This is a genomic window from Corynebacterium argentoratense DSM 44202 (assembly GCF_000590555.1).
Taxonomy (GTDB): domain Bacteria; phylum Actinomycetota; class Actinomycetes; order Mycobacteriales; family Mycobacteriaceae; genus Corynebacterium; species Corynebacterium argentoratense.
In genome coordinates, this window is record NC_022198.1 from 172,107 (window position 1) to 631,626 (window position 459,520).

A 459,520-nucleotide genomic window follows, 5' to 3' on the forward strand; every position below is an offset into this window, starting at 1 on the left:
GGCGGACGCCAAATGCGCGCAGGCCGGAGGCAGCGCGGCGGACTTGTTTGTCCAGTTCGGCATAGGTTTGTGTTTTGCCGAAGAAGTAGGTGGCGGGTTTGTCCGCGTTGAGTGCCAGGTTGTTGTCGTAGACGTCGAGCAGGGTGGTGTCGCCGTATTCGAGGTTGTGCGGCACCCACTCGGGGTAGTGCTGCAACCATGGCCTGTTGCTGTTGAGGTTCGCTGCGTGTGCGGTGTCCGTCATGGGAGAGCCCTTTCCTTTGTTAACCCGAAACGAGTCTAGTCGAGTCGGTGGTTTAGGGTGGTGTGCATGCGCGTGGCCATGATTTCTATGCATACGTCCCCTTTGCAGCAGCCGGGTTCGGGTGATGCCGGTGGGATGAACGTGTACGTGTATTCGACGGCGGTTGAGTTGGCCCGGCGGGGTGTGCAGGTGGATGTGTTTACTCGGGCGACGCGGCCTAGTCAGGGTCGGGTTGTTGACGTCGCGGAGAATTTCCGGGTGTTTAACGTGGTTGCGGGCCCGTATGAGGGGCTTGATAAGGAGGATCTTCCGACTCAGTTGGCGGCTTTTGCGGGGGGTATTGTGCAGGCGACGGAGGATTATGGTCTGCATTATGACGTGATTCATTCCCATTACTGGTTGTCTGGTCAGGTGGGGTGGTTGTTGCGTCGTTTGTGGGGTGTGCCGTGGGTGCATACGGCGCACACTTTGGCTGCGGTGAAGAATCTGCACAATGGGCAGGAAAGTGATGCTCGGCGTATTTGTGAGCAGCAGATTGTGGACAATGCTGATGTGTTGGTGGTGAACACGATTGAGGAGCATGACAATTTGGTGCGGCATTATGATGCTGACGCCGCGGGGGCTCGTGTGGTTGTGATTGCTCCGGGTGCTGATGTGGATTTGTTTACTCCGGGTACGGATCGTGCGACGGAGCAGGCGCGCCGAGATTTGGGTATTCCTTTGCATGCGCGGGTGGTGGCGTTTGTGGGGCGTTTGCAGGCGTTTAAGGGGCCGCAGGTGTTGATTCGTGCGTTGGCGCAGTTGTTGGCGCGGGATCGCGATCGTTGTGTGTATGCGGTGGTGTGTGGTGGGGCTTCTGGTGCTCTAACGGCACCGGAGCAGTATAAGGAGATGGCGGAGGAGTTGGGTGTTGCGCACAGGATTAGGTTTTTGTCGCCGCGTCCGCCGGAGGAGTTGGTGAGCATTTATCGGGCTGCTGATGTGTTGGCGGTGCCGAGTTTTAATGAGTCTTTTGGTTTGGTGGCGATGGAGGCTCAGGCGACGGGTACGCCGGTTGTTGCTACTCGGGTTGGGGGTTTGCCGATTGCTGTTGTTGATGGGTTGACGGGTGTGTTGGTTGATGGGCATGACCCGTCGGATTGGGCCGATGCGTTGGCGGGTTTGTTGGATGATGACGGGCGTCGTTTGGCGATGGCGGCGGCTGCGCATGAGCATGCTCAGCGCTTTAGCTGGCGGCAGACTGCTGTGTCGTTGGAGGAGGTCTATCAGGGGGTGCGTGACGCTGTTGCGGAGTAAGGTGGTGTGTATGAGTACTGGAAAATTGATCCTGCTGCGCCACGGCCAGAGCCAGTGGAATGAGTCCAACCAATTCACCGGTTGGGTTGACGTTGCGTTGACCCAGAAGGGTGAGGGCGAGGCCAAGCGTGGTGGTGAGCTCCTGAAGGAGCAGAATATCCTTCCTGACGTCGTGTACACCTCGCTGTTGCGTCGTGCTATCTGCACTGCTCATTTGGCGTTGGATGCTGCTGATCGTTTGTGGATTCCTGTCGTGCGCGATTGGCGCTTGAACGAGCGTCACTATGGTGCGCTGCAGGGCTTGAATAAGGCTGAGACGAAGGATAAGTACGGCGAGGAGCAGTTCATGGCGTGGCGTCGTTCTTACGACACTCCGCCGCCGGAGCTGGAGTCGACCTCTGTGTACTCGCAGAGCAATGATCCTCGTTACGCGAACCTTGATGTTGTTCCTTCCACTGAGTGCCTGAAGGATGTTGTGGAGCGTTTCGTGCCCTACTTCGAGGCTGAGATCCTTCCTCGCGTGCTTGGTGGCGAGACCGTGTTGGTTGCGGCTCACGGTAATTCCTTGCGTGCGTTGGTTAAGCATCTTGATGGTATTTCCGATGAGGACATCGCTGCTTTGAACATTCCGACGGGTATTCCGCTGGTATACGAGCTCGATGCTGATGGCAAGGTGACTAACCCCGGTGGCACCTACCTTGACCCCGAGGCTGCTGCCGCTGGCGCCGCCGCTGTTGCAGCTCAAGGTGCTAAGTAGTGTAGTTTTTGCGTGTGCAGCCGGCGGTGGTTTCATCGCCGGCTGTCTCGTCATGGGGGCGTATTTTCTGTTCGTTGGGGCGCGGACTACGTGGGGGATACCAAAACACTGGATGTCCACATCAAACGCCTGCGGGATCAAACGCCTGCGGGCGAAAATTGAACCGCAGCCATCGCAGCCGCAGCACCTCATCACCGTCCGCGGCTTGGGTTACAAATTCGAGGCCTGAACCCCAGCGCTTAAACAGCGAGCTGTCTAGCCGTCGTGAGAAATCGCTTCCAAAGGCGGGGTTTTCGCGGCGCGCCGGGCGGGAATCCACGCGGCGAACTCACCGGTGACGATGGCGCCCACCACCAGCACACCGATTTGTAGCCAGGGGATAGTCATTTCGCCCAAACCACGCGACTGCAGCACGCTGACCGCAGCCCACCCGGTAAACAGCCCAATGCCCAAGCCCAAAGCGACACCGAGGATGGACATCTGCACGGCTTCCATGTGCACCATGCGGCGAATCTGGCGCTGATGCAACCCCACGGCACGTAACATACCCAACTCGCGAGTGCGCTCGCTCAGAGACAGCAGCAAGGTGTTGGTAATCCCCATCAAAGCGATGAGCACCGCCAGCGCCAACAAGGCGTACACGATGTAGAGCATCTGGTTCATTTGCGTGCCCAACGCGCCACGGTATTCCTGCTTGGTTTTGACCTCAACCACGAGGAAAGAAGACACCGCATCCTCGATGACGCCGCGGGTGCCCCGCAGATCCGCCAACGCGGCGTCAGAAAGATCAATGTAGGTCGTTTTTCGCGTGTAGGCCTGGGGGTCGGGCAAAACCCGGCTCGCCGCAGCAGAATTGACCACAATGTGGCCAAAGAGGTTGGTTTCCGAATAAATCCCCACCACCGGCACCACAATGCCGCTACCAGGTTGGCCGTCCATGGGGCGGAGCGGGATGTAGTCACCAACCTGCAGGCCAGTTTCTTTCGCATAGGTCGTCGAGACCATCGCGCCGGGGCGGCCCTTGAAGTGCGAGGAACCCTTCTTGATGCCCATGTCAATGAAGGGCGACAGATTGGTGGACACCACAGTGGTGGTGGCGTTATTCCAGTTATTGACCTGCAGCGGCGCATACATCAGAGTGCCAGTCCCGGTGACCTGCGGAAGCCGATCCACGTCAGCGATCGCCTCACTGGGAATGGAAAAGGCACTCGTGCTGCCCGCAAGCCCACTGGAACCCAAAGAATCCAAAACCAGCGGCGCCTTGACCGACGTGTCAACAACACCGGCGATGCTAGCCCGAGTGGTTGCACCCAAAGTGCTCACGCACGCTACCAACGCCACGCCGAGTGCCAAAGCCAACGACGTCGCCGCCGTGCGCCTGGAGTTTCGGGCATTGTTGTTGGTCGCTAGCTGAACCACCGCCCGTCGTGCTCGCGCCATGGGGCGCTGGCCGCGCGGGGCCACACGGTGCCTGCCCCCAGCAGGCTTGCGCTCTTGACGCCGACGCGACAGCCACGCAGCCCAGGAGGGCGGAAGGTGGGGCAGGAACAACCAACCCACTACAGGCGAGGCCCCCCGGGTGATCGACGGGCCCAACAACCCCAAGCCCACCACGAAGGCGACGGCGCCGCCACCAACAATGCCCAAACGATAGCCCGTTGTTAACTCACGCCCCTCCGCAGCGGTCGCCCACGCCCCAACAACCGTGGCAGCGATACCAAAGCACACAGCCGCGACACCCAACAGGGGGCGCACCCGCGAACGCGAATCGGCAGGGGACTCGGTGCCGCGAAGCCCATCAACTGGCGCAGTTCTACCGATCCTGATGCTCGGCTCGATCGCAGCCAGCACGGTCACCGCAACCCCCACAGCCATCGGAACCAGCAACGCCTGCTTAGTCACATGGAAACTAAACGCCGACAGATCATCACCAAAGAAGGCCACCGTTGACGACAGTGCACTCACCACGCCGACAGCCGCCACAATCCCCACCAGCGAACCAGCCGCCCCCACCAACACAGCTTCAACCAGCACCGAGCGGGAAATCTGCCCCGAGGAAATCCCAATGCTCCTCAACAGAGCAAACTCGCGCCGCCTCTGCCGCAGCACCATCGTGAAAGTGTTGGAAATAATCACAGCCCCCACCAACAGTGCGATAAAACCAAACGCCGCCAACAGGTACGTCATGAACTCCAGCTGGGTGGCCTGCTCACTTCCCATCCTGTCCGCAATCTGCTCCTGCGACAACGGCGTCAACAGGGGGTACTGCAAACCCAACCGGTTGCGTAACTCCATGGGGCTGACCCCCTGGGCCCTCAGAGCCACCTGTGGCGCATACAAGCCATCCGTGAACAGCTCCAGGTAACGCTCCGGGGTGAAATACACACCGATCCACCCTGTTGTGTCCTTCGGTGAGGAATAAATCCCGCTCACCGACGCCTCAATTTTCCCGGCGCTCGTCACAATCGTCACCGGGCTGCCCACGCTCAGGTCGCCCCGCGCCGCAGCCTTTTCATTCAACATGATCTGGTTTGGTTCCTGCGGCGGCTGCCCCTCGACAATCGTCGGGATCGGCCCCACGGTGTCATCGCCGTACCAAGCAAAAGGATGCGCGCCGGACGATCCCGTGCGCAGCGGGCGGCCATCCGCACCGGTAATCACCAACGTGGATTGCCCAATGCGCTTCGTGCCAGAGGGAGCCCCCGGTCCATCACCAATAATGTTGACCGCAGAAACATCACTGCGCCGTTCCATCTGCTCAACAACACTCAAAGGCACACCCCGTGGGGACAATTGGCTGCCCACCACACCCACATCGATACCCTCCACACCAGTATCGACAATGGTGTCGAAAGATTCCCGGAGCGACTGCGTCAGCAGCATCGAACCAGCAATAAACGCCGTCCCCACAACCACAGCCACCACAGTCAACGCCAAACGCACCTTGTGCTGGATAGCGGTGCGAATAGCAATCCTATTGAGCGGAGTCAACAACACCATCACCATCCACTAATGACGTCGCGGAGCTCGCCGACCCAGCCCTGCCCGCCGCTTCAGTCGCCGGATGCACACACACAGCCCCCACACGACTGCGTGCCGCACAGTGACGCGCCAACACCTCGTACGCGGCGTCACCAATTAACGCAACCAATTCCGCACGATGACTGATCCACATGGGATCCGGGTTATCGTGACAGACCGGAGACGTCGAGCAATACCAATCAAAATCCTCACCACCATCACCCCAACCCCGACGGTCATACTCGGTAATCGTCGTCCGCAGAATCTCTACCCCATCCGCACGATCCTCGTACTGCTCAATCCGCCGCAACGGCAACTGCCAACAGACCTCCGGCTTCACCACCGTCAAATCCTCACCAGCATCCAACGCCCACTGGTGGATCGCACACCCCGCGCCCGTAGGCCACCCCGGGCGATTAGCAAAAATACAGGCACCATCAACCACGCGAGTCTTCAACGCGGGCTCCGGCTCGCCCTCGTCATTGTCCAACTCGTCCCATTCGAGCCACGGTTCACAAGGGTCCTCGGGTGCGGGATCTGCCCCCAACTGCTCCGCATACTGTGCATACTGCCAAAACTTTAGCGGCATCCGCGCCACTGCATCGTCCAACTGCTCCTTGTCGGTCTCATCTGACAAAAATGCGCCGTGATTACAACAGCCAACCGAAGGCAACGCGGCGTCAATACCCCGACAGCGATCAGTACCAAACCCACACGCAAAATGAGACTCCAGCCACGTCACATTCACCGTAATCGTGTGCAAAGGGTCCTCAGGATCAACAAATTCGAACCATTCCGTGGGGAAATCCGGCGTAAGCTCATCACCCCGGGCGATCGACGCACCCGCGGCAGAATTCGCCGGAAACCCAAGAAACACTTCACGATTCACACCTCTACACCCTAGAGCGTCTACCCTTGACGTGTGCGATTAGGTGTATTAGACGTGGGAAGCAATACCGTCCATCTCGTGGCGGTCGATGCGAAACCCGGTGGCCACCCCACCGCCATGAGCGACTGGAAGACCACCATGAAACTCGTCGAGTTCCTCGACAAAGACGGAGCCATCGACGACAAAGGCGTATCCAAGCTGGTCTCGGGCGTAGGCGAAGCACGAGAGTTGGCCACACAGCTGGGCTGCGAAGAACTGCTGCCCTTCGCCACCTCCGCTATCCGCTCAGCCACCAACGCCGACGACGTCCTCGATGTTGTTGAGAAAGAAACCGGCGTGCGGCTCGAAATCCTGTCCGGTGAAGACGAAGCCCGCCTCACATTCCTAGCGGTGCGACGTTGGTACGGCTGGTCCGCAGGCCGCATCACCAACCTTGACATCGGCGGCGGAAGCCTCGAACTGTCGACAGGAACTGACGAAAACCCTGACGCCGCGTTCTCACTCGACCTGGGCGCGGCAAGGCTTACACACAACTGGTTCGACACCGACCCGCCAGAACGCAAAAAGGTCAACATCCTGCGCGACTACATTGACGCCGAACTGGTGGAACCAGCCCGCGCAATGCGCAATTGTGGCCGCGCGGACCTGGCCGTCGGCACCTCTAAGACGTTCAGGACCCTCGCCCGGCTCACAGGTGCGGCACCGTCGTCTGCTGGGCCTCGGGTCACAAGGACTCTGACCGCGCCGGGCCTGCGCCAGCTGATTGCATTTATTTCTCGCATGACTGCGGCCGATCGTGCCGAACTTGAGGGCGTGAGTGCTGTACGCTCGCATCAGATCGTTGCTGGCGCTCTTGTCGCCGAGGCCGCGATGCGTGCACTTGGTTTGGAACAGCTTCAGATTTGTCCGTGGGCATTGCGTGAAGGCGTGATCCTCCGCAGGATTGATACCGCGGCGATGGCGGAAATGACCGAACTGGCCGGAACGGGTGTCGCTTTGGACACCCAGGTTCAAGGCTCGAAGGAAGGACGGAAGAAGTGAGTGAGGAAGGCAAACTCAGCGTTGCGGATTTGCTAGCCCGCCAAGGGGGTGAGCAGACGACGTCGCGTCCGCGGCGCCGCCGGCGCAGCCTTGAGGAAGGCGGCGTGTCGGTCGCGGAGTTGACCGGTAATCTGCCGGTGGTTGATAGTGTTCCGGAGCAGCCGCGCCACACTTCTGTTCCTCTCGACGTCGAACCGGAAGAAGCATTACAAGCGCAGCCTGAGGATGCGGACAAGGCTGGCAACGCTGAGAAGGCCGACAAGGCAGAGAAGGCAGACAAGCCGGCCAAGACCGAGAAGGCTGACGAGGCTGCAGCCAAGCCGGACAAGCCTACGCCTGCTGCCGACGAAACCAAGGTCATCCCGAAGGTTAAAGACCAGCCAGAGGCCAAGTCCGCGGCAGAGCCCGCTGACCCAGCCGTGCCTGCAGTATCGGCTTTGTTTGCACCCAGTGAGCGCACGGAAACCGCTCAGGCTGCCGAGGAGCATCCGCCGTTCGACGCTGGGGACACCAGTTCCGAAGAGCGCGACACCGAAGCGCTCGACACCGAGGACGGCGCCCGAGTGTCCATCCTCGCGGTCATCCTCATGTCGGCTATCGCCGTCGTATTGGGTGCAGCCCTGTTCAAGGGCTTCGAATACCTCTGGGCCAACATGGGGCTGCCCGTCGCCCCGATTCTGGCGCTGCTGGCCACCGCAGGAATCGTCGGCATCGTGCACGTTATGCGCACCGAACGCGACCGCCTGAGCATGCTCCTTGCTGCTCTGGCTGGTGCCGTCCTAACCTTCGGCCCCGCGCTGATCACCGGGATTCACTAATGGGACACATCGCTGTTATTGGTGGAGGAAAAATCGGTGAAGCCCTGGTCGCTGGCCTGCTTGCCGCCGGCCGCGAACCCGGACGGATCCGCGTCGTCAATCGCCGCCCCGAACGCGGCAACTATCTACACCGCACCTATCACGTTGGGGTATCGGATTCCATCGAAGAAGTCGTCGATGGCGCCGACGCAGTCTTCATCTGTACCAAACCCAAAGACGTCACATCCGTTCTAGCGGACCCCGCGCTACAAGATATCGGTGATGACGTAGCGGTTGTATCCATGGCCGCAGGCATCACCATCGCCACGCTCGAAGAGGCTCTCAGCGCAGGAACCTCAGTGTTCCGTGCAATGCCTAACACCCCGATGCTCATCTCCAAGGGGGTGACCGCCCTCGCGCCGGGACGCTTCACCACCGAGCAACAACTGGACTACATCACGGAGATCCTCGAATCCGTCGGCATCGTGGTGGTAGTAGACGAAGCGGACATGGACGCGGTGACAGCTGTCGCTGGTTCCTCACCCGCCTACGTGTTCCTCCTCGCCGAGGCCCTCATCGACTCGGGCGTCAGCCTCGGGCTATCAAGGGAGCTGGCCTCCACGCTCGCCCTCGCCTCAATCGGTGGCGCGGCAGACCTCATGGAGCAATCCTCCTCCGAGCCGAGCGTTTTGCGCGCTAACGTCAGTTCCCCCGCCGGCACAACCGTCGCAGCAGTCGAGTCCCTGGAGTCCAGCGGTTTCCGCGCGGCGTTCTTCAAAGCCACGCGAGCGTGTGCCGAGCGTTCTGCTCAGATCGGCCGCCGGGGGTAAAACTTTCCCGGACACCCCCTATGACGCCCATGTGCCCCGTGCGCTGGGCGTTCATTCGTCTATCGAGTTAAAACTTTTTGATATTTGTCACTTGAGTCGCATCAGTCACAGGTTTCACGCTAGGCTATAACAAGCACGTGCGTGACACCTACTGTGGGAGGGGAAGCCTACAGCGCGTCACGGGCTGAAGGGTAGATATATATGAACAACAACCAAGACAACGGAAAGTTCTTGACGGTAGCTGAAGTTGCCGAAATGATGCGCGTATCAAAAATGACCGTGTATCGCCTGGTGCATTCCGGTGAACTCCCGGCAGTGCGCGTGGGCCGCTCATTCCGTGTGCACGAAAGCGCAATCAGCGCCTACTTGAACAGTTCCACATACGCTGCGGGCTAGATCAAGTTTTGCCACTCGTAGCCAGAAGGCTATGATGGCTAGTCGTACATTTTAAGACTTCGAAGTAATAAAGCGAGGAAACCCCATGGGTTCAGTTATTAAGAAGCGCCGCAAGCGCATGTCCAAGAAGAAGCACCGCAAGATGCTCCGCCGTACTCGCGTTCAGCGACGGAAACTCGGCAAGTAAGTCCTCGCGCATCCACGCACCCCAGGAAGGTACCAGCCTGGGGTGCGTTTGCGTATGTAGGGGCTTTCTTTGACGTGGTGGGGAAAGGTCATGGGCTGAACGGTTTTTATCTGCCCGGTGACTGTTGTCGGAATCATGCTTGATGTGGTGGGGATAAGGTCATGGGCTGAACGATTATGAGCCGCTAGGCGAGTGTAGTGAAGAACATGATCTTATCCCCGCCAGCTATAAAGTTACGCTGCAGTTAGCGGCGTAATACGCGCCACGTCAGGCTTACGGCGGCGGCGAGCACTGCGGGTAGGCCGAAGGTTTTGATGGCCTTGCGGATGCTGCGGTAGTCCTCGATCGGCCACTCGTGTAGCTGGGCCATTTTCTGTAGCTGGCGGTCGGGGTTGACGGCAACGGCGTGGCCGACCATGGTGAGCATCGGGACGTCATTAATTGAGTCTGAATATGCGGTGCATGTGTCGAGGTCGAGGCCTTCGATTGCGGCTAGTGCGGCGACTGCATGTTTTTTGCCGGGGCCGTGCAGGATATCGCCTACGAGGCGGCCGGTGAATCGGCCGTCTTTAACCTCGGCGACGGTGCCTAGGGCGCCTGTGCAGCCGAGCTTGCGGGCGAGGATCTGCGCTAGCTGTACCGGGGTGGCGGAGACGAGCCATACTTGGTCGTCGGCGTCTAGGTGTTGTTGCACGAGGGCTTGGGTTCCTGGCCAGATTTTGTCCGACATGTGGGTGTCCACGATGTCCTCGCACAGGGTGACGAGTTCCTCGACGCTGCGCCCTTTGATGAACTCTAGGGCTTGTTGGCGGCCTTCTTCGACGTCATCGGCGTTTTCGTTTCCGGTGACCCGGAATTTCAATTGTTTCCACGCCACGGGGATGAGTTCACGCAGGGAGAAGTATTTCCGGCGGTACAGGCCTGTGGCGAAGACGATGATTGAGGCGCCTTGGATGAGGGTGTTGTCGACGTCGAAGAAGGCGGCTGTGCTGGTAGCCGGGGTGGGAGAGGGGTTGGTGGTGTTGTGTCCTGCGGCGCGTTGGGTGGCGTCTGCTGCTTGGAAGGCTCCGCTGACGGTAGCGACTCCGGAGGCGAAGTCTTCTTCTTCTAGTTCGTAGGAATCCGCCACGGCGGTGAATGCGGCACGTGCGGCGGCTTCACCAGCTGTCCGCTGGGCGCGGTCATTGACCGGGGGTAAAGCGTGTTCTTCGAGGAAGCGCCGCAGATTGCCACGTGAGGCTGTCCAATGGGCGATGAATTCCTCTGGGGTGGTGCTCAACGGGTGCCTTTCGGGCGGGGTCGGTCTGGGGTTCTTTATATATCCTAGGCTCTGCGTCAACTGTGGGGCTGCGGCCGTGGGTTAAAAGTGTGATGAAAGGTGGATGCGAATGTCTTCGACTGAGGGTGGCGGCGGAAAACTGGTGGAATTGATGGTGCGGCGTACCTGTGGTTCTTGTGCCCGGGTGCAGGCGCAGATTGCCCCGGTGGTTGAACAGGCGGGCTGCATGCTCGAGATCGTCGACGTTGACACTGATCGCGGGCTTGCTGCGGAGTTCGGGGATCGGGTACCGGTGGTCGTCATTGATGGGGAGGAGTTTGCCTGCTGGGAGGTTGATAACGGTGAGTTAGCACTTGCTTTGTTGTGAGTCCTGTGTGGGCGGTCTAGGTTTGCTTGACAGTGAACCTAATTCTTTATAGTGGAATAGGTATCAGCCTAAAGTTTGAGCATTTTGGTTCGGGTTACAGTTTTCTCGCTTGTTGAAGGATCGCCAATGGATCGGGTCGTTTGTGTCGGGTCGTCGCACCGCTGCGCGCCCGTCGACATCCTCGAACGCCTCAGCATGGCGCCGGAACAACAAGACGCTTTCACCGCCGACCTGCTGTCGCTGCCCACCATTTCCGAAGCTATGGTTGTGTCCACTTGCAACCGCTTCGAGGTGTATGCGGTGCTCGCGCAGGAAAACGATGCAGACCAGATGGACGATGACGCCGCGATGGTTGCTGCCCACACGGACATCCTCGACGTCATTGCTCAACACAGTGCGATACCTGTGTCGGACGTGCGGGCAGTAACCTACACCTTCGCAGGAACGCCGGCAGCTGAACACCTCATCAGGGTTGCCGCAGGCCTGGAATCTATGGTGGTGGGGGAGCAGCAAATCATCGGACAGGTGCGCCAGGCCTACCGCGGTGCAGGCGCAGGGCCCGTTTTGCACAGCATCGCCCAATCTGCGTTGCGCGCAGGCAAAAGGGTTCATAGTGAAACAGAGATCGACGACGCCGGAGCATCAATGGTCTCCTTGGCGTTCGAGGTTGCGGGAATTACCTCGCTTCGGGGGCGCCGCGTTTTGGTTCTCGGTGCTGGGGTCATGGCCTCACTCGCCGCCACTCACGCAGGCCGACTGGAGGCCTCCGAGTTGGTCATCGCCAACCGAACTCGCAGCCGGGCCGAGGCTTTGGCTGAACATGCCCGGCAGGCCGGTGTTCCCGCGCGCGTCGTTGATTTTGATGCCAGGGCGCATGCCTTGGACGACGCCGACGTCGTTATCTCTGCTACTGGGGCACGCAGCTACACCATCCGGGGTGAAGATGTTGCCGCGTCGAAGACCCGGGTGGGGCAGCGCACCCCCTTGTTCATCGACCTGTCGATGCCGCGCGATATTCAGGACTCGGTGGAAGACCATGGGGCAACACTGGTGAACATTCCCCGCTTGGGTGAGCACCACCACCAGGTGTCGGCGACAGGGGAGCAGATGGCTGAGCAGATCGTAGCCGAAGAATTATCCCAAGTGGCCGGCCAGTTGCGCGCACGCCGAATCTCCGGGGACATCGCCGCAGTGCGACGCCGCGGGGATGCGGTTGTCGCAGAAGAGCTCTCGCGCATTACCGCCCGGCTAGGCCTCAGTGAACAGCAGGCCGAAGAGATGCACTCTGCGCTGCGTCGCGTCGCTGACAAACTCCTGCACGAACCGATTGTGCAGGCCAAGCGCCTAGTAGAGGCCGACGAAACAGTGGAATCCTCAGACGTATTACAGCGCATGTTTGCTCTGGACGAAAGGTAGAAAAAATATGGTGTTGCGGATTGGTACCCGGGGCAGCGCGCTGGCGCGTACTCAAAGCACCCACGTCGCCGAAGCACTGGGGCAGCAGGGGGCCCAGTGGCGCCTAGAGATCATCTCCACCCCGGGTGACCGCTCCCAGGCACCAGTTGAGCGCATTGGTGTTGGCGTGTTCACCCAAACGCTGCGCGAAGCTCTCCACGATGGCCGTATCGACGTCGCCGTGCACTCCTTTAAAGACTTACCCTCCGCCGATGATCCCCGCTTCCACCTTGTCGTACCCCAGCGGGAAGATCGCCGGGACGTTCTGGTTGCCCGCGATGGGCTGACCTTGGACACGCTCCCATCAGGCGCTCGTATCGGCACCTCTGCCCCCCGCCGCGTTGGCCAGATCCGGACACTTCGTCCCGACCTCGACGTGGTGCCCCTGCGCGGAAATATTGACTCACGCATGGGCCAGGTCCGCGATGGACGTCTTGACGCCGTGGTGCTCGCCGCTGCAGGCCTCAACCGCCTCGGCGTGCTCCCGGACGCATCCTACGTGTTCGACACCGAGGAACTGCTGTGTGCACCGGCCCAAGGTGCGCTAGCGGTCGAATGCCGTGCAGACGACCAGGATACTGTCACGCTGCTCAACTCAATTGCGTGCCCCGAAGCCACACTATGCACCGATGCTGAACGCGGGGTTTTGCGCGTCTTGCAGGCGGGATGCACCGCCCCGATCGGCGCATCCGCCACCATCGACGGCGATCAATTAAAGCTGACCGCAGGGCATTTTGATCCCGATGGTGTCTACGAGAAAGTCAGCGTCAGTGGTTGCCTCAATAGTCCAGACACGGCCGAACGTCTCGCGGAGCTCGTCGGCGCCCACCTGACTGCCCGCGGCCTAAACATCGGGTAGTTAGACCCTGGGCGAAGTTTGCTTTATCGTGTAAAGGTTGACGTGTTCACCTTTAAGAATGCGTGCGCGTGTGTTTCTCTCATTCTTGGCCGACCCCTCAAGGGAACAAGCCAGGAGTGTTCGACGAATTTTAAGGCTGACTGACGTTTATGACACTTCCGGCTAGCAGTACTGTGTGGTTTGTTGGGGCAGGGCCCGGCAATCCGGATTTGCTGACCATCCGTGCCCGCGAGATCCTCAGCCGTACCCGCATGTGCGTGTGTGACCCACAGGTCCTGCCGGGGGTGCGTGGGGTCGTCGCCAGCGAACTGGCCGTCCCCCAAGACAAACTCGACGAGACCGAGCGTGACTACGAGCGCCTAGTCCAACAAGCCAAAGAACAAGGTTCCCGCAGGCGCCCGCCCCGCCCCGAGCCCCCCTCAGCCGCAGACATCGTCGACGTGCCGGAGGCATCAACCCCCGCCGACATCGTCGAGATGCTCGCTGAAAGGCTCAGTCAAGGTGCGGATGTCGTCCGCCTCGTCGCCGGAAACCCTCTGAGCAGCGAACGCATCCAATCCGAAATCGAAGCAGTACAGGCCGCTGGAATGAACTTCCAGATCGTGCCCGGTATGTCAGTGCCCTCCACAGTGCCAGCCTTCGCCGGCATCGCCCTAGGTTCCACCTACACAGAAACTGACATTTCCTCCATCCCCGCGGATGTCCTCGCCACCGATGACGCCTTGTGGGACGGGCTTGTGGGTGCACCCCAGCCGCTGGTTCTCCAAGTGGTCAGCGCACAACTGCCCGTCATTTCCGAGCAGCTCCTCAACCGCGGAGTGGGCTCCGCAGTGCCCGTCAGCGTCACCGTCAACGGCACCACCCGCTTGCAACGCACCTTCGACACCACCCTCGGCATGCTCGGCAATGTTGACGCCACGGACGCCCCCGTCCTCGCAACGTCACCGCCCATGGTGGTCACCATCGGCAAAAGCGTCGACGAACGTTTCAAGTACGCCTGGTGGGAAAACCGTGCGCTCTACGGCTGGCGTGTGCTGGTGCCTCGCGCCAAGGAGCAGGCAGGCCCCATGTCCACCCGCCTGTCCGCCCACGGTGCCATCCCCATGGAAGTCCCGACGATCTCGGTGGAACCGCCGCGCAACCCCGCGCAAATGGAGCGCGCCATCAAGGGCATCGTCGAGGGCCGCTACCAGTGGATCGTCCTGACCAGTGTTAACGCCGTGCGCTCCCTGTGGGCCAAAATACAAGAATTCGGCCTGGACTCGCGCTCCTTCGCCGGCGTGCGCATCGCGGCGGTCGGCGCTAAAACCGCTGAAGCCATCGAGGCCCTGGGCATCACACCGGAACTGCTGCCCAAACCGACCCAGCAGAACTCCGCAGGCCTCGTCGACGTTTTCCCCGAATTCGACCCAGACCTCGACCCCGTCGGACGTGTCCTCCTGCCGCGCGCAGACATCGCCACCGACGTGCTTGTCGACGGTATCCACGCGCTCGGGTGGGAAGTCGATGACGTCGTGTCCTACCGTACCGTCCGCGCAGCCCCACCGTCCGCCGAAGTCCGCGAAATGATCAAATCCGGCGGTTTCGACGCAGTCTGCTTCACCTCCGCATCCACAGTCCGCAATCTTGTGGGCATCGCCGGCAAACCCCATGCCCGCACTATCATTGCCTGTATCGGGCCCATGGCTGCCGCAGCAGCCACCGAATTAGGCCTGCGTGTTGACGTGCAGCCCGAGGTCGCGGGTGTCGCAGAACTCGTCGATGCCCTGGCGGATCACGTGGCTCACCTCCGCGCGGCAGGCCAGTTGCCGCCCCCTAGGAAAAAGCGTCGTGCTCGAAAGGCTGGTTCTTAACAAGTGATCTCCGACAAGGGTTCGTCCAACGCTAGCTATGATGCGGCCCATGCCGCACATGCCACCTCCCGCGGGATCGTCCGGCGCCCTCGTCGGCTTCGCTCGACCCCAGCGATGCGAGGCCTCGTATCTGAAACTCGCCTGCATCCCAGCGACTTCATCCTTCCGATGTTCGTCACCACCGAATCCGAGGCCATAGAAATCACCTCGATGCCCGGCGTGATGCGCCACTCCATGGATACACTCCTCAAAGCCATTGATGATGCCGCGTCGGTGGGCGTTCGCTGCATCGACCTGTTTGGCGTCCCCGCAGACGACACCAAAGACGCCCTAGGCAGCCAGGCCTGGGCCGAGGATGGCATCCTTAACCGTGCGATCGCAGCAGTGCGCCAGCGTTTCGGCGACGACGTCATCGTCATGACGGACACCTGCCTGGACGAATTCACCGACCACGGGCACTGCGGCGTACTAACCCAGGATCGATGGGGCCGCAGCGTCGTCGACAACGACGCCACCCTAGACCTCTACGTGAACATGGCACTGGCTCAAGCGCACGCCGGTGCCCACATGGTTAGCCCCTCAGGCATGATGGACGGCCAAATCGACGCCATCAGGGAAGGCCTAGACGATCATGGCCACACCGATGTTGCGATCATGGCCTACTCGGCGAAATACGCCTCCGCCTTCTTCGGTCCCTTCCGCGACGCCGTCGGCTCCAGCCTCCAAGGTGACCGCCGCACCTACCAGCAGGACCCCGGCAATGCCCGCGAATCCCTACTGGAAGTCGAACTCGACGTCGCCGAAGGTGCGGACATCGTCATGGTCAAACCGGCATTGCCCTACCTAGATGTTCTGCGCACCGTAGCCGACACCTCCCCAGTCCCCGTTGCCGCATACCAAGTATCGGGGGAGTACGCCATGATCAAAGCCGCCTCCAATAACGGCTGGGTCGACGGTGACGCCGTAATGATGGAAGCACTCACATCCATCAAACGCGCCGGTGCCGACATGATCCTCACCTACGCCGCAGTAGACGCCGCCCGCGAACTTCGCCGCCAGGCAGGTCTGTGATGAAACTCCTGGTTCGCCTCTGGTGGACGCTGATCGTAGTGGAACTGGCCCACCAAGTGGTCTTCGGCTGGATCCAGATATCCAACCCCCAACTCTTCGACGAAGTATTCTCCGCTGTCGGCGCCGATGGGCCCGCAGGTGAAGAAGGCGCAGCCCAAGTAGAAGCCATGCGCCCGCTGCTCATGTGGAGCTCCGTCGCCTTTGCAGGATTCATCAAATTCGCCATGACCTGCTCCGGCCTCGTCGCTGCATACGTCTACCAACGCAGACCAGAATCCATCGCGGCGTCACGAATCCTGATGGTATGGTCCGTGTTCCTTGGCAGCCGCATCCTCAGCGCCTTCTTCCCCCTCGCAGTCGACATTCCCACACCGCTGCTCATCGCCAACGGCTGGGCAAACATCCTCACCGGCGTACTCGCATGCATGTCCGCCTACATCGTGTTCAAAGACCGCAGCCCCGAAAAGAACAAAAACAATAACTCAAACTAAAGGTTGACATAGCTCTCAAGCTTTAGGGGGCACTCGCTTTCACCAAGGTTTGATGTGCTGGCACAATGGCGCCTATGTTGCCGACACCGCAAGCGCCCCTCCTCCAAGCCGCAGCGGGCCTAACACCCGAACGCACACCCGTCTGGTTCATGCGACAAGCAGGCCGCAGCCTTCCCGAATACAAACAAGCTCGCGAAGGCATACCCATGCTGGACTCCTGCTTCATGCCGGAGCTACTGGCGGAAATCACCATGCAACCCGTCCGCCGACACGACGTCGACGCCGCCATCCTCTTCTCCGACATCGTCGTCCCCTTAAAAGCCGCAGGCATCGACGTCGACATCGTCCCGGGCCGCGGACCCGTCATGGCCGCCCCCATCCGCACCCGCGCAGACATCGACGCCCTCCCCATCCTCGACACGAACGTCGAAGAAGTCGCCCAGGGCATCGCCCTCATCAACGAAGAACTCACACCAACCCAAGCCCTCATCGGCTTCGTCGGAGCACCCTTCACCCTCGCCAGCTACCTCATCGAAGGCGGCCCCAGCAAAAACCACGAACGCACCAAAGCTCTCATGCACGACAGCCCCGACGACTGGCACGCCCTCATGGAACGCCTCGTCCCCACCATCACCACCTTCCTGCGGACCCAACTCGACGCCGGCATCGACGCCATGCAACTCTTCGACTCCTGGGTCGGTTTCCTCCCACAAGCCGACTACCGCACCCACGTCTTGCCCTACTCCCAACGCATCCTCGCCAGCGTCCGCGACGCAGGCTACTCCATCCCCCGCATCCACTTCGGCGTCGGCACAGGCGAACTCCTCGGCGCCATGGCCGAAGCAGGTCCTGACGTCGTGGGCGTCGACTGGCGCATCCCCCTCGACGTCGCAGCCTCCCGCATCACCGCGGCGTCACAACCCAAAGTCCTCCAAGGCAACCTCGACCCCGCCCTCCTCTTCGCCAGCGAAGACGCGCTGCGCACACACATCAACCGCATCAAAGACGAAGCCGCCCGCGCCATCGCCGCAGGCAACGCCACCGGACACATCTTCAACCTCGGCCACGGGGTCCTGCCCACCACCGACGCCGACGCCATCACCCGCGCCGTTGAAATCATTCATGAGGAAAGATAGAACCCCATGGAGCAACACACCCAAGCACCCGTCGTAGGCATCATCGGCGCAGGCCTCGCAGGGCTTGTCGCAGCCTACGAAACCCACAAGCTACTCCCACAGGCCACCATTAAAATCTATGAGGCCGAAGACCGCATCGGCGGCAAACTCCGCACCGTCGCCTTCGAACACGGCCCCGTCGACATGGGCGCCGAAGCCTACCTCGCAAAAGCGCAACACGCCACAGACTTCTTCACCGAACTAGGGCTAGCCGACCGCCTACGCGAACCCAGCGGCATGCCCTCCATGCTCTACCTGCCCGACGGCAACGGCGAACTTAAACCCCTGCCCCGCGGCACCCTCATGGGTATTCCCGCAGCAGCCGAGAGCGTCGCCCACCTCGTCGACGAAGCCACCGCCCGCCGCATCGACGGAGACCACCCCGTCACCTGGCAAGCACCCACAGGCCTCACCCAAGCAGACGCATCCGTGGCCGACCTCGTCCGCGAAGTCCACGGAGACCAAGTCCTCCAACGCATCGTCGAACCACTGCTCGGCGGAGTCTACGCATCAAGCCCAGAACTCATCGGCGTCCGCGCAGCACTCCCACGCCTCGCAGAACAATTCGACGCCATGGTTGCCGCAGGCCAAACACCCCGCCTGACCAGCGCAGTAAAAACAGTCCTCACAAATAACCAATCCACCTACGTCGCCGACACCGATCAACCCGGTGCACCCAAAAAGCCAGTCTTCTCCACCTTTGTCGGCGGCTACGCCGACCTCTACGAAACCCTCGCCGAACAGTCCGGCGCCGAAATCTACAGCGACGCCTTCATCAGCGACATCAACCCCGCACAAAACGCACAGCAGGGTAGTGGTCAATGGACCATCCGCGGCCAAGGCATCAACGACACCGTCGACGCCCTCATCCTCGCCGTACCCGCACCCACCGCAGCAGCCCTCTGCTCCCGCAGCGGGGTAGAGGCCCTCCACCAAGCCGCCACCCACCTGCGCACCATCCCCGTGGCATCCTCCACCGTCGTCGGCCTGCGCCTGCCCGAAGGCGGACTTCCCGACTACTCCGGAATCCTCGTCTCCCGCGCCGACAACCCCACAGTGCAAGCCAAAGCCTTCACCTTCTCCTCCAAAAAATGGCCCCACATCGGGTCTCGCCCCGGAGACCTCGTCCGCGTGTCCTACGGACGCCTCGACAACACCAACCCGCTCGCCGCGCTCACCGACATCGCCCGCGCCGACGAAGACACCCTCGTCGACGCCGCCCTCGACGACCTCCACGCAGTGTGCGGCCTCGACGCACGCACCGCCGGAGTCGAGGAAATTTTCGTCCAACGCTGGTACGGCGGCCTACCTTGCTACCAAGTAGGACACGCCGAACGCATCGCCACCATCGACACATCTCTACAGCCCCTGGGCACCATCGCCCTCACAGGAGCCTGGAAACACGGCGTCGGCGTGCCCGCCATCATCGAAGACGCACAACACGCCGCCCACCACACCACCCGCGCACTCACAAAATCCTGACACTCACAGCTTCCTAACAGGTAGGAGAAGTACACTTGAACGCCATGCACACCCGATCTCGAGAACTGCTCGACAAAGCTCGCCAACTCACCCCCGGCGGAGTCAACTCACCCGTACGAGCATTCAACTCCGTCGGCGGACAAGCACGCTTCATCGCCTCCGCACAAGGATCCAAACTCTACGACGTCGACGGCAACACATACATCGACCTCTTCTGCTCTTGGGGCCCCATGCTCATGGGCAACGCACACCCCGCCATCGTCGAAGCCGTCCAACAAGCCGCCACCCGCGGCCTCTCCTACGGCGCCCCCACCGAAGCAGAAATTCTTCTCGCAGAAGAAATCGTGAGCCGCACCGCCGCCGAAGAAGTTCGCCTCGTCAACTCCGGCACCGAAGCAACCATGTCCGCCGTCCGCCTCGCCCGCGGATACACCGGCCGCAACAAAATCCTCAAATTCGAAGGCTGCTACCACGGCCACGTCGACTCCCTCCTCGTCTCCGCAGGCTCCGGAGTCCTCGACTACTCCGAACCCAACTCCCCAGGCGTCACCCCAGGCACCGCCGCCGACACCATCGTCGTCCCCTACAACGACATCGACGCCGTCCGCGCAGCATTCAACGAACACGGCGATACCATCGCCTGCATCATCGCAGAAGCCGCCGCAGGCAACATGGGCACCGTCGCACCCCTGCCCGGATTCAACCAACAACTCAAAGACATCGCCCACGCCCACGGAGCCCTCCTCATCCTCGACGAAGTCATGACCGGCTTCCGCACCTCCTTCCAAGGCTGGTACGGCATCGACGGCGTCGCCGCAGACCTCATCACCTTCGGCAAAGTCGTCTCCGGAGGCCTCCCCGCCGCCGCGTTCGGCGGCCGCCGCGACATCATGGAACACCTAGCCCCCCAAGGCCCCGTCTACCAGGCCGGCACCCTCGCCGGAAACCCCGTCGCTGTCGCCGCAGGACTTACCAGCCTCCAACTCGCAGATGACAGCGTCTACGACACCGTCAACGCCAACGCCGACCGACTCCACAACCTCGTCACCCAAGCCCTCAGCAAAGAAGGCGTCGCCCACCACATCCAACGCGCCTCCAACATGCTCAGCGTCCGATTCGCCGAAGGCCAAGGCAACAACTACGCCGACATGGCCGCCGCCGAAACCTACCGCTTCGCCCCCTTCTTCCACGCACTGTTGGATAATGGGGTCTTCGTTTCCCCCAGCGTCTTCGAAACCTGGTTCGTCTCCACCGCACTCAGCGACGACGACTTCGAACAGATCGAACGCGCATTCGTCCCAGCGGCACAAGCCGCAGCAGCAGCCACACCCAGCAAGTAAAAAACCAACAACACACCCGAAACAAGAGGAACACATGACCCACACACTGGTCCACTTGGTTCGCCACGGCGAAGTACACAACCCAGAAAAAATCCTCTACGGCCGCATCCCCGGCTACCACCTCAGCGCCCGCGGCCACACCCAAGCCGCAACAACCGCGCGCGCATTCACCACACACGACGTCATCCACCTCGCAGCATCCCCACTGCAGCGCGCACAAGAAACCGCCCAGCCCTTCACCGAAATCACCGGGCTACCCATCACCACCGACGAGGACCTCATCGAAGCAGGCAACCAACTCGAAGGCCTCAAAATCAAAGGCATCAACAGCGCCCTGTGGAACCCCACCTACTGGCCCCTACTCAAAGACCCCACCGAACCCAGCTGGGGCGAACCCTACAGTGACATCCTCGAACGCATGTGGCGCGCCATTCTCAACGCACGCGACGCCGCCGAAGGCCACGAAGCAATCCTCATCAGCCACCAACTACCCATCGTCTGCGTCCAACGATTCGCCCAAGGCCTCCCACTAGCCCACAACCCCGCCAGCCGCCAATGCAACCTCGCAAGCGTCACCAGCCTCGGCTTCGAAGACAACATCCTCACCGACATCTACTACACCGAACCCGCCCAAGAGCTATAACCATGCCCGCACGCACCCAACCACGCCGCACAGCACGCCTCGTCCTCGCAGCAACCACAATCATCGCCACCACCCTCAGCCTCACCGCCTGCAGCAACGACGACACCACCAACAAACAAAACACCACCTTCAGCTTCTATGCCCCCGGCGGACAAACCCTCATCCAATACCCACAAGATGAGCGAAAACCCCTCAACAACTTCAGCGGCGAATCCCTCATGCACCCCGGCGAAACAATCAGCCTCGACGACTATGACGGAAAAGTCCTCGTCCTCAACGCCTGGGGCCAATGGTGCGGACCCTGCCGCACAGAAGTAGACGACCTAGAAACCGTCCAAGAAAACATCGCAAACAAAGGCGGCGCCGTCCTCGGCATCAACGTCCGCGACTACTCACCCGAAGTCGCACGAGACTTCCTTAAAGACGCCGGCGTCACCTACGACAGCATCTACGACCCGCCCTTCAAAACCGCAGCAGCCCTCGGCGGCGTCCCCGCCTCCGTCATCCCCACAACCATCATCCTCGACAAACAACACCGCCCCGCAGCCGTCTTCCTCCGCGAAATCAACGCCGACGAAGTACTCAACATCGTCGAACCCCTACTAGAGGAACAACAGTGACAGAACTCGTCACCGACGGCCCACTCATCCTCGGATTCTTCGCCGCCGCCCTCGCAGGCCTCATCAGCTTCGCCTCCCCCTGCGTCGTACCCCTCGTCCCCGGCTACATGTCCTACCTCGCCAGCATCGTCGGCGGCAGCGTAAACATCGTCGATGGACGCGCCGTCATAAACAAAAAAACACACGTCGCCGCAGCCGCACTCCTCTTCGTCCTCGGCTTCACCACCATATTCCTCCTCGCCACCGTCTCCATCTTCGGCGCCATCAACACCATCACCCTTAACGCCACCTTGCTACAAAAAATTGGCGGCATCATCACCATCCTCATGGGACTCACCTTCATGGGCGCACTCCCATGGCTGCAAAACACCACCCGCATCGCCCCCAAAAAACTCAGCACCTGGCTCGGCGCACCCCTCCTCGGCGCCATCTTCGCCCTCGGCTGGACCCCCTGCCTAGGGCCTACCCTCGCATCCATCATCTCCATCTCCGTAGGAACCCAAGGCGCCACCGCAGCCCGCGGCGCACTCATGGTCATCGGCTACTGCCTCGGCCTCGGCCTACCCTTCATACTCTTCGCCATCTTCTCCACCCACGCCCTCAACTGGGTCAACTGGCTCGGAACCCACACCCGCACAATCCAACTCATCGGCGGCATCGCCCTCGTCCTCGTCGGATGTGCACTACTCACCGGCCTGTGGGATCATGTTGTGGGATTCTTCCGCCAGCTCAGCATGAACCCCGCACTATAAAAACCACATGCACAAACGCTGCGAAAAACACATCGTGCACAGCCACCACGCACCAGCCGTGCACAACACAACCGGAGTGAAAGAACAACAGTGAAGAAATACCCTCAGCTTGCCTGGCGCTGGCTCACCAGCATGCGCACAGCACTCGTCCTCCTCTTCCTCCTCGCCATCGCAGCCATCCCCGGAGCACTCCTCCCACAACGCTCCCTCAACGAAAGCAAAGTTGCAGAATACATCGCCAACGGCGGAAAAACTGCCGAAATCTACGACAAACTGCAACTCTTCGACGTATTCTCCTCCACCTGGTTTACAGCCATCTACATCCTCCTATTCATCTCCCTCATCGGCTGCATCATCCCCCGAACCATCGACCACTACCGCGCCAGCCGCAACGCACCCGTCCGCGCACCCCTACGGATGCAACGCCTCCCACACCGCGCCTTCGGAACCCCCACACACCCTGGCACCCCAGAAGAAATCCTCGACCACGCACAACAACAACTCAAAGGCTGGCGTACTGCCCGCTACACCGGCGAACAAGACCGCGCAGGCCACCCCAGCCTCTCCGCAGAACGGGGATACAGCCGCGAAATTTGCAACCTCATCTTCCACCTAGGCCTCGTCGGCATGCTCGCAAGCATCGGCCTCGGAAAAATGTACTACTACGAAGGCCAAGCCATCGTCGTCACCAACACAGGAGTCAGCGCCAACGGCGCCCCCAACCCAACCGAAAACTCCGAATTCTGCAACACCGCGCTCGCCAACTACGACAGCGTCCGCGCCGGAGCCCTCTTCAAAAACTCCGACCTCACCCCTTTCTGTATCGACGTCCACGACTTCCACGCCGACTACCTACCCAACGGCCAAGCAGAAATGTTTAACTCGAACATTTCCTACGCTGATGGCGAGAACATCTTCGCCCCCAAAGACCAGTGGAAAAACTACGACCTCCGCGTCAACCACCCACTACGCCTCGATGGAGACCGCATCTACCTCCAAGGCCACGGCTTCGCCCCACGCTTCACCATCACTTGGCCCAACGGCGAAACCCGCACCCAAATGATCCAATTCGCCCCCGAAGACGCCACCTATTTCCTCTCCTCCGGCGTCCTCCGCTTCGACCCGCCCTCCGGCATGTACCCCACAGACTACGAACGCCGACAAAACCAACTCGCCATCCAAGGTCTGTTCGCACCCACCGCCCAATTCAGCGGCGAAAACAACGCACTCCTATCCTCCTCCTACCCCGAACAAAAAGACCCCGCCGTCGCCATCGACATCTACCGCGGCGACAACGGGCTCGACACCGGACGAGGCCAAAACATCTTCACCCTCGACCCACAACAACTCCACAACGGCTCCCTCCAAAAAATCGAACGTGTCAACCTCATGCTCGGCGACAGCGTCACCCTCGACGACGGCACCAAAGTCACCTTCGACGGCGCCAACGAATTCATCAACCTCCAAGTCAGCCACGACCCCTTCCAACAATGGGTCCTCATCTCTACCATCACCACACTCGCAGGTCTCGTCGGCTCGCTAGCCATCAAACGGCGCCGCATCTGGATCCGCGTCAGCGACGACGGCATCGAAATGGGCGGACTTTCCCGCACCGACCGCGCAGGCTGGGGCAGCGAATTTGACAGACTCGCCCGACAACTCGTCAACCTAGAACCCACCCACACCCAGCAAGAACCCCAGACTCAGCACGAACCCAAGAATTGAGTAAGGTAACAGACTATGCCGGTGAACCAAGACCTCGCGTTACTGTCTGACTACGCATTCCGATCAGCCTTCCTGATCTACGCACTCGCCCTCATCCTCTCCATCGCCGCCTACGTCGCAGCCGGAGGAACAAAACCCACGAGCGCACGCACCGCAGACAAACTCAGCAACATGACCCAATCCCTCGTGTGGCTCGGCATCATCATCCACGCAGGATCCGTCATCCTCCGCGGCGTCGCCACCCAACGAGTCCCCTGGGGCAACCTCTACGAATACATCTCCGTCACCGCAGTCCTCGCAATGACCGTCGCCGCAGTCGTACTCCACCGCCGCGAACTGCGCATACTCTGGACCTGGGTCCTCGTCCCCATCCTCATCCTCCTCTTCTACGGCGGCACCAAACTCTACGTCAACGCAGGCCCTGTCGTACCCGCACTCCGCTCCTTCTGGCTACCCATCCACGTCTCCACCGTCTCCATCGGCGCAGGCTTCGGACTCATCTCCAGCCTCGCATCCATCCTCTACCTCCTGCGCTCCCGCAACCCACAAGGCTGGCTCGGACGCCTCGTCAACCCACTACCCGACGCCGAAAAACTCGACCGCCTCGCATACCGCGCCGGCATCATCTGCGTCCCCGTCTTCGGCCTCGGCGTAGCCCTCGGCGCCATCTGGGCAGAATCCTCCTGGGGACGATTCTGGAACTGGGACCCCAAAGAAACCATGAGCTTCGTCACCTGGGTCCTCTACGCCGCATACCTCCACGCCCGCGCAACCGCCGGCTGGCGCAAAGCAGCAAGCTGGATCAACGTCGCAGCATTCACCGCCATGGTCTTCAACCTCTTCTTCATCAACCTCGTAGCCAACAGCCTCCACTCCTACGCAGGCCTCAACTAAACACCCCCAACACAACCCAGCACGACCAATGAGCCTCGTCGGAAAACTCACCACACTCACCCTCGCCGTAACCCTCACCCTCGCCACCCTCACCACCGGCACACTCACACACGCCCAAACCAACCCCACCAGCGCACACTGCGGCGAAAAACTACTACTCCTCGTCCGAGGCTCCTCCGAAGAACCACAAGGCCCACAACCCAACCAACTCACCTACCAACAACAACGCGACGACCTCTTCGCCAACAGCCCCACCATCACCACCAACCCCACCAACGACCTCACAACCCTCACCGGCGGAGGCCTCCTCGCCCGCAGCCTCAACACCCCAGGCGCACACACAAGCCTCAACGGAGCAAAAGTAGCCACCCTCGTCTACCCAGCACACCGCATCGAATACAAAGGTGGCATCCTCCCTACCCTTGACAACTTCCACACCTCCGCATCCATCGGCCAGCAACAACTCACCCAAACACTCCACACCATCTACAACCCCTGCCCAACAAACCCACCACAACTCATCCTCGCCGGCTACAGCCAAGGCGCCGACGTCATCAACCTCACCCAAGCCGCCGCCGTCCAAAACAACAACACCCACAACATCGACAACGTCACCAAATACATACTCATCGCCGACCCCTCCCGCCGCCCCCAAGGCCCAGAAAACACAAACGCCCACATCCAGATGGCCGCCACCAACACCATCGGCGGCATCAGCCGCGCCGTCACCGACAGCATCGGCTACCAACTCGTCCTCCCCACCCTCGACAACTACCGCAACAACGCCGGCAACCGAATCAGCAGCTACTGCATGCCCGGCGACCTCGTCTGCGACACACGCACCACCGAAGGCTCCCGCGGCACCAGCCTCCACACCAGCTACGACGTCACCACAGCCCGCTGCAACGCAACCACCTACACCAACTACATGGACTGCGCCTGGGCCGACGCCACAACCACCTGGAACACACCCACACACCCCAACCCCCACGACGTCACCACCCCCGCAGACCAACAAACACCCCCAGCCACCGTCCACCTACAAAACGGCTGGGTTGAACTCAGCATCTCCCGCTTCCTCCGCAACGAACACGAAGCCCAAACCGTCACCCTCCACGGCTACGCAAACGGCATCGAAGTCCTACGCAGCCAACGCAGCATCCGCGGAGGTGGCAGCGGCTCCGTCGCCCTCTACATCACCCAAATCGCCCCCATCCCCAACCTCGACCTCACCATCGAACTCGACGGCCACACCATCGCCCAACTCCCCGCCACCTTCACACCCACCGCACCCAACAAAAACGCCACCATCTACATCCAAAGCGAAAACGAAGACGTCACCCAAGCCGGCCCACCCCTCATCGCCCAAATCGCCGACTGGGAAATCCCCCTCGAACAACGCATGGGCCTCATCTACACCATGTTCGGCAACGAAGGCGTCCGCTGGGCCCGCTGGTGGATCAGCTTCATCTACGAATACGACCTAGACCCCGACCACAACCAACAACTCCAACAATTCATCGACGCCCAAAACCTCCCCGGGCACGACCCAGCAGCCACCGTCGCCAACCCCATTCTCGACCGCATCGTCAATGGCCTCATGGACGAGCACCGGCGACTCCGCATCTATGACATCGACCTACTGACCTTCCTCAGCATCGCTACCGCCGTCGTCTAAAGCCCCCTGATCAGCATCATTCCTATCACCAATGACGCCGCGTTGCTCACGCTCAGCACGCCTGCGCGCCTGCTCCTCCTCGCGCTTCCGAGCGTCTTCCTCCGCCCGCCGCTGCTTAAAACGATCCCTCTCCAAACGCCACAAAAACTCCTCATCATCATCCGGCCCCTTCATCACCGGACGAGCAGCACCCCGACGATTCCCCCGACCCACCCCAACAAACCCATTACCCCCATTAGAACCCAACCCCAAAGCCCGATGAATATACGGCCCATACGCCTTCCACAACAACACAACCGCAGCAACAAACAACAAAAGAAGAAGTAGGCGTCCCATAACCGACATCATAGAACTAAACTGGTCCACCGTGGATAAAAAAACCAACCCCCAAGCCGCACCAAACCCCCACCCCGAACCCCACCTGGACACCAACCTGCGCAACAGGGCCCGACGCGACGTCATCCTCTACGGGCTTGCCCGCCTCGGCCTGTTCATCATCCTCACCATCATCATCCAAGCCATCGCCATGGCCGCAAGCGCCCCCATCCCCCTCATCATGTCCTCCCTCCTTGCGCTGCTGGTCGCCTTCCCCCTCTCCATGCTCATCTTCCGCGGCCTACGTAACCGCGTCACAGAAGAAGTCGCCGCATGGGACGCCAACCGCAAAGCCCACAAACAATGGATCCACAGCGAACTCGAAGGACGCTAAAACAACCCCACAACCGCTATGACAATCCCAACGTCACAGCAGTCACCACACTCCACACCAACATCGCCCTACCCGTCGACCCCAACACCGGAATCAACGCAGCACCCAACGCTCCTTCACGCACCGGGCCCGACGCCACCCACAACAACGGTACCGCCAACAAACCAGCAACACACCACACCGACGACACCATCAACACAAGCGACGCGACCACTGGCACACACACCAACACCAACCACACACGCCGCGTCCACACATCCCCTAAACGCACCGCCAACGTGATCTTCCCCGCCTCCGAATCCGAAGGAATATCACGCAAATTATTCACCAAATTCACCGCAGAACTCATCGCCCCCACCGACACAGCACACAACACCCCCTGCCAAGACACCACCCCAGCCTGCGTAAACTGTGTCCCCAACACCGCCACTAAACCAAAAAACACAAACACCGACACTTCCCCCAACCCCCGATACCCATACGGATTCTTACCCCCCGTATAAAACCACGCCGCCACAATGCACAATGCCCCCACAACAACCAACCACCACGCACTCAACAACGACAACACAACCCCAGCCACGCCAGCCACACCAAACGCAGCAAACGCGGCACGCTTCACGGACCCCGGGCTCGCCGCACCCGACGCCGTCAACCTCAGCGGCCCCGTGCGATCATCATCCGTACCCCGAACCCCATCCGAATAATCATTGGCAAAATTCACCCCCACAATCAACGCCCACGCCACCACAGCAGCAAGCAACGCACGTAGCAACTGGTCCCCCCAGCCTGACGCCGCGGAGCCCCACGCGCCCACAACCTCCTGCCGCCCCGACACATCAACCCCATACAGTGACGCGGTAGCCGCCCCACTACCAGCAACGACAGGAGCAAAAGCATTCGCCCAGGTATGCGGCCGCGCACCCTGGAACCATTGTTGAGCAGAAGCCATCCCACCACAATAAAACCAAAAAACCCACCCACCAAAACAACCCCACACGCCACCCCAACAACCCGCAAAATACAAACAAAACAAAACACATATAAAGTTGCACATAGCCAAAACCACACCCAACCCACTCACACCAACCAACACGACACCAGGAGGAACAACACCCCGTGTGGATCACCTACCTCGCCCGCCAAATCGCCGGCGCAGCATGGACCTTCGCACGCTGCCTCACCCTCGCCACCCGCAACCGCCACGACACACACCCCATCCCCACACTCACCCCGCACACACCAGTCGCCATCAGCCTCACCACCCACGGCCGACGCCTCCACAAAGTCCACTACACCATCGAATCCCTCGCACACTCCGGCGTACCCATCGTCCTCTGGCTCGACAAAAAAGACTACGACGCCCCACGCCCCACACCACTAAAAAGACTCGCACAACGCGGCCTCGACATCCGATGCTCCGACGGCGCATACGGACCCCACACCAAATACTGGGGCACGTTCCGGCACGTCCAAGGCACCAACACATCCATCATCACCGTCGACGACGACATGCTCTACCCAACCTGGTTCCTCCCACGCCTCCTCGAACGCGCCGCACACACAAACAACAACAGCAACCCCCGCGACGTCATCACCGCCTACCGAGCCCACCGAATCAACACCCACAACGGCACCCTCCAACCCTACGTACGCTGGACCGCCGTCAACACCACCACACCATCAATCCTCAACTTCGCCACCGGCGTCTCCGGCGTCCACTACCCACCAACCTTCATCAACTACGTCGTCAACCAAGGCGCCCAATTCATGCAACTCAGCCCCCACGCCGACGACGTATGGCTCCACCGATGCGCGCTACGCAGCAACCACACCATCCAACAAGTCGACCCCACCCCACACCACTTCAACATCATCCCCACAACCCAACTCGGCGCCCTCGTACTACACAACACCTTCGGCGGCGGCAACGACGCACAAATCGCACAAGTCTACGAACCCCAAGACATCGCACGGCTCGTCGCCGAAGACCAACGCAGCACCCAAAACACGCACTAAAAACACCCCAACGCAACCCCGCCACCGGGACTACGACTCCATAAACAAACGCACAATCGCCTGGCGATCCGGCTTACCCGGCCCCGTCACCGGCACCGAACCCACACGAAGCAAACGCTTGGGCAACTGCCAACGCGGCACATCATCCAACGCCTCAACAACCTCACCCGGCGACAGCGTCCCCGAATACACCGCACAAATCGCCTGCCCCAAACGCTCATCCGGCACACCCACAACCACCGCGGCGTCAACACCCGGAACCGCCATCAACGCATGCTCCAACACCTCCGGATGCAACTTCAACCCACCCGAATCAATAACCGTATCCACCCGGCCCGTCACCCTCAACACCCCATCCTCAATAACCCCAGTATCCGACGTGACAAACCAACCATCCGGACGAAACGCCCCCAACGCCGACGCCGGCAACGCAGGAGCACCCTCAAACGTCCGATAACCCCGAGCAACCATCGGGCCCGACACCGCAACACGCTCACCCGCCAACGCCATCCGGGCCCCCGGCAACGGCCGCCCATCATAAATAATCCCCCCGGACGTTTCCGAACTACCGTAAGTCCGCACCACATTGATCCCCAACCGCTCACACGACACCCTCGTGTTCTCATCCAGGGGCGCCCCACCAATCAAAATGGCATCAAACAACCGCAACGCCTCAATGCCCTCCAAAGACTCCAACGCCTTACGCAACTGAAGTGGCACCAACGCCGTATACCGGCGAAATGCGCCTGCCTCCGCATCCAGCTTCCGCGCAGCCCTCGCGAACACGGACACATCAAAACCCTTCGACACGTCGATAGAGATCGGCACAGTTCCAGCCACAAGGCTGCGCACAAGCACCTGAATCCCCGCAATATGATGCGCCGGCAACGCCAACAACCACACCCCAGGCCCCCCAAGGGCCTCATGCGTCGCGTCAGCGCTCGACACCAGATTCGTAGGGCTCAACAGCGCGCCCTTCGGCACACCCGTCGACCCGGACGTCGCAACCACCAAAGCAACGTCCTCGTCGATCGGCTTGCCTACACCCAATGCCTCATGAGGATGAGAACCCAGCGGCACCGGCGTAAACGTAGAAAACCCTGCCAGCGCCTGCTCAAGATCATCCAGAATCAACTCTGGAGACTGAGGAGACACCGGCAGGGTGAAAAGCAAACGTCCCATTCACATAAAGCTAGCCCACAAGGCCCTCGCCAAAGGTGATTGACGGACCTGGGGTTGCTGGGCGGCTACCCGAAGGCTGCCTGGTGGCAGCTGAGCGGCTGCCTGGTGGCGAACCCCGGGCTGGCCGTGAAACCTGGGTCTAGTTGCTGGGCTTTGCGATGACCGCCAGATGCGTCGGGATGCTCGGGCGGAGCCAGTTGATGATGCGTGTCATGTTCTACTCCTTACTCGGATCGGTCGACGGCCTTGCGTTAGCAAGTGGTTCTCGTGCGCCCTGGGAAGTCATATCGACGGGGCGGGAAACGCTTGGTGTCCGGCTATCGTGGGTAAAAATTAATAGTTGGTTTTTACCTATTATTTATTGATGTGAGACTCCACACTAATGCATACCTACGGGGTGCGCAAGGATATTTCTTAAAAAATTTCAAAAAAGTTAGAAAATCGCAGGTGGCGGGCATTGAAAAAATTGTGGTGGTGGGTGTGTCGGGCATGTTTAGGGAGCGGGGAGTCGTCACCGACCGCCACCGCAGCACAAGCCGCATCCTCCGAAATAGATGCCCCCAGTTGTCGACGTAGGACTCGTAGGGGAGGTCTTTCCTGTAGCCAGGAGGCGTGTCGAATTGCTCCATGGTCAGCGGGTTTTCCGCTGTGGACTGCCGCATGCTCGGCGGCATGTAGTGCTGGTAGTGGCCCGCGTAAGCGCTGTTGCCGTCCGCAGGGTCCGCGGCGTCATCAGTGTGACCGCGGTGTTGATGGCTGCTGTGCTGTTGGGTTTGGGTGTGCTTGTGCCACCACTGGTCCGTGTTGATCTTGTTGACGGTCTCCCGGGGTGACACCCCGCCGTTGTTGCGGGCCCAAGGTGGGGTGCTGTCGGGGTCGAGCAGACCGCTGGCCTGGGCTTCGCGGTAGTGCTTGGCGGCTTTTGATTGGTCGGCGAGGGTGCCTCCGTTGGTGATGAAGCGTCCGCGGCGTCGGGAGTCGTCGTTGTTGGCGTGATGGTGGTGGCAGAGCGGCACGAGGTTGCTAATTGGTGGATTGGTGTAAACCCTTGTGAGGGTGAGTCGGTCGGCGCCACGGCCACCGCCTCGGGGTGTAAACATGCAGGTGGGAAACGTGATTTAAGGCGTTGAATGGGCGCCGTTGGGGTCTAGGTAGGGGCGGGCGCCTCTATGCTTGTCTCATGCAAGTGTTCTTTTCTTGGCTCACGTCTCAAAGTGGTGTGTCGTTGTTGGTTGCCCTCGTTGCCCTTGTCGGTGTCCTTGTCACGACGTGGTGGAACAACAAAGCGGCCGACCAACGGCGCAAGGACGACCAAGCGGCCGAGAACGCTAGGCGTAAGGCCGACGACGACCGACGTGAACGGGAACGGTTGGAACAACTGCAACGTGAAGATTGGGCACGGCAACGCAAGGCGGTGGCCGAGTGCATCGGCGCGATTTTCACCGCGGCGCAAGGCGTGCGCGACGCGATTATTCAGCTGCAACGGGATAAACCAATGGTGCCCTTGGACAAGGTGTTAGTCGAAAAGGCAATGGCCCTTGGCCGGTTCTATCGTGAGGCCGCGGCGCACCTTAACCAATGTGACCTTGAGGTTACCCAACCGCACGTTAGGGAACAGATAGCCAAGGTGTGGGCCTGTATCGAACACGACCAAAAGGAACTAGACGGCAACGGTGAAGTTCGCTCAAGCGATATATGGCTTGCTACGGCCAAGGACTTGCAACCACTTAGCGAACAGACACTAAAGGGATTGAGGGAGCTAACAATTGTGGCGCGGTTGTCGTTGCTTGAGTATCCCGAGCACATGGCCAAGCAACCCGTCGTACCCCTTGACGACAACGGCAACTAGACAAACACCACCGCCCCGACGCTCACACCTTGAGCGTCGGGGCGGTGGTGGTTTCCCAAGTGGCTAGGGGTCTAGCTAGTGGCCAACTCTAGTAGTCAAAATCGGCCAAGCCGGGTGTGTCGTTGTCGCGGCGGCCACGGTTATCGACGGTGACCACACCGCCGCCGTGGTGCCGGGCGGCCATGCGTGCCCCGATAGCGTCAAGGGTGTCGTGTGAGTCCACTGCTGTTACCGGGCGCACCTCGTCTAAGCGCCACCGCCGCCACTGTTGCCTTCGATGTTGCTGTTCTGCTGTTTTTCTTCTTCCAGGGCCTTCTTAACGCCATCGTCGGAGGGCTATGGCGCCGCTTCGAACAGTTGCTTGCCGAGGGAGCACCATTGGTTGGCGTCTGCCTATTCCACGTTGAAGGTTTCGATGATGAAGTTCACGAGCCGTTTGCCGTGCTTGCAGTGCGCTTTTTGCTTGCTGAGGAGGTGGGCGATGATGCCACCGAAGGATGCTTGGCGGTGGAATAGTTCCATGATTTGTTGGACGTCGGATACCTCGATGGTGTCGATGAGTGCGTGAAGCTTATGCGTGAAGTGTTGCTTGTGGAATCAGCGCAACCACTGTGCCCCCTGGCGAAAACCTAGTGTCAAAAAACTTACCGATTGGGTTGGCTGTTTGTGTTCGATTTTAGTGGTGCGTGTTCGATTTGACAAGGGTTATTGAAGAAATTTTGCTAGATTTTTCACTGTTTAGTGCCGATCTTTAGGCTTTCGGTGGGTGCCGACCCCTTAAATGTTCGATTTATACAATTGAACACTCCGTATTTGTATGGAAAATCCTATCGATCTTTTTGAAGAGAATCTAACCTTCGGGGTGCTGGAGGCTCCGGTGGGTTGTTGCGAGCGAGGGGGCATTACAGAAAGGGGAGCCTTTTAATAGTTGCTATTGACGCGCATAGTTTTTCTGACTAGGATCACCTCAAAACATCAAACTAAAGAATGATTACTTATGGGTAAAAAGAAGAAAATTACGACGAGGTCTCTGATGACTTGCGTAGTGTTGGGTGCTGCATCAGCAGTCTTTGTTTGGCTAGCTATCGCCCTCAACACACTGCTGGTCGGCTCGGCACCGTGGTTGGCATACCCAGCTCCTACACCGATGTTCTGGGGCACGATTGCCGCGGTGTTGCTGATTCGTCGCGACGGTATGGCAACGCTCACGGGGTTTATCGCCGCATTGATTGGTTTCGGTGCTACGGCGTTGGCCGCTGGTTTGTTCGTGGAACTGACTTTCTTCTTGGGTCGGCGACTGCTGATTGTGAAAGACCGCGCAATCTTTAATTCTTCAACCTTGACTTGGGCCATGTGCGCCGGTGGTTCAGCTGGTTTATGTATTGGGCTTACGATCCTCATGATGAGCGCGGCCCGCGATGCTCTTCCTTTTCACCTTATTGTCTTAGGCATCGTCGTTAAGATCGTCCTGGGGGTGCTGTACGGCGCGATTAGTCACTTCATTGCCAGGAAGATTTTCGAAGCCGGCGTGAACCCTCAAGGTCTGCGCGTCAGTGCTCTGTTAGACCCCGCACGGGGTTAGGGCGCTGATGGAGCAGGCAGTGCTGTCCGTTAAAGACCTCAGCGTTGGCTACCGCGAGGGTGATCCAGTTGTGCAGAGCATGAACCTTGAGCTGGCCCCCGGTTCTTACACTGTGCTTTCGGGAGCATCAGGTTGCGGAAAAACCACGCTTCTTTATGCCCTGTGTGGACTTTTAACCTCTAGCTTTGAGGGTTGGCAACAAGGGGACATATTCGTTGATGGTATTGATCCGCAGCAGTCTGCAGAGGGGGAGCTCGCGTGTCACATCGCGTGCGTGTGGCAGCAACCTGACGCTCAAATGTGTGCCCGAACTTTGTTCCATGAGCCGGGTTTACCTCGTGATTATCAGTGCAAAGAGATGTCGCAGACTGATGCTCTTACGGAGGAGTTGCTCGAATGGGTGGGCCTGTCGCACCTGAATTCGGGCAGTGATCCTTTGCAACTTTCCGGTGGGGAGCAGCAGCGGCTCGCGTTGGCCGCGGCCTTAGCGCAGGGGGCCAAGGTGCTTGTTTTGGATGAGCCGGCCGCAGCGTTGGACCAGCAGGCTCTGGAGCAATTTTTGCAGGCCTTGAGTCGTATACGCGACCGTACGGGGGTGACGGTTTTGGCCGTTGATCATCGTCCAGAAAAGCATCGCGGCCTTGCTGAGAGGTTTATCCTCTTGGATCAAGAAGGCACGATTGTTTATGACGGTGATTACGAAGAGGTCCTAGATGCCGGTGGTGATCTTCTTCGTCGGCATGACGTCCGTGCTTCCTCTGGGGGCTCAATCTCGGGTGTGATTAATAACGTCGCGGATAGTTCGGCGTCGCCGGTGGTGGCGGCGGCCATTGCTGATGGCTCTGAAGTGGTCAACGCGAAGGGGGTTTTCTACCAGTCGAGCGATGGGGAGATGCTTCTTGCTCCGACTGACCTTTGTGTGAGGCGGGGTGATGTTGTTGCTTTGATTGGACGTAACGGCAGCGGTAAGAGCACTTTGCTTCGATGTCTTGTTGGAATGCTTACCTGTGGGGGTGTGATCGTGCCTGGCAAGAAGGATCGAGTTGAGTCAGGAATCGGGTGGGTGGCGCAACGTTCATCATCGGTTCAGCTTTATGGCAGCGTTGAAGCTACGTTAGTCGCAGCGATATCGCGTGGGCGTTCTGAGAGTACCGCGGAGTTGAGTGAGCAAGAGCGCAACGCAGTACTCGAGATAGCCAAAGAATTCCGACTGCAGGATTTGCTCCATCGTCATCCGATGCGTTTGTCCGGCGGCCAGCGACAGCGTCTGAATATTGGGGCTGCACTCTTGTCTCAGCCGGTGCTATTGCTGCTTGATGAGCCAACGAGCGCGCAGGATGCATCGGGCATCGCAAGCGTTGTGCGTGCGTTGCATGAAGGCAGGGGCTCAAGGGGGACTATCGTCGTCAGCCACGACCGTGAGTTTTTGCACCAGCTTCATCCCACCCAAACCATCGAACTGAAGCTGCAGGAGGGCAGTGGTTTGAGTGAATCGCAAGCAAAAAAATCTTCGGGCAGAGAAAAAGATTGCCTACCTCTTGTGCATTCACTGGTGCTGTTGCTTGTAGCTATTGCAGTGTGGATTGCAGCTGCTCGGCGAACTAGCCTACAGGAGCTTGCGCTGCTCGCTGTAGTTCTTTTTGTGTTTGGGCTGCTGGGATCAATACGGCGGCAGGGGATCGCTAAGTTCCTGCTGCGTTGTGTGCTCATAGCTGCTTTTTGCATCTTGAGCTGGGTGGGCTTCTTGCCTTGGGTGAGTGATGTACAAGCTCAACCGTGGCTGAATCAGCAAAGAATGGTTGGGGCGTTGTTGCCGGCGGTGCAGCTGTCAACGTTGGTTCTAGCGAGCGTAGCGGTACTACCGCTGGTTAGGGGACCGGAGTTGGTGGACACATTGATTGGAATGTTGAAGGTTCCTTATCGCTTTGTGGACATTGCACTGTTCGGTAATCGTTTCATGGCGCGCATTAGACGAGATATGAGTTTTGTGCAGCATCAATATCGATTAACTACCCGGAATGCAAAGCGAAGAATAGGTCTGTTGAGGCTTGTTCCTGTGGTAACCGTAGCGTCATTGCGGGACAGTGAGCAGCTTGCAGATGCGCTTGATAGCAGGGGATTCGGGGCTAGTTCGACAAGAACTCTGCGGCATTACCGTCCGCTCACAGCGTTGGATATTGCGGCTGGATTGGGATTCTTCGCCTTTCTACTGTTCCTCCCATCTATTGCGGAGTTTTTCTGGAGGCTGTTGTGATGGGCATTGTGCAAGCCGTGATGACGGGGCAGGGTCCTGGATTGTTCCGGAGTAGACAGCGATCAGCGTTCGTTTGCTGATTACTGACAACTGCTGAATTGAACTATTAAACGCGACCTAATAATTTCCTAAGGAGATAAACATGATGAGTGACCGAACCGTGCCAAGTGCACCGATCGGAAATCAGGCCGTCCAGAAGAAAGAACCCCTGTCGTCTGGAGCTCCCGAAAACGTTATGCCTGTGCAGAAGCAGGACATAGCCGAGCTGATTTCGTTGATTCGAGGAGAATCTGCTGATGATCACAGTGAACTGTCAGCACCGGATGCGCCAGGCCGCTATTACGGGAATCACAAATTCTTAGCGATCAAGGTGGAGCGAATTGAACAGCGAACTCCTGCTCTTACGCGGATTTGGTTCCGCCCAGAGCCCAGCAGTTTTGACGGTCAATGGCATACTCCGAACATTGCGATGCGCCTGGAAATACCAGTCACCCCTGAAGAATATGTCGGTGTTGAAGGGGCCCCGCCCACGGCGTCGCGTGCGTACACGGTTGCGGAGTACGACAACACCAGTGGGACGATCGCCATTGATTTTGTTGTCCACGGGACAACTTCACCGGTAATGCAGTGGATGCAATCCGTGGAGTCCGGTGACGTTATCTACAGTTGGGAACCCGGACAGCATCGTGTTCCACAAAACGCCGGTCGGGTGTTGTTTGCGGCTGACTCCACTGCGCTGCCTGCCGCGCTGTCGATCATCCGCGATCGCAGCACGTTTGAGTCAGCTGTCTTGTTTGCAGCCGCTTCTGATGAGGAGCTCGCTCTGGCAAAGGATTTGCTGGCGGATATTGAGGTGCATGTTGTGGGGGTAGAACCCGGTGAACTCGCCGCAGCGGTCACGTGTTTTAGTGGTGAGTGCGATTGGCTGTGGGCTTGCGGGGAAAGTGGGGAGATGCGGCCAATTCGTAAATTCGGGCGAGAAACCCTGGGCTTAGACAGGGCCCGCGTGCAGGTGTTTGGTTATTGGAAGCGCAATCAGAGCCACACGCTTTCAGACTTGAGTCGTTTGCAACGTGTGCGTCAAGCGATGATCAACGGTGAGGATTTGGAGGCGGTCGAAGCGCAGCTGGAAGAAGAGTTGTGAAAAAGCGCCTAGCCGGGCTGTTTGAGCTCAGGCTAGGCGCGGGGGTGCTCTAGGCGCGGGTCGGAAGGTGCGTTAGGCTTCGGTGCCGAACACATCCAAGCCGGTGTATTGGAAAATCGTCGCCTTAGTAATCCATAGGATTCCCGCGATGATTGCTGCGATGATGATCGCAAAGCACAGGTAGGCCGCAGCTTTCGCGATGGGGGAGGCGTCGGCGCCGTGCATGATAGTGCCGTCTTCGCTGACCTGCCCGGGGCCGGCGGCCAGGCGAATTCCAAGCGCAAAAAGTGCGGGTAGGCCTGCGCCCAGGACTAGCCCAGCGAGAAGAACTTCACCTAGGTCTGCGATCATGGTGCCAAAGCTCATTTATCGGCCCTCTTTCCTCTGCTGGTCTGCCATGGGTGTTGACGTCGCGGGGGTTGCGGCGGCTGCGTCATCACGGGGATCGTAGGCGGCTTGGGTGCTGTCGGCGTCGCTGGCACCAGTCATCGGGTTGTCGATGACCTCGACTATTGCCAGGGGGTCTTCTGCCGGGTCGAAAGCAGCGGCAGCGGCGTCGGCTGCATTGTCGGGGGTTGGTGCTGCGGCAGGTTGTGCGGCAGTGTGGGCGCCTGCGCGCGCAGCGGTCGCGGCGTCATCACTGTTTTCGTCCCATTCGTCATTGACGTTGGAGCTATTAACGGGGGCCTTCAGGGAGTGGCTGAAAATGTAGCCGGCGAGGGCGACGAGCACGGCGAATGCTGCGATGACACCCCAGAGGTCACCCATGCCCAGGCCGATCAAGTGAGCGAGCCACCAGGTTGCAGCGCCGACGGCAGCTGCGGCGGGAAGGGTGATGAGCCACGCTAGGGCCATGCGGCCGGCGACCCCCCAGCGGACTTCGGCACCCTTGCGGCCGAGGCCGGTGCCCATGATGGAGCCGGTGGCGACGTGTGTGGTGGACAGCGCCATTCCGAAATGGGAGGAGGTAAGGATGATGGCTGCGGAGGAGGTTTCGGCGGCCATGCCTTGGGGGGAGTCGATCTCGACGAGTCCTTTGCCCAGGGTGCGGATGACGCGCCAGCCACCCATGTAGGTGCCGAGGGCGATGCAGATTGCGCAGGCGGCCTTCACCCAGAAGGGGATCGGGTCGTCCTGGTGGAGGTTGCCGGTGGCGACAAGGGCGAGGAAGATAACGCCCATTGTTTTCTGCGCGTCGTTGGTGCCGTGCGCCAGCGAGACCAGGGATGCGGAACCGATTTGTCCGAAGCGGAAGTAGTTGTTTTTCTGGCCTTCTGGAACTGAGTTGGTGAGCCTGTAGACCAGCCAGGTGCCGACCATGGCGACGATACCGGCAACGACGGGTGCTGCGAGTGCGGGGATGATGACCTTGGCGGCGACGCCGTGCCAGACGACGCCTCCCATGCCGAGGGAGGCGAGCGCTGCGCCGATCATGCCACCGAACAAGGCATGCGACGAGGACGAAGGGATGCCGAACAGCCAGGTGAGGAGGTTCCACACGATGCCGCCGATGAGGCCTGCGAAGACTACGAGGAGTAGTTGGTGGGCCTGGTCGGGATTCATGAGGTCGAATTTGTCGAGGTCGACGACGCCTTTGGCGACGGTGGTGGCGACTTCGACGGATAGGAATGCGCCCACGAGGTTGAGCGAGGCAGAGATGCCCACCGCCACTTTGGGTTTGAGTGCGCCTGTGGCGATGGATGTTGCCATCGCGTTGCCTGTGTCGTGGAAGCCATTGGTGTAGTCAAAGGCTAGCGCTGTGGCCACCACGATAAGGAGGATGATCAGTTCGGTCACGGTTGTAGTATGCCCGAGTGTGGGGGGTGGTGAAAACCAGGATTCGGTACCGGGGCGAGCCTAAAACGGGTCTAAACCGACCCTTTTTACCCCCAATGTTGGGTGTGATGCTGCATTGGGAGGTGGCCGATCATGGGTGACCCCCACGGATTTTCAAGGATGGCCCGGGGTCGCGGGGGTGGCGTAGGAGTATTAACCCTGATGTTCGGACATGCGGCAGGAAACCTCTTCACCCGAGCGGCACCAACAAAGTGTGACGTATTGCACCCGCTTGGCCTTCTGCAGGTAGCGCTAGTAGTAGTACGGGAATTCCGACCAGTCAGGGTCGCGCTTCTCCAGGAAGGAATCGCGACCTTCGACGGCTTCGTCGGTCATGTAGGCAAGGCGGGTGGCCTCGCCGGCGAACACCTGCTGTCCCATCAAGCCATCATCGGTGAGGTTGAAGGCGAACTTCAGCATGCGCTGCGCTGTGGGGGACTTGCCGAGGATCTCCTTGGCAGCCTGGATCGCCTCGTTTTCCAGATCGGCATGATCGGCCACAATATTGACCGCACCCATGCGCTGCATGGTCTCCGCATCATAGGTGCGCCCCAGGAAGAAGATCTCGCGGGCAAATTTCTGACCCACCATCTTTGCCAGGTATGCGGAACCATAGCCGGCGTCGAAACTTCCGACATCCGCATCAGTCTGCTTAAAGCGCGCGTGCTCGCGGGATGCGATCGTCATGTCGCACACCACGTGCAGGGAGTGCCCGCCGCCGGCAGCCCAACCACCAACTACGGCGATGACCACCTTCGGCATGGTGCGGATCAGACGCTGTACCTCAAGGATGTGCAGGCGGCCGCCTTCGGCCTTCTCGCGCGCGACGTCAACAGTGTCGGCAGTGTCGCCGTCGGCGTAGCGGTAGCCGCTGCGGCCTCGGATGCGTTGGTCGCCGCCGGAGCAGAAGGCCCAGCCGCCGTCCTTCGGTGAGGGGCCGTTGCCGGTCAGCAAAACGCAGCCGACGTCGGGTGTGCGGCGTGCGTGGTCGAGGGTGCGGTAGAGCTCGTCGACGGTGTGGGGGCGGAAGGCGTTGCGCACTTCGGGGCGGTCGAAGGCGATGCGGACGATGCCGGCGTCTGTGTACCGGTGGTAGGTGATGTCGGTGAGGTCGTCGAAGCCGTCGACTGTGGTCCATTGGGTGGGGTCGAAGGGGTTGCTGCTGCTCATGGATATTCAGCCTACCGCCGTCGTTGGGTTGTGGTGCGGCGCGATGGGTGGTGTGTGGGGCAAGATGGTCGCATGGATTCCAATGTGACTTTTGATCCCGCGGTGGTCGATGCGATTGCTTCCATCGACCTTGACCGTATCGGCCAGCCCGGTGGCTTGGATGTTCGAGTGGTGGGGGTGCCGTTGGCGGTGCGTTTCCGTGGGGTTGATGTGCGTGAGGCCGTGTTGATTAAGGGGCCGGCGGGGTGGGGAGAGTTTGCCCCGTTTAAGGAGTATGAGCCGCAGGAGGCCGCTGCGTGGTTGGCTGCCGGGATTGAGCAGTCGCATGTGGGTTTGCCTGCTGTAAAGCGTGATTCGGTGGAGGTCAACGCGACGGTTCCAGCGGTCGCGCCGGGGCAGGTGGCTGAGGTGTTGGATCGCTTCCCGGGGTGCCGGACTGTGAAGGTGAAGGTGGCTGATCGCCCGTGGGAGGAGGGGAGTCTGGATGATGACGTCGCGAGGGTTGCGGCTGTGCGTGAATATTGTGCTGCCCGCGATGTGGTTGTGCAGATTCGTGTGGATGCCAATCGTGCGTGGTCGGTAGAGCAGGCTACCCAGGCTGTGCGTCGTTTTGGTCCTTTGCAGTATGTGGAGCAGCCGTGTGCGACGGTTGATGAGCTGGCGCAGTTGCGTGCGACTTTTCCTCGGATGGGTGTGTTTGTGCAGGTTGCGGCGGATGAGTCTATTCGGCGCGCGGAGGATCCTTTCGAGGTGGCTCGTCGTCGTGCCTGTGATGTGGCGGTGTTGAAGGTGGCGCCGTTGGGTGGGGTGCGTCGTACGTTGGCGATTGCTGACTTTTTGGCGGAGCAGGGGATTGCGGTGACTATTGCTAGTGCTTTGGACACAGGTGTGGGCATGTACGGGGGGTTGGTGGCTGCGGCGAATCTGCAGGGGTTCGTGGATGATGATTTGATGGAGGCTCCTCGTTTGGCCGCGGGGTTGGCCACGGGCGGGTTGTTTGAGCCGGGCGCGGACGTCGTGCCGGATAGTCTTTTCGCCGTTGTTGATGGCGCTATTGCGGTGCCGCGCCAGGCTCCAGTGGTGGATGATCAGCGGTTGGCGGCGGCCGAGGCCCGGGTGTCGGATGAGGTGCGGCAGTGGTGGTTGGCTCATCTGCGCGCGTCGTTGGTGGAGCTTCGTAAGGCTGTCGGCCTAGAGTCCTGCTAGCCCGCTAGAGTGGGCCTATGGATTCTTGCGTTGACGTAGGCATTGCACCGGTGGTTCCTAGTGTTGTGGCCGCGGCGGTTGTGTTGGATGCTGCGGTTGCTGCTGGGGTGCGTGAGGTTGTAGTGTGCCCGGGTTCGCGTAGCGCCCCGTTGGCGTTGTGCGCGGCGCGGGATCCCCGGGTCCGCGTGCATACCCGCATCGACGAGCGTTCCGCTGCGTTTTTTGCCCTCGGCATGGCTAGGGTGACGGGGCGTCCTGCGGTGGTCGTGATGACCTCTGGCACTGCCGTTGCAAACTGTCTACCTGCCGTTATTGAGGCCGCGCACGCTCACGTTCCCCTGGTGGTCGCGTCAGCTGATCGCCCCGCTCGCCTGGTGGGCACGGGAGCCAGCCAAACCATTGACCAGGTGGGAATGTTCGGTGGGTTTGCCGAGTGCGTCAACGTTGAGCCCCTACCGAAGCGCCTCTCTGAGGATGACGCCGCGGAATTCACGCATGCAGTCAGCATGCTGCGCACCCAGGTGGATCACGCCTTCGCGCAGGTTGGTCCGCAGCACCCCTTGCAGTTAAACCTGCAATTTGACCAACCTCTCGTCGGCAGTGTTGACGCCGCGACCGCCTGGGTCCGTGAGAATCTTCCGGCCGCAGATGACGCGACGTCATCACCCGCGAAAACGCACGGTGGACAGTGGATCGACCACGGCGAAGTCTCCGTGGACCTAAGCAAGCGGACGCTCGTGATCACCGGCGACGAAGCGTGGCAGGTGGAAGGGCTTGAAGACGTCCCCACCATGGCTGAACCCACCGCACCCGCACCTTATCTGCCCGTGCACCCCGGTGCGGCGCGACTGTTCCTATCGGAACAGGTCTCCGCGGAAGGCTACGTTGTCGACACCAAACCGGAACAAGTCATCGTCGTAGGCCACCCCACGCTGCACCGCGGCGTCATGAAGCTACTCAAAGACCCCGACGTGCGGCTGATCGTGCTGTCCCGCACCAACCAACTCACCGACCCCTACCGGCGCGCCGACGCCACCGGAACACACATAAAAACCACCGGTGAGCTAGACAAAAACTGGCTCAAAGTATGCTCCGCGGCCTCCGACCTCGCCGCAGAAACCGTGCGCACCGCCCTCGAAGACGACACCCTCGGATTCACCGGACTGCACGCCGCAGCAGCCGTCGCGGACACACTCGCCGTGGGCGACACCCTCGTCCTCGGGGCATCCAACCCCGTCCGCGACGCCAGCTTCCTAGGCCTGCCCTACGACGGAGTCTCAACCTACGCCCCCCGCGGCGCCGCCGGAATCGACGGAACCATCAGCCAAACGCTGGGCGTAGCCGCCGCGACGTCAACACTCAACCCAGAGGAACCCCGCACACCCCGCACCATCGCGCTCCTCGGCGACGTTACCTTCCTCCACGACGCCGGCGGACTTAATATCCCCGAACACAGCCCCCAACCAGACAACGTCACCATCGTCGTCGCCAACGACTCCGGCTGCGGCATCTTCGAAACCCTAGAGGCAGGCGACCCCGACTACCGCGACGTCTTCGAACAAGTCTTCGCCACCCCCTGCAACGTCGACATCGCCGCACTCTGCGACGCATACGACTGGGAATACATCCGCGCCGAAACCACCCAGCAACTCCTCGACGCACTTGTCGACACCTGCGAAAAACCACGCGGCAGAACCATCATCGAAGCAATCACCACCCGCACCACCCGACGCGAACTCGCCCACAAGGCACAACTATGAACCCACGCGTGCGCAAAAGACTCAACCAACTCATCATGGGCCTATGGGCATTCGCCATCGTCGGCTGCCTCGGCCTCAGCGTCGGCTGCTACATCGACGACCGCACCATCGCCGCCGACCCCGGCCGAGCTCTCGCACGCGTCACCAACACCAGCGGAGCACGCACCACCGTCGACTTCCGCGACGAACAAGGCGTCTACCGCTCGCCCCCCAACGGACTGCTCTACCCAACAGGACTATCCGAAAACCAACTCGTCTACGTCACCTACGCAAAAAGCAACCCCAACCTCGTCAAAGTTGAAAACCGCGCCTGGACGCTATCCCTCATCCCCGCGGCGTCATTAATGCTGGCAAGCACACTCATCGCCGCCGCACTATTCGCCGCCGTCGCCTGGGCAAATACAGCCCTACGACGCCGCGCCGAAGCCGCAGCCACCGCACGACACCCCAAACACTAGGAGCCACATGCGAGCCGCCATTGTCGCCGAATCCTTCCTCCCCAACGTCAACGGAGTCACCAACTCCGTCCTCCGCATCCTGGAATACCTACGCGACAACGGACACGACGCCCTCGTCATCGCGCCGGGCGCCCGCGACTTCGAAGAAGAAATCCCAGAATACGCAGGGTTTCCCATCGTCCGCGTGCCCACCATCATGGTGCCGATGATCAACTCGCTACCCATCGGCGTCCCCATGCCCGCAGTGATCAATGCGCTGCGCAGCTTCCACCCCGACGTCATCCACCTAGCCAGCCCCTTCGTCCTCGGCGGCGCAGGAGCATCCGCCGCGAAACAACTAGACATCCCCTGCGTTGGCGTCTACCAAACCGACGTCGCCGGATTCGCACAAAAATACAACCTCGCGCCGCTGATCGCCATGAGCTGGGAATGGACCAAAGCCATCCACAACAAATGCCAACTCACCCTCGCGCCCAGCAGCGCCACCATCAGCACCCTCCGAAGCCACGGCATACGCAACGTCCACCAATGGGCCAGGGGAGTCGACGCCCAACGCTTCAACCCCAGCAAACGCAGCCAACAACTGCGCACACAATGGAACCCCACGGGCGCACAAACAATCGTCGGATACGTCGGCAGGCTCGCCGCCGAAAAAGGCGTCGAACGGCTAGCACAGGTTGACGCCCAACCCGACATGCAACTCGTCATCGTCGGCGACGGCCCAGAACGCCCCACACTAGAAGCGCTCATGCCCAACGCCGTATTCACCGGCGCCCTCGACGGCGAAGAACTCGCACAGGCCTACGCCAGCTTCGACATCTTCTGCCACACCGGAGAATTCGAAACCTTCTGCCAAACCATCCAAGAAGCCCTCGCAAGCGGCATCCCCGCAATCGGCCCCAACGCCGGCGGCCCCATCGACCTGATCTGCCCCGGCTCCCACGGCGCCCTCCTCGACGTCGACACCTACCAAGACACCGTCGTCAACACCATCCGCCAACTACGCGCACCCAACAGTTACCCCACACTGTGCCAAAATGCCCGGGACAGCATCGAAGGAAAAACCTGGGAAGCACTGTGCGAACAACTCCTTGATTACTACCAGCAAGCAATGTCCGCGACCTCGCCCCGATGGCGCCGCACCATCGCCGCCCCCATTCAACGCGTACGGCGTGCGGTAGCCTTGAGGCCGTGGCAAAAGCAACGCTAGACAAAAACCCCAAAGACGTCGCCCGCATGTTTGACGACGTCGGCAAAAACTACGACATCACCAACACCGTGCTGTCGTTCGGACAAGACAAACTGTGGCGTGCCCGCACCCGCAGCCGCCTTGACCTCAAACCGGGTGAAAAAGTCCTCGACCTTGCCGCAGGCACCGCAGTATCCACCGAAGAACTCGCAAAATCCGGCGCCTGGATCGTCGCCTGCGATTTCTCCCAAGGCATGCTCGCCGCAGGTAAAGACCGCGACGTCCCCAAAGTAGTGGGCGATGGAATGCACTTGCCCTTCGCCGACGCCAGCTTCGACGCCGTCACCATCAGCTTCGGCCTCCGCAACATCCACGACTACCGGGCAGGCCTGCGCGAACTACTACGCGTCACCAAACCCGGCGGACGCATCACCGTCGCTGAATTCTCCACCCCGATCGTGCCCATCTGGTCGACGATCTACAAGGAATACCTCATGCGTGCACTCCCCGCAGTCGCCCGCATCGTATCTAGCAACCCCGATGCCTACGAATACCTAGCCGAATCCATCCGCGCATGGCCCAACCAAGAAACGCTCGCCCAAGCCCTGCGGGAATGCGGCTGGGTCGACGTCGGTTGGCAAAACCTCACCTTCGGAATCACCGCGCTCCACAGCGGAATCAAACCCACCTAAAGCCGGCTAGCGTGGGCTCGCGCCAGCTAGTTCTGCGTGCCCCACAGCTGATCGGCTGAACCCAGACGCCGCGACAAACCAAACGCCGCACCACCTGCCGCCCGCCACACACGCGCCACCACATCACGGTCCTCCGGCGTCACCACATTGCCCATCAAACGCGCCGCAGTAGGCATCACCCCACTGCGCATCCCCACAGGGCCCGCAGCAGGCAAAAACCACGGCAGCGTCAATAAACGACCCAACTCGCGCGCCAGAGAAAACGCCGGCCCATACGTAGCCCGCAGCACCCCCGGCCACAGGTCCGTCAGCACCCTGCCCGGAGTATCATCCAACAACTCCACCGCAAGCCGAGCAGTCTCCAACGCATAATCAATCCCCTCGCCATTGAGTGGATTGACACACCCCGCGGCGTCACCAATCAACGCCCAGTTCTTACCCGCCACATTGCTCACAGCGCCACCCATCGGCAACACCGCGCTAGCAACCCCCTCAGGCTCGGAAAACTCCCACCCCTCAGCCTGCCCCACACACGACTGCCTGTAAGTACGCAACAGCTTCTTCGTGTTCACCTTCGCAGGACGCCGTGAAGTCGACAACGCTCCACAGCCAAGATTCACCGAACCATCACCCAAAGGGAAAATCCAGCCATAACCAGGCAAAACATCACCCGATTGCGGGTCCTTTAGCTCCAAATGTGAATGGATCCACGGGTCCGAACCCAACGGCGACTCGCAATACGAACGCGCAGCAATCCCATACACATGCTCCTTATGCCACACCCGACCCAACTGCTTCGACAACGTCGAGCGAGCACCATCAGCCACAATCACCCACCGCGGCTCCACCCTCAACTCCGCCCGATCAGCACCCCCAGCAGACGCCACCACAACGCTACGCAACCTGCCATCCACCACCACAGGATCCCGAACCACAGCCCCACCCAACGCACGCACACCAGGCTGCTCACACGCATGCGACGCCAACAACCAATCCAACTGGGTACGCCGCATCGCCGACCCCACCGGCGCAAAACCAGCAACCGGCCCCGGCTTCGGCCACGGACACTCCACCGAAGCACCAAAACCATGCAACATCAGCCCTCGATTGCGATAACCCCCAACCCCCACAGCATCCGCAACACCCAGCGCCTCCAACTCATGCATCGCCCGCGGCGTCAAACCATCCCCACACGTCTTATCCCGAGGAAACACCGCCTGATCCACCAACAACACCTCAAACCCCCGACGCGCCGCATGAAACGCAGCAGCAGACCCCGCAGGACCAGCCCCCACCACCAACACATCCACCCGCGCCACCAGCGACGGAAACACAGACGCGACGTCATCATCAAGACCAAAACCAAGAGGAAAAACCACGAACCCCATTGTGCCCACAACACCCCAAAGCAACAACAACCCCCACCCCAACACAACACAGAAGCCATCGAGGGTGCGCCCAACCCCACTAATCGGCTACGGTTATGGGCTAGTGACTAACCACCCGGCAGCGCACCCCACACGGGACGCCCCGCCGGACAAAACAAACCCAACCACGAGGACTACACACAACATGACCACGACCGGTGCGAAAATTACCCGCAGCGCCGGGCTCGACTCTGCTATCGACACCGGAATGGCCCAGGTCGAACAGCTCCTCCGCGAGCAACTAGCTCAGGGCGAAACATTCCTCAGCGACAAAGTCCAGCACCTCGCATTCGCCGGCGGAAAACGCTTCCGCCCCATGTTCGCGCTCCTCGCATCCCAATACGGCACCCGCCCGGGTAACCCAGACGTCATCAAAGCCGCCGCAGTGGTCGAAATGACCCACCTGGCCACCCTCTACCACGACGACGTCATGGACGAAGCCGCCTACCGACGCGGCGTCAAAAGCGCCAACGCACGCTGGTCAAACTCCGTAGCCATCCTCGCCGGCGACTACCTCCTCGCCCACGCATCACACCTCATGGCCCAACTAGGCACCGACACCGTCGCACACTTCGCAGACACCTTCGGAGAGCTCGTCACCGGTCAAATGCGCGAAACCCTCGGCGCCGAAGACCGCGAGCCCATCGAGCACTACATGGACGTCATCAAAGAAAAAACCGGTGTGCTGATCGCCTCCGCAGGCTACCTCGGCAGCCTCCACGCCGGGGCCCAACCCGGACACATCGAAGCCCTCCGCGGATTCGGCGCAGACATCGGAATCATCTTCCAAATCGTCGACGACATCATCGACATCTACTCCACCCCCGAGGAATCCGGCAAGACCCCCGGAACCGATCTCCGCGAAGGCGTATTTACCCTGCCAGTTCTGTATGCGCTAGCTGAAGACACCGCCGTTGGGGAAGAGCTGCGCGGGCTGCTCACCGGCCCGCTGACCAACGACGATGACGTCGCGCGCGCCCTGGATCTCCTGGCGCAAACCACCGGCCGACAACGCGCACTCGAGCAGGTCTACGCATACCGAGACTCCGCCAACAACTGGCTGGAACAACTCCCCGCTGACGCCCCAGCCACTGGTGCACTGCGCGAGCTGATGGCGTTCACCATCGAACGCGTCGGGTAGGGCACGTAGCCTGTAGAGCCTGTAGAGCGGGGGCTTGTGGAGCAGTGCCTGTAGGTTGCATTTGCGTGCGACAGGGGAGTTAGTAGGCCTGCAGAATTGCCATTTAAGCTGGTAATTTGTTCCACAGTGGGGGTGGTGTAGTAAAGTTTTCCACGCAACAAACCACGCCCTAGGGCGCAGGTTTTGTAGCTCGCCAGGTTGCCCGAGCGGCCAAAGGGAGCGGATTGTAAATCCGTCGGCTTCGCCTACGTTGGTTCGAATCCATCACCTGGCACAGGTAAAACCCCGGACGTCCATGACGCTCGGGGTTTTTGCATGCCCCGCCGGGCCTGTCTGCTGGCACGGTAGATCGGCGGCACGTTTTGTCAGTGAATCACTCACAAAATCGAGCAACAATGGCCGCACCTTGGATGCTCTAATAGGGGGCTAATAGTGCCATTGTACTGTAGATTTGTAAGAATTCGGGGTGATGGGTTAATCTTGTTCAGGCTTCAACGAGAGCGCGGCATTTAAATGTTGCATCTTGGTTTGGCTGCGCCCCCTTAGCTCAGTCGGCAGAGCGTTTCCATGGTAAGGAAAAGGTCGACAGTTCGATTCTGTCAGGGGGCTCTGTTTTTTATTGATAGCTGCTTCGCTCCAAGCGAGGAAGTGGTCAGTAAAATACGGTGAGGCGGTGTAGCTCAGTGGTAGAGCAAACGACTCATAATCGTTGTGTCGCGAGTTCAATTCTCGCCATCGCTACTGAGAACAGCGTAGACGCTTAAAATGCACCCCAGAGCCTAAACGTTCTGGGGTTTATTTTTTCCTACAGCTTGTTCTCTAAACAAAGACGACAGTCTCAAGCGTGACTAACGCACATCCTTTAGTTTGGTGTTGGTTGCCTTTCTGGTACTGTTGTCACAGTGTTCGCGAAGAGCCACCCAAAAGGGTTGCTTCGAAGAACATGCCTAGGGGCGTAGCTCAATTGGCAGAGCAGCGGTCTCCAAAACCGCAGGTTGCAGGTTCAAGTCCTGTCGCCCCTGCAAAATTTCCTCTTAAATCTAGGAGTGTTGTGTCCGACGATCTGCAGCCTGAGAATAAGGACCTGCGTCCTTCCGGTAAGCGCCAGGTTGTTGGTGTCTCTGCGTCCGCAACAACCTCCTCCGAGGCCTACGCTGCACGACGTGCAAAAGAAAACAAAGCTGAACTTGAAGAGTCCGGCCGTGGAGCAGTCAAAGACTTCTTCCCCGAAGTTGTCGATGAGATGAAGCGTGTCATCTGGCCGACCGGTCGCCAGATGGTTAACTACACCGCCATCGTGTTGGCATTTTTGATCGTCTTGACCGCGATCGTTGCTGGCGTTGACTTCCTTGCCGGCCTGGGGGTTGAGAAAGTCCTCATTCGCGACTAGTCTTAATCACAGTATTCGTTTTATCCCGCTTCCCGCACCTGGGTAGGCGGGATAAATTTTTGACATGTGGAGTGTTTCTATGACTGACAACAACCAATCCGACTTCCAAACCGCCCAGGAATCCGATCTGGAAATCGTCAATAATGACGCTGTTGATGCAGTGACCGAAGCAGCAGCTGAGGTCGCAGAGGGCATCGCCGATGCGGGTGGGGATGTTGACGCAGCCATCGCCGCAGCCGAAGCAGAAGCAACGGATGCGCCTGCAGAAGCAGACAAGGCCGAGGCAGACTCCGCTGAAGCGACTCCGGAGGATGCAGACGAAGCAGCCATTGCCGAGTACAAGACCCGACTGCGTGCCTTCATCCGTGATCTGAAGAAGCTCCCCGGCGACTGGTACATCATTCAGTGCTACTCCGGTTACGAAAACAAGGTTAAAACCAACCTTGATATGCGCGCCCAGACCCTCGAAGTTGACGATGCGATCTACGACGTGGTCGTGCCGATCGAGGAAGTCACGGAAATCCGCGACGGCAAGCGCAAGCTCGTCAAGCGTAAGCTCCTGCCTGGTTACGTCCTCGTCCGTATGGACATGAACGATCGCGCATGGTCCGTCGTCCGTGACACCCCCAACGTGACCTCCTTCGTTGGTAACGAGGGGCACCCCACCCCGGTGAAGCACCGTGACATCGCGAAGTTCCTCATGCCGCAGGAGAACACCACTGTTGAGGGTGAAGAGAACAACACCACCGGTGAAAAAGTCGTGGCAGCACCTATGACCTCCGCGCCGAAGCCTGCAGAGTCCGACTACCAGGTTGGCGAAGCCGTCACCATCCTCACCGGTGCATTCGCTTCCGTTTCGGCAACTATCTCCGAGATCGATGCTGAAAACGGCAAGGTCAAGGCCCTCGTGTCCATCTTTGGTCGCGAAACCCCGGTCGACTTGACCTTCGACCAGATCGAAAAAATCATGTAACACCCCCGCGACGTCATGACGCCGCGTTGAACACAACGCACAGCACAACGCCTCGCAAGGCGCATCGCGCAACACATCGCGAACACAGCCGCCGGTTTTCATAGGCCGGCGACTGTTGCTATGCTGGTAGATCGTGTCTGCAAACTGCGGGCACAACCGCGCGAAAACCTTTCGCGACGCAATTTTAAACGTGCACAATGTGTGTCCCCGGTGGCTGGCTAAACCCGGCATCCGGACGGAAACCACCAGGTATGCCAATCGAGCCTGGTGGTCGCCCGTTAACAAGGAAGAAGGTAATTCGATGGCTCCGAAGAAGAAGGTCACTGGCCTCATCAAACTGCAGATCCAGGCTGGTCAGGCAAACCCGGCTCCGCCGGTCGGCCCCGCACTGGGTGCCCATGGTGTCAACATCATGGAATTCTGCAAGGCGTACAACGCTGCGACTGAAAACCAGCGCGGCAACGTCGTCCCAGTTGAAATCACCGTCTACGAAGACCGTTCCTTCGACTTCAAGCTGAAGACCCCTCCGGCAGCCAAGCTGCTGCTGAAGGCCGCTGGCCTGCAGAAGGGCTCCGGCGTCCCCCACACCCAGAAGGTGGGCAAGGTCACCATGGCTCAGGTCAAGGAGATCGCCGAGACCAAGAAGGAAGACCTCAACGCCAACGACATCGAGGCTGCTGCCAAGATCATCGCCGGCACCGCTCGTTCCATGGGCATCGAGGTCGAGGGCTAAAACCCTCACCATTTATGACGCCGCGGGCGCCTGTGTGATCAGGTAAACGCGACGTCATCACTAAAAAATATTTTGTGGAAGGGTCGGCTCCGGCCCGCACAACCACACAATCCGAATCGAAAGAGGATTTTAAAATGGGCAAGCGCTCTAAGGCATACCGCGCCGCCGCCGAGAAGATCGACGCCGGCCGCCTGTACACCCCCCTAAAGGCCGCTGAGGTCGTCAAGGAAACCAGCTCCAAGAACTACGACGCTACCGTTGACGTTGCAATGCGTCTCGGCGTCGACCCCCGCAAGGCTGACCAGCTGGTTCGCGGCACTGTCTCCCTGCCCAACGGCACCGGTAAGACCGTCCGCGTCATCGTTTTCGCCGCTGGCGAGAAGGCAACCGAGGCTGAGGCTGCTGGCGCTGACGTTGTTGGCTCCGAGGACCTGATCGAGAAGATCCAGGGTGGCTGGACCGACTTCGACGCTGCTATCGCAACCCCCGACCAGATGGCCAAGGTTGGCCGTGTGGCTCGCGTGCTCGGCCCCCGTGGCTTGATGCCGAACCCCAAGACCGGCACCGTCACCACCGACGTTGCTAAGGCTGTTGCTGACATCAAGGGCGGTAAGATCTCCTTCCGCGTTGACAAGGCTTCCAACCTGCACGCTGTTCTCGGCAAGGCTTCCTTCACTGCTGAGCAGCTCGCTGAGAACTACGCAGCACTGTACGAAGAGGTCATGCGCTTGAAGCCCTCTTCTGCAAAGGGCACCTACCTGAAGAAGATCACCCTGGCCTCCACCAACGGTCCTGGTGTTCCGGTTGACCCGAGCATCTCCAAGAACTTCACCGCAGAGTAAAACACTGCGCTGAGCGTTTTTCTGAAGCCTCTGCTGGCCGTTATGGCTGGTAGGGGCTTTTGCTTTTGTGACGGGAGGACGCTTCAGATGTCTGAAGCAGCGCCGCCAAGTAGTCACAGGGCGTACGTGGGGCGGGTGCTTTGAGGTCCTTGACCAGATCGCGATGGCTGGGCGTTTGCCGGAGCTGGAGTCTCTGCGTGGGCACATAATTTTGTTGGAGGCTGCTGAGTCGCTTACTCCGCCTGATCAGATTATGCGGCGTGTTCGCGCGTTGGGCGAGTGGGGGATTTATGACGTCGCGTCGGCTGTTGTTGTCGCATCACCCCCGGTGAGCAGCTTGGAGGTGGTTCCGAGCGAGCCGCAACAGGATGCTGATTGGCAGGCGCAGTGCGACGTCATTTTTGAGCAGTTGGAGTATTACAATCCTGCCCTGCCTGCGGTGTTTGGTGTGCCTTTTGGTCATACCCGGCCGCAGTGGGTACTGCCTTATGGTGGGCAGCTGACTGTCGATAGCGAGAAGCGGAAGATCTGGGCGGACTATTCGCGCTAGGGGCACAAGGCGTACAAAAAACCGGCAGATTTGCATCTTTGAAAAGCTCGACCTGGGGTTTTAGGGGTGGTCTATGCAAATCTGCTGGTTTTTTGTACGCGGAGGTGGGGCAGGGCTGACGTGAGCCGGTTGGGTACGAGGCTAGAGGGGGCCGGTCGGGAGCGGAAGGCGCGTGATTTGCTTTATTGACGCGGCGTCATTATCCTTGCTCAGGAACTTAAATAGGCGGGTAACCGTCATGCTTTAGGTTTCACCGAAGACCGTCGGTCAGCCGCAAGGCTCGAAGGAATCCCCACAAAGGATCGGCCCACGCAGGAGGACTTGGAAGCGAAAACCCTCAAAGGTTGGATGCGCCCTGTGCTCTTGCACGGGGCCTTTGTTATGCAGACATGTTTTGCGCAAAGGCCTCGGCGGAAAACATATATGACCATTGAGGAAGGAGGCGAAGTAATGGCAAACGCAAAGAACACCGCTGCAGTGGCTGAGCTGAAGAACCGTTTCGAAGAAGCGAATTCTGTCGTGCTCACCGAGTACCGTGGCCTGTCTGTTGCACAGACCACCGAGCTGCGTCGTGCACTTGGTGCTGATGTCCAGTACTCCGTCGCCAAGAACACCATGATCAAGCTGGCCGCTAAAGAGGCTGGCGTTGAAGGTCTTGATGATCTCCTTACCGGACCCACCGCTGTTGCCTTTATTAAGGGAGAGGCTGTTGACGCAGCTAAGGCGCTGAAGAAGTTCGGCAAGGACAACAAGGCATTCGTGGTCAAGGGTGGCTACATGGACGGCAACGCTCTGAGCGCAGCTCAGGTCGACGCCATCGCCGAGCTTGATAACCGCGAGACCACTCTCGCAAAGCTTGCTGGCGCCATGCAGGGCAACTTGGCAAAGGCCGCTGGCCTGTTCAACGCTCCCGCTTCTCAGATTGCACGCCTCGGCGCTGCTCTGCAGGAGAAGAAGGACGCCTAAAGGCTTTTGTTGCGCGCCCCGGTGGCGTGTGGCTAGAGTTTTTACACTTTTATAACCATCACTTCGTGGCCTGACGCGAGACCACTGTTCACATGTTCGGTGGTGTTAGGCCGGATAATTTTTGAAAGGACTGCCACCATGGCTAAGTTCACCAACGACGAGCTCATCGAAGCTTTCAAGGAAATGACCCTCATCGAGCTCTCTGAGTTCGTCAAGCTGTTCGAGGAGACCTTCGAGGTCACCGCTGCTGCTCCGGTTGCCGTTGCAGCTGCAGGTGCTCCCGCTGCTGGCGGCGACGCTGCTGAAGAGAAGAGCGAGTTCGACGTCGTTCTCGAGGACGCTGGCGCTAAGAAGATCGGCGTTATCAAGGCTGTCCGCGAGATCGTTTCCGGTCTGGGCCTGAAGGAAGCTAAGGAGCTCGTTGAGGGCGCACCGAAGGCTATCCTCGAGGGTGCTAACAAGGACGATGCTGAGGCTGCCAAGACCAAGCTCGAAGAGGCTGGCGCAAAGGTTACCCTCAAGTAATTGTTGCAGGTGCGCAGCATAGCGCACCATATGCTTGAAGCCGCGGTCACCGTATGGTGGTCGCGGCTTTTGCTATGTCTGGGGGCTTGTGGCTCCCCCGTGGGGTATGACGCCGCGGGGGTTTATGTGCCGGTGGGGTTACGGTGTTTCGCGGGTCTCGATGTGGATGTCGCGTTCTAGTAGCCGGTGGACGGGGCATTTGTTTGCGATTTCTAGCAGTTTTGCCCGTTGTTGTGCGTCGAGTGCGGGGTCGAAGGTGATGTCACGGTGGAAGGTGGTGGTGTCGCCTTCGGATGTGACGTCGACGTGTACTTCGGTGTTTCCGATGTTGTAGCCTTTGCGGCGGGCGTACATTCCCATGGTCATGTGGGTGCAGCCGGCGAGTCCGGCGAGGACCATGTGGAAGGGGTTGGGGCCGAGGTCTTGTGCGCCGGGGACGGACGTGGGTTCGTCGAGGAGCCAGGTGTGGGTGGCGTTGGCGATGGTGGTTGCGAAGTCGGAGCCTTGTGCTTGTTGTGGGGTGGGGGTGCTGGCGGTGACGCCGTTTGCGGGGTGTTGTGGGGTGTTGACGTCGTTGGGTTGGGTGTTGACGTCGCGGGTGGGGATCTCAATGTTTTTTGTGGACATGTCCGTTATAACGCGTTTGCTTGTGTCAGTATTCCCCACCCACCGGCCTGGGTGGCCCTGTTCCTGGGCGGGTGGCATGTTCGTTGGTCTGGGCATCTAGCGGTGAACAGTAGGCGTTAGCAGCATAAAAGATGCGGCGCGCCCCTTATCTGTGGGGTGCGCCGCCGCGGGTGGTGTGTGGGGCTAGTGGTTGTGCCTTACTTCTCGGTGAAGTTCTTCAGTGCTGCTGCGAGTGCCGCAGGAAGCAGGTTGAAGATGGGGCCGTCGGGGTTGTTGAGTAGTCCGACGAGTGCCCCGAGGATGCCACCGAACAGGCCGAGGATTCCAAACACTGCTGGGATCCATTGCCAGATACCCCATTCACTGGCGCCACTGGGTGTGGTTCCGCCGGGGTTGGTGTCGTCGCCACCACCCGGGGTTGTGGTGCCGCCTTCGACTGTGGCTTCGGTGAAGTCAAGGCCCAGTGCGAGGGGGGCTTTCTTTCCTGCTGGTTCATCTGGGTTGGAGGTGTACCAGTAGGAGCTCAGGCCGGTGTCCAGTTGGAAGTCCACCATGTTTTGGGGCCATGCGCCCCAGCCGAGTGCGGTGCGGTTTTGCGGTGTTGCATCGCCGGTGACTTCTACTTCGACTCCGCTGTAGTCTGGGTCGATTGTGATGACGCCTTCTGGGGTGATCTTGATACCGGAGAAGGTGGCGATGGTTTGGCGTTCCCGCGGTGCAACTTCGTGCTTGTGGGTGGGGTCGTCCATTTGGGAGCCGTAGCCGGAGAGGTCGGCGGTGAGTGTGCCGATTCCGTTGTTGTCTACATCGAGGGTGGGGTTGGTGATGGTGAAGGGCACCATGCCGCCGTAGAAGTTGACGCTGAATGCGCCTTCCCAGTCGATGTGTGCGGAACCGTCTGCCCCGAGGGTGCCTTTACCTTGCTTGAAGCGGACGACTTGCTGTTTGCCGTCTTTGAGGAAGGCGTTGCGCTTGTCGTGGGTGGGGGCGGTGCCGGGGTCTTGGGCGATGGCGGGATCGACGATTGCTACGGAGACGTTGCCGTCTTCGGTGCTGTAGGTCGATTCGCTGCCGTCGGAGGTGCCGGCGCTCAGGTAGTTGGAGCCGCCTGCCGGGGGCCGGTGTTGGATTTCGTTGCCGACGCCCCATTGGAGGGTGACGTCGGTGACGGTTGCTGTGGCACCGGGTTCCGCGGCGTCATCATTGTTGACGCCGATGGTTGCGACGCGGCTGTAGGTGGTGCCGTTGCTGTTGTGCGCTTTGATGCGCAGTTGGGTGCCGTTCATGTCGCCGTTGACGGAGGCGACGGTGAGGGTGGCGTTGCCTTCACCGTTGTTGATGGTGAAGTTGTCGTCGCTAGCGGGGATGTCGATCCATAGGCCGGAGGTGCGGTCGTAGCGCTGCCAGGTGAACTCCGGTTCGGGTGAGCCGGTGGCGGTGGCGTGGAAGACGGGCTGGGTGCCTGCTTCGGCCTTGAGGCTGCGCGGGTGCTGGATGATGTCCGGTGCGCTGTTGACGGTTAGGGTTGCGCTGTCGGAAGCGACGGAGCCTAGGTCGTCGGTGATCACGGCGCGGTAGACGGTGCCGTTTGCTTCTTTGTTTGCGGTGACGTCGAGGGTGTCACTGGTGGCGCCGTCGATGTCAGCGAAGCGGGTGGTTCCGGGTGCTTTGGATTGCCACTTGATGGTGGCGTCGCCGGTGTGTTCGCCGAGACCAACGGTGAAGGTAGCAGTGCCGGATTCTCCCGTGCCGAGGTCGACTGTTTGGTCAGTGGGCTGCCCAGTGATGGACGCGTAGGTGCCCTTGTATGCGAACTTGTGGACTTCCTCTAGTGAGGAGTTTTGGTCGCGACCTACCAACACGATGTCGCTATTAGGCAGGGTGATAATTTGCCCGAGGAAGGTGATGCTGGGAATGACTAGCCGAGGGTCGGTGAAAGAACTAAGAATGCCATCTTTATTGGAAATAAACACAGAGCTCGGTGAGGAGGCGTAGGAGACCAGGTAGTTTCGGTTACGGTCGATAGTGGAAGATGCATAGATGTCTTGATCGCCAAAAATCGGTTCAGTAATCGGGGTGGTTTCTGAGCCGCTTATCGTGTAGTAGCGACCGATTTCAGGAAAGCTCCCCGCACTTCCGATGAGCTCGCTGTTATTACCTTCAAGGACTCCAGCGTAAGTGCGCGCCTGTAGAGCAGCATTGCTGTCGTCAATGGTGCTCGGCGTCATATCTGCTAGGAAGTGGCTGTTTGCAGTATTGGCTGCTAGATCAACTTTGATGAGTAGCGGGCGCGCTGGGATGAAGCTGAAATCTTCCACTCGGAAGCCGCTGCTGGTACCAAAAACGTAGGAGCCGTCTGATAGGACGGTGGGCACATCCCACAGTGCGCAAGAATTTAGGGAACATAGACTCCCCCACTTCCAGCGGTTGTCTTGAGCAGTGAAAGCGTTGCTGCCGGGGATTTCGCCGACATTGGGGTGGACCTGAAGCTGAGGCTGTTCCTCAGGCTGTGCGATGTCGATGAAGCGAAGCCCGATGGATGCGCTCTGTCCTGGTGTAGCTATTGAAGAGATGACAATCAGGCGTTGGCGTACATGGTCCCAAAAAAGTCCACGAATATTTTTATCCGTGATGTTAGTCAGTGTTGCAGGTGCTGATAGCTTGTTCCCTTCTACGGATACCACGTCGATGGTGTATGTATTTCGCTCATCGGGATTGCGGTGAAGAACAAAAAGTTTTGATTGTCCGTCTGAAGTATAGGAATATTTATCGCTTTTCAGCAGCTTGACAGAGCTGGTGCTGGTTTCTTGCATCGATGCCGGATCGATTAGCTGAATGTTAACCGCAGCATTGTCGGTCCGTATGTCTACAGGGCTGACGATTGCAATGTTGTTGTTCGGCTGGAGTGAAATGAGCTGATGAGAGCCTGAATTCGGTTCGGTATTAAGTGCGAATGACTCGGCTAGCTCGTAGTGGGGGGCCGAAGGCTTGTTGATTTCTTCGAGAGCAGGTTTGCCGCCCGGCCCCTTGTAACTAATGGCGACGGGATCGGCTTGGGTCCCTGGAGAATAGAGGGGGACTTCGGCGATCAACGTTTCAATGTTTGACCAGTTGGTTTCATCATCCAGGGAGGAAAAGGTGGATTTACTCAGATCCAGCGTCGAGACGGTGATGCGACCGTAATCCTCAATTTTCCCGGGGTTTTCCCGAGATGAACCCTTGTAATTTGCGGTGATGACCTGCTGCTCGGAAGAAATGTCGATACTGACGTCACTGAAAGTGATGTCCAGGAGATAGATATCGCCCTCCTTGTACCACTGGTAATGCAGGGTTCCGTCAAGGTCTAAGTGGGTGGCGTTGGTCGTTTTGTTAAAGGTTCCTTGTTTGATTGGCCAGACATATTCGCCGGTTTCTCCCACCTTAACGCCGCCGGAGAGGGTGACGGCGGTGGGGCCGGTGTAGTTGCGCCAAGACTTCTTGAAACCCCACACCACGGTGCCGTCGGTAATTTCTGTGAGTTCGGATTCGTCCGCTGCTGCTGGTGTAGGTGCCCCGAGAATACCAAGCACAAGGGAGAGGGACGCTAGGAGGCTGGCGAGGATTCGCGCCCAGGCCTGTCGTGGAATGCTCATGATGCTCTTTTCATGCGTTTAGGGGTTCGTAAGATTTACGAACCCCTAGGTGTGGCAGGTGGAAGGTCGACTTATGGCAGAACGATGAAGTAGCCGTCGGTATCTGCGGCTTGCTGGCCGCGGAAGCCCTTGCCGTGATCCTGGACAATCAGAATTTCAGCGCGGGTTTGGTCGAAGTTGATGTCAGGTCGATTCTTCTGGCCAGGCAAGTTCTGGTGTGCGTTAGGCGCGTACTGGACAACCCGGATGTCTGCTTCGAGATGTCCCTTGTTGTCGGTGGTTGCGCTGACCTTAGTGTCAGCCGCACAAGCAGGAATCTTGATGCCAAACATGAAGTCATAAGCATCTGCGGTGCACTGGCCAAGCAGGTACTTGGTGTTAGGCTTCAGGCCATCAGTGACGACAGTGATGGTGTCGCCGTCGTTGTACTCGGTCTGGGCGTCAACGATGCTTGCGTTGTTGAGGTCGTTGCCCTCGTATGCCTGTGCAGCGGGGGTTCCGGCGAATGCGCCGATGGTGAACAGGGTGCCGGTGATAGCGACGGTAGCGATCTTCTTCATGAAGACCCCTTTCTTTATATCGGGTCAATCCCCCTCCCGCTCGAAAAGGGGACGAGGTATGAAGCGAGTGGTATGTACTGCCGGTGCTACAGCCATCGATCGTCGGTGTCGCTGACTTCAACTTCCGAACTAGCGGTGTAGCAATGCCTAAGTTAAACCAGTACAACCTAGTGTGCAAGGGTTTCGGGAAAAATTTTTGTTAGCGGGGGTAGAAAGGTTGATGCCCGCCCGGCGCGGCGCCGCACGCTACTACTGCTATATATGTTCTGATCTGTGACTTTGCTCCACCGGCTGGGTGGATAATGAAGGGACGCTGCGGTGATAGGTGGAGGTAACCTTCTCTCGGTATTGTCGACCTAAAACCGCACTAGAGGCCGCCAAAAAACACGACGCCCACCACGCATGCTGACGCTATTGCACTAAGCAAGACCGCCGGAACGAAACGCAGCACAAACCCCCGGCCGAATGCCCCCAACTGCATAGCAATCAACTTGAAATCCACCATCGGACCCACAACCAAAAACGCCAACTGTGCGGTGGGGGACACCGCTGTAAACGACGCTGCCACAAACGCATCGGCCTCCGAACACAGCGACAGTACGATCGCCAACACAACCATCACAGCTATCAACAACCACGGGGTGTCCGCGAGCCCCAAAAACCACTGTGCTGGAACAATGACCTTCACTGCAGCGGCCAGCGCAGCCCCCACCACCAGATAGCTGGCAGCTGGGAAGAAATCAGCCAGCGCTGCATCCCTAAACACCTCCCCCCGAGTCACCGCATTCGCGGCGCAATGCTTGCTTGGGGCGTACTCCCCAAGACGCTCATCATGCTCAGCAAGGGTGCTGTTATCACCCACAATCAACCACAACCACCCCGCGCACAACACAGCCACAACAGCGGCCGCAAACCGGGCCCACGCCATCTGCGGCAAACCATAAAACGCCACCGCAGTAGACACAATCACCACCGGATTCAGCGACGGAGACGCCAAGAGAAAAGACAACGCCGCAGCCGGAGATACCCCCCTGCGCATCAAAGAAGCAGCCACCGGAACAGAAGAACACTCACACCCCGGCAACGCCACCCCCGCAGCACCCGCAGCAGGCACTGCCCAGAAGGGGTTACGCGGCGTCATTCTGCCCAAAAAACTCGCCGGAACAAACGTCGCAATCGACGCCGACACCAACACGCCCAACACCAAAAACGGCAACGCCTGCACACAGATCGCCACCCATAACGACCCCCACGCCTGCAGCCTGCCGGGCAGGGCGAACAGGGGAGAGTGAAACTGCGACACCGTGATCGCCAAAAAAGCTGCCCACAACACGATGCCGACGCTCGAACGGCGCGGGGAAGCCGCAGACCTGGACGGTGAATCTAACGGCGCGCTCATAGATAGGGGTCCTTCGGGGTGTCAATCGCGCGAACAGTTGAAGCATCGATAGTGGGAAACAGTGGAGTCGGCGTGCCAGGGGGAGCATCAGGCGGCAGAACCACCCCTGTGACCTGCACCCACTGATCCTCCTGAGGTAGAGCGGCGGACCCGCCCCGGGCATTGCCAGCAGTGCTGGGAATGCGCACCGCGACGGTATAGGGCACGGCGTCTGCCGCACAACAGTAAATCTTGTAGCGGCTCACCAACACCTCCATCGCACCATCGGTCGGCTGCTCGGAAGTATCCTGCCCGCCAGCCCCACGCGAACCACGCTCATGCGGATAAGACACGAACCCTTCGAAACGCACCTGGTGACCATCCAAGCTGTGCGCATCGCCAAAAACGTAACGGTCCTGGATGTCCTCCAACGTCACCTCATTGAGCCCATCGCCCAGCGGCGGAAAAGAGTGCGGAGTGCTTCGTACAAAAGAACGGTGAGGCCCACCCCCAACACTCCCAGCGGCAGCATCGCCCGCCGCAAGCACGCCATTGTGTCCTAGTGACCCAGCCCCCAACGCGCCGGGCGCAGCCAACACCAGCAGCACCGCAGGCGACAGTAACACGCACGCTGCTAAAAGATCATGACGCCGCGATGCTCCCCACCGGTGCGCACCATCACCGCCCAGGCGAGTCCAGAGTGCCCACAGGGACGAAATAACAATCAACGCAGAAGCCAAGCCGACAAACGGCAACCAAAAACCCTGTACATAGGCCGCGGCCCGCCCAGAGATAGCCAGAATGAGGCAGCTAAACCCCAACAGCGCGCAGGCCACTAACTGGGTCGTGGACAGCCGGTGATCATGATCGTGCTGCACCCACGGGCCTCCTCGTCGTCAAACGTTTCTGACGGCAAGCATAGTCAGTATGATTGCGGGCATGTCCGCACGCCCACGCCGCACAGCAGCAACCGCCACAACCATCTTCTTGGGGGCAGGTTTGGCCGTCGGTTCCCTGGTCTATCCGACCATCGCACCAAACCCCACCGGCATTGATGCGAGCTCCGGGCCGTGGACCATCACCATCACCGATGACGCCGCGGGGCTCACTGAACAACAGCACGTCGAGTTTCCCGGGCCCAATGGTGACTTCGGCCCGCAAGGGCAGCAGGTGCTTACCGCTCGTCTGGGCATCACCACCATCGCCGCACCGAACGCTGGTAGTGCCGGTAGTGCGGACAGTGAGGGGAGTGCTGGCAATGCGGGCAGTGCTGGCAGTGGGGGTAGTGCTGGTGGCGACGATGGCTTGGAGGGGCTCATCGACGCCACCGTCATGGCCGCAGAATTCACCCCCGCCACCGGGGAGCTCACAAGCCCCGTCACGGTCTCGCGGACCCTCGGCATGCCCACCCAACAAATCACGCCCCCTCAAGGCGCTGTGTGGCTGACCTTCCCCGAGCGTGCCCAGGCCGACAGCTACACCGTCTTCGACCCCATCAGCATGAAAACCAGCGAAGCCACCCGGCTCGAACCCTCCCCCAACAATGGCACCACAGACAATGACGCCGCGGGGCTTGAGGCGCGCGCCGGCAGTTACGGACGCGACGTCATTACCTACAGACAAAACTTAGGGAAAGACGCCAACGGGCGGGACTTTTATGTGGATTATGTCGTCGACGAAGCCAGCGGGGTAGTGCTGGACCGTGCCGAAAGGCGCCCCATGTCCGATGGCCGTGACGGCGTGTTTCAGGGGCAAGCGACGCAGGAGAGCGTGGACGCGATGATCGCCTACGTCGACGCACTGCCGAACCCAGCAGTCCGCACATGGGCTGTGCGTGTCGCGGGTGTCGTTGGTGGTTTGCTGCTTTTAGTTGGGGTAGGGTTAGCGCTCACGCAGACACGGCGTGGTCGTGCAGCAAGAACCACGCCAAAGAAGTGATAAGATTCACACTTTACATTTGCCGCTGGATCCTATAGGCTTAACCGTTGCGCTGGGATTAGTTGAAGGCGCATGTATAAGGAAAAGCCCCTGCTACGCAGTGAAAACCGTGCAGCAGAGCATAAAAACAGGCCTTGTAAACAAACCGAAAAAACCGGTTTGACAAGGCCATTTAGTGCTATCTGGGCGCGACATAAGCATCGTGTGCACACAGTGCGCACCGCGACGTCAACACCTTATAACTGTCCGCAACTAAACCCACTAAGCAGACAGATATATCTATAACCAATTCAGCGGATGCGGTGGTCATATGGCGGACCATCGGCCGCGTGAGGTGCTGGAAGGACGCATCTTGGCAGTCTCCCGCCAGACCAAGACAGACACGTCAATGGCCGAAATTCCCGGGGCTCCCGAACGTTACTCGTTCGCGAAGATCACCGAACCAATCGAGGTCCCAGGTCTACTCGACCTGCAACTCGACTCATTTGCCTGGCTCGTCGGCACGCCCGAGTGGCGCGAACGCACCCAGGCCGAAATCGGAGAGGGCAACCGCGTAACCAGCGGCCTCGAAGACATTCTCGAAGAACTCTCCCCAATCCAGGACTACTCCGGGACCATGTCGCTGTCCCTGTCCGAGCCTCGATTCGAAGAAGTCAAAAACTCCATCGACGAGTGCAAAGACAAAGACATCAACTACTCTGCGCCGCTCTACGTGACCGCAGAGTTCATCAACAACGAAACCCAGGAGATCAAGTCCCAGACCGTCTTCATCGGCGACTTCCCGATGATGACCGACAAGGGCACCTTCATCGTCAACGGCACCGAACGTGTCGTCGTCTCCCAGCTCGTGCGTTCCCCCGGTGTCTACTTCGATCGGACAATCGACAAGTCCACCGAACGCCCCCTGCACTCCGTGAAGGTCATCCCCTCCCGCGGCGCATGGCTCGAATTTGACGTCGACAAGCGCGACACCGTCGGTGTCCGCATCGACCGCAAACGCCGCCAGCCCGTCACCGTTCTGCTCAAGGCCCTTGGATGGACCACCGAGCAGATCACCGAACGCTTCGGCTTCTCCGAAATCATGATGACCACCCTCGAAAACGACGGCGTGGCCAACACTGACGAAGCCCTCCTCGAGATCTACCGCAAGCAGCGCCCGGGCGAACAGCCCACCCGCGACCTTGCACAGTCTCTCCTGGACAACAGCTTCTTCCGCGCCAAGCGCTACGACCTCGCCAAGGTTGGCCGCTACAAGGTCAACCGCAAGCTCGGCCTCGGCGGCGACCACGAGGGCCTCATGACCCTCACCGAAGAAGATATCGCCACCACCCTGGAATACCTCGTGCGCCTGCACGCTGGTGAAACCCAGATGACCTCGCCCAACGGCACCGTCATCCCCGTGGAAACCGACGACATTGACCACTTTGGCAACCGTCGTCTGCGCACCGTCGGCGAACTCATCCAAAACCAGGTCCGCGTCGGCCTGTCCCGCATGGAGCGCGTCGTCCGCGAACGCATGACCACCCAGGACGCCGAATCGATCACGCCTACCTCCCTGATCAACGTGCGCCCCGTGTCTGCGGCCATCCGCGAGTTCTTCGGAACCTCCCAGATGTCCCAGTTCATGGACCAGAACAACTCCCTATCTGGCCTGACCAACAAGCGTCGTCTGTCTGCCCTCGGCCCCGGCGGCCTCTCCCGCGAACGCGCGGGCATCGAGGTCCGCGACGTCCACCCGTCTCACTACGGCCGCATGTGCCCCATTGAGACCCCCGAAGGCCCCAACATCGGCCTGATCGGCTCTCTGTCGTGCTACGCCCGCGTCAACTCCTTCGGTTTCATCGAAACCCCCTACCGCAAGATCGTTGATGGTCACATCACCGACGAGGTTCACTACCTCACCGCTGATGAAGAGGACCGCTACGTCGTCGCGCAGGCTAACACCCCGCACGACAAAGACGGCAAGATCACCGAAGAACGCATCGTCGTCCGCACCAAGGGTGGAAACATCGAGGTCGTTGGACCCGAAGCCATCGAATACATGGACGTATCCCCGCGTCAGATGGTCTCCGTCGCAACCGCGATGATTCCCTTCCTTGAGCACGACGATGCAAACCGTGCCCTCATGGGTGCCAACATGCAGCGTCAGGCCGTGCCGCTCGTCCGTTCCGAAGCCCCGTTGGTTGGTACCGGCATGGAGCTCCGCGCAGCCTACGACGCCGGCGACATGATCATCAACGCCAAGGGCGGCGTTGTCGAGAACGTCTGCGCCGACTACATCACCGTCATGGCTGACGACGGCACCCGCGACACCTACATGCTGCGCAAATTCCAGCGCACCAACCAGGGTACCTGCTACAACCAGAAGCCCCTCGTTGACATGGGTCAGCGCGTCGAAGCCGGCCAGGTCATCGCCGACGGCCCCGGCACCGACAACGGTGAAATGGCCCTCGGCCGTAACCTCCTCGTGGCATTCATGCCTTGGGAAGGCCACAACTACGAGGACGCCATCATCTTGAACCAGCGTCTGGTTGAAGAAGACATCCTCACCTCCATCCACATTGAGGAACACGAAATTGACGCCCGCGACACCAAGCTTGGTGCCGAGGAAATCACCCGTGAAATCCCCAACGTGAGCGAAGACGTCCTCAAGGACCTCGACGAGCGCGGCATCGTCCGCATCGGCGCCGACGTCCGCGACGGCGACATCCTCGTCGGTAAGGTCACCCCGAAGGGTGAAACCGAGCTGACCCCCGAAGAGCGCCTCCTGCGCGCCATCTTCGGTGAAAAGGCACGCGAAGTGCGCGACACCTCCATGAAGGTGCCCCACGGCGAAACCGGCAAGGTCATCTCCGTCCGCCGCTTCTCCCGCGAAGAAGACGACGATCTCGCCCCCGGCGTCAACGAAATGATCCGCGTCTACGTCGCCCAGAAGCGCAAGATCCAGGACGGCGACAAGCTCGCTGGACGCCACGGCAACAAGGGCGTCGTCGGCAAGATCCTCCCCGCCGAAGACATGCCCTTCCTGCCCGACGGTACCCCCGTTGACATCATCCTCAACACCCACGGTGTGCCCCGTCGTATGAACATCGGGCAGGTTCTCGAAGTTCACCTCGGTTGGCTAGCAGCCGCCGGCTGGAACATCGACACCAACAACCCGGAGAACAAGGAACTCATGGAGATTCTCCCCGAGGAGCTCTACGACGTTCCCGCTGGCTCGCTCACCGCGACCCCCGTGTTCGACGGCGCATCCAACGCAGAGCTCGCCGGCCTGCTGGCAAACTCCCGCCCCAACCGCGACGGCGACGTCATGGTCGATGGCGATGGCAAAGCCCAGCTGATCGACGGCCGCTCCGGCGAACCCTTCCCGTACCCAGTGTCTGTCGGCTACATGTACATGCTGAAGCTGCACCACCTGGTCGACGAGAAGATCCACGCCCGCTCCACCGGCCCCTACTCTATGATCACCCAGCAGCCGCTCGGTGGTAAGGCACAGTTCGGTGGCCAGCGCTTCGGCGAAATGGAGGTGTGGGCAATGCAGGCATACGGTGCTGCCTACACCCTGCAGGAACTGTTGACCATCAAGTCCGACGACGTCGTCGGCCGCGTGAAGGTCTACGAAGCCATCGTCAAGGGCGAAAACATCCCGGATCCGGGCATCCCGGAATCCTTCAAGGTGTTGCTCAAGGAGCTGCAGTCGCTCTGCCTCAACGTTGAGGTCCTCGCAGCAGATGGCACCCCCATGGAACTCGGTGGTTCTGACGACGACGAGTACGACGCCGCAGGTGCAACCCTCGGCATCAACCTCTCTCGCGACGAACGCTCGGATGCAGACTCCGCCTAAACGTTTGCGACCCACAAGTTCTTAAGTAACAAAATGAACCCCCGGGAATTAGCCCGGGAGGAAAGGGAGTTACGTGCTCGACGTCAACTACTTCGACGAGCTCCGCATTGGGCTCGCAACAGCCGACGACATCCGCCGTTGGTCCAAGGGCGAGGTCAAGAAGCCGGAGACCATCAACTACCGAACCCTCAAGCCGGAGAAGGACGGCCTCTTCTGTGAGCGCATCTTCGGTCCCACCCGCGACTGGGAATGTGCCTGTGGCAAATACAAGCGCGTTCGCTACAAGGGCATCATCTGTGAACGCTGTGGCGTAGAAGTCACCAAGTCCAAGGTGCGCCGTGAGCGCATGGGCCACATTGAGCTTGCTGCTCCCGTGACCCACATCTGGTACTTCAAGGGTGTTCCCTCACGCCTCGGCTACCTGCTCGACCTTGCTCCCAAGGAACTCGAGCGCATCATCTACTTCGCTGCGAACATCATCACCAGCGTTGACGATGAAGCACGCCACAACGACCTGTCCACCCTCGAAGCAGAAATGCTCCTCGAGAAGAAGGACGTTGAAGCCGACGCAGAATCCGACATTGCTGACCGCGCAGCAAAGCTCGAAGCCGACCTGGCAGAGCTCGAAGCAGCCGGCGCAAAGGCCGACGCGCGCCGCAAGGTACAAAACGCCGCAGAGAAGGAAATGACGCACATCCGCGAACGCGCGGAACGTGAAGTCGCCCGACTCGAAGAAATCTGGCAGACCTTCGTCAAGCTTGCCCCCAAGCAGATGATCGTCGACGAGTCCATCTACACCGAACTCGTTGACCGCTACGAGGATTACTTCACCGGCGGCATGGGTGCAGAAGCCATCCAAACCCTCATCCGCAACTTTGACCTCGACGCAGAGGCCGAAGAACTGCGCACCATCATCAACGAGGGCAAAGGCCAGAAGAAGATGCGCGCACTCAAGCGCCTCAAGGTCGTCGCAGCGTTCCAGCGCTCCGGCAACGACCCTGCAGGCATGGTGCTTGACTGCATTCCGGTCATCCCCCCGGAGCTTCGCCCCATGGTGCAGCTCGACGGTGGCCGCTTCGCAACCTCTGACCTCAACGACCTCTACCGTCGCGTCATCAACCGCAACAACCGCTTGAAGCGCATGATCGACCTCGGTGCCCCCGAGATCATCGTGAACAACGAAAAGCGCATGCTGCAGGAATCCGTTGACGCCCTGTTCGACAACGGCCGTCGCGGCCGCCCCGTCACAGGCCCTGGTAACCGCATGCTGAAGTCCCTGAGCGACCTGCTCAAGGGCAAGCAGGGCCGCTTCCGTCAGAACCTGCTCGGTAAGCGCGTCGACTACTCTGGTCGTTCCGTTATTATCGTCGGCCCCCAGCTGCGCCTCCACGAATGTGGTCTGCCGAAGCTGATGGCCCTCGAGCTCTTCAAGCCCTTCGTCATGAAGCGTCTCGTCGAGCACGAATACGCACAGAACATCAAGTCCGCCAAGCGCATGGTGGAACGCCAGCGCCCCGAGGTGTGGGACGTCCTCGAAGAGGCCATCTCCCAGCACCCCGTGATGCTGAACCGTGCACCTACCCTGCACCGCCTTGGTATCCAGGCCTTCGAGCCCGTGCTCGTCGAAGGTAAAGCCATCCAGCTGCACCCCCTGGCCTGTGAAGCGTTCAACGCCGACTTCGACGGTGACCAGATGGCAGTCCACCTGCCCCTGAGCGCCGAAGCCCAGGCAGAGGCTCGCATTCTCATGCTCGCCTCCAACAACATCTTGTCCCCGGCCTCCGGTAAGCCACTGGCAATGCCGCGCCTGGACATGGTGACCGGCCTGTACTTCCTCACCCTCGAAAAGGGCCGCGACGAATTCGGTGGCCAAGGCGCCTACACCCCCGCCACTGAAGACGCTCCCGCTACCGGTGTGTACTCCTCCGTCAACGAAGCCATCATGGCTTACGACCGCGGTGTACTGGGCCTCCAAGCCCCGATCAAGGTACGCATCTCGCACCTTCGACCCCCGGCAGACATCGAAGCAGAGCAGTTCCCCGACGGCTGGAACAAGGGCGACACCTGGTTGGCAAACACCACCCTGGGCCGCGTGAAGTTCAACGAGCTCCTCCCGTGGAACTACCCCTACCTCGAAGGCGTCATGGTCCGCAAGGGCGGCGGCACCGACAAGATCATGCTCGGCGACGTCATTAATGACCTCGCTGCACGCTACCCGATGATCACCGTGGCACAGACCATGGACAAGATGAAGGACTCCGGCTTCTACTGGGCAACCCGTTCCGGCGTCACCATCACCATGTCTGACGTGCTCGTTTTGCCGAACAAGGACGAAATCCTTGACCGCTACGAAGCCGAAGCCAGCGAGATCGAGCGTAAGTACTGGCAACAGGGTGCACTCACCCCGCGCGAGCGCTATGACCGCCTCGTCGAACTGTGGAAGGACGCAACCGACACCGTCGGTAAGGCAGTCGAAGACCTGTACCCCGACGATAACCCGATCCCCATGATCGTGAAGTCCGGTGCCGCAGGTAACATGCGTCAGATCTGGACCCTGGCCGGCATGAAGGGCATGGTCGTGAACTCCAAGGGTGAATACATCACCCGACCGATCAAGACCTCCTTCCGTGAAGGCCTCACCGTTCTCGAGTACTTCAACAACTCCCACGGTTCCCGTAAGGGCCTGGCCGACACCGCTCTGCGTACCGCAGACTCCGGCTACCTCACCCGTCGTCTCGTCGACGTCGCACAGGACGTCATCGTCCGCGAAGAAGACTGCGCAACCCGCCAGGGCATCAAACTGCCCGTCGCTGTTGCCAACGGTGACGGCACTTTCCACCGCCACAGCCTGGTTGAAACCTCCGTCCTCGGCCGCGTCCTCGCAGCCGACGCCATCGGCGCAAACGGTGAGGTTGTCCTGCCCGCAGGCACTGAGCTTGGCGAACTGGATGTCGACGCACTGGTCAAGGGCGGCGTCGAGGAAGCCAAGCTGCGCTCCGTACTCACCTGCCAGACACCCACCGGTGTCTGCGCCAAGTGCTACGGCAAGTCCATGGCCTCCGGCAAACAGGTCGACATCGGCGAAGCCGTCGGTATCGTCGCTGCACAGTCCATTGGTGAGCCCGGTACCCAGCTGACAATGCGTACCTTCCACCAAGGTGGTGTCGGTGGCGACATTACCGGTGGTCTGCCGCGTGTCCAGGAACTGTTCGAGGCCCGCGTTCCCAAGAACAAGGCCCCGATCGCTTCCGTCGCCGGCACCATCAAGCTGGAAGACGAAGGCAACTTCTACACCCTCACCATCACCCCGGACGACGGCGGCGACGATGTGGTCTACGAGAAGCTGTCCAAGCGTCAAGGCCTCGCCATGATCAAGGTCCCGATGGAGTCCAACCCGGGCGCACACATCGAGCGCACTCTTCAAGACGGCGACCACGTCACCGTCGGCGAGCGTCTACTCCGTGGCCCCGCCGACCCGCACGACGTCCTTGAAATCCTGGGCCGTCGCGGCGTCGAACAGCACCTCATCGACGAAGTGCAGGCCGTCTACCGTGCACAGGGTGTGGCCATCCACGACAAGCACATCGAAATCATCATCCGACAGATGCTGCGTCGCGGAACCGTCATCGAATCCGGCTCCACCGAATTCCTCCCCGGCACCCTCGTGGATCTGTCCGAAGCGAAGATGGCAAACAAGGAAGCAGTGCAGTCCGGCGGCCAGCCCGCAGAGCTGCGCTCCGAGATCATGGGTATCACCAAGGCCTCGCTCGCAACCGAGTCCTGGCTGTCGGCGGCCTCCTTCCAGGAGACTACCCGTGTCCTCACCGACGCTGCCATCAACAAGCGCTCCGACAAGCTGATCGGCCTGAAGGAAAACGTCATCATCGGTAAGCTGATCCCGGCTGGTACCGGCATCGCCCGCTACCGCAACATCCAGGTCAAGCCGACCGAGGCCGCACGCAACGCTGCGTACTCGATCCCGACCTACGGTGACAGCATCTACGGCGACGACACCTTCGGTGACTTCACTGGCGCTGCCGTTCCGCTGGATGACTTCAGCTAGGCAGTAGCATTGTCCGGTCGATGATCGGATAAGCGAAGCGCCCTCACGGTTACCGTGGGGGCGTTTTCGTCTCTGTCGAGGAGCAGAGAAAGTACAAAAAACCGGCAGATTTGCCACCACAGAATCCGCGACCTGCAGAAATCCAAGTGGAAAAGGCAAATCTGCCGGTTTTCTGTACCCCAACCGACGGGGGAGATAGCCGGGCAAGGGATTACCGGGGCAGCAAAGTCGTCATTCCGCTCAGGCCTTCTGTGAAGGCGGCGATGTCCTTCCAGCTGTCGCTGCGGGGGAGCTGGATTCTATCAGGTCGCTTGAGCCAACAGTGCTACTGAGTGCGTCCACGCCTCCCAACAGGGACGGGTCGTGCGGAGCTTTGTAAGAATTGCCGCCGGTGCTGCCGCCGGTGCCGTTGCCTCCGGGTTTGTCGCCAGGTGGTGGGTAGAAATGGCGCCCACTCGGTGGTCGGATGTGCTGGAACGTTGGTTGTTATTCCGCCGACGTGTGCAGGAAAAATTCGGCATTTCAGTTAAGTAGGAATTGCATGCGAACGAGCTTGTGCATGGGCGCGGCGGGACTGTGAGGCGAGCTAGTCGAGCACGCCAGGCTGAGGGATGCGCGGAGTTCGGGCGATTAGTAGTGGGGGAGGTGCTGAGGGAGATTTCTGAGCTCGAAGGAGCAAAGGTGGGTTCTGTCTGGGTGAAGTACGACCCTGCGTTGGGGCATCAAGGCAAGATCGGCCTCTATCGTTCCCTTGTTAACCATATTGATGCCGAACTGTGCGAAGCCAAGGAACTCGGGCTGGTACGACGAATATCTATCCCTGCGGGATCCTCGCGGCGCGCCCCGTGAACTGGTGCCGACCTTTAAACGGTCACGCAAAAAGACCGGAGATTGATGCGTGTCGAATCAGGCCCTCGCCAGTAACCTAGAGGGCATGAATCAGCCCCACCTTGACCTACACACCAGCCCCGAGATTTACACCGGCTACCGGGCAGGTTTGCAGGATGTCCAGGTGCCCCGGGGCCATGGCGTGGTGATGACGGCGAATCAGTACGCCACCGACGCCGCTGCCCGCATCCTGGAGCTGGGTGGCTCTGCGGCCGATGCTGCGATCAGCGCGCAGCTGGTGCTTGGTCTGGTGGAGCCGCAGTCCTCCGGCTTGGGTGGCGGGTTGTACGCCACCGTCCACAATTCCACTGGCCCAACGGTGTTGAATTATGCGATCGATGGTCGCGAGATCGGCCCGCTCGCCCTCAATGACCCCGCCGTCATGCTGGAGTTGTGTACTGGCGATCCGCGCGGCCGCATGGTGTCCGCCGGCGTACCCGGGGTGGTCTCGGCGTTGGCACTTCTCCATGCGCGCGAGGGTGTGCTGGCCTGGCACGTCCTGTTCGAGGATCCAATCCGCTTGGCGGAGGAGGGCTTCAAGGTCAGCGATCGCCTCGCCCGCTCGGTCGCGCACTTCGCCGAAGGGCTCAAAAGTAATGACGCCGCGTACGCCTATTTGTTTCCAGGTGGGAAGCCGGTTGCGGAGGGGGATGTGCTGCGCAATCCGGACTATGCTCAGACCTTGCGTGAGCTCGCTGGGCTGGAATCGATGAATGCGGTTCAGACGTTCTATAGCGGACACCTGGCGTGCAAGATCGCCCTTGAGACCGGCGGGCACATTAGCTTGGCCTCCCTGCAAAGCTATGGCGCAACAGCGGGCGAGACACTGGCGTACGAATATCAACCGGGAGGCGGGGACGGTGTGACTTACCGGATGTTATCCCCGGGGCGTTCTGCCGCGGGTGCGTCAACAATTTTTGCGACGCTTGAAACTCTACGTGGGCATGTTCCTTCGCTGCCGATTGACGCGGACGGGGTGCACTCCATCGCCGAGGCCGAGCGCCTGGCTTACGCAGACTGTGACGCCATCATGGGGGGCTGGCTGTGGTTATCCGAGCAGGAGAAACTGTTCGACAGTGGCTACATCGCGCGCCGCCGCCAGCTTATTTCGGATCGTCCCGCCGGACTCGCACTCCCGGGCGACCCGCTGGGCACGGGGGCTGCGCAGGCCACGCCACACCAGGACGAGCACGGAACGACACACTTTCAGATTGTTGACGCCGCGGGCCGCGCCGTCGCAGTGACCTCCAGCGTGGAGGCGGCGTTCGGAAACTTCCATATGGTGGGCGGATTCTTCCTTAACAATCAGCTCAGCGACTTCACTCGTACGCTCACCCCGGAGTTGCGCCAACGCTTGCAGGACGCTGTAGATGCGCAGAACGTGCAGCTGGCCACCGACATCGCCGAGGCCCACCCCAACTATCCGGCGGCGGGGCGTCGCCCGCGCTCCTCGATGGCGCCAATGATGGTTCTCGGGGAGGACAAACGCCCCGTCGCTGTCCTCGGCTCGCCAGGTGGGGGAGTGATCATTCAATACATGGTCAAGGCACTGCTAGCGCTATTCGAGTGGGGTTTAAGCCCCCAGCAGGCCTGCAACATGGGCAACTTTGGTGCGTTCAACAACGGCCAGACATGGTTCGGGAAAGACACGATCCACCCTGCGTCAGACGCGGCGTCATTGGTGGAGGAGATGGAGACGCGCCGGGCGGAGCTGGCCCGCGAACTCGAGCAGCGCGGGCACATTGTTGCCGACTATCCACTGGCCAGTGGCCTGGCGATTCTGCAACGCACCGACGACGGCGGATGGATGGCAGGTATAGACCCGCGCAGGGAAGGCGCGATCAGGGTAGTGCCCTAGCGCTGCACAGATGCGGCGGGTACTGTTGTGTGAACTTGTAGAAAGGACAGGGCTCATGGGCGATGCAGCCAGGGCACATGACAGCGACCTCGACCAGGCTCCGCGCACGCCGCTCGAAGTAGTCAAACAAGATACCGAGCGTGAAATGTCGTATTTAGACGCTTTTGATGAGGTGTACGAGCGCTATAAGGACGTTTTCAAGCGGCTCGCATAGCTTGAACGTCGGAGTGAGTTATGCATAGTGCGGATGAACAATTTCTGATCAGTCTTAAAGAAGTTGAACAGCTGCATGACAGCGCTCTTGCTCGAGACGGGGGAATGCCAGGCCTAGCTGATAGGCCTGGATTACTAAGCGCGCTTGGGGGCGCGTTCCAAACGTTTGGTGGGCACGAGCTGTACCCGACGATTCAGGATAAAGCAGCCAAAGTTAGCTTCGAGATTATTAAGCAACATCCGTTCAATGACGGGAACAAGCGAACAGCAGCAGCGCTACCGCTCGTGGTTCCGCGCCGAAACGGTGTCTATGTGCTTCTAGGACGAGATTATTTGTACAAGACAGTTCTAGACCTAGCCGCTGATGACATCGAATATGCGGATTTGATTCGGCCCCTCAGGGGCTGTGTTCGTGCACAGAAATAGACCTGCCTGAGCCGCTACCTGGGGTGTTGAGCGGTTGTCCCAGCTGGTGGCAACGACTACACTGATACGAGCCCTATATGTATATAAGGCGGGCAGTAGATATTTACCCAGGTAGGCCAGCGAAAGCGGCTGACTGGGTTACCCATGTCTACATTATTCAATTGAAAATTTCAGACCGGTCATAGACGCCACCCCACCCCTGAAACCTCAGGAAACAGTGAGGTGTCGGACACAGTGATCAACGCGACGTCATTAATTCAATGATGCTGCGCCAGGCACTCGTCGTAGCTCCAGCACCATAGCCTCGAAGGTACCCAGGTAGCTGCCTGCGGGGGCCGGTCATACAAGAAAGATGGTTCATTGCCTACTATTCAGCAGCTGGTCCGCAAGGGCCGCCACGATAAGACTGCCAAGGTGAAGACCGCAGCTCTGAAGGGTTCCCCTCAGCGCCGTGGCGTGTGCACCCGCGTGTACACCACCACCCCCAAGAAGCCGAACTCCGCGCTGCGTAAGGTCGCCCGTGTGCGCCTTTCCTCCGGCATCGAGGTTTCTGCATACATCCCCGGTGAGGGCCACAACCTCCAGGAGCACTCCATGGTGCTCGTTCGCGGCGGTCGTGTGAAGGACCTTCCCGGTGTTCGCTACAAGATCATCCGCGGCACCCTCGATACCCAAGGTGTCAAGGATCGCAAGCAGGCTCGTTCCCGCTACGGCGCAAAGAAGGAGAAGTAAACAATGCGTAAAGGTGCAGCTCCCAAGCGTCCCGTAGTCAAGGATCCGGTTTACGGTTCCGAGGTTGTCAGCCAGCTGGTGAACAAGGTTCTCCTGGACGGCAAGAAGTCCACCGCAGAGCGCATTGTGTACAACGCGCTGGAAATCTGCCGCGAGAAGACCGGCACCGATCCGGTCGGAACCCTGGAGAAGGCCCTGGGTAACATCAAGCCCGACCTTGAGGTTCGTTCCCGTCGTGTCGGTGGCGCTACCTACCAGGTGCCCGTCGAGGTTCGCCCCGGCCGTGCAAACACCCTTGCTCTCCGTTGGCTCGTGACCTTTACCCGCCAGCGTCGTGAGAACACCATGACCGAGCGTCTCGCCAACGAGATTCTTGATGCAGCAAACGGTCTCGGTGCTTCCGTCAAGCGTCGCGAAGACACCCACAAGATGGCTGAGGCCAACCGCGCCTTCGCTCACTACCGCTGGTAGTTAAAACTTTCAGCAACAAGAGTTAGGGAATAACGTGGCACAAGAAGTGCTTAAGGACCTCAATAAGGTCCGCAACATCGGCATCATGGCACACATCGATGCTGGTAAGACCACTGCAACAGAGCGTATTCTGTTCTACACCGGTATCAACCGCAAGGTTGGCGAAACCCACGACGGTGCTTCGACCACCGACTGGATGGAGCAGGAAAAAGAGCGCGGTATCACCATTACCTCCGCTGCTGTGACCTGTTTCTGGAACGGCAACCAGATCAACATCATCGACACCCCCGGCCACGTCGACTTCACCGTTGAGGTTGAGCGCTCCCTGCGCGTCCTCGACGGCGCCGTCGCAGTGTTCGACGGTAAAGAAGGCGTTGAGCCCCAGTCCGAGCAGGTCTGGCGCCAGGCTGCCAAGTACGACGTCCCCCGCATCTGCTTCGTCAACAAGATGGACAAGATGGGCGCGGACTTCTACTTCACCGTCCAGACCATTATCGACCGCCTCGGTGCAAAGCCGTTGGTCATGCAGCTGCCCATCGGCGCTGAAGATGACTTCGACGGTGTCGTTGACCTCATCCAGATGAAGGCCATCACCTGGCGCGGCAAGGTCGAGGTTGGTGCTGAAGCCACCATCGAAGAGATCCCCGCTGATCTCGCCGACAAGGCTGCAGAATACCGCGAGAAGCTCCTCGAAACCGTCGCAGAGTCCGACGAAGAGCTTATGGAGAAGTACTTCGGTGGCGAAGAGCTCACCGAAGAGGAAATCAAGACCGCCGTCCGCAAGATGACCGTCGCCTCCGAAATCTACCCCGTGCTCTGTGGCTCCGCATACAAGAACAAGGGCATCCAGCCCCTGCTCGACGCAGTCATCGACTACCTGCCCTCGCCGCTGGACATCGGCGAGGTTCACGGCCATAAGGTCGGCGACGAAGCTGTCGATATGGTGCGCAAGCCCTCCGTCGACGAGCCCTTCTCCGCTCTGGCGTTCAAGATCGCAGCTCACCCGTTCTTCGGCAAGCTGACCTTCGTGCGCGTCTACTCCGGCATCGTTGAGCCGGGCGCCCAGGTGGCTAACTCCACCAAGGGTAAGAAGGAGCGCATCGGCAAGCTGTTCCAGATGCACGCCAACAAGGAGAACCCTGTTGACGAAGCACGCGCAGGTAACATCTACGCATGCATCGGCCTCAAGGACACCACCACTGGTGACACCCTCTGTGACATCGCTAACCCGATCATCCTGGAGTCCATGGACTTCCCGGATCCGGTTATCGAGGTTGCCATCGAGCCCAAGACCAAGGCTGACCAGGAGAAGCTCTCCGTAGCTATCCAGAAGCTCGCCGAAGAGGACCCCACCTTCACTGTCAAGCTTGACGATGAGACCGGTCAGACCGTCATCGGCGGCATGGGTGAGCTCCACCTTGACGTCCTTGTTGACCGCATGAAGCGCGAATTCAAGGTTGAGGCAAACGTTGGTGCACCGCAGGTTGCATACCGCGAGACCATCAAGAAGCCCGTCGAGAAGCTCGAATACACCCACAAGAAGCAGACCGGTGGTTCCGGTCAGTTCGCGAAGGTCATCATCGCCCTCGAGCCTTACGCTCCCGAGGCAGAGACCCTCGAAGAAGGCGAATCCGCCATCTACAAGTTCGAAAACGCCGTCACCGGTGGCCGTATCCCCAAGGAATACATCCCCTCCGTCGACGCCGGTATCCAGGACGCAATGCAGTACGGCTACCTCGCTGGCTTCCCGCTGGTCAACATCAAGGCAACCGTCCTCGACGGTGCTTACCACGAAGTTGACTCCTCCGAAATGGCCTTCAAGCTCGCTGGCTCCATGGCCCTGAAGGAAGCCGTCGCAAAGGCAAAGCCCACCCTGCTTGAGCCCGTGATGGCCGTCGAAATCACCACCCCTGAGGAATACATGGGTGAAGTGATCGGTGACGTCAACTCCCGCCGTGGCCAGGTCCAGGCAATGGAAGACCGTGCCGGCGCCAAGCTGGTCAAGGCAAAGGTTCCGCTGTCCCAGATGTTCGGTTACGTCGGCGACCTGCGCTCCAAGACGCAGGGCCGCGCTAACTACTCCATGATCTTCGACTCCTACGCTGAGGTTCCCACCAACGTAGCAGCCGATATCATTGCTGAGCGCAACGGCACCACCGCCTAAAAGCACACGCTTTTAAGCGAACCAAAAGGGTTGGCCCCTCCTGAGACATCAGGAGGGGCCAACCCTTTAGCTACACCAACTATAAAACCCCTTAAGGGCAGTATTGGGTGCTGTACAAGTCACTACCATCAACCTGAATACCCTCAATACCAACATCCTTCAAAGCCTCAACCATCTTGCGCGCAGACTCTTCAGTCAACTCACCACAAGTATCAGGCCCAGGAAGAAGCTTCGCAGTCGCATCCATCGTCGCCTCAGCCGCCTTCAACTGCTCCGGTTCACTCAATTCCGGAATCAATTTCTGTGCAGCCTCAACGCCGACAGAAGGATCAGCCTTCAACTTCGCATACGCACTATAGAAACCAGCGACGACCTGCTTGACTGTCTCCGGGTGTTCAGAAGCAAACTTCTTAGTGGTGATCACACTGGCGCTACGCAAAGAATCATCAGCATTGACATCCAGATTGTGCACATTCATACCGCGCAGCTCCATCTGCACGGCGTCATTATTGATAAAGCCGACTACCGCATCTACCTTGTCGCCGGCGAGCGCAGCCTGCTGTGTGTACCCAACTTCCTGCACATCGATATCCTCAGGCGTCAGGCCTGCATTGTGCAGGCCCACCAGAAGGCCGTACCAGCCCTCACCGTAATGGCCGGCAATGCCAACCTTCTTGCCCTTCAGGTCAGCCATCGAATGAATATCCGAATCCGCCTTCACAGACACCGTCACCGGAAACGTCTCGTAGTAGGGGGAGACCACCAACAACTCATCGCTGGCGGCCGTCGCAGCTTCATCCGCACCTGCGATAACGAACTGCTCCCGGCCAGACAACAGCGCCGTAAACAGCCCCTCATTTTGCCCGTGGTGCCTCAGCGACACCCCATCACCCAAAGCCCCATCGGCGTCCGCCACATAAGCCGGCGCGAACTGGACATTCGGGATGTACGTCAAACCGATAGTGGCAGCCACCTGCTCACCTGATGACGTCGCGGGGGATCCGGCAGGCGCGGCGTCATTACTGCTGCAAGCAACAACAGAACCAGCCAGGGCAACGAGTGCGCTTGCCGCAACAGTGCGGCGTCTCTTGAAAAAGTGCATGATTATCTACTTTCCTTGGGCGAGCGCACGCATGATCGGGTTAGTGCGCTCGACGAGTGCGATTGTTTGAAAAGCAAGTGCAGCCATGAGGCACAACACCGTGACCGTCGCAAACAAACCCGTCATATCAGCCGCCGCCGACTGCAAAGACAGCCGGGAACCCAGGCCGGAACCACCCATCACAAACTCACCCACCACAGCGCCGATAACAGACAACGTCACCCCTGTGCGCAAACCAGCCAGCAAAGCAGGCAGCGCCAAAGGGGCCTCGATATGCCGCAGCAAACTCACGCCGTGGGCGCCATCAAGCCGGGCAGCCTCGATGACGTCGCGGGGCAAAGACTTCAAGCCCAGCACCGCAGTGACCAAAATGGGGAAAAAGACAATGAGGGAACACAGAACGGCGATGGCGAAGGTGCCATAGCCAATCCAAATGACAAGCAACGGTGCAACAGCCACGGAGGGAATCGCTTGCGAAACGGCAATAATAGGGCCGAATGCTGCGTCGAGAACCCATGATTTGTAGATCACATATGCCAAAGGAAGAGCCGCAACAACCCCCAGCAAACACCCCAAGGATGCTTCAGTAACAGTGCTGCCAAACGCGTGCCAAAACAGAGGATTATGACTATCTCGAACAAGCCGCGCGGCTACTGATACGGGGGAGGGCAGTAACGCTGGATTATGCAAAGCTGCGGCTGTGAGAAACCAGGCGACGAGCAAGACAGTGACGCCGCCGACCACCGCGAAGGCGCGAGCGGGATCATTCCTGCGGGAAACCTGGTTGATGCCGGTGCTTAGCATTCACTCCAACACTTTCTTTGGCACCGGGATGTGGGTACACGAAAACTACAACCCCACACGGGCGCAGCGTTACAGCCGCCGGCCCGCGCGCGCTTCGGTCGGCATGCGTAAGGGTTGGCTAGATGCCGCGTACTCGATCGTGCTCCTACCATCCGGACTTTAACCGTCGGTGCTGGAATTCCACCAGCTCAACCTCCCCGGGTGGGGAGGGTCGCGGACTGTAACCGCCGGTTCAGACTTTCACTGACCCCGGTGCACGACTGCACGAAGAAAATAATACGGGTGATCTAATCGCCACGCAACAAAGAATGTGAATTAAACCCAGGGGGTTAATCGGCAGGTGGTGTGGTGGTTTGGTACCTGATAGAGTGCCGAAGCGTAGTGTTAGTGCACGTAGCTCAGACCTGCCAAGCAGCAATTGAGCGCCCAGGTTTGAGTTTTGCACAATGAACACCTAGGATAACGTAACTGGCACAAATCAAATCGCTACTTTTAAAGCGTTAGCCCTGGTGGGCTGGTGCCAAGTAGTAAACAACCACCAATGTGGCTGCGAGAGTCGTAGCCACCATGAAGTCCAGGAGGACATACAGTGGCAAAGGCGAAGTTCGAGCGTACAAAGCCGCACGTCAACATCGGTACCATTGGTCACGTCGACCACGGTAAGACCACCCTGACCGCAGCCATCACCAAGGTTCTGGCTGACGAGTACCCGGAGCTGAACCAGGCTTTCGCTTTCGACGCTATTGACAAGGCGCCGGAAGAAAAGGAGCGTGGTATCACGATTAACATCTCCCACGTCGAGTACCAGACCGAGAAGCGCCACTACGCTCACGTGGACGCCCCCGGCCACGCTGACTACATCAAGAACATGATCACCGGTGCTGCTCAGATGGACGGCGCAATCCTCGTGGTTGCCGCTACCGACGGCCCGATGCCTCAGACCCGTGAGCACGTTCTTCTTGCTCGCCAGGTTGGCGTTCCCTACATCCTCGTTGCTCTGAACAAGTGTGACTCCCCGGATGTTGACGACGAGATGATCGAGCTCGTCGAGATGGAAGTTCGCGAAATGCTTGCTGAGCAGGAGTACGACGAGGACGCTCCCATCATTCAGGTTTCCGCACTGAAGGCTCTCGAGGGTGACCCCGAGTGGACCGCTAAGATCGTTGAGCTCATGAAGGCTTGCGACGAGAAGATTCCGGATCCGGAGCGCGAGACCGACAAGCCCTTCCTCATGCCCATCGAGGACATCTTCACCATTACCGGTCGCGGCACCGTCGTTACCGGTCGTGTTGAGCGCGGCAAGTTGAACGTCAACGACGAGGTCGAGATTCTCGGTATCCGCGAGAAGTCCACCAAGACCACCGTTACCGGTATCGAGATGTTCCGCAAGCTCCTCGACTACACCGAGGCTGGCGACAACTGTGGTCTGCTGCTCCGTGGTATCAAGCGTGAGGACGTCGAGCGCGGCCAGATCGTTGCTGCTCCCGGCGCTTACACCCCTCACACCGAGTTCGAGGGCTCCGTCTACATCCTTTCCAAGGATGAGGGCGGCCGCCACACCCCGTTCTTCGACAACTACCGTCCTCAGTTCTACTTCCGCACCACCGACGTTACCGGTGTTGTGAAGCTTCCTGAGGGCACCGAGATGGTCATGCCTGGCGACAACGTCGACATGTCCGTCACCCTGATCCAGCCGGTCGCTATGGACGAGGGCCTCCGCTTCGCTATCCGCGAAGGTGGCCGCACCGTCGGCGCTGGCCGCGTCACCAAGATCATCAAGTAATAACCTACTTGTTGGTTTAAAACCCCAATCGCCTTTCATCAGGCGGTTGGGGTTTTCCCATTCCTGCCCCGTTCGCAGCGGGACATGCGGGCAGTATGTACCGAGAACACAACGGCCCGATACCATGCGGTACCGGGCCGATTTTGAATGTGATGTAGTGAGAGTCCAAAGAAAAGACACTCACTTATCGGGCTAAACGAAGAAGATACCCTTCGGAAGCAGCGTTTCAGGGTCGAGAACGATCACATCGCCGGGGTAGCCTGCTGCCAGCGTGCCGAAGTTATCATCCACACCGATAGCCCGGGCCAGATGCGAGGTAGCCGCAGCTGCCTCAGGGCCATCGTCATAAGCGACCCGACCACCGCCATGATGGTGAATATCGATATAGCCAGGCACCAGCGGAGCACCTGCGACGTCGATTGTTTCATCCGAATCCGGTCATGACGCGACGTCATTAACCGTTCCGACATGAGTGATGACGCCGCGTTCAACACGCAACGCAGCATCCGTTACGGCGGGCGCGCCTGAACCGTCAACAAGCAGAGCATTGCTAAAAAGCTGTGAAACTGACATAACAAAAATCATGACTACACGAAAAGTGCAAGAAAACAGTGCAAAGTGGCGTTAGAGTGCGTTGAGCATAGGCGCCACCAAAACTTCGTAGCCGCGTTGCTGGAGGGCGCTGGCGGACGAATCTTCGCTTTCGGAGCTTCCCACTCGTCATTGCCGGTTCAGGACATCGTCTACCGTGCCGGTGGCCTGATGCTCATCAACCCCCTCTACGGTCCCGGTATCGAAGCACTCATCACTCGCCCCAGCACCCTCGGCTCTCAGATGGAGCAGATGCCTGGCTGCGGCGAGGTGCTGTTCAACAACTCGCCCCTCAAGGAAGGTGACGTTCTGATTGACGTCTCCGTCTCCGGCCACAATGCGGTTCCGGTTGAGTTGGCTCGTGCAGCCCGCGAGAACGGTGTCTTCGTGGTGGGCCTGACTTCCCACAAGTACACAGACGCCGTGACCTCTCGCGTTCCGGACGGGACCAAGCTGAAGGACCACGCTGACATCGGCATCGATAACCGTGTGGACGCCGGTGACGTAGTTCTAAGCCTTGATGGTGTTCCGCAGAAGTTCACTCCCGCATCCGGTGTGACCTCCATTGCGATCCTGCATTCCCTGCCTGCGGGCATCATCGAGAAGCTGCTCGAAAAGGGCTTATCCGCACCCGTGTTCCTCGCCGCCAACCTTGATGGTGGCGCAGAATGGAACGCAAAGTACCTGGCAGAAAATGCTGATCGCATTTTCTACTTGAACTAAGCCCTTCTGCGGCTTTAGCGTGTAGGCGGGCACCCACCCCGGGTGTCCGCCTACAGCTGTATTTTTGTGGCTCCTACGAGCACAAATGCGGAAAATGTGTTTTTTCGCACAACTGCGCTTAAGGGTTGCGCCTAGGGTGGGCGACGTGCTTAAATACAAGGGTTGCTTTGACATAGGTGTGCGTTTATTACGCCCGTGGCTTAGCAAACATGAACCACAACGCACCATTACGGCGCAGGTGGAGCCCGTAAGGGCCCGGACATGTGGCATGGCAAATAAACAGCGGCAGTAGGCAACAACCCCACGCACTTTTTAGGGGGACGTAACCGGCTAGCAGACGTTTATTACCATCTGCATAGACCTGGTTCATGAAACACAAAACTGGCGTTGCGCCCGGTCCATCCGGACAACGTTATAGAGATACTAAAAGCAATTCCCACCGCTCCTTCGTGCGCGAATGTAGATGTGGGACCAAAGGAAGAGGACAAGCGTGGCGGGACAAAAAATCCGCATTAGGCTCAAGGCCTACGACCACGAAGCGATCGACGCCTCTGCGCGTAAGATCGTCGAAACCGTCACCCGCACGGGTGCACGCGTCGTTGGCCCGGTGCCGCTGCCGACCGAGAAGAACGTTTACGCCGTTATTCGTTCTCCGCACAAGTACAAGGACTCTCGCGAGCACTTCGAGATGCGCACTCACAAGCGCCTGATCGATATCCTCGACCCGACGCCCAAGACTGTCGACGCTCTTATGCGCATCGACCTTCCGGCCAGCGTCGACGTGAATATTCAGTGATCGACGTAAGTATTGGCATCGGAGAATAAATAATGAGTGAAACTGAGATCAAGGGAATTCTGGGCACCAAGCTCGGCATGACCCAGATCTTCGACGAGGACAACCGGGTTATCCCCGTCACCGTCGTCGGAGCTGGTCCGTGCGTAGTCACCCAGATTCGAACCATTGACAACGATGGCTACAACGCCATCCAAATCGCCTACGGCGAAATTGACCCCCGTAAGGTCAAGAAGCCTCAGGCAGGCCACTTCAACAAGGCTGGCGTTACCCCCCGCCGCCACGTTACCGAGATTCGCATGGACGACGTCTCCGGCTACGAGGTTGGACAGGACATCACCGTCGACATCTTCGAAGGCGTAACCTTCGTCGACGTCACCGGTACCTCCAAGGGTAAGGGCTACGCTGGCGCCATGAAACGCCACGGCTTCGCAGGCCAGGGCGCATCCCACGGTAACCAGGCCGCACACCGCCGCGTCGGTGGCATCGGCGCCTGCGCTACCCCGGGTCGTGTCTTCAAGGGCACCCGCATGGCAGGCCGCATGGGTAATGAGCGCGTCACCACCCAGAACCTCAAGGTTCAGAAGGTTGACGCCGACGCTAACCTGCTGCTCATCAAGGGTGCAATCCCCGGTGTACGCGGCGGCGTCGTAACCGTCAAGACCGCAGTGAAGGGCGGTGCACACGCATGAGCAATCTGAAGTTGGACGTCCACACCGCTGACGGTAAAACCAACGGCCAGGTCGATCTGCCTGCAGAGATCTTCGACCGCGAAGCATCTGTTGCACTGATGCACCAGGTCGTCAATGCCCAGCTCGCCGCAAAGCGCCAGGGCACCCACGCCACCAAGACCCGTTCCATGGTCTCCGGTGGTGGCAAGAAGCCGTTCCGCCAGAAGGGTACCGGTCGCGCCCGCCAGGGTTCGATCCGCGCACCGCACTTCACCGGTGGTGGCATCTCCCACGGCCCTCAGCCGCGTGACTACACCCAGCGCACCCCGAAGAAGATGAAGGCAGCCGCACTGTTCGGTGCACTGACCGACCGCGTTCGCCACGACCGTATTCACGTCGTCGAAGAACTCGTCACCGGCCAGACCCCGTCCACCAAGGCAGCCCGCGCATTCATCGAGCGCCTGACCGAGCGCAAGAACGTACTGTTTGTTGTCGGCCGTGAAGACGTAGTCTCCATCAAATCCGCCAACAACCTCCCCGGCGTTCACATCCTGCACCAGGATCAGCTGAACACCTACGACGTCCTCAACTCTGACGACGTTGTGTTCTCCGTGGAGGCACTCAACAGCTTCGTTAACCGCGTTGTCGGCGCTGGAGAGGAAAAGTAATGGCCACCATCGCAGATCCCCGCGACATCATTCTCGCACCGGTAGTGTCCGAGAAGGCATACGGTCTCATGGAGCAGCAGCAGTACACCTTCTTTGTTGCACCTGAGGCAAACAAGACCCAGATCAAGATCGCTATTGAGCAGATCTTCGGTGTCAAGGTCGAATCCGTCAACACCATCAACCGCGAGGGCAAGCGCAAGCGCACCCGCACCGGTTTCGGTAAGCGCAAGAACACGAAGCGTGCGATCGTCACCCTCCGTGAAGGCAGCGACGCAATCGACATCTTCGGCGGCTCCGCCGCTTAAGGCGCCGATTGAAAGGTAAGGACAACTATGGCTATTCGTAAGTACAAGCCGACAACCCCGGGTCGCCGCCAGAGCTCCGTTTCCGAATTCGAGGAGATCACTCGCTCGACTCCGGAAAAGAGCCTGCTGCGCCCGCTGCACAAGACCGGCGGCCGCAACGTACACGGCCACATCACCACCCGTCACAAGGGTGGCGGCCACAAGCGCCGTTACCGTCTGATCGACTTCCGTCGTAACGACAAAGACGGCATCACCGCTAAGGTCGCTCACATCGAGTACGACCCGAACCGTACCGCTAACATCGCCCTCCTGCACTACGCAGATGGCGAAAAGCGCTACATCATTGCCCCCAAGGGCCTCAAGCAGGGCGCCATCGTTGAGTCCGGCCCCAACGCCGACATCAAGCCCGGCAACAACCTCCCGCTGCGCAACATCCCGGCCGGTGCCACCGTGCACTGCGTCGAGCTGAAGCCCGGCGGCGGCGCCAAGATGGCTCGCTCCGCAGGTACCTCCATCCAGCTGCTCGGTAAGGAAGGCCGTTACGCAATCCTGCGTATGCCCTCCTCCGAAATCCGCCGCGTCGACATCCGTTGCCGCGCAACCGTTGGTGAGGTCGGCAACGCTGACCAGATCAACATCCGCTGGGGCAAGGCCGGCCGTATGCGCTGGAAGGGCGTCCGCCCGACCGTCCGTGGTGTCGTTATGAACCCGGTCGACCACCCGCACGGTGGTGGTGAAGGTAAGACCTCCGGTGGTCGCCACCCGGTTTCCCCGTGGGGCAAGCCCGAGGGTCGTACCCGCAAGCCCAACCGCCCGAGCGACAAGCTGATCATGCGTCGCCGTCGCAGCAACAAAAACAAGAAGCGCTAAGAGGAGGTAGACAATGCCACGTAGCCTAAAGAAAGGCCCGTTCGTAGACGAGCACCTCCTCGCTAAGGTTGATGCACAAAACGAAAAGGGCACCAAGCAGGTCATCAAGACCTGGTCCCGCCGCTCCACCATTCTCCCCGATTTCATCGGCCACACCTTCGCCGTCCACGACGGTCGCAAGCATGTGCCGGTGTTCGTGGATGATTCCATGGTCGGTCACAAGCTGGGCGAGTTCGCCCCGACCAAGACCTTCAAGGGTCACATCAAGGACGACAAGAAGGGACGTCGATAAGCGATGAGTGAAGCAATCACGTCCGCACGCGCCACCGCGCGCTTCGTCCGCGTTACCCCGATGAAGGCACGCCGCGTCATCGACCTCGTTCGCGGCAAGTCCGTATCCGAGGCAATGGCCATCCTGAAGTACGCCCCCCAGGCTGCTTCCGAGCCGGTCGCAAAGGTAGTTGCATCCGCAGCCGCTAACGCCGAGAACAACTTCGGTCTGGACCCACGCACCCTGGTCATCTCCGAGGCATACGCTGACGAGGGCCCCACGATGCGTCGTTTCCGCCCGCGCGCACAGGGTCGTGCATTCCACGTCCGTAAGCGCACCAGCCACATCACCGTGGTTGTCGAGAGCCAGAAGGGAAGTGCTCAGTAGTGGGCCAGAAAATCCACCCCCACGGCCTCCGGCTGGGCATTACTTCCGATTGGAAGTCCCACTGGTACGCCGATAAGTCCTACGCCGATTACCTCGCCGAAGACATCAAGATCCGCGAATTCCTGTCCAAGAACCTGGATCGCGCTGGTGTCGCCGACGTCGTTATCGAGCGCACCCGTGACCGCGTCCGCGTCGACATCCACACCGCCCGTCCGGGCATCGTGATCGGCCGTCGTGGTTCCGAGGCTGACCGCATCCGCGGTGAGCTCGAAAAGCTCACCGGCAAGCAGGTCGCCCTCAACATCCTCGAAGTCAAGAACATTGACGCCAACGCTCAGCTGGTGGCACAGTCCATCGCAGAGCAGCTGACCAACCGCGTGGCATTCCGCCGCGCAATGCGTAAGGCCATCCAGTCCGCGATGCGCCAGCCGCAGGTCAAGGGCATCAAGGTCGTGTGCTCCGGTCGTCTCGGCGGTGCCGAGATGTCCCGCACCGAGCGCTACCACGAGGGCCGCGTGCCGCTGCACACCCTCCGCGCCGAAATTGACTACGGCACCTACGAAGCACACACCACCTTCGGCCGCATTGGCGTCAAGGTGTGGATCTACAAGGGTGACGTCGTCGGCGGCAAGCGCGAAAGCGACCTCTACGCACCCGACGCACGTCGTGGCCGCGGTGACCGTCGCGAGCGTCCGCGCCGCGGTGGCCAGCGTCGTCAGCGTGCAGAGCAGAAGCAGGAGGGCTAAGAATGCTTATCCCCAAGCGCGTTAAGTACCGTCGCCAGCACCGTCCCACCCGTACCGGTGTGTCCAAGGGCGGTAACCGCATCACCCACGGTGACTACGGCATCCAGGCTCTCGAGCCGACCTACATCACCAACCGTCAGATCGAATCTGCACGTATTGCCATCAACCGCCACGTCAAGCGTGGTGGCAAGGTGTGGATCAACATCTTCCCGGACCGCCCCCTGACCCAGAAGCCGCTCGGCGTGCGTATGGGTTCGGGTAAGGGCCCCGTCGAGAAGTGGATCGCCAACGTTAAGCCTGGCCGCATCCTCTTCGAGATGAGCTACCCGAACGAAGAAATCGCCCTCGAGGCACTTCGTCGCGCAGCTCAGAAGCTGCCCTGCAAGGTCCGTATCGTTAAGAAGGAGGACCAGTTCTAATGGCTACCGGTACCCCCGCATTTGAGCTCCGCGAGCTCTCCGAAGAAGAACTGGTCACCCGCCTGAAGGACTGCAAGGAAGAACTGTTCAACCTTCGCTTCCAGATGGCAACCGGTCAGTTGACCAACAACCGTCGCCTGCGCACGGTCAAGCGCGACATCGCCCGCATCTACACCGTTATTCGCGAGCGTGAGCTGGGCCTGTCCGTTGTTCCGGGAGCTGAGGCTTAAACATGAGTGAGGCAAACGTGAACAAGAAGGAAAAGGGCGCACGTAAGGTCCGCACGGGCTACGTCGTTTCCACCAAGATGCAGAAGACCTGCGTCGTTGAACTGGAAGACCGTAAGCGCCACGGCCTGTACGGCAAGACCATCCGCACCAACTCCAAGGTGAAGGTCCACGACGAGAACGAGACCGCCGGCGTCGGCGACCTCGTCCGCGTCGAAGAGACCCGCCCGCTGTCCAAGGATAAGCACTTCCGTCTCGTCGAAATCGTCGAGAAGGCACGCTAAACCCTAAAGCGGCAAACCGAAAATAGCCGGTCCCACCCTGTAGTGGAGGCCGGTTTTTTCATACCCGCACTGTATGTGCGGTATCTGTGCACCGAAATGGGCAAATTATTGTTCACGAGACGCCCGACCTGGGCCAATGAGCACAGGGACGCATAATTTGGCGAATTCGGTGCACGCAAAGTCGGCGTTGTTCGCCTCCCGTATATGCAGTTGCCTTCTTTTAGAGGCGGTTTGGGTCGAATGCCATGGCGGATCCTTTCACGTGTACACCGCATCGACATATTTAAACGACATGTACACTTTTCGCGATTTCTTCGACACGTCATCGGCACATGGGGCGGACATGTACGCGGCGTCATCACGTAATCGTGAAAACCGGACTTGACCTTGACGCTACGTCAACGCAGAAAGTGGAAACCGTGAGCGAATATTCCATCAGTGAAGCAGCCGCCAAACTTGACGTCACCACGCGGACGCTGCGGTATTGGGACAGCATCGGCCTGCTCAGCCCGCAGTGGCGCACGTATAGCGACTACCGAATCTACACGGAAGCCGACATCCGCCGGGCGCTGAAGGTCCTTGTGCATGTGGCAGCTGCCAGATAGCAGAAGAGCTCCCGCAACTTGCGAGAGCTCTTCTGCCTTTGACGCGTGCTAGAAGGAGATGTGGGTGTTGCCGGTGGACTTTTCGTAGTCGCGGAAGATGTCCCCGCGCTCTCCACTTTCGTGGGCGCCCCGTCGGAGAGTACAAAAAATCGGCAGATTTGCAGATTTCACTCAAGCGACCTGGGCTTATGGGGCTGGGTGGGGCAAATCTGCTGATTTTTGTATTCTGTGCAGCTCCAAGGCCTGCGCGAGGCCCGTGCACTGGGCGTAGGGGATTGACGCGCCCGCAGCCTATCGTTGCCACGGTAAAATCCTGGCGGGATCGTCGTCAATGCGTGCGTGCTCCCTGCAAAACTAGATCAAACTTTAGTTTGTTTATGCTCCATCTATACTGGTGTTGCTTTTATCAACTGCGCGTACCCGCACGAACGACCTTCGCCCGCACCGATCTACAGGACTTCACTACATGCCTCGTAACAGCCGCTCCCGCGAGATTTACCCAGTTACCCTCCGCGACGTGGAGGTGATGCGGGTGGAGGACGTCACCCCGAATCTGCGTCGCATCACCCTCGGTGGTGAGGAACTGGGGGCGGGCACGCGCCGGGGTGCGGACAGTCCGGAGTTCGTCAGCACGGGTTTCGACGATGACGTGCGCATCATCTTCCCGCATCCCACTACTGGCGAGCGGCCTTTCCCGCGGCCGTTGGGTAATGGGAATCTGGAGTGGACGGAGGAGATCAAGAACCTCTTCCGTGCCTACACTGTGCGTAAGTATGACGCCGCGTCGGGCGAGGTTGTCATTGATTTCGCGCGGCATGGCGCGGGGTTGGCGGAGGATTTTTGTCAGCGTGTGACGGTGGGGGACCGGGTGTATATCGCCGGGCCGAAGATGTGCGGTGAGCTTCCGGTGCACGCGGATTGGTTGTTGTTGTGTGGGGATCACACTGCCTTGCCGGCGATTGCCCGTTGCTTGGAGGAGTTGCCTGCAGGTCAGAAGGTCACTGCGGTCATTGAGGTTGCCGACCGTGCGGATGTGCTGGATATTGAGACCCGTGCTGATGCTGATGTGCATTGGGTGGTGGCGGCAGAGGGTGGGCGTTTTAGCCAGGTTGTGCAGCGTTTATTTGATTGTGCGCCCGCTGGTGAGGGCTATGTGTGGGCGGCGGGGGAGGCCGGCCAGCTGAAGGCCGTGCGCGCGTTGGCTAAGCGCCTCGATGTGCCGCGTGAAAATGTGGAGTTTACGGGTTATTGGCGCCAGCAGGATGTTGTCCTCGGCGACGATGGCGTACCCATTAATACTCGTTTGGCGGCGTTCGAGCAGTTGCACGACATGCTGGAGGTCGGCCCAGCGTACGCTGTGCGCACCGCGCATGCTGCTGGGGTGTTGAGTGACTTGTTTGAGGCTGATGCTCCCGTTTCCCCAGCGCACGCGGGGTGTTTGGATCCGGCGGTTACGGTGCGCCTTCTGCGCTATTTGGAGGCCATTGGTTTGGTGGAGCAGCCGGAGGTCGGGCTGTTTCGCTTGTCACGCTTGGGCGTGGATCTTGCGGATCCAGAGGGCTTGGGTGCCCGATTGTTGACGCCGCGTGCGTTGGCGTGGGCGCATATCGACCAGGCAATGGAGGGTAATTCGCTTGGGCGTGCGGCGCGGTTGGAGGATCCGGCGGCTGGTTGGACTGCCCCGGCGGTCGCGGCTGCCTTGGTGCGGTTGTATGACTGTGTGATTGCCGTGGATGGCCCCGGTTGTTCGATCTACGCGGATGAGCTTGTGCGTAAAGGTGCTCCACAGGTGGTTATGCCCGAAGGGGCCGGGGTGGAGGATGTGCATCCGGTGCGCCGGGCGCAGGTCTCAGTGGGGGAGGGCGCTGCAGGCGAAGACGCGGGTGTGGTGCTGTTGATTGATCCTTGCATTGCCAGCTCGGATGAGCAGTTGGTGCAGCGTTTGCGGGAGCTTCGTGTGGATCGCTGCGCGATCGTCACGGAGTTGTTGTCGGAGTCGGGTGCTGATGAGCACGCTGTTGAAGAAGACCTGCTGAGGTTAATTGAATCGGGCGGTAGTGTTCCGACGCAGCGTGGCCTAGGGCGCGTGGTTGCCGATGCGGGGTGGCGTGTGGAGTCATCCACCCCGGTCGGCTGGGGAAATACCTTGCTGCAGTTGGAACGCTAAGGGCTTTAAGTGTCAGAAGTCCTGGGATTCGTGCAGGTTGCGTCCGGATTTTGGTAACGAGATGCCCTGCGTTCGTTCCGAATTCGTATGAGCGATGCAATGTAAAAAAAGAATACCGGCAGTAGTAGAGCAGCTATATTGGTTGAAAGACCCCACTCGATTGGGAGTCCTGAGAAGCCTAAGGATGCATGAACTACTATCAGAAATAGTGTCACGAATAAACCGGTGCCGAGCAGAGTGTTTTTGGTTGAGAATAAACGGCGAACAACGGTGAGTACTAAAACAATGGCTATCCCAATTAGTAAGCCTGGTACGGGTAGTCCTAAGAGATTCATTGTAAGGTTCCTAAATCTTCGCGGCGATTCCTAGGCTCGAGAATAACGTTATCTTGGGCCGTGCCGGGGGCAGTTGTCTGTGTTGCAGGTTCAACTTCGTCTGGTTCGCTGGTGAGAATTGCGTCGCTTGTAAGTGTACTGTCTCCAGACGGGGGCGTCGACACTTCTCCTGTGGTGGGGTTTTCGATGTTGGGGGTGTTGCTGGTTTTGGGGCTGCCGCCAGCTGTCTCTAGGTTGCGCTCGTAGGCGTATGCTGCTTCGAGTTCCTCTGCGGACATTTTCTTGAGCTCTACCGGCTTCTGTTTTCCTAACTGCTCTTGGTCGGTCTCACGCCTGCTTCTGATTTTTCCTGAGGTTCTGTCTTTCTTAATTGAGAAGTTATCCTCGGTAAGATAAATGGTGCTTGAACTAGAGATTTTTCGGTTGATGTTGCTGCTGAAGGTCTTCCAGGCGCTTGCCGCGATAGTGTACTCATTAAATGGGCCAAGGTAGCTTGCGCCACCGACTGGCCCCCAGGCGCGAACGTGCAACCATAGATCTCTATTGCCATCATCTTTATGGTCTTCGAAGGTGAAAGTGATGGTCCGGCCGGCGCCTTCGGGGTGCCCTGGCAAAGAGATGAAGCTGAAACCATCATCAGATATTTCAGAAACTCTAATCGGGGCATCGAGCCCTACCTGTGTTTGTAGGTTGCAGCGGGCGCCCACTGCAAGCACATCTGGGCAACCAGAAAAGGTGAAATACTTGTTGAAATTATGGGTGATCTCTCGGTTGGCTGCTTGAGGAGTCCACATTCCACCTTGTTGCTCAAAAACTCGGTGGAATTGCTCGTAATTTCCCCAAGAGTCACCCGGAGATTTTGGAAGACTCCGATTGTTTTTCCAGACCCATTGGATTGACCCGTTCTGGAAATTTTGCTGCACGGCATCGCCTGATACAAAGGATTCCTCGCTGATCGGGTATCCAAAACTGCTTTTTTCCCAACCTATCGCCTTCCAGTATTCCCGGATGTTGCCTTTGATTTTCTGCGATCCGGTGCTTGGGGACCAGTAAATTGATCCGTTCTGAAAGTGGTTGTATCGGCCAATCTTGTCGGGTGTCGTGCCTTCGTCAGTCACTGGGTATCCCAACTCGCTACGTTCCCATCCGTCGATCGCCCACCTGTCGCGAATTTTTCCCTGAATGAGATGCGCATCTGTCGCCGGGGACCAGTAAATTGATCCGTTCTCGAAGTGGTTGTAACGACCGTAGCGGTTGAGCGTTGGATTTTCATCGGTTGTTGGATACCCAAGGTGCCCGCGTTCCCAGCCATAATCACGCCATTTGTCTCGGATTCTTCCGCCAACCTGATGGGCTACACCAGCGGAGACTTGGGGGTGCCAGTATATTGAGGAATTCTTTTCGAAGACTTGGAACTTGCCGCCGCGGGCTGCATCTCGCTCGGGTGTGGTTGCATTGCCGAAGGTGTGGTGGCCGCCGAGACGCTTGTAGGTCTCGAGAATTCTTCCCATAACGAGTTGACCGTGCCATTCATCGGCTGATGCGTTCGTTATCTGGGGAAGGGGGGTGAGCAGGCCAAGTGCTATTGAGAAGGATAGAAGTTTGCGCGGGATAGATCTCGTGAATCTTTGGTTTCCCTTAGAGATTTTTCTCATAAATCAAACAGTAGGTGCGGCAAAGGTAAGTCTCAATGTGTTTTACCTCTCAATTATTTTTCATGTAAATATTTTTCCAGGCTGATGAGTGTCGAGCGGTGGCAGGTGGCGGCGCTGACGGCTCAGAAGTCCTGGGATTCGGGCAGGATCTGACCGCCGTCGATGACGATTCCCTGGCCGGTGATGTAGCGAGCGCCGTCGCTGGCGAGGAATGCGACCGCCTCACCGATGTCCTCAGGGGTGCCCAGGAATCCGAGGGGTACGGACGACGTCATTGCGTCTAGATAGTCTTTGCCCATGGCTTCAAGCCCTGGTGTGAGCACGTTGCCCGGCAGTACGGCGTTGACGGTGATCCCCTTGGATGCCAGTTCGATGGCTGCGCTGCGAACAAAGCCCATCTGTGCTGCTTTGGTGGCTCCATAGTGTGACCATTGCGGGTAGCCGGTGTAATTGCCGGTGATGGAAGAGGTCACGATGACGCGGCCGGAGCCGGAGGCTTCCAGCAAGGGTGCGGCTGCTTGGACCATGTGGATGGTGCCTTTGACATTGACGTCGAAGATGAGGTCGATGTCTTCGTCTGTCATGTCGGCGATTGTGGCTTGGGGGTAGATGCCTGCGTTGCTCGCCAGAATGTCGAGCGTGTCGAGGGAGGCAATGAGTTTCTGGCAGGCGTCGCGGTCGCGGACGTCTAGAACGTGGGCGGGAAATTCGGCTGCGTCACATTCTTCTTGGGTGAGCCCGGTAACGATGACGTTGGCGCCGTGGGCGGCGAGGGCCCGGGCGATGCCCGCGCCAATTCCTAGCGTTCCGCCGGTTACAAGTGCTGTTTTTCCTTGGAGTGTGGTCATGCCACCAGTCTAAGAGGGATGCACCCATCTGGGGGCTTTTGTACATGTGGGTGAAAAGCATTGTGTGCAGATCGCCGGTGTGGCGGTGTGGCGCCTTTGTTCGCGACGTCAATAATGAAGCCTGAACTTACGTGATTCTCACAACAAGGAGGCCCTTATGGCGTCTGGCACACAAACGCTGAAGAACTACATCAACAACGAATACGTTGCTGCCCAGGGCGAAGGAACCCTCGAGCTCCAAAGCCCTGTCACCGAAGAGGTCATCGCGATCTCCCCGATTTCCAACGAGGCAGATGTCAACGCGGCGGTCGCCGCAGCCAAGGAAGCATTCAAGACATGGCGCCGCACCACCCCCTCTGAGCGCCAAGCCTGCTTGCTGAAGCTTGCTGACGCACTCGAAGGGCACGGCCGCGAGATCGCAGAGATCCAGTCCCGCGAGACCGGCCAGCTGATCGCCATGGTCGAATCCGAAGAATGCGGTGTTGGCGCTGACCAGCTGCGTTTCTTCGCTGGCGCGGCACGTGTCCTCAACGGACTGTCCCAGGGCGAGTACATGGAGGGCCACACCTCCTCCATCCGCCGCGAGCCCATCGGCGTGATCGGCCAGGTCACCCCGTGGAACTACCCGCTGATGATGGCCATCTGGAAGCTCGGCCCCGCACTGGCCGCTGGCAACACGGTCGTGATCAAGCCTTCCGACACCACCCCCAGCTCCACCCTGAAGTTCGTCGAGCTTATCGGCGAGATCTTCCCCAAGGGCGTCGTCAATGTTGTCCTGGGCGATGCGTCCACTGGTGCGACGTTGGTTGCGCATCCTGACGTCGCGATGGTTGCGATCACCGGTTCCGTTCCGGCTGGCCGCGCGGTCGGCAAGTCCGCTGGTGAAAACTTGAAGCGCTCCCACCTGGAGCTGGGCGGTAAGGCACCCGTGGTTGTGTTTGAAGACGCTGACCTGCAGGCTGCTGCCGAGGGTATTGCTGCGGCGGGCTTCTTCAATGGTGGCCAGGACTGCACCGCAGCTACTCGCGTGCTCGTGCAGGATTCTGTGCAGGAGGAGTTCACCAAGCTGCTCGTGGCAGAAGCCGAGAAGCTTCGCCCGGGTGCACCGGATGATGAGGATGCCTTCTACGGTGCGTTGAACAACGCCCGTCACTTCGCGAAGGTCATCGAAATCCTCGAGAACCTTCCTGATTACGCGACGATCGCCACCGGTGGCAAGCGCGTTGGCGACAAGGGCTTCTTCCTTGCCCCGACCATCATCACTGGTCTGAAGCAGTCCGACCGTCCGATCCAGGAAGAGTCCTTCGGCCCCATTTTGACGGTGCAGCCTTTCGCTGATGCTGACCAGGCCCTCGAGTACTCCAACGATGTTTCTTACGGCTTGGCCTCCAGCGTGTGGACCAACAACCACAAGATCGCGGAGCGCTTCAGCCGCGAGCTCGAGTTCGGCTGCGTCTGGATCAACTGCCACATCCCGCTGGTTGGCGAGATGCCGCACGGTGGCTTCAAGGACTCCGGCTACGGCAAGGACCTGTCGATGTTCGGGTTCGAAGAGTACACCCGCATCAAGCACGTCATGAGCGCCCACTAAGCCACACCCCCACCAAACAGTTTGAAGGAGAAAAACATGTCTGTTGAACGCACTGTAGATGTCGCCATTATTGGTGCCGGCCCGTGTGGCTTGTCCGCCGCCCGCAAGTTGAAGGCCGCTGGTAAGTCTTTCGTGGTCGTTGAGGCCCGAGACCGCGTCGGTGGCCGTACCCGCTCCGACGTCATGGATGGTGCTTGGTACGAGATCGGTGGCCAGTGGGTCTCCCCGGATCAGACCGAGCTGATCGCCCTTATCAAGGAACTAGGCCTTGAGACCTTCCAGCGCTACCGTGAGGGCGACTCCATCTACCTCGGTATGGACGGAGAGGTGAAGCGCTACACCGGAGAGATCTTCCCCTGCGCGCCCGAGACGCAGGCCGAGATGGAGCGACTCATCGAGGTCATGGACGGCATTGTCGCGGAGCTCGACCCGGCCGCACCCTGGGAGCACCCCCGCGCTAAGGAATGGGATTCCATCAGCTTTAAGCAGTGGCTGAAGGAGCAGAGTGACGACGAAGAGGCCCGCAAGAACATCGGCCTGTTCATCGCTGGCGGCATGCTCACCAAGCCCGATCACGCATTCTCCGCGCTGCAGGCCTTCCACATGGCTGCCTCTGCTGGCAGCTTTACCAACCTGGTGGACGAGGACTTCATCCTGGACGCCCGCGTCGTCGGCGGCATGCAGTCGGTATCGCTGAAGATGGCTGAGGAAATCGGCGAGGACAACATCATCTTGTCCTCCCCGGTCCGCACCCTCGAGTACACCGACGAAGGCGTGACTTTGCATGCGGATAATGACGTCGTGGTGCGCGCGCAGTACTGCATCCTTGCGGTTCCGCCGAACCTCTACAACCGCATTTCTTACGTGCCGGAACTGCCCCGCACCCAGCACATCATGCACCAGCACCAGTCCATGGGCCTGGTGATCAAGGTTCACGCAACCTACGCAACCCCCTTCTGGCGTGACAAGGGCCTGTCCGGCACCTGCTTCTCCTCCAACCACTTGGTTCAGGAGATTTACGACAACACCAACCATGGTGACGAGCGCGGCACCCTCGTCGGCTTCGTCGTCGACGAGAAGGCAGAAGAAATGTTCGCCCTGCCGGAGGAGGAGCGGAAGCGCACCATCCTTGATGCTATGGCCAAGATGCTGGGCGAGGAGACCCTCAACCCCGAGTCCTTCTACCTGTCCGACTGGGGTGCAGAAGAGTGGACTCGCGGCGCCTACGCGTGCTCCTACGATCTGGGTGGTTTGGCTCGCTGGGGCAAGTTCAACACTGTCCCGGTCGGCCCGATCCACTTCGCATGCTCCGACATCGCGGGCGAGGGTTACCAGCACGTGGATGGTGCGGTGCGTATGGGCCACAAGGTCTCCGGCGAGCTCATTGAGCGTCTGGGAGGATAGGCCATGAGGTGCATCGTCGGCTACGAGGCAACCCCTCAGGGGCTTGATTCCCTCAACCTTGGTATCGAGATGGCCAAGACTTTCGGCTACGACCTGGAGATTGTGTTGGTGCTGCGCCGGCACGATGTTTTCAGTGCTGAATACCCACCCATCGGTGGGGTCGCGGACATCCTGGTCACCCAGGCGTTCAAGTGGTTGGAAGGCGCTCTCGCGCGAGTACCGGAAGGTATTAACGCGCGTGGTCATGTTTTTTCCGGCACCAGCACTGCTGACGGTTTGCTGCGTGCTCGTGAAGAACTAGGCGCCCGGATCATCGTGGTTGGCGGTGCGTCGTCTTCGCCGCTCAAGCGGCACAAGCTGGGCACGGTTGCGCACGACCTGTTGTTCGGTTGCCCAGTGCCGGTTGCTTTGGCCCCTCGCGGTTACACCCCGCACCCGGTGGCGCGGATCAACTGTGCCGTGGGTACCCGCCCCGGTTCTGGTTCTCTGGTCAGCGAAGGTCTGCTGCTGGCAGGTGCCGCCGACCTTCCCCTGCGCCTAGTGGCACTGGTTGGCGAAGAGGACAACGGGGATGTCCTGGCCCGCACCCAGAGCGTGCTGGATGAGGCTCGCGCCGGGCTTAATGACGTCGCGGAGGCTGCTGCCGCAAGCGACATGGATGCCGCAGAAGCGCGACGTCAACAAGTAGAAGTCGACATTGCAATCGGCAAGTCGAGCGACGTCAACCATGCAATTGAGAATGTCGGTTGGGACGACGGAGATATTTTGTTCGTTGGTTCCTCCCGCATTGAGCAGAAGTCCAGTGTGTTTGCGGGCAGCGTCGCGATGCGTATCTTGCGCTTCCTGACGGTGCCGCTTGTGGTGGTTCCGCGTGGATACGATGCACGAAAGAGGTGGCTGAAGTGAGTGATGTAGAAATTGCAAGCAAAGGCCTCTCTGAAGGCAAAGTGGGGATGTTCTCCGCGGCGATTATCGGCATCAGCTGTATCGCCCCGGCTTACACCCTGTCTGGTGCGCTCGGCCCGACCGCGAGTGCGGTAGGCGACCACCTGCCGGCGATCCTGCTGGTGGGTTTCGTGCCGATGCTTCTTGTGGCTATCGGGTACAAGGAGCTCAACGCGTCGATGCCGGACTCCGGCACAACCTTTACATGGGCTACGCGCGCGTTCGGCCCGGTGCTCGGTTGGCTCGGTGGTTGGGGCTTGCTGGCGGCGACCATTCTGGTGCTGTCGAACTTGGCAGGTATCGCGGTGGACTTCTTCTACCTGATGCTGTCCCAGATTATGCACAAGCCAGAAATCGCGGAGCTTACGCGCAATGTGCCGATTAACGTCGCCACCTGTTTTGTGTTCGTGGTGATCGCCGCACTGATTTCCTACCGCGGGTTGGACACCACCAAGTCCGTGCAGTACGCCCTAGTGGGCTTCCAATTCGCTGTGCTCATTCTGTTCAGCTGCATGGCCTTGTGGAAGGCCCACAATGGCCAAGCGTGGGATGTAATGGAGTTCAGCTGGGAATGGTTCAACCCCCTGGGCGTCGGTAGCTTCTCGGCTTTCGCCGCGGGTGTCGCCCTATCGGTGTTCATTTATTGGGGTTGGGACGTTGTCCTCACCATGAGTGAGGAAACCGAAGGTTCCAGCTCCACCCCTGGCAAGGCTGCCACGCTGACCATTTTGATCATTGTGGTGCTCTACCAGTTGATTGCTGTCGCAACACTGAGCTACGCCGGTGTGGGCGACGGGCAGTATGGCCTGGGCAATCAGGCTATTCAGGAAAACATCTTCGGTGAGCTCGCCACCCCGATCATGGGTGGCCTTGCAATCCTGATGTCCCTTGCAGTCCTGGGGTCGTCCGCGGCGTCATTGCAGTCCACTTTCATTGGTCCTGCACGCACCATGCTGGCGATGGGCTTCTATGGGGCCCTGCCGAAGAAGTTCGCCAACATTTCGCCGAAGTTCCAGACCCCTGGTTTTGCGACCTTCGTGGCTGCGGTGGTGGCCTTCGCGTTCTACGCGGTGATGCGTGTGATCAGTGAGGCAGTCCTGTGGGACACCATTACCGCACTGGGCATGATGGTGTGCTTCTACTACGGCATGACTGCTTTCGCCTGCGTGTGGTACTTCCGTAAAGAATGGTTCTCCAGCGTTGGGAGCTTCTTCGCGAAGTTCCTGTCACCGCTTGTTGGTGGAGCGTTGCTGCTGACCTTCTTCTTTCAGACGTCGTATGACGCGATGGACCCAAGCTATGGTTCCGGTTCCGAGATTTTCGGAGTGGGCCTGGTGTTCATGCTCGGCGTGACGCTGTTCGCTCTGGGTGCTATTTCCATGGCGTTGACGTGGTGGAAGAACCCAGCCTTCTTCCGCGGTCAAACCTTGACGCGTGGTTTGCCCAGTGACAAGATGATTACCGTCGATGAGGTTCTCAAGCTCGACTAAGAGCACAAAAATAAACAGTGGGTGCCCCTGATGTTCTCAGGGGCACCCACTGTTTTTGTGTGGAGTGCTGTGTTTTTACAGGCGGCTGAGGTCGGCTTCCATCGGATCGACCTTGGGGGCCTTGGTGACGAGCTTGTGTCCCCACCATAGTGCGAGGAACAGGGGGAGTCCGACGTAGGCGGAGATGAGGGTTCCGAGGTCGATGTTGCCGGTGTAGACCTCGAGGTTTTGGCCTGCGACGATGAAGGCGCACATCAACAGTGCGACGATGGGGCCGAGGGGGAAGAAGATGGCCTTGAAGGGCAGCTCGTCGACGCTGTGTCCTTGCGCTAGGAATGCGCGCCGGAACTTGTAGTGGCACCAGGCGATGCCCATCCAGGTGATGAAGCCTGCGAGGCCGGAGGCATTGATTAGCCACGTGTAGGCGGCACCGTCACCGATGAGAGAGGAAATGAAGCACAGGGCGCCGATGGCTGTGGTGGCGATGAGCGCTGGAATGGGGACGCCGCGGGAGTTCAGCTTGGAGAAAAGCTTAGGGGCCTGGCCGCTTTCGGCCAGAGCGTAGAGCATGCGGGTCGACGCGTAGAGTCCGGAGTTGCCTGCCGACAGGATGGAGGTGAGGATGACGGCATTCATGATGGCTGCGGCTGCGAGCACACCAGCGTTGTCGAAGACGAGGGTGAAGGGGGCCACGGCGATGTTGTCTTCCGCCGAGTCCAGCAGTCGGGGGTCGGTGAAGGGGATGAGGAAGCCGATGACGGCGATGGCGCCGATGTAGAACAGCAGGATGCGGATGAAGACGGTACGAATGGCCTTGGGGACGTTACGGTCGGGGTCTTCTGCTTCACCAGCGGCGACGGCGACGAGCTCGGTGCCTTGGAAGGAAAAACCCGCGATCATGAAGACGCCAAGGACGCCCGCGGCGCCGTTGACGAAGGGGGCAGATTGCTTACCGTTGGACAGGGTCCAGTTGCTGAAGCCGGGGGAGGGGCCGCCGAGGATGCCGAAGATCATCAGGACGCCAAGGATAAGGAAGAAAATAACGACCGCGACTTTGATGAGCGCAAACCAAAATTCGCCTTCGCCGTAGGCGCGGGCGGACAGGGCATTGAGTCCGAAGAGGATGGCTAGGAATATCGCTGACCATATCCAGCCGGGTGTGTTGGGTGCCCAGTACTTCATGACCAGGGCGGCGGCCGCGAGTTCAGCGGCGACTGTGATCGCCCAGTTGTACCAATAATTCCAGCCGATGGCGAAGCCGAAGCTGGGGGAGACGAAGCGTCGGGCGTATTCCCCGAAGCTGCCGGCCAGCGGAATGTAGGTAGCCATTTCGCCGAGGGATTGCATCAGCAGGAAGACCATGAACCCGATGAGTGCGTAAGCCAGGAGTGCGCCGCCGGGGCCTGCGTTGGCGACGGTGGCGCCGGAGGCGACGAAGAGGCCCGTGCCGATGGAACCGCCGATGGCGATCATGTACATGTGCCGGGCTTTGAGGGAGCGGCGAAGTTGCTGCGCCTCGGGGCGTGAAGAGCTCATTATGTACCTTAAATCTTCTTAAATTCAGTGACTTGCTTAGTTAACCCTGCAGCTGTGCTTTTGCGCAACCCAAAAATCATTGAACGTGCACCTCAATACCCCCGTTAGTTCACTCAGTGTTCATGTTGGCCGTCAACAATAGCGGCAGGGTCGTGTGTGGCCCACCTTGTTCGAGCACGTTGGTTTGAATAGACACAGGAAGACACAATCGATGACTTCCGTACAACGGGAAAATGACTGGCCGTGGCACCTAGCGTTTGGTGCGCTGCTGGCTGTCACTGTGGTGACGTTTGGCCTGTGGGCTACAGGTTATGTTGGGCAATCTGCCCACTACGCGGTGTTGTCCGTGACGATTACTTTTGGCTTGTTTATGGCCTTCAACATTGGGGGAAATGACGTCGCGAACTCCTTCGCCGCAATCCTGGATGTGCTGAGCACTGGAGAAATCAACGCGAAAGCAGCGGTTCCTGCGAGCTCATGCTTGCCGCTGGGCTGTGGTTTATCGGCCCTAAGGTGATTATGACGGTTGGCTCGGGCTTGATGAAGATGCACCCGGCCTCTGGATTCGCAGCAGAGCTCTCTGAAGTTGGTGTGGTTATGATCGCATCTCTGCTGGGCCTGCCAGTGTCGTCCACGCACATTCTCATTGGTGCGATCCTGGGGGTGGGTATTGTCAACAAAGCCGCCAACTGGTCACTGATGAAGCCCATCGCATTGGCGTGGGTTATTACAGTGCCGGCGGCGGCCTTGGTTGGATCGGTGGGCGTACTAGCCCTTCAAGCGGTGTTCGGCTAGCGCTTGCAGGTGTTGATGCCGAACAGCGTGTAGAGGGGGCAGAAGCCAGCAACGGCCGTCACTGCCATGATGGCTGCGACAACCCAGAGGACGATAGATAGTGCACCGGAGGTGAGCACCGCGCCGATTGCTGCGGCGACGGCGACGACTCCACGGACGATACGGTCGGTGTTGTTCTCGTTTTTCTTCATGCCCCCACCTTAATTGACATGTCACTTAAAACGTTAGTTGAGGGTGCTGTCATCGCCCCCGAATGTTTACTCCATCACTATCGGCTGATGAGGGTGGTAGAGAAGTTGAATCAATCCCCGGCTATGTGCTTAAATTTTCGGGTTGCTTGTGGTTGTGCGCTTTTCCGGGCGTGAACAAGCTCAACGACAAACATAGACCGCGCGCGTCAGTTCGGAAATCTGCCGCGCATGACACCAGGTCAGGAGACCCATAGTGATTCAGCAAGAATCGCGTCTGCGGGTTGCCGATAACACCGGTGCACGAGAAATCCTGTGCATCCGCGTCCTCGGCGGCTCCACCCGACGCTTCGCTGGCATCGGTGACGTCATCGTCGCCACCGTCAAGGAAGCCACCCCCGGCGGCAACGTCAAGGCTGGCGAAATCGTAAAGGCCGTTATCGTTCGCGCCACCAAGGAAACCCGTCGTCCCGACGGCTCCTACATCCGCTTCGACGAGAACGCAGCCGTCATCATCAAGAACGACAACGAGCCCAAGGGCACCCGCATCTTCGGCCCCGTTGCTCGTGAGCTTCGCGACAAGAAGTTCATGAAGATCGTTTCCCTGGCACCGGAGGTAATCTAATGAAGATCCACAAGGGCGACAACGTCCTCGTCATCTCCGGCCCCGATAAGGGCGTCAAGGGCAAGGTCATCCAGGCTTTCCCGAAGACCGAAAAGGTCCTCGTCGAAGGCGTTAACCGCATCAAGAAGCACGTTGCTAACTCCGCACCCGAGCGTGGCGCAGAGTCCGGTGGCATCGTTACCCAGGAAGCTCCCATCCACGTCTCCAACGTGATGGTTCTTGACTCCGACGGCAACCCCACCCGCGTTGGCTACCGCGTAGATGAGAACGGCAAGCGCGTTCGCATCTCCCGCAAGAACGGGAAGGATATCTAATCATGAGCGAGAACTACACTCCGCGTCTGAAGGCACGCTACCGTGCTGATATCCGCACCAAGCTCGGCGAAGAGTTCGGCTACGACAACGTCATGCAGATCCCCGGCGTCACCAAGGTTGTCGTCAACATGGGTGTCGGCGAGGCTGCTCGTGACTCCAAGCTGATCAACGGCGCACTCGAAGACCTCACCCTGATCACCGGTCAGAAGCCTGAGCTCCGTCGCGCTAAGAAGTCCATCGCTAACTTCAAGCTCCGCGAAGGCATGCCGATCGGCGCACGCGTCACCCTGCGTGGCGACCGCATGTGGGAATTCCTCGACCGTCTTCTGACTGTCGCTCTTCCCCGTATTCGTGACTTCCGCGGTCTGTCCGACCAGCAGTTCGATGGCCACGGTAACTACACCTTCGGCCTGACCGAGCAGACCATGTTCTACGAAATCGACGTTGACAAGATCGACCGCCCCCGCGGTATGGACATCACCGTCGTCACCACTGCCACCAATGATGATGAAGGCCGCGCGCTTCTCCGCGAGCTGGGCTTCCCCTTCAAGAAGGCAAACTCTTAAGCTTTAAAAGCTTCAAATGCAAAAACCCGCTTCGGCGGGTTTTTGCATTCCGGGGGGGAGGTTGGGTGGAGTGGTCTATACTGGGCCGCAGCCACACTATCTATTAGGGGAGACTTTCGTGAGTGAAGAGGACGCAACCGAATCCGGTTCGAGCAGCAAAAAGGTCATCGCAGTTATCGCGGCGGTGGTGCTATTACTGCTTGGGGCGACGGGCGCTGCAGCATATTTCATGATCAACAAGTCCAACAGTCAGGCGGATGCTCCGAAGGTCTTGACCGTCACCACGCAGGATATCGAAAACACCATCCCGGTTAGCGGCACAATTGACGCCGCGAAATCCGTAAAGGTCTACACGAAGATCACCGGCCCGGTCCAGCAGGTCAATGTTGAAGCCGGACAGCGGGTTAATGAAGGCCAGCTGCTCGCGGTGTTGGATGTCAGCCAGCAGGAGCGCGAGCTGCGCACCCAAAAGGCGCAGGAAGCTAACGCCCTAATTGAGGCGATGACGGCCGTCGAAAATGCCCAAGAGGACTACAACGACTACGCCCAATTGCTGGATCAGGGGATGTCGCCTGAACTCACGAGCGCACAGGCAGCCGCGCGCAGCGCCGACAATGCTTATGACGTTGCTCAGCGTGAATTCGATCTGGTGCGTAGCCGCACGGATGCTGGCCGTAACCCCGACCTCGTTTCCCGCGAGCAAGCCATCGAGTCCGCCCGCTCCGGATTGTTTAGTGCTTCCCTTGGCCTGGCCCGTACTGGCGTGAACCTCTCCAACAACGCCCCGATCGGCGAGACCCCCGACCAGTCGATCTCTGATGAGGCAGCCCAGGCAGCCAACGGCATCATCGGCGCACTCGACCAAGTCAATAGCTGGAATGACGCCCATCGCGCGCTCAACGAGCAGCAGCAGGCCTACAATGATGCGCTCGCCCGGGTGGACCTGGACCTTTACAAGCAGCAAAAAGCTGTCGCGGAAGCCTTCGAGGTGAAACGCGAAGCCAACACCAACCTTGAGGTCGCACGTTTCAACGTCAACAAGACCCTTAAAGACAAGCAGCGCGCCCTCAACCAAGCTGAGCGCCAGGCCAATGCCACGCGCACCGTTCAAGGTAACGGAACCGAAGCTCTCGAGCTCGACATCAACGACAAGGATGTGTACGCACCCTTCAGCGGTCTCGTGACCACCGTCGAGGCAGAGCAGGGCAAGCCTGCCGCGGGTGCGCTGCTCACCGTGGTCGACGACTCCAAGCTACTGATCCGCGCGGTCCTCAAAGAAGCGGACATCCCGAAGATCAAGCCTGGGCAGGAAGTCACCTTTACTACCCCCGCCACCGGCTACGAGCGCTACACCGGCAAGGTCAAGAGCGTCTCCAGCGTCGCCCAGGCAGCCGTTCAGACCACAGGCGACAAGAACGCGTCGGTCGCTCAACCCAACCCTGGTGACTCCAAGCCGGACTTCCCCGTCGTCATCGAAGTCACCGGCAAAAAGGACGGCCTGCTAATCGGCGGAAACGCCAAGATGCAGATCGTGGCACAGAAGGAAACCGGAGTCATCTCCGTTCCCCGCGACGTCATTTTTGATGGAGACGAAAAAGAGCAGCGCTCCGTCCTGGTTGCTGTCCCTAAGGGCGAGGGCAGCGACGAATACACCATCGAAAAGCGCGACGTGAAGGTTTCCAAGAAGATGGATTTTGACGTCGTTATTTCCTCAGGTCTGAAGGAAGGCGACAAGGTCCTCACTGATCCCGGTAGCTACCGCGACAAAGTAGGCGAGACCGTCACCCTCAAGGAAGACAATGAGTAACGACGTCGACCTGCTGCTAGCGCTGCGCGGGGTGACGAAAACATTCAACCCGGGAACCCCGAGCGAACTGACGGTGATCCCCGGGCTCGATATGGATGTCGCGCGCGGAGAATTCGTGTCCGTCGTGGGTGCCTCCGGTTGCGGAAAGTCAACGCTGATGAACATCATCGGCCTGTTGGACAAGCCAACCACCGGCGGATACTGGTTTAACGGCGTCAACATGCTGGAACTTCACGACAATGAGCTTGCCCATTACCGCAGTGAAAACATTGGATTCGTCTTCCAGAACTTCAGCCTGATCGGCCGCATCAGCGCACAAAAGAATGTCGAGCTGCCCATGATGTACGCAGGCATGGGGCGTAAAGAACGCGCCGACCGTGCCCGCGAACTGCTTGACATGGTCGGCATGGGTGACAGGCTTGGACACCAGCCCAACCAATTGTCGGGTGGGCAGAAGCAGCGCGTTGCCATCGCCCGGGCGCTCGCCAACAACCCAGACTTGTTACTGGCGGACGAGCCCACCGGTGCACTCGACTCCTCCACCGGCCGTCTGGTGATGGACCTGTTCCACGATCTCAACCAGACGCACGGTAAAACCATCGTCTTCATTACCCACAACCCCGAACTCGCGGACGAAACCGAACGAGTCATCACGATGATCGACGGTCGCGTCGACAACGCCACACTCCTGGGGGCGCAATGAAACTCGGCGAAGCATTTTTGATGGCCCTCGGCAGCCTGAAACGCAACGGGCTGCGATCCTTGCTGACGTTGCTGGGCGTCATCATCGGTATTGCGGCAGTGATCACCATCCTCACCCTGGGTGCTGCGGCAAGCCAGAAAATGATAAACTCCATCAACAGCATTGGCGGCAGTGACTTCCAAGTGGCTGTGGAGGCGCGGCCCAAAGAAGGCCAGGGCGATAACGAGGGTAACCCGAACACTAACTTCTACATGGATTCGGCCACTATTCCCGATAGCAGCCGCATCACGCCCGAGATGGTGGACAAGCTGCGGCTGCGTTTCGGCGATGACCTCTACGGCGTCACGGTCGCTGGATTCGGTGGCTTCAGTGGCCAGGCGGTCGATCCCAACGCATTTGATGCATTGTCGGCCGACCCGATCGACCTGTCGGTGACAGGCGTTGGTCCCGATTACTTCAAGATGAACGACAAGCATGTCGAGTTTGGTCGCGAAATCACGCAGGAAGACATCGACTCAGAGGCGAACGTCACCGTCATCTCTCATGAGGTTTTCACGAAGATGTATGACAGCGACCCACAGCGTGCACTGGGCTCCAGCATTCAATTCGATGGCCCCTTCGGCACCGAATTGTTCACCGTTGTTGGCGTGACCGCGGGCTCGTCCGGCGGCATGTTCAGCTTCGACTTCGACGAGCTTTTCGCCCCTTACACGGTGGTGAATAAGTACAAAAATGAGGCCAACGCTTGGCCCTCCATTGGTGTTCGCCCAGCACCGGGTGTAGATTCGGAGGAATTTGGCAAGAAGCTGCAGCGCTTCTTCGATGCCATGTATGAGGATGACGCCGCGGCGCAGGTAAAGGTTCGCGACAGCAAATCGGAACTGCAAACGTTGCAGAAAATCCTGACCATGATCAGCGTGGTGATTTCTTCCATTGCAGGTATCTCACTGTTGGTGGGCGGCATTGGCATCATGAACATCATGCTCGTGACAGTTACCGAGCGCACGAGCGAGATCGGTATCCGCAAGGCCGTTGGTGCAACCACCCGCGACATTCGTGTCCAATTTGTGGTCGAAGCCATGATTATCTGCCTCATGGGTGGGATCATCGGCATCATCATCGGCACGGTGTTTGGTGTTGGCGGCGCGATGGTGATGAAGGAGTTCGTCCTGCCACCCGTGTGGGGCATTATCGCATCCTTGTTGATTTCGCTGCTCATTGGTGTGTTCTTTGGCTTCTATCCGGCAAACAAAGCCGCCAAGCTCAACCCCATCGATGCGCTGCGCCACGAGTAGGCCAGCACCTCACAAGGGGGGTAGAGGCCTTGACCTTTCTCACTGGGTTGCGTTGAATCGATAACCGTGACTACTTTTTCCCGCACGAAGCTCACCGCAAAGCTTGCCACTGCACTTGGGGCAGTGGCACTAGTGACCGCTGGCTGTTCAGTATGCTCACCCACCGGTGGTGCTCCCGTAGGTGGAGCCGCCTCTGGTGGGGCAGGAGGGGGTGTGGACACCGACCGCGCAGTGGTCGCCATGGTCAGCCATGGCGCGCCCGGTGACACCTTCTGGGACCTCGTGCGCAAGGGGGCCGAGGACGCAGCCAAGAAAGACAACATCGAACTGCGCTACTCGTCTGACCCTCAGGCACCCAACCAAGCCAACCTGGTGCAGTCGGCTATTGACTCCGGTGTCGACGGCATCGCGGTCACCCTGCCTAACGCCCAAGCTATTGGGCCTGCAGCCAAAGCCGCAGTTGATGCGGGCATCCCTGTCGTCGGGCTTAACGCTGGCATGAATGACTACCAAGACTATGGTCTCACCGGATTCTTCGGCCAAGACGAAAAAGTTGCCGGCACGCTCGCAGGCGAACGCCTCAAAGAAGAAGGCGCCAAAAAAGTACTCTGCGTCATTCACGAACAAGGCAACTCCTCCCAAGAAGCGCGCTGCCAGGGCGTCAAAGACGGTGCCGGCGCGAATGTTGAAAACCTGTACGTTAACGGTCAAGACCTGACCAGCGTGACGTCAACAATCCAAGCGAAGCTGGCACAGGATCCCAGCGTGGATTACGTCATGAGCTTGGTCGCCCCCGTCGGTCTGGCTGCGGTGAACTCCGTGAAGGACGCAGGCTCCCAAGCCAAGGTCGCTACCTTCGACACCAACGCTGAACTCGTAGAGGCCATCAAGGACGGGCGCATCCGCTTTGCTGTCGACCAGCAGCCCTACGTCCAGGGCTACATGGCTGTCGATTCCTTGTGGCTGGCGATGCGCAACGGCTCTACGATCGGCGGTGGACGTCCGGTCTACACTGGTCCGGCATTCGTCGATAAGGGCAACGTGGACAAGATCGAAGAAGCCGCGAAGGCCGGACTGCGATGAGCGAAGCACTCCGACGCTACAAAGCGCAGCGCCACCCCGCGCCCGAATCCGCCCCGGTTGCACCCGTGACCAAAGACGGACGGGCGAAAGAACGCACCCTGTGGGGCCGCATCATCCGGCGCCCCGAACTCGCGTCCTTTCTCGGCGCGGTACTGATCTTCGCTCTGTTCATGGTGGTTGCCCCGCCGTTCAGGAGCTTGGACGCTATGGCCACCGTGCTGTACGCATCCTCCACCATGGGCATCATGGCTCTGGCAGTGGGCATGCTGATGATCGGTGACGAGTTCGACCTGTCCAGCGGCGTGGCGGTGACCTCCACGGCGTTGGCAGCGTCAATGATTAACTACAACGGCCACTTCAACTCGTGGGTTGGCGTGGTGCTGTCCCTCTTTTTCGCCCTGGGTATCGGTGCCTTCAATGGCTTCCTCGTGACCCGGACGGGTATCCCTAGCTTCCTGATTACCCTGTCTGCGTTCCTATCACTGCAGGGTCTGAACTTGGCTATCACCAAGATGGTCGCAGGTACTGTCGCGACCCCCACCATCGCCGACATGGCCGGTTTTGATACCGCGCACAAGGTGTTCGCATCTTCCTTCCACATCGGGTCGGTGTCGATCAAGGTCACCATCTTGTGGTGGGTCCTGTTTGTCGCCATCGCGAGTTTTGTTCTGTACAAGACCCGCTTTGGTAACTGGGTGTTCGCCGTCGGTGGCGACAAAAACGCCGCGCACGCCGTCGGTGTGCCCGTCAACCGCGTGAAGATTTACCTGTTCATGTTCGTCGGGTTTGCTGCGTGGTTTGTCGGTATGCACAACCTCTTCGCCTTCGACTCCATCCAGGCAGGCCAGGGCGTGGGCAATGAGTTCCTCTACATCATTGCCGCAGTCATCGGAGGTTGCGCGCTGACCGGTGGTAAAGGGACCGCAGTGGGTACCGCTATCGGCGCCCTCATTTTTGGCATGACCAACCAAGGTATCGTCTACGCCGGTTGGAACCCCGACTGGTTCAAGTTCTTCCTTGGCGCCATGCTGCTGTTCGCAGTCCTCACCAACAACGCTGTGTCCGCAGTGACGGAGAAACGCTAATGAGCACACCCAACACCACAACTAATGCTGTAAGCGACGAACAGCCGATCGTGTGCCTGCGCGGCGTCGACAAATCCTACGGCCACTTCGACGCCCTCAGCGATATCAACTTGGAGATTTACCCCGGCACCGTCACCTGCATCCTGGGTGACAACGGTGCGGGCAAATCAACTCTCATTAAGATTTTGTCCGGCCTGCACCGCGCTACACGCGGAGACGTGCTGGTCGATGGCAAAGAACAGATCTTCAAAAACCCCGCGGATGCTTTGAAAGCCGGCATCGCGACCGTGTATCAGGATCTCGCCGTGGTTCCCACCATGCCTGTGTGGCGCAACTTCTTCCTCGGACAAGAACTGGTCAGCCAACCATTCGGTCGACTGAAGATCAATGAAATGCGACAGATCTGCCGCGAGCAGCTCGGTGGTCTAGGCATCGACATCCCTGACATCGACGTGCAGATCCGCCACCTGTCCGGCGGACAGCGGCAGGTTGTGGCGATTTCGCGCGCGATCTACTTCGGCGCCCGCGTCGTCATTCTAGATGAGCCGACCGCCGCGCTCGGTGTGAAGCAGTCCGGGATGGTGCTGAAGTTCGTGGGGGAGGCGCGCGAGCGGGGCATCGCCGTCGTGCTGATCACCCACAACCCGCACCATGCGCATCTGGTGGGCGACCAGTTCAGCATCCTGAAGCTTGGGCGCCAGGTATTGTCCGCGCCCCGTGACGAGGTCACCCTCGAGGAGCTCACCCAGCAGATGGCCGGTGGTGGCGAGCTAGAGGCTCTAGAACACGAGCTGCACCGCTAAGGTCTTATCGTGTCTGCCCACTCTTGTGCGGTGCGGATGTATCCCGCGGCGTCGAAGGTAGGGGAGATAGCTTTCTGCAGGATAAACCCCTGGTCGGTACCGGTCATCGCCGGCCGCATGACCGGCACCGCAGCCGTAGACGCCGACGGTTCTGTGCGCGTGATTGGCTAATTAGGGGAGCGCGGCTAGCCGGGGTGCCGATCTAGCCGGGTCGCGGGCTAGCTGTAGCGCTCCTCCACACGACGTGAAGCCTGACGCCCCGGGTGCTTGGCGGTTGCTGCCGGGTGTCCCATCGCTACAACCAAACCAATGGCACGATCCTCTCGGCCGCCCAGGCCGATGATCTCCTTCACCTTCTCCTCATCCCAACCCGTCGTCGGACTGGTCGCCAACCCCTCCGCACTCGCCGCAACGAGGGCAAAACCCGCGGCAAGCATTGCATCCTTCAACGCATTCTCGCGCAAGGCTGCAGGTGAAGCAGCAGCCTTGATCTTCTCGACACTCGCAAGATAATCCGCAGGCAGGATCTCCGCGGCGTCATCAGGTACAGCCTCCGCGCGCGCAACGAACACAAGCACAGTATCCGCCGCCGCAAACTGGGGCTGTTGGGAGGAATCCGTCAACGCCTGCTTAACCTCCGGATCCCGCACCACCACGACGTCACGAAGCTGCAGGTTAAACGCACTCGGCGCTTCGAGGGCCGCGCTCACCACGCGGTCGAGGACCTCCTGGGTGATCGGCTCCGTCGTGTACTCGCGGATAGCGCGGCGATTATTGATGGCGGTGTAAACATCGGTAGACAAAGGTTCCTCCAGGATCATGGGATTGTGACCTTTCATGCAACGCACGCGCCGCCGGAATATTCCTTGTGCCGTCGGGTGGTTGGCTGTGGTGGGTGCCAAAATGTGTGCAACTTGGTCTGTTGGCGCTGCGTTTTCCCAGGTCGTGTTTTTGGGAGGGGGCAAAATGCACACATTTTGGGTGGGTGGGCACCTCACCATCTATTTCCCCAGGTCGCCTAGAAAAGGTGGCCGCCCCACCCAATATTTATGCATACCCACCTCATCAGGTAGCCCCATCACCCCCGCGAAAGGCAGCGTGCCCCCAAAGCGCCCCGCGGCGTCATTAATTAAAGCCAGGGCGCGCGCGAAAACGCCGCAGGCACTTGCGGCAACAAGCCCCGATGTCCTAAGATTGCCCGTTGGACTTGTGTGCCCAGCGCACATGCCCAATTTAAACGTAAACTCCTACTTTGTTGTAGGCCCCTCGCCCAACGGCGTCCGCCCCCTTTTGTTGGCAGCGAGCTTGACCGCTACTGAGCGACTCAAGCGATAAGTGGCCCGTGAAAAGGCGATAACGCCGGGTGAGAAGGAACCGCAACGAGAAAGGCATCAAGGTCGTCTTATGACCATGACTGATCCCATTGCCGACATGCTGTCGCGCGTGCGCAACGCAAACAATGCGTACCACGACACCGTGTCCATGCCCTCCTCCAAGCTGAAGGTCAACATCGCCTCCATCTTGAAGTCCGAAGGCTACATCGCTGATTACACCGTCGAAGACGCCAAGGTCGGCAAGACCCTGACTCTCGAGCTGAAGTACGGCCGTAACCGCGAACGCTCCATCTCTGGCCTACGCCGCGTCTCCAAGCCGGGTCTGCGCGTGTACGCCAAGTCCACCAACCTGCCGAAGGTTCTCGGCGGCCTGGGCGTGGCTATCATTTCCACCTCCCAGGGTCTGCTGACCGACCGTCAGGCTACCGAGAAGGGCGTAGGCGGAGAAGTTCTCGCCTACGTCTGGTAAGGGAGGATTGAGATAAATGTCGCGTATCGGTAAGAACCCCATCGCAATCCCCAGCGGAGTTGAAATCAAGCTCGACGGCCAGCACGTCGAGGTCAAGGGCCCCAAGGGTACCTTGAGCCAGGACATCCCCGCCCCGATCGTCGTCGCACAGCAGGACAACGAAATCGTTGTCACCCGCCCCGACGACAACCGCAAGAACCGTGCACTCCACGGTCTGTCGCGCTCGCTGATCAACAACATGGTTGTTGGTGTCACCGAGGGCTACACCATCAAGATGGAAATCTTCGGTGTCGGTTACCGTGTCCAGGCCAAGGGCTCCAACCTGGAGTTCTCCCTGGGCTACAGCCACCCCATCCTGATCGAGGCTCCGGAAGGCATCAGCTTCGCAGTTGATGGCAACACCAAGTTCTCCATCACGGGTATCGACAAGCAAAAAGTCGGCCAGATCGCAGCTATCATCCGTCGTTTGCGCAAGGATGATCCTTACAAGGGTAAGGGCATCCGCTACGAGGGTGAGCAGATCCGCCGCAAGGTCGGAAAGACGGGTAAGTAATGAGCAACACTGCAGAAAACAAGCGCCTGCCCATCGGCAAGGACATTTCCACCCGACGCCGCGTCGCTCGCGCACGCCGCCACTTCCGTATCCGCAAGAACCTGCGTGGCACCGCCGAGACCCCCCGTCTCGTCGTGCACCGCACCTCTCGCCACATGCACGTCCAGGTCATCGACGACCTGAAGGGCCACACCTTGGCCGCTGCTTCCACCATCGAAGCAGACGTGCGTGCACTCGAAGGTGACAAGAAGGCAAAGGCAGCTAAGGTTGGCCAGCTCATCGCTGAGCGCGCCAAGGCTGCTGGCATCGAAGCCATTGTCTTCGACCGTGCAGGTTACAAGTACCACGGCCGCGTTGCCGCTCTGGCTGACGCCGCACGTGAAGGTGGTCTGAAGTTCTAATGATCACCAAAAACAACAACGGAAGGACGGCGTAATGTCGGGACGTGAACAGCGTGGCGGCGGACGCTCCGCCGAAAACAACAACGACAACCGCAACGAGCGCCGCGGCCGCCGCGACGATCGTCGCAACCAGCAGCAGGACGAGCGCTCGCAGTACATCGAGCGCGTAGTCACCATCAACCGCGTTTCCAAGGTGGTTAAGGGTGGCCGTCGCTTCAGCTTCACCGCACTCGTCATCGTCGGCGACGGCGAAGGCATGGTCGGTGTCGGCTACGGTAAGGCCAAGGAAGTTCCCGCGGCTATCCAGAAGGGTGCCGAAGAGGCTCGCAAGAACTTCTTCCGCGTCCCCATGGTTGCCGGCACCATCACTCACCCGGTTCAGGGCGAAGCAGCCGCAGGCATCGTTATGATGCGCCCGGCAGCTCCCGGTACCGGTGTTATCGCCGGTGGCGCAGCCCGCCCCGTGCTTGAGTGTGCTGGTATTCAGGACATCCTGTGCAAGTCCCTCGGTTCCGACAACGCAATCAACGTTGTCCACGCAACCGTCGACGGTCTCAAGCAGCTGCAGCGCCCCGAAGAGGTCGCCGCACGCCGTGGCAAGACCCTCGAAGAGGTCGCACCGGCACGTATGCTGCGCGCACGCGCAGGTCAGGAGGCTTAAACCATGGCCCTCAAGATTACACAGCTCAAGGGCACCGTTGGTGCTAAGCAGAACCAGAAGGACTCGCTGCGCAGCCTCGGCCTCAAGCGCATTCGCCAGTCGGTCGTACGCCCCGATACCCCCGAGGTTCGCGGCATGATCAACGTCGTGCGCCACATGGTCGTCGTTGAAGAAGTAGCAGGGGAGTAGGTAAACAATGAGCGAACCGATTAAGCTCCACGATCTGCGCCCCGCAAAGGGCGCCAACAAGGCCAAGACCCGCGTTGGTCGCGGTGAAGCCTCCAAGGGTAAGACCGCTGGTCGCGGTACCAAGGGCACCAAGGCTCGCAAGCAGGTTTCCGCTGCTTTCGAGGGTGGCCAGATGCCGCTTCACATGCGTCTGCCGAAGCTGAAGGGCTTCAAGAACCCCAACAAGGTCACCTACCAGGTAGTCAACGTTGCGGACCTCGAGAAGGCCTTCCCCAACGGTGGCGACGTCACCGTTGCTGACATCGTTGCAGCAGGCCTGGCACGCAAGCGCCAGCCCGTTAAGGTCCTCGGTAACGGCGACATCAGCGTCAAGCTGAACGTCACCGCCACCAAGTTCTCGACCTCCGCTAAGGAGAAGATCGAGGCTGCCGGCGGCACCGTCACCGAAGCCAAGTAACAACGGCTTAACCACTAGCGCTCTGCTCAGCAGCCGCTAGTGAAACAGAGAAAGTGGCTCTCCCATTCGTGGGAGAGCCTCTTTTTTATGCCCACCAGATCTCGTGTGGCTGCTTGGCTGTTAAGCATGTACAGAATTCCGGCAGATTTTGAATAATCGAAATCGCGAACTGGGGAAATGCGGTCATGCAGTATAAATCTGCCGATTTTTTGTACGCGCGACCCTTGCGCTTGCTTAGCCAGCTGTCCTGAGATGCCGATTGCCCGGAAATTTTTATCCAACTTTGTGAATGCGCTACTCGGACAGGCGCGTCACGATGGGGATGTCCGGAAACTGGCACGGCACAGCGGCATAGGCGGCTGATGAGGCAGCCCCAACTGTTCATCGGCAGGCAAAGCGGACGCTCATCTACCAGTTGGAAACTGTTCCTAAAAACCCTTGAAATGCTCAAATCACTCGCCTAGCGTGGCGGGCACACGCCGTTCCAAGACATCTCCGGACGGTGGAAGTCTCTAGATTCAGAAAGGATCACCTCCATGACCCCTTCGAAGATCAAGACCACAAAATTGTTCGCCGCAGCACTCGGCGGCGGCCTCGCACTCGGAGCTTTTGTGGCTCCGATGGTCCACGCGGAAGAGTCGAGCACGGGTGTTGTCACCAGCTTCTCCAGTGAAGGCTCCAGTGACCCTGCGGAAAATCCTGACTTCGACCGCCGCACCCGAACCGTGCTGAAGTACGGTGTCACCACCGAGGCAGACATCGCTAAGTGTCAGGCTGACTGGGCGGGCAAGGAGCTGCCGGCATTAGACCGCGGCTACGATTTCCCGTGCCCGACAAGCCCAATCACCCAGGAGGATGTTGACGCCGCGAAGGCTAAGGCCGGCGTAGGTGACTTCCTGTCGCAGGTCAGGGAGTTCTTCTAGGGATTCTCTTCCTAAAACGCCTCAGCTGCCCCATTAGAGACAGTGCGTTGGGTTGATACGGGGCTGCTGCAGGCTTGTGCCTGAACTCCTTGTTGGATATGTGTACACACATTGTGGGTCGTCCTGTTAGTCGGGGCGGTCCACTTCGTGCTTCTTAACCATCCCGAGATGGTGGCCGGATATGTATCTGACGCGCGACTGCTCCGAGATTGAAATTGGGCCTTTGGACTTTCTGCGAGCCTTGTTCAACGGTTTCGTGGCGGCGATCCGCCATTACCTTCCCTAAACACTTGGCGCTGCCCGTAAGGGTAGCGGTGGGGCAGTGGCACCTTCAGGTTGGCCTGGGGGTGCCTTTGTGTGTCAATACTGCTAAAGTGGTTGAGTCTGCCGCCACGCGCCCACGGCCCGTGGCGATAACATAAGCCTAAGTTAAAAATTCCGCGATTTTCCGCGGTTGTCCAGGAGGATATGTGTCCGCCATCGTATCGGTCGTCAAGGACGCCGACCTTCGCAAGAAATTGCTTTTTACCCTTGCGATGATCGTGCTGTACCGCGTCGGCACCCAAATCCCCTCGCCTGGCGTGGATTATTCGTCCATCATGCAGGCTGTGAAAGCCGCAACCCAGGACGACACTAACGTCTACTCGCTGATTAACCTCTTCTCGGGTGGAGCGCTACTTCAGCTGTCGGTCTTTGCCATCGGTATCATGCCGTACATTACGGCGTCGATTATTGTTCAGCTGCTGACAGTGGTCATTCCTCACTTCGAGGAGTTGAAGAAGGAAGGGCAGTCCGGCCAGTCGAAGATGATGCAGTACACCCGCTACCTCACGGTGGCGTTGGCGTTGCTGCAGTCCTCCGGCATTGTGGCACTTGCTGATCGTGGCCAGCTGCTTGGCAACGGCACCAGTGTCCTCAAGGCTGATCGCACCCCGTTCGACTTGGTTCTGATGGTGCTTGTGATGACCGCCGGAGCCGTGCTGGTCATGTGGATCGGCGAGTTGATCACGGAGCGTGGCATCGGCAACGGTATGTCCTTGCTGATCTTCGCGGGTATCTGTACCCGTATGCCCAGCCAGGGTATGGGTATCTTGCGTTCCTCCGGCGGCGTCATTTTCGCAGCTGTGTTGATTGCTGTGTTCATCCTCATCGTTGGCGTGGTCTTCATTGAGCAGGGCCAGCGCCGCATCCCGGTGCAGTACGCCAAGCGTCAGGTTGGTCGCCGCCAGTACGGTGGCACCTCCACCTACTTGCCGCTGAAGGTCAACCAGGCTGGTGTGATCCCCGTGATCTTCGCGTCCTCCTTGATCTACGTGCCGGTGCTGATCACCCAGATCATCAACTCGGCTAAGCCCACCCCGCCGGATAACTGGTGGCAGCGCAACGTCGTCCAGTACCTGCAGTCCCCGGGCTCCTACCAGTACATCATTTTGTACTTCATCCTGATCATCTTCTTCTCCTACTTCTATGTGTCGGTTCAGTATGATCCGAACGAGCAGGCGGACAACATGAAGAAGTACGGCGGCTTCATCCCCGGTATCCGCCCGGGTAAGCCCACCGCCCAGTACCTGGGTAAGGTTATGAACAGGCTGTTGTTCGTTGGTGCCCTGTACCTCGGCCTCATTGCGGTTCTTCCGAACCTGATGATGGACCTCGGTGTCGGTGGTGCTTCGGCGAACGTCACCCCCTTCGGTGGTACTGCGATCCTGATTCTCGTGTCCGTCGCCTTGACCACCGTGAAGCAAATCGAAAGCCAAGTTTTGCAAAGTAACTACGAAGGATTCCTCAAATGAGACTAGTTCTGCTCGGCCCTCCCGGTGCTGGCAAAGGTACCCAGGCCGCTATCTTGACCGAGAAGCTCGGCGTGCCCCACATTTCCACCGGCGATTTGTTCCGTGCCAACATTGGCGAAGGCACCCCGCTGGGCAAGGAAGCCAAGGAATACATCGACGCCGGCAAGCTCGTCCCCACGGATGTCACCGCCCGCATGGTCGAAGACCGACTGTCGCAGGATGACGCCGCGGAAGGCTTCCTGTTGGACGGTTTCCCCCGTACTGTCGAGCAGGCCGATTTGCTGGCTGAGATGCTGGAGCGTCACGGCGTCAAACTTGATGGCGTGATCAACTACCAGGTTGATGAAGACACCGTGGTTGAGCGCATGCTTGGCCGCGGCCGTGCTGATGACAATGAAGAGACCATCCGCACCCGCCTCCAGGTGTACCGCAACGAGACCGCGCCGCTGATCGACCACTATGGCGACGCAGTTATCAGCATCAAGGCTGAGGGTAGCGTTGAGGAGATCAACGAGGCCACCCTCAAGGCTCTCGGCAAGTAGCCGTCGAGTACGCCATAACCCAAGCCCACTGTCCCTCCCCTGGGGCCGTGGGCTTCATTTCGCATTAAGGACACATCATGGGATTCCGCAAAAAGAACAAAACCATCCCCGCTAAAACTCCGGCGGAGCTTGACGCCATGCAGGCGGCCGGCGAGATCGTCGGCAAGGCACTGGTCGCGGTAAAGGCCGCAGCTGCTCCCGGGGTGACGTTGAAGGATCTTGATGACGTCGCGGAGCAGACGATCCGCGATGCTGGCGCGGTCCCCACGTTTTTGGGCTACCAGGGTTTCCCTGCCAGCATTTGTGCCAGCGTTAATGATGTGATCGTGCATGGTATCCCCACCAAGGAGACTGTGCTTGCCGAAGGTGATCTGGTGTCGATCGACTGCGGCGCGACTTTTGAGGGCTGGGTGGGGGATAGCGCCTGGAGTTTTGGGGTGGGGGAGTTGGCTGATGATGTTCAGGCGTTGAACGCCGCCACCGAGTGGGTGTTGATGGAGGGGTTGAAGGCGATGGTGCCGGGTAACCGTTTGACTGACGTCTCCCATGCGTTGGAGGTCGCCACCCGCAAAGCTGAGCAGAGGTTCGGTGTGCAGCTGGGCATTGTGGATGGTTATGGTGGACACGGTATTGGCCGAACCATGCATGAGGATCCCTATCTTGCCAATGAGGGCAAGCCGGGTCGGGGCCCGGTTATTCAGGAAGGGTCGGTGCTGGCCATTGAGCCGATGTTGACCCTGGGAACCGTGGATTCTGCGGTGTTGGAGGACGATTGGACTGTGGTGACGTTGGATGGTTCTTGGGCGTCTCACTGGGAGCATACGGTTGCTGCTACTGCTGGTGGGCCGCGTATTTTGACGCCGCGTCCGGCTGGTGCTTAAACGCTGGTTTGCATGTTCATTGAAAACTGGGCATATACTGCTAGTCATGTCTTTTAAGTCTGTTCGTCGTATTGCGGCTGCCGTTGCCTGCGCCGCTGTGGTTGGCGTTGCTAGCCCGGGTATTGCTGGTGCACAAACCGTTGGTTCTAGCGAGGCTGATGTTCGTCAGGGTGCTTGGGATGCCCGTAACGCTATGCATAATGCGGCTAACGGCTTGCCTCCGGAGCTTGCTGCTGGTGTGAAGACTGGTGTTGATCAGACTGTGAATGGCCTGTTCCCCGGTTTGATTGAGAGCCACAATGCTCCGGCTCCTGCACCGGCTCCCGAGGCCCCGGCTCCTGCACCGGCCCCCGAGTTCGATCGTGGTTCCTGCCCTCCGCAGGCTCGCGCTTGTGTGGACTTGTCCGGCGAGCGCACCTGGTTGCAGCGCAATGGACAGGTTGTCTACGGCGCCGTTCCGATGTCTGCTGGTGCTCCTTCTCCGGAGACCGCAACGCCTAAGGGGACCTTCTACGTGCAGCGTAAGGTCAAGGACGAAATCTCCCGCGAGTTCAACAACGCGCCGATGCCGTACTCGACCTACTTTACCAACACCGGTATCGCCTTCCACTCGGGTGACATCAACCTGTGGTCCCACGGTTGCATCCACCTGAATCACCAGGATGCGATCACTTACTTCAACGATCTGCAGCCTGGAGACATGGTCTACGTCTACTAAAACGCGCATAGCGTTTCTTGCCCCAGCGTTTATAGCTGGGGCATTTTTATTTTTACCGGTGAGCGTGTAGTGTTGCAGTTTGGTGTTTGCTCCCCTAGTGGGCGCTGATGCCAGCTGTACGCAGATTGATACTCCAGGTACCACCTTAGGTGCCACGGAAAACAGGTTAGGAAGATATGGCTAAAAAGGAAGGCGCTATCGAGGTTGAGGGCCGCATTGTCGAACCTCTCCCCAACGCAATGTTCCGTGTCGAATTGGACAACGGACACAAAGTTCTTGCACACATCAGTGGCAAGATGCGCCAGCACTACATCCGTATCCTCCCCGAGGACCGAGTTGTTGTGGAGCTTTCTCCCTACGACTTGACCCGCGGCCGTATCGTCTACCGCTACAAGTAAACAATTCCGCCTTCACATCCAAGAATCCTTAGCTTAAGGGTTTTTCTCGACCTCTGGCCACGGTGGCTGGAGCCTCGTGAAATCGCAACCCACCGCCCGGCCCCGACCGGGGAAAGTGTTGTTTGACGGGGACGGATGTGGAGAAAACCACCGTAACAACCGGAAAGGTTATGCCACATGGCACGTCTAGCTGGTGTGGACCTCCCTCGCAATAAGCGCATGGAGGTTGCACTCACGTACATTTACGGCATCGGCCCCGCCCGTGCCGCCAAGCTGCTGGAAGAGACCGGCATCTCTCCCGACCTGCGCACCGACAACCTCACCGACGAGCAGATCGCTGCTCTGCGTGACGTTATCGAAGCAACCTGGAAGGTCGAGGGTGACCTCCGTCGCCAGGTTCAGGCAGATATCCGCCGCAAGATCGAGATTGGTTGCTACCAGGGTCTTCGCCACCGTCGTGGCCTGCCCGTTCGTGGTCAGCGCACCAAGACCAACGCTCGTACGCGCAAGGGTCCGAAGAAGACGATCGCCGGAAAGAAGAAGTAAAACATGGCAGCTCCGAAGAGCGCACGTGGTCGCCGTACCGGCCGCCGCGTAGCGAAGAAGAATGTGGCGCAGGGCGCCGCATACATCAAGTCCACCTTCAACAACACCATCGTGTCCATCACGGACCCCAATGGTGCTGTGATCTCCTGGGCATCCTCCGGCCACGTCGGCTTCAAGGGTTCCCGCAAGTCCACTCCGTTCGCTGCACAGCTGGCTGCTGAAAACGCTGCCCGCAAGGCAATGGAGCACGGCATGAAGAAGGTCGACGTTTACGTCAAGGGTCCGGGCTCGGGCCGCGAAACCGCTATCCGTTCCCTCTCGGCCGCCGGCCTTGAGGTTGGCACGATCACCGACGTGACTCCGCACCCGCACAACGGTTGCCGTCCGCCGAAGCGTCGCCGCGTCTAGCAGGGAAAGGAAAAGTAAAAAATGGCTCGTTATACCGGCCCCGCAACCCGTAAGTCCCGTCGTCTCCGCGTCGACCTCGTCGGCGGCGACATGTCCTTCGAGCGTCGCCCCTACCCTCCGGGGCAGGCAGGCCGCGCTCGCATCAAGGAATCTGAGTACCTGCTCCAGCTGCAGGAGAAGCAGAAGGCTCGCTTCACCTACGGCGTCATGGAGAAGCAGTTCCGCCGTTACTACGCTGAGGCAAACCGTCAGCCCGGTAAGACTGGTGAGAACCTGGTCATCCTGCTCGAGTCCCGTCTCGACAACGTGATCTACCGTGCAGGCCTCGCCCGCACCCGCCGCCAGGCACGCCAGCTCGTGTCCCATGGCCACTTCCTGGTCAACGGCAAGAAGGTCAACGTTCCTTCCTTCCAGGTTTCTCAGTACGACATCATCGATGTTCGCGAGAAGTCCCGCAAGATGCTGTGGTTCGAAGAGGCTCAGGACAACCTCGTCGACGCCGTCGTCCCGGCCTGGCTTCAGGTCGTGCCGTCTACCCTGCGCATCCTCGTGCACCAGCTGCCCGAGCGCGCTCAGATCGACGTTCCGCTGCAAGAGCAGCTCATCGTCGAGTTCTACTCGAAGTAATCATCCTTTGCCTACAGACGTCATATAGCGGGCGTCACCCAAGGAGAGTTTTAGCCACATGCTCATTTCCCAGCGTCCCAAGCTGACCGAGGAAGTCATCGACTCCGCTCGTTCCAAGTTCACCATCGAACCCCTGGAGCCCGGTTTCGGCTACACCCTCGGCAACTCTTTGCGCCGCACCCTGCTGTCCTCCATCCCTGGAGCAGCGGTCACCAGCGTCAAGATCGACGGTGTCCTCCATGAGTTCACCACCATTACCGGTGTGAAGGAAGACGTCTCCGACATCATCCTGAACATCAAGGGCCTGGTTCTGTCTTCCGATTCCGACGAGCCGGTCGTTATGTACCTGCGTAAGGAAGGCGAAGGCGAGGTCACGGCTGCTGACATTCAGCCGCCGGCAGGCGTCGAGATCCACAACCCGGATCTTCACATCGCCACCCTCAACGAGCAGGGCAAGCTCGATATCGAACTGGTAGTGGAGCGCGGCCGCGGCTACGTCCCCGCCACCATGTACGGTTCCACCGGAGAGATCGGCCGCATCCCGGTCGACCAGATTTACTCCCCGGTTCTCAAGGTCACCTACAAGGTTGAAGCTACTCGTGTTGAGCAGCGCACCGACTTTGACAAGCTGATCATCGATGTCGAGACCAAGAACTCCATCACCGCACGTGACGCTCTCGCATCTGCGGGTAAAACCCTGGTCGAACTGTTCGGTCTCGCCCGCGAGCTGAACACCGCCGCCGAAGGCATTGAAATTGGCCCCTCCCCGATTGAGGGCGAGCACATTGCCGCTTACGGGATGCCGATTGAGGACCTGAACTTCTCCGTTCGCTCCTACAACTGCCTCAAGCGTCAGGAAATCCACACCGTCGGTGAACTCGCTGATTGCACCGAGTCCGACCTGCTGGATATCCGCAACTTCGGCCAGAAGTCCATCAACGAGGTCAAGATCAAACTTGCCTCCCTGGGTCTGACCCTGGCGGACGCCCCGGAAGATTTCGATCCAACCACCATTGAGGGATACGACGCAGCAACCGGCGACTTTGTCGACCCGGACGCTGACGACACCGAGTAGAAACGCCGTCTATAGCGGCTTGCCGCGCTCACAAAACATAAGCACACGAGGAGTACCTAATGCCTACCCCCAAGAAGGGCGCCCGTCTCGGCGGTTCGGCTTCGCACCAGAAGAAGATTCTTTCTAACCTGGCTGCCCAGCTGTTCGAGCACGGTGCAATCAAGACCACCGACGCCAAGGCCAAGCTTCTGCGCCCCTACGCAGAAAAGCTGATCACCAAGGCAAAGTCCGGCACTGTTGCGGATCGCCGCAACGTGCTCAAGCTCGTCCCGAACAAGGAAGTTGTTGCTTACCTGTTCAACGAGCTCGCCCCCAAGTTCGAGAACCGTGAGGGTGGCTACACCCGCATCGTCAAGCTCGAAAACCGTAAGGGTGACAACGCTCCCATGAGCCAGATCTCCCTGGTTCTCGAGGAGACCGTCGCAGCCGAGGCAACCCGCGCTACCCGCGCAGCTGCCTCCAAGAAGGCTGAAGAAGACGCAGCCAACAAGAAGAAGGCTGAAGAAATCGTCGAGGAAGTAGAAGCTGAGCAAGAAGCTGAAGCTGTCGAAACCCTCGAAGAGGCTGAGAAGTAAAAGCTTCTTCACCAAAGCGGGCCACCCGATCGGGTGGCCCGCTTTTTTTGTACACTTTCACCCATGAACACCCTGACGCAAGCAAAACTCGAGCCCGTCGACACCACCCGTGTCACCACCGGCGGCAACATGGTGCGCTTGCGCCTCGACATCGCCTACGACGGCACAGACTTCCACGGCTGGGCGAAACAACCACCCCTGCGTACCGTCGAAGGAACCCTCGAAGACACCTTGGGCCTCATCAGCCGCACCCCAGTCACACTCACTGTTGCAGGCCGCACCGACGCAGGCGTCCACGCCACCGGCCAAGTAGCCCACGTCGATGTACCCGGACACATCCTGGAGCACCGCAGCATCGACGGTGACCCCCGCCGCCTCGTCCGCCGCCTCGCGAAACTACTACCCGAAGACGTCCGCGTCCACGACGTCACCTACGCGCCCCCAGGGTTCGACGCGCGCTTCTCCGCCCTGCGCCGCCACTACCGCTACCGCATCACCACCAATCCCCGCGGCGCACTGCCCACCCGGGCACGCGACACCGCCACATTCAACAAACCAGTTGACGTCGACGCCATGAACGCGGCCGCCCACCACCTCATCGGCCTGCACGACTTCGCCGCCTTCTGCCGCGCGAAACCGAACGCAACAACCATTCGTGACCTGCAGACCTTCCGCTTTCGCGACGTTTCCACCCCAGAAGAGCCACAACTGTACGAGGCCGAAGTCTCCGCGGACGCCTTCTGCTGGAACATGGTTCGTTCCCTCGTAGGGTTCTGCCTGGCTGTTGGCTCGGGTGCGCGCAGCCCAGAATTCGCGCATGAATTACTCGCCGAAACCACCCGAAGCAGCGCCATTCCGGTCGCCGCTGCCAAGGGCTTGAGGCTCACCGGGGTTGATTACCCGCCGTCTTCAGAGCTCGCTTCCCGCGCCGAACAGACCCGTAACCGCCGTGACTAGCGCGCCGCCCGGCGGGTGGAGGTAGCCGGGGCTATACTTTCTGCGTCGATTGTCGTCTCCACCGTTGGGTAACTACGCATGTCTTTGCTTTGGGCTGTCCTTATCGCAACCGCGGCGTTTATGCTGCCTGGGCTTGTGCTCAGCTGGTTGTCGGGCTTAAAGCTGCCAGCTGCGACCGCGGCGTCTGTACCCGTCACCTTCGGCGTGTATGGGCTGGCAGCGTGGCTGTATGGAGTGATGAATATCCGTTATGACGTCGCGAGTGTTGCGGTGTTCTTTGCTGTTTCTGTTCTCGTGGCGGGGCTGTGGCGTTGGGCGGTGGATCCTAAGAAGCTCCGCAGTCTTCGTGCGGGTGAACTCGAGTGGAAGCAGCAGTGGAAGCTTAAGCTGAGGGCCACGTGGGAGGACACTTTTTGGGTCTTGCCGGCGGTGGGAACACTAGCCGGGGCAGGGCTGCTTGGGTGGCGTTCGCTGTGGCTGCTGGACCAGCGCGGGGTGGAGTCCATTTTCCAGGGCTGGGATGTGCATTGGCATGCCAGCGTGCTGCGTTTCATCTCCAACACTGGGGTGGCTGCGCCTCAGCGCATGGGGGAGTTGCAAAATGTTGAAACCCACGGGATGGCCTACTACCCGACGGGGTGGCATGCGGGGGCGTGGATTGCTGGCGACCTAGCGCACTTGAGCCCTATCGCTGCGACCAACGTGGCGGGTATTTTGATTCCGGCGTTGGCCCTGCCGATGAGCATGGCGGTGCTGGCGTGGCGGATCATGGCCAGCCGGGGTCTCACAGCTCAGATTGCGGCCGGATTCGCCCCGATTATTGTCGTGGCCATTCCGGCAATGTACTGGGTGGGGATCTTCATCGGTGCGTGGCCGTATCTGGCGGCGTTGTGCATGGTGGGCTCCACGCTGTGGTTGATCACCTCCTGTGCTGCAGCTCCTCGCAGGATCCTCGCCGCGGCTGTGGCTTTTGCCGGTTGTTTCCAAACCCATCCCGCTGCCGTCACCGTCGTTGTTGTGGGCGTTGCCCTGTGGTGGCTGTTATGGGCGCTGCCCGCACCACAGACCCAGCTGTCCACTGAAGGCCGCGCCCCCTGGCTACTGCGTCGACTGGCCGACGTTGGGGCTTTAGCCGCGGCAGGTGCTTTGGGCACGGTGTTGGTGTTGCCTCAGATCATCGCGGGAAACACCCAGACCGAAGAAGTGCAGGCTTTTAACAACTACGAGGCGATCACCCGCCAAGAGGCGTGGGAGATGGTGCTGACCCTACAAACCCGCCACGCGGGTGATTTTGGGGTCAATGAGCCTTTGCTGTGGGCTGCGGCAGCGGGCGGCGTCATTACCCTTTTGTGGCGCCGTAATGTGTGGGCTCCGCTGATGTATGTGCTGATGGTCGGCGCGACCGTGAACTCGCTCGTTCCTTTCGAAGGCACCATCCACAATATTTTGTGGGCGTATGGGTCGATGCACTACAACGTCAACAGTCGCTTGGTGATGCCTGTGGCGATGTTGACCGCGGCGTCGGCAGCGATTGCGATCGCCTCCGTGGGTCGCTTGATCGTGTGGGTTCTGCTCCGTCGTTGGCAGCGGGTGTGCGCGATTGTTTCGGTGCTCGCCGCACTCGGTGGTGGCGCTGTGCTCGCCAACAAGGCCTACGCCGACACGGTGGATGCGAGCGTGTTCGGTATCGTCGCCGCCCGCGATAACCGCTTGACCAGCGAAGCCGACCTGCATGCTTTCGACTGGCTGGCCAAGCAGCCCAAGGCATTCGAGGGGCGCATCCTGATCAACCCGGCCGAGGGCAGCGGCTGGATGTACGCCTACAACAACCTGCCCGCGCTGTTCCGTCACTATGTGTGGCCGGATGCCAAACCTGGCAGCGATACTCTGGCTGCCTACTGGGCGACGGACAAACTGGGCCGCGGGAACTTCGACGACCCGGACGAGGCCAACGCGGTAGACATTGCGGTCGACAATCTGGACATCAACTACATCATGGTGTCGCCACCGTCGTTCTGGTGGTTCCAATTCCCGATGGAATCCTTGGAGTATGGCCTGTGGACCACCCCAGGCACGACCTTGGTTTACCACGACGGTGACGTGCGTATCTTCGCGGTCAACAAGCACTTCACCGACGCGCAGATTAATGCGATGCGCGATAGTGGTGATTCGCCAACCCCCTTGCCGCACCACCCGACGATGGGGGAACTTGGGATCGCGAAGGACCCGGCGGATGCAAACAAGCCCTACTACCACCGTTGGAAGACCAACAATAACCCCGTGAAGGAGTACCCTTACGACTGGTCGGATATGTATTCCGCCCGCCAGTTCGAGGCAACGAATGCTGCGATCGAGGCAAACCAGCAGGCTGTGTTGGATGCGTTGAAGGAGCGCGAACAGTAGAAAGTTTTGCTACCCTGTGGGCGTAGCACTTGTTCTTTTTGGGGGATTCGGGGGTCCTATGGTTCGTTCGACCACTAAAGCCCAGGTTAGTGGGCATAAGTTTATGCAGCGCAGGGCGGAGCACGGCCTTGTGTTGGGGGACATCCGCATGATTGATGATCCTTTGGCGCGGCGCCGCAAGGCGGTCATTGGTGGCAGCGTGGTGTGCGCTGTGGTGGGGTTGGGGGCTGTGGCGTTGGCGTTCTTCCGGCCTCAGCATGACCCAGGTGATGCGATGGTGTTTGCCCATGGCGGCACGACGTATGTGCGGGTGGAGTCGGTGGTGCATCCGGTGGTGAATCTGACGAGTGCGCAGTTAATTGCGGGCGAGCCGGTGGAGCCTGCTCGCGCCAGTGCGCAGTATATTTCTGCTGCGTCGAAGGGCGCGCCGGTGGGGATTGCGGATGCCCCTCAGCGTATTTTTCCGGGTGATGACGCCGCGGGGCTTGCGTGGAGCGCGTGCGTGTCGCCGGATGGCACGATGGGTGTTGAATATGGGGTCGCGCCGCAGCGTATGGCGGAGGGGTGGGCGTTGTTGGGTGTGGTGCCCGATGGGACTCAGTATGTAATTGATGCCGATGGCAGGGTGGAGTTGCCTGCGCCGGATAGTACCGAGGGGCGTGCGCTTCGGCGCGTGTTGGATACGCGGGGTGCGACGCTTGCGCGGCTCAGCCCGGAGTTTGTTGCGACGATTCCCGAGAAGCCTCCGGTGGTGTTGCCGCCGGGTCCGTGGGAGATTATTGAAGAGCAGGGGAGTTTTTGGCTGGATAATCCCAGTGGTGTGCAGGCGCTAACTCAGACTCAGGTGGATGTGCTGGTGCTGTTGGGTGCGAAGGTTCGTCAGGGCCGTGCTCCGGATAGTGTGCGGATTGCGGATGCGGAGGACCGTTTGGTTCTCCCGTCGCAGCGGTATCAGTGGGTGGATCCGGATACGACGGAGGTGTGTGCGACAGAGGGCTCTTTTGTGTCGGTGCGTTCGGATCCTCAGCCTGCTGCGGCGGCAGTGGTGGGCAAGGCCCATGCGGATTCGTTTAGGGCTCAGATTGCGGGTGCCGTGGCCGTGTGGACGGAGGCAGGGTTGTATGCGGTGACGGAGTCTGGGCGGGTGCATCTGATCGAGCCGGAGGCCGCGGAGGCGTTGGGTGTGGAGGGCGCGCAGGCTCAGGCGCCGTGGCCGGTCCTGAGTTTGTTGCCTAGGGGCTCGACGCTCAGTCGCCAGGCGGCGTTAGAGTTCGCGTCGTAGGGTTTTGCCGGCGGCGCTGCGGGGGATGGCATCGACGATGCGTAGGGCGCGGGGTAGTTCGTAGCGTCCCAGGTGGGGTTCTAGTGCCCGCTGGAGTTGCTCCAGTGTGAGGTTCGCTGGCTTGGGGCTGACGAGGGCTGCTGCCGGGATTTCCTCTCCGCTTGATGACGTCGCGGGGTAGACGGCGCAGTCATCACACAGGCCTGCGGCGGTGATGGCTTGCTCGACTCGGTAGGGGTTTATGGAAAAGCCGTTGTATTTAATGAGTTCTTTGACGCGGCCGTGGATATAGACTTCGCCGCGCTCGCCAATGGAGGCGAGGTCGCCGGTGCGCAGCCAGTCGCCGGTGTCGGCTTCGCCTTCGTAACCGAGCATGATTTGGGGCCCTTGGACCCAGAGTTCACCGGTCTGCCCGTTGGGCAGTGGGGTGCCGTCTTGGGGGGCGCGGATGCTGTGCGTGGTGTGTGGCAGGGGATGGCCGATCGAGGCGAGGGGGTCGTCGTGGCGGCAGAGGTGCGTGACGGGGGAGGCTTCGGTGAGGCCATAGCCTTGGTAGATCTTTGCACCGGTGTTGGTTTCGGCTTGTTTTGCGATAGTGGGGTCGAGGGGTGCTGCGCCGGAGATCATCACCGTGAGGGAGGAAAAGTCGGCTTTCGCGGTGGCCAGCAGTCGGGCTAGGGGCGGAGCGATGAAGGACACGGCTGGGCGGAAGCGTGCGTGGTCGTCCAGGAATTCCTTGGGGGTAAAAGGCTTGGTGACCACGCGGCATTTCATGGCAAGAGGCACGTTGAGCAGCACTGTCAGTCCATAAATGTGCGACAGCGGCAGGACGGAGAGCACGGTGGTGCCTGGCTGCCAGGGGGCGACAGCTACGAATTGCGCAACGTTGGCGGCGAGGCTGGCGTGGCTGAGCCGCACCGGCTTTGGCAGGGAGGTCGTGCCGGAGGAAAAAGGCAGGGCGGCAACATCCGTTCCGCTGCGCCGGGCAGGGGTCTCAAGACACCGCGGGTGTTGGCGCAGGCGCGCCAGTTCTTCTTCATTGAGGGCGAGCGCTGCCCCGGAGCGTGCGTAGAAGTAGCTGGTGTCGGGCACTTGCGGCACGGGCATGGCGATGCATCCGGCGGCGAGCACAGCGTGGAAGGCGATCGCGAACCCACATCCGTTGAGCAACTCGATGCCGACCACTGTGCCCCCCAAGCTGTTATGACTGCCCGTGGGTTCTGCTTGGCCGTGCATCTGGTCGAGCCGATCGATGATGCCCGCGGCGACGGTGAGGACTTCATCGTGGAATTGTCCGTAGGTGAGTTGCTCATGGGCGTCGACGAGTGCTGGTGTGTTCCACCACTTCTCGCGCCCTTCCTCAGGGAAGAGGACATCCCACAGGCGTGCAGCCAGGGGTGTTTCTGCCGCGCTGGTTGTGCGCGTCCGTGTCACTGCGCCACCAACCGTTTCAACGCTTGGGTGACAACGTCGGGGTCATGCGTGGGCCAAAAGCTTGGCATAGAGGAGCGGATGAACGAGCCGTAGCGTTTTTCTATTAGCCGCTTGTCTAGCACAGCGACGACGCCGCGGTCGTCGACGGAACGCAGGAGGCGCCCGGCACCTTGCGCCATGAACAGGGAGGCGTGGGTCGCTGCGACTTCCATGAATCCGTTGCGGCCCGCGGCGTCAGCAGCCTCTTTTCTGGCTTGCAGCAGTGGGTCGTCCGGTCGGGGGAAAGGAATTTTATCGATGATGACGAGCGAGCAGGAACGCCCCGGCACGTCGACGCCCTGCCACAGGGTGAGCGTGCCAAACAAACACGTGTTTTCGCTATCGGCAAAGCGCTTGACCAGCGCGGGGATGGTGTCGTCACCCTGGCAGAGGATGTCGAAAGGCAGGCGTTTGCGCATCTCGGCGGCGGCCTGCTCTGCTGCACGGCGGGATGCGAACAACCCCAACGTGCGCCCGCCGGCCGCCATGATCAACCCCGCTATCTCGTCCAACGTTGCCGGCGCAAGACCGTCGCGCCCCGGTTCTGGAATATGGCGGGGCGTGTACAAAATGCCCGCTTTGCGCGGGTCGAAGGGGGTGCCGGCATCCAACCCATCCCACGTGCCCTTCGGCAAACCCCACGCCGCAGCCAACGCGTTGAAATTGCCGCCAACGCTCAACGTGGCACTGGTCAACACAACCGTGTTGGAACTAAAAAGACGATCGCTGAGCAACCCCGCCACCGACAGCGGCGCAACCTTGAGGGTCTTGTTGTTCAGCCACAACACGTCACGCGTCTTATCCGGTGGCGCCTCCAGCGTGTCGAACATCCGCACGATGCCTTCGTGCAGTTCCAAAAGATGGTTGGCCAGGTTTTGACGCTCAGCTGCCCGCTCTGGATCGTTGTCTGATTCATCCGGGGCAGCACCACTGCGGATCTTGTCACGCAACCGCATTACAGTGTCGCGCACCCCCACCAGCGTGTCCTGGACGTGATCAGTAAGTTCCAACAAACGCCCCTGCTGCTCAAGCTGCAGCATGTCGGCAAGCTCATCCGCCAGACCCTTGAGATCATCAGCAGCCTTAGCAGCCGGGTCGAGCTTCGCCGCACGATTGGCGGCCAACACCAACGCCTGCGCCGACAACTCCGTTGTGGCCACAGCAGTGATGCGAGCGTCGAGCTCGTGTGCCTCATCGACAATCACGACGTCATGCTCCGGCAAAATATTCGCATCGGCCAACGCATCAATAGCGAGCATCGCATGGTTGGTGACGACCACATCAACATCCGACGCCTCTGCGCGGGCTTTCTCCGCGAAACAGTCCGCACCAAAAGGGCAACGCGAGGCACCAATGCACTCCTTAGCGGTCACAGACACCGCCCGCCACACAGTATCCGGCACACCGGGGGCGAGGTCATCACGGTCACCAGTGTCTGAATCCTGGGCAAAATCACGCACCCGCTGCATATGCGCCCCCAACTCCGTCAACTCCACAGGGGAACCAGAATCCAGGCTGGGTTGCGCGGCGTCATCAGCCTCCGCCTGCCCCACCCGCTGCAGACACACATAATTACTTCGGCCCTTAACAATCGCAAACGACGGCGTGCGATCAACCACCCCATCAAGAGCCACCACCAAACGCGGCAAATCCCTGCCCACCAGCTGGTTCTGCAACGCAATCGTCGCAGTCGACACCACCACCGTGGAATCCGTACGCTGCGCATGCTCAATAGCCGGCACCAAATAAGCCATCGACTTACCGGTACCAGTACCCGCCTGCACAGCCAGATGCCGGTGGGTCGCCAACGCGCGCGCAACCGCGTTGGTCATTCGTACCTGCCCCTCGCGCCGTGCACCGCCGATGTGCTCAACGACGTGGGACAGCATCGCCTCGGGCGAATTGTAGGTGCGGGTAGACACAACCCTTTAGAAACCTAGGAAACGAGTCGACAGGGCGGGCTCGTCACGCGACAACGCCAACCCTTCCCACGGAAGAGAAACCAGCTGAGCAGCCAAATGCTCACGTGATTGCTCGAGAGTCGGCAAACCCTCCACCCGGCGGCCATCACGCATCAACGGACGGGTCAGTTCGCGAGCGGTCACGCTCGGGCTGCCTGCAGGAGGCTCCACGGCGTCAAAAGGCACAACAACCTCTTCCACCGCAGTACCGGTGCGACGGTGCATACGGAAACCACGCTTGACGCCACCCAGAGACTTCTTATTGCGGCTGCGCTTGGCCACAGGATTGCCTTCAACCTCCACAATCTTGTACACCATGCCGGCAGTCGGCACACCCGAACCATTGACCACCGACGTACCCACACCAAACACATCGATCGGGTCCCCACGCAAACCAGCGATCGTGAACTCATCCAAATCAGAAGAGACAACAATCTTGGTATTGGTATTGCCCAGGTCGTCCAGTTGCTGGCGCACCTGTCGGGTCAACACACCCAGATCGCCCGAGTCGATACGGACACCGCCAAGCTCCGGGCCAGCAACCTTCACTGCTGTTTCCACACCCTTGGCAATGTCGTAGGTGTCCACCAACAACACAGTGCCCTTACCCAGCGACTCGACCTGAGAGCGGAACGCGGCCTCCTCATTGGGGCTGCCATCGGGATTGACATGCAACAACGTCCACGCGTGTGCAGCGGTGCCAGAAGCCGGAATGCCGTAACGGTGCGCCGCCTCCAAGTTTGACGTCGCGTCAAACCCCGCCAAATAAGCTGCGCGGGAGGAAGACACGGCAGCGTACTCGTGGGTGCGGCGAGAACCCATCTCAATGATCGGACGCCCATCAGCAGCCGTCACCATACGCGCCGCAGCCGAGGCCACCGCAGAATCGGAGTTCATGATCGACAAGATCACAGTCTCCAAAATCACGCACTCGGCAAAAGTGCCACGGATCGTCAAAATCGGGGAATAGGGGAAGTACAGCTCGCCCTCGGCATAGCCGTCCACCTGACCAGAGAAACGGTAATTGCGCAGATAATCCAACGTGACGTCATCAAGAAAATCGAGGCTGGCCAGCTGCTCCTCGGTAAAGACAAAGTCCTCAATAGCGCGGACAACGCGGGCTGTACCAGCAACAACCCCGTATCGGCGCTCGCCATTAAGGCGGCGGGCGAATACCTCAAAGGCGCACTGGCGATGGGCACTGCCATCGGCAAGCGACGCCTGAAGCATCGTCAACTCGTACTTGTCAGTCAACAGGGCACTTGAACGCTGAGTGGAAGTCACCCCGATTATTCTACTGTAGATATGATCTAGGGCATGACTTCCGCTACAGAGAAGACCCCCGCGGCCCCACGCCTGGCCCAAGGCAACGGAGCAAGCCCGACCCCGCTGCTCGAAGAAGTCGTCGAGGTAGCCCCCAGCGAAAACCTCCCCTGGATGTGTATCGTCTGGGACGACCCCGTCAACCTCATGAGCTACGTGACCTACGTGTTCATTTCCATCCTCGGCTACGACCCCAAGCGAGCGCACGAACTAATGATGCAAGTTCACACCGAAGGCAAAGCCGTCGTCAGCTCCGGAGAACGCGACAAGGTGGAATCGGACGTCAAAAAGCTCCACGCTGCTGGCCTCTGGGCCACTATGCAGCAGGCCTAAGCGGGGCCTCAACACGTTCACAACACAGTCGCAGCAACACGAAACACACCACAAAAAAGGGAAGAGCGTACACACTATGGAAGCCTGGTCCTCGCAAGGCGGCCGCGTCCGTCCACTCCGCTACGTCACCGTGTTTGACCCCATGGAGCGCGAAATTTTGGGCGACGCCGCAGCCCACCTGTGCGAAACGTTGATCAAACGCGTCCGTTCCGCCCCCAAGGATGAGCTTGCGGAGCTCACTGGCATGCCCAGTGGCCACAAGGAAGCCCCGGCCGACCCCGGCATGGCGCGCCTGTTGCCCGATTTCGAACGCGAAGGTGACGAAGAGTACGAGGGTGACAATTCCCTCCTGCGTTCCCTGCACGAGCAGGACATCTGCCGCGAGAAAATCGTCGGCCTGATGGCTATCACTAATGCGCTGGGGCCCGACGGTTCGGTGCGCGTAGAGGTCGACCCGGATGAGGTGCACAATTGGCTGCGCGCACTTAATGATCTGCGCCTGTACCTGTCGGAGACCGACACTCGCGTGCCCTCTGACGACATGGTCAGCCGGGAATTCTTCATCGAATGGTTGGCGTTTTGCCAGGAGTCCTTGCTGGAGGTGCTCCTTGGCCGTTGAGTTGCTGCCAGGCATTGGGGTCGGTCACGTCACTCATGACGCCACGGGGGTGACTGCTGTCGCCTGTCCTGCGGGCGCCTTCGCCGCTGTCGATGTGCGCGGGGGTGGTCCAGGTACCCGCGAGACCGACCTGTTGGAGGCGCACAACACCGTCCAGCAGGTGCATGCGGTGATGTTGGCCGGCGGTTCGGCCTATGGTTTGGCGGCGGCCGATGGTGCCATGCAGGAGTTAGAGCGCCAGGGGATCGGATTCAAAGTTCTTGATGACGTCGCGGACTCGCCGATTGTGCCTATCGTTCCGGCGGCAGTGATTTTTGACCTATTGGTGGGCGATCCCAGCATCAGGCCTACCGCGGCGGACGGGGCAGAGGCTGTGCGCAGAGCCTGCAGTGTCTTAGATCAGGAGGGCGCAGGCGCATCCGTTAGCGTCGGGGAGGAGGCGCCGTGCGGATCAGTGGGTGCTGGTCGTGGCGCTACAGCTGGGGTTGTGCGCGGAGGCTACGGACAAGCAACCGTCACCAGTGTCGAGGGGTACAGCGTTGCCGCTTGCGTGGTTGCCAACCCTGTGGGCTCCGTCGTCGATCCCAACACCGGTGCCGTTTACTGCCGGCCCAACGAACACGTCGACCTTGATGCTTTTAAAGCATTGCCGCCGCTGGGAACCAAACTCAACACCACCATCGGCGTGGTAGCAACGGACGCACCATTGACCAAAGCCCAGGCCAAACGCCTAGCAATGTGCGCCCACGATGGGCTGGCTCGCGCTGTCCGCCCCTCGCACTCCCCACTGGACGGGGACACCTTTTTCGCTCTTGCCACCGGCGACGGTCGCGGCGTCAACATTCCGACGCTTGGCGCGCTGTGCGCAAGCGCGGCTGACGCCGTATCCGAAGCCATTGCCCAGGCCATTTTCAATGCGGAGCCGGGGGAGAACCAGACCAGCCTGAAGGAGATCCTCAAGTGAGCACTGGCAACACCGACAACACCAGCCACGCCGATCACGCAGATAACGCTGACAATAATGCGCCGATTGGCATTTTTGATTCTGGTGTCGGCGGGCTGACCGTCGCCCGCTCCATCGTCGACCAGCTGCCCGGCGAATCCATCGTGTACATCGGCGACACCAAAAACGGGCCCTATGGGCCGCTGCCGATCCAACAAACACGCGAGCACGCCATGGCCATTGCCGACGAGTTGGTAGAGCGCGGCTGCAAGATGATCGTCATCGCCTGCAACACGGCCTCCGCCGCCTTCTTGCGTGATGCCCGGGAACGCTACGACGTACCCGTGGTGGAAGTGATCGTCCCCGCCGTGCGACGCGCAGTCGCGGCAACACGCAATGGGAAAATCGGCGTCATCGGAACCATCGGAACAGTAAATTCCGGTGCCTACCAGGACCTATTCAACGCGTCCCCCCACGTTGAATGCTATGCCCAGGCCTGCCCCCGCTTCGTGGACTTCGTTGAAAAAGGCATCACCAGTGGCCGGCAGATCCTCGGCATCGCCCAAGCCTATGTGGAGCCGCTGCAGCAACACGGCGTCGACACCCTCGTGCTTGGCTGTACCCACTACCCCCTGCTGTCCGGCGTCATCCAACTAGCCATGGGCGACGGCGTCACCTTGGTGAGCAGTGCAGAGGAAACAGCCAAAGACGTGTTCAAAATCTTGAGCGAAACCGACATGCTCGCAGACCCCGATCATGTGGCTCGCAGAACCTTCGAATCCACCGGAGACCCCGAAATATTCGCCCAGCTCGCAGGCCGATTCTTGGGGCCAGCTGTGACCCAAGTGTCCCAATTAAAAGGTATGTGAAATTAGTTGGATAGGGCCCTTTTAATTCACTAAAAAGCCCCCAACATGAAACGATAGGTCTATGAAACTGAGGATTCTAGGATGTTCGGGCAGCGTCGGCGGCCCAAACAACCCTGCATCCGGGTACCTCATCCACGACGTAGAGGGACAAGACGTACTCATCGACTGCGGACCCGGCATACTCGCAGAACTCCAACAGGTGGCCGACCCTTCCAGCGTCCACATGCTGTTCTCCCACCTCCACGCCGACCACTGCCTCGACTTTCCCTCCCTACTGGTCTGGCGCCGCTACCACCCCGAGCGCCCCAGTAAAGCCCGCACGCTGTGCCTTGGCCCCGTCGAAACCACCGAGCGCCTGGGCAGAATCAGCGCCGACACCTACGGTGAAATCGACGACTTTTCCGACACCTTCAACTTTCAACCCTGGCAGGCATACGAACCCGTCTTCGTTGACCGACTGAAGGTCACCCCCTACCCCGTCATCCACCCCGTGGAGACCTACGCGATGCGCATCGAGTGCACCAAAACCGGCGCCATCGTGGCTTACTCCGGCGACAGTGCCTACACCGACGAACTGATCGACTGCGCCCGCGACGCCGACTTCTTCCTCTGCGAAGCAACCTGGGGAGACACCAGCGAAGGCAAAGCCCCCGACATGCACCTGTCCGGTGCAGAAGCAGGCCGCATCGCCAAGCTTGCCGGCGCTAAGACCCTGGTGCTCGTTCACATTCCCCCATGGGCGGATGCTGACGTCGCGAAAGCCTCTGCAGAAACCGAATTCGACGGCCCCGTCATCATCGGCACCGCAGGCATGCAGCTAGACAGCGACACCCGCGGCGTCGTTAATTAAAAGTGCCTCCGGTAGCCTGGAGGCCATGACTGATTTTCAACGCGCAGACGGACGCGCAGTAGACGAACTGCGCCCCATCCGCATCACCCGCAACTTCACCTCCAACCCCGCCGGCAGTGTCCTGGTGGAGTTCGGCAACACCCGCGTCATGTGCACCGCATCCGTGGAAGAACGCATCCCGCGGTTCAAACTGGGCTCCGGTGAAGGATGGCTGACCGCCGAATACTCCATGCTCCCCGCAGCCACCCACGAACGCATGCCCCGCGAATCCATGAAGGGCAAGGTCAAAGGCCGCACGCACGAGATTTCCCGACTGGTCGGGCGTTCCCTGCGTGCAGCTGTGGACCTCTCCGAGCTGGGCGAAAACACCATCGCCATCGACTGTGACGTGCTGCAAGCCGACGGCGGCACCCGCACCGCATCCATCACCGGTGCCTACGTGGCGCTCGCGGACGCCATTGCAGAGCTGAAGCGACGCGGCGTCGTACCTGGAAACCCACTGCTTGACCCCGTGGCCGCAGTCAGCGTTGGTGTGATCGACGGCCGTGTCTGCCTGGACCTACCCTACGAAGAAGACTCTCGCGCAGAAGTCGACTTGAATGTCGTGATGAATGCTGCCGGAAGCTTTGTCGAAGTGCAGGGTACAGGCGAAGCCGGGACCTTCGATCGCGCACAGCTGGACGCCATGCTCGACAGCGCAACCGCTGGCTGCATGCAATTGATTGAGCTACAGCGCAAAGCTTTGGCGGAGGCACTCTAATGCTGCTTCACGTCGCAACACACAACGCCAAAAAGCTCAAAGAACTCGCCAGGGTTTTAGAGGCTGCAGGGGTTGAAGGCATTGAGCTGGTGTCCTCTGAGGACCTGCTGGGCTACCCTGAACCCGTCGAAGACGGGCGCACCTTCGCCGACAACGCGCTCATCAAAGCGCGAGTAGGGGCGAAGGAAACCGGGCTGGTCACCTTGGCGGATGATTCCGGTTTGAGCGTGGACGAACTGGGCGGCATGCCCGGAGTATTGTCCGCACGCTGGTCCGGCAAGCATGGCGACGACGAGGCCAACAATGAACTGTTGCTCGCGCAAATGGCCGATGTTCCGGACAAACGCCGTGCCGCCCAGTTTGTGTCTGTGTGTGCCGTCGTGACCCCCGAGGGCGACGAGTACCTGGAAAAGGGCGTGTGGAAGGGCCGACTAGTCCGCAAAGCAACAGGCGACAATGGCTTTGGTTACGACCCGCTGTTCATTCCCGAAGAAGAAGACGCACGCGTGGCCGGCACGGACGACAAGCCGCGTACCTCCGCCGAGTTGAGTGCGGAGGAAAAGGACGCCCTGTCACACCGGGGCAAGGCTTTGGCTGCGCTGGTGCCGGCCCTGGCAGAGCTCGCACGGGCTGCCGAACACAAGGGCGAGGGTGCAACCCCCGACAATGATGGTGCTTTAGCTGTCGTAACCCCTGAGGAAGCGCAAGGCGAAGACAAAGACACCAACACTAAGGGCAACGAGGAGGACTAGCGTTTCGCTAGTCCTCCTCGGGGGGAACTCTTTCTAGGAGCGGGGGCAGTGAGGCTTCTTAGGCCAGGTGGAATTGGGCGCGAACTTCCTTGCGGCGGTTGTGCTCCACGACGAAGGACAAGAAGGGGATGGTGCCGGCAAGGGCGGTTAGGATCCATCGGACAGGCTGCCAGCGTGCCTTCGTGCCTAGGTTGAGGGTGGCAACGAGGTACAGCATGTAGAACAGGCCGTGGAGCTGCCCGATGATGCGCGTCCATGCAGGCATATCGATACCGACGAGGTATTCAAGGATCATTCGGCCGGTGAGGATCAGCAACCAAATACCAGTGACCCAAGCAGCGACACTAAAGAGGGTGAGGGCTTGGGAGACGCGTCGCTGGCGGTCTTCCGTGATGGGGACACCGTCGGCTGTCGTTGCGGGGGTGGGCTCGAGGTTATTGGGTTGTGAGTTAGCGGTGTTAGTCATGATTAATCCTTAGGGCTAGTGTCCGCGCTTGCGTCGCGTCGGTGTGTTGATCTTGTTGAACGTTTCTACATCGATGGTGGGACGTTCCGGCAGCACAGAGGCGTCAAGTTCGGTGACGACTCCGCGCTCTGCATCGAGTTGCTGTTGGCGTTCGACGGGGGACATGCCGGTGAGCCGCACCTCGTCTTCGTATTCGCCTAATTTTTTGTAGGCGTAGATGAAGAATGCGCCGAAGGCTGGCCACTGGAGGGCATAGCCTAGATTTTGGAAGGAGCCAGAGCCGGATTGGAACCGAGTCCATTGCCACCACGCTAACCCCAGGGTGGCGATGACGCCGAGCACAACGACGAGCAATCGCCACGGGTGCGATTGCTTCTGTGTTTTGTTGGGATTCACGACATCCAAGGATACCCGTTTGCGTGCGGTAGTCGCTTAGTGGTTTAGTATGTAGTGCGTTAGGCGCCTGTGGCGGAATTGGCAGACGCGCTGGATTTAGGTTCCAGTGTCTTATGACGTGGGAGTTCAAGTCTCCCCAGGCGCACTTTTAACCCCGCCGGTACTTTTGTGCCGGCGGGGTTTGTGCTTGCGTTGACTCGCCGCGTGCCGGCCGCCGCACGCGGTGTGGCGTGGGGCGGCCGTGGGGCGCGGTTGGCTGCTGGTTGTGGTTGGGGGCGCGGTTGTGGTTGGGGTGTGGGGCTACATCATGTGGCAAGTGTGGCAGGCGCCGTCGGGTGGCATCAATGTTAGATGACTCACGAAAATGACGAAGGCTGCACAAAATATGACTATTCCCTCAAGTTTTATGCAATAGTGGAAAAGTTAAAACTTGAGGCATCCGTCATGTTCTGTATCTCGCGCTAGCGAGACAACGGCAACGCTCGGAAGTCGAAAGGTTTAAAACCAGCCCGCACGCTGCGACAACCCGCGGCGAACACGCACGCTGCGGAAAAGTAAAGAACAACAACCACATGGGAGACGACTTTCACCGTGACCACGAATCTGCACGCTTTTGGAACTGACCGACTACTGGATCGCCTGGGCAGCCAGCCTTTCGCTTTGGCTTTCGCGGGCCAGGGTTTTGATTGGCTGTCCACCTTGGCGCAGGCGACTGCCGCTGGGGCGGGTAGTGATGTTCAAGACATTGTTGACGCCGCGGGCGATCTGCTTGCTCCCGTTGCCGCTGAGGTTGCTGCCTCTCGTCCCTTTGGTTTCGCGCCGGTGGATTGGGCGAAGGCCATGCAGCAGGAGGGTGCGCCTACGTATGATTTCGCGCAGGCTGCGGTGAGTGTGCCGGGCATTTTTGTGTCCCAGTTGGCGGTATTGAACAACCTGGAGGCGCAGGGGTTGCCGATTGAAAATGCGGTGGCTGCTATTGGCCATTCGCAGGGTGTGTTGGGCAAGCATTTGCTCGCTGACCTGCTGAATCCGGCGCCTATTTTGGCGATCGCGGAGCTGGTTGGTGTGTGCGTGGCGCACCAGGCTCGCAAGGTCGGTTTGATCCAGAATGGTGATGTTGAGCAGCAGGGCACGATGCCGATGTTGCTGATCCAGGGTATTAGCCGCGAGAAGCTGCAGGCTGCGATTGATCAGCTGTTTGATGCAGGCTATGAGTTGCGCCCGCAGATTGGTCTGCGTAATGGTTTCGATGCTTATGTGCTGGTGGGCACGCCTGATGACGTCGCGCGGGTTCAGGATGTGCTGGCGGCGTGGGCGGCCAAGGATGCGCAGGCGATTGCGGACAAGCTCAAGGGGGGCACTCCGTTTAATCCGACATTTATTCCGTTGAATGTGCAGGTGGGTTTCCACCACACTGCGTTGATTCCTGCAGTGGATCGCGTGGTCAAGCTAGCCGAGGCGTGTGGCTTGGATGCCGATCTGGCGCGCAGTATCGCCGAGGATGTCATAGTCAATCCTGTGGATTGGGTTGTTGATGTCAATAGTGCTGTTGATGCCGGTGCCCGGTGGATTTTTGACGTCGGCCCGGGTGGCGGTGTCGATATGCTCACCGCCCCAATTGTTGCTGGTTTGGGTGTTGGTTCTTTCGCGATTGATTCCGCTGAGGGGCAGGCCCGTTTGTTTGATTTGGGTCAGCCGTTGGAGTTGCCGACTGCGTGGTCGCGTTTCGCGCCGCGTGTGGAGCAGGTGGATGGACGTACTCGTGTGGTCACAAAGTTCACTGAGCTTACGGGGCGTTCCCCGATGCTGCTTCCGGGTATGACGCCCACGACTGTTGACCCAGAGATTGTTGCTGCCGCGGCGAATGCTGGCCACTGGGCGGAGCTTGCTGGTGGCGGCCAGGTGACTCCGGAGATCCTCGAGGGCAACCTGGCGAAGCTGCAGCAGCTGTTGGAGCCGGGTGTGAATGCCCAGTTCAACTCTATGTTCTTGGATCCGTATCTGTGGAAGATGCAGATCGGCGGCAAGCGCCTGGTGGCGAAGGCCCGTGCGAATGGTGCCCCGATCGACGGCGTTGTGGTCACCGCCGGTATGCCGGAGCATGACGAGGCCGTGGCGCTTGTCCACGAGCTGCGTGCTGCGGGCTTCCCGTGGGTTGTCTTCAAGCCCGGTGCGATCAAGCAGATTATTAATGTGTTGGCGGTTGCTCGTGCGGTGCCGAGTATTCCGATCATTATTCAGGTGGAGGGCGGCCGCGCTGGTGGCCACCACTCGTGGGAGGACCTGGATGATCTGCTGTTGGCGACGTATGCTGATATCCGCGCGTGTGACAACGTTGTGTTGTGTGTCGGTGGTGGTATTGGTACGCCGGAGCGCGCTGCGGATTACATCACGGGTGAGTGGGCGCGTGCGTATGATCGCCCGTTGATGCCGGTTGATGGCATTTTGTTGGGTACCGTGACGATGGCGTGTAAAGAGGCCAAGACTAGTGATTCTGTGAAGCAGCTGCTGGTTGACACTAAAGGTATTGACGAGTGGGTTGGCGCGGGGCATGCGAAAAATGGCATGGCGTCTGGCCGTTCGCAGTTGGGTGCGGATATTCACGAGATTGATAATTCTGCGGCGAAGGCTGGGCGTTTGCTTGATGACGTCGCGGGGGATGAGACCGCGGTTACGGCCCGGCGCGCGGAGATTATTGAGGCTATCGGCAAGACTGCGAAGCCCTATTTTGGTGACCTTGAGGCGATGACTTATGCCGAGTGGTTGGGCCGTTACCTTGAGTTGTCTGGCCCTACCGAGGAGTACCCGAATTGGGTGGATGTTAGTTGGCAGCGTCGTTTTGAGCAGATGGTTGCCCGTGCGGAGGCTCGCCTGAATCCGCAGGATAAGGGCGAGTTTGACGCGCAGGTTGATGTGGCGGGTGAGCCCCGCGGCGTCATCAATCGGTTGGAGGAGCTCTACCCGCAGGCGGCGACGCAGTTGTTGCATCCGGCGGATGTGGCGTGGTTTGTGAAGCTTGCGCGCACCCCGGGTAAGCCGGTGAATTTTGTGCCGGTCATTGATAAGGATGTGCGTCGTTGGTGGCGTTCGGATTCTTTGTGGCAGGCGCAGGATCCGCGTTATGACGCCGATCAGGTGTGCGTGATCCCTGGTACGGAGGCTGTCGCTGGCATCACCGTGAAGGATGAGCCGGTTGCGGATCTGTTGCAGCGTTTCTGTGATGTCTCTGCCGAGCGTGTGCAGGCGTTGGCGGCGCAGTCGGATGAGACACAGGTAGATGCTGCGGGGATTGAGGCGCGCGACGTCGTCACCCATGTGTTGCATGCGCCGGGTACGTTCTGGGCTGGTCGTAACACTGGGTCGTTGGTGGCGCGCATTGGCGAGCCCAGCCAGTGGACTATCACTAATGACGCCGCGGGGGACGGCGCCGGCGCGGGTACTGTGGCTGTGCACCAGGCCACGGGTGCGCAACTGCGTGCCCTGGATGAGACGCATGCAGAGTTGATTGCGCCGATCGGGGGCGCTGGCACTACTGGCGGTGCTCTGTTGCGGATCCGTTTGACGGCTGATCCCTCCCAGCCGCACGTCGTGCCGGTGGTCACCCAGGAGGACGCGGAGGCCGCAATGGGCGAGCTCACCCGCGTTGCGGCTGGTGGAACCCTGGCGGAGGTCGAGGGTGGGGTGGCACGCGCGCAGGCGCAGATCACTGAGGACCTGATCGCCCAGTACAACACGGTGACGCAGTCCTTCCTGCCGGGTGAGATCCGGGCGGGCGGCACTGCACCCGATGTCTTGGTGGGCTTGGCGTGGCCGGCGGTGTTCGCGGCTGTGAAGGCTGCCGTGATCCCGGGTACGGACGCAGCTTCAGTGGTTGAAGGCATGCTGTCGCTGGTGCACCTGGAGCACCACCTGAAGCTGGTGGAAGAGACCCTGCCGGCAGCTGGCACGAGCGTCGATATTGAGGCGCGTGCGGAGGAAGTAAGCGATACGGACATGGGGCGCATCGTCGTTGTCCGCGCCCGACTGAGCCAGAATGGCCAGCCGGTGGCAACACTGAGCGAGCGTTTCGCCATCCGTGGTCGCGGCGGCAAGGCTGTTGCCCGCACCAATACTTCTATTCTGCCGAGCGTGGTGGACACGCCGCGTTCCTTCCGCGCGCAGGCATCTGTGACTGCGCCGCAGGATATGACGAGTTTCGCGATCGTTACCGGCGACCGCAACCCCATCCACGTCTCCGATACTGCGGCCGCGTTGGCCGGGTTGCCGGGTGTGATCGTTCACGGCATGTGGACCTCTGCGATCGCGGAACTGATCGCCGCCGGTGCTTATGTCGGAGAGCAGGGCCCCGCAACCCGTGCTAGCCGCGTGGTGGAATACACAGCCACCATGCTCGCCCCGATCCTGCCCGGTGCGCGCATCGAGTTTGTGGTGGAGCGCGCAGGTGTTGACAACCGACCGGGCTGCGGTGAAGTCCGCGAGGTCACCGCGACGGTCGACGGCAACCTTGTGCTGAAGGCTACGGCCGTGATGGCGGCGCCTACCACCTTCTATGCTTTCCCCGGTCAGGGCATCCAATCCCAGGGCATGGGTATGGACGCCTATGGTCGTTCCGCTGCTGCCCGCGGCGTGTGGGATCGTGCGGATGCGCACACCCGCGCCAAGTTGGGCTTCAGCGTGCTGGAGATCGTGCGGAACAACCCGGTTGAGGTTGTCGTGCAAGGGGAGCGTTTCCACCACCCGAAGGGCGTGCTGTTTTTGACGCAGTTCACCCAGGTCGCGATGGCTACTTTGGGTGTGGCGCAGGTGGCGGAGATGCGCGAGGCCTCTGCCCTGAATCAGAGGGCGTTTTTTGCCGGCCACTCGGTGGGCGAATACAACGCCTTGGCCGCCTACGCGGGCGTGCTGTCGCTGGAGTCGGTGGTGGAGATCGTTTACCGCCGCGGCCTCACCATGCACCGCCTTGTCGAGCGCGATGAGCAGGGCAATTCTAACTATGGTCTTGCAGCGTTGCGCCCGAACAAGATGGGTCTGACGGCCGATAACGTCGCGGAGTTTGTCGCCCAGGTGTCGCAGCAGTCCGGGGAGTTTTTGGAGATCGTCAACTACAACCTGGCCGGTCTGCAGTACGCGGTGGCCGGCACGGTTGCTGGCCTGAAGGCGTTGGGGGCTGCGGCGGAGTCGAAGGCCCCAGGCCAGCGCGCGCTGATCATGATCCCCGGCATCGACGTGCCCTTCCACTCCAGTGTGCTGCGCGATGGTGTCGCTGATTTCCGCGAGCACCTGACCAGCCTGCTGCCGGATCGCATCGACCTTGAGGTTCTGCTGGGCCGCTACATTCCTAACCTTGTGGCCCGCCCGTTCGAGCTGTCGCTTGGGTTCGTCGACGCCATGCGCGAGGTTGTGGATTCGCCTTTGCTTGATGACGCCGCGGAGTTCTTCGCCTCACGTGGGGATCAGGTTGTCGGTTTGGAGGATCAGGATGATCCTGAGGTGCAGCGTGTCGCCCGCACCGTGTTGATTGAGTTGCTGGCGTGGCAGTTTGCATCCCCCGTGCGCTGGATCGAGACCCAAGATTTGGCGTTGACCACCCTGGGCGGACACGGTGTGGACCGTTTTGTTGAGGTCGGCGTGGGCTCTGCCCCGACGATTGCGAACATGATGGGCCAGACGTTGCGCTTGCCGCAGTATGCGGCGAAGGCTGCGTCGGTGGAGGTGCTCAACGTCGAACGTGAGCGCGCGATTGTGTTTGCAAGCGATGAGGTCACCCGCGACGTCATTGTTGAAGAGCAGCAAGAGGCCCCGGTGGCCGAGGCCCACCACACCACCAACCAGGCGCTGGCCGCAACCGAAACCCCCGAAACCCCGGCGGCACCCGCGGCCCCTGCCGGTGGGGAGCGCCCCGCAGACATCGCCTTCACCCCCGCAGATGCGACCGAACTTCTGGTCGCCCTGTGGACGAAGGTCCGCCCCGACCAGATGGCCCCCGCCGACAGCATCGAGGCCCTGGTAGAGGGCGTGTCTTCGCGCCGCAACCAGCTGCTACTCGACCTGGGTGTGGAGTTCGGCTTGGGCGCAATCGATGGTGCCGCCGACGCTGAACTGTCCGACCTGAAGGTCACCGTGGCCAAGATGGCCAAGAGCTACACCGCCTTCGGCCCCGTGCTTAGCGACGCGACGGCCGACGCACTGCGCCGCATCACCGGCCCCACGGGCAAACGCCCCGCCTATGTTGCAGAGCGCGTGACGGGCACCTGGCAGCTTGGCCAGGGCTGGGCCGATCACGTCGTCGCAGCTGTGGTCACAGGTTCCCGCGAAGGCGCATCCTTGCGCGGCGGCGACCTGGCCACCTTGAGCCCCGCCAGCCCCTCCAACGCCGGCGAACTCGATGCGCTTATTGACGCCGCGGTCGCCCAGGTCGCAGCCAACCATGGCGTGTCCGTGGGCTTGCCTTCCGCAGGTGGCGCCGGTGGTGGCGTGGTGGATTCCGCCGCGCTGGGTGAGTTCGCCGAGCAGGTCACCGGCAAGGCTGGTGTGCTGGCGGAAACCGCACGCACCATCCTGGCGCAGTTGGGCCTCAACCATGTGCCGCAGACCGAAGGCCTCTCCGAGGACGAGGCCGATGAGAAAATCTTCGAGCTGATCTCCCGCGAACTGGGCTCCGATTGGCCTCGCCAGGTCAGCCGCGCCTTCACCCCCGAGCGCGCCATTCTGCTGGATGACCGCTGGGCGTCCGCTCGTGAAGACCTCGCCCGCCTGGCAACCGGTGCCGTCGATGCTGCACAGATGGACGCGGCGTCATTCACCGGAGCAGGCGAAGCCGTCGCAGCCCAAGCCGAATACTGGGGCTTAAGCGCACACGCAGCCGCAGCGCGCGATACCCGCAGCCTGCCTTTGGCTGATGACGTCGCGGTGGTCACCGGCGCATCGCCGAACTCCATCGCCGCATCGGTGGTGGCCAACCTTCTGCAACAGGGCGCAACGGCTGTTGTGACCACCAGCTCGCTTGGGCATGCACGCTTGGGCTACTACAAGGACCTGTACCGCAACAACGCCCGCGGCAACGCGGCACTGTGGGTGGCCCCCGCGAACCTGTCCAGCTACGGTGATCTCGATGCCCTGATCGAATGGATCGGCAACGAACAAACCGCCACCGTCAATGGGCAGAAGAAGCAGCTCAAGCCGGCACTCGTGCCGACCCTGCTGTTCCCCTTCGCCGCCCCGCGCGTCATGGGTACCCTGGCAGACGCCGGCCCCCGCGCCGAAAACGAAATGCGCCTGCTGTTGTGGTCGGTGGAAAAACTCATCGCCGGCTTGAGCGAGATCGCCGCCGACACCCACGTCGGCCGCCGCATGCACGTCGTCCTTCCGGGATCGCCCAACCGTGGTCGCTTCGGTGGCGATGGTGCCTACGGCGAAGCGAAAGCCGCCCTCGATGCGCTGGTCACCCGCTGGTATGCGGAACCCGTGTGGGGTAACCGCACCAGCCTCGTCCACGCACACATCGGATGGGTACGCGGAACCGGCCTGATGGGTGGAAACGACCCCCTAGTCGACGCCGTCGAAGCCGCAGGCGTGACCACCTACTCCACTGAGGAAATGGCCGAAAAGCTCGTCGCACAAGTCACCACTGAAGTGCGCGAACAGGCCGCTACCGGCCCCGTCACCGTTGACTTCACCGGTGGTTTGGGCGAAGCCGACCTCGATCTTGCACAGCTGGGCCGCGACGCACAACGCGCGGCAGAGGCGGCGTCAACAACCGAAGATGCAGAGCCCACCCGGGTGCTGACCGCGCTGCCCAACCCGTACGCGCCGCCAGCAGCAACCAGCCTGGACTTCTCCAGCGCAACCCGCAGCCTCGACGAGATGGTTGTCATCGTCGGTGCCGGCGAACTCGGCCCCTACGGTTCCTCCCGCACCCGCTTCGACGCAGAGCTATCCGGCGACCTTTCGGCTGCCGGCGTGATCGAACTGGCCTGGTCCATGGGCCTGATCAACTGGGACAACGGCTGGGTCATCACCGATGGTGGTGAAGAAATCGACGAAGCCGACATCTACGCACGCTTCCACGACGAGGTTCTGGGACGCGTCGGTGTGCGCCGCTACCACGATGACTTCGGCATGGTCGACAACCTCGCCCCCGAACTGACCACCATCTACCTCGACCAGCCGCTGAGCTTCCAGGTCGCATCCAAGGAAGATGCACGCACCTTCGTCGACTCCGAGGACGGTACCACCGCACACGTCGACCCGGAGACAGGGGAGTGGATCGTCACCCGCCCCGCAGGCTCCGCCGTCCGCGTGCCCCGCCGCATGGCCATGAGCCGCTTCGTCGGCGGTCAAATCCCCGAAGGCTTCGACCCCAAGGTGTGGGGCATCCCCGCAGACATGGCCGACAATTTGGACCGTGTCGCCTGCTGGAACCTCGTCTGCACCGTCGACGCCTTCCTCTCCAGCGGTTTTACCCCCGCAGAGATCATGCGGGCCATCCACCCCACCCGCGTATCCTCCACCCAAGGCACCGGCATGGGCGGTATGGAATCCATGCGCAGCCTCTACATTGACGGTCTGCTGGCGGAACCCCGCGCCAACGACATCCTGCAGGAAGCCCTGCCCAACGTCGTGGCCGCACACGTCATGCAGTCCTACGTCGGCGGCTACGGGCAGATGATCCACCCGGTCGCCGCCTGTGCCACCGCAGCGGTATCCGTGGAGGAAGGCATGGACAAGATTCGACTGGGCAAGGCAGACTTCGTAGTCGCCGGCGGCCTCGACGACCTATCCATCGAAGGCATCACCGGCTTCGGCGACATGGCGGCAACCGCACCCTCCGGGGAGCTCGCAGCCAAGGGCATCGAGGAGCGCTACTTCTCCCGCGCCAACGACCGACGCCGCGCAGGCTTCGTCGAATCAGCAGGTGGCGGCACCATTTTGCTGGCCCGCGGTTCCGTTGCTGCGCAGCTCGGCCTGCCCGTCCACGGCGTCGTCGCGTTCGCAGAATCCTTCGCCGACGGAGCACACACATCTATCCCCGCGCCGGGCTTGGGTGCACTGTCTGCAGCCCAGGGTGGCTCGCAGTCCCGCCTGGCTGTGGCATTGCGCGACCATGGTGTGTCCGCCGATGAGGTGACGATCATCTCCAAGCACGACACCTCTACCACTGCCAACGACCCCAACGAGTCCGATCTGCACGAGCGCATCGCTGCATCCTTGGGTCGCGCCCAGGGCAACCCCTTGTTCGTGATCTCGCAGAAGACTCTGACGGGCCACGCCAAGGGTGGTGCCGCAGCTTTCCAGATCATCGGCCTGACCCAGGTGCTGCGTGGTGGGGTGATCCCGCCGAACCGTTCCCTGGATTGCGTCGATCCGGTATTGGCTAAGCATCAGCACCTGGTGTGGTTGCGTCAGCCCTTGGCCTTCCAAGCTAAGGCCGGCTTGGTCACCTCTTTGGGCTTTGGCCACGTGTCTGCGCTGATCGCGATTGTTCACCCGGATCTGTTCGTGCAGTTGGCTAGCCGCGTCAACCCGGACTATGTCGAGCAGGCTAGCAGGCGTGAACGGGCAGGTTACGCCCGCATTGTGTCGGCGATGTATGGTGGCGATCCGCTGTACACCCGCCCCGTGGATCGCAACCTCGGAGCCAGCGGTGATGCCGCGAAGGAGCGCGAAGCCGCAGTGCTGCTGGATCCGGCTGCGCGCCTGGTAGACGGCGTATTGCGCACCAGTAGCGAGCTCTAGCCGAGCATCTATTCGCTAGTGTTTAACCGCCCCGTGGGACCGTTTCAAAAGGTCTCGCGGGGCGGTTGGTTTTTAACGCATTTGTGACGCCGAGCGCGCCAGTGCCGCGCTGTCGAATTATTTCCGACTGGGTAACCTGCTGATCAACGCCCGCACGTACGCCCCGGATTCCAAGGTGCTGCTGACCGGCGGCGCCGTGCAAGACTGCGTGGAAATTCGCGTGATCGACCACGGCCCCGGAATCCCGGAAGAAAAGATCGACGACATTTTCGTGCCCTTCCAACGCCTCAACGACACAGGTGCCTCCGGTTTGGGGCTTGGCATTCCGGTCGCCAAGGGTTTCGTCGAAGAAATGGGCGGTCGGTTGGAACACGAACCAACACCCACCGGAGGTGCTACGTTTGTGCTAACACTGAAAGCAGCCAAACACCAGCCCGTGATACCACAGGAGTGACGTGAACGCACCGCAAAAGATCCTCATCGTGGAGGATGACGTCGCGTTGGCTCACGCGATCAGCATCAACTTGAAGGCCCGCAGCTACGAGGTGCACACGGCCAACACGGCGTCATTAGCGCTGCGGATTGCTGGCGAATGGTCACCCGATCTGATCCGCAACCACGGCAGCCTCGTGTCTAAAACTGGACCTACTGCATGCGGTGTGGGAGAAAACTACAACCGGGAAACCAACTATCTGCGGGTGTACTTGTTCCAACTGCGGCAGAAACTGGAGGCCGACCCCAAAAACCCACGGCACTTCATCACCTTGCCAAGCGTTGGCTACCGATTCGAGCAGTAGAAGCTTTTCGAAGGGATAGGGCATGGTAATGCAGTCTGGCGGACGCTCTTGCAGTAGCGGCGGTGGTGTCGGTGGCACGGTGGGCATCGACCTAGTGCACATTCCGGCTTTTGCTGGGCAGCTAGCGCAACCCGGATCCCGCTTTGAGGCAGTGTTCAGTGCAGGGGAGCTGCGACGCGCGGCGTCAGCACTCAACCGTGCGGAGCACCTGGCGGGGCGTTGGGCCGCGAAAGAGGCCTTCATCAAGGCATGGGAGCAGGCATTGTTTGGCGCACCGCCGCCGTTGTCGCCGGAGCAAGTGGTGTGGTCGGATATTGAGGTGGTGGCTGATAGGTGGGGGAGAGTGGGCTACTGCTTAAGCGGCAGTGTTGGGCAGGCTTATACCGAGGGCGGGCTGGGGCTGCCGCGCGTGAGTATCAGCCATGATGGCGACTACGCGACAGCAGTCTGTCTTATCGCCCCCACCAGCCAATAATTTCCCGCATGATGCTTTAGCGCTTGCGGTACAAACCACTGCGCTGATACACCGGATCACTGGTGACCAACACACCAAGGTTACGGAAAATACCCTCATCCACAGACCCCAAAATCGTGGTGGTGTGTACATCGCAGCCGCGCAAATTCTTCAACTGATCAAGAGTAGCACGAGCATTAGCGTCGCTACCAGCAGAAACAGACAAAGCGATCAGAACCTCATCAGTGTGCAAACGAGGATTCTTCGAACCCAAATGCGCAAGCTTCAACTCCGTAATGGGTTCGATAGATTCCTTGCTCAACAGATCCACCGCGGCGTCAATACCCGCAAGATGCTTCAACGCGTTCAGCAACATCGCAGCCGAACAACCCAACAACGGTGACGTCTTACCAGTGATGATCGTGCCGTCCATCAACTCGATCGCAGAACCCGGAGCGCCAGTAGCTTCAGCAACATCGCGTGCCGGCTGAACAACCAAACGATCAGCAACACTAATGCCAGCCTTCGACATCACCACGGCAACGCGATTGCTCAGTGTGCTGTCCAACTCCAAGGTGCGCTCCTCCACCAGCGCCTTGAAATAGCGGCGGATAATTTCCTGCCGGGCAGCGGCCTGACACACAGCGTCATCTTCGATCGCGTAACCCGCCATGTTCACACCCATGTCAGTGGGGGACTGGTAAGGCGATGCGCCCGAGATCTCCTCCAGCAGCACCTTCAACAGTGGGAAGGTCTCGACATCGCGGTTGTAACTGGACGCCTTCTTGTCGTACGCAGCCAAGTGGAAGGGGTCGATCAAGTTGATGTCATCAAGGTCGACCGTTGCGGCCTCATACGCCAAGTTCACCGGGTGTTCAAGAGGCAGGTTCCAGATGGGGAAGGTCTCGAACTTGGCGTAACCGACAGCAATACCCCGCTTGTGATCGTGGTACACCTGGCTCAAACAGGTAGCCATCTTGCCTGAACCCGGGCCGGGAGCAGTGACGACCACTAGGTTGCGGGACGTTTCAACATAGTCGTTGAGGCCGAAACCTTCGTCACTGACGATGCGGCGAGTGTCGGAGGGGTAACCGTCGATGATGCGGTGCTTAGCGACCTTCAATCCCAGACGTTCGAGGCGTTCCTTGAAAGCGATAGCGATGGCATTGGAATCCTCCAACTGAGTCATCACAATGTTTTCGACGAGGAATCCGCGCTCGCGGAAAACATCTACCAACCGCAGCACATCTTCCTCATAAGGGATGCCCAGGTCCGCACGAACCTTGTGACGCTCGAGGTCTTTAGCGTTAATGCAAATCAGGATTTCCAGCTGGTCTTTGAGCTTGTCCAGCATGGCGATCTTGTTGTCGGGCGTGAAACCGGGCAGCACACGGGAGGCGTGCATATCGTCGAAGAGTTTCCCGCCCATCTCCAAGTAGAGCTTGCCCCCGAGCTGCTCCCGCCGAGCGAGAATGTGCTCGGACTGCATGTCAATGTACTTTTGGCGGTTAAACCCGGTGGAAGTCTGTGTCATGTTCTGCCAGTATAGCCCTTCGAGGGGGGGTGGTTGCGGCGACATGACAACCAACCAGAAGCTGTGCAGTTAGCCAGTGGCCACCGCAAACAAATACGCCACAAGCATCCGCTTGATCTCCTTCACCGTGGTATCGAAGCTCGCATCCGACACCGCGCCCTCTTCCCCCTCATCACGCACAGCGAAGTTCAACAAAGAACTCACGGTGTGCACCAAAATCCCAGCCAGCTCCATCCGCTTCGACTCCGGTGCCGCAGGCGCCAGAGGCTTCATCACCGTAGCGATCAACTGAAGCATCTCTCGCTCAGTCTCCGCAGCAGTCGCGCGGGTCGCTGGAGTTGACTGAATCGCATGCCATACCGCCCGACGCGTAGGATCATCACGCCACAAACCAGCCAAGTGATCAATGAACTCATCCAAAAAGTCCGGCCATTGCAACGCCGGCACCCGCGTAGCGAAACTACGCAACTCAGACACAATGCCAGCAGCATCCTGACGATCAAGCTCGCAAATCAACACATACTTGTTCGCGAAAAACTGATACAGCGTCCCGATGGGAACCTCAGCACGCTTCGCCACCTCATCAAAAGTGAAAGACTCAAACCCCACGTCAACAAGCACAGTGCGAGCCGCCGCCAAAATACGGTCAAAACGCTCACGACTGCGCTGCTGAGCAGGACGACGCCGCGGAACTAAAATCACAGGTCTAGCTCACGCAACACACGAGCAACATGCCCAGTGGCCTTCACGTTATACATCGCCAAAGCGATCTTGCCGTCCTCCACCAAAAAGGTGGAACGAATGACCCCTTGAACAACCTTGCCGTAATTCTTCTTCTCCCCGAAAGCGCCCCAGGCCTTCATCACGGATTTGTCCTCATCCGACAACAACGGGAAATTTAACTCTTGATTGTCGCGGAACTTCGCAAGTGCTGGAACCTTGTCCGGCGAAATGCCGACAACATCCACCGCGGCGTCATTAAGCTGAGACAACGCGTCGCGGAAATCGCACGCTTCCTTCGTGCACCCAGGCGTGGATGCCTTCGGATAGAAATAAACAAGCACGCGCCCGAAATCAGACAGGCTTACCTGTGAACCATCATCGGCAGGCAGGGTAAACGCGGGGGCAATATCACCAATGGCCAAACGCTCAGACATGCCCACTACTGTACCTGGCTGTTAGGATGGGTGCGTTAACAGTAAACAAAAGGAGCACTGCACCAATGGCACGCGACATTAACGACATCCAACGCGACATCGAACGCACCCGCAACCAGCTGGCTAGCACCCTCGACCAACTCGCCGAACGCGGCAAGCCCGCCAACCTGGTTGAAGACGCAAAAACCAGCGCAGCTGAAAAGCTCAAGGACCCCAAGGTTCAGGCCATCGTCGCAGGCGTGACCGCTGTTGTGGTCGCAGGCATCGCATTCAGCATCTCCCGCAGCCGCAAGCGCAACAAAGAGCTCAAGGCCATCAAGAAGTACCTGGAAGAGCGCAAGTAAAACGCCCTCCACACACGAAAAACCCCTTGGTTCACAACCAAGGGGTTTCTTCATGCCCGCTAGTCGTCGGCGTTACCGGCACTCCACTCCGCCCACGGGATATTCCAGTCCCCCAAACCGTCATAGCCAGAAAGGGTGCCACCAATGGTGTTCTTGACGATCACAGGATCACCACGCTTCATGTTGTTGAAGAACCATTGCGCATTGTCCGTGGACACATTGAGGCAGCCGTGCGAGGTGTTCTGGCTACCCTGTGCCCACACGGACCACGGTGCAGCATGGACGTAGATACCGGACCACGACATCTGGGTCGCAAACTTCACATCGGTGCGGTACCCGTCCGGAGCGTCGATGGCCAAGCCGTAGGTGGAGGAGTCCATGATCAGATCCGCATTACGGTCGCCAACAACGTAGGTGCCATTGGGGGTGGGGAACTTCGCCGACCCCATAGACGTGGGCATCGTCTTGATAACTTCACCGTTGCGGGTGACCGTAATCTGCTTCGTGTTGTCGTCAGCGGTGGCGATGACTGCGTCACCAATCGTGAAGTTGGTGTGATTGTCGCCGTCACCGTAGATGCCGCCGCCCAAGTTCGCGCCATAGGCCTTCACATCAACATCGACCGTGGTGCCGGGCGTCCAAAAGTCTTTCGGGCGCCAGCGCAGCTCCTGATCGTTCAACCAGTAGAAAGCGCCCTCCACCGGCGGGTTGGTGGTGATGCTGACGGTGTCCTGGGCAGCCTTCCGATCAACAATGGACTGGGTGAAGTGAATGCTGATCACCTGGCCAATGCCGACCGTGGAATCGGCAAGGGGGGACAGATAAGCGTCAGCGACAGCTGCCGGTTCCGTCGTGGAGAACTCGATAGTGGAGGTTCCGCCCTCAGTATCATGCGCGACGATGGTGTACGTGCGGTAGAAACCCAAGGGCTCGTCCGTCGTCCAGCTCTTCTTGTCCGCGCTCAGCTTGGACTCGATGACCTTGCCGTCCTGATTGGTCATGGTGACGTCCGACAACGTGCCCGACAAGGCCTTGACTGTAATGGGCTCGGCGGGGTTGACGTCTGTCTCGCCGTTGTCCACAGATGCGACGGGAGGAAGCTTCTTTTCAGAAGAAGCTGCGGCGGCTTCTTCTTGGGAGCCCCGATCGATGGTGCAGCCAGCCAGAACGAGCATGGCGCATGTGAGTGCCGCTGCGATGGCTGGGCGTGATCGATTAAAAAACTTCACTCGCTGAACTTCCCGGTTGTGAATGAAAAACATCAGATTCTGACTCTACACCCGACTTGCTACAGGCAGGGGGTCGAAAGGGCTGCCGGTTGGAAACAATGGCGTTCCAAAACGATTTCGAAACGATAACGCGCGCAGTAGTGGCCAAACTGAACGAATTAAAACCCGGGCAAAGTGTACTTTGACCTGCTGATTTTGCAACATCGCGAAAGGTGCGTAATATATCTCTTCGTTGCCAGCACGGCAGCGAACGAAAGCAAGTAATTGCTTGAGGGCTATTAGCTCAATTGGCAGAGCAGCTGACTCTTAATCAGCGGGTTCGGGGTTCGAGTCCCTGATAGCCCACTTTTATCCCCTGACCAGGAAATATTCCCGGTTAGGGGATTTTTTATATGTCGAAAATCATAGTTTTGGCCCTGGTTTTTGGCATCAGTTTGGTGGGGTGGGGTTCTGTTCACACACAAAAATGCCCCGTGTTGGAAAACCAACACGGGGCATTTCAATCGGGGTGGCTGACGGGGCTCGAACCCGCGACACCCAGGATCACAACCTGGTGCTCTACCAGCTGAACTACAGCCACCATCGCTAGCTTTTTCAAGCAGCGGTTTTACATACTAGTTGGGTTCCGCACTTTTAACAAAACCGCTGGCTATACGCTCCGCATACTCCTTAGAAGGGCCCGGCTGCGGAACAAAAACAGCCGCGCGATAGTACTCAAGCTCCTTGATCGACTCTTGAATATCCTGCAGCGCACGGTGGGTCATCCCCTTAGGCGGTTGCGAGTAGTACACCTGCGGGTACCAACGACGTGCCAACTCCTTAATGCTGGAGACATCGACCATGCGGTAATGCAGGGCCTTATCTAAGCGGGGCATAAACGCTCGGATGAATGATCGGTCCGTGGCAATAGAATTGCCCGCCAAGGGAGCAGCACCAGAGCAGTGCTGCTCAATAAGCGCCAAAACGGCGTCCTCTGCTTGCTCGAGCGTCGTGGTGGACACTCGGATCTCGTCAACCAAACCACTAGAGGTGTGCATATTGGTGACAAAGTCGTCCATCTCCGCGAGCTGCTCATCAGTAGCGTGAACAACAAGATCGATGCCTTCCCCCAGCGGGTTGAGGTCCCCATCGGTAACGATGGCGGCAACCTCCACAATCACATGCCGGGAGGTATCCAGGCCGGTCATCTCCAGATCAACCCACACAAGACGGTTGTTATCCATCGCTGTTATTCACCCATTTTCGCGTAGAAGGAACCAATCAGAGGGGCGCTAAGCGCCGTCGGTAACGCACGTCCAACAAGGCTGCCGAACTTCGACAGCGGGCCAGGAACAACACGGCGCTTATTGGCAGACATCGCCCGCAGAGTCTCCTGGGAACAAGACTCATAGGTCGTCCACAAAAAGTCCGGAACAACCTTGTCGACGATCGACTGCTGCTCCTCCGGAATGTGCGCCTCACGCACCGGCCCTGGTGCCAGCAAAGTGCAATGCACACCCGTGCCCTGCAGCTCGTAGTGCAAAGCCTCCGTGAACGCATTCACACCGGCTTTCGTAAAGATGTAGGTGGCGTTATTGGGTATCACCACATCACCAGCAGCCGAACCAACATTGCAGATAGCCCCCTTACCCCGCTCAAGCATCTGAGGCAGAACAGCACGCGTAGCCTCAAACACCGCCGAAGCATTGAGCTCAAACTGCTGGGTTTCATACCCCCAGTCTTGCTTCATAAAAGGACCAAAGCTAGCAATACCAGCAGAATTAACCAACACAGCCACATCAGTAGTGCGCAGGTACTCATTGAACTGCTCACGCTGAGCAGGGTCCGACAAATCACAAGGGAACACCTCGGGCGAACCCGGCAACTCAGCCGCGAACTCCTCCAGCACGTTACGTCGGCGAGCGACCACCGTGACGTCATAACCCAAATGGGCCAAATCCCGCGCCATCGCCATGCCAATGCCCTGCGATGCGCCAGTAACAACCGCTCTGCCAGTACTTAAAGGTGGAAGTGCCATGCTGACCACAATACCGGCGTTACGCCAGCAACGTCTCTACACAAGCGGGATCGCAATCCGACAGCAGCGTCCGGCAGCGGTCGTATTCCGCATCCTCACCAATCGCCTGAGCACACAACGCCAACTGGGCAATCGCCAACAACACCCCACGGTTAGGCTCATGTGACCACGGCACCGAGCCAAAACCCTTCCACCCATTAGCACGCAGCGCATCCAGCCCCCGGTGGTACCCCGTGCGAGCAAAAGCATAGGCCTGAACATCCTCGCCCTCAGCACGAGCCTGCTCCGCCAAACGCGCCCACACCAATGATGACGTCGGGTGCGTGCGGGCAACAGCGACCGGCGCGGCGTCATCAAGCACAGACGCAGCAGGATCAACGGGCAACTTCACGGGCGGGGGAGCAAGGAAATCCTTCATAGCTTGAAAGTATAGGTGGCCCTGGCAAAGCACCGCCCAGCGACGCACACACCACAGCCTAAGGGCTAGATTCGGATCACACCTTGAAAACCGCACCCGGGCACCAACCCACGCGGGCAGAAGGCAGCGCGCCGGACACCCCCAGCGCGCTCCAACGTTTCAAGCACACGACTTTGTAGGAGAACCCTCATGAACGAACCCAACCAGCTACCCGACACCACCACCGCAGGGTTCGACATGAACCTCACCGCGAAGACAAAGGCCTAAACACTCAGGCCGTCTAGTCCGCCCACTCAACCCACACTGCGCGGTCAATCGGCAAGTCGGCGCCACCTTCGACGGGCAACGTCCAAGTGGCATCGACCTTATTGACCGCCGGGTAACCGCGGCTATCCAGCCACTTCAGCTTGCCACCCGAGGCAGAATTCACCCCGACCCAGCGGCCATCAACCTTGCTGGCCAGCTGGTAAGGATCAAAGGGCCCGGGGTTGGGGGCCGTGGAATCGATAAACTCCCCACTGAACGGCAGCTGCTGTAACTCCCCGGTCGCAGCGTTTTTAATGCATGTCACCGCATTCGGCGCATTATCCACGCACGCCATGTTGGACGCCGGGTTATTCTTCTGGCCACACACCAACATGTCCGCCGGCACACCGGAAATACCCGTATTGCGGCTGCAGACCACAGGCGCAGACTCCATCGCCGACGTCAACGTCCAATCCGTCGACACCTGACCTGCACGATTAAACGGCGTCACCGTGTAGAAGAACGTCCGGTGCCCTTCCTCCTGGCCATCAGCCTGCTGCGCAAGCTTCGACACAGCACCCGGCTGGGCGACCGGCATATCTGACACATTCACGTATGAACCTCCACCCAAGGCCTCCGGCTGGAAGAGGGTTGGCGGATTATTGTTACCCTCAGCCTTTAAAATCGCCGGGATAAGAGCAATGCCCGTCACTGAATCCTCATTGGTCTGCACCAACAATGTCGAGTTGTCGTTGGCGTACAACCGGGTCGGCTGATCCAACATCAGCGTCCAGCTCGGATCAGGTAGCGCCGCGTCAACCTCGCTGAGCGGGGAACCGATGTGGATCCCCGAATCCGTCGCGGCGTCATCACTATCAGCCTCGATGCGCACCAGGGCGTCATCAACGAAAAACAGCGTGAAACCGCCGAATGTCGTGGACGTCAGCGTGCCCTCCGGTGGGCATAGCTCGTCCGCGCACACGGGCTCTTTGGCAGGCTTGGGCTCCTTCAGGTCATGTTTCTTAATGACGTCGCGGGCCTTGTCGCCCAGCGCAATGTCGCCCAACCCGGTGGCGCTGAGTTTCGGGTGCTGTGAGTCCTCTGACTTGTTCGAAGCCTTGGCAGGGGAGTCGGCTGCCGTGCTGCTGGAACTATCAGAGGCCGCGGGGGAATCCTCGGCAGTGTCGTTCGAACAAGCAGTCACAGCGCCCAAGAGCACAAGGGGGGTGACTAACAATGCAGATGCAGCAGAAAATCTCATGCCGCCCAACCTACCAGCGGTTGTCTACTTGCCGTCGGCGATGTAACTAGCTAAGCCCGGCCGCAGATGGATCTGGGTGATCGTCATGTCGTTGTATTGCATCACCCACGCAAGATCGCGGTCGGGCAGCGCAGGGAACACCGCAAAAGTTCTACCGTCGCCTAGGCCGAAGCCGCGGACGGGCTCTCCGTAGCGGATGCGGGCCGTTTCCAGCGGCATGCCAGTGTGCAGCAATTCGGGGGTGCGGGGTACCGAAATGCCAACCAGGGCATTACGTTCAAAGAAGTAGCGTGCACCCTTGTAATCGATCACGTTATTGTTCTCGCCGGTGGGGGAGGGCTCGATCACGCCGGCTGCGGGAAAATCCGGGTGAGCGTTGCGGATCTCGAAAAACGTCTGGCCAATGTAGATGTTGTTGACGAAGATATCGCTACCGGTTTGTGCGACCAGAGGTTCAGGTGTGGAGACTTCACTACTGGAATTCGGCACACGCTGCTCAATGCCAGGCAGCAGGCGCTGAACTAGTGGGTGGTGGGTGAAAGCAGCAACGGCACCATTGATGCGGGACTGCAACTGTTGGGGAAGCTGTTGCGGGGGCGCGCCTGCAACCGTTGGGGCAGAAAGCCCCAGGATGATCAGGATGATGAGCAGCAGCTTATCCATTTAGTTCACCCGTGCCTTGATGATCTCTACACTTTCCGCTGGCGGGCCGGAAGGAATGTCGTCGACGGTGCCCTTTTCGGCAATCGCCCGCACTACGTCTAAACCGTTACCGGTGGCCTCGCCGAAGATGGTGTAATCCGGCTGCAGGGGGGAATCCTCGTAGTTGATGAAGAACTGCGAACCGTTGGTGTTAGGGCCAGAGTTTGCCATCGCCACGGTGCCTGCATGGTAGAGGTTGCCCTTGCTGCTTTCGCCCACCGGCCACTCATCAGCGAATTTAAAACCGGGGTTGCCGCTGCCAGTGCCCGTGGGGTCACCGCATTGTAGGACAAACAATCCACTGGTGGTCAGGCGGTGACAGATCGTGTTGTCGTAGTAGCCTTCCTGGGCTAAGTGGGTGATGGTTGCTACCGTGCACGGGGCTTTGTCGGCATGCAGTTCGATGGGAATTTCGCCACGGTTTGTTTCCAGTGTCAGCGTGACATCCTCGGTGGCCGGACCCCCGGAGGGGACGGTGGTACCGGGCTTGGCCTGGGAGGGAGTGGTGCTGTAATCGCAATGGACATCACCAGAAGCTGAATGGTGGCCCGGTGCGTCATCACCGCACGCGCTTAACGAAGCCGCCGCTGCAGCGATGGACACAATGGAGGCTGCAGCGGAGAGGCGACGGCGGTGAATAGAAAAAGTCATAGGTCGATACTACTTCCAGAATTGGGATACATGCAGACCGAAACTGTACAGCGCAGCCCGCACTACCGGCAGTGACAGCCCGATCACGTTGGATGGGTCTCCTTCGATGCGGTCGATGAACCAGCCACCTAGTGCCTCCAATGTGAATGCTCCGGCGCAGGGAAGTGGTTCGCCTGACGCCGCGTAGCGTTCGATGTCGTAGTCGGAGGGGATGCCGAACGTCACCGTTGTGGAGGCGACGTGCTCGTACACTGCACGCCCGCCGGGCGAGATGATGCAGTGCCCTGTCATGAGGTGGCCGGTTTTACCGCGCTGGTTCTTCCAGCGTTCAATCGTTGCTTCGACCGTGTGGGGTTTGCCCTGAAGCTCACCGTCGAGCAGCAGCATGGAATCGGCGGCGATGATGACGTCGTCGGGGTGCTTGCCGGCGATTGCTGCGGCCTTTGCGGCGGCAAGGCTGGTGAGTACGTCCGCAGGCTCGGCGTCATTAAGCGACGTGATGATGGATTGTTCGTCGACATTGGGTGGGTCGACAAAAGGCTCCACCCCGGCATTGCGAAGAATGCTGAGCCGGGAAGCGGAGCCTGATGCGAGAACGATCTTCATACTGCAAGGCTAGTGCTTGTTGGTGATCAGTAGAAGGTTACATTCCTGAAAGCGTTGGGGTTGTAGGTCACTGGCTTGCGCAGGCGCTCTTCCACATCGCCCCAACGGTTGCGGTCTTTTTCAGCGGCGTCTTGTGCTGCTGCATTGTTTGCCATCACCGCGAACAGGGTGGTGATGGCAGCAACCTGGGTGGCGTCCGGGTTGCCGTTGATGACTTCCAAAAACGGCTTCGCCGGAGGGGTTGCGGTGGCGTCTTGCTCGCCGCTATCGCTTGTGTTTTCTGGGTTTTCAGACACTTTCACGCTCCTTTACAGCGGAATATTACCGTGCTTCTTAGCCGGAACGCTGACGACCTTACGATCAAGCAGGCGGAGGCCTTCGATGATCTGGCCGCGAGTCTCGGAGGGCGGGATGACGGCGTCGACGAAGCCGCGCTCTGCAGCCATGTAGGGGTTGACGAGAGTTTCTTCGTATTCCTTCTCGTATTCCTTCATCAAGGCAGCAACGTCCTTGCCTTCAGCGGCAGCGGCCTTGAGCTCCTTGCGGTAGATGAAGCCCACGGCGCCGGATGCGCCCATGACGGCGATCTGGGCGGTCGGCCATGCCAGCACGATGTCGGCGCCCATGTCCTTGGAGCCCATCACGCAGTGTGCGCCACCGTAGGACTTGCGGGTGATGACGGTGATCTTGCCGACGGTGGCTTCTGCGTAGGCGTACAGCAGCTTGGCGCCGCGGCGGATGATGCCGTCGTATTCCTGTGTGGTGCCGGGGAGGAAGCCGGGAACGTCGACGAACTCGATGATCGGGATGTTGAAGGCGTCACAGGTGCGGACGAAGCGGGCGGCCTTTTCGGAGGCCTTGATGTCCAGGCAGCCAGCGAACTGCATCGGCTGGTTGGCCACGATGCCGACGGAGCGGCCTTCGACGCGGGCGAAACCGATGATGATGTTCTCGGCGTAGCCCTCCTGAATTTCGAAGAACTCACCGTCGTCTGCGACGCGGGTGATGACGTCCTTCATGTCGTACGGCTGGTTCGGGGAATCCGGGATGAGAGTGTCGAGCTCGAGGTCGGAGTCGTTGATGTTTTCCTGGATGGAGCCAACCATGATGTCGGCTTCCATGCGGGGGGTTTCTGCGCGGTTGTTGCTGGGCAGGTAGCTGCACAGTTCGCGCACCCAGTCCAGGGCGTCTGCATCGTCGGCTGCGGTGTAGTGGGAAGTGCCGGACATGCTCATGTGGGTGGAAGCACCACCGAGTTCTTCCTGGGTGACTTCTTCGCCGGTGACGGTCTTGATGACGTCGGGGCCGGTGATGAACATCTTGGAGGTCTTGTCGACCATGATGATGAAGTCGGTGAGTGCGGGGGAGTAGACGTGGCCACCTGCACATGCGCCCATGATGAGGGAGATCTGTGGGATCACGCCGGAGGCTTGGGTGTTGCGGAAGAAGATCTGGGAGTACAGGCCCAGGGAGACAACACCCTCTTGGATGCGGGCGCCGGCGCCTTCGTTAATACCGATGAGCGGGACACCAGTCTTGATGGCTAGGTCCATGATCTTGACGATCTTCTCGCCGTACACCTCACCCAGTGCACCACCGAAGACGGCGCCGTCCTGAGAGAACACGCAGACCTTGCGGCCGTCGATGGTGCCGTAGCCAGTGACGACGCCGTCGGTGATGGGGCGCTTGGCGTCGAGGCCGAAGTTCTTGGAGCGGTGGCGGGCGAGGGCGTCGACCTCAATGAAGGAGCCTTCGTCGAGAAGGTATTCGATGCGCTCGCGGGCGGTCTTCTTGCCGGCCTCGTGGGACTTTTCGATGGCTGCCTGACCCATGGGGGCATGGGCTTCTGCGATTCGAGAACGCAGGTTGGCGAGCTTACCAGCGGTGGTCGTGAGGTCGGGCTTGTCGGAAGCGTCGTTAATCTGTGCAGCGGTCATGCGACTTAGTCTAGAGGCTCATGGTGGCGTTTAGGGGGCTGAACGGAAAAAAATTTCCCGAAAACGTGGCTTGCCCCACTAATGTGGGGGTAATGAGATGCTCATTGCCGCGTCTAGGGGGTGCTTGTCGTGCTGTGCTCCTAAGCTGGCGGGCATGACGAACTTCGATGAGGAAGCACCCCAGTGGGACACTCCTATTCGCCTGGAGCGCACCCGCGCCCTCGCCGCACAGATGCTCTCTCAGATGTCACCTCTGCCTGGCGGGCCTGATGGTGTCACTGTTGTTGACTTGGGCTGCGGCACTGGGGTCCTCGGCTCGTCGTTTGCTCGCGGGCTTGTCGACGCGCGCGGTGGGGATTGTTCCGTGACCGTGGTGGGGGTTGACCCTTCCGCCCAGATGCGCGAGCGTGCTAGCGAACGCGGGTTGCTTGTTGTCGATAGCCTAGAGGTCGCCCAGCAGTTCGCCCCGGTCGATGTGATCGTCAGTTCCATGGCTTTCCATCATATTGATGACGTCGCGGGGGCACTTGCCTCATGCACAGCACTGTTGCGTCCGGGTGGCTGGTTGTTCGTCGCGGACCTTGATGAGGGGCAGGAGTTTTTCCACGCGCACCTGGATACACCCATCGACGGTTTCAATCGTGATGGTTTTGTCGAAGCACTTGAGTCAGCAGGGTTATCCGGCGTCACTATTGATGATGGGTTCGTTGGTTCTAAACCCGATCATGCTGACTCAACGATCAGCCACGCCTACACCGTGTTTCTTGCTTCGGCCCGAGCGCTTGCTGGGCAGTGAGGTCGCGGCGATGCATCTTGCTTTACAACTAGCCGGTATTGCGCTGATTATGGTTGCGGCCGGTCATGTTATTCGACCGGAGCGTGGGCGCGACGGAGTGTGGCTGATTGCCAAGGTGATGGGTTCGCTGGCGCTGACCGCAGTCGAGTGCATCGTGACGTTCGTGCTGTTTCTCGTGGGTGCGGGTGCGCTTGTGTACCTGATCGCAGCACTTGCCCCGTCTGTGGATGAAAGCGCTATATACACCTCGTTTAGTGTGTCGACTGAGCACTTGATGGTGCCGGTGCTCATTGTTTTATGTATGACGGGTATTAGTGCGGCGTGGGCGCACCGCAAGCTTGCGCGCAGGATCCCGTGGTTGAGGCGTTCCGCCGCGCACTCGCAGTTGGAGGAGTACTTCATCCAATGGTCCACTATTTATTTGAGCGTCTATCAGTTGGTGTTTAACGAGCTCACCCATGCAGCAGACAAGGTTCACGAGATTGACGGCATCAAAGTGGTCTTTGATGGGGTGTTGAACCCGGACAACCTCAACCTCACCATGCTGCCCTTGCTGTTTAGCGTGTGGGTGGCGATCGTGATGGGCAACATGGCAGCCAAGCATGATGCTGCACGTGCGGCTGCAGCGCACTGAGTCTGCGGCCGCTCTGGGCCGCGATCGCAAGGGTTTTTACAGGGGGATGTTTCCGTGTTTACGCGCCGGGCGGGCAACATTTTTATCGCGCAGTAAGCGCAGGTTGCGGGCGATTTGTCCGCGGGTTTCGCTGGGAAGGATGACGGCGTCAATCAGGCCGCGTTCCGCAGCAAGGTAGGGGGTGAGCATGTAGTTGTCGTATTCGCGTTCGAAGCTGGCGATGAGCTCCGCGAGTTCTTCAGCGTCCAAGCCCTGGGCTTTAGCTTCAGCGATGTCTTTGCGGTGGAGGAAGCCAACAGCTCCGGCGGCACCCATGACGGCGATTTGCGCGGTTGGCCATGCAAGGTTGAGGTCTGCGCCCAGGCCCTTAGAGCCCATCACGCAGTAGGCTCCGCCGTAGGCTTTGCGCATGGTGACGGTAATCTTCGGAACGGTTGCTTCTCCGTAGGCGTAGAGCAGCTTGGCGCCGCGGCGCAGGATGCCGCCGTATTCTTGGCCGGCGCCGGGGAGGAAGCCAGGGACGTCCACGAGCATGACGATGGGGATGTTGAAGGCGTCGCAGGTCCGGACGAAGCGCGCAGCCTTTTCTGAGGCGTCAATGTCAAGGCAGCCCGCGTACTGGGTGGGTTGGTTGGCGACGAAGCCGACGGACTGCCCTTCGACCCGACCAAAAGCGATGACGACGTTAGCTGCGCGGTCTTCCTGAATCTCGAGGTAGTTACCATCGTCGGTGATTTTTTCAATGATGTCGCGGACATCGTAAGGCACGCTGGGGGAGTCCGGGATGATTTCGTCGAGGCTCAAGTCATCGGCGGTGAGGTTGTCTGCGATGGAACCTTCCTCGGCGTCATAATCTCCAATTGGCGCGAGGGTGCGGTTGTTGCTGGGCAGGTAGCCGACAAGGTCGTGAACCCAATCGAGTGCTTCCTCGTCGCTGCTGGCGGTGTAGTGGGTGTTGCCGGCGAGCTCCATGTGGGTGCTGGCGCCGCCGAGTTCCTCCTGCGTGATGTCTTCACCGGTAACGGTTTTGATGACGTCGGGGCCGGTGACGAACATTTTGGATGTTTTGTCGACCATGACCACAAAGTCGGTGAGCGCGGGGGAGTAGGCGTTACCGCCGGCGCAGGCACCCATGATGACGCTGATCTGCGGTACGACGCCGGAGGCGCGGACGTTGTGGTAGAAGGTCTGGGCGATGAGGTCGAGGGAGACAGCGCCGTCTTGGATGCGGGCGCCGGCGCCTTCGTAGAGCCCGATGAGGGGACGGCCGGTGTCGACAGCGAGTTGCTGGATTTTGATCATCTTTTCGCCGTAGACCTCGCCCAGGGCGCCACCGAACACGGTGCCGTCTTGGCTGAAGATGCAGACTTCGCGGCCGTCGATGGTGCCCCAGCCGGTGATAATGCCGTCGCCGGTAGGACGCTTGGAAAACATGCCGAAGGCGTGGGTGCGGTGGCGTGCTAATTGGTCTGTTTCGACGAAGGAGCCTTCGTCGAGCAGGTAGTCCAGCCGTTCACGGGCGGTGAGTCGATCGGCCTCGTGAACTTTGTCGACTGCGCGCAAGCCCATGGGGAAGGTGGCCTCGGCGCGCCGGGCTTTCAGGTCTGCGATTTTTGACGCCGTGGTGGCTGTGGTGGGTCCTTCGAGTTCATCAATGCGGAAAGGTGAGGAAATTGTCATGTTTTGGAACTATAGAAGCTTGATTAGTTTCTGGCCACAAAAACGCCCCGAAAATGCCCTAAATGTGAGTAATCCCTCATATTTTGGGCGGGTTATACTAGCTCTCATGACAAGCCGGGAACCCCTAGATATCGACGCACTTCGCCGCAGCCTGCCGCACTACGCACGCATTGACTACGCACCCACCATGGGGTCCACCAACACTGAACTTGTTGCAGCCGCCAACAACGGCGCCCCCGCCTGGACCGCAACCCTCACTGACTACCAAACCGCAGGCCACGGACGTGGGGGACGCGCATGGACAGCGCCCGAAAACAGCCAGCTCATCCTCTCCGTCCTCATCCGTCCGGGAGCCGACGCTATAGACAACCTAGGCACCATGCCGCTGGTCACCGGACTAGCCATCATCGACGCGCTCAAAGAACTCGGATACGACGCTGCACTCAAGTGGCCGAACGACGTCCTACTGGACGGCCGCAAACTCTGCGGCATTCTCGCCGAAGCTGTCTCCCTCGGCCACGAGCCCGCCTTCGTCATCGGCCTGGGCTTAAACATCTCGCTTACCGAAGAGGAACTACCCGTACCCCACGCCATTTCCTTGGCCCTCGCCGACCCCTCCCGCACAGACACACTCAATCGCACAGACATCGCCGCGTGCGTGCTGGGCGCACTTCACACGCGGCTGTCAGCTTGGGCGCGCGGCGACATCCAACCCCTGCTTCGCGACTACCGCCAAGCATGCGCCACCATCGGGGCCGACGTGCGCGTCCTACTACCAGGAGACACCAGCCTCAGCGGCACCGTTACCGACATTGCAGACAGTGGACAACTGCTGGTCAAAGACCCCCGCGGCGTCATCCATGAATTATCCGCAGGCGACGTCGAACACGTCCGGCTGCGCAACGGCTCCTATTCCTAAAAGCAAACAACCGGACTACCAGATGTTTGTGCCCTACGAGGACGAAAACACTTTCGTCGACTTAACCAGCCCCATGACCTCCCTGTTCTACCCCCTAATGGAGGCAATAGCAGCCACGGGGTTGGCATGGATGGCAATCGGCTACATCGACGCCCACAACATCGACCCCCGCGCCCACAACGCACTCGTAGCGCTCTGGGCATTCGTGATCCTCTGGCGACTCATACTCCCGGCCATCACAACGCGCCGACGCCGCATCATCGTCACTGACTACCGCGTTTACCACCGCAGCGCAGGATGGTTCGCCGAAGAACTCGACATATCCCTCGACGACATCGACCACGTCGAACGTGGCCGCGGGGCACTCATCCTCCACCGAATCGACCACGGACGGCCCTACATCATCCACAAAGTGCCCAAAAACCGCGCCGTCGTCCGCCGCATCAATGAACTGCTGGGAATCTACACCGGCTAAAGTCGGAATACGTGACTAACGTGACAGTGATCGGCGACGGCCAACTCGCCCGCATGATGCAACCGGCAGCCATCGAACTGGGAATCACCCTGCGCGTCCTGGCAGGCTCCCCAGACGCATCCGCAGCCCAGGTAATCCCAGAGGTCATCCACGGCGACTACACAAGCCTCGAAGACCTCCAACGAGCAGCAGAAGACACCGACGCCGTCACCTTCGACCACGAGCACGTCCCCACCGAACACTTGCGCGCCCTCCAATCCGCAGGAATCAACGTCCACCCTGGACCAGACGCGCTGATATACGCCCAAGACAAACTGCTCATGCGCGAACGCCTCCGCGAGCTAGGCGCGCCCGTTCCGGAATTCGCGGCAATCAACAGTATCGACGATGCCCTAGCATTTTCTGCCCAGGTTGGCGGCCAGGTTTGCCTCAAAGCACGACGCGGAGGCTACGACGGCAAAGGCGTGTGGTTCCCCGAAGGTGCGGACATTGTTTCCCTCGTAGGCGAACTACTGGACGCCGGCACCCCACTGATGGCCGAACGCAAAGTCGACCTGGCGCGCGAACTGTCAGCACTGTGCGCCCGCAGCGCTACCGGCGAAGTACGCTCCTGGCCAGTGGCGGACTCCGTACAAAAAGACGGCGTCTGCTTCACAGCCCAAGCCCCAGCAGCAGCCCTACCCCAACCCTGGATTTCCGAACGCCTGGGCAGTGACGCCCCCGCAGGTACAGGGCTGGAAGCACTCACCGAACTGGCCGAGTACATTGCCACCAGCCTGGGCGTGACCGGCGTGCTCGCGGTAGAACTCTTCCAAGAAAAAGACGGACGAGTCCTCGTCAACGAACTAGCCATGCGGCCCCACAACACCGGCCACTGGACCCAAGACGGATCCGTCACATCCCAATTCGAGCAACACCTCCGCGCAGTCCTCGGCTGGCCACTAGGCGACACATCGCTCCTCGCCCCCACCGTCGTGATGGCAAATACCCTCGGCGACACCCAAGGCGCCCGCGACGTCATGAACCTTTACCCAGACGTCAAAGTGCACGTCTACGGCAAGCAAGCGCGCCCCGGGCGCAAAGTCGGGCACGTCAACCTCTGCGGAACAGACCCCGACGCCACCCTCCAGCGCGCCACCGAGGCAGCAGCAATCGTCGTTGGTGGCATCAACGACGCCCAAGGAAGGAACTAAACATGAATAACCCCACACCCCTCGTCGGCCTGATCATGGGCTCCGACTCCGACTGGGACACCGTCCAACCCGCCGCCGAAGTCCTCGCGGAATTTGGCATCCCCTTCGAAGTAGGGGTCGTCTCAGCCCACCGCACCCCTGCGCGCATGCTCGCCTACGCAGAACAAGCAGCCGACCGCGGACTGAAAGCCATCATCGCGTGCGCGGGCGGAGCAGCACACCTGCCCGGCATGGTCGCGGCAGCAACACCCCTGCCTGTCATCGGAATCCCCCGGGCACTCAAAGACCTCGACGGCATGGACTCTCTGCTGTCCATCGTCCAAATGCCCGCAGGAGTACCCGTCGCGACAGTATCCATCGGCGGAGCGAAAAACGCAGGCCTCCTGGCAGCACGAATTCTTGCCGCAGCCAACCCCGAACTGCTGCAGCAGATGAAAAACTACCAACAAAAAATGAACGACGAAGTGCTACGCAAAGACGAAGCACTCCGCCGTCGACTCACCGGTGGGCAAGACTAGCTCTTCACACCACCAGCAGTAAGCCCCGCGACGATCCGGCGCTGGAATACAAGCACCATAATCACCAACGGAACCGTGACCAGCGCACCCGCCGCCATCGTCGCGGCATAAGGGAACTCGAAAGAACTCGGGCCCGAGAAGCGCGCAATCGCCACAGTCACCGGCTCAGTTGCATCACTGGACAACTGCTTGGCCAACATGAACTCGTTCCACGAAGCGATGAAGGCCAAAATTGCGGTGGTGAACAACGCTGGCGCAGCCAAAGGCAGCAACACCAAACGAAACGCCTGGAAACGGCTAGCGCCATCCACACGGGCGGCCTCTTCCAACTCCCACGGCAACTGCTTAAAAAAGCTAATCAAGGTGTAAATCGTTAGCGGCAGTGCAAAAGAAATATTCGGAATAATCAGCGCCTGGTAAGAACCAATCCACCCAATGTCACTAAACAACTGAAACAGGGGAGTAACCAATGCGATGCCGGGAAACATTGACGCCGCGAGCACAATGCCCGTTACAATACCCTTGCCCCTAAAGTTCAAACGGGCCAAAGCATAGCCAGCAAAAACACCCACCAATACCGCAAGAACGGTAGTAACACCACCGACCAACAAAGAGTTGCCGATAGCCCTCAAAAAATCATTACCCTTATCCGTTGACAGAGCATCAGCAAAATTCTGCAACGTGACATGCGTGGGCCACGGAGTCGTATCAAAGGTATGCGACTTATCCCTAAAAGCTGTCACCAACATCCAATAAAAAGGCGCCAAACCCCACACCAAAATAGCCACAACGCCCACATATGTGCGCACCATCGACGCACGCCCCCCACGACGCCGACGAGCAGAAAAAGACACTTTAGACATCACGCAACACCTTTAACCCTTAAGCTCAACGACACTCGGGCCAGACGGCAACGAATGCTTTACCTGTGGACGCGCAGTCGACGTGCGGCGCGTAGCCCCCGCGACGTCAGCACCCAAAAACTTCACCATGACGAACGCCACGGCAAAAATGAATAGAAACACCAACGTCGACAGCGCAGAAGCCGAATTGAAATGCCCCTGGCGCATATCCTCAACCACCAATTGGCTAATAGTCGCAGTAGGCGCATTTGAACTAGCCGACACCAAAATCACCGGCAAGTCGTACATGCGCAAAGCATCCAAGGTTCGGAACAACACAGCCACCATCAGCGCAGGCTTCACCAAAGGCAAAGTAATCGACCGGAACATTTGCCACGTCGACGCTCCATCGACCCGAGCTGCTTCGTACACACCCCGCGGAATCATCTGCAGACCAGCCAAAATTAGCAACGCCATAAAGGGGGTGGTCTTCCACACATCCGCCACAATCACAGCAGTACGAGCAGCCCACGGGTCAGTCGTCCACCCAATGTCAGTACCCAAAAGAGAATTCACGATGCCACGGGGAGCGAAAATGAACTGCCACAGCTTCGCCGTCACAGCCGTCGGGATAGCCCACGGCACCAACACAGCAGCCCTCAACAAGCCGCGCCCGCGGAACTCTTTGTTCATCACCGTCGCCATCCAAAAACCCAACACCGTTTCCAAGGCGACAGTCACAACCGCGAAGAAAATAGTGATCCGGACCGCCGGCCAAAAATCAGAAGCGATCACACCCGACGGGCAGGTGCCAACCTCGCCGCTGGCGGTCATACACCGCTGAGTCAACCAGTAAATATAGTGATCAAAGCCCGCAAAACCGCTCTCGGTAAACATCCCGGTGACAGGATCAAGGGCCTTATCATCGTGGAAGGACAACCATATGGCCCGGGTGATCGGGTAGCCAATCACCACCGCCAGCACAAGCAGCGTGGGGGCGATGAGCAGCGCAGCTGAACGCGACTGTTTCATGCCCTCCACCCTACCGCGTGGCCAGCCGTAACCCGGGTAACAACATTCCCTCTATAGCAAGCTAAAAGCCCTGCTCCGAACAGTGGAGCAGGGCTTAAAAAACCTGAGGTTGCGTGCGAGGCGCTACTTGGATGCGTTCTCGATCGCAGCCTTCATGTCCTTGGTGGCGTCCTCAACGCTCTTGTCACCAGTGATAGCGGCGTAAGCGTTGTCCTGAATAGCCTTGGAGATCGCCGGGTAGAACGGAGACACCGGGCGCGGTGCAGCGTTTTCCAGGGAGGTCTTCAGGGCAGGCAGGTAGGGGAACTTCTCAACCAGAGCATTGTCGTCGTAGATGCTTGCCAACACCGGCGGGAAAGCAGCCTCGGCGAAGGAAGTCTGGTTCTCCTTGTTCACGATGAACTTCATGAAGTCCAGAGCGGTTGCCTTGTGCTTGGAGTTGACATTGATGGCGTTGTTGTAACCGCCCAGGGTGGAGGTACCAACACCGTCCTTGCCGACCAGCGGCTGGACTTCGAACTTGCCATTGGTGGCCTCGGACTCAACAGCGTTGTCGTACATGTAGGGCCAGTTGATGGCGAAGGCAGTATCGCCAGCCACGAACGCAAGGTTGGTTTCTTCCTCGGTGGTGGCGGTGGCGGACTTGGCGATGACGCCGTCCTTGTAGCCATCAACCAAAGCCCGGAGGCCAGCCTGGGAATCAGGGGAATCGACGGTGATTTCTTCACCGCCGAGGACGCTGCCGCCCCAGCCTTCCATGAAGTCGGTGGTGTTGACGGTCAGGCCCTCGTACTGCTTGAGCTGGAGCAGCAGGCAGTCCTTGTCCTTAACCTCGCCACAAGCATCGACCAGATCCTGCCACTTTTCCGGAGCGTTGGGTGCAAGCTCGGTGTTGCGGAACAGCAGCTGACCGTTGGTGTTCTGCGGCAGGGCGTAGAGGGTGTCCTTGTAGGTGGCGGAGTCAACAGTCGGCTGCAGCAGATCGCTGGTGTCTACCTTGAGGTCGCCGGTCAGGGGAGCGATCCACTGGTTAGCGGCGAACTCTGCGGTCCAGACGACGTCGAGTGCCATGACATCGTAGTCGTCCTTCTTAGCCTGCAGGGACTGAACAAGGGTTTCGCGCTGGGCGTCGGCCTCACCGGCTAGCTCCTTGAGCTCAACCTTTTCGTCAGGGTGTTCTGCGTTCCACTTTTCAATGATCGGGATGATCTTGTCAGTGTCGTTCTTACCCATTGCGAAGGTGATGGGGCCGCGGTCCGCGGTGCCTTCGGATGCCTTGCTGTCCGTTGCGGGAGCAGAGCTGCTGTTGTCGCTGGAGCAACTAGCGAGGAACAGTCCACCCACGAGGGTGGTGGCTGCGACGGCGCGGAACATCTTGCGGTTGGTCTTCATAGGTTCTTCTTCCCACTCGACGCGCGGCAACCATGGTCGTGTGACCTAGGCGCTGCTAAATGGATGCTTGTGAGCAAGCTTAGCGTCAGGCGTCGACTCGGACACCGGTTTCGGGGTTAAAGAAGTGTGCGTGTGCGTGATCGAACTTAAACTGCAGCTCAGTGCCCGGCGCAGGTGAGGGGCCAGAATGCAGCTTCGCCACGATAGTGAGATCCCCACCCCCGGATGGGTGGGCATAGACGTAGCTTTCGGAACCTAGCTCTTCCACAATATCGACAACGACGTCGAGGGAAACCCCCTCAGACCCAGTGCCCGCAGAGGCAGCAGGTTCGCCAGCAGCGCTGGGATCAACCACGCGCACATGCTCGGGGCGCACACCCATGATGACCTGGCCGAGGGACGGATGTTCGGAGGGCATCAACGACATCGACGGCGAACCAATAAAGGACGCCACGAAAGCATTCGCTGGGCGATCATAGAGCTCACGCGGCGGAGCTACTTGCTGAAGCTCTCCGTCTTTGAGCACCGCTACACGATCACCCATCGTCATGGCCTCAACCTGATCGTGGGTGACATAAATGGTGGTGGTGCCCAGGCGGCGCTGCAATGCAGCCAGCTCGGTACGGGTCTGCACGCGTAGCTGCGCATCCAGGTTACTCAGCGGCTCGTCCATCAAAAACACTTTGGGGTTGCGCACGATCGCTCGTCCCATGGCGACACGCTGCCGCTGGCCACCGGACAAATCCTTCGGCCTGCGATCAAGGTAGGGGGTGAGGCCCAAAAGCTCCGCAGCCTCCGCGACTTTGCGTTCAATCACTGACTTGTCTTCACCCGCGAGCTTAAGGGCGAAGGCCATGTTCCCGGCCACAGTCATGTGCGGGTACAAGGCATAGTTTTGGAACACCATGGCGATGTCCCGCTGGGCAGGCTCCCACCCGGTGACGTCTTCGCCATCGATGTAGATCGCGCCGGATTCCACCTCTTCCAACCCCGCGATAGCCCTCAGCGAGGTGGACTTTCCGCAGCCGGATGGGCCCACTAACACCAGAAACTCCCCATCGGGTATCGACAGATTAAGCCCCTCAACGGTGGGGGAGTCCGCCCCGGGGTAACGGATGGTGACATTGTCGAAGCGCACTTCAGCCATGTGCTTTAGAGTATCAACACTTTTCAGCTTCGCGGATGTGGCGCAGGCGTTGCTCGCTGACCTCACCGTCACTAAGCACGGTCACCGCTGAACCACCCGCAGCAATCGGAAGGATAATGACGTCGCGGAATGTCGCCGCATCCGACCATCCACAGGACAGCACGCGCCGCCCAGGGCAGTCGTTCGTCGTCCCGACAAGATCAGGCAACGGTTGGCACGCGTGCGGGTAGTGGTCAGGATAAGTGCGCACGAGGGGGAAGAAATCCTCGGCCCACTGGGGCAGCGAACCGCCAGTTTCGGTGACCCCCAAGCCCAGCGGATGATCGCTGATCACGGCGACCATCTCGGCGTCATCACTAGAAAACGTGTCAACCTGCTGGGCGCTGATAAACGTCAGTGCCTGGGGCTGATCAACAATGTGCATGCCTGCCTTCAACGCGCCAAGGGCGATCACGGCATAGGCCCAGCCGTTGGGCAGCAACATCCCAACGCTGTCGCCCGGTTCGAGGTCGTATTCGTCGCGCAGCATGTTCGCCACTTTGGAGGCCCAGTTGTCCAGAGTGGCGCCGGAAAAATCTAGGCGGCTGCCGTCTACTTCGTTATACACCGTCAGGCGAGGCGTGCTGAGGTCATCTAGGTGGCTGAGGAAACTCATGCACCACAGCTTAGTTGCGGGGTGTCCCCGTGCCCCGCCGGACTACATGAACGGTCAGTTCACGCAGCGTGGGCCGTCACCGCCGGCGCTGATGGTGGGGGAGACAATTTCTTCCTCAGTGCCCGGAATACCAGCAACCGTCCCGCTGCCGGCACTGCCATCAGTGGCGGAATCATCGACAGCCTGGAACTCTTCAGAGTTTGCGACCTTCTGGTCGTTGGCAATGGGGCCGTTGTAGTCAGCTGCCGCGACAACCACAGCTTCGCCCTTTTCCAGCGAACCCGTGACGACGATCGGCACGTTGCCCAACGTGCGGGCAAGGTCTTTGACCAGAGGATCATCCGCGTCGGCGGTGAGCACTTGCGTTTCGGCATACAAACCAGCGGGGGCGTTTCCGATATCACCGATCTGGTAGCCCTTCTTCTGCAACGCGGTGCCGATGCGCGAGGCCATGCCCGTGGTGGTGGAAGCGTTAAGGACGTGCACATCCAAGCCCAGGATTGGGTCAGCTGGGGTGTCTTCCTTATTTCCCTTATTGTTCTTGTCGTTCTTCTGCTCCGCGTTCTCCTTGGGGCCGAGCAGATCGCGGAAGAATTCGTGCACCTGATCAGAATCCACGGTGACGACGCTTTCGCCATAGTCGCCAACGCCGTCGATGCTGGTCACCGGGATGGTGTTGAACTGAACATTGCCACCGGCGAGGTTTGACAATTGGGTGGCCAGGCCCATGATGTCCCAGTCGGAGTCAATGGTCAGCGAACGGCGCGCGGCGTCACCAAGCTCGTTGAGCTTTGAAGGATTAGACAGCGTGTTTGTCGACAGCACGGAGTTCACCAGAGAAGCCATGTACGCCTGCTGGCGGACGATGCGGTCGAGGTCACCGCGCGGAAGACCGTGGCGCTGGCGGACGAACGACAAGGCGTCTGGGCCGTTGAGGCGCTGGCGACCGGCGGGGAAGTTCGCGCCGGAGAATTCGTCGTTGACGGCCTCGTTCAGGCACACATCAACGCCGCCGACAGCATCGGTGAGCAGCACGAAGCCCAGCAAACCAACTTCGGCATAGCGGTCGACCGTGATGCCCGTCAGATCACTGATTGCACTGATGAGGGCTTGGCGGCCGGCCTGCTTGGATTGGTTTTCCAGCTTGGTTTCGTCAGTGAGGCCGGAATCGAAGAGCTCAGCTTTTTTGTCCGACTTGTGCGCCCCGTAGACACCGTTGATTTTCATGTTGCCGAATTCGTCGTCATGAATGTAGGTGTCGCGGGGAATGGAGATCGCGGTGGCAGAGGAACCATCGTTGGGCACGCGGATGACCATGAGAGTGTCGGTGTTTTCGTTTTCCTCATCGCCCGCGCGCAGAATCTCGATTTCCTGCGGTGACAGGGGGTTGCCTTGAGCATCGGTGCGAGAGTCGATACCGACGAGCAAAATATCCAAGGCGCCGTCGGCTGCGTGGCCGAATTTAGAGCCTTTGCCTCCACCGAGGCTGAGGTCGTGGGCGGTGTTGGTGACTGACCCGAAGACGGAGTAGCCGAAACCGGATAGTGCCAGTACGACGACGGCGAGGAATGCGAGGACAGCACGCACGCCTTTCGGGCCGGTTTGTCGCACCGCAGCGTCGACGGACGGTGGCGCTTGGATGGCGCGTGTCCGGCGTTGGGAGGTGGGGCGGTCGTCACTCACGGTGAAAGTCTCCAGGTCGTGCTGTGTTCTGCTACCGCGGCTAGGGCGGTGCGGTTGACACATGGAGTATACAGTGCAGGCCGGTTTAGGCCGGGTTAGCTTAAACATCGCCGCGGGAGTCTATACGCTGTGAAGGGTGAATAACCCTTCGAAAGCGCCTTTGGCGGTCGTGACCGTCACCTATTCTCCAGGTGAGTACCTGGATGCCTTCGCCGCGTCTATACCAGAGGCAACCGAGCGGGATGTGCTGCTCGTGATGGCCGACAATGGTTCGGTTGATGGTTCCCCGGAAGCTGCCGAGCGCCGCTACCAGTGGGCTGAGTTCCTGCCGACGGGCGGCAACATTGGTTACGGTGCAGCTATTAACTGTGCGGTGCGTTCTTTGAAGCCTCGGGTCGAGCGGTGCGAAATTGACGGTGAGTTTTTCCTCATTTCCAACCCGGATGTGCTCTTTTCCCCCGGAAGCATTGATGCGCTTATTGACGCCGCGTCGAGGCACCCGGGCGCCGCGTCTTTCGGCCCATATATTAAGGAAGAGGACGGCAGCGCGTATCCTTCGGCGCGCGCGGTGCCGACGTTGGGCAATGGTATCGGGCATGCGTTGTTGTCTGGGGTGTGGCCGTCGAATCCGTGGACTCGGGCGTACAAGGCTGACCAGGATATGACTGTGGAGCATGAGGCCGGATGGCTGTCGGGTTCCTGCTTGTTGGTGCGCTGGGATGCCTTTGAGGCGATAGGTGGTTTCGACGAGCGCTACTTCATGTACATGGAGGATGTTGATTTGGGGGATCGTTTCGGCCGCGCGGGTTGGTCGAATGTGTTTGTTCCTTCCTCTGTCATCGAGCACGCTAAGGGACATGTGGCTGGTGAGCATCCGGAGTTGATGCTGCCGGCGCACCATGAGAGCGCGTATCGTTTTCAGGCGGACCGCTACCCAGCCGTGTGGCACTTTCCCTTGAGGGCCGCGTTGTGGTTGGGTTTGAAGTGCCGCGCAACCTTGGCTGTTGCCTCTGCACGGCTTCGCAGGACTTTAAGGAGAAATTGAGATGGATATTGCATCGCGTACCGACGCTGTCATTTTGGTCGGCGGGAAGGGCACGCGGCTGCGTCCGTTGACCGTGTCGACTCCGAAGCCGATGCTCCCGGTCGCTAACGCACCTTTTCTCAAGCACCTGCTTGGCCGCATTAAGGCTGCGGGGATTACCCACGTTGTGTTGGGTACGTCCTATCATGCTGAGGTTTTCGAAGAGTACTTCGGCGATGGTTCCGAACTCGGCCTCGAGATTGAGTATGTCGTTGAGGAAACTGCGCTGGGCACGGGCGGGGCGATCCGGAACGTGTATGACCGTTTGCGTAACGACAACGTGATGGTCTTTAACGGTGATGTGCTTGGGGGCACGGATCTGTCGAAGGTGCTCGCTACCCATGAGGAAAAGCAGGCGGATGTGACCTTGCATTTGGTTCGGGTGCCTGATGCGCGCGCGTTTGGTTGCGTGCCGACTGATTGTGATGGCCGCGTTATTGAGTTTTTGGAAAAGACGATGGATCCGCCGACCGATCAGATTAATGCTGGTTGCTACGTGTTCCGCCGTTCGATTATCGAGCAAATCCCTGCCCGTCGTGTGGTGAGTGTGGAACGCGAAGTGTTCCCGCGTCTTTTGGAAGAAGACGCCCGCGTGTTTGGCTATGTCGATAACGCGTATTGGCGTGACATGGGTACTCCGGAGGATTTCGTCCGGGGTAGCTCTGATTTGGTTCGGGGCATTGCGCCGTCTCCTCTGCTGGAGGGCCGCACGGGGGAGTGCCTTGTGGATGAGGCTGCCGGTGTGAAGGACGGCGTGTGGCTTCTGGGTGGTACGACGGTTGGTCGTGGCACGGAGATCGGTGCGGGTTGTCGTATTGATGACTCTGTCATTTTTGACGGCGTGACGGTTGAGCCCGGCGCCTACATCAAGGATTCGATTATTTCTTCTGGTGTGCACATTGGCGCTAACGCGCGAATTGTTGACGCCGTGATCGGTGAAGGTGCGCAGATTGGTGCGCGCTGCGAGTTGCGCAACGGGATGCGCGTGTGGCCCGGGGTTGTCATTCCGGACGCAGGTATTCGTTTTAGTACCGACGCTTAAGCTCAGACGGCGGCTCGTTGTTGCTTTCGCATGCGACTATCGGTTTGCCAATGGCTGCCCTAACAGGTGTGGTTCAATGAGCCGCATCTGTATCTTGATTTTTTATCCAGGGGCGCCACTATATGTAGTGCCCCTGCTTTTACCCCCGGTCGGCAGGGGTGCCTGCGAGGGGAAGTGGAAAAAAGTTTCTCTTGGGGCTTGTGTGATTGCTGTGAACTCAGTGCGGTGGCATTTCCCCAGGTTTTGGGGAAGATTGTCTTTTTTTCTTGACGTGTCACCCTCTGGGGGTGTGTAATCACATTTGTGTAACAGAGCTGGTTTATATGTAGACTGGCTCCACTAGATGTTGATAAACCTATCGTTGATATTTTCCGCCCGCCCGATCGGCATGTGGTCAAGGATTCGGTAGAGACTGGGTTTCCCGGCTAGGAGCGAGGAGCGTTCGTGGAAGACTTTGCAAACGACGCGTCTCTCCGTAGTGCACGCACTACTGGAGGTGTGGCCAGAATGGACGCATTGTTCCAGGCTGTCGAGCAAGAGTGGCAGGAATATGCACTCTGCGCTCAAACAGATCCAGAGGCTTTCTTCCCAGAAAAGGGCGGCTCCACCCGCGAAGCCAAGCGCATTTGCCAAGCCTGCTCGGTTCGCGATGAATGCCTGGAGTATGCACTACTCAACGATGAGCGTTTCGGAATCTGGGGCGGGCTTTCTGAGCGTGAGCGCCGCCGCTTGAAAAAGCAGATTTCTTAAAATTAAACCCGCAGTCACTGCGGGTTTTTCTATATCTTCACCAGGTATTGGGCCGGCCCGGTGGGGGCTAGAAGCGCTCAAAATCGGGGTCGATGACGCTCGGGTCAACGTTAAGATATGTCGCCGCAAGGGATGTCAATACATAGGCCAATAACTCGGCGCGTTCCTTTGAATCGGCGCACCGCTGCTCTATAGGCTGCCGGAAGACAACCAAACGTGCACGCGTGGGCTTACCGCGATGGTCGACACCAGCCGGGATAACGCGTCCCAATGGCACCGGGCCGTCAGAGATTACCTCTTCGGGATAGATCTCCATGAAGCGCATGCGGGGGATCAAATCCACTGCGACGTCAATAGATTCCAGCTGCTGCGGAAATTTCCGAGCGATCGGGCCGTAAGCCTCCAGCACCGCGGCGTCAAAAAGATCGCTTCGGCTTTTATATATCGGCACGGTTTGGGGCAAGACCGGACCCCGGACACCATGGCGATTTCTCATGGCCTCAAGGTTAAACCGGTAACCGGTGGGGGCAGTGTTCGGCGCGCCGAATGCAGACTCTCAACTTCAGGTCTAGACTTGGCGGACGTGAGTCAATTCCGACGTTGTTCCCGCCCCGGCTGCGGCAAACCCGCCGTAGCGACGCTCACCTACGCCTATGCCGAATCCACAGCAGTGGTCGGCCCCCTGGCTGCGACAAGCGAACCCCATAGCTGGGACCTTTGCGAGCATCACGCCGAAAAAATTACAGCCCCCCTTGGATGGGAGCTTCTACGAGTAGACGACATCACCATCGACGACGATGACGATGACCTCACGGCGCTAGCAAAGGCAGTACGCGAAGCCGTACGTCACCCCAGTGGTTTGGTCGCCGACAGCCCCGCAACCGAGTACCGCAGTAGCCACCCCGCGCACAATGCGAAACAAGGCACAGATCGCAACGCCACCAAAGACGCGAGCCAGCGCTCCGGCAAGGGCGAACGCGGCCACCTGCGCTTGGTGTCTTCGGACGAGGATTAAACAACCTCGCCACAACCTACTAGGCTAGTGGGGTCAATCGTCCCATATTTGAGGAGAATAATGCGCACTCGCGAATCCGTCGAGGCCGTCATTAAGGCTTACGACGTCCGTGGTGTCGTCGGCGAAGATGGTTTTGACGCCGACTTCATGCGTGAAACCGGAGCGGCCTTCGGCCGTCTCATGCGAACCGAAGGTGCCCGCGTCGTCGCGGTGGGCCACGATATGCGCGATTCCTCGCCTCAGCTGTCCGCAGCCTTCGGCGAGGGCGTAGCAAGCCAAGGGCTGGATGTTATTGCCCTCGGCCTCACATCCACCGACGAGCTCTACTACGCAAGTGGTGTGCTGGAGTGCCCCGGCGCCATGTTCACCGCTAGCCACAACCCTGCGAAATACAACGGGATCAAAATGTGCCGCTCAGGTGCCCGCCCCGTCGGCCAAGACAGTGGTTTGAAGACCATCATCGACGACCTAGTCCAGGGCGTGGAGCCCTACGGGTCCACCCCAGGCACCATCGAGGACCGCGACATGCTCGGCAGCTACGCCGAGTACTTGCGCGAGCTGGTCGACCTGCGCAACATCCGCCCGTTGAAGGTCGCCGTGGACGCAGGCAACGGCATGGCCGGCTTGACTGTTCCGGAAGTCTTCAAGGGCCTGCCCATTGAGATCGTCGACCTGTACTTCGAGCTTGACGGTAACTTCCCGAACCACGAAGCCAACCCGTTGGAGCCCTCCAACCTGGTTGATCTTCAGCGCTTTGTCGTCGAGCAAAAAGCAGACATTGGCCTGGCCTTTGATGGTGACGCCGATCGTTGCTTCGTCGTCGATGAACGCGGCGAGGCCGTCAGCCCCTCCGCTGTGTGCGCCATCGTCGCCGAACGCTACTTGGCTGATAATCCGGGTGCAACCATCATCCACAATCTGATCACATCCAAGGCCGTGCCCGAGCTCATCGCCGAAAAGGGCGGCACCGCTGTGCGAACCCGCGTCGGTCACTCCTTCATCAAGGCACAGATGGCCGAAACCGGTGCTGTGTTTGGCGGCGAGCACTCTGCCCACTATTACTTCAGCGAGTTCTTCAACGCGGATTCCGGCATGCTGGCCGCTTTGCACGTCCTAGCTGCCTTGGGTAGCCAGGAACAGCCGCTCAGCGTCATGATGAAAGATTACGAACGCTACGTTGCATCCGGCGAGCTTAATTCTCGCCTGGCCAGCGCAGAGGCTGGTGCAGAGCGCACCCAGGCCGTGCTTGATGCATTTGCCGACCGCATCGAGTCCACAGACACCCTCGACGGCGTCACGGTGGATCTGAAGGGCACGCCCGCTTGGTTCAACATTCGTGCCTCCAACACCGAACCGCTACTGCGCCTCAATGTTGAAGGCGAAACATCTGAGCAGGTTGATGCTCTCGTCGAAGAGATTCTGGGCATCATCCGCGCCTAAATACATCACAAAGGTTAAGACACACATGCAGTTGCTCACTGGTATTGTCCGCAATTACCCGTGGGGCTCCCGCACAGCTTTGGCACGCTTGCGTGGGGCAGAACCCACTGACCAGCGCGAAGCAGAAATGTGGTTCGGGGCGCATCCCCTTGCTCCTTCACTGGTGGGGGAGCGCACGCTGATCGATGTCATCGCTGACGACCCCACTCATAGTCTGGGGAACACTGCCGATCAGGGCCAGGGATTGCCATTCTTGCTTAAGCTGCTCGCTGCCGATGAGGTGTTGTCCCTGCAGGCGCACCCTTCCCGTGAACAGGCGAAAGAGGGCTATGCCCGTGAAAACGAGGCAGGTATTGCCCTCAACGCACCGCACCGCAACTACAAAGACGACAATCACAAACCCGAGTTGATCGTTGCTCTAAGCGAGTTCGAGGCGATGGCGGGGTTCCGTCCAGTGCCGTTGACTAATGAACTGTTTGATGTGCTGGCGTGCCCCGAGCTGGAGCGTTATCGTTCCCTGCTGCCGGATGCTCCCGCGGATTCGGTAGCACAGGGTTCGGGCGACAATGTTCGGGCGTTGTTTACCACGTGGATCACTATCCCACCTGCGGCCCGTGTTGAGCTGATCAGTGCTGTGGTGGCTAGTGCGCGTGCGGTGCTTGATGATTCTTCGAGGGAAGTCCCACAGTGGATGCGCGAGGCCTTAAGCAACATCGTTGAGCTCAATGAGATGTATCCCGGGGACGTGGGTGTCCTGGGTGCGTTGCTGCTGAACAAGTTGACCTTGCAGCCCGGCGAGGCTTTGTATTTGGATGCCGGCAACCTGCACGCGTACGTGCGGGGCTTGGGCGTTGAGATCATGGCGAATTCGGACAACGTGTTGCGCGGCGGGTTGACGTCCAAGCATGTTGACGTGCCGGAGTTGGTGAAGGTGCTGAACTTCGACACTTTGGAGGATGCCCGTTTGGCGGGGGAAGAGTCCGTGGTGGAGGGTGCCCGTGTCGTCCGCTACCCGGTTCCGATCGATGAGTTTGCGCTGACACGCGTGGAGCTTGATGGCCGCTGGGAGGTACCTACGGGTACTCCGACGATCATCGTGTGCACTGAGGGCACTGTGAAGGCTGATGACGCCGCGACGGTTCTGGACCTGCGTGCCGGTGAGGCCGCATGGATTCCTGCTGGAAACGCACAGGTTGTGCTCGAGGGCAGCGGACAGTTGTTTGTTGCAACACATGCCTAAAATGGCCTGTTTCTAGCAATACGTTAAAGGTTGGTCGGGGCCACACAGTGGGGTGGCCCCGACCAACCTTTTTGCTATCTAGCGCTGGATGCTTAGGCGTCGTCGCTCGCGGTGCCGGTCGAATCCTCAGTCGTTGAGTCATCGTCGGTGAAGGAGAGCTCGACTACAACCTCGTCGTCAACATCTACGGCATCCGCAGTGTCTACAGTGTCGAGCTCTGTGTCGGCGTCAGCGGAATCAGACTCCTCAGTATCTACAGTATCGACAGTATCTACTGCTTCAGCATCGGTGTCTGTGTCCTCAGCGCTTGCGGTATCCTCGACCTCTGCAGTGTCGAGGGTGTCGGCATCCGCGAGTGTGTCTACAGCGTCAGGCAGCGCTCCGGTGTCATCCGGGGTCATGTCTACATCTTCCCACGGATCCAAAGCATCAAAGTTGAGCAAAGAGACAGGGTTTTCGGAATTATAGCCGCTTTGCATGATCTCGATGGGTTCGCCATATTCATTGGTGCGCATGAGCATCCACAGGCCGGTGTCCGTCACTCGCACAATTTGAACGCCACCGTAGTAGACGTTGGTTTCCAACGCGGCGTTGGAGTTCAGGATGTTCATGAACTCCTGCCAGCGTGAGGGGGCTGCCGGAGTATCCGTGCCAGGGGTGGAGCGAGGCGGACGGCGATGAGAAGCGGTTTCGGTGGTGCTCTCCTTGGTCGTCGTGCGCTCCCGCGCAGTTGAGGCACGTCCAGCGCCTACCGAGGGGGCCACTCGAGCAGCGCTTTCACGCAACAGCGGGGGTTGGAATTCCTGGTTGGCACTGAAGGCCCGCGAGGGAGATGTGGTGGAGCTCTGCGCAGACGCGTTCGGAGGCATCAGCGGGTCTGAGGACGGCGAGCTCTCCTTCGAGGTTATGGTGAACCCTGAGCGAACAGCGACATCGATGTGATAATCCTCCGCTGACGGTGCGGCGTCATTATTCATTGAAGAAAATGCGATGCCGCCGGCGACGGCAGACCCAGCTGCCGCGCACGATAATAAGATGCCAATGTTGGACTTCATGGTCGGTACTGCTGCAGGTCCTTTCCCTGTAAGTCGCTTGGTGAAACTGAGGCAGCGAATATCTGTGAATATCTAGGTGGCCGATGTGGATCAAGTGGTTCGTGCTCATGTGGACGTCGAAAAGGCGTACCCTGGTTGTGAAAGCCAGGAAGCGGCCCGAAAGATCACACACAATCCTAAGAGAATTATTAAAAAACCTTAGAATCGGTGTGGTCTTCCGTGAAGTCCATACCGGCTAAGAAGAGTAACACTCAAACAGGCCAAAAGAAAGCGAAAGAGAGCAGCTCAATGGGAGCGTGGGACGACATCATTTTCCGACAGGAATTCACGGTAGATTTCCTTGACGAAATCGACAGTCTCGACCCTGACGATCAGGTGGAAGCCATCGGCGATGCCTGCACGCTAGCGCAGGGTCTTAGTGGCGGTGACCTCAGCGGCGATGAGGACTATGTGCGGGGACTATGCGCCGCGACGATCGCCGCCATTTGGGCAGGTGCGCCCTATAGTGCTGGCGACGTCGTTGAGGAGTACCCCTTCATTCGGACGCTTATCGGTCACGGCGATGAGGTGCTGAACGAGGCTGCACTTGAGCTACTGGAAAACGTTGACATGGACGTCGATATCGAGGCATACATCGAAGCCCTGAGCTAAGGGTTCCCACGAGGCCTCTCAGCAGCTTGTCAACCCGCATTATCTAAGAAACTTTAAGAAAACTTAAAGTTTCTTCAGTTTGTTGGCAGCTGTCGCACTCCCTATGCCGGTGGGCCGCTTCGCACAATTACAATCGATCGAGAAGCTTGCTACAAGCGCCACAACCAATCCCTAAGGAGACCCCTGTGCCCCACGGTACGCAGAACAGCACCAACACCGACGCCTTCACTGATTTTCGGGTCGCGGACTTGAGCCTGGCTGACGCCGGCCGGCACCAGATCCGCCTCGCCGAATACGAAATGCCAGGCCTCATGGAGCTGCGCCGCGAATACGCCGAGGAGCAGCCGCTCAAAGGTGCCCGTATTGCAGGCTCCATCCACATGACCGTCCAGACGGCCGTACTTATCGAAACCCTCACCGCACTGGGCGCAGACGTGCGCTGGGCCTCCTGCAACATTTTCTCCACCCAAGACGAGGCCGCCGCAGCAGTTGTCGTCGGTGACGGCACCGTCGAGCAACCCAATGGTGTGCCGGTCTTCGCGTGGAAGGGCGAAACCCTCGACGAGTATTGGTGGTGTCTCGACCAGATTTTTAGCTGGGGCGCAGATGCTGAAGGCAACGAGATCCTGCCCAACATGATCCTCGACGACGGTGGCGATGCCACCATGGCCGTCATCCGCGGGCGCCAATACGAAAACGACCGCCGCGTACCCGAGGCCACCGCCGATAGCTCCGACGAACACATCGCCTTCCTTGGCATGCTGCGCGAGGTCCTCGAACGCGAACCCGGCCGCTGGGGTCGCATCGCAGAAGCCGTCCGCGGCGTCACCGAAGAAACCACCACCGGCGTGCACCGCCTCTACCACTTCGCTGAGGAAGGCACCCTGCCCTTCCCCGCTATGAACGTCAACGACGCCGTCACCAAGTCCAAGTTCGACAACAAATACGGCACCCGCCACTCCCTCATCGACGGCATCAACCGCGCCACCGATATGCTCATGGGCGGCAAGAGCGTCCTCATCTGCGGTTACGGCGATGTTGGCAAGGGCTGTGCCGAAGCCATGGCCGGCCAAGGCGCCCGCGTCAAGGTCACTGAAGCAGACCCCATCAACGCCCTCCAAGCACTCATGGACGGCTTCCCCGTCGTCCACGTCGATGACGCTATCGCCGACGCCGACATCGTCATCACCGCCACCGGCAACCTGGGCATCATCACATTCGAGCAGATGCTGAAGATGAAAGACCACGCCGTGCTCGGCAACATTGGCCATTTCGACAACGAAATCGACATGCACTCCCTGCTGCACCGCGACGACGTCCAGCGCGTGCATATCAAACCACAGGTCGACGAGTTCATCCTTCCCAACGGCACCGCCATCATCGTCCTGTCCGAAGGCCGCCTGCTGAACCTGGGCAACGCCACCGGCCACCCCAGCTTCGTCATGTCCACCTCCTTCGCGGATCAGACGATCGCCCAAATCGAACTGTTCAACAACCACGCCAACTACGACAAGCAGGTCTATCGTCTGCCCAAGATCCTCGACGAAAAGGTCGCGCGTATCCATGTCGAAGCACTCGGCGGCACCCTCACCGAACTGACCAAGGAACAAGCCGAATACATTGGCGTCGACGTCGCTGGCCCTTACAAGCCAGAGCACTACCGCTACTAAACATGATCATCGCAATTGAAGGAATTGACGGCGCCGGTAAAAACACCCTGGTGCGTGCGCTGACGGGACTCATCGATCGGCCAGTGATCGTTCAAGCGTTCCCCAGGTATGGCACGCTGCACGCTGACCTCGCCGCCGACGCACTCAAGCACAAGCTTGGTGACACCGTCGAGTCCATCCACGCGATGGCATTACTGTTCGCCCTCGACCGCTACGGGTACAAAGACACCCTGCTGTCTTACGCACCCGGTGGCACGCACGAACACGATGTGCTTTTGCTCGACCGATACGTTGCAAGCAACGCCGCCTACACAGCAGCACGGCTCGACAGCGTCGAAGGGCAGCACTTCGTCGCAGACCTGGAGTTCGGCCGCTTCGGCCTGCCCGCACCTGACCTGACTATCCTCCTAGGCACCGATGCTGATCTGGCTGCCCAGCGCGCACAACGCCGGGCAGAAGCCGACACGAGCAGAGCTCTCGACGCCTACGAAAGCGACAGTAGCCTGCAGGAACGCACCTTGGATGCCTACCGCAGGCTAGCTGACGACAACTGGCACGGGCCCTGGATGAGCGCACACCCCGACACCGACCCCCGCGACGTCGCTGCGTACATCGCCCAGCTTTAGTCGGCCGCACGAACCGACCAGGAGATCACTCCATCTCCTGGCCAATCTGGGCAGCCAACCGCGACGCTTCCTGACTGCCCAACGCTGCGGCCTCCTCAGCAGCGGTGTGAGCCTGGCGGAGCTCCCCACGCGCCCGGTACATGTGTGAAAGGCCCATCCAACTATCGATCACCTCAGCGCGATCGCCCAACTCGGTGAAGGCCGTAATGGCAGCACGCTGAGCATCCGCTGCGGAAATGTGCTGATTCATCACAAAAAACTGCACCGCACGATCCCGCAACCAATCGGCTTCCAGCCACTGCGGACTCCGCTCAAACACATCCACATAGGTGAGCAGATGCACCCGCTGCTGTTCCATCACCTCGTCCAAAGTCGAGGCATGCTCAGCGTGGCCAGCCCTCACCGCCTCGGCGAGATCATTGCCGTAGCGACTGCGCACAGAAGCAAGGGTGCGAACAGCATCCCTAACTTCGGGGGAGCGCGACTGCTCCGAAGCATCAGGGCCCCCGGCAGTGCCATGCTGCTTCAGCACCTCACGCAACCGCTCCACAGACATCTGCACGCAACGATGACGGCACCGAACCGCATCCTCATACATCATTGCCTGGTTGTAACCCGACGCGGCGTCATCAAAATGACGGGCAGCAGCAGCGCGCGCCTCCTGGCGAACCTCATCACTCGCATCCGCCAAAGCCACGTGCTCAAAAGCCAACACCGCGGCCTTTTCCAAACTACGAGCCGCCGTCCCATGCTGGTCCACGGAGGCGCTAGCAGCAGCAACGCACACATTCAACGCCGCAGCAACGGGCATTGCGACCGCAGGGTAACTAGCGCCGAACAACCGCTCCAACGCATCAAGACCATTGTTCGCGACCTCCGCAGCCTCCCAAAAACGCCGCAAACCCAACAAGTCATCAGCCAAGCGGGCAGCAATCTGAGCCTGGATCAACGGCGCCCCCAACGCCGCGGCCACATTGATCGCCTCGCGATGCGCCTCAACAGCCTCCTCCGGATAACCAGCAGATGACGCCGCGATCGCCAACGTCCCACACGCGGACAAACGCACCCCAATCGGATCGATGGAATCCATCCGGGTGGCCTGATCCGCCAACGTGGCAGCCTCAACCAACTCGCCCGCCTCCAGATGCTTGTCCGAGCGCGCAAGCAGCTCAAACGCAGGATCGACCTGGGCGAACTCCGGAGGAAGCGCACTAGCAGCCACATCCACATCAACCTGACGCGCCTCAATCAACTCCGCCGCCTCACGCTGCTCTGCAAGGACACCGAACACCGTGTACTCGTCGCATTTATGGACCGCATTAATAGCGGCATCCCGGACTTTCAACTCCGCCAGCGATAAGTCATCCCATGGACCACGGAAACGCAATGGCACCTTCGCGGGCTCATCATCAACCGCGGCGTCATCCTCAACAGATTCGGGCGAATCATCAACAATCAACGCACCCGACATACCCAATCCACGAGCCTGAGGATCAAACACCCCCGACACATCGATCACACCATCAGACGAAGCTACATCCCGGATCTCGGGCAGTTCATCAGGAGTTGGAAGCGTCAAAGCCTCCAGTACTCGACGCCGATGCACACCCGGATTCGGATGACCCGGACGCGCATCGAACAAATCAGCCAGATCCAAGGCCAGGTCCTTAAACCACTGCCCAGCCACCCGCACTGTTGGTTGCGGTACATCGGGACGCACGCACCACGGCAAAGAGCTACCGGGAAGCGTCACGTTGAGAACCTGATCCTGCTCAGCCTCCGGAATGCACGCAAGCAACACCGCGGCATCCGCCGCAGCATCCATCAGAGAATCAGCACTATCAACCTCCGACCACCACGGAAGATGACGCAGCAAAATACCCACCCCGCGCTCAAGCCTCTCCGGTCGCAACAAGCCCGACAAACCCAAATAACGATAATGCAAAGCCAACTGATCAAAATCAGCAGAACTCTGCTGAAAACGACGATACGAACGGCAATGCGCAGCCCACGCGCGACCATCGTGGCCCTGCATAAACCACGGCTCCATCATCAACGACAGAGTTTCCTCCGGGTTGCGATCGCAGGCATTGTCCGCATTCGCCAAGGACAACTCACCCGCAACCACCGCGGCGTCAACATCATCCATGCGCAACGCATACATCATGTCGAATGCAGGCTCGCAGCCAGCACAATCCGACAACTCGCCACGAGCAGCCGCCTTCCAGCGCGCATGGAACTCCTTATAGCCCTCCTCGTCGCCCATATCCCACGCATAGGAAGCCCGCCGGTAATAGTAAGGGCGCAAACTTACCCCCTGCGCCACATAAAACTCCCTCATCGACTCCAGCAGCATCTCCCACTGCTCGCAGGAAACAGAAGGCAGACCCCGCACCGCCGACAAAGCATACTTAAAATCCCAGCCGAAACTACTCAGCTGTTCATCGTTAAACACCTCCGGCTTCGAGCGATACAACGCATCCAACTGCACAAACGGTGCCAAGCTGCGGTCCGTACGCCCACCCATCGTGTACGCCAACACAAGCTGCAGCAACGCCTCCACCGTCGAAGGATCATCGGCCTCGTCCTGAGCGGCAGTCACCGCCTGCGCCCACGCAGCCGAGCACGCCGGACCAAAAGGCAACATGTGCGCCTTATCGAACAACTCCTGTAGCTGCGGGCTACGCCCCGGACCAGTGACCATCACAACACCTTCTTCAACATCATTGGCGGCCGGCCACACTGTCGCCAGGCCCAACCCGCTTACTTCAATGCACGACTAATCAACGTGCTGAACACACTCGTCGACCACGAACGCGCCTGACTATCCATCGGATGACGCCCAGCCAACAACGCCTGCACATACAAGCCACGCACAGCACTGTCCAACACCTCAGGACGGTCCACAGCACCCGCCATCTCAAACACAACCGGCGAATGGGCATTAAACACCAACTGCGGCGAGCTCACCCCAGCCTGCGGGGAACGCTGCGAAGCAGCAGACTCCACCAACGCAGCCAAAGGCGATGATGACGCCGCGGCGTCCCCCTCCACCCGAGCCCCCGCGACGTCACCATCTGGCAAAAACAGCACAGGCAACGTCCCTGGCTCAAAACGACGCACCGACATCTCAACATTCTGACCAGCCAAAGCCTTCGAGGCCGCATCAACAAAAGGCATCAACTCGGCCTCCTCATCCGGAGGCAAGGACGACAACACGCCCAACAATTCACTCGGACGCAACGCGGTAAAACGCACCTGCGGATAGTCTAAAGCCAGCTGGCCTATGAGCTCTTGATCAAACGCGAACCCCGCATTGAGCACACACACCTCATTGGCGGCAGCAATCGGCTCGATCGTGCGGAACTGATCATCCGTACTTACATAGCGAACACCGCCATAAGCATCGATGATTTCCCCAATGGTCATCGCACCCAGCGTCGTCATAAACGGAACGGTGCGGCACAACAATTCCCGCGTCGGCCGATCAGTCAACGCCAAAGACTTCAACCCATTAATATGCAGCGCAGTAAAGGCCTTGAACATCGCAGGCTCCTGCGCCGCCAACTGGGTCAACCACACACGAATATGTTCGCCGATCGCCTGGCGGGTGAACTCCACAAGATCGTCATCAAAAAGATCCTCGCGACTGGCCGTGGGCTTCAAAAACTCCGCATTGCCAACAACGCGCACAAAATACGCCCAATCCGGCAACAAACTCTTCACCGAAGACCCCAGTAACATCCGCCGCAGATACACCTGATGGCGCATCACATGCCCAGGATTAGCCCCCGACTCCAACACATAAGCCACGCCCTTAAAACCCGCCTCCGGAACATCCAAAGGGATCGCAGCGAAAGGCATAAAACCAAAATTTTCCGCGCACCACGTCGCCTGCGCACGACTCGCAGGTGCCATCTCCCACGGAGGACGCTGCAACGCCAGGTGCTCAACCTCCGAGCCTCCCTCAAGAGTCACGTCAACCTCTAGGAAACGCCCATAAGATGTAATGACGTCGCGCAAAGCCGCAAGGCTGAACAACTGCTCGTCCGGGAAACCCTCCAGCACAATCGCCGTGCCCCCACCCGACAACGCGGACTCAATGTGCGCTGGAGCAGCGACCGACGCGCCGTCATCAATCGTCCACGTGCCGTCCGAAGAACCAACCCAGCGGACAATGCCCCCACGCCCCGGCTCAGCAGCACGGACGCTAGAGCTAAACACCTCGATCGATGGCGAAACCATAAAACAGGACAACAAACCAATGCCGAACTGGCCCAAAAAATCTGAACGGCTCAGACCAAACTCGTCCTTTTTCGACGAAGCGCCAATAGTCGACAGCAGAGACGCGGCCTCGTCGGCGGTCAAACCCACCCCAGAATCGATCACCGTTAAGGTGCGGCCAGACAGAAGAAAGCGAATCCGTGCCGGGCAATCCGGCTGCAGCTCACGACGCGCAGTAATCGCATCCACGCCGTTTTGCAGCAATTCGCGAATAAACACACGCGGACCCGAATACAGGTTGCGGGAGAGAAGCTCCACAACCCCCGACAAGTCCACACGAAAATTAGAGGACATTAACCCTCCGACTCGGACTGCTCTTCGCCAAACACAGCCCGTGGGAAGCCAAAAGCCTCAGAAAAGGAATCAATCGTCTGATCGAGCCCAGAAAGAATAGCTGCAAGATTAGTATCCAGCTGTTCATTCGTAGCGCCCCCGGCAGTAAGAACCGACACGTCAACCTGCAAAGCCACAATGTCATCCTCGGTGAGGATCGGCAAGGCAGTGCCAAACACAGCCTCGGCGTTCCAGGAGTTCGCCCAGCGTACAACCTCAGGGAAGCGATCCTTTGGCAAGTACTTGTCCACGGCGAAGGCCTCAGCCAAAATGAATGCGCCGTCGCCAACGAGCGACAGTTTCATCGGAAAACCGTTGAAGCCAGTGCCAATCTGGTCCTTGGACAAGTCATACGTGAAGTCAATACGGTCCAGGGCACCTGCGAGACGAGTAAGCGTGACAGGGGTAGGAGTGTCAGATGCCGCGTTTTTAAACCAAGCCATCGAAAAATCCTTCGTGTTAGATAAAAGGGGCTGAAACCGTGTTAATCGCTATTCAGCTGCGCTTATATGCTCTGGGAACCGTTCCGCCCAGCGTTCGGCGCATTGGGTGAAGCCAGCAAACGTCGCCTGAATCAATGACCTCAGTTGTTCAGTGGACAGCCCTTCGGCCACGGGGGAAGCGAACTCTAGTGCGATCGGCAATCCCTCGGGTGTCGGCGCATCAGCATCTGCTAAGCCAGCGTCCTCGAAATTAAGAACAATCGACTTGACCCACACGTGGTCTGAATTGCATTCCATGGCGAACATTAGGGCGTCGTCGAGCAGCTCTCGGGGAACCTCCCCGGAAAGGTAGGCATACGCACGAACAATGGTGTCTCGGACGTTAAACCAGGAGGAGAAAGCATCGAACGCGACTCGGATTTCACCATCATCGTCGACGCTGTATAGCAGCTCTGCTTCTTCCAGGAGTTTGATGATTCGTTGAGCTGTGGCCGCTGGTTGGTCCATTGCACTGTCCTTTCGGTGCGATCGCGAACCGTGACGAGACAACTAGGATCACGGACTGTGAGTGTGCTAACGATAGCACAGGCTAAGGTGCCTAACTCCTCGGTTTGCTGGGGTGTGCGGCCCAGCATGGCACTGCCGAATGCACGACAGCAGCCTCGCAGTCGATAAATGTGCAAAGATAGAGGCCATGAGTCCGAAACTATTGGTAGTTGATGACGATCCCGCGATCTCCGAAATGCTGACGCTTGTCCTGCAATCAGAGGGCTTCGAGACCGTCGCGATCACCGATGGTGCTGAAGCGGTCGCTGCAGCAGAACGGGAACAACCCGACCTCATCCTGCTGGACCTCATGCTTCCCGGAATGAACGGCATCGATATTTGCCGCGAAATCCGCAAAACCTCCTTCGTCCCGATCGTCATGTTGACAGCAAAAACTGACACTGTTGACGTGGTTTTGGGGTTGGAATCCGGAGCAGACGATTACGTCAACAAGCCGTTCAAGCCCAAGGAACTCATCGCGCGCATTCGCGCACGTCTGCGTCGCATCGAGGAAACCCCCAGCGAACTGATCGAACTTGGCGAACTGACCATCGACGTTCCTGGGCATATCGTTAAGCGTGACGGTAAAGAAATCCCCCTCACGCCTCTCGAATTTGATCTGCTGCTGCACCTGGCTCGCAAACCCAACCAAGTATTCAGCCGCGAAGAGCTCCTGGAAAAGGTCTGGGGATACCGCCACGCATCAGACACACGCCTGGTCAACGTTCACGTCCAACGCTTGCGCGCGAAATTGGAACGCGACCCGGAAAACCCACAGATCGTGCTGACCGTCCGTGGACTGGGCTACAAGACGGTTCGCGCCTAAGCGACGCGACGTCTAGCGACCCACATCTTTAACGTGTGAGCAAAACACAGTGTTGAGTTTCTTCCGACGCATCCGCCATCTGATTGAGCGGCTGGGCCACCGGGCATCCCACGCATGGCGTACCTCGCTGCAAGTCCGGGTGATTGGCACCATCGTGTCCGCATCGCTGACGGTGGTGCTCATCCTCGGGTTTGCGATGATCAGTATCGTCGCCCAGCGCCTAGCGGACTCCAAACTGGACATCGCTAATTCCGAAATCGACCGCGCGCGTCAAACTGTGCAGGAACAGATCAACGCCACGGACTCATCTAACTCTGTTCGTGTGCGGCTTAACTCTGCCCGTGCCGCATTGACCAACAAAGCAGCCACGGGGCCCGAAGCGGGTGCAGTATTCGAGCCTGTGCTGTTGGTTGACCAAAATGGGCGGATCACCACATCCCCCGACGGCTACCGCATCCCGGAACAATTGCGGCATTTTGTTTCCCAGGGGCAGATCTCCTACATGTACACCACCATCAACCGAGCCGAAGACAACTCGGTCAAAGCCTTGATTATCGGAACGCCAACGGAATCAGAAATAGCTGGCCTGCAGTTGTATTTGGTGTTGCCTTTGGAAAATGAAGAAGCCACCATGCGACTGATGCGTGGCCTACTGTCTACTGGTGGAGTAGTGCTGGTGGTCTTGCTCGTGGGCATCGCCTGGTTGCTCACACAACAGGTGACGGTCCCTGTGCGCAGCGCGAGCCGTATCGCGCAGCGATTCGCTGCCGGTCACCTCCGGGAACGCATGTTGGTTGAGGGCGAAGACGAAATGGCTCGCCTTGCCATGAGTTTCAACGCGATGGCCGAAAGCCTATCCAAGCAGATCCGGCAGCTGGAAGACTACGGCAACCTCCAGCGCCAATTTACCTCGGACGTATCCCACGAGCTGCGCACGCCCCTGACCACGGTGCGCATGGCAGCTGACATGATCGCCGATAACAAAGATGAACTCGACCCCTACACGGCGCGAGCGTCCGAACTGATGGTTCGCGAACTCGACCGTTTCGAATCCCTGTTGGCAGACCTGCTCGAAATTTCCAGGCATGACGCCGGCATGGCCGACCTATCCGAAGAAAGCATCGACGCCCGCAACGTGCTCAGCTCCGCCTGGCAACAAACTGAGCACCTGGCTGAAGAACTTGGAGTCGCCGTCGAATTCACAGTGCCGGAACAACCCGTCACACTCGTTGGCGATGCACGCAGAATCGAGCGCATCCTGCGTAACCTTTTGGCCAACGCCATCGACCACAGCGAAGCCAAGCCCGTCGAGGTGACACTGGCCAGTAGTGATGACGCCGTGGCGGTCACCGTTGCAGACCATGGCGTGGGCCTCAAACCGGGACAAGAAGACTTGGTGTTTAACCGTTTCTGGCGCGCCGACCCTTCCCGCAAGCGGCATTCTGGCGGAACAGGGTTGGGGCTGGCCATTTCCCACGAAGACGCAGCCCTACACGGTGGGTTCGTTGATGCAATCGGCGAACCAGGTGTGGGCTCGATGTTCCGACTGGTGCTTCCCATTACTCCGGGAGCAGCCATCGGAACGGTGCCCCTGGAACTTATGGTTCCACCAGCCGTGCCACCCAACACCGAGGACCGTAGCGCCCCCACGGGAGGACAATCATGACCGGCCGCCGCACCCTAGCACTAGTCGCAGCAAGCACACTGGCACTCAGCAGCTGCACAAGCCTGCCCAGCTACACCGAGCCTCAAGCCTTACGCAGCTTTGTGCGCTCCACCCCAACGGAAGAAGCCATTGCGCCCGTAGCCGGGCAGGAACCCGACCTGCTGCTGCGAGACTTCTTCGCGGCCTCCGGCAAACCGATCCAAAACCACCAAGCGGCCCGCGCCTTCCTGACGCCGGACGCTGCGCGGCGCTGGGACGACGCGGCGTCAACACTGATTTTGGATCGTATTGACCTCAACGCTAAAGCCGGAGCGACCCAGAATGCGATCAGCTATGTGGTGCGGGGGACCGTCGTCGGGGCGCTCGGACCCGGTGGTGTGTTCAGCCCCGACCACGGTGATTTCGAGGCGGAAATCCAGCTCAGCAAGGTGGATGGGGAGTGGCGCATCGATTCTTTGCCCGCCGGCACCGTGTTTGAGCGCGTCGAGTTACGCAACAACTACAGCCCCGAAGAACTGTTCTTCTTCGATCCGAACCAGAAGATGCTCGTGCGGGACCGCCGGTGGATCTACAAGGGGCAAAAATCCATGGACACTTCGCTGCTGTCCCTGCTGGTGGAGGGCCCCAAGGGGCCTATTGCTGCGGGCGTCACCACCGAGGTGCCCGTCGGTGCAACCTTCGCAGGTAACGACAAAGGTGTGTATCGCTTCAATGGTTTCGCCGATCTTAGTTCTGAAGAACGCCACCGTTTTGCCGCACAGGTACTGTGGACTTTGGCGAAGTCTGGGACGCAAGGACCCTACAACATTGAACTCGACGGCACTCCCTTGGATCCGCAGGCTCCCGTGCTGACCATTGATGACGTCGCGGAATACAACCCCAACGCAACGTCCGGTTCCGTCAGCCCCTTGTACGCAGTGGGTAATGGTTCGCTGACCCTGGTGGATTCCTCCACCCTGACGCCCGTCGCGGGCACATTGGGAAGCTCGGGCAGAGTGGAGAGCGCCGATATTTCTGGTGATTACGTCGCGGGCGTGATTGTTGATGGTGAGGGCGCTGGGCGACAGTCAACGCTAGTGGCTGGCCCAGTCAATGGTTCGGTGGAAAGCGTGCTGCAGGCCAGGACACTGACTCAACCCAGTTTGGAAAGCCACGCGACTGCACTGTGGACGGTGCTCGACGGGCGCACGATCGCCAGGGTCGCCCGATCGACGTCGACGAATGAACTATCGCAATCAGAGGTTGACGCCACGAAGATTGAGGGGTTGCTGGAGCCGGATGGCGAAGGCGGCGAGGGATCGTCCATTAGCATGTTGAAGCTCAGTCCTACTGGTGTGCGTGCGGCGATGGTCATCGGCGGGAAAGTGTATTTGGCGGTGATTTCTCGCCCCGCGGCGGGGGAGAAGATGATCGCGAATATTATCGACATTGCTCCGTCGTTGGACAATACGGTGGTGTCGGTTGCCTGGCAGCTGGATGGGTCCCTGGTGGTGGGTACTGCTAACCAGGATGCGCCAATTTGGCGTGTGGAAACGGATGGATCTGCGGTGACGCAGCTGCCTTCCGGAAATATCACGGCACCTGTTGTTGCGGTTGCGGCGAGCGCTAACACGTTGTACGTCACGGATGCGCGATCTGTGTTGCAGCTTCCGATTAACAGTCCCACGACGGCGTTCTGGCGGGAGGTTCCGGCACTGCAGGGAGTCCGTGCGGTCCCTGTTGTGGGCAGCTAGGCTAAGTAGACGGCCAAGTAAACGGCTCAGTAGACAGTTGAAGGGGGGGAGTTGTGGATAGGGCAGGGGGGTTGCGCTGGTATTCCAAGCAGCTGAAGCAACTGATGCGGGGTTGGGCGGCTGATGCTGCTGATTTGGTGTTGCCTAGGGATTGTGTTGGTTGTGCAGCTCCGATTGAGGGGCAGCGTGGAGCATTCACACAGGTGTGCGACTCGTGTTTGCTGGAGCTTCGCCGTCCTCCCGAGCGGGTGAGTGCTCGTATCCCCATTGGGTGTCCCACGTTTGCGTTTGCGCCGTACGGTGGGGCGCATCGGCGTGTGGTTCTGGGGGTCAAAGAACACTTGCGTGATGACGCCGCGTTGGTGGCGGGCTCAATGTTTGCTGCCGGTGTGGAGCATCTTCAGGCACGAGGGGAGTTGCCTTGGGTGGGGCAGTGGTTGGCTGTGCCGGCTCCGTCGCGCCGGGCGTCTGCTCGGGCACGTGGGGGTGACCATGTGCGGGCGATGTGTGCTCACGCAGCATGCATAGAACCTTTATGGCAGGTAGTACCACTGTTGAGTCATACTGATGATGTTCGTGATTCTGTTGGGCTTGGTGTTCAGGCTAGGCAGGAGAATTTGAGTGGAAAAGTGCAGCTAGATGTCGTGGTGGTGGAGCGGCATCGTGAGGTTATCCGGCAGCGGGGGAGTCACGTGGTGCTGTTTGATGACGTTATAACCACCGGGGCGACTCTTGCGGAATCGCTAAAAGTTTTGCAGTCTGCGGGTTTCACGGTGGACGCGGCCGTTGTGATCTGCGTCGCCTAGAATGTGGGCGAGCAGGAGGTTTGGAAGGGATCTCTGGGTAGTGGTGTGAAAAATGCTTCTGAAGGTAGCGAAAGCCTAAGGGTGAATGTATCGTTAAGTGTGTAGCAATTCACGTCACCCGCTGAGGTTGTGAGTAATCCCATTCACAGTCGAGGGTGGCCATACCGGGAGGTACAAGCACGTGACAACGCCTGCTGACAAGAACAATGTTCTAAGCCCCGATGTGAAGGTCAATATCACCGGCCGAAATGTCGAAGTTCCAGACCATTTTGCCGAACGAGTGCACAGCAAGCTTGCGAAGATTGCTCGCCTGGATCCCACTCTCACCTTCTTCCACGTTGAACTTCAGCACGAGCCCAACCCGCGCCGCGCGGACGAATCCGACAAGATTCAGATCACCGCAACTGGCAAGGGCCACATTGCTCGTGCGGAAGCCAAGGAAGATTCCTTCTATGCAGCCCTCGAGACCGCGCTGAGCCGCATGGAGCGTTCGCTGCGCAAGGTCAAGGCTCGCCGCAAGATCAGCCGCAGCGGTCACCGTACCCCGATGCCGACCGACCAGGTCGCTGTCGAGCTTGCAGCGCAGGCTGCCAAGATGGAAGCCCCCAAGGGTGAATTCGACGAGGATCCCTATGCAGACCTTGTCGAAGAGGTTAAGCTCGGCCAGGTTGTGCGTCGTAAGGAGCACCCTGCCACTCCGATGAGTGTCGACGATGCTCTGAGCGAGATGGAGCTGGTTGGCCACGACTTCTACCTCTTCCTTGACGAAGAGACCGGCCGTCCTAGCGTCGTCTACCGTCGCCACGCATACGACTACGGTCTGATCGCACTGGCCTAAGCTCATCCGGCCTATAGTTGGGCACGATGTTAACCGCCGCTACACCTGTTTGGTGAGCGGCGGTTTCGTGCGACTATGATTGCAGTGTCTGACTGTCTAGTCGTCTAGCCAAGTCTTGCCTCAGTACACGAGGACGCTTGTTCCGTAAAAATAATTTAAGGACCTTATCTAGTGTTTGGATTGTCCAATCTCCTCCGCATCGGCGAAGGGCGCGTTGTTAAGCGCTACGCCGCCTACGCCGACAAAGTCATCGCCCTCGAGGACGAGTACCACAACCTGTCGGAAGCAGAGCTCAAGGGCAAAACCGACGAGTTTAAAAAGCGCCTCGCAGACGGTGAGACCTTGGATGATCTGCTCATTGAAGCATTCGCGACTGTCCGCGAAGCATCCCGCCGTGTGCTCAAGCAAGAGCACTACAAGGTGCAGCTCATGGGCGCATTCGCCCTCCACTATGGCAACGTCGCCGAAATGCGCACTGGTGAGGGTAAGACTCTGACCTGTGTGCCGGCCGCCTATGTTAATGCCCTCGAAGGCAAGGGTGTGCACGTCGTTACTGTGAACGACTACCTCGCAGAGCGCGACTGTGAGTGGATGGGCCGCGTCCACCAGTACTTGGGTTTGACCACCGATGTCATCTTGTCTGAGAAGACCCCCGCTGAGCGCCGTGCCGCCTACAATGCTGATATCACCTACGGCACCAACAACGAGTTCGGATTCGACTACCTGCGCGACAACATGGCAGGCAGCCTGGAGGACCGTGTCCAGCGTGGGCACCACTACGCCATCGTCGACGAGGTTGACTCCATCCTTATCGACGAGGCCCGCACCCCGCTGATCATTTCTGGCCCTGCAGATGGGGCATCCGGACGCTACAACGACTTCGCGCGCCTGGCTCCTCGAATGAAAAACGGCATCCACTACGAAGTGGACATCCGTAAGAAGACCGTCGCTGTCACCGAAGAGGGCGTGGCCTTCGTCGAAGATCAGTTCGGCATGAACAACCTGTATGCTCCCGACCACTCTGATATGGTCAGCTACCTGAACAATGCGCTGAAGGCCAAGGAGCTGTTCACCAAAGATAAGGACTACATCGTCCGCAACGGTGAAGTCATGATTGTCGATGAGTTCACCGGCCGTGTCCTATCCGGCCGTCGCTACAACGAGGGCATGCACCAGGCCATCGAGGCTAAAGAAGGTGTGGAGGTCAAGGCTGAAAACCAGACCTTGGCCACCATCACCCTGCAGAACTACTTCCGTTTGTACGACAAGCTCGCTGGTATGACGGGTACGGCAGAGACCGAGGCCGCCGAGCTCCACCAAATCTACAAACTCAACGTGGTGCCGATCCCCACCAACCGGCCAAACCAGCGCCAAGACCTCACCGACCTGGTCTACAAGACTCAGGAAGCAAAGTTTATGGCGGTTGCTGAAGACATCAAGGAGCGTTCGGAAAAGGGCCAGCCGGTCCTGGTCGGTACAACCTCCGTGGAGCGCTCTGAATACCTCCACGAAATCCTCAACGCCATGCACGTTCCCCACAAGGTGCTCAACGCGAAGCACCACGAGGAAGAGGCAGAAATCGTCGCCTACGCTGGCCGTGCAGGCGCCGTGACCGTGTCCACCAACATGGCTGGTCGTGGTACCGACATCGTTCTCGGTGGTAACCCTGACGTCATCGCGCTTGCTGAGATGAAAAACGTCAAGTTGGATCCGATTGAAGATGAAGAGGAATGGAACGCCAAGTACCAAGAGGTGCTTGAGCGCGAGCGCAAGAAGTCCGAAGAGGGCGCGGTGAAAGCCCGCGAAGCTGGCGGACTGTATGTCATCGGTACCGAACGCCACGAGTCTCGTCGCATTGATAACCAGCTCCGTGGCCGTTCCGGCCGCCAGGGTGACCCCGGTGAAACCCGCTTCTACCTGTCGATGCGTGACGACCTGATGGTTCGCTTCGTTGGCCCTCGCATGGAAGCGATGATGAATCGCCTCAACGTGCCCGACGATGTTCCGATTGAGTCGAAGGCCGTCACCAATTCCATTCGCGGCGCCCAGTCGCAGGTGGAAAACCAGAACTTTGAGATGCGTAAAAACGTCCTCAAGTACGACGAGGTGATGAACGAGCAGCGCAAGGTCATCTACTCCGAGCGCAATCAAATCCTCGAAGGCCGCGACGTCCAGGAGCAGGTTCAGGCCATGCTCGACGACACCATCGCTGGCTACGTTGCTGCAGCGACCGCCGAAGGCTACGTCGAAGATTGGGATCTTGACAAGCTGTGGCACGCGCTAGAAGCCCTGTACGGCCCCACGATGAGCTGGAAGTCCTTGCTTGAAGGCAGCGAATACGGTGCCGCCGGTGAACTCTCCGCTGAGGACCTCACCCAAGCCCTGCTCGACGACGCGCACCGCAAGTACACCGCGCTGGAGGAAAACCTAAGCAAGCGCGAAGCTGAAGTTCGAGCCAACCAGGCTGAACAGCTGTCCGCCCTGGGGGTCAAGGTCTCCGAACCTGCTGAAGCACCCAATCCATTGCGCGCAGTGGAACGCCAAGCCATCCTGTCGACCGTCGACCAGAAGTGGCGCGAGCACCTCTATGAGATGGACTACTTGAAGGAAGGCATCGGCCTTCGCGCAATGGCTCAGCGCGACCCGCTTGTTGAGTACCAGAAGGAAGGCGGCGACATGTTCAACGCCATGAAGGACGCCATCAAGGAAGAAACCGTCCGGAAGATCTTCGCACTCGACAAGCAATTGCGTGGCGAAAACGAAGTAACCGTCGAGGTTTAACACCCCGCCCGACAATGGAAGCTCACCAGTATCACAACACAGTGAAGCTGGTGAGCTTCCATTGTGTAGTACCTGGCTTGGCGCCAGGGTGAGCAAGCGTAGGCCGATCTAAACGGCCGCACATCGCGTAGCTCATATCGTGCTCCACGGCGACGGCCGTACCATTAAATTCGATCGCGGTAGGCGTCATCTTCTGCATGCGGATACTGCGGATAGCCACCGGGCCATGCGGAACAGTTTTTGAGCGCCGACGCACATAAGCCCGAACATTGGGCGAAAACACCGCCGCCGTTGAATGGCTCAGGCTGTCCATCCCGAAAATAAAATTAAGCGCTTTGACAACCGGCGCAAGCCCCTGCATAGAGGGACGCACCGCGACGTCATCATCCTGAAAATTTTGTTTGCGTGGCGGCTGTGGAACGCACAGCAAAGACAAACCGGCCACAGGGCGCACATCATTCATGGGCGAATGCTCGGACGGCACCAAAGAAATACACTTGAGGACGCCGTTAAGACTACTCTGGAAAGCCGATGCCTGTCGACCGCGCACCCCCGACACCGCTGACGGACATACGCGACTACGAAAACAACCGACAGTTTTACAAGGAGCCACACATGGACAAGACCCGCGCACCCAAGCAGGCCCGCACGATGAGCGGCCTGATTATCGACTATGCCGGCGTCCTAGACGGCAGTGACGAAGAGCGTCGCCGCTGGAGGGACCTACTGGAAGCGCTTCGCGTCCACGGCACCGCGCTGGCAGTGCTCTCCAACGATCCCGGTGGAGACGGCGCGGAGCACATCCGCGAATTGGAATACCGTGGTCTGGTTGATGCAGTCCTGCTATCTGGGGAAATCGGCTACGACAAGCCCGATGAGGAAGCCTTCCGTATCGCCGCCGACACCCTCGGTGTGCCGATGAATGAATGCGTCATGGTTGACGACTCCATTATCAACGTGCGCGGCGCTGTGGATGCAGGCCTTATCGGTTGCTACTACCAGCAGTTCGACCGGACCGTCGTCGAGGTGTGCTGCTTGTTCGGCCTGAAAGGCGAGTTCTAGCCGTGAGGATTTTCCTTCCCGCGACGCCAGAAATGCTGCGCTCCCTCGCCGCCGATAAGTCCATCAAGGCCCCCGGTGGCTGGGGTTATGCGGTGACCGCCGATCTCGAGCGCGACTTGAGCGACCTCGACGAAGACGGTATCAGCCAGTATGCCTTTGACGAGGCGGCGCTAGCATCCTTGCGCATGCTCGCCACGATCGATCCGGAGTACGTGGACGCAGATCATCCCGCGGGCGTCTACCGACGCGTCGTCATTAGTTGTGATGTGGCTGATCGGCACGTCAGCCCCCGCCCGGATTTGGGGCCTGCAATCGTCGAATTGGCAGATGCGGGCATTGACGCCGCGGACGTTGCGGCCATTCACGTTGACGATCCGGCCGCGTTGAGAGCTGCGGGTGAGCCGGAGGGTACGGCGCTTATCAAGGCTGCGGCGCTAGCGATCGACCAGGCTGACCTGGGGGACGAGGGGGCAGAGATCGCTGTCTGGAACGCCATGGACGTCTTTATGGCGTGGTATGACCCAAGCGAATTAGCTGAGGTAGCAGATCAGATTTATGTGATCTAGAAGGGCTAGGGCCGATCAGCAGGATGATCTTGTTGGTTGGCTCTATCACTCGGGGTTGCCAAGTTAGCTACGGTGCCGTAAGCTACGGTCTCGTACTATTTGACTGGCAAAAGGAGCGGCATGGCCCCAACAACAGACGGCCTGAAGCGATTACGCGGCGTCCTCAAACGATTCAGCACACCCTTGCTGCCGGACGACTACACCCAACTCGTCAACCCACTGTGGTCCGCGCGCGAACTGCGCGGCAAAATCATCAGCGTCACCAAACACACCCCGCACACCGCAGACGGGGAAGTGGGCGCAGCCGACACCGTGAGCCTGGTAATCGAACCGGGCTGGGGTGTGCCCACTGACTTCGAAGCCGGCCAATATATCGGCATCGGCGTCCAAATCGGCGGGCGATACACCTGGCGATCCTATTCACTGACCTGCCCGCCCAACCCCGCAGGCGGCCGCCTGGAAATCACCGTCCGGGCCGTAGAACGCGGAAAACTATCCAACCACCTGGTTGGCAGCGCACGCCCCGGCATGCATGTACGACTGGCCGCACCAGCAGGCGAATTCCACCTGACCAACCCATTGCCCGAAAAACTCCTCTTTGTCACGGCAGGCACCGGCATTACACCGGTGATCAGCATGCTGCGCACCATGGAGATTCGTGGGCACTTCAACACCGACAACGCTGCTGGCGTTCCGGACGTCATCCACGTGCACTCATACCGCACAGATGACGACCTACTGTTTGGGGATGACCTCCGCGACCTCGACGCGCATCCCAACTACACGCTCATTCTCCGACGCACCTCCACCGACGGCCGCATCACGACAGAGGAGCTTGCACAGCTCGTCGGCGACCACGACCAACGCGTCGCCTACGCCTGCGGCCCCTCTGAGATGCTCGACCAGTTGGAAAGCTGGTCCGACAACCTCAAAGAACTCAAAACGGAACGCTTTACCCTCGACCGCACCTCGGACGCGCAAGGCGGCACCGTCTCCTTCGGCGATCGCGCTACCGTCACCATCGACGGCGCAACCACGCTGCTGGAAGCAGGGGAGGACGCAGGCATCCAACTGCCCTTCGGTTGCCGCATGGGAATCTGCCAAACCTGCGTGCGCGAGCTCGACGACGGGTACGTCACCGACCTTCGCACAGGGGAAACCAAAGGCCCCGGGGAACGCATCCGAACATGCGTGTCTGTGGCAGCAGGGGATTGCCGCGTGAATTGCTAAACGCATCCCGCACCAGGATAAAGACGCTAAACACACTGCAAGGAGCACACCATGGCAATCAGTAACATCAAGGCATACAGCCACCTCACCGACGAAGACATCGAAGAGATCGGCCGCAGGCTCGACGCCATCCAAAAAGAGGTCGAAGACTCCCTGGGGGACAATGACGTCGCCTACATCAAAGGCCTCATCCGCTTCCAACGCGGACTCGAGGTCGGCGGCCGCGCAGCACTACTGTTCAGCCATAAAAAGCCGCTATTTTGGTTGGGCACCGGCATGCTGGGGCTGAGCAAAATTTTGGAAAATATGGAGATCGGCCACAACGTCATCCACGGCCAATGGGACTGGATGAACGACCCCGAGATCCACTCCACCACTTGGGAATGGGACATGACCTGCCCCTCATCGCAGTGGATGCACTCCCACAACTTCGTCCACCACAAATACACCAACATCTTGGGCATGGACAATGACGTCGGATACGGCATCCTCCGTGTCACCCGCGACCGCAAATGGAGCCCGTTCTTCCTCGCGCAGCCCCTGACCAACGCCGTATTGGCCAGCCTGTTCCAATGGGCGGTGGCTTTCTACGACGTTGAGCTCGGGCGCTACTTTGCAGGCAAGCAATCCTGGGAAGAGACCGCCCCTCGCTTCTGGGATGTTGTGCACAAGTCCAAGCGTCAAGTCATCAAAGACTACATCCTTTTCCCAGCGCTGTCTGGCACCCACTTTGCCACCACTGCTAAAGCCAACATGTATGCCAACCTGGCACGAAACCTGTGGTCCTATGCAGTGATCTTCTGTGGACACTTCCCGGACGAGACCGAAACCTTCACCAAGGAGCAATTCGCCAACGAAACACAAGGCGAATGGTATCTGCGACAGATGCTCGGTTCCGCAAACTTCCACGGTGGCAAAATCCTGACCATCCTGTCGGGCAACTTGAACTACCAAATCGAGCACCACCTCTTCCCCGATATGCCCTCCAACAGGCTTGCCGATGTCGGCAAGAAAGTACGCGCATTGGCGGAAGAATACGACCTGCCCTACAACGTTGACTCATTCCCCGTGCAGTTCCTCAAGGTTCAACGCACCCTACTCAAGCTCACCCTGCCCAACCGTTTCCTGGCAGCCCACCCCCATAACGCACCCGAAGTGCGCAGCGAAAAAGCAATCACCGAGGAGATGGAAGCCAAGCTTCATACCGGTGTCGACGCCCACGGCTTGCGCCGCGGACTGCGGCCCGCGCTGAAGATGCTCAAACAATTGCGCCCCAGCGTCGCCGAAGGCACCGCCCACCTCATCCGGGCAGCCCTAGGTAAAGACACCAACCGCGCACGCCCGACCGTCAAGGCCTCCGGCTCGCGCAGGCAGCTCTAAAACACCCCGCATTAAGACACAAGGCTGGTGATCCCCACTGGGGCACCAGCCTTCTGCGTTGGGTGGAGTTAGAGGGACTCCCCAGTCCACGCCTGGCTGGTAAACGGCAAGGCACGATGCTCCTTATCAGTAATAACCGCCCACGCACGCGTAGCCAACGACGCAGCAATAACGGCAACAAACATCGCCAAATACCCCTGCGAAGGCATATCCGTCAGCTCCACTGCGGCAAGCATCGAAAACATTGGGGCCGCCATCGTCGTGCACAAAAATGCGGCCGCACCCATAAGCGCAAACGCCCCCACCGCGACGTCAGGAAACAATGGTTGCATCACAATGCCCACCGCCGCACCAATCGTGCCGCCCATCGCAAACGCGGGCGTGAGAGTACCGCCAATGGTGCCCACGCGGAAACACAACAACGTCAGCACCGTGCGCGCCAAGAACAACAATGCAAGAGACGCCAACATGACCCGGCCAGTGGCATCCCACGGCCCGCTGAGCAGCCCCCCCATATCCAAGGTGGTCTGAACCGCCCAACGACCATTGGAACTAGCGCCCGGTATCACCCGAGCTACCGCAGCGACAACAATGAACGCCAGCGGCATCTGCCACAATAACGACACCCCACGAGCATGATGCGCCGCCATCCGCAGCGCAACGCGACCAAAAAAGTGCCCAGCAGACCCAGCAACCGCCCCCACAATCACCGCAGCTAACAGAAAACGCGGGCCTTCAGTCAACGGAAGAGCCACGTAAAACGGCGGATTATCAAACAATAATGACGTCGTGGCCACCGCCGTCGCACTACACACCATCGTCGCAATGACAGTGCGGGTCGACATCTCGACCAGAAGCAGCTCCAAAGCGAACAACGCGCCCGCCAAAGGAAGATGGAAGCTAGCCGCCAGGCCAGCACCAGCGGCAGAGGCGACCAGGATCTTGCGGGCCTCCCCGTCCAAACGGAACGTCGTAGCCATACCGGCAGCAGCCAAACCACCCACCAGGCGTGGCGCATTTTCGCGGCCGATTGGCGCACCAGCAGCCGAACTACACACCTGCAAAAAAGCACTGAGCAAAGTGGTCACAACCGGCATGTCCTTGCCCTGCATCGCACCAGGTACCGCCACCTGGGGTCTGCCGAAGCGGTCAAGTAGGAACCACAGCACAGCAGTGACAATACCTACGCCGATGAGCGTGATCGCAAGGCGAGTCGGGGTGACAGATTCTGCTGGCGATAACACCTGCAGATGGTCGACGCCGAAGACAGCACGTTCGGTCAAAATGACCGCCCAGTTGACCCCGGCAACCAACACTCCGGTGACGACGCCCGCGATAATCGAATACGCTGCGAGCCTGTTCATTGGGGTTTCGGTGAGCCAGGCGCGATCCCCCGGGGCGGCAGGGCCTTGCTCCGGGCCGAGGACACCTCGCATGGACAGTCGCGGTAGATGAGCCATGGTCACTCCCAGTCGACGTTGGTGCGTAGGGCGGTGATCAGTGCGCGAACAGCCGTGACGCGGCGTCCACTAGAGCCATCAAGCTCGTCGAGCGCACAGCCGGGCTCTGCGTGGGAACAACCCCGTGGGCAATCTTCCGCCTGCTGCCGAAGGTCATCAAACACATCGATGACCGCGTCGGCATCAACGTGTGCCAGGCCGAAACTGCGGATGCCTGGGGTGTCGACAATCCAACCCCCATCGGGCAGCTGCAAGGCCACCGACTGGGTGGACGTATGCCGTCCTTTGCCCACACCAGATACTTCACCAGTCGCGCGCTCGGCAGTGGGCACGAGACGATTCACCAACGTGGATTTTCCAACGCCGCTGTGGCCGATCAGCGCGGTCACATGATTATTGACGACGTCGCGGACAGGCGCGAGGTCATCATTAATGCCGCACACAACCACAGGAACGTCGAGCGCCTCGAACTCTTCCGCGAACGCCGTCGGATCCGCCAGATCAGACTTGGTCAGGCACAGTACGGGGGAGAGCCCGCCAACAAAAGCAGCGACCAACGCGCGCTCGACGAACCCAGTGCGCGGGGGAGGATCCGCAACAGCAGACACAATGAGCAGCTGATCTGCGTTAGCGACCACCACCCGCTCGTAGGGGTCAGTGTCATCGGCAGTGCGTCGAAGCACACTGCTTCTTTCCTCAAGCTTTACGATCCGAGCTAAAGAACCCTTCCGGCCCGACGTATCCCCAACAAGCCCCACGCGATCCCCAACCACTACAGCAGTGCGGCCCATTTCCCTCGCACGCATAGCCACCACCCGCGCACCCCCAGCACTCTCATCCAACTGGACGCCCCACCTACCGCGATCCTTCGAGACAACCATGCCGAACACGGCGTCATCATGCGAAGGTCGATCCTTCGTACGGGGGCGGGACCCCTTCCCCGGGCGCACCCGCACATCAGACTCATCCCAGCGGCGCATCCCACGCGAACGAGCCACCGCCTACACCGCCCCGTCCGAAGCCAATCCGAGCATGTCCGACCACATTCCGGCGAAGCCCGGCAGAGTTTTCGACGTGGTCTCAATATCGTCAACCATCACGCCGTCAACCTTCAGACCAATGATCGCCCCCGCAGTCGCCATGCGGTGATCGGCATAAGAATGCCACACCCCACCGTGCAGCGGAGCGGGAGTAATTCGAATACCATCATCGAGTTCCTCACAGGCGCCGCCCAAGCGGTTAATCTCCGCAGCCAAAGCCTGCAAACGGTCGGTTTCGTGCCCGCGAAGATGCGCGATGCCGTACAAGTGGCTAGGCGTCGAGGCCACAGCAGCCAACGCAGCTACCGTGGGGGTGAGCTCACCGATAGCCGACATGTCCCACTCAACGCCCTGCAGAACACCATCAGAGGGGCCACACACCCGCAGGCGTCCCAAGGCCCCATCGCTGTTATCACCGCTAGCACACGCTTCAAATACCACCCGGGCACCCATGGCTTCCAGAATCGGCCGGATTTCTTCACCCGGCTGTGTCGTCGACTCAGGCCAGGGCGTCGTTACACAACCACCCGTCACCGCGGCAGCAGCCAAAAACGGCGTCGCATTAGACAAATCAGGCTCGATCACCCACTGCCGGCCAGCGATAGGGCCCGAAACCACCCTCCACCACGACGGTGAGTGCGACCCATCCACCGCGACGTCAACACCCGCGCTGCGCAGCATCTCTACAGTCATCTCAATATGCGGCATGCTGGGCACCCGGCCGCCCGAATGGCGCACCTCCAAACCCGAAGCATAGCGGGCGCCTGACAGGAGCAAACCCGACACAAACTGCGAGCTAGCAGACGCGTCGATAGTCACCGTGCCACCCTGGGGCCTATAACCCGACGAACACACCTCAAAAGGCAAAGCGTCACCCGCGACGTCAACCCCCACGGAACGCAAAGCCCCCAGCACCGAACCCATGGGGCGTTTGCGGGCTTGCTCGTCGCCATCAAAACGCACGCACGCAGGTCCCCCATCATCGGAGGCCGCCAGGGCTGCAACCGGCGGAAGGAAACGCATCACCGTGCCCGCGAGCCCGCAATCCACCTCCGCGCCGCCAATCGGGCCGGGAACAACCCTCAGTACCGGTTGAGCGCCTGAGCAATCCTCGTCAATGCGCGCACCCATCGCTTGCAAACCGGCGATCATCAGGTCGGAATCACGACTACGCAACGCACCCACGACGGTTGACGGGGCATTCGCTAACGCCGCCAACACTAACGCTCGGTTCGTCATAGACTTCGACCCGGGAACGGTAACAAAAGCATCAATCGGACGGTCGGGGGCGGTGGGGGCGTTCCAGCTCATGGCAACAACTGTAGTGGGTGACAGGTGCAAGCGGGGCAGTGCCACAGTGGCAAGGGCTACGCTGGCAGACATGAAGAACTTTCTCGTTGGGCTTTTCACATTCGCCGGAGTGATGCACTTTATCCGCCCCGAAGGATTCGACGCACTTGTCCCGCCAGCGCTGCCACCCAATCAGCGTTTTTACACTTTGGCCTCTGGTGCGGCTGAGGTCGGTACGGCCGCACTGTTGGTCAACCCCTCTACGCGGCGGGTCGGTGGTTGGGCTACCCTCGCACTGATGGCTGGGGTGTGGCCTGGAAACATCTATATGGCCTACGACTGGCGGGATCATCCCCTGTGGCAGAGGGCTATCGCCTACGGCAGGATCCCCCTGCAGCTACCCCTGCTGCGCGCAGGCTGGAACATCGCGCACCGGCAGGATTAAGGCATTAATTTATGACGTCGCGGACACATCCGCGAAGCTGCCTTCCGTCAGCTGGACAAGCACTGCAGGATCAAGGCCTACGTCCAACCCGCGGCGCCCACCGGACACGTATACCCTGTCCCATTGCTGGGCGCTGTGGTCAATAACGGTTGGCAGTGGTGTCTTCTGCCCCAGGGGAGAAATTCCGCCAGGCACATAGCCGGAGGAACGGGAGGCATCCTTGGGGTCAGCCATCGACACCTTGGGCACCTGAAAAGCCGCCGCAGCCTTCTTCAAGCTCAACGTGCACTCCACCGGTACGCACGCCACCCCCAGCGAACGTTTCGGACCCCGTCCAGCGGTTAAATCCACCACCAGTGTTTTGAAGACTTGGCCCGGATCCACCTGTAACTCGCCCAAAGCTTCCGCAGCATGCGCACCAAAGTGATCTTTGCCCGCGTCGAATTCGTGGACCTCAAAGTCGACCGCGGCGTCATGAAGCACACGCAAAGCCGCAGTACCACCAGCACGCGACGCAGAGGACTGCTTGGAACGTTTCTTAGCCATAAAACCACCCTAAACCCTCAGGCTACAATAGCCACATGGGACAAACCCCCTTCGAACAACAAGCACTCCCTCTGCTCGACCAGCTCTATGGCGGTGCACTGCGGCTTACCCGCAACCCCGCAGACGCCGAGGACCTTGTGCAGGAAACCTACATCAAAGCATTCCAAGCCTTCGACGGCTTTACCCAAGGCACCAACCTCAAGGCGTGGATGTACCGGATCATGACCAACCTGTACATCACCAACTACCGCAAAGCGCAGCGCCGACCCACCCAAACCAGTGCCGAAGAAATCACCGACTACCAGTTGCTGTCGTCGGCATCCCATGAATCCCAAGGGCTGGAATCCGCCGAGGTTGAGGCGCTGAAAAAGCTGCCTACCAGCGAAATCTCCGAGGCACTCAATGCGTTGAGCGAAGATTACCGCATGGTTGTCTACTACGCGGATGTTGAAGGCTTGGCCTATAAAGAAATCGCCGAAATCATGGGTGTGCCCCTCGGCACGGTGATGTCTCGGCTGCACCGTGGAAGAAAAAAGCTGCGTGACGCGTTGAAAGACGTAGCACGAGAAAGAGGCATCGGTATTGCCGCATCCGAGAAACGTACTCAAACAGCAGGCACAGTAGGCGAGGAGAACTGATCATGAGCTGCAATTGCGACACGAGCTATGAGCGGCTCAGGGAGCTTTTGGACAGGGAATGCGACCCTGAGCGCAGGGAGCAGCTACTTGCCGATATTCAGCGCTGCCCGGGGTGCGTGGAGCGTTTGAGGATCGAAACCGACGTTCGTCAGCTGGTGCGCAGTTGTTGCTGTGTTCAGGCGCCGACGGTGTTGAGGGAGCGCATCAGCATCACTATTCAAACGATCGCCATCGAGTCTGACAGCTAGAGAACGCTAGAGAACCGCACTGCTCACGGGGTGCTCATGCGGGCATAAAAGAAGCGGGGCGGAAACCATCACTGTGGTTTCCGCCCCGCTTCTTACAGGCTGTGCGTGTTAGGAATTGGGACGCTTGCCGTGGTTTGCTTTGCCCTTGCGGCGGTCCTTGCGCTTGCGGCCACGCTTGCTCATGGCTAACTCCTTATAAAAATAGGTAGAGGCTTTTACTTGGCACCACTCTAGTAGGCGGAACCCTAGTATTGGAAATTATCCTGCCCCTGGAACTGGAAGGGGTGTTAGATAGTGACGCGTGCGCGGCCGCGGCCGCGGTTCTTGCGGCGTTTGAGGGCGCGGCGTTCGTCTTCGCTCATACCGCCCCAGACGCCGGAATCCTGGCCGGTTTCCAGTGCCCAGTTGAGGCACTGGGTGGTCACTGGGCAACGGTTGCATACGAGCTTCGCGCTGGCGATCTGTGACAGGGCGGGCCCGGAGTTGCCAACGGGGAAGAAGAGCTCCGGGTCTTCATCGCGGCATACGGCCTGGTGGCGCCAATCCATAACAATCTCCTTCTAAAGGTTTCTATACACGCGGCACGGGGACGGGTCTTACTAAGAGCGCTGCGGGAAAGCGGCGCTGTAGTGTTGTGCTACCAGCGCACCATTGCTGCTGCGGCTTGATCTCTGGCTGGGGCCACTACCTAGATGCGAAGAATGTTTTCGCATGTGGCACGCAGGGTGCGTCCTGTTCGTGATTGCGAGACTTAGCATTACATTTTTTTAACGCTTCCGCTAGGGTCTCGTTAAAAAAGAGAGCTAAATCACCCTTAGGGGAGTGTCCTGATGTGCCTAGCGGGGGTAACGAAAATGGATTTTTTCCCATTTCTTCACAAATTCTTATGTTTTCCGATGTGGGTTTTGCCCCCTTCCCTAGCGCTGTAAGTATGCCCTAAACGGCGGAAATGCGCCCCGACGTCCAGTATTTTTGGCGCGAATGATAGCGAGAGCTTATGTCACGATTGAGTCAAACTGAACAGACCGGGGGTAGTTCAGAATGTGAGGCTGTCCCCAGTGGGCTCACACAGCAGATCATGGCGATAGAAGATAGACTTTTTTACTCGTGAGCTTACCTCAACACCCCACCCCGGCACAGAACACCAACGACACCACCAACCCTTCGCCCAACGAAGTGCCCCGCGCACTGATGCATGCGGGCGTCGTCGCGATCATCGAGGGAATCATTGGCGGTGTCCTCGCCATAGCGGCGGCCGTGCATCAAGCCTTGGCGGGCACGGATGGCAGCCTTTTGGTGTCCGACCCCAGCCGCGGCAGCATGATCGGTTACGGCACCGCAGTGTTTTTGCTCTGTGTATTCGGAGCCGTGGGCGTCGCAGGTGTCTACCTGCGACGGGGTAATCGTTGGGGGCGCGGTCCCGTGCTCATGATGCAGCTGCTGCTCGTGATGATCACCATCTACATGTGGAAGGGTGGCATGCCCTGGTTGGCGATCACCGTAGGTGCTGTCGCACTGTACTGCCTGAGCAGGCTATTTGCTAAGGAATCGGTGGCCTGGGCAGCTCGGATGTACGGCTAGGCTAGTACTGCTACACCCGCTGGATTATCCGGATAATCCGACTACCACATCGCCGCGTTTTTCGATCAAGGTGTTGGCGGCCAGGCCTAGTCCCACAGGGCCCGCATAGCCCTTCCTATCAACCTCAATGTTTTGTTTTGTTTCGCCGCTGCGCCAGTCAACAATGCGGATACCTGAGGCAGTGGGATACGCGACGTCCTCACCTATGGCTACTGGGGTGCCGATGGCATCGTCAAACGTGTGCCCCAGGGACAAGTCCTCGGGTTTTAACAAGTGCAGCGCGCTGCCATCAAACCAGGCGATGTGGTAAGGCAAGTCGGCGACCATCGGCGCGAAGGGTAGGTCTTTGCCTGCTGCGCTGGAGGGGGACTTTTCGGCCACGGGGATGCTACTTAGCAGTGCTCCGCTGTCGTCGTAAGCGTGCACGCTGTGGTCCTTTGGGGACCATATCGCGGCGCCGTGCTGTGCAACAGCCACCAGGTGCGAGCCTTCCGGCAGCTCAACCGTAGCGTCCTCGTTGAGCTCGGGGGTTCGGAATTCTTCGGGTACTGACTTTTGGAACGTTAGTTGTGTCCGGCCGTCGCAGCGTTCCACCACGGCTAGTAGGTCTGTGCGCGTGAGAGCGGAATCGATGGTGCACCCCGGGTGTGGCTGTAAGTTCGGTTCGGCTGGGGCGTCTACCTGGCCGTATTCGACGGTTCGTACAAGGTCGCTGCGCCATAGTTCCACCCGTTGGGTAGATACGGTACCCACCGCGCTGTTGGAGGAAATAGGTATGACGTCGCGGGACGCTAGAGCGCTGCGGGTGGCGGCGTAGGTTCCACTGCGTGCGCGGATTCCCACTGTGTCCCCGCACCCACTGTTGTTGAGGTAGGTGGGGTAGGCGTTTTGAAACGCGGTGGACAGGGAGCACAGGGGTAGGGCGCGTGTGTAGGTCCACAGTTGTTCGGCGTTGTCCGGATTGACGGCGGTGACTTCGGAGGAAGAATCATCGTTGGTTGAGGTCAGCAGCACCCCATCAATGATGGTTGGTTTGTAGGCTGCTGCGATGGCGTTGTCGGAGAGTTCGTAGCGTTCGCTGAGTGTGTCGGGCAGCTGCGGTATGGGGGCCTTGATCTCTGCCGGTTGTTCGGCGCTGAGGCTTGTGTCGAGGCTGCTTGAGCGGTGCTCAGAGGTAGCCCAGACTGTGGTGACGGCTAGTGCGGTGATGGTGCTCAGGGTCGCGACAGCGATCCAGTCGTTGCGGGTAGATCGGAGTGGTTTCATGCGCGATTCTTCCGACTGCGTGGGCGGCTGCTGCGTGGGGCGCGCTCACGTGAGGATGGGCCCATGCCGTATACGGGGCGCGGCGCCCCAACTCGGGGGTTAACTTTGCCGGATAGGCCGAGTGCTTGGTGCAGTTCGGGCGAGGTGCTAAACCATTCGGGTAATTGTTCTTTGTCGAGGTTGAGTTCGGTGTTAATGGCTGACCACCTGTCGAGCTCTTCCAGGGCTACCAGAGTGATGGCTACGCCTGAGTGCCCTGCGCGTCCGGTGCGCCCGATGCGATGGACGTAGGTCATGGGATCGTCGGGGGTTTGGTAGTTGATTACATGCGTGACGTCGTCGACGTCGATGCCACGTGCCGCGACATCGGTGGCGACCAATACGTCGATGCTGCCTGGCTCATCCGGCGAGCGGCGGAACGCTGCGAGTGCCTTTTCTCGTGCGTGCTGGGGCAGATCGCCGTGCACGGCGCCAACGGTGAAGCCCAATTCGGCAAGGTCGCCTGCCAATGTGGATGCCCCTCGCTTGGTGCGGGTGAACACGATTGTGCGGCCGCGACCTGGGGCTTGGAGAGCTTGGGCGATGATCGCTGGTTTGTCCATCCGGTGGGCCTGGAACACGATCTGTGTGGTTGTGGTGTGGGTTGCTGATGCTTCGGCTTGTTCGGCGCGGATGTGGATGGGTTTGTTGAGGAAGCTGCGGGCGAGGCTGAGGATGGGCCCCGGCATGGTGGCGGAAAACAGCATGGTTTGGTGCTTGTGGGTGAGTGCCCGCATGAGTTTTTCGATGTCGGGAAGGAATCCCAGGTCGAGCATTTCGTCGGCTTCGTCGAGAACGAGTATGGCCACGTTATCCAGTGCGAGGTTGCCGCGTTGGTGCAGGTCGATGAGTCGCCCGGGGGTGCCGACGACGACGTCCGCACCTTGTTTCAGGGCGTCGATTTGTTCTTCGTAGGGGCGTCCGCCGTAGATGGTGAGGACTCGGACGGGTAGGTTGCTTGCTGCTTGGGTGAGGTCGTCGCTGACCTGTACGGCTAGCTCGCGCGTGGGGACGACGACGAGTGCTCGGGGGGTGCCGTCGAGTTCTTCAATTGACGCGTCGTCGAAGACGCGGTCTAGCAGGGGGACACCAAAGCCGAGGGTTTTGCCCATGCCGGTGCGCGCTTGGCCGATGAGGTCGTGTCCGTCGAGGGCGATGGGCAGGGTGAGTTCTTGGATGGCGAAGGTGTGATGGATGCCGCGTTGCGCGAGGGCCTCGACGATTTCCACTGCCACGCCGAGTTCGGCGAATGTGGGCGCAGGGGTGTGTTTTGGCTGGGGTGAGCGTTGAGACCTAGGCACTCTTTACATAGTAGTGCGTCGAATCCGTGTATGTTTCAAAGCGTGGATATCAAGATTGGTTTTAAAGACAGCCCTCGTGAGCTCACTGTGAGTTTGTCGGGGGATCGTGATGCTGTGGTCGGCCAGATTCGGGGCGCTTTGGAAGGTAGCGAGCAGCTGCTGAATCTGGAGGATTCCCTGGGACGCGTGTATGTGGTTCGCGTCGCGGATATTAGCTTTGTGGAGATCGGCACGGATTCCAGCCGTCCTGTTGGTTTTTCGGTGTAGTCGCCTGACGTTATAATTTTGCCCTTATGACTGATCCAGTTCGCCACCGCCGGGATTCGCGCCAAGACTCTTTTTTTGTGCGTTTTGCGCGGGAGTTTGGGTGGCGTGCGTACGCGATCCCAGTGTTGATTGTCCTGACGGTGTGGGTCGTGGTGGATGTGGTTTCGGGTGATGACGCCGCGTCGGATTCTGTGGCGCAGACCGGCGCTGTGTCTGGTTCGGGGCGTGATTGGGGTCAGAGCCCTGATCCTTCCCGTGGGGGTGCCCGTGATGTGGTTCTTCCAGCCGGTGAACTGCCGGCGGGTGCTCCTTATACGCAGCAGGGTGAGGGAAGCTTCCATGTTGTGGGTGCTCCTGGCGATGTTGTTGGGCAGGGGCAGGAGCAAACCTTCCGCTATGTCATCGAGGTTGAGGATGGTTTGGATGCCTCTTCGTATGGGGGCGAGGACGCCCTGGCTGCGATGATTGACGCGACGTTGTCTAATCCGAAGGGGTGGACGGCGGATAAGCGTTTCGCTTTCCAGCATGTCTCTGGCGATGGTCTGGACCCTAACGGGGCGAATTTTAATGGTCAGGGTGAGCAGCCTGATCTGCGTATTCAGTTAGCGTCGACGGACACTACCCATGAGCATTGCGGTAATGATTTGGAGATGGAGACAAGCTGTTTCACTCCAATCGGTAACCGGGTGATCATTAATGAGGCGCGGTGGATTCGTGGTGCGACGACGTTCCAGGGTGATTTGGGCGCGTACCGCCAGTATTTGATTAATCACGAGGTTGGGCACGGTATTGGCTATGCCAATCATGAGCCTTGTGGTGCTCAGGGGGCTTTGGCGCCGATCATGATGCAGCAGACGTTGAGTCTGAATAATGCTGAGCTGCGGAAGATCAGTCCTTCTGAGCCCTATCCGGATAATGACTTTGTGTGCCGGCCGAATGCGTGGCCATTCCCTTAAAGTGGCCCTAAAGTGTAAGGCATGAGTCGGTCGAGTGATCAGCAGCCTTTCCAGGTCATTGGTGGGGCTTTTCAGCCCCATGGTCAGTTTCATGGTGCGTCGACCCAGTTGGGTGCTCCGTGGGACGGGGGTTGGTTGATGGGGGATGTGGTGATTGCTCCGGTGGCGGATGCTTCTTGTGCTGCGTGGTCTGCGCGGACGCGTGAGGCTATCGCCGAGTTGCCGTCGTCGTGTGGTTTTGAGGTTGCGCGTCCGGTTCGTTCGGCTGATGGTCGCTTTGTCGTGTCTGGGTGCAAAGCGACGTTTGCTGGTCCGTGGGTGGATGCGTGTTGGGAGGCCCGTCCGGATCAGCTGTTGTTTGTTGCTTTCCAGTGGGAGCGGTTGATGGCGGATTGTCTGGAGCGTTCGGTGGTGGAGGTTCCGCCGGGTGTTCCGGGCAGGGTGGGGTGTGCTGAGCAGTTGGCGTGGGGTGATGTGTCTGTGCTGCGTGATGGGGGTGTTGTGCAGGCTGTGGAGGAGTTTTTGCCGGGGGGTGGGTCGGATGCGGATGCTTCGTGGGCGTCGGAGGCGTTGTTGCGGGCCTGTGATGGTGCGTGCGCGCTGGTCGAGCGTTGTGATGATGGTGAAGGGCAGGGGGATGCGCCGCAGGTGGTGGCCCATGTGGATCTGAGCCGTTGCGTGCTGTTTTCGCCCTCTGAGCGTAGGGGTGGTGCTGTTGCGGGTGTCGCTGACGCGTTGGTAACGGATGCGGTGTGTGCGCTGCGTCCGGCGGGGTATTCGGCCGCGGTGGTGGTTGCTGATTTGTTGGTTGCTTCGGCGGATCCCGATACCCCGGAGGGGGACGTGGTGGGTGTGTTGGAGCGTTTTTCTTTGGTTGATGACGCCGCGTTTTACGCATTGTTGTCGCGTGCGTTGCTGCAGCGCATAGGGGTGTATGCGTTGTCGGTGGCGGGTGGTGCTGAGCCTTCGGCTGCAGTGGAGGATGCTTTTGTTCGTGCTGTGGAGGATTTGTCGTTGATGGTTGATGGTCTTGACGCGTCCTAGGTGGAACAATGGGGGCTATGCTTTCTCGCCCGCAGCGTAGTTTTAATCCTCCGGTTTCTCCGGAGGTTCGTCTTCGTTTTAGTGCTGATGGCAAACGCTGTGATGCTGCTGCTGGGGGTTTTGAGCGCAGTGCGCAGCGTGCGGGGGAGATCCTGGATGCTGGTGGTTCGTGGCGGCTGACGGGCCCTGCGGGGTCGGGTGTTAGCACCGTGTTGGTTGAGTGCGTGGCGGAGTCCTTGCGGCGGGGTGTTCGCGCTGATGAGGTATGTTTTTTGACGCCGTCGAAGGAGGCCGCTGCGCGTGTTCAGGCAGCTGTGGGTGCGCGTATAGCTTCTGGGGTTGGGGCGGATGTGCAGGTAGCTGTGGGGGTGCAGTCGGTGCACTCTTTTGCTTTTTCTATCGTGCGTGCTGCGGCGGTGCGTGCTGCGCATGCGGATGGTAGTGATGGGGGGATGTTGCCGCGTTTGATTACGGGTGCGGAGCAGGATGCGGTTATTCGCGAGTTGCTGTTGGGGCATCATGAGCAGGGGGGTGCGTATTGGCCGGAGGAGCAGCGCCCGGCGTTGGAGCTTGTGGGTTTTGCGCGTGCGTTGCGTGATTTTTTGTTGCGTGCGCTGGAGCGCGGGGTTGGTCCGGAGGAGTTGAAGGCGTTAGGCCAGCGGTGGGGGATCGAGTTGTGGTCTGCTGCGGGGCTGTTTTTGGAGGAGTATGAGCGCACGATGGAGTTGTCGGGTGCTCGGCGTTTGAATGCTTCGGAGTTGGTGACGGCTGCGTTGCAGGCGTTGAATGCGGATCCGGTTTTGTTGGATCAGTTGCGTGCCCAGTCGAGGCTGTTTGTGTTGGATGATGCGCAGAATGTGGATCCGCAGACTGCCCGGTTGTGTGCATTGTTTGTGGATTCGGCTGATTGTGCTGTTATTGCGGGGGATCCGGAGCAGGCGGTGTTTGGTTTCCGTGGTGCTTCGGAGGATTTTTTGTTGCATCATCCTGTTGCTCATGAGTGCCGTCTTGATGCGTCGTTGAGGGTGATGACGTCGCGGGAGATTGTTGTGGCGGATTCCGTTGCGGCTCAGTCTTCGGCGGTTGCTGATGTGGTGCGGCGCGAGCATTTGTTGGGGGGTAGACCGTGGGAGGACATTGCGGTGATTGTGCGTGGCGCCGGGGAGGTTGAGCCGATGCGTCGCGTGTTGTTGGGGGCGGGGGTTCCGGTGTCTTTGGATCCGACGGCGGTGGTGTTGTCGGAGGAGCATATTGTGCAGGCTGTGTTGTTGGCTGTGCGTGCTGCGCGGGCTGGTGCGGTGGTCCCATTGGGTGGGCAGGGTGCTGCCGTGTTGGAGCCTTTGAGTCGTTCGGAGGTTGTGCAGTTGGCTAGTGGTCCGGTGGGGGGTGCGGATCCGGTGGTGTTGCGTCGTGTGTTGCGTGGTGTGCGTAAGGCGGAGTTGATGCGGGCTCGTGCGGCGGGTCAGGGCATTGGTCGCCGTGCTGTGGATTGTTTGGCTGAACTGCTCAATTGTGGGCAGGAGGCAGTGTTGGGGTTGGATGCGTTGCGTGATGTGTTGAGCGAGCGTGAGCTTGCTGTGCTGCAGCGCATTGTTGATGTGGTCTCCGCTGGGCGTGAGGCTGTGCAGCGGGGGGAGTCTGTGGAGATGGTGTTGTGGGAGGTGTGGCGCACGACGGGTTTGTCTGATCATTTGGCGGCGGTGTCGTTGCGTGGTGGTGCTGCCGGTTCCCAGGCGGATCGTGATTTGGATGCGATGTTGGCGTTGTTTGATGCTGCTGGTGACTGGGTGGAGCGTCGCCCGTCCGCATCCATAGACAGTTTCGTGTCTCATATTATGGAGCAGCAGTTGCCGACGGGTATGCGTGATCGCCGCGGCCAGGTTCCTCAGGCGGTGAACGTGTTGACTGCGCATGCGTGCGCCGGCCGCGAGTGGGGCGCGGTGGTCGTCGCTGGTGTGCAGGAGGGGTCGTGGCCTGCGGCGGCAGAGGCCGGAACGTTGTTTTTGCAGGAGCGTTTGGTCGATTTGCTGGACGAGGGCATCGAGCCGGACACGTTTATTTCCCGTGCTGCCGAGCGTTTAGTTTCCGAGCGTCGCTTGCTGGGGGTGGCATTGTCTCGGGCGGTGGATCGTGTCTGGTTGACGTGCGTGGACGCTCCGGATGCTGCGGAGGCTGCCGAGCCTTCCCGTTTTGTTGATGACGTCGCGTCGGCGTGGGGCGTCACGCCTGTGCGGGTGAGTATGCGGGATGGGGATGCGCAAGCGCAGGCTGTGGGTGGTTTGAGGGTGCTGTCGGTGCCTGGTTTTGTGGCAGAGTTGCGGCGCGCGGTGTGTGATCAGTCCACGCCGATGGGTTTGCGTCGCCAGGCTGCCCGCCAGTTGGCGCGGTTGGCGACGGCGGGTGTGTATGGTGCCCATCCGGGCCAATGGTGGGGTGTGCATGGCCCTTCTTCGCAGTCGCAGTTGGAGGCGCCGGGCAGGCCGGTGATGGTGAATCCTTCGCGCTTCGAACAGGCTTTGGGTTGTCCTTTACGCAGTGTTGTGTCCCGCTGGGACCCGGATGATGAGCCAGGGTTCTACCAGCAGCGAGGCATCATTTTGCATGCTTTTTCAGAGGCCGTTGCCGCCTTTGAGGCAGTGCGCGCCGAACAAGAAGCAGACCCAGACGCTTCAGCCCAGCCGGTGGATGTTGCCGCTGGCCTTGCTGAGGCGCGCGAGATGGTGGTGGAAGCAATCGACGCGATCACCCCCACTGTGTCCGCACAGGCCAACAGGGTGCGCGCACAATGGCGTGCAGCTGTCGAGCGCACGCAACAGTGGACCGTGTCCAGGTCAGCCAACCTGGACCTGGTCGCTACAGAGCTGCCGGTGCGTCACGTTGTGGGGCGCGTAGCCGAACGCGACGTCATTATTAAAGGTCGTGTAGACCGAATTGATGCCACTCGTGAGCAGCCACGACGCCTGGTGATCGCGGACTTGAAAACATCCAACACCGCAGCCAACAAAGTCGACGCCGCGCAAAACCCGCAGCTGATGGCCTACCAAATGGCGGTGCGCGAACAACTCGGCGAAGACATTGCCGAAGCCCAGCTGGTGTACCCCGTGGTCGAGAACAAACAAGCTGCGGTGCGCGAACAACCCCCACTAGACGAGTCCATGCGGCGTGGGCTCAGGCTCGTATTCGATGACGTCGCGGAAAGCTTACTGGGGCCAGACGCGGAAGCATTCGCAATCGACCAAAGCCTGTGCGACACCTGTGCGGCGAAAGTGATGTGCCCAGTCAACCCGGAAGGAAAGGCGGTCACCGATGTCCACTAAGCCACAGGTCGATCCGGTCACTCTGTCCCAGTGGTTGGGTCAAGAGCATCCCCCCACACCCCAACAAGCGGCGATTATTGGCGCGCCACCCGGCCCCATGCTTGTCGTCGCTGGCGCTGGCGCTGGCAAAACCGAAACGATGGCCGCCCGCGTCGTCTGGCTAGTCGCCAACGGATATTGCGCGCCAGAACAAGTGCTGGGCCTGACCTTCACCAAAAAGGCAGCCCAGCAGTTATCCCAACGAATCAGGCTGCGCCTCCAAGCCCTGGCACGGGTACCCCAATTGGCGGAGATTGACCCCGATGGATCTATCCGGGACAGCCTCAAAGCCATCACCCCAACCGTCGCCACCTATGATTCCTACGCAGCAACACTCATCCAGGAATACGGCCTGCTGTTGCCCGTAGAACCCGGCGCTCGAACCATCACCCAAGCCGAGACCTACCACATCGCCCTGGAAGTAGTGCGCCAACACCAAGGCACACTCGACACCACCGTCCTGCCCGGATCACTGGTCAACCGAGTACTGCGTCTAGCCAGCGAAATGGACAACCACGTGGTCAGCTCGCAAGAGGTCATCGACGAATCCCGCCTCCTGGTGGAGATGGTCGACACCCTCCCCAACAAAGACCCCGACGGGCCCACACCCGGAAAACCAAACCAAGCCCTGCTGAAAGTAAGGGACCGGCAGCTTGACCGCAACGCGCTGCTACCCATCGTCGAAGAATTCCGCGCAGAACTGAAACGCCGTGCAGTGGTGACCTTCGGCGAACAAATGTCCATGGCGGCCCGCCTAGTCATGTCCCACCCGCGCGTCGGAGCCAGCCAACGCGAACGCTACCGCGTGGTCATGCTGGACGAATACCAAGACACCAGCCACTCCCAAAGGCTTCTCTTGCGTAGTCTCTTCGGCGGCATCGACCCCGAACTGAGCGTCACAGCCGTAGGTGACCCCATGCAGGCCATCTACGGTTGGCGCGGCGCCACAGCAGCCAACCTCCCCCGATTTACCAGGGACTTCCCAGACATAACCGCCGGCACACCGGCACCCAAAAAAGAGCTCACCACCTCCTGGCGAAACCCACCAGCAGTACTCGACTGGGCCAACATCGTTGCCGACGCAGTCTTCGGCACCGGTGCACCCCGCCCCGTACAACCCCTCCAAGCCCGCCCCGGCAGCGCGCCGGGCCACACGGATCTACGCTGGTTCGCCACCCCAGAAGAAGAAGTGCAGTGGGTGGCTGACCACATGGCGCAGCGCTACGCGGATGGTGTTGGCGCCGGTGGTTTTACGGGGGCCGTGTTGGTCCGCAAGCGCGCCCATATGCGCAGCGTGGCTGATGCGTTGCGCGCTCGTGGAGTACCCGTCGAAATCGTCGGTGACGCCGGTTTGCTTAAGATCCCGGAAGTTGCAGACATGCTGGCGGTGGCCACCATGCTCATCCGACCCGAAGACACCGAGGCTGCACTGAGGGTCGTATGCGGACCGTCCGTAGGCCTGTCGCTTGCTGATTTGCAGGCATTGGCGGCCCGGGCGAAAAACTTGAGCGCTCGAGTCTCCGCAGATGATGACGCCGCGGGCAAGGCGCAGGCTCCCGACCTCGACGCCGCAGGACGTATCGTCAGCCACTTACGCGAGCAGATCGATGGGGCAGTGTCCCAAGAACCCGAGGCCAGGGTTGGGCTAGCCGATGCTGTGGCAGACCTCGGCGAACCGGAACGATTCTCGGTGGAAGGCTACGCGAGGCTCCAAGACCTTGCGGCCGCACTACGCTACATGCGCACCCACACCCTCAGCCAGTCACTGCCCGACATTTTCAACGATATCGAGCGAGTGATGGGAATCCGCACGGAAGTATTGTCGCGGGCAAACCCACATGAAGATGGCGCCGCCGGCACCGCGCACCTGGATGCCTTTGCCACCGTGGTCGCCGACTTCTCGCGTATACCCGGGGCCAGCCTTGAGTCCTTCCTGGACTACGTTCAACTGGCCACCGAGCACGAAGACGGCCTGGCACCAGGCGAGGTCCAAGTGCGTGCAGACCGCGTGCAGATACTCACCGTGCACAAGTCAAAAGGCTTGGAATGGGACCACGTCGCTGTGCTGCACGCCGACAACTCCACCTACTTCGCTGACGGATCCCGCCCAGGTGCTAAACATTCCAACTGGACCACCTCCGTGGACCAACTTCCCGTATCACTTCGTGGCGACTGCGAAGAACCCGGCGACACACCAGGCACCGGCATTCCTGAGCTTGACCTCAGCGACGTCACCACCCTCAACGAACTGTCCGCCGCTATCGAACAACACAAAAAGGACTACCACGCCGAGTTGCGCGAAGCCGACCGCAGGCTGTTCTACGTAGCCCTCACCCGTGCCGCCGACAGTCTAACCATCAGCGGAAACTGGCAGATGGGTGCCCCCATCGACCTGGTCGCGCGACTAGCCAAGCTCAACCCCGCCGAAGATGAACAATGGACAGTACCCGACAAACCCAAGCTCCCCATGGGGCTGCGCGACGCACTGTCCATCCTCGGAGAAGACGACACACCAGAAGAAACACCGCTGAACCCCAAGCTCATCCCCATCGCCGTCCAGCGGCGCCTAGCCCAACGCGACGTCATTATTCCCAGTCGCCCGCTTGAGGACCTCGACGAATCCATCGGCAGCTACCCCAGGGACCACCTAGGGCAGCGACGCGAACACGTCGAGCACGGCGCAGGACTAGTCGCCGAAGCACTGGACAACCTCCCAGAGGCCACAGCCGAAGCCGAACTCGACCAGCTGTGGGAACAAGAAGCCACCGCGCTCATCGACGAACACACCCGCCTGAACCAACCAGTAACCCACGTAGACATCGGAACCAGGCTGACCGCATCCGACATGGTGAGCCTCAAAGACGACCCCGAGCGCTTCGCCCGCCGCCTACGCCGACCCGTGCCATTCAAACCCAACAGCTACGCAAAACGTGGCACAGCACTGCACCAATGGCTCGAAGACCGCTTCGGTGGCTCCGGACTGATCGACGAAGACGACCTTCCCGGCATGGGCGAACTTTACGAGGACCCCCACGCAGACAACCTTCAGGAACTCAAAGACAAATTCCTCGCAAGCAAGTGGGCAGCGCGCACACCCATGTACGTTGAGCACCCCTTCGAAGTGAAAATCGGCACGCACCTGGTGCGCGGGCGCATCGACGCCATCTTCAAAGACGAAGACGGCTGGCTCGTTCTCGACTGGAAAACCGGAAAACCGCCCCGCGCCCGCAGCACAAAAGAAATGGAAGCGGCCATCATCCAGCTCGCGGTCTACCGCCAAGCATGGGCGCAACTACTGAGCGAACGCAGCGGACAGCCGGTGTCCCCTTTGGGGATTCGGGCCGCATTCCACTACATTGCTTGGGATGAAACTTTCACCCCGAACGAGCTTCCAGACGCCGAGGCACTGGCAGCGATGCTTGAGGCATAAGAGGGCAACCTGATGAATCCCCACCACGAACGACGTCGCCGTTACTACCACCGCCCACGGCGGCGCTCCTCCCAACGCAGTGCCGGTTGGCTGCGGGAGGACCAGCAGCTTGAAACAATGCCCGACCACGCGCTTCTCAACGTCATCAATATTCCTAGAGATGACTCTGCAAGCCCCAGGGCGCTGATCACACGACGCGTGGTCTATGCGCTGATCCTGCTGGTGTTCGTCGCAATCCTTGTCTACGCCGACCAGGACGGATACAGTGAAAAACTCACCGCCATCGATGCTCTGTACTACTCGGCAGTGACGCTATCAACCACAGGCTACGGCGATATCGTTCCCGTCACCCAAAGCGCCCGCCTCATCAACACCTTGGTGATTACGCCGATTCGTATGGCCTTCCTTATTTTGCTCGTCGGCACCACGCTGGCGGTACTCACAGAAGAAACCCGACGGACCCTACAAATCCAACGCTGGAGGAGAAGCATGCGCGATCACACAGTGGTCATTGGCTACGGAACTAAAGGCAGCAGCGCCGTGTCAGCGATGCTGGCTGACGGCGCAGATCCCCGGCACATCGTTGTCGTCGATACCAGCGAACAAGCACTCGAAGCAGCGAACAATCATGGTCTTGTCACGGTCAAAGGTTCTGCCACGAAGACAGATGTGCTGAAACTTGCGGGCGTTCCACGCGCACGCGCCGTTGTGGTCGCACCCAACCTTGATGACACCGCAGTGTTGGTCACCCTGACGGTGCGCGAAATCGCTCCCCACGCCACGGTGGTCGCCAGCGTTCGAGAAAGCGAAAACGTACACCTGCTGGAACAATCCGGCGCCGACCAGGTAGTCATCAGTTCAGAAACCGCAGGCCGGATGCTCGGCTTGGCAACCGTGACCCCCTCTGTTGTCGAGATGATGGAGGATTTGCTGAGCCCCGAAGATGGGCTGAGCATCGTCGAACGCCGAGCCAGCGATATGGAAGTCGGAATTAATCCGCGCGAGTTGCCCGACATCATTTTGGGGCTCGTCCGAGGTGGGATACTGCACCGCATCGGCACCCCCGAGGCGGCCACCGTGGAAAGCGGCGACCGACTGCTGTACGTACGCCGCACGCTCGATTCCTAAAGGAGCACCCATGGACGCCGACCCGCAGGAAACCTACCCCAGGATTGACCCCGCCATCATCGTCGCAGTCCGCAACAAAGACACGCTCCTTATGGCACGCAACGCCCAAAGGCCAGGTTTCTTCTCCCTCATCGCGGGCTATGTCTCCGTGGAGGAAACCATTGAAGACACCGTTGCACGTGAGCTTATGGAAGAAACCGGACTGCGCTGCCATAATGTGCAGTACTGGGGTAGCCAGCCTTGGCGCAACAACACCCTCATGCTCGGCTTTTTTGCCGACAGTGATGGGGTAGTGGTGGGGGAACCCGACGGGGAATTGGAAGAAATCCGTTGGATGACCCGACACGATATCGAAGCGCTGGGCAAAGAACAATTGCCTAACCCAGCATCAATTGCACGACGCATGATCAACGAGTGGATACATGATCAACCTAGACGACCTTGACGACGACCAACGCGCAGCCGCCACAGCACCTCGCGGCCCTGTCTGCATCATCGCGGGCGCAGGGACCGGAAAAACCCGGACGATCACCTACCGAATCGCCAACCTCATCGATCAAGGATTCGTAGCGCCCCAGCGCATCCTCGCCGTCACCTTCACGGCACGTGCAGCCGGTGAAATGCGGGAGAGGCTCAACCACATGGGCATCGGCGGCGTCCAAGCGCGTACCTTCCACGCCGCCGCACGCAGGCAACTGTCTTATTTCTGGCCCAGCATTGCGGGAAACCTCCAGTGGAAACTCATCGACAATAAATTCCCCCTAGTCGGCCGCGCGGTGCGCAGCGTCGGGCTCGACAACTCCACCGACATGGTTCGCGACGTCCTCAGTGAAATCGAATGGGCCAAAGCAACGCTGCTGACTCCTGAAACATATGTCCAAGCGGCGCAGAAACACAGTGACCGGCGGCCACCGGCAGACCCGGAGAAGATCGCCGCAGCGTACCGTCGTTATGAAGAGATGAAAACCACCGACGAAGGCATGCTGCTGGATTTCGACGATCTGCTGCTGCACACTGCCGCAGCTTTGGAAAATGCACCCGGAGTCGCAGAAGAATTTCGCGAACAATACCGCAGTTTCGTTGTCGACGAATACCAGGATGTCACCCCACTGCAGCAGCGCGTCCTGGACGGCTGGCTAGGGGAGCGCGACGACATCACCGTCGTCGGAGATGCACACCAAACCATTTATTCCTTCACCGGAGCCACACCTGACTACCTGCTGAACTTCTCGCGCCGCTACCCGCATGCTGCGGTGAAGCTGCTGCAGCGCGACTACCGTTCTACCCCGCACATCACAGACCTGGCCAATACGGTCATTAGCCGTGCACACCACCCCGGAGTGAGCAACCGCATCCCCATGCTGAAGCTGCAAGGCATGCGTCCACAAGGCCCCAAGCCCACCTTCAGTTCGCACTCTGATGAAGTCGCTGAGGCCCGTGATGTTGCAGCCAAGATTAAAAAACTGATCAGCCAGGGCGTACAACCCAGCGAGATTGCCGTGCTGTACCGCATCAACGCCCAATCCGCTCGATATGAAGAAATCTTCCAGGAAGAATCCATCGCCTACCAGGTGCGGGGAGGAGAAGGCTTCTACCAGCGTGCAGAAATACGCGAAGCACTCAGTGCACTGGCGCGGGCAGTCGATGTGAGTGACATCCCCGTTGACGAGGTTGTTTCGCGCACATTCATCCCCCTGGGGCTTACCCCGGAAGAGCCTCAAGGTGAGAGGGCTAGGGAGCGCTGGCAGTCCCTCAAAGCACTGAAGGAGCTTATTGGGGAACTAGCGCCACCAGACATGCCCACCTTGATTAGCCAGCTCAGGCAGCGCGCTGAAGCAAAGCATCCCCCCACGATGAACAGCGTCACCTTGGCATCCATGCACGCGGCCAAAGGCCTCGAATGGGATGCGGTGTTCCTCGTTGGCCTCGTCGAAGGCTCTGTACCCATCAGCCACGCCATTAAAAGCGGAACCGATTATGCCATCGAAGAGGAACGTCGCCTGTTCTACGTCGGTATTACCCGCGCCCGCGAACATCTCTACCTGTCATGGTCCGCTGCCCGTCAGGAAGGCGGACGCGCCACTCGAAAACGCACCAGGTTCCTCGATGGGATTGTCGCGGACGCGCCGGAACAACGAACAAGCAAAGTCAGTGCTTCGCGGATTCGCTATTGCACCGAATGCGGCGAGGAACTGACAACCCCAGCAGAAAAAGTTCTGCGGAGGTGCGCTACTCATCCTGGGGGTGCGGACGAAGAGGTGTTCCAAGCGTTACGAGCCTGGCGAAAAGACACAGCCCAAGATCAGGGTGTTCCCGCATTCGTCGTGTTCTCTGACGCCACTTTGCTGGCTTTGGCAGAGGCACTGCCGACAACAAAGGAAGCCATGCTGGAGGTTTCGGGGGTCGGGCCGGTTAAAGTGGAAGCCTATGGGGAGGGTGTGCTGGAAACACTAGCCCAGTTCACCTAGCCCGCTACCAACACACCGGGCATCCAGGGTGGGCCTGCACCACCGTGGTGTTGATGTCCACCAGAAAAGGACTGAGCTCGAACATTGCGCCGGCCTGCAGCTGAGGAAGCCGCTGCGGCTGGTGGTGCCGCATGCCTGGCGGCGGCCCCGCCGCACCATAGTGGCGAGCTAGTAACGCCGCCACAAAGGATGCAACAAAACCTTCCTCCATGGTGAGGACATCAGGATCTGGGGGAGTGAAAGCCTGCCTGCTGGCTAGGGAACAATGCGGATCGGCTGCAGCATGGTGCATATCAACGCATACCGGGCAGGGGCCGAAATGATTGATGCTGATCGGCCCGACAACACCTCGGCCGTCGGCAACACGGACGGGGATGAAGACGCCACCAAAGCTTCTTACCGCTCGCGCTAGTTCAGCCTGCCTGTGCACCGGCATTGACGCAGTTGACACTATTGGGCGGCTTGCAGATGTCCCCGCTAGGAAAGCCGGCGCAGATTCATTCTTTAAAGGGATGCGCACAGAGATGCCATGCGCGGATAACAGCTGGCGGATCTGCAAGGCTAGACGATTATTACCCATCAACGCCACGGAAGGAGCCGGGTGGTGGGATAGGACAATGTCGTAGGTCAGCAGTTCGGACAAAAGCAGGTGGGTTGCTGCGGTTGATAAACCGCATCGGTGCAGGCGCCGGGCTGCGGTCTCTATTGCAACGGGGCTGTCAAAACCGTTTAACGCCGCAGCTACTTTGCGCGCCACTGTGCCATTGTCCCCGATGCGCACCATGGCTGTTTTGGTTGCGTCAGAACCAAATTGAATGAAAAACTCCTGCCGGCCCGACTGCCCGTTAGTGTGCGAGCGAACATGCGCGGCGGCGGAAGGAGAGAGCTTCACATCAGTTCCCGCCCCGTGTAATCCCGCTGCTGTGTGTGGTATTGGAATAGTCACAACGACTGTCCCCCTAGATAAAATTCGTGGCCTCTTACACCCCCTACGCACGCTGCCACTAGTCCGCCCCGCACCCGAGGATGCGGGGCAGACTAGGAAGCGGATGCGTTGTCCAGCATTCTACCGTGGCGGCAGATTTTTAGCGCGCCGAATCTGCGTCCCCATCGGCGTCATCATCGCCGTTGCCCGCGGCGTCATCCTCATCATCTTGAGTGCGGGAGCCGTCTTCGCTGCCCTCTGCCTGCTGCTTGAGCATGTCCTCCAATGCGGAAATCTCCGCAATGGGGTCAAAGTCTTGCTCATCTTTCGAGCTCAACAGCCCATCGATGAAGCTAGCGGAGGACTCCAAGTCGCTGGCAACAGGGAGGAAATCCGGATGATTCCACACAGCGTCGCGTGCATCCAGACCCACTGCGGCGTCAACACGCTCCCACAAATTGTGGGCACCCTTGATGTTCGGCGTCTGCATCTCCACATTGAACACATTCTTAAACACGGTTTCTGCAGAGCCACCGGTAGCGCGGCGAACCTGCCAGGCAGTCAGCATTGTGTCCGCAGACGGCAGGCGATCCTTCAACGCCGTGTACACCACATGGTCGACCCACCCTTCAATGAGGGCGAGGATGGTTTCCAGACGCTCAAGCGCCTTCGGATTTTTGCTGATGATCTTCGGCGCAAGATCTTGCTCGGACATCTTGCGGGCAAAGTCCTGCATCGACGCCATGTCCTCCATGGACGCAGGGTCGATATCCCGCAGGGCTTCTTCAAAAGTACTGTTGTCGTATTCCAGTCCGGCAGCGTATTCCTCTACCGCCGAAACAACTAGCTCCACCAGCCACGGCACGTGCTGGAACAGACGTTGGCGGGCAGCCTCCCGAGCACTGACAAACACCAGTGCTTCCTGAGCCGGCACATCCAATTGCGAAGTCAAACGGTTGAGGTTCGCGGGCAAAATACCAACGACGGACGTCACCAGCGGCAACCCGAAATCACAGCCGGCGATCGTCTGCTTTGCAAGGTCCGTGATCTGCTGGCCCATGTTGCGGCCGACACCCTGGCCTGCGGCCTTGGCGAGGAACACCCCAATACCGCCGAACAAGCCCGATAGTTCTGGCGGCACAGTGGCCTGGCTGGCGCCGTCCATGCCCACGGCGATCGGCCCGATGAAGCGCTTCCACGTCGGAAGGGTGTTTTCGAACCATGTGCGGGGAGTCCAGGCAGTAGCCGGGCCGGAACTCGCAGGAAAAACAGTGGCCTCGTCAAGCCATAATTCAGCCAGTCGGATAGCTTCGGTCACCGCCGCAGCATCCTGGGGGCGAACATTTCCGCTATCCAGCAGTTGCTTGCCCATTGATGACGCCGCCTCTACCGCAGCGTTTTCTGCAGCCTGCGCGCGCTGCTCGGGGGACGGGGCTGCTCCGCCACCGCCGCCAGCACCACCGAAGGGGAAGGCCCCATCGCCATCAGCGCCGAAGCTGAATACCTGGAAGCCCCCCTCGGACTGTTTAAACATTTCTCCGAGTTGCTTCATGAGCTCCTCTGGGGTGCCCGAGAAGTCGAAGTTTCCGAAACCGAAATTGGGTGGGGTGTTGGGGTTCTCGCCACCACCCTGACCACCCTGGCCGCCCTGGTTACCCTTGTTGGCGCCGTTGGTGTTGTCGTCGTTGTTGTCATCGTTGGGGTCGTCCCCGCCACGATTTCCGAAACCGAACCAGCTACTCATAGCTCCACGGTACCGGTAGCGTGCTGGGCACGCCATGAATCACGCTCACTTTCGCCAACAGCGTACAAAAGCACCCTATCGCGAAGCCCTACCGTTGGGGAGATGTGTAGCAGATGCGCATCAAGGCGGTACGCTATCCCACGTGTCGAATACAGCCGCCCAACCACAACCACCGACCCAGCGCAGCAGCAGGACCCGCCGCGTCGTCATCGCGACGTCATTGACCACCGCACTTGCCTTGGTCGCGCTTGCAAACATGACGCACATCCCCGGAACCAGCATTGACCTGACTACGGGTGTTGGCGCAGAAGGTCCCGGCCCGACCTTCAACACCCTGGGTGAATTCGAAGGTAAAGAAATCGTCAGCGTAGACGGGGCAGCCACCCACCCGACCACAGGCCAGCTCAACATGACTACTGTTGCCGTGCGCAGCAACATGACGCTAGCCCAAACCCTCAATCGTTGGCTAGTGGAAGGCGACACCCTCATCTCGCTCAAAGACCTCTATCCAGAAGGCATGAGCGAACAGGAGGTTAACGAGCTCAACCAGCACGCCTTCGCCCAATCAGAAAACTCGGCGACCTTCGCGGCCCTCAACTACCTCAACTACCCCCTTCAGGTAGAGGTCGCAGACGTCGTCAAAGATGCTCCCGCCGCAGGCGAGATGCAGGCCGGCGACATCATTGACTCCATAAACAACAATCCTGTGCGCACCCCGGTGGAAGTAGTCCACGCTGTCCGCGACCACAAGCCCGGTGACACCCTCAACGTGGGCTTCACGCGCGACGGACAGCAACGCGACGTCAACATCAAGCTGGAATCCAACCCCCAGGATCCTGACGTCGCGTGGCTCGGCGTACTGCTCAGCCCGAAAACGCTGGACAATATCAGCGTCGACTACAACCTTGAAAACATCGGAGGCCCCAGCGCCGGCATGATGTTCGCGCTCGCTGTCGTGGACAAACTCACCGCCGAAGAGATCACCGGCGGTAAGTACATTGCTGGCACCGGAACGATTGAAGCGGACGGTTCGGTCGGACCCATCGGCGGAATCACTCACAAAATGAAAACCGTCAGTGAGGACGGGGCGGAAGTGTTCCTGGCGCCCGCCGATAACTGCGATGAGGTTGCCCGCGCCAGCAAAAAAGACAAGGGCGGCATGGCGATTATCAAGGTCAACACTCTGAAAGACGCCGTTGACGGGCTGAAGGCGTATAACGAGGGCAAACCCTACGCCACTTGTGAGGCCTCTTAACGCGGAGACAGCTGCTTTAGGGCTGCTGGGCTTTGGCTAACCCGAGTTCGAAGATCGTTTCCTTCGGGTCGGCGTCATCTGAGCTCATCATGTGCTGCAGAACCAAACCCTTGCGGTTATCAATCGCGGTAATCAGAGCGGTGGTGCCGACGGTGCTCCACCCAACCACAAAGTCACCCGAATCCTCCACCACTCTCGAGCTTCTGAGCTCCGTCAGGTATTGGGTGGTCCGGGCGGCTTTGGCCTCGTTGGCGTAGAACATGAATTGGCCGACCTCTGGTCCGGAGCACTGGGTGGATTCATCAAATTTGATGTGTGAGCATTCGGTGAACTGCTCGAAGAGCGAGTCGGGAGCAAGGGAGCCGTAGGTGCGGGCAGCTTCCGCGACCTCCTTCGTCGCAAAGGTGGCTTCGCTGGAAGGCTCCTTCGTAGAGTCTTCGTCCTTACTGCTTAACGGTGTGGCTTTGTCATCCGAGTGGGCGGATGAAGACGACGTGCTGGATGCGCTGGTGGAGGTTGTCTTCGAGGAGGTCGTCGGCTCTGAGGAGTCCGATGGTGTGCTCACCTTGGTGGAGCTTCCCGAAGGCGACTGCGCTGTCGTGTCTTTAGGGGCTTCACTGTCTGAACCACAAGACACCAATGACGTCGCGATAAAGACGCATACACCCGCGATCACCGTGCCGCGGCGAAAGCGCCCGGCCTTCGTGCCGGCCGGGGCTTTGTTGAACGACCAAGAGTGCGTCATCGTGGGCACCTACATATCCTCCGGGCTAGCAAGCAACGTGTGCGACAAAACCTTGATTACACCCGGGGCTACCCCGGGTCCGCCTTTAAGCTCGATGTTGTCCTCTGCGAAGGGGCCGGCTGCTGCGAGCTCTTCCTCCGTCGGGCGAAGCTGTAGCAGTGTCAGCTGCTCCTGGGAGCGCAGCACCCCGGAGAAGATGCGCGCAGGCCGGCGCTCAGCAGCAACCCCCACGGCGTCATCACTGTCGTCGGCAGAGGAATCAAGGAATTCGATTTCCTGCGCCAAAATCACGCCGGCCACTTCCTCCGGCCAGGCAATACGCGCAAGGTAATCGCCAAGTTCATCGGAACCGGGGCGAATGTGCTCAGGGATGGCCTCCTGGATGATCAGCGATAGGGGGGAGACATCCGCGTCATCGCCGAACATTTCACCCGTTGCCTGCATCAAAATGCGGGCGGGGACCAGTGCGAACAACACAGGACGGTTGTCCCACCCCTCGGCATGCACAAACTCAACAGCCTCGAGCATTGCGCGGTTGAGTGCCTGCGCAGACAGCTCGACGGGTTGGAAAAGCTCGGGCGATGAGCCTAGAAACTCGTTGACTTCGTCCGACATGTATGACTCCTGCACAATCGACAATTACGCCCAACATTTTCTTTACAGCGACGAGCGCTCTCGGTGAGACAGATATCGCTAAAGTGGATCCTACCGTTTAAGCAACGCGCAGCAACATAAAGAAAAAGGAGCTGAAGTTGTCCTTCAGTCTGTCTCGCCCCAATGCTCAAACGAGCAGGCGGGTGAAAATAGTTTCGACCCTGGCAGCAGTGGTCGCGCTACTCATAGTCATTGCCCCTACGCTCGTAGATCTTTATGCCCGATGGGAATGGTTCCGCGAAGTCGACTACACCTCGGTGTTTAGCACTGTGTGGGTCAGCCGCATCGTGCTGTTTTTGGTGGCTGGCCTCATCGGTGGGCTTGGTGCTTACCTGGCAGCGGCCTTGGCCTTTCGCTTCCGCCCGTCCCGAGGCTTTGCCGATAGCGGCGATTCCGTCGGAATTGAAGACCTCTTTGGCAAGGGCGGCTTGGGCAGTCTCGGAGGGGGCCTGTCCGGCAGGTTCGCACGCGGGGAGGGCAGCGAACAACGCACTGATGACGCCGGCCTCGAGGGGCTCACTGTCCCTGATGATTTCGGGGCCACCACTGGTGGTGCTGAGAGCCCTCTAGTTATCTATCAGGAGGCCATCGCGCAGGGCCTTCGTAAGGTCATGCGTGCGGTGGTTGTTGTTTTCGCCGTGTTCGTAGGCTTCATGGGGGAAACCCAGTGGCGCAGGGTGTTGATGTATTTCCACGGCGGTGATTTTGACCGCGTTGATCCGCAATTTTCGAAGGACATGGGCTTCTACGCCTTCCAGCTTCCGTTCATTCAAATGTTGCTGAGCATGGCGTCGCTGATTATCTTCGTGATGGTTGTTATCAGCGTGATCTTCCACTACATCCTCGGTGGCATCCGACCTGGGGAGCAGCTGGCTGGCGGCAAGATGAGCGTTACCCGTGCCGCGCGTTTGCAGCTAGCAACGTTCGCCGGCTTGTGGATGCTTGTGCGCGCAGCCAGCTACTGGTTTGATCGCTACAATCTGCTGTCTGCTCACAACGGCATGTTTGACGGCGGTAGCTACACCGACATCAATGCGGTTTTGCCGGCGAAGATGCTGCTCACGATTATTGCGTGTGTTGTCGCAGCGGCCTTTTTTAGTGCGATTGTTTTGAACGATCTCCGTATTCCTGCCGTCGCGACCGTGCTGATGCTGCTGTCTGCTTTTGTTATCGGTGGTGCGTGGCCGGGTTTGGTTGAGAAATTCGAGGTGTCTCCGAACCGTCAAGAAAAAGAGTCCGAATACATTGGTAGAAACATTGAGGCCACTCGGTGGGCTTACGGCCTGACTGATGACAAGGTCACCTACGAGCGGGATTGGGGTGACAAGGGGGCCAGCGCTGAGGCTGTGGCTAGTGACGCCGCCACCCTTGGAAACATTCGTCTGTTGGATCCTGAAATCCTGTCGGCGACTTTCACTCAGCAGCAACAGCTGAAGAACTTCTACGGCTTCCCCAAGACTCTCAACGTTGACCGCTACACGGTGGACGGCCAGCTGCGGGATTATGTGGTGGCAGCTCGCGAGATTAACGCAAATGATCTGCGTGACAACCAGAAGGACTGGATCAACCGCCACACTGTCTACACCCATGGCAATGGCTTTATTGCTGCCCCTGCTAACCGTGTTGATGAAGCAGTGCTGGATGCTGGTTCCACCCGTGGTGGATACCCGATTTACCAGGTAAGTGACCTCAATGGTGTTGGCGAGGGTGCTAAAGAGATGGGCCTGGAGCTCGAGCAGCCCCGTATTTACTACGGTCCGGTGATCGCCGATGTTCCCTCGCAGCAGGATTACGCCATCGTTGGTGTGTCCAATGGGCCTGTGGAATACGACACGGAGTTTTCCAACTACACCTATGAGGGGAAGGGTGGTGTGCCGATCGGCAACATCTTCAAGCGCGCCCTGTTTGCCGCGAAGTATGGCGAGTTGAAGCTGATCCTTTCCGACCGTATTGATGGTTCCTCGAAGATCATTTTCGACCGTGATCCCCGCAGTCGTGTCGAGGCTGTGGCCCCTTGGCTGACGACGGATTCGGCAACGTACCCGGCTGTGGTTGATGGCCGGATCAAGTGGATCGTGGACGGCTACACCACCTTGTCTAACTTGCCTTATTCGCAGCGCACGAGCCTCAAAGAAAGTACGCGGGACAGCCTCAACCCCACGGGTAATCTTCAGACCAACATGAATTCTGATTTGGGCTACATCCGTAACTCTGTGAAGGCAACGGTGGACGCCTATGACGGCACGGTTGAGCTGTATGAATTCGATGACAAGGACCCGGTTCTTAAAGCTTGGGAGGGCGTGTTCCCCGATACCGTGAAACCCAAGTCTGATATTCCGGATCAGCTGCGGGATCACCTGCGCTACCCGGAGGACATGTTCAAGGTTCAGCGCGATCTGATTACGAAGTATCACGTGGATGATCCTCGGGTGTTCTTCACATCGGATGCGTTCTGGTCGGTTGTCAAGGACCCGAACTCTACGACCAAGATCGATGCTGAGCATGAGTCGGACGCGAAACCCAACCAGCCGCCGTACTACGTTGTTGCTGCGGATCCCAAGACGGGTAAGCCCAGTTACCAGGTGATTTCCCCTCTGCGTGGGTTGAGCCGTGAGTTCTTGGCCGCGCACATGTCGGTGTCGAGCGACCCGGATAACTATGGTCACATCACCATGCGGGTGTTGAGCACTAAGAGCACCACACCCGGACCCGCCCAGGCGCAGGACACCATGATGTCTTCGGACCAGATTGCGCGTGACCGCTCCCTGTGGGAGAACTCGGTGACGTTGAAGAACGGCAATTTGCTGACCTTGCCTGTGGGCGGCGGCGAGATCCTGTACGTGGAGCCTTTGTACTCGGAGCGTAAGGACCAGAATTCGGCTTTCCCGAAGCTGCTGCGTGTGTTGGTGTCGTACAACGGCAAGGTGGGTTATGCCCCCACCATCGCTGAGGCGTTGGCGCAGGTCGGTATCGACCCGCGTGAAACATCGGATCTTGATGAGGTCGTCGCTACGGGTGGCGCTGGAGAAGTCGCCAAGGTTTCGGATGCGATTAAGGCAGACGAGGAGCCTGCAGGCGCCTCTAAGGGTGATGACGCCGCGGGTGTGAAGAACGTAGGTGGCTTGCCGGTTGCTACGGGCGATGCCGCGAAGGCTTTGGATGCAGTCAACAAGGCTTTGGCTGATTTGGATGCGGCGAAGGGTAAGTCGTTTGAAGAATATGGCAAGGCCTTGGATGCCCTGGATCGCGCAGTGAAGGAATATCAGCGTTATCAGTAGCGCTCCTACTACACGAACGTAAGTTTTGCAGTACATGTGCTACCTCCGCATGGGGGTAGCACATGTTCTTTTTTGTCGGCGTACCCCCGCGCGAGCTGCGCATTGTTTTCGTCCACTGGGGTTGCCTACGGTGATCCCGTGGCTGCGCTAGATGATCCTGTGGTGTCGGACGTGGCCGATGCAGTTGACACTGCCGATGTAACTGGCACGGCTGACGCTGCTGACGCAGTGGACGCTGCGGACGTGGATGGTGCTGACGAACTCCGGTCACCATGATCAGTCTGAAGACACTGGATCATCGCCCGGACCTTGTACAACGAGACTTCCATGCACAAGCACCAAGCGACTTCACGAAGCATTGGACTACGCCACCCCACAAGAAGTAGAAACCGAGTATTATCTCACCCAGCCCATCAACACAGGGCTGTAAAAGAAGCGGAACTAAACCCAGGACGCTTCATAGCTTCCCAGAGAAAACACAGACGAAACACTGTGTTTTACACATAATCACTTAATGTATTGCCAGATTCGGTTCCTACAGTTAGGAAGTCGTTTTGATTAAAACGTTTATAAGGCGTTTATAGGGAGTACCTTTTTCCAAATAATACCTCTCGATAAGTTGTAGTAAAGGAGAAAACTGGGGTGAATAAACCTTCACGAATTGTGGGGCTTGACATAGCGCGCTCACTCGCCATCATCGGCATGATCATTGTTCATATGGCCTCACTACTTTGGAGTACAAAGGTTGTGCTCTCCGGCCTGCCTTCATCATTGTTCGCCATTATTGCCGGCGCCACCATGATGATTATCGGCCGAAATTACAGCAGCACCACTTTCTTGCGCCTCATCACTCGCGGCGCTCTGATTATTCTCATCGGCCTGGCCTTGTTGCCGGTCGGTGGAGAAGTTCAAGTAGTCCTCGCTGTCATGGGTCTGGTAATGATGTTGGTTTCCTGGATGCCAGCACTCGGAACATGGTGGCGAGTCGGTTTCTTCATCGCCGCAACTATCACCGCAACAATTAAGTACGCGCCCATGACGCTGCCACAGATTTATCCGCTACTGGCGTGGATCGCATATTTCATCGGCGGCATGCTGCTTTACGACGTCTACCTACGCGGTCGTCTGCAAGGCACTTCCGCCTCCGAGACCAGCGCTAATACTCGGTTGAGTTGGATTGTTACCGCTGTCAGCGTTGTCATCACAGCCGTCGGCATGTACTTCCGATTTGATCCCGGGATTGCTGGCTGGCTCCGATTTACCGGACATACCGGTGTCTTCGGCGAAATCATTCTCTCCGTCGCCGTTGCCGCTATTGTGCTGCATTTGTGCCTGTTCGTAGGCGACCGTTTCCCGACCGCGGTTTACCCATTCGCGGCCATGGGAACAATGTCGCTGACCATTTACGTCCTGCACGTTCTCACCGCGTTTTATTGGCAGCAGAATGTGGCTTTGCATTCCACGTTGTCCGCAGCAGGATTCATCGTATTCTTCCTCGTCATCGCAAGTCTTTGGAAGAAGTTTGTGGGACAGGGCCCGGCTGAAAAGCTCGTTGCCACCGCGATCAAGGCCATTGTTCCTTCTGGGAAAGGGAAATAACCGTGAAGAAAGCATCTTTTTCCATCACAGCACTTGTTAGCAGCATCCTGCTTCTATCTGCCGCCCCGGCTTTTGCATTGGAAAACGGCGAACCCGCACCTGCAAATGTTGAAAGCGGTTCTGTGACCGCGCTAAAGATTGGCAAAGTCGGCACTTTTGGTGACTGCACTGGAACGCTTGTTGCAGATCAGTGGGTGCTCACAGCACGCCACTGCCTGGAGTCTGTGAACAACGAAGGAACCCAGGCCCGCATCGGCGGGAAGGTCTACGATGCCGATTCTTGGGCACTGTCTCCAGTGTCCGATGCAGGATTACTTCACTTGACCGAGAAGGTCACTGACGCAACCCCGGCGAAGGTTTCCCGCGATATCCCGGTACCTGGGCAGACGGGAACTCTTTACGGTTGGAGCAGCAGCTCGTCGATGGCCCGATCCGGACAGCTTCCGATGGCCAAGATGGTCGTCAATGAGCTGCTGGGCGGAGGTCCCGATGAAGGAACTCCAGGTGAGGTTGCGCTTGGTGAAGCTACTCCAGGTGAGGTTGCGCCTGGTGAAGCCACTCCAGGTGAGGCTGTTCCGGGTGAATCCCAATCCGTGTCCATCCCCGTGGGAACGGAAAGCATCCCAGCCGACGCTGCCATGATGCCGATGATCGAAAGCGCCATCCTGGACGCACATTCGGTCTCCGGTGCAGGTATGCAGGGCGGCGACTCTGGTGGACCATTCTTCGTCGATGGAAAGCTTGCCGGGCTTGCTACCGCCGGAACTTCCAATGGCGATCCTGACCTGCCCTCGCCCAGCGCGGCAATCACTACCCTCGCAGGCACCGCCGACTGGATTGACGGTGTCACCTCTGGTCGCGACACAGAAAGCGTCCTAACCGCAGAGAACACTCCCGCTCCACCAAAGACCATTCAGACCAGCGCCGATCACATGTGGGGCTACCTCGCCATCGCGTGCGTTGGCCTGGTTGTCGCAGCAGCCTGGTCGCGCATTAGGAATGGCCGACAGTAGAACCGTCTAACCTCAACCACTACATCTTGCGGTGCCTAATCCACTCCGGACAACTACAGGACAAAATCAACGCACTCTAAAACCGGAAGGGCCAGCAAAGCTGGGCCGACAAACCATAAGTTAGTGAGCATGGCAAAGAGAACAACGAAACGACAGCAAGCACGAGAACTAGCAATGCAGGCGCTCGCAGAACGACTGGCAAATCAGGAAAAAGTTAAAGCCGCCACCCAGCGCGCGTTCATCGCACAAACCGAGCTCGAAGCCGTGCGCGCCCGATTCGCAGCCGCTCTTCAGGAGCTCGACCAGCTCGGCGAAGCACACACCTGGCTGCGTGAGTCCTTCGGTCTCACGGCCTCCGAACTTCGCCAGCTGCTCGCCCTCGACACTGACAGCATCCACGACGAGGACGACGCCGAAGACCAGCTCGACGGCGACGAGGACACCACCACCTCCGACATCAACGAGAACGCGGAAGGGGAGGGCAACCGAGACGACCAGGAGCTCGACGGCGAAAATTCTCCCGCCCCCGGCAACGACGAGCGACGCGATAAGCACGACAAGAACTAGGCAGGCACAACTTCCCCCTGAACCACCGCCCACCCGTGGCCGCCTCGCAGCTGTGCGAGGCGGCCACCTTTTATTCAACCGCCGCTAACAAGCCGATCAGACACCCGCGTACCAGTATGGTGAGAACATGATTTCCTCGACCCCCATCAGACTTGACCGCAACGAAATCAAGCACAATCTCGACGAATTCAGAGTGCATTGGCGGCAACGTCTGGATACCTGGAAAGAACACAATGAAGGGGCGATCGAGAAGAAATACGCTCAATCATTCTGGGCAGACTTTCTCGCCTGCTTCGGCATCTCAGCAACACGCATGGATCTGTTCGAACAAGATGCCCGCCGTGGTTCCACGGGCAACACCGGCTACATTGACCTCTTCTGGCCATCCGTCGTAATTGGTGAAGCCAAGTCTCCCGGGGTGAACCTAGACGAAGCTGTCGGCCAGGCGCGCGACTACCTCCAAGGCGGCTCCGTATCCGCCACCGAGCAACCCCGGTACATCCTCGCCAGCGACTTCGAAAACTTTCGTCTTCTGCGACTAGGCTCCCCAGACCAACGATTCGACGTCCTTTCGGCTTAGGTGAAGTCGCGGACAACGTCGATCTACTCCGCTTCTTAGCCGGTTACGACGACTCCATGAGCCGCGAGGAAGAAGAAGCCGCATCGCTAAAAGCCTCCAAAGTTATGGCCAACCTTTTTACAGCTGTGGCAGGCGACGAGGTGGACGGGGGCGTAGCCGATGAGGCCCCAATCAATCCCGAAGATGAGGACGAAGAAGTACAGCGCACCTCTATGTTCCTGACGCGCCTACTGTTCCTCCTATTCGGTGACGATGCAGGACTGTGGGAACAGGATCTCTTTTACCGCTTCGTACTCGACCACACTACAAGCGAAAACCTAGGCAGCCAGATCGACGCACTGTTCGATGTTCTCAACACCCCCGAGAACAAACGCAGGCGTGTTCCCGACTCGATGGCCGCGTTCCCATACGTCAATGGTTCGCTGTTCGACAGGGCAGGTGAAACACGCACGACAACATTCTTTAGCCCCGAGATGCGCCACGCCCTGATTGATGCGTGCCGCTTCCGGTGGACCGACATTTCCTCAGCGATCTTCGGCAGCCTTTTCCAACTCGTTAAGTCGAAAGAAGCACGTAGAAGCGATGGCGAACATTACACCTCCGAGGCAAACATCATGAAGACTCTAGGCCCGCTGTTCCTAGACGAACTTCGAGCCAAAGCAGACCAGTTGATTGCTAGAACAACCGGCAGTAGGAAGAAACTGAGAAGATCGGGAAGTGGCACACTGCTCTTGGTTCTGAAGAAGTTGATGATCTTGTCTCGCAGGTGATCATCGCCCGCATGTCGAAGCCCGACGCTCTTGAAGTGCTGCGTAGTGCTCTGACCCCCGAAGACGACACGCTCAGTGAGCGTATGCAGTCTCTCTTCCAGGATCGCACTGCCTTGCTGGCTCGCCGCGAGGCGCTAGAAGAGTCCGTCATCGATGGTGAGCTTGACACGTCAACATTCGCTCGTGTTGAGAAAAAGATCGCCTCGCAGCTTGCCAAGATCGACGAGGAACTTCAGAAAATCACTGAAACACTCGGCGCTGATCCGTTGGCCACTGAATTGACGGAGGATGTCATCTTTGCTGAATGGTGGGAGAGTGCCAGTGTTGAAGACAGGAGACGCCTCACTCGCTTACTCATGGAGATTCATATTCTCCCCGGCAAGCAAGGTGCTAGAAAATTCGACCCGAACCGCGTCAAAATCACATGGAAAACCTAACCCCATAGTGTGTCACAAACGTTAATTGTTGAGTTATGATACAGACAACATTTTGATTAACGTTTGTGACACACTCGCACCTGCACTTTTGGGCTTCCCATCCCTGTGTCCCGCGAATGTGTCACAACCGACCGATATTGAACAAAGGAACTAGCCCGTGAACAAACAGGAACTCGCCTCCCGTATCTGGGAGTCGGCCAACAATATGCGCTCCAAGATTGAGGCCAATGAGTACAAGGATTACATCCTTGGCTTCATCTTCTATAAGTTCCTCTCCGACCAGGTCGAGCAGTTCCTGCTGCGCAACGATGCGGAGCCGGAGGACCTGCCTGACGCTCTGGTTGAGACGGACACCGACACTGTATCCCTGGTGCGCAACAACTTGGGCTACTTCCTCACCTACGAGAACCTGTACTCCACGTGGCGGGACATGGGCAACGATTTCTCCATCGCGCACGTGCGTGAAGGGCTAGCCACGTTCAAGCGCAACATTGCTCCAGAGCGCAAGCATGTCTTCGAAGACATCTTCAACACCCTTGAGACCGGCCTGTCGAAGCTGGGCACCACCGATACTGCACGAACCGCTGCCATCAAAAAGCTACTGGAGCTTATCGATGACATCCCCACCGACGGCAAGCAGGGCTATGACGTGCTCGGCTACATTTACGAGTACCTCATCGAGAAGTTCGCGGCCAACGCAGGTAAGAAGGCAGGCGAGTTCTACACGCCTCATGAAGTGTCGCTCATCATGAGCAACATCGTCGCCGACCACCTCAAGGGCCGCGAGGAGATTCAAATCTATGACCCGACCTCTGGCTCTGGCTCCCTGCTACTCAATATCGGCCAGGCCGTTGCCAAGCGCATGGGCGACCCAAGCCGCATCAAGTATTTTGCCCAGGAGCTGCGCGAGAACACGTACAACCTCACGCGAATGAATCTGGTCATGCGTGGCGTGAAGGCTGACAATATTGTCGCTCGCAACGGTGACAGCCTGGCTCATGACTGGCCAATGTTCGACGAGTCCGACCCGGTGCAGACCTACCAGCCGTTGTACGTGGACGCGGTTGTCTCAAACCCGCCGTATTCCCAGAAGTGGGAGCCGGAAGGTAACGAGGCTGACCCGCGCTTCTCACGGTTTGGTCTGGCGCCCAAGAACAAGGCTGACTACGCCTTCCTGCTGCATGAGCTGTTCCACGTCAAGCCCGACGGTATTCTCACCATCGTCTTGCCGCACGGCGTATTGTTCCGTGGTGGCTCTGAGGCGGAGATTCGACGCAACCTCATCGAGGCCAACCACATCGATGCCGTCATCGGCCTGCCCTCCAACATCTTCTACGGCACAGGAATTGCCACCATCATCCTGGTGCTCAAGCAGGATCGTGACCGTGACGACGTGCTGTTCATCGATGCCTCCCAAGGCTTCGTTAAGCAGGGCAAGTACAACCACCTGCGTGCCCGTGACATCCAACGAATCGTTGACACCGTGCACAACCGCGAGGACGTGCCACACTTCGCCAAGGTCGTGACCCGCGACGAGATTCGCGCCAATGACCACAACCTCAACATCCCACGCTACGTGTCTGCGACTCTGCCGCCGGAGGCTGTCGACCTGTACGCCACCATGCATGGCGGTATTCCAGTGTCGGAGATTGACACCCTGGAGCACTACTGGACTGCGCTGCCGGGACTGCGTGAGGCACTATTCACCGAGCACGCCAACGGCTACGCGGAGCTGAACACCACTAACCTCCGTGAGGCTGTCGATCAGCACCCTGCAGCTCAGGCACTGCGCGACCAGGTCAATGCAGCACTATCTGACCTGCCAGAGAAGCTGCACGCGCTGCTTGTGGACAGCTCCGCCACCGTGCCACTCAACACCACAGAAGACCAGCTCAAGACTGACCTATTCGACCGACTCGACCCTGTACCGCTGGTTGATGCCTACGAGGGCTACCAGGTTCTCCACGACAGCTGGATCAACACTGCTGCTGACCTAGAGGTCATCCAGACCGAAGGCCTAGATGCCGTGCGGGTCAACGACCCTGTCATGGAGATGAAGACCCGCAAGGGTAAGAAGGAAGAAGTCCAGGTCGGCTGGGAGGGGCGTATCGCCCCCAATGAGTTGGTGCAGGAACTCTACCTACCGCAGCTCAAAGACCAAGTAACCCAGCTGAGCCGTGAACTAGACACAGCAGTATCAGAGCTGACGCAGCTCATCGAAGGCTTAAGTGAAGACGACAAGACCGACCTGGCCGAGGTACTCAACGAGAAGCAGGATGCTTTCGCTACTGCTGCGCTGAAGAAGGCCATTAAGGAGCTGCCGAAACTACCTAAGGGTCAGGCCTGGCCGGAAGGCAGTGTCGAGACTGTCATGCTCAGCGCCAAGGCGCTCATCGAGCAGCGCGACACACTCAAGAAGGACCTTAAGGTTGCGCAGCAGCAGCTTGAGGCAGACACCTACGCCACCATCGAAGCGCTGACTGACGTGCAGGTAGATGAAGTGCTCACCGCCAAGTGGATCACTGCACTCATGGATGACTTGCGTGACATCCCAGGTCACGTGCTTGCAGGCCTCGCCGGTCGTGTCCAGGCGCTGCACGACAAGTACGCGGTCGCGCTCACGGACCTCGACGTGCAGATTCGCGAGACGGAACAGGAACTCGCTAGCCTGCTCAGTGGCCTCACCGGCAATGCCGCCGATATGCAGGCTGTAACGGCACTGCAGGAGCTGCTGGGCGGTGGTCGTAATGCCTAAGCAGAACGTACCCGCACTGCGGCTGGAGGGGTTCAGCGGTGAGTGGGAATTGAAAGCCATCGGAGAGCTGTTTGCGGAGCGAAACGAATCTTTTCCTGAAGGAGAACTGCTTTCGGTAACCCTGCGGAATGGGATAAAGCGGTTCCAGGAAATCGGCCGACACAATACATCAAACGAAGATAAATCTAAGTACAAGCTTGTCGAAGTAGGAGACATTGCCTATAACTCTATGCGTATGTGGCAAGGTGCCAGTGGAGTCTCGCCTTGGAAGGGGATCGTAAGTCCTGCGTACACGGTCCTGAAGCCTGTCGGGAGCCAAGATACCCCGTTCTTTGCCTATTACTTCAAGACTCCTTTCATGATCCAAGTGTTTCAGCTCAATTCTCAGGGACTCACATCAGACACTTGGAATCTCAAATACCCTGCATTGAGCGCCATTGACATCTGTCGTCCTCAAGACATCGAAGAACAGCAGGCCATCGGCGCCATCTTCACCAACCTCGACGCAGCCATCAACCAGCACACACTCAAGCACAAGGCGCTGCAGCAGTCCAAGACGGCGCTCATGCAGCGCATGTTCCCGCAGGAGGGCCAGACGGTGCCCGAGCTGCGGCTGGAGGGATTCGACGGTGAGTGGGAAGAAAAGAGGTTGGTGGACGAAGTTTCGTTTTTCAGCGGTCTAACCTATACCCCGAGCGATGTTGTAGAGCACGACGGCACCTTGGTGCTTCGCTCCAGTAACGTACAGGATGGTGTTATTGCCACTAAAGATTGTGTCTACGTGCGTACCGATGCTGTCAATGTACAAAACGTGCGCAAGAACGACATCATTATGGTTGTTCGCAATGGTTCAAGGTCCTTGATTGGCAAACACGCTGTAGTTCAAAAACCGATGCCTTCGACCGTTATCGGCGCGTTCATGACTGGAATTCGTTCAGATCAGCCGTGGTTTATCAATGCCCTTTTTGACACCGGACTCTTCAAGTATGAGGTGGATAAATCCATGGGTGCGACTATCAATCAAATCACGGGCGGGATGTTTGCAGGCATGAGCTTCTTCTTCCCACCCACCCTCGAAGAACAGCAGGCCATCGGCGCTATCTTCACCAAGCTCGATGCCCTTATCGCCGCCGAGGCTCAGTACATCAAGTCCCTCTCGCAGGCTAAGACGGCGCTGCTGCAACGGATGTTCATCTAAGGAGCTGGCATGACCACACCATTTCGCTGCGAGGCTGAGTTCGAGGCGGCGCTCATCGACTTGCTCACCCGCCACGGCTGGAGCGATGAGCTACTGCGCTACCCGACGGAGCAACAGCTCATCGACAACTGGGCCAACATTCTCTTCGCCAACAACCGGGGCCGTGACCTGCTCGGTGATGTACCGCTCACCGAGGGCGAGATGGCGCAAATCATCGAGCAGATCAACGTGCTGCGCACGCCGTTGGCTCTCAACGAGTTCATCAACGGTCGCACAGTCACCATCACCCGTGATGCGCCGCAGGCCCACAACTTCGGCGTCGAAATCAGCCTGAAAATCTACGACCGTCTGGAGATTGCCGGTGGCCAGTCGCGCTATCAGATTGCCGTCCAGCCTCGTTTCAAGACCGCTGATGAGCTGCTGCCGAAACGACGCGGCGACCTCATGCTGCTCATCAACGGTATGCCGGTCTTCCACATCGAGTTGAAGCGCACGGGCGTGCCTGTCTCGCAAGGCGCCAACCAGGTAGCTAAGTACGCCCACGAGGGTGTTTACCAGGGCATCTTCTCTCTGGTGCAAATCTTTGTGGCGATGACCCCGGAGGAAACACTCTACTTCGCCAACCCAGGGTCAGCTAAGTTCAACCCGGACTACTTCTTTCACTGGGCGGATTTCAACAACGAGCCGGTCAACCAGTGGGGCGATGTGGCACGAGCACTGCTGTCTATTCCGATGGCGCACCAGCTCATTGGTTTCTACACTGTCGCTGACCGGGCCTCCGGCAACCTGCTGGCGATGCGTTCCTACCAGTACTACGCAGCCTCTCGTATCGCTGACCGTGTGGACCGTCATGACTGGGACAGCGGTGACCAACTCGGCGGTTATGTCTGGCACACCACCGGCTCTGGCAAGACGATTACCAGCTTCAAGACCGCGCAGCTTATCGCAGACTCCCACAACGCCGACAAGGTAGTGTTCCTCCTTGACCGTGTGGAGCTGGGCACTCAGTCGTTGGAGAACTACGAAAGCTACGGTGGCGACAGCATCGCCGTGGAAGATACCTCCAGTGCCGCCACGTTGATAACGCTGCTCAAGAACAAGCGTTCCACTCTCATTGTGACTTCCCTGCACAAGATGAGCAGGGTTAATGCTGATTCCGTCAAGAAAGCCGACCTGGACATCATCCGGTCCAAGCGTGTGGTGTTCATCGTCGATGAGGCACACCGCACCACCTTTGGTGACATGCTCGCCACCATTAAGCGCACTTTGCCGAACGCGCTGTTCTTTGGGTTCACCGGCACGCCCATCCACGACGAGAACCAGAAGAAGCACTCCACCACGACCACGCTGTTTGGCAATGAGCTGCACCGCTATTCAATTGCCGACGGTATTCGCGACGGTAACGTCCTCGGCTTCGACCCGGAGATGGTGGAAACCTTCCGGGAGCATGATGTGCGCACTGTGGTTGCTCTCCGGGAGGCCAAGGCTAAGTCCGTGAACGAGGCTCTGGCGGACCCCAAGAAGGCGGCTGTCTACTACAAGTTTATGGACAAGGACCAGGTCCCGATGGCCTCGGTGTACGAGACAGACACCGACAGTGGTACCAAGCGTGTCGCCAAGGGTATCGAAGACTACCTGCCTATCACTCAGTACCGTCACGACAACCACCGCCAGGCGGTTGCCAGCGACATCAACAAGCACTGGGCGCAGTTGAGTCGGGGCAGTATGTTCCATGCCATCCTGGCGACCTCCAGCATCCCTGAAGCAGTGGAGTACTACCGCATCTTCAAGGCGCAGTACCCGCACATTAAGGTCACGGCGCTGTTTGACCCTAATATCGACAACACTGGTGACAGCCAGCTGTTCAAGGAAGACGGTCTGCTGGAGATTCTGCGCGACTACAACGCCGCCTATGGCCAGCACTTCACCATGCCGACTCACGATGAGTTTAAGAAGGATGTTTCCAAGCGCCTGGCCCACAAGGCGCCCTACAACACCAAGGCCTTCCTCGATGATCGTAGCCAGCACATCGACCTACTCATCGTGGTGGATCAGATGCTCACCGGCTTCGACTCCAAGTGGCTGAACACCCTCTACATGGACAAGGTTATCGAATACGAGTCCATTATCCAGGCCTTTTCACGCACCAACCGCATCTTCGGCCCGGAAAAGCCGTTCGGTTCCATCCGCTACTACCGCAAGCCACACACGATGAAGAACAACATCGACCGTGCGGTGAAGTTGTATTCAGGTGACAAGCCCTTCGGCCTGTTCGTGGACCACCTCGACGAGCACCTTAAGGCCATCAACGAATGTTTTGACATCATTACAGCCCTGTTCACTGACCCGGCGACCGGCCAGACTGACTTCTCGAAGCTACCCGATTCTGAGGCTGACCAGGGTGAGTTCGCCAAGACCTTCAATCGGATGTACCGCGAACTCCAGGCAGCACAGGTGCAGGGCTTTACCTGGGAGAAGGACACCTACTACTTCGATGCACTCCCTGAGCCTATCGTGGTAACGCTCACCGAGGACGTCTTCACCACATTGCTCACCCGTTACAAGGAACTTGGCAAAGAGGGAGGCGATCCAACTGACCCGCCCGGTGGGACAGATGACGCGCCCTTCGATATTGACGTGCACATTACACACATCGACACCGACCGCATCGATGCCGAGTACCTCAACAGCAAGTTTGAGAAGTACCTCAAGGCACTCCAGGACGGCGTGGCAGAGCACATGCTCGATGATCTGCTGGAGCAGCTACATGATAGTTTCGCCCGCCTGAGCCAAGACGACCAGCGCTACGCTAACCGTTGGCTGCATGATCTCCAGGCAGGCGACGTGGCCCTGCAACCGGGCAAGACAGTGCAGGACTACATCAACGAGTACCGCATCACCGAGCGTGACCGGCAGCTGGCACGCCTTCATGAGCGACTGGGGCTAGATACGGGACTATTGCGCCGAATACTCGACAGCCGTGTTACGGCAGCAACCATCAACGAGTACGGGCGTTTCGATGACCTCAAGGCATCCATTGACCTCGACTTGGCTACCGCCTACTTCACCGAGGTCACCGGCGCACCAGTGTCGAAGTTCAAGGTTCGTGCAATGCTGGACAAGCTCCTGCGCACCTACATCATCGATGGCGTGCTGCCTGCTTACCTCACGGTAGCCGAGGAAGAGCTGGCAGGTGAGTAAGCATGTTGATCGGCTATTGTCGTGTGTCCACGGCCCGCCAAACTGAGTCTCTCGACACTCAGCGTGACGCCCTCGTCGATGCAGGCTGCGACCCGAACCGCATTTACCAGGACGTGATCTCTGGCACTAAGTGGTCGCGGCCAGGCCTTGATGATGCCTTGAACTACATGCGTCCCAATGACACCCTCGTCGTGACCAGGCTTGATCGTCTTGGCCGTAGTCTCGTCGAAGTCGTCACCACTATCGCTGATCTGGCGGAGCGCGACATCAATGTGCGCGTCCTGGAGCCAGCGCTAGACACTGGCCGACCTGCAGACAAGGTCATCATCAACGTGATGGCGGCCCTGGCTGAGTGGGAGCGTGATCTCCTGATCCAACGCACCAAGGAGGGTGTGGCGCACGCACGAGCCAACGGGCGCGTTGGCGGCCGGAAGCCGAAGTTGACCCCTGATCAGGAGTCCAAGGCCGTGAAGCTCGTCGAATCAGGCGACACGATCAGCTCAGTGGCTAAGGCTTTTGGGGTCTCACGTGCGACCATCTCCAGGGTGCTAAGTCGGCATAGGGGGGCGTCCTAATCTTCGCGGCATAGCCGCTTCGGACAGATGACTGAACCATCCGTCACTGTGTCGAAAGGCCCTGTCATGCCCAGCTCTACTTCGCTCGCGTCCCCTGCCCGTCTGATCGCCGAAATCCCCGCCATCCTGGGGTTTCACCCCGCCAATTCTGCAATCTTCCTACTCCTGCGTCAGGTAGAAACCAACACTATGTCCCTAGGTCCTGTGCTGCGAATGGATGCTGGTGATGCCGAATCTCTGCCTCAGTTCACCAAGTGCATCAACTCCTTTGCCGCAGACATCGTGTTCGCGGTTGTCTCTTCCGAGAAATCCCATCACGCGTTCGTTTCTGACATCGTTCAGTCTGGCATCGACAACCTCGACATCGTTTGGCACGTGCGCGGTGTCTCCGAAGATGAACCCTATACGGCTCTATGGACTGACCAGCACGACTTTTCGGCCCTATCTTTGCTGCTGGCTGGAGAATTCGGTTCGCTCACAGAACATTCTCATGGGATTCAGAAGCGCCGGGTAAAGCTGCAGTACATTGCGTCATTGTGGGATTTGACCGACTCTATAGTCCACGTCCACGACTTTGGGACTACACCGACATCAAGGGCGACCCCACTGAAATTTCGGTGGAACGGGCAATAAATGCATACCTTGTTGACGGCCCGAATGTTCTTGTCTCCAAACGGTCGGTTCCTCTCTCGGCTTCTCTGCCAGAAGTCAACTACGGATCGAAAGCATCTGATGGCGGGTACTTGGTGGTGCGAGAATCTGAGTATGCGGAAGTTCTCAAGGATCCAATTGCAGCAAAATATGTCCGTCCTTACATCGGCTCCGACGAATTGATAAACGGAAAGGATCGATGGTGTCTTTGGCTGGTAGACGTTGAACCGAGAGATCTTTCCAAGTCTGCGTTATTGAGGGAGAGAATCGCCGGAGTTCGGGCCGAGAGGGCAAAGTCGAAGGCAAAAACGACACGCGAATATCCGCACCATCACCTATTCCGTCAGATTGGACTTATATCAGATCAGCCCATCGTTGGTTTGCCGGAGGTAAGCTCGTCAAACCGTCGATACCTGCCGGTTGCCGAGCTAGATCCAGGAGTCGTTATTTCGAACAAGGTGTATGGTGCTGTTGACCCGGATGGCTTTTTGTTTGCGGTTGCGTCTTCGTCAATGTTTATCACCTGGATGAAGACCGTCGGTGGGCGGTTGAAGTCGGATGTAAGTTTCTCAAGCACTATTACGTGGAATAATTTTGCCTTGCCCGAATTGGACCAACCAGTTCGCCAGCGAATCATTGACGCTGGCAAGAAAGTCTTGGCGGCGCGAGACCTGCATCCCGAACGCTCGCTTGCAGAGCACTATAATCCATTCGCAATGGACCCTGCGCTAATTAATGCATACGATGCCCTAGACAAGGAGGTCGACAAGGCAATGGGCGCGCGGCGTAAATTGACGACTGAGCGGCAACGGCAAGAACTGCTGTTCGAGAACTATGCTCGAATGACTCAAAACGCATAAGAGAGTGGGGCAGGAACGCTGTTGTTCCTGCCCCATGCCACGTCACCAAGTGATCTAGTATCCCTCGTAGCCCTCGGGGGAGTTCACATCGGAAAGCATCTGGTTAAGCGCCTCTTGCGGTGAGTTCACTAGATTCGCCGAGGTTGGCTGGGCTTCCTGTTCGTCCACAAATTGGCGGGCTGTGCCAGCGAGCACTCCGCCGAGAGCACCAATGGCCACTAGCGAAATTGCCAAACCAACAATCGGGAGAACGCTGCGGACAAGACCGGCGATGATGCCGGTCTCGCGCACCTTGGTAATGAGGATGCCCGCTGCACCCGGCCAGAATAGGTATCCCAGGATATTCAAGAAAGTCATGAGTTCTCCTCCCTCGCTAGTGCACGGTAAACGGTACTGCGGCTTACGCCGTATTCCTTTGCTAATTTGGTCGGCCTGGCGCCGGCTCTTGCTCGCTCACGAATTGAGTCAGCCTGTTCGCGGGTGAGTACCCGTTGTCGGCCCTTGTATTTCCCGGCCTTTTTTGCCAGGGCGATACCCTCGGCCTGGCGCTCACGGAATATAGCCCGCTCGAATTCAGCGAAGGATCCAAGCACTCCCAACAGCAGGGTAGACCGGGGGTCCGAGACGCCTGGAGAAAAAGTCAGTCCCTCGCTCAAGAATTCGACGGCTGCTCCTTTGCCGGTGATCTCGTCGATCAATCCACGAAGATCAACTAGTGAGCGCGCGAGGCGGTCAATCGATGCCACTTTGAGAGTGTCACCGTCTCGCAGGTACGCGATGCAGGCTTCAAGTCCAGGGCGCGTGGCTCGGCTACGCGCTGAGAGCTCGTCGACGAACTCTCGGTCTACCAGCCCGATGGTCTCACGCTGGCGGGCGAGATTCTGCTGACACCCCTCAAGCCGATGTTACTCAATGAGGCGATCGGCGCAAAGGTGAATGAACTACTTTTCTTGAACCGCGTAACCAAGAAAGCTCTCGGCGAAGAACTTGGCATCACAGGTCCAGGCGTTAGTCGCAAGATCTATGGCCAAACTGCTTGGTCGGTCGAGGAGCTCTATGCGGTCGCCGATTTCTTTGGAGTAGACGTAGTCGACCTTCTCCCCAAGAAGGTCGATGCAATGCAAGAAACCCCCGATTCGTTTTCACGAACCGAGGGTTCTAATTTAGTAGCGGGGGCAGGATTCGAACCTACGACCTCTGGGTTATGAGCCCAGCGAGCTACCGAGCTGCTCCACCCCGCGTCGGGTGCCACGTTATTCACCACGTTGTTGTGCTAACCGGATGTACCGATTGGCAACAGAGAAGAACTCTACAACACCGCATCCTTCTGTGGCAAATTGGCAGTTGAAACCTGCTCGGGTATCGGTCGGAGTGGGGTAGGGTTCGCGAACACTCCACACAGAAGTAGAGGGTGTCCTACCCTGTGGTGGGGGTGTTTGATGGACTGTTTAGGGTGTGTTTGGCTAGCACCCTTTACCGTAGTGACATGCACAGTCGCGATACTCTCGGCTGGCGCCAGCGCCACAAAGCTCTGACCCAGCTTGTTCACCCCGATCTTGCGCAGGCCAACCTGGATACGCCCCAAGGCTTTGCGAAGGCTTCCTGCTCCACAATGGATCTTCAGATGTAGAGGTCCTCCTGGCAGCTTTGGCCGAGAGTTTGAACGCTTATGTTAGTTCCGGGGAAGGCAAGCTTCTTCTTGCTGACGCCGCGGTGACTACCTATGCGCTGTGCCGAAGCGCTGCCGGCACCGCGGGGTGAGTAGCCTGATGATTGGAAGGGGCTGCGACTTTGCCCAATGATGAGCACCGCAGAGCGTTCCTGGCTACGGTGTGGTCGCTGCTCAATGGCCCCGTGTTGTCTGCTGATATTCGGCAGGGGTTGGTGCGGGGGCTCAAGAGTGCTTTTGACGACGATTCCGATGCCTTGATTGATTCCGAAGTGAGGGCCTTGTAAGCATCTCGGTAAGGGGCGCCTGGCACTGGTGTGTGGTTTGCCACTGATGCCGGGCGCGGCGTGATTACGTGATCTACCCCCATCGTTAACCCCGCCGGTTGAACAGTGTTGCCTAAACACCTCGATGATGTGGACTTTTGCCCGAACGGGCGGCGGGTGTGGCGCTGCCCCTCATTGGGGTGTGGGAAATTCTGTCCGTTCGGACTGTGTACCTAAAAAGTGATCTAAATCGTCACACTCCATCGTGTGGGAGGAAGGTCTACTTTTGAGAGTATGAGCCCGCAAACATCGGATAAACCGAACACATCACGAAAGATTGGTGTCACGGAAGTCGCCCTGCGCGACGCTCACCAGTCGCTCATGGCTACTCGCATGGCCATGGAGGACATGGTTGGGGCCTGTGAGGACCTCGACAAGGCTGGTTTCTGGAGTGTCGAGTGCTGGGGTGGCGCCACCTTTGACGCCTGCATCCGCTTCCTCAACGAGGACCCGTGGGAGCGCCTGCGCACTTTCCGCAAGCTGATGCCGAATTCTCGCCTGCAGATGCTGCTGCGTGGCCAGAACCTTTTGGGTTACCGCCACTACGAGGACATGGTGGTTGATAAGTTCGTCGAGAAGTCCGCGGAGAACGGCATGGACGTTTTCCGTGTATTCGACGCACTGAATGACCCCCGTAACCTCGAGCACGCTATGGCTGCGGTCAAGAACGTCGGCAAGCACGCGCAAGGTACCATCTGCTACACCACCTCACCGCTTCATGACGTCGAGGGATACATCAAGCAGGCAGGGCGCCTGTTGGACATGGGTGCAGATTCTATTGCCCTGAAGGACATGGCTGCCCTGCTTAAGCCGCAGCCTGCATACGACATCATCCGCGGAATCAAGGAAACCTATGGCGAGGACACGCAGATCAATGTGCACTGCCACTCGACCACTGGCGTGACCTTGGTGACCTTGATGAAGGCTATTGAGGCAGGCGCGGACGTAGTTGACTCCGCGATTTCCTCGATGTCTTTGGGGCCGGGGCACAACCCGACTGAATCCTTGGTGGAAATGCTGGAGGGTACCGGCTACACCACCGATCTGGATATGGAGCGGCTGATCAACATCCGCGATCACTTCAAGCAGGTTCGCCCGAAGTACGAGGAGTTCGAGTCCGCCACCTTGGTGGACACCAACATCTTCCTCTCCCAGATCCCCGGCGGCATGTTGTCCAACATGGAATCCCAGCTGAAGGCCCAGGGGGCGGGCGACCGTATCGACGAGGTCATGCAGGAGGTGCCGCGTGTTCGTAAGGACGCCGGTTACCCGCCGCTGGTGACGCCCTCCTCCCAGATCGTTGGCACCCAGGCTGTGTTCAACGTGCTGATGGGACGCTACAAGGTGATGACCGCCGAGTTTGCCGACCTCATGCTCGGTTACTACGGCGAGTGCATCGGCGAGCGCGACCCTGAGCTGATCAAGCAAGCTGAAGAGCAGACCAAGAAGCAGCCGATCACGTGCCGCCCTGCGGACTTGCTCGACCCGGAGTGGGATCAGTTGCGCACCGAGGCCGAGGGGTTGGAAGGCTTCGACGGTAGCGACGAAGACGTGCTCACCAATGCATTGTTCCCGGGTGTCGCGCCGGGATTCTTCAAGACCCGCAGTGAGGGCCCGAAGAACGTCGGCAAGACTGCCGAACAGTTGAAGCGTGAGCAGGACGCCGCGTCGGGTGCAGCGAATGCGGTGCGCGAGCCGATCCAGTACAAGGTCACCGTTGGTGGCCGTTCCCAGACCGTCAAGGTGGAGCCGGCCTAGTCCGGCACCGTATAACCCCCTAGGAGTTCGAAAAATGACTACAGAACCCACAATGGAGGAGCGCCTCGACGCTCTGGCCAAGGCGAAGCACGACGTTGAGCTAGGCGGTGGTGAGGCGAAGCTCGATAAGCAACGCTCAAAAGGGAAGATGACAGCCCGAGAGCGCATCGAAGCGCTTGTTGATGCCGGTACTTTCCAGGAAACCGGAATGTTCGCCAAGCACCGCACCACCCACTTCGGAATGGATAAGGCTGTTGCTCCCGCCGATGGTGTGGTCACCGGTTCCGGCGCTGTGTTTGGTCGCCCCGTGCACATTGCTTCCCAGGACTTTACCGTCATGGGTGGCTCCGCGGGTGAGACCCAGTCCAACAAGGTAGCCGCCATGATGCAGGCTTCTGCCACCACGGGTACGCCGTTTGTGTTCATCAACGATTCTGGTGGAGCCCGCGTGCAGGAGGGCATTGATTCCCTCTCTGGTTACGGCAAGGTGTTCTACAACAATGTGTTGCTGTCCGGCCTGGTGCCCCAGGTGTCTATCATCGCTGGCCCCTGCGCAGGTGGCGCGGCATATTCCCCCGCGTTGACCGACTTCATCATCCAAACACGCAAGGCTCAGATGTTTATTACTGGCCCCGGCGTGATCAAGTCTGTGACCGGTGAGGACGTCACCGCAGAGCAGTTGGGTGGAGCAGATGCCCACATGGCGAAGGCCGGCAACATCCACTTCATCGCCGATGACGATGAGCAGGCCGTGCTCATTGCACAGAAGCTGTTGAGCTTCCTGCCGCAGAACAACACTGAAGAACCTCCGATCGTCGATCCTGAAGAAATCGTCGAGCCCGACCCAGCATTGCGTGACATTGTTCCGGTCGACGGCAAGAAGGGCTACGATGTCCGCGAAATCATCGCGCTCATCGTCGACCGCGGGGACTTCCTCGAAGTCAAGGCTGGCTTCGCACCAAATATTGTGACCGGTTTCGCCCGAGTGGTCGGCCGCACGGTCGGCGTCATCGCCAACCAGCCCAACGTGATGTCCGGTGTATTGGATATCAACTCTTCCGACAAGGGCAGCGAGTTCATCCGCTTCTGCAATGCCTTCAACATCCCACTGGTCACCCTCGTCGACGTGCCCGGTTTCATGCCGGGCGTGACCCAGGAACACGGCGGCATTATCCGACACGGCGCCAAGATGCTCTATGCGTACTCGGCTGCTTCCGTTCCGAAGATCACGGTCGTGCTGCGGAAGTCTTACGGTGGCGCATACCTAGCCATGTGCTCGAAGGACTTGGGCGCGGATAAGGTCTTCGCATGGCCGACCGCAGAGATCGCCGTCATGGGTGCCGAAGGTGCCGTCAACGTCGTTTTCCGCAAGGAGATCGAAGCAGCGGAGGATAAGGAAGCTAAGCGTGCCGAGCTAATCCAGCTGTACAAGGAGACCTTCTCAACTCCGTTCATGGCCGCCTCTCGCGGACTGGTCGACGACATCATTGACCCAGCGGATACTCGTCGCGAGATTGCGATGGCCCTGGAGCTTCTGGCGAACAAGCGCGTCTCGCGTCCCGCCAAGAAGCACGGACTCGGCCCGGTGTAAGGAGCGATGGCCATGTCAGAGATCACCAATGCACAATTACTGGAAAAGCTTGAAGCTGTGCAAGCCAGGCTCGCGGTCGTCGAGTCTGAGCTGCAGGAGCTCAAGCAGCGTTCCCAGCAAGAGATCCCGGAGGATGTCCTCCTTGCTATTTCGGCTGCCGTGTCCGCCTACCTAGGCAACAAGGGCAAGGTTAAAGCCGTTCACTTCAGCCGCCACCGCACGTGGGCAGCACAAGGCCGTCAGGCTGTGCAGACCCTGAGTCGCAAGCTCTAAACGTTTAAGGAACAACCATGAAACTTAAGGTGACCGTCAACGGTATTGCCTACTCCGTCGACGTCGAGGTGGAGGAAGAGACCCGCCAGCTCGGTTCGATTGTGTTCGGCTCTAGCCCGACCAACACTCCCGCAGCCCCGACGACCGCGTCCGTCCAGGGCGTGTCTGCAAACGCTATCGCAGCCCCCCTTGCGGGCTCCGTATCCAAGGTGCTTGTTGCAGAGGGCGACGCCATTGAGGCAGGTCAAGTCCTGCTCGTGCTGGAAGCCATGAAAATGGAAACGGAAATTACCGCGCCGAAGGCCGGCACCGTCGGTGCTATCCACGTGTCCGAGGGCGATGCGGTTCAAGGCGGACAGGGCCTCATTGAAATCGATGACTAACCCCGAAGCACCCCCCCAACTAGCCCCGACGTAGCCCCGGTGCGGCACCGACAGCATCCGGGTCTGGGCAAAAACAACAGGTCGGCGCACTCTCACGAGGCTGCGCCGACCTGTTGTCATTTCGTGACATTCGTGGCCCGCGCGCCGAGGATTGTCACACCTAATGCGCTGGCACAATGGGGTGCTATGCCGTCCTTTTCTCTACGCCCCGCCATCACCGTGTTGGGGGCTTGCCTTCTCGTGTCCCTGCCCGCCACCTCAGCCTTTGCCGATGAAGCCCCGGCCGACGCGGCGTCGCCAATTATTCCCAACAACACCGCGAACACTGTCGTAAATACTGACGCCGCGGTAGCTGCCGGCACGGTCGTGGAAACTGCCCTGCCCAGTAACTTCTTCACGGCGACCCCGGTCGACGCATTGTTTAACGACATCAATCGGCAGGTTGGTCAGCAGGTTGCGGACGCTAATGCGCAGCTGAAGGCTGCAACGGAACAGTTCAATGCGCAGTTCGGCACCCAGGTTGTGGCCCCCAGCATTCAGGCCCCGGTGCTGCCGGTCGCCGAGCCCGCGAAGCTTAACGGGCCGGACTACACCTGGACTACTGATCCCCACGCACAGCTGATGGCGATGAAGCCCGGCGCCGTGCTTCACCGTGTCGAGGGCAGCATGTTCCACGCCCCGGATATCCCGCAAGAATCCCTTGACGCGGAAGCGCAAGGCTATTCCCTCTATGGTCCCGGAACCCCGATCTATGTGGGCGAAAAGGGTTTCTGCACACTCGCCTTCGCAGGTTATGACGCCGCGGGAAACAAGGTTGGCGTGACCGCTGCGCACTGCGGCCAGGTGGGGGAGAAAGTCCTGTCGGCTGACTCCTACAACCTGGGGCCCAGTGGGCAGATCGTCGCCCGAGTGCCGGAAAAGGACTATGCGCTGATCCGCTTCGACGACAACGCCAAGATCACGGGCACCTACAACGGCGTGCACGTCTCTGAGGTCGGCGGCGCCCCATTGGCGCCGGGCGAGGTTGTCGCCAAGCATGGTGTCGCAACCGGCACCACCTACGGGGTCAGTCTGAGCAACGCAGAAGGCTTGAACATTTCCCAGCTGTGCGCCATGAATGGTGACTCTGGTGCGCCGCTGTTGCAGGGCAGCAAGGTTGTTGGCATGGTCTCCGGTGGGCTGATCCCCGGAGCGCCCTGCACCACCCCATGGCAAGGTCCGCTGTTCTCCCCGACCTTGTCCACGCGCATCGACCGAGTGGTCGCCGACTTGGATGCCCGCCAAGGCATTGGCGCGGGATTCACCCCCGCAGCGTAGCCAGGTGCAGCGCGTTCGTTACGCGTAGTACCGCATGTGCCGCCGTCGTCCAGAATGTGGACAGCGGCGGCACAACTGCGAGCGCACCTTTAAGTGTTCAGAGTGCGCAACACGGCGTCATGAAGGGCGCCGTTAGTCGCGACAGCTGAACCACCATGGGGTCCGGGTGCGCCGGCGACATTGGTGAAGGTGCCGCCGGCCTCCTCAACGAGGATCGCTAGGGGAGCGAGGTCCCACAAGGACACCTCCGGCTCCAACCCCACATCAACGGCGCCCTCAGCCACCAAGCAGTAAGAATAAAAGTCACCAAAACCGCGCAAACGCCAGGTGACGTCGCTGAGCTGCAGGAAGGCATCGAGCTTGCCGCAGTCGCGCCACCCATCGAGGGAGGAAAAGGACACAGAAGCGTCCTCGATGCGGGCAACCTTAGACACAGAAATCTTCTCCGCGGGCTTACCCAACGCCTGTCTGAACGCGCCATCGCCCGCAGACGCCCACCAGCGGCGGCCCAACGCAGGGGCCGATACAACACCCACGACTGGCTTTCCATCAACGAGGAGCGCGATGAGGGTGGCCCACACCGGGACTCCACGAACGTAGTTCTTCGTCGCATCAATCGGGTCAATCACCCACTGGCGGCCAGAAAAAGACGCGGTCCCGCCGAATTCCTCACCGAGGACCTCATCATCGGGGCAGAGCCGCTGTAGCTCAGTGCGCAATGCCCGCTCGCAGGCCAAGTCCGCGTCTGACACAGGAGTCATGTCTGGCTTTGTGTCGACAGACAGGTCAGAGGCCTGAAACCTTGGAAACGTCACAGCATCCGCGACGTCAGCAAGCTTCAACGCGAGCGCAAGCTCAGCAGCGTACGCGCCGCCGGATGCCCCAGTGCTACTAGATGCTGTCGGCATTGTTCAAAACCTCCGCCATTTCTTTCACAACCTGGCTATTTCCAGCGATACACCATTTACCCACTCGAGCAGTCGAACCACCGGCGCCCTCCACTAGAGCACGCCCCGGCTGCCAGTCCCACTCCGCTACACTGTGCTGCAGCCACGCCCCCAGAGTGCCATCGGCAACCGACCCAAGATCGATCGAAGCACTACCCAACATGCGGACGGTGCCGAAATTGCTAATCACCTGCTCCCACGTCTTTTTCACGGGTTCTCCGAAACGCGTCGGGTGCAGGTACGTGCCCAAACACAACTGACTCATGGGAGCCTTGTCCAAACGAGGCACGGGTTGCCCATCCCTCGTGGTGGGAAGACCCGGACCGCCGAACCACGTGTATCCCATCGCCGGACGATGCACCGCCCCAAAGATAGGATTGTCGTCTTCTACGAGAGCAAGCGCCGAGCAGAAATAATCACTGCCCGAGGTGAAATTCCACGTGCCATCGATCGGATCAATTACCCAACGGCGACCAGAAGAAGAATCACTGGAAGCCCCCTCTTCACCCAGCAGACCGTCTTCAGGCCGAAGCTGCGCCAGGACACCTGCAACGAAGCGCTCCGCAGCACGGTCAGCGACCGTCACGACGTCAGTAACATTCGTCTTCTGCTCGGCCTTTAAATCCACAGAGCTACGCAGGCGCCACGCCAGACGCCCAGCGTTGAAGACCAACGCCTGAGCCAAATGCTCATCGGAATCAGTCTCGTGAGAAATGACAAACGTCTTGGTTAAAGCGTCGATCATCTCCTCCATATTCGGAGGATTCGCCGCGGCAGTGCCCTTAGTCATACCCCTATTGTGCCAGGCGCGCTAGACTTTGCGATTGTGCAACCCGAAGTAAGCTCCGCCATCGCCAACCTCGATGCGACCCTCACCACCATCGAGAAGGTCCTCGATCCCGCCACCCTGGATGAGGAAGTCCGAGAGCTCGAAGCCAAAGCCTCCGACCCCAGCCTGTGGGACAATCCCGAGACCGCGCAGCAGGTGACCTCCGCACTGTCCCAAAAACAAGGCACTCTCCGCAAGCTCGCTGACCTGCGTCAACGCATCGAAGACCTGCCGGTTATGTATGAACTGGCAGAGGAGGAAGGCGAGGGGCCAGAGCTGGCTGACGCCGAACTCGAAGAGCTACGCGCTGCTATCGATTCCCTCGAAGTCACCACCATGCTCTCTGGGGAATACGATGCTCGCGAAGCTGTTATCAATATCCGTTCCGGAGCCGGTGGCGTCGATGCCGCGGACTGGGCGGAGATGCTCATGCGCATGTACGTGCGGTGGGCAGAAAAGAAAGGGCACAAGGTCGAGGTTTACGACGTGTCCTACGCCGAAGAAGCGGGCATCAAATCCGCGACATTTGTGGTGCACGGCGAATACATGTACGGACAGTTGTCGGTCGAACAGGGAGCCCACCGCCTCGTGCGCATCAGCCCCTTCGACAATCAAGGGCGCCGTCAGACCTCTTTTGCAGAAGTCGAAGTACTTCCTGTCGTTGAGCAGACGGACCACATCGATATTCCCGACTCCGAGATCCGCGTTGACGTTTATCGTTCTTCTGGGCCCGGCGGTCAGTCAGTCAACACCACGGACTCTGCGGTGCGCTTGACTCATATCCCCACGGGCATCGTGGTGACCTGTCAGAATGAAAAATCCCAGATCCAAAACAAAGCTTCCGCGCTACGGGTGCTTCAGGCGAAGCTGCTTGAGCGTAAGCGTCAGGAGGAGCGCGCAGAGCTGGACGCCCTTGGCGCTGGAGGCAACGCATCGTGGGGCAACCAGATGCGTTCCTACGTGTTGCACCCCTACCAGATGGTTAAAGACCTTCGGACGAACTACGAGGTAGGGGATCCCTCCAAGGTGCTCGACGGTGATATCGATGGCTTCCTGGAGGCCGGTATCCGCTGGCGAATGGCAGAGGCAGACTAGCCCCCAGCCAGTCTTTATGCTGCTAGCCGATACCCAGCGGAAGGCCTAGTCCGTACCAGGCAAGGAAAAACAGGAACCAGCCGATGACGCCGCGAAGGCAACCATCGCGCCGACAACCGGGGAGCGTCCCACAGCTTTAAAAGCCGTAGCACCCAGGGGGATCAAAATGACGTAGAGCCAGCAGGGATCTGGGAGGACATTACCCGCGCGTTCGACGGCGCCGAGAAATCCGCCTGCGCGGCCGGCTTGTTGTTCTGATTGCTTGGCGCCCGCTGTGCGGGCGGCGGTGGGTGTTGCAGAGTCGGCCATATCTTTCCAATCGTGGTGTGGCCGGCGTTGGGCCGACCTGTGGTCAACGTGGTGCACACCATAGCAAACCGTGTCCTGGCTCACGCCCCCGCCGCATTCAAGTTTCGCATGGGGTGAAAGTAAACTATTGTGGTTTTTGTGATCACCTTCGACCAGGTAACTAAGCTGTACAAAACATCCACGCGCCCTGCGCTGGACAATATCAGCCTGACTATCGACAAGGGAGACTTCGTCTTCCTCATCGGCCCGTCAGGTAGTGGAAAGTCCACGTTCCTCGAGCTCATGCTGCGTGAACAAAACGTCACCAGCGGCGATATTCACCTCGGGGACTTCCACGTCAACAAGCTGCGCGGCTCCCAAATTAACAAGCTGCGCCAGCGCGTTGGATACGTCTTCCAGGACTTCCGATTGCTGCCGAAGAAGAACGTGTACGACAACGTGGCCTTCGCGCTAGAAGTGATCGGCAAGAACAATCAGACCATCGAGAAGCTGGTCCCCGAAACCCTCGAAATGGTTGGCCTGGAATCAAAAGCTCACCGCATGCCCGGCGAACTCTCTGGTGGTGAGCAGCAACGTGTGGCCATCGCGCGAGCAACGGTGAACAAGCCTCTTGTGCTGCTTGCCGATGAGCCCACGGGCAACCTGGATCCAGATACGTCCAGCGAAATCATGGTGTTGCTCAACCGAATCAACAAGGCTGGAACCACTGTGGTTATGTCGACTCACAATGCCGCTGCGGTGGACGCGATGCGACGTCGTGTGATCGAGCTCAACCTTGGAACACTCGTCCGCGATGACGCCCACGGCGTCTATGGACTCGACCGATAGACACCTAGAAGGATTAGGCCACCATGCGACTCGGATATATTCTGCGCGAGGCCCTTCACGGTCTCGGACGAAACCTGACGATGACGATCGCGCTCGTCATCACGACTGCCATTTCTCTCGCTCTGCTCGCCACCGGTTTTCTGGTCACCGGCATGACCGAGCGGACGAAGGAAATCTATTTGGATCGCGTCGAGGTGATGATCCAGCTCGACGACAAGACCTCTGCCGAGGACCCCAACTGTAAGTCCAAGGAGTGCACGGAAGTACGCAAACTTCTCGAAGACGCTGAGGGTAAGGGGGTGGAATCGGTGACGTTCCGCAACCGCGAACAGTCCTACGAGCGCTTCGTTGACGTCTTCCAGAACACTGACCCTCAGTTGGTCGAGGCAACGTCGAAGGACGCTTTTCCCGCCGCTTTCCATGTCCGCATGAAGGATCCGTTGGACACCAGTTCTCTTGATCCTGTGCGTAAGCTGCCGCAGGTGTCTGATGTGATTGATCAGGTCGACGATTTGCGTGGCGCTACCGACAACCTTGACGCCGTCCGTAATGCGACGTTCATCCTCGCCGGTATTCAGGCGATTGCGGCGATTTTCCTGATTGCGAACATGGTCCAGATCGCGGCGTTCTCACGCAGGGAAGAAATGTCGATCATGCGTCTGGTGGGTGCTTCCCGCTGGTTCACCCAGGCACCCTTCGTGGTGGAGGCAGTCATCGCGGCGTTGGTTGGTGCGGTGTGCTCTGTGGGCGGTTTGTTCGCCGGCAAGGCCCTGCTGCTTGATAAGGCCCTCAAGGGTTTGTACGACAGTCAGTTGATTGCGCCGGTTACTACGAATGACCTGTGGGTTGTGTCGCCGATTGTCGCGATTGTTGGCGTATTCTTCGCGGCGATTACTGCGCAGATCACCCTGCGGTTCTACGTGCGCAAGTAAAGCACAGTAGAATCGTCCACCGTTATGGCAAAGAAGAAGAAACCCACCCAGAATCCGGTCGTGGCGACTAACCGTAAGGCGCGTCACAACTACAACATCCTGGACACTTATGAGTGCGGGATTGTTTTGGTGGGTACGGAAATCAAGGCGCTTCGCGAAGGCAAGGTCAGCCTGGTGGACACGTTTGCCACGATCGATGATGGGGAAGTGTGGCTGCGCAACCTCTACATCAATGAGTATTCGCATGGTTCGTGGACTAACCATAAGCCGCGTCGTGTGCGTAAGTTGTTGTTGCATCGTAAAGAGATTGACACTCTGATGGGTAAGGTCCGCGACGGGAACAAGACTTTGGTTCCGTTGAAGTTGTACTTTGTGGACGGTCGCCTGAAGGTGGAGCTGGGTTTGGCTGCTGGTAAGCAGGATTATGACAAGCGTCAGGATTTGAAGCGTAGGGCTGAGGAACGCGACATTACCCGCGAGCTTGGCCGCCGCGTCAAGGGCATCAAGGGTTAGTTTCGTCAACATTGATGACGTCGCGGGGTGTGGCGTCGCGGGCGGGTTGCTGCTAGGATCGGTGCTTGCGCTTCGGAAGACGAGCATTATCCCGTTCGGGGCGCGGCTGTATGGGGCTGATTTTTGGTTTCGACTGCGTACAGTGAGCCAGGGGAAGCGTGCCGGTGCAGGCTAGAGACCACCGTAAGCGTCGTAGCAAACCTATAAGCGCCGAGAACACTCAGCGCGACTACGCCCTCGCTGCCTAATTAAGAGCTAGCGACCGCGTGTCTGTCGGACCCAGGTTTGTTCCTGGCTTGGACTTCGGCATCGATTACGGGAACTTACTTCCTCGTTGTGTTGACGGGATGGGGAAGGACATTTTTACCGACAACTGGGCCTATCATCCAGACATGTTTGCCTGATCTGGAGGGTCGAGTAGAGATACTGTGCGAACTGCGCACGGAGAAGCCCTGGCGAGGTGGCGTAGGACCCGAGTTCGATTCTCGGCAGCTCCACTTTATGCCCCCTGACCTCTTGCAGGTTGGGGGGTATTTTTCTTTATTTTCCGCAGGTTGCGGCGCGTTTCTGAAAGGTAAAGTTAGGAAAATAGAGAAAACGTAGGAAAGCCTGGAGACCACGTAGAGACCACGTTTCGGACCACGCAAGACCACGTGGACACTGTGCAATGTGCATTCTCTTGGCTGGCTTCCTGCCCTGCATCCACCCTTGGGGAGTGTTCATGCCACGCCGTCGATCATTCGGAACTATTAGCGAGCTACCGTCTGGGCGCTATCGCGCGCGCTACGTCGGCCCGGATGGGGTCAAGCATTCCGGCCCGCATCCTTTCTACGACTACGGCGAGGCCCGCGCGTGGCTGAACACCGAGGAGCGCCTTCTGGAGAAAGGGGAGTGGGCGTCACCGAAGCAGCGAGCCGCGCAGAAGGAACTCGAGGAGATGGCGGACATTACCGTCGGCCAGTGGCTACAGCAGTGGCTGGAGATCCAGTCACGCGCGTTGAAGCCTTCGACGATGCAGAACTATCGCGCGGCGCTGGACCGCAGGGTGTTCAAAGCACCTGGGGCTGCGAAGAACTTTCAACACCTCCCGCTGGCGAGTCTGACGCGTGGCCAGGTTATGCGTTGGTGGGATGCTCTGGAGGCTACCTATGGGCGCCAGCAAGAAAACCACTCGGCGTTGCGCCGTCTATCGACCGCGCTGAAAGCTGCCGTGGAACGCGAGTTGCTGCCGATTAATCCTGCTGCACGGCTGGGCATTAAGCGCCCGAAGTCGGAACGCAAGGAACTGCCGACCTATGAGACGATGCGAGCGATCGTTGATGAGCTGGAGCCGCGGCACCGCATTATCGGTGTTCTGACCTTCTTCCACGGTCTGCGTATCGGGGAGGTCCTGGCCTTGCGTCGCATGGACATCGATGTCACTGGCGACCAGGCTGTGGTGCATGTGCGCGGCAGTGCCTACCGCGACAACGCCGGTGGTGGGATGGTGCGCCTTGAAACTCCGAAGACGGACGCCGGCGTCCGCGACGTTCCGGTGTTCCCTGAGTTCGTTCCGATGATTAAAGAGCACTTGGAGAAGTTCGCGCCGAAACCCGCCGACGCGCAGATCTGCGTGACCGCCTTGGGCAAGGTGGTGATGGACACCAGTTACCGGTGTCGGTTGGCCACAGCCAAGAAGCGTGCGGGTGTGGAGGGCAAGATTTCGCCGCATTATGGGCGGGTGTGGTTGATTACGACGCTGGCGGAGGCGGGTATGCCGATTCCTGCGATTGGTCGGATGTTGGGGCAGGTGGATTTGAAGACGATTACGGAGATCTATCTGCGGGCGACGGAGCAGCGCACGGAGGAGGTGTTGGACAGGGTTAACGCCTCCTTCCGCGCGGGCTAGGCCCCGATGCGTTCTGCTAGCCGATGGGCATGCTCAGGTATTGCCAGTGCAGGGATTACCCGTGTGCGTTCGTCAGCCCATCGCGTGGAGTAACTATCGGCCAGTTCCATCGCTTTATTGCGGTCTGCGTGGGGGATCGTAAAAAATACAGCAATTTCCACGTCATTGCCGATCGTGTGGTGCTCGCCATTGTGGATGTATGTTGCACCATTCGTTCGGAGCTCTTGTATTCGCTGGGTCAAGGCGTCCGCTGTTCGTACCAGGTCTTCATCGGTACCGAAGATCTGAGTCTGGCTGATCTCTTCGACGCCGTACTCAGACTGAACAGCAAAGTCGAAGCTCCGGTCTATTCCAGCAATATTTAGGCGCGGGCGCTTCGCCAGAACTGCAGGAATCCCCCGATAAGCTCGGCGCACTTCACCGCGCAGCTTCTCTCGCGGAGACTGCTTGCGAGGCTTGGACGACAGCCCGATGAGGTCTTCGAAGAGGATGTCCAAGCAAGCATCAACACTATCGGCATCCATCACGCTGGGAGGTGATATTCGGACGGTGCCGTTCCAATGCTTCTCGATAACGGCAAGGTATCCAGGGGCGCTTAATTCGGGTTCGGAGAATCCGAGCTGTGTCGCCAAGGGCTGGGCTTTGTTCAGTGCTTGCGATAGCTCCTGCGCGATGGAATGAACATAGGGTTGGATTCCGAGAACCTCAAGCCTGCGGTAGGCGTGTCCGTTGAGAAAACGGGAGCGGATCTGCTGGGTGCTTGGATCCTCTGCGATGATGCCGATGCCTACCGAAGTGACCGACCATGGAGACGGACGTGCGGTGACAACGCGGTACTTGATTAGCATCTTTCCTCCTTCCTAGAAATAAGCTTGTTGTAGTCTACTTAGCTCCTGCTTGGCGTAATCACGTCTTTCGATTGCGTACCGCACGAGTTGGACGACACGGGCTTCCGGTATTTTCCATTCTTCCGGCAAATGGTGCGTGATGTCCTCAATTAGGGCTGTGGCGTTCAACTGGTTGAGTGTATCAATGGCTTCGTGCCAGTATCTCTCTGAGATGCAGGTATGGAGCGATGGCAGATCTGGCCTGCCGAAGGCGGCATCATGGGGCGTTAAGCCCCAGGGGCTCTCGTGAGAATCAAACCAGAAACCGAAGTCGAAGCACCATATCGTATTGTCGTTTTCCTTCTCGTAGGAGAACTGCACATCTTGGCCGTTGCAGATCAAGATCAGCGCGATTAGGCGGGCAATGCGGCGCTGGTTCGAATTATCATCAACGAATTGGAACACGCTGCTATGCATCGGGATGCCAGGAAAATCAACGACTAGCGAGCCGAACACTGGTTCTTCGAAAACACAAGTCATCTCGTTGGGGTTGCGGGAGTTCCTGAATCGCTTTCCGATCAAGGTGGGCGAGGGGCGGAGTATTGTCCACTTAGGGATCGGTGCGCCGATTGCGTCGCCGATGATGCTCGTGACGAGTTCGTTCACCACAACCTCGGGCCCTTGGCTGTTATTTAGCTGTTTGCACCAGTACTTCGAGCCGTTGTCTGCGCGAACAAGGAGGGGGCGGGAGCCTGTGGGGGCGACTTCGTATACTGTCGTGAAAAACCGGGTGCTTGAGGTTCGATCCTCGCGCCATTGGTTTAGGTCTGTGACGTTTGAGTCGCTCATGGTGCACCTCCCTGAAAAGTAAACGTTTCCCTATTTTTCTACGTTTTCTTACGTTTTCCAACACCGCAGCCCAGCCGGGGGTGGGGTAAGTCGTCCGCACTGTGGGGTAAGACGGGGTGAGCGCACCGGGCTAGGGCATAAAAGAAGCCGCCCGCGACGCGGACGGCCACAAACCCGGGGCGAGGAGGGGCTAGCCCAAGGCCTGCTCGATGCTTTCAAACACGAGGGTTGCCTGGATACGGTCGCCGCCCAGTAGGCCCTTGCTGCCGGAGGATGCCGTGCTGATGGTGTGCAGTCGGTAGCCCTTTTCTGCCTGCGCATTGATGGTCTGCTCCAAGACTGAGAGGTTGGCGGAGCCGCTGGTGATGAGCTTCTCTTTGAGAACTACTTGGAGGACGACGTAGTGGGGTTGTTCGGCCATGGTGGTTCCTTTCTCGGGAATTGTTTTGGGGTGAGTTTATTGGTGGCGTGATGGGCTTTAGACCCGCGTGGGGGTAGGGGGCAAAGCCGCCCGCGACGCGGACGGCTTCTTAGCACATGGCTGGGGGATGTCAGTTCAGCTGCTTGCGTATAGCGTCGCGCTTAGTCAGCAGTTCATCGAGGTCGTCCGTTCCGACCAGTTGAGCCGCTAAGTTTCCAACCTCTTTATCGCCAGACTCTGCGACGTTGATCGCCAGTTCGACCTTCCGAAGCTCGTTCATTAGGGCAACGAGGTCGGCTTCACCAGGATGGCGGTTGAAGAAGTACCAGGCCATTGCCGTTGTCCTCAGGTCGCCAGGAAGGACCTCGATCTCGTTTTCAACGGTGCCATAGATCAGAGCAAGAGGGATCGTGTCGAGCGCTGCTGCTAGCAGCAGGCACTCGACTAGCGATACAGATTTTTTCTTCCCGGTTTCAAGAGCGGTGATTTTGTCGCGGCTGATGGGGGGCCTAGAGCTGTCGCGCGATCAGCAACCAACCGGCGTTCCTGGGATAGGGGCATGCAGGGTGCGTTGCTAGAACAGGATGCACCTCATGGCCGAGGACAAGTACAGCCTGCAGCGTGAAAACGAGGTCATGCCCCGCTGGATCCGCGCTCACGTGGAATCGATTCTCGATGAGCATGGACTAGATGGTGTGTCTTCTCTATGGCCGATAGCAGTCGACTTGCACCGGGTCATTAGCGACAACCGCAAGTTCTCCCGTGAGGTCCACATCCGACAGATGGAAAAGAACCTAAGCGCGGATATCGCAGCCAATTACACGATCCAGTTAGCGCGCCCACGTAAGTACCGACTGAAAGCCACCGTGGACATGCTGCTCGACGCACTAGGCGTCAAGCACATCAACGCCTGGACGCCAGAGGAGATTGAGAACCTCGACGACAAAGCAGCCAAGACCTACCTGGAGAAGCTGAGCATCCACACAGTGGACATCAGCAATCCAGAGCAACGCAAAGCCGTGGTAGACAAGATCACCGCTGGGGCCGTCACCCATGCAAAAGCAGCCGGTAGACAGGTAGTGCACGACACGGCCAACCTCAACATGGTGAGAGACAGACAGACAGGCAAGATCGTCTCACAACCCGATTTCGATTCCGCGCCGGGTTTGACCAATGAGCAGACCCGACGCATGTACAAGGTCACCGAGGAAGACTTCGACTCCTTTGCAGGACAGGATGGGGGAGTGGTCCTTGGTTGGGCGCGGGTGCTAGTCGGCGAAGATAACTGCGCGTTCTGCGCGATGCTGGCATCTCGTGGGCCGGTGTACAAGCGAGAGACAGTAGTGAAGTCGAAGGATGGTCGCCGCTATCACCGGCACTGCGACTGCAAGGCCGTGCTTGTTGTGAAGGGGAAGCCGTGGGAAGGCGAGCAAGAATACAAGCGACTGAAGGAACTCTGGGATCGGAGCAATAAGGAACAACCCGGCACCTATGTTGACGGTCGTAATGGTGAGGAAAAGACGGAAGACCAGATTAAGCACTTCATGCGCTTGGTTAGTGAGGAGAATAGGGAGCAACGTCGACAGGAGCTGTGGGAAGCAGCATCCAAAGATTTAAAGAAGGAAATCAAACGCCTAAACGATACCTCTAAGCGAGAGTATGACGACTGGGTAAAAGAAAAGCTTGAAGAAGCAGAAGAATCGATTGCCGCAGCGACAACCGACGAGGAGCGTGCAGCAGCTCGGTTTATTCCACGAGCATTTGTACCGCCGTGGGACATCGATATCCCCGAAGAGAGGCCAGCTGGTACTCAGCATTGGGGTGGTGATTACGCTATTCGCTACCGGCTCGATGTTATGCCGGAGGAGAACATCCGGTTCGAGCAGTCGACCGTCAAGCAGCTAGAGCAACTGGGCTACGTGGATGAGGTTTTGAGCGGGCTAGAGGCGTTGGATGATTATTCGCAGCGCCTTGCTGAGCGCAAGAAGGAGAAACAGATCACCAAGCAGGCCTTCGATAAATGGAAAACCTATGAGGAACCCTTGGTGGCTGAGCTGTTTCGACAAGGTGCACGTGAGATCAAGGTACTGACAGAGAGCAGCAACCTGTCACCAGAGCAAAAACAACGAGTGGCCAGGGAAATAGGCTCTGAGGTTTCTCCGGATCTGATCGTGGATGCTGTAGTAGTCGAGCTGAAGTTCACGACCAGTGCCAGAGGGCGGAAAGTTGCTAACCTTGTGCAAGAGCTGACCCAGCAGTCAGCAGTTGGCTTTGTTTATGCGCCGAACCTGACGTCGAGTGGCTACTATGAGCTGATAAAGGAACTCCGGAACTTGTCTGGGAGAACGCCACGCAAATTGCTGCGCGCGCAAATACTGACGTCCTTCGGTATACTGAATATCTACTGATCGAGGGACCGAAGGAAGGAGTGATGGATGACTAAAGAATCGCATTTTCGGATCGCTGCCAGGATTGAAGATCTGCCGCAGGATGCCCTTTACGACTTGTTGCTACATTGCCCTTTACTCCAGGACTTCAGACGCTATGGGACCGTTTTCCCCTTTCGAACCTACGCTTCTGTCAACGGACACACTGATGTTGAAGTTATGTGTGAGCCGTTTTGGACGGGAGACATCCAGCTAGTTTCTATCCAAGGTCGGCTTGAGCAGTTCTTCGGAGTTCCTGACGAGCAGTATGAAGGTGCGGTTGAAAGGTTCATAACCGATATACACCAGCTGTATCAATGGCTGTGTGAAAAATCGCCGTACGCTTGGGGTCTGATGTCTTACGAGATGGACGGGATTCCTAGCCGTTTTAGGCCCTCCGTAAAATACCCGACGCCGTGGTGGGATTTCTTCTATGATGATGAGCCACTGCTGATTGACCCAAATAAGCCGAATATCGAGGCAGCCTAACGCCCACAGATAACTCCGCCCTATTAGCCCACCCGCTCACCTCGAGCCGGTGGGTTTTCTCATGCCACCACCCTGGTGGCGCCAGTGCTTCATGGTGTAACACGGCCAACACAGCACCCACCCACACCAGTCCTTGCTGCTGGCAGGCACCCCGCCTAGAACGCCCTTTCCTTTCTCCTTGGAGGCGTTCTCGATTCCCCCCTTGCGAACATTAAACGCAGTCTATTATTAAGTGTACGGTTTACCTTATTTCTACAGGTCGTGAAGACCATGTAGAGACCAATTTTCAACCGTCGGACGAATTAGACCAGTTCGTAACGTGTAGGGGTTGAACCCTCAGCAGCTCCACCTGAGGGGAAAGTGTCGAACACTCGCTTTCGAGCGTAGGTTCGCACTTCCCCCGCTCTGTGTCCGCTGGTGAGCGCTTCTTCTAGGTCCTCGAACTCGATGGGCGCTGCACTGTCATGGAAATAGGACGCGATGATGATCTGCTCGCGCCCGATGAATACCTTGTCTACGAAGTACTCGAAGAGCTGGTCGCGGGTCTCGGGTGTGTCAATGGTGGCCTCGGCGAAGCGCTTGTAGAACGCGCCGATAGAGGCTTTGTCCTCGTAGAGCGTGGCCTTCACATGCTCGGCCTGGATCGCTGCGTCAAGCTCATGCTTTTGCTCTTCCTGGGAGCGCATGGCTTCGGCGGTGGTCTCGTTGAAGATGCCTTGGGAGATGGCCTTGACGAAGTTTGCGAGCTTCTTTTCCACGTCTGCGCGCCGAGCTTCCAATGCCTTGAGGATGTCATCTCCACGCCCGTGGGTCTGCTGGTAATGATCGGCTAGATCAACAGCGAGCGAGGCCAGCATCTCAGGGTCTGCGCGGAAAGAGGCGACGATCTCCTCAATCCGTATCTCGATTTCATCCTTGCGAACGGTCTTGGCTGAGCACTTCTTTTTGCGCTGATTGAGGCAGTAGTAGTACCTGTAGGTCGTGCCGGTCTTCGAGGTGCCCGAGACACCCTCCATCGGCCCGCCACAGGTGAGGCAGTACGCCCTGCCTGTGAGCCAGTAGTCGGGTGCGTTCTCGCCTTGAGCAGCGAGCTCTGCTTTGGTTTTCGCCCCGCGACGATTGTTGATTGCGAACCGGCGTTGGACTTCATTAAACGTGAGGTCATCAACGAGGCGAGGCATCCCGTCCTCATGGACGTGCCCTCCATAGGCGTACTCACCAATGTAGGCGCGATTCTTGAGCATCTTGTTGAGATTCTTCGGCGTGAACCTGTATCCGCGCGTTGTACGGATTCCCTGGGCGTTCAGCTGGTTACAGATTTTCTGCATAGACACGCCCGAGGCGTAATCGTGGAAGATCTGCGTGACGATGGGAGCCGTCTCCGGGTCCGAGATGTAGCGCTTGTCCTGGTCCACAGTGAAACCGAAGATCTTGTGGCCGTTGGAGAGTGCTCGCTCGGCGTTATACGCTGGCCTCGTCGGATGTTGGCTGAGAGCTGGAGTGAGTAGTACTCGGCGAACGCATCTGCGACCCCTTCCATAAGCACAGAATCGGGCGAGTAGGTGGGGGAGATCCCTTCGATGTAGTGGACACGCGCTCCGACGGAGCGGATCGCCTGCTTGACGAGGAGCAGCTCGGCGCGGTCGCGAGCAAGGCGGTCGTTCTTCCACACCGCGACGTAGGCAGGCTTGATCTTGGGTAGCTCGCGGAGCATCAACTGATAGCCCGGCCTGTCAGCGTTGGTGCCGGTTTTCCGTCTCCCGCTGTCCCCTCCCGACAGTGAGGAGGCTGCTCGGTGACCACACCCTGCCCCGCGTGAGGGCCGTGCCCTCCACCTCATGAAAATGTACCCCTAGGGGGTATAGATTTGGGGAGTAGCATCACCGTATCCCACCGACCCGTAGGAGCTTTCCCATGATCACCTCCCCGCCCCGCCTCTTGCCGATGGCCTCCCACGGTTGCAGCTGTTGCGGACCTGCCTCACGTGCCGACACCGTCTCCATCCCTGCCGCCAGCGACTCGTCAGCAGGAGGGTCCTCCCCTAGCTACCAGGTCACTGGCCTGACCTGCGGGCACTGCGCGAAAAGCGTGACCCAGGCCCTTCAGGCCCTCCCCCAGGTCGACGACGTCCAGGTTGATCTCGCTGCTGGTGGTGTTTCCACCGTCACGGTCACCGGTGACGTACCTCCGGAGATGGTTCGCCGGGCTATCGAGGCTACCGGCTACACCGTCTTATCCTGATCGATTTTAACCATCATCTCGACCCCGACCGGGTTGAGCGAAAGGAACGTCATGAGAACTCCCCACCATTCCGGCGATCACCATGGTGATCACCCCGCTCAGGAAACAGACCACACCCACCACCCGGATCATGCCAGCCACGAACACCACGCAGATGCCGACACCCACGGCCACGCGATGCCCCACGGCCACCCGCACTCCGTCCTGGACGATGACCACCACGTTCATGGTCACGGCGAACACGCCGGGCACAGCACCGCAATGTTTCGGGAACGCTTCTGGTGGTCGCTGATTCTGTCCATTCCCGTCGTTATTTTCAGCCCCATGGTCGCCCACCTGCTCGGCTACCACCTCCCGGCATTCCCCGGATCCACCTGGATCCCCCCGGTGCTGGGCACGATCATCTTCGTCTACGGCGGAACGCCTTTCCTCAAGGGCGGATGGAACGAACTGAAATCCCGCCAACCCGGGATGATGCTCCTGATCGCCATGGCCATCACCGTGGCGTTTGTCGCCTCCTGGGTCACCACTCTGGGGCTGGGCGGTTTTGACCTGGACTTCTGGTGGGAGCTGTCCCTGCTGGTGACCATCATGCTGCTGGGCCACTGGCTGGAGATGCGTGCTCTCGGGGCCGCGTCCTCCGCGCTTGACGCGCTGGCTGCCCTGCTGCCGGATGAGGCCGAGAAAGTCATCGACGGGACCACCCGCACCGTGGCCATCTCCGAGCTGGTCGTCGACGACGTCGTGCTGGTGAGGGCCGGTGCCCGGGTGCCGGCCGACGGAACCATCGTTGAGGGAGCCGCCGAATTCGATGAGGCGATGATCACCGGTGAATCCCGTCCTGTCTTCCGCGACACCGGTGACAAGGTGGTCGCCGGTACCGTGGCCACCGACAACACCGTCCGCATCCGGGTGGAGGCTACCGGCGGGGACACCGCCCTGGCCGGGATCCAACGCATGGTTGCCGACGCCCAGGAGTCCTCCTCCCGGGCCCAGGCCCTGGCGGATCGGGCGGCGGCGTTGTTGTTCTGGTTCGCGCTGATCTCCGCTCTGATCACCGCGGTGGTGTGGACCATTATCGGCAGCCCGGACGATGCCGTGGTGCGCACGGTCACGGTGCTGGTCATCGCCTGTCCGCACGCCCTGGGCCTGGCGATTCCGCTGGTCATTGCGATCTCCAGCGAGCGGGCCGCGAAATCCGGGGTGCTTATCAAGGACCGGATGGCGCTCGAGCGGATGCGCACCATCGACGTGGTGCTCTTCGACAAAACCGGCACCCTGACCGAGGGGGCGCACGCGGTCACCGGTGTCGCGGCAGCTGTCGGCGTCACCGAGGGCGAGCTGCTGGCCCTGGCCGCCGCCGCGGAGGCCGACAGCGAGCACCCCGTGGCCCGCGCCATCGTGGCGGCCGCGGCCGCCCATCCCGAGGCCTCCCGTCGGCAAATCCGTGCAACTGGTTTCAGCGCCGCCTCCGGCCGGGGGGTCCGGGCCACTGTCGATGGCGCTGAGATCCTCGTGGGCGGGCCGAACATGCTGCGCGAGTTCAACCTCACCACCCCGGCCGAGCTCACCGACACCACCAGCGCCTGGACCGGGCGTGGGGCCGGTGTGCTCCATATTGTCCGCGACGGTCAGATTATCGGTGCGGTGGCCGTCGAGGACAAGATCCGCCCCGAATCCCGCGCCGCTGTGAAAGCCCTGCAGGACCGCGGGGTAAAGGTCGCGATGATCACCGGTGACGCGCAGCAGGTGGCCCATGCGGTTGGCCAGGACCTGGGGATTGATGAGGTCTTCGCCGAGGTCCTGCCCCAGGACAAGGACACCAAGGTCACCCAGTTACAGGAGCGTGGCCTGAGCGTGGCCATGGTCGGCGACGGTGTCAACGACGCCCCCGCTCTGACCCGCGCCGAGGTCGGTATCGCCATCGGGGCCGGCACGGATGTGGCCATGGAATCCGCCGGAGTGGTCCTGGCCAGTGATGACCCGCGTGCAGTGCTGTCGATGATTGAGCTCTCGCAGGCCAGCTACCGCAAGATGATCCAGAACCTCATCTGGGCCTCTGGCTACAACATCCTCGCCGTGCCGCTGGCCGCCGGCGTGCTCGCCTCGATCGGGTTCGTGCTGTCCCCGGCCGTGGGCGCGATCTTGATGTCTGCCTCGACCATCGTGGTGGCGCTTAACGCTCAGCTGCTGCGCCGGATTGATCTGGACCCGGCCCGCCTGGCTCCCACCAGTCCGAAGGAGGAACACACCACGCCTACTCCGCCATCCACCGCAGTCCACTGATCCACCACTTCTCTCCACTGCCCCCATATGACCCTGAAAGGCTCCACCCTGGCGCTGGCCGCCTGCGGTAAGGCCACCGGGTCAGGCAACACCGACGCCACCACCTGGGCCACCAGCACTGCGACGACTACCGCTGAGACGATCGAGACCACCATGGCGACGACTGAGGCGATGGGGAGATCTCCGCCGATTACAACGACGCGGACATCATGTTTGCCCAGATGATGATCCCCCATCACCAGCAGGTCGTGGAGATGAGTGAGGTGCTCCTGGCCAAGGAGGGTATCCCCGCCCAGGTCGTGGAGTTTGCCCAGGGGGTTATTGTGAACTGCGCCCCGAAACTTGGACGCGTTCAATGGTAGCCGTTATGCGGCTTCCTGTAGGGCCTGGTCCCGGTATTGTGCCGGGGTCAGGCCCTTGAGCTTTACTTGGCGTCTTACTGTGTTCCAGTGTGTGATGTAGGTGGCGAGGTCGGCGAAGTTGAGGGTGGGGTCGAACATGGTGCCGATTTCCTGGAATGATTGGCTTCCTTCTCCAAAGTTGGTGACAGCGAGGGGTTCGGTGGTGAGGAAGTTGCTCCACCATTCGAATTTGTAGGAGGCGTCGGCGAAGCTTTTCCAGGTTAGTTTGGGCGGAAAGGTCATGCCGTTGCGCATGTCGCGGTGGCGTGAGCCGGCGACGGCGGTGTCGACCGTGACCATGAGGGTGTCGTAGCCACTGTCCTGGGCACGTCTGACTAATTCGTGTGCTTTGTCGCGCTTGTTTTCCACAGGTAGAGCTGAAACCAGCGGCGGCCGTTCGGGGCAGCGGCGGCGACCTCCTCGATGGAGGTGGTCGCCATGGTGGATAGGCTAAAGGGGATGCCTGCGTGTTGTGCCGCGATGGCGCCGGCGCATTCACCTTCGGTGTGCATCATGCGGGTGAATCTGGTAGGCGCGATGGCTAGTGGCATGGCGGATTCTGTGCCGCAGAGGGTGGTGCTGAGGTTGACGTTTTCGACGTCGCGGAGGACTCCGGGTCGGAAGGCGAGGTTGTCGAATACTTCGCGGGAGCGCGCTATGGAGATTTCGCGTTCAGCGCCGCCGTCGACGTAGTCGAAGGGGCCTTTGGGGGTGCGGCGTTTGGCTATTGCGCGGAGGTCCTAGATGTAGGCTGCGTGCTCGAGTCGTCGGGTGCGCGGGTCGCCCAGGGGCAGGTCAAGCTGGAGGAAGTCTTTGAGCATCTGTGGGTCCGGTAGCCTGCGTTCGATGGGGACGAGGTGTGTGCGGCGGTTGCTCAACGTGTTAAGTGCTTTGTTGCTGAGTGTGCGGAGCGTATCGGTGGGTTCCATGGGCTGTTCGGATCGGTAGTTTCGTAATTCTTTAGATGGATAAATTTTTCTAATGTTTCAGTGCAGAAGAGTGCAAACGATGTAATGGGAATAACATAAGCCGCACGGTGTGATGGGTCCGTGCGGCTTATTTTCCCTGCTCTATGACCTTTTCGGCTGTCCGGTGGGGGATCGTGCAGGGGGTAATGGTGGTTAGTGTTCTTGTGCGCTGATTGAGGTGTCGGTGCCGGTTTTGTAGATGTTGGCGTCCGTGGTGGGGGTTTCTTCGGCGGTGCCGCCGTTTTCGGGAACGCGTTTGGTTCCGAAGAACAGCAGGTTGAGGGTGATGGCGGTGAATGCCGCGGTGGTGATGCCGGAGTTGAACACGGTGCCGAACCATGTGGGGAATTGCGAGAACAAGCTGTTGTCCATGACGGGCAGCAGGCCCATGGTCAGGGAGACTGCGATGATCAGCACAGACTTTTCGTTCATGTGCACTTTGGTCAGTGTTCTAATTCCTGACGCCGCGATCATTCCGAATAGTGCGCCGGTTGCGCCGCCAAGCACGGGGGTGGGGATGGCGGCGATGATGGCGCCGAGTTTGGGGATGAGGCCGAGAACGATGAGGATGACGCCGGCTCCGGCGACGACGTAGCGTGAGCGCACGCGGCTCATGGCTAGCAGGCCGATGTTCTGGGCGAATGCGGTATAGGGGAATGTGTTGAATACGCCGCCGAGCATGGTGGAGAGTCCGTCGGCGCGTAGGCCGTCGGCGATTTGTCGAGGGGTGGCGTTCTTGCCGACGATTTCGCCGGCGGCGAGGAAGTCACCGGTGGCTTCGACGAGTGTGACGAGGCCGACGAGGATGAGTGCGATGACTGCGGAGATAGGGAATTCGGGGGTTCCGAAGTGGAACGGGGTGGCTACGCCGATCCATCGTTCGTCGGATACTCCGGAGAGGTCGACTTTGCCGAAGAATGCGGCGGCGATGGTACCAACTGCGAGGCCGATGAGGACGGATGCGCGGGCGATGGCGACGTGGGCGAAGCGTTCGACAAGTAGGACAACGATGAGGGTGAAGATGCCGAGGCTGACGTTGGTGATGCTGCCGGCGTCTTCGGCGTGACCACCGGCGATGTTGGTGGCGGCCACGGGGATGAGGGAGAGGCCGACGCAGGTGATGAATGATCCTGTGACTAGTGGTGGGAACATCCATAGGATGCGGGCGAATATGGGTGCCATGAGGAACATGAATAGGCCACAGGCGAGGACAGAGCCGTAGATCGCTGCGGGGCCGTAGTTGGTGCCGATGATGATCATCGGAGGCACGGCGGTAAAGGTGCAGCCTTGGACGATGGGCAGGCGGGCGCCGAGACAGAGGAAGCCGACGCACTGGAGGAAGGTTGCGATGCCTGCGACGAGGAGGTCTGCCGTAATCAAATAAGGCAGGTCAGATGGTTTCATCTGACCTGCCTGAATCATTGCGCCGCCGAGGACGAGCGGGACGGCGACTGCCCCTGCGTACATGGCGAGCACGTGTTGAAACGCTAGGGGGACAAGCCGCTTCATCGGTGGGATTTGATCGACCGGGTGGACGGCTGTACTGCTTGTGGCCTGGATGGTGGCCGTGTTTGGTGCGATGGAAGAATTCACCAGGCTTTTATATCACCGCGCAACCTGATGGCCTAACTGTTCGGGGGGCATCGGAGGTGGTGGCTAGTCTTCTTCCTCGTCTTCGGGGAGCATGCTGGCCAGTGCCTGGGTGGAGGGACAGACGTACCAAGCCCCGGAGATGGCGTCGGTGAAGCGGGTGAGCATGTCGCGGGGCCCGTTGACTCCGGCCATTTGACGGAGCATTTCTTCTAGGCGCCATTGGTCGAAGCTGAATCCGACAAATGCGGTTCCATGGCGTCGTACGTCTCCGTATGCGCAGTTGCGTCGGTAGACGTCGAGTTCTTCGCCATCTACTTCGACGACGGTGCGGGCGACGTGGGAGGAGTCCGGTTTGGTTTCGTCGTCGAGTTCTACGCTGTCGGCTTTGGTGCGGCCGATGATGTCTTCTTGATCTTCGGTGCTGAGGCCGTACCAGTTGTTCGCGCGGTGGTTCCACAGTTGGTAGAGGAGTACGGAGGATCCTGCGCCGGGTTGACCATTGGGGATTGCGACGATACCGGGGGCTTCGAGTGCGCCCGGGTTTTCGGTGCCGTCTTCGAAGCCGGTGAGGTCGCGGTTGAATTCGTAGACCCAGCCGGTGGTTTCGCTGCTGAGTTTCCAATTGTCGGCGAGTTGTTTGGTGATGTGTTGGGCGACGTTGAAGGTTTGGCTGCGGGATGCGGATGCGACCCAGATCCAGGCATCTTTTTGGGTGGCGGGCATTTGGTAGCCGTCTTCGCCTCGGATGGGGGCGTTGAAGTCGTGTACGCCTTCGGGGACGTCGTTGGGGTTGGCGACTTGTGCCCAGAGGCTGGGGCGTACGCCGACGACGACGTTTGCGCCGACTGTGGTGGGAAGGTTGATGGCATCAGCGAGTGCTGTGACGGCTGTGCGTGCAGCTTCAGCACTGTTGTCGACCAGGTTCAGTTCGATGAAGGCATGGTCGGTGGTGCCGAGTGCTGTGATGCCGGCTTGGTGGGTGTGAATTTGGAGTGCGTTGGTGTTGTCGGTGCTCATGGTTTCCATTTCTACTGCAGTTGGGTGTGGTTTGTGCATTGGGTGTACCTAATTTTTAGCTAATATTTAGGGTTCTCTTGGGAGGCGGCACCCCCGGAATAGGCCGAAAGCACGTGTTAGTTTCCATTCTGGATTGTTTAGGTCGTTAGCATTGGGGACACCTTCTTAGATTGGGAGGGCTGATTTCTCAGGAGTTGATCAGATATGCCTTCACGTTCCGAGGACCGTTCCTCTATGGATTTCCGTGATGACGTCGCGTCGGCTGGGGTTTCGACGTGGGTTTCGGCTGAGCGTGATGGCTTTGAGTCTTCTTTTCCGATCGGTGTTTTCCCGCAGTTGAAGGGGGTTATTGAGCTCAATACTGATCCCGTCTCTTTGTCTATTTTGAATGCTGCGCGGGAGTTAGTGATTGAAAATGGGCTTAGTAAGACCCGCATGACGTCTATTGCGAAGCTGGCGGGGGTTAGTAGGCCGACGTTGTATTCGCGTTATTCCAATGTGCGAGATGTGACGACGACATTGTTGACGCATGAGGTCGTTAACGTTTTGATGTTGGTGGATAGTTTGCCGCGCAATGTTGATGAGGTCGCTTCGTATTTGACGGAGTGTACGGATGCAGTCCGTACAAGTGATTTGATGCGCTCTATTGTGCGTAACGACTCGGATTTGCTTAATAGTTATGTGTTTGACCGTCTGGGGCATTCTCAGCGAATTTTGCAGCAGTATCTTGCTCTGATTATCGGTCATGTTCAGGCGGTTGATGAGGGCGGCAGTGTCGCGATGCGTTCCGGTGATCCTCGGGTCATCGCAACCGTGCTGATGAATATCGCTCAGTCTTTTTCTTTCTCTTATGGTGTTCTCCATGACTCGTTTGGTTCTGTGGATACCTGGCGAGAGGAACTTAACGCCTTGGTGAAGGGCTATTTGCGGGCTTAATCACCTGCATGATGGTCCGCCCCGCGTGCACAGGTCGGAAAGGGGTGAAGTGAAGCTTTAATGTTGGCCCGCATGTATGTCGAAAAACATCCTTTGAACTGCTGATTTGTGTGTTTGGTGTGGGGTGTGTAAATTTATCGGGGTCGCTACGGCAGCTGGTTGCACGGTTTTGTGCGGTTTGGTGGTTGTGGTGGTGTTGTTTGAGAACTCAATAGTGTGCCAATGTACTTTTTTTAAGTGTTTTTTTCATGCGCCATGGCATTTTTCTGTCACTGTGTGGTGGTTGTGTTGTGGTGTTTGTTGTTTGTGTGTACCAGCAGCTTGCGCTTGCACGTGTGTGTTTGTGTGGTTGGCTGTGTAAATATGAACTGTTTTGGTTGTGGTGGTTTTTCCTCGTCGGATGCGCCATGATCGTGTTTTTTGCCAGTTTTTACTGGTTGCTAGGTTTTGGCTCTGTCATTTTTTTGATGCTTTTGGGCTGATTTTTTATGGAGAGTTTGATCCTGGCTCAGGACGAACGCTGGCGGCGTGCTTAACACATGCAAGTCGAACGGAAAGGCCTAAGCTTGCTTGGGTACTCGAGTGGCGAACGGGTGAGTAACACGTGAGTGATCTGCCCTCAACTTCGGGATAAGCCTGGGAAACTGGGTCTAATACTGGATAGGACCATCCTTTAGTGTGTGATGGTGGAAAGTTTTTTCGGTTGGGGATGAGCTCGCGGCCTATCAGCTTGTTGGTGGGGTAATGGCCTACCAAGGCGTCGACGGGTAGCCGGCCTGAGAGGGTGTACGGCCACATTGGGACTGAGACACGGCCCAGACTCCTACGGGAGGCAGCAGTGGGGAATATTGCACAATGGGCGGAAGCCTGATGCAGCGACGCCGCGTGAGGGATGACGGCCTTCGGGTTGTAAACCTCTTTCGACAGGGACGAAGCTTTTGTGACGGTACCTGTATAAGAAGCACCGGCTAACTACGTGCCAGCAGCCGCGGTAATACGTAGGGTGCGAGCGTTGTCCGGAATTACTGGGCGTAAAGAGCTCGTAGGTGGTTTGTCGCGTCGTCTGTGAAATTCCGGGGCTTAACTCCGGGCGTGCAGGCGATACGGGCATAACTTGAGTGCTGTAGGGGAGACTGGAATTCCTGGTGTAGCGGTGAAATGCGCAGATATCAGGAGGAACACCGATGGCGAAGGCAGGTCTCTGGGCAGTAACTGACGCTGAGGAGCGAAAGCATGGGGAGCGAACAGGATTAGATACCCTGGTAGTCCATGCCGTAAACGGTGGGCGCTAGGTGTAGGGGACTTCCACGTCTTCTGTGCCGTAGCTAACGCATTAAGCGCCCCGCCTGGGGAGTACGGCCGCAAGGCTAAAACTCAAAGGAATTGACGGGGGCCCGCACAAGCGGCGGAGCATGTGGATTAATTCGATGCAACGCGAAGAACCTTACCTGGGCTTGACATATACAGGATCGCTGCAGAGATGTAGTTTCCCTTGTGGTCTGTATACAGGTGGTGCATGGTTGTCGTCAGCTCGTGTCGTGAGATGTTGGGTTAAGTCCCGCAACGAGCGCAACCCTTGTCTTATGTTGCCAGCACACTWTGGTGGGGACTCATGAGAGACTGCCGGGGTTAACTCGGAGGAAGGTGGGGATGACGTCAAATCATCATGCCCCTTATGTCCAGGGCTTCACACATGCTACAATGGTCGGTACAACGCGCTGCGAGCCTGTGAGGGTGAGCGAATCGCTGAAAGCCGGCCTCAGTTCGGATTGGGGTCTGCAACTCGACCCCATGAAGTCGGAGTCGCTAGTAATCGCAGATCAGCAACGCTGCGGTGAATACGTTCCCGGGCCTTGTACACACCGCCCGTCAAGTCACGAAAGTTGGTAACACCCGAAGCCAGTGGCCTAACCCTTGTGGAGGGAGCTGTCGAAGGTGGGATCGGCGATTGGGACTAAGTCGTAACAAGGTAGCCGTACCGGAAGGTGCGGCTGGATCACCTCCTTTCTAAGGAGTTTATTRTTTTTTGTGTGGAACACGCATTGTTTTTGGGTGGATGCACACCCTCACCAAGTGGTGGTGGGGTTGCAGCAGACGGTAAGGCATGGAAAGAAATTGTTTGGTGTTTCACACTGCTTWRAGAAAAGGGTGCGTTGGTGCATTGTTGGGTGTCTGGAACAGCACTTGTCGCTTTGTGTGTGGCGTGTTGTTTCTTGCTCCATGTGGGGTTGCTGGCCGTGATGGTGGTTGGTGATTGTGTGTGGGGTGTGTTGTTTGAGAACTGTATAGTGGACGCGAGCATCTTTATTTTTTGATTTTGCCTTGTAAGTGTTTTTTGTGTGTGTTGTAAGGGCACACGGTGGATGCCTTGGCAACTTAAGCCGATGAAGGACGTGGTAGGCCGCGATAGGCCTCGGGGAGCTGTCAAACGAGCGTTGATCCGAGGGTGTCCGAATGGGGAAACCCAGCTGTCGTTATGGGCGGTTACCCATCACTGAACGTGTATAGGTGGTGTGGAGGTTACGCGGGGAAGTGAAACATCTCAGTACCCGTAGGAAGAGAAAACAATTGTGATTCCGCTAGTAGTGGCGAGCGAACGTGGATGATGGCTAAACTGCGTGCGTGTGATACCCGGCAGGGGTTGCGTGCGTGGGGTTGTGGGAGCATAACGTCGAGGATCTGCCGGTTCTTGGTTACGTGATAGTCGCGCATGCTAGGTGAAGTGGATTGGAATGTCCCGCCGTAGACGGTGAGAGCCCGGTAGGTGAAAGTGTGTGTGTGGTAATGGTTGTGTTTCCCGAGTAGCAGCGGGCTCGTGGAATCTGCTGTGAATCTGCCGGGACCACCCGGTAAGCCTGAATACTTAAGTTGACCGATAGCGGATGAGTACCGTGAGGGAATGGTGAAAAGTACCCCGGGAGGGGAGTGAAATAGTACCTGAAACCGTGTGCTTACAATCCGTCAGAGCGCCCTTGTGTGGTGTGATGGCGTGCCTTTTGAAGAATGAGCCTGCGAGTCAGCGGCATGTCGCGAGGTTAACACGTGTGTGGTAGCCGTAGGGAAACCGAATCCTAATGAGGGTGAATGAGTGGCATGTCCTGGACCCGAAGCGAAGTGATCTACCCATGGCCAGTGTGAAGCAGCTGTAAGAGGTTGTGGAGGCGCGAACCCACTTAGGTTGAAAACTGAGGGGATGAGTTGTGGGTAGGGGTGAAAGGCCAATCAAACTTCGTGATAGCTGGTTCTCCCCGAAATGCATTTAGGTGCAGCGTCGTGTGTTTCTTGCCGGAGGTAGAGCTACTGGATGGTTTAGCGGGACCAACATCTTAGCGACATCAGCCAAACTCCGAATGCCGGTAAGTGAGAGCACGGCAGTGAGACTGCGGGGGATAAGCTTCGTAGTCGAGAGGGAAACAGCCCAGATCGCCGGCTAAGGCCCCTAAGCGTGTACTAAGTGGAAAAGGATGTGGGATCGCGAAGACAACCAGGAGGTTGGCTTAGAAGCAGCCATCCTTGAAAGAGTGCGTAATAGCTCACTGGTCGAGTGGTTCTGCGCCGACAATGTAGTGGGGCTCAAGTACACCGCCGAAGCCGCGGCRCTCAYAYKTTTGTGTGTGGGTGGGTAGGGGAGCGTCGTGCATAATGTGAAGCCGCCGAGTGATCGTTGTGGTGGAGTGTGTGCGAGTGAGAATGCAGGCATGAGTAGCGAATGATGAGTGAAAAACTCATCCGCCGGATGACCAAGGGTTCCTGGGTTAAGCTAATCTTCCCAGGGTGAGTCGGGACCTAAGGCGAGGCCGACAGGCGTAGTCGATGGACAACCAGTTGATATTCTGGTACCCGGATGGAAGCGCCCGTGGTGAATCAGTGATACTAACCGCCCTGAAGCCTGATGGCAGTCTTTTGGATTGTTGTTGGTGTGGATGCGTGGGATCTGATCTGGTAGTAGCCAAGCGATGGTGTGACACAGGAAGGTAGCCGAGCCACTGAGTGGATTGTGGTGTAAGCGTGTAGCCCGCATGGTAGGTAAATCCGCTGTGCATGGTGGGTGAGGCGTGATGCGTACCCCTTGTTGGGGGATGTTGGTGATCCTATGCTGTCGAGAAAAGCATCTAGCGATGTTTCCATCTGGCCCGTACCCCAAACCGACACAGGTGGTCAGGTAGAGAATACTAAGGCGATCGGGTGAACTGTGGTTAAGGAACTCGGCAAAATGCCCCCGTAACTTCGGGAGAAGGGGGACCACTGCTGGTGACAGACTGGTTTTGAGCTGGTGGTGGTCGCAGAGAATAGAGGGAAGCGACTGTTTACTAAAAACACAGGTCCATGCGAAGACGATAAGTCGATGTATATGGACTGACGCCTGCCCGGTGCTGGAAGGTTAAGAGGACCTGTTAGTCACTTTGGTGGCGAAGCGGAGAATTTAAGCCCCAGTAAACGGCGGTGGTAACTATAACCATCCTAAGGTAGCGAAATTCCTTGTCGGGTAAGTTCCGACCTGCACGAATGGCGTAACGACTTCCCTGCTGTCTCAACCACAGGCCCGGCGAAATTGCAGTACGAGTAAAGATGCTCGTTACGCGCGGCAGGACGAAAAGACCCCGGGACCTTCACTATAGCTTGGTATTGATATTCGGTTCGGTTTGTGTAGGATAGGTGGGAGACTGTGATCACATGACGCCAGTTSTGTGGGAGTCGTTGTTGAAATACCACTCTGGTCGTATTGGATATCTKAACCTCGGCCCATGATCTGGGTTAGGGACAGTGCCTGGTGGGTAGTTTAACTGGGGCGGTTGCCTCCTAAAGAGTAACGGAGGCGCCCAAAGGTTTCCTCAGCCTGGTTGGCAATCAGGTGGTGAGTGTAAGTGCACAAGGGAGCTTGACTGTGAGACTGACAGGTCGAGCAGGTACGAAAGTAGGGACTAGTGATCCGGCACTGGCTTGTGGAAGCGGTGTCGCTCAACGGATAAAAGGTACCCCGGGGATAACAGGCTGATCTTCCCCAAGAGTCCATATCGACGGGATGGTTTGGCACCTCGATGTCGGCTCGTCGCATCCTGGGGCTGGAGTAGGTCCCAAGGGTTGGGCTGTTCGCCCATTAAAGCGGCACGCGAGCTGGGTTTAGAACGTCGTGAGACAGTTCGGTCTCTATCCGCCGCGCGCGTAGAAACTTGAGAAAGGCTGTCCCTAGTACGAGAGGACCGGGACGGACGTACCTCTAGTGTGCCAGTTGTCACGCCCGTGGCATGGCTGGTTGGCTACGTACGGAAGGGATAACCGCTGAAAGCATCTAAGCGGGAAGCCTGTTTCGAGATAAGGTTTCATGAATCAGGTGCCCTCTAGACTAGGGGGTTGATAGGCCAGAGCTGGAAGCGTAGTAATGCGTGTTGAGGTGACTGGTACTAATGCGCCGAACACACCCAAAACACCCATCCGTTGATGATGGGGGGTTGCTTACAACGGTGTTTAGCTCGAATGTATTGAATGTTTGCGTCCACTATGCAGTGTCTGAAACAGCACACCTAGCATCGCCTTGTGGGGTGTTGGTTGTGTCGGTGGTTGATGGCGGTGAGGATACGCCCGGTCCCTTTCCGAACCCGGAAGCTAAGCTCACCTGCGCCGATGGTACTGCACACGGGAGTGTGTGGGAGAGTAGGTCGCCGCCGGCCTAAAACAAAAAACAATAATTATATACAGTCTTGATTGTTGGGAAGGCGTCACTCGTTTGTTCGGTGGCGTCTTCCCTTCTTTTTGTGTGGCCGTGATTGGGGGTTTTGTTCGGGTGGTGGAGTGTGTGGGTGTCGTCTGTGGGTGGGGTGTGTGGGGTGTGAGGCTGAAACGATTATGAACCCGACCGGTAGGGAGGGTGAGTGTAGTGAGAACACACAACCCCACGCACTTAACTACAGGGCATGGTAGGTAGGTGGGTTGGTGGGTGCGAGGCTGAAACGATTATGGGCCGTGAGGCGAGTGTAGTGAGAACACACACCCAACAAACCCACACAGCGCTAGGGCAACGATTAAGAGTGCAGGATGTGGTCGACGGGTGGGGTCGGTGTTGTCTTGTTGGCAGATCATGATGAAGGGGTGGTGGGGGATTTTCCTTGGTGGATGGTTTGTTCGGCGGTAATCATTTGTTGTGGTGTGCCGCCAAGGTGTACTGTGCCGGATTTTTTGGTTTCTGGGTTGGTGCACCAGGGGGTGGCTTCGCTGAGCAAGTAGTCGACTTTGTAGATGCCGGGTTTTTTGGGAATGGTGTGTACGGGGTGTCCGGTTATTTTTTGGGCTACTTGCCTGGTGGTGTTTAGTAGTACGGGTTCGTTTGTGGTGCGTACGTGTGTGAGTGCGGTTATGGGGTGGTTGGTGTGGATGTGGCCGCCGTTGTTTTGATGATGGTGGCTAGTCGGTGGGTCATTTCACCGCTTCCTCTGTGTGTGATTGGCCATCCTGTGGATTGTCCGACTGCGGCGAAGAGTAGGCTGATGCCGGCTGTTACGAGGAGATTTGGGGGTCGGATGGCGTGGAGCGCGCAGCCGCGTAGTAGGGCTTGGGCGGCGTCGTTGGTGAAAGCAGTGAGGGCGAGTACACTGGCAGGCAGTGTTCCGTCAGTGCCGAAGGTAAGGGCGGCTGCGGTGAGTGCGTTGGGCCCGGATCCGACGATGTGGATGGGGTCGGATGCGTGGGCGTTCATGGGGTAATTCTACAGTGGCAGCAGGTTGAATCGGGTGCTGCGGACTTCTTCGAAGCGGTTTTTGTTTGCTTCGAGGAGGTTCCATTCGCGCCCCGGGATGTTCTTGATTGCTTCCTTCCACACAGTGGTGTCGGGGGTGGCCCAGTCGATGGGCATGGGGGAGACTTCTTCTAGGGTGCCTTGGCGGCTTCGGCGGCCTGGGACGGCGACTGTTGCTACGCGGTCGCCGAGTGCGCAGGGGTGGCCGAGGCTTTTCATGGGGCGTACTGCGAGGGCGTAACGGTCCGCGGCGTCATTGATACGGACGAGTGCCATGAGGGTGAGGTCGTGGTCGCCTTTGGCGGCGACGATGGCGGGGGCTAGTGGGTAGGTGTCGTAGAGGTCTTGGGAGTCGCCGATGCGGCGGCTGACGGCGATCATGGAGCCGAGCATGAGGGCGGCGACGACTAGGAGGGATGCGGCGAATAGTAGACCGGTGGGGGTGAGGCCGCTGATGAAGTAGACGATGATCGCGGCGGCGATGAATACAGCGGTGAGGATGTAGCCGGAGAGTTTGAGGCGGCCGGCGTCACGGTTGAATTCGTTGTGGATTTTGTTGTGGGCGGCGTCTACGGGGATGTGCATAGTAGATAGTTTAGGTGGGACCGATGAGATCGTCGGCATCGACGATGCGGTAGGCGTAGCCTTGTTCGGCGAGGAAGCGTTGGCGGTGGGCAGCGTAGTCGACGTCGAGGGAGTCTCGGGTGACGACGGAGTAGAAGTGGGCTTCGCCGCCGTCGGATTTGGGGCGGAGCAAGCGGCCGAGGCGTTGGGCTTCTTCTTGGCGGGAGCCGAAGGTTCCGGACACTTGGATGGCGACGGCTGCTTCGGGTAGGTCGATGGAGAAGTTTGCGACTTTGGAGACGACGAGTACGTTGATGTCGCCGTTGCGAAATTGGTCGAAGAGTTTTTCTCGGACGGTGTTACGGGTTTTGCCTTCGATCACTGGGACGTCTAGGCGGCGGCCAATGTCTTCGAGTTGGTCGAGGTAGGCCCCGATGATCAGGGTGGGTTGCCCTTTGTGCCGGTTTAAGATGCGGGTGACGACGGGGAATTTTTGTTCGCTGCAGGCGGCGAGGCGGTAGCGTTCCTTTGGCTCTGCGGTGGCGTAGAGCATTCGTTCTGCTGGCTCCATGGTGCAGCGAACTTCGACGCAGTCGGCGGTGGCGATGAACCCTTGGGCTTCGATGTCCTTCCAGGGGGCGTCGTAGCGTTTGGGGCCGATGAGTGAGAAGACGTCGCCTTCGCGTCCGTCTTCGCGCACGAGGGTTGCGGTGAGGCCTAGGCGACGGCGGGATTGCAGGTCGCTGGTCATGCGGAAGACAGGGGCGGGTAGCAGGTGCACTTCGTCGTAGATGATGAGGCCCCAGTCGCGGGAGTCAAAGAGCTCGAGTGCGCGGTACTCGCCTTTGGTTTTGCGGGTGACGACTTGGTAGGTGGCAATGGTGACGGGGCGGATTTCTTTTTTCTCGCCCGAGTATTCGCCGATTTCTTCGGCGGTGAGGCTGGTGCGTTTGATAAGTTCGTCGCGCCACTGTCGGCCCGCGACGGTGTTGGTGACCAGGATGAGGGTGGTGGCTTGGGCCCGGGCCATCGCTGCGGCACCCACCATGGTTTTACCCGCACCACAGGGCAGGACCACTACTCCAGAGCCACCTTCCCAGAAACTATCGGCGGCGTAGCGTTGGTAGTCGCGTAGCTCCCAGTCGTCTTCTTCGAGGGCGATGGGGTGGGCTTCACCATCGACGTAGCCTGCGAGGTCTTCTGCCGGCCAGCCGACTTTGAGTAGTTCTTGTTTGAGGCGGCCGCGTTCGCTGGGGTGGACGACGTAGGTGTGCTCATCTATGCGCGCACCCAACATGGGGGCGATCTTTTTCTGACGGGAGACTTCCGCCAGGATTGCGGGTTCTTCCGATTCCAAAATAAGCCCGTGGGCTGGGTGTTTGTGTAACCGTACCCTGCCGTAGCGCGACATGGTTTCCGCGACGTCAATAAGAAGCGGTTGTGGTACAGGGAAGCGGGAGAATCGGTCGAGTACGTCCACGAGCTGTTCGGCGTCATGGCCTGCGGCACGCGCATTCCATAGCGCAAGCGGGGTGATGCGGTAGGTGTGCACATGCTCGGGTGCGCGCTCGAGCTCAGCAAAAGGTGCAAGTGCTGCGCGGGCAACGTCCGCTTGGGGGTGATCGACCTCCAACAGCACGGTCTTATCGGATTGGACGATCAAAGGGCCACCGGACAAAACGCACTCCTTAGAACTTCAGATCGCTGTCAGCCGGCACGAGGATGCCCGCCACCCGGTCGATGCTGACTCGACGGGGAAGACCCTGGGAATCAACCCCGGTTAATGCACCGCTCAGAATACGGCATGTGTCAAGCTGCAGCACCTGCAGGCCGCCCCGACTGTGCTCGAATTCGACGCGCACGGGCACCTTGGCTTGAGATGCCGCGGCAACCACGGTGATGACATCGCGCCCACTCAGCTGCTGACCTTCCGCGTCGCATACGGCCTGCCACTGGGGGGTGTCTTCCACACCAATGCGGCGAACAACGGCATCCACCATCGCAGGGTCGAGCGGGGCGTGTTGGCCATCAATGGTTGCCGGGGGACTGAACTGTCCGGCGGGGCGAGCCGTGTGACGGTCGGAGATTTCGAAACGCCGCACACTCAAGTCAACAACCTCGCCGTCTAGCGACTCAGCGGCGGGGGAGAAACCGGCATTACGCAGCAGATCCAACAGCATTGTGGGCGCCACCGTACTGATTGCCACGGTGGGTGCAAGCAGCCGTAGCTCAGCCGAGGGCACGGCCTGTGCTGCGTGCGCCAGCATCTCCGGGTCCTCGCAGCGCAAAAAACAGCTTGCAGCCCCGACACGAAGCACCCCGTGTGCGCGTTCGGCATCGGCCAGAGCGTACACAAGCGGCTGGGGAAGTTCCCCCACTACATAAGTCTCCAGCAATGTTTTCATTTCCGGGACGCTGACGCCGCGTTCCAGACCGCGCGCAATGGACTCCGGGGAGATGCGGAATACGGTCGCAACACCCGCGGATTCTGTGTCGGCAAAAGCGAGCAGCATGCGTTGGACATTCGGTGCCAGTGGGCCGGGCGCCAAAATGGTGTGGTCGGCTTGAGCAATCAGGTAATCCACCGGCGCAGGGAAGAGTTGTGCTGCGCGCTCCACGCCTTCAAGCAGCAGCGATCCGGCCGCATATATTTCCACTCCGTCGATGGTGTGGCGCGATACCAGCCCCAGCCACGAAGCCTCCCGCAGTACATTGCCGAAGGCGTCACGCGGGTGCTTCGGAACATCGCCTGGGGCCAGCACTGACGCGACGTCAACAATGTCGTCAAGGGACAAAGTGACGACTGTTTCCGCATGTTGGTGGCAGTGCCTAAACACCCGTATCAGTAGCTTTTTGGTTGTCACCACGATGGGGTCGCTGTGCTCGGGGGCGAAGAGTTTTGGTTTCTGGTGCTGCTCCTCCGCGGTTTTCATTAATGACGCCGTGGAGAGCACCGACGCCAACCAACCTCGTGCAAGCAAGCTCCAACGAGCCGCTTGGTCGGAATCGATCCACTGCTGGGAAGACTCCGTGACGGCAAGGAAGGAAAACCGTCCATAGTCGGGTTCGGGGTGGGGCACGCCGACGGTCAGGAGGTCTGCGCCCTGCAGGACACCGATGATGTCAGCAAGCTGTTCAAAGTCCAGACCGAGGGTTTTAGCCAACGCGTTAGCCGCACGGACGCCGACCTGCTCGGATGCGACCAGCTCGACCGGCTGCTGCTCGATAATAGTCACCACGTCGTAGGCCACGCGTACGACCTCCAGGGCTGCAGCGACGCACGCATCGTCAACCTGCTTAAGCGTGGGGCCGCCTGCGTGCGGAGTGTATCCGGGGTAGACCAGCGGGGCGAGGTGACCTCCGTTGGCATAAGCTCGCACGGTGTTGGGCAGGCGCACTCGGCCCTCAACCGGGGGAGCGAGCTCCAGAACACCACGACGAAGCAGCGAAGGAACAGGGGTGTGCGCGTCCAGATCCAACGAGCGGCTGAACCCATAGCCACCACTGGTAGCCAGGGTAGTGACCACCCTGCGCTCCTCGGGGCTTAAACCCTCGAGCAGCTGCGGAATGCCCGCCGCAGGAATAGAGACATCCGCCAGCACACACAGTGCTGACAAACGGTTGAGATTGCTATGCCGAACATGGGGAGAGAGAACAAACGCCTGCGGATTGCCCCACGCAATTCCCGCCACTATCAGATCGACGAAGGCACTGCGGAGTTCAGCCATACTGGGCCGGTAGTTGTCGCCCAATGACGCCGCGTCTGCCCTGGAGACAATGAGCGCCGCGACGTCATCAAGTTGAAAAGTGCGCGGGGTGTTTGCTCCGGAACGCTCGAGGCCATCGAGGCGCTGTTGCTCCGTGGCTTCAACAATTGCGGCAGATAGCGAAGACAAGGTGGGCGGGTAGGCCCTGTCCACGCAACGTGCGAGTTGTGTAAACGTTGACACTTGGGAGACTGTGCGCTCGGGCTGGTGGGCGACGATAGCGCAGATGACCTCGCGCGGACAGGTTGCCAGCCACTGTTCGTAGGAAGCGAGCTGCCCTTCAGCCGGTGCGAGAGTATCGAGAACACCGCTGGAGAAGCTGGCAGGGCAGGGATTCATAGCAGACAATTATCCCACAGTAGGGGTGAAGTCGTTGCAGTTAGTGCCCGCATCTGCGACAATGAGCACATGAGTAAAAGCGCTGATGTTGAGAAGAAGTCCTACGTAGACCCGGGCTGGCCCACACACGTTGCCGGCGGCGGTCACCCCGTAACCGAGCTGGTCTCCAAGGTTGCTGGTGCATCCAGCCCCTATGGTGACGAGACCATCTTCCCCGTCCCCGCATCCCAGCTGGGTTACGTCCACCCCTACACCAAGGTCAATAAGTAATACTTCAAGTGCACAAGCAAAACCCCCGGACACTGCCTTTCTAGCAGGCCGGGGGTTTGTGTTGTGCAGATTAGTTGTTAGCCAGCAGAGCCTCAATGGTGCCGCGGTTAGCGTTGTAGAAGTTGTTGAACTCCGAACGGTTGGCGTTGTAGTAGCTGGTGATGAACGCGGGCATCTGGATGCCTGCACGGTTGAATGCGTCCTGCAGCTGCTTGAACAGTGCATCAGACGGCAGGGAGGAGGTCTCGCTGGAAGCTTCGACTGCGCGCTCAACGGCGCGCTCGACAGCCTGAACAGCGGGGGCTGCTTGGACGTCGCGGAGGGTCGGTGCGGAACTCAGACCCAGGCGAGCGGAGCAGGACGGCCATGCGCCCCAGCCCTGGCCAGCCAGGACCTTCTCAGCGATCGCGATCTGTTGTTCGCGGGTTGCCTGGAAAGCGAAGGGGGCGAACTGGCCGCCACCGTATGCACGCCAGGTGGAGGGGGAGAACTGGAGGCCACCGTGGTAGCCGTTACCAGTGTTGATCTGCCAGTTGCCGCCGGCCTCGCACTGTGCCAGACGGTCCCAGTCAGAATCGGGCGCTGCGGAGGCGTTCGGGGCCAGGATGGTAGCAGCGGTGCCCAGCGCGACGGTGGTAGCTGCGAGCTTGGTCGCTACGGACGAGTTTTTAGCTGCATGACGAGCCATGAAAATCCTCTCGAAGGAAGTGCTTGAATATCTCAGACCACCCTAGACGTTTATAACGAAATAGTCACGCTAAAAGCACAAAAAGTTTGCAGATTTGTTATCAAATTTTAGAAATGGCAGGTCAGGGCGATAAAAGTGCGTTAAAAAAGGTGGTGTGATTCGTGTCGCCCTCGCCCGCGCAGTGCAACGCCACGGTGCGCGCGAGGGAACAATAGCAGCCTGCGGCGCGTTAAAGTGGGCGTTAGGTTATAGCTCACCCCTCAACGAACGCGAAAACGATAAAAAGGAGAAACTCATGCCCATCGGCAAAGTGAAGTGGTACGACCTCGAACGCGGCTTCGGTTTCGTTAGCAACCCCGGCGAAGAAGACTGCTTCCTGCCCAAGTCCGTACTGCCTGAGGGGATCGATGACCTCTACCCGGGGCAGAGGATCGAATTCGACTTTGTCGCCGGCCGCAAAGGCCCCCAGGTCCTGCGCATGGAAGTGCTCGATCCCCCCAAGCACAAGGTGCATAAGTACAGTGCGGATCAGCTAGGGAGCATGGTCGCAGACTTAGTCACCCTCCTGGAAACCACGGTGCAGCCGGGGCTCGCCGCCGGTCGATACCCGGAGAAAAAGGTGGGCCGACAGGTCGCAGAGATCCTGCGCGTCGTCGCCACCGAACTCGACGCCTAAGCAACCCCCGAAAACCGGAACAGCCGGGATCCAACCGAGCCCCAGCCCAGCCCAGCCCAGCCCATTGCCCCAGGTTCTAGACCAGGGGAATGGGCTTTTCATCATCAAAGGCAGTGTGTTCCGCCTGGCCAAGGATCTCCGCCGGGGGCGTATCCGAATGGGCACCGCAACCAAACCCAAGCTGCACAACCCTGCCGTCAGCAGAATACTCATTGGTGCACACACCGAATCCTTCGCCAATGACCTCCCCGGCGGGAACACAAAAAGCACAGGTCTTACAGAACAACTTCGCCGCGCGAGCAAAATCCGAATTCGGACCAGTTTCGCCTTTGCGCCAGCGGTCCTTCGCAGCAGACAACCCCTGTTCACTCAGTGCGTAACCATCGTCACCGCGCTCAAGTCGGGGATCGTCCGGACGCGGAGGCATCTGATCATTAGGCCCCAAATCTCCCGGGCGGACACGATCCTCATAAGGAACCCACTCCGGGGCCTTCAACGCCTCATTGCCAGGCAGCAAAGCAACCTCATTAATGGTCACGTGCTCGCTGCCCGGGGCACAGGCCACCACAGCCGTCCACTCCCATCCCGGATAGCCTGGAACAGACGCTGAGAAACGATGCAAAGCCAGATTTTCCCCCAAGCGTCGAACCCCCAAATGACGCCCAACAGGCCCCTCATCGAGCTCAAGAAGCGCGGCGCGCGCAACGTCGCGGGCAGCATCGCCACACAGCGGTGTTGTTGAATCAGGCACCTGTCCATTATCCACGGTTGCCACCAGCAATCAACCCAGACCCCACGCCCTTCAGGCATGATAGAGCCATGCGCCAGGCAGCACACCAGCACACCCGAGCACACGCGCGCGCACTCCTCATCACCTGTGCAGCAGCGCTCCCACTAGCCACCGCCTGCACACAACTCGACCCCGACCACGTAGAACAGCTACGGGCAGAGGTCATCACTCGTTACCCCTTCGACGCCGACAGCTTCACCCAAGGCCTCGAATTCGACAACACGGGCAACCTCCTCGTCTCCACCGGATGGTGGGGAGAAGGCCGGGTCTACCGCACCACCATCGAAGGCACAGAAACAGCCACCTCAGAAGTCCTCGACCCCGAACTATTCGGCGAAGGGATCACCGTCGCCCAACCATCCGGACCACTATGGCAACTCACCTGGAAAGCCGGAACAGCCTACAAACGCGACCCCCACACCCTAAGAACACAAGACACCGTCACCTACCGAGGCCAAGGCTGGGGACTGTGCGCCTACGAGGACTACCTCGTCATGTCCGACGGCAGCGCAACCCTCACGTTGCGCGACCCGCACACCTTTGACGTCATCGGCACACGCGACGTCATCAATCCAGACACGGGCGAAAAAATAGACAAACTCAACGAACTCGATTGCACCTACGACCGCCACGGCCACAACGCACCCCGAGTGCTAGCCAACCGCTTCCTCACCACAGACGTCTACGAAATCAACCCGGACGACGGCCACGTCACCGCGCACATTGACGCATCCGGCCTGCCCAACAACGCAACACCCGACCCAAACAACGTCCTCAACGGCATCGCCACAGCTAACCCTCACGAACGCAACAGCGACGCAGGCACCGCAGGACGGCTATTCATGACAGGCAAACGCTGGCCAGACCTGTACGAGGTCGCCCTCGTCAACGTAGAATAATCCCCCATGAGCGAGCCCACACACGACGCGACCACATCAACCGTCGAACCAGCACCCGAACGCAACACAAAAACCACCCTCATCCAAATAGGGGTCATGCTGGCCACCGTGGTCGTAGTCACCATCGCATTCCTAGGCTTCCGCACCTGGTGGAAACCCGCCGACCCGGAACCGCAAGACGTCCACATCACCGTCGCCACAGGGGACACAACAGAAGAGGTAGCCCCCTACTCCGTGTGCGAACAAGGCGTCGAATGCCAAGAGCAGCCACTCACAGAACTGAGCTTCGGCGACGACGTGACCCTCACCCTCCCCGAAGCCATTTACGACCACGACTGGGCCTTGCTGAAGATCTACGACAACCCCGCCAAAAACGACCAGTCCTACTACGGCTCGCACGAAAAGCAGGAAATAACCCTGCCCACCCACGAAGACGACGCCCAACTAATGGTCATCGAAGTGTCCTCCCTGATGATCGGCCACGACGACCAAGGCGAAGAAACCCCCTACGTTGTCACCTGGTCAATCAGCTCCGATAAAGCCTAAAACCCAGGCACAGCACCCCATTGGCGCCGCCGCCACGAGCGTTTAAACATCATGCACTGACTGAGCCTGCGCCCACAAATAATCATTGACGACGCCGCGCAATTGTTCCCAGGCCGCAGGGCCCGCGGCGTCATCAATTCCCGCGGCGCGAGTAATATGCTCCGGGATCTCGGGGCAAGAAGCAGGCACCATAGCGGCATATTCCAACCAATGCGACACCGAACGCACCCCGGAAAAAGAATTCAATAACCACACATGCGAACGCATCAAGTGCGGCGGGCGCAAACCTAACTCGTGGCGAATCACCCGGAAACCCCAACGCTCAACCAGCGGCAACACTAAGCCGGCAGTCACCGACGCCAACGCCCGCGGATGCGTCGAGACATGCACAACACCATCGGCATCAAACGCCAGGGGAGTGGAATAAAAACATTCCACGATCCGATCCCTCGGGGCCTCCGGACAACCCAAAATACCCTCGGTGGCGCCCTTCTCATGAGCACGATGCATCAACACACTTAACATGTAAATATCCGGGCCCTTGACCGTGGGATTGTAGCGCTCATCCGGCACAGGATGGACACGAACAATCGCGGCATCCTCCACCACACGGTCCGGGCGATGCGTCACCACCCACTGGGTGCCCTCCAAGCTGATCTTCGGATTGCACGGGCCCGGGCCAAAAGAGCGCAGCCGACCCAGGATTGCTTGCTCGACCTCGGTAGTCCACGGCACCGACTCGAGCGCCGAATAAGTACGCAAACGTTCAAGATGCAGATCCAAACCACGAACCCTGCCATCAACCATCCGGAAAGAGGTCATCCCTAAGGAACTCACAAACCACGCACCTCGCAGAAATAACGTGCATAAAGCACACCTGTACAACACCACCGGCCGGTACCAAGTGGCACCGCGTGGACACAGACGACCGCAGCACTACCTACGGCACATACTGTTGGCCCAGCAGCGCAAACAACGGCCGGGCCTTCACAAGGACCTCATCGTATTCATCATCTGGGTCGCTCAGCCACGTTATTGCACCGCCCACGCCGTAGTGCAGACGCCGCTGACGTAGCACGACGCAGCGAATCAGCATGGACAAGTCAATGTCGTCACAGTCAATGTAGCCCATCACCCCGGAATAATAACCGCGAGGGTGCCCTTCGTATTCCCGCAGAAGATCCATAGTTTTCTGCTTTGGTGCGCCCGTCATCGAGCCGCCCGGGAAAGCAGCGAGCGCGGCGTCGATGGCGGAGACTTCCGGTCGCACGTGACCAGAAATAGTCGAAATCATCTGAGTGACCTGGGGGAGCTCGTAAATACCAAAAAGTTCCTCCACCGTGACGCTTCCCGGGGTGCACACGCGGGCGAGATCGTTGCGCATCAGGTCGACGATCATCAGGTTCTCGGCGCGATCCTTTTCGCTAGATAGCAGCTCCGCGGGGTCGCAACCGGCTGGACGTGTTCCCTTGATCGGATGGGCCGAGATCGTGCGCCCACCCCCAGTTGCTGCCTGCCCGGGGCGAACGCGGACGAAGCGCTCCGGTGATGCTGAAATGATTGACACCTCGGGGCTCGTTAACATCCCGCGCATGGGTGCCGGCACCAGCGAGCGTAGGCGCACATACAGCTCAAGCGCAGAAACATCTTCAAGCAAGATTGATGACGCAGCGGTGGTCAAGCACAACTCGTAGGAATCACCGCGGGCAATGGCCTGGCGACAACGTGAAATAGCTTCGCGATAGTCTTCGCGGCTGTCACGGAAAGAAATAGCACTGGCCTGCGGTGCTGGCGGAACATCGCCTAAAAGTTCTTCCGGTACGGCCCCCTCCCAATGCAGCTCATGCTCGGGGTGAAACCATATACTCTGCGCACTATCGGCACCGGAGTTGTCCCTGGTATGCAGCTGCGCGGCACTACTGCCATCCACCCCGCCTGTGGCCTCATACGATAGGGCGCCATACAGGGCGACATCGGTGTCCAGTGGCCCCTCCCAGCGCTCATTCCCGGCAGCGATGCGGGTGTATCCGTCGAATTCAAACCACGCAAAATACGGGTAGCGCTGCGCCCACTTCCACGGCTCTAATGCACACAGCAGGGCATTACGCACAAGGTCCACGCCCTGCACGGTCGCAATGGACTCCGGGTGAAACTGCACACCCCACTGCGGTGCATCCATCCGGCGGCAGGCCATGATCGAACCGTCGTCCGCGCGGGCCAGAACCTCCAACGCGGCGTCATTAAAATCTGTGATCTCCAAGGAGTGATAGCGCACAACCTCCATCGACTGCGGCAACCCCGCGAACATTCCTGTGCCGCAATGCGACACCTGGCTGACACGGCCATGCATGGGAAACTGCGCGGGCCCTACCGTCGCACCGGCTTCCATAGCAATCACCTGATGCCCCAAACACACCCCCACGCACGGCACACCGCTGCGCACGGCCTCGATACTCAACCGCGCGTCCTCTGGTCGGCCGGGGCCGGGGGAGAGCACAAACACGTCGGCGTTCGCAGGCAATTCGCCGTCATGGGCAACCACCTGCGGAAGAATCCCGACGGCTCGAAAAATCGCATCAGCTAAAAGATGCGAAAAAGAATCCTGGTTGTCGATCAACACAATGCGCGGCACGTAATACACCCTAAAGCACCCCTGGGCGAGTGGGACTATGCGCCAGTATTTGCCCATTGAGCGGCCTCAGTGAGATTCTTTAAAGTGCCAGTTCACTGAGGGCGAATCCCGCCCCGGCACCTTCAAACGGAGAGTTCATGCAGCAAGCACTTGATCGCTACTTCCACATCTCGGAACGTGGATCCACTGTAGGCACCGAAGTACGTGGCGGACTCGTCACCTTCTTCGCGATGGCCTACATCATCATTCTTAACCCGCTCATCCTCGGAACGACCGAGGACATCACAGGTCAGGCGCTTGGCGGAGCACGCGTTGCAGCGGTGACCGCACTGGCCGCAGGCGCCATGACCATCCTTTTTGGTTTGTTTGCGCGCTACCCATTCGGCATCGCCACCGGCCTGGGCATTAACACCCTTGTGGCTGTCACCTTGGTCGCCACCGAGGGGCTGACGTGGCCAGAGGCCATGGGCCTGGTAGTCATCGACGGTATCATCATCGTGTTGCTGGCCGTGTCGGGTTTCCGTGTCGCCGTCTTCAATGCCATCCCCCGCGAGCTGAAAGCCGCAATGGGTGTGGGCATTGGCCTGTTCATCGCGATGATCGGCCTGGTTGATTCTGGTTTCGTCCGTCGTATTCCTGACGCCGCGGGCACCACCGTCCCCGTCGGCCTAGGCATCAATGGTTCCATCGCGTCGTGGCCGACCTTTGTTTTTGTGTGCGGTTTGATCATCTGTGGCGTGTTGGTTGCTCGCAATACCCGCGGCGGGTTGTTTATCGGCATCGTTGTGACCACCGTGATTGGCATGATTGTCGAGGCTCTCACCGGCGCTGGTCCTTCCTTTGTTGATGGCAAGCCCAACCCCACTGGGTGGTCGCTTGCGGTACCGACCCTGCCGGATTCCATTGGTGGTATGCCGGATCTTTCTCTTGTCGGCGCGGTTGACCTGGTGGGTGCCTTCAGCCGCATTGGTGTGCTCAGCGCTTCCCTTTTGGTGTTCACCCTTGTGCTCGCGAACTTCTTTGATGCCATGGGTACCATGACAGCATTGGGTAAGCAGGGCGGCTTGGTTGATGAGGATGGCAACCTTCCCGACATGAAGCGCGCCCTGATAGTTGAGGGCACCGGCGCCATCATCGGTGGTGGCGTGTCTGCTTCCTCCAACACTGTTTACATTGACTCCGCAGCGGGTATTGCTGACGGAGCACGCACGGGTCTTGCGAACGTCGTCACCGGCGTGCTGTTTTTGGCCGCGATGTTCCTCACCCCGCTGTATTCCATCGTCCCGATTGAGGCTGCGGCACCCGTATTGGTCGTCGTCGGTGCCCTCATGATGGCGCAGATTAAAGACATCGACTTTTCCACCTTCTCTATCGCCTTGCCCGCCTTCCTGATGATCGTGGTCATGCCTTTCACCTACTCGATCGCCAACGGCATCGGCGTCGGTTTTATCGCCTACGTTCTGATGGCTCTGGCATCCGGTAAAGCTAAGCAAGTTCACTGGCTGTTGTGGCTGATCTCTGCATTGTTCCTCGTGTACTTCGCAGTCGATCCCATCATGAGCGCTATCTAATGAGCACCCAGCCAGCTAGCTTTGACGCGATCGACGGAGTTGTACGCCCCGACGATCCCCATGACCCCCGTCTGGACGATTTTCGGGATCTCAACAATTCTGATCACCGCCCCGATCTGCCCGACGGTAAGGGGCTGGTTATCGCCGAGGGTGCACTGGTGGTTGGCCGGCTGATTGACTCTCGCTACCCGGTGCGCGCAATCGTGGGCTTTGGGTCCAAGCTGCGCGGCTTCATCGACGCATATGCCGAGGAACATGGCATTGCCGCCGAGGATCCGGCATCCACCCGGGTCGCGTGCGTGCAGCACTTACACAGCCTAGGGATCGAGATCTATGAGGTATCCCGCGCACTGTTGGCCGAGGTCGCCGGTTTTGATATGCACCGAGGGCTGGTCGCCGTAGCGCAGCGTACGGAGCCGCTGTCGGTGACACAAGCCATCGACGGGGCACGAACGGTGGTGGTGCTCGAAGGCGTGGGCGACCTAGAAAATATTGGCTCCATCTTCCGTAATGCAGCAGGAATGGGTGTTGACGCCGTGCTGTTTGGCGCCGGCTGCGCAGACCCCCTGTATCGCCGCGTGGTGCGGGTATCCATGGGGCACGTTCTGCGACTCCCCTTCGCTTTCTTCGAGGGAAGCACACGCAACTGGCACCACAGTATGCAGCAGCTGCACGAGGCAGGCTTCACCACTGTGTCGTTGACGCCCGACCCGCAGGCGCCGACAATCGCGGCCGCTCTGCAAGGCGTCGAGAAAGCAGCGCTACTCGTGGGCGCTGAAGGGCCAGGCTTGAGCGAAAGAACCATGCACTACACCCACACCCGCGCACGGATCCCCATGGCGGAAGGCACAGACTCGCTCAACCTCGCCACCGCAGCAGCCATCGCATTCTACGAACGCGACAGGCACCTGCACGGCTAACCCCCGCGACGTCAGCAACGGTCGATGCGGCGCAAACGTTCGCGAGCCGAATGCGCCGCAGATTTCGCCGCATCACTCATACCCGACAACAGGGTGCGGCCCACGTCGCTAGCCCTCGCAGCAGTATCACGCATGCGGGCGGTCATCTCGGCCTCCGCATCAATCGACAGATCCTCATAATCCGGCTCCAAAGCCTCAGAACCGGTATCAACCGGAGCCACCGGCCGCGTCACCAACGGAACCTGCTTTGGCTCAGGGCGCCCATCGACCGCAAACGCCACAATATTGATCGGCGGGCCCTCCACCGACACATCAACCCCCAGCCACCCCTGCTGGGATGCCACAGCCAACTCCACCGGATCAAAAGGCAACAAAATGCCCCCGTCAGCGCGTTCCTGTGACCAAAAAGGCAACTCGAAAGGCTCCGGCACGCCTTCGTCTTCAAAGATCCGGTCGGGGATCGCAACAAAACTACGGCGCAGAACACCACCCGAAAAATGCGCAAAGCCCCCAAGCCCACTGGACTCGTTAACCGTACTGATATACACATCAGCAGCCGGCAAAGCAGTCAGCAAAAAATCAGGCAAGTGCGCCACACTGCGTGCGTCCTCCACCACCGTCTGGATAATGCCCACCCCCGGAAAACCGGCAATATAGAATTCGCCGGTGGACGTCGGAACACTGCGATTCATCGAAAACTGGCCGATGGGGGTGATGGGCCACGAAGGATTCAACTGGGCCAACAGTTTCCGGCCGAAGCCACGATCCGCCCGAGGATGAGAATTGATCACCGCAGCAACATCCGCAGCGGTGACAAACCACGCGGTCACAACCGCACTGCAATCCACGACGATCCCCGCTAGTTACGCGGACGCTTTGTGTTGGCACGAACCCCCAACAGGACGTCCTCCCAGTGAGGAGTCACGGCCTTGCGGCGACGCTTGGAGGAAGGCTCCTGACCTTCCCGCTGGGCGCCCCGCGAATCCGACTGCTCGGCCGCAGCGTCGCCGTCGTGAGCAGAAGCATCAGCGGCATCGGACTGTCCAGCGGCAGGGGTTTCGACAACGCCAGTCAGCTCCGACAGAAGATCCATTTCTTGGGTGTCTTCCGCAGAAGGACGGGGCCGGTGGACACTTACTTTGCGGACCGGCTGGATGAACTCCGGATCGATCACATCAGCAGCGATGGCGTTTCTTGCCACAGCAGTGGACTGGCCGAAATTCTTGGTATGCAGTGACCACTCGGCCGTATTCTCCGACAAGCCGGCCTTCCAAGACACGCTCACCACCCACTGGTTGGACGCATCACGGTAGGAATCCCACTCGGCAGATTCCAAATCGATACCACGGGCGGCGAAGGCAGTCGCCAAAATCTCCCACAGGGTGAGCTTGGCCGGGCCGTCGTCACGCACCGGGTAGGCCTTCTTGGCGATCTCAGCCATACGCGAACGCTCCAACAACACCGGGTAGGCGTAGTCGTCAATGCGCTCCACAGACACACCAGCGAGCTCCGCAACCTCTTCGACGGTAGCGCCCGCGCGAATGCGCTCCTGAATCTCCTTTGGGCGGAGCTTGAGCGGTTGCGAACGCGGCGACTCAACGGGTTCAGCCGCGGGTTTAGCGGGGGAGGAAGCGACGTCATCTCCTGCCGTGGCGGTCTCGGCAGAAGCCTTAACTGTGGAGACATCAGCGCGGCCGCGAGAGGACTCTAATGCACTGGCCAGGGCCTCAATATCCTGGGGCGACAAGGTATCCAGGGCGAGGAAAAACTGCTCCTGCGCACCATCGGCAGAAGAATCGGAGGTAAACACCAAAGAATTACCATCAGACTCGGTGCTCTCAAAGCGAAGCTCACGCATCGTTACTCCTGACCCTAACGCGAATACAATTGTGCTCCACCTTAACGCACAAAACGGCCCAGCAAGCAGATGCCAGGCCGTTGACGCCACACACTAACGCGGCGTCACAAGCAGGTAAAAGAACGCACTACCCACCTTTAGCGGGCTGCGTAACCACCATCGAGGATGAAATCAATCGCCTTAGTCAAGGTGGCAACATCGGTGGAATCAATAGCGGGGAACATACCGACGCGCAGCTGATTGCGCCCAAGCTTACGGTAGGGCTCGACGTCAACAATTCCATTGGAGCGCAGAATTTTAGCGACAACAGATGCATCCACGGCGTCATCAAAATCAATGGTGCCGACAACCAGCGAACGCTTCGCGGGATCAGCCACGTAGCAAGAGGTTTCGGGACGAGCCGTGGCCCAATCGTAAAGAATGGAAGAAGACTCGGTGGTGCGAGCAACCATGGCATCCAAGCCACCCTGAGCGTTCATCCACTGCACCTGATTGTCCATCAACAACAATGTGCCCACAGCCGGGGTGTTGTAGGTCTGATTCTTGCGGGAGTTGTCGACAGCCGTCTGCAGGTTCAAAAACGACGGGATAAAGCGGTCAGACGCATTGATCTTTTCGATGCGCTCCAAAGCGGCGGGGCTCATGGCAGCAAACCACAGGCCACCATCGGAAGCGAAGCATTTCTGGGGAGAGAAGTAGTACACGTCAGCCTGCGACATGTCGACAGGCAGACCACCTGCGCCACTGGTGGCGTCGATAGCGACCAGGGAACCCTCGGCCCCTGCGGGGCGGGTGACCGGAACCATCGCGCCAGTGGAGGTTTCGTTGTGTGCCCAACCGATGAGGTCGCAACCCTCCATGGCTACAGGCTGGGGAGCATCACCGGGATCAGTGGAGACCAAGGTGGGCTCCTCCAGCCACGGAGCCTTAGCGGAAGCAGAAGCGAACTTAGAGGAAAACTCACCGAAAGTAAGGTGGCCGGAGCGCTTCTCGATCAAGCCGTAGGTTGCGGCGTCCCAGAAAGCGGTGGCGCCACCCAAAGACAAAACGATTTCGTAGCCGTCAGGCAAGCGGAAGAGCTCGCTCAGCCCCTCACGAATAGAGCCGACCACATTCTTTACTGCGGGCTGCCGGTGTGAGGTGCCCATGATGGACGTTGCGCCATCGACGATCGCCTGGATCTGCTCGGGGCGAACTTTGGAAGGGCCGCAGCCGAAGCGGCCATCAGCGGGCTGAAGATCGTTGGGGAGGGTGGGCATGTCGGACATCCGGGTACCTTCTCTAATTCCTGGCTCTCAAGGGACAGTGCTCTACCAAGCACATGTTCTTCCAGAGTACTGCACCGCCTGCGCAGGTGTTTCTGCCATACCCCTTATGTGGGGCACCGCGCCAAGAGTGGTTTACCCCCGACTAGGGGGTGGGTGCAAAGTCTGAAAAACCTCCAATGGTCGTTAGACGCCTAGGCTTACGGGGCTAGCGAGGCGCGCATCATCAATTGCCCCGGCTGGGCGGAGGATTATTCGGGTGCCGTTGGCTCCTAACACTGCACAAATGGGGGGATGGTCACAAACTTTGCTAAACTGCGACCAACACCACGAAACTTCGGTGATAACGATATATAAGCAGGTGTTTGAGGGGCTCAACCGGCCCAAAACCCGCCGCCTTCCAGTGAATAAAACGTGCTACAAACAGCAACATTGTTGCTCCCGCTTACCTTTCACTGTCAGCTGCGGTAATGTGGCTCTGATCGCTTAAATGATTGTCTCGATCTTGGAGGGCTTTCCTCACAAGGGATGCCCTCCAAGTGGCAGGCAAGGCATGTGAGTAAAACAAGGCCCGAATGCGGTGCTAGCCCCGCAACAAGCCGGTGGAATCCCTCACCCTAGGGAGACCGCTTCACAAGTTTGAAAGGTAATACTGTGGCTACAGAGAACAAGGACAAGGCCATACTGAGCTACCCCGGCGGCGAGTACGAAATGGACATCGTGCGCGCTACCGAAGGCAACGATGGTATCGCCCTCGGCAAGCTTCGCGACGCAACCGGCTTGGTCACTTACGACCCCGGCTACGTCAGCACCGGCTCTACCGAGTCCGCAATTACCTACATTGATGGTGAGGAGGGCATCCTCCGCTACCGCGGTTACGCAATTGAAGACCTCGCGGAAAAGACCACCTTCAATGAGGTTTCTTACCTGTTGATCCACGGAGAGCTGCCCACCCAGGAACAGCTCTTGGCTTTCAACGACGAAGTTCGCCACCACACTCTGCTGGACGAGGGCTTTAAGAAGCAGTTCTCTGTCTTCCCGCGCGACGCGCACCCCATGGCTGTGCTGGCTTCCTCGCTGAACATCCTCTCGACCTACTACCAGGACGAGCTTGATCCCCTGAACCCTGATCACCTTGAGAAGGCCACCGTCCGACTCATGGCTAAGGTTCCGATGCTTGCCGCTTACGCACATCGTGCACGCCACGGCGAGCCCTACATGTACCCCGACAACTCCCTCAACGCGCGTGAAAACTTCCTGCGCATGATGTTCGGTTTCCCGACCGAGCCCTACGAGGTTGATCCCCTCCTGGTCAAGGCACTCGATCAGCTGCTGATTCTGCACGCTGATCACGAGCAGAACTGCTCCACCTCCACTGTCCGCATGGTTGCCTCGGCTCAGGCAAACATGTTCGTGTCCGTGGCTGCAGGCATCAACGCACTGTCCGGCCCGCTGCACGGCGGCGCCAACCAAGCTGTGCTCGAGATGCTCGACGAAATCAAGGCCAACGGCGGTGACGCAACCGACTTCATGAACCGCGTGAAGAACAAGGAGCCCGGCGTTCGCCTCATGGGCTTCGGTCACCGCGTCTACAAGAACTACGATCCCCGCGCGTCCATCATCAAGAAGACCGCCCACGAAGTTCTCGAGAAGCTCGGCGGCGACGACACCCTCGAGCTCGCCATGAACCTCGAAGAGATTGCTCTCGCTGACGACTACTTCATCAGCCGCAAGCTCTACCCGAACGTTGACTTCTACACCGGCCTGATCTACCGCGCCATGGGCTTCCCCACGGACTTCTTCACCGTCCTGTTCGCAATGGGCCGCCTTCCCGGCTGGATCGCTCAGTACCGCGAACTCGTGGAGAACCCCGCATCCAAGATCTACCGCCCGCGCCAGATCTACACCGGCGAAGCCCTCCGCAGCTTCGTTCCTCGCGATCAGCGCAAGTAAAAACTAGACCGAGGAGAAAACATGTCAGACATGGAAAAACCCCAACTGGAAGCTGGCGACCCGAAAGCCCTTCCCACTGAGCTTGTTGTCGAAGACATCATCGTCGGCGATGGGGAAGAAGCAACCCCCGGTGCCAACGTTGAGGTGCACTACGTCGGCGTTGACTACGCCGATGGTGCAGAGTTCGACTCCTCCTGGGACCGCGGCCAGTCCATCAGCTTCCCATTGAGGGGCCTCATCCAGGGCTGGCAGGACGGAATCCCCGGAATGAAGGTTGGCGGTCGCCGCAAGCTGATCATTCCCCCAGCACTCGCCTACGGCGAAGAGGGTGGCTTCCACCCCTTGGCAGGTAAGACGCTGATCTTCATGATCGACCTGATCGACGTCAAGTAGGCCCCGGCCACCCTAGCCAGACTATAAACTGCCGGGCCCTGCACTCACAGTGCAGGGCCCGGCAGTTTTCGTATATATCCCGTCTAGACGTCAGGGTTGTCGGCAAGCGCCTCATAATGGCGGAAGCGCTGCTCACGGCCAACACGTTGGGGCTCATGATCCAGGGTCCACAAGGCGTGCGCCACACTGTCGACAACGCGTTGGATGAACGCCTCCGGTTCCTCCGCGGCGTCATCACGCTCAGCAATCAATCGATCCACCAAGCCCACGTCCTTCAGGGCCCAAGACGACACCCTTTGACGCTCCATCATGGCAGGGGCATGCGTAGTATCGCGGTACATGATCGCCGACGCACCTTCCGGCGGAAGCGGAGACAACCAGCCGTGCTCCGCGCACAACACGCAGTCGGCAGGCAACATGGACAGAGCTCCGCCGCCGCAACCCTCGCCCAGAATCACCGACACCGTAGGCACGTCCACATCGACAAGCTCGCCAAGCGTGCGAGCAATCGATCCAGCCATGCCGTTTTCCTCCGCATGCTGCGACAATTCTGCACCGGGTGTGTCGATGATGCTGACCAACGGAAGCTTCAACTCGTGAGCCAAAGCAATACCGCGGCGGGCAAAACGCAAAGCCTCCGGGCCAAGCCACGCAGCGCCGTGGGGCGGCTGCTGCTCACGATTCTGCGCGATGAGAACAACGGGGCGACCAGCGATGCGACACAACGCGACCGTCACCGCGGGGGAGCGACGTCCATCGCCGGTGCCCGACAGCTCGATCAAATGGTGGGACAGACGCTCGACAATAGCCCGCGCACCCGGCCGCTGAGGACTACGCGTGCGTTCGATGGACTCCCACACGCTTGCCTCCGGCTTCCTGAGCGGTTCTTCCGGTTGTTGGGGTTGATCGGTGGAAGATACGGGACGCAGAACATCGATGATCTTTAAGACAGCGACGCGCAGCTGGTCCGGATCGACAACCCCGTCGATGACACCGTGCTCGGCGAGGTTTTCCCCACTCTGCACGCCTTCCGGCATGGGTGTGCCTGTGGTCAGCTCGACAACCCGCGGGCCCAAGAAGCCGAGCAGAGCGTTGGGTTCCGCGAAGGTGAAGTGCCCAGCAGAGCCCCAGGAGGCCATCACGCCGCCGGTAGTGGGATTTCTCAGGTAAACCAAAAATGGAAGGTTCGCGTCCTTATGCCGGTATACAGCGGTGGTGATTGACACCATGAGTGCGAACGCGGGTGTGCCTTCCTGCATGCGGGTGCCGCCCGAAGAAGGGGAGATAAGCAAAGGTAGGCGCTCGTGGGTGGCGCGGTGAATACTTGCAATGATGCGCCGTGCGGTTGCCGCACCGATGGAACCGCCCAAGAAGCCGAACTCGCTGACGATGAAGGCGACCCGGGCGCCACCGACCAGCCCTTCGCCGGTGATGACAGATTCATCCACCCCAGTCTTTTCGCGTGCCCTGGAGAGACTAGCGGCGTAGTCATCGTCGATATCGCCATAGTCGGGTGGAGTGTCCCAGGAAACAAACGTGCCCTCATCTAGTACGTGGCTGATGAGCTCTTTAGCGCTGGTGTGTTTCGTTTTAGCATTTGAATCGGTGCTTTTAGACTGCGTGCTCATAGTGACAAGACTAAAACATGGGCACACCGAGTGCGCTGGTTTTCGTTTTCGGGGGCACCCGCTGGCCGGGGTTCCTGCACGCGCGCCGCATATTGACTTGAATAGACACTATGGCTACTTCTCTCACCCTCAACGATGGTTCCCCGATCCCGCAGCTTGGTCTCGGGGTGTACAAGATGAGCAACGACGAGGCTTACTCGGCCATTCGCCATGCAATCGAGGTCGGGTACCGGCACATCGATACTGCAGCGCTCTACGACAACGAAGTTGGGGTGGGTAAAGCTGTCAATGACGCCGTGGCTGCGGGGGACGTGTCGCGCGAAGAGCTGTTTGTCACCACCAAATTATGGAATGACCAGCACCACCAGGCTGAGGTCGCGTTCCAACAGTCTCTTGAGCGCCTGAACCTCGACTACATCGACCTTTATCTTGTGCACTGGCCAGTGCCGGCTCAGGGGCTAGCCAACCAGGCGTTCAGCTCGATGGCCAAGCTTCAAGGCATGGGCACTGTTCAGTCTCTCGGCGTGTGCAATTTCTACGAAGAAGCCCTCGAGTCTTTGATCGCTGAATGCGGGATCACCCCAGCTGTCAACCAGGTTGAGCTTCACCCGGGCTTCTCGCAAAAGCCATTGCGGGAATTCAACGAGGGCCTGGGGATCCTCACCGAAGCATGGTCCCCGCTTGGTAGGGGGGCCAATATTGAGGATCCCACCATCGTCTCCCTGGCAGAGGAACTAGGTAGGACCCCCGCGCAGGTGATCATCCGCTGGCACCTGCAACTCGGCAACATTGTTATTCCAAAGTCTGTGACCCCGGCCCGCATCGAGGAAAACTTCGATGTTTTCTCCTTCGAGCTGACCCCAGCGCAGATGGACTCGATCAGCGCTATGGATCCGGAAGATCCCGAAGCCGGCCGAATGAGTAACAACCCGCGCCTATGGCCTGAGGTCTCTTAGAGGCCACAGTACAAACAGCCCTCCCGCCGACCCGACCCTTTTGGAGTGAAAAGACACTGCTATGACCGTTTCGCCAGCTGACACCCATGAGGCATTCAAGACCACGTTGCTGGAAATGACTTCGGAGATCCTCCGCATTGAGCTCGACGGGTTTGTGGCTGTTTCGACGATGACCCGACCGGACAAGCGCAACGCTCTCAACGAGGCGGCTTGCAATGCTCTTGCTGACCTGTTGGAGGCTATCGGCCAGCATGATGAGCAGCACCCTGTGGATCCTCCGGTGCGTGCGGTGCTGATCCGCGGTGAAGGCCCTGCCTTTTGTGCGGGGGCGGATCTGTCGGGGTCGGTGTACGGGGATACATTCCACGCTGCACTGCACAGGATGTTGCGTGCGGTGGTGCATTGCCCGTACCCGGTGATTGCGGATGTTCAGGGCCCTGCGGTGGGTGCTGGCACGCAGTTGTCTCTGGCTTGTGATTTGCGGGTGGTGGGGGAGCGTGGCTGGTTCATGGTCCCTCCCGCGAAGCTGGGTTTTGCTCTTGACAACTGGACTTTGCGGCGCAGTGAGCACTTGTTGGGTGGCGCGTGGACTAGAAGCGTGATGTTGTCGGGGGCTCGTGTTGATCAGCAGCAGGCTCGCATCAGTGGTTTCGCCTCAGAAGTGGGGGATGCGGATCAGGCATTATCTTTTGCTCATGACGTCGCCTCTGCCGCACCGCTGAGCGTGAAGCATCTAAAGAGTGTGTTGAACCGTACGGATTATGGGTTTGAGTTTGCTGATCCAGAGCACCAGCAGGGGTATGAGGAATGCTGGGCTAGTCAGGATGCTGCCGACGCGCGCCGGGCTCGGGCGGAGAAGCGGCCTGCGGTGTTTCGCGGTATGTGATGCTGTCGTCCCCTTTGGTTGTTCGTTCTGAGACTCCTCTGGAGGGCTTGGATTCTTCTGACGTTGCGTTGCGTGCGGCGCGTGGTTTGTGCAATGTGCATGAGCATGCGACGGGGCGTTCGGTGGGCGATATTATTCGCTCGAATGTTGTGACGCGGATTAATGCGATCTTGGTGGTGCTCTTTGTTTGCGTCATGGTGACCGGCAGCGTTGTCAATGGTGCTTTTGGTTTGTTGATCGTGGCGAACTCGGCTGTGGGGATTATTCAGGAGTTGCGGGCGAAGCGCACGCTGGATCGTTTGAGTATTTTGGCGCAGGCTCCGGCTGTTGTGGTGCGCGAGTCGGTGGCGCGTGAGGTTGCTCAGGAATCCGTGGTTGTTGATGATCTGCTCCAAGTGCGGGCGGGGGATCAGATCGTGGTGGATGGGGTTGTGCGTGTCGCGCAGGGGCTGGATGTTGATGAGTCGATGCTGACGGGGGAGTCCGTGCCGATTCACAAGCATCCGGGGGATACGGTGTGGTCTGGTTCTTTTGTGACGGCTGGTTCTGGTGTTTTCCAGGCTGTCGCTGTGGGGGAGGATGCGTATCAAGCGAAGTTGGTCAGTGAGGCTGGGAAGTTTCAGCTGACTGATAGTGAACTTCGGCGGGGCATTGACCGTATTTTGCGGGTGATTACGTGGTTGTTGATCCCGGTGGGGTTGCTGACTATTTGGGTGCAGTTGACGGAGACGGGGGCGCCGTTTAATCGCGCGATGTTGGCGATGGTTGCTGCGCTGGTTCCGATGGTGCCAGAGGGTTTGGTGTTGATGACGTCCGTTGCTTTCGCGGTGGGCGTTGTGCGTTTGGGTAAGCGTAAGGCTTTGGTCAATGAGTTGGCGGCGATTGAGGGGTTGGCCCGCATTGATGTTGTGTGCGCGGATAAGACGGGTACGTTGACGGAAAATCGCATGGTGTTGGGTCAGGTGCTGCCGTGTGGAGAACACCAGGATCGGTTGGTGCGACGGGTGTTGGCGGCTATTGCGCATGCTGATGCTGCTGCTAATGACACGATGGTGGCGATCGCGGATGGGCTAGAGGGCGTGGGCTTTGAGGGGGTGAGTGTCGGTTGCGTTCGCCCGTTTGACTCTGCGTGGAAGTTTTCTTCGTGGTCTGTGGATGGTGATGAGTGTCGGGGGGTGTTCGTGTTGGGGGCGCCTGATGTGTTGCTTCCAGATGGTGACGTCGCGGAGCGTGCGCAGCGCATGGCGGCTCAAGGTTTGCGGGTGTTGGCGTTTGGGGTGGTGGATCCATCTAGTGTGTTGGCGCAGTCGCCGGATAGTGCGCGGTTGCGCATGGATTCTTCTGCGTATGTGGACGATGCATGGGGGCTGGTTGTTGTGGAGCAGGCGGTGCGTGGTGATGCTGCGGAGACGGTGGATTTCTTTGTGCGGGAGGGGGTGGATGTGAAGATCATTTCGGGTGATAACGCCGCTAGCGTGGGTGCGGTTGCTCGTGGCGTTGGTGTGTGTGGGGAGGTTGTGGATGCGCGTGATTTGCCTGCTTATTCGAGTGAACCGGATGCTTTTGCGGAGGTGGTGTGCCGGGCCAAGGTTTTTGGGCGGGTGAGCCCTGAACAAAAGAGGGATATGGTGCGGGCGCTGCATGATCATGGCCATGTGGTGGCGATGACGGGTGACGGTATTAACGATGTGCTGGCGTTGAAGGAAGCCGCTATTGGTGTGGCGATGGGCTCGGGGGCGGATGCGACCCGGAGTGTTGCGCAGTTGGTGTTGCTGAACAATTCTTTTGCTTCTTTGCCATATGTCGTGCGGGAGGGCCGGCGGGTGATCGGCAATATTGAGCGGATCGCTCATCTGTTTTTGACTAAGACGGTGTATTCGATCGTGTTGGCTCTGGTGGTGGGGCTGTTTGCGATTAATTTTCCTTTCCAGCCGATTCATGTGACGGTCGCGGGGTGGTTCACGATCGGCATTCCGGGTTTTATCTTGTCCCTCGCCCCTAATGCGGAGCGCGCGCGTCCTGGTTTTGCGTCTCGTGTGTTGCGTTTGGCTGTGCCGTCTGGGGTGATTATTGGTGGGGTGACGGTGGGGTTGTGGGTGATGATCAATCCGGGTGCGAAGGCGTCTGATGCGGATTTCATGCGAGCGTCTACGGCGGTGTTCGCGGCGTTGATCGTGATGGCTGTGTGGGTGTTGGCTATGGTTGCTCGTCCGTGGAACCGTTGGCGTGCTTTGTTGGTGGCGGGGTGCGCTGGGGCGTACTGTTTTGTATTTTTCTTCCCCCCTGTTGCTCGACTGGTCAAGCTTGATACCTCTGATACTGGGCTGATGCTTAGTGGTCTTGGAGCTGGTGTTGTTGGGATCGCGTTGATTGAGTCGGTACGCGTGCTGGGCAGGAGTGCGTTGGTCTCTTCTGTGCGACAGGCTGTGTCCACTAGATGGAACGGCTAGTGTGATCGCCAACATAGTCAAAATTCTGCGAAGTAGGCATTAACAAAGTTTGCAAAAGTGCAGTAGGCTCCATTGTGGGGGGTGGTTTCACCCCGAGCTTTGCCCCTGTGTGTCCGGAAGGTCGGGGGTGCTCTGTGAAGTGTGTGGAGTTATGGAAGGGTGTCCGCTTTCACATTGCAATGTGTCCTATGTAACTTAGGAGGTACCCAATTGTTATGACTAGGGCCACATAAGGGTTTTCGTGATTGCATCGTCACATACAAGTGTGATCGAGCAGTTCTCCCCAATGGTCTACGTCGCGAAATGAGAAAGCGAGATGACTTCCCGTGACTGCATCGACTTCGCCACAAGGTTTGCCACAGCGGCGTGAGCCCACCGCTGCCGAATTCCGCGCAATGCAAACTTCTCCAGAGTTCATTGACCTCAAGAAGACCTTTAGGCGCTTTACATTCCCGGTATCAGTAGCGTTCTTCGTCTGGTACCTGACCTACGTGCTGCTGGCTATTTATGGCGGAGACGTCTTCGCTAAGCCCGTATTCGGCAACATCAATGTCGGCGTTCTGTTCGGACTGCTCCAGTTCGTCACCACCTACCTGATCACCGCCCTATACATCCGCTACGCCAACCGAGAGATCGAACCGCGAGCGGCCCGCATCCGTGAAGAGATGGAAGGCTAAGGAGCACCCACAATGACTACAACATTTAATGCCCTCAACACTGTGGGGACAGGTAATCTACGCTTGTTGGCCGAAGGTGGAGCCCAAGGCGAAGCCAGCACCGGCAATCCGATCCTGAATATCGCCATCTTCGTTATCTTCATCGTGATCACGATGGCTATCGTGATGCGTGCCGGAAAATCCACCAAGGAAGCTTCCGACTTCTACACCGGTGGCGCTACCTTCTCGGGTAAGCAAAACGGTCTGGCTATCGCCGGTGACTACCTGTCTGCTGCGTCCTTCCTGGGTATCGTTGGCGCCGTCGCCCTCAACGGTTACGACGGCTTCCTGTACTCCGTCGGCTTCTTCGTCGCATGGCTGGTGGCACTGCTGCTGGTTGCGGAGCCGCTGCGTAACACTGGTAAGTTCACCATGGCCGACGTGCTGAGCTTCCGCCTCAAGCAGAAGCCCGTCCGCGTGGCTGCAGCTTTCGGCACCCTGTTCGTGTCCCTGTTCTACCTGATCGCGCAGATGGCTGGTGCTGGTTCACTGGTGTCGGTGCTGCTGGACATCCATGACAAGAAGTCCCAGGCGATTGTTGTCGCTGTTGTGGGCGCCGTCATGATTGCCTACGTCCTCTTCGGTGGCATGAAGGGCACCACCTACGTTCAGATGATTAAGGCTGTGCTGCTGGTCTCGGGTGTTGCGTTCATGACTATCACCATCCTCATTGGCGTCAAGGGCAACTTTTCTCACCTGCTGCAGCAGGCTATCGATATGCACGCCGCATCGGGTGCCTCATCGGAGGATGCCCAGAAGATTCTCGAGCCCGGTTTGAAGTACGGTAAGACCGCTACGACCCGACTGGACTTCGTCTCTTTGGCACTGGCCCTGGTGCTTGGTACTGCTGGTCTGCCTCACGTGCTCATGCGCTTCTACACCGTTCCGACCGCCCGCGAGGCTCGTCGCTCCGTTACCTGGGCAATCGGCCTGATCGGCGCCTTCTACCTGATGGCCCTGGTGCTTGGTTACGGCGCTGCCGCTCTGGTTGGCCCCGAGCGCATCAAGAACGCTCCTGGTGGCGCAAACGCCGCGGCACCGCTGCTGGCTCTCGAAATCGGTGGTAGCTTCGTGATGGCCCTGATCTCGGCCGTCGCATTCGCTACAGTCCTCGCGGTTGTGGCAGGCCTGGCGATTACCGCATCGGCCTCTGTGGCGCACGACATCTACCACTCGATCATCCGTGACGGAAAGTCCACGGAGGAAGAGCAGGTCCGCGTCTCCCGTATCACGGTTGTCGTGATCGGCGTTGTCTCCATCATCTTGGGCATCCTGGCCATGGGCCAAAACGTTGCCTTCTTGGTGGCCCTGGCGTTCGCTATCGCGGCGTCCGCAAACCTGCCCACTATCCTGTACTCGCTGTACTGGAAGGAATTCAACACCACCGGCGCGTTGGCATCCATGTACACCGGCCTTGTGTGCGCCCTGGTGCTGATCATCTTCTCCCCGGCGGTGTCTGGCACGGACAAGTCGATGTTCACCAACGTTGACTTCCACTGGTTCCCACTGAACAACCCGGGCTTGATCTCCATCCCGGCAGCGTTCATCGCAGGCTTCATCGGCACCAAGCTTGGTAAGCCGGACAACTTCGATGACCTGCAGGCAGAGATGGAAGTTCGTTCCCTCACCGGTGTTGGTGTTGAGGCTCCGGTCGACCACTAAAACCTGAGGGCTAGGCTCAGGCCTACCAGCCCCGAGGCGTATGTTTACGTGCACCCCGGGGCTTTGTTATTGGTGTCGTTTTTATGCTTGTGCTCTGCCGCTTAAGATTGTCCTATGCGTTTGGAGGCCCATCACATCTCTACGCCACGCAAGATCGCCATTGTGCTGATCGTCGTGGCGGTTTTTGTTGTGTTCGGGTTCGCTGCGGTGCGCCGCCCGTCGGTGCCGGAGGCCTTGTATAGTGTGTCGGCGGCTCCGGCGGAGATCAAGGCGTCCACCGATGGTCGCGCGGGGCTGAGCGATAGTGATATTGCGACGCTCAAGGGCTTTGTGTCGAATTCAACTGGTTCGCAGTTGAGCTATACGCGTTTGCCTGATGGTTACCACGTGGGCACCGCTACGGAGCGTTTCGCTAGGCCTGCGTTGAGCCTGATCAAGCTGTATATCGCTGATTATGTGTTGGAGCATGGCACGGTTAAGCAGCGGGCGCAGGCGATCGAAATGATTAAGGCTTCTGATGATGAGACAGCCGAGAAGCTGTATGAGGCCTACCCTGAGGCGATTGATGACGTCGCGGATAAGTACGGTTTGCTGTCCACGCGCAGCAATGAGTCGTGGGGGTACAGCGTGACCTCCACGTATGATGTTGTGCTGTTCATCATTGAGAAGTTGAAGACCGATCCTGATTCGCCTTTGTTGGATGCGATGAGGCATCCGGATGCGGTGGCTGCTGATGGGTATCCGCAGGATTTTGGAACGTCGGTGTTGCCTGGTGTGCGCGGTTCCAAATGGGGTTGGTCCAATGATTTGGAGCTGCATTCGTCTGTGTCTTTTGGCGATAATTATGTGGTTGCTGCGGCGGTGACTGGTTCGGCGGATGATTTGACCCGGTTGGTGGTCAATCAGATGGTTCCGGTGTTTGGGCAGTCGTTGCGCCAGCTTGCTCCTCCGGGGGCGTCGGAATCTACGTCTACCCGTCCGCGTCCCACACCAACCGCTACGTCGAAGAGAAAGAGCTAGTACGTGGCTGTCATGCCGGATATTGCATATATGGCTTCTGGTGAGGCCGCGAACGTCGATGTCATTTTGTCGATGATGTGGATCGCGATTGCTGCGTTGGCGTCGCCCTTGTTGAGCTTCCTTACGGGCAAGCGTGTGCCGGGTGTGGTGTTCATGCTTGTCCTTGGTGTCATCATTGGGCCTGAGGTTCTTGGTTTGGCTTCCTCGGACGGCTCGAATGCGTTGTTGCGTGAGCTTGGCCTGGGCATGCTGTTTTTGTTGGCGGGTTGGGAGATTGATCCCGATTCGATTCATGGCAAGCAGGGGCGTCGTGCCGCTGTGACCTGGATTGTGTCTTTGTTGGCGGCTTTTGGTGCCGCGCTGATTGTGTTCGGCAACCGGGACGTGCTGACTTCTGTGGTGATGGCTATCGCGGTCAGTTCGACGGCGATGGGCACGTTGTTGCCGGTGATTAAGACTGCTGGTGTGGCGGATTCGCCTGTAGGCCGCGGGGTGTTGGTCCACGGTGCTGTCGGTGAGCTCGGCCCGGTGTTTGCGATGGCGCTGTTGTTGTCAACGCGGGCGACGTGGTTGACTTTGGTCATTTTGGTGTTGTTTATGGGCGGCGCGATCGTGGTGGCTTTGGTTCCTCGGTCGGTGAGTCTGTTGGTCCCGTGGGTGGGGCGTGCTGTTCGCGATGGTGCGAGCCATACGTCGCAGACGATTATGCGCGCGGTGATTGTGCTGTTGACTTTGTTGATGGCGATGGCTGCGGTGTTCGAGTTGGACGTGGTGCTGGGAGCGTTTGCCGCGGGTATTATTCTGCGCGCGCTGGTTCCTGTGCGGGCGCGCAAGACGGTGGAGGCCCGCTTGGATGTGCTGGGTTATGGCCTGCTGATTCCGGTGTTTTTCATCAGTAGTGGCATGGCGATTGATGTGTCTTCGGTGTTTAGTTCACTGTGGATCGTTGTGCTGGCCGTGGTGGTGATTTTGGGTGCTCGCGGTGTGCCGATTTTCTTGGCGGAGCGGTTCACGGATACTGGTTCGGGGATTGTTGGTTTGCGCGATCAGCTGCAGTTGTCCTTGTATTCGGCTACTGGGTTGCCGATTATTGTTGCGGTGACGGAGATCGCGTTGCAGCGTGATTTGATCGCCGAGCGTTTGGCGTCGGTGCTGGTGTCTGCTGGTGCTGTGACGGTGTTGTTGTTCCCGTTGATGGCTGTGTGGGTTGCTAATTTTGTGCCGGGGCCGCAGTCCGACGATGCCGGTGACGATGGTGATGACGCCGCGTCGGGTACTGATGCGGCGCAGGTTTCCGGTGATGCGGACGATGCGCCGGTGGAAGCGCACCGTCAGGCGGGTGCAGATAATGAGGAGACGGCCGCACCGAAGCGGAGAACGTCGTCGACGGTGGACGATGAGGAGATCACCCTGGATGATGATCATCCTTCATCGCTGAAGAACTCTGCTGATTAGCGCGTGCCTGTGTGCGTGTTTAGCGCGGGGTGAATTGCTGGAGCAGTGTGGAGGAGCCGTTGGCGGCGTCGCTGGATCCTGCGGCAAGTTTGCTTAGGTCGAGTTGGCTCAAGTCAGGGATGGGGATTTCGGGGGCTTCGCCGGGGACGACGGGTAGTTCGTTGATGGTGCTGCCTGGGGTCCACTGCCCCCAGTCGTGGGCGTAGACGTTGTTGATGTCGACGAGGATGCCTCCCACGTGGGTTTGGAGCCCAGCTTTTTGGTGGATGGTGATGCGGGGGTGGATGCGTCCTTGGGAGCCCCAGTCGTGCTGCCAGAAGTACTCCCCAAGGCCGTCGGCGATGCACCAGTCTATGACGTTGTAGTTCCCATAGACGCCAAGGCGTAGCCCTGCTGCGGTGATGAGCGCTCCCAAGGAGTAACAAGAGTTTACTTAGAATAATTCTTGTAACACTAGCAACATTTTTTATAGGCGCGAGGGTTCCTCATGCCCATCAAGCTCCCTCAACAAATACACATCCATAATCCAGCCATGCTGCTCACGCAATGAGGCCTTGAGTTCCGCGATGTCATCACCAATGTCTGACACCCAACCCGAACGCAACACCTGCATATCTGTGCCCACATACGCGCCCCACCACATGTAGGTATCGGGGCCGGAAACCTCACGCCACCCAGCGCCCCCGTCCAACATCACCACACAATTACGGCGATCGGCGGCACTCGTTGCAGGCAGATTACGCGCCGTCGTCACATGGATGGCCTCGCCAATGCGATTAATCAAAATCCCATGGGCGGCAGTGAGTGCCTGCACAGAGGTAATGCCAGGAATCACCCGCACCTCACACTCCAAGCCGCACTCGCCACGCATACGGTCAATAATCCTCAACGTCGAGTCGTACAAACTGGGATCCCCCCACACCAAAAACGCCGCAGAACCCCCCTCATCTACAGCCCCCACTAACGCATCCGTCAGCAGCTGCGCGCGGGCAGAATGCCAACGCCGAACCTCCGCACGATAAGCCGCCGCATCCCCTGGCTGGCGATCTCGAGGCGGATCAACGACACTGACCAGACGCACCTTCGGGGCATGCTCCGCCAAAATCTGCCGACGCACCCCCAGCAAATCATCCTTCGAATCCCCCTTATCCAAAGCGACAACCGCATCGACAGCCTGCAACGCCTCGATAGCTTCAACAGTCACATGCTTCGGGCTACCAGCACCGATACCAATCACATAAACAGTACGCACACCCCAAGACTAGCCCCACCAACGCATGACGCCGCGCACCCACAGCACACAGCTGCAGCACGCGGCGTCACAAAGAGAAGAAGGCTTAGTCCTCGCCGAACATTTCCTCGCGCTCCGTCGGGGACAACTGGCCGTTCATGTCAGCGAAGTTGCGTGCGATGGTGCGCTGCATGAACTGGTTGGTAGCGTCGTGAAGCTTCTTGGCGTCGTACATGTTCAAAAGCAATGCGCGCTCGGTCGAACCAGTGGCCTCGTCCAGAAGGCTAACCTCCAGGTACTCAAAACCATTCTGATCCAAGAACGCGCACACGACCTTCTTGCCATCAACATCGGTAAAGGTGGGCTTCGTGCTCATGATGAAAAACCTAACTCTTGAAACGGACCCCGGTACACGGCCACAGGTCCACGAACAATACGAGTGCTCCAACGCACCACTCACACACTAGGATACTGCCTAAAAGGGTCAGGCGTGGCCGTTTTTAAAAAATGGGGCCAACTGTGTACCCCCGTTGCAGCAGCTCTATTTTTTCGGCACTATGGAACCATGTCTGAAGCACACGTGACCCTGTACACCACCACCTGGTGCCCCTTCTGCCAGAAGCTCGTCAAAAACCTCGACCGCACCAACACCCCCTACGTCAACATCGATGTCGAAGACGACCTCGAGGCTGCCGAATGGGTGAAATCCGTCAACGACGGTAACCGCGTTGTCCCCACCGTCAAGTATTCCGACGGTAGCTACGCCACCAACCCGCCCGCATCCGAGGTGCGCGCGAAGGTCGAGGAACTATCCAATTAGCTCGCGCATATCCCGAATAAAACAATAGTGGGGCCCAGCAGTGTTTGTACTGCTAGGCCTCACTTTTTCAATGGTGCCCCAGAGAGGAATCGACTATAATAGTCGAGCCGTCTACCAGCATAAACACTAAAAACCCCCACCCTGTGGACCATCTGTGGACCACGTAGAAAACGCCGCTAGCTCAAAAGATCGGCCACCGCGTCTAGATCACTGTCAAAAAGGTGGCTATATACGTCCAAAGTCATTTTTGCAGAAGAGTGTCCCAGCTGACGCTGAACAACTAAGACGCTACACCCAGCCTGGATCATGAGGGAGGCGGCGGTGTGCCTAAGATCGTGCATGCTAAGGCGTGGGAATGTAGGGTCTTGTTTCTGAGACTCTTTAATCGCCTTAGACCACCAGCCCCGCTTACCGGGGTTTGTCACTGGACCGCCCTGTGGACGCTCCCAGATAAACTCGTTGCTCCCCTTATCCCCGATGGACTCTAGGACGGCGGCTAGGGTGGGCGCGGGGATCGCCACGCGCCTAACCCTCCCCGTTTTCGTGGTCCCTAAAACAGGCTTAGCACCTATATAGCTAATGCTTTTAGAGATAGTGGCCCGCGCGTGTTTTTCGTCTATGTCTGATGGGGTGAGGGCGGCACATTCACCTAGGCGCGCCCCCGTGGTCCCCATGAAAAGGAGTAGGGAGCGATAACGGCCCGCGTTATCCGCTAGCCGTATGAGCTGTTCCCCGGTTAGTGGGGTGGCCGCTTTTGCCCGTTTGGGTGGCAGCGGTAAGCGGGCGGCGTGGTTAACGTCGATATGCCCACCTTCCTTTGCGTAGTTCAAAAGCTTATGCACGAGGCTGACGGCCCGCTGAACTAGGCTAGCTGATCGTTTGCTAGCCAGTGTGTAGACCCACTCTGTTAGGTCTGGCCGGGTTATTGTATCGGCGGGGAATTCACCCCATCGGGGCTTAACGTGCACCCGGTAGCAGGTCTCTAAGCTTTGCTGGCTAGTGGGCGCTAGGTATTTGAGTTCTAAGCGTTTGTACTGGCCCCATAGTTCGCTGATGGTGGGGGCCGTTGTGGTGGTGTGGAGCTTGCCGTTTTCTATTTCTTGGAAGTTTTGGGCCACCCATGCCTGCGCGGAGGCTTTGGTTTTAAACCCGCGTTTGGCGTGGCGTTTGCCGTCCGGGGTGGTGTATCGGACGCGCCACCTGGTCCCGGCTTTGATCGTGTATTTGTCTACGCTAGCCATGCTTTGCCAGCTTTCTGCGTGTGTGGGCTGTGCCGTTGATAGAATTCTATAGCGTGCCGGGGGAGGTCTAGTTCATTAGCTATAGCACCGGGGTGGCCGCCCGTGAGCGCTTCGGCCACCGCATAGTCGGCGGCCTTAATAAGTAAGGCGGCGGCATACCTATTTGCCTGTAGTTCTTGTCGGGCGTTGAGTGCGGGGTCTGTGGTTGGCCTATGTTGATTAGCAGCGTGCCCTAGCTCGTGGGCTAGGGTCCAGACGTGCTCGCGGTAGTTTTTGGAGACGTCCGCGCGGATGCTGACGCGGTGGGTTTGGTCATCGTAAAAACCTTTCGGACCTTCCCGGTGGTAGGTGATGGTTAGGCCCATGTTGTCGGCTAGTATGGCTAACCTATCTAATTGCATTAGGGTTCCTGTAGTTCGTTTGGTTCCAGTTCGTCACCGCTTAGGGCAACGTGGCGTTTTTCGTCGTACTCGACACTATAGGGGTCGTTATGGACAGCTAGGGGGCGGTAGTCGTCCATATGTTCGACTGTGGCGCCTGTGTCCTGTTGGTTTGCGGCGTTCGAATGTGCGAGTAATTGGTCGCCTAGGACGCGTTTTGTTAGCTCGTTGAGCAATTCGCGGGTGTGGATATTTGGCAGGATTAGGCCGGGCGAGGGGGCGTCTAGTTCTGCTGCGTGCAGTAGTCCTGTTTCATATAGCCCCTGGGCGGGAGGGCGCCCATAAGCCCGGCACAGCTGAATCACTTGGTCAGCTGTAAGTCTACCGCTGGCCAGCCGCCTGTTAAGCGTGGTTTGTGAGATTTTGGCGCGGGTAGCTGCCTGTAGCTGGCTGTCGCCTCCTGTTAATTCATCTAGCCATAGTTGTGCGGGGGTTTGCGGTGGTTTGGGCATGGTATCAGTGTAGCGGCTAATCGTTTTGATTTAAAGGGTTTGCGCTGGTAGGCGCCACGCGCTACCCCAGTATGGGGTTAGTGTAATTTTAAAAAATTGACGTCTAACTAGCTGTGTCCCATAATGATTAACAGTTACCCAAAAGGGGTAGCATGGAGGAAGGTTTACAACATGCGCAATGCAAACACCCCGCCCCTGTGGGAACAACTGGCTATGAGCGTGGTCATGCTAGCCGGCCTGTGGCTGTTCATCATTTTTTTTGTCGCTGTGGCTGACTTAATCGCTGGCTGAGTCTCTACGAACGACGGTGACAGCCTGAGAACAAAGGCTCAAAAGGTGAAGGAAGCAACGGTTAGATAAGGCCCGCGCGTTCACCCCGCGCCTGTAGCTCCTCTAATAGGCGGCTAAAAGGGATGCCGGCCAGGATCGAGTCTAGGTCCGGCTGTTTAGCCTCTGATCGCTCCAGGTAGCCGGTCTCGCATAGCCCCTGAGCTGGAGAGCGCCCATACGAGCGACACAACTGGATAACTACCTCCGGAGCTAGTTTGCCTATCTCGTTGATTTGGCGCGTGAGCGTTGGCTGCTGGATCCCAGCTCTAAAACAGGCCTGGCGGCGGCTGTCGGGGTAGATCAACCCGTCTACCCAGGCGGCTACTGTGGCGGAATTTGGGTGGCGTTTGGACATATCGAAAGCGTAGCGCCTGGTTTGTTTCTTGAAAACCTGTCTCCCCTGGCAGCTAACCAAAAATACCCCTTAATTGGGGTGAATAAATTTCAAGTTTTATAAAAACGGTTCACGTAATACATAATCGACATATAGCAGTTATCCGAAAACGGAAAACATTAACCGTTTTACTAATGGCCCTGTTTGGAACGGGCCGGGGTTCGATTCCCTGGCAGGGCACGAGGCCCCACTAGGTGGGCTGGGGTTTGGGCATATTCACTAGCCCGCCTGGTGTGGCCGCGTTGTTTGAATAACTGGATGAGTGCATAGCGCGGGGAAGATATTTACCCGCCTAGTAGTCCCGGTGAGCATGGTGTGTAGATTGCGACGACCCGTGGATGAACGGCGGGGCGCTGGAACATAGGCCACGGCCTGTAGGTAACCACCCGCGCGGATATAAATGTTTTTGCCCTGGCTGTTTGGCCGGGGTTTTTGCCTCTTGCTAGGTGTGACCACGCATAAGGGCTTGGCCCTGTTTTTCCTCCCTAGTGTTTGTGCATAGTTATGGGTTTGGCCTGTGTGGTTGATGGTTCAATTCCATCGAGGGGTGCTGGGATCATTGGGGGTGTGATCCCTATATTGCGCGCGTGGGCGGGGCTTTTGCCCTTTTCCTAGGCGCGTGTTTGTGGCGGGGCGGTGTTGTGAATTGGTTACGCCGCCCCGCCCTCTGTCTACTTTGAGAGGTATTGCTATGGATGCAGAGTTGAAGCAGCTCCCATTATCGGAGGCGGTTTACTACTGGAAAAAGACGCTTGAAAAGGCTAACTACAAACAGCCGGGGCGTAATTTTGTGCTGGCCAGTATTGGCGGCGTGTTGGCGTATCGGAGTGACAAACTGGATGGGCTTGCTACCCCTATGTTCGCCCCGGCTGGGGTGAGGCTATCTGATGAAGAGGCTAGGGCGCTAACGGCTGTGCTGTCGCTACCGCGATTGATGTAGTTAGAACCTAACGTACGGAGCGGCGTTTTCGTCCGTGGTGCCTATTGCATAGACGTCATTTTCGCCTGTGTCAGTGATTGCTACGGAATAGCTAACGTTTTCACTGAGGTTAACGTAGGCGGCGCCGTAGTTTACGTCACATTGGGTAATGCCTGGGTGGCGGCCCGCTTCTAGATCGGATTTTACGCGGCGCTGTTCCTGTTCGTTGCGAACGTGATAAATGGCGTTCATGGTGCCGTCGTTGACGTGGATGCTGATTTCCATGTTTTCACCTTTTCGGTGTTGAGGGGTTTGGGCACCACTATTTTAACCCGTCGTGTCAACCGGTGGAAGGGGCGCCTATAGGTAAAAGTAGCGTCACTGTGGCGTTTGATCCTAATAGTTTCACATGGGTCAACAATCAAAAATCAACAAAAAAAGAAGACCCGCGCGGGACGCGGGCCTTCGGAGAGGTTTACAACATGAAGTTGCAAGAAATCAGTTTACCTAATTCACCCTACAAATTGGTAATCGCAGAACATAGCAAAAAGGGGCTAATGGTAGACGCTTATCTCGCTTGTACAGCTATGGGGCTGCGTTGGAGGCAACAGGCTCCAAAACTAAATCTGGTGTTTGACCCGGAGCCTAACTTTGACGCTGAGTGGGTGACGCGTGAAGAGTTTAGCCGGTGGTTGGACGGTATCAAGGTGGGCCAGGTGAAGGAAGAGAATAGGGCTACTGTCGAGCTTTACAGGGATTGGCATGGGATAGCTATAGACAAGTTTCTAGCGGATAAAACACCCGCGCCTATGGAAGGCACTCTCGACTTCTCCCCGGCCCCGCGTGAACTCACCCGGCTAGAGATATTGCAGATGGCGCTACAGGCTGAGGAGGAGCGCCTACAACTTGAAGAGCAACAAGCCACCACTACGGATATAGGAACAGTGGCGGAACAACTCATTAACCTGGCTAAGGAATTGAAGGGCGGCGGGGATGTTACCGGATAAAAACGACCCCCGCGTGGGCGCTATCGCGGCCCAATTGGGCGTAACGCGGAATTACGCACGTCAATTGTTTCATGAGGCGGGCTACTCGGACGGGATGCTGTCCACACGTGAAGTAGCACACGCCCTAGGCGTGAGCGTTCCCACGGTGCGTAACTGGTTGAACGCTGGACGTCTACAGGGCACACGTTTAGCGGGCAGCCAGCGGTGGCGTGTGGCCCCGGAAGAGGTCGAGAGGATTAAAGCCCTATGAGTGTGAAGCATACGGCGGATTTTAACCCGGATACCCCGGGGGCGATGGTGTGGGCGCTGGTCCGTAGCGCGCAGGTATTGGAACGCGCGGCGGGGTCCGTGTGGCTGGATGCCGTGGAGCGGCGGGAGCTGCTACGCGCTGTGGCGTCTTTGAGGCGGAAACAACTACTAGTTTTGGAGAGGACGCGGGACGGTGGCAACTGGCTCGACGAAAAAGGAAATAGCGGCCCTGGTGAAGCAGATGGAGGCGGAAAGGCCAAAGCCGAAAAAACGGCGGACGGCCACGTTTTCGGGTGTGATGGAGGACAAGCAAAAACGAAAGTGGACCTACCTGTCTTTAGCGGCTGAACAGTTGGAGACTACACCCGGCCTGTTGATGGAAAAGGCAGACTTTTTAGGTCTGGAGATCCGCAACCAGATTAAGGGCTTTAAGGGGCCGTGGGTTCCCGTTAACGCTGTTAGGGCGTTGAAACTATCGGGCGGGCTTTCTACCGCTGCGAGTGAGCAAATATATAGGCCGTGTGTTCACTCTTGTTGCAATAGCGTTGGCAGTGGACCGTGGGGTTTGGCTATGTGTTTCAGGCATTCAGCTAAGTTCCAGTCGCTAACGCGGGTTAAAGCGAGGCGCCGCCGTATGGAGTTTATTCACGATTACGGCTTTTTGGCGGTGAGGCTAATGGAGGCTTTTTGCCGTGGGGAAAAACTTAAGCCTAATGAGTTTGCGCGTTTGCAGGCGCGGGGGCTGCTTACGCAGTCCGAACGGCTGACGGATGAGGGGAATGCAATTATGCGCGTCTTTAACATTTTGAGAGAGGAGTTAGTGGCATGAAACTAAAAGATCAGGTGGTTTTACAGGCCGCTATTTTAAAGCGTTTGCGGGCCGAACATGACGCGTGCCGACATGCACTTCTGGAGGAAATGGTCCCCGGGGAGAGGCTAGTTGCCGCCACATCTGAGGGGGAGAAACTAGGCACGGTGAGCTTAACAGACCCTAAGCCTACCGCGTTTGTCGCTGATATGGGGACGGTAAGGGCTTTGGCCCCGGCTGAGGCTTTGGTGGATGTGTTCTCCCCCGGTATGTTCGTGAAGGCGATGGAGGTGGTGAAAGAACACGCCCCTGAGTTGTTGGAGCATACGGTCGCAAACTGGTACGTGGAAAAGTTGAAGGCTGACACTGTAGCGGCGGCGCGTACGGGTGGGGATGTTCCCCCGGGTATGGGGGTTAGGCGGGGTGAGCCTAATGTGATGGTCCGCCCGTCCGAGTCTGCTAATCGTGAGGCGGAGGCTATCTGCTTTAACAATCATCTGACGCGCGAATTGGAGGCGTAGGGGATGGTTAAGCACGAGAATACCGCCGAGGCGCTTTTGGCGGCTATGGCTGACGTGAGGGCTGTTCATAAGCGGGAAAAAAACCCCCACCAGGGGTTCTTTTTTCGGGGCGTGGATGCTGTTGTTAACGCTACGGCCCCGGCTTTTCGTGAACATGGCGTGGTGGTTACACCGCGTTTGGAGTCTGTGGACTACGTGCAGCACGCGGGGAGTAAAAACGCTATCACGGACGCCCGAGTGGTCGTAACCTACAGGTTTCAACATGTGGGCTGCGAGCCTCTGGAAGCTCGCGTCGCAGCTGAGGCGAGAGACTACGCGGATAAGGCTACGGCTAAGGCTATGAGCGTAGCGTTTCGTATCGCACTTCTACAGTCCCTTTGCCTACCTACGGAAGATGTAGACCCGGATGCGGACTATGTGACGGTGCCCGGGGATCAGGCTACGCGTGGCCCCGTGGATCAGGCTCAACAGGCCCGTGATGCTCTACTACAGGAATGCAATCGGCTAGGGCTTAGCCCCGTTAAGGTTAAAGACTTTGGTGTTACGCCCGTGGGTGGGTCTTTTGATCTGTCGGTCGTTGAAGGTTCTAAGGGGGCGGCGCTGATTCGTGGGCTTATGGAAAAGATCACGGGCGACCCTGATTTAGTCGAAAAGTTGAGGGGATAAGATGCCACAGTTCCAAGCACCGCTAAACCCGGTTGATATAGAACGAAACATTAGAACATTGTCTAGCCGTATCGCTAAGGGCGTGGACGTGGTGGACGAAGCCTATAGGGCTTTTCTTGACTCTGATCGCCTCTTTGAGGTGGCTTACGCCCGCGCCTATCTTGGAGCTGACGGTCCGGTAGAGGACAGGAAGCAGGCGGCGCGGGTGGAGACTATGGGGGAGCGTGAAGCCCGTGACGTTGCGGAGGCTGCGTTTAAATACGCTGACAGGCGCGCTAAGGCTCTGGAACTGGAGCTACGGGCTTTGCAGTCGATAGGGGCGTCTGTTAGGTCTATGTATTCGGTTGCTGGCCGTGGGGAGTAGCCCGGGGCGTATGCCGCGTGACGTGGCTGAGGCGGTGCATGCCCGCGCGGGTGGGGTGTGCGAGGTGTTGATCCCGTGGGCTGGATGCACGGGGAGGGCTGAGCATATTCACCATAGGCAGCTGCGTAGCCAGGGCGGCGCCCATGATCTGGACAATTGCCTGGCCATTTGCCGCCTTTGCCACGCGTTTATTCACGCTTACCCGGCGCGTTCGTATGAGTATGGCTGGCTGGTCCGTTCGGTTGATAACCCCGCTGATGTGGTGGTGGTTGTGGCGCCGCGTGACTAATTTTTTTGGGAGGTTTATAACGTGAGTTTGCAGGCTATTTTGTGGGTGATGCATAAGGCTCCTGTTGAGCCTAACGCTAAGTTCCGGACGTTGCTGGAATTGGCTAATTTTGCGGATGATGAGGGGCGCACTGCGTTCCCATCATGGCGGCGGCTAATAGAGCAGACGGGGCTTAGTCGTGGTTCTATCTCTCGACATCTCAAAGAGTTGGAAGCAGACGGGCTTATTAGGCGTGGGGATCAGGCTTTGGTTGCGCATTATCGCCATGACCGTAGGCCGGTTGTATGGGATTTGGCGTTGGAGTTGGACCGATCTAAAGCCCCGGCGCGGGTTGATTCTGAGGCTACGGAGGATGATTTGGGGGCTGATTTTGGGCATTTGGATGATGGCCTGGAGGCCCACGCCCCTGTGGATAACCCTGTGGATAACTTTCGAGCGGGGTCTAAATTTGAGACCCCGTTGGCCGGTTTTGAGTCGGAACGGGGTCTCGCTACGGACGGAACGGGGTCTCGCTACGGACGGAACGGGGTCTCGCCTGTGAGACCCAATCCAATTAATAATCCAATTAATAAACCAATTAATAACCCTATTACCCCTTGTGACGGCGGACACAGTGACGGCAGTCACGTGGACGGTACCGGGCTAGCGCCCTCGACCTCACCCGCTGACGCGGATTCGGCCACGAAACAAAAACCATATTCCGAAGCCTTCCAAAAATTCTATGAGGCGTACCCGAGGAAGATTGGGAAGCGGAAAGCATTCAACGCATGGACGCGCGCCGTCAAACGCGCTCCTGCAAATGTGATCCACGACGGGGCGGTAGCACTGGCTGAGCATCACGAGCGGGCGGGCACCGACCCCCGGTTCATTCCACACCCCACAACGTGGCTGAATCGTGACGGCTGGGAGGATGAGCTAACCCTCCCGGCCCATAATCCGGTCGCTAGCCGTGGGCGTAACGGCTTCTGGGATCTTTTGCAGGAAGGAGGCGGGCATGAGCCTGGTGGACTGGAAGCGGGTAGCAACCCAGCTATTAACCCTGGTCGCTGAATTTGACCACAGGTATCAGGGCTTGGATGTGGACGCCATGCGCAAACGGCGTGATGCCTGGACTCAGGTCTTAGCCAGCGCGGGAGTGGCCCCGGAATACCTAGCTAAGGCCGTATCGGTGGTGTATGGGACCGGGGACCGTGGCCCGTACAACCCTTTGGGCGCGGTGCTGGATGAAGCCCGGAATGTGCGGCAAAGGGCTAGTCAGGGCGCGGTTGTTCGGGAGCTGACGGCGACGCCGCGTAACACGGGCGGGCCGTCTAAGGCTGTCTATGAAGCCACGGGAACACTAGGGGTGGGTTGCCCCCGCTGTGGCGCCCGGCCCGGTTTGCCGTGCGTTGGCGCTTATGGGCCTAGGCAGGCGCCTCACATGGAGCGCTACGATCTAGCGCACCCTAAAAACGGGGGTTTTAAGCCCTCCAAACCCCCAGACCCACACAAACCCCCACGGGGGGCCAAAAAGTCCGCGACGCGGCAAGCTGGGGCCGATTCTGGCCCCTTTAACACTGAAGAGAGGAGCCAGCAATGGCAGAAACTGCTCAAAACGCGGGAACTACCCCACTAGAGACGACTGGATTCTGGGAGGCGTACACGGCTTTCAGCGAGACACTACGGGAGTTGAGGGGACTAGCGGATCGAGCTATGGAGGACATGGTGGACATGGACGACGGTCTGTGCAACGCCTGTGCCTACATGGAAAACGCTCCAATGTCCGAGGAGATGAGACAAAAAACAACACAGGCGATGGAAGGTCACAAAAAGCAACTAGGCGCGCTAGGCCAACGGGTAAACGACGTTTGGGTGGCAATTTCGCTAGCCCTAACCGGGCTGGAAGACTGCTCCCTCCTGATAGATGACATGGGGGAATACGGCGTAAACGCTAAAGCCTATGAACGCCTTAAAAGGGTCAAATGGGACTTGGAGGTGGCGGAACGCTCGGGGCGTGGCGCTAGTGTCATCGAAAAAATAGACGAAGCAATAAAGCAGCTAAAGCACAACGCTAGTATCGCTTTTCTTCACACATAATTAGAACAGGAGTCGAACATGAGCAATAAGCACGTAACCCTACTAGGGTCTACATCTTCCAAGAAACCACCCGCGCTAACTCGCACCCGCGACGGGCGCCCCATGACACGATTCACTATCACCACGAGCGACCGGATCAAGGATAAAACGGGAACATGGACAGACGGGCCGCTACAGTTCTACAGTTGCTTGGCCTTTGATTCCCTGGCGGAAAACATTGTTAACACTTGCAGTAGCCCGGTGGAGCTGCTGGTGGAAGGCGTGGAAACGCGGGAAGAGTGGCAGAGCAGCGAGGGGCCGCGCAAGTCAGTATCCATTAAGGTCAGTAGCGCGGGCGTTAGCCTACGTAGGCAGTACGCTAATGTGACAAAGCAGCAGGGTGGCGGCGGGCAACAGGTCACACAACAGTCCCCGGTTAATGATCCGTGGGGCGGTGCCCCTACGGGCGGGTTTGGTGGTGGTGATGATGAGCCACCGTTTTAGTGTATGTTTGGCTAGCGAAGGCTGGGTAAACGTAGTTCTGGTGTTCCCAGAAGGGGTGGGGCTACCGCCTGAGGCGGTCGATCTGAAAAACCCTCCAACTGTGCAAGGCGGGTATGCAACTTTTGGCATTCCTGAATGCTATGTAAAAAGATGGCGGGGAAAAGTTAAAGAAGCAATTAGTTCAGGTAGCAAAAATGTAAAACTTGAAGTGCTTCAGTGGAGGTTCGAGCTAGACCTTCACCCTGGCCGTCTAAGTCTTACTAGTAACACCACGGACTTTGAAAGCATAACCCTAGAGTCGCCTAACTTTTCCTTAGAATGGCTGTTAGGGGAACTGGAGAGGGCGTTCAATAGTGCGTCCGTTTGATGATCCCCACGCGCCCCGCGCCCTAATGGTGTTGCCCTGGGACAAACCCCCCTTATCGCTGAATGTGCGTAAACATCACCACGCCCACGCTACAGACGTTAAAGCTGTGCGTGGGCTTACTGCCTTAAATGCGCAGCAGGGGGGTCTCCACATGATGGGGTGGGAACGCTACGGGCGCTTATCCGTGAGGCTGCACTACCTACCACGGGATAAAAGACGGCGTGACACGGACAACCTAGTCGCAACCCTTAAGGCTGTATGTGACGGGCTGGTAGACGCGGGACTGGCCCCGGATGACACACCCGCCTACATGTCGAAGCCTGAGCCAATTATCCACCCGGCGGTAAAAGGCTTAGCGCCGCTAATGTGGCTGGAACTAGCCACCGTGCCGCCGGGGAACTATCAACTAGCAGGAGGGCTAAGCAGTGAGCTTAATCGTTCATGACAATATGACGGCGTCCGAGATTGAGCAGGCAAACGCCCTAATCAATAGGTTAAGTCGTGGTCTACTCATGTCTATTACTTATTTAACGATGATGGAAGAGTATGGGGCGCTAGCTAGCCTCGGGGAATATGTAGACCCCCGAGACTTGAAGCTGTGCGAGACGAACAAAAATACGGGGGAATAATGACGGGCATTTACCCGGAAACTAGCGCGGTTGGGGCGGCGTTTGACATACCAGACAGCTATGCCGACGCGCCCTGGCCGCACGGTGTCGATTGGGCGTGCGCGGAAATACATGGCGTGATCTACGCCCTACAGGAACTAGCCACGGCTGGGTGTGTGATGGAACGCCCTACTATGCGTGTCGTAAATCACTACTACAGCTTGGCGTTAAAAATCAGCGCCGCCTTACCAGACCGGCCTCGTTGTGCGCTCCCGGGGCACGCATACGGCTACCGGGATACCTTGTTGCGTTTGGTGAATTCCGCACCCGCGCGGATGAAGGAGCTTAATAACTGGCTGGCCTGGAAGGCTACAGAACTCGACGAAATGGAGGGCACACGATGACAGACGAAGAAAAGCAGGCGTATAAGGCGATTTTGAAACAGCTCCATGACGCTTTACCGCCCGGCCCGTTTTCCGCCGGATTGGTGAGCAATGCCTCCATTGTCCGGGACGTAGACGGCGTTCCCGTGGTGGCGGTGAAGAAACTAGCGGGAATGGACATCGCCAATGTAAAAGCTTTTACAGACCTAATCATTTGGGCGTCTAACGAACTGGAAGGACAGGCTAATGAGTGACATGTGGGAATTCACACTACAAGCGTTGGAAAAATACGCGGGCGGGAAAAAAATAACCCAAACGCAAACCCAACTATTGCTAGACCGTGGCCTAATCGACCACGGGGGAACTATCACAGACACAGGGCATAAGGCGCTAGCCCGCGCTTGGGGAATGGTGGAGGCATGATAAAAGTTATCCACGGGGACACGCTAAAAGTCCTACCCACCCTAGACACTGATAGCGTGGACGCTGTCATCACAGACCCGCCTTATTCCAGTGGTGGTTTACATTCCACTAACCGGAAACAGTCAACTGGACAAAAGTACATGAGAGTTCAAGAGAACTACGTTGACTTTTCCGGCGACAACAGGGACCAGCGCAGTTTTCTACTATGGTTCAACCTTTGGTTAACGGAAGCCCTAAGGATAACCAAACCCGGGGGAATTATCGCCGTATTTACGGATTGGAGGCAGCTACCCTCCGTGACGGACGCCCTACAGGTAGGTGGCGTGGTGTGGCGTGGCATAGTGCCCTGGCACAAACCAAATGGGCGTAGGTGCAAGGGGCGCTATGCAAACATGTGTGAATACGTTGTGTGGGGGACCAATGGCGCCCGCCCACTAGAAGGGGGCGCACTAGGCGGGTTTTGGCAACAGTCCACCCCCGCTAAGGCTAAACGGTTCCACATGACCGAGAAGCCAGTTGAACTTATGGAGTTCCTATTAGGGCTAGTCCCTGAGGGTGGGACGGTCCTAGACCCCTTTGCCGGGTCTGGCAGCACCCTAGTTGCGGCGCAAAACCTGGGACTAAACGCTATCGGCGTGGAAGCCCTAGCCCATAACGTTCAGATAACGAAAGACCGGCTGGCCGCTAATGAGCAAACCCTCTGGGCTAAGCATGCCGAAGTAGTCAAGGAAGGAGAAGACAATGAAGATCACAGTGTATAGCACGCCTAACTGTGTTGCTTGTAGGCAAACAAAAAGACTACTCACACGACAAGGCACACCCTACATGGAAGCCCATATATCAGAAGCACCCTACACTATCCCAGAGCTAAAGGAGCTGGGATACCAGACGTCCCCCTTTGTGCAAGTCCTAGACAGCACAGGGGGCTTAATTGATGAATGGGCCGGGTTTAAACCAGATCGAATTAAGGCGATAGCAGCACACTAGCGGGAATGACACCCGCGCTCAACAAGACAAACCCCTAGGAGACTAGAACGTGAACGTTTTAGAAAATAATGACCTGCGCGCCCTGTTTGATCGCTATGGCCTTGACTACAGTGTCGATTCTGCGCCCGGCTATTGCACGGTCGCCACTCTCGACCTTAACTGCATGGGTGCGTATGACGTAAATCTAGAGTTTCACGAGGATCACGTGGTTATCGAGCTCTGGGTGGACCATGACATCGAGTATGTGCCTCAATGCCTCCAGACTGATTACTGGTTGAGGATTAAGGCGCCTATTTGGATGGCGGATCATATCGCGTATGTAACCGCCCGCCAGCAAAAGGAAGAGAGCTAAAACCGTGTCTACTTCTAACCCTTGGATCCGGTACAGGGATGTTCTCGAAGTCATTGAACGCAGCACTAACCAGGCTATGAGCGAGAAGCTCTCAGCGCAAAGCCAAAGCGACTGGGTCTACTGGGATGGGATTAAGGAAAACTGCCGGGTAATGGGCGTTAACGTTGCCGGCCTCGCTGTGACTACGCCACAGCCTCCAACCGCTGAAATGATTGAAGCCCGCACCCTAGCCAGGGTGATCGACTGTATTGACGCGATTACTGAAAAGGCTTTAAGCAGCCGTGAAGAACAGGCACAGGCAGCCATGCTATTGGGGCTTAAAAACCTCCGCGCTGAACTCCGCAGCAAACAGGACAAACTACTAGGAGAATAACCATGAGCACCCCTATTGCCTACACCGGCCACGCCCCTGTGAAAGCTCACGCCACGGACGCGGGCTATGACCTTGTGGCTACAGCAGCTAAAACACTAGCCCCCGGCCAACGTGCACTCATACCCACCGGGCTACACATCAACCTACCCGCTGGCACCGTCGGTTACGTGTGCCCACGCAGCGGCCTGGCTGCAAAACACGGCATCACCGTACTCAACGCCCCCGGCGTCATCGACCCCGGCTACATCGGTGAAATCTTCGTCAATCTTATCAACCTGGACGAATGCCCCTACGTGATCCTTGAGGGGGACAGGATCGCACAGCTCATCATTCACAACACCGTAGACGTCGATTGGCAGCGCGTCTCAGAGTTTGAAGAAACACAACGCGGCGATAACGGCCACGGATCAACCGGGGCATAAACCCAATGACCCCTCTAGCAACATAAACACGCTAGAGGGGTCAAGACTATATAGCCCCACACAAACGCAACAGGAGGGACACATGCACCCTACCCCCACACCCGAAAAGCTCAACAGGCTACACCTAGAGCTGGACTGGTGGGAGCGGGAACTAAACACACCCGATGAAGAAACTAAGGGTAGAGGGTTCGAAGAATTCAACGCGGGGATATACCACGCGATAGTGGAATTCAAGACCATACTAGACAGACTAGGACTATAACCATGTATGCCACATACATAGACCTATTCAAAGACATAGACAAGCTAACGGACGCCCTACACACAGCCCGCGCAAACATCACAGCCCCCACCACACCACCAGAAGTCCACACCCGTGCCCCCTACGGCCCCAAACCACCGTGTAACCTACACTGGCTAAACACCACCATAGAGGCAGAAGGCAGTCTAAAAGAACTCACCACGGCGCTAGCAGAACTACTAGACGCCCCACCCCCACGCCATAGGCACACCACATGGCTATACCACAAAGCCGGGGACATCGTAGACAACAAGGAAGCCAACCAGTTGGCCCACGAGGATCTATCAACAATCACCCACAGCCTACAACCACCCACACCCACCACAGACACCACACCCCCCACCACATGGGAGGCAGAACACAGCATCCTCCACAAACTCAAACGGCTAGGCTACACCACAACAAGCAAAGAACTACACACCCTAGCCACACGCGGGCACATAGAACAAGCGTGGACACACAAAGGCAAACACTACAAACTAGCCCAGGTAGTAGACTACCTAACGCAAACCACTTGACACGCATACACCACCACATGCTATAATTGCAAACAGTGCCCCCACTGTGGGGTGCCGTCATGGGTTACCAAAGTAAACGTTCCACTATCGCTAGCGGTCTTACTCTGGCAGCTTCTAGGTGTGGCCATGCTGTCCCCTGCCAATAACGGCAGTGTATCGGAGAGACCCGCCGCCCCCGCCCACCACATACGGTAGACGGGGTTTCAAACTTACACACACACAACAAAATACAAACACACACGGGAGGTACCACACATGCCATTCACAGACAGCCCCGCCGCCCGCCGTCTACGCAAACGCCTCCAAGCGCAATACAAAGAACAGAACAAGCCCTGCGCCATATGCGGACAACCCATCGACTACCAAGCGCCACGCACCACATACCACCCAAACAGCCTAGACCTAGACCACATACAGCCAACAAAGACACACCCACACCTAGAACTAGTGGAAGATAACATACAACCCGTTCATGCCTCATGCAATAGACACAAGAGCGACGGTGTAGCAATACATCCAATAGGCAACACAAGCCGCATATGGTGACTAAAGCGAACACAAAACATATAACATGCAAACACATGCATAATATACATAAAGCAAACCACAACACCCCCAAACACCCCCAAACAACAAAAGCCCAGGTCAAAGGGGGTGAGGGGTAAAAATCACGAAGGGAAAAAACCCGCAAAACTAAAGGGGTGGGGACGTGGTATTTCCCCCCATGGTTGCATAGCCCCCTGAATAATATGCAGGTTGTGGCGTGTTTTTGCTGGACTTTTAGGGGTTTGTCCCCTGTTTCGGGAGGTGATAAAAATGGCTACTAAACATGTTGGCGAGGTAGAGGCGGCTGTCTTGAAAGCCGTTGACGCCTCTGGGCTGATGGATGACCCCCGGAATAGTGGGGCGGTGGCTGTGGCTTTGTCGTACGCGCGTCAGATTGACGATAGTGAGCGCGCGTCGTCGGAGGATCGGACTAAGGCGCTGTACCTGGGGCCGCATTTGCTAAAGACTTTGATGACGTTAGGTTTAACCCCCGGCGCGCCGTCTGATGATGCGCCTAAGACGCGGGGGCGGCCTAAGCGTAATAAGGCGGTGATGGATGGACTACGCGCAATTAATGGAGGCTTGGAGTCGTCAGGATGATGGACAGCACGGCCACACTATGCCGCGTTTGTTCCCTCCGACTTTGGGCGGGAGGGAGCTCACCCCAGAAACTACGGCGGGGTTTTCGCTTATCGAGTTTGCGGAATTAATCGGCCAACCTTTGAGGCCATTCCAACAATGGCTAGCGTTGCATGGCTTGGAGTATAACGAGGATGGGTCGGACTTTCGTTTTAAACGCGTGATTGTTGAAGTTGCTAGGCAAAACGGTAAGACTCACTTTATGGTCGTTCTTGGCCTGTGGCGTTTGTTTGTGTTTGGGGCGTCTGGGATCATTTCGACGGCTCAGAATTTGAAGTATGCTGAGGGGACTTTGGCAGATGCGTTCCGTATCGCCGCGTTTAACCCTGTGCTGTCCCAGTGGTTGCGTGATAATACGCGCGCCGATGAAGATGACGAATTTAACGGTAAATATATTACGCGCGTCAATGGTGGCCATATGTTTAAGTTGACGGGCGCCCCGGTGGATGGTGCTGTGGATTTAGCTAAAGATGGCCCGCCGTTTTGGAGCGTGACCACTTCCACGCGTAAGGGCGGTCGCTCTATGACTGTTGACCTGGCGTTTTTTGATGAGCTGCGAGAGCATATTAAGTGGGATGCGTGGGACGCTATTACACCCACAGTAAGCCAGCGGCCCTTTGGCCAGGTGTGGGCGTTCTCTAACGCGGGCGATGCAAGTTCTATTGTCTTGCAGGATTTGCGTAGTCAGTGCTTGGAGTCTGTGAACGCGGGCTTAGCGGATGCGTCTAATATGGCTTTGTTTTCGTGGTCTGCGGATCCGGCTTTGCCGATTGATGATCCGCGCGGGATGCTGCAGGCAAACCCATCTTTGGGTTATGGGGCGGCAAAGCTGGAGCATTTGCGGGCAGAGGTTAGGTCAACGCCTAACCCCGATGGGTTTAGGACTGAGTACCTGTGTCAGTGGGTGCAGTCGGTTGAGCCTGGAAAGATTCTGCCGGCTGTGTGGGAGCCGTTGGCCGATCCCGCGTCTACTATCCCGGATGATGCGGTTATAGCGGTAGGTGTGGATGTGGCTGTGGACGGACGCGCTGCCTATATCGCTGTTGCTGCTGAGCGTGGGGACGGTGTCGTTCATGTCGAGATTGTGGCGGCCCGCCCCGGCTATTCGTGGGTGGTGGATTGGCTACGGCCCCGCGTGGGGTCGTGGTGCGATGGTGTCGTGGCTCTCCAAGTGAAGGGTTCACCGTCCCAGGCTTTGGCCCCGGGTTTAGCCGACGCTGGTTTCACTGTGCGCCCGTGGCAGGGTGGGGATATGACCCGATCAACTCTTGGATTCTTTGACGCTATCCAATCTGGACGGGTGGTTCATATTGACCAGCCTGTTTTAAATGAGGCGGCTTTAGCCGCTGTTGAGCGTAAAGCCGGTGACGTCTTTATCTGGGATCGTGGCAAATCATTTGGCGACATTAGCCCGTTCGTGGCTTGTAACATTGCGTGGTGGGCGGCGTTAAACCCCCCGGAAAAATTCATTAGCGCTTACGCCGCCGATGATTTCGAGGACGTCGTGGAAGAGTTGGAAGACGCGCCGCTTATTGATGATGATGATGACGGCGGCGGTTTGTTGATCGTGTAAAAGAGAAGGGGGGTGTCTTATGGGCTTTTTTGAAAAGCTGGGATTTAAAGCCCCGGTTATGGAGGCACCTAGCGCGGATGTGCTAGCCGCCCCATTATTTGCAAAATTAGCTAGCGACGTGGATTCAATGCCAGTCGAACAGTTGTGGAAAGAGCAACCACACCTTAGAACTGTTACCGAGTTTATTGCCCGGAACATTTCGAGTGTGGCTCTCCATGTGTATAGGCGGGGGGATGATGGGGGCCGTATTCGCGACCGTGATTCAGACGCGGCGCGCGTTTTGTTTAAGGCTAACCCTGGTCAGTTAATGCAGGATGTTTTACATGCCTCACTACTTGACCTTTGTTTATTTGATGAGTTTATTTGGTTCGTCGCTGTTGATGATGATGGTAGCCCGGCTGTTTATCCGATTAGCCCACTGTGGGTGTATCGGAAAAACTTTAGTGATAGGTGGACTTTGCGGTCTATCATTGTTGCCGATGATGATGGTAACCATGTGGAGCTGCCCGCCTCTAACATTGTTTATTGTCATGGCTATCAGCCGGGGACTTATCGCTACGGCGTGTCACCTGTCGATTCTTTGCGGGATGTGTTGAAGGAGCAACTGGAGGCGGCGGCGTATCGTGGCCAGTTGTGGAAAAACGGGCCACGCCTATCAGGGGTGATTACACGGCCTAAGGACGCGCCGTGGACGGGTGCAGACCGTAACAGGTTTAAGGCGTCTTGGAGTAGTCAATATACGGGCCGTGGGTCTGGTGCGGGTGGTACTCCTGTCCTTGAGGATGGTATGGACTTTAAGCCCATGCATTTGAAAGCACAGGATGAACAGTTTGTCGACGTCGCTAAACTCGCATTGGCTACCGTGGCTAGTGTCTACCATATTAACCCTACGATGGTAGGGCTTTTGGATAACGCTAACTACTCTAACGTTAGGGAATTCCGCAAAAGCCTTTACGGCGATAGTCTGGGGCCGATTATTAAAAAGCTGGAGGGCGTGATTAACGCGTTCCTGTTGCCTTTGCTAGGAGTCCCGGATGGGGTGTATGCGGAGTTTAATTTGGATGAAAAACTACGCGCGTCATTTGAGGAGAAGGCGTCTATTACGACGGCGGCGGTTGGCGGCCCGTGGATGACCCGGAACGAGGCGAGGGAACAGAATAACCTAACACGTCTAGATGATGGTGATTCTTTGCTTGTTCCACTAAATACGACTGATGCGGATCGGCTGGGGGAGTCTCTAGCTGGTGAGGGGGAGCAATGACGCTACATGTGGTGGTGGGGCCGCCTTGTTCTGGTAAGTCTACTTTTGTTGAGCTACATGCCCCGCGTGGTACCCCGCGATTTGACTTTGACCGCGTGGCAGCCGTGGTGGATGGTACGGGGGAGTTGCACCCGGAAACTGTACGCGGGGAGTCTGTGCTGAACGCTGTGGCCGCTATGAGGCGCGGGTTTACCGGGTGGATACTGGATGCTGAAACAGGTTCCCCGGATGCTTGGATTATTTCAGGCAACCCGCCACAGTCGCTTATTGCTGCGTATGCGGGCGCCGGGGCTGAGTTCCACCTTTTAGACCCTGGTATGGATGTGTGTTTGCAACGCGCCCGTGATGAGGGGCGCCCCGCATATACAGAAGAGGCTATTAGGGCGTGGTATGAAAACCCGCCCACGATCCCCACGGGGGAGAAAGGGGGAACAATGAAGCTAAAACAGTTGGATTTCACTTTGGTTAAGTCTGATAATTCGGATGATTTAGCCGAAGGTGAGTTTATCGGCTATGCGTCTGTTTTCGGCAATATTGATTCTTACGGGGATGTGGTGGCGCGTGGCGCGTTTGCCGATGCTCTGAAAGAGTGGGGCGGGGCGCCTGGCCGTCTGCCTGTCCTGTATGGGCATGATTTTCATGATCCGTTTTCCAACATTGGGGAGGTGTTGGACGCGGTAGAAGACGACCATGGGTTGAAGGTACACGCGCGCCTTGATCTGGACAACCCTAAGGCAGCCCAGGTTTACCGTTTGATAAAGGCGGGGCGCCTCTCTCAGATGTCTTTTGCATATGACGTTTTGGACGGCGGGCCTGTTGATATTGACGGGCGGGACGCTTACGAGATACGGCGCGTGAAGCTTTACGAGGTGTCTGTCGTACCAATCGGTGCTAACCAGGATACTGAAATTGTGGGCGTGAAGAATGCGCCATCGATTTCTAAAGACGATGTTATGCAACTGTTGCGTGACGTCATGAGCACGCCTGTGGCTGAGGCTGAACAGGCGGCGTCATCTGTTGTTGCTGACCCGGAGGGGAAAGACGCCTCGGGGGATGTTTTCGCGGCTGCGTTGGCCGTGGAATTGGAACTACTGGAAGTGGGAAAAAATGACTTTGAAGAATGAGCGCGCGCTTGCATTGAAGGCCGCCCGCGAACTGGCTGACAAGTACCGTGAGACTATGACCGAGGACCAGCGGGCTGAGATTAAGGCCGCTGTTGATAAGGTCCATGAGATTGACGAAAAGCTGGAACAGGCGGCTAAGTCCCGTGAGTTGTTGAAGTCCGTGGGGGCTTTGCGTGAGGTTGAAGAGGATGCAGCCCCGGCTGAGGTGAAGGCCGCTACATTGGGTGAGCACTTTGTGAAAGCGGCGCGTGATGGTTTGCGAGAGCAAGCAGCGGGCGCGCGCTTGAACATCGTGGGCACTGAGTTTAAGGCGGCGGGGGATCCGTATAAGCGCCCTACCGGTGATGGCGCTGCGTGGGGTACGACGTTTGATCGTGCCATTGTGAACGCCCACCGAGAGCAGCTGGTCGCAGCTGATCTTATGGGATCGGCTACCGTGTCGAACGCCACTATTAAGTATTTGGTGGAAAAGGCCAACCGCATTGCAGAGGGCGCTGTCGGTTTTGTCGCAGAGGGCGGTAAAAAGCCCTACGTTAACTTTACTGCCTTTGACGTGGTTACTGAATCACTGACTAAGGTTGCGGCGTTGACTAAGCTCACAGACGAGATGATCTCCGACTATGGCTTTATTGCTGACTGGATTAACAACAATCTGGTGTACGAGTTGTCTGTTGCTGAGGAAAAGCAGCTCCTCAATGGTGACGGCACTAGCAACGGGATTAAGGGTCTGTTGAATCGTGACGGCGTTCAAGCGAAAACCGGAACGGGTGTAGGCACCTGGTCGGACACGATTTTCGAGGCTATGGGCATGGTTCAGCAGTCCACTACGCTAACGGCTGACGGCCTGGTTATTAACCCGGCTGACTACCAGCCTTTGCGCCTGTCTAAGGATAAGAACGGCCAGTACTATGCGGGCGGGCCATTCGCTGGCCCGTATGGTAACGGTGGTATTCAGATTAACCCCGGCCCGTGGGGTCTGCGAACTGTGGTCACTAACGCAGTGCCTCAAGGCACGGCGCTTGTGGGCGCATTCAAGCAGGGCGCTACGGTGCTGCGTAAGGGCGGTCTGCGAGTAGATTCCACTAACACTAACGCGGATGATTTCGAGAACAACCTAGTTACTGTCCGCGCGGAAGAGCGCCTCGGTTTGATGGTCCCGGCCCCGGCTGCGTTCGTCAAGCTGACTTTGACGGCGTGATAAGTATGGGTGATTCGCGTAAACGGTGGAGGGTGGTTTTCCCTAACGGGTTTGAGACCACTCTTTTAATGACGGACGAATTCGCGGCGCGTTTTTATCCGGGGGCCGTTCCTGAGGGTGTGGCTCTGGATGGGGTCACGGCTGAGGATGAAGAGGCGGCGGGGGATGCTGTAGAGGCTCCCCCCGCCCGCCGTGGGAGTAAGCCGAAAAACGGTTAGCCTGTTAGGGGGTGATAGCTGTGGGAAGGATTGAAAAACCGTCGTCTTTTATAACTGTGGATATGTTGAAGCAGTTGGACCCTAAGGGCGCTGAGTTTATTTCTCAAGAGCATATTAACGCGGCTATCGCGTCTGTTCGTAATATTTGCGGGTGGCACGTGTTCCCTAGTTTGTCGGATAGTATAACACTTACTGAACAGTCTGGGGATACTATTATTTTGCCCACCAAATCGGATACTGTGGTTAATTCTATCGAGGTGTATGCATCCTTATCCCAGTCCGAGGGTGGGCAGATTTGGACTACCCGCGCGGGTGGTGAGTTTATGGCCTTCCCCGGTGGTATTGTGAAACTGGTAGGTATCCAGCTTAAGCCCGGCTATTCGGTTAATGTTGATTTCGAACACGGCTTTGGAACACTTGGAGATAGTGCAGATAGCTACCCACAGGACTTAATTTCTGTGATTCTGTCTATGGCGTCTCGTGCTGCACAGCCCTCTGGGGCTATCACGGTGGGCGGTATCAGTATGGGTGCTACCACAGGGATCACCCCACAGTCTCACGAATATAGGATCCTTGATACCTATAAGCTAAGGGCGTTGCCATGAACGGCGCGATTTTCAACCAGACAGTTGAGATATTGCGCGCGGGCACAAAGCGTAGCCGCTACAGCTCGGAGACTGTTCCCGATTGGTCTAACCCCACAGTTATCCCGGTAGAGTTCCCTGTCAGTGTGCAGCCCGTGGGGACTACCGAGGACGGGGTTTTACGCCCCACGGTGGACCAGTCCTGGAGGATGTACACACCACCGGGGACTGATTTAGATATTCGGGCGTCTGATCGCGTGAGACTAGGCGGGGTGCTGGTGATGGCTGTGGATGGCGCCCCCGCGCGCTGGCCGGACCCTAATAACCCCGGTTCAGTTCATCATGTGGAAGTGGGGCTAAAGCATGTCGTCGGATAGGGTGCCGGACTTTATTTGGAGGGACGTCAACCAGCAAAAGGGGTTAAAGCGCCATTTGTTGGGGGTGGGGGAGCGTGTAGCCCGCGCCGCCCTGGCTGAGTCGCGTAAACACGGCGGTAAGGCTAATTATTCTGTGCGTTACAGTGTGCGTCCCCGTGGTCGTGCCCAGGTGCAGGTCTTTTCAGACAATAGGGCTGAGGAGTACGGCGTGGAAGATACTCCCCGGATTGGAGCGCTGAGGCGCGTTATCAAGAGGGGAGGCTACTAGTCGTGGATGTTTTAGCGGCCATTGTGGAAAAGCTACAGGGCGTTAATGATTGGCCGGTTTATGCTGAACTCCCCCATGATTTCGAGCTAGAGGGGCTTCCTGTCGTGGATGTGTGGCAGGTTGGCCCCGCTGAACGCCGTGCCGCTATGAACGCGTTAGGGGCGGATATTGTCGAGTTTGATGTCGATATTTACACCACCCCGGCTATGTGGAATAGCGGGGAGGCGTGGAAGCTAGCGAATGCGGCGCGGATGGAGTTGTGGAGGTGGTGGGGAGCGTCTATTCATGTGGTGGACGCTTCCCGCCCTGAGTCCCGTCCGGATCGTAACGAAAATATTAGGCGCGTGGGTTTCACTGTATCGGTGATGGTTGCGGCCTAGAATTAGATTTTTTTATTTTCCTTGAAGGGGGAATTATGGCTAAGGCCACTGTTGATGTTTCTAACCTGGTCGATCTGTCCCAGGCTAATTTTGCGCGCGAACTAGCGCTGCTTGGTGTTACGGGCGTAGCTCACTACGCACCTTACGGCACTAAGCTACCTGAGTCTATGGAAAAGCTAGACAAGCCGTGGACCGCCCTAGGCTGGTGCAACGATTCCGGCATTTCTGAGTCTCAGAGTGAAGAGAAGAACGAGTTCAGCGTTTGGCAGTCTACCGAGAATTTGCGCGAACAGATCAATAAGCGCGAATACACGTTTAAGCTGACCGCGTTGTCTATCGGCGGCCTGGCTAACGCTCTTTATTACTCTGTCCCCGAGGACATGATGGCGTGGGATGAAGAGACAGGGGTGGCGTCTTTCGAGCAGGGCGGCACTATCCCCGAGGACTACATTTTTAGTCTGGTTATCGATATTGTTGATGGCCATAAAGCCCGCCGTATCGTTATCCCTAAGGCTACGGTCTCGGAGCGCGGGGACGTGAATTACACGCGGTCTGATTTGGTGGGCTATGAGTTCACCTTTAAGGCTAACCTTGATGCGGGCGCGGGCTATTCGGTTAAGCGCCTGTTTAAGGAAGGCTGGAAGCCCGGAACCGAAGGAACGATGCTCGCGGGCGCCGCCTCTGAAAACGGCCTAGGCGATTGGTCTAAGGACGTTGCCACGGCTGAGGGTGATACTAAGGCCTACACCTTTACGTTGAAGGGTGCCACCTCTGGCACCTGGGATTTGGCAGTCGGTGATAAAAAGGCTACGGGCTTGTCTTGGAAGGCTACCGACGAGCAGGTGCAGAAGGCGCTGCGCGCTAAGGGTGAGAAGACGGCCCGCGTATCTGGCAGCGTGCAGGGTGGGTTTACTATTTCCGGTGTGGCGTCAAAGCCTACGGTCACAGTGACCGCCCTGGAAGGCGTAACTAGTGCTGAGGTTTCGGAGGCTACCGCCGCCTAGCCGGTATGGGTGACGTGTGAGGGGCTGGGGACTGTAAACCCCTGGCCCCTCTTTATGTTGCCGCCTTTTTGTAGACTTGCAGCCCGCGCTAACGGGTGCACGTGACCACCTAGAAAAGTAAAGGTTTTGCGCGCGTGGGGGAGTTGAGGGCAGGTCGCCCCCACATGTTTGCGTTGTTCCTATTGGCGCGGTTGACCCCGCGCGGGTTGCATATAACTTAAAAAAATTGATGAAAAGACTTGCCCCTTTTTTTGAAAGGATCTGTCACAGTGACTATTAACCTAGATGCCATGCTTGCTAAGCGCCGTGAAGCAGTGGGGGACGCTAAGGGATTCCCCGTCGAATTCGGCGGGAAGACGTTTTATTTCACAGCCCCGGAATTGGCTAGTTCTGATTTTAATGACCGGTTCGACGAACTACAGCGGGATGTCCAAGACGGCCTAATGACCGCTAAGGATGTGCGCGCGGAATTCCTAGACATGTTCCTAGGGGAACAAGCGGAAGAATTCGCGGCCTTGTGCGAGAAGGAAAATGTAGACCCCACGCCGATCATTCTTTATGCAGTTCAGGAGCATAACGAAGCTGTTGCGGAAAACCCTACCCAGATGCGCTCGCGGAATTCCCGGAAGCCTGTGAAGCGGCGTTAATCGCTGAATATGGGCGGGATTATGTCGCCGCGTTTTGGCGTGGAGAAATAACCACGCGGATGCTGGTGGCCCTGTTGAAGGGGCTACCGGCTGATAATGCTTTGGCGCGTGCGCGGGGGCGGGAGTACGCGTGGACGCCGCTAGAGGACTTAGCGTGGGCACAAGTCCAGTATCTGAGGCGTCTTGAGACTATGGTTGCCACGTCCTTGGATCATAAACAACGGGAATTGCCTAAGTCTGTTCCCTACCCGTGGAGTGAGCCTGACGATGGGGTTAACCGTTTGGGCCGTGTTGATTCTGGTGATGAAACAGCGGCGGTCGAGTATCTTATGGGTATGCTTTCGGCGGGGGAGTAATTTTTTTTGTGTTAGGGGTGGTGCGCTATGGGCATGGATTCTGTATTTATTCCGATCCTACCGGCGTTTGATAAGTTTTTTGATGAGACTAACAAAAACCTTAAAAAGGCTGGTGACGATGGCGGCAAAGTCATGGCGCAGTCTTTGGCGGATGGGATTAGGCGCGCGGAGTCTGATGTTAAGCGGGCTAGTGAGGCTATCGGCAGGGCTAAGGACAGGGCGGCCGAAAAAGCTGATAAGCTTAAAGTTGCTGAGCTGCAATATCAAGAGGTCTTAGATAAGGGGGATGCTAAGGCGTCTCAGATTGCGGCGGCTGAGGCTAAGGTTGCTAAGGCCCGGCGCGATGTCGAAAGCGCGGATAAGTCCGTGGAAAAGGCTGTTAAAAACTTAGCTAACTCTGAGGAAAACCTTATAAAGGTAAATAATCAGACGGCGGACAGTTTTCAAGCGACAGAGAAACGCGCGGGCCTCTTGGACGGCAAGCTAGGTGGACTAGCGAAGTCGGCGGGCGCTTTTATCGGCGGGTTTGCTGCATTTAGCACTATTAAAACCTTAGTAGTGGATGTGGGGGGCGCATTTGATGGCGCCTTTGACGCTATTCGCATTGGTACGGGTGCCACTGGCTCCGATTTGGAGGCGTTGAAGGATTCCATGCGGAATGTGGCCGGGGTCACCCCTGATGTGGCTGATGGTATTGAGGGGATCGGCACCACCCTTGCCGATCTGAATACGCGCCTTGGTCTAACTGGTAAGCCTTTGGAGACAATTACATCTCAGCTTGCCGAGTTGAAAAACATGGGTATGGAAACCGATGTTAACACCCTATCGGCTGCGTTTAAAGCTTTTGGCGTAGAGGCTGAGGCCATGCCGGGTGCCTTGGATGATCTGTTTAGGGCGTCGCAGGCTACAGGGCTTAGCATTGATGAGCTAGCGGGGGCGGCGCTAAAGGGCGCCCCACAGCTTAAAGAATTTGGCTTTAACCTGGGTGACGCTACCGCCCTTGTTGGCCGGTTAGATAAGGCCGGTGTTAATTCACAACAGGTTATTGGCGCTATGGCTAAGGCTATGGGCGCGTTCGCTAAAGAGGGTAGGGCGCCTAAAGAGGCTTTGGCGGAAACCGTTGCCCAGATGCAAGAGTTCATCGACACGGGGGACCGTGCCGGGGCTATTGATTTAGCTAGTCGTTTGTTCGGTGTCAAGGGCGCGGGACAAGTGATTCAGGCATTGCAGGATGGTGCGCTGGCTATAGATGATCTGGCCGGTAGTATCGGCGCTACGGGGGATACTATTCTTGATGTGGCGGCAGAGACTGCCGATTTTCCTGAACAATGGGCGTTGTTTAAACAGCAGGCCATGTTAGCGGTGGAGCCTATAGCGTCCCAGATTTTCGGCTTGTTAGCACCCGCCCTGGAGCTGGTGGCGGGCCAATTGGGGCCGCTGGTTTCGAAAATTCAAGAGGCTGTAGATTGGGGTAAACAGCATAGGGATTTAATGACTGTTTTGAGTGGCGCGGCTTTGGGCGTGGCGTCTGCGTTTGTGGCTGTTCAAACGGCCCAGGCGGGCCTATTCGTTGTGGGCAAACTAAAGGCGGTTGTTGCGCTTTACAAGGCGTGGCGCGCGGGTACCCTGTTGCAAACAGTGGCCCAGATGGGGCTTAATACGGCGCTGCTGGCTAACCCTATTGGGTTGATCGTTTTGGCTATTGGCGCTGTCGTTGGCGCCCTGGCAATTTTCTTTACTAAGACGGAAACAGGGCGGAAACTGCTAGATTCCCTGAAAGGCCAGATTGGCGCGTTCTGGGAGACTCTAAAAGGCTGGGGTTCTGGTATCGCTGGCTGGGCTAAGGGAATTTGGGGAGGCATTAGTGATTCCTTTGGTAAGGCGTGGGAGTTTATTAAAGACTTTGGCGGGGCCGTGGCTGATGTATTCAGCATTTTTACTAAGGGTGATTACACGGGTGGCCTGGCCGCGTTTGGTTTTGAAGAGGATAGCGGCCTGGTTAACTACCTGTTAACTATTCGTGATGCGTTCCTAAATACCTGGGAGATTGCTAAGGGTGTTTTTGGGTTCCTGTGGGGCGCGTTTAAGGGTGTTTTGCAGGTTGTGCAGCCTTTTGGGGAGGCGCTAGTTTGGATCATTCGCCAGGGTTTGCTGTTCCAAAAATTCCTAGTTAGTGGCATGTTTGATATAGCTAAGTTGGCTATTGATGGTTTTGTTAGCGCTTTTGTCTCTATTCGCGATTTTATTATGCCGATCTGGGATTGGTTTAGTGGCGTTTTGGTCGCTGGCTGGAATGCGGCTGTTGAAGGTATGCGCGTAGTTTTTGAGCCTGTCGCTAACGCTATTGTTACGGCATGGAACTGGATTAGAGACGGTGCTACTGCTGTGTGGGACTGGATTCGCGAGGGCGTGCTGTGGGCGTGGAATAGAGAAGTTGAGGGTTGGTCAATCGCCTTTAATATCGCTAAGGATTTTATTCTTGGAGTATGGGAGACCCTGAAAAACGCCCTATTGGCTGGCTGGCAGTGGATAGACGCTAACGTGTTTACGTCTTTGCGCGTGGGCCTGGACGTGATTAAAAACGCGTTTGGTGTTGCCGTGGACGGCATTACTGCGATGTGGGATAACATACGCGCGGCGGCAGCTAAACCGATTAAGTTTGTTATCCAAAGTGTTTTTAACGACGGTATCGTTAGTGCTTGGAATAAAGTGGCTGACTGGGTGGGACTCGATAAGGTCCAGCCCTATGAGCCAGCCTGGTTAGGCGCTTTTGCTGACGGTGGCGTACTGCCTGGATACACCCCGGGGCGTGATCCCTACACGTTTGTGGAGCCGCGTAGTGGCCTAAAAATTGGACTATCCGGTGGCGAGGCCATCATGAGGCCCGAATGGGTGAAGGCTGTAGGCGGCGTCGCCGCTGTGGATGCTATGAATAAAACGGCGGCGTCTAGCGGCGTTAGCGGCGTTCGTAAACAATTAGGCGAGGGCGCGGCCTTTGCTAACGGCGGCGTGGTTGGCGACCTGGATAAGCGCGTGGCGTCCCTGTTCGGAAAACTGAAAGGTGAGCACGGCAAACCCTACCAGTACGGCGGCGTGGGCAACCCGTCGTGGGACTGTTCCGGCCTGTGGTCTGGAATTGTTCAGGATTTGAACGGCGGGAATTTACGCGGTGGGCGCATTTTTAACACCGAGTCTAATTTCGGCAATTTCGGCTTTGTCCCCGGTTTGGGGGGCCGCGTCACTATTGGCGTGCTGTCTGGCAAAGGCGGCGGCGCTAACGGCCACATGGCGGGTACTATTGACGGGGTTAATATTGAGTCCTCTGGTGATAATGGTGTTCAGATCGGCGGGCGTGCCCGTGGCTCTGACCACCCCCTGTTTAACCACGCGTACACGCTGAAAGAATTCCTAGGGAAGTTTATTTCCGGTGGCGCCGGTGGAGGTGGCGGTTTCTTTGACATTCGCGCGCATGTGCGCAATATAGCGGAGGCTGTTTTGCGGCCAATCATGGACGCTATACCGCAATTTAACGGCACCCTAGGCTACGTTCCTAAGGCGTTTGCTGGGAAACTTAAAGACGCTGTTCTGAATTTCATTTCCGACCATGCCGGGTCGTTTAATGGCGGCGCGGGCGTTTCTGGTAACGCTGAAACGTGGCGTGAGATGGCTATGGCTGCAATGCGGCGTAATGGGTTTAACGCGGATGACCCCCGGCAGGTTGACACGATGATTCGACAGATTCAGAGCGAGTCGGGCGGTATTCCAAATCGTAATCAAGAGATTGTCGATGTTAACGGTACGGGGGCGGCGGCGGGCCAGGGCTTGCTGCAGATCATTCCCAGTACGTTTGCGGCCTATCGTGATCCGTCTTTGCCGAACGACCGGACGGACCCGTGGGCTAACATGAATGCGGCGCTACGCTACTACCGGGCGCGTTATGGCGATGACCTTACAACTATGTGGGGGCATGGACATGGCTATGATAGTGGCGGCTGGCTGAAGCCCACCCCGGGTGGTTTTGGCAGTTACTTTAATCACACTGGTAAACCGGAGGCTGTGCTGACGGACGGACAGTGGGCGCGGGTGTCCGGGCTAGTTAGCTCTGTGGATGCGCTGGTGGCAGAATTGCCACGCATTTTGCAGGGCGGCCCCCGCGCCTGGAATGAAACAGCGGCCCACTTGCAATACCTGGTAGACACAGGTGACTACCTGGGGAACGAGTGGTTTTCGGAGTCTAGCCCGCTTGCTAAGGCGGCGCTAGCGGCGCATAACTACTTTAAGAGTTTCGGCAACCCTGGCCAGTTTGGGCGCCCGGATCAGTGGGCGGCACACTTTGGTGGGATGGCGGCGGCTGGTGTAGCTAATGACGTTTTGGGCCTATTTGGGCTAGACGGCATTATCGGCGGCTCTTTGAAGCAGTCGTTTGTTGATCTGGTGAACGCGGGCGCTGATACTGCCAGTGCTCAAACAGGCTACCCCGTGGGACATATCCATACTGGTAGTTTGCAGCCGGTGGCGGTGTTGGACGACAACGGACTTGTTGTTGGCGAGGCGTCTAGGGCTGTCGGTGTTGAGGCGTCGTCGGGTTCGAATACTACCGTCACGGATAAAGACGGTGTGGAGAAAACCCCGGTAGTTGATTCGTCTAGCTCTACCACCAAATTAGAGATTAGTTTAGATCCTGATGGCAGCTACACAGGTAAGCAGGTTGAAGAGTTATTAAAGGGTCTTAACGAAAAGGTTAGAGGTCTGGATGTTGAAGTTAAGGGGCTGAAAAAAGGTCAGGAGGCCACGGTTACCAGTGGCTTGTCTATCCTGGTCTAAAAGTTCCTGACGGTTAGGGGCGTTTTCATGGTGAAGGATTTATATACAGTTACGTGGACTAGCCACGCGGGGCGGCGGTGGATTCTGGAAGGGGATTTACGCGCCCGCCGTGGGGTTATCTTTACGGGGCTAGACGGCATGGTGGGGAAGGTTAATCGCTCTAGCGTTGATCGTTCTACGGGCGTGGGTGTGGTTGATACTGCTACCACGTTTGGCGCGATGTCTGGCACTCTGTCTGTGGCTGTCTATCCTGACGGGGACGCCCCTTTGGGCCGCGTGTGGACTGAGTTTGTGCGTGGTTTTGATTTGACGCGCCACGGGGTTTTGGAAGTGGTGACGGCGGGGCGGGAGGTTTGGCGCGCTGAGTGTGTTTTGTCGGAGCCTGTGGGCGCCCCGTCTGTTAGTCCTTACGCGGCTGGATTGTGGGAGGCGGGTTTGTCTATCCCGTTGTATTGTTCAACGGGCGTGTGGTGTTCCCCGTGGGAGGTTGAAGTCTCTGATAGCGCGGGCGTTCGCGTAACTAATACGGGTGATTTGCCTTTGTTCCCCTATATCGAATGGGCGGGGGCGGGTAAGTCATTCACGGTTAACGGGGTGCGTATTTCGTTGCCTACGGCAACGCAGCCACGGTTCCTTTCCTGTGACCCGGGGGAGGGGTTTGTGGTGCGCTCCGAAGGGCCGGAGGGTGCTAAGGATGTGGAAACTTGGTCGGCTATGCGTGGGTTGGCTGTGCCGTTTAGGGTTGACCCGGGGGAACAGATGCACGCGGCTACCGATTCAGGGTTGAAAGTACACACGCGTCAGCGGGCGTTAAGCCCTTGGAGGTGATGCCGCGGTGTCTGATTTTATTAACTGGCTGGATCAAAGGAACGCGGCTCATACCACGGGCGACGGCTGGGGGCTATGGTTAACCGATAAGTACTTTAACCCGGTGGCTGATCTTCACGGCTGCAGTAGCCTATCTTTTGAGGACAAAGTTAACGCCGTGGGGGTTATGGAGATTGTGCTACCGGGGGATCACCCGGCGGTAGAAGCGCTTTTGCCTTTGGACTTGGAGCGGGTGGGCGCCCCCGAAGCCATGTGGGGGGCCCTGGTTGATTCTGGACAGTTCCTTATTTTTGAAGGGCCGGGGGGCGCGTCGGAGCGTATTGTGGGCCGGGTCGCTCGTATCACTGACACCCGGGGGCAGGGCGGCCACGGGACGGTAACAGTTGAGGCTAAGACTCTTTACCGTCATGTGGAGAAAATAGCTTGTTACCCTACCCCTGGGGCACCTTTGGTGGCACAATTAAAGTACCGTGACTACCGGGCGGGGGATTCTTTGCGCGTGGTTAAAGAATATCTTTTCGTTAACCTTATGCGCGAATTCCAGCCTGAGTTAAGGCTTGGGTGGAAGCTGTGGGACATGGGCGCGTGGCGTTCACTTGTTGACCCTAGCCGCTGGCCGTTGATCGTTAACCCCGTGCACGCGTCCACTGCTACGCAAAACACGGTGTTAGACGCGCGTATGGATTTAGCGGCGGATTTGTTTTCTGAGACGCTCGACGCGGCGGGTTTGCTGTTAACGGCTAACCTGTGGCTACCGGGGGATAAGCAACCTGACGGGTTCCCCGTGGCCTTAACTACCCCTATCATTATCTTGGACGTTGTTCCTAGGCAATTTGATACGTCCACTACAGGCGGGGGGCTGGATTTTCTACGCGGCCTAGTCCGTAGTTTTGACAGGTCCAATAACGCCCCCCGCCGTGGTTTGGGCGATACGAAAGCAACAGCTGCGGGGGTGTACCCGTGGGTGGTGTGGCGCCCCGAGGACATGGGGGCTATGACGTCCGATTTCACTGTGGTTAAATCGGAAGACGCCCACGTAATTGTGGGCGGGCGTTCCCCCGAAGTCTTGAATAAGGCTATTAGCGCGGGTACGAAAGCCGCGTTTCATGGGTTAGCCGGTGGCCTGGCCGCTGCGTTCCCCCAATTTTCTATCTTGATCGGCGCGGCGGGTGAATTCTTTGGCGAAGCCGCCGCCTCATCGTTTCAGGATAAGCTTTTCGCCTGGCAAGAATTTAGCGACTCTGTCCGAATGGAGGCCCAGGGGCCATATCGCTATAGGACGTCTGTAGGTTCCGGCGATGGTTGGACGCTGTCAGCGTGGCAGCAGGCGTTTCAGATGCTCCAACAGGGAGCGGGCATGATGTCCGTGGGCTTTACTACTAGCGCCCAAACGATTTATAAGTGGGGGCGCGATTACCGGGCGGGGGATCAACAGGGCTTAGTTCATAGGGGCGCCTTATTCGCTACTTATGTTGCGGAGGCTAAATTATCGTGGTCTGTGTCCAGCGGGTGGCGTGAGGAGCTAACCCTGGGTGATCCTAGGGCGCGGGAGTCGTGGGCGCGGGGTTATGCGCGTTCACTGAAAGCGGTTAGTAACGCGGTTAGCCGCGTGAAGTCTTTTGTCATGTAAAGGAAAGGTATAGCCCTGTGGATGATATTTACCCGTACCCCGTTGCTGATGATTCCCACCCTTTGGCGTGGGTTTTTTTTAACGCAGCGGGTTTTCGCTTTGATCTTGAGTCGTGCGAAAAATTAGCGGCTCATGTGTTCGACTCGTTGAAGTGTGGCGCCCCGGGGTCTAATGGTGACCCGCTGATTAAATACGACGGCCTGGGCGGCATGGGTGGCCCGTGGGAGGCCGGGGCGTGGATTCCAGCCGATCAGGGGCGCGCCAGTGTGCGCGTCACGGCCCCGTCTGTGGATATTGGGGCTATGACGGTGGAAGAGCGGGAGGAATTGCGCGCCGCCTTGGAGGCTGTGGACGTGATGGAACGCGCTAATAGCTTAGATAGGGGTGGTGAATAGTGGGAGTTGATTTGTCGGGGCGTGTGGCCCCGGCCCCGGGCACTGATCCCGTGGGCGATGTTGTGGGTAACGCGCGTAAATTTTTTGAAAAATTGGGTACTAACCTGTGGGACGTCGTTCTAATGCCTGTGAAAATGATGACAGACGCCATTACACAGGGGATTGAGGGGCTGGCTAAAGCGTGGGGTTTTCTACCTGAGCAATTCAGGGACGCCCAGCTGGATTTAATTAATCGCGTGGACCTTTTGTCTAGCCCTATGAACTATTGCACTGCGTTCATGGACCACGCCCACCTGGGCGTCGGGTGGATGGATTTCAATAAGCAAATTGGCCCGGCGCGTAACGTGGAAGTACACGACGGTGGTTTGCGGCTGAAAAAGGAAGGCCTGTGGGATATTCGGGCGCTAGTTTCCCCATCGTGGGTCGTTATCGGTTTCCAAGACACCCGCTGGGAGTTAGTTGTCTTAACACCGGACAATAAGGTCTTTTCGAAATGCCAATTCTCATTACATACGACGCATGGTGGTTCGTCTGTGGGTATTATGTCAGTGGTCACACCCGCGCCTAATTATGTGGTGAAGGTTAAAGTCTGGCAGGTTCAGGCGGGGCGGGAGATTCGCGGCAACCCTATGTATTCGCGACTAACAGCCCAACAAGTTACCCAATTTACTAGGGGCGGTGTGACTGGTAAAACAGAGGAATCAGATTTCCTAGGGACGGGGGAATAGTTTTAAATGGCTAAGACTTTGGTCATTGATGTTACTAATGTTGTTGGGAAGACTCACCCGGATGATTCGGTGGCTTTGTATGCGCCGCGTGTGCGTGGTAGTGCTGACCGGGCGGGTGGTGTTGTGTCCACGGCGGCGCGTGTTGTCCATTTGGTTGACGGGCAGGCGCGTGTGGAAAACGTGGAGCCTGGCCCTATGGTGGTTGAGTTTCATTGCGCTAACTATCTAGGTGGCGAGCCTGTCGAGGTGGTTGTGCCGGATGGTAGTGGCACTGTGACTTTGCGGGCGCTTATTGAGTCGAAGTTTAAATACTCACCGGCTGTGCAAACGGCTGTAGAAAAGGCGGCGGACAGGGCGGCGGATAGTGAACGCGCTACTATCACGGCCCAGCGGAAAGCAGAAGATGCAGCATCGAAGGCTAACGCTAAGGTAGACGGCGCCCTGTCGGATGCTGTGGGCGCGCTGAGGAAGCAGGTTCAGGCGGATTTATCCCAGGTGGGCGCCGAGGTCGCTAAAGCTGCTAAGGCGGCTGAGGATGCGGAAAAGTTTAAAAAGGCGGCGGAGGGGGCGCTGGATTCGAAGGCGGATAAGACAGACCCGCGTTTTACTGACGCCCGCCCGCCTAGGCCGCATAGGATGGTTGAGCACTCCGATTGGCCGGGGAATATTAAGCCTCCTATGTTTTTGCCGGTGGGCCTATCGACGGCGTGCCGCTTACCGGATGGGCAGTTGCAAGTTAAAGAGACGCCTACAAATAAAGACCACGCGGCGTCGAAAAAATACGTGGATGATGTGGCCGCGTCTATTGCGCCTGTTGTTAAGCAGGTAGGAAAGTGGCGTTTCGCAAAGATCGGCGGGGTTGTCACTGCAACTCTTATTTATTCTGCGACCCCTTCTATTATCGACACTGGCAAAAGTGGCACCAGCGCCGAACAGATCCCGGCGGGGTTTGAGCCTGTCGAACAAGACTTATCCGCATTTGCGGCCCCACATCGTGAAACAGGAAAATCAGCGATAAACATTAGGGCGCGTAACCGGCAAGAGATACTTTTGGAGACTTTCCATGCAAACGCTGGCACAGTCCAGCCAGGCGTTTCTATCACATGGATTAAAGGATAAAAGAAAGGGGAGGCTATGAAGCCTAATCATAATTGGCGCGGGGATCCCGTATTCCTAAAAGAATTGCTGGAATTCTGGGGCGTTCAGGTTAAGGAGCTGGACGGCTACAAAGATAGGGGGCATGGTGATTTTGGCCCCATTAAGGGGGCGGTGTGTCATCACACAGGCTCGGATAATACCGGCCCGTGGTTTATTGCACAGCACCCGTCTTTGGGGCTGTGTGCCCAGATTCACCTAGACCGGGCCGGGGTGGCAACCCTATGCGGCGTGGGGCTTGCATGGCACGCAGGGGCGGGGTCTGGCTACGGCTACCCACCTAACGGCGCTAACCAATACACCATAGGCATCGAAGCGGTTAGCAGTGGCTCTAGCCCGTGGCCTGAGGTGCAAATGAAGGCGTATGCGCGTATCTGCGCGGCCCTCTGCTGGTTCCTAGGATGGAATGTTGACCGGATCATCGGACATAAGGAATGGGCGGGCGCGGCCCAGGGAAAGTGGGATCCGTCGTTCGATATGGCGGCGTTCAGGCAGAGGGTGGCCCATGAGTTAGCTAACCCGCCTAGTGGTGCAAATACCGCCCCGGCTGTGGGGGCTATAGATAAGGAGAATACTATGGAGTTTGACAACATTAAGCGGCGTTACCGAAGCCGCGTAGCGGGTAGTACTGTGGATATGACCCCGCTAGACATGCTGCTAAATGCGGATGCTCACGCGTATCTTGCTAAGACGGATGCGGCGGCGCTGCGTAAAGAGGTGGAAGTGATGAAGGCCACCCTGGAGGCTATCGCTAAGAAGGTGGGGGCGTAATGGCTAGGAATTCTAATCTTGCGGTGGATTTTGCGGCGGGCTGGCTTAATAGTCAGCTGACGGCCCAGCCGTGGTGGAAGGAATACTCGAACACGGTGACTACGGCGGCGGGTTTTCTGGCTACTGTGGCGGCGTGGGTGGGTTCCCAGGCGTTCGCGGCTGACCCCCGTGTACAGACCGCCCTCCTAATTGTGGGGTTCCTTTTGACCGTGGTCGGCGTGAAGAACACGCCTAACGGGTGGACTCAATCACAAGCGGCCCAGTTGAATGCGGCCCGTGCTGATTTCATCGACTCTAATCACTCATGCGGCGGTGGGCAATGCTCGGAGGGTCGCTACGAGGATTAACCAGGGGGTGACGGGATGCTTTTGGCAGAAGCCTTAGACGTGGGTTCTGTGATTGTGGCACTGCTTGCAGCCCTGGCTAGTATCGTTGGCGCGCGTTATGTGTTTAGTGCAGAGCTGGCAAAGGCTAAACAGTCTAAAGACGCTGTGGCCTGGCAGCAGTACTCGGGCTACGCAGAGGCGTTAAGCCAGCGTGTAGAGTCACTGGAGGCTGAATTGAGCCGCCTAATGGCCGAGGTGCACGAGCTACGCGCCGCCCGTGTGGTCGACGATCACGTCCGCTTATATGCGGTGGCATTGTTGGAGGCGTGGCCACGTCCGCCTGGGCCGCCACCAGCGCCCGCGCCTGTCTTGGAGGCTCTGGGATTGCTTGATGATGAGACGCGCCACTCCCCTAAAAGTGGGGGCGGTGGGATTAGGGAACAGCCCTAAATGTGTGAGTAAGGCCCCGTGCCGCCCTTAACCCCTGTATGGGGCTGGGGTGGTGCGGGGCCTATTTTTTTATGCCTGGGCGCTGTTGATGATTCGATAAATGTGGTTCCGGCTTAGTCCTGTGGCTTTTGCTATGCGGGTGATGGGTATTCCGTTATCTACCGCGTTTTTAATAAGCCGGTCGCGTTCCTGGGCGGCGACGTGTTGCTGTTGTGCGATACTGGCCACCCTGGACGCGGCGTCGGTTAGCTCTTGAAGCATTACTCGAGGCCTAGGTCTTTTGCGATTAGGATGTCTGCGATTCCCAGGATTTCGTCGCGGCTGGGGATGTAGCTGTCCCAGGTGTAGGTTGCCACGCGGTCCCCTGTGGTTAGATCTTTGATGTAGACCGTGCCGTTTTGGTAGCTGACCCGGTGGGTGAATTGGCCGCGCCTGATGGCGTCGCAGGTGAAGTTTGCAGTCTTTTTGTCGGCTACGAGGTTGCGAAAGTTGACGCGGTGGAATTGGCCGGGGGTGTATTCGATGGTGTTCATTGTGGGGGTTCCTTTCTTGTTTTGTTTTTTGCTTACACCATGATTGTAACGCGGCGGTTGCATAATTGCAACCTATGGTGACAGTGTTTTATCTCACACGGTTATATGGCCTACGGCTTGTCGGCCCTCTGCTTTTTGACTATCAAGTTGATAGCGGCAGTGGATATCCCTAGCGTTTTCGCTATGCGGTACTGGGATGCTGTTTGGGCGCTTACGGCTTCACAGATGGCGCTATCGCGGGCTATGCGGACCTCGTGGGCCTGTTGCTCTAGTTGCTCTAGTTTGTTGTGCAGGTCCGTAATGGTGTTGAGTGTGGGCATTAGTTGGCGCGCCTCATTTCGTTGTAGAGGGCTATTGGGATGGCGATTAGGCCAGGTGCCCATACCCACAGGGGCGGCTGGAATAGGAAGCATAGCGCTAGTGTGGTGACTAGTTCGGGATGGCGTTTAATAAAACACATGGCGAACTCCTTAGGTGTTGGTGGTTAGTATTGATGTTAGCCCCCGCTAGGGGGCGGGGCCTTTCGGCCCCTGGCCCCTGGGGGTTATTTCTTGCGGCGTTTCTTTGGCCGCTCTGGCTGTGCTTTGCGGATTTCCTTAAGGATGGTGGCTACACCCTTTAGGAAGATCCCTAGCGCTACTAGCCACCCCTGGGGGCTGTCTAGCAGTTCTGCCAGCTCTTTCATTTTTTCCTCCTCTCTGTGGTGACACTCCTATCATAGCTAAGCGTGCTTAACTATGCAAGTTAAATTAGCTACTTTGCGAGTGTTTATAATCACACTTTCGCCACACTCTGCAAACTAAGTTTCAAAACCGCTGTGGACCACCTGTGGACCACTTACACCTATCACAAACCAACGAAAACCTACATGCATACATAGGGCATATTTGTCAAAAAAGCCCCCAACCTGCATAAACACAGGTTAGGGGACGCTATAAAAAAGTGCCCCAGAGAGGAATCGAACCTCCGACACCGGCTTTAGGAGAGCCGTGCTCTATCCACTGAGCTACTAGGGCAAACACCACACGCACACAAGGGGGCACAAGCCGCGAAGCTTCGATCCCCCTGTCGTGGGCAGCTGTTAGATTATCACGATCGTGCCCAGCGTTCGAAGCGTAAGCGCAAGGGCACTTCACTATGGGCTTCATCAACACCTATGCCGCGAAGGAACGCAGCCGTTAAACGGCCACGTGCCGACTGCCGCCAGTCGGAGGCCTCCACCAAAGAAAAATCCTGCCTCACATCCGGGGCGTGCACCAAGGATGAACAATCAGCACCCAGCGCCGACAAATCCACATCAATACTGGTCACAACGACCTCTTGGGCCTGGTCGAGAGTGCTGGAATACAGCTTGCCGCCGCCAATCACCCACAGGACAGGGCCATCCTGCTGCCCACCTGCAGCCGACTGTGCAGCGTGATCCAACGCGGCGTCAACACTGGAAAAAACCGTCGAGCCCTCCGACCATCGCCCAGACTCTCGGGAAGACAACACATAATTCGGCCGGCCAGGCAGCGGGCGGAAACGCTCCGGCAGAGACTCCCACGTGCCGCGGCCCATCACAACCGGGCAACCCAAAGTGGTGGACTTGAAATGGGCGAGGTCCTCCGGAACATGCCACGGCATCTCGCGGCCATCGCCGATCACCCCGTCGATGGACTGCGCCCAGATCGCACGCAGTTGCGGCTGCACTTAGACAGCCACCTTTCCGCGGATCACGGGGTGGGGGTCGTAGCCTTCGAAAGACATATCGTCGAAGGTGTAGGAGAACATATCAGCGGCCTTACGCAGGTTCAACTGCGGGTAGGGGCGGGCCTGCCTGCTGAGCTGCAGGCGGACTTGCTCCTGGTGATTGTCGTAAATGTGGCAATCGCCGCCCGTCCACACGAACTCGCCGACCTCGAGACCAGCCTGCTGGGCAAACATGTGGGTCAACAGAGAATAGGAGGCGATGTTGAAGGGCACACCAAGGAACATATCCGCACTGCGCTGATAGAGCTGGCAGGACAACTTACCGTCCGCGACGTACAACTGGAAAAGCAAGTGGCACGGCGGCAGCGCCATGTTGTCGAGTTCGGAGACATTCCACGCCGACACAATGTTGCGGCGCGAATCCGGATTGCTACGCAGCAACTCGAGCGCGCCCGCGATCTGGTCAATATGCTGTCCATTCGGTGTGGGCCAACTGCGCCACTGCACACCATAAACAGGGCCGAGGTCGCCGTTTGCATCTGCCCACTCGTCCCAAATGGTGATCCCATTGTCGTGCAGGAACTGGATGTTGGATTCCCCACGAAGGAACCACAGTAACTCGCCCACAACCGACTTGACGTGCACCTTCTTCGTGGTGATCAGCGGGAAGCTTTCCGAAAGGTCAAAGCGCATTTGCTGGGCAAACAAACTGGTCGTGCCGGTGCCAGTGCGGTCGTCCTTGTGGGTTCCCTCGGCGAGGATCTTCGCCAAAAGGTCTTCGTACGGGGTGTCGATCGTAGCCATTAGTAGCTGCCGTGCTCCTCGCGATATGCAGCGACCAGTTCGAGAATTTCCTCCGCCAACTCGGGGCGGCAGATCAGCAGGTCGGGAAGGTAGGTGTCCTTATTGTTGTAGTTCAGGCTGCTGCCATCGAGACGGCTGCAGTGCAGGCCAGCTGCGGTGCACACACCAACAGGGGCCGCGGAATCCCATTCGTACTGTCCACCGGCGTGGATGTAGGCGTCAGCATCCCCCAGCAACACGTGCATGGCCTTGGCGCCTGCGGAACCCATTAGGGTGGTTTCGAAGTTCATCTTGTTCGCCACGAACTTCGCGACCTCTGGCGGTTGGTTGTGGCTGATCACGATCTTGCGTGACAGGGGGCCGGACACAGCCTTGACATCGTCGGATGCGAAGACAACACCAAGGTCAGGCAGCCCCACGGCGGCAACAATAGGGGTGCCGTGTTCGACGAGTGCGATGTGTACCGCCCAGTCTTGGCGCCCTGTAGCGAATTCTTTCGTGCCATCGAGGGGGTCGATAATCCATACGCGGTCTTTGGCGAGGCGGGCGGGATTATCCGCGGCTTCTTCACTTAGCACGCCGTCGTCGGGACGGTGCTGTTCCAATACGCGGGCGATCCAGTTTTGGGAGAGCTCGTCACCGGCGTCGCCGAGGTTACGGCCACGCAGTAGGCCGACGTTGCGTACCCCTTTCAGAATCTCGCCGGTGCCCTGCGCGAGGCGGCGGGCCAGGATGGCGTCATCAAAGTGTGCAGTCATGGGTTTTAGCTTAGTTGCTCTTGTATGTTTGAGGCATGTCCGCTGATGTCGTCGATCGTTTCCCCCAGCCAGTCGCGCACTGGTTCCGTTCGTCTTTTCAGCGTCCGACCTCTGTGCAGGCTGCCGCGTGGGAGGAAATTTCCGCCGGCCGCAATGCACTGGTGGTGGCTCCTACTGGTTCGGGTAAAACGCTAGCAGCATTTTTGTGGTCGCTGGGCCAGTTGTGCCGGCCGCGTTCAGAGGGCACATCTGTGCAGGATTCTGCCCCACAGCAGGGGGTTCGAGTTGTGTATGTGTCCCCATTGAAAGCCCTGGGCGTGGATGTGGACAACAACCTTCGGGCCCCGTTGAAGGGCATTGCGCTGGCGGCGGAAAAATTGGGTGTTGACGTCGCGTCGGTTACGGTCGGCGTGCGCAGCGGCGATACTTCACAGGCGGAGAGGGCGCGGCAGGTGCGCCGGCCCCCGGACATTTTGATCACGACTCCGGAGTCGTTGTATTTGTTGCTCACTTCCAAAGGTGGGCGGATGTTGCGCACCGTCGACACGTTGATTATCGACGAGGTGCATGCCGTTGCGGGCACCAAGCGCGGGGCGCACTTGGCGCTGTCCCTAGAGCGGTTGGAGGAGCTTAAAGCAGAGGCCGGCGGATCGAGGATTCAACGCATCGGCCTGTCCGCCACCGTGCGACCGGTGGAGGAAGTGGCAGCGTTCATCGGCGGTGGGCAGCCCGTGTCCATCGTGGCACCGGAGGCGACGAAACACTTCGATCTGATGGTCAGCGTCCCGGTGGAGGACCTTGACGACATCCCTGCGGTGGATACCGGGTCGGTTATTGGAGAGGCCGTGGTTGATGATCCTTTTGGTATCAGCGACCTATCCGACACACCCGGGGTCGGTGCTGACGCATCGGGACCCGCTGCTGCCACCGTCGCGGACCCCGGGGGTTCCGTGTGGCCCTTCATCGAGCGCGACGTCTACGACAAGATCATGGGCGCCCGCTCCACCCTCGTGTTCGTCAATTCCCGCCGCACCGCAGAGCGTCTCACCAGCAAAATCAACGAACTGTACGCGCAAGAACACCAGCCGGAAGCCTTGAGCCCCCCGCTGCGCCGAGACCCCGCACAGATGATGGCGAGCAGCGCACGCGCGGGCACCGCCGCTACACTCATCGCCCGCGCCCACCACGGCAGCGTCAGCAAGGATGAAAGGGCAGAAACCGAAGCGCTGCTGAAATCCGGCGAGCTACGTGCGGTAGTCGCGACGTCATCACTAGAACTGGGCATCGACATGGGGGCCGTGGATCTGGTCATCCAAGTCGAATCCCCACCGTCGGTGGCGGCAGGGCTGCAACGCGTCGGTCGCGCCGGGCACAACGTGGGTGATACCTCCCGCGGTGTGTTCTACCCGAAGCACCGAGCTGATGTTGTGAACACTACGGTGGCGGTTGCACGCATGCTGCGCGGCCAGATTGAGCAGCTCAGCGTGCCCCGCAACGCGCTGGATGTTCTGGCGCAGCACACCGTGGCGGCAGTTGCTTTGCGGGACTGGCATGTGGACCAATGGTTCGAGGTTGTGCGGCGAGCGTACCCCTACGCCGAGTTGCCGCGCGAGGCTTTCGACGCAGTCATCGACCTGGTGTCCGGCACCTACCCCTCGACGGATTTTGCGGAACTGCGTCCCAGGGTTGTGTTCGACCGCGTGTCCGGCATGCTGGAAGGCCGCCCGGGTAGCCAACGCGTGGCGGTGACCAACGGTGGCACCATCCCGGACCGCGGCATGTTCGGGGTGTTTCTCAGCGGCACCGAATCCGACACTGGGCCTCGGCGCGTCGGTGAGCTCGATGAAGAAATGGTCTACGAATCTCGAGTCGGTGACGTGTTCACCCTCGGGGCCAGCAGTTGGAAAATCGACAATATTACCCGCGATCAAGTACTTGTCTCACCCGCCCCCGGGCACACCGGGCGCCTGCCTTTTTGGCGGGGTGACCAGGGCGGACGTCCTTTCGAGTTGGGGCAGGCGATTGGCGCGTTTCGGCGCGACGTTGCCCGGCGCGGGCAGGCCGCGATTGATGACGTCGCGTGCGTGAAGGCCGGCGGTTCGGATGCTCGTGTGGTGGATGATTACGCCCAGAACAATCTGCTGAGCTTCATTAAAGATCAGCAGGAGGCCATGGGGGTGGTGCCTGACGAGTCCACTGTTGTGGTGGAGCGTTTTCGTGATGAGGTGGGGGATTGGCGGGTCGTGGTGCATGCGCCGTTTGGTCGGCCGGTGATGGCTGCGTGGGCGGTGGCTGTGTCGGCTCGTATCGAGCAGGATACGGGTTTTGATCCTCAGGCTGTTGCGGGTGATGACGGCATTGTGTTGCGTTTGCCTGATGGTTTCGCGGAGGGCGATGGGTTCCGTTCTTTGTTCATGTTCGACCCGGATGCGGTGGTTGATATTGTGTCGGAGCATGTGGGGGATTCTGCGTTGTTTGCTTCGCGTTTTAGGGAGTGTGCGGCGAGGGCTTTGCTGCTTCCGCGGAAGAATCCTTCGCAGCGTGCACCGTTGTGGCAGCAGCGTCAGCGGGCGTCTCAGTTGTTGGATGTGGCTAAGCGTTTTCCGACGTTTCCGATCATTTTGGAGACGGTGAGGGAGTGTTTGCAGGATGTGTATGATTTGCCGTCGCTTCGTCAGGTGCATGCGGATATTGCTGCAGGGCAGGTATGCATTATCGATGTGACGACGGAGTCGCCGAGCCCTTTTGCTTCCTCTTTGTTGTTTAACTACACCGGGGCTTTTATGTACAACGGGGATTCGCCTTTGGCGGAGCGTCGTGCCGCGGCATTGTCGTTGGATCCGGTGTTGTTGGAAAAGATCCTGGGCCGCCAGCAGCTCAAAGACGTGCTGGATCCCGCGGTGATTGATCAGTGTGATCGTCGTGCGCGGCGCATGGTTGAGCCGTACCGGGTGGGCAGCGCGGAGCAGTTTGTGGACATGTTGCGCGAGTGTGGGCCGGTGCCGGTGAGCGAGGGCTATTCGGCGATGCCTGCGGATGTGGCTGTCGGGCGTTGCGACGATAGTTTCGCCGCCGATCTTGAGCAATTGCGTTCGGCGTTGGGCCCGTTGATGCCTGCACGCGTGATGCAGGTGCGCGTGGGTGGGCGCGAGGTGTTCGCGGCGTCATCGGATGCGGCGGTGCTGCGTGACGCCCTCGGAGTGCCGGTGCCTGCCGGTGTTGCGGCCAGCCCGGAGGTTGCGGAGGGGGCATTAGGGCAGTTGTTGCGGCGTTTTGCGCGCTCACGTGGTCCTTTTGTGGTTGATGACGTCGCGGAGGCGTTCGGGTTGGGCGCGTCCACTGCCGCGTCGGCACTGAGCCAGGAGGTTGCGGCGCGTTCGCTGGTGCAGGGACGTTTCAGGCAGGGGATTGGCGAGCAAGAATTTTGTGCGCCGGAGATGCTCGACCGGATTAGGCGGCGTAGTTTGGCCGCCGCGCGGGCGGAGCTGGAACCCGTCAGCGGCGATGCTTTTGCGCGGTTTTTGCTCGATTGGCATTCGCTGCGCCCGGCGGCCATCCTGGGCCCACCGAATGATGGTGCTACTCCGGCCGACCCGGGTGCCGCCCAAGCCGGTGGGGCGGTCGGCGGCATTGACGCGGTCTACGCCTGCATCGAGCAGCTCGCCGGGGTGGCCATGCCCGCTAGCGCGTGGGAAAAACTTGTGCTTGCCCAGCGCGTACCGACCTACAACCAGCAATGGTTGGACGAGCTCACCTCCAGCGGGGATGTGGTGATAGTCGGTGACGGTGCAGCAGCGGCCAATGACCCCAGGATCATGCTGCTGCCGTCTGCTGACGTATCGGCTTTGGCTGGCGAACCCTCGCCGGAACTGGGTGATGATCCTTTGGCAGACGCCCTGCTAGATGCTGTGTCCTCTGGTGGGTTTTTTAGCTTCGCCCAGATAGTCCACCACGTTCGCGCCTCGAGCGACAGTACCGCGGCTAGAACCGCCAGCGTGAAGGACATCCGCATGGCTGTGTGGCAGCTGGTCGAACGCGGCGTCATCACCCCAGATAGTTTTTCTGCGCTGCGCACCCACGTGTCCGGCCAGGGGGCGCGCAAAGCACACCGATCGCCGCGCGCCGCCGGCACTTACCGGGGCCGCCCCCGGGGCCTGGGCAGGGGCAGAGCCCGCGGCATCGGTATGGGCGTGGCCACCGGGGACACCTTCGGGGTCAGCGCCGCCGAGTTGTCCGAATACCCTGATGTGGCCGGCAGGTGGGGTCTGGGTGCGCGCGCTCCACGAGGTGCACAAGAGCTCGATCCGCAAGCCCAGGCACAGCAGGTTGTCGTCGCCGCTGACGCCTGGCTGGACCGCTACGGTGTGGTCACTCGCGGGAGTATTGTCGCCGAGGACGTCTCGGGTGGATTCGCCTTCGCATACAAAGTGCTCAAAGGTTTCGAAGATGCTGGCACCGTGATCCGCGGATACATCATCGAAAAGTTGGGTGCAGCGCAGTTTTCCACCAGTTCGGTGGTCGACCGGTTGCGCACGTACCAAGACGAACACCCCGGCAAGGTGCATGTTTTGGCCGCTACCGACCCTGCTAACCCCTATGGTGCGGCATTGCCGTGGCCGGAGTCCGTCGAGGGCCGCTGCGGCCGCCACGCAGGCGCACTAGTGGTGCTACTCGATGGCCACTTGGCTGCCTACGCCAGCCGGGGCTTAAAAAACGTGCACATCCCCCAGGAGGTCGACCCGCAGGTGGCCAGCAGTGGATTGGTCGATGAGCAGCAGGCTCGGGAGGAATCCGTACGACGTCGCGTCACCGCGTGGGTCCGCGGGTGTGCGGCACTCATCGACCGCGAACTGCTCAGCCCCTTTAGCGTTGAGAAACTGTGCGGGGAGCCCGCGTTGGCCAGCCCATTGTTGCCTGCGGTGCGTGAGGCTGGTGCGAAGATCAGTCCACGCGGCGTCAGGATTGGGGGTGCGTCCCGTGCCTGAGGGCGATAGCGTCTACCAGCTGGCCCGGCGTCTGCGTTTCGTGGAGGGCTGCGAGGTCACGCACACAAGCATCAGGGTGCCCAACTATGCTGTGGCTTCGTTTGATGGGTCGCGTTGCAGACGGGTGTGGCCATATGGAAAGCACCTGTTTATGCAGTTTGATGAGCAAATTTTGCACACGCACCTCAAGATGGAGGGCACGTGGGCGTTTCACCCTGCGGGCACGCGCTGGAAGAAACCCGGCTACACGGCGAGGGTGGTGCTGAGGCTGCGGTCGCAGGCACTGGCGGCCCGAGGTTTCGACGAGGTCGAGCTGGTGGGCCACAGCCTTGGTTTCGTGAAGGTGTATGACGCCGCGGAGCTTGAGGCACACACGGGGCATTTGGGGCCCGACGTGCTGGGCGCACAGTGGGAGCCCCAGGGGCGTGACGAAGCCGTGCGTCGGGTTCTTGCCCGTCCCGAGCGCAGCGTGGGGGCGGCATTGATGGACCAAACCAATCTCGCGGGAATCGGTAATGAATACCGGGCGGAGATTTGTTTTTTGTGCGGTGTGCATCCGGAAACGACCGTGGCCGCCGTGGGGGAGGCTGGTGTCGACAAGCTGGTGGATACTAGCCGGGCACTGATGTGGGCGAACAAAGACTCCCCGCTGCGGGTGACCACAGGGGTGCGCCGCCCGGGAGAAAACGGCTACGTTTTTGGCCGCTACTCTAAACCCTGTAGGCGGTGCGGGGCGCTCATAGAAAAGTCCACCCTGGGTGGGGATGATCCCCTGGCCCCAGGTGAACTTGAGCGCATTATTTGGTGGTGCCCACGCTGTCAGCCATTGCTGGGCTGAGGTGCCGGTTCGCCCTCTGCCGGTGCAGGCTCGCCCTCGGGCTGTTGCCCTTCGGGGAGCAGTTCGCCTTCAGGTGTGAGCGTGCGATCCCACTGTGACGGGGGAAGTCCGTAGAGGGCCGGATCCCCAGTGCTTTCCATCAGAACCCAGGGGTCGCTGTCGCTGCTGCGCTCGATCGGCAGGTCTTTGTCAGCGGGCAGGTTGTATTCCATCGGGTGCGGGCACAGGTTGAAGGTCGCTGTGGGGACTTCCACAACCCCGATCGCCTTGCCTTCAGCGTCGATACCGACCAGGAACTGTTGCTTGTTGTCAGCACCGTCCTTCGCAACCATTTTGAGCTTGCCGGCATCAATACCCGCAGCGCTGGCGGCTTCTTCACGGGGGGTACCACGGCAAATGATGTGGTATTCGGCGACGTCATCACCGAAGTACTCGGCTGCACTCATGTTTTCCACGCCAGTGCCAGCGTACTTGCCGCTATCGATCTGTTCGGCGAGTGCGCGTTCGGCGTCCTTATCGGTGCCGCTGCCGCATGCGCTGAGCGCCAGCGTAGACAGTGCCACGGTAGCGATAGTTACTGCGCGAGTTACTGCGCGGGTCGCTCGGCGCGCACAGGGGTTGGTGCTGAAAGTCATCTATACGTTCCTTTTTTAGTCGGTGCGGGGCTACTTCTTCGAGCGGTACCAAGTGATCAAGTTGTCAGTGGAGCTATCGCCGGAATCCGCAGCAACCTCACCGGTCACCGCAGGCAGAAGGTCGCCGGCCTGCTTCTTACCGAGCTCCACGCCCCACTGGTCGAAGGAGTTGATGTCCCACAGCACACCTTGAACAAACACAATGTGCTCGTACAAAGCGATCAGTGCACCGAGCACCGCAGGGGTGAGCTCCTTGGCGAGGATCGTCGTCGACGGGCGGTTACCGGGCATAACCTTGTGCTCGACCAGTTCCGCAGGGACACCCTCTGCTGCGATTTCTTCGCTGTTCTTACCGAATGCCAGCACCTTTGTTTGGGCGAACAGGTTGCTCATCAGCAGGTCATGCATGCTGCCTGTACCGTCGGCGGTGGGCAGATCCTGGCGGGGGCGGGCAAAGCCGATGAAGTCTGCGGGAACCATGCGGGTGCCCTGGTGCATCAGCTGGTAGAAAGCGTGCTGGCCGTTGGTGCCGGGCTCGCCCCAGTAGATCTCGCCGGTGTTGTAGTCCACACGGCTGCCGTCGTGGCGCACGGACTTTCCGTTTGATTCCATCGTCAGCTGCTGCAGGTAGGCAGGGAAACGGCCAAGATCTTGAGAGTAGGGGAGTACCGCATGGGTGTCGGCTCCGAAGAAGTTGCCATACCAGGTGCCCAACAGTGCCATCAGAACCGGAACGTTGCTACCAAAAGGTGCAGTGCGGAAGTGCACGTCCATGGCGTTGAAGCCCTCGAGGAAGCGCATGAAGTCCATGGGGCCGATGACAGCCATGAGGGACAAGCCGATGGCAGAATCCACGCTGTAGCGTCCGCCAACCCAGTCCCAGAAACCAAACATGTTGGCGGTGTCGATGCCGAACTCCGCCACCTTGTCCGCATTGGTCGACACAGCCACGAAGTGCTTAGCCACCGCGGCGTCATCACCGAAAGCATCAATGATCCACCGCTTCGCAGCATGGGCATTGGCCAGGGTTTCCTGCGTGGTGAAGGTCTTGGAAGCGACGATGAACAGGGTGGATGCGGGATCCAAGCCGTCCAAGGTAGCCACCATGTCGGCGGGATCGACGTTGGAGACAAAACGAGCCGAAATGCCGGCAGTGGCTTCAGAACGTAGCGCCTGTACAGCCATCGCAGGGCCCAAATCAGAGCCGCCGATACCAATGTTGACGATCGTCTTGATCGTGTGGCCGGTGTAGCCCAACCACTCACCCGAACGCAGGGCATGCGCGAAATCCCGCATGCGGCCCAGGACCTCATGTACGTCGGCTGCCACATCTTGGCCGTCGACCGTCAGTTCTTGGTCCACCGGAAGACGCAACGCTGTGTGCAACACCGCGCGATCCTCGGTGTTGTTGATGTGCACGCCCTCGAACATCTTCTCGCGTGATTCGGCCAGATTGCAGGCCTCCGCCAAAGCAATGAGCTTGTCGATGGTGTCTTGATCGACGAGGTTCTTCGACAAATCAACATGGAGTCCCGCGGCGTCAAAAGTCATCCGCGATGCGCGCTCGGGGTCGGCTGCGAACAGTTCCCGCAGAGTGGTGTTGCTGATGCGTGCATAAGCATCTTCAAGGGCCTTCCACTGGGGAAGGTTGATGACTGTGTTGTCGCCATCGGTGGTGGAGTTAGACACTGAGGTCTCCTAACAAAAGTGGTTAAAGATGGGGTTTAGCCGAGTTTGCCGCGGCCCATGCGCAGCAAAATTGCGGCAAGGCCGGGGCCTTCCTCGCCGATTTCTTCACGGAATTGGTTGATGATCTGGACCTCGCGGGTGTGCACCAGTTTGGTGCCTCCAGAGCCCATGCGGGTGCGGCCGATGGCTTGGGACACTGTTTGGCGACGTTTGACCGCGGCAATAATTTCTTTATCCAAGCGGTCGATTTCTGCCCGATACTGCTTAATTTCGGCGTCCGATAGGGGATCATCAGTGCCGGTGGGCATCCGGGGAGTAAACGAGTTGTCCGCGTCGAGGCTCATGTGTCTCATTGTGCCACTTTTTGCGCGCCATGAGTATTGTGCAGCACGCTGCCCAGGTGCTGTTAGATTGAAGAGCATTATGACTACTTCTCAAAACTCCCGCGCCGAAGCACTCCTGGATGGGCTCAACCCCCAACAGCATGACGCCGTGTTGCATACAGGCAGTCCGTTGTTGATTGTTGCGGGCGCGGGGTCGGGAAAGACAGCGGTGTTGACCCGCAGGATTGCCTACCTCATGCGGGCTCGGGGTGTGCAGCCTTATGAAATTTTGGCCATCACCTTTACAAACAAGGCTGCTGCTGAGATGCGGGAGCGTGTCACAGAACTGGTGGGGCCTGTTGCCCAGCAGATGTGGGTGTCGACTTTCCACTCCACGTGCGTGCGGATTTTGCGACAGCAAGCGCACCTGGTTGAAGGGCTTAACAGTAACTTCACCATTTATGATTCGGATGATTCCAAGCGTCTGGTCACCCAGATACTTAAAGAGATGGACGTAGACATTAAAAAGGTCACGCCCCGGTCGATCTTGGGGGTCATCTCTAATTGGAAAAATGAGTTGGTTTCTGCCCAGCAGGCCGCCGCGGAGGAGGGGGCTCAGGCGCAGGCGTATGGTGCGCGCAGTGGTTCCGGCCAGAGCTTGGCCGCTGAGGTTTATGAGGTATACCAGCGGAGGTTGAGGCAGGCCAACGCAGTCGATTTTGATGATCTTATTGCTTTGGTTGTGTCTGTTTTTATCAATCACCCCCAGGTGGCTGAAACCTATAGGCGGCGTTTCCGCCATGTGCTGATTGATGAGTATCAGGACACTAACCATGCGCAGTATCGTTTGGTGGCTGAATTGGTTGGCAAGCCGGGCGGAGCGGTTCCCCCGAGCGAGCTGTGTGTGGTCGGTGATGCGGATCAGTCGATTTATGCGTTCCGTGGTGCCACGATTCGTAATATTGAGGAATTCGAGCGGGATTATCCCCAGGCACGGACGATTGTGTTGGAGCAGAATTACCGTTCGACGCAGCGGATTTTGACTGCGGCCAACGCTGTGATCGCCCAGAATCAGGGTCGGCGGGAAAAGAGGCTGTGGACGTCGCACGGTGATGGGGAACCGATCATTGGTTATGTGGCTGACAATGAGCACGACGAGGCCCGTTTTATCGCGCAGGAAATCGACGAATTGGCCGATCAGGGCTATTCCTTTAGTGACATTGCGGTGATGTATCGCACCAATAATTCTTCGCGCGCTATTGAAGATATGTTGATGCGCAACGGGATTAATTACCGTGTGGTCGGCGGCACGCGTTTTTATGAGCGCAAAGAGATCCGTGACGTCGTTGCGTATTTGAGGGTTGTTGATAATCCCCAGGATGCGGTGTCTTTGCGTCGGGTGATTAATACCCCGCGCCGTGGCATTGGGGATAAGGCCTTGGGCTTGATCGATACGCATGCGCGCTTGCGGGGGATTGGTTTTTGGCAGGCGCTGCAGGACGCCGCGCGGGGTGATGTCGATGGTTTGAGTTCGCGCGGTCGCAACGCTGTTGCTGGTTTTGTGGCGGTCATTGAGCAGTTGCAGGCGGCGGCCGTCAATGCGGTCAGTGAGCAGACGGGTTTGCCGGATGTGGGCGCGATCGTGGGCAATGTCCTCGAATTCACCGGCTATAAGTCCAGTTTGGAGGGCAGTAACGACCCTCAGGATGGAACGCGCTTGGACAACCTTCATGAGTTGGTGGCGATTGCTCGCGAGTTTTCTTCAGAGGCGGCGATGCAGCAGACCTATGAGGATTTTGCTGATGACGCCGCGTTGGCTCAGCAGGCGGGTCAGGCTGCGGCTGAAGGGTTGGCGGAGCCGGGTAGTTTGCAGGCTTTTCTGGAGCGTGTGTCGCTGGTGGCTGACGCTGATCAGATTCCGGATGAGGACGAGGGCGTGGTGACGCTGATGACGTTACATACGGCGAAGGGTTTGGAGTTTCCTGTTGTGTTTGTTGTGGGGTGGGAAGATGGGCAGTTCCCTCACATGCGTGCGTTGGGGGATCCAGAAGAGTTGGCGGAGGAACGCCGCTTGGCGTACGTCGGAATTACTCGTGCCCGGGAGCGTTTGTATGTGACGCGGGCAAGTATGCGTAGTGCGTGGGGTAACGCAACGCAGAATCCTCCGTCGCGTTTTTTGGGTGAGATCCCCAGTGAGGTGCTGTCGTGGCGTAGGGAGGAACCCGAGTGGATGAGCTATGGTTCTGGCTTTGGCGGCGGCTCTGGCTACGGCGGTTCTGGCTATGGTCGGGGCGGCGGTTTCGGCAACAGTGGTTTTGGTGCCAGCCGGGGTTCTGGCTTCTCCTCGAAGCCACCGCTGCCGAAGGCTGCCGAAAAGCGCCCTCAGCTGCATCTTGTGGTGGGCGACAAGGTCAATCACGAAAAGTATGGTTTGGGCACCGTCAAAGAGCTGTCGAGCATGGGCGGGTTCGATATGGCTGTGATTGATTTCGGAAGCAGCGGGACGGTGAAGATGATGCTCAATGGCACCGCCCCGATGGAGAAGCTATAGAAAACTCCCCACAATCTGGTTTCTGATTTCTCAGTCCGGATTATGGGGAGCAGTTCAGGTGTTGCCGGCGGGAGGTTGCTTTTTCTTTATGCGGTTTTAGATGGTGATGCCGCGCTCTGCGAGCCACGGGATCGGGTCGACAGCTGCGCCGCCACCCGGGTGTGCTTCGAAGTGGAGGTGGACACCGGTGGAGAAACCGCGGGAGCCCATGCCTGCGATCTTCTGGCCGGCGGTAACGTGCTGGCCGACTGTGACGTCGATGGTTTCCATGTGGCCGTAGACGGTGATGGTGCCGTCTTCGTGGCGCAGGCGCACCCACTGGCCATAGCCGGAGGCGGGGCCGGCGTCGATAACTTCACCGTCGAGTGCAGCAACGATGGGGGTGCCCAGGCTGTTGGCGATGTCGATACCGGAGTGGAAGCTGCCCCAGCGGGGGCCGAAGGGGGAGGTGAGTACACCTTCAGCGGGCTTAGCGGCCTGGGGTGCACGGGCTGCAAGGTCAGCGGCTACACGCTCTGCGTTGTACTGAATGGCTTTGTTGAGCTGGTCGCTCAGGTTGGCCATGGGCTTGAAGTCTGCGATCGCGAGGATCTGCGGAGCGCCGTTGATGGGTTCGGAGGAAGAGGTGGTGAGTGCGATGTCCTGTGCTTCGCGCACTTCCTGCTGGGGCGCGGAAGCGTGGGCGGCTGCGGCACCTGCTGCGCCGGCGGTGGACACTGCGCCAGTTGCTACGGCGACGAGGGCGACACGGCCTTTGGTGGTTGCGGAGGAGTGGTGCTTACGGTGCGCACCGGCGGTCTTCCGCACAGACGTGGTATTCGCCTTCATCTGTATGTGGCTCTCTTCCTTGAACGCTCGTGAGTACCTGCCCCGAGTGTGGAGTAGTGGTACAGCTCGGTCGTTGTGACCGTCTTGTTATCTAACAGTGTCCAACGATAACGGTTTGTTACAAAGCGTTCAACAAAATGCGCGACTTTTTCGGCGCGCGCGCAAAATTGTTACTGATGTGACGCAAGTGTTTTGGTGGTCGTGTTCACTTGCAATGGTCGGGGCGCTCGGAACATGGCTTCCTATCTGCGCTTTAAGGTTCTTCTTAGGCTTCTATCTCGCTTTTTGTCCCTCGCGTTACAGGAAACGGCACCCATTGAGATGCTCATCACCATTTTGGGGGTAGTGGCCTTTTTCGGTACCCCGGCACGCCTCGGCCTGTGCTGCGGTCACGCGTGGCATGGTGGTCTCGTGAACTCTAAGCAACCTTCGCGCGGTGGACATATTGACCGGGGCGGACAGCCTGCATCGGCTGGTGCTGAGCGCCCCGCACGCTCCCAGCGTCCCCCTCGGACGGCTCCGGGGCAACGGCGTCCGCGTTCCTCGAGCCCTCGAGCGTCGCGAAATAGTGGTGTGTCGAAGGTGCGTCGCGGCGTGGGCTTGTCTGTTGTTTCTGCCCAGAAGGCGGCGTTGATTGACAGGTCGACGTGGAAGGGCAAGTTTAAGGCGTTCCTTCCCACCCTGGTGTTGCCCCACGTGACGATTATTGCCGTGGCGATTATCGGCGCTATTTCGGTGTTGCTGGCCACGGGGTCGAGCTTTGTGGCTTTGCCGGCCACCATTGCCCAGCTGTGGTTGTTGGCGCATGCCGCCCCTGTTGCATCGTCGTCCACCGTGTTGTCTGTGGTTCCGGTTGTTCCTGCTTTCTTGGTTGCGCGTGCGATGGCCCGGTGGATTCGGGTGCTGATTAAAGACCGCGTGAGTATCTCTGACCTCGTGCTGTTGCAGGCTTTGACGGTTGTCTTCCCACTTGCCTTGACGGGTGTTGCGTGCGGAATGTTGTATGACGCCGCGTCGGTTCTGCCCGTCGCTGTTCCTCCTGTTGGCACGGCGATGCTGCGGGCTGTGGTTGTTCACGAGTTTGGGTTGATTGCTGCTATGGGGGTTCGTTTGTGGCGGCTGCTTGTGGTGCGCTGGAAGATGAGCCCTGTGGTGGTTGATGCGGCGCTCTATGCTCGTGACTTCTTGCTGCGTCTGGGCGCTGTGGGTGTTCTCGCCGTGCTTGTTTCTTTGATTGTCCATGGATCGACCACGGTGTCGATGGCGGGCATGTTTGGAGATGAGGTCCATGGCGGTGGCCCTGTGGCGATCGTGGCGATGATCGCCTTAAGCCTTCTCTATCTTCTTAATGCTGCTGTGTGGTCGGCTGCGGTGCTGTCTGGTTCTGAGATGCATGTGGGCGATGGGGTGGTGTCGGTGTTTGGTGTGGCACCGAGTCCGTTGCCACCTCTTCCGTTGTTTGCTGCCATGCCTGTGCAGGCGTGGGTGGTGGCGCCAGTGTTGCTGCTTGCTCCGGTTGCTGTGTCTTCGGCGATGGCCTATCGCCGTGTTGCCCACAGTGAGCGCGCTCTGAGCGAGTTTGCGTTTGCTGGCTTATTTGCGGCGTTGGGATGCGCTGTTGCTGTTTTCATGTCCTCGGGTGATGCTGGCGCATTCGGCTTTGTGGGGTCGACCTTCTGGTTGACTGTTGCTTTGGTGGCGCTGTGGTGTTCCGTCCCGGGTATATTGATTGCCTTGATTCACGGCTTCATGGCAGTGAAAGCCCCCTTGTCTAAGAGGGACATCGAGCCGGCAGACGATGAAGTTGCAGAGACCGATGTGGAGGACACCGATGCAGCCGAGCTAGAAGAGATAGATGTAGAGGAATCGGAAACGGAAGAAGAGGCCGAGTCTGAGGCCCCAGAAGGAGCTGAACCGGCAGATCCGGAAAGCGCAGAGAATCTGGAAGCTGCAGAAACGACTGAAGAAGAAGCAGAAGCGGAAGATCCGGAGGACGCAGAAACGACTGAAGAAGAAGCAGAAGCGGAAGATCCGGAGGACGCAGAAGCAGTTGAAGATGCTGAAGCAGAGGACATAGAGGCAGAAGAACTCGACGCAAAAGAAATTGACGCGGAAGAACTCGATGTGGAAGACGGAGAGTCGGAGCAACCCGGTAGGGGGTAGGTTCGGGGGTTATAGCTCGTGCATGTAGCTACACTATTCGCGTGACCAACAACCCTGAACCACTGCGCGTAGCGGTGTTAGCATCCGGTAGTGGTTCACTTCTGCAAGCGATTCTCAACGCCCAGGACAACTCCTATGTTGTCGTGGGCGTTTTTGCTGATAAGCCTTGTGAAGCGATTGACCGCGCGCGCCGCCACACGCCGCGGCCGCCCATAGTGCAGGTTGTTGATTTTTCCGATTTTGGCCAGGCCCGCCGACCACAGTGGAATAACCTGCTGGCCGACAGCGTCGCGGCGTCATCACCGGATGTGGTTGTTTCTGCAGGTTTCATGCGGATTTTGGGGGAGGAATTCTTGGATCGCTTCGGGGGACGGACGATCAACACCCACCCGGCGCTGCTGCCGAAGTTTCCGGGAGCTCACGCGGTCCGAGACGCCCTAGCCGCGGGCGCGAAGGTGACGGGGACGACCGTCCACTACGTCGATGCAGGTGTAGACACCGGTCCAGTGATCGAACAGCGCGAAGTACCCGTTCATCCGGGGGATGATGAGTCCACGCTTCACGAGCGCATCAAGACTGTGGAACGCGAAATGATTGTCGACGTGCTGCGGGACTTCCGCTCATTGGGCACACGCGCCCGACCGGGCGGCTAACCCCCACAGCGGCCCGTTGTTGGCCCGCCGCACTTTCACCCCTTATGTACTCGGTATCCCAAAACGCATCTTGAAGAAGGTTTCATCGTGACTCAGACTGCACGCAAGCAGATTACCCGCGCGCTCATCAGCGTGTATGACAAGACTGGCCTGGTAGAGCTAGCCTCCGCACTGGCTGACAATAACGTGGAGATCGTCTCTACTGGCTCCACCGCGAAAACCATCGCCGAGGCAGGCATCAGCGTCACCCCGGTGGAGGACGTCACCGGCTTTCCCGAGTGCTTGGAAGGCCGCGTGAAGACGCTGCACCCCCGCGTCCACGCAGGTATTCTCGCCGACACCCGCAAAGCTGATCACCTGGCACAGCTGGAGGAGCTCGACGTGGCTGCCTTCCAGCTTGTTGTCGTGAACCTGTATCCCTTCACGGAGACCGTTTCCTCTGGTGCGGATTTCGATGCCTGCGTCGAGCAGATCGACATCGGAGGCCCGTCGATGGTGCGCGCTGCCGCCAAGAATCATCCGTCGGTTGCCGTTGTGGTGGATCCTGCGCGCTACGGTGATGTTGCGCGTGCTGTCGCGGAAGGTGGCTTCAGCCTGCAGCAGCGCACCGAGCTGGCTGCGCAGGCTTTCCAGCACACTGCAGCTTATGACGTCGCGGTTGCTACCTGGATGTCGGAGCAGCTTGGCGCCCAGCAAGGGGAGGATTCGGGCGCTTACCCGCAGTGGATGGGTCGTACCTTCGAGCGCGCGCATGTGTTGCGTTACGGCGAAAATCCCCACCAGTCCGCTGCGTTGTACACGGCGGCGGGGGAGCGTGGTTTGGCGCAGGCAACCCAGTTGCATGGCAAAGAGATGAGCTACAACAACTACACGGATTCTGACGCCGCGTGGCGCGCCGCGTGGGATCATGAGCGCCCGTGTGTTGCCGTGATCAAGCATGCGAACCCCTGTGGCATCGCGGTGGCTGATGATATTGCTGCGGCTCACCGCGCGGCCCATGCGTGCGACCCGGTGAGTGCTTTCGGTGGGGTGATCGCCGCCAACCGTGAGGTTAGCGTCGAGATGGCCAAGCAGGTGGCGGAGATTTTCACCGAGGTGATCATCGCCCCCAGCTACGAGGATGGTGCTGTGGAGGTTCTGCAGGCGAAGAAGAACATTCGTATTTTGGTTTCTGAGGCGCCTAATGGTGCTGTGCCGGAGTTGCGCCAGATCTCTGGCGGCATGTTGGTGCAGGAACGCGACCGTGTTGACGCCGCGGGGGATGATGCTTCGACGTGGACTCTTGCTGCTGGTCAAGCTGCTGATCCGGAGTTGCTGAGCGAGTTGGAGTTCGCGTGGCGGGCGGTTCGCGCAGTGAAGTCGAACGCTATTTTGTTGGCTCGCGAAGGTGCGACGGTGGGCGTCGGCATGGGGCAGGTCAACCGCGTGGATTCGGCGCGGCTTGCGGTCTCCCGTGCGGGCGAGGAGCGTGCGCGTGGTTCTGTGGCCGCCTCCGATGCTTTCTTCCCCTTCGCTGATGGTTTCGAGGTCCTGGCTGAGGCCGGTGTGAAGGCGGTTGTGCAGCCTGGTGGTTCCATCCGTGATGAGGAAGTTATTGCAGCAGCGCAAAAGGCTGGGGTAACGATGTACTTCACGGGGACGCGCCACTTCGCCCATTAGTTGTTGTTTCAAACAAAGAGCGGGCTTTCACTAATTTTTTAACGGTGAAACCCCGCGGGCGCTGGCGGGAAGCGTGCATACTTGGAACCATGGTGATTAACGATTCCTACATCTGCGGACCGGCTGTGCTGTTTGCGCCCGCCAATCGACCGGAAATTTTTCCCAAGGCCGCGGCAGCCGCAGACATGGTCATTCTCGACTTAGAGGATGGTGCTGGCGAAGCCCCCAAACAACAATGCCGACGCAACATCATTGACTCCACGCTTGACCCCGCCCGAACCATCGTCAGAGTCACCGGCCCCGACCATCCGGATTTTATTGATGACGTCGCGTGCGCCAAGACCTCACCTTACGACCTGATCATGGTGCCCAAGGTTCGCGCGAGTCTGCCGGAGGAAGTCCAAGGCTTGAAGGTGATCGCAATGGTGGAGACCCCGCAGGCAGTGGTGGGCATTGATCGCTTGGCATCTGATCCGTCCGTGGTGGGCATGTTTTGGGGAGCCGAAGACCTCACGATGGAACTGGGTGGGACGCACTCGCGCTTCCTCGTAGACGAGGGCGCACCCTCTGGCCGGCCGGGGCCCTACCGTGACACCATGCGTTTAGCTCGGGCAACCATGCATTTGCACGCATCTGCATGGGGCAAATTCACCATTGATGCCGTGCATGCAGACTTTAATGACGAGGCGGGGATGTTTGCCGAAGCGGTCGATGCCGCCCGCAGTGGCTTTGCCGCCAGCGCGTGCATTCACCCGCGACAGGTGGCCACTGTCCGCAAGGCTTACCAGCCGGATCCAGGGCAGCTCGAATGGGCGCGCCGTGTGGTGGACGAGGCCGCGTCGTTCCCCGGAGCCTTCAAACTCGACGGGCAGATGATTGACGCGCCGCTGATCGCCCAAGCTAGAAGGATTCTCAATCGTGGGGGTCGAGCAAACTAGCGCACCTGTCGGCGCGGTCGGCCGGAAGGTCCGCGCCGACAACGCGCAACGCGGCGTCAGCAAGCATGATTGCTAATTCAGGCAACGCGGTGCCGCCACTGGGGTCGAAGGGTGCTTTGCCATCGTTGGGGCGCATGTCTGTCACGGATAATGCGATGTGGAAGGGCAGGTCGTTGAGTGCGGATTCGAGCGGCGCGCCTGTGATGTCCGCTGAGAACTGGCGGAATGTTGCCTGCAGGTCGGCACGCTGCGCATGGAATTCGGCGAAATCCTCGGAGGCGGCAACCGGCAACTGATACAGCTTGCCGATGTTCCACCGTTGCGACAGCAACAGCCGAGTTTCCGCCGCGACTAGCGACCACAGGCGCAGCTCCGGGGTGAGATCCCCGATGGTGCTGAACCGCTCCGCTAGCTCCACCGCCGGATTGACGGTCGAATTGAGCAGGGTGAGGAAGATTTCCGTCTTTGAAGGGAAGTAGTAGTACAAGGAGGCTTGACGGATCCCCACCGCATCGGCGATTTGGTGGGTGGAGGTTGTTGCGAAACCCTGGGTGGTGAACAGCTCTGCTGCGGCATCCAGGATTTCCTCGCGGGCGGTGCCACCGCGACGGCGCGGGCTGTTTTTGCGCGGGCGTCCAACGTTACCGGCCATGGGGTGCCTCCTCGCTTCGGGTGACGACAGACGCGATCACTTCGGAAATCATGCGGGCTGATGCCCCATAGGCGCTGCGATGAATGTGGGACAAGTCGTCGATGAAGTCAGCGTGGCTACGGTTTTTCCACTGCTCCAGGTCGATTTTTATGCCGGTGCGCCAGGCATCAAGAACGTATTCGGATTCGTCGACCGACAGGGCAGGGCTGTGCAATCGGTCGGGGGTGTATCCGGAGGCGGTTGCTGCCCGCACTGCCGCCCACCGCGCCAAGGCTACGCATGGATTAATGACGTCGCGTCGTACGTCGGCAGTTGCGTCTTTATCTGGCATCCCGCCAACAAAAGTGACCGCCCGGGGGCGTGCTGCTGATGCGTCGGCCAGGAGCAAATGTTCCAGCGCGGGGTCGATGGGCTGGTTGGTGGGGGAGTCTGCGTAGAGGGCGCGTTGCGACCCATTGCCTGCGTGGTTGGCGTCAGCCAGGCTGGGGCGGGTGACAAACGACACCGTCTGGCTGCGGCCATGGTGCGCCCCGTCGGCGTTAATGCTGCGGGCCAGGGAGTGGATTTCTTGCAGATAACCTTCGATACGCGCTAGTCGATCTGTTGCAGGGATTGAAGCGAGGCCCGGATCATGGGCCGTCAGAGCTGCGGGATCCTGCTCTAGTGCTTGGGTACGGAGCGTCGACGGGTGGGGTGTATTGGTGGGGAGGACGAGCACTATGGGGCTTGTTGGTAGCCCCTCCCCACGGGAAAAATCCCCACCTAGTTCTACAGCGCTGGGCAGGACGGCACGACCATTGATGCGTGGTAGGGCGGTGGCGGGGGAGTGAAACACGTTGCGGACCACGTCGCAGTACCAGCTCATCAGTAGTGTTGGGTCGCCGGAGTGGTCGAGGGCATTACGGAGCAGATGGTGTGCTTCGCTGAGGATGCCCCGCGCATGGGAGTGCGTGCGGCAGGCGGTGGCCTCGCGCGAGAGTTCGACTAGCGATTCATGAAGCACGCGTGCACTGATCCTTTCGACTGTTTGGAATGCTCATAGACTACCAGTGAGTTTCTACTCTGGTTGGATGAGGTGGGTGCATAAAAAGCTCCCCCCAAGTACATACTCGGGGGGAGCTTTGGTGGCTTGTCGCCGCAGTTCTAGCCTGGGCCCAATGCAAACCATTGGTTCAAGTTAAAGACATGCGGCTAAAGAGCCCGCTGTCATCTTCTAACGTTGACCGTGCCTTTAGCGGCTGGTGAACGGCAGGAGAGCCATTTCGCGTGCGTTCTTCACGGCAGTAGCAACCTGACGCTGCTGCTGCGGGGTGAGGCCGGTGACGCGACGTGAGCGGATCTTACCGCGGTCGGAAATGAACAGACGCAGGGTCTTCAGATCCTTGTAGTCAACCTTCTCAATGCCGTTGGCCTTGAGCGGGTTCTTCTTCGGGCGGCGGGACTGTTCAATCCGCGCCTTCTTGATGTTGGTGCGCTTCATTGTGAAACCCCTTACCAGCTGGACTTACGAACGCCCGGGAGCTCACCGCGGTGAGCCATCTCGCGGACACGGACACGGGAGAGACCGAACTTGCGGAGGTAGCCGCGGGGACGACCATCGGCAGCGTCGCGGTTGCGAACGCGGACCGGGGAGGCGTCGCGGGGCTGGCGGTTCAGCTCAAACTGTGCGTCCAGGCGCTCTTCGTCGGTGGAGTTCGGGTTCTTGATGATGGCCTTGAGCTCGTTACGGCGCTCCGCATAGCGGGCGACGATTTCCTTGCGCTGCTCGTTCTTGGCGATCTTAGACTTCTTAGCCATGAATTAACGCTCCTCGCGGAATTCGACGTGCTTGCGGACAACCGGATCGTACTTCTTCAAGGTCATACGGTCGGGGTTGTTGCGCTTGTTCTTGCGGGTGACATAGGTGTAACCGGTGCCAGCCGTAGACTTCAGCTTGATGATCGGACGGATGTCATTACGTGCCATCTTTTAGACCTTCTCTCCACGTGCGCGGATCTGAGCAACAACAGCTTCGATGCCGTCGCGGTCAATGACCTTCAGACCCTTGGTGGATACGGTCAAAGTGACCGTACGGCCCAAAGAGGGAACAAAAAACTTACGACGCTGCACGTTGACGTTCCAACGGCGGTTGGTGCGTCGGTGCGAGTGCGAGACGGACTTACCGAAACCCGGCTTGCGTCCCGTGACCTGGCAAATAGCCGACATGGACTTTCTTTCTCCTAGCCGCCCACATCAAAAGACGGCCGCTATGGTGGGCGGCCGAGCCAGCTGACGGGGCGAAAAACGAATAATTCGACAACAGCAAGCGTCAACAATACCGTTTCTAGCCTCGGATGCATAATCGAGGGTGCTGTGCGGTTGCGCGGTGCGCTGTTTGCTGCACTACCTACAGTCGCTAGCCTCGATAGGGCATCAACAGGGCGCATCAACGTGGTGCTCGCACTATATTAAATGGTGCGATATCGGCCGCTGCTTACGTGGGTAACCGGCTCGATTTCGGTTTTTGGGGGTCGACGTTGTAACATGCTCGGGTGCGCCGTACGCGGCGTCTCAGCCATTAAAGACTGCTGTACTGCTATTGGGTACAGTGTCCGCAATGTGCAGACCTCGTTGCCATCTTCTTAGCTAAAGAAGTGGCCTCGTGGCTCTGAGGCCCGGCGCGGCTACTTAAGTTTTAGCGTCAGCGCGCGCCGAACGGCTATACATTATGGCGTTTATGGCCTTGAGCCGTCGTAAACCACTCTTATTTGATCGTTTAAGGGATGAGAATGAAGAAGGATATCCACCCCGACTACCACCCGGTGGTCTTCCAGGATGCGGGTACGGGTCACCAGTTCCTGACCCGTTCCACCGCTAAGTCTGACCGCACCACCCAGTGGGAAGACGGCAACGAGTACCCGCTGATCGTCGTTGACGTCACCAGCGAGTCCCACCCGTTCTGGACCGGTGCTCAGCGTGTCATGGACACCGCTGGTCGTGTCGAGAAGTTCCAGCGTCGCTACGGCAACCGTGCCCGTCGCGCTAAGAAAGCTTAAGGAGGGTAGAAAACAATGGCAGTTCCGAAGCGTCGTATGTCGCGTGCAAACACCCACGCTCGTCGTTCCCAGTGGAAGGCCGACAATGTTGCCCTCCAAGAGGTCACCATCAACGGTCGTTCCCACCTGATCCCCCGCCGCCTGGTCAAGGCCGCGAAGCTGGGTCTGGTTGACGTTGAGCAGTTCTAAGCTCGACTTCTAAACGAATTCCTTAAAGTCCCCCCATGTAGGTCCCTGATCCAGGGCACATGGGGGACTTTTGCGTTAGCTGCACACAACGTGTTTGATTGATTTACACAGTTTGTTTTAACCCCACACCACTATTTCTCCATGGTTGCTGCACGCAGTCCAGATGGCTTTCGTAGCCCATCGGCGACTTCGGTATCGCCCCAATCCTCGAAGGCGGATATTGTATATGAAGGTCCTCGTTGTTGATGATGAACAGGCAGTGCGTGAGTCACTGCGCCGTTCGCTAGCGTTCAACGGCTACAAGGTATCGCTGGCCGGTGATGGCGGCGAAGCACTCGAGGTGATTCGGGCGGAGGAGCCCGACCTAGTCATCCTCGACGTCATGATGCCCAATGTTGACGGATTGGAAACCTGCCGCATTTTGCGCAGCAGCGGTGACGACCGGCCGATTTTGCTCCTGACCGCCCGCGATGGGGTGTCCGATCGCGTAGCCGGTTTGGACGCCGGAGCTGACGACTACTTGCCCAAGCCCTTCGCCCTCGAAGAGCTTCTGGCCCGTGTGCGCTCCCTTCTGCGCCGTGCCGCCAGCATCGACGCCACCAATGCTTTGAACGCGGCAGGTGCAAACAGTAGTGTGCTGTCTTTTGGCGATCTTAAAGTCGATACGGATTCCCGCGAGGTTTATCGCGGCAACCGTCTTATTTCTCTGACCCGCACAGAGTATTCCCTTCTGGAACTGCTCGTGGCTCACCCCAGGAAGGTGCTGTCCCGCGATGAGATCTTGGAAGCGGTGTGGGGCTACGAGTTCCCGACTTCCGGCAACGCCCTCGAGGTGTACATCGGTTATTTGCGGCGCAAGACGGAAGCAGAGGGCGAGCCGCGCTTGATCCACACCGTCCGCGGCGTCGGCTATGTTTTGAAAGAAGACCCCAACGACGCAGCCTAGGGTCTGCTCGTGGGGTGGTGATGTTTTCCCACACGCGGAGGAATGTGCATGCTGAGGCGACCTGTCGAGCGAGAGGACGGGGGCGAAGACATAGTAGACCCCCGAAGCTGGTCACGCCGCGTCTCTCTGCGCTGGCAGCTGTCAGCAATGTTGGCGTCCATGGTGGCACTGTCACTGGGGATGATGATCCTCGTCGCCTATTTGACGCTGTCCGCATCCCTTGCGCACAATGTTGACCAGGATCTCAAAGAGAAGGCGATATCGCTGATTTCCAAGGTGGAATCGAGCGATTTTTCCGACGATCCTGGCCTGCTCATCAGTGAGTTCAAAGAGTACAACCCGGACATTCGCATCGCCTACTTCCCACCGCACTCCTTTTCCGGTATCGGTGACAACATTCCGCTGTCGGAAGAACTTTCCGTGGTCGGCGGAGCAAAAAGTGAAAACATCCGCACAGCCCAAAACGAACGCATCCTGTCGCAACGCTCCCCAGAAGGCGCGACCTTTATTCTGGCTGAGAACATGGAAAGCACCCAGCAGCTGACCTCTTCCCTAGGATTCGCCCTATTGTTTGTTGGTGGCGTTGGCATTTTCGTGTCCGTCATGGCTGGTGCAGTAGCCGCACAAGCCGGTCTGCGCCCCATCAGCCGCCTGCAAAGCGCTGTTGATTACGTCGCGACGACCGACGACTTGCGCCCCATTCAGGTCTATGGAGATGACGAAATTGCGCAACTGACTCGCAGTTTCAACTTAATGCTCGCGGCTTTGCAGAACTCCCGCGACCGTCAGACGGCCCTTGTTGCCGACGCAGGTCACGAACTCAAGACGCCTCTGACCTCTCTGCGAACTAATATCGAACTGCTCATGCTGATTACAAAATCGCCCAACGCATCGGTCAGTGAGCAGGACCGCGAAGATCTTGAGCGCGACGTCATTGCTCAGATGGAGGAATTAGCGTCACTGGTTAACGATCTGGTCGACCTCGCCAGGGAAGAATCCAACGAGCACTCAGCAGAACCCGTGGACCTCAGTGAAGTCATTGACGGGGCACTAGACCGCGTCCGCCGCCGCCGCGTCGATGTGGATTTCCACGTGTCGACCTTTCCTTGGGAACTACAAGGAGACCCCTTCGCCCTCAACCGTGCCATGGTCAACCTACTCGACAACGCTGCGAAATGGTCGCCGGCCAATGGGATCGTCGAAGTAACCATGAACCGCACACCGTGGGGCGGCTGCGAGTTGCTCATCGGCGACTCCGGCCCAGGAATCCCTCTGGCAGAACGACACAAAGTATTTGAACGCTTCTACCGGGCTATCGAATCCCGAAGCATGCCGGGTTCTGGCTTGGGGCTGGCGATTGTCAAGCAAGTAATTACCAGGCACGGCGGTACAATCAGCATTGGTGACTCTAGAATGGGCGGAGCGCTCATCCGTATAGGATTCCAACCAGAAAGGCTGCTTGCCGACCGAGACACCCAGCTCGGCGACACCCCCAACTAAACTGCGGGTTACTCCCAGCAAACCCCCAGCAACATTAGATAAATATCGGATCTCCACCCGAGAACCATCACAGCAGACAGCGTGAGGATAGAAGTCATGAACAACAAACCTGAAGACTTCCGAGGCGTCAACAATCCCTACGGGCAGGCAGTACCCGCCCCGCAGCCGCACGCCTACCCGGGCCAGCCCACCCAACAGTTCGGCCAGGCCCAGCCCGCAGGGCAACAGCCCTACACCCAACCCCAGCCCGAGGCGCACTACCACCCGCAAAGCCAACCTGAGGCTCAGTACAACCCGCAAGGGCAACACTCCGCCTACGGCAGCAACACCGCAGAGCCCACGCGCCAGTACGAACAATTCGAACCCCAGATGGGCGGCAACACTGGAAGCGGCGGTATGCAGACCGACAATCAGGGTGGAGGCTTTGGGGATCAAGGTATGCCCCAAGGGCCAGCAACCGCCGCAGCACCGGAGCCGAAGAAGCGGCGTACCTTGGGCATGCCCGCCGTCCTATCACTGATGCTGGTCTCCGCGGTGGGGGCGGGATCTGCAGTCGGCCTGGGGCTGAGTGCTGCAAACCAACACAATGACAACTCCCATGTTGTGAACGCACTCAACGAACCCGCTGTGCAACGAACCGGAACCACCGAACCTGGTGACGTCGAGCAGGTGGCCGCCAATGTGCTGCCCTCCGTCGTGAGTATCCGCGTATCCAGTCGTAATGCCGTCGAAGAAGGATCGGGCTCGATCATTTCCTCTGATGGCTACGTGCTTACCAACAATCACGTCGTCGGTAGCGCAGCCCAAGGCAGCAACATTCAAGTCACCCTTAACGATGGTTCCACCATGGATGCCGATTTTGTTGCAGGTGACGCCGAAGCCGATATCGCCGTCATCAAAATCCGGGGAGCCAACGACTTGCCCGTCATCAGCTTCGGTGATTCAAGCCAGGTTCGGGTGGGCCAGCAAGTTGTTGCTATCGGTTCGCCCCTGGGCTTGTCTGCCACCGTCACCACCGGTATCGTCAGCGCGCTGAACCGGCCTGTGCGTGCCTCTGGCGGTGACGGTGGAGAATCCTCCCTCATTGACGCCATCCAAACCGACGCGGCCATTAACCCCGGCAACTCCGGTGGCCCCCTGGTCGACATGAATGGCAACCTCATCGGCATGAACTCGGTGATTGCCTCCATGAGCAACGGCCAAGGACAGGCTGGCTCCATCGGTTTGGGCTTCGCGATCCCAGTCAACCAGGTTCGTCGTCTAGCGCAGCAGCTGATCGACAATGGTCGAGTGTCCCAGCCGAAGATCGGCGTGAGCCTTAACCCCAACGATCGTTACCGAGGGGCATTGATCGCCGATGTTGCTAAGGGAAGCCCCGCAGATGAGGCAGGCTTGCGGCCGGGTGAATTAGTTGTCGGCGTCAACGACCGGGTGATTGATAGCAACGATGCGTTGATCGCTGCTATTCGAGGCTTTGAATTCGGTGACACCATCACCCTCAAAGTTCGCACCAGCGACGATCAAAAGCCCCGCGAGGTTCAGGTAACTCTCCCGGCTGAATAGTGGCCACGCAGTCGGTTTCTGGGGGCCTGCTGGGCGCTTGACCGGACGTGCACCCACAAGGCACACTGTAAGGGCACCCAAAACAACGCGAAGGAGTAGAACAGCTGTGACTGGACAGACCGGACACCTCGGCAGCCTTGAAGACATCGTCGAGCCGGACGACAACCTCCTTCGCGAGACCGAAGCGGAAAGCACAATCCCCCCAGTTCGTCGAGCAATCGTCGTGCTGGTTAGCGACTCCGCCATGGATAGTGACGACCGCACAGGCGACCTAGTGACTGAGTTGCTCAGTGAAGACAACTTCGAGGTTGATGGTGTTGTCAGCGTCGCCGCCAAACGATCAACAATCCGTAAGGCCATCGAAACCGCAGTGGTCGGTGGAGCAGACCTGGTGGTCACCATCGGTGGAACCGGGGCAGGCCCCCGCAACAAAACCCCCGACGCTACCCGCGCGGTACTCGACCAGATCCTGCCCGGCATCGCTCAAGCATTGCGGGCCTCAGGTCTGGCGTGTGGAGCTATCGACGCCTGCACCTCCCGCGGTATCGCCGGTGTGTCCGGCTCCACCGTGATCGTCAACCTCGCCCCCTCTCGCGCAGCAATCCGCGATGGCATGGCAACCCTCGGCCCACTTGTGCATCACGTCATTGACCAGCTGCAGCAGTGGACGTGTGACTAATCCACGCCGTGCAATCACCTCGACGACCGGGACGACGTAGGGCAGTACGCCCATCGGATGCCGCCAACATTGATCGAAGTTGGGATCGTGAAGACGCCCTCGAAATAATCTCTGAGGGTGGGCGTAAGGCCCACCCACGAGATTCTGGCGAGCAACCAGCAGCTGATCCGCAGCAGGGGCTGAGTGAAGAGTTCTGGAAAAGCCAGCGTCCGCCCCATTGGGGATAACAAGGGGATAGTAGGGGATTGCAGACAGCAAAAACCCCGGTGGCTGGGCCGTTTTCACGGCAACCACCGGGGTTGAGTCACACACTGGGGGTGAACCCCAGAGAGATCGCTAATTACTGCTTAGCAAGCAGGTCGCGGATCTCGGTGAGCAGCTGGGTCTCGACGGGAACCGGAGCTTCTTCGTCGGTCTTGGTGCCCTGGCGTGCTTCCTGGAGCTCCTTTATCTTGTTCATCGGCAGAACGATGACGAAGTAGACAACGGCAGCGATCAAGATGAAGTCGATAGCAGCGTTGATGACTGCACCGAAGTTAACGAAGGTAGCTTCGTTGCCTTTCTTGATGAAGAAGCCGAGGCCGGGGACATCCCCGGAGCCGAGGGAAGCGATCAGCGGCTGGATGAGGTTCTCGGTGAAAGCGGTCACGATGGCGGTGAATGCGCCACCGATGACGACTGCGACGGCGAGGTCAACAACGTTGCCGCGCATGATGAAATCTTTAAAACCCTTAAGCAAGGTGTGCTCCTTGGTGTAGCTGTGTAATTGTCGTGCAGCGCACGTATGGCTGGCACTCTCTGGCCCTGTGTCTAAGTAACCGCCCATAGCTTAACGAAATATTAACGTTTTACCTATAGCAGAAACGCTATCCCTGAGCCCTTGCCCCCGTAATCACCACGGCTAGCGGTGTACCCAGTGAAGCCGTAGCAACGTCACGCGCTTGGTCTGCAGGTAGCGACAACAACACTTTGGGTGAGGAATGCGAGCCACCTTTATCCGAGGACCGATCCACCAAAACTACTCTTCCACCTGCAGCAATAATCTGCGCTGCTTGTCCTTCGTCGGTCGCGATCACGACGTCGACAATGTCACCGGGGTGGAGCAGCTCCGCTAATTCTGGGTGTGCAAGATGTAGGGGTACCAAGTTAAGTAGGCTGTCTTTATTATTTTCTGTGTTTGTTATCACTACAGGGCTGTTCTGTGGGTCCGACAGGACCTTAGAGAAGCTCAACACCTCCCCCCGAGACATGGTGCTGGTGGCGATCATCCCTTCAATATCCGCAATGTTCTCAGGCTCCGGTCGGGCGTCTTCAGGTAGGAACCGTTCGGGTATCGGCGCTGTAGTGAGATCCTCTGCAGTGATCACAGCACCGGCGTCGACCTGGCGGGCAAACACCACGACCGGCTGCACCTGGGTAGTGCGCGCATGAACGAGCGAAGCGATGGCAACCGCGAATAACATCAGTGCCGCAGCTTTGCGCAACAAAGAGGTGCGCCGCCAACCGGGATGGCGCACGTTAGCCAAGAGCGTGGAGGAACGAACGGAACGAGCACGAAAAGAAGAATTCATGCATATATAGACGTCACCTGGCCGCCATGTGGTTCCCACCCAGCCCCGAGGTGAGCACCAGATCGACTGGAGCGTCGTGGGGTTCAGCGAACACCGTATCAACCACCTCGTGATCGTGTACGAGAGCAGCAACCAATGGACGCGCAGATCGGCGCGCAGGTGTTTGAACACCAGTACCCACGCCTGCAGCTCCGAGTGCACGATCATAAAAACCAGCACCACGCCCGAGACGCTCGCCGGTTGCAGTGCAGGCCAACGCTGGAACCACAAAAATATCAATATCGGTGACGTCCACTGTAGGAAGGCACTCGAGCGGCTCCAGCAGGCCGAAAGCCCCCGGCGCAAGATCCTCCATGCGTTCATACACATGCCAGGCCATCAACCGCCCAGGAAGCACCCGCGGCAACACCACCGTCACCTTTACACCGGCCTCCCAAAAAGCTGAACGGAGAGCCTGAACAAACACCCCGGGCTTGGCTGCGCCCGATTCATCCATGCACCAGCCGGGCTCGCCGACATCCGGCGCATACGCGGCAAGCGTCACAACCGGGTCAGTCGATGCCCCGACCCTGCTACACCACTGCGGCACAATCCCCTCAGCGACCCTGCGGGCACAGCGGGTTGCTGCATCGACAGTGTGCGACGCGGCGTCATCACCTAAAACTGCCCTGGTGGCCAGAAGCTTCCGTCGAAGCGCGTCCTTATCCTTCCGCGACATAGTCGGATTCTAACCCCGCCCCGGCCTGGTTAGCGTCCGGGCAGGCCTCGGCGCGCTACCCTTAAGCCATGAATTTGCCAATCCACGAGCACAAGTATGCGGTCAAGACGGTAGTCGTGCCCGCGGCCGGACTAGGCACCCGATTTTTGCCGGCGACGAAAACCGTCCCCAAAGAGCTACTACCCGTGGTTGACACCCCAGGAATCGAACTGATCGCAGAAGAAGCCGCAGCCCTTGGGGCTACGCGACTAGCCATCATCACAGCACCCAAAAAACAAGGCGTGCTTGCACACTTCGACCCCTACGTAGAACTCGAAGAAACGCTGGAACAGCGCGGAAAAACAGAACAGCTCAACAAGGTCCGCCGCGCCCCAGAGCTGATCAGCGCAGTGCCCGTCGTTCAACAACGCCCACTGGGCCTCGGCCACGCGGTGGGGCTAGCAGAAGAGGTACTTGACGAAGACGAAGATGTCGTCGCTGTCATGCTCCCCGACGACCTTGTGCTGCCCATGGGAGTCATGGAAAAAATGGCCGACGTACGCGCCCAATACGGCGGCAGCGTGCTTTGTGCCTTCGACGTGCCACGCGATGAAGTAAGCAACTACGGCGTGTTCGACATTGCCGACACCGACCGAGACGACGTCAAAAAAGTCCTCGGAATGGTGGAAAAACCAGCACCTCAGGACGCACCCTCTACCTTCATCGCCTCCGGACGATACCTACTGGACCGTGCCATTTTTACCGCCATCAAACAGATCGGTGTCGGCACCGGTGGGGAAATTCAACTCACCGACGCCATCCAGTGGCTCATCGACCAAGGACACCCCGTCCACATCGTCGTGCACGAAGGCAAACGCCACGATCTCGGCAACCCTGGCGGCTACATCCGAGCGTGCGTAGAGTTCGGATTGAACCACCCCACCTACGGCCCTGGCTTGCGGCGCTACCTCACAGCGCTACTCCAAGAACAACCAGACGGTGGACTATAGATGCGTCAGGCTCATCCCGGTGCACGTTAACAGTCGTGCTGCCGCGCCACCACAGGGTGCGGACATACCGGGGAGTGTTAGAAGACAAGGAATGAGGTAGGTCAGTGCGCAGCGTCGAAGAGCAGCTCGCTATTGTCACCGCGGCGGCAAGGGCACCCGAGCCCGTGCGTTTGGCGCTGACTGAGTCCCTAGGGCTCATGTGCGCTGAGGAAGTCCAAGCCACACGCCCCCTTCCTGGTTTCCCTCAGGCCGCGATCGACGGCTATGCCGTGCGCGCAGTCGACGTCGGGGGAGAGCGGCCCATCGTTGCCCGGGATCGCGGCCAAGAACAGCCCGCCAAGCCCCGGGCCGTCGAAGGCTTAGGGCCGCTGCCCGTCGTCGGGGAAGTCTCCGCAGGCTCCGGTCAACCGCTCAGGCTTCAGCCCAAACAAGCCGTCCGCGTGCACACGGGCGCACCCCTTCCCGCGTTGGCTGATGCGGTGTTGCCCTTGGAATGGTCGGATCGTGGCACCCGGCGTGTAAAGCCGGTCAAAGTGGTGCGATCTGGGGATTTCGTGCGCCACCCCGGCGACGATATTCGCCCCGGTGATGTTGCGGTGAGCCCCAACTCAATCCTGGGCCCGGCACAGATCGGTTTGCTGGCTGCAGTCGGCAGGTCGAAAGTTCTGGTCTATCCGCGGCCGCGGGTCACCATCATGTCCTTCGGTTCAGAGTTCGTGGACATCGACCGCGAACCAGGCCTGGGCCAGGTGTATGACGTCAACAGTTACGCCCTTGCGGCCGCGGCGAAAGACGCGGGTGCGGATGTGCACCGTGTCGGGATCATCGACGGGGAGCCTCGCCGCCTTGCTGAAATTATTGAGGCTCAATTGTTGCGCAGTGAAGTTCTGGTGATTTCCGGCGCTGTGGGTGGTGCGGGTTCGCGCCGTATCCTCGAGGTGTTGGAGGGACTCGGTCGCATCGACACCACCCGTGTAGCCATGCACCCTGGGTCGGTTCAGGGCTTTGGTTTGCTAGGCGAGGCCGAAATCCCGACCTTCTTGGTGCCCAATAATCCTGTGGCTGCGCTGGTTGCTTTCGAAATTTTTGTGCGCCCCTTGATCGGTGCGGCATTGGGGAAGACGACGTCGCGTCGTCGTACGGTTCGCGCGCGTTCCTTGGGCCATCTGCAGTCGCGGATGGGACGCCGCGGGTTTATTCGCGCACGACTCATGCGGGATGCACAAACCCAGGATTACCTCGTGGAGGGAATGGGCGGTGCTACAGGCGCCCCGGCACACTTGCTTGCTGGTATGGGGCAGGCCAACGCGTTGATCAGGATCCCCGAGCATGTCTCCGAGGTGCGTCCGGGTGATGTAGTTGAGGTGCTGTTTTTAAGTCAAGGGGCTTGATCAGTTCCTGATGTGTGCGTTTGCGTGGAACAGGCTGGGGGATCCAAGTAGGCAACCCCATGCCCAGCACCCGGGCTGGCCAGAGAATACCCCCGCCGTCGTCGTACGTTCCCGCCCAGGGGCGTTGGCCATCTCTGGTGGGCAAGCGCAGGGGATCACAGTGTGTCTGCGGCCCTTGCGCACATCCGACGGCTCGGCCTGGCGCACCATGCGTGTGCGCAATGAGCACCGGCTGCGCCCCGTCGAACCAACGGTTGTTGGCTCGTGGGAGTCCGTCCACAGCAGGGTTGGGTGGTGGCGATTTTTCCTACAGAACCATGAGTCAGCGCAGATGGGGGCCTCTATTCCATTCGTCATTGATGTTGATGGATGTTTTGCCGGCCAGCTGATGATCGGTGGGATCAGCCGTGGCGCACAGTCGGAATGCTGGTTGGGTTACTGGGTGGACGAATCTTTCGCGGGCAGGTCAGTGGCGACTGCCGCGGTGGCCCTGGCGGTCGACCACGCAACCACGCGGCTTCAGTTGAGGCGTGTGACGGCGACGTGCCTGCCCGACAACGAGGCCTCACAGGCGGTGCTACGCGCCAATGGTTTCGTGCAGGAGGGGTTGTTGCGCAAGTATTTACACATCGATGGGGCACCAGAGGACCACCTGTTGTTTTCGCGCCTGGCGGAAGATTTTGCCGATTCCGCCGTGGAGTTTTTGGCCCGCCATGGCCGTGTTGTTGCTGATTACGGCGTGGGATGATCGATCGATGGGGTTGGGTCGATAAGTTTAGGCGCAGTATGTCTGCTTAATACCTGTCCGCGCCTGTGCGGGCGGGTGGTGTTTAGCTAAAGAAAGGTCGGGTGGGCTTGGTGTCCGCAACCCTCGTGATTGGCCTGATTGTAGTAATGTGGCTGTTTGTTTTGGCGCCGTTGTTGCTGCGTTCGCAGAGGCCGATGAGCCGCACCAATGACTCTTTCGAGCAAACTCGTGTGGTCTTCGAGGGGGGTCGTGATGCTCCCCCTCAGCGTGCTCGTTTGGCTCGCGCGCGCCGTGGGGTGGAGACCAATCTTTTGGACGACTACGTCGACAATTATGACGATATTTATGACGCCGCGAAGGTGCAGGCAGCAGGCGAACGCGACGTCATCGATAACGCAGATGATGTGGTCTTGGAAGATTACGAGGAGGGCTTGGCGCGTCCGAATTTTGGTTTCTTTACTGGGCTGTCCTCGAAGCTCGGTTGGGGTTCACGCCGCGCTGAGCAGGTAGAAGCCTCTGTAGATGAGGCAGACGTCGAGCAGACAGAAGCGGACGATCTTGATACCGACTTCGCACCCGTCGACGAGCCGCTTGAGCTGGAAGAACAAGCCGATGCAGACGCCGACGCACAGGTTGAAGCAGACAGTGATGCAGACGCCGAGGCTTGTGAAGACGGGGATGTTGTCGAGCCTGAGATTTTCGACGAGCGAGATCTCGATCTGCGCGATGACAGCGAGGCCATGGCCGACACCATCGTGATCGAAGCCCAAGACATCTACGAGATGGATGATTCTTTCGTCGGCCCGGCTGACATTCTGGACCGCCGCGCAGAACTGGATGATTTCGAGGCCGATGCTCAGGCTGCGGCCGCCCAGGAAACCGGGGCAGATGCTGCGGCCGAGTACGACGCAGTTGATTCAGACGCTTACGCGGCTGACGAGGTCTACGACGATGAGCTCACGCACCTGGATCCGGAGGACCTCGAGTTCGCTGCTCGCCGACGCGGCCGCGGTGGCTTCGATCCAGAGCGGGATGCGCAAATCCGCCAGTCGCACTACCAGCGCCGTCAGCGCACCGTCATGGGTTTGGTGGCGTTCATCGCGGTTGCAACAATCGCCGCGGTTGTGGCTGGCGGCTGGATGTGGGTCGCGCCTGCTGTTGGTGTGGTGGTTCTGTTTTGCTACATGTCTGGTCTCCGCCGGCAGGTTAAGGTCGAAGATCAGTTGCGTGCCCGCCGTATTGCCCACATGAAGCGTGCGCGTTTGGGTGTTCGTACGGTCAGCGATGAGCAGTATGGAGTGCCGGCCCACTTGCGTCGTCGCGGTGGCGTGGTGCTGCAAATTGATGATGACAGCCCGGACTTCGTTGACCTTGAGGTAGTCGATTACACCTTTGATTCCGGTGATGATATTACCGGGGGTCAGTACCGTGAACAGCAGCATGCCGGCTAGGCAGTGGGTGCGTGAGGATGCACGGAGCCGGGTGATCCTATGAATAAACCTGCTGTGCGTGATGGAGCCTTGTTCGTTTTGAGGCTTGTGCTGGGCTTTGTCTTTATTGCCCACGGTTGGCAGATTTTGTTCGCTGATGGTGCCGCTGCGACGGCCCAGATTTTCGCGGCGGCAGGGGTTCCTCAGGCACAGATGTCTGCCTGGGTGGCGGGGGTGTCGCAGCTGGTGGGCGGTTCAATGTTGATTGTCGGGTTGTTGACGACTGCCGTGGCAGGGGCGTTGGCGTTGTTGGTGTTGGCGGCGGCGTATTTTGTGCATTTCGACCATGGGGTGTTTGTCACCAACAATGGGTTTGAGTATGTGTTGGTGTTGATGGCGTCGTTGATGATGATCGTGGTGTTTGGTTCTGGCCGCGCGTCGCTTGATGCGGTGTTGGGGTAGGTTGCGGCGTGCTTGATTGTGCTCGTATGCAGGCGGCATTGTCTGCGCGTCTGGATGGGGAACCTTCGGGCATTGATGATGATGTGCTGGATGCGCACGTGTCGATGTGCGAGCAGTGCCATGCCTTTGTGGAAGGCGCAGCCCGCTTGAATCGCCATTTGGCGGTCAGCATGGTGCCTGAGGTGCCTGTGGATTCTGAGCGTTTGCAGCAGGTTGTTCTTTCGGGTGTTGACGTCGCGGGGGTTGGGCGGCGCGGTGCTGTTCTGCTTGCTTTTGCGCGTGTGGCGTTGGTTGTCGTGGCTGTGGGCTACGTTGCGTGGGCGTTGCGTCTGTTGGGGGATTCGGCCACTTCGGTTGCGGTTGAGCAGGGTATTGCTCGTTTCGTGAGCGATGCTGCTGCGGTGCGTTTGGCGTTGGCCTTTGGTTTGGTGTGGTGTGCCTGGCGTCCGCGTGCTGTGGGGTCGGTGTTGCCGGTGTTCGGGGCGTTGTTTATGTTCAGTTCGGGTTTCGCGGCCAGGGACGTGATGGTGGGGCAGGCGTCGTCTGGCCAGTTGTGGGGGTTGGTGATGTTGTGTGCGTCTGTTGTAGTGATGGTTGTTGTGTGGCTGTCTGATCGCGGGTGGGCTGAGATTGTACGCACCTGGAAGTCTTTGCAGTCCAGCCCTGCTTAGCGCCAGCTGGGTAGCCATAGCATGGACTGGTAGTACCACTCGGGCACGGTGATGCCGTAGAGCAAGGGGGAGAAGAAGAGGAACGCGGCGACGACGAGTGCTAGGTAGCCTTGGGCGATTCTGCGTTTCAGTGCGCTGTCGCTGGTGATCAGTTGACTGGTGATGATGGCGATGATGATGATGCTAAAAGGCACCAGTACGGTTGCGTAGAAGAAGTACATTTGCCGGTCGGATTCCAGCATCCATGGCAGCCAGCCGGCGAGAAAAAGTCCCAGGGGTAGCCAGTAGTGGTTTTCGCGGCGTGCGATTGCGGCCCACAGTGCCCAGAGTAGGACGGGGACGGTGACCCACCAGATCGGTGGTGTGCCGAAGAGGTAGACGACGCGGGAGCAGCTGGTGGTGCCGAGGCAGCTCAGGTCGTGTGTGGAAGAGTACAGGATGGGGCGGGTGGCGGCTAGCCATTGCCAGGGCTTGGATTCCCACGGGTGTTGGTGGCCGGAGCTGTTGGTCAGGGTGGTGTGGAAGCGCAGCACGCTGACGTGGTAGTACAGCCAGTTGGATATGCCGGTGGGAAGTAGGTCGTAGAGTCCGCCGGTTGCGCCGTTGCTTTGTTCTGCGTGCCGGTAGACGCCGGTTTCGGAGGCGAACCAGGCGCGCCAGCTCCAGGCGTAGATGGCGATGGGCAAGATGACGAGGCTTGCGAAGGCGCTGGGTGCGTCGCGTAGGAGGGCGCCGGGCAGTGGGGCGCGGATGCCCGCGCGGCGTCGTAACCAGTAGTCGGCACCGACGCTGATCAGTCCGAAGAAGGCGATGTAGTACAGCCCGGACCATTTCACCGACAGTGCGAGTCCCAGGCAGAGGCCCGTGGTGAAGCGCCACCATCGGAACCCTAGGCGTGGTCCAAGGATTCCCCATTGGAGGCTTGAGGGGTAGCCGGGTTGGTAGGGCACGGTGGTGCCGGCGATGGTCGTTTCTAGTCGGGTGGTGACGTCGCGTCGGTCAAGCACCCAGGCCCATGCGGCAAGGATGACAAACAGGGTTTGGAAGATGTCGAGCATCCCGTAGCGGGAGATCACCAGTAGCACTCCGTCGAAGACGGCGAGTAGACCGGCGATGGTCATCACCAGGGTGGAGCGAGTGAGGCTTCGTGTGAGTCCCATGATCGCGAGAACCACGAGGATTCCGACAAGTGCTGCGCTGATCCGCCAGCCCATGGGGGTGTATCCGAACAGGGTGTTGCCCCAGGCCATGATTTGTTTGGCAAGGGGCGGGTGGACGACCAGCCCGTAGCCGGGGTTGGATTCGATGCCGCCGGTAAGCGGGTTGGTGGCGGATACTGCGATGTCGAAGGCTTGGGGCGCGTAGTGTTTTTCGTCGAAGATGGGGGTACCGTCGCCGGTGATTGCGGTGAGCCCGATGAGTCGGGTGATGGCGGCGAGTGCGGTGATTGTTGCCAGGCTGATCCAGTCGGCGCGGGTCCATTGTGGGGAGCTTGTGGCGCCCGCCTGGCTGGCGCCGGTGGGGGCCTGTTGGGGTTGTTTGGTGAGTTCTGCTCCGCGATTCACGGCTTTTAGTCTAGGGGATGTGAGCGGGTATCGTCGGTGCCTTATGCTGGTGGGCATGATCTCTGACGATGCGCCTGCTGCTGCGACCTTGGAAGATGGCTATGTGTTGGGGGTTGTTGTTGCCGGTACTCCTTTGGGTAATGCCGGTGATGCGAGCCCTCGGTTGCAGCGGGCTTTGGCCGTGGCGGATGTGATTGCGGCGGAGGACACGCGGCGCACGCGTGCTCTGTGTGATGCTTTGGGTGTGGTTCCGCGGGGCAAGATCGTGAGCAATTTCGACCATAATGAGGCCTCACGCGTGGAGGGGTTGTTGGAGGTTGCTCGTTCGGGGATGGTGTTGGTGGTTTCTGATGCGGGCATGCCTGTTGTTAGCGACCCGGGTTTCCCTTTGGTGGAGGCCGCCCATGATGCGGGGATTCGTGTGTCTTCGGTTCCGGGGCCTTCGGCTGTGACGACGGCGTTGGCGTTGTGTGGGCTGCGTGTGGGGCATTTTGCTTTTGATGGTTTCGCGCCTCGGAAGCCTGGGGCGCGGCGGGCGTGGTTGGAGTCTTTGCGTGGTGAGCGTCGGGCTGTGTGTTTTTTTGAGTCCCCTCATCGGATTGCTTCGACGCTTGATGACGCTGCGTCGGTGTTGGGGGAGCAGCGTCGGGTTGCGGTGTGTCGCGAGCTGACGAAGGCGTTTGAAGAAGTCAAGCGGGGCAGCTTGGGCGAGGTTGCTGCGTGGGCGCAGGGGGGTGTGCGCGGTGAGATCACTGTGGTGTTGGAGGGGGCTGCTGCGTCTGCTCAGCCGGTGGGGGAGGACGAGTTGGCGGCCTGTGTGGAAGAGGTTGAGCGTTTGGTTGCTTCGGGGGAGCGTTTGAAGTCGGCATGTGCCTGGGTGGCGGAGCGCGTGGGTGGTGTGTCGAAGAAGCAGTTGTATGAGGCCGTGTTGTTGGCGCGTTCCGAGGGGTAGTTTCTGATGGGGAGCGCCGTGGTGGTGTGTTCTGCGTTACTTTAGTGACCGCATCGTCCGATTGTTATCGTTTCGTGATCTTAGGCCGTCAGGGTGATTGTTAAGTCGTTCTTATTGATTTTCTTAATCGTCGCCACTAGCGGCTATAGGGTTATGTTGCCCAAAAAAGGGAATGTAACAAAATGATAACGGGGTGACTGAGTGGGGGCTGTGAGCCCCGCGGGGGTAGTCCGATCATGTTGATTTCACCCCCGCCACACACCAAGGTGTGTAGGCATGACCAAAAATCCCTCAGAAGAACAACCAGATATTCATACAACAGAAGTATCTGCTTCCCGTGAGCAGCAGGACACTGCCGCCGCGGGACATGCAGCCACCGATGTCGATCACTTCGACGATGTCACAGCGGAGCACGCAGAACGCACGGAAGAAGTCTCTGCCCACAGCCAGTTGGCTGTGCTACTCGACAATCACGAAGAACTCCCGGCGGAGCTCGGTGATGCCGATATCGATGCAGCCTTCGACAACGATGAGGCCGGGATGAACTGGCCCGTTGTAGTCCCCGCTATGGCTGCGGTCCTCGCCGTAGTGGTGTGGGGTTTGGCCGCTTCCGAGTCCTTCAGTAACTTCGCCTCCACCGCGCTGTCGTTCGTGGTGAACAATTTCGGTTGGGCCTTCGTGCTCTTTGGTACCGTCTTTGTGTTCTTCATCATCGCTATTGCCGTGTCCAAGTTCGGCCTCATCCGACTAGGTAGACAGGACGAAGCTCCGGAGTTTTCTACCGTGTCCTGGATCGCGATGATGTTCGCGGCCGGCATGGGTATCGGTCTGATGTTCTATGGCACGACCGAGCCGCTAACCTTCTACCGCAATGGCGTTCCGGGCCACACTGAACATGAGGTTGGCACCGCGTTTGCGACCACCCTGTTCCACTGGACTCTGCACCCCTGGTCCATTTACGGCATCGTTGGTTTGGCGATCGCGTACAGCACCTTCCGCATGGGGCGTAAGCAGCTGCTGAGCTCGGCCTTCGTGTCCTTGATCGGCGAGAAGCGCGCCGATGGCTTCCTCGGCGGACTCATTGATGCACTGGCTATCGTGGCCACCGTTTTCGGTACCGCAGCCTCCCTCGGCATTGGTGCTCTACAGATCGGCGCAGGCCTCGAAGCTGCTGGCATCGTGGAAGAAGCCCGGAACAATACTGTTTTGACCATCGTGTTGATCCTGACCCTCGCATTTTTGGTCTCCGCTATGTCGGGCGTGGGTAAGGGTATTCAGTATGTCTCCAATGCCAACATGGTTTTGGCATCCCTACTGGCCATCTTCGTGTTCGTTCTCGGCCCCACCGTGGCCGTGCTCAACATGGTTCCCACCGCTATCGGTAACTACCTGCAGTCCTTCTTCGAAATGGCGGCCCGCACCGCTGACTCTGCAGACGGCACCGCCGGTGAGTGGCTGTCCGGTTGGACCATCTTCTATTGGGCATGGTGGATTTCCTGGAGCCCCTTCGTCGGTATGTTCCTGGCACGTATTTCTCGTGGCCGCACGGTCCGGGAATTCATCGTGGGCGTGACCCTCGTTCCGGCGGCAGTGACCGTCGTATGGTTCGCTATCTTCGGTGGTACCGCTATCCACTTCGAGCAGGCTGATGAGTCCATCTGGGGCGACGGCGATGCTAAGACACAGCTTTTCTCACTCCTGCACTCCCTACCCGGTGGCACTATCGCTGGTTTCTTTGCGATGATCCTGCTGGCAACCTTCTTCATCACCTCCGCCGACTCTGCGTCCACGGTGATGGGGTCGATGTCCATGCATGGCCGCCTGGAGGCTAACCGCTGGGTGACCGCAGCGTGGGGTGCTCTCACCGCAGCGATCGGCCTCACCCTGTTGATCTCCGGCGGTAACGATGCACTGTCCAACCTGCAGTCGGTGACGATTATTGCCGCCAGCCCGTTCCTTTTGGTCATCATTGGTTTGATGTTTGCCCTGGTTCGCGGCATGAGTAACGATCAGCTTTACCTTGACCACAAGGAGCAGCAGCGTTGGGCGATGAAGCTCGCCCAGGAGCGCCGCCACCTGCTGGAGCAGCAGCGCCGCGAACGCCGCAAGGTTGCTCGCAAGCGCCGTGGTATCCACGCCCCGCACTTGAAGCGCTAAGCCTTAGCTGCCTTTCTCTTTCAGCCGTCCCGCAAGCTAGCGGACACCGGTGCTGATGTACGCGGCGTCATTGCTGCATCGCTGATCATGATGCTGGCAGGTGCTTCAGCGCTAGCGTTTCGTGCTCGTAAGCACATCAATTAAGCTAGACACTTATGTCTAAGTCTGTGCTCACTGCCGTCGCTTGGCCCTATGCGAACGGCCCACGTCATATCGGCCACGTAGCTGGCTTCGGTGTCCCCTCCGACGTATTCGCCCGCTACCAGCGAATGGCAGGTGCAGACGTGCTGATGATCTCCGGAACGGACGAGCACGGCACCCCCTTGCTCGTACAAGCGGAAAAAGAGGGCGTGAGTGTCCAAGAGCTCGCAGACCGCTACAACCGGCAGATCGTCGAAGATCTCGCTGGTTTGGGTCTGACCTACGACCTGTTCACCCGTACCACCACCCGTAACCACTACGCGGTGGTACAAGAGCTGTTCAAAGGCCTCTACACCAACGGCTACATGATCAAAGAGACCACTTTTGGTGCGATCTCTCCGTCCACTGGCCGCACGCTACCGGACCGCTACATCGAAGGCACCTGCCCCATCTGTAACGCCCCGGGTGCCCGCGGTGACCAGTGCGACAACTGTGGTAACCAGCTCGACCCCGCCAACCTGATCGACCCGGTCAGCAAGATCAACGGCGAAACCCCCAAGTTTGTCGAAACCGAACACTTCCTTCTGGATCTTCCGGCTCTCGCCGAGGCACTGTCGCAATGGTTGTCCACACGTGAGGATTGGCGCCCCAACGTGCTGAAATTCTCCCTCAACCTGCTTGACGACATCCGCCCCCGCGCGATGACACGCGACATCGACTGGGGTGTTCCGGTGCCGATCGAGGGTTGGCAGGACAACAACGCCAAAAAGCTCTACGTGTGGTTCGACGCCGTAGTGGGCTACCTGTCCGCATCCATCGAGTGGGCCTACCGCACCGGCAACCCCGATGCGTGGCGCACCTTCTGGACCGATCCGGAAGCCCTGTCCTACTACTTCATGGGCAAAGACAACATCACCTTCCACTCCCAGATTTGGCCCGCTGAACTACTGGGCTACCGCGGCGAAGGCGCCCGCGGGGGAGAGGTCGGCGAGTTCGGCGAGCTGCAGCTTCCCACGGAGGTTGTCTCCTCCGAATACCTGACCATGTCTGGTTCGAAATTCTCCTCCTCCAAGGGCGTGGTCATTTACGTCAAGGACTTCCTCAAAGACTTCGGCCCCGACCCGCTGCGCTACTTCATCGCCGTGGCAGGTCCGGAAAACACTGACACCGACTTCACCTGGGACGAGTTCGTCCGACGCGTCAACAATGAGCTCGCCAACGGCTGGGGCAACCTGGTCAACCGTACCGTGTCGATGGCGCACAAAAACTTCGGCCAAGTACCGACCCCCGGGCGGCTGACCGAAGAAGACCAAGCGATCCTCGACCTGGCCACAGACGCATTCGGTATCGTCGGCGAAGCGCTGGAAAACAACCGCTTTAAAGCTGGCATCACCCACGCCATGCATGTTGTTGGCGAAGCCAACGCCTACATTGCGGCGATGGAGCCATGGAAGCTGGCCAAGGACGACACCCAGCGCGAACGCCTGGGCACCGTACTGTGGACCGCGTTGCAGGTGGTCAGCCACATCAACACCCTGCTGACCCCCTACCTGCCGCACACTGCCCAAAAAGTCCATGAAACCCTGGGTCGCGAAGGCGTGTGGGCACCGATGCCGAAGATCGTCGAAGTGCACGATGACATGCCGGTTAACCCGGTGGGCGTCGGCGTGCCCAAGGAAGGCAAGAGCTACCCGGTGATCATGGGCGACTACTCCAGCGCCCAGGCCAAGTGGGAGCCTATTGCCCTTGAATCCGGTACTCCGCTGTCCAAGCCGAAGCCGCTGATCGCCAAGCTCGACCCAGAACTTGGCCAGACCGGTCCCGAATGGGCGCCGGCCCAGCAGGGCTAACAACCGCAGCACAGTTCGAAGGAGTCCCACAGCGTGGCTAAGAAAAAGCCCCGCCCGCAGCCGGTGCCAGCGCCACTCATCCCGGGCGAAACGATCATCGACGCCCACACCCACCTGGCGTCCTGTGGTGCGCGTACGCCTGAAGAAGTGGGCGCCATCGTCGAGCGCGCCAAGGCAGCCGGGGTGGCCCGAATCTGCACCGTCGGTGACGGTCTTGACGAGGCTGAGCTGGCCTTGCAAGCGGCGCACAGTAACGCGGATGTGTTCGCTGCATGCGCAATCCACCCGACCAGGGCCCTTGAGCTTGATGACGCCGCGCGAGCCCGCCTTAGTGAGATGGCTGCCGACCCCAGGTGTGTTGCGATTGGTGAGACCGGCCTGGACACCTATTGGATCGGAAAATCTGAGGACTGCGCGCCCCTAGACGTACAGGCTGAAGCCCTGCGCTGGCACATTGGCCTCGCCTGTTCCGCTGGCAAAGCCCTGATGATCCACAACCGAGAAGCAGATGCCGAGCTGATGGAGGTTTTGGCCGACGCCCCGCGTCCCCGCGACGTCATACTGCATTGTTTTTCCTCACCGCTCGAGGTTGCGGAGGAAGCACTTTCTAGGGGGTACGTGCTCAGTTTCGCTGGCAACGTCACCTTCAAGCGCAACGACTTTTTGCGCGAGGCAGCCCGCATTGCGCCGGCGGGGCAGTACCTGATTGAAACGGACGCGCCCTACATGACGGCTGAACCCTACCGGGGTACGCGCAACGAACCGGCGTTCGTGGGGCACGCGGCCCACTGCATCGCGCAGGCGCGAGGGGTTGATCCGGCCGTAGTGGCACGCGACGTCAGCGAGACCTTCGCGCGCGTCTATCAGGTGTAGGCAGCGGCCACGGGTACGGGCCGAGGCCAAGCCACCGTGTGAGTGGCTGCTGTTGCCTGCTGTGGAAGTTGCGAATCCTGAGGTTGTAATTTTCTGTGAGCTGCATCGCTAAAGCCTAAATCCGCTAGACATACCTGCATTGTTACCGTATCGTGACAATGTTGCTTGAGGGCCTCGCGCACCAAAAAATGCGCACTAAAAACCAAGGCCCCTTCGGCTTTGAACCCTAAAGTCGAAGATCTACACAGCTAATGAAAGAGTGTCCCCGTGGGCTTTTCCGCACGTCGTCGTATTAACACCTCCTCCGGCCGATCCGTCCCCGTACGCATCGCAACCGGTGGCGTGCTCGCCGGCCTCGTCGTCGGTGGTGGCGTCGTAGTCAGCATGAACAAAGATGTCGAACTGGTCGTCAACGGCGACACTCAGCACATTAAAACCATGGCCGGCAGCGTGGATTCCGTCCTGCGCCAGGCAGGCATCGAGGTCGGCGACAAAGACATGGTCGTTCCGGCACCCAGCGAAAAAATCGGCGACAACGCCACCATCACCGTGCGCACCGCACGACCCGTGGCCGTCACCATCGACGGTGTTACCCAAAACATCGACACCACCGCGCTGACCATCGAAGAGCTCCTCAACCAGCTGTCCGTCGGATCCTCCGATGCTGTTGACGTCCCCTCCGACCAACAGATCCCTACCTCTGGCCTGTCCATCGGCATCGCCACCCCGAAGCCCGTCACCGTTGACAACGCCGGCAATGTTGAAAACCTGGTCGTCGCAGCAAACACCGTCAAGGACCTGCTCGATCGCCTGGGTATCGCCTACGACGATGATGACGTCGTGGAGCCCGCCTTGGACACGCCCGTCACCCCCGACATGACCGCCCGCGTCACCCGCATCCAAAACGATGAAGTGACCGAAACCAAGCCCTACGAAGCACCGGCCGAATACGTCGACAACCCGGAGCTCAACGAGGGTGAAGAAAACATCCTCGAGCCGGCCAAGCCTGGCACCAAGCGGATCGTGTCCACCATCCGCAAGGTCAATGGAGTCGAAGAGGCACGCGACGTCATTGAAGATGTGGCGCTGACGCCCGCGGCCCCCGCCAAGATTGAACGCGGCACCAAGCCCGCCGCCCCCGCAATGGCTGAAGGTAGCGTGTGGGACTCCATCGCACAGTGCGAATCCACCGGCAACTGGGCGATCAACACCGGCAACGGCTTCTTCGGCGGACTGCAGTTCACTCCTTCCACCTGGTTGAGCTTCGGCGGTGGCGAGTATGCACCGTCCGCGCACCTGGCCACCCGCGAACAGCAAATCGCCATCGCGCAAAAGGTACAGGCCGCGCAGGGCTGGGGCGCATGGCCTGCCTGCACCGCAAAACTCGGCCTGCGCTAGGTCCCGTGTGGGGAGCGCGGCCGGGATTCACTAGGATGGTCTTTTATGACTGAGCTGCTGGGACCCGCAGAGATCCGCCAACTTGCCGACAAGCTTGGCGTAGTCCCAACGAAAAAACTGGGGCAAAATTTTGTGCACGACCCCAACACCGTGCGCCGCATTGTCGCCGACAGTGGTATCGGCAGCGAGGACCACGTAGTCGAGATCGGCCCCGGGCTGGGCTCTTTAACCCTGGAGCTGTTGGACAAAGCTGGCCGGGTGACCGCTGTGGAAATCGACGACCGGTTGGCCGCGGAACTGCCGTACACCGTCGAATGGCGCGCGCCCGAGCATGCGGACAAGCTGCGGGTGCTCAACAAGGACGCGCTGAAAATCGAGGCCAGCGACCTGCCCGGTGGTCCCACTGCACTGGTTGCAAACCTTCCCTACAACGTCTCGGTTCCCGTATTGTTGCATTTCCTTGCAACCTTCCCGACGATTCGCCGCGTGCTGGTGATGGTGCAGCTGGAGGTGGCCGAGCGCCTTGCGGCAGCGCCCGGAAGCAAGGTCTATGGTGTGCCGAGCGTGAAGGCGGCGTTCTACGGGAAGGTGAGCTTGGCGGGTAAAATCGGCAAGAACGTGTTCTGGCCCGCGCCCAACATCGAATCCGGACTGGTAGCAATAGATTGCTACACCCCCGAGGATGCCCCCTGGCCGATCACACCTGAGCTGCGGGAGCTGCTATTTCCGCTTATTGACGCCGCGTTTGCCCAACGCCGCAAGACTCTGCGCGCGGCACTGACGCGATACTACGCTTCCTCCATCATCGCCGAGGTTGAACTAGAGGGAGCGGGGATTTCCCCACAGGAGCGCGGCGAAAAACTCGGCATCGCAGACTTTGTCCGCCTGGCAGCTCAAAACTTATAGTGAACGCGCACACGGAATCGGCGTACGCCAAGGTCAACCTAGCGTTATCGGTGGGTAATGCCCGCGCGGACGGCTACCACGAACTGGTGAGCATCTTCCACGAAGTCTCCCTGCACGACGACCTCGCATTCACACTCATCGATTACGACGCCCACGGCTCCACCCACCCCGAAGCCGGGTGCTTCATCGAGCAAGGCTATGTCAGCTATACCGAACTGCACGTCACCGGCAGGCAAGCAGACGAGGTGCCGCTAGGGCCCAGCAACCTTATTTGCGCAGCCATCGAACACATCTCTCGTGTCGCCGGCGTTGCGCTCAACCTGCGCTGCGAGGTGCACAAGCGGATCCCCACCCAGGGCGGCATGGCCGGTGGGTCCGCCGATGGTGCGGCCGCTGTGCGTGCGGCGGCGAGTTACGCGGCGTCATTAGGTGGACAGGTGCTGAGTGAACAGCAGCTGCTTGATATCTGCCTCAAACTCGGATCCGATGTGCCCTTCATGCTGCGCGGTGGCACCCAATGCGGTCGCGGGCGGGGTGAGGTGCTCAGCCCTATCGACTGCGCGTTGCCGCTGCACTTCGTGATCCTCCCGCGCGAGGGTGGGCTGTCGACGCCGGCGGTGTTTCGTGCCCTAGATGCCATGCGCGACGAGGGACTGTGCCCCGACCCTAGCCCCGTTGACGTCGAGGCGTTCTCTCGGGCCTTAAGTGCCGAGGGTATCGGCGGGGCGACGGGTGCGGACGCTGTTGCTGGATTGATGGTCAACGACCTGCAGGCGCCGGCGGTGGCCCTGGCGCCAGACTTGGCGGAGGCGTTGGAACGCGGTGTGGCTGCTGGTGCCGTGAAAGGCATGGTGTCTGGATCTGGCCCGACGCTGTTTTTCCTGTGTGCGGATGCGCAGGCGGCGAATGACCTGGTCGAAGCTCTCGGTGGGATCGCGGTAAGCAGCCGGCACTAGCAGTCGGCAGCATGGGCCGGCGGTGAGCGCTAAGATGTGCCGGTGGTGAGGGAGGGGGTAGCAGCAGTGGTACCGCGACACATAAACTATTGAAGTTATGACTCAAGTAACACTTCCGTCGCAGGAGCTACCATGACTCCACAGCCGTCGCGTTCCCTGCTCGTGTCAGCGAACCTCAACCCCATCTGGTACTCCATCGATGTCGCCGTGCGCCGACACGATCAATAAGGCACCCCACCCATCGTGGCGGGCCTCGTCGACTCCAGCGGCACAAGCCTCATCCACAGCAACGGCTGCCCGCCCGACGCCCCCACCGGACGAAAAAAGGGATCCATCAGCTGTTGCGGCCTGGGCAACCTCTACATGTGGATCGACCCAGACACGGGCATCGCCGGGCTGTGGGCCACCCGACTGTTGCCCTTTTTCGACGGGCCCTGCGTGGCGGCCGCGGAAGCATTCGAGGCGGCAACTTACCGGGCTATTAGACGGCGCTAAGCTGCGGCCAAGCGCCAGGGGTAGAAAAGCCGCAACCCGACCGGGTGCCATTTCAAGTGGCTCCCGATCGGGTTGAGTTTGCTTTTGTCGACCCCATTGGTTTTGGGGCCTGCGTTTTGACGGCACGAGCTGGTTTCGGTCGCTGTTAGCGGATGGCGCTTAGTCTTTCTTGGAGAGGGCTCTGGTGTTTCGAACTAGGTCACTGGAGGCCTTAGCTAGAAGCTGTACGTCTGCGCCCACAGCAATGAAATCTGCACCAGCATCGAGATACATCTGTTGTTGGGCAAAAGCGAAGGCATTGACGCCCACGCGTGTGCCTGCAGCACGCACCGCGTCGATGGTGTCAAGGACAGAGGAAATGACTTCGGGGTGGTCTTGTTGTCCTAGATAACCCATATCTGCAGCGAGGTCTGCCGGGCCGATGAAGACTGCGTCCACGCCTTCGATAGCAGCGATCGCTTCTGCGTTGCGCACGCCTTCTGTCGATTCGATTTGCACGGTCAAACTGACGGTTTCGCTGGCTATTGCCAGATAATCCGGCACGCGGTTCCAACGAGATGACCTCGCTAGGGCACTGCCCACACCACGCACGCCTTTTGGCGGATAGTGCATCGCTGATACGGCGCTCGCTGCGATGGAGGCGTCATGCACCATGGGTACCATGATGTTTTGAGCCCCAAGGTCCAGGAATTGCTTGATACGGGCGGTATCGCACTCTGGCACTCTTACTACCGGCGTAGCGCCGTAGGCTGCGACGGTATGCAGCAACCCTAAAGTGGATTCCAGGCCGATGGGGGAGTGCTCGCCGTCGATGAGTACCCAATCAGGCTGTGCCCCGACGATAAGCTCCGCGCACGTCGCGGAGCCGCTACACACCCATAGACCCACCTGGGGATCGGAGGCTTGGGAGAGTCGCTCTGCAAAGGTTAGCGGAAGTTGCATGAGATCACTCCGAGGTCATTGAAGTCTGCGTAGACCGAGTCACCGGGGTAGACCCACATGGGGCGAGTAAAAGAACCAGCAAGGATGATATCTCCTGCAGCGAGATGGTCACCGTGGGGGTGCAACTTGTTGGCGAGCCAGGCAACCCCCATGGCGGGGTGACCGAGTACAGCTGCCGAAACACCGGATTCTTCGATGGTTTCATTGCGGTACAGACAGGCCGAAATCCACCGGAGGTCAACATCATCGGGGCGGATAGGCCTTCCACCCACGACCATCGCTCCCATTGCAGCGTTATCTGCGATGGTGTCGACGATGGTTCGTCCTTCCATCTCGATGCGAGAGGAAAGGATCTCGAGTGCCGGAACCACGTAGTCTGTGGCACGCAGAACATCGAATTGATTGATGTGGGGGCCCTTGAGATCCTCCTTGAGTACGAAGGCGAGCTCAACTTCGATGCGCACACCGGTGTACTGGGCGTGCTCGATAACGGAGCCCGATTCGTAGACCATGTCATCGAAGATAATGCCGTAGTCAGGTTCGGTGATGCCTGTGGCAACCTGCATCACCTTGGAAGTCAGGCCGATCTTTCGGCCGACCATGCGGCGGCCTGAAGCAATCACGCGATCCCGCCACACGTTTTGTACCGCGTAGGAGTCTTCGACGGTCATTTCGGGGTAGCGAGCAGTAAGCAGCGGAATCATGCTGCGACTGTCCTCGGCGGCCGCGAGATCGTCCGCAATTGTAGTGATGGTGTCTTTGTCCAGCATTGCTGGCCTTTCCTTCGGCGATATGTGAGCGAGACGGACTTTAGAGCTGGTGCCCCAGCTTATATTCGCCTTGTTTCCATTCCGGCATTGCTTCTTCGTCCTCTTTGCGGGTGTAAGAGAAACCATCGGCGCCTATGGTTTGCTCCATTTCGGAGGCATCCGTGCGCTCGGTTAGAGGGACGATGTTGCCGTCGAGGTCCAGGACGCGGGAAGCGTCGGTGTACCAGGAAGGAACGACAGGGGTCCCCCACCAGTCGCGGCGCTGATTGTCATGGACATCCCATGTGACGGTCGGGTTGTCTGGATCGCCGGTGTAGTAGTCCTGGGTGTAGATCTCGACGCGGTGGCCGTCCGGGTCGCGCAGGTAGAGGTAAAAAGCGTTGGAAACACCGTGACGCCCTGGGCCGCGCTCGATGTGATCGCTTAGGCGCAGTGCGCCCAGCTTGTCGCAAATGGCGAGGATGTTGTGCTTTTCGTGGGTTGCGAAGGCCACATGGTGCATGCGAGGGCCGTCGCCACCAGTCATAGCCGTGTCATGAACTGTGGGCTTTCGGCGCATCCAAGCAGCGTAGACGGTGCCCTCCTCGTCGCGAATGTCTTCAGTGATGCGGAATCCTAGGTCTTCCATGTAATTCACAGCGGCCGGCACATCCGGGGTGACCTGATTGAAATGATCCAGCCGGACTAGGGCGCCGGGAGTGTACTTGTCGTAGGCCCAGCACAGCCGCTCGACGTGCTCCACCTCGTGGAAGAACTCGTAGGGGAATCCGAAGGGGTCCTGGACGCGGACGGAATCGCCAATGCCCTTGGTGAAGCCCTCCTTGTTGCGCTCCACACGGCAGCCGCGCTCCTTGTAGAAAGCCTCAGCTTTGTCCAGATCCTCGGGGGAGCGGACGCGGTAGGAGAAAGCAGCCACTGCTGCCTGATCTCCCTTGCGCAAGACGAGGTTGTGGTGGATGAACTCTTCCATGCTGCGGAGGTAGATAGTGTTGTCATCTTCTTCGGTGACAACCAAGTCGAGGACGTCGACGTAGAACTTGCGGCTCGCCTCGAGGTCGGTGACGACGAGCTCCATGTAAGCACAGCGCAGGATGTCTGGTGCAGCGGTGGTCATGGCGGGAACCTTTCTAGTGAAAAGGGGCGGGGCGGGGTACAGGGGGTGAAAACGGACAAAGGAATTGATTAGAGATCAACAGCGGAGTCGTGGCTGGCTTACTGCTTACCGAAGACTGGGTTGTGCACTTCTCCGAGGGTGATGTGCACTGCCTGCTGGTCGGTGTAGAAGTCGATGGAGCGGTAGCCGCCTTCGTGGCCGAGACCAGAGGCCTTAACACCGCCGAAGGGGGTGCGCAGGTCGCGGACGTTGTTGGAGTTCAGCCATACCATGCCTGCCTCGATGTCGTGGGCTACGTTGTGGGCACGCTTTAGATCACTGGTCCAGACGTATGCGGCCAGGCCGTAGCGGGTGTTGTTAGCCAGAGCCACAGCCTCTTCATCAGTGTCGAAGGGGGTAATCGCTACGACGGGGCCGAAGATTTCTTCCTGGAAGATTCGGGCGTCGGGGGAGACATCAGCGAATACGGTGGGAGCGACGAAGTTACCCTTGGGGAAGCCTTCGGGGCGGCCACCCCCGGCTAGCAGCCGGCCTTCCTCCTTGCCGATCTCGATGTAGCTCATCACTTTGTCGAAGTGCTCGGGGTGTACCAAAGCGCCGACCTCGGTTGAGGGATCGGAAGGCAGACCCACCTTTACACGCCGAGCCTGGGCCGCGTAACGCTCGACGAACTCGTCGTAGATGCCCCTCTGGACCAGAATGCGGGAGCCTGCAGTGCAGCGCTCGCCGTTGAGGGAGAAGACACCAAAGATTGTGGCGTTGACGGCCTCGTCCAAGTCAGCGTCGTCGAAGATAACTGCTGGGGACTTGCCTCCAAGCTCCATAGACAACCCCTTGAGGAAGGGAGCGGCGTTGCCAAAAATAATCTGTCCGGTCCGGGATTCTCCTGTAAAGGAAATCAAGGGAACATTGGGGTGCTTAACCAGCGCATCTCCTGCGGTTTCGCCAAAGCCATTGACCAGGTTAAACACGCCTTCTGGGAGGCCGGCCTCTTCGAAAATGCCCGCCCACAAGGACGCCGACAGCGGTGTGAACTCTGCGGGTTTCAACACAACACAGTTGCCGGTTGCAATAGCCGGAGCCAACTTCCACGACTCGAGCATGAACGGAGTGTTCCAAGGAGTAATCAGGCCTGCGACGCCAATTGGCTTACGGTTTACATAGTTCACTTGACGTCCAGGCACTTTAAACGTGTCGTCAGCCTGTGCCACGATCAGGTCGGCAAAGAAACGGAAGTTTTCAGCAGCGCGCCGGGCCTGACCCAGTGCCTGGGTGATCGGAAGGCCGGAGTCGAAGGACTCCATCTCAGCGAGGATCTTGTCGCGAGACTCGACAATATCGGCGATCCGATGCAGTACCCGAGCGCGTTCGCGGGGGAGCATCTTCGGCCAGGGACCATGCTCAAACGCGTGTGTGGCGGCGGCAACTGCAGCGTCAATATCTTCTTTTTTACCCGATGCAGCCTTGATGTATGGAGTATTGTCCACTGGATTGATTACGTCGAAAGTGTCGCCGTCGATGGAATCGACAAACTTGCCGCCAACGTAGTGCTGGATCTTCTCGGGCATACCGGAAGGAAGTGTCGTGTTCGTAGTGTTTGTAGCGCTCATAGAGTTTCTCCTTGAATTCCTTGTGAGGGGTGTTGCTTGAGTGAAGCGAGGTAGCTGTTCAATGTTCCGTGGCGGTGGTCCCGCGCGGTTTTTTCGATGAATGTGGCCTCGGCGCCGATGTCGATAAGGGTCAGTATCTTGTTGTGTTCCGCCACGCTGTCTGCAGCGCGGTTCGGAACGAATGCAAAGGTGGATTCCCGCAAGTAAGAAAGCCTTTCCCAATCAGCAGCGACGAGCTCTACCAGCCTTTGGTTGGGGCATCGGGAAAACAACGTGCGGTGGAATTGGTAGTTCAGGTGGGTAAACGCTGCTGCGTCGAAACGGTCAAGTAGTGCGGCCATCTGAGCGTTAATCTCCCTGGCTTCGCTGAGATCTGCTGCGCTCAAGTACGGCGCGGCCTGTGCAGTCGCAGCACCCTCCAATACGCCGATGGTGTACATACAATCCAGGTAGTCTGATCGGTCCACCATAGCGACGCGCGCACCGACATTGCGCTCGTATTCGATTAAGCCCTCGGCTTCGAGTTGTCGCAGCGCCTCACGGACCGGCACGACGCTGGAGTTCAGTAGTTCCGCTAGGCTAGCCAGGACGATGCGGTGGCCGGGGGCGAATTCCCCGGTGGTGATCTTTTCTTTGATCAATCGGTACGCTGCCTCAGTCTTGCTCAAGCCCGCCGCTTTGAGCTCAAGGGAGCCGCTTTCCGTGTTGAAAACGTCCGCAGGGTCCGAATCACTCAGGGCAGGGGGCGTCGCGCCGGTGGCTGTGCGTGTAATCGAGGTATGAGGCATGGCTACGCAATCACTTAGCTTCAGGCGGCGTTGGTAGCGCTGCCATTAGTTCGGGATGGTTGTCTAGGTAGTCCGCGTAGGCCTTCTTCCATTCCCCCGTGGGCGGGAACAATCCGTCGACTGGGTGTCCTTCTTTGACGCGTTCGGCGACCCACTCGTCTTGGATTTCCTTTTTGGCTGCAGCGATGGCGACCTCCCAAGCGAGTGCGCGGGGGATGACAATGACTCCGTCATCATCGCCGACCAGAATATCGCCGGGGAAGACTGTAGTGTTGCCGCATCCGATGGCAATATCCGTGTCATATGGCAGGTGTTTGCGGCCAAGTACAGCGGGGTGTGCGGTGCGGCCAAACACAGGGATGTCTACTTCTGTTACCGGCGTGAAGTCGCGGATTCCGCCGTCGGTGACGATACCCGCAGCTTTGAGGTTTGCTGCACGAAGTGCGAGGACATCCCCGAGGGTTCCGGATCCCGGGTCGTTGCGCGCTTCGATGACGAGGATTTGGCCTTCCTTCAAACCATCGAAGGCTTTCTTCTGCGCGTTGTACCCACCGCCGAGTGCCGGGAAGAGGTCTTCGCGGCAGGGAAGGAACCGCAGCGTGGTGGCGACACCCACCATGTGCGTGCCGGGCTTATTGGATTTCACGCCTTCGATGTGGACTTGGTTGAGGCCCTTGTTACGTAGTTGCGCGGACAACCCTGCGGTGGGGACCTTTTCCAGCAGAGCACGAAGCTCTGGGTCCATGCTGCTTAGGTCGTCTTCTTCGGGTAATCCCGCGCTGGCGCGGTCGCCGTAGGCATCTTCGCGCTGCTTGTCGTCGATAGAGGGGAGCATGCCAACGGATGCATTGAAGTTACCAGGGCCTTCGACGATGGTCGTGGACAGTTTCCCGGATGTGGGGCAGCCCTCTACTGTGGGGCAATCGACTTCGACCTCTACGGTGTCGCCGGGGAATATGACAGTAGATCCAGCTGGAGTGCCTGTGAGGATGACGTCCCCTGGTTCAAGCGTCATGTGCTGCGATAGGTCGGCAACAAACTGGGACAGTGGGAAGATCATCTCTTCCTCGTCAGTGATAGCTTCTTGGGCGATGTGGCCGTTGACCCACGTCCGGATGCGAAGGTTGTGGGGGTCTACGAGGCTGGCGTCGATAACGTCGGGGCCCAGCGGGGTGTAGCCGTCGCGGCTCTTGGAGCGCGTGTTGGAGCCCTTGTCTTGCGCCCGGTAGTCGTATATTCCGAGGTCGTTTGCTGCGGTGACTCCGCCGACGTAGGACCATGCATCTTCTGGCTGAACCCGATGCGCGGGGCGCCCGATGATGAGTGCGATCTCGCCTTCGAAGGCCAGGAGTTCGCACCCTTGGGGTCGTTCCACATTGCTCCCGCTGGCACTCACGCTGCTCGAGGCTTTGAGGAAGTATGACGGTTGTTTAGGCCAGCGCCCGCGTTGTGCTGCGCGGGAGTTGTAGGCCACGTGTACTGCAATTATTTTTCCGGGTGTGACCGGGGACTTTGGGATGTCGCTCAAGTTTTCCTCCTAGCAAGTCCTTGCGTGTTCAGCAAAATCGTATATTATTTCACTCAATCCCGCAAGCAATCTCGGTCATAGTAAAGTAATGAGTGTTGTTAAAGCCACATGAATTCTTCGACTGGGACACAGCCGGTGGGAAGTAGATTTCTTAAAATGCCTGGTGAGGTCACTATGATCTCGCCCCGGCGATGTTCATTGGCTTAACCCACCCCAAAACGGGCATCGGTGCCATCCTGTCTTATCGGCGCCCTTTGTATATGAAAATTGGAGGAATAGTGTCGTCTCACGTACCCCATCTTTCGCATCCCCCCATGGAGGAAACTGCGATCGAAGCCGTTCGTCATGTTGACAAAGAACAGCGCCGTGTCGCGGCGGCCACTATCGTCGGCACCGCCATTGAGTGGTACGACTACTTTGTTTATGCAATCGCGACGGGTCTAGTGTTCAAATCTGTCATGTTCGCCAACCTGAGCCCAGGCCTGGCCACAATCGTTGGCTTCCTGTCGGTTGGTTTGTCGTTCCTGTTTCGCCCGCTGGGTGCTTTTCTTGCCGGCCACTTCGGTGACAAGATCGGTCGGCGCAAAGTCCTCATGGTCACTCTCATCATGATGGGTAGCGCCACCGCCCTCATTGGTGTTCTTCCGACATATGCCACCATCGGTCTGTGGGCCCCTGCGTTACTCATCCTCCTACGCATCGTCCAGGGGATTTCTGCCGGAGGTGAATGGGGCGGCGCTGTGCTTATGGCTGTCGAGCACGCGCCGACTGCCCGCCGCGGACTTTTCGGTGCTAGCCCACAGATCGGCGTCCCCCTTGGCCTACTCATGGCTTCGGGCGTGCTGCAGTTGATGAGCTCGATCGCCCCGGGAGACGCATTCCTTGAATGGGGTTGGCGCATTCCTTTCCTTCTGTCTGTGGTTCTGATCATCGTCGGTTTCCTCATTCGCCACGGTGTTGAAGAGTCGCCTGTATTCGCAGAGATGGAGGAGCGCGCAGAAACCGCATCCGCCCCCGTAGCCGTGCTGTTCCGCCGGCACTTTCCCCTGGTTATCGTCGCAGCCCTCATCTTCGCCGGTAATAATGCGGTGGGCTACATGACCACCGGTGGTTACATTCAGAACTACGCCACGGATCCCAACGGTCCGGTCGGGCTTGCCCGCGGCGATGTTCTCGGAGCTGTCACCCTGTCGGCTGTTTCTTGGCTGGTGTTTACCTTGCTTGCCGGTTGGGTTAGTGACTACATCGGCCGAAGGGTCACTTACTTGATCGGGTTCGTCCTCCAGGCTATCGGCGCTATTGCCTTGTTCCCACTGGTCAACACCGCAGACCCTAAGAAACTGCTCATCGCGTTGGTGTTCCTTACTTTAGGTCTCGGCCTTACTTACGGTCCCCAAGCTGCGCTGTACGCTGAGCTGTTCCCCGCATCCATTCGCTTCTCGGGAGTATCTATTTCTTATGCCATCGGCGCGATTCTCGGTGGCGCTTTCTCCCCGATGATCGCCGCTGCAATTGTCGAGCGCACTGGAGCTACTACCAACGTCACCTACTACTTGGTTGCGATGTCCGTCATTGGTTTCCTCGCGGTGTTTGCTGTCAAGGATCGCTCGGGTATCCCACTGGGGCCCGATAACGAAGCAGAACAGGCAGCCACCCCACTGCGTTTCGGCAGCTCCGCCGGCGCCCACTAGGCCCCACCCCCGATTTCTTAATCGCTTCTCTTCCCTGCCCCTAATTTTTTCCTAAGGATGAACAATGGAATTCCACCATCACGGTTATGTTTCTGAAAATCCCCGACTACTTCCCGCGAGTGGAATTGGCCTAGACCGGCCTGAGCAGCTTCCCGAGTATATGGATGTTCTCATCGTAGGCTCTGGGCCGGCGGGCATGATTGCTGCAGCACAGCTGTCGATGTACCCGAATGTGCACACGCGCATTATCGAGCGCCGCCCGCATCGGTTGATTCTCGGCCAGGCCGACGGTATTCAAGCTCGCAGCGTGGAGACCTTCCAGGCCTTCGGCTTCGCTGACGAAATCACCAATGAGGCTTATCAGATCACTGAGATGGCGTTTTGGAAGCCTGCCGCCGACGGCTCGGACGCGATCGAGCGCACAGCCCGCACCATCGACGATCCGGAAGGTATTTCGGAGTTCCCACACTTGATTGTGAATCAGGCGCGCGTGCTCGACTACTTCGCGGAGTTCATGGCCAACAGCCCTTCGCGGATGCTCCCTGATTACGGCTGGGATTTCGAGGATCTAACTATCCATGATGCGGGCGAGTATCCTGTGGAAGTCACCTTGCGACGAACCTGCGACGGTGTGGGTGAAGGCGAAGCAGAGGGTACGGTGAAGGTCGTCCGTGCCAAGTATGTCGTGGGGTGTGACGGTGCGCGCTCTAAGGTGCGTAAGTCAATTGGGCGGACGCTGAAAGGTGACGCTGCGAACCATGCGTGGGGTGTAATGGATGTTGTCGCCTCTACCGATTTTCCGGATATACGCTTGAAGTGTGCGATTCAGTCCCGTAGCGGCGGTAACATTTTGCACATCCCCCGAGAGGGAGGCCACCTCTTCCGTATGTACGTTGACCTAGGCATTGTTGATACAGCCGATGGAGGTGCGATCCGGCAGACCAGGATCGAGGAGATCATCTCCAAGGCACAGGAGATCATGAAGCCCTACACCTTGGAGATCAAGGATGTTGCGTGGCACAGCGTCTACGAGGTTGGCCACCGTTTGACCGACAAGTTTGATAATTGCCGTGCCGAGGACGACCAAGCGAGGGTTTTTATTACCGGCGATGCCTGCCACACTCACTCGGCGAAGGCTGGCCAAGGCATGAACGTGTCCATGCAAGATGGCTTCAACATTGGTTGGAAGCTGGGACAAGTGCTCTCGGGGCGCGGAGGAGACGCATTGCTGCGCACTTATTGTGAGGAGCGTCGCGTGGTTGCCCACGATCTGATTACTTTTGACAAGGAGTGGTCGACGCTGATGGCCACACCCTCGGAGGAGTTTGAGGATCCGAACTTCCTGGAGGATTTTTACGTCAAGACTGCGGAATTCCCCGCAGGCTTTATGACGTGTTATACCCCTTCGCTGGTGACAGCCGGTGATAAGGATCAGACCTTGGCCACAGGATTCCCGATTGGTAAGCGCTTCCACAGTTATCCTGTGGATCGGGTGTGTGACGCCACGATCCATGAGTTGGGGCACCTGCACGTCGCCGATGGTCGATGGCGCGTATATATTTTCGCCGATGGCAGTACCCCTGCCGATTCTCCCAAGGTGGAACAGTGGTCGCAGTGGTGGATGAATGACGCCGCCAGTCCCCAGGTCACCATCACACCTGCCGACGGTGACACGGACGCTGTGTTTGATACGAAGGTCGTCTACCAGGGAGATCATACGGCTATTGAGCACCCGGATGTGCCCGAGGCGTTTCGCCCACTGGTGGGCCCACTCAAGCTGGTCAACTACAACAAGGCCTTCGGTGCAAAGGTGCGCCAGCGTTCCGGTGAAATCACCGATTTCTTCGAGGCTCGCGGGATCAGCCGCGAAGGCTGCGTTGTGGTCGTTCGCCCCGACCAGTATGTCGCGGGTGTGTTTGCTCTCGAGGACACGACGGCTTTAAGCGAATTTTTGCACCCGATTTTCGAGGCTTCATAAAAGCGTTAGCACTCAAACACAGTGTAAAGGTAATAGGAAGACGGAGGTTGCGATGGCTGCCGAGGCACTGCAGCGCCAGGTAGATACCTACCGGTCTGCGGTGCTGCGCGGTTTTCTACCCATGGAGTTCGAGGCTGCACACCCGGAGAGCTTCGTTGGCGCAATTGACGGAGCCACGGTCGGAAAAATCAGCTTTCACCACATCACCGCAGGACCGCACGTCGTGACGCGTACAGCCCGGCATGTTAGATCTGATGATCCACGCTGTCTGAAAGTGTCAGTGCAGTTAGCCGGCAGTACCTCCGTAGAACAGGGGGGTTTACGGTCAGTGAGCGTGCCAGGGGACATCGTTGTCTATGACACCAGCCGTGAGTATGAGGTTGTGTTCGAGGAGGAATCCGAGATCCTGGTCATGCAGGTCGAGAGGGGGCATGTGGGGGTTGGTGACGACCTGCTGGAGGGAGTGCTCAGCCGAACGATCGACGGAGCTGCGGGCCACGCGGCGCCTGCGTCGGCGTTTCTGTCTAGCCTGGCAGGAAGTCTCCACGCGCTCACACAGCCGACTGGGCAGCACTACGCCATTGCAGGTGCGCGGATGATAGGCCCGCTGCTCGCTGCAGCCGCAGCCGAAGACGGTGCGATACTCAGCGAGCAGGCACGCGTGCTTGCCAAGATCGACGCCTATATTGACGACAACCTACACGAGGACACTTTGGGACCGAACACCATTGCTGCCGCGAACTTCATCAGCGTGCGGCACTTGCATGGACTGTTTAGATCCCGGGGTGTCACGGTGTGCCAGCTGATTAAAGAGAAGCGGCTGCGGGCAGCGCTGCATATGCTCAACGATCCAGCACTAGACCATGTGAGTATTGGGGCTATCGGCTCCAGGGTGGGAATTCACAGCCCTGCGCAATTTTCCAGGGCTTTCAAGGGGCGTTACGGCTACACACCAAAGGTCGCCCGCGCAGGGCGCATAGGCCACGCCTAGCGGTACGAAGAGGGGGTGCGGTTGGCGTGCTGGCGGAAATGGTTGCACTCAGCGTCTACATGGCTGCAGTAACAGTCAACTACCGAATGAGATCTGCGACATATTATCGGCGGAAAGTCTAGGTGGATTGCCGTGAGACAAGTATCACGTGCAGGTTGTCTGAGGTCCGCGAGATCCCGTAGGCACTGCCCTGACTCCATGAAAAGCCCATACGTCCACGTTCTCAAGAGGAGTAACCATGTTCAACCAGATGATAATTGGCGGCGAAAAACTCGCTGGCAGCGCAACCACAATCCCCACATATAATCCGGCGACAGGGGAGGAAATCGCTGCCGTTGGATCCGCGACCTTGGCTGATGTGGACAGGGCGGTTGCTGCGGCCCGCGCAGCACTGAATGACCCGGACTGGTCGGGCCTGCTTCCTGCCCAGCGCGCAGATGTGCTGTTCAAGATCGCAGACCTGATCGAAGCGAATGCTGACGAGTTGGCGCGGCTGGAGACCCTCGATCAGGGCCAGCCGCTGGGGATCGCACAGGGGGTGAGCGTAGGAGGAGCTGCCAGCCACTTCCGTTACTACGCGGGCTGGGTTACCAAGATCGAGGGAACAGTGAACTCCATTTCCTTCCCTGAAACCCTGAACTACACCGTCCGCGAGCCTGTGGGCGTGAACGCTCTGATCACCCCGTGGAACTTCCCTCTTATGATCCTGGCCTGGAAGCTGGCACCCGCACTCGCGACGGGCAACACTGTTGTTATCAAGCCCAGCGAGGTGACCCCGCTGACTAGCCTTCGCCTGGTGGAGCTATGCCACGAGGCAGGGGTGCCTGCCGGTGTGGTCAACATTGTTACAGGCGGCGGGGATGTCGGCGCGATGTTGTCTAGCCACATGGGGGTCGACCACTTGAGCTACACCGGTTCGACAGCAGTTGGCAAGACCATTACCAAGGCCTCGGCGGAGTCGAACCTCAAGCGACTCACCCTGGAGCTTGGTGGTAAAGCTCCCTCCATAATCACGAAGCACGCGGATATTGACGCCGCCGTAGCCGGGAATCTGGGCGGTGCGCTGCTTAACTCGGGTCAGGTGTGTGCCGCATACACTCGCTTCTTTGTCGATAAGTCCGTTGAAGACGAGTTTGTCAGCAAGATGGCAGACGCTATGCAGTCGATGACTATCGGCGCAGGCGACGACCCGAATGCGCAGATCACTCCGTTGGTGAGCGAGAAGCACGCCGGGCACGTGTTGGACATCATCGGCCGAGGTAAGGGCGAAGGGGCAGAGCTGGTTACAGGAGGTAATCGTGTGGACCGTGATGGCTTCTTCGTTGAGCCGACTTTGTTCAGGGGTGTCACCGATGATATGTCTCTGGCCCGGGAGGAGATTTTTGGCCCGGTATTGTCTGTCATGGCTTTCGACGGTGAAGACGATTTGATGTCCACCCTGGCACGCGCAAACAATACCGACTACGGCCTTGCAGCCAGCGTATGGACGAAGGATATCGGTGAGTCGCAGCGTATTGCTCGTGGTCTGCGCAGTGGTGCTGTGTTTATTAACATGCTGCCCATCCCGGATATGGCTGCTCCCTGGGGTGGCTACAAAGCTAGCGGTTGGGGACGCGAAATGGGTAAGTGGGCGCTGGATTGCTACACCGAGCAGAAGACGGTGTGGATGCACTACGGCTAAAGTAATCCGAGACGAACTAGACGAAAGGCCCACCCATGAGCACCCCCACCCCCTACACCGTCGCCGACTACCTCTTCGACCGCATCGCACAAACCGGAGTCAGCGACATCTTCGGCGTCCCCGGCGACTTCAACCTCACCTTCCTCGACAACATTCTGGACAACCCCGCACTGCGCTGGGTGGGTAACAATAACGAGCTCAACGCGGGCTACGCCGCCGACGGCTACGCACGCCTGCGTGGCTTTGCCGCCATGGTCACCACCTTCGGCGTGGGCGAACTATCCGCCATCAACGCCACCGGTGGCTCCTATGCAGAAAACGTTCCAGTCCTCCACATCGTGGGCGCCCCGGTGCGCTTTAGCCAAGACAATCACCTCAAAGTGCACCACACCCTGGCTGATGGTAACTACCGGCACTTTTACGAGATGGCCAGCCACGTCACCTGCTCCCAAGCATGGCTGACTCCGGACAATGCGGCGAGCGAAATCGACCGCGTCATCCGCACCATGCTCATCGAATCCCGCCCCGGCTACCTGGTGCTCAGCCCCGACGTGGCTGCGGCCCGCATCGGGCAGCCCGTGGGTAACATCCGTGAGGACGTCAGCGAATTTACGGCACGCAACCAACTGGCTGCCTTCGAAGAGGCAGCGACCGAATTCCTTAAAGGCAAGAAAACCACCATCGTCGCTGACCGGCTGATCGAGCGCTATCACGCAAAACAAGCAACGGGGGAGTTCATCGCCTCCTGCGACCTGCCCTACGCGACGCTGCCGTGGTCTATCGGCGTCGTCGATAATGACAGCCCCCGCTACGTTGGTGCCTATTGGGCGTCCGTCTCCCCGGAGCGCACCCGTGCGGCAGTCGAGGATGCCGAACGGCTCATCACCATCGGCGTACTGTTTACCGACACCGCCACCGCTGGTTTCACCGCAGACATCGAGGAAGCGGACATTCTGGCCGTCGACCCGCACTCCGCACGCGTCGGACACACTATCTACGGGCCCATCGCCATGGCCGATGCCCTCCCGGCTCTGACCCGGGCCGTTGCCGCCGCCCAGCCGCAGCCTCAACCCCTGAAGCAAGCCGAGCCAGCAGAGGCAGCCGAGTCTAATCCCGATGAGCAGCTGCGCCAGGATGACCTGTGGGAGATCATCACTACCTGGCTTCCCACGGACGCAACCTTGGTCGCTGATCTTGGAACCTCCATGTTCGGCCTTGCCGGCAAGCCCCTGCCCAAGGGCACCGAATCCATGGGCCAGCCCGTGTGGGCTTCCATCGGATTCGCGCTACCCGCCAGCCTTGGCGCATCCTTGGCCGCCCCCGAGCGGCGCAGCGTGCTGGTCAGTGGTGACGGTGCGGCACAGCTGACCGTGCAGGAAATCTCCACGATGCTGCGGGAAAAAACCAACCCGATCATGGTGATCATCAACAACGAGGGCTACACCGTCGAACGCGCCATCCACGGCCCCGAAGCCCCTTACAACGACATCACCACCTACCACTGGGACCTCGTGCCCGCAGCCATGGGCGGCACCGAAGAAACCACCCTGGTCCTCAAGGCACGCACCCCGAACGAGTTGAAGCAGGCGCTCGCCACGGCGGAGGCCACCAGGGACAAGCTGGTGATGGTGGAAGTCATCATGGATCGCGACGACATCCCCACCACCTTGAAGAACTTCGCCGCATCCGTGGCGAAGAAGCCGCAGCCGAAGAACTAAAGCTTCTAGCACTCAGGGGTATTGACCGCCACGGTGATTGCCAAACCACCGCCGGCGGTCTCTTTATAGCGCTCCGAAAACTCCGCCGTTTTCTGCGGGTCCTCCGCAGCCCGCTGCTCGTGCCAGCCATGCGCACGCCGACGAACCCCCAAACCACCAGGAAGAACACCTGTAGTGTTGACGCCGCGTTTCGCATATCCATCCATGGCGTGAAAAACGCGATCCAGGGCGCTATCGATCGCGGCGTCATCACGCACCGAACGCTCGCACTCGCGCTACACCTCGGCGATGCTCAAGCCGTGGTCGGCCCCGTATCCGCTAAAGAACCGTACAAAATGATCGTGATGCTACCGGCAACATCGGCGGGGATATCCTCGCCAATAGTCACCGCCCCGCCGACAATTTCATGGGCAGCCGCAAGCTCGGGGCCATTCGGGAAGCGCAGCAGGCTGTCGGCAAACTCGTACCCGGCGAGCATCGGGCCGACCGTATGGCTCGAACTCGGCCCAACACCCACCTTGAACAGATCAAACGCGGACACCGTCATAGTTTGTCGGCGACCTCCATCCACTGCATATCCAGCTCGTCTTTTTCCTCACGCACCGCACTGAGCTGCTCGTTAAGCTCAGCCACCCGGGCAAAATCATCCGCTGCCTCAGCCATGGCCTGTTCGATCTGCGCCTGCTTGTCATCCAACTTGGCGATCTTGCGTTCCAAAGACTGCAGCTCCTTGGTCAGCTTGCGTTCCTCCGCCGCGCTCAAACCCGACGTTGACGCGCCCGCCCCAGCCCCCGCGACGTCAGGACTAGATGATGACGCCGCGGGGGACGACACCGAACGCGACTGCGCCGCCGCAGAACCCACATTGCTCGCAACAGTCGACTGGGCAAGGCTAGCCCTACGCTGCAGATACTCCTCGATGCCGCCCGGAAGGTTCGTCAGGGTGCCATCACCAAACAGTGCCCAGGTGCTGTCACACACACGCTCGATCAGATAACGATCGTGGGAAATAACAATCAGGGTGCCTGGCCACCCATCGAGCAAAGACTCCAACTCCTGCAAGGTATCAATGTCGAGGTCGTTGGTGGGCTCGTCAAGCAACAACACATTCGGCTCCGCCATCAGCACGCGGGTCAGCTGCAGACGACGGCGCTCGCCACCAGACAAATCCTTAATGGGCGTGCGCTGGCGCTTCGCTGAAAAACCAAGACGCTCCGCCAACTGGGAGGCCGACAATTCCTTCTTGCCCAACTGCACATAGGACGCCACCTGCTCCACCGCATCCAGCAAGCGCATGTCCTGATCCAGATCATCCAACTCCTGGCGCAACCAGCCCAAACGCACCGTCGTGCCCTCGGTCCGGGAACCCGCCGCCAGTGGATGCTCGCCAGCGATCGTGCGCAGCAACGTCGTCTTGCCGGAACCATTGACCCCCACCAAACCAATGCGCTCGCCCGGCGCCAACCGCCACGTCAGATCATCAACCAACACCCGACCATCAGGGGTCTGGATGGTCGCATCTACCAAGTCGATAACCTTCTTGCCTTGGCGCTTACGCGAAAACGCCATCAGCTCCACAGAATCCCGCGGCGGCGGAACATCGTTAATCAACTGCTCGGCTGTCTCAATGCGGTAGCGCGGCTTCGACGTGCGAGCAGGCGCACCGCGGCGCAACCATGCAAGCTCCTTACGTGCAAGGTTCTGACGCCGCTGCTCCGCAGCATCTGCCTGGCGGGCACGCTCCGCACGGGCAAACGTCCAATCGTTGTAGCCGCCCTCGTAGGTGTCCACCTGGCCGTCGTGGACTTCCCACGTCTTCGTCGCCACCGTATCGAGGAACCAACGGTCGTGCGTGACCACAATCAATGCAGCCTTGTTGGCCAGCAGATAGTCCGCCAACCACTGCACACCCTCCACGTCCAGGTGGTTGGTGGGCTCGTCCAGAATGATCAGATCGAGGTCACGCACCAGTGCTGCAGCAAGGTTGGTGCGGCGGCGCTCCCCACCGGACAGCGAACCCACCGGGGTGTCCAACCCAAGGTCGACAATGCCCAACCCCTCTAGGACCTCACGAACCTTCGCGTTCGACGCCCACTCGTAGGTGTGCACACCCAACGGTTCCAGCACAACCTCAGCCACCGTGGCGTCATCATCCAATTCTGCGCCTTGGGTGACCACAGCCATCGCCAAATCCCCAGTATGCGACACCCGGCCAGAATCCGGCTGCTCGAGGCCCGCGAGGATGCGCAACAGGGTGGTTTTACCGCCACCGTTCAACCCCACCACGCCGATCCGGTCGCCCGTCTGAATGCCCAAAGACACCTGGTCGAGAACAGTTTTCAGCCCGTAGGACTGCGAGACATTTTCGAGGTTAATGAGGTTAGCCACGAGCGCTATTGTCGCACACTGTACTGCCCACTGCCGCCTGCTGCCCGGTGCTGCCTGCTGCGTGATGTGGACTTCCTGGTGTGGGCTAGTCCGTGGTGAGCATCGTCAGCAACAGCAACGCATCATCGCACCCATCCACCGCATCCACCCGATGCAGCTCATACGCATCCAGATGAATCACGCGCCCCGGCCGCAAACGGAACGCCTGCGTGGTTGTAGCAGTAGATCCTGGCGCAGACGTATACACCGTGAAATCAAGCTCGCCGCGCACGCACTGCACCGTGATCGGATGCGCCGCAGTATGGTCGTTCAGGCACTGGCCGGGAGCAAAACGAAACACGATGATGTTCGCGCCGGGCAACGTCGCCAGACGAGCAACCGCTGGGCGCGCGCCCTGCCGCGGCTCCGGGGCGTCATTAAACAGATCGCTGTAAAACATCTTCCACCCACCCGCTAGGACACATCGGACTTTTTCAACACCAACCCGATAGCCCCCAAGTGCTCCGCATGCTTACTAAACGTCGCGCGCATCGTGACAACACGCTTGCGCAATTGCGGCTGGCGCAGCAGATTGAACGCAATCTTGAACACCCCGAGGCCCTCGTCGGCAATCAACCGGCGCGGCTCTAACAGAGACATTGAGGTGGTGAACGTCTTGACCACCTCAAAGCCCGCCTGAGTGGCCAGGTCGCTCCACTCGTCAATAGTCAGCGGGCGGGCATTGACCTTGATAGCCCGAGCCAAATCCCGTTGAATAGCCGTCTTCGATTCCTCATCCAGCTCCGCCGGCGTTAACAGCAGTTCGTGGATGGCATAGATGCCCCCGGTGCGCAGAATGCGGGCGGCCTCCCGCATGATGGCCAGCTTGTGGGCGTCCGTCTGCATACTCAGCATCGCTTCACCCACCACCACGTCGGCGCTGCCATCTTCCAAACCGGTAGCATCCGCAGGGCATTCCCGCACCGACACCTGGCACGGGGGCTGGAGTTCGTTCAAACGGCGACGGGTGGTCTCACATGCGGAAGGGTCGGCGTCAACACCCACATAGCTGCGGGGTGTTCGGGACAGGATCTCCGCCGCGGTGATACCCAACCCTGGGGCAAACTCAACCACCCGCGCGCCAGTGATGGGGCAGTGGTTGAGCAGGAACTCGGTGGTTTCGCGCCCGCCGGGGCGGAGGACTTTTTTGCCGAGGGCAGCCAGCACCCAGTGGCCGGCCTGTGGTTTATTCATGGGCGCAATCCTTGATCCTTGGTATTTTTTTGCTTACTTCTCGCTGGCACCCGCAGGGGGATGAGGCGTACGCAGCTAATTGTAGACTAATCTTTTCTTTCCTGTGGGGTGCGTTACCTATATCCTGGCCACATGATTTTGATCAACGTAAAATTCACGCCCCTGCCCGACAACGTCGCAACCTTCCCCGAACTGGTCCGCGACTTCACCCAAGCAACCCGCGCGGAAGACGGCTGCCTGTTCTTCGAGTGGTACCGCTCCACCGAACGCCTCAACGAATACATCCTGGTTGAAGGCTTTAAGGATGACGCCGCGGAGGCCCATGTCGGCAGCGAACACTTCAAGGCTGCCTGCGAGCTATTCCCCACCATCCTCGAGAAAACCCCAGAGATCATCAACACCCTGATCGAAGGCAAAACCCACTGGGACGAAATGGCCGAATTCCAAGTTCAATAGGGGTTGGCCATGTAGGGGTAGCGGGTGGCATCGAGGGACTAAAATGCCACCCTATGGGAAAAAAAGAGCTACCGAAGCTGTCGAAGAAAGCCTATGAGGCCGAACTAAAGCGCCTGCAGGCTGAACTGGTTGAGATGCAGCAGTGGGTTGTCGAGACCGGCGCCCGCGTCGTCATCATCATGGAGGGGCGCGACGCCGCAGGCAAGGGCTCTGCGATCAAGCGGATCACCCAATACCTCAACCCCCGCACCTGCCGCATTGAGGCGCTGCCCGCGCCGTCATCACGCGAACAGGGTCAGTGGTACTTCCAGCGTTATGTTGAAAAACTGCCGACTGCGGGCGAGATCGTCATTTTTGACCGCTCGTGGTACAACCGTGCGGGCGTGGAGCGCGTGATGGGTTTCTGTACCTCGGAGGAATACCGCCGCTTCTTGCACCAGGCCCCGATCTTTGAGCGCCTGCTGGTAGAAGACGGCATTATGCTGCGCAAATACTGGTTCTCGGTGTCGGATGAGGAGCAAGTCAAGCGCTTTAAGTCCCGCCGTAATGATCCGCTGCGCCGCTGGAAGCTGTCGCCCATGGACCTGCAGTCGATCACCCGCTGGGAGGACTACTCCCGCGCGAAGGACGAGATGTTTGTCCACACCGACATCCCTTCTGCTCCCTGGTACACGGTGGAGTCGGAGGACAAGAAGCGCTCGCGTATCAACGTCATTTCGCACCTGTTGTCGACCATTCCCTATGAGCACATCGATCGTCCGATGCCGGAGATCCCGGAGCGCCCCAAGTCGACGAATGACTACGAGCGTCCTCCCCGCGAGGATTTCCGTTACGTTCCTGACGTCGCGTCCAAACTGGAGGCAGGCAACCAGGATGCCGCTGAGCAGGGCAAGAAGGCGAAAAAGGAGAAGAAACCCAAAAACTGACGCCTAGGTCACATTTTTTCGGTACAGTGTGCTGCATGGCACACGATACTGATGTTTCTACCAACGACGCGTCCACCGTTCCCGACAACCTCGTCTACGCGCACGTCGTGGGCACCACCGGCCGGCTAGAACTCAACCGGCCCCGTGCCCTCAACTCGCTCAACCTCGAGATGGTCGAGATCATCCTTGACTACCTGGAACAGTGGCGCGACGACCCGTCGGTCACCCACATCCTCATCACCTCCACCTCCGAGCGCGCATTCTGCGCCGGCGGTGACGTTCGAGCCATCCGCGAACAAGGCATGCAGGGCCAGTACGCCGAAGGCGACCGCTTCTTCAACACCGAATACAAGATGAACGAGATGCTGGCGGTATACCCCAAGCCGATCGTCTCCCTCATCCACGGTGTGGTGATGGGCGGTGGCCTGGGCGTATCGGCGCACGGTTCGCACCGCGTGGTCACCGAGAAAACCTTCGCCGCGATGCCCGAAATGCTCATCGGGTTCATCCCGGACGTCGGCATGAGCTGGCGGATGCAAAAAATGGTCGGGGGCAAGGGCTACGCATCGGTGGCGTTGGCGAACTTCCTCGCCACCACGGGTATGTACTTGAAGCCGGCCGACATGCTGTGGAGCGGCCTGGCCACCCACTACATCGATTCCTCCAAGATGGATGAGTTCGTAGAGGCCGTAATTGATGAGTCCAAGGGTGTTGACGCCGCGATCGAAGCGCACACCACGACCGTTGCGGAGTCCTCGGAGTTGGCCCGCTGGGAAAAGCAGATCGAGCAGTGCTTCGCGGCGAGCTCCTGGTCGGAGATCCGCGCCAACCTTGAAGCCTGCGCGGACGCTGAGTTTGTGGACTTGGTGCGCGAACACACCAAGCTTGCCAACCCGACTTCCCTGGTGGCCACCATTGAGGTTATTGCCGCGACCGTCGAGTGCAGCCACATTGGGCAGAGCCTGGGCCATGAGCTGACCATGGGTAACCAACTGCGGCGCGAACCCAACTTCGCAGAAGGCGTGCGCGCGGTGCTCATCGATAAGGACCGCAACCCCAGCTTCGTGCCCAATGACATCGCCGAGGTGGACGAGCAGTTCTACCGCGACCTGCTGCGCTAGCGGCTAGCTGGCAGCTGCTGAGCAGTTATGTGGTAGCTATTGCGCAGCTAGCTGGCGGCTAGATGGCGTTGCCGGGGAACAGCAGCAACGCCCAGGAGTCATTCGGTTGTGGCACCCACGCGTGATGCCACAACCCGGTGGCAGAGGTGCACATAGCCAGCACATGTGACTGCTCTACCTCCTGCCTCGATAGCTCAGGGCGAAGCAGTGCACCCACCCCATGCCGATAACCCAGGAGACGAATGTCGTGGGCTGGGCTGGGCCGGGTCGGCCCGAACGCTTGCGCACCAAACCACTCTGCGGAACGCGTGGCATCCGCCCACGACCACCGCCAGGTATCACCCTTCACCGTGGCAACATGATAGGCGGTGACGGACGCCAAGCCCCGCGACGTCATTAATGACAGGGGAGCGCCGTAGGGGGAGGGCGCTGTGCATTGCAAGGGGCTGCGTCCATCGGCTGGTGGGGCGAGCAACGAGTTCAAGTAATGCTGGAATTCCGCGGTGGGTTGCAGGCCCTTGGCGGCGATGTCCTGGCCGGTGACGTCGCCCACGCCGTTGAGGTAGCCGGGGGTGCGTAGGTGCATCACCGACCCATTGGAAAACTCCACCAGCGTGCGGCCTTCTTCCGGCTGCGAGGTGCGGATACCGAGCTCGTGTAGAGAGGCGAAGCCCTCGCATGCGCGAACCGACACGTGCGGGGACCATGCTGCTGCGAACAATTGCTGGTGGGGGTCCTGGTGCGGCAGCCAGTCGATGATCGCGAGGGTCCGGGTGCCGTCGGTCTTGGGCAGGCTGATGCCCGGGCGGCCCATGAGGTGCGCGGAAGCGGCCGCGAGATCTGACCAGGATTCGCCCGGAACCGTCACGGCAGCGAACGTGCGGGGGGCCTGGCCCCGCAGAGTAAAACGAATGCTGATGGAGTCGTCGCTGGCAAACGGTGAGACCGAAGGGTCGTGCGTGGTGCCGGATGATGCGTCCGACGAGGAGTCAGCAGATGCATCAGGCGAGGTGTTGGACACGGGGGCGTGTGCTGGACCGTTCGCCAGGCCTTGCGGGGTGGCGGTACCGGTGGGTGCGACCTCGATGTGTTCGATGTGGCCGAGTTCCTGCAACAAACACTGGATGCGGGCGGCACAGTTCAAGGAGCCGAAGGCGGCGGCGTCGGACGCGTTGGTGGCGTCGGCGGTGTGGGCGTTGACTGCGTCGGCGGTGTCGGTGGCGTTGGCGGCGGGGCCAGTCGAATGCTCAGACATAGCTCACAGCATACTGACAACAGTGCCGCCGCGGACGGACAATGTGCGCCACGCATGACTCGCTGCAACTGACTGCAACAACAGCTAAGGCGGCGGTAGCTAAGGCGCGTAAATGTAACCCGATCGCGGACAAGTCGATATAGTCCCATGAGAGACTTTTAACGAATGCGGCAAAACTGACAACCCGGGTTACACCGGTGAAGCTGCCGCAGTCGCAAAAACACACCAGTACACGGAATCCCCCTAGGAGCAGTTGAAAGTGCGCACGCGTCGGATGTTGACCTCCCTGCTAGTAAGCACTACCGTCTTCGGCGCGGCGCTAAGCCCAGCCCCAGTCCACGCGCAAGACCACGGACTCGACCCCGAAGGTGCCGACAATCCCGGCAACACCGACACCCGTCGCGCTCCCAGTGGCTTCTCGGAACAAGGTTGGCTGAACGCCCTCATGCCTTCAGTTAACCCACAGTTCGACAACCCCATGTTCCCCAACGGGCGCGAAGGCATGCCGAAAGCACAGATCGACATGCACCCAGAGGAAATCGAACGCCTCAAGCACTGGATGGGCGTCAACGGAGATACCGTCCGGCAAATCAATGCCTACTCCCCGTCGATGGGCCGCTGGATTCCCTTGGTGTGGTTGCCCGCGCCGGACACCAGCACGCCCCGCCCCGTCGTCTACGCATTGGGTGGCGCCGATGGGGGCTACACCGACCAACATTGGCTAAACCGCTCTGACCTGCCGGAACTTGCCCGCGAAGGTAACTACCATGTGGTCATCCCCGCCCTGGGCCGCCACTCTGCTTACACCGACTGGGTCGAGGAATTGCCGGAACAGGGCGGCAAGCAAATGTGGGAAACCTTCCTCACCTACGAGCTTCCCGAGGCACTGGAAGCCGAAATCGGTGGCGACGGCCAGCGCAGCCTCATCGGCATGTCCATGTCGGGCGGTACCGCACTGAACTACGCCGCCCACCAGCCGGGTTTCTATTCCTCCGTGGCGTCCCTGTCCGGTTGCGCCGCGAACAACACCTGGTGGGGTCGCTACGGGCTCAACCGCACCATCGAAGGTGGTGGCGGAAACGCCGACATGATGTGGGGCCCGATGAACTCCCCACTGTCCCGCTACAACGATGCTGTCCTTAACGCCGAGCGGCTGAAGGACCAGGAAAACCTCTACGTCTATTCCGCCACCGGTTTGATGGGCGCCCTGGACTTCTTCGGCGACTGGGCCCCGGCTAACAGCAACCAGAAGAAAGACCGCTGGAGTTTAGGCTTCAGCATCGAGGCTGCGTCTAACCTGTGCGCCCACCAGCTGAAGGTCCGTACCGATAGCCTGGGCATCACCGACATCGCCTACGATTTCCCAATGGCTGGCACCCACAGTTGGGACGCGTGGAACACGGCCCTGCATACGTTCTGGCCTCGCCTTCAGCGTGGATTCGGCGAGGAGGTCGTGGTGCCGGACGTTCCTAGCTTGGGATCCTCCGACCGCGGCTCCTCCGATCCTGCGACCGGTGTTAGCACCTCTTCCGAATTGGCGGAAGGTTCGTCCGCGTTGGGTTCCTCGGATGGTTCTTCGGATGATCACGCCGCGAGCGGCAGCGCCGCGCTCGGGTTCCTGGCGGGCAGTAGCATGGCGCTGGGTAACTTCAGTAACTCGCTGCTGCAGATGATCTTTACGCTATTCAACCTGCTGTTCGGTTGGATCAGCAGGGCAACGTTTAGCGGCTAGTTGCACTAAATTGCCGCCCTGATTACTGCTGGAAACTCTGTAGGGTGTCAGCGGTATGCACGACTGTGGCTTGAGGGCTCAGAGGTACCCTTTCCCTTGAGCGATCTGGTTTTGAATTTCAGCGGAATGCTTTCGGATGTCCTCCGAGTCTGCCTCTTCTGAAAGTTTCCCAAGATTTCGTTCAAGAGAAAATCGGTAGGCCAAGTAGATTAAAGCTACTGCGAGAATAGCCAGAAGCAACCAGAGAAAAAAGCTCATTGTTCTAGTTCTGGCCGTACCCGATCCACGCTAAGCAGGCACGCATCTGCCAGTCTTCGTGAGGCCGGTTCGTAATGTTTTTGCAAGTGTACTCATTTGGGTACCAGCCGGTGCACCTTGGCCCATTCTCGTATTCGCATTCCTTTGCTGGGAACACGTGAGGTACCTGAGCGTGAACGGGGGGATGTACATATGACTACAGCTGCGACTGCTGCCAGACATGCGCTTAAGTTCTTTTTTAAAGCGTTCATGTGGATCTCCCTTAGGGGTTGTGTGACTCTGAAATGAGTAGCTTCCAAAATAGAAATATTTTCCACATATAGCAACCACTTTGAAGTGATCTTAGTCGCATCTCGAGGGGGTACTGGTCCCTAATAGCTGCTAGTTGGCGGGGCCGAGCCTCTGCCGCTAGTCGGCGACTAGCGGTTCGAGCACGAACTCGGGGTGCTCCTTGTCGATGAACTGCAGGCGCCACTTGTCGCCAAATAAAGCAATGAGCTCCCCATCGGTGCGGGTAAAGACCTCACACCCGCGCTGCTTGGTCAACTCTGCAGCCGTCTCCGGGGTAGTGCGCCGGGCCACCGAATAGGGCACAGGTTCGGCGATGGTCTCCACGTTGTATTCGTTGTCCATGCGGGCCATCATGACCTCGAACTGCATGGGGCCGACTGCGGCCATGACCGGCGCGGCGTCACCACGCGCATCATTTTTCAAGATCTGTACGACACCTTCGGCCGCCAACTGATCCAAAGCCTTGCGGAACTGCTTGTACTTGCCCAAGGACTTCGCGCGCAACGTGCGGAAATGCTCGGGTGCGAACTGTGGCATCGGCGGGTACTGCACCTTACGGCCTGCGTAGATGGTGTCGCCGGGTGCGAGTGTTCCTGCGTTGACCAAACCAACAATATCGCCGGGGTAGGCGGTGTCGACGGTGTTGCGGGTGCGGCCGAACACGGTGAGCGCATACTTGGTGGAGAAACTCCTACCGGACTGGGCGTGCGTGACCTGCATGCCGCGGTCGAACTCGCCGGACACAACGCGCATAAACGCCAGGGAGTCGCGGTGGTTTTTGTCCATGCCAGCCTGCACCTTGAACACCACGCCGGAGAAATCATCGGTGACGTCGCGGGCGGCGTCGAAGGCCGCAGTGGCCTCGTCGATTGCCTTCTGGGAGGACGCACGCGAGCCTGGTGAGGGGGCGAGCGCGCACAGGGTATCGAGGATCTGGTGGACGCCGAAGTTCAGCATTGCGGAGGCGAAAATTACCGGGGAGGTGGTGCAGTCCAGGAAAAGCTCCTGGTCATGCAGGGCTCCATCCATCGTCATCAATTCGACTTCTTCCGCAGCGGTCAACCACGCATCCCCTTCACGCTCTTCGGCCTGCTCCGGGCTGTAATGCTCCTCGGGGGCGATGGTGGAGCCGCCGGCGGTGCGGATGAAGTGGATGTATTCCTCTGGCTCACCGTCATCGCTGACCTTGGCGAGCCCACGGAAGTCGCCGGCTTCACCCACCGGCCAAAACAGGGGAGTGGGCTGCAAGCCGATCTCCTGCACGATCTCATCCATGAGCTCGAGCGGCGCCATACCGGGGCGGTCCCACTTGTTGATCACCGTGACGATCGGCAGGCCACGGGCCTTGCACACGCGGAACAGCTTCAGTGTCTGGGGCTCCAGGCCCTTCGCGCCGTCAATAAGCATCACGGCCGCATCCACCGCGGTGAGAACGCGATAGGTGTCCTCAGAGAAATCCGCGTGGCCGGGCGTATCCACCAAGTTGATCATGTAGGGCTCGCCCGTGTGGCCCTCTGGTGCGTATTCGAACTGCAGGGCGGAGGACGCGATGGAAATACCGCGGTCTTTTTCCATTTCCATCCAGTCCGACACCGTGGCCTTGCGCCCTGCCTTGCCATGCACCGCACCGGCTTCGCTGATGACGTGCGCGTGCAGCGCCAATGCCTCCGTCAGAGTGGACTTACCGGCATCGGGGTGGGCGATGACGGCGAAGGTACGGCGGCGGGCGGCTTGGGCAAAAAGATCAGACACGGACGCCTATCTTACAGGCAGCAAGGCCAAACGCAGGCGCGGGTTGCGCCCGAGTGCGCACAGGGTTAGCGCTTGCGGGTGTGCACAATGTTTTGGGCGCGATCAACGCCCTCAGTGATGATTAACTGCGCAGCAACGATGGCGTCGGCCGACTGGGCGGGCAGGGTGTCGAGGATCTCCTGGGTCATGGGGCCGATCACGTGCTCGATGATCGGAACGCCAGCGGGCCGGCCGATACCCATTCGCACACGCGCGTAGGCACCGGATCCGAGCTGCGCGGTGATGGACTTCAGCCCATTGTGGCCATTATCGCTACCGCCCGCCTTCAGCTTGACCGTACCTGGCGGCAAATCGAGCTCATCGTGGATGACGATGACGCGCTCCGGAGGGATCGACCAGCGCTGTGCGAGCGCGGCGACCGCGACACCGGACTCATTCATATACGTATCCGATCGCACCAGTGCGACGGTGTTCTCGCCCCAGGTGGTGACGGCGGCATGGGCGGTGCAGCCGGGTACGGGCTGCAGAGATAGCTGCGTGCCTGAAGGCTGCGGGCCCTGGCCGGGTGCGTAGTCGTCCGCGTGGTCAAGCGCGTGGTCGATGGCGAAGTACCCGACGTTGTGTGGCGTCAGCTGATACTTGGCCCCCGGATTGCCGAGTCCGATGATGAGCCACTCGGGCACAGCGTCGGGGGAGTGTGCGGCGTCAGGATGTACAGATCCGCCGGAGGCAGACGCGGCGTCATGATCGCGGGAAGAAAAAATCTGGGCGATGCGCTGAAGGAAGCGAGGTAAAGCCATGGACACTATAGTGGCAGATCGTCAACACGCAACGACACAGCGGGCGCGCCATGGCGTTGTAATGGCGGTGCGATAACGGTGGTGAGGTACAACACCTCCACAAAGTAACCCCGGTAGAGGGTAAAAGGCGTCCGAAACAAAGAAAACTTAGCTACGTTATATGTGTACTTGTTTTCTTTGAATCACACCCCACGGAAGGCGCATTCATGCCCAACAACGACTGGAACCAGCGGATCGAACTAGCGGAAAAAATGATCCCCCTGCTCGGCCAGCTCCGCCGGAACAACAACGTTGTTACCTCGATCTTCGGCTCCCTACTCGACAACGCAACCGCCGTCGACATCGCCAAATCCCACCGCTTCGCCCGCCGCATTTCCGGCACCGAACTATCCCTGCACAAGACCTACCCGATCGTCGAACTGCTCACCACCCTCAACCTCGGCACCGCATCCATCGACCTCGGAGAACTCGCAGTCCGCTACGACGAACGTGGCGGCGACCTCGAAGCCTTCCTACGCGAAGAACTCGCAGATGTCATCGACGCCCCCGTCACCAAGACCGACGAAGTGGACGTCGTGCTTTACGGCTTCGGCCGCATCGGCCGCCTGCTCGCCCGCATCCTGCTCGCCAAGCAATCCTACGGACGCGGCGTCAACCTCCGCGCCATCGTCGTACGCAAAAACGGCGACAACGACCTGCAAAAACGCGCAAGCCTGCTGCGTCGCGACTCCGTCCACGGTGCCTTCGACGGCACCATCAAAGTCGACGAAGACAACAACATCATCTGGGCCAACGGAACCCCCATCCAGGTCATCTACTCCAGCGACCCCGCAACCGTCGACTACACCGAATACGGCATCAATAACGCCATCGTCGTCGACAACACCGGCCGCTGGCGCGACCGCGAAGGCCTCTCCCAACACCTCAAGTCTACCGGTGTGTCCAAGGTGCTGCTCACCGCGCCGGGCAAGGGCGATATCAAGAACATCGTCTTCGGCATCAACGACGGCGACATGACCGCAGACGACCAGATCCTCTCCGCGGCGTCATGCACCACGAACGCAATCACCCCGGTGCTCAAGGCCGTCAACGACAAGTACGGCGTCGAATTCGGCCACGTCGAGACCGTCCACTCCTTCACCAACGACCAGAACCTCATCGACAACTTCCACAAGGGCTCCCGCCGTGGACGCGCCGCGACCCTCAACATGGTGCTCACCGAAACCGGTGCCGCCAAGGCCGTCTCCAAGGCGCTGCCCGAGTTTGAGGGCAAGCTGACCGGCAACGCCATCCGCGTCCCCACCCCGGACGTCTCCATGGCGGTGCTGAACCTCACCATGGCCGGCGACGTCGACCGCGATGAGGTCAACGAATACCTCAAGCAGGTCTCCCTGCGCAGCGACCTGCGCCAGCAGATCGGCTACATCCACTCCCCGGAGGTTGTGTCCAACGACTTCGTCGGCACCACCCAGGCGGGCATCGTCGATGGCCTTGCGACCATCGCCACCGGCAAGCACCTTGTGCTCTACGTCTGGTACGACAACGAGTTCGGCTACTCCAACCAGGTGATCCGCATCGTCGAAGAAATGGGTGGCGTGCGCCCCCGCGTCTACCCGAAGCGCAGCACCATCGACGCTATCTAGGCGGGGCAACGCTAGGCGTGCTGATCGCGCGGCCGTGGTTGGGATTTCGTGTCTGGCTGCGGCCGTTGTTTTTATGCGGTGTGCACTTTTTTCGGGGGGGGCGGGCATATGCGGCGGTGTTTTCACAGTTCGCTGGCTTTGGGGCGTTGGCCCACCCGATTTTTTGGTACACATTCGATAACGTGACGCCAGTTACTTTTTCTATAGGCTCGTGGGGGAATCAGGACACCTGAAAGATTCAAGTCACCTGGACAGCCGAGGAAGTAGTGGGCAGCAATGAGCGACCGCGAACATCACCCAGAGGAAACCGCTGGCGCCGCTAAAACCTTGGCGGTGGTGGCGGGTGTGGTGCTTCTCATGGTTGCCGTGCCCGCGGAGAAAGCGACCGCAGGCTCAAGGAGTTGGGGTTGGAGCCGATCCCGGTGCGAGGCGATGCGAAAAGTGGCTAGCGGTCTGTTCTGTGGCGTGGAGTGTAGTGGTTAGCGGCGTGGAGCGTTGCGGTTGACGGTGTGTGGGGGCGGTGGCTGCTGCTGTTAAGGTAAGCTTTGGATCGTGGATATGGACAAGCTGCGCAAGAAAGCTGCGAAGGCAGCCAAGGGGGGTAAGCGTAAAAAGTGCTGTAGGTCCAAGCCGCGGTGCAAGGGGTGTCCGGTGGTAATGCACCGTTTGAATAAGGGGGGTTGCTTGGAGCTTGATGACGCCGCGTTGCGGAAGGCTCTCAAGAAAGCGCGCGCTTACTGAGTGACTGCGGCACAGGGGCGGCAATCGGCCGGGGATGGGTGATAGTTGCTGCATGACGCGTGGTTGGGGTCAATGCTGTGCGCATTGAGGGCGCAATCTGACGATGTTATGAAACTAAAGTTGTATATACAACACGGTGTGGAGTATGATTCATTTCTGCAACCTACGCTAATCTACGGCAAGGAGTACCTATGAAAACGATCACTAAGGGTCTGGCGGCTGTCCTAGCCTCCAGCGCACTGCTGCTCACCGCATGTGGCGGCACTGGAGAAACCACCGCGACGTCAGAAAGCACAAAAGCTGACGCAGCCTCGGGCAACGCAATCACCGTCACCGACGTCGAAGGCCGCACCGTCACCTTCGACAAGCTGCCTGAACGTGTCATCCTTAGTGAAGGCCGCGGCGTGTTCGCAACCTCCATCCTCGACCGTGAACACCCTCTCGACAAGGTCGTCGGCATGGGCAACGACCTGGAAAAGTCAGCCCCCAGCTACTACGACAACTTCAAAAAGTCTGTTCCTGAGCTCGCCGACGTCACCACGATCGGCAACATGAACCACGGCGACGTCACCGTCGAAAACCTCCTCGCCCTCAACCCCGACGTTGTCGTCATGAGCGCCGACGCCTACAAGACCTCCGGAACCAACGGCCTGCTGCAGAAGCTCGACGACGCAAAAATCAAGTACGTCGTCACCGACTTCCGCCAGCACCCGCTGGAAAACACCACCAAATCCGTCGAAATGCTCGGCACTGTCCTCGGCAAAGAAGACAAAGCCAAGGAATTCACCAAAGAATGGACCGACAAGGTCAACAGCGTGAAGGAACGCGTCGAGAAGCTCAACGACCGCCCCAGCACCTTCTTGTGGCGCGCGGCCGGCATGAAGGAATGCTGCTCCACCGTCAACGACAGCAACCTCGGCGAGATGATCAACCTTGCAGGCGGCGACAACCTCGGCGACCACCTAGTCGACGGGCCGTCCGGTAGCGTCACCGCCGAACAGCTGATCGCTTCCCAGCCTGCTGCGATCATCGCCACCGGTGGATCCTGGGCGCCGGACAAAGACAAGCCCGAAGTAGTGCCCCACGTAGAACTCGGCTACAACTCCGACCCCGAGACCGCACAGAAGACCCTCCAGGGCCTGCTAGCAACCCCCGGCTTCGAAGAACTCAAGGCACCCAAGGATGACGAATTCTTCGCCGTATGGCACCAGTTCTACGACTCCCCGCTGAACTACATCGCTATCGAACAGTTCGCGAAGTGGCTGCACCCCGACGAGTTCAAGGACCTCGATCCCGAAAAGGACCTGAAGGAAGCCCACAAGAAGTACGTCGCCTTCGACGCGACCGGCGTCTTCTTCGTCAAGGACGACCAGAAGTAACAGCTGGCACACACAACGCTCGGCATGCCGCCCGGCACGCCACCCGAGGAATGGAAACGGTAGGACAGTGACAACAGTCGACACCCTTGTCTCCGCACACAGACGTCGCGTCGCCCGGCGGTGGGCAATCATCGGACTGCTCATCGCCGGGGCACTGGCCGCATTCGTGACCTCCACAGTGGTCGGCCCCATCGACCTAGGCGCGAAAGAAGTCGTCCAGGGTATCTTTTCCCCGAGTAGTCTGACGGACCAAAACCGGGTGGTGCTGTGGAAACTGCGCCTGCCGATGTCAGTGATGGCGCTGCTCGTCGGCATGACGCTGTCCCTGGCCGGGGCGCAGATGCAAACCATCCTCGGAAACCCCCTCGCCGAGCCCTTTACCCTCGGAATATCCGCAGCGGCGGCATTTGGCGGGGCGGCCACGATCGTGCTGGGCATCACCATCATTCCGGTTGCGCAATTCAACCTCGCGGCGACCGCATGGATCTCCGCAATGGTCGCGACCACGCTGATCGTCGTGGCGTCAATACGCAGGGGAGCCTCCGCCGAAACAATGATCCTTTTGGGCATTGGTCTGGTGTTTTTCTTCCAGGCGATGCTCAGCCTGATGCAATACTCGGCGTCCGTGGAGGCTCTGCAGCAGATCGTGTTCTGGACCATGGGGTCGATGACCCGCGCAACCTGGCTGGGTAACGGAATTATTGCGGTCGTTCTGGTGGTGTCGCTGCCGATTTTCATGTGGCTGTCGTGGCGGCTGACGGCGCTTCGCCTGGGGGATGCGCGCGCGATGGCGATGGGCATCAACGTGCAGCGCCTGAGGGTCGTGGTGCTAATCATGGTGTCAGTGCTGGCGGCAACCACCGTCGCCTTCTCGGGAATAATCGGCTTCATTGGGTTGGTGGGGCCACACATTGCGAGAATTTTGGTGGGGGAGGATCAGCGCTACTTCATTCCGGCGTCCATGGCCTCCGGTGCGCTGGTGCTCGTGTGTTCACATGCGGTGTCGTTGATGATCCGTCCAGGGCTAGCGATACCGATCGGCATCATCACGGCGGTCATCGGGGTGCCGTTCTTCATCCTCATTATCATGACTAGGAAGCGGGCGAATTGGTGAACGACGTGGCGCAACACAATGAGGCTACTACGCTGCACATTGAAGACTTGAACGCTGGGTACGGCTCGTGCAACATCCTTGAAAACTTCGCGCCGCAACCTTTGTGCGGAGGCCGAGTCGTGGGGCTGCTTGGGCCGAATGCCTCCGGAAAATCCACGCTGATCAAAACGATCGCGGGCGTGCAGACCAAGCTCGGAGGCTCCGTCTACCTACGCGCCGACGATGGTGAGATACTGCAGGGAAAAGCGCTCCGCGGCGTCATTGGTTACGTGCCGCAAGACCTCCCCGGATCCGCATCGCTGACCGCATTCGAAACCGTGTTGGTGGCGGCCAGGCGCGTCGCTGTCGGGATAAAACCCACCGAGCTGGCGGCCCGAACCATGGTTGAGCTGGGCATTGGGCACATTGCGGAAAGCTACATCGGGGAACTGTCGGGAGGACAGCGGCAAATGGTGGCGGTCGCGCAGATGCTGGTGGGAGACCCCAAGGTGATGCTGCTAGATGAGCCCACCTCGGCGCTCGACCTGCACCGGCAGCTGTACCTGCTCGGGCTCGTGCGGGAACGGACGCGGCGTGCCGGGGCAGTGACGATGGTGGCGATACACGACATCAACCTGGCAGCACGGTTCTGCGACGACCTTCTCGTCATGCGGGGCGGGGAGATCATCGCTCAAGGCGCACCGTGCGACGTGCTGTGCGAGGGACTCATCAAGACGGTGTATGACGTCGCGGCGGAGATCCTCGACCACAACGGAACCCCCGTCGTGTCGCCCACCGGGCTTTGACGCAGGCTGCCTGGGGGCGGCGGCTGGGTTTGTGGGGCCGTACAGACGGAGGGGCGCTAGTTGGCGGGATCCTCTGCTGCTTCCTCTCCTGTCTTCTCTTTGGGGTCTTCGACCCTGCTGCCGGAGGGTGTAACCATCACGTCGAAGACGGGTTCCCGGTGTTGGTACAGTTCGGCGCGAACCGCCGTGGGATCCTCGAGATCGGGCAGGAACTCAAAAGCGAAAGGCGTGCCGACCGTCTGCACACCATGCTCGGTGATCAGATCAAAGACCGATGCAAACGCGGCAGGATACAGATTGGTGACGTCAACCGTATCAGTGAAAAACGGGTCATCGGGGCGCGTCGGCAGGCACTGGAGACCGACCTGCTGCGAAGTAATGTTATCGGTGAGGGGGCCTTGACCCGACGACAAAATCATATTGGCGGACATGTTGATCCGCATCGTGGGGTGCACTCGGGGCTGCCCCCAACACTGGGTGCCACCGTCCCGCGGAAAACATAACCGGGCACCCCATCCGACAGGTTCGCCGGCGGCTGCACCTCGATCGCAGTGAGGGTGTCACCGAAGAAGGCACCCGCATAATGCAACAGGGTGCGCATGTCATCTGCCTGCAGCAAATTCAGTGGTCGATCGATGGTGACCGCACCATCACCGGCAGCTGCGGAAGATGGGTCGGAGAGCCCCGCGACGTCATCGGTGATGGTTAGCTCACCATTCCTGTTCACAATGTCATCGGACGGAGCGCAAAACGTTTCGACCGATGCCTTTCCGGAGGGGGTGACACGGTAGGACACGTGCGTCAACATGTCGGGGGCGGAGCCGCGGGGATCCTCGGTGGCGCGTTTGTGCATGGCGGCGACGAGGTCCGCGATGGGTGCCTCGGTGGGGGAGAACGTAGTGATTGCGCCGAGGACGTCGTCGAGGGGCTCATCGCTGAACTGTGAACCGTCGGAATCGTCGAGGTGCCACTGCGACCAGGTGCGGGGGCTGCTTGCAGTTGCGGGAACGGTCACCGCGACGGAACCGAGTTCACCATTTTCGAGTTGGAGTGCGAGCAATTCGACCTGGTTGGCGCCGCGGTCTTTTAGCTCCTGGACGTGGGTGGTGGCGGTGGTGGGGGCATCGGAGGAAGCGCCCTTGGAGAATGCGCCGTGGAAGGGATTGATGGGGAGGACGGAGCACGCGGAAGGTGCGGCGACGGTGAGGAGGGAGGCGGAGAGGGTAGCGGAACCGGTCGTGTTGAGTAGAGGATATCTGTCCCATCCTCCAGCAGTCAAGGATGTTGGCGTCGCGCAGGGCGGCCGTGGATACCGCGAGCCGCCTCCAGTCCGCGCCGGTGCCGTTTGTTCTATCTCTCAACTCTTAGGATAAGATTCTCAAATCACTTTAGTGGTGATTCTTGTGACTCGATCTGAAAGGAGTTGTGACTTGTCTCAACCTGTTAAATCTGTTGATTTGGCCGGGTCCACTGATGTTGTGGAACGGGTCCGCAAGGTTCTAGACGCAGAAGCTGAGAGTCTGGTCGCGTTACGTCGGGAACTCCATCAGATTCCCGAGTTAGCGTTGGACTTACCGCAGACCGCCAGCCGCGTCCGTGCGGAGTTTGAGGCGTTGGGCTGCGAGATTACCGATGCCAGGGAGGTCAGTGGTTTTGTCGCCGTCCTTCGTGGCGGAGGCTACGAGCCAGGGGATAAGCATCCGACTGTGTTGTTGCGTGCAGACATGGATGCTCTTCCGGTGGTTGAGGAGACCGGCGTGGAGTGGGCGTCGACGAACGGCGCGATGCATGCTTGCGGGCACGATATGCACATGGCAGGAATTGTTGGTGCGGCGCGTGCTTTGCATGCGGTCCGTGATCGTCTTGTGGGCGATGTTCTTTTCTTCCTTCAGCCTGGTGAGGAGGGCTGGGATGGCGCTCAGCATCTGATTGATGAGGGCCTCTTGGAGGCGTCGGGTGCTCAACCAGATCATGCTTATGGTCTGCATGTGTGGTCGGGTCGTTTCCCGTCGGGGATTATCACTACGCGTCCGGGGGCTTTGATGGCTTCGACGGACAGTATGCATATTGAGGTTAAGGGCCGGGGTGGGCATGGTAGTGCTCCATTTTTGGCGTTGGATCCTGTGCCTGTGATTGCGGAGATTATTACGCAGTCTCATGTCGCTGTTACTCGGGAGTTCGATATTTCAGATCCTGTGGTTGCAACGTGTGGTGCGGTACTGGCCGGGACCACCTCGAACGTGATTCCGGATTCCGCGCGGGCGTCTTTCACCCTTCGTACGTTCAGCGAGGCTAACCGTCAGCGTTTGCCTGATGTGTTGGAGCGACTCGCTCGGGGGATTGCCGCGGCTCATGGGATGGATGTGGTTGTGGAGAGGGAGATTTTGTATCCGCCCACGATTAATGACGCCGCGGAGGCTGCGTTTGTAGAGCAGGTTACGGATGCGGTTTTCCCTGGGCGTTTTGCGGAACTTCCTGCGCCGTTGGGTGCTGGTGAGGATTTTTCGAAGATTTTGCAGCGTATTCCGGGTTGTTATGTGTTTGTGTCTGCGGTGCCTGAAGGGGTGGATGCAGAGTCTGCTCCGTTTAATCATTCGCCTCGGGCGTTTTATGACGATTCTTATCTGACTGATTGCAGCTTGTTGCTTGCTTCGTTGGCTGTTGCGCGGTTGTGTCCGTGACAGCGGGCGACAGTGATGACGGTTAAGGGTTTTATTTTCTTCACATGAAAGGGGTGGTCTGATGAGTGCTACGAATTCTGCGGTTGTTCAGATCGATATTGCGAAGCAGTCGCATGCTAAGACTTTGTTTGGTACGGGTGTAGGTAATGCGCTCGAGTGGTACGACTGGATGGTGTACGGCAGTTTTGCTGTGTATTTTTCCACTCAGATTTTTAATGGCGAGGACACTAAGTCTGCGTTTTTGAAGACGATGGCGGTGTTCGCGGTCGGTTTCGTCGCTAGGCCTTTTGGTGGTTTGGTGTTTGGTTGGGTGGGGGACCGGTTTGGGCGCAAGCATTCTTTGAGTTTTGCGGTGTTGAGTGCGTCGTTGGGTTCGTTGATTATTGCGTTGTGCCCCACGTATGAGCAGGTGGGTTGGGTCGCGTCTGCGATTTTGTTGTTGGGTCGTTTGATCCAGGGGTTGGCTCATGGTGGTGAGTTGCCGGCGGCGCAAACTTATTTGGCGGAGCATGCTCCGCGGGAGCATCGTGGGTTGTGGGCTTCGTCTATTTACATCACGGGCACGTTTGGGTTGCTTTTTGGTTTGGCGTTGGGTTTGATCCTGCAGAATGTGCTTACTGACGGTCAGATGAATTCTTTCGGTTGGCGTATTCCGTTCATTGTTGGCGCTGTGCTTGGTCTGTTTGCACTGTTCATGCGTTCACGTATGGAGGAGTCTGCTGTTTTCGAGGATTATCAGGAGGCCACTGCGGAGGATTCCCGCGAGGCTGTTCTGAGGTCTGTGGTGAAGAATTGGCGCACCGGCTTGAAGGTCATTTTGATGACGTCCGGCCTGACCGTCGCGTACTACATTTGGTCGGTGACGATGCCGTCGATTGCTTCTACTTCATTTGGTTACTCCGCGAACCATGCGTTTACCGCGTCGTTGATGGGCAATATTGTGTTCATTATTGCGCTGCCTATTTGGGGTTGGCTGTCGGATAAGGTTGGCCGGAAGCCCACGATTATTGTTGGTCTTCTTGGCTGCGCTGTGTTGTATATTCCGCTGATCAAGCTTGTTGAGGGCGGCCAGTTGTGGCAGTTGACGGCTGCGATTTGTATCCAGCTGATTTTGCTGTCTGGCTTCTTGTCTCATGCGCCGGCTACGTATGCGGAGATGTTCCCGACCCAGCAGCGCACTGCTGGTTTCGGTATTCCTTATGCGCTTGCGATTGCTGCTTTTGGTGGCACTGCTGGATACGTGCTGACGTGGGTGGGGGATCCCTACAAGTTCGCTTGGTACTCCATCGCGCTGTTGGTTGTTTCGGTTATTACCGTGGCGACACTACCGGAGACCAAGGGCAAGGACCTTTCGGTTCACTAGTTTTAAGCATTAATGACGCCGCGTCGGTTTTTGCCGGCGCGTGCGTCCATGCTGGCTGCGCAGCGTGGGGTCGGTACCGCCCTGGGCGCCATTGACAACGTGAGGGAGGAAAGCCATGCGCCCACTCTATACGGGTGGCACGTACAGATGGCTGGCTCTGAAGGGTTGTAGCTGGGTGCGGCGCGAACTAATTGATCAGCGTCTTGAAAACGTTACGCCGAAGCAGTCCCTCATCGACCAGGCCGTATCAGCGCTAGCATTCTACGAGCAGGAAAATAGTCTGCTATTCCGGGACACGTTCACGGTGCTGAAATCACCGGTGCATAAAAGAACCCGATCGGATGGCAGTCCGATCGAGGTTTCGGGCGAAACGCCCGTCTAGTTGAGAAGTCTGATGAGCTCAACTAGTGCGGTCGTAAGGACCACAAGCTCGGTCAGCAGTTTTACTACCTCGCTAAAGGTGCTGCTGGCCGAGCTTTTGCCTAAAATGACAACCGTGACTGACACACCCCGGCGCTCCCCGCGACGTCATTTCACCCGCTGGGTCGTTGAACCGGGCGACACGCTTGCAGCCATCCTGGCCGAACTACCCACGCGAAGCGGCGTCTACATCATCGAATTCGCCAACGGGGAACGCTATGTAGGCGAAACGGAAAACATTCAGACTCGCTTCGCCACACACGTCCTACGCTCCGGGCAGCACGCACCGTGGAAAGACGCCGTCGCACTCCAATTCTGGCCACTGCCGAAATTCAGCCGCGCCGAACGCCAAGTCGAGGAACGGAAACTCATCGAAGAACTGCGCGCACAAGGCCACACGCTTCGAAACCGCACTTGGAACCTTTACTCCACACAGCCCGGAACACTCGACGGTACCCTCGACGCCGACACATTCGAGCACTGGGCAGCCGGCACCATCGACCACGCCATTCGGCGGGACTGGCACGAACCAGATGCTGTCCTAGAGCGTTGCATCCGCGACGGCTCCAAACTCATGCGCAACACTGCGGCCGTCCCGGGGTTATACGGCGCAATTATTGATGACGTCGCGTCGGTACTTCACCGCACCATCCCCATGCCGGTCACGTTGGAGGCCAAACGCTGGACTTTAAGCGACTTCCCTTCGACCAGTGGTGGCCGCTTTGTCACACTCAACGTGGGAAGACTAGAGGTGTACTTCGCGCCCCGCGAATGGGATGACCCGTGGGTGGTGCTCAATGCTGCGTTGGGAACCGTGCAGAAGATTAAACGCGAACGACAGCTCAAGGAGTTGGACGCCGTGGCCAATAGTGGAGCATACAAAGGACACCCCGTTGACCAGTTTGCTTTTGGTGCGGGTGAGGTCGCGGAAGCATTTGACCGGTCGCCAGCATTGCTGGAAGGCGTGCGCCGGTTGACGATGCAGTTGATGCGGCGGGAAACCTCTGGCCTGTTCGCACGTCATCACAGTGAGGTGCTGGCGACCGAGGTATTCCGCTACATGCATGTCAGCTACTTTGATGGTGACACCAGCGGGTAGTTTTATACGTCCCATCCTTCTTTTCTGAAGAAGTGCTCCGCGATGGCGTGCTTGACCGGGCTATCGGCTACGAAGGTTCCTGCACGTAGTTCGCGCCGGGCGTGGCTCATTGCTTTATTAAACTCCGTCTGCGGGAATTGTTTTTGCATATGTTCTGGTAGTAGTGACCATGCCCCGAAGGAGTGCGACGGCAACCCACGTTGTGGGCCCAGGAGTGCGCGTAGGTTGTGTTCGCGCTCAAAGTCGGCGACACTTCCTTGCCGCCGGCTGCGACTGATCGATGGCTTTGTTTTCCCGCTCCCGGTTGTGGTGCCGGCTGCTCCTGCCATGGGGGCGGCCCCCATCATCGGCCCCATTGGTCGACTGCTTGCGCTGTTGGATCCTGTTGCTGTGGTGGTGGGGGACTGCGGCGTACCACCACTGCCGATCATGCTGCGACCTGCACCACCACCGGGTGTGCCGGGGCCTGTGATGCTACGGCCACCGATGCCGCCGATACTGCCAGCGGATAGACCCCGGCTGCCTGTACCGAGTGCGGCACCCGCACCACCGATCCCGCCGATACTACGAAGGGATGTGCCCCCGCCGCCACCACGGCCGCCAATCCCACCAGTGCCGCGCTGGGTGAGTTTGTCTGATAGTTGTTGGCTGAGTTTTTCTCCCGTCAATCCAGTGATCAACGGCCTAGCTCCACTCCCGGTGGTGGGTGTAGTGCCAGTTGTTGTGTGTTGTGCGGCGGTTGCTTTGAGTTGTTCTAGTGCTGGAGTAAAAGCACCGTGGCTGCCTGCGGATGGGTTGGTGGCAAACACTTGTGATGGGTGCATTCCCTGGGCATGGCCCAGCCCTGTGGTGTGTGCATTAGACATGCCGGGTGTGGGTGTAGGTGCTGTGGGGGTGGCGACGGCGTGCTGGGTGCCGACCTGCTGTAGTGCATCACTTGTTGCGCCGACCGCTTCGAGGGAGCCACCTGTGCCAATCGTGTTGGCTTGGGTAATGGTCTGTTCGAATGCGATGGGTTCGACGCTGGTGGGGCCTGCGCCTGAGACAGAACGTTTACCGGTGTGGCCGGCCTCCCGTTCGCCGGCTTGGCCGAGTATGTCCATGAGGGTGTTAAACGGTGGTATGGCTCCGGTGGTTTGTGTGCTGAGCACGCTGGCGAAGGCATGGAGGAAGGCGTGTTCTGCTGCTTGTTGGGCAAAGGGGTTGGGTAGTGCTGCGATCATGGCTTGTGCTTGGGCGATGGTGGTGGTTGCTTCGGCGTGGATGGCGTTCATCAGGGAGACGTTGGTGGCCATGGTGTGGGCGGTGTCGATGAAGTGTTGACCAGAGGTGATGATGGCGTTGATTTGTTCGCCTGCAGCGGTGAAGGTATCCCCTTGGTTGTTTGAAGCGAGATCGCTGGCGGCTTGACGCACATCGTTGACGACTGTGCTGAGCGTGTTAGCTAGGTTCCGCCAGGTGTGTTCGGCTGAGCTGAAGGCTGCAGTGTTGGTACTGCCTAGTGCGTTTGCTAGCCAGGTGAGGGATATTTCGGCGTGGGCTATGGGTGGGGGAAAGATGAAAGGGGTGATGGTGGTGTCGGGTCGGGTGGGGAAGTGCTGTGTGCTGTCTGCGACAGTGGCACCGGCGTGCGTGTCGCCTGGTGTGGTGGAGATGGTGTTGGCGACTGTGTCGAGTTGGTTGCGCAGTGTTGTGTCGGTGGTGGTCAGTGCTTGAGTGGTGGCGTTGAGGTTGTCGGCGACCCATTGGAGTTGGTCCGCGTAGTTTTTGAGTACTTGGTATGCGGAGCCCTCCTGGCCGGACAACACATTTGCATGCCCCTGCGCCAGTTCCCGGAGACCGGAGACCTGGGTAGCGGTGGCTAGATCGGAGCCGAGTACATTTTTGCCAAGGAAGGTGGTTGTCGTAGCGGCCGAGGCGAAGTCGTGAGCTGCGTTAGTGATGCTGTCAGGTATGTATTGGAGCATTTTTCCCCCGAGTTTTTATTTGAGTAGTTTTGGTTGGGTCGATGAGAAAGTCTTAAGTGATCCCCAAGAGCGCGTTGTGGACGGTAAAAGCAGTAGCGCACGCCGTTGGGATGTTTGATGGGGTGGAGCTGTCGGTATCAGAGATCATCATTAGTTGCCCTTTGTCGGTTCGTGTCACTGAGATACAGGAATCGTTTGCATTTTCCGGAAATATTTGCCAAGCACTGCCCTTCGATTCGGGTAACGGTAAAGGCTCGGACAGACTGTGTGCAAGAGGAATGTCGATCGTGGATGGCAGCATTCTTAGAAGTATCTGTTGTTGGTGGTCTGGGGTTGGATAGTGTACGAAACCGCAGATCTTCACTTCAGGGCCATCCACTGGAAAGCTGTTGCCGAATTTTTCGAGGCCGAGTTTTTCCTGCATTGCTTCCGGCATGTCGCAGGGGTCCCACACGTCGAAGCCTGGTTGGGTGTAGATCTCCGATTCGTCGGGTTCCAGTGGGCGTAGTGGGGCAGTGGTGTCCCTAGTGGGCCACTGCGTGTCAGGATTCGCCTCAGCCATGTGGGTGGCGGAGGCTGCGTCGGGTGTTGATTCCCCCGCGGCGTCATTCCTTTTGGACAGTTGCCCCGCGGCGAACCCGACGGCGAACATGACAACGAGCGTAAGCAGCAGGCCGAGCACGATGAAGGCGATCTTGGCGCCTTTGCTTAGGCCTTGTTTGTCTGGTTCGGGTTCTGGCTGGCTGGGTGGAACGAAGACACTTTGTTGCATACCGGTGTTGTGTGGTGCGTCGAATGTGTTCCCGCCGCCGGTGGGTGGTGGTGATTGTGGTGGATACATCTGCCCTTCCCCTTCTAGTTCACCGGTGTGCGGTGAACGTCTAGAACATTCCCCTCAGGTGAGCGCCCAACCCGTGGCGTGGGGTGGGATGTTCACCGTGGCGGCGCGCGGAGATGACTGTCTGAGCGCCGTCAATGTACTTAGACGTAAAAGATACCTGAATCGGTTCCATGGGATCTTAAAAAAATTTGCATCATCCGTCGACTCTTAATTCTCTGTAGCTGAGTACACCGCCTAACAGGGTTTTTATTTCGGCTCGACAACGTGTCGAACACCGGCTGTGCTGCACGAGCGCGGGTAATTACCCCAATTGTGGGGTGATTAAAGTTTTCAAGTATTTGAGATCTGGAACACTTTCTACTGTATGGTCCAAAAGGTGCAGTAACTAGACCTTTTAAGGAGGCTTGCAGTGTCAACCGTTGCGGGGCGCACGGAGTTTCTACGAGCCCTCGTAGGCCTCAGCACCGTGGAAAGCGGAACAGTATCGCTCAACGGTGAAACGTACACCCCATCGCGCCCAGCAGCTGCAGCATCCCGCGGGCTCGTTTATGTCACGGAAGAACGGAAAACCGACGGAATCGTTGCCCAAATGAGCGGGCTCGATAATGTCGCACTACCTGTTCTCAAACGTTATACGCGTTTTGGTTGGTTGCGTCGTGGCGCAATGGATGAAGCGGCCCTGGAGATCCTTGGTAAATTGCAGATTCGAGGCGACGTTATGTCGCCGGTGGAATCCCTGTCGGGTGGAAACCAACAGAAAGTTTTGCTGGCTCGTGCCATAGCGCAACGACCTACGGTGCTGCTTCTTGATGAACCCACCAAGGGCGTTGACATTGGCGTGAAGAATCAGATCCATGACCTCCTGAAACACATGGCTGAGGAACAAGGGTTGACTCTGATAGTGGCTTCCTCCGAAGAGGAAGAAATCTTGAATCTAGCGGACCGAGTCGTGGTCTTTGCCAAGGGAAGTGCGATCACTGAGCCGATTTCTACCGGCGCGCTCGACGTCGCCCGCCTCCACGAGCTCGCCTGGAGCTAGCCCGCACAGGAGGGGTTGTGAAGGGCTTATCCCGCTACAATCGCGGCGATATCCCACAGCAAGCGGGCGGCAACTTTCGCCGTCCGCCCATCAACGTCAAACCCTGGATTCAACTCCACCACGTCCACCAGCCGTAGCTTTCCACTTGCCGCCACTTGGCAGGCGAGTGCACGAATAGTAGCCAGATCGACGCCAAGCCCCGCAGGTGCGCTTACGCCCGGCGCGACACCGGCTGGCAGAACATCCAGGTCAATCGACAAATGAATCACGTCGTGTGATTCGAGGAAGTTCGCTACGACGGAGTCTGCTTGGTCGATCTGCCAATCTTCCACGTAGGTTGCGCCCAGACGGCCAGCCTCATCGAACAATTCCTGCGTGTTATTCGGCCTTGAAACGCCTACTACCAGGTAGTCTGGTCCGCAATCGAACTGTTCACAGATTTGCAAAAATGGGGTTCCTGACGTCGCCTCTTCCGCACGCCGCAGGTCAAAATGTGCGTCCAAATTAATCACGCCGACACGAGGGGAGCGTGAGCTTTCGTTGGTGCGGGAGTCCCTCGCGGCGTCATCGTTGAGCCCATGGCGTAGGCCGCAATGGGAGCCGTAGGCGGTTTCGTGGCCCCCACCGAGGACAAACGTCACGGGATGTGAGCTCACTGATGCGGCCACCGCCGCTGCTAATTCTTGGTGGCCTTGCTCGAGGTCTGTTCCTCCAACGGTGACGTCGCCGTGATCAACAACGCTCAATTGACCATGCACTGCCAGCGGTGCGAGTGCCTGTCGCAGTGCGGTAGGTCCCTCGGAGGCCCCCGGTCGCCCGTGGTTGCGCCTCACCCCCTCGTCACTTGCGAAACCCACAATGCCTACCGTGCTATCGCCCGAATCAGTGACGATATGATGCCAGCGGGGTCCGTCGCTACGTCCTGTCCAGATGCTCATGATTGCACTATAGAGTGTTGTCATGAGTCCCGGGAAGAGTCGCGTACCAGCCGCTGCCAATACTCTTGCAATTCTGCAGGTGCTTACAGCCGCTGACGTGCCCATGTCTGCAGCCCGCATCACTCAAGAAACAGGCTTGCCGCGATCAACGGTGTACCACCTATTGTCCGTCATGGAGCAGGCGGGTTTTGTTGTTCACTTGGCGGAAGAGCAAGCCTACGGGTTGGGGGTTGCGGCGTACGAGATGGCGAGCTCCTACTCCCGTCAACAGCCTCTGGTTCGCGTTGGTAGGCGATACGCGGCGGCGTTGGCTATGCAGGTGGGTGGCAGTACGCACATTAGTCGTCTGTCTGGTTCGGAGGTTGTGTATCTGCTGGAAGAACGCGCGCCGGATGCGGTGCGTTTGCTAACCGATGTGGGGGTTCGCCTCGATGCTTATCGGACGGCTAGTGGTAAGGCGATGATGGCGTATCTTCCGGCTGCTGAAGTCAAGGCTGCGGTCGGTGTCCACGGTGTAGGCGGGCGGGATTTCTCGGAGTTCGAGCATGATCTTTGTATTGTGCGGCAGCGGGGCTGGGCGGAGGAGACAGGCTTGGTAAGTCCGGGGCAGGAGAGTCTTGCGGTGCCTCTCTTTGATCATTTGGGTCGTGCTAGCTCATCGTTGGCTCTTACCTATCGTCAGGGATCCTTGGCGGAGTCTAAAAAACAGCAATTGCTGGCGGAAATGGTGGAGACTGCCGGAAAAATAGCCAGCACGGTGTACGGAAGTAACGTGCTTCACCTGCATAGTCTTGGATCCCAGACAATATAGTTCTTCAGCCGCTGGGAATCTTTAGTATCGGCCCTTACATTTGTGGCAATCCACAATCCAAGTCATAAAATGCGAAGGAGCCACAATGAGTGAAACCACCACTAACACGAACGGCAGCAGGGTCATCCGCGCCCCCCGCGGGACTGAGCTGAATGCAAAGTCCTGGCAGACTGAAGCACCCCTGCGCATGCTCATGAACAACCTCGATCCCGAAGTGGCTGAGCGCCCCGAGGAGCTTGTGGTTTACGGTGGTACCGGCAAAGCCGCCCGCAACTGGGAAGCCTTTGACACTATCGTCGAGACCCTCAAAACTCTCGAAGACGATGAAACGCTTCTTGTTCAGTCCGGAAAACCCGTTGGTGTGTTCCGTACCAACGAGTGGGCGCCCCGCGTCCTAATCGCTAACTCCAACCTCGTTGGTGACTGGGCAACGTGGCCGGAGTTCCGCAAGCTCGAGGCCGAAGGTCTCATGATGTACGGCCAAATGACCGCCGGCTCCTGGATCTACATCGCCACGCAGGGAATCCTTCAGGGTACCTTCGAAACATTCGCTGCGATCGCGCGCAAGCGTTTCGGTGGAACCCTCAAGGGCACGATCACCCTCACCGGAGGCTGTGGTGGCATGGGCGGTGCCCAACCGTTGGCGGTCACCCTTAACGGCGGTGTGTGCATCATCGTCGATGCCGACCGCTCTCGCCTCGAACGTCGCCAGTCCAAGCGCTACCTCGGTTGCGTTGCCGACTCGCTTGATGACGCCGTGTCGCGCGCTCTGGCCGCGCAGGCTGCGGGCGAAGCACTGTCCATTGGCGTCGAGGGCAATGCTGCTGAGATTTTCCCCGAGCTTCTTCGCCGTCATCGCGCCGGCGAAATCAAGGTCGACATCGTCACCGATCAGACCAGCGCACACGATCCCTTAAGCTACCTACCAATTGAAGTAGCTTTTGAAGACTGGCACCGCGAAGCTGCTGAAGACCCCATCACCTTTACAAAGAAGGCGCGGGAGTCCATGGCAGCACAAGTCCAGGCCATGGTGGAATTCCAGGACGAAGGTGCCGAGGTGTTCGACTACGGCAACTCCATTCGTGACGAAGCACGACAGGCAGGCTACAACCGTGCCTTCGAATTCCCAGGATTCGTGCCTGCTTACATTCGTCCCCTGTTCTGCGAAGGCAATGGTCCATTCCGTTGGGCAGCGCTATCCGGTGACCCCGAGGACATTCGAGTCACCGACCAAGCGCTGAAGGAGTTGTTCCCAGACAACGAGCATCTGCACCGTTGGCTCGACGCGGCCGAAGAGTTCGTGGAGTTCGAAGGTCTTCCTGCTCGCATCTGCTGGCTAGGTTACGGTGAGCGCCACAAAGCCGGCATGCTGTTCAACAAGCTTGTCCGCGAAGGCAAACTCAAGGCCCCGGTGGTCATCGGACGCGATCACCTCGATTCAGGATCGGTCGCATCGCCCTACCGAGAGACCGAATCTATGCTCGATGGGTCCGATGCGATCGCGGACTGGCCGCTGCTCAACGCTCTTACCTCAACTTCTTCCGGTGCAACCTGGGTGTCACTGCACCATGGCGGTGGCGTCGGCATCGGCCGCTCCATCCACGCAGGCCAGGTGATCGTCGCTGACGGTACCGACCTCGCAGAAAAGAAGCTCGAACGAGTGCTGACCAACGACCCCGGTATGGGCGTTATTCGGCACGTGGATGCCGGCTACAACCGAGCCGATGAAGTCGCACGCGAACGCGGCGTGCGCATCCCAATGCCATTCAACTCTCGTGAAAACACTGACAACTAGGGGACATGACCATGCGCTTACCGTTCCTTTCTCCACCTACGACGCCGCTGACGGCCCAGTCGTGATCGCAGTGAGCAATGACAAGCTCTTCGCTGCGTTAGCGGCCGCACTCGATCGACCTCAATGGATCGAAGACTCCCGGTTTGCAACCTATGACGCACGCTTCGACCACCGTGCAGAGATGCGCGCAGAGATTAACGGTGCGTTGAGCGGCTTCACCGTGGAACAAGCAGTAGATAGGCTCCAACAACATGGCATACCCACAGCGCCAGTTGTCGGTGTCAGAACCGTACTGAGAAACGAGTACGCTACTCACAGAGGACTCATTGCACGTGAAGAAGACGGCTTTGAGACACTAGCGAGCCCTCTACGCCTGCGAGGCACTGTCGCTCCCCAACGTGCACCAGAGCCCAATGAACACATGGACTACGTCCTCAACACAGTTCTCAAAGAGCCACCCCGCTAGGAGCAACCATGTCATCCACTCTGTTCACAGGCATATCGGAACTACATACAGTGAGTGAACGCGGCGTCATTAACAACGGGGCGGTGATCATTCAAGACGGCACCATTCAGTGGGTTGGTCCAGCCGCAGAAGCGCCAGCTGCTGACCAGGAAATCGACTGCGGAGGACGGGCAGTGCTGCCGGGGTGGGTCGACAGCCACACCCACATGATCTTCGCCGGCGACCGTAGCCAAGAATTCGCTGCACGAATGGCAGGCGAAGACTATGCGGCAGGTGGCATAGCAGTCACCATGAACGCCACCCGGGAGGCCGGCGAACATGCCCTCACTGAACTGCTCAAACAACGCATCCGTGACGCCCACGCCGGAGGCACTACCACCATCGAGACGAAAACCGGATACGGGTTGGATACACAATCAGAAGCCCTAGCCGCGCGAATCGCTGCGGCTCATGTCGACGACGTCACCTTCCTTGGCGCACACCTCGTACCCCCAGGTGCCGACCCAGATACCTACCTCGACGAAGTCTGCGGCCCCATGCTCGATGCTGTCGCCCCACACGCACAATGGATCGACGTCTTCTGCGAACGCGGCGCATTCAACGAGGAACAATCACGCCGAGTTCTGCGCGCCGGGCAAGCACGTGGACTCAAGCCCCGCGTTCACGGCAACCAACTCGGCGAAGGCAGCGGGGTACAGCTCGCAGTAGAACTAGGGGCCGCCAGCGTTGACCACGTGAACTACATCAATGCCGAAGACATTGAGGCGTTAGCGAGTTCCAATACCGTCGCGACCGTGCTACCCGCCTGTGATCTGTCCACTCGCCAACCACTAGCGCCCGCCCGCACCCTAATCGATGCGGGAGTTCACCTCGCTATTGCTAGCAACCTCAACCCGGGAACCTCCTACACCTCATCTATGAATTTCTGCGTGGGCACCGCTGTGCTGCAGATGCACCTCAGCCTCGAAGAAGCGATTAGAGCAGGTACCTCTGGTGGCGCCCGAGCCCTCGAACGCCATGACACCGGTAACGGACTCGACCCTCACAGGCGACCAGCCAAAGGAACACTCGTGGAAGGCGCCGCAGCCGATCTTCACATTCTGTGCAGTGCGCATGCCATCGATCTTGCCTACAGGCCTGGAATGCCCATGACCCACCAGACGTATCGTGCCGGCCGCCGCGTGGCCTAAACTGCGGATTATCAAGAATCGTTTTCACAAAAACAAGGAGCACTAATGATCACTGTGAGCACTGGGCCGCTATCCATCGATGATGTCGTCGCCGTCGCTCGACACGACGAACCCATCCGTCTCAGCGATGAAGCGCGCGCAGGCATTGCAGCCACCCGCCAACACATCGATAAGCTGGCGGAACAGCAAGAACCTGTCTACGGAGTCTCCACCGGATTTGGCGCACTAGCACGACGTCATATCCCCCACGAACAGCGAACACAACTTCAGCGAAGCCTGGTTCGCAGCCATGCGGCGGGCTCCGGCCCAGAAGTAGAACGAGAAGTAATCCGGGCGCTCATGCTGCTGAGGCTATCGACCCTGGCGACTGGTCGCACCGGTGTACGCGTCGAAGTCGCAGATACATACGCCGCCATGCTCAACGCAGGAATTACCCCGATCGTTCACGAATACGGATCGCTCGGGTGCTCAGGTGATCTAGCTCCGCTATCGCATTGCGCACTCGCGCTGATGGGGGAGGGGCGAGTTCGTGACGCACAGGGGCGCGCCATGGACGCAGCGGAAGCCCTCGCCGCCGCCGACATCGAACCCCTCGTGCTGCGGGAAAAGGAAGGCCTTGCGCTCATCAACGGAACCGACGGCATGCTGGGGCAACTGTGCTTAGCAATCGTCGATCTGCGCCAACTAGCAAAGACCGCGGACCTCGCCGTCGCCATGAGCGTTCAGGGCCTTCGCGGAACCACGGGAGTGTTCGAACCACATCTGCAGGCACTGCGTCCGCAGCCAGGTCAAGCAGTATCTGCGGCCAACATCCTTGCCCTTAGCCAGCAATCTCCCTTGCTGGACGCGGCCTACGAAGAGTTCAAAACGAGCCACGTGCAGGATGCTTACTCGGTGCGCTGCTCCCCGCAGGTTACTGGTGGGTTCCGGGACACCATCGACCATGCGGCTCGCGTTGCAGGTTACGAGCTCGATTCCGCTGTCGACAATCCGGTCGTTACTCTCGACGGCGAAGTTCGATCTAATGGAAACTTCCATGGTGCACCAGTGGCCTATGTACTTGACTTCCTGGCCATTGTTGCCGCAGATGTGGCCAGCATGTCAGAGCGCCGCACAGATCGTTTCCTCGACCCTGCACGAAATCGGGGCCTGAATCCATTCCTTGCGGATGATCCAGGCGTCGACTCTGGGCACATGATCGCCCAGTACACCCAAGCTGCGATCGTTTCGGAGATGAAGCGATTGGCTAACCCTGCCTCCGCCGATTCCATTCCTTCCTCCGCGATGCAGGAAGACCACGTGTCCATGGGATGGTCGGCAGCGCGAAAACTACGCAAAGCAGTCGACGGATTGCGCAGGGTGCTAGCAATCGAAATCCTCACAGCTGCCCGCGCCATCGATATGCGCGAACAGCAACCATCGCCCGCCGTCGCCGCAGTCATCGCCAGGTTGCGTGATGACGTCGCGGGGCCCGGTGTTGACCGGTTCCTTTCGCCCGAAATTGAAGCCACCGTTCAGCTCGTCGCTGACGGAACCCTGCTGGATGTTGCAAACCAGGTGTGCCCCATGCAGTAGCCCGGCAGTTGTCACCGTATGGGATAGCAGTGCCTCCGAGCTACAGCAAGGCCGCTACAGCAGGGTCGCGATCAGATCAGCCGCATCAGCAGCCACGATCGGAAGCTCGTCGCGTTCTCGCTTCGAAAAATCCTCCAGCACAAACTTCGCCGGAGTCATCCTGCCCGGAGGCCTACCAATCCCAACCCGAATCCGCTGATAATCCGGGGTAGACAACGCCTTAGTAATATCGCGCAGACCATTGTGGCCATTCCCGCCACCCCCAACCTTGTGCACGACCTGGCCTAGATCTAGATCCAACTCGTCATGCACCACAATGATGTCCGCGGGCGGAACCTTGAAAAAAGAAGCCACATTTTTTACAGGCCCGCCCGACAAATTCATCATCGACCGCGGCTTTACCACAATCACATCAGGGAATTCCGCGACGTCAACATTCGTACGTTTATGTGTACCGAAACGGCCACCGCGGTCGTCAACAAACGCATCCACGACGATAAAACCCGCATTGTGGCGAGTCATCGCGTAACGAGGCCCCGGATTACCAAGACCAACTAGCAGCTTTTTCGCCAAGGGGTACCTCCTCAGGCGCTTAATACAGGCGCGTACTCTTCGTTGCCCACACATCACAGTGAACAGTGGCGACAGTGAGAATAGTTTATTTAGCGCCTTGTCACAGAATCGTAAGAATATCCCACCGGGGTTCGTAATTTCTGCTCTTTACAATGGGCATCATGAGAATCCACAAGAGTTACCTCACAGTATTGTTACTACCCGCTTTGGCACTGGCTGGCTGCAGCTCCAGCTCGGATGCAGACAAAAAAGATGACGCCATGATGTCGACCTCCGCGACGTCGAGCGCGATGAGCACGTCGTCCGAAGCCCCTGAAACTTCAGCGGCCATGGACAAAGATGCCAAGGACGGCATGAAGAAAGACTCCATGGAAAAGGACGGCATGAAGAAAGACTCCATGGAAAAGGACTCCATGAATAAGGACTCCATGAATAAGGGCGGCGAATTTGTCACCTACGAGCAGTACATGGAGCACTCCGACGCAGCAATGCACCACGACGGCCGAACCGTCCTCTTCTTCGACGCATCCTGGTGCCCCGACTGCCAGAAACTCAAGAACGCCCTAAGCTCCGAGCACGATGTGATCCCCGCTGACGTGACCGTCGTCGACGTGGACTACGACTCCCACAACGATCTGCGCAAACAGTACGGAGTGACCATGCAGCACACCTTCGTTGAGGTGGATGCGCAGGGCAACAAGGTCAGCAGCTGGTCCATCACCGACCCGTCGGCGCTGAATGAAAAGCTTGCAGGCTAGCCGATGATTCTCACTGGGCTACTGTCGTTCGGCGCGGGTCTGCTCACAGTACTCGCGCCCTGTGTGCTGCCTTTTCTACCGATCATCGTCGGAGGCAGCCTACGCGGACATCGATCGCGACCGTACATCGTCGCGGCGTCATTAATTGCTTCACTGCTCGCATTCACACTGCTATTGAAGGCAAGCACAGCGCTCATCGGAATTGATCCGCGCTGGTGGAGCATCATCTCCGGAGTAATCGTTGTCCTGCTGGGCATCGCTATGCTGTTCCCGGACCTGTGGACGCGTGTGTCGCTCGCTATTGGCTTCGACCAAAAGTCGCACAACATCCTTGACCGCGCAGTCAGCCACGAAAAGCGCGTCACCTCAGCCGTGTTAACGGGTGCGGCACTCGGCCCAGTGTTTTCCAGCTGCAGCCCCACCTACGCGTGGGTGATCGCAACAGTACTACCCGCAAGCCCCGTGGCGGGACTGATCTACCTCGGTCTCTACTGCGTGGGCGTTGGGGGAGCGCTGCTTGCATTTTCTCTACTCGGCAGGAAGCTTGTCGACCGAGTGCAATGGGCGGCCAACCCCCGAGGATGGTTCCAACGAAGCATCGCCGTGCTGTTCATCATCATCGGCCTGGCCGTGAGCACCGGAGTCGATAAGAAATTCGAAACATGGGCAGTGTCATGGGCGCCGTCCTTCACCGAAATCGAAAACAAACTGCTCCCCAGCGATAACGACGATTCATCCGCCGACGCCGCAGCTCCTACACAGTCGTCGGGTGCTGCCGCCCCAGACTTTCAGGGAATCGATACATGGATCAACAGTGATCCGTTAAGCATCGATGAACTGCGAGGCAAAGTGGTGCTGGTGGACTTTTGGACGTACTCCTGCATCAACTGTGTGCGAACCCAGCCGTACCTGAACGAGTGGTACAACAAGTATCACGACGACGGATTGGTGATCGTCGGCGTGCACGCACCGGAATTCACCTTCGAAAAAGACCCAAAGAACGTCGAGCGTGCCGTGGAAGAAGCGGGTATCAAATACCCAGTCGCTTTGGACAATGACTTCGCTACCTGGAACGCCTACAAAAATAAATACTGGCCAGCGAAATACCTGATTGATGCTCAGGGAAACGTGCAATACACCCATTTCGGTGAAGGCGAATACGAAGACACCGAGAAAGCGATCCAACAGCTACTCGATGTACGCCAACCCGTGTCCACGGTGGACAATGGCCTTGCCGCCGGAGTTGGTCAGTCCCCCGAAACCTACCTGGGCACCCAGCGTGCACGTAACTTCCAAGGCGACCACCCCCTGCGCTCTGGAACAGGGGAGTATGACGCCGCGGGGGAACTGGACAGCGACGAATGGACCCTGGGTGGAAACTGGGATGTTCAGGATGAAAAAATCACCGCTGACAAGAGTGGCGCTACGTTGACCTACGTGTTCGATGGTGCGGAAATGTACCTGGTGATGAGTGGTCGAACAGGCGCAACAGTACACGTATCGGTTGAAGGTGAGCCGGATGCCTTCGGCGACGACGTCACAGATGGGCGTATTACACTAGACGGAAGTCGCTTGTACCACCTCGTTCATCTACCTCAACCGCGTACGAAGACCACGGTGAAGTTAACCTTCGATGAAGGAGTATCCGCTCATGCATTCACCTTTGGGGGCTGACGAACCCTCCCGCAGCACAGTGCTCGTCGTCGATGACGACTCCACTGTTCGCAGCGTCGTCGTCGACTACCTGAAGGCGTCAGAATACGACGTCACCGAGGTCGGCGACGGATTGCAGGCGCTACAGCTGGCGCAAAGCCAGCGGTGGGACCTTCTCATCTTGGACCTGATGCTTCCGTCGATGGACGGACTAGAAATCCTGCGTCGCGTGCGGCACTCGGATCCAGACACTCCGGTTATTTTGTTGACAGCCAAAGGCACGGAATCCGAGCGCATCCTGGGGCTTGAAACAGGCGCCGATGACTACATGACCAAACCTTTTAGCCCCCGTGAGCTCGTTCTTCGAGCAAACACCATCATTAGAAGAACTAAAGCCAAAGCCGAGCTCGAGCCTGACCGCGACGTCATTTCCGATGGGGACCTACACGTCGATCTCACGGCAAGGAAAGCATCCAACGGCGACGAAGAGCTATCCCTCACCGTGCGGGAGTTTGATCTACTCGCACACTTCATGAGCCACCCCAACCAAGTATTCTCACGAGACCAGCTCATGGGGGCTGTGTGGGGATGGGAAATCGGTGACCCCTCAACGGTAACTGTCCACGTGCGACGTCTGCGCAGCAAGATTGAGAGCGACAGCACGGCACCGCAACGATTGGTCACAGTATGGGGAACCGGCTACCGATGGGAACCACAGGAAGGTTGAGATGGCTAACGAACTGCTCCTGGCCGTAGCCGCCGCAATAGTTACCGGCATGCTCGGCGCCTTGGTGACCGTGCGGATCGCGCGAAAAAGCCTACGGTGGGCGTCAATTTTGAGCCCACTGGCAGTCGTTGGTTCGATCGCTGCAGGCCTCACAGTCGGTATTCATTTCATGGTGATCGAGGGGCAGAGCGTTGTCCTACTCATACTCGCTGCCACTATGCCTGTGGCACTCGTGCTCGGGGTGGGCATGTCAATGAAAGCACAACAGGTGGCTGCTCAGTCATTGGCGGAGATCGAGAAAGAACGACGCCAACGCGAGGTTGAAGAAGGCCGTCGAGAGCTGATCACCTGGCTTTCACACGATTTGCGCACCCCACTAGCTGGGATTAAGGCGATGGGCGAGGCTTTAGAAGACGGTGTGGCCCCCGATCCGGGGCGCTACTACCGCATGATTGTCGCTGAAGCCGAACGAACAAACGAGATGGTCAGCAGCGTGATGTCGCTGGCCGGCCTGCAGACATCTTCTGAGGAAGTCAACCATGAGCTCGTATCTCTGAGCGACTTGGCATCCGATCTGGTGGGGCAGCTGACCCCGCTCGCTCAAGCTCGACGGTCGCGTTTGCTCCTCGAATGTGACTCCAACGTCGACGTCCATGGCGACCCGCACTTGCTCAGCCGAGCGATGCAAAACATCGTGGCGAATGCGATCCAATACAGTGGCGAAGAATCCACCATCACGGTCAGCGTGCGTTCCACACAAGAAGGCGCTGCATTTGAGGTGCTTGACCAGTGCGGCGGGCTTTCAGCGGATGCGTTGAGCAACATGTTCCATGTTGGTTGGCGGGGCAGTGTGGCACGCACACCGTCGGCACACGGCGGGGGTTCCGGCTTGGGCCTGCCGATAGTCCAAATGGTGGCCGAGGCGCATCAAGGAACGGTCAGTGTTCGCAATGATGGGGACGGGTGCCGCGTGACAGTGGAATTGCCAGAAAGACGATAACTTGCCGACTGCTCAGCCGTCGCTGTAAGTCGCGGCGGCGATCTATGCCGTGGGGGGACGGGCGCACTCTGCCCCGTTGGTGCTTGTTTTTGGTGGGGAGGGTACAGAAAATCGGCAGATTGTGTGTTTTGGGTGGCGCGAGCTGGGGAAACTGGGGGCTGGGGTGCAAATCTGCCGGGTTTTTGTACTGAGAAGGGTTTGTGGGGGGCGCCTGCTGTGGTTGGTGTGTGGGGCGCGTGCTGTGGTTGAGGTCGATCAGCTGCAGCCCATTAGATGGCGGGCGCATTCCGCCCCGTCGGTGCTATTTGGTGGGGAGGGTACAGAAAATCGGCAGATTTGGGTTTTGGGGGAGAGTGACCTGGGGAAATAGGGGAGGGGGAGGTAAATCTGCCGGTTTTTTGTACGGTTGGGCATCTGAGGACGGGGCGTGGGCGGGTGCGTGTGGGGCGTGGGCGGGTGCGTGTGGGGCGTGGACGGGATGCGTGTGGGGCGTGGGCGGGATGCGTGCACTGGTTTGGGCAAATTTGCACCTTTAAAAAGGAGCGACCTGGGGAAATCGGAGCGCGAGGTGCAAATCTGTCCAAAAAGTGCATCTTTCACGCGTCCCCCAGTGCGCCCTCCCCGGCACCGGCATCGCCCCCGCACCGGTCGCCAGCTGCAGACTGCAGACTGTGCGCTCCCGGCGCATCTGCTGCCCCAGTACTGCACCTTGCTTGGCAAAACCCGGCCACGGCATCGCCACCACCCCGGCACTGCCGGCACCGCCAGCTCGCCCTTTTGCGGCTGTGTTGGCGGTGAGCCACTCCTAGTGGGGCATGCCTGGAGGGCCTGCGGTTTCTTTGCTGGTGTTCCATTGGATGGAACGTGTGCAGGACTCATGGGGGGCACTTTTCTAAGCTGTGGTGCAGCACACTGCCCCTCGTTTTTGTAAGGAGTCTATCTATGAACTACACCAGCACTTGGGACGACCTAGCCGAGGTAGCTTTTGACCAGGGCTACATCGAAGCAGGCGGATATCGCACGCGTTACCTCCATGCAGGCACCTCCGATAAGCCAACTCTGTTCATGCTTCACGGGATCACCGGACACGCCGAAGCGTACGCACGAAATCTCGCTGCTCATTCAGAGCACTTCAACGTGTACGCGATTGACTTCATCGGCCACGGTTACTCTTCGAAGCCGGAGCATCCACTGGAGATTAAGCACTACATCGAACAAGTGCTGGCAATCATGGATGAGCTGGGGGTCGAAAAAGCGTACTTCTCAGGCGAATCTCTTGGTGGCTGGACCACCGCCCGCTTGGCGCAACTGCACCCAGAGCGTGTCGAGCGCATTGTCCTCAACACCATGGGCGGCACTATGGCTAACCCACAGGTGATGGAGCGTCTTTACACATTGTCTATGCAGGCAGCAGAAGATCCAAGCTGGGAACGCGTTAAGGCCCGCCTTGAGTGGCTGATGGCAGACCCAAGCATGGTTACCCCAGATCTCATCCGCACCCGTCAGCGCATCTTCGAGCAGCCAAATTGGAAAATGGCTTGCGAAATGAACATGGCATTGCAGGATATGGAGATCCGCAAGCGAAACATGCTCTCCGATGATGATCTGCGACAGATCGAAGTGCCAGCTTTGGTTTTGTGGACAACTAAAGACCCGTCTGGCCCGGTAGACGAGGGGCGCCGCATTGCTGATCTGATCCCTAACGGTCAGCTTGCCGTGATGGAGGAGTGTGGCCACTGGCCACAGTACGAGGACACCGAAACCTTTAATAAAATCCAGCTGGACTTTCTGCTGGGTCGAAACGACTAGGAGCAGTGATTGACCATGGCAGAATTCGCATTGCTCGCAATGAGCCACAGCCCACTCTTGGGGATTAATGATCCGGGCCAGGAAGCTACCGACAGCCTGAATGAAGCATTCGAGATTGTCCGTTGCTTCGCTGACGATTTCAATCCAGATTTGATTGTCAACTTCGCGCCAGATCACTACAACGGGTTCTTCTATGACTTGATGCCACCCTTCTGCATCGGTTACGAAGCCATTGGTGTCGGAGACTACAACTCTCAGGCTGGTCCACTGAACGTGCCAACCCAGATCTCAGAAGAGATGGCGCAGTACGTTATCAACGCAGGTGTGGACATGGCGATTTCGCGGCGTATGGAGATCGATCATGGTGCTGTCCAGCCAATGGAAGTCATCTATGGTGACATAACGGCCAAGCCATGTGTTCCCATCTATGTCAATGGTGTGGCACGGCCATTCCAGCCGATGGAGCGTGTCCGGAAGATGGGGCAGGCGATAGGTGCTTACCTCAAGGGACGCGATGAGCGCGTTTTGTTCATCGCCTCTGGCGGTTTGAGCCATGATCCACCTGTGCCTCAATGGGCAACCGCCACTGAGGACCAACGAAAGCTTCTTCTTAACGGTCGTAATCCTACCGAGGAGGCCCGTAACGCGCGGCAGGAGCGTGTCATCACTACTGCTCAGGCCTTTGCGCGCGGAGAAGCTGACATCTTGGACCTGAACCCCGAATGGGACCGTGGGTTCATGGATGCCTGTGCGGCGTCGGACCCCACCCGTTTTGATAGCTACACTGCTGATGAAATGGATGCTCAAGCTGGGCATTCTTCCCACGAAGTTCGTTCATGGGTAGCTGCGTTTTCTGCTATGCATGAGGCCACAGGCGGCTACAAGGTGGAGTACGAATACTACCGACCGATTCGCGAGTTCATCGCTGGTTTCGGTGTGATGGCGGTGAAGTAGCTATGACAGCAGAAGGATGCCGCGACGAAATTTTTACAGAGGTGGCAGCGGGTTTACTAGCAGCGTATAGCTCACGTACCCCTGTGGAACCGCCGCGCGATGTCATCGAGGATCTCGATGTTGCAGGAGCGTATAAGATTCAGCAACTCCAGGAAGCTACACTGCGTGCAGGCGGCCATAAAATCGTCGGGCGCAAAGTCGGTCTTACGTCGAAGGCTATGCAGAAGCAGCTCGGTGTTGATAGTCCAGACTTTGGATTCTTTACTGAGTCTATGGTGCTCAAGGGGCCCGTGGAAGCCGATAGGTTTATTGCGCCGAAGATTGAACCTGAACTCGGTTTTCGACTGGCAAACGACCTGCCTGCGCATGCAACGGTTGACCAAGTGGCCGAGACCGTGGACGCGGTTTTCCTAGCCGTTGAAATCATTGATTCTCGCGTTCGAGACTGGGATATTCGCTTGGTTGACACTATTGCAGACAACGCATCGTGCGGCGCAGTTTTTCTCAGTGATGAGCCTATCCAGGTCAGGATGGACGAACTCAATGGAGTTTCCGCAGTGATGTGCGTCGACGGTCGTGAGACCGGTAGAGGCTCTGGCATCGATGTCATGGGAAACCCCTTGGCGCCAATCGCTTGGCTGACTTCTGTGGGGGTTGAGCTCAACGCCGGCGACATTGTGCTGTCGGGTAGCTTCTGCGGTGCAGCAGAAGTGAGTGCGGGGTCGACAGTTGATATTGATTACGGCAAGTACGGAACGCTCAACGTTGAATTCGTGTGAGGGGAAGAAAAGAGAAAAAATGACGAAAAAATACACTGCTGCCGTGGTCGGGCCGGGGAACATCGGCACTGACTTGTTGATGAAACTGCTGAAAAACTCCAAGTACGTGGAGCCGGTATACATGATCGGCGTTGATCCTGAATCCGACGGGCTAGCCAGGGCTGAAAAGATGGGGATCCAAGCTTCCGCTGGTGGCGTGGACTGGTTGCTGGAGCAAAGGGAACGACCAGACTTAGTGTTCGAGGCAACTAGTGCCTATGCGCACCTGGCCAATGCTCCGCGATATCGTGAGGCAGGCATCCGTGCGATCGATCTCACTCCGGCTGCAGTAGGTCCGTACTTTTGCCCTTCCGTGAACTTGGATGCGCTGAAGACGGTGGACAACGTCAACATGATTACTTGTGGCGGGCAGGCCACTACCCCGATCGTTGCGGCGATCAGCCGGGTGGTTGATGTTCAGTATGCCGAGATCGTTGCATCCATCAGTTCTAGATCTGCGGGGCCTGGTACACGAGCCAACATTGATGAGTTTATGGAGACTACTTCTCGGGCCCTCGAGAAGGTTGGTGGTGCGAAAAAGGGCAAGGCGATTTTGATTCTGAACCCTGTTGAGCCGCCGATGCTGATGCGTAACACAGTTTATTGTGCTCTGCCGCCGGAAGCAGCAGAGCCTGGTGAATTACAAGACCGGATTAGGCAGTCCATTAGCGAGATGGTTGAACGCGTGCAGTCCTATGTTCCGGGGTATCGCCTGACTGCCGAGCCACAGTTTGATAGGGGGCGCGAAGACTGGAATGGATGGGGCCGCGTGATGGTCCTGATTGAGGTTAGGGGTGCGGCTGATTACCTGCCGGACTTTGCTGGCAACCTCGACATTATTACTGCGGCAGCGGTAGCAACCGCCGATACGTATGTGGAATTGCTGGAAGGGCAGGAGTAATCATGGTTCGTATTAATGACACTACTTTGCGCGATGGTTCCCACGCGATCCGTCATCAATACACAGAAGAGCAGGTTCGTAAGGTGGTTCGCGCTCTTGACGATGCCGGGGTCGAGATGATTGAGGTGACTCAT

441 protein-coding genes, 9 tRNA genes, 3 rRNA genes, 1 other RNA gene, 7 pseudogenes and 1 riboswitch (2 of these 462 only partly in view) are annotated in these 459,520 nt (G+C 58.9%); of the genes and pseudogenes, 309 read left to right on the forward strand and 152 right to left on the reverse strand.

Annotation, left to right across the window (positions count from 1 at the left end):
- On the reverse strand, positions 1 to 244 hold the start of the coding sequence (locus CARG_RS00850; RefSeq protein WP_020975493.1) for a long-chain-fatty-acid--CoA ligase. 1,496 nt of this gene lie to the left of the window's left edge; 244 of the gene's 1,740 nt are visible here — the first part of the coding sequence; its start codon is at positions 242 to 244; the stop codon falls past the left edge of the window.
- Between the two features lie 66 nt (positions 245 to 310).
- Here CARG_RS00850 and mshA point away from each other — a divergent pair, with 66 nt between their 5' ends.
- The 3 genes and pseudogenes from mshA to CARG_RS09775 form a co-directional block, all read left to right on the forward strand.
- Positions 311 to 1,540, forward strand: coding sequence for a D-inositol-3-phosphate glycosyltransferase (gene mshA / locus CARG_RS00855; protein WP_020975494.1), 1,230 nt, complete (start codon positions 311 to 313; stop codon positions 1,538 to 1,540).
- A 10-nt stretch (positions 1,541 to 1,550) separates the two neighbouring features.
- Positions 1,551 to 2,297 (forward strand): phosphoglyceromutase, encoded by a 747-nt coding sequence (locus CARG_RS00860; protein WP_020975495.1) that lies wholly within the window; start codon positions 1,551 to 1,553, stop codon positions 2,295 to 2,297.
- Between the two features lie 72 nt (positions 2,298 to 2,369).
- Positions 2,370 to 2,526: pseudogene (locus CARG_RS09775) on the forward strand (winged helix-turn-helix domain-containing protein); the annotation flags it as partial.
- Between the two features lie 26 nt (positions 2,527 to 2,552).
- Here the strand turns inward: CARG_RS09775 and CARG_RS00865 are convergent.
- Both CARG_RS00865 and CARG_RS00870 read right to left on the reverse strand, forming a co-directional pair.
- Positions 2,553 to 5,288 carry an ABC transporter permease gene (locus CARG_RS00865; protein WP_160291983.1) on the reverse strand — a complete coding sequence of 912 codons (2,736 nt, stop codon included), beginning with the start codon at positions 5,286 to 5,288 and terminating at the stop codon, positions 2,553 to 2,555.
- Complete coding sequence (locus CARG_RS00870) at positions 5,272 to 6,207, reverse strand: hypothetical protein (protein ID WP_020975497.1); 936 nt, start codon at positions 6,205 to 6,207, stop codon at positions 5,272 to 5,274. The genes CARG_RS00865 and CARG_RS00870 overlap by 17 nt, the downstream gene beginning before the upstream one ends.
- A 33-nt stretch (positions 6,208 to 6,240) precedes the next feature.
- Between CARG_RS00870 and CARG_RS00875 the strand changes: the two genes are divergently transcribed.
- The 5 genes from CARG_RS00875 (at position 6,241) to CARG_RS09780 (ending at position 9,458) form a co-directional block, all read left to right on the forward strand.
- Entirely contained in the window at positions 6,241 to 7,248 is a 1,008-nt protein-coding gene (locus tag CARG_RS00875) for a Ppx/GppA phosphatase family protein (RefSeq protein ID WP_081761575.1), read from the forward strand.
- A complete protein-coding gene (locus CARG_RS00880; protein ID WP_020975499.1) occupies positions 7,245 to 8,066 on the forward strand; it encodes a hypothetical protein in 822 nt (273 codons plus the stop codon). Before CARG_RS00875 ends, CARG_RS00880 begins: the two co-directional genes overlap by 4 nt.
- On the forward strand, positions 8,066 to 8,875 hold the full coding sequence (gene proC / locus CARG_RS00885) for a pyrroline-5-carboxylate reductase (RefSeq protein WP_020975500.1): 810 nt from the start codon (positions 8,066 to 8,068) through the stop codon (positions 8,873 to 8,875). Before CARG_RS00880 ends, proC begins: the two co-directional genes overlap by 1 nt.
- Positions 8,876 to 9,076: 201 nt before the next feature.
- Complete coding sequence (locus CARG_RS00890; RefSeq protein ID WP_020975501.1) at positions 9,077 to 9,271, forward strand: helix-turn-helix domain-containing protein; 195 nt, start codon at positions 9,077 to 9,079, stop codon at positions 9,269 to 9,271.
- An 85-nt stretch (positions 9,272 to 9,356) separates the two neighbouring features.
- Positions 9,357 to 9,458, forward strand: a complete 102-nt coding sequence (locus CARG_RS09780) for a 30S ribosomal protein bS22 (RefSeq protein WP_003855542.1) — start codon at positions 9,357 to 9,359, stop codon at positions 9,456 to 9,458.
- A gap of 244 nt (positions 9,459 to 9,702) precedes the next feature.
- Here CARG_RS09780 and CARG_RS00895 read toward each other — a convergent pair whose 3' ends face one another.
- Positions 9,703 to 10,737 (reverse strand): HAD family hydrolase, encoded by a 1,035-nt coding sequence (locus CARG_RS00895; RefSeq protein WP_020975502.1) that lies wholly within the window; start codon positions 10,735 to 10,737, stop codon positions 9,703 to 9,705.
- Positions 10,738 to 10,846: 109 nt separating this feature from the next.
- Between CARG_RS00895 and CARG_RS00900 the strand changes: the two genes are divergently transcribed.
- From CARG_RS00900 to CARG_RS00970, 15 genes are all read left to right on the forward strand, one after another.
- Positions 10,847 to 11,104, forward strand: coding sequence for a glutaredoxin family protein (locus CARG_RS00900; RefSeq protein ID WP_020975503.1), 258 nt, complete (start codon positions 10,847 to 10,849; stop codon positions 11,102 to 11,104).
- 126 nt (positions 11,105 to 11,230) lie between these two features.
- Positions 11,231 to 12,520 (forward strand): glutamyl-tRNA reductase, encoded by a 1,290-nt coding sequence (gene hemA, locus CARG_RS00905; protein WP_020975504.1) that lies wholly within the window; start codon positions 11,231 to 11,233, stop codon positions 12,518 to 12,520.
- 7 nt (positions 12,521 to 12,527) lie between these two features.
- On the forward strand, positions 12,528 to 13,418 hold the full coding sequence (gene hemC, locus CARG_RS00910) for a hydroxymethylbilane synthase (RefSeq protein WP_020975505.1): 891 nt from the start codon (positions 12,528 to 12,530) through the stop codon (positions 13,416 to 13,418).
- 149 nt (positions 13,419 to 13,567) lie between these two features.
- Positions 13,568 to 15,271 (forward strand): bifunctional uroporphyrinogen-III C-methyltransferase/uroporphyrinogen-III synthase, encoded by a 1,704-nt coding sequence (locus CARG_RS00915; protein ID WP_020975506.1) that lies wholly within the window; start codon positions 13,568 to 13,570, stop codon positions 15,269 to 15,271.
- Between the two features lie 114 nt (positions 15,272 to 15,385).
- Entirely contained in the window at positions 15,386 to 16,342 is a 957-nt protein-coding gene (gene hemB, locus CARG_RS00920; protein ID WP_052331931.1) for a porphobilinogen synthase, read from the forward strand.
- On the forward strand, positions 16,342 to 16,833 hold the full coding sequence (locus tag CARG_RS00925) for a hypothetical protein (protein WP_020975508.1): 492 nt from the start codon (positions 16,342 to 16,344) through the stop codon (positions 16,831 to 16,833). The genes hemB and CARG_RS00925 overlap by 1 nt, the downstream gene beginning before the upstream one ends.
- Positions 16,834 to 16,907: 74 nt before the next feature.
- Entirely contained in the window at positions 16,908 to 17,969 is a 1,062-nt protein-coding gene (gene hemE / locus CARG_RS00930; RefSeq protein WP_020975509.1) for a uroporphyrinogen decarboxylase, read from the forward strand.
- Between the two features lie 6 nt (positions 17,970 to 17,975).
- Entirely contained in the window at positions 17,976 to 19,490 is a 1,515-nt protein-coding gene (gene hemG / locus CARG_RS00935) for a protoporphyrinogen oxidase (protein ID WP_020975510.1), read from the forward strand.
- Positions 19,491 to 19,534: 44 nt separating this feature from the next.
- Complete coding sequence (hemL, locus tag CARG_RS00940) at positions 19,535 to 20,830, forward strand: glutamate-1-semialdehyde 2,1-aminomutase (protein WP_020975511.1); 1,296 nt, start codon at positions 19,535 to 19,537, stop codon at positions 20,828 to 20,830.
- 34 nt (positions 20,831 to 20,864) lie between these two features.
- Complete coding sequence (locus CARG_RS00945) at positions 20,865 to 21,473, forward strand: histidine phosphatase family protein (RefSeq protein ID WP_020975512.1); 609 nt, start codon at positions 20,865 to 20,867, stop codon at positions 21,471 to 21,473.
- A 2-nt stretch (positions 21,474 to 21,475) separates the two neighbouring features.
- Positions 21,476 to 22,093, forward strand: a complete 618-nt coding sequence (locus tag CARG_RS00950; RefSeq protein WP_020975513.1) for a TlpA family protein disulfide reductase — start codon at positions 21,476 to 21,478, stop codon at positions 22,091 to 22,093.
- Positions 22,090 to 22,845 (forward strand): cytochrome c biogenesis CcdA family protein, encoded by a 756-nt coding sequence (locus CARG_RS00955; protein ID WP_020975514.1) that lies wholly within the window; start codon positions 22,090 to 22,092, stop codon positions 22,843 to 22,845. The genes CARG_RS00950 and CARG_RS00955 overlap by 4 nt, the downstream gene beginning before the upstream one ends.
- 132 nt (positions 22,846 to 22,977) lie before the next feature.
- On the forward strand, positions 22,978 to 24,570 hold the full coding sequence (locus CARG_RS00960) for a cytochrome c biogenesis protein ResB (protein WP_052331932.1): 1,593 nt from the start codon (positions 22,978 to 22,980) through the stop codon (positions 24,568 to 24,570).
- A gap of 15 nt (positions 24,571 to 24,585) precedes the next feature.
- The gene (gene ccsB / locus CARG_RS00965) at positions 24,586 to 25,464 is read left to right on the forward strand and encodes a c-type cytochrome biogenesis protein CcsB (RefSeq protein WP_020975516.1); all 879 of its coding nucleotides are present in this window, start codon (positions 24,586 to 24,588) and stop codon (positions 25,462 to 25,464) included.
- 28 nt (positions 25,465 to 25,492) lie between these two features.
- The gene (locus CARG_RS00970; protein WP_020975517.1) at positions 25,493 to 27,142 is read left to right on the forward strand and encodes a cutinase family protein; all 1,650 of its coding nucleotides are present in this window, start codon (positions 25,493 to 25,495) and stop codon (positions 27,140 to 27,142) included.
- Here CARG_RS00970 and CARG_RS00975 read toward each other — a convergent pair.
- Entirely contained in the window at positions 27,104 to 27,478 is a 375-nt protein-coding gene (locus tag CARG_RS00975) for a hypothetical protein (protein ID WP_081761685.1), read from the reverse strand. The genes CARG_RS00970 and CARG_RS00975 overlap by 39 nt on opposite strands.
- 31 nt (positions 27,479 to 27,509) lie before the next feature.
- Here CARG_RS00975 and CARG_RS00980 point away from each other — a divergent pair, with 31 nt between their 5' ends.
- Positions 27,510 to 27,851 (forward strand): DUF4229 domain-containing protein, encoded by a 342-nt coding sequence (locus CARG_RS00980; RefSeq protein ID WP_020975519.1) that lies wholly within the window; start codon positions 27,510 to 27,512, stop codon positions 27,849 to 27,851.
- A gap of 16 nt (positions 27,852 to 27,867) precedes the next feature.
- Here CARG_RS00980 and CARG_RS00985 read toward each other — a convergent pair whose 3' ends face one another.
- Positions 27,868 to 28,803 carry a 1,4-dihydroxy-2-naphthoate polyprenyltransferase gene (locus CARG_RS00985; protein WP_020975520.1) on the reverse strand — a complete coding sequence of 312 codons (936 nt, stop codon included), beginning with the start codon at positions 28,801 to 28,803 and terminating at the stop codon, positions 27,868 to 27,870.
- Positions 28,804 to 28,970: 167 nt separating this feature from the next.
- Here CARG_RS00985 and CARG_RS00990 point away from each other — a divergent pair, with 167 nt between their 5' ends.
- Positions 28,971 to 29,870 (forward strand): hypothetical protein, encoded by a 900-nt coding sequence (locus CARG_RS00990; RefSeq protein ID WP_020975521.1) that lies wholly within the window; start codon positions 28,971 to 28,973, stop codon positions 29,868 to 29,870.
- Positions 29,871 to 29,900: 30 nt separating this feature from the next.
- On the opposite strand, the gene menE is transcribed toward CARG_RS00990, so the two are convergent.
- Positions 29,901 to 31,052: an o-succinylbenzoate--CoA ligase gene (gene menE, locus CARG_RS00995; protein WP_020975522.1), complete on the reverse strand. Its 1,152-nt coding sequence runs from the start codon at positions 31,050 to 31,052 to the stop codon at positions 29,901 to 29,903.
- Between the two features lie 347 nt (positions 31,053 to 31,399).
- Complete coding sequence (locus tag CARG_RS01000; RefSeq protein ID WP_144198442.1) at positions 31,400 to 32,152, reverse strand: hypothetical protein; 753 nt, start codon at positions 32,150 to 32,152, stop codon at positions 31,400 to 31,402.
- 80 nt (positions 32,153 to 32,232) lie between these two features.
- Here CARG_RS01000 and CARG_RS01005 point away from each other — a divergent pair, with 80 nt between their 5' ends.
- Positions 32,233 to 32,901, forward strand: a complete 669-nt coding sequence (locus tag CARG_RS01005) for a phage holin family protein (protein WP_020975524.1) — start codon at positions 32,233 to 32,235, stop codon at positions 32,899 to 32,901.
- Positions 32,902 to 32,989: 88 nt separating this feature from the next.
- Here the strand turns inward: CARG_RS01005 and CARG_RS10570 are convergent, their stop codons facing one another.
- A complete protein-coding gene (locus CARG_RS10570; RefSeq protein ID WP_268869935.1) occupies positions 32,990 to 33,124 on the reverse strand; it encodes a hypothetical protein in 135 nt (44 codons plus the stop codon).
- Between CARG_RS10570 and CARG_RS01010 the strand changes: the two genes are divergently transcribed.
- From CARG_RS01010 to CARG_RS01025, 4 genes are all read left to right on the forward strand, one after another.
- On the forward strand, positions 33,115 to 33,417 hold the full coding sequence (locus CARG_RS01010) for a hypothetical protein (RefSeq protein WP_020975526.1): 303 nt from the start codon (positions 33,115 to 33,117) through the stop codon (positions 33,415 to 33,417). The two genes, CARG_RS10570 and CARG_RS01010, sit on opposite strands and share 10 nt — an antisense overlap.
- 481 nt (positions 33,418 to 33,898) lie before the next feature.
- A complete protein-coding gene (locus tag CARG_RS01015; protein WP_144198444.1) occupies positions 33,899 to 34,483 on the forward strand; it encodes an ABC transporter permease in 585 nt (194 codons plus the stop codon).
- A gap of 79 nt (positions 34,484 to 34,562) precedes the next feature.
- The gene (locus CARG_RS01020; protein WP_236620166.1) at positions 34,563 to 36,737 is read left to right on the forward strand and encodes an ATP-binding cassette domain-containing protein; all 2,175 of its coding nucleotides are present in this window, start codon (positions 34,563 to 34,565) and stop codon (positions 36,735 to 36,737) included.
- Positions 36,738 to 36,879: 142 nt separating this feature from the next.
- Positions 36,880 to 37,881, forward strand: coding sequence for a siderophore-interacting protein (locus CARG_RS01025; RefSeq protein WP_020975530.1), 1,002 nt, complete (start codon positions 36,880 to 36,882; stop codon positions 37,879 to 37,881).
- Between the two features lie 72 nt (positions 37,882 to 37,953).
- Here CARG_RS01025 and CARG_RS01030 read toward each other — a convergent pair whose 3' ends face one another.
- From CARG_RS01030 to CARG_RS01040, 3 genes are all read right to left on the reverse strand, one after another.
- Positions 37,954 to 38,247, reverse strand: a complete 294-nt coding sequence (locus CARG_RS01030) for a hypothetical protein (RefSeq protein WP_020975531.1) — start codon at positions 38,245 to 38,247, stop codon at positions 37,954 to 37,956.
- The gene (locus CARG_RS01035; RefSeq protein WP_020975532.1) at positions 38,248 to 39,678 is read right to left on the reverse strand and encodes an inorganic phosphate transporter; all 1,431 of its coding nucleotides are present in this window, start codon (positions 39,676 to 39,678) and stop codon (positions 38,248 to 38,250) included.
- Between the two features lie 291 nt (positions 39,679 to 39,969).
- Positions 39,970 to 40,887 (reverse strand): 1,4-dihydroxy-2-naphthoyl-CoA synthase, encoded by a 918-nt coding sequence (locus tag CARG_RS01040; RefSeq protein ID WP_020975533.1) that lies wholly within the window; start codon positions 40,885 to 40,887, stop codon positions 39,970 to 39,972.
- A gap of 72 nt (positions 40,888 to 40,959) precedes the next feature.
- Between CARG_RS01040 and CARG_RS01045 the strand changes: the two genes are divergently transcribed.
- From CARG_RS01045 to CARG_RS01065, 5 genes are read left to right on the forward strand one after another with little or no spacing between them, the layout of a single operon-like run.
- Positions 40,960 to 42,093: an o-succinylbenzoate synthase gene (locus CARG_RS01045; RefSeq protein WP_020975534.1), complete on the forward strand. Its 1,134-nt coding sequence runs from the start codon at positions 40,960 to 40,962 to the stop codon at positions 42,091 to 42,093.
- A 17-nt stretch (positions 42,094 to 42,110) separates the two neighbouring features.
- Positions 42,111 to 43,853, forward strand: a complete 1,743-nt coding sequence (gene menD / locus CARG_RS01050) for a 2-succinyl-5-enolpyruvyl-6-hydroxy-3-cyclohexene-1-carboxylic-acid synthase (protein ID WP_020975535.1) — start codon at positions 42,111 to 42,113, stop codon at positions 43,851 to 43,853.
- Positions 43,850 to 44,311: a DUF3592 domain-containing protein gene (locus CARG_RS01055; protein WP_020975536.1), complete on the forward strand. Its 462-nt coding sequence runs from the start codon at positions 43,850 to 43,852 to the stop codon at positions 44,309 to 44,311. Before menD ends, CARG_RS01055 begins: the two co-directional genes overlap by 4 nt.
- A 7-nt stretch (positions 44,312 to 44,318) precedes the next feature.
- A complete protein-coding gene (locus tag CARG_RS01060; protein ID WP_020975537.1) occupies positions 44,319 to 45,521 on the forward strand; it encodes a glycosyltransferase family 4 protein in 1,203 nt (400 codons plus the stop codon).
- Entirely contained in the window at positions 45,503 to 46,192 is a 690-nt protein-coding gene (locus CARG_RS01065) for a demethylmenaquinone methyltransferase (RefSeq protein ID WP_020975538.1), read from the forward strand. Before CARG_RS01060 ends, CARG_RS01065 begins: the two co-directional genes overlap by 19 nt.
- A gap of 26 nt (positions 46,193 to 46,218) precedes the next feature.
- Here the strand turns inward: CARG_RS01065 and CARG_RS01070 are convergent, their stop codons facing one another.
- Positions 46,219 to 47,514, reverse strand: coding sequence for a geranylgeranyl reductase family protein (locus CARG_RS01070; RefSeq protein ID WP_046204064.1), 1,296 nt, complete (start codon positions 47,512 to 47,514; stop codon positions 46,219 to 46,221).
- Positions 47,515 to 47,764: 250 nt separating this feature from the next.
- Here CARG_RS01070 and CARG_RS01075 point away from each other — a divergent pair, with 250 nt between their 5' ends.
- From CARG_RS01075 to rplL, 12 genes are all read left to right on the forward strand, one after another.
- Entirely contained in the window at positions 47,765 to 48,760 is a 996-nt protein-coding gene (locus CARG_RS01075) for a polyprenyl synthetase family protein (RefSeq protein WP_020975540.1), read from the forward strand.
- Positions 48,761 to 48,952: 192 nt separating this feature from the next.
- A tRNA-Tyr gene (locus CARG_RS01080) sits at positions 48,953 to 49,034 on the forward strand.
- Positions 49,035 to 49,296: 262 nt separating this feature from the next.
- A tRNA-Thr gene (locus CARG_RS01085) sits at positions 49,297 to 49,369 on the forward strand.
- Positions 49,370 to 49,429: 60 nt separating this feature from the next.
- Positions 49,430 to 49,501, forward strand: a tRNA-Met gene (locus tag CARG_RS01090).
- A 208-nt stretch (positions 49,502 to 49,709) separates the two neighbouring features.
- Positions 49,710 to 49,782 (forward strand) — tRNA-Trp (locus tag CARG_RS01095).
- Between the two features lie 29 nt (positions 49,783 to 49,811).
- The gene (gene secE / locus CARG_RS01100; protein WP_020975541.1) at positions 49,812 to 50,150 is read left to right on the forward strand and encodes a preprotein translocase subunit SecE; all 339 of its coding nucleotides are present in this window, start codon (positions 49,812 to 49,814) and stop codon (positions 50,148 to 50,150) included.
- A gap of 79 nt (positions 50,151 to 50,229) precedes the next feature.
- On the forward strand, positions 50,230 to 51,123 hold the full coding sequence (nusG, locus tag CARG_RS01105) for a transcription termination/antitermination protein NusG (protein ID WP_020975542.1): 894 nt from the start codon (positions 50,230 to 50,232) through the stop codon (positions 51,121 to 51,123).
- A gap of 301 nt (positions 51,124 to 51,424) precedes the next feature.
- The gene (gene rplK, locus CARG_RS01110) at positions 51,425 to 51,856 is read left to right on the forward strand and encodes a 50S ribosomal protein L11 (RefSeq protein WP_020975543.1); all 432 of its coding nucleotides are present in this window, start codon (positions 51,425 to 51,427) and stop codon (positions 51,854 to 51,856) included.
- A gap of 134 nt (positions 51,857 to 51,990) precedes the next feature.
- Positions 51,991 to 52,698: a 50S ribosomal protein L1 gene (gene rplA / locus CARG_RS01115; protein WP_020975544.1), complete on the forward strand. Its 708-nt coding sequence runs from the start codon at positions 51,991 to 51,993 to the stop codon at positions 52,696 to 52,698.
- A gap of 67 nt (positions 52,699 to 52,765) precedes the next feature.
- Positions 52,766 to 53,248, forward strand: a complete 483-nt coding sequence (locus CARG_RS01120) for a S66 peptidase family protein (protein ID WP_020975545.1) — start codon at positions 52,766 to 52,768, stop codon at positions 53,246 to 53,248.
- A 450-nt stretch (positions 53,249 to 53,698) separates the two neighbouring features.
- Positions 53,699 to 54,214, forward strand: coding sequence for a 50S ribosomal protein L10 (rplJ, locus tag CARG_RS01125; RefSeq protein WP_020975546.1), 516 nt, complete (start codon positions 53,699 to 53,701; stop codon positions 54,212 to 54,214).
- A gap of 138 nt (positions 54,215 to 54,352) precedes the next feature.
- On the forward strand, positions 54,353 to 54,739 hold the full coding sequence (rplL, locus tag CARG_RS01130; RefSeq protein WP_020975547.1) for a 50S ribosomal protein L7/L12: 387 nt from the start codon (positions 54,353 to 54,355) through the stop codon (positions 54,737 to 54,739).
- 138 nt (positions 54,740 to 54,877) lie between these two features.
- Here rplL and CARG_RS01135 read toward each other — a convergent pair whose 3' ends face one another.
- From CARG_RS01135 to CARG_RS01155, 5 genes are all read right to left on the reverse strand, one after another.
- Positions 54,878 to 55,366: an OsmC family protein gene (locus tag CARG_RS01135; protein WP_020975548.1), complete on the reverse strand. Its 489-nt coding sequence runs from the start codon at positions 55,364 to 55,366 to the stop codon at positions 54,878 to 54,880.
- Between the two features lie 197 nt (positions 55,367 to 55,563).
- Positions 55,564 to 58,998, reverse strand: coding sequence for an HtaA domain-containing protein (locus CARG_RS09490; protein ID WP_020975549.1), 3,435 nt, complete (start codon positions 58,996 to 58,998; stop codon positions 55,564 to 55,566).
- 71 nt (positions 58,999 to 59,069) lie between these two features.
- Positions 59,070 to 59,558: a neocarzinostatin apoprotein domain-containing protein gene (locus tag CARG_RS01145; RefSeq protein ID WP_020975550.1), complete on the reverse strand. Its 489-nt coding sequence runs from the start codon at positions 59,556 to 59,558 to the stop codon at positions 59,070 to 59,072.
- Positions 59,559 to 59,925: 367 nt separating this feature from the next.
- Entirely contained in the window at positions 59,926 to 60,957 is a 1,032-nt protein-coding gene (locus CARG_RS01150; RefSeq protein ID WP_020975551.1) for a permease, read from the reverse strand.
- The gene (locus tag CARG_RS01155; RefSeq protein WP_020975552.1) at positions 60,954 to 61,814 is read right to left on the reverse strand and encodes a TIGR03943 family putative permease subunit; all 861 of its coding nucleotides are present in this window, start codon (positions 61,812 to 61,814) and stop codon (positions 60,954 to 60,956) included. The genes CARG_RS01150 and CARG_RS01155 overlap by 4 nt, the downstream gene beginning before the upstream one ends.
- 61 nt (positions 61,815 to 61,875) lie before the next feature.
- Here CARG_RS01155 and CARG_RS01160 point away from each other — a divergent pair, with 61 nt between their 5' ends.
- The 10 genes from CARG_RS01160 to fusA all read left to right on the forward strand — a co-directional run bounded on the left by CARG_RS01160 (position 61,876) and on the right by fusA (position 77,533).
- The gene (locus CARG_RS01160; protein WP_169733183.1) at positions 61,876 to 62,874 is read left to right on the forward strand and encodes a porin PorA family protein; all 999 of its coding nucleotides are present in this window, start codon (positions 61,876 to 61,878) and stop codon (positions 62,872 to 62,874) included.
- A gap of 334 nt (positions 62,875 to 63,208) precedes the next feature.
- A complete protein-coding gene (gene rpoB / locus CARG_RS01165; RefSeq protein ID WP_201769280.1) occupies positions 63,209 to 66,718 on the forward strand; it encodes a DNA-directed RNA polymerase subunit beta in 3,510 nt (1,169 codons plus the stop codon).
- Between the two features lie 73 nt (positions 66,719 to 66,791).
- Complete coding sequence (locus CARG_RS01170) at positions 66,792 to 70,781, forward strand: DNA-directed RNA polymerase subunit beta' (protein WP_020975555.1); 3,990 nt, start codon at positions 66,792 to 66,794, stop codon at positions 70,779 to 70,781.
- Between the two features lie 681 nt (positions 70,782 to 71,462).
- A complete protein-coding gene (locus CARG_RS10135; RefSeq protein WP_020975556.1) occupies positions 71,463 to 71,630 on the forward strand; it encodes a hypothetical protein in 168 nt (55 codons plus the stop codon).
- Positions 71,631 to 71,715: 85 nt separating this feature from the next.
- Positions 71,716 to 73,527 carry a gamma-glutamyltransferase family protein gene (locus tag CARG_RS01175; protein ID WP_020975557.1) on the forward strand — a complete coding sequence of 604 codons (1,812 nt, stop codon included), beginning with the start codon at positions 71,716 to 71,718 and terminating at the stop codon, positions 73,525 to 73,527.
- A 55-nt stretch (positions 73,528 to 73,582) separates the two neighbouring features.
- The gene (locus CARG_RS10140; RefSeq protein ID WP_020975558.1) at positions 73,583 to 73,741 is read left to right on the forward strand and encodes a hypothetical protein; all 159 of its coding nucleotides are present in this window, start codon (positions 73,583 to 73,585) and stop codon (positions 73,739 to 73,741) included.
- A gap of 20 nt (positions 73,742 to 73,761) precedes the next feature.
- Positions 73,762 to 74,166 carry a type II toxin-antitoxin system death-on-curing family toxin gene (locus tag CARG_RS10670; protein WP_020975559.1) on the forward strand — a complete coding sequence of 135 codons (405 nt, stop codon included), beginning with the start codon at positions 73,762 to 73,764 and terminating at the stop codon, positions 74,164 to 74,166.
- 360 nt (positions 74,167 to 74,526) lie between these two features.
- A complete protein-coding gene (gene rpsL, locus CARG_RS01185) occupies positions 74,527 to 74,898 on the forward strand; it encodes a 30S ribosomal protein S12 (protein ID WP_020975560.1) in 372 nt (123 codons plus the stop codon).
- A gap of 3 nt (positions 74,899 to 74,901) precedes the next feature.
- On the forward strand, positions 74,902 to 75,369 hold the full coding sequence (gene rpsG, locus CARG_RS01190) for a 30S ribosomal protein S7 (protein WP_020975561.1): 468 nt from the start codon (positions 74,902 to 74,904) through the stop codon (positions 75,367 to 75,369).
- Between the two features lie 34 nt (positions 75,370 to 75,403).
- Positions 75,404 to 77,533: an elongation factor G gene (gene fusA, locus CARG_RS01195; RefSeq protein WP_020975562.1), complete on the forward strand. Its 2,130-nt coding sequence runs from the start codon at positions 75,404 to 75,406 to the stop codon at positions 77,531 to 77,533.
- A gap of 91 nt (positions 77,534 to 77,624) precedes the next feature.
- Here fusA and CARG_RS01200 read toward each other — a convergent pair whose 3' ends face one another.
- A complete protein-coding gene (locus CARG_RS01200) occupies positions 77,625 to 78,635 on the reverse strand; it encodes an ABC transporter substrate-binding protein (protein ID WP_020975563.1) in 1,011 nt (336 codons plus the stop codon).
- 6 nt (positions 78,636 to 78,641) lie between these two features.
- On the reverse strand, positions 78,642 to 79,439 hold the full coding sequence (locus CARG_RS01205; RefSeq protein ID WP_020975564.1) for an ABC transporter permease: 798 nt from the start codon (positions 79,437 to 79,439) through the stop codon (positions 78,642 to 78,644).
- A gap of 136 nt (positions 79,440 to 79,575) precedes the next feature.
- Positions 79,576 to 79,700, reverse strand: a riboswitch (FMN riboswitch).
- Positions 79,701 to 80,028: 328 nt separating this feature from the next.
- On the opposite strand from CARG_RS01205, the gene tuf reads away from it, so the two are divergent.
- Positions 80,029 to 81,222: an elongation factor Tu gene (gene tuf / locus CARG_RS01210; RefSeq protein WP_020975565.1), complete on the forward strand. Its 1,194-nt coding sequence runs from the start codon at positions 80,029 to 80,031 to the stop codon at positions 81,220 to 81,222.
- A 192-nt stretch (positions 81,223 to 81,414) separates the two neighbouring features.
- Here the strand turns inward: tuf and CARG_RS01215 are convergent, their stop codons facing one another.
- Together CARG_RS01215 and CARG_RS10575 are read right to left on the reverse strand one after the other, a co-directional pair.
- Positions 81,415 to 81,618, reverse strand: a complete 204-nt coding sequence (locus CARG_RS01215) for an amidohydrolase family protein (RefSeq protein ID WP_020975566.1) — start codon at positions 81,616 to 81,618, stop codon at positions 81,415 to 81,417.
- A gap of 42 nt (positions 81,619 to 81,660) precedes the next feature.
- On the reverse strand, positions 81,661 to 81,795 hold the full coding sequence (locus CARG_RS10575) for a hypothetical protein (protein WP_268869936.1): 135 nt from the start codon (positions 81,793 to 81,795) through the stop codon (positions 81,661 to 81,663).
- 45 nt (positions 81,796 to 81,840) lie between these two features.
- Here CARG_RS10575 and CARG_RS01220 point away from each other — a divergent pair, with 45 nt between their 5' ends.
- From CARG_RS01220 to CARG_RS01285, 14 genes are all read left to right on the forward strand, one after another.
- Complete coding sequence (locus tag CARG_RS01220; protein ID WP_020975567.1) at positions 81,841 to 82,536, forward strand: sugar isomerase domain-containing protein; 696 nt, start codon at positions 81,841 to 81,843, stop codon at positions 82,534 to 82,536.
- Between the two features lie 490 nt (positions 82,537 to 83,026).
- Entirely contained in the window at positions 83,027 to 83,332 is a 306-nt protein-coding gene (rpsJ, locus tag CARG_RS01225; protein ID WP_003854291.1) for a 30S ribosomal protein S10, read from the forward strand.
- Between the two features lie 32 nt (positions 83,333 to 83,364).
- A complete protein-coding gene (gene rplC, locus CARG_RS01230) occupies positions 83,365 to 84,021 on the forward strand; it encodes a 50S ribosomal protein L3 (RefSeq protein WP_020975568.1) in 657 nt (218 codons plus the stop codon).
- The gene (rplD, locus tag CARG_RS01235) at positions 84,018 to 84,668 is read left to right on the forward strand and encodes a 50S ribosomal protein L4 (protein WP_020975569.1); all 651 of its coding nucleotides are present in this window, start codon (positions 84,018 to 84,020) and stop codon (positions 84,666 to 84,668) included. Before rplC ends, rplD begins: the two co-directional genes overlap by 4 nt.
- Positions 84,668 to 84,973 carry a 50S ribosomal protein L23 gene (gene rplW, locus CARG_RS01240; protein WP_020975570.1) on the forward strand — a complete coding sequence of 102 codons (306 nt, stop codon included), beginning with the start codon at positions 84,668 to 84,670 and terminating at the stop codon, positions 84,971 to 84,973. The genes rplD and rplW overlap by 1 nt, the downstream gene beginning before the upstream one ends.
- Positions 84,974 to 85,000: 27 nt before the next feature.
- Positions 85,001 to 85,843 (forward strand): 50S ribosomal protein L2, encoded by an 843-nt coding sequence (gene rplB, locus CARG_RS01245; RefSeq protein ID WP_020975571.1) that lies wholly within the window; start codon positions 85,001 to 85,003, stop codon positions 85,841 to 85,843.
- A 13-nt stretch (positions 85,844 to 85,856) separates the two neighbouring features.
- Complete coding sequence (gene rpsS, locus CARG_RS01250) at positions 85,857 to 86,135, forward strand: 30S ribosomal protein S19 (RefSeq protein ID WP_013241207.1); 279 nt, start codon at positions 85,857 to 85,859, stop codon at positions 86,133 to 86,135.
- Positions 86,136 to 86,138: 3 nt separating this feature from the next.
- Positions 86,139 to 86,501 (forward strand): 50S ribosomal protein L22, encoded by a 363-nt coding sequence (gene rplV / locus CARG_RS01255; protein ID WP_020975572.1) that lies wholly within the window; start codon positions 86,139 to 86,141, stop codon positions 86,499 to 86,501.
- Positions 86,501 to 87,247 (forward strand): 30S ribosomal protein S3, encoded by a 747-nt coding sequence (rpsC, locus tag CARG_RS01260; protein ID WP_020975573.1) that lies wholly within the window; start codon positions 86,501 to 86,503, stop codon positions 87,245 to 87,247. Before rplV ends, rpsC begins: the two co-directional genes overlap by 1 nt.
- 2 nt (positions 87,248 to 87,249) lie before the next feature.
- Positions 87,250 to 87,666 carry a 50S ribosomal protein L16 gene (gene rplP / locus CARG_RS01265; protein WP_020975574.1) on the forward strand — a complete coding sequence of 139 codons (417 nt, stop codon included), beginning with the start codon at positions 87,250 to 87,252 and terminating at the stop codon, positions 87,664 to 87,666.
- Positions 87,666 to 87,896 (forward strand): 50S ribosomal protein L29, encoded by a 231-nt coding sequence (gene rpmC / locus CARG_RS01270; RefSeq protein WP_020975575.1) that lies wholly within the window; start codon positions 87,666 to 87,668, stop codon positions 87,894 to 87,896. The genes rplP and rpmC overlap by 1 nt, the downstream gene beginning before the upstream one ends.
- A 2-nt stretch (positions 87,897 to 87,898) precedes the next feature.
- A complete protein-coding gene (gene rpsQ / locus CARG_RS01275) occupies positions 87,899 to 88,177 on the forward strand; it encodes a 30S ribosomal protein S17 (RefSeq protein WP_020975576.1) in 279 nt (92 codons plus the stop codon).
- Positions 88,178 to 88,545: 368 nt separating this feature from the next.
- Entirely contained in the window at positions 88,546 to 88,782 is a 237-nt protein-coding gene (locus CARG_RS01280) for a MerR family DNA-binding transcriptional regulator (RefSeq protein WP_020975577.1), read from the forward strand.
- Positions 88,783 to 89,248: 466 nt separating this feature from the next.
- Positions 89,249 to 90,949: a siderophore-interacting protein gene (locus tag CARG_RS01285; RefSeq protein ID WP_020975578.1), complete on the forward strand. Its 1,701-nt coding sequence runs from the start codon at positions 89,249 to 89,251 to the stop codon at positions 90,947 to 90,949.
- A gap of 331 nt (positions 90,950 to 91,280) precedes the next feature.
- Here CARG_RS01285 and CARG_RS01290 read toward each other — a convergent pair whose 3' ends face one another.
- Entirely contained in the window at positions 91,281 to 92,939 is a 1,659-nt protein-coding gene (locus tag CARG_RS01290; protein ID WP_081761580.1) for an LGFP repeat-containing protein, read from the reverse strand.
- A gap of 122 nt (positions 92,940 to 93,061) precedes the next feature.
- Positions 93,062 to 93,787 carry a 3-oxoacyl-ACP reductase FabG gene (gene fabG, locus CARG_RS01295; RefSeq protein WP_020975580.1) on the reverse strand — a complete coding sequence of 242 codons (726 nt, stop codon included), beginning with the start codon at positions 93,785 to 93,787 and terminating at the stop codon, positions 93,062 to 93,064.
- A 157-nt stretch (positions 93,788 to 93,944) separates the two neighbouring features.
- Here fabG and CARG_RS01300 point away from each other — a divergent pair, with 157 nt between their 5' ends.
- Genes CARG_RS01300 through CARG_RS01315 form a run of 4 tightly spaced genes read left to right on the forward strand, consistent with a single transcriptional unit; the run spans position 93,945 to position 99,217 of the window.
- On the forward strand, positions 93,945 to 95,378 hold the full coding sequence (locus tag CARG_RS01300) for an aminobutyraldehyde dehydrogenase (protein WP_020975581.1): 1,434 nt from the start codon (positions 93,945 to 93,947) through the stop codon (positions 95,376 to 95,378).
- Positions 95,379 to 95,414: 36 nt separating this feature from the next.
- Positions 95,415 to 96,782 carry a flavin monoamine oxidase family protein gene (locus tag CARG_RS01305; RefSeq protein WP_020975582.1) on the forward strand — a complete coding sequence of 456 codons (1,368 nt, stop codon included), beginning with the start codon at positions 95,415 to 95,417 and terminating at the stop codon, positions 96,780 to 96,782.
- Between the two features lie 3 nt (positions 96,783 to 96,785).
- The gene (locus CARG_RS01310; protein ID WP_020975583.1) at positions 96,786 to 97,688 is read left to right on the forward strand and encodes a universal stress protein; all 903 of its coding nucleotides are present in this window, start codon (positions 96,786 to 96,788) and stop codon (positions 97,686 to 97,688) included.
- On the forward strand, positions 97,685 to 99,217 hold the full coding sequence (locus CARG_RS01315) for an APC family permease (protein ID WP_020975584.1): 1,533 nt from the start codon (positions 97,685 to 97,687) through the stop codon (positions 99,215 to 99,217). The genes CARG_RS01310 and CARG_RS01315 overlap by 4 nt, the downstream gene beginning before the upstream one ends.
- A 75-nt stretch (positions 99,218 to 99,292) precedes the next feature.
- Here the strand turns inward: CARG_RS01315 and CARG_RS01320 are convergent, their stop codons facing one another.
- Positions 99,293 to 100,753: an amino acid permease gene (locus CARG_RS01320; RefSeq protein ID WP_020975585.1), complete on the reverse strand. Its 1,461-nt coding sequence runs from the start codon at positions 100,751 to 100,753 to the stop codon at positions 99,293 to 99,295.
- A 373-nt stretch (positions 100,754 to 101,126) separates the two neighbouring features.
- Here CARG_RS01320 and CARG_RS09785 point away from each other — a divergent pair.
- Positions 101,127 to 101,548, forward strand: a pseudogene (locus tag CARG_RS09785) (inorganic phosphate transporter); the annotation flags it as partial.
- On the opposite strand, the gene CARG_RS01330 reads toward CARG_RS09785, so the two are convergent.
- Complete coding sequence (locus tag CARG_RS01330; RefSeq protein ID WP_020975586.1) at positions 101,545 to 101,739, reverse strand: YgaP family membrane protein; 195 nt, start codon at positions 101,737 to 101,739, stop codon at positions 101,545 to 101,547. The pseudogene CARG_RS09785 and the gene CARG_RS01330 overlap by 4 nt on opposite strands.
- Before the next feature lie 253 nt (positions 101,740 to 101,992).
- Here CARG_RS01330 and rplN point away from each other — a divergent pair, with 253 nt between their 5' ends.
- The 10 genes from rplN to CARG_RS10145 all read left to right on the forward strand — a co-directional run bounded on the left by rplN (position 101,993) and on the right by CARG_RS10145 (position 110,188).
- Positions 101,993 to 102,361 carry a 50S ribosomal protein L14 gene (gene rplN / locus CARG_RS01335; protein WP_020975587.1) on the forward strand — a complete coding sequence of 123 codons (369 nt, stop codon included), beginning with the start codon at positions 101,993 to 101,995 and terminating at the stop codon, positions 102,359 to 102,361.
- Positions 102,361 to 102,675 carry a 50S ribosomal protein L24 gene (gene rplX, locus CARG_RS01340; protein ID WP_020975588.1) on the forward strand — a complete coding sequence of 105 codons (315 nt, stop codon included), beginning with the start codon at positions 102,361 to 102,363 and terminating at the stop codon, positions 102,673 to 102,675. The genes rplN and rplX overlap by 1 nt, the downstream gene beginning before the upstream one ends.
- A gap of 2 nt (positions 102,676 to 102,677) precedes the next feature.
- Positions 102,678 to 103,241 carry a 50S ribosomal protein L5 gene (gene rplE / locus CARG_RS01345; RefSeq protein ID WP_020975589.1) on the forward strand — a complete coding sequence of 188 codons (564 nt, stop codon included), beginning with the start codon at positions 102,678 to 102,680 and terminating at the stop codon, positions 103,239 to 103,241.
- A 118-nt stretch (positions 103,242 to 103,359) separates the two neighbouring features.
- Positions 103,360 to 105,048, forward strand: a complete 1,689-nt coding sequence (locus CARG_RS01350; RefSeq protein ID WP_020975590.1) for an HlyD family efflux transporter periplasmic adaptor subunit — start codon at positions 103,360 to 103,362, stop codon at positions 105,046 to 105,048.
- Positions 105,041 to 105,751, forward strand: coding sequence for an ABC transporter ATP-binding protein (locus CARG_RS01355; protein WP_020975591.1), 711 nt, complete (start codon positions 105,041 to 105,043; stop codon positions 105,749 to 105,751). The genes CARG_RS01350 and CARG_RS01355 overlap by 8 nt, the downstream gene beginning before the upstream one ends.
- Entirely contained in the window at positions 105,748 to 107,046 is a 1,299-nt protein-coding gene (locus CARG_RS01360; RefSeq protein WP_020975592.1) for an ABC transporter permease, read from the forward strand. The genes CARG_RS01355 and CARG_RS01360 overlap by 4 nt, the downstream gene beginning before the upstream one ends.
- Before the next feature lie 66 nt (positions 107,047 to 107,112).
- On the forward strand, positions 107,113 to 108,129 hold the full coding sequence (locus tag CARG_RS01365) for a sugar ABC transporter substrate-binding protein (RefSeq protein ID WP_081761582.1): 1,017 nt from the start codon (positions 107,113 to 107,115) through the stop codon (positions 108,127 to 108,129).
- Positions 108,126 to 109,214: an ABC transporter permease gene (locus tag CARG_RS01370; protein WP_020975594.1), complete on the forward strand. Its 1,089-nt coding sequence runs from the start codon at positions 108,126 to 108,128 to the stop codon at positions 109,212 to 109,214. Before CARG_RS01365 ends, CARG_RS01370 begins: the two co-directional genes overlap by 4 nt.
- Positions 109,214 to 110,017 carry an ATP-binding cassette domain-containing protein gene (locus CARG_RS01375; RefSeq protein ID WP_020975595.1) on the forward strand — a complete coding sequence of 268 codons (804 nt, stop codon included), beginning with the start codon at positions 109,214 to 109,216 and terminating at the stop codon, positions 110,015 to 110,017. The genes CARG_RS01370 and CARG_RS01375 overlap by 1 nt, the downstream gene beginning before the upstream one ends.
- Before the next feature lie 9 nt (positions 110,018 to 110,026).
- Positions 110,027 to 110,188, forward strand: a complete 162-nt coding sequence (locus CARG_RS10145; RefSeq protein ID WP_169733184.1) for a hypothetical protein — start codon at positions 110,027 to 110,029, stop codon at positions 110,186 to 110,188.
- A 47-nt stretch (positions 110,189 to 110,235) separates the two neighbouring features.
- Here CARG_RS10145 and CARG_RS01380 read toward each other — a convergent pair whose 3' ends face one another.
- Positions 110,236 to 110,820 (reverse strand): nitroreductase family protein, encoded by a 585-nt coding sequence (locus CARG_RS01380; protein ID WP_041747246.1) that lies wholly within the window; start codon positions 110,818 to 110,820, stop codon positions 110,236 to 110,238.
- 601 nt (positions 110,821 to 111,421) lie between these two features.
- On the opposite strand from CARG_RS01380, the gene rpsH reads away from it, so the two are divergent.
- The 20 genes from rpsH to eccB all read left to right on the forward strand — a co-directional run bounded on the left by rpsH (position 111,422) and on the right by eccB (position 127,209).
- Positions 111,422 to 111,820: a 30S ribosomal protein S8 gene (gene rpsH / locus CARG_RS01385; RefSeq protein WP_020975597.1), complete on the forward strand. Its 399-nt coding sequence runs from the start codon at positions 111,422 to 111,424 to the stop codon at positions 111,818 to 111,820.
- Positions 111,821 to 111,836: 16 nt separating this feature from the next.
- Entirely contained in the window at positions 111,837 to 112,373 is a 537-nt protein-coding gene (rplF, locus tag CARG_RS01390; protein ID WP_020975598.1) for a 50S ribosomal protein L6, read from the forward strand.
- A complete protein-coding gene (gene rplR, locus CARG_RS01395; RefSeq protein ID WP_020975599.1) occupies positions 112,373 to 112,774 on the forward strand; it encodes a 50S ribosomal protein L18 in 402 nt (133 codons plus the stop codon). The genes rplF and rplR overlap by 1 nt, the downstream gene beginning before the upstream one ends.
- 34 nt (positions 112,775 to 112,808) lie before the next feature.
- Positions 112,809 to 113,435, forward strand: a complete 627-nt coding sequence (gene rpsE, locus CARG_RS01400) for a 30S ribosomal protein S5 (RefSeq protein WP_020975600.1) — start codon at positions 112,809 to 112,811, stop codon at positions 113,433 to 113,435.
- Between the two features lie 3 nt (positions 113,436 to 113,438).
- Entirely contained in the window at positions 113,439 to 113,624 is a 186-nt protein-coding gene (rpmD, locus tag CARG_RS01405) for a 50S ribosomal protein L30 (protein WP_020975601.1), read from the forward strand.
- A 7-nt stretch (positions 113,625 to 113,631) separates the two neighbouring features.
- On the forward strand, positions 113,632 to 114,081 hold the full coding sequence (rplO, locus tag CARG_RS01410) for a 50S ribosomal protein L15 (RefSeq protein ID WP_020975602.1): 450 nt from the start codon (positions 113,632 to 113,634) through the stop codon (positions 114,079 to 114,081).
- A gap of 536 nt (positions 114,082 to 114,617) precedes the next feature.
- Positions 114,618 to 115,004 (forward strand): hypothetical protein, encoded by a 387-nt coding sequence (locus CARG_RS01415; protein ID WP_020975603.1) that lies wholly within the window; start codon positions 114,618 to 114,620, stop codon positions 115,002 to 115,004.
- Between the two features lie 470 nt (positions 115,005 to 115,474).
- The gene (gene secY, locus CARG_RS01420; RefSeq protein WP_020975605.1) at positions 115,475 to 116,797 is read left to right on the forward strand and encodes a preprotein translocase subunit SecY; all 1,323 of its coding nucleotides are present in this window, start codon (positions 115,475 to 115,477) and stop codon (positions 116,795 to 116,797) included.
- Positions 116,794 to 117,339 carry an adenylate kinase gene (locus CARG_RS01425; RefSeq protein WP_020975606.1) on the forward strand — a complete coding sequence of 182 codons (546 nt, stop codon included), beginning with the start codon at positions 116,794 to 116,796 and terminating at the stop codon, positions 117,337 to 117,339. Before secY ends, CARG_RS01425 begins: the two co-directional genes overlap by 4 nt.
- Before the next feature lie 77 nt (positions 117,340 to 117,416).
- Positions 117,417 to 118,220 carry a type I methionyl aminopeptidase gene (map, locus tag CARG_RS01430; RefSeq protein ID WP_020975607.1) on the forward strand — a complete coding sequence of 268 codons (804 nt, stop codon included), beginning with the start codon at positions 117,417 to 117,419 and terminating at the stop codon, positions 118,218 to 118,220.
- 46 nt (positions 118,221 to 118,266) lie between these two features.
- Entirely contained in the window at positions 118,267 to 118,938 is a 672-nt protein-coding gene (locus CARG_RS01435) for a L,D-transpeptidase (protein ID WP_020975608.1), read from the forward strand.
- 176 nt (positions 118,939 to 119,114) lie between these two features.
- Positions 119,115 to 119,336, forward strand: a complete 222-nt coding sequence (gene infA, locus CARG_RS01440) for a translation initiation factor IF-1 (protein WP_005519800.1) — start codon at positions 119,115 to 119,117, stop codon at positions 119,334 to 119,336.
- A gap of 177 nt (positions 119,337 to 119,513) precedes the next feature.
- Positions 119,514 to 119,882 carry a 30S ribosomal protein S13 gene (gene rpsM / locus CARG_RS01445; RefSeq protein WP_020975609.1) on the forward strand — a complete coding sequence of 123 codons (369 nt, stop codon included), beginning with the start codon at positions 119,514 to 119,516 and terminating at the stop codon, positions 119,880 to 119,882.
- A gap of 3 nt (positions 119,883 to 119,885) precedes the next feature.
- Entirely contained in the window at positions 119,886 to 120,290 is a 405-nt protein-coding gene (gene rpsK, locus CARG_RS01450) for a 30S ribosomal protein S11 (RefSeq protein ID WP_020975610.1), read from the forward strand.
- Between the two features lie 21 nt (positions 120,291 to 120,311).
- A complete protein-coding gene (rpsD, locus tag CARG_RS01455) occupies positions 120,312 to 120,917 on the forward strand; it encodes a 30S ribosomal protein S4 (protein WP_020975611.1) in 606 nt (201 codons plus the stop codon).
- 58 nt (positions 120,918 to 120,975) lie between these two features.
- Positions 120,976 to 121,992 (forward strand): DNA-directed RNA polymerase subunit alpha, encoded by a 1,017-nt coding sequence (locus tag CARG_RS01460; protein WP_020975612.1) that lies wholly within the window; start codon positions 120,976 to 120,978, stop codon positions 121,990 to 121,992.
- A gap of 59 nt (positions 121,993 to 122,051) precedes the next feature.
- The gene (gene rplQ, locus CARG_RS01465; RefSeq protein WP_020975613.1) at positions 122,052 to 122,567 is read left to right on the forward strand and encodes a 50S ribosomal protein L17; all 516 of its coding nucleotides are present in this window, start codon (positions 122,052 to 122,054) and stop codon (positions 122,565 to 122,567) included.
- A gap of 129 nt (positions 122,568 to 122,696) precedes the next feature.
- Positions 122,697 to 123,524, forward strand: coding sequence for a tRNA pseudouridine(38-40) synthase TruA (gene truA, locus CARG_RS01470; RefSeq protein WP_041747247.1), 828 nt, complete (start codon positions 122,697 to 122,699; stop codon positions 123,522 to 123,524).
- A 78-nt stretch (positions 123,525 to 123,602) separates the two neighbouring features.
- Complete coding sequence (locus CARG_RS01475; protein ID WP_020975615.1) at positions 123,603 to 125,927, forward strand: DUF6541 family protein; 2,325 nt, start codon at positions 123,603 to 123,605, stop codon at positions 125,925 to 125,927.
- A 58-nt stretch (positions 125,928 to 125,985) separates the two neighbouring features.
- On the forward strand, positions 125,986 to 127,209 hold the full coding sequence (eccB, locus tag CARG_RS01480; protein WP_144198452.1) for a type VII secretion protein EccB: 1,224 nt from the start codon (positions 125,986 to 125,988) through the stop codon (positions 127,207 to 127,209).
- On the opposite strand, the gene CARG_RS01485 is transcribed toward eccB, so the two are convergent.
- From CARG_RS01485 to CARG_RS01495, 3 genes are read right to left on the reverse strand one after another with little or no spacing between them, the layout of a single operon-like run.
- Complete coding sequence (locus tag CARG_RS01485) at positions 127,192 to 128,643, reverse strand: class I adenylate-forming enzyme family protein (protein WP_020975617.1); 1,452 nt, start codon at positions 128,641 to 128,643, stop codon at positions 127,192 to 127,194. The two genes, eccB and CARG_RS01485, sit on opposite strands and share 18 nt — an antisense overlap.
- A complete protein-coding gene (locus CARG_RS01490; RefSeq protein ID WP_144198642.1) occupies positions 128,640 to 130,571 on the reverse strand; it encodes an ATP-dependent DNA helicase in 1,932 nt (643 codons plus the stop codon). Before CARG_RS01490 ends, CARG_RS01485 begins: the two co-directional genes overlap by 4 nt.
- A 39-nt stretch (positions 130,572 to 130,610) precedes the next feature.
- Entirely contained in the window at positions 130,611 to 131,927 is a 1,317-nt protein-coding gene (locus tag CARG_RS01495; RefSeq protein ID WP_020975619.1) for a nicotinate phosphoribosyltransferase, read from the reverse strand.
- A gap of 33 nt (positions 131,928 to 131,960) precedes the next feature.
- Here CARG_RS01495 and clpS point away from each other — a divergent pair, with 33 nt between their 5' ends.
- The 7 genes and pseudogenes from clpS to rdgB form a co-directional block, all read left to right on the forward strand.
- A complete protein-coding gene (clpS, locus tag CARG_RS01500; RefSeq protein WP_020975620.1) occupies positions 131,961 to 132,299 on the forward strand; it encodes an ATP-dependent Clp protease adapter ClpS in 339 nt (112 codons plus the stop codon).
- A 76-nt stretch (positions 132,300 to 132,375) separates the two neighbouring features.
- Entirely contained in the window at positions 132,376 to 132,918 is a 543-nt protein-coding gene (locus CARG_RS01505; protein WP_020975621.1) for a DUF2017 domain-containing protein, read from the forward strand.
- On the forward strand, positions 132,908 to 133,882 hold the full coding sequence (locus CARG_RS01510) for a P1 family peptidase (RefSeq protein WP_020975622.1): 975 nt from the start codon (positions 132,908 to 132,910) through the stop codon (positions 133,880 to 133,882). The genes CARG_RS01505 and CARG_RS01510 overlap by 11 nt, the downstream gene beginning before the upstream one ends.
- Positions 133,879 to 134,730, forward strand: coding sequence for a glutamate racemase (gene murI / locus CARG_RS01515; RefSeq protein ID WP_020975623.1), 852 nt, complete (start codon positions 133,879 to 133,881; stop codon positions 134,728 to 134,730). Before CARG_RS01510 ends, murI begins: the two co-directional genes overlap by 4 nt.
- Before the next feature lie 61 nt (positions 134,731 to 134,791).
- Positions 134,792 to 135,580, forward strand: a complete 789-nt coding sequence (locus CARG_RS01520; RefSeq protein ID WP_041746889.1) for an MBL fold metallo-hydrolase — start codon at positions 134,792 to 134,794, stop codon at positions 135,578 to 135,580.
- A gap of 25 nt (positions 135,581 to 135,605) precedes the next feature.
- Positions 135,606 to 136,340, forward strand: coding sequence for a ribonuclease PH (gene rph / locus CARG_RS01525; RefSeq protein WP_020975626.1), 735 nt, complete (start codon positions 135,606 to 135,608; stop codon positions 136,338 to 136,340).
- Positions 136,340 to 136,963: pseudogene (gene rdgB, locus CARG_RS01530) on the forward strand (RdgB/HAM1 family non-canonical purine NTP pyrophosphatase); the annotation flags it as partial. The gene rph and the pseudogene rdgB, both read left to right, overlap by 1 nt.
- 187 nt (positions 136,964 to 137,150) lie before the next feature.
- Here rdgB and CARG_RS01535 read toward each other — a convergent pair.
- Positions 137,151 to 137,558: a DUF3817 domain-containing protein gene (locus CARG_RS01535; RefSeq protein WP_020975628.1), complete on the reverse strand. Its 408-nt coding sequence runs from the start codon at positions 137,556 to 137,558 to the stop codon at positions 137,151 to 137,153.
- 15 nt (positions 137,559 to 137,573) lie between these two features.
- On the reverse strand, positions 137,574 to 137,954 hold the full coding sequence (locus CARG_RS01540; RefSeq protein WP_020975629.1) for a hypothetical protein: 381 nt from the start codon (positions 137,952 to 137,954) through the stop codon (positions 137,574 to 137,576).
- Between the two features lie 63 nt (positions 137,955 to 138,017).
- Between CARG_RS01540 and CARG_RS01545 the strand changes: the two genes are divergently transcribed.
- The 5 genes from CARG_RS01545 to acpS all read left to right on the forward strand — a co-directional run bounded on the left by CARG_RS01545 (position 138,018) and on the right by acpS (position 148,961).
- A tRNA-Leu gene (locus tag CARG_RS01545) sits at positions 138,018 to 138,099 on the forward strand.
- Positions 138,100 to 138,545: 446 nt separating this feature from the next.
- Complete coding sequence (locus CARG_RS01550) at positions 138,546 to 147,689, forward strand: type I polyketide synthase (protein WP_020975631.1); 9,144 nt, start codon at positions 138,546 to 138,548, stop codon at positions 147,687 to 147,689.
- A 139-nt stretch (positions 147,690 to 147,828) separates the two neighbouring features.
- Positions 147,829 to 148,143 carry a sensor histidine kinase gene (locus CARG_RS01555; RefSeq protein ID WP_328285830.1) on the forward strand — a complete coding sequence of 105 codons (315 nt, stop codon included), beginning with the start codon at positions 147,829 to 147,831 and terminating at the stop codon, positions 148,141 to 148,143.
- Between the two features lies 1 nt (position 148,144).
- Entirely contained in the window at positions 148,145 to 148,486 is a 342-nt protein-coding gene (locus tag CARG_RS10675) for a winged helix-turn-helix domain-containing protein (RefSeq protein WP_020975633.1), read from the forward strand.
- A gap of 28 nt (positions 148,487 to 148,514) precedes the next feature.
- Entirely contained in the window at positions 148,515 to 148,961 is a 447-nt protein-coding gene (gene acpS, locus CARG_RS01565; RefSeq protein WP_052331934.1) for a holo-ACP synthase AcpS, read from the forward strand.
- Positions 148,962 to 148,977: 16 nt separating this feature from the next.
- Here the strand turns inward: acpS and CARG_RS01570 are convergent, their stop codons facing one another.
- The 3 genes from CARG_RS01570 to bcp all read right to left on the reverse strand — a co-directional run bounded on the left by CARG_RS01570 (position 148,978) and on the right by bcp (position 151,631).
- Entirely contained in the window at positions 148,978 to 150,474 is a 1,497-nt protein-coding gene (locus tag CARG_RS01570; RefSeq protein WP_020975635.1) for a DUF1846 domain-containing protein, read from the reverse strand.
- A 69-nt stretch (positions 150,475 to 150,543) separates the two neighbouring features.
- Complete coding sequence (locus CARG_RS01575) at positions 150,544 to 151,176, reverse strand: TetR/AcrR family transcriptional regulator (RefSeq protein ID WP_020975636.1); 633 nt, start codon at positions 151,174 to 151,176, stop codon at positions 150,544 to 150,546.
- Positions 151,173 to 151,631, reverse strand: coding sequence for a thioredoxin-dependent thiol peroxidase (gene bcp / locus CARG_RS01580; RefSeq protein ID WP_041747255.1), 459 nt, complete (start codon positions 151,629 to 151,631; stop codon positions 151,173 to 151,175). Before bcp ends, CARG_RS01575 begins: the two co-directional genes overlap by 4 nt.
- Before the next feature lie 65 nt (positions 151,632 to 151,696).
- Here bcp and CARG_RS01585 point away from each other — a divergent pair, with 65 nt between their 5' ends.
- Entirely contained in the window at positions 151,697 to 151,975 is a 279-nt protein-coding gene (locus CARG_RS01585; protein ID WP_020975638.1) for a DUF3618 domain-containing protein, read from the forward strand.
- Positions 151,976 to 152,034: 59 nt separating this feature from the next.
- Here CARG_RS01585 and CARG_RS01590 read toward each other — a convergent pair whose 3' ends face one another.
- Positions 152,035 to 153,150, reverse strand: coding sequence for a L,D-transpeptidase (locus tag CARG_RS01590; protein ID WP_041747256.1), 1,116 nt, complete (start codon positions 153,148 to 153,150; stop codon positions 152,035 to 152,037).
- 326 nt (positions 153,151 to 153,476) lie between these two features.
- Between CARG_RS01590 and CARG_RS01595 the strand changes: the two genes are divergently transcribed.
- Positions 153,477 to 153,549: transfer RNA gene (locus CARG_RS01595), tRNA-Lys, on the forward strand.
- Between the two features lie 162 nt (positions 153,550 to 153,711).
- Here CARG_RS01595 and CARG_RS01600 read toward each other — a convergent pair.
- From CARG_RS01600 to CARG_RS01645, 10 genes are all read right to left on the reverse strand, one after another.
- A tRNA-His gene (locus tag CARG_RS01600) sits at positions 153,712 to 153,784 on the reverse strand.
- A gap of 34 nt (positions 153,785 to 153,818) precedes the next feature.
- Positions 153,819 to 154,427, reverse strand: coding sequence for an oligoribonuclease (gene orn / locus CARG_RS01605; protein WP_020975640.1), 609 nt, complete (start codon positions 154,425 to 154,427; stop codon positions 153,819 to 153,821).
- A 5-nt stretch (positions 154,428 to 154,432) separates the two neighbouring features.
- Positions 154,433 to 155,221: a mycolate reductase gene (gene cmrA, locus CARG_RS01610; RefSeq protein ID WP_041746892.1), complete on the reverse strand. Its 789-nt coding sequence runs from the start codon at positions 155,219 to 155,221 to the stop codon at positions 154,433 to 154,435.
- A 19-nt stretch (positions 155,222 to 155,240) separates the two neighbouring features.
- Positions 155,241 to 155,639 carry a DUF3151 domain-containing protein gene (locus CARG_RS01615; protein ID WP_041747257.1) on the reverse strand — a complete coding sequence of 133 codons (399 nt, stop codon included), beginning with the start codon at positions 155,637 to 155,639 and terminating at the stop codon, positions 155,241 to 155,243.
- A gap of 280 nt (positions 155,640 to 155,919) precedes the next feature.
- Positions 155,920 to 157,146, reverse strand: coding sequence for a hypothetical protein (locus CARG_RS01620; protein ID WP_020975643.1), 1,227 nt, complete (start codon positions 157,144 to 157,146; stop codon positions 155,920 to 155,922).
- A 24-nt stretch (positions 157,147 to 157,170) separates the two neighbouring features.
- Positions 157,171 to 157,809: a hypothetical protein gene (locus tag CARG_RS01625; RefSeq protein ID WP_020975644.1), complete on the reverse strand. Its 639-nt coding sequence runs from the start codon at positions 157,807 to 157,809 to the stop codon at positions 157,171 to 157,173.
- On the reverse strand, positions 157,810 to 158,499 hold the full coding sequence (locus tag CARG_RS01630; protein ID WP_020975645.1) for a peptidylprolyl isomerase: 690 nt from the start codon (positions 158,497 to 158,499) through the stop codon (positions 157,810 to 157,812). It lies immediately after the preceding gene.
- Positions 158,500 to 158,508: 9 nt separating this feature from the next.
- Positions 158,509 to 159,105: a Maf family protein gene (locus CARG_RS01635; protein ID WP_020975646.1), complete on the reverse strand. Its 597-nt coding sequence runs from the start codon at positions 159,103 to 159,105 to the stop codon at positions 158,509 to 158,511.
- A 26-nt stretch (positions 159,106 to 159,131) separates the two neighbouring features.
- Positions 159,132 to 159,401: an acyl-CoA carboxylase subunit epsilon gene (locus CARG_RS01640; RefSeq protein WP_020975647.1), complete on the reverse strand. Its 270-nt coding sequence runs from the start codon at positions 159,399 to 159,401 to the stop codon at positions 159,132 to 159,134.
- Positions 159,402 to 159,413: 12 nt separating this feature from the next.
- Positions 159,414 to 161,042 (reverse strand): acyl-CoA carboxylase subunit beta, encoded by a 1,629-nt coding sequence (locus CARG_RS01645; RefSeq protein WP_020975648.1) that lies wholly within the window; start codon positions 161,040 to 161,042, stop codon positions 159,414 to 159,416.
- A 154-nt stretch (positions 161,043 to 161,196) separates the two neighbouring features.
- On the opposite strand from CARG_RS01645, the gene CARG_RS01650 reads away from it, so the two are divergent.
- Positions 161,197 to 161,838 carry a class I SAM-dependent DNA methyltransferase gene (locus CARG_RS01650; RefSeq protein ID WP_020975649.1) on the forward strand — a complete coding sequence of 214 codons (642 nt, stop codon included), beginning with the start codon at positions 161,197 to 161,199 and terminating at the stop codon, positions 161,836 to 161,838.
- Positions 161,807 to 162,472 (forward strand): SA1002 family membrane protein, encoded by a 666-nt coding sequence (locus CARG_RS09505; RefSeq protein ID WP_144198459.1) that lies wholly within the window; start codon positions 161,807 to 161,809, stop codon positions 162,470 to 162,472. Before CARG_RS01650 ends, CARG_RS09505 begins: the two co-directional genes overlap by 32 nt.
- A 36-nt stretch (positions 162,473 to 162,508) precedes the next feature.
- On the opposite strand, the gene CARG_RS01660 is transcribed toward CARG_RS09505, so the two are convergent.
- Entirely contained in the window at positions 162,509 to 164,152 is a 1,644-nt protein-coding gene (locus CARG_RS01660) for an acyl-CoA carboxylase subunit beta (protein WP_020975651.1), read from the reverse strand.
- A gap of 106 nt (positions 164,153 to 164,258) precedes the next feature.
- Here CARG_RS01660 and CARG_RS01665 point away from each other — a divergent pair, with 106 nt between their 5' ends.
- From CARG_RS01665 to purE, 4 genes are read left to right on the forward strand one after another with little or no spacing between them, the layout of a single operon-like run.
- A complete protein-coding gene (locus CARG_RS01665; protein ID WP_020975652.1) occupies positions 164,259 to 165,071 on the forward strand; it encodes a biotin--[acetyl-CoA-carboxylase] ligase in 813 nt (270 codons plus the stop codon).
- Between the two features lie 22 nt (positions 165,072 to 165,093).
- Positions 165,094 to 165,546, forward strand: coding sequence for a YdbT family protein (locus CARG_RS09510; RefSeq protein ID WP_020975653.1), 453 nt, complete (start codon positions 165,094 to 165,096; stop codon positions 165,544 to 165,546).
- An 11-nt stretch (positions 165,547 to 165,557) separates the two neighbouring features.
- Positions 165,558 to 166,739, forward strand: coding sequence for a 5-(carboxyamino)imidazole ribonucleotide synthase (locus CARG_RS01675; RefSeq protein WP_020975654.1), 1,182 nt, complete (start codon positions 165,558 to 165,560; stop codon positions 166,737 to 166,739).
- Positions 166,740 to 166,741: 2 nt separating this feature from the next.
- Complete coding sequence (gene purE / locus CARG_RS01680) at positions 166,742 to 167,257, forward strand: 5-(carboxyamino)imidazole ribonucleotide mutase (RefSeq protein WP_020975655.1); 516 nt, start codon at positions 166,742 to 166,744, stop codon at positions 167,255 to 167,257.
- Here purE and CARG_RS01685 read toward each other — a convergent pair.
- The 6 genes from CARG_RS01685 to CARG_RS01710 all read right to left on the reverse strand — a co-directional run bounded on the left by CARG_RS01685 (position 167,254) and on the right by CARG_RS01710 (position 174,008).
- Positions 167,254 to 168,069, reverse strand: coding sequence for a carbohydrate ABC transporter permease (locus CARG_RS01685; RefSeq protein ID WP_041747262.1), 816 nt, complete (start codon positions 168,067 to 168,069; stop codon positions 167,254 to 167,256). The genes purE and CARG_RS01685 overlap by 4 nt on opposite strands.
- Before the next feature lie 63 nt (positions 168,070 to 168,132).
- Positions 168,133 to 169,131 (reverse strand): carbohydrate ABC transporter permease, encoded by a 999-nt coding sequence (locus tag CARG_RS01690; RefSeq protein ID WP_020975657.1) that lies wholly within the window; start codon positions 169,129 to 169,131, stop codon positions 168,133 to 168,135.
- Positions 169,132 to 169,254: 123 nt separating this feature from the next.
- Entirely contained in the window at positions 169,255 to 170,523 is a 1,269-nt protein-coding gene (locus CARG_RS01695; protein WP_020975658.1) for an ABC transporter substrate-binding protein, read from the reverse strand.
- A gap of 85 nt (positions 170,524 to 170,608) precedes the next feature.
- Positions 170,609 to 171,670: an ABC transporter ATP-binding protein gene (locus CARG_RS01700; RefSeq protein WP_020975659.1), complete on the reverse strand. Its 1,062-nt coding sequence runs from the start codon at positions 171,668 to 171,670 to the stop codon at positions 170,609 to 170,611.
- A gap of 13 nt (positions 171,671 to 171,683) precedes the next feature.
- Entirely contained in the window at positions 171,684 to 172,325 is a 642-nt protein-coding gene (locus tag CARG_RS01705) for a TIGR03089 family protein (protein WP_020975660.1), read from the reverse strand.
- Between the two features lie 54 nt (positions 172,326 to 172,379).
- Entirely contained in the window at positions 172,380 to 174,008 is a 1,629-nt protein-coding gene (locus CARG_RS01710; protein ID WP_020975661.1) for an LCP family protein, read from the reverse strand.
- A 136-nt stretch (positions 174,009 to 174,144) separates the two neighbouring features.
- On the opposite strand from CARG_RS01710, the gene CARG_RS01715 reads away from it, so the two are divergent.
- The 3 genes from CARG_RS01715 (at position 174,145) to CARG_RS01725 (ending at position 176,884) form a co-directional block, all read left to right on the forward strand.
- Positions 174,145 to 175,053 carry a glycosyltransferase family 2 protein gene (locus CARG_RS01715; protein ID WP_041746893.1) on the forward strand — a complete coding sequence of 303 codons (909 nt, stop codon included), beginning with the start codon at positions 174,145 to 174,147 and terminating at the stop codon, positions 175,051 to 175,053.
- 1 nt (position 175,054) lies between these two features.
- Positions 175,055 to 176,134 (forward strand): mannose-1-phosphate guanylyltransferase, encoded by a 1,080-nt coding sequence (manB, locus tag CARG_RS01720; protein WP_020975663.1) that lies wholly within the window; start codon positions 175,055 to 175,057, stop codon positions 176,132 to 176,134.
- Positions 176,135 to 176,578: 444 nt separating this feature from the next.
- Positions 176,579 to 176,884: a WhiB family transcriptional regulator gene (locus CARG_RS01725; RefSeq protein ID WP_041746894.1), complete on the forward strand. Its 306-nt coding sequence runs from the start codon at positions 176,579 to 176,581 to the stop codon at positions 176,882 to 176,884.
- Between the two features lie 67 nt (positions 176,885 to 176,951).
- Here CARG_RS01725 and CARG_RS01730 read toward each other — a convergent pair whose 3' ends face one another.
- On the reverse strand, positions 176,952 to 177,380 hold the full coding sequence (locus tag CARG_RS01730) for a metallopeptidase family protein (protein ID WP_041746895.1): 429 nt from the start codon (positions 177,378 to 177,380) through the stop codon (positions 176,952 to 176,954).
- An 87-nt stretch (positions 177,381 to 177,467) separates the two neighbouring features.
- Between CARG_RS01730 and CARG_RS01735 the strand changes: the two genes are divergently transcribed.
- The 3 genes from CARG_RS01735 to manA are packed head-to-tail and all read left to right on the forward strand — an operon-like array spanning position 177,468 to position 180,579.
- A complete protein-coding gene (locus CARG_RS01735) occupies positions 177,468 to 177,899 on the forward strand; it encodes a DUF3499 domain-containing protein (RefSeq protein ID WP_041747265.1) in 432 nt (143 codons plus the stop codon).
- 60 nt (positions 177,900 to 177,959) lie between these two features.
- A complete protein-coding gene (locus CARG_RS01740) occupies positions 177,960 to 179,339 on the forward strand; it encodes a phosphomannomutase/phosphoglucomutase (protein WP_020975667.1) in 1,380 nt (459 codons plus the stop codon).
- Positions 179,340 to 179,364: 25 nt separating this feature from the next.
- Entirely contained in the window at positions 179,365 to 180,579 is a 1,215-nt protein-coding gene (manA, locus tag CARG_RS01745) for a mannose-6-phosphate isomerase, class I (RefSeq protein ID WP_020975668.1), read from the forward strand.
- A gap of 92 nt (positions 180,580 to 180,671) precedes the next feature.
- On the opposite strand, the gene CARG_RS01750 is transcribed toward manA, so the two are convergent.
- Positions 180,672 to 181,634, reverse strand: coding sequence for a hypothetical protein (locus CARG_RS01750; RefSeq protein ID WP_020975669.1), 963 nt, complete (start codon positions 181,632 to 181,634; stop codon positions 180,672 to 180,674).
- Positions 181,635 to 181,922: 288 nt separating this feature from the next.
- Here CARG_RS01750 and CARG_RS01755 point away from each other — a divergent pair, with 288 nt between their 5' ends.
- The 3 genes from CARG_RS01755 to CARG_RS01765 all read left to right on the forward strand — a co-directional run bounded on the left by CARG_RS01755 (position 181,923) and on the right by CARG_RS01765 (position 184,581).
- Entirely contained in the window at positions 181,923 to 182,285 is a 363-nt protein-coding gene (locus CARG_RS01755) for a hypothetical protein (RefSeq protein WP_020975670.1), read from the forward strand.
- Positions 182,286 to 182,470: 185 nt separating this feature from the next.
- A complete protein-coding gene (gene ahcY, locus CARG_RS01760) occupies positions 182,471 to 183,955 on the forward strand; it encodes an adenosylhomocysteinase (protein WP_020975671.1) in 1,485 nt (494 codons plus the stop codon).
- A 2-nt stretch (positions 183,956 to 183,957) separates the two neighbouring features.
- Positions 183,958 to 184,581, forward strand: coding sequence for a dTMP kinase (locus CARG_RS01765; protein ID WP_020975672.1), 624 nt, complete (start codon positions 183,958 to 183,960; stop codon positions 184,579 to 184,581).
- Positions 184,582 to 184,606: 25 nt separating this feature from the next.
- On the opposite strand, the gene CARG_RS01770 is transcribed toward CARG_RS01765, so the two are convergent.
- From CARG_RS01770 to CARG_RS01785, 4 genes are read right to left on the reverse strand one after another with little or no spacing between them, the layout of a single operon-like run.
- Positions 184,607 to 187,285, reverse strand: a complete 2,679-nt coding sequence (locus CARG_RS01770) for an ATP-binding protein (protein ID WP_169733185.1) — start codon at positions 187,283 to 187,285, stop codon at positions 184,607 to 184,609.
- 59 nt (positions 187,286 to 187,344) lie between these two features.
- On the reverse strand, positions 187,345 to 189,159 hold the full coding sequence (locus tag CARG_RS01775) for an HSP90 family protein (RefSeq protein WP_020975674.1): 1,815 nt from the start codon (positions 189,157 to 189,159) through the stop codon (positions 187,345 to 187,347).
- Complete coding sequence (locus tag CARG_RS01780) at positions 189,159 to 189,641, reverse strand: type III secretion system chaperone family protein (protein WP_020975675.1); 483 nt, start codon at positions 189,639 to 189,641, stop codon at positions 189,159 to 189,161. The genes CARG_RS01775 and CARG_RS01780 overlap by 1 nt, the downstream gene beginning before the upstream one ends.
- Positions 189,642 to 189,689: 48 nt before the next feature.
- Positions 189,690 to 190,148 carry a YbjN domain-containing protein gene (locus CARG_RS01785; RefSeq protein ID WP_020975676.1) on the reverse strand — a complete coding sequence of 153 codons (459 nt, stop codon included), beginning with the start codon at positions 190,146 to 190,148 and terminating at the stop codon, positions 189,690 to 189,692.
- Positions 190,149 to 190,335: 187 nt separating this feature from the next.
- On the opposite strand from CARG_RS01785, the gene mtrA reads away from it, so the two are divergent.
- The 6 genes from mtrA to secA all read left to right on the forward strand — a co-directional run bounded on the left by mtrA (position 190,336) and on the right by secA (position 198,837).
- Positions 190,336 to 191,013 (forward strand): MtrAB system response regulator MtrA, encoded by a 678-nt coding sequence (gene mtrA / locus CARG_RS01790; protein WP_020975677.1) that lies wholly within the window; start codon positions 190,336 to 190,338, stop codon positions 191,011 to 191,013.
- Positions 191,014 to 191,104: 91 nt separating this feature from the next.
- The gene (gene mtrB, locus CARG_RS01795) at positions 191,105 to 192,679 is read left to right on the forward strand and encodes an MtrAB system histidine kinase MtrB (protein ID WP_236620168.1); all 1,575 of its coding nucleotides are present in this window, start codon (positions 191,105 to 191,107) and stop codon (positions 192,677 to 192,679) included.
- Entirely contained in the window at positions 192,676 to 194,412 is a 1,737-nt protein-coding gene (gene lpqB / locus CARG_RS01800) for an MtrAB system accessory lipoprotein LpqB (protein WP_020975679.1), read from the forward strand. Before mtrB ends, lpqB begins: the two co-directional genes overlap by 4 nt.
- A 53-nt stretch (positions 194,413 to 194,465) precedes the next feature.
- The gene (locus CARG_RS01805) at positions 194,466 to 195,218 is read left to right on the forward strand and encodes a ComF family protein (protein WP_020975680.1); all 753 of its coding nucleotides are present in this window, start codon (positions 194,466 to 194,468) and stop codon (positions 195,216 to 195,218) included.
- Between the two features lie 181 nt (positions 195,219 to 195,399).
- Positions 195,400 to 196,056, forward strand: coding sequence for a ribosome hibernation-promoting factor, HPF/YfiA family (hpf, locus tag CARG_RS01810; RefSeq protein WP_020975681.1), 657 nt, complete (start codon positions 195,400 to 195,402; stop codon positions 196,054 to 196,056).
- 171 nt (positions 196,057 to 196,227) lie between these two features.
- The gene (gene secA, locus CARG_RS01815; RefSeq protein WP_020975682.1) at positions 196,228 to 198,837 is read left to right on the forward strand and encodes a preprotein translocase subunit SecA; all 2,610 of its coding nucleotides are present in this window, start codon (positions 196,228 to 196,230) and stop codon (positions 198,835 to 198,837) included.
- Between the two features lie 31 nt (positions 198,838 to 198,868).
- Here secA and CARG_RS01820 read toward each other — a convergent pair whose 3' ends face one another.
- The gene (locus CARG_RS01820; protein WP_020975683.1) at positions 198,869 to 199,300 is read right to left on the reverse strand and encodes a hypothetical protein; all 432 of its coding nucleotides are present in this window, start codon (positions 199,298 to 199,300) and stop codon (positions 198,869 to 198,871) included.
- 68 nt (positions 199,301 to 199,368) lie between these two features.
- On the opposite strand from CARG_RS01820, the gene CARG_RS01825 reads away from it, so the two are divergent.
- The 4 genes from CARG_RS01825 (at position 199,369) to CARG_RS01840 (ending at position 203,075) form a co-directional block, all read left to right on the forward strand.
- A complete protein-coding gene (locus tag CARG_RS01825) occupies positions 199,369 to 199,899 on the forward strand; it encodes an HAD family hydrolase (protein WP_328285822.1) in 531 nt (176 codons plus the stop codon).
- A gap of 2 nt (positions 199,900 to 199,901) precedes the next feature.
- Complete coding sequence (locus CARG_RS01830; protein WP_041746897.1) at positions 199,902 to 200,465, forward strand: DUF6912 family protein; 564 nt, start codon at positions 199,902 to 199,904, stop codon at positions 200,463 to 200,465.
- Positions 200,466 to 200,585: 120 nt separating this feature from the next.
- Complete coding sequence (locus tag CARG_RS01835) at positions 200,586 to 201,695, forward strand: ferredoxin reductase (RefSeq protein WP_020975686.1); 1,110 nt, start codon at positions 200,586 to 200,588, stop codon at positions 201,693 to 201,695.
- Between the two features lie 51 nt (positions 201,696 to 201,746).
- On the forward strand, positions 201,747 to 203,075 hold the full coding sequence (locus CARG_RS01840) for a fatty acid desaturase family protein (protein WP_020975687.1): 1,329 nt from the start codon (positions 201,747 to 201,749) through the stop codon (positions 203,073 to 203,075).
- Positions 203,076 to 203,143: 68 nt separating this feature from the next.
- Here CARG_RS01840 and CARG_RS01845 read toward each other — a convergent pair whose 3' ends face one another.
- The 3 genes from CARG_RS01845 to aroA are packed head-to-tail and all read right to left on the reverse strand — an operon-like array spanning position 203,144 to position 206,886.
- The gene (locus tag CARG_RS01845; RefSeq protein ID WP_020975688.1) at positions 203,144 to 204,535 is read right to left on the reverse strand and encodes a chloride channel protein; all 1,392 of its coding nucleotides are present in this window, start codon (positions 204,533 to 204,535) and stop codon (positions 203,144 to 203,146) included.
- A gap of 2 nt (positions 204,536 to 204,537) precedes the next feature.
- Positions 204,538 to 205,515: a ribosome small subunit-dependent GTPase A gene (rsgA, locus tag CARG_RS01850; protein ID WP_020975689.1), complete on the reverse strand. Its 978-nt coding sequence runs from the start codon at positions 205,513 to 205,515 to the stop codon at positions 204,538 to 204,540.
- A 21-nt stretch (positions 205,516 to 205,536) separates the two neighbouring features.
- Positions 205,537 to 206,886 carry a 3-phosphoshikimate 1-carboxyvinyltransferase gene (gene aroA / locus CARG_RS01855; RefSeq protein WP_041747272.1) on the reverse strand — a complete coding sequence of 450 codons (1,350 nt, stop codon included), beginning with the start codon at positions 206,884 to 206,886 and terminating at the stop codon, positions 205,537 to 205,539.
- A 70-nt stretch (positions 206,887 to 206,956) separates the two neighbouring features.
- On the opposite strand from aroA, the gene CARG_RS01860 reads away from it, so the two are divergent.
- Positions 206,957 to 207,310, forward strand: a complete 354-nt coding sequence (locus CARG_RS01860) for a DoxX family protein (protein ID WP_020975691.1) — start codon at positions 206,957 to 206,959, stop codon at positions 207,308 to 207,310.
- A gap of 9 nt (positions 207,311 to 207,319) precedes the next feature.
- On the opposite strand, the gene ybaK is transcribed toward CARG_RS01860, so the two are convergent.
- On the reverse strand, positions 207,320 to 207,856 hold the full coding sequence (gene ybaK / locus CARG_RS01865; RefSeq protein WP_020975692.1) for a Cys-tRNA(Pro) deacylase: 537 nt from the start codon (positions 207,854 to 207,856) through the stop codon (positions 207,320 to 207,322).
- Positions 207,857 to 207,891: 35 nt separating this feature from the next.
- Here ybaK and CARG_RS01870 point away from each other — a divergent pair, with 35 nt between their 5' ends.
- A complete protein-coding gene (locus CARG_RS01870; protein WP_020975693.1) occupies positions 207,892 to 208,494 on the forward strand; it encodes a sigma-70 family RNA polymerase sigma factor in 603 nt (200 codons plus the stop codon).
- Between the two features lie 2 nt (positions 208,495 to 208,496).
- Positions 208,497 to 208,742 carry a mycothiol system anti-sigma-R factor gene (gene rsrA, locus CARG_RS01875; RefSeq protein ID WP_020975694.1) on the forward strand — a complete coding sequence of 82 codons (246 nt, stop codon included), beginning with the start codon at positions 208,497 to 208,499 and terminating at the stop codon, positions 208,740 to 208,742.
- A gap of 108 nt (positions 208,743 to 208,850) precedes the next feature.
- Here the strand turns inward: rsrA and CARG_RS10680 are convergent, their stop codons facing one another.
- Positions 208,851 to 208,925 carry a 50S ribosomal protein bL37 gene (locus CARG_RS10680; RefSeq protein WP_390885311.1) on the reverse strand — a complete coding sequence of 25 codons (75 nt, stop codon included), beginning with the start codon at positions 208,923 to 208,925 and terminating at the stop codon, positions 208,851 to 208,853.
- Positions 208,926 to 209,029: 104 nt separating this feature from the next.
- Entirely contained in the window at positions 209,030 to 209,290 is a 261-nt protein-coding gene (locus CARG_RS01880; RefSeq protein WP_020975695.1) for a WhiB family transcriptional regulator, read from the reverse strand.
- 559 nt (positions 209,291 to 209,849) lie between these two features.
- Here CARG_RS01880 and CARG_RS01885 point away from each other — a divergent pair.
- A complete protein-coding gene (locus CARG_RS01885; protein WP_020975696.1) occupies positions 209,850 to 210,323 on the forward strand; it encodes a hypothetical protein in 474 nt (157 codons plus the stop codon).
- A 24-nt stretch (positions 210,324 to 210,347) separates the two neighbouring features.
- On the opposite strand, the gene CARG_RS01890 is transcribed toward CARG_RS01885, so the two are convergent.
- Positions 210,348 to 211,589 (reverse strand): Rv3212 family protein, encoded by a 1,242-nt coding sequence (locus CARG_RS01890; RefSeq protein ID WP_020975697.1) that lies wholly within the window; start codon positions 211,587 to 211,589, stop codon positions 210,348 to 210,350.
- A complete protein-coding gene (locus tag CARG_RS01895) occupies positions 211,586 to 212,929 on the reverse strand; it encodes a DEAD/DEAH box helicase (RefSeq protein WP_041746898.1) in 1,344 nt (447 codons plus the stop codon). Before CARG_RS01895 ends, CARG_RS01890 begins: the two co-directional genes overlap by 4 nt.
- 42 nt (positions 212,930 to 212,971) lie before the next feature.
- Here CARG_RS01895 and CARG_RS01900 point away from each other — a divergent pair, with 42 nt between their 5' ends.
- The 8 genes from CARG_RS01900 (at position 212,972) to CARG_RS01935 (ending at position 225,578) form a co-directional block, all read left to right on the forward strand.
- Entirely contained in the window at positions 212,972 to 213,196 is a 225-nt protein-coding gene (locus CARG_RS01900) for a DUF3107 domain-containing protein (RefSeq protein ID WP_041747275.1), read from the forward strand.
- A gap of 26 nt (positions 213,197 to 213,222) precedes the next feature.
- Entirely contained in the window at positions 213,223 to 214,152 is a 930-nt protein-coding gene (locus tag CARG_RS01905) for a DUF3152 domain-containing protein (protein WP_020975700.1), read from the forward strand.
- A 21-nt stretch (positions 214,153 to 214,173) separates the two neighbouring features.
- A complete protein-coding gene (locus CARG_RS01910; protein ID WP_020975701.1) occupies positions 214,174 to 215,196 on the forward strand; it encodes a hypothetical protein in 1,023 nt (340 codons plus the stop codon).
- 17 nt (positions 215,197 to 215,213) lie between these two features.
- A complete protein-coding gene (locus CARG_RS01915) occupies positions 215,214 to 218,513 on the forward strand; it encodes an ATP-dependent DNA helicase (RefSeq protein WP_041747276.1) in 3,300 nt (1,099 codons plus the stop codon).
- Positions 218,503 to 221,982, forward strand: coding sequence for an ATP-dependent helicase (locus CARG_RS01920; protein ID WP_020975703.1), 3,480 nt, complete (start codon positions 218,503 to 218,505; stop codon positions 221,980 to 221,982). Before CARG_RS01915 ends, CARG_RS01920 begins: the two co-directional genes overlap by 11 nt.
- A 117-nt stretch (positions 221,983 to 222,099) precedes the next feature.
- Entirely contained in the window at positions 222,100 to 223,110 is a 1,011-nt protein-coding gene (locus tag CARG_RS01925; RefSeq protein WP_052331936.1) for a potassium channel family protein, read from the forward strand.
- 10 nt (positions 223,111 to 223,120) lie between these two features.
- Complete coding sequence (locus CARG_RS01930) at positions 223,121 to 223,555, forward strand: NAD(+) diphosphatase (protein ID WP_020975705.1); 435 nt, start codon at positions 223,121 to 223,123, stop codon at positions 223,553 to 223,555.
- Positions 223,533 to 225,578, forward strand: coding sequence for an ATP-dependent DNA helicase UvrD2 (locus tag CARG_RS01935; protein WP_020975706.1), 2,046 nt, complete (start codon positions 223,533 to 223,535; stop codon positions 225,576 to 225,578). The genes CARG_RS01930 and CARG_RS01935 overlap by 23 nt, the downstream gene beginning before the upstream one ends.
- A gap of 4 nt (positions 225,579 to 225,582) precedes the next feature.
- Here CARG_RS01935 and CARG_RS01940 read toward each other — a convergent pair whose 3' ends face one another.
- Positions 225,583 to 226,470, reverse strand: coding sequence for a hypothetical protein (locus tag CARG_RS01940; protein ID WP_020975707.1), 888 nt, complete (start codon positions 226,468 to 226,470; stop codon positions 225,583 to 225,585).
- 193 nt (positions 226,471 to 226,663) lie between these two features.
- The gene (locus CARG_RS01945) at positions 226,664 to 228,247 is read right to left on the reverse strand and encodes a zinc-dependent metalloprotease (protein ID WP_020975708.1); all 1,584 of its coding nucleotides are present in this window, start codon (positions 228,245 to 228,247) and stop codon (positions 226,664 to 226,666) included.
- 142 nt (positions 228,248 to 228,389) lie between these two features.
- On the opposite strand from CARG_RS01945, the gene CARG_RS01950 reads away from it, so the two are divergent.
- On the forward strand, positions 228,390 to 229,502 hold the full coding sequence (locus CARG_RS01950; RefSeq protein WP_020975709.1) for a YlbL family protein: 1,113 nt from the start codon (positions 228,390 to 228,392) through the stop codon (positions 229,500 to 229,502).
- Positions 229,503 to 229,518: 16 nt separating this feature from the next.
- Here the strand turns inward: CARG_RS01950 and CARG_RS01955 are convergent, their stop codons facing one another.
- Both CARG_RS01955 and CARG_RS01960 read right to left on the reverse strand, forming a co-directional pair.
- Positions 229,519 to 230,247, reverse strand: a complete 729-nt coding sequence (locus CARG_RS01955; protein ID WP_020975710.1) for a hypothetical protein — start codon at positions 230,245 to 230,247, stop codon at positions 229,519 to 229,521.
- A gap of 9 nt (positions 230,248 to 230,256) precedes the next feature.
- On the reverse strand, positions 230,257 to 230,775 hold the full coding sequence (locus CARG_RS01960) for a PPA1309 family protein (RefSeq protein WP_052331938.1): 519 nt from the start codon (positions 230,773 to 230,775) through the stop codon (positions 230,257 to 230,259).
- A gap of 269 nt (positions 230,776 to 231,044) precedes the next feature.
- On the opposite strand from CARG_RS01960, the gene CARG_RS01965 reads away from it, so the two are divergent.
- The 14 genes and pseudogenes from CARG_RS01965 to CARG_RS02020 all read left to right on the forward strand — a co-directional run bounded on the left by CARG_RS01965 (position 231,045) and on the right by CARG_RS02020 (position 248,385).
- Positions 231,045 to 234,179 carry a UPF0182 family protein gene (locus CARG_RS01965; RefSeq protein WP_020975712.1) on the forward strand — a complete coding sequence of 1,045 codons (3,135 nt, stop codon included), beginning with the start codon at positions 231,045 to 231,047 and terminating at the stop codon, positions 234,177 to 234,179.
- Positions 234,180 to 234,317: 138 nt separating this feature from the next.
- The gene (locus CARG_RS10150; protein WP_020975713.1) at positions 234,318 to 234,455 is read left to right on the forward strand and encodes a hypothetical protein; all 138 of its coding nucleotides are present in this window, start codon (positions 234,318 to 234,320) and stop codon (positions 234,453 to 234,455) included.
- 366 nt (positions 234,456 to 234,821) lie between these two features.
- On the forward strand, positions 234,822 to 235,778 hold the full coding sequence (locus CARG_RS01970; RefSeq protein ID WP_041746901.1) for a DUF418 domain-containing protein: 957 nt from the start codon (positions 234,822 to 234,824) through the stop codon (positions 235,776 to 235,778).
- Between the two features lie 2 nt (positions 235,779 to 235,780).
- Positions 235,781 to 236,791: a trypsin-like serine protease gene (locus CARG_RS01975; RefSeq protein ID WP_020975715.1), complete on the forward strand. Its 1,011-nt coding sequence runs from the start codon at positions 235,781 to 235,783 to the stop codon at positions 236,789 to 236,791.
- Between the two features lie 129 nt (positions 236,792 to 236,920).
- Positions 236,921 to 237,358 (forward strand): hypothetical protein, encoded by a 438-nt coding sequence (locus CARG_RS01980; protein WP_144198468.1) that lies wholly within the window; start codon positions 236,921 to 236,923, stop codon positions 237,356 to 237,358.
- 127 nt (positions 237,359 to 237,485) lie between these two features.
- Entirely contained in the window at positions 237,486 to 237,938 is a 453-nt protein-coding gene (locus CARG_RS01985) for a type IIL restriction-modification enzyme MmeI (RefSeq protein ID WP_052331887.1), read from the forward strand.
- Positions 237,939 to 237,994: 56 nt separating this feature from the next.
- A complete protein-coding gene (locus tag CARG_RS01990) occupies positions 237,995 to 238,708 on the forward strand; it encodes a type IIL restriction-modification enzyme MmeI (protein ID WP_236620149.1) in 714 nt (237 codons plus the stop codon).
- An 11-nt stretch (positions 238,709 to 238,719) separates the two neighbouring features.
- Positions 238,720 to 239,145, forward strand: coding sequence for a hypothetical protein (locus tag CARG_RS01995; protein WP_144198470.1), 426 nt, complete (start codon positions 238,720 to 238,722; stop codon positions 239,143 to 239,145).
- Between the two features lie 157 nt (positions 239,146 to 239,302).
- Entirely contained in the window at positions 239,303 to 241,900 is a 2,598-nt protein-coding gene (locus tag CARG_RS02000; protein WP_020975718.1) for a type I restriction-modification system subunit M, read from the forward strand.
- On the forward strand, positions 241,893 to 243,098 hold the full coding sequence (locus CARG_RS10155; RefSeq protein WP_020975719.1) for a restriction endonuclease subunit S: 1,206 nt from the start codon (positions 241,893 to 241,895) through the stop codon (positions 243,096 to 243,098). The genes CARG_RS02000 and CARG_RS10155 overlap by 8 nt, the downstream gene beginning before the upstream one ends.
- Positions 243,099 to 243,107: 9 nt before the next feature.
- Positions 243,108 to 246,299, forward strand: a complete 3,192-nt coding sequence (locus CARG_RS02010) for a type I restriction endonuclease subunit R (RefSeq protein WP_020975720.1) — start codon at positions 243,108 to 243,110, stop codon at positions 246,297 to 246,299.
- Positions 246,300 to 246,301: 2 nt separating this feature from the next.
- The gene (locus CARG_RS02015) at positions 246,302 to 246,874 is read left to right on the forward strand and encodes a recombinase family protein (protein ID WP_020975721.1); all 573 of its coding nucleotides are present in this window, start codon (positions 246,302 to 246,304) and stop codon (positions 246,872 to 246,874) included.
- Positions 246,875 to 246,940: 66 nt separating this feature from the next.
- A pseudogene (locus CARG_RS10625) lies at positions 246,941 to 247,282 on the forward strand (DUF4192 family protein); the annotation flags it as partial.
- 128 nt (positions 247,283 to 247,410) lie between these two features.
- A complete protein-coding gene (locus tag CARG_RS02020; protein ID WP_236620150.1) occupies positions 247,411 to 248,385 on the forward strand; it encodes a type IIL restriction-modification enzyme MmeI in 975 nt (324 codons plus the stop codon).
- Positions 248,386 to 248,439: 54 nt separating this feature from the next.
- On the opposite strand, the gene CARG_RS02025 is transcribed toward CARG_RS02020, so the two are convergent.
- The 5 genes and pseudogenes from CARG_RS02025 to CARG_RS02040 all read right to left on the reverse strand — a co-directional run bounded on the left by CARG_RS02025 (position 248,440) and on the right by CARG_RS02040 (position 249,626).
- Complete coding sequence (locus CARG_RS02025) at positions 248,440 to 248,742, reverse strand: hypothetical protein (RefSeq protein ID WP_020975723.1); 303 nt, start codon at positions 248,740 to 248,742, stop codon at positions 248,440 to 248,442.
- Positions 248,739 to 248,918: a helix-turn-helix domain-containing protein gene (locus CARG_RS10685; RefSeq protein ID WP_268869939.1), complete on the reverse strand. Its 180-nt coding sequence runs from the start codon at positions 248,916 to 248,918 to the stop codon at positions 248,739 to 248,741. Before CARG_RS10685 ends, CARG_RS02025 begins: the two co-directional genes overlap by 4 nt.
- Positions 248,901 to 249,248 (reverse strand): annotated as a pseudogene (locus CARG_RS10690) (recombinase family protein); the annotation flags it as partial. The gene CARG_RS10685 and the pseudogene CARG_RS10690, both read right to left, overlap by 18 nt.
- A 78-nt stretch (positions 249,249 to 249,326) precedes the next feature.
- Positions 249,327 to 249,509 (reverse strand): hypothetical protein, encoded by a 183-nt coding sequence (locus CARG_RS02035; RefSeq protein ID WP_041746903.1) that lies wholly within the window; start codon positions 249,507 to 249,509, stop codon positions 249,327 to 249,329.
- A gap of 43 nt (positions 249,510 to 249,552) precedes the next feature.
- A tRNA-Met gene (locus CARG_RS02040) sits at positions 249,553 to 249,626 on the reverse strand.
- Between the two features lie 245 nt (positions 249,627 to 249,871).
- Here CARG_RS02040 and CARG_RS10160 point away from each other — a divergent pair.
- The 7 genes from CARG_RS10160 (at position 249,872) to CARG_RS02070 (ending at position 255,702) form a co-directional block, all read left to right on the forward strand.
- Complete coding sequence (locus tag CARG_RS10160; RefSeq protein WP_169733187.1) at positions 249,872 to 250,015, forward strand: hypothetical protein; 144 nt, start codon at positions 249,872 to 249,874, stop codon at positions 250,013 to 250,015.
- A 161-nt stretch (positions 250,016 to 250,176) separates the two neighbouring features.
- On the forward strand, positions 250,177 to 250,341 hold the full coding sequence (locus tag CARG_RS10165) for a hypothetical protein (RefSeq protein WP_020975726.1): 165 nt from the start codon (positions 250,177 to 250,179) through the stop codon (positions 250,339 to 250,341).
- Positions 250,342 to 250,614: 273 nt separating this feature from the next.
- Positions 250,615 to 252,138 (forward strand): methylmalonyl-CoA carboxytransferase subunit 5S, encoded by a 1,524-nt coding sequence (locus CARG_RS02050; protein WP_020975727.1) that lies wholly within the window; start codon positions 250,615 to 250,617, stop codon positions 252,136 to 252,138.
- A 34-nt stretch (positions 252,139 to 252,172) separates the two neighbouring features.
- Complete coding sequence (locus CARG_RS02055) at positions 252,173 to 253,729, forward strand: acyl-CoA carboxylase subunit beta (protein ID WP_020975728.1); 1,557 nt, start codon at positions 252,173 to 252,175, stop codon at positions 253,727 to 253,729.
- 12 nt (positions 253,730 to 253,741) lie between these two features.
- Positions 253,742 to 254,002: a hypothetical protein gene (locus CARG_RS02060; RefSeq protein ID WP_041747287.1), complete on the forward strand. Its 261-nt coding sequence runs from the start codon at positions 253,742 to 253,744 to the stop codon at positions 254,000 to 254,002.
- A gap of 17 nt (positions 254,003 to 254,019) precedes the next feature.
- Complete coding sequence (locus CARG_RS02065) at positions 254,020 to 254,385, forward strand: biotin/lipoyl-containing protein (RefSeq protein WP_020975730.1); 366 nt, start codon at positions 254,020 to 254,022, stop codon at positions 254,383 to 254,385.
- A 186-nt stretch (positions 254,386 to 254,571) separates the two neighbouring features.
- Positions 254,572 to 255,702, forward strand: a complete 1,131-nt coding sequence (locus CARG_RS02070) for a S1 family peptidase (RefSeq protein ID WP_020975731.1) — start codon at positions 254,572 to 254,574, stop codon at positions 255,700 to 255,702.
- A gap of 89 nt (positions 255,703 to 255,791) precedes the next feature.
- Here the strand turns inward: CARG_RS02070 and hisN are convergent, their stop codons facing one another.
- Positions 255,792 to 256,610 carry a histidinol-phosphatase gene (hisN, locus tag CARG_RS02075; protein WP_020975732.1) on the reverse strand — a complete coding sequence of 273 codons (819 nt, stop codon included), beginning with the start codon at positions 256,608 to 256,610 and terminating at the stop codon, positions 255,792 to 255,794.
- Complete coding sequence (locus tag CARG_RS02080; RefSeq protein ID WP_020975733.1) at positions 256,594 to 257,439, reverse strand: inositol monophosphatase family protein; 846 nt, start codon at positions 257,437 to 257,439, stop codon at positions 256,594 to 256,596. The genes hisN and CARG_RS02080 overlap by 17 nt, the downstream gene beginning before the upstream one ends.
- 36 nt (positions 257,440 to 257,475) lie before the next feature.
- On the opposite strand from CARG_RS02080, the gene prfB reads away from it, so the two are divergent.
- On the forward strand, positions 257,476 to 258,573 hold the full coding sequence (prfB, locus tag CARG_RS02085; protein ID WP_041747290.1) for a peptide chain release factor 2: 1,098 nt from the start codon (positions 257,476 to 257,478) through the stop codon (positions 258,571 to 258,573).
- A 60-nt stretch (positions 258,574 to 258,633) separates the two neighbouring features.
- On the opposite strand, the pseudogene CARG_RS10695 reads toward prfB, so the two are convergent.
- Positions 258,634 to 258,750, reverse strand: a pseudogene (locus CARG_RS10695) (AbgT family transporter); the annotation flags it as partial.
- Between the two features lie 270 nt (positions 258,751 to 259,020).
- Between CARG_RS10695 and ftsE the strand changes: the two are divergent.
- The 5 genes from ftsE (at position 259,021) to CARG_RS02110 (ending at position 263,043) form a co-directional block, all read left to right on the forward strand.
- On the forward strand, positions 259,021 to 259,710 hold the full coding sequence (gene ftsE / locus CARG_RS02095) for a cell division ATP-binding protein FtsE (protein ID WP_041747291.1): 690 nt from the start codon (positions 259,021 to 259,023) through the stop codon (positions 259,708 to 259,710).
- 23 nt (positions 259,711 to 259,733) lie between these two features.
- Positions 259,734 to 260,642, forward strand: a complete 909-nt coding sequence (gene ftsX, locus CARG_RS02100) for a permease-like cell division protein FtsX (RefSeq protein ID WP_020975737.1) — start codon at positions 259,734 to 259,736, stop codon at positions 260,640 to 260,642.
- A 24-nt stretch (positions 260,643 to 260,666) separates the two neighbouring features.
- Complete coding sequence (gene smpB, locus CARG_RS02105) at positions 260,667 to 261,155, forward strand: SsrA-binding protein SmpB (RefSeq protein WP_020975738.1); 489 nt, start codon at positions 260,667 to 260,669, stop codon at positions 261,153 to 261,155.
- A gap of 112 nt (positions 261,156 to 261,267) precedes the next feature.
- Positions 261,268 to 261,655: a transfer-messenger RNA gene (ssrA, locus tag CARG_RS09790) on the forward strand.
- 221 nt (positions 261,656 to 261,876) lie between these two features.
- Positions 261,877 to 263,043, forward strand: a complete 1,167-nt coding sequence (locus CARG_RS02110) for a tyrosine-type recombinase/integrase (RefSeq protein ID WP_020975739.1) — start codon at positions 261,877 to 261,879, stop codon at positions 263,041 to 263,043.
- On the opposite strand, the gene CARG_RS02115 is transcribed toward CARG_RS02110, so the two are convergent.
- From CARG_RS02115 to CARG_RS02130, 4 genes are all read right to left on the reverse strand, one after another.
- Positions 263,040 to 263,891 (reverse strand): hypothetical protein, encoded by an 852-nt coding sequence (locus CARG_RS02115; RefSeq protein ID WP_020975740.1) that lies wholly within the window; start codon positions 263,889 to 263,891, stop codon positions 263,040 to 263,042. The two genes, CARG_RS02110 and CARG_RS02115, sit on opposite strands and share 4 nt — an antisense overlap.
- 12 nt (positions 263,892 to 263,903) lie before the next feature.
- The gene (locus CARG_RS02120; protein ID WP_020975741.1) at positions 263,904 to 264,719 is read right to left on the reverse strand and encodes a hypothetical protein; all 816 of its coding nucleotides are present in this window, start codon (positions 264,717 to 264,719) and stop codon (positions 263,904 to 263,906) included.
- A gap of 190 nt (positions 264,720 to 264,909) precedes the next feature.
- Positions 264,910 to 265,140 carry a hypothetical protein gene (locus tag CARG_RS02125; RefSeq protein WP_020975742.1) on the reverse strand — a complete coding sequence of 77 codons (231 nt, stop codon included), beginning with the start codon at positions 265,138 to 265,140 and terminating at the stop codon, positions 264,910 to 264,912.
- Positions 265,141 to 265,270: 130 nt separating this feature from the next.
- A complete protein-coding gene (locus CARG_RS02130) occupies positions 265,271 to 265,474 on the reverse strand; it encodes a hypothetical protein (protein WP_020975743.1) in 204 nt (67 codons plus the stop codon).
- A 259-nt stretch (positions 265,475 to 265,733) separates the two neighbouring features.
- Here CARG_RS02130 and CARG_RS02135 point away from each other — a divergent pair, with 259 nt between their 5' ends.
- Positions 265,734 to 267,548 (forward strand): VG15 protein, encoded by a 1,815-nt coding sequence (locus CARG_RS02135; RefSeq protein ID WP_020975744.1) that lies wholly within the window; start codon positions 265,734 to 265,736, stop codon positions 267,546 to 267,548.
- A 27-nt stretch (positions 267,549 to 267,575) separates the two neighbouring features.
- A complete protein-coding gene (locus tag CARG_RS02140) occupies positions 267,576 to 268,055 on the forward strand; it encodes a hypothetical protein (protein ID WP_020975745.1) in 480 nt (159 codons plus the stop codon).
- Positions 268,056 to 268,357: 302 nt separating this feature from the next.
- Here the strand turns inward: CARG_RS02140 and CARG_RS02145 are convergent, their stop codons facing one another.
- Positions 268,358 to 269,470 (reverse strand): recombinase family protein, encoded by a 1,113-nt coding sequence (locus CARG_RS02145; protein ID WP_020975746.1) that lies wholly within the window; start codon positions 269,468 to 269,470, stop codon positions 268,358 to 268,360.
- Positions 269,359 to 269,895 (reverse strand): recombinase family protein, encoded by a 537-nt coding sequence (locus CARG_RS10700; protein WP_201769262.1) that lies wholly within the window; start codon positions 269,893 to 269,895, stop codon positions 269,359 to 269,361. The genes CARG_RS02145 and CARG_RS10700 overlap by 112 nt, the downstream gene beginning before the upstream one ends.
- A 74-nt stretch (positions 269,896 to 269,969) precedes the next feature.
- On the opposite strand from CARG_RS10700, the gene CARG_RS02150 reads away from it, so the two are divergent.
- A complete protein-coding gene (locus CARG_RS02150) occupies positions 269,970 to 270,296 on the forward strand; it encodes a heavy-metal-associated domain-containing protein (protein WP_020975748.1) in 327 nt (108 codons plus the stop codon).
- A gap of 6 nt (positions 270,297 to 270,302) precedes the next feature.
- Here the strand turns inward: CARG_RS02150 and CARG_RS10420 are convergent, their stop codons facing one another.
- Entirely contained in the window at positions 270,303 to 270,548 is a 246-nt protein-coding gene (locus CARG_RS10420; RefSeq protein WP_236620151.1) for a hypothetical protein, read from the reverse strand.
- A 9-nt stretch (positions 270,549 to 270,557) separates the two neighbouring features.
- Here CARG_RS10420 and CARG_RS02155 point away from each other — a divergent pair, with 9 nt between their 5' ends.
- Positions 270,558 to 272,582, forward strand: coding sequence for a copper-translocating P-type ATPase (locus tag CARG_RS02155; protein WP_236620152.1), 2,025 nt, complete (start codon positions 270,558 to 270,560; stop codon positions 272,580 to 272,582).
- A 221-nt stretch (positions 272,583 to 272,803) separates the two neighbouring features.
- The gene (locus tag CARG_RS10705) at positions 272,804 to 272,944 is read left to right on the forward strand and encodes a DUF305 domain-containing protein (protein ID WP_236620153.1); all 141 of its coding nucleotides are present in this window, start codon (positions 272,804 to 272,806) and stop codon (positions 272,942 to 272,944) included.
- 3 nt (positions 272,945 to 272,947) lie between these two features.
- On the opposite strand, the gene CARG_RS10005 is transcribed toward CARG_RS10705, so the two are convergent.
- From CARG_RS10005 to CARG_RS02175, 5 genes are all read right to left on the reverse strand, one after another.
- Complete coding sequence (locus CARG_RS10005; RefSeq protein WP_144198476.1) at positions 272,948 to 273,352, reverse strand: alpha-hydroxy-acid oxidizing protein; 405 nt, start codon at positions 273,350 to 273,352, stop codon at positions 272,948 to 272,950.
- A complete protein-coding gene (locus CARG_RS10010; RefSeq protein ID WP_144198649.1) occupies positions 273,319 to 273,711 on the reverse strand; it encodes an alpha-hydroxy acid oxidase in 393 nt (130 codons plus the stop codon). The genes CARG_RS10005 and CARG_RS10010 overlap by 34 nt, the downstream gene beginning before the upstream one ends.
- 12 nt (positions 273,712 to 273,723) lie before the next feature.
- The gene (locus CARG_RS10015; protein ID WP_020975753.1) at positions 273,724 to 273,912 is read right to left on the reverse strand and encodes a hypothetical protein; all 189 of its coding nucleotides are present in this window, start codon (positions 273,910 to 273,912) and stop codon (positions 273,724 to 273,726) included.
- 192 nt (positions 273,913 to 274,104) lie between these two features.
- On the reverse strand, positions 274,105 to 275,544 hold the full coding sequence (locus tag CARG_RS02170) for a nucleobase:cation symporter-2 family protein (protein WP_020975754.1): 1,440 nt from the start codon (positions 275,542 to 275,544) through the stop codon (positions 274,105 to 274,107).
- A 63-nt stretch (positions 275,545 to 275,607) separates the two neighbouring features.
- Positions 275,608 to 276,561 (reverse strand): Dyp-type peroxidase, encoded by a 954-nt coding sequence (locus CARG_RS02175; protein WP_046204986.1) that lies wholly within the window; start codon positions 276,559 to 276,561, stop codon positions 275,608 to 275,610.
- Between the two features lie 204 nt (positions 276,562 to 276,765).
- On the opposite strand from CARG_RS02175, the gene CARG_RS02180 reads away from it, so the two are divergent.
- The 4 genes from CARG_RS02180 (at position 276,766) to rrf (ending at position 283,166) form a co-directional block, all read left to right on the forward strand.
- Complete coding sequence (locus CARG_RS02180) at positions 276,766 to 277,497, forward strand: TetR/AcrR family transcriptional regulator (protein WP_020975756.1); 732 nt, start codon at positions 276,766 to 276,768, stop codon at positions 277,495 to 277,497.
- Between the two features lie 485 nt (positions 277,498 to 277,982).
- Positions 277,983 to 279,504 (forward strand): 16S ribosomal RNA (locus tag CARG_RS02190).
- Positions 279,505 to 279,833: 329 nt separating this feature from the next.
- Positions 279,834 to 282,924 (forward strand): 23S ribosomal RNA (locus CARG_RS02200).
- A gap of 124 nt (positions 282,925 to 283,048) precedes the next feature.
- Positions 283,049 to 283,166 (forward strand): 5S ribosomal RNA (gene rrf, locus CARG_RS02205).
- Together the 16S, 23S and 5S rRNA genes form the textbook arrangement of a ribosomal RNA operon.
- Positions 283,167 to 283,846: 680 nt before the next feature.
- Here the strand turns inward: rrf and CARG_RS02215 are convergent.
- From CARG_RS02215 to CARG_RS02230, 4 genes are read right to left on the reverse strand one after another with little or no spacing between them, the layout of a single operon-like run.
- Positions 283,847 to 284,188 carry a hypothetical protein gene (locus CARG_RS02215; protein ID WP_041746909.1) on the reverse strand — a complete coding sequence of 114 codons (342 nt, stop codon included), beginning with the start codon at positions 284,186 to 284,188 and terminating at the stop codon, positions 283,847 to 283,849.
- Positions 284,189 to 284,197: 9 nt separating this feature from the next.
- The gene (locus CARG_RS02220) at positions 284,198 to 284,812 is read right to left on the reverse strand and encodes a DUF3239 domain-containing protein (RefSeq protein WP_020975760.1); all 615 of its coding nucleotides are present in this window, start codon (positions 284,810 to 284,812) and stop codon (positions 284,198 to 284,200) included.
- Between the two features lie 10 nt (positions 284,813 to 284,822).
- Entirely contained in the window at positions 284,823 to 286,469 is a 1,647-nt protein-coding gene (locus CARG_RS02225) for a DNA repair helicase XPB (RefSeq protein WP_020975761.1), read from the reverse strand.
- Positions 286,470 to 286,479: 10 nt separating this feature from the next.
- Entirely contained in the window at positions 286,480 to 288,897 is a 2,418-nt protein-coding gene (locus tag CARG_RS02230; protein WP_020975762.1) for a helicase-associated domain-containing protein, read from the reverse strand.
- 69 nt (positions 288,898 to 288,966) lie between these two features.
- On the opposite strand from CARG_RS02230, the gene CARG_RS02235 reads away from it, so the two are divergent.
- Positions 288,967 to 289,167, forward strand: a complete 201-nt coding sequence (locus CARG_RS02235) for a hypothetical protein (protein WP_020975763.1) — start codon at positions 288,967 to 288,969, stop codon at positions 289,165 to 289,167.
- 70 nt (positions 289,168 to 289,237) lie between these two features.
- Here the strand turns inward: CARG_RS02235 and CARG_RS02240 are convergent, their stop codons facing one another.
- Positions 289,238 to 289,855, reverse strand: coding sequence for a resuscitation-promoting factor Rpf1 domain-containing protein (locus CARG_RS02240; protein WP_020975764.1), 618 nt, complete (start codon positions 289,853 to 289,855; stop codon positions 289,238 to 289,240).
- Positions 289,856 to 290,150: 295 nt separating this feature from the next.
- Between CARG_RS02240 and CARG_RS02245 the strand changes: the two genes are divergently transcribed.
- The gene (locus CARG_RS02245; RefSeq protein ID WP_041747294.1) at positions 290,151 to 290,531 is read left to right on the forward strand and encodes a cold-shock protein; all 381 of its coding nucleotides are present in this window, start codon (positions 290,151 to 290,153) and stop codon (positions 290,529 to 290,531) included.
- Positions 290,532 to 290,607: 76 nt separating this feature from the next.
- On the opposite strand, the gene CARG_RS02250 is transcribed toward CARG_RS02245, so the two are convergent.
- Entirely contained in the window at positions 290,608 to 291,297 is a 690-nt protein-coding gene (locus tag CARG_RS02250) for a DUF3027 domain-containing protein (protein ID WP_020975766.1), read from the reverse strand.
- Positions 291,298 to 291,350: 53 nt separating this feature from the next.
- On the opposite strand from CARG_RS02250, the gene CARG_RS02255 reads away from it, so the two are divergent.
- On the forward strand, positions 291,351 to 292,220 hold the full coding sequence (locus tag CARG_RS02255; protein WP_020975767.1) for a glutaminyl-peptide cyclotransferase: 870 nt from the start codon (positions 291,351 to 291,353) through the stop codon (positions 292,218 to 292,220).
- A 6-nt stretch (positions 292,221 to 292,226) separates the two neighbouring features.
- Positions 292,227 to 292,766: a DUF2771 domain-containing protein gene (locus tag CARG_RS02260; protein ID WP_020975768.1), complete on the forward strand. Its 540-nt coding sequence runs from the start codon at positions 292,227 to 292,229 to the stop codon at positions 292,764 to 292,766.
- Positions 292,767 to 292,808: 42 nt separating this feature from the next.
- Here CARG_RS02260 and CARG_RS02265 read toward each other — a convergent pair whose 3' ends face one another.
- Both CARG_RS02265 and CARG_RS02270 read right to left on the reverse strand, forming a co-directional pair.
- On the reverse strand, positions 292,809 to 293,603 hold the full coding sequence (locus CARG_RS02265) for an aminotransferase class IV (protein ID WP_144198479.1): 795 nt from the start codon (positions 293,601 to 293,603) through the stop codon (positions 292,809 to 292,811).
- Positions 293,604 to 293,706: 103 nt separating this feature from the next.
- Complete coding sequence (locus CARG_RS02270) at positions 293,707 to 295,398, reverse strand: chorismate-binding protein (protein ID WP_020975770.1); 1,692 nt, start codon at positions 295,396 to 295,398, stop codon at positions 293,707 to 293,709.
- Between the two features lie 137 nt (positions 295,399 to 295,535).
- Here CARG_RS02270 and CARG_RS02275 point away from each other — a divergent pair, with 137 nt between their 5' ends.
- Positions 295,536 to 296,969 carry an NCS2 family permease gene (locus CARG_RS02275; protein ID WP_020975771.1) on the forward strand — a complete coding sequence of 478 codons (1,434 nt, stop codon included), beginning with the start codon at positions 295,536 to 295,538 and terminating at the stop codon, positions 296,967 to 296,969.
- Positions 296,969 to 297,889, forward strand: coding sequence for a TrmH family RNA methyltransferase (locus CARG_RS02280; RefSeq protein WP_020975772.1), 921 nt, complete (start codon positions 296,969 to 296,971; stop codon positions 297,887 to 297,889). The genes CARG_RS02275 and CARG_RS02280 overlap by 1 nt, the downstream gene beginning before the upstream one ends.
- Before the next feature lie 11 nt (positions 297,890 to 297,900).
- On the opposite strand, the gene CARG_RS02285 is transcribed toward CARG_RS02280, so the two are convergent.
- From CARG_RS02285 to serC, 3 genes are all read right to left on the reverse strand, one after another.
- Positions 297,901 to 298,719, reverse strand: coding sequence for a DUF6928 family protein (locus CARG_RS02285; RefSeq protein WP_236620154.1), 819 nt, complete (start codon positions 298,717 to 298,719; stop codon positions 297,901 to 297,903).
- A 29-nt stretch (positions 298,720 to 298,748) separates the two neighbouring features.
- On the reverse strand, positions 298,749 to 299,747 hold the full coding sequence (gene sepH, locus CARG_RS02290) for a septation protein SepH (RefSeq protein ID WP_020975774.1): 999 nt from the start codon (positions 299,745 to 299,747) through the stop codon (positions 298,749 to 298,751).
- A 137-nt stretch (positions 299,748 to 299,884) separates the two neighbouring features.
- On the reverse strand, positions 299,885 to 301,015 hold the full coding sequence (serC, locus tag CARG_RS02295; RefSeq protein ID WP_020975775.1) for a phosphoserine transaminase: 1,131 nt from the start codon (positions 301,013 to 301,015) through the stop codon (positions 299,885 to 299,887).
- A 651-nt stretch (positions 301,016 to 301,666) separates the two neighbouring features.
- On the opposite strand from serC, the gene CARG_RS02300 reads away from it, so the two are divergent.
- Together CARG_RS02300 and CARG_RS02305 are read left to right on the forward strand one after the other, a co-directional pair.
- Positions 301,667 to 302,965: a citrate synthase gene (locus CARG_RS02300; RefSeq protein ID WP_020975776.1), complete on the forward strand. Its 1,299-nt coding sequence runs from the start codon at positions 301,667 to 301,669 to the stop codon at positions 302,963 to 302,965.
- 30 nt (positions 302,966 to 302,995) lie between these two features.
- Positions 302,996 to 303,358 (forward strand): FKBP-type peptidyl-prolyl cis-trans isomerase, encoded by a 363-nt coding sequence (locus CARG_RS02305; protein WP_041747299.1) that lies wholly within the window; start codon positions 302,996 to 302,998, stop codon positions 303,356 to 303,358.
- 83 nt (positions 303,359 to 303,441) lie between these two features.
- Here the strand turns inward: CARG_RS02305 and CARG_RS02310 are convergent, their stop codons facing one another.
- On the reverse strand, positions 303,442 to 304,986 hold the full coding sequence (locus tag CARG_RS02310; protein WP_020975778.1) for a carboxyl transferase domain-containing protein: 1,545 nt from the start codon (positions 304,984 to 304,986) through the stop codon (positions 303,442 to 303,444).
- 110 nt (positions 304,987 to 305,096) lie between these two features.
- Here CARG_RS02310 and CARG_RS02315 point away from each other — a divergent pair, with 110 nt between their 5' ends.
- The 7 genes from CARG_RS02315 to CARG_RS02345 all read left to right on the forward strand — a co-directional run bounded on the left by CARG_RS02315 (position 305,097) and on the right by CARG_RS02345 (position 314,131).
- Positions 305,097 to 305,942: an aldo/keto reductase gene (locus CARG_RS02315; RefSeq protein WP_020975779.1), complete on the forward strand. Its 846-nt coding sequence runs from the start codon at positions 305,097 to 305,099 to the stop codon at positions 305,940 to 305,942.
- Between the two features lie 61 nt (positions 305,943 to 306,003).
- The gene (locus tag CARG_RS02320) at positions 306,004 to 306,828 is read left to right on the forward strand and encodes an enoyl-CoA hydratase (protein WP_020975780.1); all 825 of its coding nucleotides are present in this window, start codon (positions 306,004 to 306,006) and stop codon (positions 306,826 to 306,828) included.
- Positions 306,828 to 309,278, forward strand: coding sequence for an HAD-IC family P-type ATPase (locus CARG_RS02325; RefSeq protein WP_020975781.1), 2,451 nt, complete (start codon positions 306,828 to 306,830; stop codon positions 309,276 to 309,278). The genes CARG_RS02320 and CARG_RS02325 overlap by 1 nt, the downstream gene beginning before the upstream one ends.
- 326 nt (positions 309,279 to 309,604) lie before the next feature.
- The gene (locus tag CARG_RS02330; RefSeq protein ID WP_020975782.1) at positions 309,605 to 309,955 is read left to right on the forward strand and encodes a DUF485 domain-containing protein; all 351 of its coding nucleotides are present in this window, start codon (positions 309,605 to 309,607) and stop codon (positions 309,953 to 309,955) included.
- Positions 309,956 to 309,967: 12 nt separating this feature from the next.
- Positions 309,968 to 311,656, forward strand: coding sequence for a solute symporter family protein (locus tag CARG_RS02335; RefSeq protein WP_020975783.1), 1,689 nt, complete (start codon positions 309,968 to 309,970; stop codon positions 311,654 to 311,656).
- 114 nt (positions 311,657 to 311,770) lie between these two features.
- On the forward strand, positions 311,771 to 312,676 hold the full coding sequence (locus CARG_RS02340; protein WP_020975784.1) for a hypothetical protein: 906 nt from the start codon (positions 311,771 to 311,773) through the stop codon (positions 312,674 to 312,676).
- Between the two features lie 30 nt (positions 312,677 to 312,706).
- Positions 312,707 to 314,131, forward strand: coding sequence for a cation:proton antiporter (locus CARG_RS02345; RefSeq protein WP_041747304.1), 1,425 nt, complete (start codon positions 312,707 to 312,709; stop codon positions 314,129 to 314,131).
- A 19-nt stretch (positions 314,132 to 314,150) separates the two neighbouring features.
- On the opposite strand, the gene CARG_RS02350 is transcribed toward CARG_RS02345, so the two are convergent.
- The 3 genes from CARG_RS02350 to CARG_RS02360 form a co-directional block, all read right to left on the reverse strand.
- Entirely contained in the window at positions 314,151 to 314,546 is a 396-nt protein-coding gene (locus tag CARG_RS02350) for a glycoside hydrolase domain-containing protein (protein WP_020975786.1), read from the reverse strand.
- Between the two features lie 51 nt (positions 314,547 to 314,597).
- Entirely contained in the window at positions 314,598 to 315,383 is a 786-nt protein-coding gene (gene cobF, locus CARG_RS02355; protein ID WP_041746913.1) for a precorrin-6A synthase (deacetylating), read from the reverse strand.
- An 85-nt stretch (positions 315,384 to 315,468) separates the two neighbouring features.
- Entirely contained in the window at positions 315,469 to 315,738 is a 270-nt protein-coding gene (locus CARG_RS02360; RefSeq protein WP_020975788.1) for a hypothetical protein, read from the reverse strand.
- A 189-nt stretch (positions 315,739 to 315,927) separates the two neighbouring features.
- Here CARG_RS02360 and CARG_RS02365 point away from each other — a divergent pair, with 189 nt between their 5' ends.
- The gene (locus tag CARG_RS02365; RefSeq protein ID WP_041747306.1) at positions 315,928 to 316,182 is read left to right on the forward strand and encodes a mycoredoxin; all 255 of its coding nucleotides are present in this window, start codon (positions 315,928 to 315,930) and stop codon (positions 316,180 to 316,182) included.
- A gap of 176 nt (positions 316,183 to 316,358) precedes the next feature.
- Here the strand turns inward: CARG_RS02365 and CARG_RS10590 are convergent, their stop codons facing one another.
- Positions 316,359 to 317,423, reverse strand: a complete 1,065-nt coding sequence (locus CARG_RS10590; protein ID WP_020975790.1) for a site-specific integrase — start codon at positions 317,421 to 317,423, stop codon at positions 316,359 to 316,361.
- Positions 317,411 to 317,788 (reverse strand): ImmA/IrrE family metallo-endopeptidase, encoded by a 378-nt coding sequence (locus tag CARG_RS02375; protein ID WP_169733188.1) that lies wholly within the window; start codon positions 317,786 to 317,788, stop codon positions 317,411 to 317,413. The genes CARG_RS10590 and CARG_RS02375 overlap by 13 nt, the downstream gene beginning before the upstream one ends.
- Before the next feature lie 1,942 nt (positions 317,789 to 319,730).
- Here CARG_RS02375 and CARG_RS02390 point away from each other — a divergent pair.
- Positions 319,731 to 319,979 carry a hypothetical protein gene (locus CARG_RS02390; RefSeq protein ID WP_020975795.1) on the forward strand — a complete coding sequence of 83 codons (249 nt, stop codon included), beginning with the start codon at positions 319,731 to 319,733 and terminating at the stop codon, positions 319,977 to 319,979.
- Here CARG_RS02390 and CARG_RS02395 read toward each other — a convergent pair whose 3' ends face one another.
- Positions 319,980 to 320,243: a hypothetical protein gene (locus CARG_RS02395; RefSeq protein WP_020975796.1), complete on the reverse strand. Its 264-nt coding sequence runs from the start codon at positions 320,241 to 320,243 to the stop codon at positions 319,980 to 319,982.
- 98 nt (positions 320,244 to 320,341) lie between these two features.
- On the opposite strand from CARG_RS02395, the gene CARG_RS02400 reads away from it, so the two are divergent.
- The 40 genes from CARG_RS02400 (at position 320,342) to CARG_RS02620 (ending at position 352,437) form a co-directional block, all read left to right on the forward strand.
- Positions 320,342 to 320,965, forward strand: a complete 624-nt coding sequence (locus CARG_RS02400) for a hypothetical protein (RefSeq protein WP_020975797.1) — start codon at positions 320,342 to 320,344, stop codon at positions 320,963 to 320,965.
- A gap of 94 nt (positions 320,966 to 321,059) precedes the next feature.
- Positions 321,060 to 321,215 (forward strand): helix-turn-helix domain-containing protein, encoded by a 156-nt coding sequence (locus CARG_RS10710; protein WP_407637013.1) that lies wholly within the window; start codon positions 321,060 to 321,062, stop codon positions 321,213 to 321,215.
- A 192-nt stretch (positions 321,216 to 321,407) separates the two neighbouring features.
- Positions 321,408 to 322,043 (forward strand): hypothetical protein, encoded by a 636-nt coding sequence (locus tag CARG_RS02410; RefSeq protein WP_020975799.1) that lies wholly within the window; start codon positions 321,408 to 321,410, stop codon positions 322,041 to 322,043.
- On the forward strand, positions 322,040 to 322,543 hold the full coding sequence (locus CARG_RS02415) for a hypothetical protein (protein ID WP_020975800.1): 504 nt from the start codon (positions 322,040 to 322,042) through the stop codon (positions 322,541 to 322,543). The genes CARG_RS02410 and CARG_RS02415 overlap by 4 nt, the downstream gene beginning before the upstream one ends.
- A 3-nt stretch (positions 322,544 to 322,546) precedes the next feature.
- Entirely contained in the window at positions 322,547 to 323,209 is a 663-nt protein-coding gene (locus CARG_RS09540) for an ERF family protein (RefSeq protein WP_020975801.1), read from the forward strand.
- 58 nt (positions 323,210 to 323,267) lie between these two features.
- Complete coding sequence (locus CARG_RS02425; RefSeq protein ID WP_236620155.1) at positions 323,268 to 323,573, forward strand: hypothetical protein; 306 nt, start codon at positions 323,268 to 323,270, stop codon at positions 323,571 to 323,573.
- Positions 323,574 to 323,583: 10 nt separating this feature from the next.
- Positions 323,584 to 323,862 (forward strand): HNH endonuclease, encoded by a 279-nt coding sequence (locus CARG_RS02430; RefSeq protein ID WP_020975803.1) that lies wholly within the window; start codon positions 323,584 to 323,586, stop codon positions 323,860 to 323,862.
- A 21-nt stretch (positions 323,863 to 323,883) separates the two neighbouring features.
- Positions 323,884 to 324,912, forward strand: coding sequence for a helix-turn-helix domain-containing protein (locus tag CARG_RS09545; RefSeq protein ID WP_020975804.1), 1,029 nt, complete (start codon positions 323,884 to 323,886; stop codon positions 324,910 to 324,912).
- Between the two features lie 37 nt (positions 324,913 to 324,949).
- On the forward strand, positions 324,950 to 325,477 hold the full coding sequence (locus CARG_RS10775; RefSeq protein WP_456151386.1) for a zinc finger domain-containing protein: 528 nt from the start codon (positions 324,950 to 324,952) through the stop codon (positions 325,475 to 325,477).
- Complete coding sequence (locus CARG_RS02445; RefSeq protein ID WP_020975806.1) at positions 325,438 to 325,938, forward strand: hypothetical protein; 501 nt, start codon at positions 325,438 to 325,440, stop codon at positions 325,936 to 325,938. The genes CARG_RS10775 and CARG_RS02445 overlap by 40 nt, the downstream gene beginning before the upstream one ends.
- An 18-nt stretch (positions 325,939 to 325,956) precedes the next feature.
- The gene (locus CARG_RS10715) at positions 325,957 to 326,421 is read left to right on the forward strand and encodes a single-stranded DNA-binding protein (protein ID WP_020975807.1); all 465 of its coding nucleotides are present in this window, start codon (positions 325,957 to 325,959) and stop codon (positions 326,419 to 326,421) included.
- A 1,169-nt stretch (positions 326,422 to 327,590) separates the two neighbouring features.
- The gene (locus CARG_RS10020) at positions 327,591 to 327,800 is read left to right on the forward strand and encodes a hypothetical protein (RefSeq protein WP_144198488.1); all 210 of its coding nucleotides are present in this window, start codon (positions 327,591 to 327,593) and stop codon (positions 327,798 to 327,800) included.
- The gene (locus CARG_RS02470; protein ID WP_020975811.1) at positions 327,797 to 328,033 is read left to right on the forward strand and encodes a hypothetical protein; all 237 of its coding nucleotides are present in this window, start codon (positions 327,797 to 327,799) and stop codon (positions 328,031 to 328,033) included. Before CARG_RS10020 ends, CARG_RS02470 begins: the two co-directional genes overlap by 4 nt.
- A 165-nt stretch (positions 328,034 to 328,198) precedes the next feature.
- The gene (locus CARG_RS02475) at positions 328,199 to 328,963 is read left to right on the forward strand and encodes a DNA-methyltransferase (protein WP_020975813.1); all 765 of its coding nucleotides are present in this window, start codon (positions 328,199 to 328,201) and stop codon (positions 328,961 to 328,963) included.
- Positions 328,944 to 329,189, forward strand: a complete 246-nt coding sequence (locus CARG_RS09805; RefSeq protein WP_041746918.1) for a glutaredoxin domain-containing protein — start codon at positions 328,944 to 328,946, stop codon at positions 329,187 to 329,189. The genes CARG_RS02475 and CARG_RS09805 overlap by 20 nt, the downstream gene beginning before the upstream one ends.
- Before the next feature lie 49 nt (positions 329,190 to 329,238).
- Entirely contained in the window at positions 329,239 to 329,541 is a 303-nt protein-coding gene (locus tag CARG_RS02485) for a hypothetical protein (protein ID WP_020975814.1), read from the forward strand.
- 4 nt (positions 329,542 to 329,545) lie between these two features.
- The gene (locus CARG_RS02490) at positions 329,546 to 329,914 is read left to right on the forward strand and encodes a hypothetical protein (RefSeq protein WP_020975815.1); all 369 of its coding nucleotides are present in this window, start codon (positions 329,546 to 329,548) and stop codon (positions 329,912 to 329,914) included.
- A 2-nt stretch (positions 329,915 to 329,916) separates the two neighbouring features.
- Positions 329,917 to 330,336 carry a dUTP diphosphatase gene (gene dut / locus CARG_RS02495; RefSeq protein ID WP_020975816.1) on the forward strand — a complete coding sequence of 140 codons (420 nt, stop codon included), beginning with the start codon at positions 329,917 to 329,919 and terminating at the stop codon, positions 330,334 to 330,336.
- Positions 330,337 to 331,410: 1,074 nt separating this feature from the next.
- Complete coding sequence (locus CARG_RS10720; RefSeq protein ID WP_081761589.1) at positions 331,411 to 331,701, forward strand: HNH endonuclease; 291 nt, start codon at positions 331,411 to 331,413, stop codon at positions 331,699 to 331,701.
- A 270-nt stretch (positions 331,702 to 331,971) separates the two neighbouring features.
- On the forward strand, positions 331,972 to 332,301 hold the full coding sequence (locus CARG_RS09555; protein WP_020975819.1) for a terminase small subunit: 330 nt from the start codon (positions 331,972 to 331,974) through the stop codon (positions 332,299 to 332,301).
- Positions 332,258 to 333,913 (forward strand): terminase, encoded by a 1,656-nt coding sequence (locus CARG_RS02520; protein ID WP_236620156.1) that lies wholly within the window; start codon positions 332,258 to 332,260, stop codon positions 333,911 to 333,913. The genes CARG_RS09555 and CARG_RS02520 overlap by 44 nt, the downstream gene beginning before the upstream one ends.
- A gap of 19 nt (positions 333,914 to 333,932) precedes the next feature.
- Positions 333,933 to 335,174: a phage portal protein gene (locus CARG_RS02525; protein ID WP_020975821.1), complete on the forward strand. Its 1,242-nt coding sequence runs from the start codon at positions 333,933 to 333,935 to the stop codon at positions 335,172 to 335,174.
- 95 nt (positions 335,175 to 335,269) lie between these two features.
- Complete coding sequence (locus CARG_RS10025) at positions 335,270 to 336,298, forward strand: HK97 family phage prohead protease (RefSeq protein ID WP_236620157.1); 1,029 nt, start codon at positions 335,270 to 335,272, stop codon at positions 336,296 to 336,298.
- Positions 336,282 to 337,496 carry a phage major capsid protein gene (locus tag CARG_RS02535; RefSeq protein WP_020975823.1) on the forward strand — a complete coding sequence of 405 codons (1,215 nt, stop codon included), beginning with the start codon at positions 336,282 to 336,284 and terminating at the stop codon, positions 337,494 to 337,496. The genes CARG_RS10025 and CARG_RS02535 overlap by 17 nt, the downstream gene beginning before the upstream one ends.
- Positions 337,497 to 337,564: 68 nt before the next feature.
- Positions 337,565 to 337,714 (forward strand): hypothetical protein, encoded by a 150-nt coding sequence (locus CARG_RS10180; RefSeq protein WP_169733191.1) that lies wholly within the window; start codon positions 337,565 to 337,567, stop codon positions 337,712 to 337,714.
- A 20-nt stretch (positions 337,715 to 337,734) separates the two neighbouring features.
- Positions 337,735 to 338,319 carry a hypothetical protein gene (locus CARG_RS02545; protein ID WP_144198491.1) on the forward strand — a complete coding sequence of 195 codons (585 nt, stop codon included), beginning with the start codon at positions 337,735 to 337,737 and terminating at the stop codon, positions 338,317 to 338,319.
- 342 nt (positions 338,320 to 338,661) lie between these two features.
- The gene (locus tag CARG_RS02555; RefSeq protein WP_020975827.1) at positions 338,662 to 338,943 is read left to right on the forward strand and encodes a hypothetical protein; all 282 of its coding nucleotides are present in this window, start codon (positions 338,662 to 338,664) and stop codon (positions 338,941 to 338,943) included.
- A gap of 2 nt (positions 338,944 to 338,945) precedes the next feature.
- The gene (locus CARG_RS02560) at positions 338,946 to 339,323 is read left to right on the forward strand and encodes a hypothetical protein (protein WP_020975828.1); all 378 of its coding nucleotides are present in this window, start codon (positions 338,946 to 338,948) and stop codon (positions 339,321 to 339,323) included.
- 35 nt (positions 339,324 to 339,358) lie between these two features.
- Complete coding sequence (locus CARG_RS02565; RefSeq protein WP_020975829.1) at positions 339,359 to 340,327, forward strand: phage tail tube protein; 969 nt, start codon at positions 339,359 to 339,361, stop codon at positions 340,325 to 340,327.
- 269 nt (positions 340,328 to 340,596) lie between these two features.
- Positions 340,597 to 340,974 (forward strand): hypothetical protein, encoded by a 378-nt coding sequence (locus CARG_RS02570; protein ID WP_020975830.1) that lies wholly within the window; start codon positions 340,597 to 340,599, stop codon positions 340,972 to 340,974.
- Positions 340,975 to 341,033: 59 nt separating this feature from the next.
- Positions 341,034 to 341,330 carry a hypothetical protein gene (locus CARG_RS09560; RefSeq protein WP_020975831.1) on the forward strand — a complete coding sequence of 99 codons (297 nt, stop codon included), beginning with the start codon at positions 341,034 to 341,036 and terminating at the stop codon, positions 341,328 to 341,330.
- Between the two features lie 33 nt (positions 341,331 to 341,363).
- Positions 341,364 to 346,154 (forward strand): phage tail tape measure protein, encoded by a 4,791-nt coding sequence (locus CARG_RS02580; protein WP_169733192.1) that lies wholly within the window; start codon positions 341,364 to 341,366, stop codon positions 346,152 to 346,154.
- A gap of 27 nt (positions 346,155 to 346,181) precedes the next feature.
- Complete coding sequence (locus tag CARG_RS02585; protein WP_020975833.1) at positions 346,182 to 346,982, forward strand: hypothetical protein; 801 nt, start codon at positions 346,182 to 346,184, stop codon at positions 346,980 to 346,982.
- A 7-nt stretch (positions 346,983 to 346,989) separates the two neighbouring features.
- Positions 346,990 to 348,612, forward strand: coding sequence for a Gp37-like protein (locus CARG_RS02590; protein ID WP_020975834.1), 1,623 nt, complete (start codon positions 346,990 to 346,992; stop codon positions 348,610 to 348,612).
- Positions 348,613 to 348,629: 17 nt separating this feature from the next.
- Positions 348,630 to 349,007 (forward strand): phage gene 29 protein family protein, encoded by a 378-nt coding sequence (locus CARG_RS02595; RefSeq protein WP_020975835.1) that lies wholly within the window; start codon positions 348,630 to 348,632, stop codon positions 349,005 to 349,007.
- 50 nt (positions 349,008 to 349,057) lie between these two features.
- A complete protein-coding gene (locus CARG_RS02600) occupies positions 349,058 to 349,735 on the forward strand; it encodes a hypothetical protein (protein ID WP_144198494.1) in 678 nt (225 codons plus the stop codon).
- Between the two features lie 6 nt (positions 349,736 to 349,741).
- Positions 349,742 to 350,854 carry a hypothetical protein gene (locus CARG_RS02605; RefSeq protein ID WP_020975837.1) on the forward strand — a complete coding sequence of 371 codons (1,113 nt, stop codon included), beginning with the start codon at positions 349,742 to 349,744 and terminating at the stop codon, positions 350,852 to 350,854.
- Positions 350,855 to 350,869: 15 nt separating this feature from the next.
- Positions 350,870 to 351,661 (forward strand): peptidoglycan recognition protein family protein, encoded by a 792-nt coding sequence (locus CARG_RS10370; RefSeq protein WP_020975838.1) that lies wholly within the window; start codon positions 350,870 to 350,872, stop codon positions 351,659 to 351,661.
- Positions 351,661 to 352,008 carry a hypothetical protein gene (locus tag CARG_RS09565; RefSeq protein ID WP_020975839.1) on the forward strand — a complete coding sequence of 116 codons (348 nt, stop codon included), beginning with the start codon at positions 351,661 to 351,663 and terminating at the stop codon, positions 352,006 to 352,008. Before CARG_RS10370 ends, CARG_RS09565 begins: the two co-directional genes overlap by 1 nt.
- Before the next feature lie 15 nt (positions 352,009 to 352,023).
- Entirely contained in the window at positions 352,024 to 352,437 is a 414-nt protein-coding gene (locus CARG_RS02620; RefSeq protein ID WP_020975840.1) for a hypothetical protein, read from the forward strand.
- A 69-nt stretch (positions 352,438 to 352,506) separates the two neighbouring features.
- Here CARG_RS02620 and CARG_RS02625 read toward each other — a convergent pair whose 3' ends face one another.
- The 7 genes from CARG_RS02625 to CARG_RS02655 all read right to left on the reverse strand — a co-directional run bounded on the left by CARG_RS02625 (position 352,507) and on the right by CARG_RS02655 (position 356,224).
- Positions 352,507 to 352,698 (reverse strand): helix-turn-helix domain-containing protein, encoded by a 192-nt coding sequence (locus CARG_RS02625; RefSeq protein ID WP_020975841.1) that lies wholly within the window; start codon positions 352,696 to 352,698, stop codon positions 352,507 to 352,509.
- A complete protein-coding gene (locus tag CARG_RS02630; protein ID WP_020975842.1) occupies positions 352,698 to 352,970 on the reverse strand; it encodes a hypothetical protein in 273 nt (90 codons plus the stop codon). Before CARG_RS02630 ends, CARG_RS02625 begins: the two co-directional genes overlap by 1 nt.
- Positions 352,971 to 353,514: 544 nt before the next feature.
- Positions 353,515 to 353,655, reverse strand: a complete 141-nt coding sequence (locus CARG_RS10190) for a hypothetical protein (protein WP_020975845.1) — start codon at positions 353,653 to 353,655, stop codon at positions 353,515 to 353,517.
- A 258-nt stretch (positions 353,656 to 353,913) separates the two neighbouring features.
- Positions 353,914 to 353,986, reverse strand: a tRNA-Arg gene (locus tag CARG_RS02640).
- Positions 353,987 to 354,059: 73 nt separating this feature from the next.
- Positions 354,060 to 354,662 carry a dihydrofolate reductase gene (locus CARG_RS02645; protein ID WP_020975846.1) on the reverse strand — a complete coding sequence of 201 codons (603 nt, stop codon included), beginning with the start codon at positions 354,660 to 354,662 and terminating at the stop codon, positions 354,060 to 354,062.
- Positions 354,663 to 355,466 (reverse strand): thymidylate synthase, encoded by an 804-nt coding sequence (locus CARG_RS02650; RefSeq protein ID WP_020975847.1) that lies wholly within the window; start codon positions 355,464 to 355,466, stop codon positions 354,663 to 354,665.
- A complete protein-coding gene (locus tag CARG_RS02655) occupies positions 355,466 to 356,224 on the reverse strand; it encodes a 3'(2'),5'-bisphosphate nucleotidase CysQ (protein ID WP_020975848.1) in 759 nt (252 codons plus the stop codon). The genes CARG_RS02650 and CARG_RS02655 overlap by 1 nt, the downstream gene beginning before the upstream one ends.
- 35 nt (positions 356,225 to 356,259) lie before the next feature.
- On the opposite strand from CARG_RS02655, the gene CARG_RS02660 reads away from it, so the two are divergent.
- Positions 356,260 to 361,209 (forward strand): DEAD/DEAH box helicase, encoded by a 4,950-nt coding sequence (locus CARG_RS02660; protein ID WP_020975849.1) that lies wholly within the window; start codon positions 356,260 to 356,262, stop codon positions 361,207 to 361,209.
- Entirely contained in the window at positions 361,202 to 362,047 is an 846-nt protein-coding gene (locus CARG_RS02665; protein WP_041747326.1) for a DNA-formamidopyrimidine glycosylase family protein, read from the forward strand. Before CARG_RS02660 ends, CARG_RS02665 begins: the two co-directional genes overlap by 8 nt.
- Here CARG_RS02665 and CARG_RS02670 read toward each other — a convergent pair.
- The 3 genes from CARG_RS02670 to CARG_RS02680 form a co-directional block, all read right to left on the reverse strand.
- Positions 362,029 to 362,682: a hypothetical protein gene (locus CARG_RS02670; RefSeq protein WP_020975851.1), complete on the reverse strand. Its 654-nt coding sequence runs from the start codon at positions 362,680 to 362,682 to the stop codon at positions 362,029 to 362,031. The two genes, CARG_RS02665 and CARG_RS02670, sit on opposite strands and share 19 nt — an antisense overlap.
- A 30-nt stretch (positions 362,683 to 362,712) precedes the next feature.
- Positions 362,713 to 364,335, reverse strand: a complete 1,623-nt coding sequence (gene pgi, locus CARG_RS02675) for a glucose-6-phosphate isomerase (protein ID WP_041747327.1) — start codon at positions 364,333 to 364,335, stop codon at positions 362,713 to 362,715.
- A gap of 71 nt (positions 364,336 to 364,406) precedes the next feature.
- On the reverse strand, positions 364,407 to 364,715 hold the full coding sequence (locus CARG_RS02680) for a chorismate mutase (RefSeq protein WP_020975853.1): 309 nt from the start codon (positions 364,713 to 364,715) through the stop codon (positions 364,407 to 364,409).
- A 79-nt stretch (positions 364,716 to 364,794) separates the two neighbouring features.
- Between CARG_RS02680 and CARG_RS02685 the strand changes: the two genes are divergently transcribed.
- The gene (locus CARG_RS02685; RefSeq protein WP_020975854.1) at positions 364,795 to 367,245 is read left to right on the forward strand and encodes an ATP-dependent helicase; all 2,451 of its coding nucleotides are present in this window, start codon (positions 364,795 to 364,797) and stop codon (positions 367,243 to 367,245) included.
- A gap of 96 nt (positions 367,246 to 367,341) precedes the next feature.
- Here the strand turns inward: CARG_RS02685 and CARG_RS02690 are convergent, their stop codons facing one another.
- Positions 367,342 to 368,073, reverse strand: a complete 732-nt coding sequence (locus CARG_RS02690; protein ID WP_020975855.1) for a M23 family metallopeptidase — start codon at positions 368,071 to 368,073, stop codon at positions 367,342 to 367,344.
- 411 nt (positions 368,074 to 368,484) lie between these two features.
- Here CARG_RS02690 and CARG_RS02695 point away from each other — a divergent pair, with 411 nt between their 5' ends.
- The 4 genes from CARG_RS02695 (at position 368,485) to CARG_RS02710 (ending at position 373,486) form a co-directional block, all read left to right on the forward strand.
- The gene (locus CARG_RS02695) at positions 368,485 to 370,236 is read left to right on the forward strand and encodes a cell division protein PerM (RefSeq protein ID WP_144198496.1); all 1,752 of its coding nucleotides are present in this window, start codon (positions 368,485 to 368,487) and stop codon (positions 370,234 to 370,236) included.
- Positions 370,237 to 370,277: 41 nt separating this feature from the next.
- Positions 370,278 to 370,889: a phosphoribosylglycinamide formyltransferase gene (gene purN, locus CARG_RS02700; protein WP_020975857.1), complete on the forward strand. Its 612-nt coding sequence runs from the start codon at positions 370,278 to 370,280 to the stop codon at positions 370,887 to 370,889.
- A gap of 87 nt (positions 370,890 to 370,976) precedes the next feature.
- Positions 370,977 to 372,548, forward strand: coding sequence for a bifunctional phosphoribosylaminoimidazolecarboxamide formyltransferase/IMP cyclohydrolase (gene purH, locus CARG_RS02705; RefSeq protein WP_020975858.1), 1,572 nt, complete (start codon positions 370,977 to 370,979; stop codon positions 372,546 to 372,548).
- Between the two features lie 89 nt (positions 372,549 to 372,637).
- Positions 372,638 to 373,486, forward strand: a complete 849-nt coding sequence (locus CARG_RS02710) for an HpcH/HpaI aldolase/citrate lyase family protein (RefSeq protein WP_020975859.1) — start codon at positions 372,638 to 372,640, stop codon at positions 373,484 to 373,486.
- Here CARG_RS02710 and CARG_RS02715 read toward each other — a convergent pair.
- The 6 genes from CARG_RS02715 to rpmB form a co-directional block, all read right to left on the reverse strand.
- Positions 373,461 to 374,138 (reverse strand): TetR/AcrR family transcriptional regulator, encoded by a 678-nt coding sequence (locus CARG_RS02715; RefSeq protein WP_020975860.1) that lies wholly within the window; start codon positions 374,136 to 374,138, stop codon positions 373,461 to 373,463. The genes CARG_RS02710 and CARG_RS02715 overlap by 26 nt on opposite strands.
- Positions 374,128 to 375,141, reverse strand: a complete 1,014-nt coding sequence (locus tag CARG_RS02720; RefSeq protein ID WP_020975861.1) for a hypothetical protein — start codon at positions 375,139 to 375,141, stop codon at positions 374,128 to 374,130. The genes CARG_RS02715 and CARG_RS02720 overlap by 11 nt, the downstream gene beginning before the upstream one ends.
- A gap of 228 nt (positions 375,142 to 375,369) precedes the next feature.
- Positions 375,370 to 375,618, reverse strand: a complete 249-nt coding sequence (gene rpsR / locus CARG_RS02725; protein ID WP_020975862.1) for a 30S ribosomal protein S18 — start codon at positions 375,616 to 375,618, stop codon at positions 375,370 to 375,372.
- Between the two features lie 11 nt (positions 375,619 to 375,629).
- Positions 375,630 to 375,935, reverse strand: coding sequence for a 30S ribosomal protein S14 (gene rpsN, locus CARG_RS02730; RefSeq protein WP_020975863.1), 306 nt, complete (start codon positions 375,933 to 375,935; stop codon positions 375,630 to 375,632).
- A gap of 3 nt (positions 375,936 to 375,938) precedes the next feature.
- Entirely contained in the window at positions 375,939 to 376,103 is a 165-nt protein-coding gene (gene rpmG / locus CARG_RS02735; protein WP_020975864.1) for a 50S ribosomal protein L33, read from the reverse strand.
- A 3-nt stretch (positions 376,104 to 376,106) separates the two neighbouring features.
- Positions 376,107 to 376,343, reverse strand: coding sequence for a 50S ribosomal protein L28 (rpmB, locus tag CARG_RS02740; protein WP_020975865.1), 237 nt, complete (start codon positions 376,341 to 376,343; stop codon positions 376,107 to 376,109).
- Positions 376,344 to 376,906: 563 nt separating this feature from the next.
- Here rpmB and CARG_RS02745 point away from each other — a divergent pair.
- The 6 genes from CARG_RS02745 (at position 376,907) to CARG_RS02770 (ending at position 382,050) form a co-directional block, all read left to right on the forward strand.
- Positions 376,907 to 377,173 carry a type B 50S ribosomal protein L31 gene (locus tag CARG_RS02745; protein WP_020975866.1) on the forward strand — a complete coding sequence of 89 codons (267 nt, stop codon included), beginning with the start codon at positions 376,907 to 376,909 and terminating at the stop codon, positions 377,171 to 377,173.
- 15 nt (positions 377,174 to 377,188) lie between these two features.
- Positions 377,189 to 377,362, forward strand: coding sequence for a 50S ribosomal protein L32 (rpmF, locus tag CARG_RS02750; RefSeq protein ID WP_020975867.1), 174 nt, complete (start codon positions 377,189 to 377,191; stop codon positions 377,360 to 377,362).
- A gap of 226 nt (positions 377,363 to 377,588) precedes the next feature.
- The gene (locus CARG_RS02755; RefSeq protein WP_020975868.1) at positions 377,589 to 378,308 is read left to right on the forward strand and encodes a response regulator transcription factor; all 720 of its coding nucleotides are present in this window, start codon (positions 377,589 to 377,591) and stop codon (positions 378,306 to 378,308) included.
- A gap of 48 nt (positions 378,309 to 378,356) precedes the next feature.
- A complete protein-coding gene (locus CARG_RS02760; RefSeq protein WP_052331892.1) occupies positions 378,357 to 379,808 on the forward strand; it encodes a sensor histidine kinase in 1,452 nt (483 codons plus the stop codon).
- A 96-nt stretch (positions 379,809 to 379,904) separates the two neighbouring features.
- Positions 379,905 to 381,371, forward strand: coding sequence for a S1C family serine protease (locus tag CARG_RS02765; protein WP_020975870.1), 1,467 nt, complete (start codon positions 379,905 to 379,907; stop codon positions 381,369 to 381,371).
- Between the two features lie 106 nt (positions 381,372 to 381,477).
- Positions 381,478 to 382,050 (forward strand): MogA/MoaB family molybdenum cofactor biosynthesis protein, encoded by a 573-nt coding sequence (locus CARG_RS02770; RefSeq protein WP_020975871.1) that lies wholly within the window; start codon positions 381,478 to 381,480, stop codon positions 382,048 to 382,050.
- Positions 382,051 to 382,390: 340 nt separating this feature from the next.
- On the opposite strand, the gene mscL is transcribed toward CARG_RS02770, so the two are convergent.
- From mscL to CARG_RS09570, 3 genes are all read right to left on the reverse strand, one after another.
- Complete coding sequence (mscL, locus tag CARG_RS02775; RefSeq protein ID WP_020975872.1) at positions 382,391 to 382,789, reverse strand: large conductance mechanosensitive channel protein MscL; 399 nt, start codon at positions 382,787 to 382,789, stop codon at positions 382,391 to 382,393.
- 127 nt (positions 382,790 to 382,916) lie between these two features.
- Positions 382,917 to 383,621, reverse strand: coding sequence for an SAF domain-containing protein (locus CARG_RS02780; protein ID WP_020975873.1), 705 nt, complete (start codon positions 383,619 to 383,621; stop codon positions 382,917 to 382,919).
- Between the two features lie 13 nt (positions 383,622 to 383,634).
- Positions 383,635 to 384,339 carry a 5-formyltetrahydrofolate cyclo-ligase gene (locus CARG_RS09570; protein WP_020975874.1) on the reverse strand — a complete coding sequence of 235 codons (705 nt, stop codon included), beginning with the start codon at positions 384,337 to 384,339 and terminating at the stop codon, positions 383,635 to 383,637.
- A gap of 68 nt (positions 384,340 to 384,407) precedes the next feature.
- Between CARG_RS09570 and CARG_RS02790 the strand changes: the two genes are divergently transcribed.
- The 6 genes from CARG_RS02790 to CARG_RS02815 all read left to right on the forward strand — a co-directional run bounded on the left by CARG_RS02790 (position 384,408) and on the right by CARG_RS02815 (position 390,030).
- On the forward strand, positions 384,408 to 385,328 hold the full coding sequence (locus CARG_RS02790) for a UTP--glucose-1-phosphate uridylyltransferase (protein WP_041746922.1): 921 nt from the start codon (positions 384,408 to 384,410) through the stop codon (positions 385,326 to 385,328).
- 104 nt (positions 385,329 to 385,432) lie between these two features.
- A complete protein-coding gene (gene glp, locus CARG_RS02795) occupies positions 385,433 to 386,719 on the forward strand; it encodes a molybdotransferase-like divisome protein Glp (protein WP_020975876.1) in 1,287 nt (428 codons plus the stop codon).
- 10 nt (positions 386,720 to 386,729) lie between these two features.
- Positions 386,730 to 387,467, forward strand: coding sequence for a GNAT family N-acetyltransferase (locus tag CARG_RS02800; protein WP_046204514.1), 738 nt, complete (start codon positions 386,730 to 386,732; stop codon positions 387,465 to 387,467).
- Positions 387,468 to 387,577: 110 nt separating this feature from the next.
- Positions 387,578 to 388,918: a divisome protein SepX/GlpR gene (sepX, locus tag CARG_RS02805; RefSeq protein ID WP_328285836.1), complete on the forward strand. Its 1,341-nt coding sequence runs from the start codon at positions 387,578 to 387,580 to the stop codon at positions 388,916 to 388,918.
- A gap of 39 nt (positions 388,919 to 388,957) precedes the next feature.
- A complete protein-coding gene (locus CARG_RS02810) occupies positions 388,958 to 389,359 on the forward strand; it encodes a DoxX family protein (protein WP_020975879.1) in 402 nt (133 codons plus the stop codon).
- An 8-nt stretch (positions 389,360 to 389,367) separates the two neighbouring features.
- Positions 389,368 to 390,030 carry a zf-HC2 domain-containing protein gene (locus tag CARG_RS02815; RefSeq protein ID WP_144198507.1) on the forward strand — a complete coding sequence of 221 codons (663 nt, stop codon included), beginning with the start codon at positions 389,368 to 389,370 and terminating at the stop codon, positions 390,028 to 390,030.
- Here the strand turns inward: CARG_RS02815 and CARG_RS02820 are convergent.
- Positions 390,027 to 391,652, reverse strand: coding sequence for a dolichyl-phosphate-mannose--protein mannosyltransferase (locus tag CARG_RS02820; RefSeq protein WP_046204511.1), 1,626 nt, complete (start codon positions 391,650 to 391,652; stop codon positions 390,027 to 390,029). The two genes, CARG_RS02815 and CARG_RS02820, sit on opposite strands and share 4 nt — an antisense overlap.
- On the opposite strand from CARG_RS02820, the gene rsmI reads away from it, so the two are divergent.
- The 7 genes from rsmI (at position 391,651) to CARG_RS02855 (ending at position 400,828) form a co-directional block, all read left to right on the forward strand.
- Positions 391,651 to 392,547 carry a 16S rRNA (cytidine(1402)-2'-O)-methyltransferase gene (gene rsmI, locus CARG_RS02825; RefSeq protein ID WP_052331944.1) on the forward strand — a complete coding sequence of 299 codons (897 nt, stop codon included), beginning with the start codon at positions 391,651 to 391,653 and terminating at the stop codon, positions 392,545 to 392,547. The genes CARG_RS02820 and rsmI overlap by 2 nt on opposite strands.
- A gap of 276 nt (positions 392,548 to 392,823) precedes the next feature.
- Complete coding sequence (locus tag CARG_RS02830; RefSeq protein ID WP_020975883.1) at positions 392,824 to 394,704, forward strand: BCCT family transporter; 1,881 nt, start codon at positions 392,824 to 392,826, stop codon at positions 394,702 to 394,704.
- A 155-nt stretch (positions 394,705 to 394,859) separates the two neighbouring features.
- A complete protein-coding gene (gene metG / locus CARG_RS02835; protein WP_020975884.1) occupies positions 394,860 to 396,695 on the forward strand; it encodes a methionine--tRNA ligase in 1,836 nt (611 codons plus the stop codon).
- A 33-nt stretch (positions 396,696 to 396,728) separates the two neighbouring features.
- Positions 396,729 to 397,568, forward strand: coding sequence for a TatD family hydrolase (locus CARG_RS02840; protein WP_020975885.1), 840 nt, complete (start codon positions 396,729 to 396,731; stop codon positions 397,566 to 397,568).
- A gap of 267 nt (positions 397,569 to 397,835) precedes the next feature.
- Positions 397,836 to 398,966 (forward strand): resuscitation-promoting factor, encoded by a 1,131-nt coding sequence (locus tag CARG_RS02845; protein ID WP_020975886.1) that lies wholly within the window; start codon positions 397,836 to 397,838, stop codon positions 398,964 to 398,966.
- 45 nt (positions 398,967 to 399,011) lie between these two features.
- Entirely contained in the window at positions 399,012 to 399,872 is an 861-nt protein-coding gene (rsmA, locus tag CARG_RS02850; RefSeq protein WP_020975887.1) for a 16S rRNA (adenine(1518)-N(6)/adenine(1519)-N(6))-dimethyltransferase RsmA, read from the forward strand.
- Positions 399,872 to 400,828: a 4-(cytidine 5'-diphospho)-2-C-methyl-D-erythritol kinase gene (locus CARG_RS02855; protein WP_020975888.1), complete on the forward strand. Its 957-nt coding sequence runs from the start codon at positions 399,872 to 399,874 to the stop codon at positions 400,826 to 400,828. Before rsmA ends, CARG_RS02855 begins: the two co-directional genes overlap by 1 nt.
- A gap of 165 nt (positions 400,829 to 400,993) precedes the next feature.
- Here CARG_RS02855 and CARG_RS10035 read toward each other — a convergent pair whose 3' ends face one another.
- The 7 genes from CARG_RS10035 to CARG_RS02890 form a co-directional block, all read right to left on the reverse strand.
- The gene (locus CARG_RS10035) at positions 400,994 to 401,374 is read right to left on the reverse strand and encodes a hypothetical protein (protein WP_144198510.1); all 381 of its coding nucleotides are present in this window, start codon (positions 401,372 to 401,374) and stop codon (positions 400,994 to 400,996) included.
- A 108-nt stretch (positions 401,375 to 401,482) separates the two neighbouring features.
- Entirely contained in the window at positions 401,483 to 402,265 is a 783-nt protein-coding gene (locus CARG_RS02865; RefSeq protein WP_020975891.1) for an HpcH/HpaI aldolase family protein, read from the reverse strand.
- Positions 402,250 to 403,035, reverse strand: coding sequence for a fumarylacetoacetate hydrolase family protein (locus tag CARG_RS02870; RefSeq protein ID WP_020975892.1), 786 nt, complete (start codon positions 403,033 to 403,035; stop codon positions 402,250 to 402,252). Before CARG_RS02870 ends, CARG_RS02865 begins: the two co-directional genes overlap by 16 nt.
- 40 nt (positions 403,036 to 403,075) lie before the next feature.
- The gene (hpaD, locus tag CARG_RS02875) at positions 403,076 to 404,149 is read right to left on the reverse strand and encodes a 3,4-dihydroxyphenylacetate 2,3-dioxygenase (RefSeq protein WP_020975893.1); all 1,074 of its coding nucleotides are present in this window, start codon (positions 404,147 to 404,149) and stop codon (positions 403,076 to 403,078) included.
- A gap of 98 nt (positions 404,150 to 404,247) precedes the next feature.
- Entirely contained in the window at positions 404,248 to 405,759 is a 1,512-nt protein-coding gene (gene hpaE, locus CARG_RS02880; RefSeq protein WP_020975894.1) for a 5-carboxymethyl-2-hydroxymuconate semialdehyde dehydrogenase, read from the reverse strand.
- Entirely contained in the window at positions 405,756 to 406,547 is a 792-nt protein-coding gene (locus CARG_RS02885) for a GntR family transcriptional regulator (RefSeq protein WP_020975895.1), read from the reverse strand. The genes hpaE and CARG_RS02885 overlap by 4 nt, the downstream gene beginning before the upstream one ends.
- Before the next feature lie 10 nt (positions 406,548 to 406,557).
- Positions 406,558 to 408,075 carry a fumarylacetoacetate hydrolase family protein gene (locus CARG_RS02890; protein ID WP_046204499.1) on the reverse strand — a complete coding sequence of 506 codons (1,518 nt, stop codon included), beginning with the start codon at positions 408,073 to 408,075 and terminating at the stop codon, positions 406,558 to 406,560.
- A 314-nt stretch (positions 408,076 to 408,389) separates the two neighbouring features.
- Between CARG_RS02890 and CARG_RS02895 the strand changes: the two genes are divergently transcribed.
- The 5 genes from CARG_RS02895 to CARG_RS02915 all read left to right on the forward strand — a co-directional run bounded on the left by CARG_RS02895 (position 408,390) and on the right by CARG_RS02915 (position 416,134).
- Positions 408,390 to 409,766 carry an MFS transporter gene (locus tag CARG_RS02895; RefSeq protein ID WP_020975897.1) on the forward strand — a complete coding sequence of 459 codons (1,377 nt, stop codon included), beginning with the start codon at positions 408,390 to 408,392 and terminating at the stop codon, positions 409,764 to 409,766.
- 64 nt (positions 409,767 to 409,830) lie between these two features.
- Complete coding sequence (locus tag CARG_RS02900; protein ID WP_020975898.1) at positions 409,831 to 411,744, forward strand: FAD-dependent monooxygenase; 1,914 nt, start codon at positions 409,831 to 409,833, stop codon at positions 411,742 to 411,744.
- A 52-nt stretch (positions 411,745 to 411,796) separates the two neighbouring features.
- Positions 411,797 to 412,735, forward strand: a complete 939-nt coding sequence (locus tag CARG_RS09575; RefSeq protein WP_020975899.1) for an AraC-like ligand-binding domain-containing protein — start codon at positions 411,797 to 411,799, stop codon at positions 412,733 to 412,735.
- A gap of 238 nt (positions 412,736 to 412,973) precedes the next feature.
- Entirely contained in the window at positions 412,974 to 414,416 is a 1,443-nt protein-coding gene (locus tag CARG_RS02910; RefSeq protein WP_020975900.1) for an aldehyde dehydrogenase family protein, read from the forward strand.
- Between the two features lie 35 nt (positions 414,417 to 414,451).
- Entirely contained in the window at positions 414,452 to 416,134 is a 1,683-nt protein-coding gene (locus CARG_RS02915) for an alpha-keto acid decarboxylase family protein (RefSeq protein ID WP_020975901.1), read from the forward strand.
- A 5-nt stretch (positions 416,135 to 416,139) separates the two neighbouring features.
- Here CARG_RS02915 and CARG_RS02920 read toward each other — a convergent pair whose 3' ends face one another.
- From CARG_RS02920 to CARG_RS02940, 5 genes and pseudogenes are all read right to left on the reverse strand, one after another.
- Positions 416,140 to 416,391, reverse strand: a complete 252-nt coding sequence (locus CARG_RS02920; protein ID WP_041746927.1) for a hypothetical protein — start codon at positions 416,389 to 416,391, stop codon at positions 416,140 to 416,142.
- Between the two features lie 50 nt (positions 416,392 to 416,441).
- Positions 416,442 to 416,681, reverse strand: a pseudogene (locus CARG_RS02925) (serine dehydratase beta chain); the annotation flags it as partial.
- Positions 416,678 to 418,522, reverse strand: coding sequence for an ABC-F family ATP-binding cassette domain-containing protein (locus CARG_RS02930; protein WP_020975902.1), 1,845 nt, complete (start codon positions 418,520 to 418,522; stop codon positions 416,678 to 416,680). The gene CARG_RS02930 and the pseudogene CARG_RS02925, both read right to left, overlap by 4 nt.
- An 85-nt stretch (positions 418,523 to 418,607) precedes the next feature.
- Complete coding sequence (locus tag CARG_RS02935) at positions 418,608 to 418,961, reverse strand: cupin domain-containing protein (RefSeq protein ID WP_020975903.1); 354 nt, start codon at positions 418,959 to 418,961, stop codon at positions 418,608 to 418,610.
- A 14-nt stretch (positions 418,962 to 418,975) separates the two neighbouring features.
- Positions 418,976 to 419,755, reverse strand: a complete 780-nt coding sequence (locus CARG_RS02940) for a class I SAM-dependent methyltransferase (protein WP_020975904.1) — start codon at positions 419,753 to 419,755, stop codon at positions 418,976 to 418,978.
- Between the two features lie 132 nt (positions 419,756 to 419,887).
- Between CARG_RS02940 and CARG_RS02945 the strand changes: the two genes are divergently transcribed.
- From CARG_RS02945 to CARG_RS02955, 3 genes are read left to right on the forward strand one after another with little or no spacing between them, the layout of a single operon-like run.
- Positions 419,888 to 420,211, forward strand: a complete 324-nt coding sequence (locus CARG_RS02945) for a putative quinol monooxygenase (protein ID WP_020975905.1) — start codon at positions 419,888 to 419,890, stop codon at positions 420,209 to 420,211.
- Between the two features lie 53 nt (positions 420,212 to 420,264).
- A complete protein-coding gene (gene ppk2, locus CARG_RS02950; RefSeq protein WP_020975906.1) occupies positions 420,265 to 421,137 on the forward strand; it encodes a polyphosphate kinase 2 in 873 nt (290 codons plus the stop codon).
- A 35-nt stretch (positions 421,138 to 421,172) separates the two neighbouring features.
- The gene (locus tag CARG_RS02955; protein ID WP_020975907.1) at positions 421,173 to 422,258 is read left to right on the forward strand and encodes a 3-hydroxyisobutyryl-CoA hydrolase; all 1,086 of its coding nucleotides are present in this window, start codon (positions 421,173 to 421,175) and stop codon (positions 422,256 to 422,258) included.
- A 58-nt stretch (positions 422,259 to 422,316) separates the two neighbouring features.
- Here CARG_RS02955 and CARG_RS02960 read toward each other — a convergent pair whose 3' ends face one another.
- A complete protein-coding gene (locus CARG_RS02960) occupies positions 422,317 to 423,513 on the reverse strand; it encodes a DUF6882 domain-containing protein (RefSeq protein WP_020975908.1) in 1,197 nt (398 codons plus the stop codon).
- Positions 423,514 to 423,772: 259 nt separating this feature from the next.
- On the opposite strand from CARG_RS02960, the gene CARG_RS02965 reads away from it, so the two are divergent.
- On the forward strand, positions 423,773 to 425,245 hold the full coding sequence (locus CARG_RS02965) for an alpha/beta hydrolase (protein WP_236620172.1): 1,473 nt from the start codon (positions 423,773 to 423,775) through the stop codon (positions 425,243 to 425,245).
- Positions 425,246 to 425,911: 666 nt separating this feature from the next.
- Here CARG_RS02965 and CARG_RS02975 read toward each other — a convergent pair.
- A complete protein-coding gene (locus tag CARG_RS02975; RefSeq protein ID WP_020975911.1) occupies positions 425,912 to 427,546 on the reverse strand; it encodes a peptide chain release factor 3 in 1,635 nt (544 codons plus the stop codon).
- Positions 427,547 to 427,611: 65 nt separating this feature from the next.
- Positions 427,612 to 428,346, reverse strand: a complete 735-nt coding sequence (gene pth, locus CARG_RS02980; RefSeq protein ID WP_020975912.1) for an aminoacyl-tRNA hydrolase — start codon at positions 428,344 to 428,346, stop codon at positions 427,612 to 427,614.
- Between the two features lie 206 nt (positions 428,347 to 428,552).
- Between pth (CARG_RS02980) and CARG_RS02985 the strand changes: the two genes are divergently transcribed.
- The 4 genes from CARG_RS02985 to CARG_RS03005 all read left to right on the forward strand — a co-directional run bounded on the left by CARG_RS02985 (position 428,553) and on the right by CARG_RS03005 (position 434,008).
- Entirely contained in the window at positions 428,553 to 429,989 is a 1,437-nt protein-coding gene (locus CARG_RS02985; protein ID WP_020975913.1) for a glyceraldehyde-3-phosphate dehydrogenase, read from the forward strand.
- A gap of 932 nt (positions 429,990 to 430,921) precedes the next feature.
- Positions 430,922 to 432,109 carry an ABC transporter substrate-binding protein gene (locus tag CARG_RS02995; protein ID WP_020975916.1) on the forward strand — a complete coding sequence of 396 codons (1,188 nt, stop codon included), beginning with the start codon at positions 430,922 to 430,924 and terminating at the stop codon, positions 432,107 to 432,109.
- Positions 432,110 to 432,176: 67 nt separating this feature from the next.
- On the forward strand, positions 432,177 to 433,223 hold the full coding sequence (locus CARG_RS03000; protein WP_020975917.1) for a FecCD family ABC transporter permease: 1,047 nt from the start codon (positions 432,177 to 432,179) through the stop codon (positions 433,221 to 433,223).
- Positions 433,224 to 433,228: 5 nt separating this feature from the next.
- Positions 433,229 to 434,008, forward strand: coding sequence for an ABC transporter ATP-binding protein (locus tag CARG_RS03005; RefSeq protein WP_201769279.1), 780 nt, complete (start codon positions 433,229 to 433,231; stop codon positions 434,006 to 434,008).
- Positions 434,009 to 434,064: 56 nt separating this feature from the next.
- Here the strand turns inward: CARG_RS03005 and CARG_RS03010 are convergent, their stop codons facing one another.
- A complete protein-coding gene (locus tag CARG_RS03010) occupies positions 434,065 to 434,439 on the reverse strand; it encodes a hypothetical protein (RefSeq protein WP_020975919.1) in 375 nt (124 codons plus the stop codon).
- Positions 434,424 to 435,287 carry a hypothetical protein gene (locus CARG_RS03015; protein WP_020975920.1) on the reverse strand — a complete coding sequence of 288 codons (864 nt, stop codon included), beginning with the start codon at positions 435,285 to 435,287 and terminating at the stop codon, positions 434,424 to 434,426. Before CARG_RS03015 ends, CARG_RS03010 begins: the two co-directional genes overlap by 16 nt.
- A gap of 151 nt (positions 435,288 to 435,438) precedes the next feature.
- On the opposite strand from CARG_RS03015, the gene CARG_RS03020 reads away from it, so the two are divergent.
- The 3 genes from CARG_RS03020 (at position 435,439) to CARG_RS03035 (ending at position 439,571) form a co-directional block, all read left to right on the forward strand.
- Positions 435,439 to 436,689, forward strand: a complete 1,251-nt coding sequence (locus CARG_RS03020) for a M20 metallopeptidase family protein (protein ID WP_020975921.1) — start codon at positions 435,439 to 435,441, stop codon at positions 436,687 to 436,689.
- 61 nt (positions 436,690 to 436,750) lie between these two features.
- The gene (locus CARG_RS03025) at positions 436,751 to 438,052 is read left to right on the forward strand and encodes an MFS transporter (RefSeq protein WP_020975922.1); all 1,302 of its coding nucleotides are present in this window, start codon (positions 436,751 to 436,753) and stop codon (positions 438,050 to 438,052) included.
- A 496-nt stretch (positions 438,053 to 438,548) separates the two neighbouring features.
- Complete coding sequence (locus tag CARG_RS03035) at positions 438,549 to 439,571, forward strand: GIY-YIG nuclease family protein (protein ID WP_169733193.1); 1,023 nt, start codon at positions 438,549 to 438,551, stop codon at positions 439,569 to 439,571.
- A gap of 2 nt (positions 439,572 to 439,573) precedes the next feature.
- Here the strand turns inward: CARG_RS03035 and CARG_RS03040 are convergent, their stop codons facing one another.
- Both CARG_RS03040 and CARG_RS03045 read right to left on the reverse strand, forming a co-directional pair.
- Positions 439,574 to 441,538, reverse strand: a complete 1,965-nt coding sequence (locus CARG_RS03040; RefSeq protein WP_020975925.1) for a hypothetical protein — start codon at positions 441,536 to 441,538, stop codon at positions 439,574 to 439,576.
- A 52-nt stretch (positions 441,539 to 441,590) separates the two neighbouring features.
- Positions 441,591 to 442,310 (reverse strand): hypothetical protein, encoded by a 720-nt coding sequence (locus CARG_RS03045; protein ID WP_041746933.1) that lies wholly within the window; start codon positions 442,308 to 442,310, stop codon positions 441,591 to 441,593.
- Between the two features lie 478 nt (positions 442,311 to 442,788).
- Between CARG_RS03045 and CARG_RS03050 the strand changes: the two genes are divergently transcribed.
- Positions 442,789 to 443,418 (forward strand): ATP-binding cassette domain-containing protein, encoded by a 630-nt coding sequence (locus tag CARG_RS03050; protein ID WP_020975927.1) that lies wholly within the window; start codon positions 442,789 to 442,791, stop codon positions 443,416 to 443,418.
- A 26-nt stretch (positions 443,419 to 443,444) separates the two neighbouring features.
- Here CARG_RS03050 and hutG read toward each other — a convergent pair whose 3' ends face one another.
- Positions 443,445 to 444,356, reverse strand: coding sequence for a formimidoylglutamase (gene hutG / locus CARG_RS03055; protein WP_020975928.1), 912 nt, complete (start codon positions 444,354 to 444,356; stop codon positions 443,445 to 443,447).
- 22 nt (positions 444,357 to 444,378) lie between these two features.
- Between hutG and CARG_RS03060 the strand changes: the two genes are divergently transcribed.
- From CARG_RS03060 to hutH, 5 genes are all read left to right on the forward strand, one after another.
- A complete protein-coding gene (locus tag CARG_RS03060; protein ID WP_020975929.1) occupies positions 444,379 to 445,167 on the forward strand; it encodes an IclR family transcriptional regulator in 789 nt (262 codons plus the stop codon).
- A gap of 85 nt (positions 445,168 to 445,252) precedes the next feature.
- Entirely contained in the window at positions 445,253 to 446,962 is a 1,710-nt protein-coding gene (hutU, locus tag CARG_RS03065; protein ID WP_020975930.1) for a urocanate hydratase, read from the forward strand.
- Positions 446,943 to 447,428, forward strand: a complete 486-nt coding sequence (locus CARG_RS03070; protein WP_169733194.1) for a CoA transferase — start codon at positions 446,943 to 446,945, stop codon at positions 447,426 to 447,428. The genes hutU and CARG_RS03070 overlap by 20 nt, the downstream gene beginning before the upstream one ends.
- Before the next feature lie 8 nt (positions 447,429 to 447,436).
- The gene (gene hutI, locus CARG_RS03075) at positions 447,437 to 448,618 is read left to right on the forward strand and encodes an imidazolonepropionase (protein WP_020975932.1); all 1,182 of its coding nucleotides are present in this window, start codon (positions 447,437 to 447,439) and stop codon (positions 448,616 to 448,618) included.
- 45 nt (positions 448,619 to 448,663) lie between these two features.
- The gene (gene hutH / locus CARG_RS03080; protein ID WP_020975933.1) at positions 448,664 to 450,193 is read left to right on the forward strand and encodes a histidine ammonia-lyase; all 1,530 of its coding nucleotides are present in this window, start codon (positions 448,664 to 448,666) and stop codon (positions 450,191 to 450,193) included.
- Positions 450,194 to 450,247: 54 nt separating this feature from the next.
- Here hutH and pth (CARG_RS03085) read toward each other — a convergent pair whose 3' ends face one another.
- A complete protein-coding gene (gene pth / locus CARG_RS03085) occupies positions 450,248 to 450,766 on the reverse strand; it encodes an aminoacyl-tRNA hydrolase (RefSeq protein ID WP_020975934.1) in 519 nt (172 codons plus the stop codon).
- 161 nt (positions 450,767 to 450,927) lie between these two features.
- Between pth (CARG_RS03085) and CARG_RS10195 the strand changes: the two genes are divergently transcribed.
- The 9 genes from CARG_RS10195 to dmpG form a co-directional block, all read left to right on the forward strand.
- Positions 450,928 to 451,524 (forward strand): thioredoxin domain-containing protein, encoded by a 597-nt coding sequence (locus CARG_RS10195; protein ID WP_169733195.1) that lies wholly within the window; start codon positions 450,928 to 450,930, stop codon positions 451,522 to 451,524.
- Between the two features lie 3 nt (positions 451,525 to 451,527).
- Positions 451,528 to 453,198: a cytochrome c biogenesis protein DipZ gene (locus CARG_RS03100; protein ID WP_020975937.1), complete on the forward strand. Its 1,671-nt coding sequence runs from the start codon at positions 451,528 to 451,530 to the stop codon at positions 453,196 to 453,198.
- Positions 453,176 to 453,904 (forward strand): response regulator transcription factor, encoded by a 729-nt coding sequence (locus tag CARG_RS03105; protein WP_020975938.1) that lies wholly within the window; start codon positions 453,176 to 453,178, stop codon positions 453,902 to 453,904. Before CARG_RS03100 ends, CARG_RS03105 begins: the two co-directional genes overlap by 23 nt.
- A gap of 1 nt (position 453,905) precedes the next feature.
- Entirely contained in the window at positions 453,906 to 454,904 is a 999-nt protein-coding gene (locus CARG_RS03110; RefSeq protein WP_020975939.1) for a sensor histidine kinase, read from the forward strand.
- A 942-nt stretch (positions 454,905 to 455,846) separates the two neighbouring features.
- Complete coding sequence (locus CARG_RS03115) at positions 455,847 to 456,713, forward strand: alpha/beta fold hydrolase (RefSeq protein WP_020975940.1); 867 nt, start codon at positions 455,847 to 455,849, stop codon at positions 456,711 to 456,713.
- A gap of 15 nt (positions 456,714 to 456,728) precedes the next feature.
- Positions 456,729 to 457,667 carry a 3-carboxyethylcatechol 2,3-dioxygenase gene (locus CARG_RS03120; protein ID WP_020975941.1) on the forward strand — a complete coding sequence of 313 codons (939 nt, stop codon included), beginning with the start codon at positions 456,729 to 456,731 and terminating at the stop codon, positions 457,665 to 457,667.
- 83 nt (positions 457,668 to 457,750) lie between these two features.
- Complete coding sequence (locus CARG_RS03125; protein ID WP_236620158.1) at positions 457,751 to 458,446, forward strand: 2-keto-4-pentenoate hydratase; 696 nt, start codon at positions 457,751 to 457,753, stop codon at positions 458,444 to 458,446.
- Positions 458,447 to 458,465: 19 nt separating this feature from the next.
- Positions 458,466 to 459,386 carry an acetaldehyde dehydrogenase (acetylating) gene (locus CARG_RS03130; RefSeq protein WP_020975943.1) on the forward strand — a complete coding sequence of 307 codons (921 nt, stop codon included), beginning with the start codon at positions 458,466 to 458,468 and terminating at the stop codon, positions 459,384 to 459,386.
- A 2-nt stretch (positions 459,387 to 459,388) separates the two neighbouring features.
- Positions 459,389 to 459,520, forward strand: the beginning of a protein-coding gene (dmpG, locus tag CARG_RS03135) for a 4-hydroxy-2-oxovalerate aldolase (RefSeq protein WP_020975944.1). 873 nt of this gene lie beyond the right edge of the window; only the first 132 of its 1,005 coding nucleotides appear in the window; the start codon lies at positions 459,389 to 459,391; its stop codon lies beyond the right edge, outside the window.

What these genes read in the sequence shown, in the direction of transcription:
- mshA (WP_020975494.1), top strand. Translation starts at nt 311, where the DNA reads ATGCGCGTGGCCATGATTTCTATGCATACGTCCCCTTTGCAGCAGCCG.
- CARG_RS00860 (WP_020975495.1), top strand. Translation starts at nt 1,551, where the DNA reads ATGAGTACTGGAAAATTGATCCTGCTGCGCCACGGCCAGAGCCAGTGG.
- proC (WP_020975500.1), top strand. Translation starts at nt 8,066, where the DNA reads ATGGGACACATCGCTGTTATTGGTGGAGGAAAAATCGGTGAAGCCCTG.
- CARG_RS00890 (WP_020975501.1), top strand. Translation starts at nt 9,077, where the DNA reads ATGAACAACAACCAAGACAACGGAAAGTTCTTGACGGTAGCTGAAGTT.
- CARG_RS09780 (WP_003855542.1), top strand. Translation starts at nt 9,357, where the DNA reads ATGGGTTCAGTTATTAAGAAGCGCCGCAAGCGCATGTCCAAGAAGAAG.
- CARG_RS00900 (WP_020975503.1), top strand. Translation starts at nt 10,847, where the DNA reads ATGTCTTCGACTGAGGGTGGCGGCGGAAAACTGGTGGAATTGATGGTG.
- hemA (WP_020975504.1), top strand. Translation starts at nt 11,231, where the DNA reads ATGGATCGGGTCGTTTGTGTCGGGTCGTCGCACCGCTGCGCGCCCGTC.
- hemC (WP_020975505.1), top strand. Translation starts at nt 12,528, where the DNA reads ATGGTGTTGCGGATTGGTACCCGGGGCAGCGCGCTGGCGCGTACTCAA.
- CARG_RS00915 (WP_020975506.1), top strand. Translation starts at nt 13,568, where the DNA reads ATGACACTTCCGGCTAGCAGTACTGTGTGGTTTGTTGGGGCAGGGCCC.
- hemB (WP_052331931.1), top strand. Translation starts at nt 15,386, where the DNA reads ATGCGAGGCCTCGTATCTGAAACTCGCCTGCATCCCAGCGACTTCATC.
- CARG_RS00925 (WP_020975508.1), top strand. Translation starts at nt 16,342, where the DNA reads ATGAAACTCCTGGTTCGCCTCTGGTGGACGCTGATCGTAGTGGAACTG.
- hemE (WP_020975509.1), top strand. Translation starts at nt 16,908, where the DNA reads ATGTTGCCGACACCGCAAGCGCCCCTCCTCCAAGCCGCAGCGGGCCTA.
- hemG (WP_020975510.1), top strand. Translation starts at nt 17,976, where the DNA reads ATGGAGCAACACACCCAAGCACCCGTCGTAGGCATCATCGGCGCAGGC.
- hemL (WP_020975511.1), top strand. Translation starts at nt 19,535, where the DNA reads ATGCACACCCGATCTCGAGAACTGCTCGACAAAGCTCGCCAACTCACC.
- CARG_RS00945 (WP_020975512.1), top strand. Translation starts at nt 20,865, where the DNA reads ATGACCCACACACTGGTCCACTTGGTTCGCCACGGCGAAGTACACAAC.
- CARG_RS00950 (WP_020975513.1), top strand. Translation starts at nt 21,476, where the DNA reads ATGCCCGCACGCACCCAACCACGCCGCACAGCACGCCTCGTCCTCGCA.
- CARG_RS00960 (WP_052331932.1), top strand. Translation starts at nt 22,978, where the DNA reads ATGCGCACAGCACTCGTCCTCCTCTTCCTCCTCGCCATCGCAGCCATC.
- ccsB (WP_020975516.1), top strand. Translation starts at nt 24,586, where the DNA reads ATGCCGGTGAACCAAGACCTCGCGTTACTGTCTGACTACGCATTCCGA.
- CARG_RS00970 (WP_020975517.1), top strand. Translation starts at nt 25,493, where the DNA reads ATGAGCCTCGTCGGAAAACTCACCACACTCACCCTCGCCGTAACCCTC.
- CARG_RS00975 (WP_081761685.1), bottom strand. Translation starts at nt 27,478, where the DNA reads ATGGGACGCCTACTTCTTCTTTTGTTGTTTGTTGCTGCGGTTGTGTTG.
- CARG_RS00985 (WP_020975520.1), bottom strand. Translation starts at nt 28,803, where the DNA reads ATGGCTTCTGCTCAACAATGGTTCCAGGGTGCGCGGCCGCATACCTGG.
- menE (WP_020975522.1), bottom strand. Translation starts at nt 31,052, where the DNA reads ATGGGACGTTTGCTTTTCACCCTGCCGGTGTCTCCTCAGTCTCCAGAG.
- CARG_RS01000 (WP_144198442.1), bottom strand. Translation starts at nt 32,152, where the DNA reads ATGTTTACACCCCGAGGCGGTGGCCGTGGCGCCGACCGACTCACCCTC.
- CARG_RS01005 (WP_020975524.1), top strand. Translation starts at nt 32,233, where the DNA reads ATGCAAGTGTTCTTTTCTTGGCTCACGTCTCAAAGTGGTGTGTCGTTG.
- CARG_RS01015 (WP_144198444.1), top strand. Translation starts at nt 33,899, where the DNA reads ATGGGTAAAAAGAAGAAAATTACGACGAGGTCTCTGATGACTTGCGTA.
- CARG_RS01020 (WP_236620166.1), top strand. Translation starts at nt 34,563, where the DNA reads ATGAACCTTGAGCTGGCCCCCGGTTCTTACACTGTGCTTTCGGGAGCA.
- CARG_RS01025 (WP_020975530.1), top strand. Translation starts at nt 36,880, where the DNA reads ATGATGAGTGACCGAACCGTGCCAAGTGCACCGATCGGAAATCAGGCC.
- CARG_RS01030 (WP_020975531.1), bottom strand. Translation starts at nt 38,247, where the DNA reads ATGAGCTTTGGCACCATGATCGCAGACCTAGGTGAAGTTCTTCTCGCT.
- CARG_RS01040 (WP_020975533.1), bottom strand. Translation starts at nt 40,887, where the DNA reads ATGAGCAGCAGCAACCCCTTCGACCCCACCCAATGGACCACAGTCGAC.
- CARG_RS01045 (WP_020975534.1), top strand. Translation starts at nt 40,960, where the DNA reads ATGGATTCCAATGTGACTTTTGATCCCGCGGTGGTCGATGCGATTGCT.
- menD (WP_020975535.1), top strand. Translation starts at nt 42,111, where the DNA reads ATGGATTCTTGCGTTGACGTAGGCATTGCACCGGTGGTTCCTAGTGTT.
- CARG_RS01055 (WP_020975536.1), top strand. Translation starts at nt 43,850, where the DNA reads ATGAACCCACGCGTGCGCAAAAGACTCAACCAACTCATCATGGGCCTA.
- CARG_RS01060 (WP_020975537.1), top strand. Translation starts at nt 44,319, where the DNA reads ATGCGAGCCGCCATTGTCGCCGAATCCTTCCTCCCCAACGTCAACGGA.
- CARG_RS01075 (WP_020975540.1), top strand. Translation starts at nt 47,765, where the DNA reads ATGACCACGACCGGTGCGAAAATTACCCGCAGCGCCGGGCTCGACTCT.
- nusG (WP_020975542.1), top strand. Translation starts at nt 50,230, where the DNA reads ATGACTGACAACAACCAATCCGACTTCCAAACCGCCCAGGAATCCGAT.
- rplK (WP_020975543.1), top strand. Translation starts at nt 51,425, where the DNA reads ATGGCTCCGAAGAAGAAGGTCACTGGCCTCATCAAACTGCAGATCCAG.
- rplA (WP_020975544.1), top strand. Translation starts at nt 51,991, where the DNA reads ATGGGCAAGCGCTCTAAGGCATACCGCGCCGCCGCCGAGAAGATCGAC.
- rplJ (WP_020975546.1), top strand. Translation starts at nt 53,699, where the DNA reads ATGGCAAACGCAAAGAACACCGCTGCAGTGGCTGAGCTGAAGAACCGT.
- rplL (WP_020975547.1), top strand. Translation starts at nt 54,353, where the DNA reads ATGGCTAAGTTCACCAACGACGAGCTCATCGAAGCTTTCAAGGAAATG.
- CARG_RS01135 (WP_020975548.1), bottom strand. Translation starts at nt 55,366, where the DNA reads ATGTCCACAAAAAACATTGAGATCCCCACCCGCGACGTCAACACCCAA.
- CARG_RS09490 (WP_020975549.1), bottom strand. Translation starts at nt 58,998, where the DNA reads ATGAGCATTCCACGACAGGCCTGGGCGCGAATCCTCGCCAGCCTCCTA.
- CARG_RS01145 (WP_020975550.1), bottom strand. Translation starts at nt 59,558, where the DNA reads ATGAAGAAGATCGCTACCGTCGCTATCACCGGCACCCTGTTCACCATC.
- CARG_RS01150 (WP_020975551.1), bottom strand. Translation starts at nt 60,957, where the DNA reads ATGAGCGCGCCGTTAGATTCACCGTCCAGGTCTGCGGCTTCCCCGCGC.
- CARG_RS01160 (WP_169733183.1), top strand. Translation starts at nt 61,876, where the DNA reads ATGTCCGCACGCCCACGCCGCACAGCAGCAACCGCCACAACCATCTTC.
- CARG_RS01175 (WP_020975557.1), top strand. Translation starts at nt 71,716, where the DNA reads ATGAATCAGCCCCACCTTGACCTACACACCAGCCCCGAGATTTACACC.
- CARG_RS10140 (WP_020975558.1), top strand. Translation starts at nt 73,583, where the DNA reads ATGGGCGATGCAGCCAGGGCACATGACAGCGACCTCGACCAGGCTCCG.
- CARG_RS10670 (WP_020975559.1), top strand. Translation starts at nt 73,762, where the DNA reads ATGCATAGTGCGGATGAACAATTTCTGATCAGTCTTAAAGAAGTTGAA.
- rpsG (WP_020975561.1), top strand. Translation starts at nt 74,902, where the DNA reads ATGCGTAAAGGTGCAGCTCCCAAGCGTCCCGTAGTCAAGGATCCGGTT.
- CARG_RS01200 (WP_020975563.1), bottom strand. Translation starts at nt 78,635, where the DNA reads ATGCACTTTTTCAAGAGACGCCGCACTGTTGCGGCAAGCGCACTCGTT.
- CARG_RS01205 (WP_020975564.1), bottom strand. Translation starts at nt 79,439, where the DNA reads ATGCTAAGCACCGGCATCAACCAGGTTTCCCGCAGGAATGATCCCGCT.
- CARG_RS10575 (WP_268869936.1), bottom strand. Translation starts at nt 81,795, where the DNA reads ATGTCAGTTTCACAGCTTTTTAGCAATGCTCTGCTTGTTGACGGTTCA.
- rplC (WP_020975568.1), top strand. Translation starts at nt 83,365, where the DNA reads ATGAGTGAAACTGAGATCAAGGGAATTCTGGGCACCAAGCTCGGCATG.
- rplD (WP_020975569.1), top strand. Translation starts at nt 84,018, where the DNA reads ATGAGCAATCTGAAGTTGGACGTCCACACCGCTGACGGTAAAACCAAC.
- rplW (WP_020975570.1), top strand. Translation starts at nt 84,668, where the DNA reads ATGGCCACCATCGCAGATCCCCGCGACATCATTCTCGCACCGGTAGTG.
- rplB (WP_020975571.1), top strand. Translation starts at nt 85,001, where the DNA reads ATGGCTATTCGTAAGTACAAGCCGACAACCCCGGGTCGCCGCCAGAGC.
- rpsS (WP_013241207.1), top strand. Translation starts at nt 85,857, where the DNA reads ATGCCACGTAGCCTAAAGAAAGGCCCGTTCGTAGACGAGCACCTCCTC.
- rplV (WP_020975572.1), top strand. Translation starts at nt 86,139, where the DNA reads ATGAGTGAAGCAATCACGTCCGCACGCGCCACCGCGCGCTTCGTCCGC.
- rplP (WP_020975574.1), top strand. Translation starts at nt 87,250, where the DNA reads ATGCTTATCCCCAAGCGCGTTAAGTACCGTCGCCAGCACCGTCCCACC.
- rpmC (WP_020975575.1), top strand. Translation starts at nt 87,666, where the DNA reads ATGGCTACCGGTACCCCCGCATTTGAGCTCCGCGAGCTCTCCGAAGAA.
- rpsQ (WP_020975576.1), top strand. Translation starts at nt 87,899, where the DNA reads ATGAGTGAGGCAAACGTGAACAAGAAGGAAAAGGGCGCACGTAAGGTC.
- CARG_RS01285 (WP_020975578.1), top strand. Translation starts at nt 89,249, where the DNA reads ATGCCTCGTAACAGCCGCTCCCGCGAGATTTACCCAGTTACCCTCCGC.
- CARG_RS01290 (WP_081761580.1), bottom strand. Translation starts at nt 92,939, where the DNA reads ATGAGAAAAATCTCTAAGGGAAACCAAAGATTCACGAGATCTATCCCG.
- fabG (WP_020975580.1), bottom strand. Translation starts at nt 93,787, where the DNA reads ATGACCACACTCCAAGGAAAAACAGCACTTGTAACCGGCGGAACGCTA.
- CARG_RS01300 (WP_020975581.1), top strand. Translation starts at nt 93,945, where the DNA reads ATGGCGTCTGGCACACAAACGCTGAAGAACTACATCAACAACGAATAC.
- CARG_RS01305 (WP_020975582.1), top strand. Translation starts at nt 95,415, where the DNA reads ATGTCTGTTGAACGCACTGTAGATGTCGCCATTATTGGTGCCGGCCCG.
- CARG_RS01310 (WP_020975583.1), top strand. Translation starts at nt 96,786, where the DNA reads ATGAGGTGCATCGTCGGCTACGAGGCAACCCCTCAGGGGCTTGATTCC.
- CARG_RS01320 (WP_020975585.1), bottom strand. Translation starts at nt 100,753, where the DNA reads ATGAGCTCTTCACGCCCCGAGGCGCAGCAACTTCGCCGCTCCCTCAAA.
- CARG_RS01330 (WP_020975586.1), bottom strand. Translation starts at nt 101,739, where the DNA reads ATGAAGAAAAACGAGAACAACACCGACCGTATCGTCCGTGGAGTCGTC.
- rplX (WP_020975588.1), top strand. Translation starts at nt 102,361, where the DNA reads ATGAAGATCCACAAGGGCGACAACGTCCTCGTCATCTCCGGCCCCGAT.
- rplE (WP_020975589.1), top strand. Translation starts at nt 102,678, where the DNA reads ATGAGCGAGAACTACACTCCGCGTCTGAAGGCACGCTACCGTGCTGAT.
- CARG_RS01355 (WP_020975591.1), top strand. Translation starts at nt 105,041, where the DNA reads ATGAGTAACGACGTCGACCTGCTGCTAGCGCTGCGCGGGGTGACGAAA.
- CARG_RS01360 (WP_020975592.1), top strand. Translation starts at nt 105,748, where the DNA reads ATGAAACTCGGCGAAGCATTTTTGATGGCCCTCGGCAGCCTGAAACGC.
- CARG_RS01370 (WP_020975594.1), top strand. Translation starts at nt 108,126, where the DNA reads ATGAGCGAAGCACTCCGACGCTACAAAGCGCAGCGCCACCCCGCGCCC.
- CARG_RS01375 (WP_020975595.1), top strand. Translation starts at nt 109,214, where the DNA reads ATGAGCACACCCAACACCACAACTAATGCTGTAAGCGACGAACAGCCG.
- rpsH (WP_020975597.1), top strand. Translation starts at nt 111,422, where the DNA reads ATGACCATGACTGATCCCATTGCCGACATGCTGTCGCGCGTGCGCAAC.
- rplF (WP_020975598.1), top strand. Translation starts at nt 111,837, where the DNA reads ATGTCGCGTATCGGTAAGAACCCCATCGCAATCCCCAGCGGAGTTGAA.
- rplR (WP_020975599.1), top strand. Translation starts at nt 112,373, where the DNA reads ATGAGCAACACTGCAGAAAACAAGCGCCTGCCCATCGGCAAGGACATT.
- rpsE (WP_020975600.1), top strand. Translation starts at nt 112,809, where the DNA reads ATGTCGGGACGTGAACAGCGTGGCGGCGGACGCTCCGCCGAAAACAAC.
- rpmD (WP_020975601.1), top strand. Translation starts at nt 113,439, where the DNA reads ATGGCCCTCAAGATTACACAGCTCAAGGGCACCGTTGGTGCTAAGCAG.
- rplO (WP_020975602.1), top strand. Translation starts at nt 113,632, where the DNA reads ATGAGCGAACCGATTAAGCTCCACGATCTGCGCCCCGCAAAGGGCGCC.
- CARG_RS01415 (WP_020975603.1), top strand. Translation starts at nt 114,618, where the DNA reads ATGACCCCTTCGAAGATCAAGACCACAAAATTGTTCGCCGCAGCACTC.
- CARG_RS01425 (WP_020975606.1), top strand. Translation starts at nt 116,794, where the DNA reads ATGAGACTAGTTCTGCTCGGCCCTCCCGGTGCTGGCAAAGGTACCCAG.
- map (WP_020975607.1), top strand. Translation starts at nt 117,417, where the DNA reads ATGGGATTCCGCAAAAAGAACAAAACCATCCCCGCTAAAACTCCGGCG.
- CARG_RS01435 (WP_020975608.1), top strand. Translation starts at nt 118,267, where the DNA reads ATGTCTTTTAAGTCTGTTCGTCGTATTGCGGCTGCCGTTGCCTGCGCC.
- infA (WP_005519800.1), top strand. Translation starts at nt 119,115, where the DNA reads ATGGCTAAAAAGGAAGGCGCTATCGAGGTTGAGGGCCGCATTGTCGAA.
- rpsM (WP_020975609.1), top strand. Translation starts at nt 119,514, where the DNA reads ATGGCACGTCTAGCTGGTGTGGACCTCCCTCGCAATAAGCGCATGGAG.
- rpsK (WP_020975610.1), top strand. Translation starts at nt 119,886, where the DNA reads ATGGCAGCTCCGAAGAGCGCACGTGGTCGCCGTACCGGCCGCCGCGTA.
- rpsD (WP_020975611.1), top strand. Translation starts at nt 120,312, where the DNA reads ATGGCTCGTTATACCGGCCCCGCAACCCGTAAGTCCCGTCGTCTCCGC.
- CARG_RS01460 (WP_020975612.1), top strand. Translation starts at nt 120,976, where the DNA reads ATGCTCATTTCCCAGCGTCCCAAGCTGACCGAGGAAGTCATCGACTCC.
- rplQ (WP_020975613.1), top strand. Translation starts at nt 122,052, where the DNA reads ATGCCTACCCCCAAGAAGGGCGCCCGTCTCGGCGGTTCGGCTTCGCAC.
- truA (WP_041747247.1), top strand. Translation starts at nt 122,697, where the DNA reads ATGGTGCGCTTGCGCCTCGACATCGCCTACGACGGCACAGACTTCCAC.
- CARG_RS01475 (WP_020975615.1), top strand. Translation starts at nt 123,603, where the DNA reads ATGTCTTTGCTTTGGGCTGTCCTTATCGCAACCGCGGCGTTTATGCTG.
- eccB (WP_144198452.1), top strand. Translation starts at nt 125,986, where the DNA reads ATGGTTCGTTCGACCACTAAAGCCCAGGTTAGTGGGCATAAGTTTATG.
- CARG_RS01490 (WP_144198642.1), bottom strand. Translation starts at nt 130,571, where the DNA reads ATGCTGTCCCACGTCGTTGAGCACATCGGCGGTGCACGGCGCGAGGGG.
- clpS (WP_020975620.1), top strand. Translation starts at nt 131,961, where the DNA reads ATGACTTCCGCTACAGAGAAGACCCCCGCGGCCCCACGCCTGGCCCAA.
- CARG_RS01505 (WP_020975621.1), top strand. Translation starts at nt 132,376, where the DNA reads ATGGAAGCCTGGTCCTCGCAAGGCGGCCGCGTCCGTCCACTCCGCTAC.
- CARG_RS01520 (WP_041746889.1), top strand. Translation starts at nt 134,792, where the DNA reads ATGAAACTGAGGATTCTAGGATGTTCGGGCAGCGTCGGCGGCCCAAAC.
- rph (WP_020975626.1), top strand. Translation starts at nt 135,606, where the DNA reads ATGACTGATTTTCAACGCGCAGACGGACGCGCAGTAGACGAACTGCGC.
- CARG_RS01535 (WP_020975628.1), bottom strand. Translation starts at nt 137,558, where the DNA reads ATGACTAACACCGCTAACTCACAACCCAATAACCTCGAGCCCACCCCC.
- acpS (WP_052331934.1), top strand. Translation starts at nt 148,515, where the DNA reads ATGCAGTCTGGCGGACGCTCTTGCAGTAGCGGCGGTGGTGTCGGTGGC.
- CARG_RS01570 (WP_020975635.1), bottom strand. Translation starts at nt 150,474, where the DNA reads ATGACACAGACTTCCACCGGGTTTAACCGCCAAAAGTACATTGACATG.
- bcp (WP_041747255.1), bottom strand. Translation starts at nt 151,631, where the DNA reads ATGTCTGAGCGTTTGGCCATTGGTGATATTGCCCCCGCGTTTACCCTG.
- CARG_RS01585 (WP_020975638.1), top strand. Translation starts at nt 151,697, where the DNA reads ATGGCACGCGACATTAACGACATCCAACGCGACATCGAACGCACCCGC.
- CARG_RS01590 (WP_041747256.1), bottom strand. Translation starts at nt 153,150, where the DNA reads ATGCTCGTTCTGGCTGGCTGCACCATCGATCGGGGCTCCCAAGAAGAA.
- orn (WP_020975640.1), bottom strand. Translation starts at nt 154,427, where the DNA reads ATGGATAACAACCGTCTTGTGTGGGTTGATCTGGAGATGACCGGCCTG.
- cmrA (WP_041746892.1), bottom strand. Translation starts at nt 155,221, where the DNA reads ATGGCACTTCCACCTTTAAGTACTGGCAGAGCGGTTGTTACTGGCGCA.
- CARG_RS01615 (WP_041747257.1), bottom strand. Translation starts at nt 155,639, where the DNA reads ATGAAGGATTTCCTTGCTCCCCCGCCCGTGAAGTTGCCCGTTGATCCT.
- CARG_RS01620 (WP_020975643.1), bottom strand. Translation starts at nt 157,146, where the DNA reads ATGAGATTTTCTGCTGCATCTGCATTGTTAGTCACCCCCCTTGTGCTC.
- CARG_RS01625 (WP_020975644.1), bottom strand. Translation starts at nt 157,809, where the DNA reads ATGGATAAGCTGCTGCTCATCATCCTGATCATCCTGGGGCTTTCTGCC.
- CARG_RS01630 (WP_020975645.1), bottom strand. Translation starts at nt 158,499, where the DNA reads ATGACTTTTTCTATTCACCGCCGTCGCCTCTCCGCTGCAGCCTCCATT.
- CARG_RS01635 (WP_020975646.1), bottom strand. Translation starts at nt 159,105, where the DNA reads ATGAAGATCGTTCTCGCATCAGGCTCCGCTTCCCGGCTCAGCATTCTT.
- CARG_RS01645 (WP_020975648.1), bottom strand. Translation starts at nt 161,042, where the DNA reads ATGACCGCTGCACAGATTAACGACGCTTCCGACAAGCCCGACCTCACG.
- CARG_RS01650 (WP_020975649.1), top strand. Translation starts at nt 161,197, where the DNA reads ATGACGAACTTCGATGAGGAAGCACCCCAGTGGGACACTCCTATTCGC.
- CARG_RS01660 (WP_020975651.1), bottom strand. Translation starts at nt 164,152, where the DNA reads ATGACAATTTCCTCACCTTTCCGCATTGATGAACTCGAAGGACCCACC.
- CARG_RS01665 (WP_020975652.1), top strand. Translation starts at nt 164,259, where the DNA reads ATGACAAGCCGGGAACCCCTAGATATCGACGCACTTCGCCGCAGCCTG.
- CARG_RS09510 (WP_020975653.1), top strand. Translation starts at nt 165,094, where the DNA reads ATGTTTGTGCCCTACGAGGACGAAAACACTTTCGTCGACTTAACCAGC.
- purE (WP_020975655.1), top strand. Translation starts at nt 166,742, where the DNA reads ATGAATAACCCCACACCCCTCGTCGGCCTGATCATGGGCTCCGACTCC.
- CARG_RS01685 (WP_041747262.1), bottom strand. Translation starts at nt 168,069, where the DNA reads ATGGTGCGCACATATGTGGGCGTTGTGGCTATTTTGGTGTGGGGTTTG.
- CARG_RS01690 (WP_020975657.1), bottom strand. Translation starts at nt 169,131, where the DNA reads ATGAAACAGTCGCGTTCAGCTGCGCTGCTCATCGCCCCCACGCTGCTT.
- CARG_RS01695 (WP_020975658.1), bottom strand. Translation starts at nt 170,523, where the DNA reads ATGAAGACCAACCGCAAGATGTTCCGCGCCGTCGCAGCCACCACCCTC.
- CARG_RS01700 (WP_020975659.1), bottom strand. Translation starts at nt 171,670, where the DNA reads ATGGCTGAAGTGCGCTTCGACAATGTCACCATCCGTTACCCCGGGGCG.
- CARG_RS01705 (WP_020975660.1), bottom strand. Translation starts at nt 172,325, where the DNA reads ATGAGTTTCCTCAGCCACCTAGATGACCTCAGCACGCCTCGCCTGACG.
- manB (WP_020975663.1), top strand. Translation starts at nt 175,055, where the DNA reads ATGGATATTGCATCGCGTACCGACGCTGTCATTTTGGTCGGCGGGAAG.
- CARG_RS01730 (WP_041746895.1), bottom strand. Translation starts at nt 177,380, where the DNA reads ATGAGAAATCGCCATGGTGTCCGGGGTCCGGTCTTGCCCCAAACCGTG.
- CARG_RS01740 (WP_020975667.1), top strand. Translation starts at nt 177,960, where the DNA reads ATGCGCACTCGCGAATCCGTCGAGGCCGTCATTAAGGCTTACGACGTC.
- manA (WP_020975668.1), top strand. Translation starts at nt 179,365, where the DNA reads ATGCAGTTGCTCACTGGTATTGTCCGCAATTACCCGTGGGGCTCCCGC.
- CARG_RS01750 (WP_020975669.1), bottom strand. Translation starts at nt 181,634, where the DNA reads ATGAAGTCCAACATTGGCATCTTATTATCGTGCGCGGCAGCTGGGTCT.
- CARG_RS01755 (WP_020975670.1), top strand. Translation starts at nt 181,923, where the DNA reads ATGGGAGCGTGGGACGACATCATTTTCCGACAGGAATTCACGGTAGAT.
- CARG_RS01765 (WP_020975672.1), top strand. Translation starts at nt 183,958, where the DNA reads ATGATCATCGCAATTGAAGGAATTGACGGCGCCGGTAAAAACACCCTG.
- CARG_RS01770 (WP_169733185.1), bottom strand. Translation starts at nt 187,285, where the DNA reads ATGGTCACTGGTCCGGGGCGTAGCCCGCAGCTACAGGAGTTGTTCGAT.
- CARG_RS01775 (WP_020975674.1), bottom strand. Translation starts at nt 189,159, where the DNA reads ATGTCCTCTAATTTTCGTGTGGACTTGTCGGGGGTTGTGGAGCTTCTC.
- CARG_RS01780 (WP_020975675.1), bottom strand. Translation starts at nt 189,641, where the DNA reads ATGGCTTGGTTTAAAAACGCGGCATCTGACACTCCTACCCCTGTCACG.
- CARG_RS01785 (WP_020975676.1), bottom strand. Translation starts at nt 190,148, where the DNA reads ATGGACCAACCAGCGGCCACAGCTCAACGAATCATCAAACTCCTGGAA.
- mtrA (WP_020975677.1), top strand. Translation starts at nt 190,336, where the DNA reads ATGAGTCCGAAACTATTGGTAGTTGATGACGATCCCGCGATCTCCGAA.
- lpqB (WP_020975679.1), top strand. Translation starts at nt 192,676, where the DNA reads ATGACCGGCCGCCGCACCCTAGCACTAGTCGCAGCAAGCACACTGGCA.
- CARG_RS01820 (WP_020975683.1), bottom strand. Translation starts at nt 199,300, where the DNA reads ATGAATGATGTGCGCCCTGTGGCCGGTTTGTCTTTGCTGTGCGTTCCA.
- CARG_RS01825 (WP_328285822.1), top strand. Translation starts at nt 199,369, where the DNA reads ATGCCTGTCGACCGCGCACCCCCGACACCGCTGACGGACATACGCGAC.
- CARG_RS01835 (WP_020975686.1), top strand. Translation starts at nt 200,586, where the DNA reads ATGGCCCCAACAACAGACGGCCTGAAGCGATTACGCGGCGTCCTCAAA.
- CARG_RS01840 (WP_020975687.1), top strand. Translation starts at nt 201,747, where the DNA reads ATGGCAATCAGTAACATCAAGGCATACAGCCACCTCACCGACGAAGAC.
- CARG_RS01845 (WP_020975688.1), bottom strand. Translation starts at nt 204,535, where the DNA reads ATGGCTCATCTACCGCGACTGTCCATGCGAGGTGTCCTCGGCCCGGAG.
- rsgA (WP_020975689.1), bottom strand. Translation starts at nt 205,515, where the DNA reads ATGCGCCGCTGGGATGAGTCTGATGTGCGGGTGCGCCCGGGGAAGGGG.
- aroA (WP_041747272.1), bottom strand. Translation starts at nt 206,886, where the DNA reads ATGAGCTGGAACGCCCCCACCGCCCCCGACCGTCCGATTGATGCTTTT.
- CARG_RS01860 (WP_020975691.1), top strand. Translation starts at nt 206,957, where the DNA reads ATGAAGAACTTTCTCGTTGGGCTTTTCACATTCGCCGGAGTGATGCAC.
- ybaK (WP_020975692.1), bottom strand. Translation starts at nt 207,856, where the DNA reads ATGGCTAAGAAACGTTCCAAGCAGTCCTCTGCGTCGCGTGCTGGTGGT.
- CARG_RS01870 (WP_020975693.1), top strand. Translation starts at nt 207,892, where the DNA reads ATGGGACAAACCCCCTTCGAACAACAAGCACTCCCTCTGCTCGACCAG.
- rsrA (WP_020975694.1), top strand. Translation starts at nt 208,497, where the DNA reads ATGAGCTGCAATTGCGACACGAGCTATGAGCGGCTCAGGGAGCTTTTG.
- CARG_RS01880 (WP_020975695.1), bottom strand. Translation starts at nt 209,290, where the DNA reads ATGGATTGGCGCCACCAGGCCGTATGCCGCGATGAAGACCCGGAGCTC.
- CARG_RS01890 (WP_020975697.1), bottom strand. Translation starts at nt 211,589, where the DNA reads ATGAAACCACTCCGATCTACCCGCAACGACTGGATCGCTGTCGCGACC.
- CARG_RS01905 (WP_020975700.1), top strand. Translation starts at nt 213,223, where the DNA reads ATGACTGATCCAGTTCGCCACCGCCGGGATTCGCGCCAAGACTCTTTT.
- CARG_RS01910 (WP_020975701.1), top strand. Translation starts at nt 214,174, where the DNA reads ATGAGTCGGTCGAGTGATCAGCAGCCTTTCCAGGTCATTGGTGGGGCT.
- CARG_RS01915 (WP_041747276.1), top strand. Translation starts at nt 215,214, where the DNA reads ATGCTTTCTCGCCCGCAGCGTAGTTTTAATCCTCCGGTTTCTCCGGAG.
- CARG_RS01920 (WP_020975703.1), top strand. Translation starts at nt 218,503, where the DNA reads ATGTCCACTAAGCCACAGGTCGATCCGGTCACTCTGTCCCAGTGGTTG.
- CARG_RS01925 (WP_052331936.1), top strand. Translation starts at nt 222,100, where the DNA reads ATGCCCGACCACGCGCTTCTCAACGTCATCAATATTCCTAGAGATGAC.
- CARG_RS01930 (WP_020975705.1), top strand. Translation starts at nt 223,121, where the DNA reads ATGGACGCCGACCCGCAGGAAACCTACCCCAGGATTGACCCCGCCATC.
- CARG_RS01935 (WP_020975706.1), top strand. Translation starts at nt 223,533, where the DNA reads ATGATCAACCTAGACGACCTTGACGACGACCAACGCGCAGCCGCCACA.
- CARG_RS01945 (WP_020975708.1), bottom strand. Translation starts at nt 228,247, where the DNA reads ATGAGTAGCTGGTTCGGTTTCGGAAATCGTGGCGGGGACGACCCCAAC.
- CARG_RS01955 (WP_020975710.1), bottom strand. Translation starts at nt 230,247, where the DNA reads ATGACGCACTCTTGGTCGTTCAACAAAGCCCCGGCCGGCACGAAGGCC.
- CARG_RS01960 (WP_052331938.1), bottom strand. Translation starts at nt 230,775, where the DNA reads ATGCTCGAGGCTGTTGAGTTTGTGCATGCCGAGGGGTGGGACAACCGT.
- CARG_RS01980 (WP_144198468.1), top strand. Translation starts at nt 236,921, where the DNA reads ATGGCAAAGAGAACAACGAAACGACAGCAAGCACGAGAACTAGCAATG.
- CARG_RS01985 (WP_052331887.1), top strand. Translation starts at nt 237,486, where the DNA reads ATGATTTCCTCGACCCCCATCAGACTTGACCGCAACGAAATCAAGCAC.
- CARG_RS01990 (WP_236620149.1), top strand. Translation starts at nt 237,995, where the DNA reads ATGAGCCGCGAGGAAGAAGAAGCCGCATCGCTAAAAGCCTCCAAAGTT.
- CARG_RS01995 (WP_144198470.1), top strand. Translation starts at nt 238,720, where the DNA reads ATGTCGAAGCCCGACGCTCTTGAAGTGCTGCGTAGTGCTCTGACCCCC.
- CARG_RS10155 (WP_020975719.1), top strand. Translation starts at nt 241,893, where the DNA reads ATGCCTAAGCAGAACGTACCCGCACTGCGGCTGGAGGGGTTCAGCGGT.
- CARG_RS02010 (WP_020975720.1), top strand. Translation starts at nt 243,108, where the DNA reads ATGACCACACCATTTCGCTGCGAGGCTGAGTTCGAGGCGGCGCTCATC.
- CARG_RS02015 (WP_020975721.1), top strand. Translation starts at nt 246,302, where the DNA reads ATGTTGATCGGCTATTGTCGTGTGTCCACGGCCCGCCAAACTGAGTCT.
- CARG_RS02025 (WP_020975723.1), bottom strand. Translation starts at nt 248,742, where the DNA reads ATGACTTTCTTGAATATCCTGGGATACCTATTCTGGCCGGGTGCAGCG.
- CARG_RS10160 (WP_169733187.1), top strand. Translation starts at nt 249,872, where the DNA reads ATGCACAGTCGCGATACTCTCGGCTGGCGCCAGCGCCACAAAGCTCTG.
- CARG_RS02050 (WP_020975727.1), top strand. Translation starts at nt 250,615, where the DNA reads ATGAGCCCGCAAACATCGGATAAACCGAACACATCACGAAAGATTGGT.
- CARG_RS02055 (WP_020975728.1), top strand. Translation starts at nt 252,173, where the DNA reads ATGACTACAGAACCCACAATGGAGGAGCGCCTCGACGCTCTGGCCAAG.
- CARG_RS02060 (WP_041747287.1), top strand. Translation starts at nt 253,742, where the DNA reads ATGTCAGAGATCACCAATGCACAATTACTGGAAAAGCTTGAAGCTGTG.
- CARG_RS02065 (WP_020975730.1), top strand. Translation starts at nt 254,020, where the DNA reads ATGAAACTTAAGGTGACCGTCAACGGTATTGCCTACTCCGTCGACGTC.
- CARG_RS02070 (WP_020975731.1), top strand. Translation starts at nt 254,572, where the DNA reads ATGCCGTCCTTTTCTCTACGCCCCGCCATCACCGTGTTGGGGGCTTGC.
- hisN (WP_020975732.1), bottom strand. Translation starts at nt 256,610, where the DNA reads ATGCCGACAGCATCTAGTAGCACTGGGGCATCCGGCGGCGCGTACGCT.
- CARG_RS02080 (WP_020975733.1), bottom strand. Translation starts at nt 257,439, where the DNA reads ATGACTAAGGGCACTGCCGCGGCGAATCCTCCGAATATGGAGGAGATG.
- ftsX (WP_020975737.1), top strand. Translation starts at nt 259,734, where the DNA reads ATGCGACTCGGATATATTCTGCGCGAGGCCCTTCACGGTCTCGGACGA.
- smpB (WP_020975738.1), top strand. Translation starts at nt 260,667, where the DNA reads ATGGCAAAGAAGAAGAAACCCACCCAGAATCCGGTCGTGGCGACTAAC.
- CARG_RS02110 (WP_020975739.1), top strand. Translation starts at nt 261,877, where the DNA reads ATGCCACGCCGTCGATCATTCGGAACTATTAGCGAGCTACCGTCTGGG.
- CARG_RS02115 (WP_020975740.1), bottom strand. Translation starts at nt 263,891, where the DNA reads ATGCTAATCAAGTACCGCGTTGTCACCGCACGTCCGTCTCCATGGTCG.
- CARG_RS02120 (WP_020975741.1), bottom strand. Translation starts at nt 264,719, where the DNA reads ATGAGCGACTCAAACGTCACAGACCTAAACCAATGGCGCGAGGATCGA.
- CARG_RS02125 (WP_020975742.1), bottom strand. Translation starts at nt 265,140, where the DNA reads ATGGCCGAACAACCCCACTACGTCGTCCTCCAAGTAGTTCTCAAAGAG.
- CARG_RS02130 (WP_020975743.1), bottom strand. Translation starts at nt 265,474, where the DNA reads ATGGCCTGGTACTTCTTCAACCGCCATCCTGGTGAAGCCGACCTCGTT.
- CARG_RS02135 (WP_020975744.1), top strand. Translation starts at nt 265,734, where the DNA reads ATGGCCGAGGACAAGTACAGCCTGCAGCGTGAAAACGAGGTCATGCCC.
- CARG_RS02140 (WP_020975745.1), top strand. Translation starts at nt 267,576, where the DNA reads ATGACTAAAGAATCGCATTTTCGGATCGCTGCCAGGATTGAAGATCTG.
- CARG_RS10700 (WP_201769262.1), bottom strand. Translation starts at nt 269,895, where the DNA reads ATGAGGTGGAGGGCACGGCCCTCACGCGGGGCAGGGTGTGGTCACCGA.
- CARG_RS02150 (WP_020975748.1), top strand. Translation starts at nt 269,970, where the DNA reads ATGATCACCTCCCCGCCCCGCCTCTTGCCGATGGCCTCCCACGGTTGC.
- CARG_RS02155 (WP_236620152.1), top strand. Translation starts at nt 270,558, where the DNA reads ATGTTTCGGGAACGCTTCTGGTGGTCGCTGATTCTGTCCATTCCCGTC.
- CARG_RS10705 (WP_236620153.1), top strand. Translation starts at nt 272,804, where the DNA reads ATGATGATCCCCCATCACCAGCAGGTCGTGGAGATGAGTGAGGTGCTC.
- CARG_RS10015 (WP_020975753.1), bottom strand. Translation starts at nt 273,912, where the DNA reads ATGGAACCCACCGATACGCTCCGCACACTCAGCAACAAAGCACTTAAC.
- CARG_RS02175 (WP_046204986.1), bottom strand. Translation starts at nt 276,561, where the DNA reads ATGAGCACCGACAACACCAACGCACTCCAAATTCACACCCACCAAGCC.
- CARG_RS02180 (WP_020975756.1), top strand. Translation starts at nt 276,766, where the DNA reads ATGCCTTCACGTTCCGAGGACCGTTCCTCTATGGATTTCCGTGATGAC.
- CARG_RS02215 (WP_041746909.1), bottom strand. Translation starts at nt 284,188, where the DNA reads ATGAACGCCCACGCATCCGACCCCATCCACATCGTCGGATCCGGGCCC.
- CARG_RS02220 (WP_020975760.1), bottom strand. Translation starts at nt 284,812, where the DNA reads ATGCACATCCCCGTAGACGCCGCCCACAACAAAATCCACAACGAATTC.
- CARG_RS02230 (WP_020975762.1), bottom strand. Translation starts at nt 288,897, where the DNA reads ATGAATCCCTGCCCTGCCAGCTTCTCCAGCGGTGTTCTCGATACTCTC.
- CARG_RS02235 (WP_020975763.1), top strand. Translation starts at nt 288,967, where the DNA reads ATGAGTAAAAGCGCTGATGTTGAGAAGAAGTCCTACGTAGACCCGGGC.
- CARG_RS02240 (WP_020975764.1), bottom strand. Translation starts at nt 289,855, where the DNA reads ATGGCTCGTCATGCAGCTAAAAACTCGTCCGTAGCGACCAAGCTCGCA.
- CARG_RS02245 (WP_041747294.1), top strand. Translation starts at nt 290,151, where the DNA reads ATGCCCATCGGCAAAGTGAAGTGGTACGACCTCGAACGCGGCTTCGGT.
- CARG_RS02255 (WP_020975767.1), top strand. Translation starts at nt 291,351, where the DNA reads ATGCGCCAGGCAGCACACCAGCACACCCGAGCACACGCGCGCGCACTC.
- CARG_RS02260 (WP_020975768.1), top strand. Translation starts at nt 292,227, where the DNA reads ATGAGCGAGCCCACACACGACGCGACCACATCAACCGTCGAACCAGCA.
- CARG_RS02275 (WP_020975771.1), top strand. Translation starts at nt 295,536, where the DNA reads ATGCAGCAAGCACTTGATCGCTACTTCCACATCTCGGAACGTGGATCC.
- CARG_RS02280 (WP_020975772.1), top strand. Translation starts at nt 296,969, where the DNA reads ATGAGCACCCAGCCAGCTAGCTTTGACGCGATCGACGGAGTTGTACGC.
- sepH (WP_020975774.1), bottom strand. Translation starts at nt 299,747, where the DNA reads ATGCGTGAGCTTCGCTTTGAGAGCACCGAGTCTGATGGTAATTCTTTG.
- serC (WP_020975775.1), bottom strand. Translation starts at nt 301,015, where the DNA reads ATGTCCGACATGCCCACCCTCCCCAACGATCTTCAGCCCGCTGATGGC.
- CARG_RS02305 (WP_041747299.1), top strand. Translation starts at nt 302,996, where the DNA reads ATGGAAAAACCCCAACTGGAAGCTGGCGACCCGAAAGCCCTTCCCACT.
- CARG_RS02310 (WP_020975778.1), bottom strand. Translation starts at nt 304,986, where the DNA reads ATGAGCACGCAGTCTAAAAGCACCGATTCAAATGCTAAAACGAAACAC.
- CARG_RS02315 (WP_020975779.1), top strand. Translation starts at nt 305,097, where the DNA reads ATGGCTACTTCTCTCACCCTCAACGATGGTTCCCCGATCCCGCAGCTT.
- CARG_RS02320 (WP_020975780.1), top strand. Translation starts at nt 306,004, where the DNA reads ATGACCGTTTCGCCAGCTGACACCCATGAGGCATTCAAGACCACGTTG.
- CARG_RS02325 (WP_020975781.1), top strand. Translation starts at nt 306,828, where the DNA reads ATGCTGTCGTCCCCTTTGGTTGTTCGTTCTGAGACTCCTCTGGAGGGC.
- CARG_RS02335 (WP_020975783.1), top strand. Translation starts at nt 309,968, where the DNA reads ATGACTACAACATTTAATGCCCTCAACACTGTGGGGACAGGTAATCTA.
- CARG_RS02340 (WP_020975784.1), top strand. Translation starts at nt 311,771, where the DNA reads ATGCGTTTGGAGGCCCATCACATCTCTACGCCACGCAAGATCGCCATT.
- CARG_RS02345 (WP_041747304.1), top strand. Translation starts at nt 312,707, where the DNA reads ATGGCTTCTGGTGAGGCCGCGAACGTCGATGTCATTTTGTCGATGATG.
- CARG_RS02360 (WP_020975788.1), bottom strand. Translation starts at nt 315,738, where the DNA reads ATGAGCACGAAGCCCACCTTTACCGATGTTGATGGCAAGAAGGTCGTG.
- CARG_RS02365 (WP_041747306.1), top strand. Translation starts at nt 315,928, where the DNA reads ATGTCTGAAGCACACGTGACCCTGTACACCACCACCTGGTGCCCCTTC.
- CARG_RS10590 (WP_020975790.1), bottom strand. Translation starts at nt 317,423, where the DNA reads ATGGCTAGCGTAGACAAATACACGATCAAAGCCGGGACCAGGTGGCGC.
- CARG_RS02375 (WP_169733188.1), bottom strand. Translation starts at nt 317,788, where the DNA reads ATGGGCCTAACCATCACCTACCACCGGGAAGGTCCGAAAGGTTTTTAC.
- CARG_RS02390 (WP_020975795.1), top strand. Translation starts at nt 319,731, where the DNA reads ATGGATGCAGAGTTGAAGCAGCTCCCATTATCGGAGGCGGTTTACTAC.
- CARG_RS02395 (WP_020975796.1), bottom strand. Translation starts at nt 320,243, where the DNA reads ATGGAAATCAGCATCCACGTCAACGACGGCACCATGAACGCCATTTAT.
- CARG_RS10710 (WP_407637013.1), top strand. Translation starts at nt 321,060, where the DNA reads ATGCTGTCCACACGTGAAGTAGCACACGCCCTAGGCGTGAGCGTTCCC.
- CARG_RS02415 (WP_020975800.1), top strand. Translation starts at nt 322,040, where the DNA reads ATGAAACTAAAAGATCAGGTGGTTTTACAGGCCGCTATTTTAAAGCGT.
- CARG_RS09540 (WP_020975801.1), top strand. Translation starts at nt 322,547, where the DNA reads ATGGTTAAGCACGAGAATACCGCCGAGGCGCTTTTGGCGGCTATGGCT.
- CARG_RS02430 (WP_020975803.1), top strand. Translation starts at nt 323,584, where the DNA reads ATGCCGCGTGACGTGGCTGAGGCGGTGCATGCCCGCGCGGGTGGGGTG.
- CARG_RS10775 (WP_456151386.1), top strand. Translation starts at nt 324,950, where the DNA reads ATGCGCAAACGGCGTGATGCCTGGACTCAGGTCTTAGCCAGCGCGGGA.
- CARG_RS02445 (WP_020975806.1), top strand. Translation starts at nt 325,438, where the DNA reads ATGGCAGAAACTGCTCAAAACGCGGGAACTACCCCACTAGAGACGACT.
- CARG_RS10715 (WP_020975807.1), top strand. Translation starts at nt 325,957, where the DNA reads ATGAGCAATAAGCACGTAACCCTACTAGGGTCTACATCTTCCAAGAAA.
- CARG_RS10020 (WP_144198488.1), top strand. Translation starts at nt 327,591, where the DNA reads ATGCGTGTCGTAAATCACTACTACAGCTTGGCGTTAAAAATCAGCGCC.
- CARG_RS02470 (WP_020975811.1), top strand. Translation starts at nt 327,797, where the DNA reads ATGACAGACGAAGAAAAGCAGGCGTATAAGGCGATTTTGAAACAGCTC.
- CARG_RS02475 (WP_020975813.1), top strand. Translation starts at nt 328,199, where the DNA reads ATGATAAAAGTTATCCACGGGGACACGCTAAAAGTCCTACCCACCCTA.
- CARG_RS09805 (WP_041746918.1), top strand. Translation starts at nt 328,944, where the DNA reads ATGAAGATCACAGTGTATAGCACGCCTAACTGTGTTGCTTGTAGGCAA.
- dut (WP_020975816.1), top strand. Translation starts at nt 329,917, where the DNA reads ATGAGCACCCCTATTGCCTACACCGGCCACGCCCCTGTGAAAGCTCAC.
- CARG_RS10720 (WP_081761589.1), top strand. Translation starts at nt 331,411, where the DNA reads ATGCCATTCACAGACAGCCCCGCCGCCCGCCGTCTACGCAAACGCCTC.
- CARG_RS09555 (WP_020975819.1), top strand. Translation starts at nt 331,972, where the DNA reads ATGGCTACTAAACATGTTGGCGAGGTAGAGGCGGCTGTCTTGAAAGCC.
- CARG_RS02520 (WP_236620156.1), top strand. Translation starts at nt 332,258, where the DNA reads ATGGACTACGCGCAATTAATGGAGGCTTGGAGTCGTCAGGATGATGGA.
- CARG_RS02525 (WP_020975821.1), top strand. Translation starts at nt 333,933, where the DNA reads ATGGGCTTTTTTGAAAAGCTGGGATTTAAAGCCCCGGTTATGGAGGCA.
- CARG_RS02535 (WP_020975823.1), top strand. Translation starts at nt 336,282, where the DNA reads ATGACTTTGAAGAATGAGCGCGCGCTTGCATTGAAGGCCGCCCGCGAA.
- CARG_RS10180 (WP_169733191.1), top strand. Translation starts at nt 337,565, where the DNA reads ATGACGGACGAATTCGCGGCGCGTTTTTATCCGGGGGCCGTTCCTGAG.
- CARG_RS02555 (WP_020975827.1), top strand. Translation starts at nt 338,662, where the DNA reads ATGTCGTCGGATAGGGTGCCGGACTTTATTTGGAGGGACGTCAACCAG.
- CARG_RS02565 (WP_020975829.1), top strand. Translation starts at nt 339,359, where the DNA reads ATGGCTAAGGCCACTGTTGATGTTTCTAACCTGGTCGATCTGTCCCAG.
- CARG_RS09560 (WP_020975831.1), top strand. Translation starts at nt 341,034, where the DNA reads ATGCTGGTGGCCCTGTTGAAGGGGCTACCGGCTGATAATGCTTTGGCG.
- CARG_RS02580 (WP_169733192.1), top strand. Translation starts at nt 341,364, where the DNA reads ATGGATTCTGTATTTATTCCGATCCTACCGGCGTTTGATAAGTTTTTT.
- CARG_RS02585 (WP_020975833.1), top strand. Translation starts at nt 346,182, where the DNA reads ATGGTGAAGGATTTATATACAGTTACGTGGACTAGCCACGCGGGGCGG.
- CARG_RS02605 (WP_020975837.1), top strand. Translation starts at nt 349,742, where the DNA reads ATGGCTAAGACTTTGGTCATTGATGTTACTAATGTTGTTGGGAAGACT.
- CARG_RS10370 (WP_020975838.1), top strand. Translation starts at nt 350,870, where the DNA reads ATGAAGCCTAATCATAATTGGCGCGGGGATCCCGTATTCCTAAAAGAA.
- CARG_RS09565 (WP_020975839.1), top strand. Translation starts at nt 351,661, where the DNA reads ATGGCTAGGAATTCTAATCTTGCGGTGGATTTTGCGGCGGGCTGGCTT.
- CARG_RS02620 (WP_020975840.1), top strand. Translation starts at nt 352,024, where the DNA reads ATGCTTTTGGCAGAAGCCTTAGACGTGGGTTCTGTGATTGTGGCACTG.
- CARG_RS02625 (WP_020975841.1), bottom strand. Translation starts at nt 352,698, where the DNA reads ATGCTTCAAGAGCTAACCGACGCCGCGTCCAGGGTGGCCAGTATCGCA.
- CARG_RS02630 (WP_020975842.1), bottom strand. Translation starts at nt 352,970, where the DNA reads ATGAACACCATCGAATACACCCCCGGCCAATTCCACCGCGTCAACTTT.
- CARG_RS10190 (WP_020975845.1), bottom strand. Translation starts at nt 353,655, where the DNA reads ATGAAAGAGCTGGCAGAACTGCTAGACAGCCCCCAGGGGTGGCTAGTA.
- CARG_RS02650 (WP_020975847.1), bottom strand. Translation starts at nt 355,466, where the DNA reads ATGGCTACGATCGACACCCCGTACGAAGACCTTTTGGCGAAGATCCTC.
- CARG_RS02655 (WP_020975848.1), bottom strand. Translation starts at nt 356,224, where the DNA reads ATGACTGCACACTTTGATGACGCCATCCTGGCCCGCCGCCTCGCGCAG.
- CARG_RS02660 (WP_020975849.1), top strand. Translation starts at nt 356,260, where the DNA reads ATGTCCGCTGATGTCGTCGATCGTTTCCCCCAGCCAGTCGCGCACTGG.
- CARG_RS02670 (WP_020975851.1), bottom strand. Translation starts at nt 362,682, where the DNA reads ATGACTTTCAGCACCAACCCCTGTGCGCGCCGAGCGACCCGCGCAGTA.
- CARG_RS02680 (WP_020975853.1), bottom strand. Translation starts at nt 364,715, where the DNA reads ATGAGCCTCGACGCGGACAACTCGTTTACTCCCCGGATGCCCACCGGC.
- CARG_RS02685 (WP_020975854.1), top strand. Translation starts at nt 364,795, where the DNA reads ATGACTACTTCTCAAAACTCCCGCGCCGAAGCACTCCTGGATGGGCTC.
- CARG_RS02690 (WP_020975855.1), bottom strand. Translation starts at nt 368,073, where the DNA reads ATGAAGGCGAATACCACGTCTGTGCGGAAGACCGCCGGTGCGCACCGT.
- CARG_RS02710 (WP_020975859.1), top strand. Translation starts at nt 372,638, where the DNA reads ATGGTGATTAACGATTCCTACATCTGCGGACCGGCTGTGCTGTTTGCG.
- CARG_RS02715 (WP_020975860.1), bottom strand. Translation starts at nt 374,138, where the DNA reads ATGGCCGGTAACGTTGGACGCCCGCGCAAAAACAGCCCGCGCCGTCGC.
- rpsR (WP_020975862.1), bottom strand. Translation starts at nt 375,618, where the DNA reads ATGAAGCGCACCAACATCAAGAAGGCGCGGATTGAACAGTCCCGCCGC.
- rpsN (WP_020975863.1), bottom strand. Translation starts at nt 375,935, where the DNA reads ATGGCTAAGAAGTCTAAGATCGCCAAGAACGAGCAGCGCAAGGAAATC.
- rpmG (WP_020975864.1), bottom strand. Translation starts at nt 376,103, where the DNA reads ATGGCACGTAATGACATCCGTCCGATCATCAAGCTGAAGTCTACGGCT.
- rpmB (WP_020975865.1), bottom strand. Translation starts at nt 376,343, where the DNA reads ATGTCGGCTATTTGCCAGGTCACGGGACGCAAGCCGGGTTTCGGTAAG.
- CARG_RS02745 (WP_020975866.1), top strand. Translation starts at nt 376,907, where the DNA reads ATGAAGAAGGATATCCACCCCGACTACCACCCGGTGGTCTTCCAGGAT.
- rpmF (WP_020975867.1), top strand. Translation starts at nt 377,189, where the DNA reads ATGGCAGTTCCGAAGCGTCGTATGTCGCGTGCAAACACCCACGCTCGT.
- CARG_RS02755 (WP_020975868.1), top strand. Translation starts at nt 377,589, where the DNA reads ATGAAGGTCCTCGTTGTTGATGATGAACAGGCAGTGCGTGAGTCACTG.
- CARG_RS02760 (WP_052331892.1), top strand. Translation starts at nt 378,357, where the DNA reads ATGCTGAGGCGACCTGTCGAGCGAGAGGACGGGGGCGAAGACATAGTA.
- CARG_RS02765 (WP_020975870.1), top strand. Translation starts at nt 379,905, where the DNA reads ATGAACAACAAACCTGAAGACTTCCGAGGCGTCAACAATCCCTACGGG.
- CARG_RS02780 (WP_020975873.1), bottom strand. Translation starts at nt 383,621, where the DNA reads ATGAATTCTTCTTTTCGTGCTCGTTCCGTTCGTTCCTCCACGCTCTTG.
- CARG_RS09570 (WP_020975874.1), bottom strand. Translation starts at nt 384,339, where the DNA reads ATGTCGCGGAAGGATAAGGACGCGCTTCGACGGAAGCTTCTGGCCACC.
- CARG_RS02790 (WP_041746922.1), top strand. Translation starts at nt 384,408, where the DNA reads ATGAATTTGCCAATCCACGAGCACAAGTATGCGGTCAAGACGGTAGTC.
- CARG_RS02800 (WP_046204514.1), top strand. Translation starts at nt 386,730, where the DNA reads ATGTGTGCGTTTGCGTGGAACAGGCTGGGGGATCCAAGTAGGCAACCC.
- CARG_RS02810 (WP_020975879.1), top strand. Translation starts at nt 388,958, where the DNA reads ATGAATAAACCTGCTGTGCGTGATGGAGCCTTGTTCGTTTTGAGGCTT.
- rsmI (WP_052331944.1), top strand. Translation starts at nt 391,651, where the DNA reads ATGATCTCTGACGATGCGCCTGCTGCTGCGACCTTGGAAGATGGCTAT.
- CARG_RS02820 (WP_046204511.1), bottom strand. Translation starts at nt 391,652, where the DNA reads ATGCCCACCAGCATAAGGCACCGACGATACCCGCTCACATCCCCTAGA.
- CARG_RS02830 (WP_020975883.1), top strand. Translation starts at nt 392,824, where the DNA reads ATGACCAAAAATCCCTCAGAAGAACAACCAGATATTCATACAACAGAA.
- metG (WP_020975884.1), top strand. Translation starts at nt 394,860, where the DNA reads ATGTCTAAGTCTGTGCTCACTGCCGTCGCTTGGCCCTATGCGAACGGC.
- rsmA (WP_020975887.1), top strand. Translation starts at nt 399,012, where the DNA reads ATGACTGAGCTGCTGGGACCCGCAGAGATCCGCCAACTTGCCGACAAG.
- CARG_RS10035 (WP_144198510.1), bottom strand. Translation starts at nt 401,374, where the DNA reads ATGGCACCCGGTCGGGTTGCGGCTTTTCTACCCCTGGCGCTTGGCCGC.
- CARG_RS02865 (WP_020975891.1), bottom strand. Translation starts at nt 402,265, where the DNA reads ATGCAACTTCCGCTAACCTTTGCAGAGCGACTCTCCCAAGCCTCCGAT.
- CARG_RS02870 (WP_020975892.1), bottom strand. Translation starts at nt 403,035, where the DNA reads ATGCTGGACAAAGACACCATCACTACAATTGCGGACGATCTCGCGGCC.
- hpaD (WP_020975893.1), bottom strand. Translation starts at nt 404,149, where the DNA reads ATGACCACCGCTGCACCAGACATCCTGCGCTGTGCTTACATGGAGCTC.
- hpaE (WP_020975894.1), bottom strand. Translation starts at nt 405,759, where the DNA reads ATGAGCGCTACAAACACTACGAACACGACACTTCCTTCCGGTATGCCC.
- CARG_RS02885 (WP_020975895.1), bottom strand. Translation starts at nt 406,547, where the DNA reads ATGCCTCATACCTCGATTACACGCACAGCCACCGGCGCGACGCCCCCT.
- CARG_RS02895 (WP_020975897.1), top strand. Translation starts at nt 408,390, where the DNA reads ATGGAGGAAACTGCGATCGAAGCCGTTCGTCATGTTGACAAAGAACAG.
- CARG_RS02900 (WP_020975898.1), top strand. Translation starts at nt 409,831, where the DNA reads ATGGAATTCCACCATCACGGTTATGTTTCTGAAAATCCCCGACTACTT.
- CARG_RS09575 (WP_020975899.1), top strand. Translation starts at nt 411,797, where the DNA reads ATGGCTGCCGAGGCACTGCAGCGCCAGGTAGATACCTACCGGTCTGCG.
- CARG_RS02910 (WP_020975900.1), top strand. Translation starts at nt 412,974, where the DNA reads ATGTTCAACCAGATGATAATTGGCGGCGAAAAACTCGCTGGCAGCGCA.
- CARG_RS02915 (WP_020975901.1), top strand. Translation starts at nt 414,452, where the DNA reads ATGAGCACCCCCACCCCCTACACCGTCGCCGACTACCTCTTCGACCGC.
- CARG_RS02935 (WP_020975903.1), bottom strand. Translation starts at nt 418,961, where the DNA reads ATGTTTTACAGCGATCTGTTTAATGACGCCCCGGAGCCGCGGCAGGGC.
- CARG_RS02940 (WP_020975904.1), bottom strand. Translation starts at nt 419,755, where the DNA reads ATGAATAAACCACAGGCCGGCCACTGGGTGCTGGCTGCCCTCGGCAAA.
- CARG_RS02945 (WP_020975905.1), top strand. Translation starts at nt 419,888, where the DNA reads ATGATTTTGATCAACGTAAAATTCACGCCCCTGCCCGACAACGTCGCA.
- ppk2 (WP_020975906.1), top strand. Translation starts at nt 420,265, where the DNA reads ATGGGAAAAAAAGAGCTACCGAAGCTGTCGAAGAAAGCCTATGAGGCC.
- CARG_RS02955 (WP_020975907.1), top strand. Translation starts at nt 421,173, where the DNA reads ATGGCACACGATACTGATGTTTCTACCAACGACGCGTCCACCGTTCCC.
- CARG_RS02960 (WP_020975908.1), bottom strand. Translation starts at nt 423,513, where the DNA reads ATGTCTGAGCATTCGACTGGCCCCGCCGCCAACGCCACCGACACCGCC.
- pth (WP_020975912.1), bottom strand. Translation starts at nt 428,346, where the DNA reads ATGGCTTTACCTCGCTTCCTTCAGCGCATCGCCCAGATTTTTTCTTCC.
- CARG_RS02985 (WP_020975913.1), top strand. Translation starts at nt 428,553, where the DNA reads ATGCCCAACAACGACTGGAACCAGCGGATCGAACTAGCGGAAAAAATG.
- CARG_RS02995 (WP_020975916.1), top strand. Translation starts at nt 430,922, where the DNA reads ATGAAAACGATCACTAAGGGTCTGGCGGCTGTCCTAGCCTCCAGCGCA.
- CARG_RS03010 (WP_020975919.1), bottom strand. Translation starts at nt 434,439, where the DNA reads ATGTCCGCCAATATGATTTTGTCGTCGGGTCAAGGCCCCCTCACCGAT.
- CARG_RS03025 (WP_020975922.1), top strand. Translation starts at nt 436,751, where the DNA reads ATGAGTGCTACGAATTCTGCGGTTGTTCAGATCGATATTGCGAAGCAG.
- CARG_RS03040 (WP_020975925.1), bottom strand. Translation starts at nt 441,538, where the DNA reads ATGCTCCAATACATACCTGACAGCATCACTAACGCAGCTCACGACTTC.
- CARG_RS03045 (WP_041746933.1), bottom strand. Translation starts at nt 442,310, where the DNA reads ATGCAACAAAGTGTCTTCGTTCCACCCAGCCAGCCAGAACCCGAACCA.
- hutG (WP_020975928.1), bottom strand. Translation starts at nt 444,356, where the DNA reads ATGAGCATCTGGACAGGACGTAGCGACGGACCCCGCTGGCATCATATC.
- CARG_RS03060 (WP_020975929.1), top strand. Translation starts at nt 444,379, where the DNA reads ATGAGTCCCGGGAAGAGTCGCGTACCAGCCGCTGCCAATACTCTTGCA.
- hutU (WP_020975930.1), top strand. Translation starts at nt 445,253, where the DNA reads ATGAGTGAAACCACCACTAACACGAACGGCAGCAGGGTCATCCGCGCC.
- hutI (WP_020975932.1), top strand. Translation starts at nt 447,437, where the DNA reads ATGTCATCCACTCTGTTCACAGGCATATCGGAACTACATACAGTGAGT.
- hutH (WP_020975933.1), top strand. Translation starts at nt 448,664, where the DNA reads ATGATCACTGTGAGCACTGGGCCGCTATCCATCGATGATGTCGTCGCC.
- CARG_RS10195 (WP_169733195.1), top strand. Translation starts at nt 450,928, where the DNA reads ATGAGAATCCACAAGAGTTACCTCACAGTATTGTTACTACCCGCTTTG.
- CARG_RS03100 (WP_020975937.1), top strand. Translation starts at nt 451,528, where the DNA reads ATGATTCTCACTGGGCTACTGTCGTTCGGCGCGGGTCTGCTCACAGTA.
- CARG_RS03105 (WP_020975938.1), top strand. Translation starts at nt 453,176, where the DNA reads ATGCATTCACCTTTGGGGGCTGACGAACCCTCCCGCAGCACAGTGCTC.
- CARG_RS03110 (WP_020975939.1), top strand. Translation starts at nt 453,906, where the DNA reads ATGGCTAACGAACTGCTCCTGGCCGTAGCCGCCGCAATAGTTACCGGC.
- CARG_RS03115 (WP_020975940.1), top strand. Translation starts at nt 455,847, where the DNA reads ATGAACTACACCAGCACTTGGGACGACCTAGCCGAGGTAGCTTTTGAC.
- CARG_RS03120 (WP_020975941.1), top strand. Translation starts at nt 456,729, where the DNA reads ATGGCAGAATTCGCATTGCTCGCAATGAGCCACAGCCCACTCTTGGGG.
- CARG_RS03130 (WP_020975943.1), top strand. Translation starts at nt 458,466, where the DNA reads ATGACGAAAAAATACACTGCTGCCGTGGTCGGGCCGGGGAACATCGGC.